The sequence below is a fragment of the Mesorhizobium sp. W067 genome, assembly GCF_054719525.1.
Window position 1 is genome coordinate 3,276,140 of record NZ_JBTTII010000001.1, and the last position, 450,576, is coordinate 3,726,715.

General features: G+C 62.5%; 424 protein-coding genes, 4 tRNA genes and 3 pseudogenes (2 of these 431 only partly in view). 225 read left to right on the forward strand and 206 right to left on the reverse strand.

All coding sequences use genetic code 11. The annotated features are described in order from the left end of the window. From ACYG97_RS15975 to ACYG97_RS15995, 5 genes are all read left to right on the forward strand, one after another. A protein-coding gene (locus ACYG97_RS15975) for an ROK family transcriptional regulator (protein WP_245260780.1) crosses the window boundary here: on the forward strand, nucleotides 1-799 show its 3' portion. Its footprint begins 434 nt before the window's first position; the window shows 799 of its 1,233 coding nt (coding positions 435-1,233); its start codon lies beyond the left edge, outside the window; the stop codon is at nucleotides 797-799. 263 nt (nucleotides 800-1,062) lie between these two features. Beyond that, complete coding sequence (locus tag ACYG97_RS15980; protein ID WP_023686131.1) at nucleotides 1,063-1,707, forward strand: 50S ribosomal protein L25/general stress protein Ctc; 645 nt, start codon at nucleotides 1,063-1,065, stop codon at nucleotides 1,705-1,707. A 21-nt stretch (nucleotides 1,708-1,728) separates the two neighbouring features. Continuing rightward, nucleotides 1,729-2,469, forward strand: coding sequence for an aminoacyl-tRNA hydrolase (gene pth / locus ACYG97_RS15985; protein ID WP_023724958.1), 741 nt, complete (start codon nucleotides 1,729-1,731; stop codon nucleotides 2,467-2,469). A 95-nt stretch (nucleotides 2,470-2,564) separates the two neighbouring features. Continuing rightward, nucleotides 2,565-3,668, forward strand: coding sequence for a redox-regulated ATPase YchF (ychF, locus tag ACYG97_RS15990; protein WP_023724959.1), 1,104 nt, complete (start codon nucleotides 2,565-2,567; stop codon nucleotides 3,666-3,668). A gap of 239 nt (nucleotides 3,669-3,907) precedes the next feature. Continuing rightward, nucleotides 3,908-4,771 (forward strand): three-Cys-motif partner protein TcmP, encoded by an 864-nt coding sequence (locus ACYG97_RS15995; protein WP_198029692.1) that lies wholly within the window; start codon nucleotides 3,908-3,910, stop codon nucleotides 4,769-4,771. Nucleotides 4,772-4,787: 16 nt separating this feature from the next. On the opposite strand, the gene ACYG97_RS16000 is transcribed toward ACYG97_RS15995, so the two are convergent. After that, nucleotides 4,788-5,540, reverse strand: coding sequence for a DUF5131 family protein (locus tag ACYG97_RS16000; protein ID WP_023683701.1), 753 nt, complete (start codon nucleotides 5,538-5,540; stop codon nucleotides 4,788-4,790). A gap of 340 nt (nucleotides 5,541-5,880) precedes the next feature. Between ACYG97_RS16000 and corA the strand changes: the two genes are divergently transcribed. The 3 genes from corA (at nucleotide 5,881) to ACYG97_RS16015 (ending at nucleotide 7,855) form a co-directional block, all read left to right on the forward strand. Continuing rightward, nucleotides 5,881-6,855 carry a magnesium/cobalt transporter CorA gene (gene corA, locus ACYG97_RS16005; protein ID WP_023733356.1) on the forward strand — a complete coding sequence of 325 codons (975 nt, stop codon included), beginning with the start codon at nucleotides 5,881-5,883 and terminating at the stop codon, nucleotides 6,853-6,855. Nucleotides 6,856-6,932: 77 nt separating this feature from the next. Beyond that, nucleotides 6,933-7,394 (forward strand): MaoC family dehydratase, encoded by a 462-nt coding sequence (locus ACYG97_RS16010; protein ID WP_023670033.1) that lies wholly within the window; start codon nucleotides 6,933-6,935, stop codon nucleotides 7,392-7,394. Then, nucleotides 7,391-7,855 (forward strand): MaoC family dehydratase, encoded by a 465-nt coding sequence (locus tag ACYG97_RS16015; protein WP_023733357.1) that lies wholly within the window; start codon nucleotides 7,391-7,393, stop codon nucleotides 7,853-7,855. The genes ACYG97_RS16010 and ACYG97_RS16015 overlap by 4 nt, the downstream gene beginning before the upstream one ends. 136 nt (nucleotides 7,856-7,991) lie before the next feature. Here ACYG97_RS16015 and ACYG97_RS16020 read toward each other — a convergent pair whose 3' ends face one another. The 5 genes from ACYG97_RS16020 to petA all read right to left on the reverse strand — a co-directional run bounded on the left by ACYG97_RS16020 (nucleotide 7,992) and on the right by petA (nucleotide 12,695). Next, a complete protein-coding gene (locus tag ACYG97_RS16020; RefSeq protein ID WP_013529989.1) occupies nucleotides 7,992-8,537 on the reverse strand; it encodes an adenine phosphoribosyltransferase in 546 nt (181 codons plus the stop codon). Between the two features lie 9 nt (nucleotides 8,538-8,546). Further along, nucleotides 8,547-9,692: an alpha-hydroxy acid oxidase gene (locus ACYG97_RS16025; RefSeq protein ID WP_023733358.1), complete on the reverse strand. Its 1,146-nt coding sequence runs from the start codon at nucleotides 9,690-9,692 to the stop codon at nucleotides 8,547-8,549. A 186-nt stretch (nucleotides 9,693-9,878) separates the two neighbouring features. Beyond that, nucleotides 9,879-10,751, reverse strand: a complete 873-nt coding sequence (locus ACYG97_RS16030; protein ID WP_023670029.1) for a cytochrome c1 — start codon at nucleotides 10,749-10,751, stop codon at nucleotides 9,879-9,881. Between the two features lie 23 nt (nucleotides 10,752-10,774). Then, nucleotides 10,775-12,118: a cytochrome b gene (locus ACYG97_RS16035; protein WP_023733359.1), complete on the reverse strand. Its 1,344-nt coding sequence runs from the start codon at nucleotides 12,116-12,118 to the stop codon at nucleotides 10,775-10,777. 16 nt (nucleotides 12,119-12,134) lie between these two features. After that, nucleotides 12,135-12,695, reverse strand: a complete 561-nt coding sequence (petA, locus tag ACYG97_RS16040; RefSeq protein ID WP_023733360.1) for a ubiquinol-cytochrome c reductase iron-sulfur subunit — start codon at nucleotides 12,693-12,695, stop codon at nucleotides 12,135-12,137. Nucleotides 12,696-12,954: 259 nt separating this feature from the next. Between petA and ACYG97_RS16045 the strand changes: the two genes are divergently transcribed. The 3 genes from ACYG97_RS16045 to ACYG97_RS16055 are packed head-to-tail and all read left to right on the forward strand — an operon-like array spanning nucleotide 12,955 to nucleotide 14,002. Beyond that, entirely contained in the window at nucleotides 12,955-13,230 is a 276-nt protein-coding gene (locus ACYG97_RS16045) for a type II toxin-antitoxin system Phd/YefM family antitoxin (RefSeq protein ID WP_031199226.1), read from the forward strand. Beyond that, on the forward strand, nucleotides 13,230-13,652 hold the full coding sequence (locus tag ACYG97_RS16050; protein ID WP_023670025.1) for a type II toxin-antitoxin system VapC family toxin: 423 nt from the start codon (nucleotides 13,230-13,232) through the stop codon (nucleotides 13,650-13,652). The genes ACYG97_RS16045 and ACYG97_RS16050 overlap by 1 nt, the downstream gene beginning before the upstream one ends. Before the next feature lie 5 nt (nucleotides 13,653-13,657). Next, on the forward strand, nucleotides 13,658-14,002 hold the full coding sequence (locus ACYG97_RS16055) for a cupin domain-containing protein (RefSeq protein WP_023683696.1): 345 nt from the start codon (nucleotides 13,658-13,660) through the stop codon (nucleotides 14,000-14,002). Nucleotides 14,003-14,022: 20 nt separating this feature from the next. Here the strand turns inward: ACYG97_RS16055 and ACYG97_RS16060 are convergent, their stop codons facing one another. The 5 genes from ACYG97_RS16060 to ACYG97_RS16080 are packed head-to-tail and all read right to left on the reverse strand — an operon-like array spanning nucleotide 14,023 to nucleotide 19,037. Then, entirely contained in the window at nucleotides 14,023-14,331 is a 309-nt protein-coding gene (locus ACYG97_RS16060) for a DUF6665 family protein (protein WP_023670023.1), read from the reverse strand. A gap of 1 nt (nucleotide 14,332) precedes the next feature. Beyond that, on the reverse strand, nucleotides 14,333-14,809 hold the full coding sequence (locus ACYG97_RS16065; RefSeq protein WP_023733361.1) for a GNAT family N-acetyltransferase: 477 nt from the start codon (nucleotides 14,807-14,809) through the stop codon (nucleotides 14,333-14,335). A gap of 3 nt (nucleotides 14,810-14,812) precedes the next feature. Next, the gene (locus tag ACYG97_RS16070; protein WP_023733362.1) at nucleotides 14,813-16,696 is read right to left on the reverse strand and encodes an ABC transporter ATP-binding protein; all 1,884 of its coding nucleotides are present in this window, start codon (nucleotides 16,694-16,696) and stop codon (nucleotides 14,813-14,815) included. 10 nt (nucleotides 16,697-16,706) lie between these two features. After that, a complete protein-coding gene (locus ACYG97_RS16075; RefSeq protein ID WP_023713950.1) occupies nucleotides 16,707-18,602 on the reverse strand; it encodes an ABC transporter ATP-binding protein in 1,896 nt (631 codons plus the stop codon). A 27-nt stretch (nucleotides 18,603-18,629) separates the two neighbouring features. Then, a complete protein-coding gene (locus tag ACYG97_RS16080; RefSeq protein WP_023683691.1) occupies nucleotides 18,630-19,037 on the reverse strand; it encodes a hypothetical protein in 408 nt (135 codons plus the stop codon). 445 nt (nucleotides 19,038-19,482) lie between these two features. Between ACYG97_RS16080 and ACYG97_RS16085 the strand changes: the two genes are divergently transcribed. Beyond that, on the forward strand, nucleotides 19,483-19,941 hold the full coding sequence (locus tag ACYG97_RS16085; RefSeq protein ID WP_023683690.1) for a tRNA (cytidine(34)-2'-O)-methyltransferase: 459 nt from the start codon (nucleotides 19,483-19,485) through the stop codon (nucleotides 19,939-19,941). A 146-nt stretch (nucleotides 19,942-20,087) separates the two neighbouring features. Then, nucleotides 20,088-20,534 (forward strand): redox-sensitive transcriptional activator SoxR, encoded by a 447-nt coding sequence (gene soxR / locus ACYG97_RS16090; protein ID WP_023683689.1) that lies wholly within the window; start codon nucleotides 20,088-20,090, stop codon nucleotides 20,532-20,534. On the opposite strand, the gene ACYG97_RS16095 is transcribed toward soxR, so the two are convergent. Next, nucleotides 20,531-20,788, reverse strand: coding sequence for a hypothetical protein (locus ACYG97_RS16095; protein WP_023683688.1), 258 nt, complete (start codon nucleotides 20,786-20,788; stop codon nucleotides 20,531-20,533). The genes soxR and ACYG97_RS16095 overlap by 4 nt on opposite strands. Before the next feature lie 275 nt (nucleotides 20,789-21,063). Here ACYG97_RS16095 and hemF point away from each other — a divergent pair, with 275 nt between their 5' ends. The 3 genes from hemF (at nucleotide 21,064) to ACYG97_RS16110 (ending at nucleotide 22,911) form a co-directional block, all read left to right on the forward strand. Next, nucleotides 21,064-21,978 (forward strand): oxygen-dependent coproporphyrinogen oxidase, encoded by a 915-nt coding sequence (gene hemF, locus ACYG97_RS16100; RefSeq protein ID WP_023683687.1) that lies wholly within the window; start codon nucleotides 21,064-21,066, stop codon nucleotides 21,976-21,978. 255 nt (nucleotides 21,979-22,233) lie between these two features. Next, a complete protein-coding gene (locus ACYG97_RS16105; protein ID WP_023683686.1) occupies nucleotides 22,234-22,494 on the forward strand; it encodes a DUF1344 domain-containing protein in 261 nt (86 codons plus the stop codon). A gap of 231 nt (nucleotides 22,495-22,725) precedes the next feature. After that, nucleotides 22,726-22,911 (forward strand): DUF1059 domain-containing protein, encoded by a 186-nt coding sequence (locus ACYG97_RS16110; RefSeq protein WP_023670013.1) that lies wholly within the window; start codon nucleotides 22,726-22,728, stop codon nucleotides 22,909-22,911. 6 nt (nucleotides 22,912-22,917) lie between these two features. Here the strand turns inward: ACYG97_RS16110 and ACYG97_RS16115 are convergent, their stop codons facing one another. From ACYG97_RS16115 to ACYG97_RS16125, 3 genes are read right to left on the reverse strand one after another with little or no spacing between them, the layout of a single operon-like run. Then, a complete protein-coding gene (locus tag ACYG97_RS16115; protein ID WP_031197570.1) occupies nucleotides 22,918-24,189 on the reverse strand; it encodes a CCA tRNA nucleotidyltransferase in 1,272 nt (423 codons plus the stop codon). Next, nucleotides 24,186-24,818: a CoA pyrophosphatase gene (locus ACYG97_RS16120; RefSeq protein ID WP_023683684.1), complete on the reverse strand. Its 633-nt coding sequence runs from the start codon at nucleotides 24,816-24,818 to the stop codon at nucleotides 24,186-24,188. The genes ACYG97_RS16115 and ACYG97_RS16120 overlap by 4 nt, the downstream gene beginning before the upstream one ends. Next, the gene (locus ACYG97_RS16125) at nucleotides 24,818-25,447 is read right to left on the reverse strand and encodes a DUF1285 domain-containing protein (protein WP_023670010.1); all 630 of its coding nucleotides are present in this window, start codon (nucleotides 25,445-25,447) and stop codon (nucleotides 24,818-24,820) included. The genes ACYG97_RS16120 and ACYG97_RS16125 overlap by 1 nt, the downstream gene beginning before the upstream one ends. 144 nt (nucleotides 25,448-25,591) lie before the next feature. On the opposite strand from ACYG97_RS16125, the gene ACYG97_RS16130 reads away from it, so the two are divergent. The 4 genes from ACYG97_RS16130 (at nucleotide 25,592) to ACYG97_RS16145 (ending at nucleotide 32,630) form a co-directional block, all read left to right on the forward strand. After that, nucleotides 25,592-26,596 (forward strand): AAA family ATPase, encoded by a 1,005-nt coding sequence (locus ACYG97_RS16130; RefSeq protein ID WP_023670009.1) that lies wholly within the window; start codon nucleotides 25,592-25,594, stop codon nucleotides 26,594-26,596. Further along, a complete protein-coding gene (locus tag ACYG97_RS16135; RefSeq protein ID WP_023683683.1) occupies nucleotides 26,596-27,510 on the forward strand; it encodes a DUF58 domain-containing protein in 915 nt (304 codons plus the stop codon). The genes ACYG97_RS16130 and ACYG97_RS16135 overlap by 1 nt, the downstream gene beginning before the upstream one ends. Beyond that, complete coding sequence (locus tag ACYG97_RS16140) at nucleotides 27,507-30,332, forward strand: DUF4159 domain-containing protein (protein ID WP_023733363.1); 2,826 nt, start codon at nucleotides 27,507-27,509, stop codon at nucleotides 30,330-30,332. Before ACYG97_RS16135 ends, ACYG97_RS16140 begins: the two co-directional genes overlap by 4 nt. A gap of 213 nt (nucleotides 30,333-30,545) precedes the next feature. Next, a complete protein-coding gene (locus ACYG97_RS16145) occupies nucleotides 30,546-32,630 on the forward strand; it encodes a membrane protein (protein ID WP_023733364.1) in 2,085 nt (694 codons plus the stop codon). Nucleotides 32,631-32,816: 186 nt separating this feature from the next. On the opposite strand, the gene clpS is transcribed toward ACYG97_RS16145, so the two are convergent. The 4 genes from clpS to ACYG97_RS16165 form a co-directional block, all read right to left on the reverse strand. Then, on the reverse strand, nucleotides 32,817-33,122 hold the full coding sequence (gene clpS / locus ACYG97_RS16150; RefSeq protein ID WP_023670006.1) for an ATP-dependent Clp protease adapter ClpS: 306 nt from the start codon (nucleotides 33,120-33,122) through the stop codon (nucleotides 32,817-32,819). A gap of 133 nt (nucleotides 33,123-33,255) precedes the next feature. Next, nucleotides 33,256-33,603 carry a hypothetical protein gene (locus tag ACYG97_RS16155; RefSeq protein WP_023713954.1) on the reverse strand — a complete coding sequence of 116 codons (348 nt, stop codon included), beginning with the start codon at nucleotides 33,601-33,603 and terminating at the stop codon, nucleotides 33,256-33,258. Nucleotides 33,604-33,756: 153 nt separating this feature from the next. After that, nucleotides 33,757-33,987, reverse strand: a complete 231-nt coding sequence (locus ACYG97_RS16160) for a hypothetical protein (protein ID WP_023670004.1) — start codon at nucleotides 33,985-33,987, stop codon at nucleotides 33,757-33,759. A 39-nt stretch (nucleotides 33,988-34,026) separates the two neighbouring features. Further along, nucleotides 34,027-34,329, reverse strand: coding sequence for a hypothetical protein (locus tag ACYG97_RS16165; RefSeq protein ID WP_023733365.1), 303 nt, complete (start codon nucleotides 34,327-34,329; stop codon nucleotides 34,027-34,029). 258 nt (nucleotides 34,330-34,587) lie between these two features. On the opposite strand from ACYG97_RS16165, the gene ACYG97_RS16170 reads away from it, so the two are divergent. From ACYG97_RS16170 to ACYG97_RS16180, 3 genes are all read left to right on the forward strand, one after another. Continuing rightward, nucleotides 34,588-35,304: a response regulator gene (locus tag ACYG97_RS16170; RefSeq protein ID WP_023670002.1), complete on the forward strand. Its 717-nt coding sequence runs from the start codon at nucleotides 34,588-34,590 to the stop codon at nucleotides 35,302-35,304. Continuing rightward, a complete protein-coding gene (locus tag ACYG97_RS16175; protein ID WP_023733366.1) occupies nucleotides 35,301-36,710 on the forward strand; it encodes an ATP-binding protein in 1,410 nt (469 codons plus the stop codon). Before ACYG97_RS16170 ends, ACYG97_RS16175 begins: the two co-directional genes overlap by 4 nt. 93 nt (nucleotides 36,711-36,803) lie before the next feature. Continuing rightward, nucleotides 36,804-37,208: a YciI family protein gene (locus ACYG97_RS16180; RefSeq protein WP_023733367.1), complete on the forward strand. Its 405-nt coding sequence runs from the start codon at nucleotides 36,804-36,806 to the stop codon at nucleotides 37,206-37,208. A 27-nt stretch (nucleotides 37,209-37,235) separates the two neighbouring features. On the opposite strand, the gene ACYG97_RS16185 is transcribed toward ACYG97_RS16180, so the two are convergent. Together ACYG97_RS16185 and ACYG97_RS16190 are read right to left on the reverse strand one after the other, a co-directional pair. Continuing rightward, nucleotides 37,236-38,705, reverse strand: coding sequence for a pyridoxal phosphate-dependent decarboxylase family protein (locus ACYG97_RS16185; protein ID WP_023733368.1), 1,470 nt, complete (start codon nucleotides 38,703-38,705; stop codon nucleotides 37,236-37,238). 19 nt (nucleotides 38,706-38,724) lie between these two features. Then, complete coding sequence (locus ACYG97_RS16190) at nucleotides 38,725-39,810, reverse strand: PLP-dependent cysteine synthase family protein (protein ID WP_023733369.1); 1,086 nt, start codon at nucleotides 39,808-39,810, stop codon at nucleotides 38,725-38,727. A 203-nt stretch (nucleotides 39,811-40,013) separates the two neighbouring features. Here ACYG97_RS16190 and ACYG97_RS16195 point away from each other — a divergent pair, with 203 nt between their 5' ends. Further along, nucleotides 40,014-42,041, forward strand: a complete 2,028-nt coding sequence (locus ACYG97_RS16195; protein ID WP_023733370.1) for a transcriptional regulator — start codon at nucleotides 40,014-40,016, stop codon at nucleotides 42,039-42,041. 25 nt (nucleotides 42,042-42,066) lie between these two features. On the opposite strand, the gene choV is transcribed toward ACYG97_RS16195, so the two are convergent. From choV to ACYG97_RS16210, 3 genes are all read right to left on the reverse strand, one after another. Then, nucleotides 42,067-43,248: a choline ABC transporter ATP-binding protein gene (gene choV, locus ACYG97_RS16200; RefSeq protein ID WP_023669996.1), complete on the reverse strand. Its 1,182-nt coding sequence runs from the start codon at nucleotides 43,246-43,248 to the stop codon at nucleotides 42,067-42,069. Then, nucleotides 43,245-44,099, reverse strand: coding sequence for a choline ABC transporter permease subunit (choW, locus tag ACYG97_RS16205; protein WP_023669995.1), 855 nt, complete (start codon nucleotides 44,097-44,099; stop codon nucleotides 43,245-43,247). The genes choV and choW overlap by 4 nt, the downstream gene beginning before the upstream one ends. A gap of 137 nt (nucleotides 44,100-44,236) precedes the next feature. Further along, entirely contained in the window at nucleotides 44,237-45,172 is a 936-nt protein-coding gene (locus ACYG97_RS16210) for a choline ABC transporter substrate-binding protein (RefSeq protein WP_023686157.1), read from the reverse strand. 237 nt (nucleotides 45,173-45,409) lie between these two features. Between ACYG97_RS16210 and ACYG97_RS16215 the strand changes: the two genes are divergently transcribed. From ACYG97_RS16215 to ACYG97_RS16240, 6 genes are all read left to right on the forward strand, one after another. Next, nucleotides 45,410-46,021, forward strand: a complete 612-nt coding sequence (locus ACYG97_RS16215; RefSeq protein WP_023669993.1) for a thymidine kinase — start codon at nucleotides 45,410-45,412, stop codon at nucleotides 46,019-46,021. Nucleotides 46,022-46,034: 13 nt separating this feature from the next. Then, nucleotides 46,035-47,213: a glycosyltransferase gene (locus ACYG97_RS16220; RefSeq protein WP_023733371.1), complete on the forward strand. Its 1,179-nt coding sequence runs from the start codon at nucleotides 46,035-46,037 to the stop codon at nucleotides 47,211-47,213. A gap of 84 nt (nucleotides 47,214-47,297) precedes the next feature. Continuing rightward, complete coding sequence (locus ACYG97_RS16225; RefSeq protein ID WP_023733372.1) at nucleotides 47,298-47,681, forward strand: c-type cytochrome; 384 nt, start codon at nucleotides 47,298-47,300, stop codon at nucleotides 47,679-47,681. A 321-nt stretch (nucleotides 47,682-48,002) separates the two neighbouring features. Further along, entirely contained in the window at nucleotides 48,003-49,091 is a 1,089-nt protein-coding gene (locus tag ACYG97_RS16230) for a hypothetical protein (protein WP_023733373.1), read from the forward strand. Nucleotides 49,092-49,118: 27 nt separating this feature from the next. Further along, nucleotides 49,119-50,264 (forward strand): hypothetical protein, encoded by a 1,146-nt coding sequence (locus ACYG97_RS16235; RefSeq protein WP_023686161.1) that lies wholly within the window; start codon nucleotides 49,119-49,121, stop codon nucleotides 50,262-50,264. A 24-nt stretch (nucleotides 50,265-50,288) separates the two neighbouring features. Then, nucleotides 50,289-52,199 (forward strand): AAA family ATPase, encoded by a 1,911-nt coding sequence (locus tag ACYG97_RS16240; protein WP_023733374.1) that lies wholly within the window; start codon nucleotides 50,289-50,291, stop codon nucleotides 52,197-52,199. A gap of 68 nt (nucleotides 52,200-52,267) precedes the next feature. On the opposite strand, the gene ACYG97_RS16245 is transcribed toward ACYG97_RS16240, so the two are convergent. Further along, complete coding sequence (locus tag ACYG97_RS16245; RefSeq protein ID WP_023749803.1) at nucleotides 52,268-52,405, reverse strand: hypothetical protein; 138 nt, start codon at nucleotides 52,403-52,405, stop codon at nucleotides 52,268-52,270. A gap of 127 nt (nucleotides 52,406-52,532) precedes the next feature. On the opposite strand from ACYG97_RS16245, the gene ACYG97_RS16250 reads away from it, so the two are divergent. After that, on the forward strand, nucleotides 52,533-53,837 hold the full coding sequence (locus tag ACYG97_RS16250; protein WP_023683664.1) for a DUF6638 family protein: 1,305 nt from the start codon (nucleotides 52,533-52,535) through the stop codon (nucleotides 53,835-53,837). A gap of 16 nt (nucleotides 53,838-53,853) precedes the next feature. Continuing rightward, entirely contained in the window at nucleotides 53,854-54,978 is a 1,125-nt protein-coding gene (locus ACYG97_RS16255) for a DUF2333 family protein (RefSeq protein WP_023686165.1), read from the forward strand. 5 nt (nucleotides 54,979-54,983) lie between these two features. On the opposite strand, the gene ACYG97_RS16260 is transcribed toward ACYG97_RS16255, so the two are convergent. Then, nucleotides 54,984-56,888: a lipase/acyltransferase domain-containing protein gene (locus ACYG97_RS16260; RefSeq protein WP_156937173.1), complete on the reverse strand. Its 1,905-nt coding sequence runs from the start codon at nucleotides 56,886-56,888 to the stop codon at nucleotides 54,984-54,986. A 330-nt stretch (nucleotides 56,889-57,218) separates the two neighbouring features. Between ACYG97_RS16260 and ACYG97_RS16265 the strand changes: the two genes are divergently transcribed. Beyond that, nucleotides 57,219-58,898 (forward strand): formate--tetrahydrofolate ligase, encoded by a 1,680-nt coding sequence (locus ACYG97_RS16265; protein WP_023669985.1) that lies wholly within the window; start codon nucleotides 57,219-57,221, stop codon nucleotides 58,896-58,898. 74 nt (nucleotides 58,899-58,972) lie between these two features. Here the strand turns inward: ACYG97_RS16265 and ACYG97_RS16270 are convergent, their stop codons facing one another. Then, complete coding sequence (locus ACYG97_RS16270; protein ID WP_023733376.1) at nucleotides 58,973-59,611, reverse strand: isochorismatase family protein; 639 nt, start codon at nucleotides 59,609-59,611, stop codon at nucleotides 58,973-58,975. 127 nt (nucleotides 59,612-59,738) lie between these two features. Here ACYG97_RS16270 and ACYG97_RS16275 point away from each other — a divergent pair, with 127 nt between their 5' ends. Continuing rightward, nucleotides 59,739-60,734, forward strand: a complete 996-nt coding sequence (locus ACYG97_RS16275) for a helix-turn-helix domain-containing protein (RefSeq protein ID WP_023733377.1) — start codon at nucleotides 59,739-59,741, stop codon at nucleotides 60,732-60,734. 15 nt (nucleotides 60,735-60,749) lie between these two features. Here ACYG97_RS16275 and ACYG97_RS16280 read toward each other — a convergent pair whose 3' ends face one another. Next, nucleotides 60,750-61,307, reverse strand: a complete 558-nt coding sequence (locus tag ACYG97_RS16280) for a sugar O-acetyltransferase (protein WP_023695826.1) — start codon at nucleotides 61,305-61,307, stop codon at nucleotides 60,750-60,752. Nucleotides 61,308-61,461: 154 nt separating this feature from the next. On the opposite strand from ACYG97_RS16280, the gene ACYG97_RS16285 reads away from it, so the two are divergent. The 4 genes from ACYG97_RS16285 (at nucleotide 61,462) to ACYG97_RS16300 (ending at nucleotide 65,752) form a co-directional block, all read left to right on the forward strand. Then, the gene (locus ACYG97_RS16285; protein ID WP_023695827.1) at nucleotides 61,462-61,923 is read left to right on the forward strand and encodes a membrane protein; all 462 of its coding nucleotides are present in this window, start codon (nucleotides 61,462-61,464) and stop codon (nucleotides 61,921-61,923) included. Continuing rightward, complete coding sequence (locus ACYG97_RS16290; RefSeq protein ID WP_023733378.1) at nucleotides 61,920-63,311, forward strand: FAD-containing oxidoreductase; 1,392 nt, start codon at nucleotides 61,920-61,922, stop codon at nucleotides 63,309-63,311. Before ACYG97_RS16285 ends, ACYG97_RS16290 begins: the two co-directional genes overlap by 4 nt. Before the next feature lie 115 nt (nucleotides 63,312-63,426). Beyond that, on the forward strand, nucleotides 63,427-64,605 hold the full coding sequence (locus tag ACYG97_RS16295) for an MFS transporter (protein WP_023733379.1): 1,179 nt from the start codon (nucleotides 63,427-63,429) through the stop codon (nucleotides 64,603-64,605). Nucleotides 64,606-64,696: 91 nt separating this feature from the next. Next, nucleotides 64,697-65,752: a succinylglutamate desuccinylase/aspartoacylase family protein gene (locus ACYG97_RS16300; protein WP_023705935.1), complete on the forward strand. Its 1,056-nt coding sequence runs from the start codon at nucleotides 64,697-64,699 to the stop codon at nucleotides 65,750-65,752. A gap of 1 nt (nucleotide 65,753) precedes the next feature. Here ACYG97_RS16300 and ACYG97_RS16305 read toward each other — a convergent pair whose 3' ends face one another. Next, nucleotides 65,754-66,524, reverse strand: coding sequence for an isocitrate lyase/PEP mutase family protein (locus ACYG97_RS16305; RefSeq protein WP_023705936.1), 771 nt, complete (start codon nucleotides 66,522-66,524; stop codon nucleotides 65,754-65,756). Nucleotides 66,525-66,845: 321 nt separating this feature from the next. Between ACYG97_RS16305 and ACYG97_RS16310 the strand changes: the two genes are divergently transcribed. Further along, nucleotides 66,846-69,035, forward strand: a complete 2,190-nt coding sequence (locus tag ACYG97_RS16310; RefSeq protein ID WP_023705937.1) for an anthranilate synthase — start codon at nucleotides 66,846-66,848, stop codon at nucleotides 69,033-69,035. A 24-nt stretch (nucleotides 69,036-69,059) separates the two neighbouring features. Then, nucleotides 69,060-69,989 carry a cation diffusion facilitator family transporter gene (locus ACYG97_RS16315; RefSeq protein WP_198029277.1) on the forward strand — a complete coding sequence of 310 codons (930 nt, stop codon included), beginning with the start codon at nucleotides 69,060-69,062 and terminating at the stop codon, nucleotides 69,987-69,989. Nucleotides 69,990-70,248: 259 nt separating this feature from the next. Here the strand turns inward: ACYG97_RS16315 and ACYG97_RS16320 are convergent, their stop codons facing one another. Then, nucleotides 70,249-70,953 carry a DUF4272 domain-containing protein gene (locus tag ACYG97_RS16320; protein ID WP_023733380.1) on the reverse strand — a complete coding sequence of 235 codons (705 nt, stop codon included), beginning with the start codon at nucleotides 70,951-70,953 and terminating at the stop codon, nucleotides 70,249-70,251. 28 nt (nucleotides 70,954-70,981) lie between these two features. Then, nucleotides 70,982-72,070: a hypothetical protein gene (locus tag ACYG97_RS16325; protein WP_023733381.1), complete on the reverse strand. Its 1,089-nt coding sequence runs from the start codon at nucleotides 72,068-72,070 to the stop codon at nucleotides 70,982-70,984. Between the two features lie 100 nt (nucleotides 72,071-72,170). Here ACYG97_RS16325 and ACYG97_RS16330 point away from each other — a divergent pair, with 100 nt between their 5' ends. The 5 genes from ACYG97_RS16330 to ACYG97_RS16350 all read left to right on the forward strand — a co-directional run bounded on the left by ACYG97_RS16330 (nucleotide 72,171) and on the right by ACYG97_RS16350 (nucleotide 75,807). Continuing rightward, nucleotides 72,171-72,599, forward strand: coding sequence for a DsrE family protein (locus ACYG97_RS16330; RefSeq protein ID WP_023686179.1), 429 nt, complete (start codon nucleotides 72,171-72,173; stop codon nucleotides 72,597-72,599). A gap of 73 nt (nucleotides 72,600-72,672) precedes the next feature. Then, nucleotides 72,673-73,452 carry an SDR family NAD(P)-dependent oxidoreductase gene (locus tag ACYG97_RS16335; RefSeq protein WP_023686180.1) on the forward strand — a complete coding sequence of 260 codons (780 nt, stop codon included), beginning with the start codon at nucleotides 72,673-72,675 and terminating at the stop codon, nucleotides 73,450-73,452. Between the two features lie 79 nt (nucleotides 73,453-73,531). Next, nucleotides 73,532-73,840, forward strand: a complete 309-nt coding sequence (locus tag ACYG97_RS16340) for a putative quinol monooxygenase (RefSeq protein ID WP_023686181.1) — start codon at nucleotides 73,532-73,534, stop codon at nucleotides 73,838-73,840. Between the two features lie 80 nt (nucleotides 73,841-73,920). Continuing rightward, nucleotides 73,921-75,009: an AbrB family transcriptional regulator gene (locus ACYG97_RS16345; protein ID WP_023733382.1), complete on the forward strand. Its 1,089-nt coding sequence runs from the start codon at nucleotides 73,921-73,923 to the stop codon at nucleotides 75,007-75,009. 45 nt (nucleotides 75,010-75,054) lie between these two features. Beyond that, nucleotides 75,055-75,807: an SDR family NAD(P)-dependent oxidoreductase gene (locus ACYG97_RS16350; protein ID WP_023733383.1), complete on the forward strand. Its 753-nt coding sequence runs from the start codon at nucleotides 75,055-75,057 to the stop codon at nucleotides 75,805-75,807. Nucleotides 75,808-75,863: 56 nt separating this feature from the next. On the opposite strand, the gene ACYG97_RS16355 is transcribed toward ACYG97_RS16350, so the two are convergent. Beyond that, a complete protein-coding gene (locus ACYG97_RS16355; RefSeq protein WP_023733384.1) occupies nucleotides 75,864-76,760 on the reverse strand; it encodes a LysR family transcriptional regulator in 897 nt (298 codons plus the stop codon). 146 nt (nucleotides 76,761-76,906) lie between these two features. Between ACYG97_RS16355 and ACYG97_RS16360 the strand changes: the two genes are divergently transcribed. Next, nucleotides 76,907-78,442 carry an MFS transporter gene (locus ACYG97_RS16360; protein ID WP_023691628.1) on the forward strand — a complete coding sequence of 512 codons (1,536 nt, stop codon included), beginning with the start codon at nucleotides 76,907-76,909 and terminating at the stop codon, nucleotides 78,440-78,442. Between the two features lie 10 nt (nucleotides 78,443-78,452). Here ACYG97_RS16360 and ACYG97_RS16365 read toward each other — a convergent pair whose 3' ends face one another. From ACYG97_RS16365 to ACYG97_RS16375, 3 genes are read right to left on the reverse strand one after another with little or no spacing between them, the layout of a single operon-like run. Next, nucleotides 78,453-78,767 carry a nuclear transport factor 2 family protein gene (locus tag ACYG97_RS16365; RefSeq protein WP_031262101.1) on the reverse strand — a complete coding sequence of 105 codons (315 nt, stop codon included), beginning with the start codon at nucleotides 78,765-78,767 and terminating at the stop codon, nucleotides 78,453-78,455. Continuing rightward, complete coding sequence (locus ACYG97_RS16370) at nucleotides 78,767-79,543, reverse strand: esterase family protein (RefSeq protein WP_023733386.1); 777 nt, start codon at nucleotides 79,541-79,543, stop codon at nucleotides 78,767-78,769. Before ACYG97_RS16370 ends, ACYG97_RS16365 begins: the two co-directional genes overlap by 1 nt. Before the next feature lie 5 nt (nucleotides 79,544-79,548). Further along, nucleotides 79,549-80,715 (reverse strand): ATP-grasp domain-containing protein, encoded by a 1,167-nt coding sequence (locus ACYG97_RS16375; protein WP_023686186.1) that lies wholly within the window; start codon nucleotides 80,713-80,715, stop codon nucleotides 79,549-79,551. A gap of 482 nt (nucleotides 80,716-81,197) precedes the next feature. Here ACYG97_RS16375 and leuA point away from each other — a divergent pair, with 482 nt between their 5' ends. The 4 genes from leuA (at nucleotide 81,198) to ACYG97_RS16395 (ending at nucleotide 86,446) form a co-directional block, all read left to right on the forward strand. Next, nucleotides 81,198-82,874 (forward strand): 2-isopropylmalate synthase, encoded by a 1,677-nt coding sequence (gene leuA / locus ACYG97_RS16380; protein WP_023733387.1) that lies wholly within the window; start codon nucleotides 81,198-81,200, stop codon nucleotides 82,872-82,874. A gap of 193 nt (nucleotides 82,875-83,067) precedes the next feature. Then, nucleotides 83,068-84,837, forward strand: a complete 1,770-nt coding sequence (locus ACYG97_RS16385; protein ID WP_023733388.1) for a tetratricopeptide repeat protein — start codon at nucleotides 83,068-83,070, stop codon at nucleotides 84,835-84,837. A gap of 103 nt (nucleotides 84,838-84,940) precedes the next feature. After that, a complete protein-coding gene (locus tag ACYG97_RS16390; protein ID WP_023711105.1) occupies nucleotides 84,941-85,744 on the forward strand; it encodes an alpha/beta fold hydrolase in 804 nt (267 codons plus the stop codon). A gap of 84 nt (nucleotides 85,745-85,828) precedes the next feature. Next, a complete protein-coding gene (locus ACYG97_RS16395) occupies nucleotides 85,829-86,446 on the forward strand; it encodes a hypothetical protein (protein WP_023733389.1) in 618 nt (205 codons plus the stop codon). Here the strand turns inward: ACYG97_RS16395 and ACYG97_RS16400 are convergent, their stop codons facing one another. Further along, complete coding sequence (locus ACYG97_RS16400) at nucleotides 86,447-87,373, reverse strand: metallophosphoesterase family protein (protein ID WP_023683636.1); 927 nt, start codon at nucleotides 87,371-87,373, stop codon at nucleotides 86,447-86,449. 70 nt (nucleotides 87,374-87,443) lie between these two features. On the opposite strand from ACYG97_RS16400, the gene ACYG97_RS16405 reads away from it, so the two are divergent. Continuing rightward, nucleotides 87,444-87,944 (forward strand): NUDIX domain-containing protein, encoded by a 501-nt coding sequence (locus ACYG97_RS16405; protein WP_031262104.1) that lies wholly within the window; start codon nucleotides 87,444-87,446, stop codon nucleotides 87,942-87,944. Between the two features lie 16 nt (nucleotides 87,945-87,960). Here ACYG97_RS16405 and ACYG97_RS16410 read toward each other — a convergent pair whose 3' ends face one another. After that, a complete protein-coding gene (locus ACYG97_RS16410; RefSeq protein WP_023733391.1) occupies nucleotides 87,961-88,947 on the reverse strand; it encodes a glutathione S-transferase family protein in 987 nt (328 codons plus the stop codon). A gap of 271 nt (nucleotides 88,948-89,218) precedes the next feature. Between ACYG97_RS16410 and ACYG97_RS16415 the strand changes: the two genes are divergently transcribed. The 6 genes from ACYG97_RS16415 (at nucleotide 89,219) to ACYG97_RS16440 (ending at nucleotide 93,957) form a co-directional block, all read left to right on the forward strand. After that, the gene (locus ACYG97_RS16415; RefSeq protein WP_023733392.1) at nucleotides 89,219-89,755 is read left to right on the forward strand and encodes a GNAT family N-acetyltransferase; all 537 of its coding nucleotides are present in this window, start codon (nucleotides 89,219-89,221) and stop codon (nucleotides 89,753-89,755) included. A gap of 106 nt (nucleotides 89,756-89,861) precedes the next feature. Further along, nucleotides 89,862-90,623: a 3-hydroxyacyl-CoA dehydrogenase gene (locus ACYG97_RS16420; RefSeq protein ID WP_023691639.1), complete on the forward strand. Its 762-nt coding sequence runs from the start codon at nucleotides 89,862-89,864 to the stop codon at nucleotides 90,621-90,623. Between the two features lie 6 nt (nucleotides 90,624-90,629). Further along, on the forward strand, nucleotides 90,630-91,796 hold the full coding sequence (locus ACYG97_RS16425) for a CaiB/BaiF CoA transferase family protein (protein WP_023733393.1): 1,167 nt from the start codon (nucleotides 90,630-90,632) through the stop codon (nucleotides 91,794-91,796). Between the two features lie 35 nt (nucleotides 91,797-91,831). Beyond that, entirely contained in the window at nucleotides 91,832-92,602 is a 771-nt protein-coding gene (locus ACYG97_RS16430) for a HugZ family pyridoxamine 5'-phosphate oxidase (protein ID WP_023733394.1), read from the forward strand. A gap of 153 nt (nucleotides 92,603-92,755) precedes the next feature. Then, the gene (locus ACYG97_RS16435) at nucleotides 92,756-93,091 is read left to right on the forward strand and encodes an ArsR/SmtB family transcription factor (RefSeq protein WP_023733395.1); all 336 of its coding nucleotides are present in this window, start codon (nucleotides 92,756-92,758) and stop codon (nucleotides 93,089-93,091) included. Between the two features lie 71 nt (nucleotides 93,092-93,162). After that, entirely contained in the window at nucleotides 93,163-93,957 is a 795-nt protein-coding gene (locus ACYG97_RS16440; RefSeq protein WP_023683629.1) for a TrmH family RNA methyltransferase, read from the forward strand. Between the two features lie 38 nt (nucleotides 93,958-93,995). Here the strand turns inward: ACYG97_RS16440 and ACYG97_RS16445 are convergent, their stop codons facing one another. After that, the gene (locus ACYG97_RS16445; RefSeq protein WP_023733396.1) at nucleotides 93,996-95,156 is read right to left on the reverse strand and encodes a coiled-coil domain-containing protein; all 1,161 of its coding nucleotides are present in this window, start codon (nucleotides 95,154-95,156) and stop codon (nucleotides 93,996-93,998) included. Nucleotides 95,157-95,311: 155 nt separating this feature from the next. Then, nucleotides 95,312-95,848, reverse strand: a complete 537-nt coding sequence (locus ACYG97_RS16450; protein ID WP_245259859.1) for a DUF1134 domain-containing protein — start codon at nucleotides 95,846-95,848, stop codon at nucleotides 95,312-95,314. Nucleotides 95,849-96,238: 390 nt separating this feature from the next. On the opposite strand from ACYG97_RS16450, the gene chpT reads away from it, so the two are divergent. Continuing rightward, nucleotides 96,239-96,868 carry a histidine phosphotransferase ChpT gene (gene chpT / locus ACYG97_RS16455; RefSeq protein WP_023669947.1) on the forward strand — a complete coding sequence of 210 codons (630 nt, stop codon included), beginning with the start codon at nucleotides 96,239-96,241 and terminating at the stop codon, nucleotides 96,866-96,868. Nucleotides 96,869-97,111: 243 nt separating this feature from the next. Beyond that, nucleotides 97,112-97,480, forward strand: coding sequence for a response regulator transcription factor (locus ACYG97_RS16460; protein ID WP_023669946.1), 369 nt, complete (start codon nucleotides 97,112-97,114; stop codon nucleotides 97,478-97,480). Nucleotides 97,481-97,566: 86 nt separating this feature from the next. Here the strand turns inward: ACYG97_RS16460 and ctrA are convergent, their stop codons facing one another. Continuing rightward, the gene (gene ctrA, locus ACYG97_RS16465; RefSeq protein WP_006203583.1) at nucleotides 97,567-98,262 is read right to left on the reverse strand and encodes a response regulator transcription factor CtrA; all 696 of its coding nucleotides are present in this window, start codon (nucleotides 98,260-98,262) and stop codon (nucleotides 97,567-97,569) included. A 449-nt stretch (nucleotides 98,263-98,711) separates the two neighbouring features. On the opposite strand from ctrA, the gene ACYG97_RS16470 reads away from it, so the two are divergent. Continuing rightward, nucleotides 98,712-99,089 (forward strand): flagellar export protein FliJ, encoded by a 378-nt coding sequence (locus tag ACYG97_RS16470; protein WP_023669945.1) that lies wholly within the window; start codon nucleotides 98,712-98,714, stop codon nucleotides 99,087-99,089. A 109-nt stretch (nucleotides 99,090-99,198) separates the two neighbouring features. Here the strand turns inward: ACYG97_RS16470 and ACYG97_RS16475 are convergent, their stop codons facing one another. Continuing rightward, a complete protein-coding gene (locus ACYG97_RS16475) occupies nucleotides 99,199-99,600 on the reverse strand; it encodes a winged helix-turn-helix transcriptional regulator (protein ID WP_023691645.1) in 402 nt (133 codons plus the stop codon). A gap of 92 nt (nucleotides 99,601-99,692) precedes the next feature. On the opposite strand from ACYG97_RS16475, the gene ACYG97_RS16480 reads away from it, so the two are divergent. After that, complete coding sequence (locus ACYG97_RS16480) at nucleotides 99,693-100,622, forward strand: NADP-dependent oxidoreductase (RefSeq protein WP_023733397.1); 930 nt, start codon at nucleotides 99,693-99,695, stop codon at nucleotides 100,620-100,622. 64 nt (nucleotides 100,623-100,686) lie between these two features. On the opposite strand, the gene sciP is transcribed toward ACYG97_RS16480, so the two are convergent. Beyond that, nucleotides 100,687-100,962 carry a CtrA inhibitor SciP gene (gene sciP, locus ACYG97_RS16485; protein WP_013529904.1) on the reverse strand — a complete coding sequence of 92 codons (276 nt, stop codon included), beginning with the start codon at nucleotides 100,960-100,962 and terminating at the stop codon, nucleotides 100,687-100,689. Nucleotides 100,963-101,219: 257 nt separating this feature from the next. Here sciP and mnmA point away from each other — a divergent pair, with 257 nt between their 5' ends. Beyond that, entirely contained in the window at nucleotides 101,220-102,410 is a 1,191-nt protein-coding gene (mnmA, locus tag ACYG97_RS16490) for a tRNA 2-thiouridine(34) synthase MnmA (RefSeq protein WP_023733398.1), read from the forward strand. Nucleotides 102,411-102,474: 64 nt separating this feature from the next. Here mnmA and ACYG97_RS16495 read toward each other — a convergent pair whose 3' ends face one another. Beyond that, complete coding sequence (locus ACYG97_RS16495) at nucleotides 102,475-103,434, reverse strand: Gfo/Idh/MocA family protein (RefSeq protein WP_023733399.1); 960 nt, start codon at nucleotides 103,432-103,434, stop codon at nucleotides 102,475-102,477. Between the two features lie 236 nt (nucleotides 103,435-103,670). Between ACYG97_RS16495 and ACYG97_RS16500 the strand changes: the two genes are divergently transcribed. Continuing rightward, nucleotides 103,671-103,747: transfer RNA gene (locus ACYG97_RS16500), tRNA-Met, on the forward strand. Here ACYG97_RS16500 and ACYG97_RS16505 read toward each other — a convergent pair. From ACYG97_RS16505 to ACYG97_RS16515, 3 genes are all read right to left on the reverse strand, one after another. Next, nucleotides 103,704-105,332, reverse strand: a complete 1,629-nt coding sequence (locus ACYG97_RS16505) for a recombinase family protein (protein ID WP_031201392.1) — start codon at nucleotides 105,330-105,332, stop codon at nucleotides 103,704-103,706. The genes ACYG97_RS16500 and ACYG97_RS16505 overlap by 44 nt on opposite strands. A 470-nt stretch (nucleotides 105,333-105,802) precedes the next feature. Beyond that, nucleotides 105,803-106,258, reverse strand: a complete 456-nt coding sequence (locus tag ACYG97_RS16510) for a helix-turn-helix domain-containing protein (RefSeq protein WP_023686247.1) — start codon at nucleotides 106,256-106,258, stop codon at nucleotides 105,803-105,805. A 7-nt stretch (nucleotides 106,259-106,265) separates the two neighbouring features. Beyond that, entirely contained in the window at nucleotides 106,266-106,946 is a 681-nt protein-coding gene (locus tag ACYG97_RS16515) for a hypothetical protein (RefSeq protein ID WP_023669908.1), read from the reverse strand. 137 nt (nucleotides 106,947-107,083) lie between these two features. Between ACYG97_RS16515 and ACYG97_RS16520 the strand changes: the two genes are divergently transcribed. Next, the gene (locus tag ACYG97_RS16520; RefSeq protein WP_023699715.1) at nucleotides 107,084-107,326 is read left to right on the forward strand and encodes a helix-turn-helix domain-containing protein; all 243 of its coding nucleotides are present in this window, start codon (nucleotides 107,084-107,086) and stop codon (nucleotides 107,324-107,326) included. Nucleotides 107,327-107,411: 85 nt separating this feature from the next. On the opposite strand, the gene ACYG97_RS16525 is transcribed toward ACYG97_RS16520, so the two are convergent. Both ACYG97_RS16525 and traA read right to left on the reverse strand, forming a co-directional pair. Continuing rightward, nucleotides 107,412-107,627, reverse strand: coding sequence for a helix-turn-helix transcriptional regulator (locus ACYG97_RS16525; protein WP_023669907.1), 216 nt, complete (start codon nucleotides 107,625-107,627; stop codon nucleotides 107,412-107,414). A 129-nt stretch (nucleotides 107,628-107,756) separates the two neighbouring features. Further along, nucleotides 107,757-110,804 carry a Ti-type conjugative transfer relaxase TraA gene (gene traA, locus ACYG97_RS16530; RefSeq protein ID WP_023669906.1) on the reverse strand — a complete coding sequence of 1,016 codons (3,048 nt, stop codon included), beginning with the start codon at nucleotides 110,802-110,804 and terminating at the stop codon, nucleotides 107,757-107,759. A 172-nt stretch (nucleotides 110,805-110,976) separates the two neighbouring features. On the opposite strand from traA, the gene ACYG97_RS16535 reads away from it, so the two are divergent. From ACYG97_RS16535 to ACYG97_RS16545, 3 genes are all read left to right on the forward strand, one after another. Continuing rightward, on the forward strand, nucleotides 110,977-111,303 hold the full coding sequence (locus ACYG97_RS16535) for a conjugal transfer protein TraD (protein ID WP_023669905.1): 327 nt from the start codon (nucleotides 110,977-110,979) through the stop codon (nucleotides 111,301-111,303). A gap of 1 nt (nucleotide 111,304) precedes the next feature. Continuing rightward, nucleotides 111,305-111,553 carry a conjugal transfer protein TraD gene (locus tag ACYG97_RS16540; protein WP_023669904.1) on the forward strand — a complete coding sequence of 83 codons (249 nt, stop codon included), beginning with the start codon at nucleotides 111,305-111,307 and terminating at the stop codon, nucleotides 111,551-111,553. A 538-nt stretch (nucleotides 111,554-112,091) separates the two neighbouring features. After that, the gene (locus ACYG97_RS16545; RefSeq protein ID WP_023669903.1) at nucleotides 112,092-112,622 is read left to right on the forward strand and encodes a Ros/MucR family transcriptional regulator; all 531 of its coding nucleotides are present in this window, start codon (nucleotides 112,092-112,094) and stop codon (nucleotides 112,620-112,622) included. A gap of 88 nt (nucleotides 112,623-112,710) precedes the next feature. On the opposite strand, the gene ACYG97_RS16550 is transcribed toward ACYG97_RS16545, so the two are convergent. Next, nucleotides 112,711-113,022 carry a DUF736 domain-containing protein gene (locus tag ACYG97_RS16550; RefSeq protein ID WP_023669902.1) on the reverse strand — a complete coding sequence of 104 codons (312 nt, stop codon included), beginning with the start codon at nucleotides 113,020-113,022 and terminating at the stop codon, nucleotides 112,711-112,713. 814 nt (nucleotides 113,023-113,836) lie between these two features. Here ACYG97_RS16550 and ACYG97_RS16555 point away from each other — a divergent pair. Continuing rightward, nucleotides 113,837-114,066: pseudogene (locus tag ACYG97_RS16555) on the forward strand (hypothetical protein). 282 nt (nucleotides 114,067-114,348) lie between these two features. On the opposite strand, the gene ACYG97_RS16560 reads toward ACYG97_RS16555, so the two are convergent. From ACYG97_RS16560 to ACYG97_RS16590, 7 genes are all read right to left on the reverse strand, one after another. Then, on the reverse strand, nucleotides 114,349-114,600 hold the full coding sequence (locus tag ACYG97_RS16560) for a hypothetical protein (protein ID WP_245263712.1): 252 nt from the start codon (nucleotides 114,598-114,600) through the stop codon (nucleotides 114,349-114,351). A gap of 115 nt (nucleotides 114,601-114,715) precedes the next feature. Next, the gene (locus ACYG97_RS16565) at nucleotides 114,716-114,853 is read right to left on the reverse strand and encodes a YHYH domain-containing protein (RefSeq protein WP_023669898.1); all 138 of its coding nucleotides are present in this window, start codon (nucleotides 114,851-114,853) and stop codon (nucleotides 114,716-114,718) included. A gap of 949 nt (nucleotides 114,854-115,802) precedes the next feature. Further along, entirely contained in the window at nucleotides 115,803-117,146 is a 1,344-nt protein-coding gene (locus ACYG97_RS16570) for a hemolysin family protein (RefSeq protein WP_023669895.1), read from the reverse strand. Between the two features lie 478 nt (nucleotides 117,147-117,624). Beyond that, nucleotides 117,625-118,341: a HoxN/HupN/NixA family nickel/cobalt transporter gene (locus tag ACYG97_RS16575; protein ID WP_023669894.1), complete on the reverse strand. Its 717-nt coding sequence runs from the start codon at nucleotides 118,339-118,341 to the stop codon at nucleotides 117,625-117,627. Nucleotides 118,342-118,361: 20 nt separating this feature from the next. Beyond that, nucleotides 118,362-119,006, reverse strand: a complete 645-nt coding sequence (locus tag ACYG97_RS16580) for a DUF1007 family protein (RefSeq protein ID WP_460221597.1) — start codon at nucleotides 119,004-119,006, stop codon at nucleotides 118,362-118,364. 87 nt (nucleotides 119,007-119,093) lie between these two features. Continuing rightward, nucleotides 119,094-119,768 carry a hypothetical protein gene (locus ACYG97_RS16585; protein WP_156940642.1) on the reverse strand — a complete coding sequence of 225 codons (675 nt, stop codon included), beginning with the start codon at nucleotides 119,766-119,768 and terminating at the stop codon, nucleotides 119,094-119,096. Nucleotides 119,769-119,775: 7 nt separating this feature from the next. Further along, entirely contained in the window at nucleotides 119,776-120,588 is an 813-nt protein-coding gene (locus ACYG97_RS16590) for a class I SAM-dependent methyltransferase (protein WP_050588535.1), read from the reverse strand. 153 nt (nucleotides 120,589-120,741) lie between these two features. Between ACYG97_RS16590 and ACYG97_RS16595 the strand changes: the two genes are divergently transcribed. Beyond that, the gene (locus tag ACYG97_RS16595; protein WP_023669890.1) at nucleotides 120,742-121,386 is read left to right on the forward strand and encodes a TetR/AcrR family transcriptional regulator; all 645 of its coding nucleotides are present in this window, start codon (nucleotides 120,742-120,744) and stop codon (nucleotides 121,384-121,386) included. A 229-nt stretch (nucleotides 121,387-121,615) separates the two neighbouring features. Here the strand turns inward: ACYG97_RS16595 and ACYG97_RS16600 are convergent, their stop codons facing one another. From ACYG97_RS16600 to ACYG97_RS16610, 3 genes are all read right to left on the reverse strand, one after another. After that, complete coding sequence (locus tag ACYG97_RS16600; RefSeq protein ID WP_031201381.1) at nucleotides 121,616-122,653, reverse strand: Cj0069 family protein; 1,038 nt, start codon at nucleotides 122,651-122,653, stop codon at nucleotides 121,616-121,618. Nucleotides 122,654-122,739: 86 nt separating this feature from the next. Further along, a complete protein-coding gene (gene chrA, locus ACYG97_RS16605; RefSeq protein ID WP_031197581.1) occupies nucleotides 122,740-124,155 on the reverse strand; it encodes a chromate efflux transporter in 1,416 nt (471 codons plus the stop codon). 17 nt (nucleotides 124,156-124,172) lie between these two features. Continuing rightward, complete coding sequence (locus ACYG97_RS16610) at nucleotides 124,173-125,150, reverse strand: chromate resistance protein ChrB domain-containing protein (protein WP_023669887.1); 978 nt, start codon at nucleotides 125,148-125,150, stop codon at nucleotides 124,173-124,175. Between the two features lie 569 nt (nucleotides 125,151-125,719). Here ACYG97_RS16610 and ACYG97_RS16615 point away from each other — a divergent pair. Continuing rightward, nucleotides 125,720-126,694, forward strand: coding sequence for a Fe-Mn family superoxide dismutase (locus tag ACYG97_RS16615; RefSeq protein WP_023804779.1), 975 nt, complete (start codon nucleotides 125,720-125,722; stop codon nucleotides 126,692-126,694). Beyond that, entirely contained in the window at nucleotides 126,691-127,161 is a 471-nt protein-coding gene (locus ACYG97_RS16620; RefSeq protein WP_023669885.1) for a chromate resistance protein ChrB domain-containing protein, read from the forward strand. The genes ACYG97_RS16615 and ACYG97_RS16620 overlap by 4 nt, the downstream gene beginning before the upstream one ends. Before the next feature lie 34 nt (nucleotides 127,162-127,195). Here the strand turns inward: ACYG97_RS16620 and ACYG97_RS16625 are convergent, their stop codons facing one another. The 9 genes from ACYG97_RS16625 to ACYG97_RS16665 form a co-directional block, all read right to left on the reverse strand. Continuing rightward, nucleotides 127,196-128,179, reverse strand: coding sequence for an oligopeptide/dipeptide ABC transporter ATP-binding protein (locus ACYG97_RS16625; protein WP_023804778.1), 984 nt, complete (start codon nucleotides 128,177-128,179; stop codon nucleotides 127,196-127,198). Then, on the reverse strand, nucleotides 128,172-129,182 hold the full coding sequence (locus ACYG97_RS16630) for an ABC transporter ATP-binding protein (RefSeq protein WP_023669883.1): 1,011 nt from the start codon (nucleotides 129,180-129,182) through the stop codon (nucleotides 128,172-128,174). The genes ACYG97_RS16625 and ACYG97_RS16630 overlap by 8 nt, the downstream gene beginning before the upstream one ends. After that, nucleotides 129,179-130,090 (reverse strand): ABC transporter permease, encoded by a 912-nt coding sequence (locus ACYG97_RS16635; protein ID WP_023669882.1) that lies wholly within the window; start codon nucleotides 130,088-130,090, stop codon nucleotides 129,179-129,181. The genes ACYG97_RS16630 and ACYG97_RS16635 overlap by 4 nt, the downstream gene beginning before the upstream one ends. A gap of 4 nt (nucleotides 130,091-130,094) precedes the next feature. After that, nucleotides 130,095-131,036, reverse strand: a complete 942-nt coding sequence (locus ACYG97_RS16640; protein ID WP_023669881.1) for an ABC transporter permease — start codon at nucleotides 131,034-131,036, stop codon at nucleotides 130,095-130,097. A 28-nt stretch (nucleotides 131,037-131,064) separates the two neighbouring features. Beyond that, a complete protein-coding gene (locus ACYG97_RS16645; protein WP_023804777.1) occupies nucleotides 131,065-132,627 on the reverse strand; it encodes an ABC transporter substrate-binding protein in 1,563 nt (520 codons plus the stop codon). A gap of 130 nt (nucleotides 132,628-132,757) precedes the next feature. Beyond that, nucleotides 132,758-133,198 carry a YqaA family protein gene (locus ACYG97_RS16650; protein ID WP_031197584.1) on the reverse strand — a complete coding sequence of 147 codons (441 nt, stop codon included), beginning with the start codon at nucleotides 133,196-133,198 and terminating at the stop codon, nucleotides 132,758-132,760. Nucleotides 133,199-133,207: 9 nt separating this feature from the next. After that, on the reverse strand, nucleotides 133,208-134,530 hold the full coding sequence (locus tag ACYG97_RS16655; protein WP_023804776.1) for an MFS transporter: 1,323 nt from the start codon (nucleotides 134,528-134,530) through the stop codon (nucleotides 133,208-133,210). A 64-nt stretch (nucleotides 134,531-134,594) separates the two neighbouring features. Beyond that, the gene (locus ACYG97_RS16660; RefSeq protein WP_023713973.1) at nucleotides 134,595-135,935 is read right to left on the reverse strand and encodes a cation diffusion facilitator family transporter; all 1,341 of its coding nucleotides are present in this window, start codon (nucleotides 135,933-135,935) and stop codon (nucleotides 134,595-134,597) included. Nucleotides 135,936-135,943: 8 nt separating this feature from the next. Further along, nucleotides 135,944-136,225, reverse strand: a complete 282-nt coding sequence (locus tag ACYG97_RS16665; protein WP_023669876.1) for a metal-sensing transcriptional repressor — start codon at nucleotides 136,223-136,225, stop codon at nucleotides 135,944-135,946. A 104-nt stretch (nucleotides 136,226-136,329) separates the two neighbouring features. Here ACYG97_RS16665 and ACYG97_RS16670 point away from each other — a divergent pair, with 104 nt between their 5' ends. From ACYG97_RS16670 to ACYG97_RS16680, 3 genes are read left to right on the forward strand one after another with little or no spacing between them, the layout of a single operon-like run. Next, nucleotides 136,330-136,719 (forward strand): hypothetical protein, encoded by a 390-nt coding sequence (locus ACYG97_RS16670; RefSeq protein ID WP_023696825.1) that lies wholly within the window; start codon nucleotides 136,330-136,332, stop codon nucleotides 136,717-136,719. A gap of 48 nt (nucleotides 136,720-136,767) precedes the next feature. Then, the gene (locus ACYG97_RS16675; RefSeq protein ID WP_023713974.1) at nucleotides 136,768-137,502 is read left to right on the forward strand and encodes a HupE/UreJ family protein; all 735 of its coding nucleotides are present in this window, start codon (nucleotides 136,768-136,770) and stop codon (nucleotides 137,500-137,502) included. A gap of 35 nt (nucleotides 137,503-137,537) precedes the next feature. Then, complete coding sequence (locus ACYG97_RS16680; RefSeq protein WP_023669873.1) at nucleotides 137,538-138,185, forward strand: hypothetical protein; 648 nt, start codon at nucleotides 137,538-137,540, stop codon at nucleotides 138,183-138,185. Nucleotides 138,186-138,395: 210 nt separating this feature from the next. On the opposite strand, the gene ACYG97_RS16685 is transcribed toward ACYG97_RS16680, so the two are convergent. The 5 genes from ACYG97_RS16685 to ACYG97_RS16705 all read right to left on the reverse strand — a co-directional run bounded on the left by ACYG97_RS16685 (nucleotide 138,396) and on the right by ACYG97_RS16705 (nucleotide 145,505). Beyond that, nucleotides 138,396-138,797, reverse strand: coding sequence for an NAD/NADP octopine/nopaline dehydrogenase family protein (locus ACYG97_RS16685; protein WP_460221628.1), 402 nt, complete (start codon nucleotides 138,795-138,797; stop codon nucleotides 138,396-138,398). A gap of 1,242 nt (nucleotides 138,798-140,039) precedes the next feature. Beyond that, nucleotides 140,040-140,834: an aminoglycoside O-phosphotransferase APH(3')-IIa gene (locus ACYG97_RS16690; protein WP_000572405.1), complete on the reverse strand. Its 795-nt coding sequence runs from the start codon at nucleotides 140,832-140,834 to the stop codon at nucleotides 140,040-140,042. Between the two features lie 178 nt (nucleotides 140,835-141,012). Next, nucleotides 141,013-142,434 (reverse strand): levansucrase, encoded by a 1,422-nt coding sequence (gene sacB, locus ACYG97_RS16695; RefSeq protein WP_001022105.1) that lies wholly within the window; start codon nucleotides 142,432-142,434, stop codon nucleotides 141,013-141,015. Between the two features lie 19 nt (nucleotides 142,435-142,453). Next, nucleotides 142,454-144,265, reverse strand: a complete 1,812-nt coding sequence (gene uidA / locus ACYG97_RS16700; RefSeq protein WP_257825605.1) for a beta-glucuronidase — start codon at nucleotides 144,263-144,265, stop codon at nucleotides 142,454-142,456. Between the two features lie 169 nt (nucleotides 144,266-144,434). Continuing rightward, nucleotides 144,435-145,505, reverse strand: a complete 1,071-nt coding sequence (locus tag ACYG97_RS16705) for an NAD/NADP octopine/nopaline dehydrogenase family protein (protein ID WP_031197587.1) — start codon at nucleotides 145,503-145,505, stop codon at nucleotides 144,435-144,437. 231 nt (nucleotides 145,506-145,736) lie between these two features. Here ACYG97_RS16705 and ACYG97_RS16710 point away from each other — a divergent pair, with 231 nt between their 5' ends. The 8 genes from ACYG97_RS16710 to ACYG97_RS16745 all read left to right on the forward strand — a co-directional run bounded on the left by ACYG97_RS16710 (nucleotide 145,737) and on the right by ACYG97_RS16745 (nucleotide 152,357). Next, the gene (locus tag ACYG97_RS16710; protein WP_023669872.1) at nucleotides 145,737-146,708 is read left to right on the forward strand and encodes a LysR family transcriptional regulator; all 972 of its coding nucleotides are present in this window, start codon (nucleotides 145,737-145,739) and stop codon (nucleotides 146,706-146,708) included. After that, nucleotides 146,705-148,174 carry an NAD(P)-binding domain-containing protein gene (locus ACYG97_RS16715; RefSeq protein ID WP_023804775.1) on the forward strand — a complete coding sequence of 490 codons (1,470 nt, stop codon included), beginning with the start codon at nucleotides 146,705-146,707 and terminating at the stop codon, nucleotides 148,172-148,174. The genes ACYG97_RS16710 and ACYG97_RS16715 overlap by 4 nt, the downstream gene beginning before the upstream one ends. Beyond that, nucleotides 148,171-148,653, forward strand: a complete 483-nt coding sequence (locus ACYG97_RS16720; RefSeq protein ID WP_023669870.1) for a CMD domain-containing protein — start codon at nucleotides 148,171-148,173, stop codon at nucleotides 148,651-148,653. The genes ACYG97_RS16715 and ACYG97_RS16720 overlap by 4 nt, the downstream gene beginning before the upstream one ends. Next, nucleotides 148,650-149,213 carry a peroxidase-related enzyme gene (locus ACYG97_RS16725; RefSeq protein ID WP_023669869.1) on the forward strand — a complete coding sequence of 188 codons (564 nt, stop codon included), beginning with the start codon at nucleotides 148,650-148,652 and terminating at the stop codon, nucleotides 149,211-149,213. The genes ACYG97_RS16720 and ACYG97_RS16725 overlap by 4 nt, the downstream gene beginning before the upstream one ends. A 57-nt stretch (nucleotides 149,214-149,270) precedes the next feature. Beyond that, a complete protein-coding gene (locus ACYG97_RS16730; RefSeq protein ID WP_023669868.1) occupies nucleotides 149,271-150,011 on the forward strand; it encodes an amino acid ABC transporter ATP-binding protein in 741 nt (246 codons plus the stop codon). 24 nt (nucleotides 150,012-150,035) lie between these two features. Further along, nucleotides 150,036-150,863 carry a transporter substrate-binding domain-containing protein gene (locus ACYG97_RS16735; protein ID WP_023669867.1) on the forward strand — a complete coding sequence of 276 codons (828 nt, stop codon included), beginning with the start codon at nucleotides 150,036-150,038 and terminating at the stop codon, nucleotides 150,861-150,863. Between the two features lie 67 nt (nucleotides 150,864-150,930). Further along, on the forward strand, nucleotides 150,931-151,647 hold the full coding sequence (locus ACYG97_RS16740) for an amino acid ABC transporter permease (RefSeq protein WP_023669866.1): 717 nt from the start codon (nucleotides 150,931-150,933) through the stop codon (nucleotides 151,645-151,647). 17 nt (nucleotides 151,648-151,664) lie between these two features. Further along, nucleotides 151,665-152,357: an amino acid ABC transporter permease gene (locus ACYG97_RS16745; protein ID WP_023669865.1), complete on the forward strand. Its 693-nt coding sequence runs from the start codon at nucleotides 151,665-151,667 to the stop codon at nucleotides 152,355-152,357. A gap of 277 nt (nucleotides 152,358-152,634) precedes the next feature. Here ACYG97_RS16745 and ACYG97_RS16750 read toward each other — a convergent pair whose 3' ends face one another. From ACYG97_RS16750 to ACYG97_RS16775, 6 genes are read right to left on the reverse strand one after another with little or no spacing between them, the layout of a single operon-like run. Next, on the reverse strand, nucleotides 152,635-153,072 hold the full coding sequence (locus ACYG97_RS16750) for an oligopeptide/dipeptide ABC transporter ATP-binding protein (RefSeq protein ID WP_050592897.1): 438 nt from the start codon (nucleotides 153,070-153,072) through the stop codon (nucleotides 152,635-152,637). After that, nucleotides 153,069-153,518 carry an acyl-CoA thioesterase gene (locus tag ACYG97_RS16755; protein WP_023669863.1) on the reverse strand — a complete coding sequence of 150 codons (450 nt, stop codon included), beginning with the start codon at nucleotides 153,516-153,518 and terminating at the stop codon, nucleotides 153,069-153,071. The genes ACYG97_RS16750 and ACYG97_RS16755 overlap by 4 nt, the downstream gene beginning before the upstream one ends. Then, nucleotides 153,515-154,450 (reverse strand): beta-keto acid cleavage family enzyme, encoded by a 936-nt coding sequence (locus ACYG97_RS16760; protein ID WP_023713977.1) that lies wholly within the window; start codon nucleotides 154,448-154,450, stop codon nucleotides 153,515-153,517. Before ACYG97_RS16760 ends, ACYG97_RS16755 begins: the two co-directional genes overlap by 4 nt. Before the next feature lie 31 nt (nucleotides 154,451-154,481). Then, a complete protein-coding gene (locus ACYG97_RS16765) occupies nucleotides 154,482-155,588 on the reverse strand; it encodes an ABC transporter ATP-binding protein (protein ID WP_031197590.1) in 1,107 nt (368 codons plus the stop codon). Continuing rightward, nucleotides 155,588-156,325, reverse strand: a complete 738-nt coding sequence (locus tag ACYG97_RS16770) for a GntR family transcriptional regulator (RefSeq protein ID WP_023713979.1) — start codon at nucleotides 156,323-156,325, stop codon at nucleotides 155,588-155,590. The genes ACYG97_RS16765 and ACYG97_RS16770 overlap by 1 nt, the downstream gene beginning before the upstream one ends. After that, entirely contained in the window at nucleotides 156,325-157,659 is a 1,335-nt protein-coding gene (locus ACYG97_RS16775; protein ID WP_023713980.1) for an aspartate aminotransferase family protein, read from the reverse strand. The genes ACYG97_RS16770 and ACYG97_RS16775 overlap by 1 nt, the downstream gene beginning before the upstream one ends. 121 nt (nucleotides 157,660-157,780) lie before the next feature. Here ACYG97_RS16775 and ACYG97_RS16780 point away from each other — a divergent pair, with 121 nt between their 5' ends. The 6 genes from ACYG97_RS16780 to ACYG97_RS16805 are packed head-to-tail and all read left to right on the forward strand — an operon-like array spanning nucleotide 157,781 to nucleotide 163,847. Next, a complete protein-coding gene (locus tag ACYG97_RS16780) occupies nucleotides 157,781-158,836 on the forward strand; it encodes an ABC transporter substrate-binding protein (RefSeq protein WP_023696855.1) in 1,056 nt (351 codons plus the stop codon). A 31-nt stretch (nucleotides 158,837-158,867) separates the two neighbouring features. Continuing rightward, nucleotides 158,868-160,067 carry an ABC transporter permease gene (locus tag ACYG97_RS16785; protein WP_023686279.1) on the forward strand — a complete coding sequence of 400 codons (1,200 nt, stop codon included), beginning with the start codon at nucleotides 158,868-158,870 and terminating at the stop codon, nucleotides 160,065-160,067. Continuing rightward, on the forward strand, nucleotides 160,064-160,873 hold the full coding sequence (locus tag ACYG97_RS16790) for an ABC transporter permease (protein WP_050588874.1): 810 nt from the start codon (nucleotides 160,064-160,066) through the stop codon (nucleotides 160,871-160,873). The genes ACYG97_RS16785 and ACYG97_RS16790 overlap by 4 nt, the downstream gene beginning before the upstream one ends. Next, a complete protein-coding gene (locus tag ACYG97_RS16795; RefSeq protein WP_023713984.1) occupies nucleotides 160,870-162,048 on the forward strand; it encodes a M20 aminoacylase family protein in 1,179 nt (392 codons plus the stop codon). Before ACYG97_RS16790 ends, ACYG97_RS16795 begins: the two co-directional genes overlap by 4 nt. Then, nucleotides 162,048-163,481 (forward strand): NAD(P)/FAD-dependent oxidoreductase, encoded by a 1,434-nt coding sequence (locus ACYG97_RS16800; RefSeq protein ID WP_023804774.1) that lies wholly within the window; start codon nucleotides 162,048-162,050, stop codon nucleotides 163,479-163,481. The genes ACYG97_RS16795 and ACYG97_RS16800 overlap by 1 nt, the downstream gene beginning before the upstream one ends. A 3-nt stretch (nucleotides 163,482-163,484) precedes the next feature. Next, entirely contained in the window at nucleotides 163,485-163,847 is a 363-nt protein-coding gene (locus tag ACYG97_RS16805; RefSeq protein ID WP_023671808.1) for an AraC family ligand binding domain-containing protein, read from the forward strand. A 536-nt stretch (nucleotides 163,848-164,383) separates the two neighbouring features. On the opposite strand, the gene ACYG97_RS16810 is transcribed toward ACYG97_RS16805, so the two are convergent. From ACYG97_RS16810 to ACYG97_RS16820, 3 genes are all read right to left on the reverse strand, one after another. Next, nucleotides 164,384-165,538 carry a GNAT family N-acetyltransferase gene (locus tag ACYG97_RS16810; protein WP_023696861.1) on the reverse strand — a complete coding sequence of 385 codons (1,155 nt, stop codon included), beginning with the start codon at nucleotides 165,536-165,538 and terminating at the stop codon, nucleotides 164,384-164,386. Then, entirely contained in the window at nucleotides 165,535-166,527 is a 993-nt protein-coding gene (locus tag ACYG97_RS16815) for a sterol desaturase family protein (RefSeq protein WP_023733400.1), read from the reverse strand. Before ACYG97_RS16815 ends, ACYG97_RS16810 begins: the two co-directional genes overlap by 4 nt. A gap of 203 nt (nucleotides 166,528-166,730) precedes the next feature. Then, nucleotides 166,731-168,638 carry a heparinase II/III family protein gene (locus ACYG97_RS16820; RefSeq protein WP_031262106.1) on the reverse strand — a complete coding sequence of 636 codons (1,908 nt, stop codon included), beginning with the start codon at nucleotides 168,636-168,638 and terminating at the stop codon, nucleotides 166,731-166,733. A 117-nt stretch (nucleotides 168,639-168,755) separates the two neighbouring features. On the opposite strand from ACYG97_RS16820, the gene ACYG97_RS16825 reads away from it, so the two are divergent. Both ACYG97_RS16825 and asnB (ACYG97_RS16830) read left to right on the forward strand, forming a co-directional pair. Next, nucleotides 168,756-169,997, forward strand: a complete 1,242-nt coding sequence (locus ACYG97_RS16825) for a glycoside hydrolase family 5 protein (protein ID WP_031262108.1) — start codon at nucleotides 168,756-168,758, stop codon at nucleotides 169,995-169,997. A gap of 222 nt (nucleotides 169,998-170,219) precedes the next feature. After that, entirely contained in the window at nucleotides 170,220-172,109 is a 1,890-nt protein-coding gene (asnB, locus tag ACYG97_RS16830; RefSeq protein ID WP_023733403.1) for an asparagine synthase (glutamine-hydrolyzing), read from the forward strand. 18 nt (nucleotides 172,110-172,127) lie between these two features. On the opposite strand, the gene ACYG97_RS16835 is transcribed toward asnB (ACYG97_RS16830), so the two are convergent. Continuing rightward, a complete protein-coding gene (locus ACYG97_RS16835) occupies nucleotides 172,128-173,246 on the reverse strand; it encodes a glycosyltransferase family 4 protein (RefSeq protein ID WP_031262109.1) in 1,119 nt (372 codons plus the stop codon). Nucleotides 173,247-173,413: 167 nt separating this feature from the next. Between ACYG97_RS16835 and ACYG97_RS16840 the strand changes: the two genes are divergently transcribed. Then, nucleotides 173,414-174,853, forward strand: coding sequence for a lipopolysaccharide biosynthesis protein (locus tag ACYG97_RS16840; RefSeq protein WP_023728345.1), 1,440 nt, complete (start codon nucleotides 173,414-173,416; stop codon nucleotides 174,851-174,853). Nucleotides 174,854-174,893: 40 nt separating this feature from the next. On the opposite strand, the gene ACYG97_RS16845 is transcribed toward ACYG97_RS16840, so the two are convergent. Genes ACYG97_RS16845 through wecB form a run of 3 tightly spaced genes read right to left on the reverse strand, consistent with a single transcriptional unit; the run spans nucleotide 174,894 to nucleotide 178,178 of the window. Continuing rightward, nucleotides 174,894-175,697 (reverse strand): WecB/TagA/CpsF family glycosyltransferase, encoded by an 804-nt coding sequence (locus tag ACYG97_RS16845; protein ID WP_031262110.1) that lies wholly within the window; start codon nucleotides 175,695-175,697, stop codon nucleotides 174,894-174,896. Then, nucleotides 175,694-177,031 carry a UDP-N-acetyl-D-mannosamine dehydrogenase gene (wecC, locus tag ACYG97_RS16850; RefSeq protein WP_023686301.1) on the reverse strand — a complete coding sequence of 446 codons (1,338 nt, stop codon included), beginning with the start codon at nucleotides 177,029-177,031 and terminating at the stop codon, nucleotides 175,694-175,696. Before wecC ends, ACYG97_RS16845 begins: the two co-directional genes overlap by 4 nt. Beyond that, a complete protein-coding gene (gene wecB, locus ACYG97_RS16855) occupies nucleotides 177,024-178,178 on the reverse strand; it encodes a non-hydrolyzing UDP-N-acetylglucosamine 2-epimerase (protein WP_023733406.1) in 1,155 nt (384 codons plus the stop codon). Before wecB ends, wecC begins: the two co-directional genes overlap by 8 nt. Nucleotides 178,179-178,531: 353 nt before the next feature. On the opposite strand from wecB, the gene ACYG97_RS16860 reads away from it, so the two are divergent. Beyond that, on the forward strand, nucleotides 178,532-179,827 hold the full coding sequence (locus ACYG97_RS16860) for a glucosamine inositolphosphorylceramide transferase family protein (RefSeq protein WP_460221598.1): 1,296 nt from the start codon (nucleotides 178,532-178,534) through the stop codon (nucleotides 179,825-179,827). Between the two features lie 42 nt (nucleotides 179,828-179,869). Here the strand turns inward: ACYG97_RS16860 and ACYG97_RS16865 are convergent, their stop codons facing one another. Continuing rightward, nucleotides 179,870-180,973 (reverse strand): acyltransferase family protein, encoded by a 1,104-nt coding sequence (locus ACYG97_RS16865; RefSeq protein WP_196814781.1) that lies wholly within the window; start codon nucleotides 180,971-180,973, stop codon nucleotides 179,870-179,872. 256 nt (nucleotides 180,974-181,229) lie between these two features. Between ACYG97_RS16865 and ACYG97_RS16870 the strand changes: the two genes are divergently transcribed. The 5 genes from ACYG97_RS16870 (at nucleotide 181,230) to ACYG97_RS16890 (ending at nucleotide 187,443) form a co-directional block, all read left to right on the forward strand. Continuing rightward, a complete protein-coding gene (locus ACYG97_RS16870) occupies nucleotides 181,230-182,492 on the forward strand; it encodes a VpsF family polysaccharide biosynthesis protein (RefSeq protein ID WP_023671794.1) in 1,263 nt (420 codons plus the stop codon). Nucleotides 182,493-182,945: 453 nt separating this feature from the next. Then, on the forward strand, nucleotides 182,946-184,325 hold the full coding sequence (locus tag ACYG97_RS16875) for a GumC family protein (protein ID WP_245260782.1): 1,380 nt from the start codon (nucleotides 182,946-182,948) through the stop codon (nucleotides 184,323-184,325). Between the two features lies 1 nt (nucleotide 184,326). After that, entirely contained in the window at nucleotides 184,327-185,433 is a 1,107-nt protein-coding gene (locus tag ACYG97_RS16880) for a glycosyltransferase (protein WP_023733409.1), read from the forward strand. A 169-nt stretch (nucleotides 185,434-185,602) separates the two neighbouring features. Next, on the forward strand, nucleotides 185,603-186,331 hold the full coding sequence (locus ACYG97_RS16885) for a N5-glutamine methyltransferase family protein (protein WP_023733410.1): 729 nt from the start codon (nucleotides 185,603-185,605) through the stop codon (nucleotides 186,329-186,331). Beyond that, nucleotides 186,328-187,443, forward strand: a complete 1,116-nt coding sequence (locus tag ACYG97_RS16890; RefSeq protein ID WP_023733411.1) for a hypothetical protein — start codon at nucleotides 186,328-186,330, stop codon at nucleotides 187,441-187,443. The genes ACYG97_RS16885 and ACYG97_RS16890 overlap by 4 nt, the downstream gene beginning before the upstream one ends. 175 nt (nucleotides 187,444-187,618) lie before the next feature. On the opposite strand, the gene nadE is transcribed toward ACYG97_RS16890, so the two are convergent. The 4 genes from nadE to asnB (ACYG97_RS16910) are packed head-to-tail and all read right to left on the reverse strand — an operon-like array spanning nucleotide 187,619 to nucleotide 192,414. Next, entirely contained in the window at nucleotides 187,619-188,623 is a 1,005-nt protein-coding gene (gene nadE, locus ACYG97_RS16895) for an NAD(+) synthase (RefSeq protein ID WP_023733412.1), read from the reverse strand. After that, the gene (locus tag ACYG97_RS16900) at nucleotides 188,620-190,167 is read right to left on the reverse strand and encodes a class I adenylate-forming enzyme family protein (RefSeq protein WP_023683447.1); all 1,548 of its coding nucleotides are present in this window, start codon (nucleotides 190,165-190,167) and stop codon (nucleotides 188,620-188,622) included. The genes nadE and ACYG97_RS16900 overlap by 4 nt, the downstream gene beginning before the upstream one ends. A gap of 23 nt (nucleotides 190,168-190,190) precedes the next feature. Further along, nucleotides 190,191-190,454, reverse strand: a complete 264-nt coding sequence (locus ACYG97_RS16905) for an acyl carrier protein (RefSeq protein WP_023671787.1) — start codon at nucleotides 190,452-190,454, stop codon at nucleotides 190,191-190,193. A gap of 22 nt (nucleotides 190,455-190,476) precedes the next feature. Beyond that, nucleotides 190,477-192,414: an asparagine synthase (glutamine-hydrolyzing) gene (gene asnB, locus ACYG97_RS16910; RefSeq protein ID WP_023733413.1), complete on the reverse strand. Its 1,938-nt coding sequence runs from the start codon at nucleotides 192,412-192,414 to the stop codon at nucleotides 190,477-190,479. 303 nt (nucleotides 192,415-192,717) lie between these two features. On the opposite strand from asnB (ACYG97_RS16910), the gene ACYG97_RS16915 reads away from it, so the two are divergent. Beyond that, complete coding sequence (locus ACYG97_RS16915) at nucleotides 192,718-193,587, forward strand: hypothetical protein (RefSeq protein ID WP_023733414.1); 870 nt, start codon at nucleotides 192,718-192,720, stop codon at nucleotides 193,585-193,587. A 207-nt stretch (nucleotides 193,588-193,794) separates the two neighbouring features. On the opposite strand, the gene amaB is transcribed toward ACYG97_RS16915, so the two are convergent. The 11 genes from amaB to ACYG97_RS16970 form a co-directional block, all read right to left on the reverse strand. Then, nucleotides 193,795-195,309: an L-piperidine-6-carboxylate dehydrogenase gene (gene amaB, locus ACYG97_RS16920; RefSeq protein WP_023733415.1), complete on the reverse strand. Its 1,515-nt coding sequence runs from the start codon at nucleotides 195,307-195,309 to the stop codon at nucleotides 193,795-193,797. 175 nt (nucleotides 195,310-195,484) lie between these two features. Further along, entirely contained in the window at nucleotides 195,485-196,759 is a 1,275-nt protein-coding gene (locus ACYG97_RS16925) for an RNA polymerase sigma factor (protein ID WP_023707663.1), read from the reverse strand. Next, a complete protein-coding gene (locus ACYG97_RS16930; protein WP_023671781.1) occupies nucleotides 196,756-197,130 on the reverse strand; it encodes a YciI family protein in 375 nt (124 codons plus the stop codon). The genes ACYG97_RS16925 and ACYG97_RS16930 overlap by 4 nt, the downstream gene beginning before the upstream one ends. An 82-nt stretch (nucleotides 197,131-197,212) precedes the next feature. Beyond that, nucleotides 197,213-198,313, reverse strand: coding sequence for a DNA topoisomerase IB (locus tag ACYG97_RS16935; RefSeq protein ID WP_023728356.1), 1,101 nt, complete (start codon nucleotides 198,311-198,313; stop codon nucleotides 197,213-197,215). Between the two features lie 63 nt (nucleotides 198,314-198,376). After that, nucleotides 198,377-199,138: a hypothetical protein gene (locus tag ACYG97_RS16940; RefSeq protein WP_023725133.1), complete on the reverse strand. Its 762-nt coding sequence runs from the start codon at nucleotides 199,136-199,138 to the stop codon at nucleotides 198,377-198,379. Next, nucleotides 199,135-200,013, reverse strand: a complete 879-nt coding sequence (locus ACYG97_RS16945) for a glycosyltransferase family 2 protein (protein WP_023725134.1) — start codon at nucleotides 200,011-200,013, stop codon at nucleotides 199,135-199,137. Before ACYG97_RS16945 ends, ACYG97_RS16940 begins: the two co-directional genes overlap by 4 nt. After that, a complete protein-coding gene (locus tag ACYG97_RS16950) occupies nucleotides 200,006-200,941 on the reverse strand; it encodes a glycosyltransferase family 2 protein (RefSeq protein ID WP_023686317.1) in 936 nt (311 codons plus the stop codon). Before ACYG97_RS16950 ends, ACYG97_RS16945 begins: the two co-directional genes overlap by 8 nt. 101 nt (nucleotides 200,942-201,042) lie before the next feature. After that, nucleotides 201,043-201,927 carry a transglutaminase family protein gene (locus ACYG97_RS16955; RefSeq protein WP_023683456.1) on the reverse strand — a complete coding sequence of 295 codons (885 nt, stop codon included), beginning with the start codon at nucleotides 201,925-201,927 and terminating at the stop codon, nucleotides 201,043-201,045. 1 nt (nucleotide 201,928) lies between these two features. Further along, the gene (locus ACYG97_RS16960; RefSeq protein WP_023733416.1) at nucleotides 201,929-204,340 is read right to left on the reverse strand and encodes a circularly permuted type 2 ATP-grasp protein; all 2,412 of its coding nucleotides are present in this window, start codon (nucleotides 204,338-204,340) and stop codon (nucleotides 201,929-201,931) included. Between the two features lie 6 nt (nucleotides 204,341-204,346). After that, on the reverse strand, nucleotides 204,347-207,706 hold the full coding sequence (locus tag ACYG97_RS16965) for a transglutaminase family protein (RefSeq protein ID WP_023733417.1): 3,360 nt from the start codon (nucleotides 207,704-207,706) through the stop codon (nucleotides 204,347-204,349). 248 nt (nucleotides 207,707-207,954) lie between these two features. Next, complete coding sequence (locus tag ACYG97_RS16970) at nucleotides 207,955-209,151, reverse strand: acyl-CoA dehydrogenase (protein ID WP_023699743.1); 1,197 nt, start codon at nucleotides 209,149-209,151, stop codon at nucleotides 207,955-207,957. A gap of 106 nt (nucleotides 209,152-209,257) precedes the next feature. Here ACYG97_RS16970 and ACYG97_RS16975 point away from each other — a divergent pair, with 106 nt between their 5' ends. Further along, a complete protein-coding gene (locus ACYG97_RS16975; protein ID WP_023733418.1) occupies nucleotides 209,258-210,169 on the forward strand; it encodes a LysR family transcriptional regulator in 912 nt (303 codons plus the stop codon). An 11-nt stretch (nucleotides 210,170-210,180) separates the two neighbouring features. Here the strand turns inward: ACYG97_RS16975 and ACYG97_RS16980 are convergent, their stop codons facing one another. From ACYG97_RS16980 to ACYG97_RS17020, 9 genes are all read right to left on the reverse strand, one after another. Beyond that, nucleotides 210,181-210,363 (reverse strand): hypothetical protein, encoded by a 183-nt coding sequence (locus ACYG97_RS16980; protein ID WP_023671771.1) that lies wholly within the window; start codon nucleotides 210,361-210,363, stop codon nucleotides 210,181-210,183. Between the two features lie 65 nt (nucleotides 210,364-210,428). Beyond that, nucleotides 210,429-212,750 carry a Tex family protein gene (locus ACYG97_RS16985; RefSeq protein WP_023733419.1) on the reverse strand — a complete coding sequence of 774 codons (2,322 nt, stop codon included), beginning with the start codon at nucleotides 212,748-212,750 and terminating at the stop codon, nucleotides 210,429-210,431. Nucleotides 212,751-212,864: 114 nt separating this feature from the next. After that, entirely contained in the window at nucleotides 212,865-214,046 is a 1,182-nt protein-coding gene (locus ACYG97_RS16990) for a serine hydrolase domain-containing protein (protein ID WP_023733420.1), read from the reverse strand. A gap of 33 nt (nucleotides 214,047-214,079) precedes the next feature. After that, nucleotides 214,080-215,276 (reverse strand): serine hydrolase domain-containing protein, encoded by a 1,197-nt coding sequence (locus ACYG97_RS16995; protein WP_023733421.1) that lies wholly within the window; start codon nucleotides 215,274-215,276, stop codon nucleotides 214,080-214,082. A gap of 62 nt (nucleotides 215,277-215,338) precedes the next feature. After that, on the reverse strand, nucleotides 215,339-216,373 hold the full coding sequence (locus ACYG97_RS17000) for an ABC transporter substrate-binding protein (RefSeq protein ID WP_023733422.1): 1,035 nt from the start codon (nucleotides 216,371-216,373) through the stop codon (nucleotides 215,339-215,341). A gap of 23 nt (nucleotides 216,374-216,396) precedes the next feature. Further along, nucleotides 216,397-217,197, reverse strand: a complete 801-nt coding sequence (locus ACYG97_RS17005; protein WP_023733423.1) for an ABC transporter permease — start codon at nucleotides 217,195-217,197, stop codon at nucleotides 216,397-216,399. After that, nucleotides 217,190-218,110 (reverse strand): ABC transporter permease, encoded by a 921-nt coding sequence (locus tag ACYG97_RS17010; RefSeq protein WP_023733424.1) that lies wholly within the window; start codon nucleotides 218,108-218,110, stop codon nucleotides 217,190-217,192. The genes ACYG97_RS17005 and ACYG97_RS17010 overlap by 8 nt, the downstream gene beginning before the upstream one ends. A 2-nt stretch (nucleotides 218,111-218,112) precedes the next feature. Beyond that, the gene (locus tag ACYG97_RS17015; protein WP_023691713.1) at nucleotides 218,113-219,213 is read right to left on the reverse strand and encodes an ABC transporter ATP-binding protein; all 1,101 of its coding nucleotides are present in this window, start codon (nucleotides 219,211-219,213) and stop codon (nucleotides 218,113-218,115) included. Between the two features lie 156 nt (nucleotides 219,214-219,369). Continuing rightward, on the reverse strand, nucleotides 219,370-221,049 hold the full coding sequence (locus ACYG97_RS17020) for an amidohydrolase (RefSeq protein WP_023733425.1): 1,680 nt from the start codon (nucleotides 221,047-221,049) through the stop codon (nucleotides 219,370-219,372). Nucleotides 221,050-221,325: 276 nt separating this feature from the next. Between ACYG97_RS17020 and ACYG97_RS17025 the strand changes: the two genes are divergently transcribed. Together ACYG97_RS17025 and ACYG97_RS17030 are read left to right on the forward strand one after the other, a co-directional pair. Next, nucleotides 221,326-221,979, forward strand: a complete 654-nt coding sequence (locus ACYG97_RS17025) for a TetR/AcrR family transcriptional regulator (RefSeq protein ID WP_023714009.1) — start codon at nucleotides 221,326-221,328, stop codon at nucleotides 221,977-221,979. Nucleotides 221,980-222,003: 24 nt separating this feature from the next. Beyond that, nucleotides 222,004-223,035 carry a histone deacetylase family protein gene (locus ACYG97_RS17030; RefSeq protein WP_023733426.1) on the forward strand — a complete coding sequence of 344 codons (1,032 nt, stop codon included), beginning with the start codon at nucleotides 222,004-222,006 and terminating at the stop codon, nucleotides 223,033-223,035. 86 nt (nucleotides 223,036-223,121) lie between these two features. Here ACYG97_RS17030 and ACYG97_RS17035 read toward each other — a convergent pair whose 3' ends face one another. Continuing rightward, a complete protein-coding gene (locus tag ACYG97_RS17035; protein WP_023733427.1) occupies nucleotides 223,122-224,315 on the reverse strand; it encodes a TMEM43 family protein in 1,194 nt (397 codons plus the stop codon). Between the two features lie 61 nt (nucleotides 224,316-224,376). Continuing rightward, entirely contained in the window at nucleotides 224,377-227,283 is a 2,907-nt protein-coding gene (locus ACYG97_RS17040) for a M16 family metallopeptidase (RefSeq protein WP_460221599.1), read from the reverse strand. A 507-nt stretch (nucleotides 227,284-227,790) separates the two neighbouring features. Here ACYG97_RS17040 and ACYG97_RS17045 point away from each other — a divergent pair. Beyond that, complete coding sequence (locus ACYG97_RS17045) at nucleotides 227,791-228,501, forward strand: helix-turn-helix transcriptional regulator (RefSeq protein ID WP_023814590.1); 711 nt, start codon at nucleotides 227,791-227,793, stop codon at nucleotides 228,499-228,501. Then, the gene (locus ACYG97_RS17050; RefSeq protein ID WP_023733429.1) at nucleotides 228,498-229,268 is read left to right on the forward strand and encodes a helix-turn-helix transcriptional regulator; all 771 of its coding nucleotides are present in this window, start codon (nucleotides 228,498-228,500) and stop codon (nucleotides 229,266-229,268) included. Before ACYG97_RS17045 ends, ACYG97_RS17050 begins: the two co-directional genes overlap by 4 nt. 37 nt (nucleotides 229,269-229,305) lie before the next feature. Here ACYG97_RS17050 and ACYG97_RS17055 read toward each other — a convergent pair whose 3' ends face one another. From ACYG97_RS17055 to motA, 6 genes are read right to left on the reverse strand one after another with little or no spacing between them, the layout of a single operon-like run. After that, nucleotides 229,306-229,743: a hypothetical protein gene (locus ACYG97_RS17055; RefSeq protein ID WP_023671756.1), complete on the reverse strand. Its 438-nt coding sequence runs from the start codon at nucleotides 229,741-229,743 to the stop codon at nucleotides 229,306-229,308. Continuing rightward, a complete protein-coding gene (flhB, locus tag ACYG97_RS17060; protein WP_023683475.1) occupies nucleotides 229,740-230,822 on the reverse strand; it encodes a flagellar biosynthesis protein FlhB in 1,083 nt (360 codons plus the stop codon). Before flhB ends, ACYG97_RS17055 begins: the two co-directional genes overlap by 4 nt. A gap of 13 nt (nucleotides 230,823-230,835) precedes the next feature. After that, nucleotides 230,836-231,852, reverse strand: a complete 1,017-nt coding sequence (locus ACYG97_RS17065; protein ID WP_023728370.1) for a flagellar motor switch protein FliG — start codon at nucleotides 231,850-231,852, stop codon at nucleotides 230,836-230,838. A gap of 44 nt (nucleotides 231,853-231,896) precedes the next feature. Then, nucleotides 231,897-232,286: a flagellar motor switch protein FliN gene (gene fliN / locus ACYG97_RS17070; protein ID WP_023671753.1), complete on the reverse strand. Its 390-nt coding sequence runs from the start codon at nucleotides 232,284-232,286 to the stop codon at nucleotides 231,897-231,899. Between the two features lie 33 nt (nucleotides 232,287-232,319). After that, a complete protein-coding gene (locus tag ACYG97_RS17075; protein ID WP_023683478.1) occupies nucleotides 232,320-233,252 on the reverse strand; it encodes a FliM/FliN family flagellar motor switch protein in 933 nt (310 codons plus the stop codon). Between the two features lie 35 nt (nucleotides 233,253-233,287). Beyond that, nucleotides 233,288-234,163 carry a flagellar motor stator protein MotA gene (motA, locus tag ACYG97_RS17080; RefSeq protein ID WP_023671751.1) on the reverse strand — a complete coding sequence of 292 codons (876 nt, stop codon included), beginning with the start codon at nucleotides 234,161-234,163 and terminating at the stop codon, nucleotides 233,288-233,290. A 144-nt stretch (nucleotides 234,164-234,307) separates the two neighbouring features. On the opposite strand from motA, the gene ACYG97_RS17085 reads away from it, so the two are divergent. The 32 genes and pseudogenes from ACYG97_RS17085 to ACYG97_RS17240 all read left to right on the forward strand — a co-directional run bounded on the left by ACYG97_RS17085 (nucleotide 234,308) and on the right by ACYG97_RS17240 (nucleotide 265,120). Next, nucleotides 234,308-236,119 (forward strand): DUF1217 domain-containing protein, encoded by a 1,812-nt coding sequence (locus ACYG97_RS17085; protein ID WP_023733430.1) that lies wholly within the window; start codon nucleotides 234,308-234,310, stop codon nucleotides 236,117-236,119. A 7-nt stretch (nucleotides 236,120-236,126) separates the two neighbouring features. Then, on the forward strand, nucleotides 236,127-236,852 hold the full coding sequence (gene flgF / locus ACYG97_RS17090) for a flagellar basal-body rod protein FlgF (protein ID WP_023671749.1): 726 nt from the start codon (nucleotides 236,127-236,129) through the stop codon (nucleotides 236,850-236,852). A 4-nt stretch (nucleotides 236,853-236,856) separates the two neighbouring features. Continuing rightward, entirely contained in the window at nucleotides 236,857-238,278 is a 1,422-nt protein-coding gene (gene fliI / locus ACYG97_RS17095) for a flagellar protein export ATPase FliI (RefSeq protein ID WP_023733431.1), read from the forward strand. Next, nucleotides 238,265-239,131 (forward strand): hypothetical protein, encoded by an 867-nt coding sequence (locus ACYG97_RS17100; RefSeq protein ID WP_031249020.1) that lies wholly within the window; start codon nucleotides 238,265-238,267, stop codon nucleotides 239,129-239,131. The genes fliI and ACYG97_RS17100 overlap by 14 nt, the downstream gene beginning before the upstream one ends. Before the next feature lie 84 nt (nucleotides 239,132-239,215). Further along, nucleotides 239,216-239,596, forward strand: a complete 381-nt coding sequence (flgB, locus tag ACYG97_RS17105) for a flagellar basal body rod protein FlgB (protein ID WP_023691724.1) — start codon at nucleotides 239,216-239,218, stop codon at nucleotides 239,594-239,596. Between the two features lie 2 nt (nucleotides 239,597-239,598). Then, the gene (flgC, locus tag ACYG97_RS17110) at nucleotides 239,599-240,015 is read left to right on the forward strand and encodes a flagellar basal body rod protein FlgC (RefSeq protein WP_023733433.1); all 417 of its coding nucleotides are present in this window, start codon (nucleotides 239,599-239,601) and stop codon (nucleotides 240,013-240,015) included. Continuing rightward, nucleotides 240,015-240,350, forward strand: coding sequence for a flagellar hook-basal body complex protein FliE (locus tag ACYG97_RS17115; protein WP_023733434.1), 336 nt, complete (start codon nucleotides 240,015-240,017; stop codon nucleotides 240,348-240,350). The genes flgC and ACYG97_RS17115 overlap by 1 nt, the downstream gene beginning before the upstream one ends. 12 nt (nucleotides 240,351-240,362) lie before the next feature. Then, entirely contained in the window at nucleotides 240,363-241,151 is a 789-nt protein-coding gene (flgG, locus tag ACYG97_RS17120) for a flagellar basal-body rod protein FlgG (RefSeq protein WP_023673650.1), read from the forward strand. 6 nt (nucleotides 241,152-241,157) lie between these two features. Beyond that, nucleotides 241,158-241,685, forward strand: a complete 528-nt coding sequence (gene flgA / locus ACYG97_RS17125; protein ID WP_023733435.1) for a flagellar basal body P-ring formation chaperone FlgA — start codon at nucleotides 241,158-241,160, stop codon at nucleotides 241,683-241,685. Then, nucleotides 241,682-242,923 carry a flagellar basal body P-ring protein FlgI gene (locus tag ACYG97_RS17130; RefSeq protein ID WP_023673652.1) on the forward strand — a complete coding sequence of 414 codons (1,242 nt, stop codon included), beginning with the start codon at nucleotides 241,682-241,684 and terminating at the stop codon, nucleotides 242,921-242,923. Before flgA ends, ACYG97_RS17130 begins: the two co-directional genes overlap by 4 nt. Before the next feature lie 3 nt (nucleotides 242,924-242,926). Beyond that, nucleotides 242,927-243,508 (forward strand): MotE family protein, encoded by a 582-nt coding sequence (locus tag ACYG97_RS17135; RefSeq protein WP_031192939.1) that lies wholly within the window; start codon nucleotides 242,927-242,929, stop codon nucleotides 243,506-243,508. Next, entirely contained in the window at nucleotides 243,505-244,209 is a 705-nt protein-coding gene (flgH, locus tag ACYG97_RS17140; RefSeq protein WP_023673654.1) for a flagellar basal body L-ring protein FlgH, read from the forward strand. Before ACYG97_RS17135 ends, flgH begins: the two co-directional genes overlap by 4 nt. 17 nt (nucleotides 244,210-244,226) lie before the next feature. Next, complete coding sequence (locus ACYG97_RS17145) at nucleotides 244,227-244,727, forward strand: flagellar basal body-associated FliL family protein (protein WP_023733437.1); 501 nt, start codon at nucleotides 244,227-244,229, stop codon at nucleotides 244,725-244,727. Beyond that, on the forward strand, nucleotides 244,724-245,455 hold the full coding sequence (fliP, locus tag ACYG97_RS17150; protein WP_023817295.1) for a flagellar type III secretion system pore protein FliP: 732 nt from the start codon (nucleotides 244,724-244,726) through the stop codon (nucleotides 245,453-245,455). Before ACYG97_RS17145 ends, fliP begins: the two co-directional genes overlap by 4 nt. A 210-nt stretch (nucleotides 245,456-245,665) precedes the next feature. Beyond that, on the forward strand, nucleotides 245,666-246,550 hold the full coding sequence (locus ACYG97_RS17155; RefSeq protein ID WP_023683303.1) for a flagellin N-terminal helical domain-containing protein: 885 nt from the start codon (nucleotides 245,666-245,668) through the stop codon (nucleotides 246,548-246,550). 282 nt (nucleotides 246,551-246,832) lie between these two features. Next, nucleotides 246,833-247,717, forward strand: a complete 885-nt coding sequence (locus ACYG97_RS17160; RefSeq protein ID WP_023683302.1) for a flagellin N-terminal helical domain-containing protein — start codon at nucleotides 246,833-246,835, stop codon at nucleotides 247,715-247,717. Between the two features lie 192 nt (nucleotides 247,718-247,909). Then, complete coding sequence (gene fliF / locus ACYG97_RS17165; RefSeq protein WP_023733438.1) at nucleotides 247,910-249,550, forward strand: flagellar basal-body MS-ring/collar protein FliF; 1,641 nt, start codon at nucleotides 247,910-247,912, stop codon at nucleotides 249,548-249,550. A 3-nt stretch (nucleotides 249,551-249,553) separates the two neighbouring features. Beyond that, nucleotides 249,554-250,180 (forward strand): hypothetical protein, encoded by a 627-nt coding sequence (locus tag ACYG97_RS17170; protein ID WP_023733439.1) that lies wholly within the window; start codon nucleotides 249,554-249,556, stop codon nucleotides 250,178-250,180. Between the two features lie 31 nt (nucleotides 250,181-250,211). Beyond that, complete coding sequence (locus tag ACYG97_RS17175; RefSeq protein WP_023733440.1) at nucleotides 250,212-251,558, forward strand: MotB family protein; 1,347 nt, start codon at nucleotides 250,212-250,214, stop codon at nucleotides 251,556-251,558. Continuing rightward, nucleotides 251,555-252,985 (forward strand): chemotaxis protein, encoded by a 1,431-nt coding sequence (locus tag ACYG97_RS17180; protein ID WP_023733441.1) that lies wholly within the window; start codon nucleotides 251,555-251,557, stop codon nucleotides 252,983-252,985. Before ACYG97_RS17175 ends, ACYG97_RS17180 begins: the two co-directional genes overlap by 4 nt. Nucleotides 252,986-253,080: 95 nt before the next feature. Beyond that, nucleotides 253,081-254,367 carry a flagellar hook-length control protein FliK gene (gene fliK, locus ACYG97_RS17185; RefSeq protein ID WP_460221600.1) on the forward strand — a complete coding sequence of 429 codons (1,287 nt, stop codon included), beginning with the start codon at nucleotides 253,081-253,083 and terminating at the stop codon, nucleotides 254,365-254,367. Next, a pseudogene (locus tag ACYG97_RS17190) lies at nucleotides 254,300-254,885 on the forward strand (transglycosylase SLT domain-containing protein). Before fliK ends, ACYG97_RS17190 begins: the two are co-directional and overlap by 68 nt. Before the next feature lie 220 nt (nucleotides 254,886-255,105). After that, the gene (locus tag ACYG97_RS17195; RefSeq protein ID WP_023683295.1) at nucleotides 255,106-255,774 is read left to right on the forward strand and encodes a response regulator transcription factor; all 669 of its coding nucleotides are present in this window, start codon (nucleotides 255,106-255,108) and stop codon (nucleotides 255,772-255,774) included. 91 nt (nucleotides 255,775-255,865) lie between these two features. Beyond that, complete coding sequence (locus ACYG97_RS17200) at nucleotides 255,866-257,119, forward strand: flagellar hook protein FlgE (protein WP_023671890.1); 1,254 nt, start codon at nucleotides 255,866-255,868, stop codon at nucleotides 257,117-257,119. A gap of 177 nt (nucleotides 257,120-257,296) precedes the next feature. Then, nucleotides 257,297-258,751, forward strand: a complete 1,455-nt coding sequence (gene flgK, locus ACYG97_RS17205) for a flagellar hook-associated protein FlgK (RefSeq protein ID WP_023733443.1) — start codon at nucleotides 257,297-257,299, stop codon at nucleotides 258,749-258,751. A 3-nt stretch (nucleotides 258,752-258,754) separates the two neighbouring features. After that, nucleotides 258,755-259,798, forward strand: coding sequence for a flagellar hook-associated family protein (locus ACYG97_RS17210; RefSeq protein ID WP_023733444.1), 1,044 nt, complete (start codon nucleotides 258,755-258,757; stop codon nucleotides 259,796-259,798). 30 nt (nucleotides 259,799-259,828) lie between these two features. Next, nucleotides 259,829-260,176 (forward strand): flagellar biosynthesis regulator FlaF, encoded by a 348-nt coding sequence (gene flaF / locus ACYG97_RS17215; RefSeq protein ID WP_023671893.1) that lies wholly within the window; start codon nucleotides 259,829-259,831, stop codon nucleotides 260,174-260,176. Next, nucleotides 260,173-260,616: a flagellar biosynthesis repressor FlbT gene (gene flbT / locus ACYG97_RS17220; protein WP_023683290.1), complete on the forward strand. Its 444-nt coding sequence runs from the start codon at nucleotides 260,173-260,175 to the stop codon at nucleotides 260,614-260,616. Before flaF ends, flbT begins: the two co-directional genes overlap by 4 nt. Beyond that, nucleotides 260,616-261,023 (forward strand): flagellar hook assembly protein FlgD, encoded by a 408-nt coding sequence (gene flgD / locus ACYG97_RS17225; RefSeq protein ID WP_023671895.1) that lies wholly within the window; start codon nucleotides 260,616-260,618, stop codon nucleotides 261,021-261,023. Before flbT ends, flgD begins: the two co-directional genes overlap by 1 nt. A gap of 24 nt (nucleotides 261,024-261,047) precedes the next feature. Continuing rightward, nucleotides 261,048-261,314, forward strand: coding sequence for a flagellar biosynthesis protein FliQ (gene fliQ, locus ACYG97_RS17230; RefSeq protein WP_023671896.1), 267 nt, complete (start codon nucleotides 261,048-261,050; stop codon nucleotides 261,312-261,314). A 71-nt stretch (nucleotides 261,315-261,385) separates the two neighbouring features. Next, nucleotides 261,386-263,254 (forward strand): asparagine synthase (glutamine-hydrolyzing), encoded by a 1,869-nt coding sequence (gene asnB / locus ACYG97_RS17235; protein ID WP_023733445.1) that lies wholly within the window; start codon nucleotides 261,386-261,388, stop codon nucleotides 263,252-263,254. Between the two features lie 222 nt (nucleotides 263,255-263,476). Continuing rightward, nucleotides 263,477-265,120: an MFS transporter gene (locus tag ACYG97_RS17240; protein WP_023733446.1), complete on the forward strand. Its 1,644-nt coding sequence runs from the start codon at nucleotides 263,477-263,479 to the stop codon at nucleotides 265,118-265,120. Between the two features lie 23 nt (nucleotides 265,121-265,143). Here ACYG97_RS17240 and ACYG97_RS17245 read toward each other — a convergent pair whose 3' ends face one another. The 9 genes from ACYG97_RS17245 to ACYG97_RS17285 all read right to left on the reverse strand — a co-directional run bounded on the left by ACYG97_RS17245 (nucleotide 265,144) and on the right by ACYG97_RS17285 (nucleotide 272,739). Next, nucleotides 265,144-265,512 carry a cupin domain-containing protein gene (locus tag ACYG97_RS17245; RefSeq protein ID WP_084023716.1) on the reverse strand — a complete coding sequence of 123 codons (369 nt, stop codon included), beginning with the start codon at nucleotides 265,510-265,512 and terminating at the stop codon, nucleotides 265,144-265,146. A gap of 58 nt (nucleotides 265,513-265,570) precedes the next feature. Next, nucleotides 265,571-266,956, reverse strand: coding sequence for an NAD(P)/FAD-dependent oxidoreductase (locus ACYG97_RS17250; protein ID WP_023733448.1), 1,386 nt, complete (start codon nucleotides 266,954-266,956; stop codon nucleotides 265,571-265,573). Between the two features lie 50 nt (nucleotides 266,957-267,006). Then, a complete protein-coding gene (locus ACYG97_RS17255; protein ID WP_023733449.1) occupies nucleotides 267,007-268,122 on the reverse strand; it encodes an ABC transporter ATP-binding protein in 1,116 nt (371 codons plus the stop codon). After that, nucleotides 268,119-268,916, reverse strand: coding sequence for an ABC transporter permease (locus tag ACYG97_RS17260; protein WP_023733450.1), 798 nt, complete (start codon nucleotides 268,914-268,916; stop codon nucleotides 268,119-268,121). The genes ACYG97_RS17255 and ACYG97_RS17260 overlap by 4 nt, the downstream gene beginning before the upstream one ends. Beyond that, nucleotides 268,916-269,788, reverse strand: a complete 873-nt coding sequence (locus ACYG97_RS17265) for an ABC transporter permease (RefSeq protein ID WP_023733451.1) — start codon at nucleotides 269,786-269,788, stop codon at nucleotides 268,916-268,918. The genes ACYG97_RS17260 and ACYG97_RS17265 overlap by 1 nt, the downstream gene beginning before the upstream one ends. Before the next feature lie 22 nt (nucleotides 269,789-269,810). Beyond that, nucleotides 269,811-270,887 carry an extracellular solute-binding protein gene (locus tag ACYG97_RS17270; RefSeq protein WP_023733452.1) on the reverse strand — a complete coding sequence of 359 codons (1,077 nt, stop codon included), beginning with the start codon at nucleotides 270,885-270,887 and terminating at the stop codon, nucleotides 269,811-269,813. A gap of 37 nt (nucleotides 270,888-270,924) precedes the next feature. Then, nucleotides 270,925-271,578 (reverse strand): helix-turn-helix domain-containing protein, encoded by a 654-nt coding sequence (locus ACYG97_RS17275; protein WP_027049833.1) that lies wholly within the window; start codon nucleotides 271,576-271,578, stop codon nucleotides 270,925-270,927. Next, nucleotides 271,575-271,931, reverse strand: coding sequence for a hypothetical protein (locus tag ACYG97_RS17280; protein ID WP_245260783.1), 357 nt, complete (start codon nucleotides 271,929-271,931; stop codon nucleotides 271,575-271,577). Before ACYG97_RS17280 ends, ACYG97_RS17275 begins: the two co-directional genes overlap by 4 nt. A gap of 508 nt (nucleotides 271,932-272,439) precedes the next feature. Beyond that, nucleotides 272,440-272,739 (reverse strand): putative quinol monooxygenase, encoded by a 300-nt coding sequence (locus ACYG97_RS17285; protein ID WP_023733453.1) that lies wholly within the window; start codon nucleotides 272,737-272,739, stop codon nucleotides 272,440-272,442. Between the two features lie 123 nt (nucleotides 272,740-272,862). Here ACYG97_RS17285 and flhA point away from each other — a divergent pair, with 123 nt between their 5' ends. From flhA to ACYG97_RS17300, 3 genes are read left to right on the forward strand one after another with little or no spacing between them, the layout of a single operon-like run. Beyond that, nucleotides 272,863-274,950 (forward strand): flagellar biosynthesis protein FlhA, encoded by a 2,088-nt coding sequence (flhA, locus tag ACYG97_RS17290; RefSeq protein ID WP_023733454.1) that lies wholly within the window; start codon nucleotides 272,863-272,865, stop codon nucleotides 274,948-274,950. Continuing rightward, a complete protein-coding gene (gene fliR / locus ACYG97_RS17295; RefSeq protein WP_023733455.1) occupies nucleotides 274,947-275,699 on the forward strand; it encodes a flagellar biosynthetic protein FliR in 753 nt (250 codons plus the stop codon). The genes flhA and fliR overlap by 4 nt, the downstream gene beginning before the upstream one ends. Nucleotide 275,700: 1 nt before the next feature. Next, nucleotides 275,701-276,084 (forward strand): hypothetical protein, encoded by a 384-nt coding sequence (locus tag ACYG97_RS17300; protein ID WP_023733456.1) that lies wholly within the window; start codon nucleotides 275,701-275,703, stop codon nucleotides 276,082-276,084. A 141-nt stretch (nucleotides 276,085-276,225) separates the two neighbouring features. On the opposite strand, the gene ACYG97_RS17305 is transcribed toward ACYG97_RS17300, so the two are convergent. Beyond that, complete coding sequence (locus ACYG97_RS17305) at nucleotides 276,226-276,990, reverse strand: Stf0 family sulfotransferase (RefSeq protein ID WP_023686376.1); 765 nt, start codon at nucleotides 276,988-276,990, stop codon at nucleotides 276,226-276,228. Nucleotides 276,991-277,221: 231 nt separating this feature from the next. Here ACYG97_RS17305 and ACYG97_RS17310 point away from each other — a divergent pair, with 231 nt between their 5' ends. Then, nucleotides 277,222-278,181, forward strand: a complete 960-nt coding sequence (locus ACYG97_RS17310) for a glycosyltransferase family 2 protein (RefSeq protein ID WP_023733457.1) — start codon at nucleotides 277,222-277,224, stop codon at nucleotides 278,179-278,181. Here the strand turns inward: ACYG97_RS17310 and ACYG97_RS17315 are convergent. The 3 genes from ACYG97_RS17315 to ACYG97_RS17325 all read right to left on the reverse strand — a co-directional run bounded on the left by ACYG97_RS17315 (nucleotide 278,111) and on the right by ACYG97_RS17325 (nucleotide 281,507). Further along, nucleotides 278,111-278,788: a polysaccharide deacetylase family protein gene (locus ACYG97_RS17315; protein WP_023804733.1), complete on the reverse strand. Its 678-nt coding sequence runs from the start codon at nucleotides 278,786-278,788 to the stop codon at nucleotides 278,111-278,113. The genes ACYG97_RS17310 and ACYG97_RS17315 overlap by 71 nt on opposite strands. An 82-nt stretch (nucleotides 278,789-278,870) precedes the next feature. Further along, nucleotides 278,871-279,974, reverse strand: coding sequence for a glycosyltransferase family 4 protein (locus tag ACYG97_RS17320; RefSeq protein WP_023733458.1), 1,104 nt, complete (start codon nucleotides 279,972-279,974; stop codon nucleotides 278,871-278,873). Nucleotides 279,975-280,175: 201 nt separating this feature from the next. Beyond that, nucleotides 280,176-281,507, reverse strand: a complete 1,332-nt coding sequence (locus ACYG97_RS17325; protein WP_156937175.1) for a glycosyltransferase — start codon at nucleotides 281,505-281,507, stop codon at nucleotides 280,176-280,178. 237 nt (nucleotides 281,508-281,744) lie between these two features. Here ACYG97_RS17325 and ACYG97_RS17330 point away from each other — a divergent pair, with 237 nt between their 5' ends. Further along, nucleotides 281,745-282,830 carry a glycosyltransferase gene (locus ACYG97_RS17330; protein ID WP_023733460.1) on the forward strand — a complete coding sequence of 362 codons (1,086 nt, stop codon included), beginning with the start codon at nucleotides 281,745-281,747 and terminating at the stop codon, nucleotides 282,828-282,830. Here ACYG97_RS17330 and ACYG97_RS17335 read toward each other — a convergent pair. Continuing rightward, on the reverse strand, nucleotides 282,772-284,022 hold the full coding sequence (locus ACYG97_RS17335; RefSeq protein WP_156937176.1) for a glycosyltransferase family 4 protein: 1,251 nt from the start codon (nucleotides 284,020-284,022) through the stop codon (nucleotides 282,772-282,774). The genes ACYG97_RS17330 and ACYG97_RS17335 overlap by 59 nt on opposite strands. A 282-nt stretch (nucleotides 284,023-284,304) precedes the next feature. Here ACYG97_RS17335 and ACYG97_RS17340 point away from each other — a divergent pair, with 282 nt between their 5' ends. The 4 genes from ACYG97_RS17340 (at nucleotide 284,305) to ACYG97_RS17355 (ending at nucleotide 286,364) form a co-directional block, all read left to right on the forward strand. Further along, nucleotides 284,305-284,877, forward strand: coding sequence for a rod-binding protein (locus ACYG97_RS17340; RefSeq protein WP_023671918.1), 573 nt, complete (start codon nucleotides 284,305-284,307; stop codon nucleotides 284,875-284,877). Between the two features lie 13 nt (nucleotides 284,878-284,890). Next, complete coding sequence (locus ACYG97_RS17345; protein WP_023671919.1) at nucleotides 284,891-285,307, forward strand: hypothetical protein; 417 nt, start codon at nucleotides 284,891-284,893, stop codon at nucleotides 285,305-285,307. Nucleotides 285,308-285,335: 28 nt separating this feature from the next. Then, on the forward strand, nucleotides 285,336-285,884 hold the full coding sequence (locus tag ACYG97_RS17350; protein WP_023733463.1) for a hypothetical protein: 549 nt from the start codon (nucleotides 285,336-285,338) through the stop codon (nucleotides 285,882-285,884). 195 nt (nucleotides 285,885-286,079) lie between these two features. Further along, nucleotides 286,080-286,364, forward strand: coding sequence for an SCP2 sterol-binding domain-containing protein (locus ACYG97_RS17355; protein ID WP_023695725.1), 285 nt, complete (start codon nucleotides 286,080-286,082; stop codon nucleotides 286,362-286,364). Nucleotides 286,365-286,433: 69 nt separating this feature from the next. On the opposite strand, the gene ACYG97_RS17360 is transcribed toward ACYG97_RS17355, so the two are convergent. Together ACYG97_RS17360 and odc2 are read right to left on the reverse strand one after the other, a co-directional pair. Further along, nucleotides 286,434-286,976 (reverse strand): GNAT family N-acetyltransferase, encoded by a 543-nt coding sequence (locus ACYG97_RS17360; protein WP_023733464.1) that lies wholly within the window; start codon nucleotides 286,974-286,976, stop codon nucleotides 286,434-286,436. 144 nt (nucleotides 286,977-287,120) lie between these two features. Further along, nucleotides 287,121-288,254 carry an ornithine/lysine decarboxylase gene (gene odc2 / locus ACYG97_RS17365; protein ID WP_023733465.1) on the reverse strand — a complete coding sequence of 378 codons (1,134 nt, stop codon included), beginning with the start codon at nucleotides 288,252-288,254 and terminating at the stop codon, nucleotides 287,121-287,123. Nucleotides 288,255-288,795: 541 nt separating this feature from the next. Between odc2 and ACYG97_RS17370 the strand changes: the two genes are divergently transcribed. From ACYG97_RS17370 to ACYG97_RS17385, 4 genes are all read left to right on the forward strand, one after another. Continuing rightward, nucleotides 288,796-289,995, forward strand: a complete 1,200-nt coding sequence (locus ACYG97_RS17370) for an amidase (RefSeq protein WP_023695723.1) — start codon at nucleotides 288,796-288,798, stop codon at nucleotides 289,993-289,995. Between the two features lie 2 nt (nucleotides 289,996-289,997). Beyond that, complete coding sequence (locus ACYG97_RS17375; protein WP_023671925.1) at nucleotides 289,998-290,897, forward strand: LysR family transcriptional regulator; 900 nt, start codon at nucleotides 289,998-290,000, stop codon at nucleotides 290,895-290,897. A gap of 89 nt (nucleotides 290,898-290,986) precedes the next feature. Next, the gene (locus ACYG97_RS17380; RefSeq protein ID WP_023695722.1) at nucleotides 290,987-291,655 is read left to right on the forward strand and encodes a DUF1007 family protein; all 669 of its coding nucleotides are present in this window, start codon (nucleotides 290,987-290,989) and stop codon (nucleotides 291,653-291,655) included. An 8-nt stretch (nucleotides 291,656-291,663) separates the two neighbouring features. Next, nucleotides 291,664-292,821, forward strand: coding sequence for a nickel/cobalt transporter (locus ACYG97_RS17385; protein WP_460221629.1), 1,158 nt, complete (start codon nucleotides 291,664-291,666; stop codon nucleotides 292,819-292,821). 10 nt (nucleotides 292,822-292,831) lie between these two features. On the opposite strand, the gene denD is transcribed toward ACYG97_RS17385, so the two are convergent. From denD to ACYG97_RS17405, 4 genes are read right to left on the reverse strand one after another with little or no spacing between them, the layout of a single operon-like run. Then, a complete protein-coding gene (gene denD, locus ACYG97_RS17390; RefSeq protein ID WP_023733467.1) occupies nucleotides 292,832-293,815 on the reverse strand; it encodes a D-erythronate dehydrogenase in 984 nt (327 codons plus the stop codon). A 12-nt stretch (nucleotides 293,816-293,827) separates the two neighbouring features. Continuing rightward, on the reverse strand, nucleotides 293,828-294,034 hold the full coding sequence (locus ACYG97_RS17395) for a hypothetical protein (protein ID WP_023683268.1): 207 nt from the start codon (nucleotides 294,032-294,034) through the stop codon (nucleotides 293,828-293,830). A gap of 58 nt (nucleotides 294,035-294,092) precedes the next feature. Beyond that, nucleotides 294,093-295,064 carry a cation diffusion facilitator family transporter gene (locus ACYG97_RS17400; protein ID WP_023733468.1) on the reverse strand — a complete coding sequence of 324 codons (972 nt, stop codon included), beginning with the start codon at nucleotides 295,062-295,064 and terminating at the stop codon, nucleotides 294,093-294,095. A 15-nt stretch (nucleotides 295,065-295,079) separates the two neighbouring features. Beyond that, nucleotides 295,080-295,766 carry a GNAT family N-acetyltransferase gene (locus ACYG97_RS17405; RefSeq protein WP_023733469.1) on the reverse strand — a complete coding sequence of 229 codons (687 nt, stop codon included), beginning with the start codon at nucleotides 295,764-295,766 and terminating at the stop codon, nucleotides 295,080-295,082. Nucleotides 295,767-295,849: 83 nt separating this feature from the next. Between ACYG97_RS17405 and ACYG97_RS17410 the strand changes: the two genes are divergently transcribed. Next, entirely contained in the window at nucleotides 295,850-297,034 is a 1,185-nt protein-coding gene (locus ACYG97_RS17410) for a pyridoxal phosphate-dependent aminotransferase (RefSeq protein WP_023710953.1), read from the forward strand. A gap of 12 nt (nucleotides 297,035-297,046) precedes the next feature. Here the strand turns inward: ACYG97_RS17410 and ACYG97_RS17415 are convergent, their stop codons facing one another. Together ACYG97_RS17415 and ACYG97_RS17420 are read right to left on the reverse strand one after the other, a co-directional pair. Further along, nucleotides 297,047-297,808, reverse strand: coding sequence for an SDR family oxidoreductase (locus ACYG97_RS17415; RefSeq protein WP_023733470.1), 762 nt, complete (start codon nucleotides 297,806-297,808; stop codon nucleotides 297,047-297,049). A gap of 333 nt (nucleotides 297,809-298,141) precedes the next feature. Further along, complete coding sequence (locus tag ACYG97_RS17420; RefSeq protein ID WP_023733471.1) at nucleotides 298,142-298,879, reverse strand: tellurite resistance TerB family protein; 738 nt, start codon at nucleotides 298,877-298,879, stop codon at nucleotides 298,142-298,144. 137 nt (nucleotides 298,880-299,016) lie between these two features. Here ACYG97_RS17420 and ACYG97_RS17425 point away from each other — a divergent pair, with 137 nt between their 5' ends. Then, the gene (locus ACYG97_RS17425) at nucleotides 299,017-299,445 is read left to right on the forward strand and encodes a YybH family protein (protein WP_280940046.1); all 429 of its coding nucleotides are present in this window, start codon (nucleotides 299,017-299,019) and stop codon (nucleotides 299,443-299,445) included. Between the two features lie 23 nt (nucleotides 299,446-299,468). On the opposite strand, the gene trhO is transcribed toward ACYG97_RS17425, so the two are convergent. Next, complete coding sequence (gene trhO / locus ACYG97_RS17430) at nucleotides 299,469-300,395, reverse strand: oxygen-dependent tRNA uridine(34) hydroxylase TrhO (protein WP_023733473.1); 927 nt, start codon at nucleotides 300,393-300,395, stop codon at nucleotides 299,469-299,471. 173 nt (nucleotides 300,396-300,568) lie between these two features. On the opposite strand from trhO, the gene ACYG97_RS17435 reads away from it, so the two are divergent. After that, on the forward strand, nucleotides 300,569-301,207 hold the full coding sequence (locus ACYG97_RS17435; RefSeq protein WP_023701045.1) for a 2-dehydro-3-deoxy-phosphogluconate aldolase: 639 nt from the start codon (nucleotides 300,569-300,571) through the stop codon (nucleotides 301,205-301,207). A gap of 144 nt (nucleotides 301,208-301,351) precedes the next feature. Here the strand turns inward: ACYG97_RS17435 and ACYG97_RS17440 are convergent. From ACYG97_RS17440 to ACYG97_RS17450, 3 genes are all read right to left on the reverse strand, one after another. Continuing rightward, nucleotides 301,352-301,425 (reverse strand) — tRNA-Gln (locus ACYG97_RS17440). Nucleotides 301,426-301,540: 115 nt separating this feature from the next. Beyond that, a complete protein-coding gene (locus ACYG97_RS17445; RefSeq protein WP_023733474.1) occupies nucleotides 301,541-303,367 on the reverse strand; it encodes a DUF882 domain-containing protein in 1,827 nt (608 codons plus the stop codon). 391 nt (nucleotides 303,368-303,758) lie between these two features. After that, nucleotides 303,759-305,297 (reverse strand): sigma-54-dependent transcriptional regulator, encoded by a 1,539-nt coding sequence (locus tag ACYG97_RS17450; RefSeq protein ID WP_023733475.1) that lies wholly within the window; start codon nucleotides 305,295-305,297, stop codon nucleotides 303,759-303,761. A 145-nt stretch (nucleotides 305,298-305,442) separates the two neighbouring features. On the opposite strand from ACYG97_RS17450, the gene ACYG97_RS17455 reads away from it, so the two are divergent. The 12 genes from ACYG97_RS17455 (at nucleotide 305,443) to ACYG97_RS17510 (ending at nucleotide 319,735) form a co-directional block, all read left to right on the forward strand. Further along, nucleotides 305,443-307,281 carry a M3 family oligoendopeptidase gene (locus tag ACYG97_RS17455; RefSeq protein WP_023733476.1) on the forward strand — a complete coding sequence of 613 codons (1,839 nt, stop codon included), beginning with the start codon at nucleotides 305,443-305,445 and terminating at the stop codon, nucleotides 307,279-307,281. 411 nt (nucleotides 307,282-307,692) lie between these two features. Continuing rightward, complete coding sequence (locus ACYG97_RS17460; RefSeq protein ID WP_023733477.1) at nucleotides 307,693-308,409, forward strand: protein in NADH-ubiquinone oxidoreductase complex; 717 nt, start codon at nucleotides 307,693-307,695, stop codon at nucleotides 308,407-308,409. A 156-nt stretch (nucleotides 308,410-308,565) separates the two neighbouring features. Beyond that, nucleotides 308,566-309,711 (forward strand): aminodeoxychorismate synthase component I, encoded by a 1,146-nt coding sequence (locus ACYG97_RS17465; protein WP_023733478.1) that lies wholly within the window; start codon nucleotides 308,566-308,568, stop codon nucleotides 309,709-309,711. Beyond that, nucleotides 309,660-310,322 (forward strand): aminotransferase class IV family protein, encoded by a 663-nt coding sequence (locus ACYG97_RS17470; RefSeq protein ID WP_031245950.1) that lies wholly within the window; start codon nucleotides 309,660-309,662, stop codon nucleotides 310,320-310,322. Before ACYG97_RS17465 ends, ACYG97_RS17470 begins: the two co-directional genes overlap by 52 nt. Nucleotides 310,323-310,374: 52 nt before the next feature. Then, complete coding sequence (locus ACYG97_RS17475) at nucleotides 310,375-311,298, forward strand: heme-dependent oxidative N-demethylase family protein (RefSeq protein ID WP_023733480.1); 924 nt, start codon at nucleotides 310,375-310,377, stop codon at nucleotides 311,296-311,298. A gap of 2 nt (nucleotides 311,299-311,300) precedes the next feature. Then, complete coding sequence (locus ACYG97_RS17480) at nucleotides 311,301-312,539, forward strand: hypothetical protein (protein ID WP_023733481.1); 1,239 nt, start codon at nucleotides 311,301-311,303, stop codon at nucleotides 312,537-312,539. Between the two features lie 127 nt (nucleotides 312,540-312,666). Next, nucleotides 312,667-314,112: a homospermidine synthase gene (locus ACYG97_RS17485; RefSeq protein ID WP_023691759.1), complete on the forward strand. Its 1,446-nt coding sequence runs from the start codon at nucleotides 312,667-312,669 to the stop codon at nucleotides 314,110-314,112. 188 nt (nucleotides 314,113-314,300) lie between these two features. Then, complete coding sequence (locus tag ACYG97_RS17490) at nucleotides 314,301-314,678, forward strand: hypothetical protein (RefSeq protein ID WP_023671949.1); 378 nt, start codon at nucleotides 314,301-314,303, stop codon at nucleotides 314,676-314,678. Between the two features lie 197 nt (nucleotides 314,679-314,875). Beyond that, nucleotides 314,876-316,903 (forward strand): bifunctional metallophosphatase/5'-nucleotidase, encoded by a 2,028-nt coding sequence (locus tag ACYG97_RS17495; protein ID WP_023733482.1) that lies wholly within the window; start codon nucleotides 314,876-314,878, stop codon nucleotides 316,901-316,903. Nucleotides 316,904-317,059: 156 nt separating this feature from the next. Further along, nucleotides 317,060-318,124: a ferrochelatase gene (gene hemH / locus ACYG97_RS17500; RefSeq protein ID WP_023683248.1), complete on the forward strand. Its 1,065-nt coding sequence runs from the start codon at nucleotides 317,060-317,062 to the stop codon at nucleotides 318,122-318,124. A 158-nt stretch (nucleotides 318,125-318,282) separates the two neighbouring features. Continuing rightward, entirely contained in the window at nucleotides 318,283-319,233 is a 951-nt protein-coding gene (locus ACYG97_RS17505; RefSeq protein WP_023695711.1) for an SPFH domain-containing protein, read from the forward strand. Between the two features lie 37 nt (nucleotides 319,234-319,270). Continuing rightward, nucleotides 319,271-319,735, forward strand: coding sequence for an NfeD family protein (locus tag ACYG97_RS17510; protein WP_023671953.1), 465 nt, complete (start codon nucleotides 319,271-319,273; stop codon nucleotides 319,733-319,735). Nucleotides 319,736-319,821: 86 nt separating this feature from the next. Here the strand turns inward: ACYG97_RS17510 and ACYG97_RS17515 are convergent, their stop codons facing one another. Continuing rightward, the gene (locus ACYG97_RS17515) at nucleotides 319,822-320,817 is read right to left on the reverse strand and encodes a KpsF/GutQ family sugar-phosphate isomerase (protein WP_023704013.1); all 996 of its coding nucleotides are present in this window, start codon (nucleotides 320,815-320,817) and stop codon (nucleotides 319,822-319,824) included. Nucleotides 320,818-320,967: 150 nt separating this feature from the next. On the opposite strand from ACYG97_RS17515, the gene ACYG97_RS17520 reads away from it, so the two are divergent. Then, nucleotides 320,968-322,752, forward strand: a complete 1,785-nt coding sequence (locus tag ACYG97_RS17520; protein ID WP_031262117.1) for an outer membrane beta-barrel protein — start codon at nucleotides 320,968-320,970, stop codon at nucleotides 322,750-322,752. Here ACYG97_RS17520 and galU read toward each other — a convergent pair whose 3' ends face one another. Further along, the gene (galU, locus tag ACYG97_RS17525) at nucleotides 322,753-323,658 is read right to left on the reverse strand and encodes a UTP--glucose-1-phosphate uridylyltransferase GalU (RefSeq protein WP_023671956.1); all 906 of its coding nucleotides are present in this window, start codon (nucleotides 323,656-323,658) and stop codon (nucleotides 322,753-322,755) included. It abuts the gene before it with no gap. Between the two features lie 207 nt (nucleotides 323,659-323,865). On the opposite strand from galU, the gene ACYG97_RS17530 reads away from it, so the two are divergent. Together ACYG97_RS17530 and ACYG97_RS17535 are read left to right on the forward strand one after the other, a co-directional pair. Then, the gene (locus ACYG97_RS17530) at nucleotides 323,866-325,089 is read left to right on the forward strand and encodes a lytic murein transglycosylase (RefSeq protein ID WP_023714036.1); all 1,224 of its coding nucleotides are present in this window, start codon (nucleotides 323,866-323,868) and stop codon (nucleotides 325,087-325,089) included. 103 nt (nucleotides 325,090-325,192) lie between these two features. Then, a complete protein-coding gene (locus ACYG97_RS17535) occupies nucleotides 325,193-326,398 on the forward strand; it encodes an SGNH/GDSL hydrolase family protein (protein WP_023710940.1) in 1,206 nt (401 codons plus the stop codon). Here ACYG97_RS17535 and ACYG97_RS17540 read toward each other — a convergent pair. Continuing rightward, nucleotides 326,395-327,849 carry a glutamate synthase subunit beta gene (locus tag ACYG97_RS17540; RefSeq protein WP_023671207.1) on the reverse strand — a complete coding sequence of 485 codons (1,455 nt, stop codon included), beginning with the start codon at nucleotides 327,847-327,849 and terminating at the stop codon, nucleotides 326,395-326,397. The two genes, ACYG97_RS17535 and ACYG97_RS17540, sit on opposite strands and share 4 nt — an antisense overlap. Before the next feature lie 140 nt (nucleotides 327,850-327,989). Next, a complete protein-coding gene (gene gltB / locus ACYG97_RS17545; RefSeq protein ID WP_023733484.1) occupies nucleotides 327,990-332,756 on the reverse strand; it encodes a glutamate synthase large subunit in 4,767 nt (1,588 codons plus the stop codon). 508 nt (nucleotides 332,757-333,264) lie between these two features. Here gltB and ACYG97_RS17550 point away from each other — a divergent pair. Together ACYG97_RS17550 and ACYG97_RS17555 are read left to right on the forward strand one after the other, a co-directional pair. Then, nucleotides 333,265-334,314 (forward strand): threonine aldolase family protein, encoded by a 1,050-nt coding sequence (locus ACYG97_RS17550; protein ID WP_023686416.1) that lies wholly within the window; start codon nucleotides 333,265-333,267, stop codon nucleotides 334,312-334,314. Between the two features lie 18 nt (nucleotides 334,315-334,332). Beyond that, a complete protein-coding gene (locus tag ACYG97_RS17555) occupies nucleotides 334,333-335,229 on the forward strand; it encodes an MBL fold metallo-hydrolase (protein WP_023733485.1) in 897 nt (298 codons plus the stop codon). On the opposite strand, the gene ACYG97_RS17560 is transcribed toward ACYG97_RS17555, so the two are convergent. Together ACYG97_RS17560 and ACYG97_RS17565 are read right to left on the reverse strand one after the other, a co-directional pair. Further along, nucleotides 335,226-335,990 carry a sulfite exporter TauE/SafE family protein gene (locus ACYG97_RS17560; protein WP_023733486.1) on the reverse strand — a complete coding sequence of 255 codons (765 nt, stop codon included), beginning with the start codon at nucleotides 335,988-335,990 and terminating at the stop codon, nucleotides 335,226-335,228. The two genes, ACYG97_RS17555 and ACYG97_RS17560, sit on opposite strands and share 4 nt — an antisense overlap. Nucleotides 335,991-336,147: 157 nt before the next feature. Further along, nucleotides 336,148-336,615 (reverse strand): Hsp20 family protein, encoded by a 468-nt coding sequence (locus ACYG97_RS17565; protein ID WP_023671202.1) that lies wholly within the window; start codon nucleotides 336,613-336,615, stop codon nucleotides 336,148-336,150. Nucleotides 336,616-337,073: 458 nt separating this feature from the next. On the opposite strand from ACYG97_RS17565, the gene ACYG97_RS17570 reads away from it, so the two are divergent. The 4 genes from ACYG97_RS17570 (at nucleotide 337,074) to ACYG97_RS17585 (ending at nucleotide 339,565) form a co-directional block, all read left to right on the forward strand. Continuing rightward, the gene (locus ACYG97_RS17570; protein ID WP_023691769.1) at nucleotides 337,074-338,033 is read left to right on the forward strand and encodes an alpha/beta fold hydrolase; all 960 of its coding nucleotides are present in this window, start codon (nucleotides 337,074-337,076) and stop codon (nucleotides 338,031-338,033) included. 161 nt (nucleotides 338,034-338,194) lie between these two features. After that, a complete protein-coding gene (locus ACYG97_RS17575) occupies nucleotides 338,195-338,365 on the forward strand; it encodes a hypothetical protein (RefSeq protein ID WP_023683236.1) in 171 nt (56 codons plus the stop codon). Nucleotides 338,366-338,368: 3 nt separating this feature from the next. Continuing rightward, nucleotides 338,369-338,608 (forward strand): DUF1127 domain-containing protein, encoded by a 240-nt coding sequence (locus ACYG97_RS17580; protein WP_023733487.1) that lies wholly within the window; start codon nucleotides 338,369-338,371, stop codon nucleotides 338,606-338,608. Between the two features lie 126 nt (nucleotides 338,609-338,734). Beyond that, nucleotides 338,735-339,565, forward strand: coding sequence for a helix-turn-helix domain-containing protein (locus tag ACYG97_RS17585; protein WP_023733488.1), 831 nt, complete (start codon nucleotides 338,735-338,737; stop codon nucleotides 339,563-339,565). 12 nt (nucleotides 339,566-339,577) lie between these two features. Here ACYG97_RS17585 and hisN read toward each other — a convergent pair whose 3' ends face one another. Together hisN and ACYG97_RS17595 are read right to left on the reverse strand one after the other, a co-directional pair. After that, entirely contained in the window at nucleotides 339,578-340,351 is a 774-nt protein-coding gene (hisN, locus tag ACYG97_RS17590) for a histidinol-phosphatase (protein ID WP_023733489.1), read from the reverse strand. A 335-nt stretch (nucleotides 340,352-340,686) separates the two neighbouring features. Next, the gene (locus ACYG97_RS17595; protein WP_023733490.1) at nucleotides 340,687-341,628 is read right to left on the reverse strand and encodes an N-formylglutamate amidohydrolase; all 942 of its coding nucleotides are present in this window, start codon (nucleotides 341,626-341,628) and stop codon (nucleotides 340,687-340,689) included. Between the two features lie 164 nt (nucleotides 341,629-341,792). On the opposite strand from ACYG97_RS17595, the gene cpdR reads away from it, so the two are divergent. Beyond that, nucleotides 341,793-342,155: a cell cycle two-component system response regulator CpdR gene (gene cpdR, locus ACYG97_RS17600; RefSeq protein ID WP_023671195.1), complete on the forward strand. Its 363-nt coding sequence runs from the start codon at nucleotides 341,793-341,795 to the stop codon at nucleotides 342,153-342,155. Nucleotides 342,156-342,269: 114 nt separating this feature from the next. Continuing rightward, a tRNA-Val gene (locus ACYG97_RS17605) sits at nucleotides 342,270-342,344 on the forward strand. Nucleotides 342,345-342,551: 207 nt separating this feature from the next. Here ACYG97_RS17605 and ACYG97_RS17610 read toward each other — a convergent pair. The 7 genes from ACYG97_RS17610 to ACYG97_RS17640 form a co-directional block, all read right to left on the reverse strand. Beyond that, nucleotides 342,552-342,839 carry a DUF982 domain-containing protein gene (locus ACYG97_RS17610; RefSeq protein WP_245260785.1) on the reverse strand — a complete coding sequence of 96 codons (288 nt, stop codon included), beginning with the start codon at nucleotides 342,837-342,839 and terminating at the stop codon, nucleotides 342,552-342,554. A gap of 115 nt (nucleotides 342,840-342,954) precedes the next feature. After that, entirely contained in the window at nucleotides 342,955-343,377 is a 423-nt protein-coding gene (locus ACYG97_RS17615; protein ID WP_348626130.1) for a DUF982 domain-containing protein, read from the reverse strand. Nucleotides 343,378-343,442: 65 nt separating this feature from the next. Beyond that, on the reverse strand, nucleotides 343,443-343,907 hold the full coding sequence (locus ACYG97_RS17620) for an Hsp20 family protein (RefSeq protein ID WP_023671192.1): 465 nt from the start codon (nucleotides 343,905-343,907) through the stop codon (nucleotides 343,443-343,445). Between the two features lie 406 nt (nucleotides 343,908-344,313). Beyond that, a complete protein-coding gene (locus ACYG97_RS17625) occupies nucleotides 344,314-344,520 on the reverse strand; it encodes a hypothetical protein (protein ID WP_023733493.1) in 207 nt (68 codons plus the stop codon). Between the two features lie 80 nt (nucleotides 344,521-344,600). Beyond that, complete coding sequence (fcl, locus tag ACYG97_RS17630) at nucleotides 344,601-345,569, reverse strand: GDP-L-fucose synthase (protein ID WP_023733494.1); 969 nt, start codon at nucleotides 345,567-345,569, stop codon at nucleotides 344,601-344,603. A 9-nt stretch (nucleotides 345,570-345,578) separates the two neighbouring features. Further along, nucleotides 345,579-346,649 (reverse strand): GDP-mannose 4,6-dehydratase, encoded by a 1,071-nt coding sequence (gene gmd, locus ACYG97_RS17635; RefSeq protein ID WP_023733495.1) that lies wholly within the window; start codon nucleotides 346,647-346,649, stop codon nucleotides 345,579-345,581. 104 nt (nucleotides 346,650-346,753) lie between these two features. Next, on the reverse strand, nucleotides 346,754-347,908 hold the full coding sequence (locus tag ACYG97_RS17640; protein ID WP_023733496.1) for a dihydrodipicolinate synthase family protein: 1,155 nt from the start codon (nucleotides 347,906-347,908) through the stop codon (nucleotides 346,754-346,756). Nucleotides 347,909-348,136: 228 nt separating this feature from the next. Here ACYG97_RS17640 and ACYG97_RS17645 point away from each other — a divergent pair, with 228 nt between their 5' ends. The 14 genes from ACYG97_RS17645 (at nucleotide 348,137) to ACYG97_RS17710 (ending at nucleotide 364,251) form a co-directional block, all read left to right on the forward strand. After that, the gene (locus ACYG97_RS17645; protein ID WP_023733497.1) at nucleotides 348,137-349,195 is read left to right on the forward strand and encodes a LacI family DNA-binding transcriptional regulator; all 1,059 of its coding nucleotides are present in this window, start codon (nucleotides 348,137-348,139) and stop codon (nucleotides 349,193-349,195) included. Then, the gene (locus tag ACYG97_RS17650) at nucleotides 349,192-350,202 is read left to right on the forward strand and encodes a Gfo/Idh/MocA family protein (RefSeq protein WP_023695642.1); all 1,011 of its coding nucleotides are present in this window, start codon (nucleotides 349,192-349,194) and stop codon (nucleotides 350,200-350,202) included. The genes ACYG97_RS17645 and ACYG97_RS17650 overlap by 4 nt, the downstream gene beginning before the upstream one ends. Beyond that, nucleotides 350,199-351,800, forward strand: coding sequence for an acyl CoA:acetate/3-ketoacid CoA transferase (locus ACYG97_RS17655; protein ID WP_023733498.1), 1,602 nt, complete (start codon nucleotides 350,199-350,201; stop codon nucleotides 351,798-351,800). Before ACYG97_RS17650 ends, ACYG97_RS17655 begins: the two co-directional genes overlap by 4 nt. Continuing rightward, nucleotides 351,793-352,569, forward strand: coding sequence for an enoyl-CoA hydratase/isomerase family protein (locus ACYG97_RS17660; RefSeq protein ID WP_023671185.1), 777 nt, complete (start codon nucleotides 351,793-351,795; stop codon nucleotides 352,567-352,569). Before ACYG97_RS17655 ends, ACYG97_RS17660 begins: the two co-directional genes overlap by 8 nt. A 10-nt stretch (nucleotides 352,570-352,579) precedes the next feature. Continuing rightward, nucleotides 352,580-354,091, forward strand: coding sequence for an aldehyde dehydrogenase family protein (locus tag ACYG97_RS17665; RefSeq protein ID WP_023733499.1), 1,512 nt, complete (start codon nucleotides 352,580-352,582; stop codon nucleotides 354,089-354,091). A gap of 58 nt (nucleotides 354,092-354,149) precedes the next feature. Then, nucleotides 354,150-355,403, forward strand: a complete 1,254-nt coding sequence (locus ACYG97_RS17670; protein WP_027049809.1) for an ABC transporter substrate-binding protein — start codon at nucleotides 354,150-354,152, stop codon at nucleotides 355,401-355,403. Nucleotides 355,404-355,657: 254 nt separating this feature from the next. Beyond that, nucleotides 355,658-356,608 carry a carbohydrate ABC transporter permease gene (locus tag ACYG97_RS17675; RefSeq protein ID WP_023671182.1) on the forward strand — a complete coding sequence of 317 codons (951 nt, stop codon included), beginning with the start codon at nucleotides 355,658-355,660 and terminating at the stop codon, nucleotides 356,606-356,608. Further along, nucleotides 356,605-357,564 carry a carbohydrate ABC transporter permease gene (locus ACYG97_RS17680; RefSeq protein ID WP_023671181.1) on the forward strand — a complete coding sequence of 320 codons (960 nt, stop codon included), beginning with the start codon at nucleotides 356,605-356,607 and terminating at the stop codon, nucleotides 357,562-357,564. The genes ACYG97_RS17675 and ACYG97_RS17680 overlap by 4 nt, the downstream gene beginning before the upstream one ends. Before the next feature lie 20 nt (nucleotides 357,565-357,584). After that, entirely contained in the window at nucleotides 357,585-358,700 is a 1,116-nt protein-coding gene (locus ACYG97_RS17685) for an ABC transporter ATP-binding protein (protein ID WP_023733500.1), read from the forward strand. Nucleotides 358,701-358,705: 5 nt separating this feature from the next. Beyond that, nucleotides 358,706-360,208, forward strand: coding sequence for a GMC oxidoreductase (locus ACYG97_RS17690; protein WP_023733501.1), 1,503 nt, complete (start codon nucleotides 358,706-358,708; stop codon nucleotides 360,206-360,208). After that, nucleotides 360,205-360,966, forward strand: coding sequence for a 3-ketoacyl-ACP reductase (locus ACYG97_RS17695; RefSeq protein WP_023733502.1), 762 nt, complete (start codon nucleotides 360,205-360,207; stop codon nucleotides 360,964-360,966). Before ACYG97_RS17690 ends, ACYG97_RS17695 begins: the two co-directional genes overlap by 4 nt. A 12-nt stretch (nucleotides 360,967-360,978) precedes the next feature. Continuing rightward, on the forward strand, nucleotides 360,979-362,607 hold the full coding sequence (locus ACYG97_RS17700) for a GMC family oxidoreductase (protein WP_023733503.1): 1,629 nt from the start codon (nucleotides 360,979-360,981) through the stop codon (nucleotides 362,605-362,607). A gap of 19 nt (nucleotides 362,608-362,626) precedes the next feature. Continuing rightward, the gene (locus tag ACYG97_RS17705) at nucleotides 362,627-362,944 is read left to right on the forward strand and encodes a Dabb family protein (protein ID WP_023725202.1); all 318 of its coding nucleotides are present in this window, start codon (nucleotides 362,627-362,629) and stop codon (nucleotides 362,942-362,944) included. A gap of 89 nt (nucleotides 362,945-363,033) precedes the next feature. After that, complete coding sequence (locus ACYG97_RS17710; RefSeq protein WP_023733504.1) at nucleotides 363,034-364,251, forward strand: MFS transporter; 1,218 nt, start codon at nucleotides 363,034-363,036, stop codon at nucleotides 364,249-364,251. A 12-nt stretch (nucleotides 364,252-364,263) separates the two neighbouring features. Here the strand turns inward: ACYG97_RS17710 and ACYG97_RS17715 are convergent, their stop codons facing one another. The 15 genes from ACYG97_RS17715 to ACYG97_RS17785 all read right to left on the reverse strand — a co-directional run bounded on the left by ACYG97_RS17715 (nucleotide 364,264) and on the right by ACYG97_RS17785 (nucleotide 381,028). Then, entirely contained in the window at nucleotides 364,264-365,109 is an 846-nt protein-coding gene (locus ACYG97_RS17715; RefSeq protein ID WP_023733505.1) for an EamA family transporter, read from the reverse strand. A gap of 7 nt (nucleotides 365,110-365,116) precedes the next feature. Next, nucleotides 365,117-366,025, reverse strand: a complete 909-nt coding sequence (locus tag ACYG97_RS17720; protein WP_023733506.1) for an endonuclease/exonuclease/phosphatase family protein — start codon at nucleotides 366,023-366,025, stop codon at nucleotides 365,117-365,119. A gap of 88 nt (nucleotides 366,026-366,113) precedes the next feature. After that, entirely contained in the window at nucleotides 366,114-367,667 is a 1,554-nt protein-coding gene (locus tag ACYG97_RS17725; protein WP_460221601.1) for a cation:proton antiporter, read from the reverse strand. Between the two features lie 148 nt (nucleotides 367,668-367,815). Beyond that, entirely contained in the window at nucleotides 367,816-368,880 is a 1,065-nt protein-coding gene (locus tag ACYG97_RS17730; RefSeq protein WP_023733508.1) for an ABC transporter ATP-binding protein, read from the reverse strand. A gap of 17 nt (nucleotides 368,881-368,897) precedes the next feature. Beyond that, entirely contained in the window at nucleotides 368,898-369,689 is a 792-nt protein-coding gene (locus tag ACYG97_RS17735) for an ABC transporter permease (RefSeq protein ID WP_023733509.1), read from the reverse strand. Further along, nucleotides 369,686-370,603 (reverse strand): ABC transporter permease, encoded by a 918-nt coding sequence (locus tag ACYG97_RS17740; RefSeq protein ID WP_023733510.1) that lies wholly within the window; start codon nucleotides 370,601-370,603, stop codon nucleotides 369,686-369,688. The genes ACYG97_RS17735 and ACYG97_RS17740 overlap by 4 nt, the downstream gene beginning before the upstream one ends. 64 nt (nucleotides 370,604-370,667) lie before the next feature. Then, nucleotides 370,668-371,774: an ABC transporter substrate-binding protein gene (locus tag ACYG97_RS17745; RefSeq protein WP_023733511.1), complete on the reverse strand. Its 1,107-nt coding sequence runs from the start codon at nucleotides 371,772-371,774 to the stop codon at nucleotides 370,668-370,670. Nucleotides 371,775-372,013: 239 nt separating this feature from the next. Next, the gene (locus tag ACYG97_RS17750; RefSeq protein ID WP_023733512.1) at nucleotides 372,014-373,186 is read right to left on the reverse strand and encodes an iron-containing alcohol dehydrogenase; all 1,173 of its coding nucleotides are present in this window, start codon (nucleotides 373,184-373,186) and stop codon (nucleotides 372,014-372,016) included. A gap of 18 nt (nucleotides 373,187-373,204) precedes the next feature. After that, nucleotides 373,205-374,590, reverse strand: a complete 1,386-nt coding sequence (locus ACYG97_RS17755; protein ID WP_023733513.1) for an aldehyde dehydrogenase family protein — start codon at nucleotides 374,588-374,590, stop codon at nucleotides 373,205-373,207. Between the two features lie 13 nt (nucleotides 374,591-374,603). Then, entirely contained in the window at nucleotides 374,604-375,023 is a 420-nt protein-coding gene (locus tag ACYG97_RS17760; RefSeq protein WP_027049802.1) for a type II toxin-antitoxin system VapC family toxin, read from the reverse strand. Next, the gene (locus ACYG97_RS17765) at nucleotides 375,020-375,475 is read right to left on the reverse strand and encodes a DUF7662 domain-containing protein (RefSeq protein ID WP_023695631.1); all 456 of its coding nucleotides are present in this window, start codon (nucleotides 375,473-375,475) and stop codon (nucleotides 375,020-375,022) included. The genes ACYG97_RS17760 and ACYG97_RS17765 overlap by 4 nt, the downstream gene beginning before the upstream one ends. An 89-nt stretch (nucleotides 375,476-375,564) precedes the next feature. Beyond that, nucleotides 375,565-376,935 (reverse strand): glutamine synthetase family protein, encoded by a 1,371-nt coding sequence (locus ACYG97_RS17770; RefSeq protein ID WP_023671164.1) that lies wholly within the window; start codon nucleotides 376,933-376,935, stop codon nucleotides 375,565-375,567. Nucleotides 376,936-377,014: 79 nt separating this feature from the next. Further along, complete coding sequence (locus ACYG97_RS17775; protein ID WP_023671163.1) at nucleotides 377,015-378,571, reverse strand: amino acid permease; 1,557 nt, start codon at nucleotides 378,569-378,571, stop codon at nucleotides 377,015-377,017. Between the two features lie 78 nt (nucleotides 378,572-378,649). Continuing rightward, nucleotides 378,650-380,194 carry an amino acid permease gene (locus ACYG97_RS17780; RefSeq protein WP_023691842.1) on the reverse strand — a complete coding sequence of 515 codons (1,545 nt, stop codon included), beginning with the start codon at nucleotides 380,192-380,194 and terminating at the stop codon, nucleotides 378,650-378,652. A 15-nt stretch (nucleotides 380,195-380,209) separates the two neighbouring features. Next, the gene (locus tag ACYG97_RS17785) at nucleotides 380,210-381,028 is read right to left on the reverse strand and encodes an N-formylglutamate amidohydrolase (RefSeq protein WP_023671161.1); all 819 of its coding nucleotides are present in this window, start codon (nucleotides 381,026-381,028) and stop codon (nucleotides 380,210-380,212) included. A gap of 147 nt (nucleotides 381,029-381,175) precedes the next feature. On the opposite strand from ACYG97_RS17785, the gene ACYG97_RS17790 reads away from it, so the two are divergent. The 3 genes from ACYG97_RS17790 to ACYG97_RS17800 all read left to right on the forward strand — a co-directional run bounded on the left by ACYG97_RS17790 (nucleotide 381,176) and on the right by ACYG97_RS17800 (nucleotide 386,463). Further along, nucleotides 381,176-382,000, forward strand: coding sequence for a MurR/RpiR family transcriptional regulator (locus tag ACYG97_RS17790; RefSeq protein WP_023671160.1), 825 nt, complete (start codon nucleotides 381,176-381,178; stop codon nucleotides 381,998-382,000). A gap of 171 nt (nucleotides 382,001-382,171) precedes the next feature. Continuing rightward, nucleotides 382,172-383,335 carry an efflux RND transporter periplasmic adaptor subunit gene (locus tag ACYG97_RS17795; RefSeq protein ID WP_023733514.1) on the forward strand — a complete coding sequence of 388 codons (1,164 nt, stop codon included), beginning with the start codon at nucleotides 382,172-382,174 and terminating at the stop codon, nucleotides 383,333-383,335. Then, entirely contained in the window at nucleotides 383,332-386,463 is a 3,132-nt protein-coding gene (locus ACYG97_RS17800; RefSeq protein ID WP_023733515.1) for an efflux RND transporter permease subunit, read from the forward strand. Before ACYG97_RS17795 ends, ACYG97_RS17800 begins: the two co-directional genes overlap by 4 nt. A gap of 69 nt (nucleotides 386,464-386,532) precedes the next feature. Here the strand turns inward: ACYG97_RS17800 and ACYG97_RS17805 are convergent, their stop codons facing one another. The 4 genes from ACYG97_RS17805 to ACYG97_RS17820 are packed head-to-tail and all read right to left on the reverse strand — an operon-like array spanning nucleotide 386,533 to nucleotide 389,550. Continuing rightward, complete coding sequence (locus ACYG97_RS17805) at nucleotides 386,533-387,030, reverse strand: hypothetical protein (protein WP_023671157.1); 498 nt, start codon at nucleotides 387,028-387,030, stop codon at nucleotides 386,533-386,535. Nucleotides 387,031-387,054: 24 nt separating this feature from the next. Next, nucleotides 387,055-388,092 (reverse strand): zinc-binding dehydrogenase, encoded by a 1,038-nt coding sequence (locus ACYG97_RS17810; RefSeq protein WP_023691846.1) that lies wholly within the window; start codon nucleotides 388,090-388,092, stop codon nucleotides 387,055-387,057. 11 nt (nucleotides 388,093-388,103) lie between these two features. Then, on the reverse strand, nucleotides 388,104-388,388 hold the full coding sequence (locus tag ACYG97_RS17815; RefSeq protein WP_196813644.1) for a zinc-binding dehydrogenase: 285 nt from the start codon (nucleotides 388,386-388,388) through the stop codon (nucleotides 388,104-388,106). Then, nucleotides 388,309-389,550, reverse strand: coding sequence for an acyl-CoA dehydrogenase family protein (locus ACYG97_RS17820; protein WP_023733516.1), 1,242 nt, complete (start codon nucleotides 389,548-389,550; stop codon nucleotides 388,309-388,311). Before ACYG97_RS17820 ends, ACYG97_RS17815 begins: the two co-directional genes overlap by 80 nt. Before the next feature lie 127 nt (nucleotides 389,551-389,677). Here ACYG97_RS17820 and ACYG97_RS17825 point away from each other — a divergent pair, with 127 nt between their 5' ends. From ACYG97_RS17825 to ACYG97_RS17835, 3 genes are read left to right on the forward strand one after another with little or no spacing between them, the layout of a single operon-like run. Next, on the forward strand, nucleotides 389,678-390,493 hold the full coding sequence (locus tag ACYG97_RS17825; RefSeq protein WP_023671153.1) for an SDR family oxidoreductase: 816 nt from the start codon (nucleotides 389,678-389,680) through the stop codon (nucleotides 390,491-390,493). After that, nucleotides 390,490-391,005 (forward strand): MaoC family dehydratase, encoded by a 516-nt coding sequence (locus tag ACYG97_RS17830; protein ID WP_280790513.1) that lies wholly within the window; start codon nucleotides 390,490-390,492, stop codon nucleotides 391,003-391,005. The genes ACYG97_RS17825 and ACYG97_RS17830 overlap by 4 nt, the downstream gene beginning before the upstream one ends. Further along, the gene (locus ACYG97_RS17835) at nucleotides 391,002-392,036 is read left to right on the forward strand and encodes a phosphotransferase (protein WP_023733517.1); all 1,035 of its coding nucleotides are present in this window, start codon (nucleotides 391,002-391,004) and stop codon (nucleotides 392,034-392,036) included. Before ACYG97_RS17830 ends, ACYG97_RS17835 begins: the two co-directional genes overlap by 4 nt. Before the next feature lie 250 nt (nucleotides 392,037-392,286). Here the strand turns inward: ACYG97_RS17835 and ACYG97_RS17840 are convergent, their stop codons facing one another. Next, nucleotides 392,287-393,210: a hypothetical protein gene (locus ACYG97_RS17840; RefSeq protein WP_156937178.1), complete on the reverse strand. Its 924-nt coding sequence runs from the start codon at nucleotides 393,208-393,210 to the stop codon at nucleotides 392,287-392,289. Between the two features lie 26 nt (nucleotides 393,211-393,236). Between ACYG97_RS17840 and ACYG97_RS17845 the strand changes: the two genes are divergently transcribed. Both ACYG97_RS17845 and ACYG97_RS17850 read left to right on the forward strand, forming a co-directional pair. Then, nucleotides 393,237-393,881 carry a TetR/AcrR family transcriptional regulator gene (locus tag ACYG97_RS17845; RefSeq protein ID WP_023671149.1) on the forward strand — a complete coding sequence of 215 codons (645 nt, stop codon included), beginning with the start codon at nucleotides 393,237-393,239 and terminating at the stop codon, nucleotides 393,879-393,881. 186 nt (nucleotides 393,882-394,067) lie between these two features. Next, nucleotides 394,068-394,301 (forward strand): DUF680 domain-containing protein, encoded by a 234-nt coding sequence (locus ACYG97_RS17850; protein ID WP_023671148.1) that lies wholly within the window; start codon nucleotides 394,068-394,070, stop codon nucleotides 394,299-394,301. Between the two features lie 139 nt (nucleotides 394,302-394,440). Here ACYG97_RS17850 and ACYG97_RS17855 read toward each other — a convergent pair whose 3' ends face one another. Genes ACYG97_RS17855 through ACYG97_RS17880 form a run of 6 tightly spaced genes read right to left on the reverse strand, consistent with a single transcriptional unit; the run spans nucleotide 394,441 to nucleotide 400,290 of the window. After that, a complete protein-coding gene (locus ACYG97_RS17855) occupies nucleotides 394,441-394,671 on the reverse strand; it encodes a hypothetical protein (RefSeq protein ID WP_023691851.1) in 231 nt (76 codons plus the stop codon). A 52-nt stretch (nucleotides 394,672-394,723) separates the two neighbouring features. Next, the gene (locus tag ACYG97_RS17860; protein WP_023691852.1) at nucleotides 394,724-395,308 is read right to left on the reverse strand and encodes a sarcosine oxidase subunit gamma; all 585 of its coding nucleotides are present in this window, start codon (nucleotides 395,306-395,308) and stop codon (nucleotides 394,724-394,726) included. Beyond that, a complete protein-coding gene (locus tag ACYG97_RS17865) occupies nucleotides 395,301-398,294 on the reverse strand; it encodes a sarcosine oxidase subunit alpha (protein WP_023733518.1) in 2,994 nt (997 codons plus the stop codon). Before ACYG97_RS17865 ends, ACYG97_RS17860 begins: the two co-directional genes overlap by 8 nt. Next, nucleotides 398,291-398,602: a sarcosine oxidase subunit delta gene (locus tag ACYG97_RS17870; RefSeq protein WP_023683197.1), complete on the reverse strand. Its 312-nt coding sequence runs from the start codon at nucleotides 398,600-398,602 to the stop codon at nucleotides 398,291-398,293. The genes ACYG97_RS17865 and ACYG97_RS17870 overlap by 4 nt, the downstream gene beginning before the upstream one ends. Before the next feature lie 12 nt (nucleotides 398,603-398,614). After that, complete coding sequence (locus ACYG97_RS17875) at nucleotides 398,615-399,037, reverse strand: hypothetical protein (RefSeq protein ID WP_023671143.1); 423 nt, start codon at nucleotides 399,035-399,037, stop codon at nucleotides 398,615-398,617. After that, the gene (locus tag ACYG97_RS17880; RefSeq protein WP_023686460.1) at nucleotides 399,037-400,290 is read right to left on the reverse strand and encodes a sarcosine oxidase subunit beta; all 1,254 of its coding nucleotides are present in this window, start codon (nucleotides 400,288-400,290) and stop codon (nucleotides 399,037-399,039) included. Before ACYG97_RS17880 ends, ACYG97_RS17875 begins: the two co-directional genes overlap by 1 nt. Between ACYG97_RS17880 and ACYG97_RS17885 the strand changes: the two genes are divergently transcribed. The 8 genes from ACYG97_RS17885 to ACYG97_RS17920 all read left to right on the forward strand — a co-directional run bounded on the left by ACYG97_RS17885 (nucleotide 400,265) and on the right by ACYG97_RS17920 (nucleotide 406,687). Next, nucleotides 400,265-400,861, forward strand: a complete 597-nt coding sequence (locus ACYG97_RS17885; protein WP_245260786.1) for a YrdB family protein — start codon at nucleotides 400,265-400,267, stop codon at nucleotides 400,859-400,861. The genes ACYG97_RS17880 and ACYG97_RS17885 overlap by 26 nt on opposite strands. A gap of 133 nt (nucleotides 400,862-400,994) precedes the next feature. Continuing rightward, complete coding sequence (locus ACYG97_RS17890; RefSeq protein WP_023671140.1) at nucleotides 400,995-401,753, forward strand: SDR family oxidoreductase; 759 nt, start codon at nucleotides 400,995-400,997, stop codon at nucleotides 401,751-401,753. A 105-nt stretch (nucleotides 401,754-401,858) separates the two neighbouring features. Further along, on the forward strand, nucleotides 401,859-402,245 hold the full coding sequence (locus tag ACYG97_RS17895) for an SET domain-containing protein (RefSeq protein WP_023671139.1): 387 nt from the start codon (nucleotides 401,859-401,861) through the stop codon (nucleotides 402,243-402,245). Nucleotides 402,246-402,421: 176 nt separating this feature from the next. After that, nucleotides 402,422-402,700 carry a 30S ribosomal protein S21 gene (gene rpsU / locus ACYG97_RS17900; RefSeq protein WP_023671138.1) on the forward strand — a complete coding sequence of 93 codons (279 nt, stop codon included), beginning with the start codon at nucleotides 402,422-402,424 and terminating at the stop codon, nucleotides 402,698-402,700. 203 nt (nucleotides 402,701-402,903) lie between these two features. Next, nucleotides 402,904-403,758, forward strand: coding sequence for a tetratricopeptide repeat protein (locus tag ACYG97_RS17905; protein WP_023671137.1), 855 nt, complete (start codon nucleotides 402,904-402,906; stop codon nucleotides 403,756-403,758). A gap of 257 nt (nucleotides 403,759-404,015) precedes the next feature. Next, nucleotides 404,016-404,489, forward strand: a complete 474-nt coding sequence (locus tag ACYG97_RS17910; RefSeq protein ID WP_023733519.1) for a DUF992 domain-containing protein — start codon at nucleotides 404,016-404,018, stop codon at nucleotides 404,487-404,489. Nucleotides 404,490-404,578: 89 nt separating this feature from the next. Continuing rightward, complete coding sequence (locus ACYG97_RS17915) at nucleotides 404,579-405,058, forward strand: DUF992 domain-containing protein (RefSeq protein WP_023671135.1); 480 nt, start codon at nucleotides 404,579-404,581, stop codon at nucleotides 405,056-405,058. Between the two features lie 192 nt (nucleotides 405,059-405,250). After that, a complete protein-coding gene (locus tag ACYG97_RS17920) occupies nucleotides 405,251-406,687 on the forward strand; it encodes an MFS transporter (RefSeq protein WP_023733520.1) in 1,437 nt (478 codons plus the stop codon). A 120-nt stretch (nucleotides 406,688-406,807) separates the two neighbouring features. Here the strand turns inward: ACYG97_RS17920 and coaBC are convergent, their stop codons facing one another. The 3 genes from coaBC to ubiE form a co-directional block, all read right to left on the reverse strand. Then, nucleotides 406,808-408,274 (reverse strand): bifunctional phosphopantothenoylcysteine decarboxylase/phosphopantothenate--cysteine ligase CoaBC, encoded by a 1,467-nt coding sequence (gene coaBC / locus ACYG97_RS17925; protein WP_023671133.1) that lies wholly within the window; start codon nucleotides 408,272-408,274, stop codon nucleotides 406,808-406,810. A gap of 67 nt (nucleotides 408,275-408,341) precedes the next feature. Next, complete coding sequence (gene ubiB / locus ACYG97_RS17930) at nucleotides 408,342-409,916, reverse strand: 2-polyprenylphenol 6-hydroxylase (RefSeq protein ID WP_023671132.1); 1,575 nt, start codon at nucleotides 409,914-409,916, stop codon at nucleotides 408,342-408,344. A 31-nt stretch (nucleotides 409,917-409,947) separates the two neighbouring features. Beyond that, complete coding sequence (gene ubiE / locus ACYG97_RS17935; protein WP_023671131.1) at nucleotides 409,948-410,724, reverse strand: bifunctional demethylmenaquinone methyltransferase/2-methoxy-6-polyprenyl-1,4-benzoquinol methylase UbiE; 777 nt, start codon at nucleotides 410,722-410,724, stop codon at nucleotides 409,948-409,950. A gap of 134 nt (nucleotides 410,725-410,858) precedes the next feature. Here ubiE and ACYG97_RS17940 point away from each other — a divergent pair, with 134 nt between their 5' ends. From ACYG97_RS17940 to ACYG97_RS17950, 3 genes are all read left to right on the forward strand, one after another. Beyond that, nucleotides 410,859-411,830: an adenosine deaminase gene (locus ACYG97_RS17940; protein WP_023671130.1), complete on the forward strand. Its 972-nt coding sequence runs from the start codon at nucleotides 410,859-410,861 to the stop codon at nucleotides 411,828-411,830. 142 nt (nucleotides 411,831-411,972) lie between these two features. Next, nucleotides 411,973-412,602, forward strand: a complete 630-nt coding sequence (gene upp / locus ACYG97_RS17945) for a uracil phosphoribosyltransferase (RefSeq protein WP_023671129.1) — start codon at nucleotides 411,973-411,975, stop codon at nucleotides 412,600-412,602. 129 nt (nucleotides 412,603-412,731) lie between these two features. Beyond that, a complete protein-coding gene (locus ACYG97_RS17950) occupies nucleotides 412,732-413,295 on the forward strand; it encodes a TIGR02281 family clan AA aspartic protease (protein WP_023733521.1) in 564 nt (187 codons plus the stop codon). 9 nt (nucleotides 413,296-413,304) lie between these two features. Here ACYG97_RS17950 and deoA read toward each other — a convergent pair whose 3' ends face one another. The 6 genes from deoA to ACYG97_RS17980 all read right to left on the reverse strand — a co-directional run bounded on the left by deoA (nucleotide 413,305) and on the right by ACYG97_RS17980 (nucleotide 419,595). Next, nucleotides 413,305-414,624, reverse strand: coding sequence for a thymidine phosphorylase (deoA, locus tag ACYG97_RS17955; protein WP_023733522.1), 1,320 nt, complete (start codon nucleotides 414,622-414,624; stop codon nucleotides 413,305-413,307). After that, on the reverse strand, nucleotides 414,624-415,442 hold the full coding sequence (locus ACYG97_RS17960; RefSeq protein WP_023733523.1) for a purine-nucleoside phosphorylase: 819 nt from the start codon (nucleotides 415,440-415,442) through the stop codon (nucleotides 414,624-414,626). Before ACYG97_RS17960 ends, deoA begins: the two co-directional genes overlap by 1 nt. Nucleotides 415,443-415,454: 12 nt before the next feature. Beyond that, nucleotides 415,455-415,847 carry a cytidine deaminase gene (gene cdd / locus ACYG97_RS17965; protein WP_023714063.1) on the reverse strand — a complete coding sequence of 131 codons (393 nt, stop codon included), beginning with the start codon at nucleotides 415,845-415,847 and terminating at the stop codon, nucleotides 415,455-415,457. 106 nt (nucleotides 415,848-415,953) lie between these two features. Next, on the reverse strand, nucleotides 415,954-416,925 hold the full coding sequence (locus ACYG97_RS17970) for an ABC transporter permease (RefSeq protein WP_023683182.1): 972 nt from the start codon (nucleotides 416,923-416,925) through the stop codon (nucleotides 415,954-415,956). Between the two features lies 1 nt (nucleotide 416,926). Beyond that, entirely contained in the window at nucleotides 416,927-418,066 is a 1,140-nt protein-coding gene (locus ACYG97_RS17975) for an ABC transporter permease (RefSeq protein WP_023686470.1), read from the reverse strand. Continuing rightward, on the reverse strand, nucleotides 418,063-419,595 hold the full coding sequence (locus ACYG97_RS17980) for an ABC transporter ATP-binding protein (protein ID WP_023714064.1): 1,533 nt from the start codon (nucleotides 419,593-419,595) through the stop codon (nucleotides 418,063-418,065). The genes ACYG97_RS17975 and ACYG97_RS17980 overlap by 4 nt, the downstream gene beginning before the upstream one ends. A gap of 218 nt (nucleotides 419,596-419,813) precedes the next feature. On the opposite strand from ACYG97_RS17980, the gene ACYG97_RS17985 reads away from it, so the two are divergent. Continuing rightward, on the forward strand, nucleotides 419,814-420,020 hold the full coding sequence (locus tag ACYG97_RS17985) for a SlyX family protein (RefSeq protein ID WP_196813821.1): 207 nt from the start codon (nucleotides 419,814-419,816) through the stop codon (nucleotides 420,018-420,020). Between the two features lie 13 nt (nucleotides 420,021-420,033). Then, complete coding sequence (locus ACYG97_RS17990) at nucleotides 420,034-420,423, forward strand: hypothetical protein (protein ID WP_023733524.1); 390 nt, start codon at nucleotides 420,034-420,036, stop codon at nucleotides 420,421-420,423. Here ACYG97_RS17990 and ACYG97_RS17995 read toward each other — a convergent pair. The 4 genes from ACYG97_RS17995 to ACYG97_RS18010 all read right to left on the reverse strand — a co-directional run bounded on the left by ACYG97_RS17995 (nucleotide 420,418) and on the right by ACYG97_RS18010 (nucleotide 423,419). Continuing rightward, nucleotides 420,418-420,873 carry a GNAT family N-acetyltransferase gene (locus tag ACYG97_RS17995; RefSeq protein WP_023733525.1) on the reverse strand — a complete coding sequence of 152 codons (456 nt, stop codon included), beginning with the start codon at nucleotides 420,871-420,873 and terminating at the stop codon, nucleotides 420,418-420,420. The genes ACYG97_RS17990 and ACYG97_RS17995 overlap by 6 nt on opposite strands. Before the next feature lie 117 nt (nucleotides 420,874-420,990). Continuing rightward, nucleotides 420,991-421,980: a BMP family lipoprotein gene (locus ACYG97_RS18000; protein ID WP_023683177.1), complete on the reverse strand. Its 990-nt coding sequence runs from the start codon at nucleotides 421,978-421,980 to the stop codon at nucleotides 420,991-420,993. Between the two features lie 252 nt (nucleotides 421,981-422,232). Further along, on the reverse strand, nucleotides 422,233-422,556 hold the full coding sequence (locus ACYG97_RS18005) for a hypothetical protein (protein ID WP_023733526.1): 324 nt from the start codon (nucleotides 422,554-422,556) through the stop codon (nucleotides 422,233-422,235). A gap of 116 nt (nucleotides 422,557-422,672) precedes the next feature. Further along, nucleotides 422,673-423,419, reverse strand: coding sequence for a hypothetical protein (locus ACYG97_RS18010; protein ID WP_023733527.1), 747 nt, complete (start codon nucleotides 423,417-423,419; stop codon nucleotides 422,673-422,675). A gap of 359 nt (nucleotides 423,420-423,778) precedes the next feature. Between ACYG97_RS18010 and ACYG97_RS18015 the strand changes: the two genes are divergently transcribed. The 6 genes and pseudogenes from ACYG97_RS18015 to ACYG97_RS18040 all read left to right on the forward strand — a co-directional run bounded on the left by ACYG97_RS18015 (nucleotide 423,779) and on the right by ACYG97_RS18040 (nucleotide 430,059). After that, a tRNA-Ser gene (locus tag ACYG97_RS18015) sits at nucleotides 423,779-423,868 on the forward strand. A gap of 281 nt (nucleotides 423,869-424,149) precedes the next feature. Further along, nucleotides 424,150-425,109 carry a LysR family transcriptional regulator gene (locus tag ACYG97_RS18020; RefSeq protein WP_023686474.1) on the forward strand — a complete coding sequence of 320 codons (960 nt, stop codon included), beginning with the start codon at nucleotides 424,150-424,152 and terminating at the stop codon, nucleotides 425,107-425,109. A 152-nt stretch (nucleotides 425,110-425,261) separates the two neighbouring features. Beyond that, complete coding sequence (locus ACYG97_RS18025; protein ID WP_023686475.1) at nucleotides 425,262-426,275, forward strand: amino acid ABC transporter substrate-binding protein; 1,014 nt, start codon at nucleotides 425,262-425,264, stop codon at nucleotides 426,273-426,275. A gap of 170 nt (nucleotides 426,276-426,445) precedes the next feature. After that, the gene (locus tag ACYG97_RS18030) at nucleotides 426,446-427,633 is read left to right on the forward strand and encodes an amino acid ABC transporter permease (RefSeq protein WP_023733528.1); all 1,188 of its coding nucleotides are present in this window, start codon (nucleotides 426,446-426,448) and stop codon (nucleotides 427,631-427,633) included. 18 nt (nucleotides 427,634-427,651) lie between these two features. Then, nucleotides 427,652-428,777 (forward strand): annotated as a pseudogene (locus ACYG97_RS18035) (amino acid ABC transporter permease). A 49-nt stretch (nucleotides 428,778-428,826) separates the two neighbouring features. Then, nucleotides 428,827-430,059 (forward strand): MalY/PatB family protein, encoded by a 1,233-nt coding sequence (locus tag ACYG97_RS18040; RefSeq protein ID WP_050586810.1) that lies wholly within the window; start codon nucleotides 428,827-428,829, stop codon nucleotides 430,057-430,059. A 169-nt stretch (nucleotides 430,060-430,228) separates the two neighbouring features. On the opposite strand, the gene ACYG97_RS18045 is transcribed toward ACYG97_RS18040, so the two are convergent. From ACYG97_RS18045 to ACYG97_RS18060, 4 genes are all read right to left on the reverse strand, one after another. Further along, a complete protein-coding gene (locus tag ACYG97_RS18045; protein ID WP_156937180.1) occupies nucleotides 430,229-434,755 on the reverse strand; it encodes an autotransporter outer membrane beta-barrel domain-containing protein in 4,527 nt (1,508 codons plus the stop codon). 215 nt (nucleotides 434,756-434,970) lie between these two features. Continuing rightward, nucleotides 434,971-435,126, reverse strand: coding sequence for a hypothetical protein (locus ACYG97_RS18050; protein ID WP_156033724.1), 156 nt, complete (start codon nucleotides 435,124-435,126; stop codon nucleotides 434,971-434,973). Nucleotides 435,127-435,595: 469 nt separating this feature from the next. Continuing rightward, nucleotides 435,596-435,889, reverse strand: coding sequence for a hypothetical protein (locus ACYG97_RS18055; protein ID WP_023704064.1), 294 nt, complete (start codon nucleotides 435,887-435,889; stop codon nucleotides 435,596-435,598). Nucleotides 435,890-436,081: 192 nt separating this feature from the next. Further along, nucleotides 436,082-437,875, reverse strand: coding sequence for a PAS domain S-box protein (locus ACYG97_RS18060; protein ID WP_023733531.1), 1,794 nt, complete (start codon nucleotides 437,873-437,875; stop codon nucleotides 436,082-436,084). Between the two features lie 155 nt (nucleotides 437,876-438,030). Between ACYG97_RS18060 and ACYG97_RS18065 the strand changes: the two genes are divergently transcribed. Then, nucleotides 438,031-438,399, forward strand: coding sequence for a response regulator (locus tag ACYG97_RS18065; protein WP_023671108.1), 369 nt, complete (start codon nucleotides 438,031-438,033; stop codon nucleotides 438,397-438,399). A gap of 431 nt (nucleotides 438,400-438,830) precedes the next feature. On the opposite strand, the gene ACYG97_RS18070 is transcribed toward ACYG97_RS18065, so the two are convergent. Continuing rightward, nucleotides 438,831-438,989 carry a hypothetical protein gene (locus tag ACYG97_RS18070; RefSeq protein WP_023807227.1) on the reverse strand — a complete coding sequence of 53 codons (159 nt, stop codon included), beginning with the start codon at nucleotides 438,987-438,989 and terminating at the stop codon, nucleotides 438,831-438,833. Between the two features lie 129 nt (nucleotides 438,990-439,118). Further along, the gene (locus ACYG97_RS18075; protein WP_023698764.1) at nucleotides 439,119-441,119 is read right to left on the reverse strand and encodes an AI-2E family transporter; all 2,001 of its coding nucleotides are present in this window, start codon (nucleotides 441,117-441,119) and stop codon (nucleotides 439,119-439,121) included. A gap of 184 nt (nucleotides 441,120-441,303) precedes the next feature. Here ACYG97_RS18075 and ACYG97_RS18080 point away from each other — a divergent pair, with 184 nt between their 5' ends. Together ACYG97_RS18080 and ACYG97_RS18085 are read left to right on the forward strand one after the other, a co-directional pair. Further along, nucleotides 441,304-441,537 carry a hypothetical protein gene (locus ACYG97_RS18080; protein WP_023671105.1) on the forward strand — a complete coding sequence of 78 codons (234 nt, stop codon included), beginning with the start codon at nucleotides 441,304-441,306 and terminating at the stop codon, nucleotides 441,535-441,537. A 238-nt stretch (nucleotides 441,538-441,775) separates the two neighbouring features. Further along, nucleotides 441,776-442,816 carry an aminopeptidase gene (locus ACYG97_RS18085; protein WP_031262125.1) on the forward strand — a complete coding sequence of 347 codons (1,041 nt, stop codon included), beginning with the start codon at nucleotides 441,776-441,778 and terminating at the stop codon, nucleotides 442,814-442,816. A 29-nt stretch (nucleotides 442,817-442,845) separates the two neighbouring features. On the opposite strand, the gene ACYG97_RS18090 is transcribed toward ACYG97_RS18085, so the two are convergent. Beyond that, nucleotides 442,846-444,051 (reverse strand): ROK family transcriptional regulator, encoded by a 1,206-nt coding sequence (locus ACYG97_RS18090; RefSeq protein ID WP_031262127.1) that lies wholly within the window; start codon nucleotides 444,049-444,051, stop codon nucleotides 442,846-442,848. Nucleotides 444,052-444,196: 145 nt separating this feature from the next. Between ACYG97_RS18090 and ACYG97_RS18095 the strand changes: the two genes are divergently transcribed. The 7 genes from ACYG97_RS18095 to ACYG97_RS18125 all read left to right on the forward strand — a co-directional run. After that, nucleotides 444,197-445,462, forward strand: coding sequence for an ABC transporter substrate-binding protein (locus ACYG97_RS18095; RefSeq protein ID WP_023733534.1), 1,266 nt, complete (start codon nucleotides 444,197-444,199; stop codon nucleotides 445,460-445,462). A gap of 93 nt (nucleotides 445,463-445,555) precedes the next feature. After that, nucleotides 445,556-446,491 (forward strand): carbohydrate ABC transporter permease, encoded by a 936-nt coding sequence (locus tag ACYG97_RS18100; protein ID WP_023700958.1) that lies wholly within the window; start codon nucleotides 445,556-445,558, stop codon nucleotides 446,489-446,491. Then, on the forward strand, nucleotides 446,484-447,389 hold the full coding sequence (locus ACYG97_RS18105; RefSeq protein ID WP_023733535.1) for a carbohydrate ABC transporter permease: 906 nt from the start codon (nucleotides 446,484-446,486) through the stop codon (nucleotides 447,387-447,389). Before ACYG97_RS18100 ends, ACYG97_RS18105 begins: the two co-directional genes overlap by 8 nt. An 82-nt stretch (nucleotides 447,390-447,471) precedes the next feature. Further along, nucleotides 447,472-448,578, forward strand: a complete 1,107-nt coding sequence (locus ACYG97_RS18110; RefSeq protein WP_023733536.1) for an ABC transporter ATP-binding protein — start codon at nucleotides 447,472-447,474, stop codon at nucleotides 448,576-448,578. A 40-nt stretch (nucleotides 448,579-448,618) separates the two neighbouring features. Beyond that, nucleotides 448,619-449,386, forward strand: coding sequence for an SDR family NAD(P)-dependent oxidoreductase (locus tag ACYG97_RS18115; protein ID WP_023733537.1), 768 nt, complete (start codon nucleotides 448,619-448,621; stop codon nucleotides 449,384-449,386). A 26-nt stretch (nucleotides 449,387-449,412) separates the two neighbouring features. Further along, entirely contained in the window at nucleotides 449,413-450,408 is a 996-nt protein-coding gene (locus ACYG97_RS18120) for a sugar phosphate isomerase/epimerase family protein (RefSeq protein ID WP_031262129.1), read from the forward strand. Then, on the forward strand, nucleotides 450,405-450,576 hold the beginning of the coding sequence (locus ACYG97_RS18125; protein WP_023733539.1) for an SDR family NAD(P)-dependent oxidoreductase. 641 nt of this gene lie beyond the right edge of the window; the window shows 172 of its 813 coding nt (coding positions 1-172); its start codon is at nucleotides 450,405-450,407; its stop codon lies off the right edge, out of view. Before ACYG97_RS18120 ends, ACYG97_RS18125 begins: the two co-directional genes overlap by 4 nt.

Here is a 450,576-nt window from a genome sequence, read left to right on the forward strand (position 1 = left end):
CTTTCCCGACGATCTCGGCAGCCGCTGGGAAGCGATCGACCTGACGACTTGCTTTGCCACGCCGGCGAAGACGCCGGTGTTCGTGGAAAACGACGCCACGTCGGCAGCGCTGGCCGAACTTGTCCAGGGCGCCGGCGCCCGCTTCCGCGATTTCATGCACATCTCGATCGACACTTTTGTCGGCGGCGGCCTGGTGCAAGGCGGCAGGGTCCACACCGGGCCGCATGGCAACAGCGCTGCCCTCGGACCCTTGCCGGTCTCGCCCTCAAGCCTCGATTCGGTGGCGGCGAAGCCTGCGCGCTACCAGAGCCTGCTGCATCGCGCCTCGATCTATGTGCTGGTCAATCACCTGAGGTCGCGCGGCGTGGTGATTAATCGTGTGCGGGAACTCGATCCGTTGCCAGCCGAAGCGCGCGTGCCGCTGTTCGAATGGATCGACGATTGTGCGAGCGCGCTGGTCGAGGCGATCATCGCCATCACCTCCATCATCGACATCGAGGCCATCGTTCTCGACTCGATCCTGCCCAGGCCGATCCATCTCGAACTGCTGGCAAGGGTGCAGGCGCAGTTCAACCAGGCCAGCGCAATCGGCATCGTCGCGCCGGAGATCGTGTCGGGGCAATTCGGCCCTGAGGCCTCCTCGATCGGCGCTGCCATGCTTCCGTTCTCGGCGCTGCTGGCGCCCGACAGCGGCGTGCTCATGATCGGCAAGGACCGGACGAAACTGCTGAGCGCGCTGTCCACGCTCGGTGGCGCCAAGGGAAACGGATCAAATCCGCCCACCGACCTGTCGGCCTGAGCGCAATGCGTCGCCCAACGCAGGCATCGGCCGCCCTTGCCCGCCATGGCTTGCACCCTTTCCCGCCTTCCGCTATAGAGCCGCCACCCGCGTAGACACCCTTGGAGGCAACGCGGCGGAAGGCTGCCTTCCCTTGTGATCCCGAACAAAGCTCCGCGTATGCGGTTTCTGGCATTCGGACATCCAGGCCTGGCGGCTTTCGACGTTTACGGTCCAGGCACACTGCCACCGCAAACGCTCCATAAAACGCGAAAGGAAATGCCATGAGCCACGATACATACGAGCTCAAGGCCGAAGCGCGCGAACAGGTCGGTAAGGGGTCCGCCCGTGCAGTTCGCCGCAACGGTAAAGTGCCTGCAGTTATCTACGGCGACAGACAGCCTCCCCTGGCGATTGCGCTGAACTACAAGGACGTCTTCTACAAAATCCATGGCGGCGGGTTTTTGACCACGATCGCCACGATCGATGTCGACGGCAAGAAAATCCAGGTTCTGCCCAAGGATTTCCAGCTCGACCCGGTCAAGGATTTCCCGGTCCATGTCGACTTCCTGCGCATCGGCAAGGACACCGAGGTCAACGTCGACGTGCCCGTCCACTTCATCAATGAAGACAAGTCGCCCGGCATCAAACGCGGCGGCGTGCTCAACATCGTGCGTCACGAAGTCGAGTTCCACTGCCCGGCCAATGCGATCCCGGAATTCATCACCGTCGATCTCACCGGCGCCGACATTGGCGATTCGATCCACATCTCGGCGGTTACCTTGCCGGCCGGGGTCAAGCCGGTGATCTCCGATCGCGATTTCACCATCGCGACCATTGCCGGCTCCTCGGCGATGAAGCCGGAGACGGAAGAGACGGCGGAAGCGGCAGCCCCCGAAGCGGCGGCTCCTGCTGCCGAAGAGAAGTAATTTTCGGGCCCGGAGTTCACGATGCTTGTCTTTGCAGGCCTCGGCAATCCGGGCGCGAAATACGCTGATAACCGGCACAATGTCGGCTTCATGGCGGCGGACGCAATTGCCCGCCGCCATTCGTTTTCGCCCTGGTCGAAGAAGTTCCAGGGCCTGATCGCCGAAGGCACGATTGCCGGCGAAAAGATTCTTCTGATCAAGCCGCAGACCTTCATGAACCTGTCGGGACAGCCGGTCGGCGAAGCCCTGCGCTTCTACAAGCTCGGCCCCGAGGCGCTGACCGTCTTTTACGACGAGATCGACCTGCCGGCCGGCAAATTGCGGGTCAAGGTCGGCGGTGGCGCCGGCGGACACAACGGCATCCGTTCGCTCGACCAGCATCTCGGCAAGAACTTTCGCCGCGTGCGCATCGGCGTCGGCCATCCCGGCGTCCGGGAAATGGTGCAGTCCCATGTGCTCGGCGATTTCGCCAAGGCCGACCGCGAATGGCTGGACGTGCTGCTCGACACCATCGCCGACGATGCCGGGCTGCTGGCCAAGGGCGACGACAGTTCTTTCATGAACCGGGTGACGCTGGCCTTGCGCGACAAACTAACGCCAACCGGCGACGACGACCGGCCGCCGCCAAAGGCGCCGAAGGCTGAGGGCCCGAAAGCTCAAAGCCACATCCGCCAGGCACGGCCACAGCAGGCGCCGGCCAAGCTGCCGGAAAGCGGCCCTATGGCCGCCATGCTGAAGAAACTGTTCGGCAAGAAGGACTGAGCGTCGATAGGATCGGGACCGCGGGGCTTGACGTTGCTCACTCCTATCGCCCATAGCCCTCATCAAATTTCTAGTTTCCCGATAGGACCGGACACATGGGTTTCAAATGCGGCATCGTTGGCTTGCCCAACGTCGGCAAGTCGACGCTTTTCAACGCGTTGACCAGGACGGCGGCGGCGCAGGCCGCCAACTATCCGTTCTGCACCATCGAACCGAACACCGGCGAGGTGGCGGTGCCTGATCCGCGGCTGCAGAAGATCGCCGCAATCGCCAAGTCTAAGGAGATCATCCCGACCCGCATCTCCTTCGTCGACATCGCCGGCCTGGTGCGCGGCGCCTCCAAGGGCGAAGGGCTGGGCAACCAGTTCCTCGCCAACATCCGTGAGGTCGACGCCATCGTGCATGTGCTGCGCTGCTTCGAGGATGACGACATCACCCATGTCGAGGGCAAGATCGACCCTGTCGCCGACGCCGATACAGTCGAGACCGAGCTGATGCTCGCCGACCTCGACAGCCTCGAGCGCCGCATCGTGCAGATCCGCAAGCGCGCCGGCAGCAAGGACAAGGAAGCAACCACCGTGCTGCCGATGATGGAGGCAGCACTCGAGCTGCTGCAAGCCGGCAAGCCGACCCGCATCCTGCTCAAGGGCATTTCAGCGGAAGACCTGCGCATCCTGCAGGGACTGAACCTCTTGACCTCACACCCCGTACTCTATGTCTGCAACGTCGCCGAAGCCGACGCCGCTACCGGCAATGAGCACACCAAGGCGGTGGAGAAGATGGCGACCGCGCAGGGCGCCGGCACCGTGGTGATCTCAGCCGCGATCGAGGCCGAAGTCGCCCAGCTCTCCGACGAGGAAGAGATGGAGTTCCTGTCCTCGCTCGGCCTCGACGAACCTGGCCTCAACAAGGTCATCCGCGCCGGCTATGATCTGTTGCACCTGATCACCTATTTCACCGCCGGGCCGAAAGAGACGCGCGCCTGGACCATCCACAAGGGCGACAAGGCCCCGCAGGCCGCCGGCGTCATCCACACCGACTTCGAGCGCGGCTTCATCCGCGCCCAGACCATCGCCTATAACGACTACGTCACGCTGGGCGGCGAAGTGGCGGCCAAGGAGGCCGGCAAGGCGCGCGACGAAGGCAAGGAATATGTCGTCCAGGACGGCGACGTGCTGCTGTTCAAGTTCAACACCTGATTTGATGGAAATCGCGTCACCCATGGGGCGCGGCCATGTAGGCGAAGGCAGGCGCCTACACCCGCAGTGGGCACGAGATTGCAGGATGGCATCCCCGATACTGTAAAGCGCACCGATACGGCGGTCGATATCTGGGTAGACGAAATAATTCAGCCTCTATGCGCAATAAATACACCCCTATGACATAGTTCCTCCTAGACACTCCACTCATTCTGCGTATCGATGTACGAGGGTGGAGGATGACGACGATGGTAACACACGTCTTTGGGGGGCCAGACACCCGTAAAAAGCTCCGTTGCTTACAGGAATATCTCCAAGCCTTCGCTATCGCTTTGCGCGATCAGGATTTCGCTTGCGTTTACATCGACGCTTTTGCCGGCTCGGGGACCCGTACAGAAGTCCGCCCCGGTCTTCCTCTCTTCGGTTCAGAAATGGCAGAACCAGAAGAAGTAACCACACGGGGATCAGCCAGGATGGCAATCGAGGTCGACCCGCCGATGCATTCTATCGTGCTGATCGAACAAGATAATTCCCGTTTTGCGCAGCTCGAGGAGCTGATCTCTGAGTATCCCGATCGCAAGATAATTGCTCGAAACGGGGATGCTAACGATCTTGTCCAGCGCCTTTGCAAGCGCACAAATTGGCGCGGACCGGAGACTGTCGGCCGTGGAATTCGTGGCGTTGTCTTTCTCGACCCCTACGGCATGGAGGTTTCCTGGAACACGGTAAAGGCCATCGCAGCAACAGAAGCCTTAGACTGTTGGTATTTCTTTCCGTTATCAGGTCTCTACCGAAATGCTCCCCATGACCCAGCAAAGCTCGATCCGAGCAAGCAGGCAAGCCTGGATCGCGTTCTAGGAGCAACCGATTGGCGGGAGCGTTGGTATGGTCACGAAGGTGCGCGCCAAGACCTATTCGAAACGAACGGGCAAGCAGTTCGACGAGCGGATGTGAACGCTATCGAATCCTACGTGAAGGAGCGCCTGCGCACAGTATTCAAAGGGGCTGTTTTGGACCCAGTTCGCCTTCATCACAAAGGCGGCGCGCCACTGGCTTCACTTTTTTCGCTGTGTCAAACACTAGTCCGGCCGCAGTCGCACTAGCGACAAAGATGGCCTCTCATATTCTCAAATCGGGAAGATCGTCCCAAAGCCGGTCACGATAGGTGCGGCCTGTCACCTTCTTGTTCTTGCCGCCCCACTGTTTGAAGAAGAACGCTGTGTCCGCATCGGTGCATTGGTCGAAAATCTCGTCCACCCATCGGGTGTCTAGCGGCCTAGCCTGCGGTCCGCTTTCGCCTCCGACGATTGCCCAGTGAATGCTTTTAAGATTGGCGCCGGCGACAGAGCCGATCAGGGGTTCGAATGAAACAAATCTCACGGCCGCAGGAACCGCCCGGAGTTCATCCAGCCTGTACAGCACACGACTATCTTCGACACTGGTGCCGAGCCAGACGTTCGGAAGCACATTAAACTCGGGGGAGGAAAGTACTTCCGACATCCTATCGGGCCGCTTTGTCAGAATTTGATAAGTGTGGCGAGGCGTAGCTGCCATGACCTGCCATATCTCAGCGATGAAGGCCGTTGGCACTTCCGCATGGAAGAGATCCGACATTGAGTTTACGAAGACACGCTTGGGTTTCTTCCATTCTTGCGGAACAGAAAGCGATGCGTGATCGAGCTTAATCTTGCCTGTCCATTTCGCTTTGCCGCCGGTTTTGCGTGTCACCCCCGCATACTTGTCGACTCCCATGGCCTCCAGCCGAGCAGCCATCCTCATCGCGTAGCAATTTGTACATCCGGCAGTGAGGATGGTGCAGCCGGCGACCGGGTTCCAGGTCGCATCTGTCCATTCGATTGATGTTTCGGCCATCAAATCACCTTCCGTGTTGATGGAAGAGTGGCATAGACATTGTAAACGTCACTCTAAGAAATACTCTAGGAATTTGTTCACAACGAGGCTTTTGGGTCGGCTGTACCACGACGAGCTTGGGGGAGATAGACCAGGTCCAACAGCGGCAACGGTATCAGCCCCTCGACAAGGGTTTTCAAGCGGCCGGAGCCCGTCCTGCCATTCGGTCGCCTGTCTTGATTTTGTCACCTCACAAGTCTAAGCGGCGGGCGCACGGTCGGCTCACGCGGCGAAGAGCCGTGCAATCTGACACGACGCGTCAATCTGAACGCACCCTTTAATCCGCCAAGGGAGACCGACGATGATCAAGGCCTTCGTCGTCGACAATGACCGCCTGCGCCCCGCCGACGATCTCGTGGCCAATGGCGATCACGTCGTCTGGGCCGACCTTCTCAACCCGACCAAGGAAGAAGAAACAGCGATCGAGACCTGGCTCGGCGTTGCCATCCCGACGCGCGAGGAGATGGAGGAGATCGAGATTTCGAGCCGCCTCTACATCGAGGACGGCGCCTATTTCATGACCGCCACCCTGCCGGCGCAGACCGAAATCGATGATCCCTTGATGTCGCCGGTTACCTTTGTGCTTGCCGGCCCGAGACTGGTCACCATCCGCTATCATGAGCCGAAGGCGTTCAAGACCTTTCCGCTGCGCGCCGAGAAGGTGGCGACCGGCTGCACCACCGGCAACACCATCCTGATCGGCCTGCTGGAGGCGATCGTCGACCGGCTGGCCGACATTCTCGAACGCGCCGGCCGCGACATCGAGACGATCTCGCGCGATATCTTCGAAGCGCGCTCGACCAAGGTGAACAAGCGCAACCGCGATTTCCAGGAACTGCTCAAGGCCATCGGCCGCAAGGAGGACATCGCCTCCTCGATCCGCGACAGCCTGATCTCGTTGCAGCGCCTCACTGGCTTCCTCGCCCATGTCGCGACCCAGATCAAGATGAGCAAGGACATCCGCGCCCGCATCAAGACCGTGTCGCGCGACGTGCTGTCGCTCGCCGACCACGCCACCTTCCTGTCGCAGAAGATCTCGTTCCTTCTCGACGCCACGCTGGGCATGATCTCGATCGAGCAGAACGCCATCATCAAGATCTTCTCGGTCGCCGCCGTCATCTTCCTGCCGCCGACGCTGGTGGCCTCGATCTACGGCATGAATTTCGACATCATCCCGGAGCTGAAATGGGAGCTCGGCTATCCCTTCGCCATCGGCCTGATGATCCTGTCGGCCATCCTGCCGTTCTGGTATTTCCGCCGCCGCGGCTGGTTGTAGGCCCAATAGAATTCGCTTGACCAAACGCCGCCCGGACGGCATCCGGATGCCCGGTGATCGACAACCGGATTGGGATCATGACCGCAAAAAGCTGGGCCTACGAGGATTTCACCGAGGGCGCATCGATCGACCTCGGCGCCAAGCAGGTGAGTGCGGCCGAAATCATCGAATTCGCCACCGAATTCGACCCGCAGCCGATGCATCTCGACGAAGCCGCCGGCAAGGCCAGCATCCTTGGCGGCTTGGCCGCCTCCGGCTGGCACACCTGCGCGATCTTCATGCGCATGCTGTGCGACGCCTTCCTGCTCGACTCGACCGCGCAAGGCGCGCCCGGCATCGACCAGGTCAAATGGAAGAAGCCGGTGCTGGCCGGCGACACGCTGGCCGGCAGCACCAGCGTGCTCGCCAGGCGCCTGTCGAAATCCAGGCCTCAGCTCGGCCTCGTCACCTTGCGCAGCGAACTGTTCAACCAGCGCGGTGAAAGCGTCTTCGAACTTGAGAACACTGTCATGTTCTTGACCCGCGAGGCCGGCGCATGAGCCTCGACGCGTTCTTCCGCATCGGCGATACCATCAACCTCGGTTCGCACACATTCGAAGCCGAGGCGATCAAGGCGTTCGCCTGCAAATACGATCCACAGGTCTTTCATGTCGACGAGGAGGCGGCGAAGAAAAGCGTGTTCGGCCGCCTCTGCGCCTCAGGCTGGCACACCGCGGCCACGTGGATGAAGCTCAATCTCAAAAATCCTATGGACGCTTCTCAATGGACCGGACCCGGCCCGGTACCAGAATTCGGCCCCTCCCCCGGCTTCAGGAACCTGAAATGGCCAAAGCCGGTCTATGCCGGAGAAACCGTCACCTTCATGCGCACGGCCCTGTCCCACCGCCCGCTTGCCACCCGCCCCGGCTGGCGCCTGCTGGCGCTGCGCTCGGAAGGTTCCGATTCGGCAGGCGACAAGGTGCTGGAGTTCGACAGCGCGGTGCTGGTGAAGGCTGGGTAGGGCTAGGGTTTAGGCAGTAGGGATTAGGCAGCAGTGGGTGCTGCGCCTTGCACGGAATGCGGAGCTTCCCTCCCTACTCCCTACTCCCTACTCCCTACTCCCTACTCCCTACTCCCTACTCCCTTCTCCCTACTCTCTAATGCCCCTCAAACCCGATCAACGTCCGCACCGGCACGCCCAGCGCTTCGAGCTTCGCCCGTCCGCCGAGATCCGGCAGGTCGATGACGAAGCACGCGGCAAGAATATCGGCGCCGATCTGCCTCAGCAGCTTGACCGCCGCCTCCGCCGTGCCGCCGGTCGCGATCAGGTCGTCAACCAGGATCACCTTCTCGCCCGGCGCAACGCCGTCCTTGTGCATCTCCATCTCGTCCAGCCCGTATTCCAGGCTGTAGGCGACGCGTACCGTCTCGTAAGGCAGCTTGCCCTTCTTGCGGATCGGCACGAAGCCGGCCGAAAGCTGGTGCGCGACCGCACCGCCGAGGATGAAGCCGCGTGCCTCGATGCCGGCGATCTTGTCGATCTTCTGCCCGGCATAGGGATGCACCAGCTCGTCGATGGCGCGGCGAAAGGCGCGCGCATTGCCGAGCAAAGTGGTGATGTCGCGAAACAGGATGCCGGGCTTGGGGTAGTCCGGAATGGTGCGGATCGCGGCGAGCAGCGTGTCTTCGAGCGAGGATTTCATGGGTCGAGATTACCTGAAACGGAGGTTGTTGCGCGACAATTGTTCGATCGAACTGCAGCCCATCAGCTTCATGCCGCGCTCGATCTCGATCCGCATCTGCTCCAGCGCCCGCTCGACGCCCGGCTGTCCGGCCGCCGCCAGGGGGAACAGATAATAGCGGCCGACGCCAACAGCCTTGGCGCCGAGCGACAGCGCCTTCAGCACATGGGTGCCGCGCTGCACGCCGCCATCCATGATGATGTCTATTCTGTCGCCGACGGCATCTACGATCTCGGCCAGCTGGTCGAACGCCGCCCGCGAGCCGTCCAGCTGCCGGCCGCCGTGGTTGGACAGCACAATGCCGCTGCAGCCGATCTCGACGGCGCGCTTGGCATCCTCCACCGACATGACGCCCTTGAGGCAGAACGGACCTCCCCACAGTCTGACCATCTCGGCAACATCGTCCCAGGTCATCGACGGATCGAGCATCTCGGTGAAGTAGCGGCTGATCGACATCGTGCCGCCGCCCATGTCGACATGCTCGTCGAGCTGCGGCAGCTTGAATCCCTCATGGGTGAAATAGTTGATCGCCCAGCCCGGCTTCAGCGCGAACTGCAGCATGCCGGCAAGGTTGAGCTTGAAGGGGATGGCAAAGCCGGTGCGCTTGTCGCGCTCGCGGTTGCCTCCGGTGATGCTGTCGACGGTCAGCATCATCACTTCGACTCCAACCGCTTTCGCCCGCTGCATCATCGCCCGGTTGAGGCCGCGATCCCGGTGGAAATAGAACTGGTAGACCTGCGGGCTGCTGCTGATCTTGCGCGCTTCCTCAAGACTGACGGTGCCGAGCGAGGACACGCCAAACATCGTGCCGAATTTGGCCGAAGCCTTGGCCACCGCGCGCTCGCCTTGATGATGGAACAGCCGCTGCAAGGCGGTCGGCGAGCAATAGACGGGCATGGCCAGCTTCTGGCCCATCACCGTCACCGACATGTCGATCTCGCTTACCCCGCGCAGCACGTTGGGAACGAGGTCGCAGCGCTCGAAGCTCTCGGTGTTGCGGCGGTAGGTGACCTCGTCGTCGGCCGCGCCATCGATGTAGTTGAAGATTGGCCCCGGCAACCGCTGCTGGGCCATGCACCGGAAATCGGAAAAGTTGTGACAGTCGCGTAGCCGCATCATCGATCCCAAATGCCCCTTTAGCCGGCGATCCGCCGGGCGCGCGTGCAATACCAATCGCATGGCGGCGTGCCAACGGACTTCTTACTGGACGGCTGCTGCGCCAAGATGCGAACCATGTCCGGTTTGGCAAGCAAAAAGGGCGTCCGAAGACGCCCTTTCCATTTCCGAGGAATAAGATGCGGCTTAGTGCGCCACGCCTTCCCACACCTTGCGCTTGGTCAGATACATCAGCGCCCCGAACAGAAGCAGAAACACCAGCACGCGGAAGCCGGTCTTCTTGCGGTCTTCCATATGCGGCTCGGCCGCCCACATCAGGAACGCCGAGACGTCGCGCGAATACTGGTCGATCGTCTGCGGCGAACCGTCATCGTAGGTCACCTGGCCGTCGGAGAGCGGCTTGGGCATCTTCAGCGACACGCCGGACATGAAGTATGGATTGTAGTGGGTGCCTTCGGGGATCACCATGCCGGCAGGTGGCGTCTCGTCGTAGCCTGTCAGCAGAGAATGGATGTAGTCCGGGCCGCCCTGCGCATATTGCGTGAAGATGTCGAAGACGAAGCGCGGGAAGCCGCGCTCGACGCCGCGCGCCTTGGCCAGCAGCGACATATCCGGTGGGGCAGCGCCGCCGTTGGAAGCGGCAGCCGCCTCCTCATTGGCGAACGGCGCCGGGAAATGGTCTGACGGCTTGCCCGGCCGGTCGAACATGTCGCCGGCATCGTTGGGTCCATCATGGATGGTGTACTCGGCCGACAGGGACTTGATCTGCGCTTCAGAATAGCCGAGGTCCTCCAGCGTGCGGAACGCCACCAGATTCATCGAGTGGCAGGCCGAGCAGACTTCCTTGTAGACCTTCAAGCCACGCTGCAGCTGCGCCTTGTCGTAGGTGCCGAACGGACCGGCAAAAGTCCAGTCCATCTCCTTCGGCTCGTGGATCGGGAAATGCGTCGGTGCCGCCGCGTTGTGCGCCTCTTCAGCGGCGATCGCCACACTGCCGACGGCTCCGATGCCAGCGGCAAACACGCCTAGCAGGGCGAGCGAGGTGAGAATCTTTTTCATGCCAAATCCCCTTAGATTCTCACTCAGCCTTTGGTTTCCGGCGCCGCGGTCGCACCGGCCGGATGTCCCCCTCCGGCACCCTTGTTCTTCTCCAGCACCGCCTCGGTGATCGAATTCGGCAGTCTGCGTGGCGTCTCGATCAGGCCAAGCACCGGCAGGATGACGAGGAAGAAGGCGAAGTAGAACAGTGTCGCCGCTTGAGCGTAGCCAACGTAGTTGCCCGAGACCTCACCTATCAGGAGGGTCAACAGACCGCCGCCTTCCGCCGGCTGCGAGCCAAGCCAGCCAAGCAGGACAGCGTCTGCGACGAACAGCCAGAAGAACAGCTTGTACCAGGGCCGGTAGACCGCCGAGCGCACCTTGGAGGTGTCGAGCCACGGCACCAGGAACAGCATGACGATGGCGCCGAACATGCACAGCACGCCACCGAGCTTGGAGTTGATCGGCCCGATGTTGAAGGTGATCGCGCGCAGGATCGCGTAGAACGGCAGGAAGTACCATTCCGGCACGATGTGGGCCGGCGTCTTCAGCGGGTTGGCGATCGTGTAATTGTCCGGATGGCCGAGAAAGTTCGGCAGGTAGAAGACGAAATAGGCGAAGAAGAACAGGAACACGATCATGCCGAATGCATCCTTGATGGTCGCATAGGGCGTAAAGGCAACGGTGTCGGTCTTCGATTTCACCTCGATGCCGGTCGGGTTCGACTGGCCGACCACGTGCAGCGCCCAGACGTGCAGCACGACGACGCCGGCAATCATGAACGGCAGCAAATAGTGCAGCGCAAAGAAGCGGTTGAGCGTCGGGTTGTCGACGGCGAAACCGCCGAGCAGCAGTTCCTGGATCCAGTTTCCGACCAGCGGAATGGCGCTGAAGAAGCCGGTGATGACGGTGGCGCCCCAGAAGCTCATCTGACCCCAGGGCAGCACATAGCCCATGAAGCCGGTCGCCATCATCAGCAGATAGATGATGCAGCCGAGGATCCACAGCAGCTCGCGCGGCGCCTTGTAGGAGCCGTAATAAAGCCCGCGGAAGATGTGGATGTAGACGGCGACGAAGAAGAACGAGGCGCCGTTGGAATGCATGTAGCGCAACAGCCAACCGGAATTGACGTCGCGCATGATCTTCTCGACCGAATTGAAGGCGAGATTGGTGTCGGCGGTATAGTGCATGGCGAGCACGATACCGGTCAGGATCTGCGCCACCAGCATGATCGTGAGGATGCCGCCGAAGGTCCACGCATAGTTGAGGTTGCGCGGCACCGGATAAGCGATGAAGCTGTCATAGAGCATGCGCGGCAGCGGCATGCGGGCGTCGAACCAGCGTTCGATACCGGTCTTGGGCGTATAGGTCGAGTGTCCCTCGCTCATCGAAATATCCCCTGCCTCAACCGATAAGGATTTTGGTATCGGAAATGAACTTGAATACCGGCACGGCCATGTTTTCCGGCGCCGGGCCTTTGCGGATGCGGCCGGCGGTATCGTACACCGAACCGTGGCACGGGCAGAACCAGCCGCCGAAATCGCCTTCCTGGCCAAGCGGAATGCAGCCCAGATGCGTGCAAACCTGCACCATCACCATCCAGGTTTCCTTGCCGGGCGTGGTGCGGTTGGCGTCGGTCGCCGGCGCATCGGCGGGCAGATTGGCGTTGCGGGCAATAGGATCCTTGAGGTCGGCAAGGTTCACGGCCTCGCCGTCCTTCATCTCCTGCTCGGTGCGGTTGCGCACCACGACCGGCTTGCCGCGCCATTTGACGATCAGCGACATGCCAGGCGTCAGCGAGGCGACGTCGACCTCGACCGAGGCCAGCGCCAGCGTCGAGGCATCGGGGCGCATCTGGTCGATGAAGGGCCAGGCAACGGCGCCTGCGCCAACCACTGCGGCCATGCCGGTGGCGACGTAGAGAAAATCACGACGGTTGGGATCCTGGGTGTCGGTTGCGCTCACGGGTGCCTGATCCTTTCGCCTCTTCCGAGCCGGCGGCCGAGCTTTGTCCCCGCTCCATCGCGCCGGCCCGACAGCGCATGGCGAACAAGCTAGCGAATTCCTCCGGCATTTGGATTTCGGTTTATGCGTGAAGCCCGTTTTTGTCCAGCGGGCTGAAGCCACAAGGGCAGATTGTCGCGGGCGTTCCGCACGAAGAGAAATTTGACGAGCTTGGCCGAATGTAGCAATATGTCTACATCTTCCGGATGGAGGTGTTGATATGAATATCTCGACGAAGACGATAACCATCATGTCGAGCCGTGAATTCAACCAGGACACGGCGCATGCCAAAAGGGCAGCCAAGAACGGGCCGGTCATCATTACCGACCGCGGCAAGCCCTCCCATGTGCTGATGTCGATGGAGGAATATGAGCGTTTAGGGAAGAAGCCGAGAAGCCTCGCGGACGCGATTGCCGATGATCGCCCCGAAGCAGATTTCGACTGGGAACCACCTCGCCTGGAAGGACCGTTTTTCAAGATTCCCGAACTCGACTGATGTTCATTCTTGACACCAATGTCGTTTCGAATCTGCGTCGTCGGGACAAGGCCGATCGCAACGTTTTGGCCTGGTCAGAGACCCACGACATCGCCAGCTTTTTCATGTCGGTCATTTCGATCCTGGAACTCGAAATCGGAACTTTGCTCTTGTCGAGGAAGGATACTCGCCAGGCCACCATGTACCGTGAGTGGTTGGATCAGACACTCATTCCACAGTTTGACGACCGGATATTGAGCATAGACACGGCTGTTGTCGTGCGTTGCGCAAACCTCCACGTTCCCGATCCAAAGCCGGAGCGCGACGCCCTCATAGCCGCTACCGCGCTCGTCAAAAACTTGACAGTCGTGACCCGCAACACCAAGGATTTTGAAGGCACCGGCGTGAAGCTTTTCAACCCCTGGATACCGACGAAGGGTTAGAGGCTATGGCACACATCATCGACCGCGAGACCTGGACCAGGACGCCCGGCCGCTGGCAGGGCGAACTGCAATGCGGCGCCTACGACTCCAACTCCTGCCTGATTTTCAACTATCAGGAAGAGATTGGCGGCGGCCCGCGCCTGCACACGCATCCCTATTGTGAAATCTTCATCATCCGGCAAGGCACCGGCCTGTTCACGATCGGCGACCAGCAGATAGAGGCCACGGCCGGCCAGATCCTGATCGTGCCGCCCGATACGCCGCACAAATTCACCAATCTTGGCCCAGGCCCGCTCGAAACGACCGACATCCACGAAAACGGCAGCTTCATCACCGAATGGCTGGAATGATTGTTGCCGGCTGGTGACCTCTAGCTTGCACCGAGCCTGACCAGCACGGCCCTTGGGATATCGTATTCGCGGATGGCCGACTCATGCCGGCGCAGGCCGCAGAGTTCACGCTGGATGAAATAGGCGTGCACCGCCGCGGCAGCCTCCTTGAGCAGCCGCGGTCGCTGCTCCTCGTCGCCGTTGTTCTGACGGAGCTTGGCCAGCGTTTCCTCGACCCGTTGGCCGGCACGGCCGAGCGCTGCGGCCTTTTCAGCCAGTATCTCATGGCCGAGGGCGTCGAACGCGGCTTCGGCAGCCGAGGCGCCTAGGGATGGCGGACGCAGTGACATCTCAGCCTCCTTTTATGTCTTGAGAGAGCATCATGCGGTGCGTGACGAATTCTTCGCTCACCACCGGCTGGAAACCAAGCCGTTCATAGAACCCAAAGGCTTCTTGTGGCGCGCGGGTGTTCAGCACGGCAAAATGCTGACGTGCCCTGTCAATGACGGTCTCGACCAGCATGCGGCCAATGCCGCTGCGGCGATGACGCGCGCTGACGAACAGGTGCCTGACCCGGCCGTGGTCCCTGCCTTCGAAATAAGGATCGATGTTCAACCCGCACACACCAGCGAGTTCTCGGCCATGCCATGCACCAAACAGCGCCTCGCCTCGTTTCAGGAACTTGTTGCGGCCGCCCGCCCAGCCATCCGCCAGCCGCACCAGCATCCAGTAGCCTTCCAGCCGGCTCTCCTCCTTCAGCGCATCGAAGGCCGGCGCGGTTGGCCGCAGCCGCTTGAGGACGTAGCCGATATCAGGCGACGCTGCCATGCCCTACTCCGCCGGCCGTGTCTCTTCCAGCACGCTTTCCTCGTGGTAGAGGAAGCCGCCGGACTGCCGCTTCCACAGCCGCGCATAGAGCCCGTCGAGCGCCACCAGCTCGTCATGCGTGCCCTGTTCGACGATGCAGCCTCCGTCCAGCACCACAAGACGGTCGAGCGCGGCGATGGTCGACAGCCGGTGCGCTACGGCGATGACCGTCTTGTTCTCCATCAGCCTGGCCAGATTCTCCTGGATCGCCGCCTCGATGTCGGAATCGAGCGCCGAGGTCGCCTCGTCGAGGATCAGGATCGGCGCATCCTTGAGGAAGACGCGGGCGATCGCGACGCGCTGGCGCTGGCCGCCCGACAGTTTCACGCCGCGCTCGCCGACAAAAGCCTCGTAGCCGGTACGGTCCCGGTTGTCGCGCAGGCCCAATATGAACTCGTGCGCCTCGGCCTTCTTCGCCGCCGCGATCACCTCGGCGTCAGTTGCATCCGGCATGCCGAGCTTGATGTTGTCGCGTAGCGAGCTGTGGAACAGCGCCGTGTCCTGGCTGACCACGCCGATATTGGCGCGCAGCGAGTTCTGCGTCACCTCGGCGACGTCTTGCCCGTCGATCAGGATTTTCCCGCTCTCGAGGTCGTAGAGGCGCAGGATGAGATTGGCTAAGGTCGTCTTGCCCGCACCGGACGGCCCGACCAGCCCGACCTTCTCGCCAGGCTTGACCACAAGGTCGATGCCATTCAGCACGCCAAAACCCTTGCCGTAGTGGAACTCGACATTCTTCACCTCGATGCGGCCGCCGGCGACGACAAGCTCTTTCGCATCCGGCGCATCGACAAGGCCAAGCGGCTGCGAGATCAGCGCCTTGGAGTTTTCCAGGACGCCGAGATTTCGCAATATGCCGTTGAGCTGCATCATCACGCGCCCGAGCAGCATGTTGAGCCGCAAGACCAGCGACAGCGTGAACGCGACGGCGCCGACGGTGATCGACCCTTCGACCCAGAGATAGACGGCAAAGCAGCCAATCGCGGTGATCATGATGCCCGACAGCGTCGTCAGCGCCATGCGCACGCCGGTCAGCCGGCGGGTGAAGGGCCGTAGTGCATCGAGATAGATGTCGAAGCCGTTCTTGATGTAGCGGTCGTCGCCGTCGGCCGAGAATAGCTTCAGCGTCTGCACGTTGGAATAGGAATCGATGATGCGCCCATTGATCATCGAGCCAGCTTCAGCCGTGGCCTCGGCATGCCTGCGGATCGAGGGCAGATAGAGCTTGGCCAGCCAGGCGAACGCGAGGATCCAGATCACCACCAGCACGGCCAGGCGCAGATCCAGCCCGGCGACCAGCGCCAAGGTCGTCACCGTATAGATGAGCATGAACCAGATGACCTCGATGAAGCTCTCCATCAGGTCGCCGGTCGCCTGCCCGGCCTGCCAGACTTTTGTCGCGATACGGCCGGCGAAATCGTTCTGGAAGAAGGTGTAGGACTGCCGCGACACATGCCGGTGCGCCTGCCAGCGCACCAGATTGTAGAAGCCCGGCGTGATCGTCTGTTCGTTGACCAGCGCCGACAGGCCGACGACGACTGTGCGGATGACCGCCACCACGACGATCATGAACACCAGTTCAGGACCGGCGGCGGTCCACAGCGCATTCCAGCTGCGCTCGCCAGGAAGCTGGTCGAGAATATCGACCAGCCGCCCGACGAAGTAGAACAGCCCGGCCTCGATCAGCGGCGCGATGCCGCCGATGACCAGCATGGCGAAGAAGGCGAACTTCGCCTGGCCGACATAGTGCCAGAGGAAGCCGCCGACGCTTGACGGTGGCCGAAGGTCCGCCGGCTCCCTGAACGGATAGACCCAGTCCTCGAACCAGCGATAGACGGCTGTCATCATGCTGACGTCATCACTCTGCGGCTTCACCCTTCACGCCGATGTCGTTGGCAACAGCGTCATTGGCGGCATCGACCGGACCGTCATCGAGCAGGAACCCGCCCGACTGGCGCTGCCAGAGCTGCGCGTAGAGCCCGCCGCTGGCGACGAGTTCCTCGTGCGACCCCTCCTCGATGACACGGCCCTTGTCGAGGACGACGAGCCTGTCCATCGCCGCGATGGTCGACAGCCGGTGCGCAATGGCGATGACGGTCTTGCCTTGCATGAGCTTGTAGAGATTCTCCTGGATGGCGGCCTCGGCTTCGGAATCCAGCGCCGACGTCGCTTCGTCAAGGATAAGTATCGGTGCGTCCTTCAACATAACGCGAGCAATGGCGATGCGTTGCCGCTGGCCGCCGGACAATTTGACGCCGCGGTCGCCGACATGAGCGTCGAGCCCTTTACGTCCGGTGTGATCCGAAAGCCTGCCGATAAACTCCAGCGCCTCGGCCCGCCCGGCTGCCTCGACAAGCATTTCCTCCGTCGCATCGGGCCGCCCGTAAAGAATGTTGTCGCGCACCGAACGATGCAGCAGCGAAGTGTCCTGCGTCACCATGCCGATCTGCGCGCGCAGCGAATCCTGCGTCACCGAAGCGATCTCCTGGCCGTCGATCAGGATCCGGCCGTTCTCGAGGTCGTAGAACCGCAACAGGAGATTGACCAGCGTCGACTTGCCCGCACCCGAGCGCCCGACAATGCCGACTTTCTCGCCGGGCTTCACCGTCAGCGACAGGTTCTCGATGACGCCCTTCTGCTTGCCATAGTGGAAACGAATGTCGTCGAAGCGGATCTCGCCCTTGGTGACGGCAATGTCCTTCGCCCCCGGCCGGTCTTCGACCAGGCGCGGCAGCGAGATCGAGGCGATGCCGTCTTGCACCGTGCCGATGTTCTCGAACAGGCTCGACATTTCCCACATGATCCACTGCGACATGCCCCACATACGGAGCACGAGGCCGATGACCACGGCGACGGCACCGATCGTCACCGCCTGGCCGAGCCACAGCCACAGCGCCAGCGCCGTCACCGAAAACAGGAGCAGCGCGTTGAGGATATAGAGCAGCCCGTAAAGCACCGTCACCAGCCGCATCGACCGGTAGACCGTGTCGAGGAAGCCTGCCATGCCTTCTCTCGCGAACGTTGCTTCGCGCCGTGCATGGGAAAACAACTTGACCGTCTGGATGTTGGTGTAGCTGTCGACGACGCGGCCGGTCATCGTCGAGCGCGCATTGGCCTGCGCCTCGCCGACCTTGCCCAGCTTCGGGATGATATAGCGCAACAACCCGATATAGCCGAGCAGCCAGACGCCGAGAGGTGCCGCCAGCCGCAAGTCGGCCGAGCCGACGATGAACAGCATGCCGAGGAAATAGACGATGACGTAATTGAGCACCTCGATCACCTTGATGACGCATTCGCGCACGGCGAGTGCCGTCTGCATCAGCTTGGTGGCGATGCGGCCGGCAAATTCGTCCTGGTAGAAGCTCATCGACTGCTTCAAGAGATAACGATGCACCTGCCATCGGATGCGCATGGGGTAGTTGCCCATCAGCGTCTGCTGGTTGAGCAAAGAATGCAGCCATACCGTACCCGGCAGCGCGAACAGCACGACGAAGGCCATGCCGGCGAGCTTCCAGCTCTCGGTCTGCAGGAAGGTTTCGCGGTTCTGCCCGGACAGCCAGTCGACGATGTGGCCCATGAAGCCGAACATCCACACTTCCGCGATGGCAATCGCCGTCACCAGCACCGCATCGACGATGATGTATGGCCAGGCGCCGCGCGTATAATGCACGCAGAAGGCAACCAGCGTCTTCGGCGGCTCGACCGGTTCCGCTGCGGGGAACGGATCGAGCCTTCTTTCAAACCAGCTAAACATAGGGATGCTCACAAAACTGTTGTCCGCTCATGCGGCGCGGGAAAAATCCCCGGGGCGCTCCGCGTCCCCAGACCGTACGTCGGCGGGGACTGACGGCCCGGAATCACCCGGGCCATCGGTCCTGCTTCGCGCAATATAGGGACTTGCGGGCTTTTCACCGACAGAAGCGTTCGACTGAACTGACGGCACGCCGCCGCCAGTCCGGTTTTTCGCGCCCGGCCGGATCAGCCGGATGATCCGGCGCACCAGCGACGGCCGGCTGTGGTCGGGAACCGCACGCGAGAAATCGACATCCGGCAACATGCCGCGATGCGGACGCCGGCGCGTCTGCGCGTGAACCGCCGACGAATAGGTCTCGCCGACCAGCAACGCCCAGGTCGCCGTCTTGCGTTCGTGCAGGCTTCTTGAACCAGGTATCTTATAGGGATCGAACATCGGTCCGTCCTCCGTGTGAAAATAGACATAAAAAGGCGAAGCAATGTCGTGCGCCGGCATTCGGCCGGAGGCACGGATTGCATCCGTCGGGACACGAGGATAGGCCTCGGTCGCGACATGCTCAGCTGGGGCGCTTGGCCCCTTTAACCGGTTGAAAAACATCGCAGGATTCCTTCGAGAGCCGAAAATTGGGTTCGGCGGGAATCGGTGCGATCAGATCTAAGAAATCAGGTAAATCGTCGTACCGAAACCGCCGGAAGGCAGGTAAGCCCACGGGAGGGGCGCTGGATGTGCATGGTCATCATGAAATACCCCTCCATCGGTTCGGGTTGACAATGCGTGCGGTATAATCGACTTCGCAGAAAATGGCCACCCGCAGGTCCAGCAATTTCCAAAACCAGCCACCCGCTGTGGCCGATCTGCCACTTATTAGAAAGACGCGGAAATGAACCACCGTCTCCGCATCGCCCTCTACCAGCCTGACATCGCCGGCAACACCGGAACTATCCTGCGCTTCGCCGCCTGCCTCGGCCTTGGCGTCGACATCATCGAACCAGCCGGGTTTCCGCTCTCCGACAAAGCGCTCAAGCGTGCCGGGATGGACTACCTCGAAACGGCTGCCCTGACCCGCCATGTCGACTGGAACGCCTTCGAGGATTGGCGCAAGGGCGAAGCCTGCCGGCTGGTGCTGCTCACCACCAAAGCCGCGACCCCCTATGGGGGCTTCAGCTTCGCCCAAGGCGACATCCTGCTGTTCGGCCGCGAATCCGCCGGCGTGCCGGATCCTGTCCATCAGGCGGCGGATGCGCGGCTGACGATCCCGATGCAGCCGGGCACGCGCAGCATCAACGTCGCGCTGTCGGTCGCCATGGTCGCCGGTGAAGCCATCCGGCAGCTCGGCTAGACCCTTCAGCGCGTTGTCGTCATCGCCAACGGCCGTTGCGTCTTGCATCATTCTCACCCAGGCGCACATCGCCTTCTCCTCAATTGCCCTATCGACGTTTCCTGGCTACAAGCTTAACTTAAGTTGAGGTCAAGCGGAAAATCGAGATGGCTCCGGTAAAGGAATTGACGGTCGGCCAGGTGGCGATGCGCAGCGGCGTGGCGGTGTCGGCGCTGCATTTCTACGAGGCGCGCGGGCTGATCCGCAGCCACCGCACCTCGGGCAACCAGCGGCGCTATGGCCGCGACGTGCTGCGGCGGGTGGCGATCATCCGGATCGCCCAGGAGGTCGGCATTTCGCTGGCCGAGATCGGCGCCGCACTTGAATCGCTCCCAGAAGGCCGTACCCCGACGCGCGAGGACTGGAACCTGTTGTCGACCGGCTGGCGCGACGACCTCGATCGCAAGATCACTCAGCTAAAGAAGCTGCGCGACGGCCTGACCGACTGCATCGGCTGCGGCTGCATGTCGATCGACAAATGCCCGCTGCGAAACAGGGAAGATCGCTTGAGTGCGCAAGGGCCGGGCGCAAGGCGACTGCTGGTGGGGTCCTAATCCGCCGCCGGCAGCCGCCGTATCGTGAATTCTATGACGTCGCCCGGCCGTTCGAACCAGCTTTCGATCTCGGTCCAGTAGGCCTGCTTGGGAAAGCGTTCGAACCATTCCTTGGCTTTGAGCCGCGCATCGGGGCGCGGCAAGACAAAGGTCTCCCGCAAAAACCCGTCACGCGGCATGCGCTCGCGCTCGGCGCGTGAACGATCGAGCCTTTTCTTCAGGCCATGCAGCGGCGGTCTTGCCGGCGTGCGCATGAAAGAACTCCTGGGCCGAACCAGATGACACTTGACCCTTGCCCCTAAGAGATTAGGGATCGCGCCCGGAAAAGGCTAGTGCTCCGATTCCAACATTCGCCTTCCTAATCCCCAGTCGCCGTTGCGAACGTTGGAATCACAAGGACCACTAGCAAGTTTATGTTTCTGGTGGAGTTCTCGAATTTGACATTTGCGCCGTGCCCTGCGCCACGCTGTGTGCAAATCTCAAATTCACTCCACTAGGTCCTTTGTCGGCTGCGACCGGAGACAGCATTTTGGAACGACCAGAAATACCGGCAGGCCTGCCAGCCGACATCGAACAGAAGAAAATGAAGGCCAGGCTCTGGTTCGAGACGCTGCGGGAGCGCATCTGCACCACCTTCGAGCAGATCGAGCAGGACTTGACCGGTCCGCTGGCCGAATGGTCGCCCGGCCGCTTCGAAAAGACGCCGTGGGAACGAGACCATGGCAAGGGCGGCGGCGGCGCCATGTCGATGATGCGCGGCCGCGTCTTCGAGAAGGTCGGCGTCCATACTTCGACCGTCTATGGCGAATTCTCGCCCGAATTCAGGAAGCAGATGCCCGGCGCCGAGGAAGACCCGAGCTTCTGGGCATCAGGCATTTCGTTGATCGCGCATCCCTGGAACCCCAACGTGCCGGCCGTGCACATGAACACCCGCATGGTCGTGACGTCGCGCCACTGGTTTGGCGGCGGCGCCGATCTGACGCCGGTGCTCGACCGCAACCGCACGGAAGATCACCCCGACACGGTCGCCTTCCATCGAGCCATGCAGTTCGCCTGCGAGAAGAACGCTGCGATCGCCGACCACCCCAAATTCAAGGCCTGGTGCGACGAGTATTTCTATCTGCCGCACCGCCACGAGCCGCGCGGCGTCGGCGGCATCTTTTTCGACTGGCTGCATTCGGGGGAGGAGAAAGGCGGCTGGAATGCCGATTTGAACTTCGTCCAGGATGTCGGGCGTTCTTTCCTTGTCGTCTACGGACACCTGGTTCGCGCCCATTTCAACGAGAACTGGACCGACGACGACCGCGACGAGCAGCTCATTCGCCGCGGCCGTTACGCAGAATTCAACTTGCTTCACGATCGCGGCACCATTTTCGGCCTGAAGACCGGGGGCAATGTCGCCTCGATCCTGTCCAGCCTGCCGCCGGAGGTCAGGTGGCCGTAAACTATCGGTGAGCGCAACGTGAGCCACAATGGCGTCCCATTCGCCGAATCTTGGGATGGAATGTGGCGCAGCGACTATCTTTTTCGTCTAATAGGCAGTTGGAATAAAACGACTATTTGTCGTTTCCGGGCCGGGAAGCGCCGGCGGTTCCCTTGAGAGCAATGAAGGGTGTCGCGACACGACGCTACCGGACGGCCCTGAACAAGGCGGAGCATTTTCCCAAACGAATGCCCGCATTTTCCAGGAGTACTTACCATGCGAAAGCTCATTGTATCGGCAACCGCCGCTGCACTTCTCGCTTCCGGCTCGATTGCCTTTGCCGCGGTCAAGCACACCACGGGCACGGTCAAGACCTATGATGGCACGGCCATGAGCCTTGTTCTGGACGATGGATCCACCTTCACGCTGCCCCAGACCTTCAAGGATCCAGGCTTGAAGGCCGGCGAAAAGGTCCGCGTTTCCTGGGACATGAGCGGCAAGAACAAGGTTGCCGAGTCCGTCAAGATCGTGAAGTGATGGGGACAAGACCGAACGGTCTTGCCTTGGCTTAGCCTGACAAGAGGGGGCGGAGCAGCGCTGCTCCGCCTTTTCGCACCCACGGCAACCAAAACCGTCGAACCGTGTTATGCTAGCTCCCCCGTGCGTGCCCCCGAAACCGACTGCTGTGACAGGGCGCGGAACAGAGATGGCGGAGCTTCGTGTGCCCATGAGAGGCACAGGCTCCAAGGAGGAAAAGGAGAAAACCCCATGAAGGAATTCCATTGCGGCTCGCTGGTTCCCGGCTGTGAGTGGCACACCCGTGCCGGTGAGGAAGCCGAGGTCATGCGCCGCGCCGTCGACCATATGCGCGAGACACATGGCGAAACGGTCATTCGCGAGACGATGATCGAGGCGATCCGCTCGCGCATCGAGAAAGTTCGCGACGCGGCCTGAGCAGTCCTATCTGGCCTTCAAGGCTTCCGCGGCGCGCTCCAGCAGCGCGTCGCGATCGAGCGCAAAGCCGGACCCGATCCATTCCTTTTCCAGGTTTTTCAGGATCGCACCGAGTATTGGCCCCGGCGACGCGCCAAGCGCCGTCAGATCGCCGCCCTTGACTGGGAACACCGGTTTTTCCCATTTCAGCGCAAAAGCGAGCAGGCGCGAAAACCCGCCGGCCTGAACCAGCGCGTCATTGTCCTCGAGAGCCCGCGCTCGCGCCGACGCCAGCGACAGCCGCAGGCGATCGAGAAAACCCTGGCGCTCGCCGGAATAGAGTTTCTTGGCCAGTTCCGCTTCGCTTGTCTTGGGCTCGACGGCAGCCGTCAGCGCCCAGTGGCGCAGGCGCTCCGCCTCAGTGGTCGAAAGTTTCAGCCGCTCGGCCAGTGTCTTCATCCGCGCCGCATCGGGCGGCACGATCGCCTCCAGCCTGAGCAGCGGCTCCGGCGCCCAGCCCAGATCCTTCTCTGTCTTGGTCAGCCCATGAATGGCATCGATGCCCCATTTCTCGCTTTCCGGCAGGGCGCTGGTGAGCACGCCGGCCTGGCGCATCCACAGCAAGGCGCGCGACGGATCTGGGGCCGATAACAACTTCTTCAGCTCGGACCAGATGCGTTCGGCCGAGAGATGGGCGAGACCGTCCTTGAGCCGGGCGCAGGCCTTCAATCCCTCGGCATCGGGCCGACCCTCGCCATACCAGGCGAAAAAGCGGAAGAAACGCAGGATGCGCAGATAGTCTTCGCGGATCCGCTGCTCGGCATCGCCAATGAAGCGCAGCCTTCGTGCCTCGATATCGCCGACGCCGCCGACCAGGTCCACGACCGTCCCGTCAGCCTCCGCATAGAGCGCGTTGATGGTGAAATCGCGCCGTTCGGCGTCGGCCTTCCAGTCGCGGCCGAACGACACTTTGGCGCGGCGGCCATCGGTCTCGATGTCGGCGCGCAGCGTGGTGACCTCATAGGGCGCGCCGCCGGCAATCACCGTGATCGTGCCGTGCTCGATGCCGGTCGGCACCGCCTTGAAGCCCGCCGCCTCGGCGCGGCGAACGGTTTCCTCGGGCAGGCAAGTGGTAGCAACGTCGATATCGGCGACCAGCTGCCCAATCAGCGCATTGCGCACCGCGCCGCCCGCGATGCGGGCTTCCTCGCCGCCCTGCGCCAGCACGGCAAGCAGCCGCTGCAGATGCTTTTCACCCAGCCAGTCGGCTCTGCCCGCCAGCGATATCGGATCACTCAAGCATAGAGCCTTTCATAGAGCGTGCGGATGATGCCGGCGGTGACGCCCCAGATGCGCTGGCCGCCATAGGGCATATCGTAGAAGAACCATTCCAGGTCGTTCCACATGCGGCTGTCCCTGGTGTGGTTGGCCGGATCCATCAGGAACGAAAGCGGCACTTCGAAGGCGGCGTCGACCTCGTCGGAATTGAGCGACAGCGTAAAACCGGGCTCGACGATCGCCAGCACCGGCGCGATGCGATAGCCGCTGCCGGCGACATAATCGGGCATGCGGCCGATGATCTCGATGCGGTCATGGCCGAGGCCGATCTCCTCGAAGGTCTCGCGCAAGGCCGCTGCTTCCGGGGTCGCATCGGTGGGATCAATGGTGCCGCCAGGAAAAGCCACCTGCCCGGAATGGCTGCGCAGTTTTTCCGCCCGCTTGGTCAAAAGCACGGTCGCATCGCGTCCATGATCGACGACCGGGATCAGCACCGCGGCGTCGCGCAGCGCTTTGAGCTGCGTCAACCGTGGATGGCCGGGGTTGAAGCGATGATCGCCATAATCGTCGCCGGCATGGGCTTCAGCTTGCGCGGCGACCCGCGCGCGAAAATCCGCTGTGGAAAACGGCGGCGGCCTCACCTGATCCATCATGCGCTCAGCCGCTTCAGTTTTTCCGCCGGCATGATCGGATAGATTTCGCCTTTCGAGCGCACGGCAAACATCGTCTTGCCGCCGATATCGATCTCCTCGCCATGCTCGACCAGTTCGTACATCACCGGCCGCGCCACCAGCGCTTCCAGCCTCCCGCGCACCAGCACATAGGGCTTCAGGCCGCCGGTCTCGTTCTCGTCGACGAAGCGCAGCGGATGGCCAGGTCCGGCCTCGACGACATCGCCGACATTGGTGCGGAAAGTGATGGTCTGCTCGGCGCCGGCGCCGGAAACATCCATTTCAACCGCGATGAAAGGCGCGTCCACGACGCGGATGCCGACCCGTTCGACCGGCGTCACCAGATAGGTCCTGCCATCCTCGTCCTTGCGCAGCACGCTGGAAAACAGCTGCACCAGCGGCATGCGGCCGATCGGCGTGCCGAGATAGAACCACGTTCCGTCTTGTTTGATCTCCATGTCGAGATCGCCGCAAAAGTCGGGATTCCAGCGCTCCACCGGCGCCGCGCCCTTGCCGGCGCGAGCCGCACGCGAGATCAACGCTTCGAGACCGCGCGCCTCGGTTGCGGCAGCAAGGCTGTGTTCGCGATGTTCGGAGCGTTCCGTCATGGTCACGAAATAGTCACTGTTGTTCCGCTTGTCAGCCTAAGTCTGTGATTTAAATTCATTCGTAGGCGCCAGGCGAAGCCGAATCGCGGCATTCTAAGGCTCTACAGTGCAAGCCGGTACTTCCAGCACAAGGATCGATGCGGCATGAGCGTAATGGTCAAGGAAAGCCCAATCAGCGAAAAGGACATGATCGCCCAGGCCGAGACGGCGCTGGCCGATATTTCCAGGGTGCGCGACGGCGTCGGCCGCGTCATTTTCGGCCAGGAAGTGGTGGTCGAGCGCACGCTGGTGGCGCTGCTTGCCGGCGGCCATGCACTGCTGGTCGGCGTGCCCGGCCTTGCCAAGACCAAGCTGGTCGAAACGCTCGGTGTCGTGCTCGGCCTCGATTCGCGCCGCATCCAGTTCACACCCGACCTGATGCCGTCGGACATTCTCGGCTCAGAGGTGATGGAACAGGACGAGGCCGGCAAGCGCTCCTTCCGCTTCATCTCCGGCCCGATCTTCGCGCAATTGCTGATGGCCGACGAGATCAACCGCGCCTCGCCGCGCACCCAGTCGGCGCTGCTGCAGGCGATGCAGGAATATCACGTCACCATCGCCGGCATTCGCCACGACCTGCCCGCGCCCTTCCATGTACTGGCGACGCAAAACCCGCTGGAGCAGGAAGGCACCTATCCCCTGCCCGAAGCGCAGCTCGACCGCTTCCTGATGCAGGTCGACATCCTTTATCCCGAAATCGAGGCCGAGCGGCGCATCCTGCTCGAAACCACCGGCATCGAGGACGCCAAGGCGCAAAACGTGCTGCAGCCGGCGCGGCTGAGGGAAATCCAGACGCTGATCCGCCGTATGCCGGTGCCCGAAAGCGTCGTCGACGCCATCCTCAAACTGGTGCGTTCGGCGCGTCCCGGCCAGGGCAATGCCGAGACCGACAAGCATGTCGCCTGGGGTCCCGGCCCGCGCGCCAGCCAGGCGCTGACGCTGTGCGCCCGTGCGCGCGCGCTTTATGACGGGCGGCTGGCGCCGTCGGTGGACGACATCCGCGCGCTGGCCGAACCGGTGCTGCAGCACCGCATGGCGCTGACCTTTGCCGCCCGCGCCGAGGGCACGACTGTGCGCGACGTGGTGGCGAAACTGGCCAAAGGAATCTGATGGCACGTATCGGCGAAGTCCAGGCACCGGCAGCGACGCGCGACGCGCTCGCCAGGGGCCGGTTGCGGGCTTCGCTGGTGCCGGACCTGCTGGTCGAGGCACGCCGTATCGTCAATACGGTAATTGCCGGCTGGCATGGCCGCCGCAAGCGCGGCATCGGCGAGAATTTCTGGCAGTTCCGCCCCTATGTCGAAGGCGATTCCTCGCGCATCGACTGGCGCCGTTCGGCCCGGGACGACCACACCTATGTGCGCGACCGCGAATGGGAAGCAGCCCACACGGTGTGGCTTTGGGCCGACCCATCGCCCTCCATGCTCTACAAATCGACTGGCGCCAGCGTTTCCAAGGAATCGCGCGCGCTGGTGCTGGCACTGGCCATGGCCGAATTGCTATCTCGCAGCGGCGAGCGCATCGCATGGCCCGGCCTGACAGATCCGTTCACCGCCCGCAACGGCGCCGAGCGCATCGCAGCGCAATTGATGCACGCCGCGGACCTGCCAGCAAAGCCTGACCTGTCCGCCATCCGCCGCTTCTGCGACATCGTCGTCGTGAGCGATTTCCTCGACCCGGTCGAGGAGACCATGGAATGGCTCGATGTGCTGGCGCGGCATGGCGTGCGTGCGCATCTGATCGAGGTTGCCGATCCGGCGGAGGAGACCTTTCCTTATGCCGGCCGCACCGAATTCACCGATCCCGAGACCGGCGACAAGTTGACCGCCGGCCGCGCCGAAATGCTCGGCGACGAATACCGCCTGCTCTACACCGCCCGCCGCCAGGAGATGGCCAGCTGGTGCAAGCGCCTCGGCTGGAGCTACACCGTCAACCACACCGATCGCCTCGCTTCCGAGGCGCTGGTGCGCATCCACATGGCGATGACCGCCGATGGCGCATTCGTGGGAAGGGCCGGCGCATGAGCTGGCTGCCGCTCTCCTTTGGCGCTCCCATGGTGTTGTGGGGCCTGCTCGCGCTGCCGGTGATCTGGTGGCTGCTCAGGCTCACACCGCCCAAGCCGCAGTCCGAAATGTTTCCGCCGCTGAAGATCCTCGCTCGCGTGCTGAAGCGCGAGGAAACGCCGCAGCAGAGCCCGTGGTGGCTGACGCTGCTGCGGCTGTTGATGGCAGCCCTTGTCGTCGCGGCATTAGCCGAACCCGTTTTCAATCCGCGCGAAAAATTGCCGGCCGAGGGCGCCGCCCTGGCGCTCGTCATCGACAATGACTGGGCGAGTGCCGCCGACTGGGGCAAGCGCGTCGCCACCGCCCAGAGGCTGATCGCCGATGCCGGTTCGAACGGCGTACCGGTCGTCATCGCCTTCACCGCCGAAAAGCCGAACGCCGAGATCGGCCCCTTCGATGCCGCGGCTGCCCTCGACCGGCTGCGCGCCGCCAAGCCGAGGCCGATCCCAACCGACCGACCCGCCGTCTATGCCCGCGTCGCCGGCGTGCTGGAAACCTTGCCCGGCGCCAGCGTTGCCGTTCTCGCCGACGGCCTTGCGGCAAAGGGCGACGAGGCCGCCTTCAACACACTGCTGTCGAAAAATGCCGCCCGTGTCGTCTGGGCCAATTCCGACCGGCTGGCGCTGACTGGGCTCACTGGCGCCGAAAATCAGGTCGACGGCTTCGCCCTGACCGCCATCCGCGCGCCCGGCGACCCGGCGCCGGCACAAGTCACCGCCGGCGCCTTCGACGACAAGGGCCGCCGCATCGCCGACGCGACGCTGACCTTCGCGCCGGGTGAGACTACCGCCAGCGGCACGATGGCGGTGCCGTTCGAACTGCGCAACGACTTCGCCTCGATCGCGCTCGACGGCGAACGCCAGGCAGGTGCGGTGCGCGTGCTCGACGAAAGCTCCAAGCGCCGCCGCGTCGGACTTTTATCGCAGGCCGAGGCCGACCAGGCGCAGCCGCTTCTGTCGCCGCTCTATTACATCAGGCGCGCGCTGCAGCCTTTCGCCGATCTGGTCGAACCGTCGAGCGTCGATCTCGCCGACGCCATCCCGCAGCTTCTCGACCAGAAGCCGGCGATGATCGTCATGGCCGATATCGGTACCATTCCGCCGCAGGTCCATCAGCGGCTGGTCGACTGGGTCGACAATGGCGGCACGCTGGTGCGCTTTGCCGGTTCGCGGCTGGCCGCCGCCGGCAATGACGATGATCTGTTGCCGGTCAGGCTGCGCACCGGCGAGCGCTCGCTTGGCGGCGCGCTGTCATGGACGACGCCGCAGGCGGTGACCGAATTCCCGAAGAACGGCCCGTTCGCCGACCTCGCACCGCCGGCCGAGGTCACGGTGAGCCGGCAGGTGTTGGCCGAACCGACGCCGGACATCGTCGAACGCACCTGGGCAACCCTTGCCGATGGCACCCCGCTGGTGACCGGGTTGAAGAAGGGCAAGGGCACGCTGGTTCTGTTCCACATCACCCCGGAAGCGACATGGTCGACGCTGCCGATCTCCGGCAGCTTCGTCGAGATGCTGCGGCGCATCGTGCAGCTGTCGCGCAACCAGGGTGCGGCGGTTGCCAACGCCGAAGCCGCTGCTACGTCGCTGGCGCCTTATCGCATGATAGCCGCCGACGGCACTTTGGTGCCGCCGACGCCGGACGCGCGACCGCTGGTCCCCGGCGCCGGCACGCTGCCGGTGACGTTCGAGAACCCGCCCGGCCTCTACGGCTCGGAAACCGGCGTTTTCGCCCACAATCTGCTCGAACCGGCCACCGCCTTCGCGCCGCTGGTGCGCCCGCAATTCACAGTGCCGGTGACCAATATCCAGTACGCTTTCGATGAATCGCGCGACCTCAAGGGATCGCTGGTCACAGCGGCACTTGTGCTTATGCTGCTCGACACGCTGGCGGTGTTCTGGATGGGCGGGCTGATGTCGCGCCGACCGCGCCGCGGCCGATCGGCCGCAGCAACGACGGCTGCGCTGCTGCTTGGCCTCGGCATGCTGTTTGGCCATGCCGACCTCGCCCACGCCGACGACGCCAAGCCCGGCGATGCCGCGGCAATCGAGGATATTGCCAAGACCCGCATCGCCTATGTGCTGACCGGTGTGCCCGGTGACGATTCGATCAGCCGCGCCGGGCTCGAAGGCCTGACCCGCTTCCTGATCGAGAAGACCGCGCTCGAGCCGGGCGCGCCGGCGGGCGTCGATATCTCGAAGGACGAGCTTTCCTTCTATCCGCTGATCTACTGGCCGATCGATCCTTCCGCGCCGATGCCGAGCCAAGCCGCGATCGCCCGCATCGACGCCTATATGCAGCAGGGCGGCACGGTGCTGTTCGACACGCGCGACCAGTTCGCCAACGGCATCGGTGCGGATTCGGCGAGCCCGGCGACGGAACGGTTGCGTGACATTCTCGGCAATCTCAATGTGCCGCCGCTGGAGCCGGTGCCCGCCGACCATGTGCTGACCAAATCCTTCTTCATCCTGCCCGAATTTCCCGGCCGCTTCTCCGGCAGCCCGCTCTGGGTGGAAGCCTCGCTCGAGGCCAGCAATGCCGAGAATCGGCCGGTACGCGTCGGCGACGGCGTCTCGCCGATCCTGATCACCGCCAATGATTTTGCCGGCGCCTGGGCCGTCGACGGGAATGGTGACCCGCTTTTGCCGACCGTGCCATCGGATCCGATGCAGCGCATCTATGCGCTGCGCGCCGGCGTCAACATCATGATGTACATGCTGACCGGCAACTACAAATCCGACCAGGTGCACGTGCCCATCCTGCTCGAACGGTTGGGGCAATAGGATCGCAGTATTGGCTAATTTCGTCTCGATCCTGTCTGGCGCCGGCGGCGCAGCCTCACCCTCACCCTCCCACTTTTGGGGAGGGTCGGCTCGCTGTCGCAGCGAAGCGAAGACAGTGAGCCGGGGTGGGGGTGCAGCGCCAGCGCTCTGTCGCCTACCCCCACCCCGCTCCGCTACGCGGATCGACCCTCCCCACAAGGGGGAGGGTAAACGATGAACTGGTCGATTTCCTTCGAACCGCTGCTGTCCTGGCCCTTGCTGGCTTTGGTGCTCGCACCGCTGCTGGTGCTGGCGGCTGTCGGCTTGTGGTTTCGCCAGCGCGGCGCGATCTTCCGCTTCGCGGCGCTGATTGCGCTGGGCGCAGCACTCCTCAATCCGGTCTTCCTCGATGAGGAGCGCGAGGCGCTGAAGAGCGTCGTTGCCGTCATCGTCGACCGCAGCCAGAGCCAGGATATCGGCGACCGGACCAAACAGACCGACGAAGCGCTTGCCGGTTTGCAGCAGCGCCTTGGCCGCTTCAAGCAGTTCGACGTCCGCGTCGTCGAGGCCGGCAAGTCGGAAGCCGCCGACGAGCGCACCGAGACCAAGCTTTTTGCAGCGCTTGAAGGCGCGTTCCGCGACGTGCCGCCCTCGCGCATCGGTGGCGCCATCATGATCACCGATGGCGAGGTGCATGACGCGCCGGCCGCCCCCGACTTCAATGCGCCGCTGCACGCGCTGATCACCGGCAACGAGCACGAGAAGGACCGCCGCATCCGCTTCGAGAACGCGCCGCGCTTCGGCCTCGTCGGCAAGCCGCTCGACATGACCTACCGCGTCATCGCCACCGACGGCGAAACCGGCCCGGTCGATGTCCGCGTCTCGGTCAATGGCGAGCAGGTCGCGGTCGAAGAGGCGACCATCGGCCAGGCGATGCCGCTGCAGGTGACCATCCCCGGCGCCGGCCGCAACATCGTCGAACTCTCCATTGACCGCGAGCCGGGCGAACTGACCGACGCCAACAACCGCGCCATCGCGCTGATCGACGGCATCCGCGAGAACTTGCGCGTGCTTTTGGTTTCCGGCGAACCGCATGCCGGCGAGCGCACCTGGCGCAATCTGCTGAAATCCGACGCCTCGGTCGATCTCGTCCATTTCACCATTCTGCGGCCGCCGGAAAAGCAGGACGGCACGCCGATCAACGAACTGTCGCTGATCGCCTTCCCGACCCGCGAGTTGTTCGTCGAGAAGATCAAGGATTTCGATCTCATCATATTCGACCGCTACCAGCACCGCGACGTGCTGCCGATCCTCTATTACGACTACATCTCCGAATACGTCGAAAAGGGCGGCGCGCTGCTGATCGCCGCCGGGCCAGAATATGCCGGCGACTCCTCGATTGCCCGCACCCCGCTAATGTCGTCGCTGCCGGCAATGCCGACCGGCGAAGTCATCGACAAGGCCTTCTATCCGCGCCTCACCGATCTCGGCCAGCGCCATCCGGTAACGCGCGGCCTCGACGGCTCGGCGACCGAGCCGCCGCGCTGGAGCCGCTGGTTCCGCACCATCGGCGTGCAGAACCCCGAAGGCGAAGTGGTGATGAAGGGCGCCGACAACCGCCCGCTGCTTCTGCTCGATCATAAGGGCGAAGGCCGCGTCGGCATGCTTCTGTCCGATCAGGGCTGGCTATGGGCGCGCGGCTTCGAGGGTGGCGGGCCGCATGTCCAGCTTTACCGCCGCATCGCCCACTGGCTGATGAAGGAACCTGAACTTGAGGAAGAGCGGCTGACCGCCGGCGGCCGCGGCATGATGCTGGAAATCCGCCGCCAGACGATGAGCGACGATCCCGGCCCGGCGCAGGTGATCACCCCTTCGGGCAAGGCGCTGATCGTCAAGCTGGAGAAGTCCGAACCCGGCGTTTTCCTGGGCAGCATCGAGACCAAGGAGATCGGCCTCTACCAGATCGGCAATGGTGACCTGACCGCACTCGCCCATGTCGGCCCGGTCAACGCGCCGGAATTCTCCGACGTCGTCTCTACCGAGGACCGCTTGAAGGCTCCGACTGAGGCCACCGGCGGCAGCGTGCGCCGGCTGGCGGCCTCCTCCACCCTTGGCCAGCTCACCGGCAGCGTCGCCCTGCCCTCCATCGTCCCGGTCCGCGCCTCCGGTGCGGCCTCGGGCGCAGACTGGATCGGCCTGCGCAGCAGCGACGACAGCGTGCTCAAAGCCGTCTCGCGCGTACCCCTGTTCGGCGGCTTCCTCGGCCTTTGCCTGCTGCTGCTGGCCATGGGCGCGATGTGGTACAGAGAGGGAAGGTAAGGATCCCTTCTCCCCGTCACTATACGGGGAGAAGGTGCCGGCAGGCGGATGAGGGGCAGCGCGAGCCTGAGATTGTTGGCAATCTCCTCGGCCCGCGCAAGCGAACTGTCATCGACCTCGGCGCTGCCCCTCATTGTCCTGCCGGACATTTCTCCCCGTATAATGACGGGGAGAAAGACGCTCAACCTACTCCTCCGGCTCCGTCGTAAACAGCAGCGGGTACCCCTTGGCCTTGGCCGCGTCGACGGCCCGTGTCGCCTTGGTCTCGGCGACATCCCTGGTGAAGACGGCAACGACGCAAACGCCGAGCCGGTGCGCGGTGATCATCACCCGGTTAGCCTGGTCTTCGCTGAGCTTGAACTCGCCCTTCAGCACCGTCACCACGAATTCGCGCGGCGTAAAATCGTCATTGATGAGGATGACCTTGTAGAGCTTCGGCCGCTCGGTCCGCGGCTTGGTCTTGGTGCGGGGTTTGGAACTGATTTCAGGCATCGGGAACCGGTATCGCGCGAGGGGTCGCTCTCACTTTGTCATGGGGGAAAGCCGTCGTCCATTTTGATCGGCGCGCCAAACCGGCTTCCCGGAAGTGCTGCCGTTCACAAATTTAGGAAGTGTATGCTGCGGTTCAACGGCCCTGGCGATTGGCGACGCGACGAGCCTGGAATTGCCGTGCGCTGGATGCCGCATCCGGCCTTGATCCGGCCGCCTTGTATTCGACCCAGGCGACCGCGAGCCAGCCGAAGAAGCAGGCCAGCGCCGCGCCGGTGATCACGGTAAGCAGCAGGCTTTGCCATGGTGTGATGTATTGCCAGCTGCTGGAGATTGCCGGTGCAAACAGCGACGGCTCTGTGCGCCCGCTCACCGGATCGGGCACCGGGCTGGCGGTGAACTGGATCAGCACCCTGACCATTGCCGAGGCCACAAGGCCGCCGATGGCCATCGAGCGCAGAATGGATGAAAGCCGCTTCTTCATGCGGGCTATCCTACCGGATCTGCATTGCAAACGGGTTAAAGTCCTGGGTGGCCGGCACCCATCAACGGGTAATCATGCTCACACGACAAGGCCGCTCCAGCCGGGGGGGTGCTGGAGCGGCCTTGTTACAGACAAGCCTGTTGGCTGTCTGGATCAGGCCTTCGGGGCGTCCGTCTTGACGACCTTCTTCGCCTTCTTGTGCTTCTTGACGGGCTTCTTGGCGACGACCTTCTTCACCGGGGGCTTGGCGGTCGTGGTCGCCGGAGCGGTGGTCGTGGAAGCAGCCGGAGCAGCGGTCGTGGTGGCAGCGGCATTGCCCAGAGCCGGCATTGCGAAAGCGAGAGCGACGGCGAGACCGGTGGCGGAGAGGATGGACTTTTTCATGGCTTCATTTCCTTCTTTGTGCGGGTCGTGTTTCGAGTGTCACTGAACCGGGTCGATCGGTGTCACTCCAAGCAGCTTCAAAGCGTTCGCGAGCATCCGGATACCCTGTGCCTGTTTCTTGTTGGCGCAGAACCGGTTTCCCTTTCTTTGCAGTGCTTTCGCCGCGGTGACCTGCGTTGCCGCGGCATGGGTTTCAAGGGCTTCGTCTACCTGGCGATTGAGATCGATGCAGCGCTCGCTCCTTGTGATCGGCGTCACCTTTACGGTTGTGGCTCCGACCGCGGCTGTGACGAGCGGAATGCTGAGCAGCGCACCCATCAAGCTGATCGTGAACCTGTGCATTGGTGATGTCCGTTACTCCGGAGACTTCGCGTCGCAGCCGATGTCCTGACCGCCACGGCACCCTTTATGCCCTTGATTTTTTTCGGGAGTTTTTCCGGACTATAGAATTTTGTTTCTGAATTGTTTCTGGCAAATCGGCTTTGCGGGCGATCATCGCCGCTGGCCAACATGTGGCCAGAATTCTATCGTGTGGGTGACGCCACAGAAGCAGACTCAGAAGGCAGCCGCCGACCGGCCGCCAGCAATGACAGGATCGCCGTGAAATCCGATGCGCACATACTGATCGTCGACGACGACAAGGGCATTCGCGACCTGCTTCAGGAATTCTTCCAGAAGCGCGGCCTGCGCACCACGGTTGCCGCCGACGGCGTCGAGATGGAAGACATACTGCGCCGCACGCAGGTAGACCTGATCGTGCTTGATGTGATGCTGCCAGGAAAGAGCGGGCTGGAGCTCTGCCGCGACCTGCGCGCCAGCTACTCGACGCCGATCATCATGCTGACGGCGGTCACCGAGACCACCGACCGCGTCGTCGGCCTGGAAATGGGCGCCGACGATTATGTGCCCAAACCCTTCGATCCGCGCGAGCTGCTGGCCCGCATCCGCGCCGTTTTGAGGCGCAATGGTGCTGCTGAGCCGAAGCGCGCCACCACCAAGCAGATCTATCATTTCGCCGGCTGGACGATGGACTGCTCGCGCCGCCGGCTGATGGCGCCGGGCGACGTCAGGGTCGAGCTGACGATGGCGGAGTTCAACCTGTTGCAGACCTTCGTCAAAAGCGCGCAGCGCGTGCTCACCCGCGACCAGCTCATCGAGCTTTCCGGCGGCGACAGCGACTATTCCTTCGATCGCAGTATCGACATCCTGGTCAGCCGTCTCAGGCGCAAGATGGAAGACGACCCCAAGACGCCGAAACTGATCCTGACCGTGCGCAGCGGCGGCTACCAGTTCCTGCCCGAGACCACCTCCGAATGAGACGGTTCCTGCCGCAAACCCTGCCGGTCTGGGTTTTGCTCATCGTCATTGCCGGCCTGCTGATCAGCCAGGTCGCTACGCTCTATATCGTCTCGCGCGATCGCGCCGTCGCCAATGACGAGGTCGATCTCTACCGGCTTAACGACCGCGCCTATTCGCTGGTGCAGCTGATGCATGACGACACGCCGGAGCAGCGCAAGCTGACGGCCTCCGGTCTGTTCAACGCCACCTATGCGCTCACCGTTTCGGACACGCCCGCGATCACCTCGTCGATCGCCGGCGACGACGAACTGGCCGAACTCGAGGACATCCTGGTCGGGCGGCTGTCGAAATTCGGCATCACCGACGCCCGCGTCCGGCGCGATCCGGCAACCCAGGCAGCCAACGCGCCTGGCGGTGTGGCCGTGACCAAGGATGTCGGCGCGGTGGAGCGCGACCTGTTATCGCTGGCGGCCAGCTTCGCCCAGAGCGACAAGCTGACGGCATCTGTCCGCTTCGCCGACGGCCAATGGCTGAATTTCACCGAACCCAACACGCCGGTCGGACCGATATTGAGCTTCGACAGCCTGCCGCTCTATTCGCTGATCGCGGCCCTGGTGGTGATCATGTCGATCTGGTCGCTACGCCGGCTGACGGCGCCCTATCGGATGATGGAAACGGCGGTCAACCGGATCGGCACGGACCTGAAGAGCCCGCCGATCGCCGAGACCGGCAGCCGCGAAATCCGCGCCGCGGCCAAAGCCGTCAACGCCATGCAGGTGAGGCTGCGCGACTATGTCGAGGACCGCGAACATCTGGCCGCCGCGCTCGCCCACGATCTGCGCACTCCGCTGACCCGCATGCGGCTGCGCCTCGAGCTGTTGCGCAGATCGACGGCGCGCGAGGCGCTCGCCCACGACCTCGCCGACATCGAGAGCATCGCCAGCTCCGTCATCGACTTCGCCACCTTCGAAGTCACCGAGGAGAAGAGCGAGCGGATCGATTTCTGGTCGCTGGTGGAATCGATCGCCGACAGTTTCGAGGACGTCACGTTCGACCATGACGGCGCCAGGCCGCGTGGCATGATCTGCATGGCGCGGCCGGTGGCGCTCAAGCGCTGCGTCAACAATCTGGTCCAGAATGCCGTGACCTACGGCAAGAAAGCCCATGTCAGCCTGCGGCAGTCGGACGGCACGGTCACGCTGGTTATCCGCGACGAGGGGCCGGGCATACCGCAGGCGCAGCTCGACCAGGTGTTCGGTTCCTTCGTGCGGCTGGAGCAATCGCGCAACCGCCAGACCGGCGGTCTCGGGCTAGGCCTGACCATTGCCCGCAACATTGCGCGTGCCGCCGGCGGCGATGTCAACCTGTCCAACCATCCTCGCGGCGGCCTGCTGACGGAGCTCAGCCTGCCGCTGGCGGCATAAGGCAGCAGACTAGCGTCTCGATGGGCACCGGGGGTGGATCAACCAACCCAACCTTGCAATAGTGCGGCCGCTCGAACAGGAGGAGATCGCCGCATGCTTTACGCCATCCTGGCCTATCACGTCGAACAGACCATCCAGTCCCTGACGCCGCAGCAGGACGCGGCGCTGATGCACGACCTGCTCGAGGTCAATGCCAGATTGACCCGCGAAGGCAAGCTCGGGCCGGCGGCAAGACTGGGCGCGACCGCCGACGCCGTCACGCTGCGTGGTCCGGGAGACGGCATCGTCATCGACGGGCCGTTTGCCGAGACCAAGGAACAATTGCTGGGTCTTTATGTCCTCGACTGCGCCACGCAGGAGGCGGCGATTGCGGCTGCGCGCGACTTGCGCCGCGTGAACCCCTCGGCGGTGTACGAGATCCGGCCGATCACATTTTACCTTCCCGGCCTGGCGTTCCCCGTGACGAAGGGCGATTTCCAGGAGGCCGCCAGCGGCTGAGAGCCGCTTGCCCTACCCCATGGCCGGTCAGGCAGAAGCGATCTCGTTGCCCAGGCGGACCGTTTCGGCGACGAGAAGGTCGAGATCCTCGCGCCGGGTCCGGTGGTTGTTGATCGCCACCCTCAGGCAATGCTGGCCTTGCACCGTGGTATCGGAAATGGCGGCGATGCCTTCTTCCTGCAGCCTCAGCATGATCTCGGTGTTGAGCGCCTTCGAGCGCTCGCCATCGAGCCCTTCCGCGCGATAGCGGAAGCAGACGATGTTGATGCTGGTCGGCGCTGTCAGTTCGAGCGCCGGTTGAGCCTCGATCAGGCCTGAGAGATACTGCCCCTGCGCAATGTTCTGGTCGATCAGACGGCCGAATTTTTCGACGCCGTGTTCCCGCAGCGCCATCCACACTTTCAGCGCCTTGAAGCCGCGTGTCGTCTGCAGACCGTAATCGTGCAGCCATTGGCCGGAGGCGAGGCCGCGCGGTGTCGATTCCAGATATTCCGGCGTCACCGCGAAGGTCTTGCGATGCGCCGAGGCATCCCTGACCAGCGCGCAGCCTGCCTCGAACGGAGCGTGCAGCCATTTGTGGGGGTCGAGCGCGATGGAATCGGCCCATTCGATGCCGGCGACACGACGCGCATTCTCGGGCGCGATCGCGATCAGCGCGCCGATGCAGCCGTCGACATGGAACCAGAGATCCTCCTCATGCGCCAGCTTGGCCAGCGCCTGCAGATCGTCGATGGCGCCGGTGTTGACAGTGCCGGCATTGCCGATGATGCAGGCCGGCTTGAACCCGGCCGCGCGATCTTCCGATATCGCCGCCCGCAAAGCTTCGATGTCGATGCGAAGTCCGGCGTCGCTGGCAATGCGCCGCAGCGCCTTGTTGCCGAGGCCGAGCGCTTCCATCCCCTTGCGGTGACAGGAATGGACCTGGTCCGAGCCATAGAAACGCAACGGCTTTTCGATTGCTCCAACGCCGTGCTCGCGCACGTCGATGCCGGCCTTGGTGTTGCGCGCCACGGTCAGCCCGATGATGTTGGCCATCGAACCGCCGCTGACCAGCGTGCCGCTGGCCGAAGCCGGCATGCCCATCATCTGCTTGCACCAGTCGACCACCTGGCCGTCCATCTCGGCGGCGGCATGGTTGCCGCCGCCGAGATTGGAGCCCTGGATTGCCGCCAGGAAATCGCCGATCGCGCCGGTAAAATTGCTCGACCCCATATACCAGGACCAGAAGCGCGGATGGATGTTGCCCATCGGATAGAGCATCACCTTGTCCACGACATCGCCATAGATGTCGGCAAGCGGGGTCGGCGATTGCGGCAGCGAGGCGGTGAAGAAATGCCTCACATCTCCAGGCATCTCCTGCCACACCGGCCGTTGCCTGACATCGCGCAGGTAAGCGACGGCATCGTCAACGATCCGATGCGACAGGCTTTGCACATCGGCCCAGTCCGAGGGGTCAAGCGTTTCCTCGGCAGCCGAGGTGACAGGCATCGCGTCCATGCAATTTGCTCCCGCGTCATCATGCCGGGAACTGGCAACCGGGCGTCGAGCGCGAGAGAGCAAGCTCTTCCGCATTCATCTCGGCCTCGATGCCGTCGAACAAAGGCGTGGTCATGTAGCGTTCACCGGTATCGGGAAGCATGCACAGGATCACCGATCCGGCCGGTGCCGTGCCGGCGATCTGGCGCGCCACGGCAAAAGCCGAACCGCCGGAAATGCCGGTGAAGATGCCTTCCTGCTGCGCCAGCGCCTTGGCCCATTTCATGCCCTCCGGCCCGGCGATCGGCATCACCTCGTCATAGAAGTTGCCATCGATGGCCTCCTGCAGGACGTGCGGGATGAAATCCGGCGTCCAGCCCTGGATCGGGTGCGGTTCGAAAGCCGGATGGCTGGCGGCCGGCGCTCCGCCGGCGCCACGCATCTGCGGCTTGCCGCTGCCGACAAGCTGCGCGTTGGCCGGTTCGGTGAGCACGATCCGGGTCTCAGGCCGCTCGCGGCGCAGCACCCGCGCCACGCCGGCGACGGTGCCGCCGGTGCCGTAGCCGGTGACGAAATAGTCGAGCCGCGAGCCGGCGAAATCGTTGACGATCTCGCGTCCCGTGGTTGCTTCATGGATGTCGGCGTTGGCCTTGGTCTCGAACTGGCGGGCCAGGAACCAGCCATTGGCTTCGGCCAGTTCCACCGCCTTCTTGTACATGCCGAAGCCTTTCTCGGCGCGCGGCGTCAGCACCACCTTGGCGCCCAGCATCCGCATCAGCTTGCGGCGCTCGACCGAGAAACTGTCGGCCATCGTCACCACCAGCTTGTAGCCCTTCTGCGCACAGACCATGGCAAGACCGATGCCCGTGTTGCCGCTGGTCGCCTCGACGATGGTCTGTCCCGGCTTGAGCGCGCCGGTGCGTTCACCTTCCTCGATGATGTTGAGCGCCAGCCGGTCCTTCACCGACGCAGCCGGATTGAAGAACTCGGCCTTGACGTAGATGGTCGCATGCGCCGGGCCGAGATTGTTGACGCGGATGACCGGCGTGTCGCCGACCGTATCGAGAATGCTGTCGAAAAGGCGGCCGCGGCCTGCCGTGGTTCTGATTTTCTGCTGATGCAACATGGGTAAACTCCTGGTTCTTGCTCACGGGCCGGTTACACACCGGCGGTTTGGGCGACGAGGTTTCGACACCTTGCCGCACTACAGGTCTTTGAAGTGCCACAATGTGGAAAGCACCACATTCGGCACACAATCTGCGAGCCGGGTGTGCACTTTGTCGCGTTCGGTGATAAAACAAGGTCCGGTGGGCAAGCGTGGGAAAAGGCGTGGAAACAGGCGTGGAATCGAGCCAGGCAAGCAGCCGGAAAGGCCTGTCTCTGCGGCTTTTCGGCCCGCTGGCGATTGTGCGCGACGCCGCTCCGGTGGCCTTGCCGGCATCGCGCAAGCTGCGCGCGCTGCTGGCCTATCTGGCGCTGGCGCCCCATCCGGTCGGACGTGGCAAGCTCTGCGAGTTGCTGTGGGACGTTCCAAATGATCCCAGGGGTGAGCTTCGCTGGTGCCTGAGCAAGCTGCGGGCCGCGCTCGACGAACCGGGCCGCGGCCGGATCGTAACCGTGCATGATACGATCGTGCTTGATCTCGACGGTATCTCGGTCGACGTGCTGGATGTTGGCGCGGCAACTGCCGCAGGCATCGAAACGCTCGAGCCGACGCGACTGCAGTTGCTCTCCGGCCTGTTCGTCGGCGACTTCCTCGAAGGGCTGGAGATCGACCGCAGCCCTCTCTTCAACAGCTGGCTGACCGCGCAGCGCCGCCGTTTCGGTTCCTGCCAAGCTGCTATACTGGAACATCTGGTCAAGACGCTGCCGGCCGATTCCGAAGACGTCTCCGCCCATCTCGAAAAATGGCTGGAATTGACCCCGTTCGACAGCAGCGCCCATGTCGCACTCCTGGTGAGGCTGGCGCGGCGCGGCCAGTTCGGCGCCTGCGAAGACCATCTTGCCGCTACGGCATCGCTCTTCCAATCGGAAGAGCTGGATTTCGGCCCTGTGCGCCAGGCGTGGCTTGCCATTCGCGCGGAACGTCACTGCGCGACTTTGCCGGCACAGCCTGCGGTGGCGCCGGTGGCGGGCCACAGCCCGATCGCGCGTGCCCCCACCGAAGCCGCGACACCGCACAAGGCTTCGCTTGCCGTCATGCCGTTCGCCGAAGATGCCGGCGGCGTTCGTGGTGGGCTGGCCGACGGCTTGACCCATGACATCATTACCCGCCTCGCCAAGCTCAGGGATTTTTTCGTCATTGCCCGCGGCTCGGTCTTTGCCCTGGCGGAAAAGAACATCGCGCCGGAGGATGCCGGCCGCCGGCTGAATGTCGACTATGTCGCCACCGGCTCGGTGCGCAGTCTGGCGGGCCGGCTGACCGTCACCGTCGAGCTTGTCGAGGTTCGCACGGCCAGGATCGTCTGGGCCGAGACCTTCGAGCGCAAGCCCGAGGACATCTTCATTGTCCTCGACGACATCGGCAACAGCATCGTGGCCTCTATCTCATCCGAGATAGAGATGGTCGAGCGCAACCGCGCCATGCTGAAGGCGCCCAATTCGCTCAACGCCTGGGAGGCTTACCATCGCGGCCTCTGGCACATGTATCGCTTCACCCGCAGCGAGAACTACCTCGCACGGCATTTCTTCGACATTGCTGTCAGGCAGGATCCGACCTTCACCCGCGCCTATGCCGGCCTGTCCTTCACCCATTGGCAAAGTGCTTTCCAGCGCTGGGGCGACCGCGACCAGGACAGCGCGCTCGCCTTTGAGGCGGCCGGCCAAAGCCTGCTGGTCGACGACCACAATCCGGCCGCGCACTGGGCGATGGGCCGGGCGCTGTGGCTGCGCGGCGAAGGCGACCAATCCCTGCTCGAACTGGAGAGAGCCGTCGACCTCAGCCCCAACTTCGCCCTCGGCCACTATGCGCTGTCTTTCGTGCAGTCGCAGTCGGGCGATCCGCAAGCGGCGATCGGATCGTCGGATCATTCGCGCCATTTGTCACCGTTCGATCCGATGCTGTTCGGCATGTTGGGCGCGCGCGCCATGGCCCATGTCCGCCTCGGCCAGTTCGACGAGGCAGCCGATTGGGCACTGAAGGCGGCCGCCCGCCCCAACGCCCATGTCATCATCTTGTCGATCGCCGCCCACTGCCTGGCGCTGGCCGGACGGCTTGACGAGGGGAAAAACTTCGCTGCAGCCATCCGCAAGACGCTTCCGGGCTACCGCACCGACGACTTCATCGACGCCTTCCGCTTCGATCCGGATGCCACAGCCCTGTTCAAGCTCGGCGCCAAGCGCATCGGGCTGAGCTAATTCAGCCCGATGCCTGGTAGGAACCCTAGCGCCGCAACACTGCGCTCAGCACATCGCGTATGCCGATGGCGCCGACAAAGCGGGACTGGTCGTCGAACAGCGCCACGGGTGCCGTCTGCGAGCGGTGCATGGCCAGCATCACCGTCTTCAGCGACGTGCCGGGGTTGGCCCAGAACACCTGCGCCGTCTCCTCCGGCTGCGCCTCGACATCGGCGCATGAAACCCATACCGCCGGTTTGCCGTCGCGTTCCGCCGCCGCCACCAGCCCGTGCTCGTCGATCTTAAAGCGCGTCGTCTTGCGCCGGTCGAGCCACACCCAGCCATTATCGCCGTGCTCGAGGTCGCGGCTGTCGCGCATGACGTTCCAGGCGGTCAGCACCGACAACGGATTCACATTGGCGATGAAGTCGCGGACATAGTCGTTGGCGGGCTTGAGCACGATGTCTTCCGGCGCCCCGGTCTGCACGATGCGACCGCCCTCCATGATGGTGATGTGGGTGCCGATCTTCAGCGCCTCTTCCAGATCATGGCTGACGAAGATGATGGTCTTCTTCAGCTCCGCCTGCAGCTGCAGCAATTCGTCCTGCAGCTTGGTGCGGATCAGCGGATCGAGCGCCGAGAACGGCTCGTCCATCAGCAGGATCGGCGCCTCGGTGGCGAAGGCACGGGCCAGGCCGACGCGCTGCTGCATGCCGCCGGACAGCTCATGCGCGTATTTCTTCGACCACTGGTCGAGATTGACCAGTTTCAGCTGGCGTTGCACGCGCTCCTTGCGCTCTTGCTCCGGCACGCCGGCGAGTTCGAGGCCGAGGCCGACATTCTCCTCCACCGTACGCCAGGGCAGCAGGCCGAACTGCTGGAACACCATCGCCACCTGCTTCTGGCGCAGCCGCCGCAGCGTCGCCTGATCGCAGGTCACGACATCGACGATATTGTCGCCGTCCTTGACCAGCACCTGGCCGCGCGACACCACGTTGAGCCGGTTGACCGCCCGCAGCAGCGTCGACTTGCCCGAGCCGGACAGGCCCATCAGCACCGAGATTTCGCCCTCATGCACGGTCAGGCTGGCGCCGGCGCAACCCAGCACATTGCCGGTCTTTTCAAGGATTTCGGCGCGCGTGGCGCCGCCATCGATCAGCGCTAGCGAACCGGCCTGGTCGGACCCGAAGACGATATCGACATTTTTGAAATCGACGGCGACGGTCATTTCTTGCCTCCAACGCCGATACGCGTCATCCGGTCGAGCACGATGGCGAGTACGACAATCGCCAGGCCCGCCTCGAGCCCGAGATCGATGCGGCGCGAGCCGAGCGCGCGGTTGATTTCAGTGCCGAGGCCGCCGGCGCCGATGAGTGCTGCAAACACCACCATCGACAGCGACAGCATGATCGATTGCGTCAGCCCGGCCATGATGGTCGGCAGCGCTGAGGGCAATTCGACCTTCCACAGCAGCTGCTGCTTGGTGGCGCCAAACGCCTCGCCGGCCTCGATGATCGACTTCGGCACCGAGACGACGCCGAGATGGGTGAGCCGGACCGCGGTCGGGATGACAAAGATGATGGTGACGATGAGGCCGGGCGCGTTGCCGAGACCGAACAGGGTCAGGACCGGGATCAGGTAGACGAAGGTCGGCAGCGTCTGCATCAGGTCGAGCACCGGCAGCATGATGCGGTAGACCTTCGGCTTGTGCGCGGCCCAGATGCCGAGCGGCACGCCGATGGCCATCGCCATGGCGGCGGCGGCCACGACCAGCACCAGCGTCTGCACCGTCTGCTTCCAGAGGTTCTGGTTGATGATGAAGATCAGGCCGAGAAAGACGCCTATGGCCAGCGGGCGCGAGCGCTGCAGCAGCCAGGCGATGATGGCGATGATCAGCGCCAGCAGCACCGGCGGCACCATCAAAAGGATGCCAACCAGCCCGTCGAGCAGGAAATTGAGGCCATTCGAGAAGGCTCTGAACACGGTGTCGAAATTGTCGGTGAGGAAACCGAAGAACGCCTTTCCCCAGGCGCCGATCGGTATCTTGTGATCAACCATGAATTTCGAAATCGGATCCATATCGCCCCTCTCATGCGAGAGACCGCCTGCTTCCGGCCTCCGCTGTCGTTAGGTCATCTTCTCACAGGATATGAAAAAGGGCAGCCTTTTCTAGATTGGCTGCCCTTCCTGGTTCGGCTTTGCCGAATTCAGTCGGCTCAGCTTCCGAGCGCGGTCTTGACCGCCGCTGCCGCATCACCGCCATCGAAGGTGGTGACGCCGGCAATCCACGGCGCAACCGCGTCAGGGTGCTTCTTCAGCCAGTCGGCTGCGACCGTGTTGGCGTCGCCGCCCTTCAGGATCGCGTCCATCATCTCGCCTTCCATGTCCAGGTTGAACTTCAGGTTGGCGATGAACTTGCCGGCATTCGGGCATTCGGTGGTGTAGCCCTTGCGCACATTGGTGTAGACGGTGGCGGCGCCGAAGCCGCTGTCGCCCATGCCGTCGAGATAGGTGAGCTTCATGGCGCCCATCACCGGATGCGGCGTCCAGCCGAGGAACGCGATCCACTCATTGTTCTTGATCGACTGCTCGGCCTGCGTCAGCATGCCGGCTTCCGAGGACTCGACCAGCTCGAAGCCTTCGAGATTGTCCTTCGGGTTCTTGATCATGTCGAGGATGATGCGGTTGCCGTCATTGCCCGCCTCGATGCCGTAAATCTTGCCGTTGAACTTGTCCTTGAACTTGCCGATGTCGGTCAGCGACTTGACGCCGGCCTCCGCGACATAGGTCGGTACGACGATGCCGTAGCCGGCGCCGGTCAGGTTGGTGCCGATCGTCTCGACCGAACCATCGGCGGTGTAGTCCTTGATGTCGTTGGTCATCGACGGCATCCAGTTGCCGAGGAAGACGTCGAGATCCTTGTTTTTCAGCGACGCCATGGTCACCGGTACCGATAGCTGGATCGTCTGCGGCTCGTAGCCGAGCGCGGTGAGCAGCACCGAAGCGACGCCGGTGGTTGCCTGGATGTCGGTCCAGCCGACATCGGAAAGGCGCACCGCCTTGCAGCTCTCCGGATCGCCGGCAAGTGCAGCGCTCGTGGACAGAAAAGTCGCCAGGCCGAGGCCGGCGACGAAGGTGTTCATACGCGACATTGGCAGTCTCCCATTGTGATTCTTTGGCGAAGCGTAGTTACGGTTTCTCTGCCCGCCTTGTTTCGTCAGCCAAACACCATTCTGGTGTGGTTTCAAGCGCTAAGACAATCACGATCAACGGCGCGGACTGGCCAAACAGCGACACGCCCGCCGCTTTTTCGATTGCAGACGGCTTTTCCCATGAAATGCAGCGGTGCCCTCTCCCCGCGCCGCGCCAACTCGGCTTAAAAGGACGGCATGGCCAAGCTCTACTTCCACTATGCGACGATGAATGCCGGCAAAACGACAATGCTGCTGCAGGCGTCCTACAATTATCGCGAACGCGGTATGACGACGATGCTGTTCGTCGCCGGCCACTACAGAAAGGGCGACACCGGGCTGATCTCGTCGCGCATCGGCCTGGAGACCGAGGCCGAGATGTTCCGCGACGGCGACGATCTCTACGCTCGCGTCGCCGAGCATCACGAACATACGACGGTGCATTGCATCTTTGTCGACGAGGCGCAATTTCTCGAGGAAGAGCAGGTCTGGCAGCTCGCCCGTATCGCCGACCGGCTGAACATCCCGGTGATGTGCTACGGCCTGCGCACCGATTTCCAGGGCAATCTGTTTTCCGGTTCGCGAGCGCTTCTGGCCATCGCAGACGATCTGCGCGAAGTGCGCACCATCTGCCGCTGCGGCCGCAAGGCGACGATGGTCGTGCGTCTCGGCGCTGACGGCAAGGTGGCCAGACAAGGCGAACAGGTGGCGATCGGCAAGGACGTCTATGTCTCGCTCTGCCGCCGCCACTGGGAAGAGGAAATGGGCCGCGCCGCGCCCGACGATTTCATTGGCTTCACCAGAGGCTGAACGCCGGGGCAACATGAAAATTCTGCAGTTCACAGTCGATTGCCCGTTTCCGCCGATCTCCGGCGGCGAGATCCGGAACGCCGTCAATGCACGCGCTTTGGCAACGATGGGCGAAGTCCTGACGGTAAGCCTGACTGGCGCCCCGGCACCCTCCACACCGCCGAACATCCGTCACCGGATCATCGAGGCAGCGCGCGGCAGGGCGCCTTGGGGCAGGCGCAGCCCGCACCCGACCGTGCATATGATGCCGGACGACGAGCTGGCCGAAGCCGACGCCATCTGGAGGGAATTCGCGCCCGATCTCGTGGTGATCGAGGAAATTGTGCTTTCGCAGCTGCTGACGCTGGCGCCGAAGCATCGCGCGCGCACCGTCCTTGACCAGCACAACATCGATTCCCGGACGGTGTCCGACCGGATCGCCGGCCTGACGCTGTGGCAGCAAATTCGAGACTGGCGCCAAAACAGGCGAAGGAAGGCAGAGGCGCGCGAAGCCGACAGGTGTGCGGCTGCCCTGGCCGACCAGGTCTGGGTTTGTTCGCGGGCCGACGAAGCGCTTCTGTCCGCTCTCGGCCCCGTCAACGACGTCAGGTTCGTCGCCAACCCCATTCCAGACGAGAGCGTGCTTTCCCTGCCGATTGCTGCCGAGCGCTTCAGTGAACTCAGCCTGTGTTTCATAGGCCATCTCGGCTATTTCCCCAACATCGACGCCGTCAAGCAGATCGGCCGCGCGATGGCGCCGCGCCTCGCCGCTTCCGGCCGGCCCTGGTCGATCACCGTCGCCGGCAGAAACCCGCGCGATGTCGTGCGCGGTCTATGCACCAGGCATGGTCTGCGGTTGATTGAGAACCCGCCGCATCTGCCGGAATTGCTTGGACGCGCCGGCTATGCGCCGATCCCGCTGCGCTTCGGCGGCGGAACCCGCATCAAGGTGCTGGAGGCGATGGCGGCGGGCCTTGTCGTCGCCGCCACCGAAAAGGCCGTCGAAGGGCTTGGCCTGCAGGCGGGCAGGCATTTCCTGTCCAGCGACGATGCCGGCAAGTTGGCATCGAAAATCATCGATCTCGCGACACGCCCGCAAGCGGCCGCCGAGATGGCGGAGATCGGCCGCGCTTTCGTGCGCGATAATCATTCGTCGGCGGCGATTGAAAAGCAGGTCAAGCAGGCGGTCGCGGCGATCCCGCGCACGGATTGAGCCCGGCTGCTATCCAGCGGCATACGGCGTTTGTTAAGGCCTGCAGCCTATTTTTCCCTCAGCCAGAGCCAGCCGGGAACCGCCATGCTTCGAGCCATTTCATCAGCCCTTGTCATTTACTTGGCCAGTATCCTCGCCGCGCAGGCCGACGGCGATGCAGCACTTGGCAAGAAAGTGTTCTACCGCTGCATGGCCTGTCACGAGGCGGCAAGCGACCGCGACAAGGTCGGCCCGCATCTCCTCGGTATCGTCGGCCGGACCGCCGGCACCGCCCAGAATTTCAACTATTCGCAGGCCATGAAGGACGCCGGCGCGGCCGGCCTCGTCTGGGACGAAGCCAACCTCAAAGCCTATCTTGGCGCTCCCAAGCTGAAAGTGCCGGGCAACAGGATGGCCTTCTCCGGCCTGAGCAGCGACGAGGACATCGCCAACGTCATCGCCTATCTGAAGGCCGATCCGAAGCCTTAAACGTCGCGATGGGTAGCCTGATGGCGACGGCTTCCGCCAGCTGTCTCGCGCTTGCAACTCGTTGAGTCCCCTGTCGAATTCAGGACACCCACACTGTCCGAAATCGACTTCTTCGCAGCCGTCAAAGTTCAATGACAGTTGAACAATACTTGGCCGGCTGGTTAATCACGCCATGACCCCGCCTTCATTGCCTTTCAAGACGACCAGGTATTTTTTTGTTTTCGGGGCGGGTCTTGTCTTGCGTCTTTCAATCCCCTGATACCCCACATATATTCGCCGCTGTTCGCAGCCAGCGACCGGAAGCCGAAGCGGGAGGCCCCTATGGCGACATTGCAGAATTTCGATGCCGAAATTGCCAAGACCAGGCAGGTCGTGCAGGACATGCGCTCCAAGATCGAGCAGTCCGGCACCGTGCTTGATACGCTGGCCACCGCCGACAAGAAGATCGGAGACGCCAATTTCGACATCGAGAATGCCCGCATCGAGGACGTGCTGAAGCAGCAGAAGGTGATGGAAGGCAACATCGCCGACCTGATCATCGGGCTGGAAGACGCCACCAACGTCTTCGGCACCGAATTCGAGAGCATGAAGAACTACACCGGCTGGGAAAGCTTCGTCGGTATCTTCTCGGCGCAACGCAAGCAGCGCATGCGCACCGACCGCGTCCGCAACATGTCGCTGGCCGGCAATCTGCAGGAGCTTCTGGTCAAGTCCGACACCATCGTCGGCATCCTGAAAGCGCAGAAAGAGGTCCTCGACCAGCGCTACAAGACCTCGGAAAACAGCCTGTCGCAGGTGATCGAGCGCCGCAAGGTCACCATGACCAACCTCGAGGCGGTGCAGAAGCGCATCGAGGAGGTCAATCCGCTGCTGCTCGACATCGAAAACAAGATCGCCGCTTCTACCAGTCAGAAGGAGCGCACGCAGCTTGAGGGCGAGCGCTCGAAACTGGCGACCGAATACAATGAAAAGCAAGCCAAGGAGCAGGAGCTTCTGGCCGAGAGCCAGACGCTGGAACGCTACACCTCGATGTTCCAGACCTTCGTCGATTCGCTCAACAATCAGATCGCAGCCCAGTCGACGCTTATCAACAAGCTGACCATCGATACGGAGCAGCGCATCGTGCTCTACAAGGCACTGGAAGATTCCTTGAAGACCGCCGCCCAGCAGGATGTCGCCCACAAGATCAACACGCTGGGCAGCCAGGTTGACAACACCGCCGAAGAGACCATGGCCGGCATTGGCGCCGCCTCGCAAAAGCACATCGGCGATCTTCTCGAAATGCACGAGAAGAACATGGTCGCCAGCTCCGACATCCAGCGCCGCAAGAAGCTCGCCGACGACGCCTTCGCCCGCCGTTTCGACGACGTGATGAAGAAGCACAATTCGGCCAACTACGTGCAGTCGTAAGGAGCGGCTGCACGCGGGCACACCGGCATGACTCCCGAAAACGAAGCGGCGGCGCGCTATTTTTCCGCCATCACGGCGGCACTCAGCGGCCTCGAAGTGTTCATGCGCGACGACCGCTCGCCGCTTTACCGGCACGGCATCGTCGCCAAGATTGTCGCCGAATACATTGCCCGGCTGGACAAATCGTTTTCCTGCTGGCGCAACCGGCTCGGCTTCATGGACACGTTCCGCATTTCGCGCGCCGACAGCGGCTATCCCGTCTTCCAGAACCTGCTCGAACTGGAAAACGACCGCCGCCAGGCCGAGGCGCGGCTGGCCAACATTCCGCTGGCCGGCGAATTGCGCGAGGAAATGGCCGACTTCATCCTGCGCCACAAGGAATTCCCCGAAGCGCTGCAGAAGTCGATGGCCGAGCGGCTCTATCTCGAGGACGTCAAGAGCGAACAGACTTTTGGCCCGTTCTCGCTGGCGCAGACGGCCAAGGTCTCGGTCAATCCAAAGACCGGGCGCCCCTATTACCTCGTGCACTGGGCGAGCTTCGACGGCAGCGCCAACCTGCCGCTGGTCTACATGGTGACGGTGGAGGATTCCTCCGAAAGCATGATCCGGCAGCTCGTTGACAGCAGCGGCAAGCTCAATGAACGGGTCGACATCCCGCTGCCGGTGGACGGCCTGCTCAACCCCGAACTCGCCCATCGCTTCGACGATTTCACCGAGAAGAATTCCGCCTACACGCTTTCGCCCGCAACGATTGCGGTCAATCTCGACAAGGATTTCGAGCCGCTGCACCCTAAGCAGCTGCGCCGCGTCGTGCTCGGCCCCTTTTATTCCGCAGGCATTACGGACAACAATTCGACCGTGACCGAGGTGCTGGCCAAGGTGCGCAAACCGGAAAATGCCTGGCTGCTCACCTGGACCATCCAGGAGGTCTACTCCAAGGGCGAGAAACCCGGCCGCAAGGGGCTGTTTTCGAGCGATAAGACGACGCAGGAATTCTTTATCAACACCGACGATCTCGAAGCCGCGCGCCAGGGTGTGTCGAGTTACGAGAACCACGCCCTGATCCCGCACGAAGCCTATCAAGCACTCTACGCCGCCGGCGAAGCTCAAAAGATCTTTTCCGGCTACAAGGTTCACATCCTGTCAAATGGGCAGGTGATTTCAGATGTCTGACCGTCACATCGCGGAGCATCCTTCATGGACACCGGCCTGACCACCATTCCGGAAGCGGCTATCGAAAAGCACCGCGCAACCGCGCAAAGCTTCATCACCCGCGTCGTCGTATTGGAAGACCCCTCGCGCGAATCCGGCACCGCGCTTGCCGGCACCAACCGCCGCTTCGTCTCGACCGTCTCGGTCGGCTCGGTGCGGCGCACACGAGAGGTCGAGCTGGTCAAGACCGTGGCAGCCGTCCATCCCGACGACCAACTGATGAGCATCCCGCAGCACACGCTGCTGTTCCGCGCCCGCCGCGGCCTGGCGATAGCGCTCGCCATCTCCGACGTCTTCGCCGAGGGCTCCGACCTCGAAGGCCTCCAGGCCAAGAACACCCGTGCGCCTCTTGAGGGCGATGAGGCGGCGACCTTCAAGAAGCTTCTGTCAGCCTCGGCTTACGTTTCAGCCTTCAGCCTCGCCTCTTACCTGTTCCAGCTGATCGACAGCGAGGGCGAGGCGCCCAACGATATCCCCGAACCGGACTTCCTGTTCGACACGCCGCAGGACGCGGTGAAGTCGATCGTCGCCGGTCTCGACAAGGCGATTGCGGGCTCCAAGGACGATGGCGACCTGACGACGCGCGCGCGAGCTTTTGCACGGGTCGCCATTGATGGGCTGCTGGCCCGCAAAGGCCGCTTCGACGGCATCGGTCCATTCGAGAACGCCCACATCCGCATCGACGCCGACGATTTCACCCTCGACGGCTTCGACGTCGCGCCCGGCAAGCGCTCGAAACCGCTGGTGATGACCTTCAAGAAGCCCGAAGAGGTCGTCGGCAATCACATCGCCAAATACCAGTCGGTCAAGCTCGCCAAGATGCTGATGGCCTATGATTTCGAGCGCGAGCTGAACCCGTTCGTCGAGCTCGGCGGCTTCCTCTTCACCTTCATCGGCGATGGCGCGCCGGGCACCGGCAAGACGACGCTGATCCAGATGATCGCCGGCCTCGTCAACAATTATTGCCAAGTTGCCGGCTATCCCTTCGCCTATGAGAATTTCGGCGTCGACCAGATCTCGTCCTACCAGGGCAAATCCGGCCAGAACTGCCGCCAGTTCATCAACAATGTCTTGAACCCACGCGTCATCGGTTTCGGCACCGTCGACGACATCGACCAGGTGGCGGCCCGCCGCTCCGACGACCGCGCCTCGGCCGGCCAACAGGAAATCACCGGCGTCTTGATGGACGCCTTTGCCGGCGCCGGCACGGTGGTGCGCGGCAATTGCTCGTTCGGCATGTTTTCCAACTATCCCGAAAATGTCGACGATGCGCTGCGCCAGCGCGCCGGCGCCCGCTGGCTGGTCGACGGCCCACAGAGCCGCGACGACTATATCGACATCTTCGTCCTGCTTGCCGGCAAGAACCATAAGATCCCACTCGGCGACCACAAGCTCTACGCCGCGCAGGAGATCCAGCGCGCGGTGACCGAAGCCTATGAGGAGCACGAGAATCCTCAGGAAGACGGGCTGATGAAGGTCTATGAGCGCTACATGAAGGAGAATGGCGCGCCGAAATCGATGGCCGACATCGGCACTTATCTGCACCTGATCAAGGATGCCGAGCCGCGCTTCACCGGCCGAGCCATCAAGAACGTCACCGACGCCATCAAGATGCGCGCCATGGACATCGAGCTGCCCGACGACTGGTTCGAGAAGCCGGAAGCCTTCATGCACAAGGGCTACGACGAAAAGAAAGCCATGATCGAGGAACTGCGGGGGCCGTTCTCGATGGACATGGTCATGCAGGAGATCAACCGCTACGCCGACTCAGAGTTCCGCTATTCCGACAAATCCGACGACGCCGCGGTGGAGAAGCTGCTGCGCGACGCACGCCTGCGCGAACGGGCGGGGCGCGAGATGGAGGAGATGAAGAAGAAGGGGCTCTGGAATGCGTGAGCTTCCTTCGCTGCCCGCGGGTGCTGAAAGGCTTGGCGCTAACGCTGACGCCCCCCTCTCCCCGTCCTTCACGGGGAGAGGGTAAGGGTGAGGGGCGGCGCATGCGTGGACCAGAGATCGCTACGACCATACTGGCAGCTATCGAACAGCGCCTCGATCGGCACATCCGGACCAATGATCTTCGATTTATTGACGCCAAAGGCCATGGGGAGACATGTCCTTGAATGCTAGCGCTGCCCCTCACCCTTACCCTCTCCCCCTGAAGAACGGGGAGAGGGAGGCGTCAGCGTTGGCGCTTCGCCACAACAGGCAACGCCACTCGGAACGTTCTGCATGAGCCACGCCAAAAAGCCCGACCTTCTCCGCGACAATGAGCTGATCTACGGTCGCTTGCTCACCGTCGACGAGTCGCACCTCATCCAGCGCTACAACAAGGCGCTTGTTGCCTTCGGCCTCAAGCCCACCAAGCTGAAGAGCTTCCAGATCGACCGCACCGGCTTCTCGCCCGAAGTGGCCGAGGAATGCGGCGATTACGATTATCTCGACCCCAATGAGGTCAACCGCCGCTTCATCATCCTGACGCCGTCGCAGATCGATCTGCCGGTGGTGCACACCGCCTTTTCCAACACCTCGCAGCTGATGTTCGAGTTCATGTCCAAGAACCAGCGCGCCATCGATGCGCTGACCATCAAGGATGTCATCTACGGCGAGATCGAGGATTCCGTTCCCCTGGTCAACGACATCGAGGATCTGCTGTCGATCAGCCAGGTCGAGTTCAGGGTGCTTTCGGCCGAGGACGTGCTGGGCAAGGCCGCCGAACTCGGCAAGCTGGTCGACCGGCTGAAGCAGGAGCCCGATGCCTGGCGCGACAACACCATGCTGAGCCGTATGGTGGAGCTGGCGAAGGTCTGCGGCGATATCCGTGAGAATGCGCTGGTGCCCGACCAGGTGATCTTCCGCCACAACGCCTACTGGACCAGCCATTTCGGCGGCGTCTACGTCTTCGTCGATCCTGATATGACTACCGTCATCGGCGACCCGGCCGCCCCCGGCTTTCGCCGTTCGCGGCCCTGGCAGGTCAGCTATCTCTCGATCAACGATGCCGACAAGGTGTTCAAGTTCCTGGCCAGCACCGGCCGCATCGAACTGCCCCGCGCGTCATGGGTCGAAAGCTCGGGCTATCTCGAGCATCGCGCCGAGATGGTGGTGCGCTCTCTCATCCGCGACACAGAGCCGAACCGCAATTTGACCGAGGTCGACAAGGTCTGGCTGCAGACCTGGATCCATGGCCATGCCGATCTGATCACCAAGGACGGCAATTTCCCCTTTCTCAACGCCGCCAAGCGTGAGATCGCCCAGCTCGGCCATCTCAAGATCGAGGATGTGTTTCCGCAACAGCGCTTCCTGGTCGTGCGTGGCAAGCCCGACCATCCCGACGCCTGGCTGACCAACCAGCTGATCTCGGATTTCGTGCCGCAGGACTTTGTCTCGCGTTACGTCTTCAACAAGCCGGGCTTCTACAAGGACTATGACGGCTACAGCGACGCCTGGCGGTCGCATGTTGTGGACGTTCTGAAAACCACATATTTGAAAGACAAAGTGGCGTTTCGCACGCGCCTTTACGGCCTGACTGACTGAGGGGTGAACGAGAGCCATGCTTGATCCGATCGTGAATTTCTTCACCCGCATCTTCCAATGGATAGGCCGCGGCATCGGCCTCGTCATCGGCGCGATCCTGTGGCCGTTCCTCTGGGCTGGGCGCTGGTATACGCAGCGCGGCTGGATCCTGAAGGCTGTGGTCGGCCTCGCGCTTCTGGTGTTGATCGGCCTCTACGCCAATTTCTTCTACGCCACCCAGTGGTGGAACAAGTTCGATCCCAACTACGTCGACAAATACACCTTCGAGAACCGCAACATTTCCGCCGGCGAACAGGTCGCCGCCGGCGCCGGCACCGACACCGCCAAGACCTGCGGCAATTCGGGCATCGCCCAGGTGGCGGCCGACCTGACGGACTTCAACGTCAACCAGAATGCCTGGATCTCGTCGATGATCCTCTACAAACTCGGCCTGTTCGGCATCGACTGGGACAACACGCCGTTCATGGACAACAAGGCCTCGTTCCAGCGCGGCATCAACCAGGCGGTGCGGCGCACCGCCACCGAGCTTGCCGACAATCTCGGCCGTGTTCGCACCACATCGCAGATCGACGGCGACCTGCAGGATGCGCGCGGCAATCTGCAGTTCGACGAGGAGACCTGGTATTTCGGCCTCAACCCGTTCGGCCCCAAGACGCCGACGCCGAGCTATTATCGCGATGCCGTCACCAAGCTGCGCTCCTTCAACGCCCGCCTCGGCAGCTGCCAGGCGACGTTCGATGCCCGCGCCGACAATCTGAAGCAGTATATCGACCGCATCTCCTCCGACATTGGTTCGACCTCGGCGATCCTCAAGGAGCGCGCCGAAAACCATAACAATGGCTGGTTCGACTTCCGCGCCGATGACCGCTTCTGGTTCGCCTATGGCCAGCTCTATGCCTATTACGGCCTGATGAAGGGCGCCCAGGCCGACTTCGAGGACGTCATCAAGGAAAAGCATCTCGGCAATCTGTGGGACACAATGGATGCGCAATTCGTCTCGGCGCTGCGCATCCAGCCCTTCATCATCGCCAATGGCCGTGAGGATGGCTGGATCATGCCGACGCACCTGACGACGATGGGTTTCTACGTGCTTCGCGTGCGCTCCAACATGGTCGAGATCAGCAACGTCCTGACTCAGTAGATCAGCTACGTACGCGGAGCCATAGTCCGCATGCTCCCTGCGTCGAGGTATAGATCGACACCCACGCGTTTGGCGATCGCCGCCCTGTGCTCGCCAGCCTTCGCCCAGCCGGCGTTGGCAGCGTTATCAAGATCGTCAAATCCGCCGTAGTCTCCCAGATAAAGACGCGATTTTCCTAAGATGGAATTGAGCCGAGCTTGCAGTTGGTCATCAGTGAGCGTCTGGGATGCCGGGTCGGAAAGACCCTTCTGTGACAGAAACCATGAACGACCTGGATTGTTCATCTTGAAGTTCAGTTCTGCACTGTTGATCCAGGAAAAAGCCTTCGACTTGTCATTGAGCCCTACCGAATATGCCGCAACAGAGAAGCCAAGCGCGCGTTGTGCATCAGACAAAGAATTCGCACGCGAGTAACGATAGATATCGGTCGCATCGATACCGGAACGCTGAGCAGCAGCGGATAGTGACTTTGCCAATTCATCATAGCTGTCGTTGTCGATAAATGCCGCGTACTTTGATGATTTATCTAGGTATTTATCAAATTTTACTTTATCCATTTGAGTACTACCAATCTCATGGATCAAACCAAGAACGTTTGCAGCAGAAGACACCGAATTCTGTAAGTAACTCATAATTGAGATATCGTCATAGATATGATCGTGCGTTTTTTCCGAGGGTTGGTTCATCTCCGATGTACCGATACCATTCATCGCTGACCATTCCGGGACTGTGCCGTCACCCTGGCCAAGGGTCGTTTCAAACTCGACTTTTGATTGATTCAGAGTGGCCGACCCGGAAACTGCCGTGGTGTTCTCGAATGCGTTGTCTTTGCGAAGCTTTCCAACGACATAGCGATACTTAGCCCGGATGGCCTCACCGACATCTTCTGAGAGGCGACCGCAAACGACGCTAGAAGCAGATTCTATTTTTTTTGCAATGTATTCATACTCGGTTGCTTTCAATTTCTCCGGAAATCGGCGCGGGATAGCCATCTCTTTCCAAGTGTTCACCAAACTCAAATTCATGATCGATCGATCACCGGTGACACTGACCTTCTCTATGATTTTGTCCGTCTGGTACGCCTTGCAGTCCGATTTCATAATATTGGTGAACGGTATCAACTCATAAACACTGTCGAATGTAATAGCATCCTCTATCAGAGCGTCGCCGAACAGCATGCGAAAATACCGGTCTCTGGTCATGCTATTGTCGCCAGAGAACATGGAGGTAACAACCTCTGGCGCACCCAGGAACGGTGTGCCACCGAAGATAAAATAGCTGACCTGATTGGCATCGATTGGCATTTTGCTGCCATCATTGCATAACTTGTTCTTCGAAAACGATGTTTTTATCCAGGTATCTAGAACTATGCCGCCCATGCTATGGGCAATAAAAATGTATTTGCTATATTTCTTCTTGGAAAATTCGCCGCAAATAAAGTTATCGAAATCATTCGCGCTAGATGCATTCGAGAGGCGCCAATCGTAAGGAAAAGAGAGAACTGCTGCGTCAGTTGAAAAGCTGAGATTTTCTTTGAAATCGGAATACACATTGAGATCCGAGATGCTGCCAGCGACCCGTCCGAAAAGCCTTTTCCAGACTCCGCTCATATCATTGATTTCGGCACGCTCGAGAAGTTCCGGCTTTGCAGTGGGGCAGTCTTCAATAGACAGGCCGTCTCCGCCATAGTGACCGTCACCCCAGATCACCGTATCTTTATATTCTCCGGCTGCGGTGCAGGTCAGTTTTGATCCGAAGATACCCGGCAGGAAAATGATTGCGATATTTTCTGAATAAGCTTGGTTGCGTTCCAATTTTTTCTTCTCAGTCGCCGCTAGCGAGACATCGGGCACGACGAGAAGGTAAACCAAGACAGCCGCAACAACAGTGAGAATTGTCCTAAAATACACGACGCCCTCCCCTCTAAATAGACCCTTATAAACACACTAGCACGCCAACGGCGTGCGGCGTAGCCTGTCGCATTCCGTGCATTGCGCGGCTGTTTTGAGACGGCGGAACGTCGCTTCCTCTGGCTTCTATACGGCGCGGCAACGGAGCCAGGAAGAACCGGCGGCAGGTCGGCCCGGCCGCGGAGACACTTTCTTCATAGGAAACATAGTTGCATGCAAGTTGACGCCGCGGGAGCGACAGGGTTAGAACATGCCCGCGCCCGGGTTCAACATGCCTGCGAGTGAGATCAAACCCGTCCCCTCCACCGTCCAATCCGAAGGAAAGCCGTCATGGCCGAAGTGAAGTCCGACATCGAGATCGCGCGCGGCGCCAAGAAAAAGCAGATCCAGGAGATCGGCGCCAAGATCGGCATCCCGACCGAGCACCTTTTGCCCTACGGCCACGACAAGGCGAAGATTTCGGCCGAATTCATCAAATCGGTGAAGGGCAACAAGGACGGCAAGCTGATCCTCGTCACCGCCATCAACCCGACGCCGGCCGGCGAAGGCAAGACGACCACCACCGTCGGCCTTGGTGACGGTCTGAACCGCATCGGCAAGAAGGCGATCGTCTGCATCCGCGAGGCTTCGCTCGGCCCGAATTTCGGCGTCAAGGGCGGTGCCGCCGGCGGCGGCTACGCGCAGGTCGTGCCGATGGAGGACATGAACCTCCACTTCACCGGCGACTTCCACGCCATCACCACGGCGCACAATCTTCTGTCGGCGCTGATCGACAACCACATCTACTGGGGCAATGAGCTCGGCATCGACACCCGCCGCGTCGCCTGGCGCCGCGTCATGGACATGAACGACCGGGCGCTGCGCGAAATCATCTGCTCGCTCGGCGGCGTCGCCAACGGTTATCCGCGCGAGGCAGGCTTCGACATCACCGTCGCCTCTGAAGTGATGGCGATCCTGTGCCTTTCCACCGACCTCAAGGATCTGGAAAAGCGCCTCGGCGACATCATCGTCGCCTACCGCCGCGACAAGAGCCCGGTCTATGCCCGCGACCTCAAGGCCGACGGCGCCATGGCGGTGCTGCTGAAGGACGCCATGCAGCCAAACCTGGTGCAGACGCTGGAGAACAACCCTGCCTTCGTGCATGGCGGCCCGTTCGCCAACATCGCGCATGGCTGCAACTCGGTGGTCGCCACCACCACGGCGCTGAAGCTCGCCGACTACGTCGTCACCGAAGCCGGCTTCGGCGCCGACCTCGGAGCCGAAAAATTCTTCGACATCAAGTGCCGCAAGGCGGGTTTGAAGCCGGCGGCTGCCGTCATCGTCGCCACCGTGCGCGCCATGAAGATGAATGGCGGCGTCAAGAAGGAAGACCTCGGCAAGGAAAACATCGAGGCAGTCAAGAAGGGCTGCCTCAATCTGGGCCGCCACATCGAGAATGTGAAACAGTTCGGCGTGCCTGCGATCGTGGCGATCAATCATTTCACCACCGATACCGAGGTGGAAATCCAGGCGATGAAGGATTTCGTCGCCTCGCTCGGCGCCGAGGCGATCCTGTGCAAGCATTGGGCCAATGGCTCTGCCGGCATCGAGGAGTTGGCGCGCAAGGTCGTCGAGATCGCCGAATCCGGCGCCTCGCAGTTCGCGCCGCTCTATCCCGACGCAATGCCGCTGTTCGAGAAGATCAACACCATCGTCCAGCGCATCTATCGCGGCGACGAGGCGATCGCCGACAAGTCGGTGCGCGACCAGCTGCATGCCTGGGAGCAGGCCGGCTACGGGCACCTGCCGGTCTGCATGGCCAAGACCCAATATTCCTTCTCGACCGACCCGAACCTGCGTGGCGCGCCGACCGGCCACACCGTGCCGGTGCGAGAGGTCAGGCTTTCGGCGGGCGCCGGCTTCGTCGTCGTCATCTGCGGTGAGGTCATGACCATGCCCGGCCTGCCCAAGGCGCCGTCCTCGGAAAAAATCTTCCTCAACGAGATCGGCCAGATCGAAGGCCTGTTTTGAAAATTTCGAGATCGTTGCGAGATCCAAGAAGGGCGGCCACTGGCCGTCCTTTTGCTTTTCGGGGACAGATTTGCCTATGCAGCGTTGCGCGCCAGCGCGCGCTGGTTGGACGCATAGGGCGTGTCGCGTTCGGGCAAAGCACCGGTCTTCAGGCAATCGATCCATTCGGCGGTCTTGAGCACGGCCGCAAAGCGCGACTGCAGGATGATGGACACCACGCGGTGGATCTCCTCGGCCGAGGCGTAGCCGGCGCCGTTGGCGTAAGGCAGCGAACCGGTGGCGTCGGACAGGAACTCGACCGCAAAGCCGACATGCGCGGCGTGGATGATGGTCGACAGGTCGCAATTATGCGTCATGTAGCCGATCACCGTTATCGTATCGATGGTATTGGCGCGCAGCCACGCCTCGAGGTCGGTGCCGGCAAAGGCGCTAGGCAGTGACTTCTCGACATAGTGGTCGCGGCTTCGCCGGGCGATCTCGGGATGCAGGTCGCCGCCATGGCTGCCCTTGGCGAAGACTGGCGAGGTCTCGGGCGCCATCTGCTTGACGACCACCACCTTCACGCCGGCCACAGCGGCGGCATCCATGGCGCGCGCGACATTGACGACGCTGTCGCGGAACGGCGGATACTGGATGGCGAGGTTGCCGCCATCATAATCGTTCTGGACATCGATGACGATGAGCGCGCGGCGCGGCGTGATATTGGCGGACATGGTGTTCTCCTTCGGGCTTGAATGGGATAGGTCGAAAATAGGCGGATCGCCCGACTGCCAAAAGTGGCCCGATTGACATCATTCGAAAGAATTAGGACAATTCGCTTTTCGCTTGCTGGAAACACGCATGGCCGACCCGATCATTGCCGTTCTCGCCTTTGACGGCATCAGCCCGTTCCACCTCTCCGTGCCGTGCGTGGTGTTCGGCACCGACCGCACCAAGCTTGGCTTGCCGCGTTTCGACTTTCGCGTCTGCGCGCTCGACGATGGAGCGATCCACACCGATGCCGGGCTGACCATCGCGGTGCCGTATGGCCTTTCCGCATTCGACGATGCCGACATCGTCATCATTCCGAGCTGGAAGGATCTCGAGGCCCCACTTCCGCCGCCGCTCCTGGCAGCGCTCACCCACGCGCACCGGCGCGGTGCGGTGATCGTCGGCCTCTGTCTCGGCACCTTCGCCATTGCCGCCGCCGGGCTGCTTGCGGGCCGGCGTGCGACGACACATTGGGCCTCCACCGACCGGCTGCAAACATTATACCCGGACATCGAAGTCGACGCCGACGTGCTCTATGTCGACGACGGCGACATCGTCACCTCGGCCGGCGTCGCCGCCGGGCTCGATTGCTGCCTGCACATTGTGCGCGCCCGCTATGGCGCAGAGGTAGCGCTGCGGCTGGCCAGGCACATCGTGCTGTCGCCGCACCGGCAGGGTGGGCAAGCGCAGTTCATCGAGCGCCCGCTGGCGAAAACCCCGGCCACCGACCGCTTCACCCTGGCGCTGGACACGGTGCGGGCAACGCTCGGACAAACGCACAACCTCGACCGCGTCGCGGAGGCCGCGGGCCTGACTCGGCGCACTTTCACCCGCCGTTTCCAGAAATCGATCGGCACCAGCTTTGGCGAATGGTTGGCCGGCCAACGCACCGAACTGGCGCAACGGCTGCTGGAGGCGACGGAAAAATCGATGGACATGGTGGCCTTCGAAGCCGGCTTCGGCAGCGCCACCTCGCTGCGCCAGCATTTCGCCGCACGGCTCAAGACGTCACCGGCCCAATACCGGCGTGAATTCTCGCGGCGAGCCGGTCCGGACGAGCGCATAGCACGTACGGCTTCATACTGACCGCCCACGACGAGTTCAGCCCCGCTTGACCGCCCGCGCCGGATTGCCGACCACTGTGGTGTTGTCAGGCACGTCGCGCGTCACCACCGCGCCGGCGCCGACTATGGCGCCATCGCCGATGCTGATGCCGCCGAGGATGATGGCGCTGCCGCCGATCCAGGCGTCATTGCCAATGGTGACCGGCCGGGCAATCTCCAGTCCCGCCTGACGGCCCGCGGCCTCCTTGTGGTGCTCAGCGCAGTAGATCTGCACATTGGGGCCGAGAAGCGTCCGCCTGCCGATACGCACCGGCGCGGTGTCGAGGATGGTGCAGCCGGCATTGAGGAAGGCGCCGTCGCCGAGATGGATGTTGAAACCGTAGGCGCAGTGGAACGGCGCCTCAATGCGGCCGCCCTCGCCCGTGCTGCCGAGCAGCACCGACAGCGCCGGACCGATATTGCCGCGTTGCTGGGGCGGTAGCGTATTATGCTCGAACACCGCATCGCGCGCGATCACCCGCAGCGCCTCTAGTTCGTCGTCGATGCAGGTGTACCATTCGCCTGCAATCATCCTTGTGCGTTCGCTATCGGCCATCACAGCGACTCCGTCCCTTCGTCGTGTTCGACTGTTTACCAAAGTACAATGCTCACTGATGGAAGAAGCACCAGTGCCGACTCTGGTCAAACGTAGGACCTATGCTAGCTTGCCCTCGTGGGCCAGTCCCGGGCCTGCTTTCGAGGGGATCGACATGCTCTATTTGCTTGCACTTCTGATCGGCGTCATTGCCGGTCTTCGCGCCATGACCGCGCCGGCCGCGATCGCCTGGGGCGCGTATCTCGGCTGGCTGCCGGTGGCCGGCACCTGGGCAAGTTTCATGGGCCATTGGGCCGCCGTCGGTATCTTCACCATCCTCGCCATCGTCGAACTGGTCACCGACCAGCTGCCCTCGACGCCGAGCCGCAAGGTGCCGCAGCAATTCGGCGCCCGCATCCTGCTTGGCGCCTTCAGCGGCGCGGTGATCGGCGCCACCGCCGGTTCCACCATTGGCGGCCTGATTGCCGGCGCCATCGGCGCCGTCATCGGCACCTATGGCGGCGCCGAAGCGCGCGGCCGGTTGGCCGCCGCCTTCGGCAAGGATTTGCCTGCCGCCCTCATCGAGGACGCGGTGGCGATCATCGGCGGCCTGCTGATCGTGGCGGCGGTGGTATGACTGCCCAAGCCTCAGACGCCAAGACATACGACGCCATCATCATCGGCGCCGGACAGGCCGGCCCTCCTCTCGCCGGCCGGCTGACGTCAGCCGGCATGAGCGTGGCGCTGATCGAGCGCAAGCTGGTCGGCGGCACCTGCGTCAACACCGGCTGCATGCCGACCAAGACCATGGTCGCCAGCGCCTATGCCGCGCATCTGGCGCGGCGTGCCGCGGACTACGGCGTGACGTTCTCAGGCCCTGTCGGCGTGAACTACAAGAGGATCAAGGCGCGCAAGGACAAGGTCACAAACGACTCCCGCAGCAATCTGGAGACGTGGATCGCCGGCATGAAGGGCTGCACGCTTTATCGCGGCCATGCCCGCTTCGAATCCGCCAACACCGTGCGTATCGGCGACGACCTTCTGACCGCCGAAAAGATCTTCCTCAACACGGGCGGCCGCGCCTCGGTGCCCGACCTGCCCGGCGTCAACGACGTCGACTACCTCACCAACTCCTCGATGATGGACCTCGACGTTTTGCCGCGCCATCTTATCGTCGTCGGCGGCAGCTACATCTCTCTTGAATTCGCGCAGATGTTTCGCCGCTTCGGCTCTGAAGTCACCGTCATCGAGAAGAGTTCGCGCCTGACCGGCCGCGAGGACGAGGACGTGTCGGCGGCCATCCTGTCGATCCTCGAAAACGAAGCCATAGAAGTCCATGTCGGCGCCGACGACATCCGCTTTGCCAGACAGGGCAAGGACATCGCCGTGACCTTCTCATCCGGCAAGCCGCCGGCGGTCGGCTCGCATGTGCTTCTGGCACTCGGCCGCACCCCCAACACCGACGATCTCGGCCTCGATAAGGCCGGCGTCGCGGTCGATCTGCGCGGCTTCGTCACCGTCGACGACCAGCTGCGCACCAGCGCGCCCGGCATCTGGGCAATGGGCGACTGCAACGGCAAGGGCGCCTTCACCCACACCTCCTACAACGATTATGAGATCGTCGCGGCCAATCTGCTCGACGACGATCCGCGCAAGGTCAGCGACCGCATCGAGGCCTATGCGCTCTACATCGATCCGCCGCTCGGCCGCTGCGGCATGACCGAGGCGGCGGTGAAGAAATCCGGGCGCAAGGCGCTGGTCGGCCAGCGGCCAATGACCCGCGTCGGCCGCGCCATCGAAAAGGGCGAGACGCAAGGTTTCATGAAAATCCTGGTCGATGCCGACACCAGGCAAATCCTCGGCTGCTCCGTGCTCGGCCCCGGCGGCGACGAGGCGGTGCACTGCGTGCTCGACCTGATGTACGCCAAGGCGCCGGTCGATACGCTGGCGCGCGCCGTGCATATCCACCCCAACGTCTCGGAGCTGTTGCCAACCATCGCCCAGGAGCTGAAGCCGCTCGCCTGACATAGCCCCGCGTCAAGCTCAGCGCTTTCTGCATTGGTGCGTTGCAGCAATGTGCATTGCGCGCGGCAAGGCTTCTCGTTCAGTCTGAATTGAACCGATTCAGTCTGGATTTTCCATGCCTTTGCCGATCCTTGCGCTTGCCATTGCGTCCTTCTGCATCGGCACCACCGAATTCGTCATCATGGGCCTGTTGCCGGAGGTTGCGGCCGATCTCGGCGTGTCGATCCCCTCGGCCGGCCTGCTGGTTACCGGCTATGCGCTGGGCGTCGTCTTCGGCGCACCCATCGTCGCCATGGCCACCGCGCATCTGCCGCGCAAGCCGGTGTTGGTCGCGCTGACGGCGATGTTCGTCGTCGGCAATCTGCTCTGCGCCATTGCGCCCAATTACTGGCTCCTGATGGCCGCGCGCGTCTTCACCGCGTTCGGTCATGGCGCCTTTTTCGGCATCGGTTCCGTCGTTGCCGCCAGCCTGGTGCCGCGCAACAAGCGCGCCAGCGCCATGGCGATGATGTTCGCGGGATTGACGCTCTCCAACATTCTCGGCGTTCCTGCCGGCACCGCGCTTGGCGAAGCCTTCGGCTGGCGCTCCACCTTCTTTGCCGTCGTCGGCATCGGCCTGATCTCTGTTGCCGCCATCGCCTGGCTGGTGCCATCCAATGTCGTCGAACCGAGCGGCGGCGGCCTGCGCAGCGAACTGCGCGTGCTGGGCAAGCTGCAGGTCTGGCTCGCCATGCTGATCGCCTCGCTGGCCTCGGCCAGCCTGTTTGCCGTCTTCACCTACATCAAGCCCTACCTTACCGATGTCTCCGGCCTGTCGACCTCCGCGGTCACCTGGGTCCTGCTGCTGTTCGGCGCCGGCATGACCATAGGCAACATCATCGGCGGCCGGCTGGCCGACTGGAAATTGATGCCGACGGTGATCGGCACGCTGCTTTTAATGGCGGTTCTGTTTGTCAGCTTCATGCAGTTCGGCGCTATCGCCAGCGTCGCCATCGGCGTCGTCTTCTTGTGGGGACTGCTGATCTTCGTCGTCGTGCCGCCGCTGCAGATCCGCGTCGTCGAAACGGCTTCGGAAGGGCCGAACCTCGCCGCCACGCTCAACCAGGGCGCATTCAATATCGGCAATGCCAGCGGCGCCTGGATCGGCGGCGTGGCTCTGTCGGCCGGCGTTTCCTATGCTCATTTGCCGCTGGTCGGCGCGGTGCTGGCCCTGCTGGCGGTCAGCGTAGCCGTTGTCTCGCAGGCGCTCGAAGGATCGGCGCCGATAACGACGGTTCCGGCCGCCGCCGAATAATTCCATTGCGCCCATGGCGGCGCGAACTGGACCAATCGACAGCCCTTCGGCAAAAGTGCATGTGTTCTGCCTCTTATCCTGGAGGCATCCCATGCAGAAATCGATCGAACGCATCGCCGGCGATACCGAAGGCGTTTCCTACGAATTCCCGGTGTTCCGCTTCGCCGGCGCCGACAAGGCAGCACCTTCGGCCTACCTGCAGGCAGCGCTCCACGCCGGTGAATTGCCTGGTGTCGTCGCCATCGACGCGCTGATGCCGGCGCTGAACAAGGCCGAAGCGGAAGGCCGCATCAAGGGCAGCATCACGGTCGTGCCCTGGGCCAATCCGATCGGCCGCGCGCAATATCATTTCGGCGAGCACCAGGGCCGCTTTCATCTCGGCACCCGCAACAATTTCAACCGCGGCTTTCCGTTGCTCGCAGCACCGGACGCCAAGCTTTTGCCCGACACCACGCTTGGCACCCCCGACCAGCGATTGAAGACCCGTCTGGTGCAGCTGTCGCTCGGCCACGACATCGTGCTCGACCTGCATTGCGACGACGAGGGCCTTGCCTATCTCTACGTCCACGCCAGCCTGTGGCCGGCGATGGCCGATTGCGCCGCCGCCATGGGTATCGACGCCGTGGTGTTGTGGAGCGAGGACGCCGACGGCACCTTCGAGGGCGCCACGATCATGCCCTACCAGAACGTCCCCGCCAACGTGGCGAAGCTCGACCGCCGCGTTGCCACTACGGTAGAATACCGTGGCATGCTGGATGTCGACGGCGCGCTGGCAAATTCCGATGCCGAAGGCCTCTACCGGCTGCTGGCGGCGCGCGGCGTGATCGCCGACGCCGCCCTTCCCGAACCCGGCCCGTTCAAGGGCCTCGTCGCGCCGCTCGAAAACATCGACATGATGCCGGCGCCCCGGGCCGGCGCCATCCTCTACGACGTCAAGCCCGGCGACCGCGTCGCCAAGGGCGCGCGCCTCGCCACCATCGTCCACACACCGGGCGAGGCCGGCGGCCGCACCGAAGTGCTGGCGCCGCAGGACGGCGTCATCCTGACCCGCCGCTCGCGCCGCATCATCCGCGCCGGCGAGGATCTCTTGAAGCTGGTCGGCGACAAGAAGAGCGCCGACGCGAGGTCAGGCACGCTGGAGGACTGAGCTAACCCGAAATCGCCAGCCGCGCCTTGGCCTCCAGCCATTCGGCCATTTGCCGGTACGGCACCGGGCCGTGGCTGACACGGGCAACACCAAGCTCGGCCAGGCGCTGGCGCGGCGGCACATGCGCCAGCGCGATGATGTTGACCGGCAATGCCGTCGCCTTGCACAGCGCCTCGATCAGACCCTCGTCGCCGAGTCCCGGCGCAAAGAAGCCGCTCGCTCCTGCCTTTTCATAAGCGTGCGCCCGCTCGATGGCCTGGTCGAGCAGCACGCTGTCATGCGCATCCGTCTTGGCCTTGAGGAAAATGTCGGTACGGGCGTTGATGTAGGCGGGAATGCCGGAAGCCTTCACCGCCGCCGCTGCCGCCTCGATCCGCTTCACCTGTACCGCGATGTCGTGCAGACCGGCGCCGCCGAAGATCTGGTCCTCGAAATTGAAACCGATGGCGCCGGCCTGCAGGGCACGTGTCACCGTCTGGGCGACAGTCTCCGGCTCGACGCCGTAGCCGCCTTCGAGGTCCATGGTCACGGGCAGGTCGACTGCCGCCACGATGCGCTTGATGTTGTCCAGCGCTAGCTCCAGCGGGATTTTCTCGCCATCGGCATAGCCGAAGGCGGCTGCCACCGGCCAGCTTCCGGTGGCGATCGCCTTGGCGCCCGCCCTCTCGACGATCTTGGCCGAGCCCGGATCCCAGGCATTGTAGAGAACGATCGGGTTGCCCTTGACATGAAGGGCATGGAACGTGCGTGCGCGCTCGATCTGCTCGGTCATTGCTGTCTTCCCGTCTTTCCGATGTTGGACGAACAGTCTAGGCAGGACCCCAAGCCTTGGCGATGTGCCATGGGCTGCAGAAGCGGCGGCCACAAACAGGCCTTTCAAACCTGTTGCGCATCCGGCTTTTCGCCGCTATGGATTTCGCCCATGAACATGCGCTCGATCAAGACCATTTGGTGGTGGGCTCGCTGACAGCGGCCTGTTCGAACGCGTGCGCGTGAAAATAGAGGGTGGCCGCAACGGAATGTCCGGGCGGCCATTTGTTTTTTCAAAGCCATTCCCGGGTCCGTTGCCCCAACAAGCCATATGGAGACGGCAATGACGATGAAGGCTCTGGAAAACGGCGCGGAAAGCTTCGTGACCGCAGGTGGTGTCACCATCACCCGCGAACGCCACGACAAGCCTTACGCCGGTGCGATCGATGCTTATGTCGACGGCTTGAACTCGCGCCGTGGTGCGGTGTTTTCCTCGAATTACGAATATCCGGGCCGCTACACACGCTGGGATACGGCCATCATCGATCCGCCGCTGGTGATTTCCGCGCGTGGCCGCGCCATGCGCATCGAGGCGCTGAACGGCCGTGGCGAAGTGCTGCTGCCGGTGATCGGCAAGACGCTGGCCGGCATTGCCGAGGTGACGATTGCTGAAACCTCGAAAAAGCTGATCCGCCTCGATGTCGCCAAGCCCGGCCGCGTCTTCACCGAGGAAGAGCGCAGCCGCGTCCCCTCTGTGTTTACTGTGCTGCGCGCCATCACCGCTTTGTTCAAGACCGATGAAGACGCCAATCTCGGCCTTTACGGCGCCTTCGGTTACGACCTCGCCTTCCAGTTCGATCCAGTCGACTACAAGCTCGAGCGCAAACAGAGCCAGCGCGATCTCGTGCTGTTCCTGCCTGACGAGATCCTGGTCGTCGACCATTATTCGACCAAGGCCTGGACCGACCGCTACGACTATTCCGGCGACGGTTTTTCAACCGAGGGGCTGCCGCGGGACGAAATCGCCGAACCGTTCAAGACCGCCGACCGCATCCCGCCGCGCGGCGACCATGAGCCGGGCGAATACGCCAATCTGGTGCGCAAGGCGATGGACAGTTTCAAGCGCGGCGACCTGTTCGAGGTCGTGCCCGGGCAGATGTTCTACGAACGCTGCGAGACGCAGCCTTCCGAAATCTCGCGCAAGCTGAAGTCGATCAACCCGTCGCCCTATTCCTTCTTCATCAATCTCGGCGAAAACGAGTATCTGATCGGCGCCTCGCCCGAAATGTTCGTGCGCGTCAATGGCCGCCGCGTCGAGACCTGCCCGATATCCGGCACCATCAAGCGCGGCGACGACGCCATTTCCGATAGCGAGCAGATCCTGAAGCTGCTCAACTCCAAGAAGGATGAATCCGAGCTGACAATGTGCTCGGACGTCGACCGCAACGACAAGTCCAGGGTCTGCGATCCGGGCTCGGTGCGCGTCATCGGCCGCCGCCAGATCGAAATGTATTCACGCCTGATCCACACCGTCGATCACATCGAAGGGCGCCTGCGCGAAGGCATGGATGCCTTCGACGCCTTCCTGTCGCATGCCTGGGCGGTCACCGTCACCGGTGCGCCGAAACTGTGGGCGATGCGCTTCATCGAGCAGAACGAAAAGAGCCCGCGTGCCTGGTATGGCGGCGCCATCGGCATGGTCAATTTCAACGGCGACATGAACACCGGCCTGACGCTCCGCACCATCCGCATCAAGGACGGCATTGCCGAGGTGCGAGCCGGCGCCACATTGCTCTTCGACAGCATCCCCGAGGAAGAAGAAGCCGAAACCGAACTGAAGGCATCCGCCATGCTCTCCGCCATTCGCGACGCCAAATTGGGCAATGCCGCAGGCGCCGAACGCACCACCGCGCGCGTCGGCGACGGCGTCAACATCCTGCTCGTCGACCACGAAGACTCCTTTGTCCACACACTGGCCAACTATTTCCGCCAGACCGGTGCCAATGTCTCGACCGTGCGTTCGCCGGTGCCGGAAGAAGTCTTCGAACGGCTGAAGCCCGATCTCGTCGTGCTGTCGCCCGGACCGGGCACGCCGAAGGATTTCGACTGCGCCGCGACCATCAAGAACGCCCGCGCCCGCGACCTGCCGATCTTCGGCGTCTGCCTTGGCCTGCAGGCGCTGGCCGAGGCCTATGGCGGCGAACTCAGGCAGTTGCACGTGCCGATGCACGGCAAGCCGTCGCGGATCCGCGTCTCCAAACCCGGAATCATCTTCTCCGGCCTTCCCAAGGAAGTGACCGTCGGCCGCTACCACTCGATCTTTGCCGATCCGGTGCGGCTGCCCGACGATTTCATCGTCACCGCCGAGACCGAGGACGGCGTCATCATGGCCTTCGAGCACCGCAAGGAGCCCATCGCCGCGGTGCAGTTTCATCCGGAATCGATCATGACGCTCGGCCACAATGCCGGCATGCGCATCATCGAGAACATCGTTGCGCATTTGCCGCGCAAGGCCAAGGAAAAGGCCGCTTAGAAAACGATGGCGGCAACCGACAACATGGCGGCGATAGCAGCGAAGGCAGCGGCCAGGCAGAGGGTCGCCAGCCTTGCCTTCTGGTCGATTGTCATCGCCTGCGTGGTGCTCGCGCTCAAGCTTGCCGCATGGTACGTCACCGGCTCCGTTGCGCTCTATTCGGATGCGCTGGAGTCGATCGTCAACGTCATAGCCTCGGCCGCCGCCTATTGGGCGGTCCTGGTCAGCTACAAGCCGGCCGACCAGGACCATCCGTTCGGCCACCACAAGGCCGAGTATTTTTCGGCGGTGCTGGAAGGCGTGCTGATCGTGCTCGCCGCGCTTTTGATCCTCAACGAGGTCTGGCGCTCCTGGCAGACGCCGACCCCGCTCGAACAACCCTGGGAGGGCCTGGCGATCAACGGCGTCGCCACCGTCATCAACGCCTTCTGGGCCTGGACGCTGATCCGCGCCGGGCGCAGCGCAAAATCACCGGCGCTGGTCGCCGACGGCCGGCACATCATGACCGACGTCGTGACCTCGGTCGGCGTCTTCGGCGGCCTCGTCGGCGCTATCCTGACCGGTTGGCAGATCCTTGATCCGGCGCTTGCCGTCATCGTCGCGCTCAACATCCTGTGGCAGGGCTGGCACGTCATCGGCTCGTCGATGAACGGGCTGATGGACCGCGCAGTGGACACGACCGAACACATGCACATTCGCGACATCATCTCGGCCAATTGCAAGGGCGCGCTGGAGGTTCATGACCTCAAGACCCGCATCGCCGGCCGCGCCACCTTCATCGAGTTCCACCTGGTCGTCGACGCCGACATGACGGTCGGCGCCAGCCACGTCATTTGCGACCGCATCGAGGACGCGCTGAAGGCCGAAATCCCCTCGGTGCGCGTCACCATCCATGTCGAGCCCGACGACGAGGCGAAGCTGCCGAAAGGCACCACTGCTGTGCCGTTTGCTTGAGGAAAAACTCAGGGCATCATCCTCGGGCGAGGATCTGCCGACCTCGCCGGATCGATTGCGCCATTACCGCCATGTGGGGTAGCCCGCCAATGGCTACATCCAGGCGTTGATTGCCTCCAAATCGGGCAGCGCCTGCTGCTCAAGCGCGCGCCAGCTCGGCCTCGGCAAAAGCGTAGTCAGGCGAACCGTCTAAGTTCGTCGAATCCAAACTCGGCAAGCGAAGTCCGATCCAAGGTAGCACCCGCTTGCGATCGGCTCATCATGTGTCGGTCGAGATGTCATCCCATTCCTGCCCCATATACCCAATCAGCCAATTGAGCGCGTAATGACGTTCGACAACCACGTCTCGTTCCAATCCTGCCGGCGCGGCTTTCCCATTCACCCGCGCATCCATCACAGCCCAATTGTACCGATAGATCAGATCGGCAGCATCGAGAAGCTCGCTTTGCGGGCGCAAATTGGCCCGCTTGAGCAGCCCTTCCGTGTCGAGGTCACGCAACACCGAAACCATACGCGACACATCGCAAGGCTTGTCTGGACGCCCAAGGTTTTTGAAGACTTGCAACGCCCACAACATTACGAAAGCCCCTTCATAGCGCCAGCTAAAATTTGCGCGATCTTGCTCGGTTGCAACGGGGTTACCGACAAACGCTTGCTCTTTGGGCGTAAAAAACCCTTCGGCTCCAAACTGGCTGATCAAGTTGCTTAAAAGATTTCGATCATTGGTCTCCGCTGTGACGGCCACGATCACCAGTGCGATGGCGCGTTTAACCACCTCGTCCTTCGTTCGTCGCCGACTTTCGGCTTCGGTTTCGATCGTCGGCAAATGGTCGATGAACGGCACGCCCTCCTTCTTCAACTGTGCTGTTGAGGCCGCCTTGCGAGCCTCAGCCTCGCCTTCAGCGTTGGCGGAACCGATGAAAGCCAAGGAAGTCAGAAAACCAAGAAAGCTGCGACGCATCATATTCATTTCCAAATGGCTGCTAAAGTGACTAAGGCGCACACGCCGACTGCGGCATAGCCTCCAAACGGTAGACCTTGTCATCGGACTTGGTCTTGCCATCCGCCGAGCACAGATCGACAATCGCCAGGCTGCTATTAGGGTTGGCCAGCATCAGGGTGCCGTTGGCGCCGCGCTTGAGGAAGATTTCCTTTTGCGCGATATCGCAGGAAAAGTTGCTCATCTTCGAACTGGCCGCGCAGCGCCATTGATCCGCTTCGCCCTGGCAGGAATAGGTCTGCCTGACCTTCGTCCCGTTCTTCCTGGTGGTCACCGAAACGGCGACATCGGAGCCGTCGGGCCAGTTGGCGACATCGCCTGAGGCAAAGGAGGCGAGTTCGACCGGCCCGCGGAAGACCCGGATCGACTGCGTCACCTGGTCGGGATGCGAGGAGAGATGCGCGGGATCGTAGTCTCGCCCGAAACAGAAAGGCTGGTCCGGCTTCAGTCGCTCGCGCAAGGGAGCCCCAAGCGCCGGAGCGATCGGGTCGATCTTGGCGAATTCAGCCTGGCAGGTTGCGGCCGGCATCGGGTCGAGGCGGAAATTGTTGTCCTCCGAGCCCAGAGCCTGCCGGTCATATTCGGCTTCGCCCAGTTCGTCTTCCGATCCGGCGTCGAGATAGAGATCGGACGAGACGTCGGTGAGGATCAGGCGGCCTTTGTCATCGAGCTTCAGCGACGCCATGGTGCGGTCGCAGTCCATGCCGCAGCGGATCGGACCTGACTTGCCGTCCTCGGACTCGTGATTGCACCAGCCGCCGGCCCATTGCGGCGCCTTGGCGCCGCGCACCATGGTGGTGAGAAAACCGTTGTAGGAGGTGTCGGCGTTTGCCATCGGCTCCTCGTTCGGATGGCTCACCGGATCATGGCCATAGAGGAAGAAGATCCGCGCCACCTTCTGCTTTGGATGCGCCTTGAGGTGCGCCGCATCATAGACGCGGCCGAAACAGGCATCGGCGCCATTCGGGCTGAGTTCGGGTAATTTAAGCACATCGTCGGCCGCGGCCGAACCCGCAAGCGCGCCGAGCAGCACGGCGCCAAATCCAGCGCTGGCAACAACCTTCCACTTCCTGAACGCCATGTGACCCCCTCCTCGCATCGACAGGACGTAACGTGAATCTATGCTAGTATCATGGCCGCAGCCACGCAATTTGCGGGGAGCGCCAAGCCGAGAGGATGCCATGCGTCGACGCGACATGTTCCGGGCCAGCCTTGCCGGTGCCGCCGGCCTGTTCGGGCTGAGCCGGGCCGCCGCCGCTGAAGACAGACCGAAGGTCGCCTATCACCTCAGCGACCTCGATAAGGTCAACTTCGTGCTCGGCAACATCAAGAACCACTATGAAGGCACCGGCGGCAATGTCGACATCGTGTTGGTCGTGCATGGTCCGGCCCTCGCCGGCTTCAAGTCGAAAGGCATATCGGCGGCGATCTCGGGACGCTTTGCCGGCCTTGTCCAGCAGGGCCTTGAGCCGCATGCCTGCGGCAACACCATGCAAGGCATGGAGATCACGCTTGCCGACCTGCTCGAGGGCTTCCACGCCGCCGACAAGGGCGGCGTGGTCAAGCTCGCCGAACTGCAGCGCCAGGGCTACGCCTATCTCCGGCCCTGAGCCGCCACGGGCTTGAACGTGAAGGCCATGAGAGCCTACGAAGGGTGGCCAAACAGCCCGAAGGAAAGTGCTCATGACCGCGACCACCCTCGTCATCCCCGATCTTGCCGGCAAGGCGGTGCTGGTCACCGGCGCTTCGACCGGCATCGGTGCCGCCCTTGCACTGGCCTACGCCGCCCAGAAATGCCGGGTCGCCCTGCACTACAATTCGAGCCGGGAGGCCGCAGAAACGCTGGCCAAAAACATCCGCGACAGCGGCGGTGAGGTGTTCCTGACACAGGGCGACTTCTCACAGGCAGCCGATGTCGAGCGGGTAGTCGAGGAGAGCGCCGAAACATTCGGGCGGCTCGACGGGCTGATCAACAATGCCGGCGGCATGCTCGGCCGCGTACCTTATGCGGAGCAGACCGAGGCGCACTACGACGCGGTGATGGACCTCAACGCCCGCTCGGTGCTGACGGCCTCGCGCAAGGCGATGCCATGGCTGAAGAAGCAGGGCGGCTTCATCGTCAACACCTCGTCGATCGCGGCGCGCAATGGCGCTGGCGGCGGCGCCGGGCTGTACGGTTCGGCCAAGGCCTTTGTCTCCAATGTGACGCGCGGCATGGCCAAGGAACTGATCGGCTTCGGCATCCGCGTCAACGCGGTGGCGCCGGGCACCATCGCGACACCCTTCCATGAGCGCTATTCCACCGACGAGCAGATGAAGGGCATGGTCGCCACCATTCCTCAAGGGCGTGCCGGCACGGCCGAAGACTGCGTCGGCGCCTATCTATTCCTGTCCTCCGATCTCCTGAGTGGTTACATCACCGGCCAGGTGATCGAGGTGAACGGTGGCCAGTTGATGCCGTGAGCCGGCAATTGCATACTGCGTCTCGCAACCATGCATGTCGTGCGCACGTTTGCTGAGGTTGGAAGAAAGGGGAGAGGCAATGTACGGATTGATCGGAAAGATGCGGGCGTCGCGCGGCCAGCGCGACGCGATCATGGATGTGCTGCTCGCCTCGACCGGCGCCATGCCGGGTTGCCTGAGTTATGTCATCGCCCGCGACCCGGCCGATGCCGACGCGATCTGGGTGACCGAAGTGTGGACCGACGCCGCAAGCCACAAGGCTTCGCTGCAGCTGCCGGAGGTCCAGGCAGCGATCGCCAAGGCCCGGCCGATCATCGCCGGCTTCGAATTCCAGGTCGAGACCCATCCGGCCGGCGGTTTCGGCCTGCCCGCCATCAAGAACGAGTGACATCCCAACGCGGGGTCGGGGTCGTGAATTTCGTCCGAGACAGCGTTCGCATTTTTCTCTTCCAGGTCTAAGACCCAAACATGGACTCTTCGCCAGACCAACCGGCCGTCGAACGCATGGCACGCATGCGTCCGGTTCGGCAGTGGCTGGTGCTGCTGATCGTCTCGCTGCTGTTCGCCGGCGCGCTGGAATACGCCGCACTGCCGGCGGCGCTGCTGATCGGCCCGATGTTGGCGGCGATCCTTGCCGGCACCAATGGCGCCACGGTGCGCGTGCCGCGGCCGCTGTTCGCCGCCGCCCAGGCCTTGGTCGGCTGTCTGGTCGCGGCGTCGATCTCCACCGACATTTTTGCGGTGTTCTACAAGGAATGGCCGCTGGTCCTTGTCGTGGTGCTGGCGACCCTTGCGGCGTCCAGCCTGCTTGGCTGGTTGATCAGCCGCTGGCGCATCCTGCCCGGCACCACCGCGGTCTGGGGCTCGTCGCCGGGTGCTGCCACTGCCATGGTGCTGATGGCCGGTGCCTTCGGCGCCGATCAGCGCCTCGTCGCCTTCATGCAGTATCTGCGCGTCATCTTCGTCTCGATGACGGCAGCACTCGTCGCCAAGATGTGGGTCGACACTTCGGGCATCGAGGTACCAGCCATCGTCTGGTTCCCGCCGATCGAACCGGCAGCCTTTGCCGCCACGCTCGGCGTGGCGCTGGTCGGCGGCCTGCTCGGCCGGTTGTGCCGGCTGCCGTCACCCTTCTTCCTCGGCACCTTCATCATCGGCACCATCGTCCATCTCGGCTTCGGCGCGGCGATGCAATTGCCGCCATGGCTGCTGGCGCTCTCCTATGCGATGGTCGGCTGGTCGATAGGGCTGAATTTTACCCGGGCGATCCTGCGTCATGCGACACGGGCGCTGCCGCAGATCGTCGGCTCTATCGTCGTGCTGATCGCCTTTTGCGGCGGGCTAGCCTGGCTGATCAGCCACGTCCTTGGTATCGATCCGCTGACCGCCTATCTCGCGACGAGCCCCGGCGGCATGGACAGCGTCGCCATCATTGCCGCCGCCGCCCAGAACGTCGACATATCCTTCGTCATGGCCTTGCAGTCGGCCCGCTTCCTGGTCGTGCTCATCGCCGGGCCGAGCATAGCGCGGCTGGTGGCGAGAGCCGTCAGGGACTGAGATTCAAATATGCAGGGAAGAGGAAAAGTGCCCATGAACCGTCGTGTGAATGCCGTCGATCTCTCAGGCCGGGTCGCCGTGGTGACCGGCGGCGCGCAAGGCATCGGCCTTGCCGTCGCCCGGCGACTGCTGTCATCGGGTGCCAGCGTCGCCATCTGGGATGTGGACGAGACCGCCATGGCGAAGGCCGTTTCCGAACTCGCCCCGCTCGGCCGGGTCGAGGGTTTGCTGTGCGATCAATCGCTGATCGAGGCCGTCGACAGCGCCGCGACGGAAACCGAGCGCTCGCTTGGTCCGGTCGATCTGCTGGTAAACAATGCCGGCATCGCCGGACCGGCAGCGACGGTGGCGGATTATGATCCTGCCGCCTGGCGCCAGATAATCGACATCGACCTCAACGGCGTCTTCTACTGCTGCAAGCGCCTGGTGCCCGGCATGATCGCGCGCAGCTACGGCCGCATCGTCAACATCGCCTCGGTCGCAGGCAAGGAAGGCAATCCGAATGCCGCCGCCTATTCCGCCGCCAAGGCCGGCGTGCTCGCGCTGACAAAATCGCTCGGTAAGGAACTGGCCGGCCACGACATCGCCGTCAACGCGCTGACCCCATCGCCCGCCCGCACCCGCATCCTCGAACAACTCACTGAGGCCCAGGTCGCCTACATGCTGGGCAAGGTGCCGCGAGGCCGGTTCGTCGAAGTCGAAGAGGCGGCTGCGATGATCGCCTTCATGCTATCGGACGAAAATTCCTTCACCACCGGCGCGACCTTCGACCTGTCCGGCGGCCGCGCCACCTACTGAGAAGCAGAGCTATTCCTCGCTGTCTTCGTTATCGCCGTCGGCCGCGAAGGACTAATTCAAGAGCCGCCCAGCGTCGCGGCAAGCCGGTCGGGAAGGAAATCGACGAAGGCGCGAACCTTCGGCGACAAATGACGATTGGACGGCCACAGCAACCGGAACTGGCCGCGGCCGTCGACATGGTCGTCCAGCACCGTGCGCAGCAGGCCGTCACGCAGCGCCTCGCGGACCAGGAAATCGGGCATCGAGCTGATGCCGAGCCCGGCCATCGTGGCGCCCTTCAGCGCCTCCGTGTTGTTGCAGGTCAGCATCGAGCGGACCTGCGGCTCGGCGCTGCCGCCGATGAACGGCCAGCCTTGCAGCTTGCCGCTGTTGGGAAAGCGGAAGCGGATGCCGTAATGGTTCACGAGATCGTCCGGACCGCTCGGGTTGCCGTGCTGCTCGATATAGGAGGGTGCCGCACACAACAGCAGCCGGAAGGGTGCAAGCGGCCGCGCCACCAGGCGCGAATCCGGCAGGTCGCCGCTCCGGATCGCGATGTCGACGCCTTCGTCGATGAGGTCGACGATGCGGTCATTGAAGTCAATGTCGAGTTCGATTTCGGGATAGCGCGCCATGAACTCCGACAGCACCGGGAACAGCAGGTGATAGGTCACGATCGGCGTCGAAACGCGCAGCCGCCCATGCGGCGTTTCGCGGCTCCGCGACAGCATCGCCTCGGCATCGTCGATGTCGTCGAGGATGCGCCGCACCCGCTCGTTGAACAGCTTGCCCTCTTCGGTCAGGCCGATGCGGCGCGTGCTGCGCTGAAGCAACCTTACGCCGAGATCCTGCTCGAGCCTGGCGACGCTCTTGCCGACGGCCGATGCCGAGATGCCGAGCGTGCGGCCCGCAGCGATGAAGCTGCCGAACTCAGCCGTGCGGGCAAAGGCCAGGAGCCCATTGAGGCGTTCCATCGGATCTCTCCATTCGAGCGTTTTGGTCCGATATATCTGGAGATTTAACACTATTTTTCTCGAAGTGTCGCGGGCCTATCTTCGCATTACGACCGGCGCAGCAAGTTTGCGGCAGGCCGGCGGATCCTGGTTCAGATAGGAAATCCATGACCTCGAAGACCACAAACGGCGCGGTCGCGCCATGGCTTGTCCTGTTGTCGGTATGCCTTGCCGCCATGACAATGCCCTTGACCTTCACCGGCCCGGCCGTCGCGCTTTCCCGCATTGCGGCCGACCTCGGCGGCAGCCCGATCGCGCTCAACTGGGTGACCAACGCCTTCATGCTGACCTTCGCCGCCACCTTGATGGCATCAGGCGCGCTGGCCGACAATCATGGCCGCAAGCGGCTCTTCCTTGTTGGCCTCGCCACCTATGTGCTGGCATCGCTGGGATCGATGTTTGCCCCTGATATCGTCTGGTTCGATGTGCTCAGGGCTGCGCAAGGGCTCGGCAGTGCCGCCGCCTTTGCCGGCGGCGCCTCCGCTCTTGCCCAGGAATTCGATGGGCCATTGCGGCTGCGCGCCTTCTCCTTCCTCGGCACCAGTTTCGGCATCGGCCTCGCTTTTGGGCCGATAGCGTCGGGCCTGCTCATAGATGCTTTCGGCTGGCGATCGATCTTCGTCTTGGTGGCAGTGCTCGCGATTGCAGCCGCTTTGCTCGGCCTGCGCACCATCAGGGAATCGCGCGATCCGGATGCGACCGGCCTCGACTGGGCGGGAGCCGGCACCTTTACGATCGCGCTGGCATCGCTGACCTACGGCATGCTGCAAGCGCCGCAGAGCGGCTGGACCGATCCCCTGGTGATCGCGCTTCTCGTGGCGGCCGCCCTTTGCTTTGCCGCTTTCGTCGTCGTCGAGCGGCGCGTGCGCCGGCCGATGCTCGATCTCTCGCTGTTCCGCTTTCCCCGCTTCGTCGGCGTCCAGTTCCTGGCGGCCGCTCCCGCCTATGGCTTCGTCGTCCTGCTGGTGCTGTTGCCTATCCGCTTCATCGGCATCGAGGGGATGAGCGAGATCAAGGCGGGGCAGTTGATGATCTGCCTGTCGGGACCGCTGTTGATCCTGCCACTGCTCGCCGGCCAGGTAGCGCGCTGGATCGCTCCGGCAACGATCTGCGGTGTCGGCCTGCTTGTGGCCGCCGGCGGCCTTGTCTGGCTGAGCCTGACACCGCCTGTCGTCGCAGCGCTGGTGGCGCCGCTGATCCTCATCGGCGTCGGCATCGCCTTGCCCTGGGGGCTGATGGACGGACTTGCCGTCGGCGTCGTGCCGAAAGAGCGTGCCGGCATGGCGGTCGGCATCTTCAACACCACCCGCGTCGCTTGCGAAGGCGTGGCGCTGGCGATCGTCATGGCAGTCCTGTCGGGTTTCACGGCAGCCCAACTGGCGGCTCAGGGAACGGCGTCTTCCCTGGATGCAACCGCCGCCGCGCAGCTGCTGGTGACCGGCAACATCGGCGAAGCGGCAGCCCGCTTGCCGGGTGCCGGAGCCACGGTCCTGGTCCAGGCCTATGAGATCGCGTTCGACAGGCTGCTGATCGTGCTGGCGGCAATCACCATCGTCACCGCCCTTGTCGTCTTTCTCGGCTTGCGCCGTGGATCGGCGGTGGAACACGAGACCATTGCTCTGCCGGTTTGCCAGGAAGGGTAGCTGAGCCGCGTCAGGAGATGACGAGGCTCGCTATGCGGTGGCCGTCGAGCACGAAGGTCATGTCACCCTCACCGTTGAAGCCAAAGCCTTTCACGGCAATGCGGACGCGGTAGCTGCCCTCGACCTCGGCGATGCGGACAATGCGAAGATTGGACTTCACGCCGATATTATCCGACTGGTTCCAGCGCTCGATCTGCTGGCGGCCTTGGAAGGACCGCCCCCAGTCGGTCAGGGACGCGTCGGCTGTGAACGTGTGGAGAACGGCTTCGCTATCACCCGCATTGGTGGCCTCGATAAAGCGGCGGATAGGTTCGGGTGTGGTCATCAATCGAGCCGGTGCATCAGATCATCATCCAGCCAGCGGCCGAAGAAATAGACCAGCTGTTTGTGCCACCATGGCCAGTCATGACTGACATCGCCGCCCCAAAAGTCGACCCAGGCGGGAATGGATTTGTCGCGCAGGATCTGTTCCAGCCTGCGGGTCTCGACCAGCATCCGCTCTTCCCAGGCGCCCTGCCCGCAGCAGAAGATCATCCTCAGCGCCTTCAGCCGGGCAAGCAGTTTTGGGTCTACGATGCCGGGCAGATAGTCGAGCGGCGAATTGTAGAAGATATCGCCTTCCAGCGCCTTGCCGAAGAAGTCGCCCGCCGAATAGACGCCCGACAGCGCGATGACGCCGCTGGCGAGTTCGGGAAAGCGAAAGACGAAATTCGTGGAATGATAACCGCCCATCGAACAGCCGGTGAACAGCGGCTTTAATTTGCGCCCGCCGTTGGCTTGCTCAGCGGTCGCCAGAAACTCCGGCAGCGCCTCCTCGCGCACATATCGGAAATAAGCCTCATGGCGACCGATGCGGTGCGCGGCGCCGGCATGCTTGTTGAAGAACGATTCCGAATCGATGCCGTCGACCGCGAACAGCTGGATGCGGCCGGTATCGATGAATTCGGCCAGCGCTCCAACCCCCCCGGAATCCTCGAACTGGTAGAACCGCCCCTGCGACGTCGGGAACACCACCACCGGCCGGCCGGCATGGCCGTAGCGCTTGTATTCCATGTCGCGGCCGAGATTGCCGGAGAAACCCTTGTGATAGGAGATGTCCATCGCGTTCAAGCCTTTTCCGCGTGGATGTAGGCGACGGCCGCGCGCAGTGCTGCTTCGTCTTTCGAGCGCATCTGGTAGGCATAATTTCCCATGGCGCGGCTGAAAACCTCTTCAATTGGCTGATGATGGACGATCTTGTCGCGATGCGCGGCTATCACGTCCTCATGGCTGTGCAAATAGTCGAGGCGCCGCTTGCGGCTGGCATAGGCGGTGAAATATTTGCCCTCGTAAGGCCCGCCGGCGGCATCCTTCACCACCATGTCCGCCCAGGCCGCGTAGACGTCGATGTCGAACGTGTAGTTGATCGCATCGGTCATCCAGGCGCCGGGCGGCCGCATGTTGACCTCAAGCGCGATGACGCGGTCGTCCTTGGTTTCGAACAGCTCGATGTGGAAGAAGCGCTCGCGCACGTCGAACGCTTTGAGGATCTTGCGGCCGGCTTCTTCGATCGCCGGTCGGACCTTGGGAAAGCAGGTGTAGCTCATGTGGCGGTCCTTGTTGACCACTTCCATGATGCTCTGGTCGTAGCGGTGGCTGGCCGCCAGCACCACCTCGCCGTCACGGTTGACCAGCCCATCGAAGGTCACCACCAGCCCCTCGATGAACTGCTCCATGACGAAGGTCACGTCCTCGGGCTTGTCTCTGAAGAACTGGTCAAGCTCCCTGGCGTTGGAAATCTTGAAGGTGTTCGAGGCGCCGGAACCGGAATCGGGCTTCACCACCACGGGATAGCCGACGCGGCGGATGAAGGTCATGGCACCGGCCCGGTCGGAGCATTTGCGCTGGGCGATGGTGTCGACGCCGCTCTTGCGAAAGAATGCACGCATGCGGCTCTTGCGCTTCAAATTCTTCACGAAATCGAGCTTGGTTCCGTAGATGTTGAAGTCGGTGCGGATGTTGGCCTCCAGCTCCAGCCAATGCTCGTTGAGTGACTCGAAGCGCTCGATCCGGCCCCATTTGTGGATGAAATGACCCATGGCCCGGAACACCGGATCGTAGTCCTCCATGTCGGCGATGCGGTAATATTCCGACAGGGCCACCTTCAGCTTGCCGTCCAGCGCCTCATAAGGCGCATCGCCAATGCCCAGCACCGTAGCGCCGGCCTTTTTCAGCCGGTCGCAGAAATCGGCGCCGTTGGCGGGAAAATGCGGCGAGAAGAAAACAAAATTCACGGATGATCCCTCCGACGGCGAAGCATTGCGGGCTCGGCTACACGCAAGTCTGGCGCATTTGCCGCGCATGGGGAAGAGTGCTCGCGAGTGGTGGAATGGCAGCCCACTTGCCTGTACATGGCGGCTCCTGTATGAAACCCGCCATGAACACGCGCGTCTCCTCCGTCGCTTCCCGTCCGACCGGCTTTGCCGGCGAGACCGTGCGCGCGCTGGCATCGACCCTGCTTCTTCTCGGCCTTATCGGCGATCGCCGGGTTCGCTGAAGGAGCGCCCGGCGGTCGAACCGCCGCTTACGCGCACGCTCCTTGGCCAGTTCAGAAATTGGCAATTCACATCAAGCGAACGAAAATCTGATAAGGCGCTGCTCGCCCTGGAATCCGTCCGAAGACCGATCCGCGAGCCGCCGGGAGAACAAGACGATGAACGCACGAGAAGACATCCGCGCCGGCGAAGCCGAAAGCGTAAAACGCGCGGCCGGCCACATGCCGGGCGCGGCCCGAAAATACCAGCCCTACCCGACGGTCGGTCTCACCGACCGCACCTGGCCCAACAAGGTCATCGACAAGGCACCGGTCTGGTGCTCGGTCGATTTGCGCGACGGCAACCAGGCGCTGATCGATCCGATGGGTCATGAGCGCAAGGCGCGCATGTTCGCCCTGCTGCTCGACATGGGTTTCAAGGAGATCGAGATCGGTTTCCCCTCGGCCTCGCAGACCGATTTCGATTTCGCCCGCTGGTGCATCGAGGAAGGCAATGTGCCGGCTGATGTTTCGCTACAGGTGCTGGTGCAGTGCCGTCCCGAACTCATCACCCGCACCTTCGAATCTCTGAAGGGCGCCACCAACCCGATCGTGCATTTCTACAATTCGACCAGCGAGTTGCAGCGTCGCGTCGTCTTCGAGAAGGATGTCGGCGGTATCAAGCGCATCGCCACCGACGCGGCCAAGATGATCACCGACATGGCGGCCAAGGCCGGCGGCGGTTATCGCTTCGAATATTCGCCCGAAAGCTTTACCGGCACCGAGCTCGAAGTCGCGCTGGAGATATGCAACGCCGTCACCGAGATCGTGAAGCCGACAGCCGACAACAGACTGATCATCAACCTGCCGTCGACGGTCGAGATGTCGACGCCCAACATCTATGCCGACCGGATCGAATGGATGTGCCGCAACCTGGACGACCGCGAGAACCTGCTGATCTCGCTGCACCCCCACAACGATCGCGGCACCGGCATCGCCACCACCGAGCTCGGCCTGATGGCGGGTGCGGACCGCGTCGAAGGCACGCTGTTCGGCAATGGCGAGCGCACCGGAAATGTCGACATCGTGACGCTGGCGCTCAACATGTACACGCAAGGCGTCGATCCCCATCTGGATTGCTGCGACATCAACCGGATGAAGGACGTCTACGAATATTCCAACCAGCTGAAGATCTCCGAGCGCCATCCCTATGTCGGCGAACTCGTCTACACCGCCTTTTCCGGCTCGCACCAGGACGCCATCAACAAGGGCATGAAGGCCTTGAAGAAGGCCAACACGCCGGTCTGGGAAGTGCCCTATCTGCCGATCGATCCGGCCGATGTCGGACGCAGCTACGAGGCGATCATCCGCATCAACTCGCAGTCGGGCAAAGGCGGCATCGCCTATGTACTGCAGGCCGATTACGGCCTCAATCTGCCGCGCAACCTGCAGATCGAGTTCAGCCAGGAGATCCAGGCGATCACCGACGCCGAAGGCAAGGAAGTGCCGGCAAAACGCATCCATGACCGCTTTATTGAAACCTATGTCGACCAGCCCGGCGCACGACTGAAGTTCCTCGACCATCACACCTATCCCGATACCGAGAAAAAGGGCCGGCGCGTGGTCGAGGCGGTGATCCTCGACAACGGCAAGGAGACGACAATCGCCGGCTCCGGCACCGGCCCGATCGACGGCTTCGTCGATGCGCTGTCGCGTCATGTTGGCGTCGACATGTCGGTGCTTGATTATTCCGAACATTCGCTCCAGCGCGGCTCGAACGCCTCGGCGATTTCCTATGTCGAGATGGAATATCCCGGCGGCAAGCTGTTCGGCGCCGGCATCAACACCAACATCGTCGCCGCCTCGCTGGAAGCCGTTGTTTCGGCCGCCAACCGGATAATCGGCCGCAAGGCCGGCTGATATTTTCCCGGGCGCCGAATGTCCGCGGCGCCCGGAAATCCCCCATTTGCCGAGGGAAATTCCGGTCTTTTGTGTCAACCACCGGCAACTATCCGGTGTGTTACGCGATCGCATAACATAAGCATGCTTGTATGGAAGTGCAGGCTCTATATGATTGCGCCTCAACCTGTGCCGACTTCGAGAGGATCGACACTTGCAGCATGCCACGCCTGCCGCCCCCGCAGTGCGCGAGACACTGGAGCGACTGCTCGCCAGCGAAACGTTCGGACGTTCCGAGCGCGCGCGCAAGTTGCTGCGCTATCTTGTTGAGCGCGAGCAGGCCGGCGAAGCCGACAGGCTCAAGGGTTTCTCCATCGCCATGGACGTCTTCGGCAAGGACGGCGATTTCGATTCGTCGACCGACGCCGTTGTCCGGGTGCAGGCAGGCCGGCTGCGCGAACTTCTCCAGCATTATTTCGCCAATGAAGGCATAGCCGAACCGGTTCGCATTGCCATTCCGCGCGGCGGCTACGTGCCGTCCTATGAGCTCAACGCCATACGCCTGCCGGTTGGGCAGGAGCCGCTTGCGGCGGCGGTAGCCGCCTTGCCCGGATCGCCCGACCAGGCGGCTCTTGACGCCGTTCCCGCTGCCGCGACAGCTTCGGGGGTTACAGAACCTGGGCCTTCGCTGGCGCGCCATCTCCAGTTCTTCTGGGTCGCCATGACGCTGGTCATTCTCATGCTGGGCGTGCTCATCCTGCGCCAGGGCAGCGGCGCATTGCTTGCCAGCAGCGATCCTACCGCGGTGGTCGAGACCGCGGGCGCAACGAGCAGCATCGCATCGCCGTCGATGGAGGCCCTGCCCCTCGTCTTCATCGCGGTGAAGGCCACCGGACCCGAGGCCGGCCGCGTCGCCGCTTCGCTGCGCGCCGGCCTTGCCGGTTTCGACACGATCGACTTCATCGGCCGCGACGCCGACAGCAAGCGCGATCCGAGCACCGACCCGACCAGCTTCGTTTTCGATGTCCTGCCGGGACCAATGGCAGGTGACGTGACGCTCGAACTGCAGAGCGTGGCGACCGGCCGCGTGCTTTTGTCCCGCAGTCTGACGGTCGCCGACAGCGCACCTGGCACCGTCGAGGATCGTATCGCCGCCATCCTCAGCTCGACCATTCCCGCCTCCGGCCCGCTCTACAGCTACATCGAACAGAACGGCATTCAGACCGGGCTGACGAGCTGCCTGATCCTCAACGACAGATACTATCTCGACCAGAGCACCAGGACGCACGAGGCTGCCTATCGCTGCCTGGACAACCTCGCCGGCCAGGGTGCGAAATCGTCCTTGGTCTATTCGGAACTGGCCTCCCTGACCCTTGAGGCCGCCACCGATCATTACGCCTATCCGCCTGGCGCGACGGTCGATCAGGCAATGTCTTTCGCCCATCGCGCCATCCAGATGGGACCGACCAGCCCTTATGCGCACCGCGCCTATGGCTACCTCAACTCGCGCCTCGGCAACACCGAGGAATCGATCCGCTGGATGCGCAAGGCCTATGAGCTCAACCCCTACGACCTCGGCATGGCTGCCGCTTACGGCTATGGCCTGATCTTTGCCGGCAAATATGCCGAGGGAACACCGATCCTGACCCATGCCGTCGAGACGTTCAGCGGCCATCCGACATGGTGGGATTTTGGGCTTTTCGCCGGACAGTTCATGCTGGGCGACATGAACAAGGCCGCGATAGCCAGCGAGTCGCTGCGCACGACGGCGATGAAATCGCATTATCTGGCGGCGCGGCTGATCGGCGCCAAGGCTGCCGGCCGCGAACAGCTGGCAGCCAAGCTTCTGGATGAGCTGACCACCAAATTCCCGAAATTCGCCGCCGATCCGCGCGCGGCCTTCGCCGAGCGCAAATATCCCGCCGATCTGACCGACCGGCTGGTTGAGGCGCTGCGCGCCGCGGGCCTAGGCAACGCCAGCTAGTCTTTCCGGATCGCGAAAACTTTACTGGCCATCGGTCTGGACTGGGAGCAATCCAGCCTCGATTCGAATTTCCTCTCCAGTCTTGCAATAATCGCACAATTTCATGGTCTCATCCCTCTATGTTGCCGAGCGGGGCGCCGGGCCGAAGACGGTCGTCCTGCTGCATGGCTTCGGTGGTTGCCATGATATCTGGCGCGAGGTGACCGCGTCGCTAGGGCCCGATATCAGGACTTTGGCCTACGATCTTCCGGGACACGGACTGTCTCTCGAATTCCCTGGCAGCGGCCCGGCCAAAACAGCGGCGCGAGCGGTTCTCGCGGATATCGCCGCACGCGGGATAGCAAGGGTGCATGTCGCCGGTCATTCGATGGGCGGTGCGGTCGCCTCCCTGATGGCGCTTGCCGAGCCTGACAGGATAGGCTCGCTGACGCTTCTGGCGCCGGGCGGTGCTGGGTCAGAGATCAACGGACCGCTGTTGCGCCGCTACGCCGCGGCCGCCGACAGACGGGAAATCCGCGCCTGCCTTGCCGCCATGTCGGGACCGCGAAGCCCGCCGCCCGAACGCATCGTTGGCGTCCTGGCGGACCTACGCCGTCGCCCCGGCCAGTTGCGCAAGCTGATTGAGATATCGGCCGTCATGACCAGGAACGAGCGGCAGGGGGTCATACCCCGCGAACAGCTGGACACCCTCGACATGCCGGTGATGGTGGTTTGGGGAACGGACGATCCGGTGCTGCCCTTTACCCAGGCTGATTGTCTGCCGGCGCATTTTCATATTCATCACGTGCTCGATGCCGGCCATATGCTGGTCGAGGAAGTGCCTGATGTGGTCGCCCAGGCCGTGCGCCGAAACATGGCACGCCGCGGCAGGCGCCTGCGCCCGACATTCGAGGCCGCGGCGAGCTAACTTACTTGCGCCCCGCATCTCGCCAGTGCATTTTGCCGCCGCCTGTGTTAACTCGCAATTAACCATATCAGCGAGGCGACGCCGATGAAGGACACTGGCGAAAACATCACCCCCATCGACACCTCCCGCAAACTGTCCGACGCCGTTCGCGATGTGAAAAATGCCTTCGCCGATCGCGACGATGTCGTGGTCGACATGCGCGAGGCGCACCGGATGCGGCTTGATCTGCTCGCCGCCGAGCTCGCCCCGGTCTTTGCCGACGTGCCCGCCGACATGGACAATTTCGACTTCGTCGTCTCCTCCGGCCTGCAGCCCCGCCTGTGGATCGACGCCGTCAGCCATGTCGCCATGGGGCGCGACCGCCGCACCTACCGCTTTCTCAGGGATACCCGCATCGGCCGCGTCGTGCTCGCCGAATCGACCGATATGAAACCGGTCGCCGATCAGGTCACGCGCTATGTGGCGGAGCGTATCGTCGAGCGTCAGCGCATGATGGAGGGCGGTGTCGAGCCGGCCGTCGCCGACCTGAAACGCGCCGCCGTGCCGGAAGCTGAGCCGCCCTTGCAAGCAGCCGTGCCCCGCAGGGGCTGGTCGACGTTCCTTTCCGGTCTCGGCTTGGTCGCCGCCGGCGCGCTTGTTGGCCTGGCGGTGGCGGCCGCGCTGTTTTGGGATCGCCTGATGGCGATGAAGATCAGCTTCTGATCAACGATCTGGAGGCCTCGGTGTCTGCGCGCCGAGTTCAATGACCTGCAGGTCCGATGGCGGCAAGGCCGGCCCGGTCAGGCCGCGCCGCGTCAGGCGAATCAGCCAATTGCCCTTCTCCCCGTCAATATCGAGCAGATTGTACTGTGCCGCCGGGTTCTTGCTGCCTGGCGACTGCCCGGCGGCGGCGACGCCGACGACCGGAATCCTGGCGCCGCGCCCGCCGATGAAGAACAGCGACGGCAGATGCGAATGGCCGTGCAGCACGAGTTCGGCGCCATGCCTATGAACGGTCTTGTGGAAGCGGGAGATGCCGAACAGGCGCTTTTGCTGGGCGACGGCGCCGCGCACCGGCGGATGATGGATCATGATCACCCGCAACAGGCCGCGTTTGTTCGTTGCGTCGAGCACTGTCGCCAGCCTTTGCGCCTGACCTTCGAGGAAGAAGCCGTTGGCCATGAACGGCGCCGTGGCGCGCGCCGTCGAAACGCCGATCAGCGCGACATTGCCGCGTACGCGCAGATAGGGAAAAGCGTTGCGGTCGATCGGCGCAGTCACGCCGTCGCCGCTCATCCACGCCGCCCAGGAGCGGCAGACCTTGTCGAAGGCGCCCGGCACATAGGCGTCGTGGTTGCCCGGCACCACCGAGACATCCTCCGGCGAACCCAGCGTCTCAAGCCAGTGCTTGGCCATCTCGATCTCGCCGTCGAGCGCCAGATTGACCAGATCGCCGGTAACGGTGAGGTGGTCGGGTGTGCTCGCCTTCATGTCGGCGACGATGGTGTCGATGACGGCATCGTGCATATGGCGGCGGCGGTTGCGCTGCCAGTTGACGTAGCCGACGACGCGCTTGGACGCGAGTTCGCGATAGGTTACACCGGGAAGCGGCCCCAGATGGACATCGGAAATATGCGCGAGCCTGAACATCCTTCCTTCATAGGCGACGCGCTCCCCGCTTTCCACTCACTGTTTCCTGCCCATCCACGGTTTCGCTAGCATGGCTATATCGGACCCGGAGCAGGCCTTCCGCCAGATCGGCTGGGCGGGCCTCAGGGCGAGGCTGTTCCATCTCTATTTCCTGCTGCGGCGGCCGATGACGCTGGGCGTGCGCGGCCTGATCCACGATCGCGCCTCGAACACTGTCTTCCTCATCCGCCACACCTACGTTCCCGGCTGGCAATTGCCGGGCGGGGGCGTCGAAGTCGGCGAGACGCTCGGTGAGGCGCTGGTGCGCGAACTGGCCGAGGAAGGCAACATCGCGCTGACAGCCCAGCCGGTGCTGAAATCGATGCATTTCAACCGCCGCTCCAGCCGCCGCGACCATGTCGGCCTCTATCTCATCGAAACCTTCAACCAGACCGCGCCGAAACTGCCGGACCACGAGATCGCCGAAGCAGGCTTCTTTCCGCTCGACCGCTTGCCGCATGGCACGACGCCGGCGACGCTGCGGCGGCTTGCCGAGGTTTTTGAAGGCGAGCCGGTATCGCCGTACTGGTAGGCTGTCAATCCGATGCTCACGCCGCCTGCCTGAACCGCGCCCGGTCGTGCGGCGCGCCATAGTCGAGCCCAGGCCCGACCGGCACGATGCGAGTCGGGTTGATGCTCTCGTGGCTGCCGTAATAGTGCATTTTGATGTGGTGCAGGTTCACCTTGCCGGCGATACCAGGCACCTGGTAGAGGTCGCGCAGATAGTTCGAAAGGTTCGGATAGTCGGCGATGCGGCGCAGATTGCATTTGAAATGGCCGACATAGACCGGGTCGAAACGCACCAGCGTGGTGAACAGCCGCCAATCGGCCTCGGTGACACGCTCGCCAGTGAGATAGCGCTGTTTTGACAGTCGGCCCTCCAGCGTGTCGAGCGCCGCGAACAGCTCGCCGAACGCCTCTTCATAGGCCGCTTGCGTGGTGGCAAAGCCGGCGCGGTAGACGCCGTTGTTGACGGCTGGAAAGACCAGCGCATTGACCTTGTCGATCTCGCCGCGCAGGCCTGGCGGATAGAAATCGAGAGCGGCATCGCCCCACTCGTCGAAGGCCGAATTGAGCATGCGGATGATTTCGGCGGATTCGTTGGAGACGATAGTCTCTTCCTTCTTGTCCCACAGCACCGGCACCGAAACCCGGCCCGAATAGGCTGGATCGGCCTTGGTGTAGATTTGGTGCAGGAAGTCGAGGCCGTAGAGCGTGTCGCCGGTGGCGCCATCCTCGGCCAAAAACGTCCAGCCCTCAGCACCGAGGAAATGATGCACGACTGAAACCGGGATGATATCTTCTAGCTTCTTCAGCGCGCGAAAGATCAGCGTGCGGTGCGCCCACGGACAGGCGAGCGAGACATAAAGATGGTAGCGTCCGGGCTCGGCCTTGAAGCCGCGCGTACGACCTTGCGCCGGCGCGCCGTCGCGCGTGATCCAGTCACGCCACTGCGTCTCGGCGCGGATGAACCTGCCGCTGCTATCGACATTGGCCGGACGGCCCTGCCATTTGCCTTCGACCAGCAATCCCATACGAAATCTCCTTGCGTGCCTTGGCCAATGTAGTCGCAAGGCGGCAATGTCGAAGCCGTCATCTGCTGAACAGAGCGTCACTCGTATGAAACGCCGGATGAAAACAGCCGATTGCAGCCGCCGGAAATTGATGCTAGCGGACACTCCGCATGTTCGATCTTGGCTTGATCCGGTTTGACCGACGACGAAAGGGCGCCCGCGCTTAGAAAGCGCTGACTGGCGAACGCTGCCGCTTGCAGCAACCTTTCCTCTTTATCGGACCGCGAAGACCATGAGCCTTGCCGACGTGAAATACCTGCCGGAAACTCCGGCGCATGATCCCGAAATCGAAGCCATCAACGACGAAGCCTTTGGCCCCGGCCGTTTCGTGCTGGCCGCCTACAAGATCCGCGAGACCGGCGGCCACGAGCGCTCGCTATCCTTTGTCGCCATGAATGGCGACATTGTCATTGCTTCGGTGCGCATGACCCGCATCGCCGCCGGCGCCGGCCGCGCGCTGATGCTCGGGCCGCTTGCCGTGCGGCCCGCCTTCAAAAATCTCGGCATCGGCCGCCGGCTCGTGGCGATCGCGCTGGAGGCGGCCGCCAAGGCCGGCGCGCCGGCGGTGATCCTTGTCGGCGACGAACCTTATTACGGCCCGCTCGGCTTCAGAAAGATCCCCCGCGGCCAGATCTCCATGCCGCGCCCGGTCGACCTCGACCGGCTGCTGTCGCACGAGATCGTGCCCGGTGCCGTGGCGCGGCTCTCCGGCGAGGTCGGCCATGCCAACCTGGCCAGGATCGCCGAGCAGGCACCAGTGATGGCCTGAGCTCCAGGATCGGTCGCGGCAGCGGCCGCGATGGATCCCCATTGGTCAGGTTGCACCATGGCGGCGACCTCCGTAGCATGACCCGGAGCAGCACGGAGCACGCAGCATGAACCCGAACGGCCAGATTGCGATCGTAACCGGCGGCGGCTCCGGCCTCGGCGAGGCAACCGCCCGCGCGCTGGCCGACAAGGGCGCGCGCGTCGCCATTTTCGATATCGGCATCGACCGGGCATCGAAGGTGGCGGGCGACATTGGCGGCGCCGCCATCCAGTGCGATGTGAGCAGCGCCGACAGCGGTGCGGCCGCGCTCGCCGAGGTGGAAAAGAGACTTGGGCCAGCGCGCATCCTGGTCAATTGCGCGGGCATTGCCATCGGCTTGAAGACCATCGGCAAGGATGGTCCACATCCGCTCGACCAGTACCGCAAGGTGATTGAGATCAATTTGATCGGCACCTTCAACATGATCCGCCTCGTTGCCGACCGTGCCGCCAAACTCGAACCGCTGCAGGGCGGCGAGCGCGGCGTCATCGTCAACACCGCGTCGGTGGCCGCTTATGATGGCCAGATCGGCCAGGCCGCCTATGCCGCATCCAAGGGCGGCGTCGTCGGCATGACGCTGCCGGTTGCCCGCGACCTGGCGCGCTCCGGCATTCGCGTCTGCACCATCGCGCCCGGCATCTTCAAGACGCCAATGATGGCCGGCATGCCGCAGGAGGTGCAGGATTCGCTCGGCGCGGCCGTGCCCTTCCCGTCCCGCCTCGGCGAGCCGTCCGAATATGCCGCGCTCGCCCTGCATATCGTCGAAAACCAGATGCTGAACGGCGAAACCATCCGCCTCGATGGGGCAATCCGCATGGCGCCGAAATAGACGGCCATGGCGGCCGGCGCAGTGAAGACCGGTCCGCTGGCCGGCCTGAAAGTCATCGAGATGGCTGGGCTCGGCCCGGTGCCTCTGGCCGGGCTGATGTTGTCGGAGATGGGCGCCGAGGTGCTGCGCATCGAGCGCACCGGTTCGGACCAACCCCTGCTGCCGCTCTCCGATGCGTACAATCTCGACCGTCACGGCCGCTCCATCCTGCACGTCGACCTCAAGCAGGCCAAAGGAACGGAACTGCTGCTGCGCGTTGCCGAAAAGGCCGATCTGTTTGTCGAAGGCTTTCGCCCCGGTGTGATGGAGAGGCTTGGTCTCGGCCCGGATGCTGCATTGGCGCGCAATCCGGCGCTGATTTACGGCCGCATGACCGGCTTCGGCCAGGACGGGCCGCTCGCAGGTCGCGCCGGCCACGACATCACCTACCTCGCCTATTCCGGTGTGTTGCATGCCATCGGTCGGGAGGAAGGCCGGCCGGTGCCGCCGCTGAATCTGATCGCCGACAATGGCGGCGGCGCCATGATGCTGATCGCCGGGGTGCTTGCAGCGCTGTTCGAGCGCTCGCGCTCCGGCAAAGGCCAGGTGATCGACGCGGCGATGGTCGAGGGCGCTTCGATGCTGGCGGCCCCCATACACGCCTTCATGTCGGCAGGTCTGTGGAGCGACCGGCGCGGCGCCAACCTGCTCGATTCCGGTGCGCCCTTCTACGACACCTATGAGACGGCGGACGCACGCCACGTTGCGGTCGGCTGCCTTGAGCCGCGCTTCTTCGCCGCATTCGCAAGGCTGCTGCCGCTCGGCGAGGATTTTGTCCGCGGCCAATACGACAAGGCGTTGTGGCCGGACATGCGCGCGGCCATTGCCGACCGGTTCCGGCAGAAGACACGCGACGACTGGGACGCGCTGTTTGCCGCAAGCGATGCCTGCGTGGCGCCGGTTCTGTCGCTGGCCGAAGCCAGGGATCATCCGCACAACCGGGCGCGTCACGCATTTGTGAAGGCCGGTGCGCTCGAGCGCCCCGCGCCCGCGCCACGCTTCTCGGCCTCGCAGCCGGCGCTTGCCGGCATGTCTGAAGATGACGATCAGCTGCCCCAGACTGTGCTGGCGCGCTTCGGCTTTTCGACAGCCGAGATCAAAGCGCTTGTCAAAGCCGGCATGATTGGCCAATAACTGGATTTAGAAAATCAACTTACCTGGTGAGCATTTTGGACCAGCCGAAGAAGGACGTCATTCGCGCGACGGACGCCGAGGCGATCAAGCTGGCCGCAACGCTGATCCGCAGCGCCCGTTTCGGCGCCCTCGCGGTGATCGAGCCGTCGACCGGCGCACCGCTGGCCTCCAGGGTCGGAGTCGCCACCGACATCGATGGCACGCCTCTGATCCTTGTCTCGGCGCTGTCAGCCCATACCGGCGCCATCCTTGCCGAGCCGCGCTGCTCGCTGCTTGTCGGCGAACCCGGCAAGGGCGATCCGCTGGCGCATCCCAGGATAACGCTGGTCTGCCGGGCGCAGCCGCTGGAACGCGGGTCGAGCGCGCATGCCCGCGCCGAGCGGCGCTATCTCAACCGCAATCCCAAGGCAAAGCTCTATGCCGGGCTCGGCGATTTCTCGATCTTTCGCCTCGAGCCGGAGCGCGCCAGCCTGAATGGCGGCTTCGGCAAGGCCTACCTGCTCAACCGTGCCGATCTCATCACCGAGGGGCCGATCGTCGACGAGCTGGCCGCCAGCGAACAGTCCGCTCTCGACCACATGAATGCCGACCATCTCGACGCCATCGCCGTCTATGCCCATCATTTCGCCAGGGTTGAAGGTGATGGTTGGACCATGACCGGCTTCGATGCCGATGGCATGGACCTGGCATCGGGCGACACCGTTTGCAGGGTCTATTTTCCGCAGCCATTGAAGACCGCGCGCGACCTGCGGCCGGTTCTGGTCGACATGGCCAAAGCCGGTCGTGCGCCAGCTACGCAAGGATAATCGTCATGAATCAAAAGCACGTCTTGAGATTTGGGCGAAATCATCTACGATTCAGGCGACGCTGAATCAGCAGCGTGATCCATAGCTGAATTATAGCAGCCAACGCTATTTGCCCCCATAGCGTTTGGATGAGCAGGAAAACATGGGGCATCGATGGTCTCGACCAAACTAATCGCCAATGCCGAATCGGCGGCGACATTTCTGACCCTTATGGGCAACGAAAAGCGGCTCTTGATCATGAGCTATCTGGCCGACGGTGAAATGTCGGTCGGTGCCATCGCCGAAAAGGTGATGCTCAGCCAGTCCGCTTTGTCGCAACATCTGGCCAAGCTCAGGGCGCTCGATCTTGTCGAGACCCGCCGCGACCGGCAGATGATCTACTATTCCTGCAAGTCCGAAGCGGTGCGCGAACTGTTGCGCATGCTGGACGGCATTTTCGGGGGCGACTTGTCCCAGATGGCAACGCGTCTGCGCCGCGCCGGGACTTGACCTGCAGGGCTTGACTGGCGGCTCCGATCGCTCCTTACCTCGCTGACGATTTTTCGCCGGCCGAGGTATTGATGGATCCGATCCAGATCGACGACGCGCGCGATCCGCGGGTCGCCGCCTATCTCGACATCCGCGAGCGCGATCTCACCGGCCGCCATGGCCGGTTCGTTGCCGAAGGCAAGGTGGTGCTGGACGTCCTGCTGTCAGCCGGACGCTTTGCTGCGGAGTCGGTCCTGGTCCTCGAAAACCGGCTGGCCGGGCTCGACGACATCCTGCGCAAGGCCCCTGCCGACCTGCCGGTCTACGTTGCGGCAAGCGCCGTCATGGACAGGATCGCCGGCTTCCACATGCATCGCGGTATATTGGCGATCGGCAGCAAGGGCACGCCACAGCCCGCCGAGGCCTTGCTCGACACCTTGCCTGCCGAAGCGTTGATCGTCGTTCTCATCGGCATCGCCAACCATGACAATATCGGATCGATCTTCCGCAATGCCGCCGCCTTCGGCGCCGATGCCGTCTTCGTCGACGCCACCTGTTGCGACCCACTGTATCGCAAGGCGATCCGCGTCTCCGTCGGCGCCGCGTTGAAGGTGCCCTTTGCGTCCTTCGGCGACACTGAAGCTTTCATCGCGAAGCTCGGCGAGTTGGGCTTCGGCCAGGTCGCTTTGTCGCCGCGTGGTGAGGCTGACATTCGTGATGCCGCGCGACCGAAACGACTGGCGCTCTATCTCGGCACCGAAGGCGAGGGCCTCCCGGAGAGCCTGCTTGCCCGCCTGCGGACGGTGCGGATCGCGATGTCGGAAGGGTTCGACAGCCTGAATGTTGCTGCCGCGTCAGCCATTGCGCTGCACCATTTTTCGCCCTGATAGGCGTAGTCAGGCAATTCCAAGCCGGGGCTTGAAACTCAGCTCGGCAAATCTGCCTTCTGCAACGCCCGCACGCGATCGGCCAGGCTGGTGGTTCCCGACCGCGTTTCCTGCGGCGCCGCCAGCGCCTTGGCGATCGGTGAATCGGGTCCTTCGAGCTTGGCCGTCAAATGGACGACCTCAGCCGCCAGATTGTTCATCTGTTCGCGCAAGGCAGAACCGGTATCATTGCCATTGCCGGGGCCATTCCCGGGCTTCGCGGATCCAGAACCGCCAAGCTCCGCCTTCATCCGCTTGTTTTCGCGGGCCAGCGTCGTCAGCCTGGCTTCGAGCCGCTCTCGGTCGCCTTCGAGCTTGGCGAGCGTCTTGTCGATGTCCTCGTTCCTGGCGCGGGCACTGTCTTGCGCACCAACCAGGCCAGCAGCCACGGCGCCTCCCGCAGCCTCGCCCTTCACCCGCTCGCGAAGCCGCGCCAGTTCCTTTTCGCGGCGATCGAGCTTGTCCTCGCGATCGGCAAGCGTGGCGAGCAGGCGCTCGAGCTTTCTGTCGAGGTCGGCGGTTCTTTTCTTTTCGGCCTTCAAGGCATCGCGCGTGGCCTTGCCTTCGGCGACGACTTCCTGATGGCGCCTGTCGGCCTCCTTCCGCTGGCCGCGCAGCACTGAAATGTCGTTGGCAAGTTTTTCCAGCTCGGATTCGCGAGCCACCAGTTCGATCTGACGATTGCTGGAGGAGAAGGACGCGTCGTCGTACATATGTTCGAGCTTTTCCAGCTCGAGCGCGCGCTTTTCCATCATGCGCTCTGTTTGTGCAAGCCTGTCCGACAGCTGTTGTATCTGCTGCTCGCGATGCAGCAGCAATTCGTTTTTTTCCCCGAGCTCCGAAAGCGCCTGCTTCTTGTCCTTGCGCTCGACCGCCAGGCCCTTCAGCGCCTCGCGGCCGTGATTGATTTCGACGAGTTGCTCATTCGCCTGCTCACGCAGCGTCTTGATGCTGATTTCGAGCCGGCGCGTCGTCATGGCGAACTCGGCCCGCAAGCTGTCCTTGTCGGCCTGGATCTCGGCCAGCGTTCGCGGCACCGACGCCTCGACACGCTTGCGTGTCAGCGCGACCGCCCGCCGCCAGATGGCCGGCGCGACCAGCAGTGCCAGAAAACCTGCACACAGAAAGCCGAGGGCGAAGAACAGGATCGACTGAACCAAGGTGACTACCCGTTACGGGCGGGCCGCTATCCGGCAACCGCCAAGTCTGGACTTTGCCATGTTCGCATGACGCAAATCCAGCGCTGCGGCAAGGGTTTGCCGCAGCTGCAGCGGGTCAGAATCTGTTGATCGGGTCGAAGTGTGGTCGGAATCGCTCAGAAGGGATTCCAGGTCGGCCTCTGCGTCAGCTTCAGATAGCCGAGATTGACGCCAAGCCGCGCGCCGACGCCGGTGCGGATCGGCACCAGCAGCACCCTGTTGTTCTGCAGCACGTTGAAGCCGACGCCGGCCACGACATAGGCCGAACCGGCAACGCCGCCGAACCGATTGTAGAGATTGCTGACGTCGTCGAGGTTATAGACGAGCATCATCACCCGCGATCCCTCGCCGCCGAAATCCCAGCCGAGCGAAGGCCCTTGCCAGAACACCTTATGGTCGCCGGCATTCTTGGTGTAGAGCGTGCCTTCGCCATAGGTCAGGCCGCCGATCAGCGCGCCGGAGCCCTCTTCGCCGAGCAGATAGCCATTGGGCAGGCCGTAGGAGGCAAAAATCTTCTCGACGACGGTTGCGAGACCGCCCGACGTCGCGCCGAAGAACTTGTGACCGGAATCGACGATCTCCTGAGCGGTGTATTCCTGTGCCCGCGACGCAGAGGTTGAGAAAGCGAGAGCGCCCATGAGGGCAATCGCCATGAAGAAGACGCGGACAAACGTCCGGTCGTAGAATCGGGAAACCATGCTTCCAATCTCCGTCAGGGAGCACTTTCGCCGACGCCTCGCACCCCGTCCGGCTCTTTAGGCGGCCGTTAAGGATGACTGTTACGGGCAAACTATGCCGTAATCCTTTTTCAACCATTAACCTCCCACATGAACATGGCGGTTCGAAGGCTGTTTCTGACTGTCTGCGCGGGCTCCCATCCTGTGCAAAGATGCCGTTTTTTCTCACGAGAATTGTGGATTGTTGCTGCACGCTCGGGCGCTGTGTATTCAGAATGCCTGGGGAGAGAGCGTGATTCGGGTGGTGAGCGTGGCAGTCGGTCGCGCGGCCACCAGGATGTGAATTTTAGCAGGGATTTTTCGCCGATGGCTGAGCTTTTCTCTCTCTCCGCACCCGATCTCGCAGCCTTGTTGTGCAGCCGAGTCTGCCACGACATCATTTCGCCGGTCGGCGCCATCAACAACGGCCTTGAACTCCTGGACGAGGGCGGCGCCGACGAAGACGCCATGAAACTGATCCGGCAGAGCGCCAGAAACGCTTCGGCCCGCCTGCAATTCGCTCGCATCGCCTTCGGCGCCGCCGGTTCGGCCGGCATGATGATCGACACCGGCGATGCCGAGTCCGTCGCCATCGCCTTCCTGAAGAACGAGAAGCCGGAATTGATCTGGAACGGGGTTCGCGCCCTGCTGCCCAAGAACAAGGTCAAGTTGCTGCTCAATTTGCTGCTCGTCGCCAATGCTGCCATCCCGCGCGGCGGCAGATTGGTGGTCACGCTGGAAAACCTCGACACCGAGCCTCGCTTTGCGCTTGCCGCAAGCGGCCCGATGCTGCGCGTGCCGCCGAAATTCCTCGAACTCCATTCCGGCAACAAGCCCGAGGAGCCTATCGACGCCCATACCGTCCAGCCCTACTACACGCTGCTGCTGGCGCGTGAGGCCAACATGACGATCTCGATTCACGCGACCGCCGAAGAGATCGTGCTGTCCGCGGCCTGAGCGAAGCCGTTCGGCAGGACGCCGAGCATCAAGAACAATCAAGTATCTTTTCCCGCTGATATTTGCGGCAATTCAGAACAGGCAAGTTTCATCGCCGGCAACGCCCCTGCAGAATGGGGCTGCAAACGACATGTTTGTAAAAACTTTACCTAACGGCTTTTCTGCTTCTTTACCAGATCGGCCTAGTGTGCATCCCGATACCCGGATGCCGCCGGTTCGCCCCATGGCAAAGAGGACCCGGAAATGAAGCGCTGCATGTTTGTCGACGATTCGAGCGTCATCAGAAAGGTTGCAAAACGGATTCTTGGCGGCTCCGACATGGTGGTGATCGAAGCAGCAACTGGACTTGATGCTGTCGAGATGTGCGCTGCCGAGATGCCTGATGTGATTGTCGTCGACGGCGCCCTGCCGGACATGCAAGCGGTCGACGTCATTCGCCAGGTTCGCGCCATGGAGAGCACGATCAAACCGCAGATTCTGATCTCGCTGGTCGAGGTCGATGTTGCCTCGATCATGAAGGCAAAGCGCGCCGGCGCCCAGGGTTATCTGTTGAAGCCGTTCAACCGGCCGCAACTGCTCGAACGTTTTCGTACCTTGAAGGTTGCCGCCTGATTCGGCTCGTTTTCGGCCAAAAAAGGACAGCAAAAAACCCGACCTGAGCCGGGTTTTTTGCATTGATTCAATTGGATGATGTTCGCTCAGGCGCTGACGCGGATGTCTTCCGGCTCGCGCAGCACATAGCCGCGACCCCAGACCGTCTCGATGTAGTTCTGGCCACCGGATGCTGCGTCGAGCTTCTTGCGCAGCTTGCAAATGAAGACGTCGATGATCTTCAGTTCCGGTTCGTCCATGCCGCCATAAAGGTGGTTGAGGAACATTTCCTTGGTCAGCGTGGTGCCCTTGCGTAGCGAGAGCAACTCCAGCATCTGGTATTCCTTGCCGGTCAGATGCACGCGTTGACCGCCGACTTCGACGGTCTTGGCATCGAGATTGACCACCAGGTCGCCGGTGGTGATGACCGACTGGGCATGGCCCTTGGAACGGCGCACGATGGCATGAATGCGGGCGACCAGCTCGTCCTTGTGGAACGGCTTGGTCATATAGTCGTCGGCGCCGAAGCCCAGGCCGCGCACCTTGTCCTCTATACCGGCCATGCCGGACAGGATCAGGATCGGCGTCTTCACCTTGGACAGGCGAAGTGTCCGCAAGACTTCGTAGCCGGACATATCGGGAAGGTTGAGGTCGAGAAGAATGATATCGTAATCATAAAGTTTACCGAGATCGACACCTTCTTCGCCGAGGTCGGTCGTGTAAACATTAAAACTTTCAGATTTGAGCATCAGCTCGATGCTCTGAGCGGTTGCACTGTCGTCTTCTATCAGCAGAACGCGCATTTCATTCCCCTTTTCTGCCGCCGGACCATGTCACGACCCATCCGGGACCGGAGCAGTGATTGCCTGAACAGAGGCTGCCATCGAATGGTTAACAAAACCTAATTCCGCACCAAGGACGGTACCAGATTTTTTAACCCCTTTCTACACCCTCTTGAATCTAATGATGAATCACAGAACCAAATCGCTAATGCAACACATTAATAAGTCGGACTAAGTGACTCAAGGGACTCGCTGGCCGGCTTCCGTATCGGGAGCCGGAATTTTTACCCGGCCTTAAGTCCTCGCCCTTATGATTAACAATGCGCGTAAACGAATGGTTACCGCCGGCAAAAAACTTTAGGGATTTGTTTCCCATAGTTCGGGGAATGCCGGTGGATACGGGCGGCGCCAGGCCCTGGCAGGCGGATTGGACGATATGTGCAGGTGTGCGTTTCCGGGAGTACCGAATCATGAAGTCACGTGAAAACCTCGTTCGGCTGAAGCAATTTCAGGTGAATGAGAAGCGGCGGCAGCTGCTGCAGCTCGACATGATGATCGCCGAGTTCGAGCGCATGGCCGTCGAACTGGAGCTTCAGATCACCGCCGAGGAGAAGAAGGCCGGCATCACCGACATCAATCATTTTGCCTATCCGACCTTCGCCAAGGCGGCGCGTCTGCGCCGTGATAACCTCAGAAACTCTCAAAGCGACCTCGCCCAGCAGCGAAGCGCTGCCGAATCATTACTCGGCGAAGCTGAAGCGGAGCTTTCCAAGGCCGAGATGCTGGAATCGCGCGACACCAAGATCCGCGACGCGGAACTCGGCGGTCGCAGCGCCATGATCGGCTGACGGCAGGGTTTTAACCCGACCGGCGCCGCCTGACGCCGCGCTTTGCTTTGCGTGTAGCGCGCCAGAAGGCTCCGGCGCTGCTGATCCGGCCCGTAAGGCGGCCGCAGCTTCAGGCCCGTGCCAAATCCCTGTCCAGGTTCGCCGCTGCCCTCGCCCGCGCTTGCTTGATGTCAGGCACATGCTCTTCCGACCAGGACCGTATCTGGGTGAGCAGCCCCGCCAGGTTCTGGCCAAGTTCGGTCAATTCATATTCGACCCGCGGCGGGATCACCGGAAAGATTTCGCGCCGCACCAGCCCGTCGCGCTCGAGGACGCGCAGGGTCTGCGTCAGCATTTTGGGTGTGATGCCTTCGAGCTTACGCGCCAGTTCCCCATTGCGCATCCGGCCACGGCGCAGCGCACAAACCGTCAGATAGACCCATTTGCTGGCCAGCATCTCGAGCACGGCGTGCGAAGGACACGTCCGCTGGAAGGCGTCATAGCCGGAGCCGCAATCATTATCACTATCCATGAGGTGCCTATATATGGAAAAGGTACATACTGGACAAGGGAATATTACTATCCAAATGATAGCGGCTCAGAAAACCCCAGCAGGAGCCTCCCATGCGTGCCGTTATCCAGAATTCCGTCGGCGGGCCCGACGTCCTCGTCATCGCCGATCGCCCCGCGCCCTCGCCCAAGTCAGGCGAAGTGCTCGTGCGCGTGCATGCCGCCGGCATCAATCCGGTCGATGGCTCGGTGCGCGCCGGTTACTATCCTTTGCTGGGCGAACCACCCTTCACTTTGGGCTGGGATATTTCAGGCACGGTCGAGGCGGTAGGCCCAGGCGTCGATGGCGGCCTCAAGGTCGGTGACGCCGTGTTCGGCATGCCGCATTTTCCCAAGCAGGCCGCGGCCTATGCGGAGCTCGCTGTCACCCTGGCCGATGAAATCGCACCGAAGCCGCAAGGCATTGACCACAATCATGCCGGCGCGCTGCCGCTGGCCGGTCTGACCGCCTGGCAAGGCCTTGTCCGCCATGGCGGCCTGAAGCGCGGCCAGCGCGTGTTGATCCATGCTGCGGCCGGCGGCGTCGGGCATCTGGCGGTGCAGATCGCCAAGGCGCACGGCGCTTATGTCATCGCCACCGCCAGCCCGAAGAAACTCGATTTCGTCCGCTCGCTCGGCGCCGATGAAGTGATCGACTACACCAAGGGAGATTTCGCCGCCGAGGTCAGCGACATCGACCTGGTGCTGGAGCCGATGGGCGGCGACCATGCCGACCAATCGCTGACAGTCCTGAAGGACGGTGGCGCCCTGGTGTCGCTGCTCAATGTCCACGACACCACCCGAGCCAAGGCTGCTGCGCGTGGGATCCGAGTCGAGCGCATGTCCGTCGTGCCCGACCGTGAAGGCCTCGTCGAACTTGGCAAACTGGTCGATGCGGGAAAGCTTGCGGTCCATGTGGCAAAGAGCTTTCCGCTCGAACAGGCGGGCGCCGCGCACGCTTTTCTCGCCACCAGGCCGATCGGCAAGGTGGTGCTGACGGTCTGAAGCAGGCATTACCGACAGGCAAAAGGGCGCGGTTACCGCGCCCTTTTCTGTTGTGGTCCTGGCTCTAGTGCCGGTATTGCTGGATGCGCGTCGTGCGCAGCCCGGCAAGGCCATATTCGTCGATCGACGCTTGCCAGGACAGGAATTCCTCGGTGGTCAGCTTGTAGCGCTGGCATGCCTCGTCGAGGCTCAAAAGCCCGCCGCGCACCGCAGCAACCACTTCCGCCTTGCGCCGGATAACCCAGCGACGTGTATTCGTCGGCGGAAGATCGGCAATCGTAAGAGGGCTGCCGTCAGGCCCAATAACATATTTGACTCGCGGTCTAACAAGATCGGTCATCGTACTCTCTACTAAAAACTCAAAGACCCAATCCCCACCACATTACCGCCACAGCTTTAAAAATTGCCTAAGCGAACCCTAATGAGTAGGTAAGGATCATGAACGCCGCGTTAGTCTTTTCGTCGGCATTTGAGGCAACGGCGGGCAGACGCGCAATTTTCCCGCAAAATCGGCACCGCCGCAAAGCTGGCGCCGCTGGTGTGGTTGACCTATATTCGCGCCACTGCCATTGAAGCGCCGCGCAGAACGAAAGAACCATGAACAGCCTCGACCTTCCCGCCAGCCCGCAAAACACCCGCATCGTCGTCGCCATGTCGGGCGGTGTGGATTCGTCTGTCGTTGCCGGCCTTTTGAAGCGCGAAGGCTATGATGTCGTCGGCGTCACGCTGCAGCTCTACGATCATGGCGCCGCAACGCACCGGGCCGGGTCGTGCTGCGCCGGCCAGGACATTGACGATGCCCGCCGCGTTTCCGAGACATTGGGCATTCCGCATTACGTGCTCGACTATGAGGAGCGCTTCCGTAAGGCGGTCATCGACCCGTTTGCCGAGAGCTACGTTGCCGGCGAAACGCCCATTCCGTGCGTCTCTTGCAATCAGACGGTGAAGTTCGCCGACCTTTTGGCCACCGCCAAGGACCTTGGCGCCGATGCGCTCGCCACCGGCCATTATATCCGCTCCGGAGCCAATGGCGCCCACCGCGCGCTATTCCGGCCCGTCGATGCCGACCGCGACCAGAGCTATTTCCTGTTTGCCACCACGCAGGCGCAGATCGACTATCTGCGCTTTCCGCTGGGTGGGCTGTCCAAGCCTGCGGTGCGGGCCATCGCCGAAGAAATGGGGCTGACCGTTGCCGCCAAGCAGGACAGTCAGGACATCTGCTTCGTGCCGCAGGGCAAATATTCCGACATCATCGCCAAGCTGAAGCCAGCTGCCGCCAACCCAGGCGACATCGTCCATATCAACGGCCGCGTGCTCGGTCGCCATGACGGCATCCTGCGCTATACGATCGGCCAGCGCCGCGGCATCGGCATCGCCTCGGGCGAGCCGCTTTACGTCGTCCATCTCGACGCCGACCGGGCCCGTGTCATCGTCGGCCCGCGCGAGGCGCTGGAGACCCACAAGATCTATCTGCGCAACATGAACTGGCTGGGCGATCGCGCGCTGTCCGACATTCCGGCCGCCGGCATGGAGCTGTTCGCCAAGGTCCGCTCGACGCGGCCGCCGCGCCCGGCCGTGCTGCATCACCGCGCCGGCAGCACCTTTGTCGAACTGGTCGACGGCGAGTCCGGCATCGCGCCGGGACAGGCCTGCGTGCTCTATTCCGACGACGGCAACGAAGCCCGCGTCTTCGGCGGCGGCTTCATCGAGCGCTCCGAGCGCGGCGCCGAGGCCGAAGCCATGCTCAGCCGGCTCGCAGCCAGGCCGGCGCAGATTCCCGCAGAGTAAACACTACCCTCTCGGAGACAGTTTTAGTTTCGATCTGCCTTAAAAGCAGAGTTTCGAAACGGTCTCAGGACTTTGTGTGCGTGACTGTACCCGCCGTCAGGATGCGCAGCACCCTGATGGCTTCCTCGCCGCTGGTGCGCGGCTCGGCCCGCGTCTCGATACACTGGATAAAGTGCTCGAGCTCGCGCGTCAGCGGCATCCCCTGGCCGACCGCGACATAGGACGGCTCGTTGGTGGTGAAGGCCCACTGGCCGCTGTCCTGCCACACCGCGTGGCGGTAGACGGCCAGCTTGCGCTCCCAGGGCTCGACATCGTCGAACACCGCCATTGCCTTGGTGCCGACCACGGTCAGCCGCCGCTCGCGATAGGGATTGAGCCGCGAGGTGAAGAGATGGCTGCGCAGCCCGTTGGGAAAACGCATGTGCAGATGCGCGAAATCGCTGAGATTGTCGAGGAGTGCCGCCCCCTCGCCCCTGACCTCGATCGGCTCGGTGCCGGTGATGGCCAGGATCATCGACAGATCGTGCGGCGCCAGATCCCACAGTGCGTCGTTCTCGGTGTGGAATTTGCCGAGGCCGAGCCGGTGCGAGTGGATGTAGCGGACCTCGCCGAGCTCGCCATTGTCGATCAGCGCCTTCAGCGTCTCGAAGGCGGGATGGAAGCGCAAGACATGGCCGACCATGAACACGCGGCCATTGTCCTTGGCCGCCTGCACGGCGCGCTCGGCGTCGGGCACGGTCAACGCAATCGGCTTTTCCACCAGCACGTCCTTGTCGGCCTCAGCGGCGCGCACGGCAAGATCGGCATGGAACTGCGGCGGCAGCGCCATGACGATGGCGTCGATATCATCACGCACGAACAGCTGGTCGGGCTCGATCGCCAGGCAGTCCTGCTCGCTGGCAAAGCCTTCGGCCCGCGCCCGATTGGCATCGGAAACCGCATGCAGCGCGCCGAGCGCCTTGAGGGTGCGGATGTGGTTGCTGCCCCAGTATCCGCAACCGAGGACTGCAATGCGCGGCTTCATCAGCTTCAAACTCTAATTTCTTGGCCGAGACATAGCGGCGTGCCCCGTCGAACTCAACCCCGGTGGCTTACCGGAGATGCCAGCCCGGCAAAGCTTTTACCGGCGACAATATGCCGGCGCCCCTCGCGCATCGATGCTTGACAGGCTCGCCCTCCCAACCTTATATCCGCGCGACCTTGGCGAACGCCTCGAAATGCCTTTCGATTTAAGGCGGATTTCGGGCCTTTCGCCGCCCTGGCGGGGTAGCTCAGTTGGTTAGAGCACGGGAATCATAATCCTGGGGTCGGGGGTTCAAGTCCCTCTCCCGCTACCACCATTCCCCCCGCTCGTTTGACGCCGTGGGGGAAGGCACCCTCGCCCAAGAGTGCCGTTAACCGCCCAGCGATTTCGACTTCGACGCCGCCGATCCTCGATGGATCTCGAAACACCGTGACGGTTTCGACCAAGTCGCGCATTGCCTCTGCACATTCGGAATCGCCAAAAGCAATGCCCTTAGCAAGCCCGGTCCGAAGTTGGTTTAGTTGTTCCTCGTAGCGAGCGAGCACCGCAGGGTGCAGCGCGATCACTCCCGTAGCGGCGGGCACCCGATCCAACTCGGCTAGAATGCCCTTACGCTCTTCATTCAGCGTTGTTGATTGCGGTCCCAGCACGGCTGGGTCGCCATAGCCCTTGGCAATGGCGTTGACCAGGCGCTCGATCTCCCGAGTTAGTTCTTCAAGCCGTCGCTCCAAACGGCTGCGCCTGGCATCGGTGTCGGCTGCCAAGCGCTTCCGTTCTTCGTGGTAGGTCTGGACGTACTGGGCAATCACTTCGGGATGGCGCAACTCGGCGGAAAGGCCGTTCAGAACTGCAGCTTCGACCGTATCCAAATAGAAGGTCTTGGGATCGGCGCATGTTCCGCTTTCAGTCGCGGCGGAACAGCGGATGCGAATGCGCTTGGACTTGTCCACGCCTTTCGACGACATTCCCGCACCACAGGCACCACACCTCAGGAGCCCCGTCAACATGTGCCGTGGTCGGCGCTGGTGGCTTGGATGAGTGGCTGCACGCGCCTTCTTGCGTGCTTGTGCTGCGTCGAACAGGTCGGACGGAACAATAGCGAGGTCGGGCACTGCGACTACTCGCCAGTCACCCTTGGGATTTGGGCGCGAGACACGTTTCCCCGTGTCAGGATCCTTGATCATTCTGACCCTGTTCCAGATCAGGCGGCCAGCATAAAGCTCATTGTGAAGCAGCCCCGTCCCTCTCTGCACATTTCCATTGATGGTGGAGGCATTCCAGGCACGACCGCGAGGCGGCGGTATGCGGTCTGTGTTTAGATCGTGAGCGATATCGCGCGGGGTTTGCCCTGCGACATACTCTCGAAAGACACGACGCACGATTTCCGCTTCATCCTCTGCGATCATCCGCTTCCCGGGATCGCCTAGCACGTACGAATAGCCATAGGTCAGACCGCCGGCGTGAAGCCCTTTGTTGACTCGGCCGGCTTGGCCCCTGCGGACTTTGTGAGCGATGTCCTCTCGGTATAGCTGGCCAACGAGACCGCGCAGGCCGACCAAGACCGTGTTCACCACGCCTTCGTGAACGGCACGAATTTCGATGCCGAGAAATGAAAGGCGTTTGTGAATGCCCGCAAGGTCTTCCATGTCGCGCGAAAGCCGATCAAGTGCCTCTACGACGAGCACGTCGAATTCGTGCTCACGCGCTTTGTCCATGAGCTGAAGTAATCCGTCACGGCCCAGGACGGAGCCACCGGAGCGTGCTCGGTCGTCAAACGTTGCGACAACGTTCAACCCCTCACGTTCTGCATATGCTCGGCACAAAGCGAGTTGATCGTCGATTGATCGCTCATTTTGGAGGTCGGTTGAGAAGCGTGCGTAGATCGCGGTTCGAGTCATGATAAGTTTTCTCGGCCTGTTCACGCTCGTGGTCTTCGCGAGCCGCTTGGCGCGCAAGTGCTTTTGCAAGGCGCAGAATCGCTCTATCAGGCGCTCGGAACAAGGCCCTTTTTTGGTGCCTCACAACCATTGCGAGTAGCGCTCGCTACGGATCGGCTGGGCTTCTGCTGAAAATAAGAATGCGCGGCTTGGTTCGATCCTGCCGAGATCATGATCTTGGTCCATGTCTCCCAGATGCGCGCATGCAGGAGATGAGAAAAGCCATCAAATTGATTAGTCGCAGAATTGGATAGCAAGGCGTGCTTTTCGGAAATCCGTAAGTCCCAACCTCAAGCCGCAAGCTATTCCGGGCGGCTCTGGAGAAGCTCTCAGGCATGTCTGGCGGGATCGCCTGACTACACCCACCGCCGTCTTTCCGAGGTTGTAGGCAACAAGTGGCGCGGGCCCTCACGACCTCCTCAACCTCGTTTCTAATACTCGTCTGGGCATTGCACAGGATCGATTTCCTTTCCCAATTCAAAGAGCAGAGACGACACGCGGTTGCGCACACGCGGGGGGAGTCGCATCAGCCTTTCGATCAAGCGTCTGCCTTCCGCGCTGGCGATGAATCCCAGGCGTTCGTCTACGGTCAGGAGCGGAGCGGTTGCCTCGCCATTGCCCGGCAGACCATCGAAGAAGCGGCTGACAGGAACATCCAGCGAGCGGGCGATTTCGTAGAGCGTGGAAGCGCTGACGCGGTTGCGCGCGCTTTCGTATTTCTGGAGCTGTTGAAAGCTGATGCGGATCGCACGGGCCAGTTGCGCCTGCGAGACGTCCGACTGGACTCGCAGAGTCGCGATCTGCCTGCCGACGTGACGGTCGGCCGGATGGGGACCGACCTCACCGTTAGGTGCCACACCGCTTTGAAAACGATCCAAGATTTTCATCAAGGCTTCACCTGCTCTGTGAGTTTTGCTGCTTTTCTGAGCTTGGGTTCGTCGCAACGTCTAAACGGTGAAGACGGACGAGGTCATTCAGTACCGATCGGATGTGCGGCCAGGGAAAATCGTCTGGATGTTCCCAGTGCTCACCGTCACGCAGGATGACCTTGAGCTTGGCCAAAATGCCTTCGATGGACGTGGCCGCTGTCTGCGGTAGATCATCCAGAAGTGCCCCTTCGACTGTTTCCGATTGCCGGATCAGTTCGTCTGTTCTCGAATAGCCGATCTCAGCATCAGCAGCGTCCCAGCGCGCCTGGTGTGCCACGAAATCCGCAAGCGCCCTGCCCCATTCGACTTCATTTTCAGGAGAGTGGGCATCGTTCAGGCTCTCGATGGAATGGAGCGTCACGTCCGTACCATCGGCAAGCCGCACCTTGGCGCAGGGAAAGCCAACTATCCTGGCGAGGTGTGTCTCCAACCGCTGCTGTTCGCGGCACAGCGCCAGTGTCTCATCATGGATTCTTTGCCAGCTCCCACACAGACGAAGAGCAGGATCAGCCGCGCTGCCGTCCGTCAGTTCGCCAGCCAGCGATTTTGCCTGGAAGGGCCATGCCGCCGCGCCCGTGGCCGTTCCCGTCAGCAAGCGCCGCCGGGTGATGAAAAACAAATTCATGCTATCGTCGGAATCATCCATGATCCGAGCTCCAAACAGCTTTGCATGGTTGGTGATACAGCCAAACGCTTTGGCGGCCTCAGCTAAATATCTGAATTTAAGATAACTGAAAATCAGATATAAAGGAAGCCCCCATCTGAGTTCAGATGAGGTGATAAGTGGTCGATACACTCGGTACGAATCGGCACAAAGCTTTGATCGCGCTGCTGATCAAAAACCGTGAAGCGGCAGGCCTTACGCAAGTTGAGTTGGCAACCAGGCTCGGCCAATACCAATCGTTCGTAGCTCGACTAGAAAGCGGACAGAGACGTGTTGATGTCGTGGAGTTTATAAACCTCGCCGAGATTCTCGGTTTTAGCGCTCCGTCAGCCATCAAGAAGCTATCGGAAGTAACAGGTTGAGCGATGGGAGCGTGTGACCGCGCTAGTGCAAATTGACAATTTGCAGAACCGGCAAGGAAGCCCCCAGGTTGTTGCACCTACCCGTTCAATCGGACCTCTTCACCTCAGCCTTCGACCCCCATCGAATGGGATCCTCAACCCAGCGGTTGATCTCGGATTCATGCCACCCGGCGCCATTGGTGCTGATCCTCAGTTGAGCCGGGAACGTGCCGTCGGCGATCTTGCGATAGATTGTCGAGCGGGACAGGCCGGTCCTGGCGAGGACTGTTTTGAGACGAACGATACGATCCGGCTCGGACATAGCTTGCGTCCACCTGAATGGTTGTTGCTGATTTCTGTTGGGACAGACAGGACGAACCCATGCCGGAGGCAATCCGATTTTTCGCTTCATCCGCCTGTAGCGTGAAAACGGTGGCAAATCGGAGGGGTGTCAGAGCCCAAGGCCCCGCCCCTTTCCGATGCCATGGCTGAATGCCAGTTCCACACCCAGACGCCGGCCGGATTCGACCTCGATGCCAAGCGCCTTCTTATGATTGGCAAGCATGGATTCAAGCTGCGGATCGCGTTCAAGGCTCTTGGCCATATCGGACATGGCCGAGCGCGTTGACTTGTAGCCGGACATGTCGCCGGCCTGATATTGCTCCCGTCCCGTCCGATCGAGCTTTTGCCAGCGTTCGACGAAACGGTCGGCGCGGCGGCCTGGATCGATGTCCATCCCGGTGCGGATTTCCGTCTCAAGCTGGAGAGCAAGCACGATGCGGCGGACGCGGCCAGCCCCCGCCTCGTGGACAAGTTCGGGATTTTTCACATAAGCCGCTTCGGCATCGCGCCAGCCAAAGGGCCGCACCTTCTCGAAGGCCCTACGGGCATCCCTCAACTCGCGCATCTGCTCGGGACTGCCCAGCCCATCCGCATCTCCGTTGTGCGATATCGCGTCGATAGCGCGCGCGTGACGAATAAGCGCCTGGGTGCGAGCGCTGCGCAACGCCGCTTCCGCGTCCACCGGCACAGACGTGTCGCGCTGCGCTCCTCTGGCGGAAGCTTCCCTTCCAGGCGCGGCGACGGCATCGTCGCCTCGCGCTCCACCGTCTTCCCTTCCCGGCCTGCGCCCAAGGTCTTGGTCAAGCCCGGCGTCGCCAGGCGAGCGCAACCCGTCCAGCAGCCCGCCGATCCTGTCGCGAAGCTTCTCCGGAACGATGCGGCGCACGATCTCTATCACGCGCTCGCGGAAGGTTATGCCGCGCCGCTCGGCATAGCTCTGCGCCGGGTCGACCTTCTCGTAATCCGACGCCATGTCCTTGGCGCGGTCGCGTGACAGCGTGCGGACCAGCCGTTCGGGGGTCGCGAAGTCATCGGCCCCATAATGCAGCTCCATCCTGTCTCGATGCCGCGACAGTGCGACGTAGCTGCCATGCGCATCCATGCCCGGCGTGGCGAGCACATGGGTCCGGTCGACGGTCATGCCCTGCGCCTTGTGAATGGTTGCGGCATTGCCGTGGTCGATGTGCGCGTAGTCTTTCAGGTCGAACCGCACCGACCTGCCATCATCGGTGCGCACGGTCATGCCTTGTTTGCTGACTTCTTCCACAATGCCGAGCGTGCCGTTCTTGACGCCAAGCCCGCGCTCGTTGCGCAAGAACATGACCCGGTCGCCGCTGGCGAAGTTTCTTGGGCCGCGTTCCACATCCACCTGAACCTCGTCGCCGAGATCGCCAGCAGCGCGCATGCGCTCGCGCGCTGCCTGGTTGAGCGCGCTCACCTCGTTGTTTGTGTGGGTGAGGATGATCCGGCTTGCCTCTGGATGCGCCTGCCTGTCGCGATCCCAGCGCTCGACGAGTTCAGCTCGCGCCTCGTCGCGCGTTGCAGCCTGATGCACCATGCCTTGCGCATCGTAGGTGCCGATCGCGGCGCCGATCCTGCCGGTTGCCAGATCGCGCGTGGCATCGCGCTGCCAGTCCTCACGCTGCCGGCGAACCTGACCGATTTCGACGCCGCCATGACGCTCGTGGATGGAACGGAATGCGGCGCCGGCCTCGATCGCCTGCAACTGCTGCGGATCGCCGACGAGTACGACTTTTGCGCCAACGTCGGCGGCATGGGAAAGCACGCGCTCCAACTGGCGCGTGCCGACCATGCCGGCCTCATCAATCACCAGGACATCGCGAGCTGTGAGCAGATCGCGGCCCTGTCCCCAGCTATGCTCCATACTGGCGATGGTGCGTGATGAGATGCCTGATCCGCCTTCCAGATTCTCGGCGGCAATGCCGGAGAGTGCGGCGCCTCGAACCTCGTAGCCCGCCGCTGCCCATGCCTGGCGCGCAACGCCCAGCATGGCGCTCTTGCCCGTTCCGGCAAAGCCGACGACGACACCAAGACCGTTTCTATCGGTGATATGCGCCAGCGCATCGGTCTGCTCGCTCGAAAGGACAAGCCCGCGTTGCGCTGCGCGCGCCAGTGCCGCCTCGCGATGTGCGTTACTCACCGCGTGTCTCTCGTCCAAATCGATACGCTCCGCAGCGCGGTGAAGGCGCTGTTCGGTGTCGATCATCTGCCGAGTGGTGAAGCGATCTTCGCCACGTCCGTCCTTGCCGAGTTCAATCAGATCGGGTGCGTTGCTGATGGCTGCCACGACCGCGTTGAACTGCTCCACTCCGTCGCTGTGCCGATGCGAGAACTTCGCAATGTCCTTTCGGGTGAAAGTCGATTGCTGGTGCGTGATGGCATCGAGCGCCACGGATGGATCGGCAATGATGCGCGCACCATTGTTGCGCGCGATGTCGCGATGCAGTTCGGCGCGATCTGCTTCAATGTCGCTAGCAGCAAGGCCACTGCCCTCAATGCGCTGTGCTGGCGCACCAATCTGGGTTTGCGGCTCCAGTGAAATGCCCTGCGCTTCCAGACTGCGATGATCGATGTGCGCGTCGATGTCGAGTTCGGCCAGGCGTTCATTGGCCAGCTCCGCCCATCGCTCGCGCCAGCGCTCAACCAGCTGGGTAGCATTCCAGTCTCGAACCTTGGCGCCAAAACCATTCTCGTCCACGGCCCGCATGGTCAGCATGACATGAGCATGCGGCTTGGGGCTTCCATCCTCTGCGCGGTCCCAGTGCACATTGAGATCGGCGACCATGCCCCGGCTTACGAACTCAGCCTGAACGAAGTCGCGCGCCAACTCGATGCCTTGCGCCTGGCTGAGTTCACGCGGGAGCGCAAACTCGACCTCGCGGGCAAGTTGCGCATCCTTCCTCACCTCGAACGCCTCGACATCGTTCCAAAGCCGTTCGCGGTCGCGCCAGGCCTCCGGTGCATCCTCCGGCAGCATCACCTCGGAATGAACGACACCGCGCTTGGCGGAGAAGTCGTGGCTGCGTTCTATCCGCTCGTCACGCAGCCGCGAGGCCGAGCGGTAGGCGGCGGACGCCACAGCGCTTGAGCCTGCCTTGCGGCCAATGACCTTGACGTGAAGATGATAGATCGCCATCGCGACCAGATCATTTGCACGTCAAAGCCCACGTCGGCACGACGTATAAGCGCGCCCTCCCTCGAAAAAATCTCGGGATGGACCAGCCCGTCCCGGGCTGTCTCGGCGACCCTGAAGCCTTCCGGCAGCCGCTCCCCTATCATCCTCCGACCGACAACCGATGGAGACAGCCATGCGCAAACCGCGGGACTTCGACGCAGAACTTCAAGCCCTGGAAGAAAAAGCGCGAGAGCTCAAAACCAGAAAGGTGCAGCAGCTTGGCGAGCTGGTGATCGCCACCGGCGCCGATCAGCTCAGCGCGGACGAACTGGCGGGCGCACTGGTCGCAATCACTGAGACGAAAGACACGGCAAAGCGTGAGGCATGGGCTAAGCGTGGGGTGATGTTTTTCGAGAGCAGGTCCCGGCGAACTGCTTCGGCATCTCAGCGCAACCCTCGCGGCGCTCCAGCGCAATCGGGCAGCGCGCAATCGCCGGCAGGCGGCACAGGCTCGCAATGACATGAGAACATGGCAGGTGGAGCGTCGCAAACGCACCCGACAGCTGATCGAGCTTGGCGGTCTCGTCCTCAAGGCAGGCATTGTCGAGCTCACCAATGACGATCGCGCAATCATCTACGGCGCGATGCTCTGGATCGCCGCGAAGCTGCAGGGCCATGACGGTAAGCATGCCCGGGAGCTTTTGGCCGCGAAGGGAAAGCAGGCATTCGATGGTGAACGGCGTGAAGAGCAGATGGACTGGCGAACATAGCCACAGTTGGCGAGCAGCGGCCAGTCCGAAGTCGGAACAGCAAACTTCCGCCGGTGTGCCAGCGCCGCAGTCAAGCGCTTGCGCAGGAAGCTTTCGCGATCTCCTCGCGACCGCCGACAATCTTCTCTCGCGAGCCTTGATCCTGATCATATAGAGCGCAAGGCTCGCGTTGGCGACGCTCGTCAAAGCGGGCGCTGCCCTATGAGCGAACTTCAAAATCCAGATCGTGCCCTCGAAACCTCCCACGCCCTCCAGATTCGATCATGCACACTGCGCATTGATACAAACTCTATAGCCAGGGTGAGAGCCAGCGGCATTGCTCTGCACAGCTGGAACGGGCGGAAAAGTGAAGGAAGCTCCTCGCTTTAGATGAGATAGGCAAAAGCATCCCAGCCGATGGGACAACAGAAGCGAAACTTACTCTTGTCATGTTGCGCAAAAGAGGTGGATTTTACGAAGAAACGTACTATTTGCGCCGTGGGCAGGCTAGAAAAATCAAACGTCGCTCAATTCATCCGATACAAAAAAGGGAAATCATATGACCACTGCTCTCGAGCAAGGCAACAAACTGGATACCGTGTCGATAACGGCTGACATTGTCGCCGCCTATGTATCGAACAATCCAGTACCGGTTGGCGAGTTGCCGAAACTCATCGGCGACATCCATGCCGCCCTGAATGGCATCGGCACGCCGGCGGTAGAACCTGTGGTAAAACAGGACCCGGCAGTTTCGATCAAGAAATCGGTGACACCTGACTTCATCATCTGTCTGGAAGACGGAAGGAAATTCAAATCGCTCAAGCGGCACCTTCAGCACTTCAACCTGACCCCCGACGAATACCGGCAGAAATGGAACCTGCCGTCCGACTATCCGATGGTGGCGCCGAACTACGCGGCTACCCGGTCGGCTCTGGCGAAATCAATAGGGCTCGGGCGCAAGGCGGCGACGCCCACGTCTGCCGCGGCGGAAAAACCAAAACGGGCTACTCGTGCGGCGGCAGCGGCGACGACTGCGGCGGCCATGAAGTCGCCGCTGAAGAAGGTCCGCAAGGCGCCGGCCAAAGCGTAACGCGCTGCACCTAGCGGACGTGCCAAGTTGTATAGGACCTGAACATGGCAAAGCCCCGCCTTGCGGCGGGGCTTCGTGTTTTGTCGGGTCACTCTGCGGCGCGGCGTGACCAGATGAGCGAGAACTCACCCTCGGTGTCGGTCTCGACCAGGCTCGCATAGATCGGAGCGGGGAAGCTGGGATCGTCGAGCTTGACCGAGTGGTAGTCGCGTCCCTCGCGCGAGGTCTTCTTCCATGCCGCCCCGAACTCGGTGGCGCCAGCGAAGATGCGGAAGTCGGGACCCTTTTCATTTTCGCCATCCGTCGGAGCGAACGTTACCGTCTTGACGTTGAGATTGAGGGTCTTGACCGAGCCGGAGAAGCCGTTCGCGGTGCGGGAGAAAGTGCCGATCGTAGCCATGGTGATGTTCCTTTGTGTTTTCTCGGGCCGCGCCCATCGCGGCCTCGATGGTGGACGTGAGACCGGAAACGATCGGTCTGCATCCCGAAGGGGCTGAAACGAAGTGGAAGACGGCGACGCGAGGCTTTCTTGGACCGTGAGGAATGGACGCGCAGCGGACAGGGGAAGAAAACGCAGCGCCGACGTTGCGAGAAGACGATCGAGACGGAGTGAAACGAAGACGGTCTTCGGTCAGACCCAATCCATTCGAGGACGCCTTGGGCGTGGCCTGGAAAGAATACCCGGAAGGAACGCCACATTGGCTAAGATCAGTCAGGGCCATTGTAGCTTGCGCCCTGCGCTTCTGAATTTCGGCCACAGACCTTCCTCACGCGCCAGGGCGGTGTTGGTCCTACTCCTAACCGGTGAAGAAGGGACGTCCGATTTCCCTAATCTTTGGGCTGAATCGTCATCGCGTTCAGGGCGGCTCCGAAGGCGACCAATTGATTGCTGAGGGCAGCACTTCTAAGCCGACAGATGCCGACGATTTCCTATAGATGCGCCACACCTGATCCTCCACCGCATGGCCGAATGTTCCCGCTGCGGTCACGCCGACGCGCGGTGAGGCATTGCTGGAAGGTCGGATTCACGCCGGGCGTCTGACGCCGAGGTGATGCGCTGCGTGACTTTCCCGATAAGAGTGGTGGAAATTCCCGGTTCGACCATTGGTTTGGAGGTGCATCCCGAGCATCTGCCGAAGCGCTTGATGATCCACAAGCCGATGAAGATCGACGGCAAGGTCGTCTGGCACACAGAGAGATTTCGAGGATAGGACATGGCCAGGTCGAAAGGTTCGCAGCAATTATCACAGGCTGAAATTGAGCGCTTTGCGACGGCAGCGGAGGCACTGCACTTAAGTATCATCAGCCGTTTATATCGCCCCATAGCGACGACTACCGGCAGACGCGCGTCCTGCATGAGGTGCTGTTGAAAGCCGTGCGGGAAGTCACCGGGAAGGAAGTGGCGTTCATCCAGTGGAACGGGACAGGGCCGTCCAAGCCGTAGCGTGGCTCTAGCCGTTTTCGCAGCCGATCCCATCGCCGTCGCGGTCCAGATCATAGATATCCCTGCCGACAACAGTGACCGGGCCGCGTACATAGGCGGACCATTGCCCTTTCCGGAGGAGCAATCGACGTCGCTGGCGATTGGAACGCAGGCTCCCGCGTAGTTTGGGTCGCACGCGTCTTCGGCATGAGCGCAGCCGATGAAAGATGCCACACCAAAAGCGACCGCGCCTACACGACGGGAAGCCGCCGGCTGGATCCTTATCCGAATCAGCGCTGTATCTCAGTCGTCTATCTCTTCGCCTTCATCGTCTTCGTCCGAACCGCGAGACGGGTCTTCGACGAAGGTTTGGCAACCCTCATTAAATGATTGGCTGTTTGAGCTGCAGTCGCTGTCGTTGGAAATCTGATTTTGCTCAGCCCAGTCGTAGCCAGCTTTATGCCCGGAACAATCTTCGGTGCAGTCATTTCCTCCGAAAGTCCCCTGCGCATGACATGGCGTGGCTGATGCCGCCGCAAGCATCAATGTGCCCAAGTGGAACAGCCTTCGAATTCTCATCTGCGCCCCCCCATGGTGAGCAACGCTGCTATCCAGGCGCCGCGAATATGCCTACTCGCACGAACCCAAATCACGCAATTTGGTCCTGATATCAGTGGCAGTGATACTCGCCAGTCTTGTGGTTGGTATGGCACCCATTGGCATCGGTGCCGCCGCCGTGTGCGAAGGTATCCACCGAAAATGCCAACATGGTCAAAGCCGCCATGGCGGCAAGAATTGTGGATTTCATATCGCCCTCCCAAGATAATTCGGACAGAAGAGCACTATCGTGGAGTTAGCACAACTGGCTGATTGCAAATTACCTACTGGTTAAGTGCCGATGTTCAATATCCAATATTGCTCCCGCGCATCAAGATCGGCCGATGAAATGGCGAGCGACGGACTTAGACGCCCAATTGCGCGGCCATCTTTTGCGTGGCCGCCGTTGTCCGGTCAATGCCGCTGGTGATCGACAGCAGATGTCGTTTCGTCGAAAGAAATTCGGAGTCGCTGCAATCGGCCACAGCGCGCTTGAACAGGGCTCGCATGGCGATGAGCGCGACCTCGCCGTTACCAGATCACAGACCAGCGAGGCATCTGTCGGCGCAAGTTGATTTGCGACGGCCTTTCGGATCGCAAAGCTTCGCGAACTCGGCTTTCTCAAAGCGGGTCAACGGCGCGGCGGCGGAAAATCAGGGGATTTGGGATTGGTCTTGGCCATGACTTCTGTACACGATTCAAAAATCATTCTTCGCCGCAAAAAATTGCCGCATGCCGCATCTGTGGTCGTTCGTCGACACGCAACCGACATGTCCCTCCGTCGCGCAGTCGCTGTGGTAATGGGGGTGCCACCGCCCCGGCGGTCACAACGGCCTGTGGCGAGTGTCGATCAGCCTGGCTGACTCATAGCAGCCCGAATGCCATTGCGGTGAGAAAGGCCACCACTAGCACCACCAGGACCCCAATAATCAGCCAGACGGCGCTCTTGGCGTCCATTTAGACCCTCAACTGTCGGTTCCATTGATCACATAGCGCGACGCGAAGACGCTCACCAGTCACTGTGACTCCAGCGGATACGCGTCCTGGGCGAACTGACGGGCGTTTGTGGATAGGGACTACTGTGGGAGCGTGGGTTCGAAAAGTGGGAATATTCGCGCGCAAAAGGCCGGCCGGCTTACCGGCCTGTCGCGCGGTCAGTCTCAACTGGTTGCCGGCTTGGATGTAGGCGGCTCACGGCGAGCGAGCAGCTTGTCGATCCGCCTTCCATCCATATCGAGGATCTCGAAGCGCCAGCCCTCGTAGTCAAAGTGCTCACCGGCTTCCGGCAAGTGCCCAAGGCTTGACAAGGCGAACCCAGCGATCGTGTGAAAATCCCCTTCGGCAGACCCCGATCGGAATCCTAGGCGAGCGAACGCATCGTGCGCCAGCATCATTCCGTCGATGAGCAAGGACCCGTCATCGCGCTCGATGACATCAGGGTCCTCATTGTCCAGGTCAGGAAGGTCGCCTGCGATGGCTTCGAGCAGATCGGTCTGGGTGACGATCCCCTCCAGAGCGCCATATTCGTCGATGACGATCGCCAGACGCACCGGCGTCCGCTTGAACTGATCGAGTACACGGAAAATCGGCGTTGCCTCGTGAACGATCAAAGGTTCTCGGATGACCGCCATCGGGTCAAGCGTTTTGCCGTCGAGCACCTGGTCGAGAAGGTCCTTCTTCAGAATCATGCCAAGCGGTTCGTCTATCCCCCCACGGCCGACCAGAAGCTGCTCATGGCGACATTGCCGGATGGTGCGCAGAATCTCGTCAGGGATGTCGTCGGTATCGATCCAGTCGATATCGCGTCGCGGTGTCATGATGTCGGCAATGCGCCGATCGCCGATGTTGAAGACACGCTCGACCAGTTCCTGTTGCGTCTGATGAAGGAGCCCTGCCTCCTGGCTTGCCGCCACGAGCAGCTTCAGCTCTTCGGGCGAATGCAAGGACTCCTCGCCTGTGCCCGGACGCAGACCGCACAGACGCAGCACCAGATTGCCGAGACCGTTGAGAACAAGAATCGCCGGCCTGAGCAGGAACAGGAACAGACCGAGAGGGCGGACGACCCGAAGTGCCGTGCTCTCGCTGCGCTGGAGCGCCAGACTTTTCGGCGCTAGTTCACCCAGGACAATGTGTAGCGCGGTTATGATGATGAAGGCGATTGCGACGGCAATGGTGTGCGAAGCTGCCGTGGCCAGCGACCCCATCACTCCCAAGAGGAGTGGCTCGATCAGATGAGCGAGTGCAGGCTCGCCGACCCAACCGAGCGCCAGCGATGAGATGGTGATGCCGAGCTGAGTTGCTGCAAGGTTCGCATCGAGATTCACCAAAGCCCGTTGAAGGAGGCTGGCGTTCGAGCGTCCAGCTGTAGCCAATTCGTCGACGCGGCTTCGTCTAACCGCGACCAGCGCAAATTCGGCGGCGACAAAGAAACCGTTGGCGCCTACGAGTAGGAGAACCAACAGAATTCCAAGAATGTCGCGTAGACTACCATCGTCCGCAGGCATGATATCCTCTTTATGAAACAGCCACTCTCATCTCTCAAGCGCGTATGCCGTCGTGAAACCGCCGTTGGCCATCATTGCGGAGCGATCACCGCAGCTCCGCCTCTGACAATCAGGGGCAAGATAGCCAAATCCGCGCTGAGTATCCTACCCCCGCAAAAAATCCGCCGGCGCGAACCGGCGGGCCAGAAATCGGATAGAAAAAGAACCGGTCATGCCGGCCGAACTAAATGTGGCGTCTGGGTAGTCGAAGTCAATGGACCCGCCGCGTAGAGATCGCCTTTGATCCAGTGATTTAGCAATATCACCGCGATGCCGGCGAGGATCGCCAGCGCTATCATCCAAATGATCTTCTGACGGTCGCTCAATGTTCTAAACCCAAACCCGAACCACGCGTGCCGGCACTTAATGGCACGACGTCGTTAATTGCAATGTGATCCCTATGAGAATCGCTGTGGCCTTGGCGGTCGGTCAAACTTTCTCATTTCGACGAGATTTGCCAGACAGCCACGCCAGTAAGAATAAGGCCGGCGGTACCTTCGATAGTTCGCGATATCACATCGAACAGGCGCGGCCGACGGTCGAAGAAATGCACCAGCCGTTCCCGAAACAGGATCGACAGAACTGCCACGCAAGACAACGTCAGTGCCACGCCGGCCATCATGGTGATTGCAAAGAGTATGCCCGCGACCGGAACACCTCTTGAGATCGCGAAGGTCATCGCGAAGAGCGTCAATGGACATGGGATCAGGCCGGCCATGACGCCCACAACCTCGCCTTCATGCTGATGGTGATGACCGTGGCTGAGCGCCCGCCAAAGCATCCACAGACCAATTAACCCGAGCAGGCCACGACTGACATCCTCCAAAAGCGGCGCCCGGCCGACGCTGCCCAGCGCAATCGAGACCAATGGCAACGAGAGGGCTGCAATCACAACGGCAATCGTGACATGGGTGAAGGAGAGTGTCAGCGACACCAGTAGGCCGCGACGGATGCTGGCATCCGATCCGGCCAAATAGGTAGCCAGCACGGCTTTGCTGTGTCCGGGTGTCAAAGCATGCGCAGCTCCGAACAGGACACCCATCGGCAGGAAGGCAGTGAACGCCAGCCAGTCGCCCCCGGCTGACAGCAATTTGATCTGTTCGGCGAGCGCCAAGTATATCGTGCGTTGAAACTCGACCAGGGTTTGGAAAAACACGTTCTATCCGTTCCGCCGCTTCAACCGCACGTCAATTCAAGGCGTGTCGCGAATATCTTGCCGAGATCGGTTCCGGTCGGATCGCTGAAGAAGGCATCCGTCAATTTCGTCTGATTCTGTGCGATTGCGGTATTCGGATCGGGGCGGACGACTGCCCTCGTGCAATCTTTCGGTAGGCCAGCCACGGCGATCTTATCGTCATCGGTGAAATCGATCGCGGTGTAGAAGGTCGGATCGTAGACGCCGATGCTCACCTTGCCGGCGAGCGCCAACGTGTCTTTCGGCTGCGTCTCGAATTGGATGACGAGTTGATTGTTCTCGTAGCTAGTGACCAGCCTCGCCGGCGGCGTCATCGCCACGTCCTTGCCTTCCACAGTGACCATTTGGAAATAATTGTATTCTTCCAGTGAGGCATGGATGGTGAGGGCGGCGGCGTCGAGTTCTTCGGCGTCCAGAGTAAGGTCGGAATTCTTGTCGAACTCCATCAGCACCGTCGAGGAGAAGAGCTCGTCGAACCGCCAGAGATGCTTGAGCGACTTGACCGACTTGTCAGCGCCAACCGTTAGGTCCAAACGGGCTTCCGCGAAGACATGAGGATGAGCGCCGACCGCGACGGTGGAGGCGAGCAGGAGCGCCATGCCAAAAATCGTGCTGGTCAGTCGCATTTGCGCTCGCTTTCTCGTCATTGCGCGCCAACCGAGTGATCTGGCAGCGCAAGCAGGCTAAATTGGGACGCGGCCCGCGAAGCCTTTTCAATCATCGACGATCGAACTTGCTATGATGGCGTTCGCTGTGCTCCGAACGGCTGGCGACGTCAAATGCACGAGCTGCTTGCGATTGCCCGCGATCAGTATGAACAGCCGGGAAACCTGCCTGCCCTTCCTCTCCTCGCCGATTTTTTCGGCGTCGGTGCGGTGGAAGAACCGTTTTTCAAACTCGGCGCGGTCGACATCGAAAAGCTTGAGCGAGCAGGTCTGGACGGACCTGCCGTCCATGGTAGCCCTGGTCACCGCGACCATCGTTCCGGCCGGAAGGTCGTCGCCGGTGACCTGCCATCCGCGGAACGCCTTCATGGCATCCACAGGAGCAAGTGCCGCGCCGTCGACGAGCGGCGTCCATCCGCGCGTCTTTGCCAATGTCGCGGTTCGCTCGAAGTCGGGGCCGTGCGCCAGGCATGTCGCGTGGAAGGCATCCAGCGCCCGGTCGACGCCATCGGCATGCGCAAGCGGTGATGCCAACCATGCGGCCGCAAGCGTCAAGGACAAGTAGGTCTTGGGCATTCGGTAGACTCGCGTATCGAAGCAGGCCGGGATAGCCAATCGGCAAGATAGCGCCGCGGCGGCTACGCACGCAATGCAGCGCGGCCCGCGACTACCGGCCCGCGCGTGTTCCTGGCGGCGGCGCGCCCGGTCCGGTCGCCGCGGCATGCCGCGCTCAGGCAGGCAGGATCTTGTCCGTGGTCGCGCGCACATAATCGAGGTTCATGGTCCCGACGGCGCCGGTATCGTCGACCCTGAAGCCTGTCTCGACCAGTAGAGTTCCGACCGCATTCATGTCGATATGCCCGTGCCGATGGAGCCTCGGCAATCTGGATTCGTGCAGCGGCCTTCCGAAGTCGATCAGCAGCAGTCGGCCTCCCGGCTTCAGAACCCGCTCCGCTTCACGGAAGAAGGTCGATCGGTCGGGTTTCGGCAGGTGATGCAGCATGAGCGTACCGATCACGATGTCGAATTGGCCATCCTCGAAGGGAAGTTCCTGGGCCGTCGCCTGGACGAAGGTAAGATCAACGCCGGCTCGCGTAGCCTTGACGCGCGCCCTCTCGACCATTTCGACCGATGCGTCGACGCCCGTGACGCGTCCGACCGCTCCGACCAACCGTCTCGCGGCTATGGCAAGCGTGCCCGTACCGCAGGCGACATCGAGCATCGCCTCGCCGGGCTGGAGCCTTGCCAGACGCAGCATGAATTCACGGAACCGGTCCTCGCGGCCCCAAGTCAGGACGCGCGCAAGCAGGTCATAGCCGACCGCCCTATGCAGGACGATGCCGATGCCCCTTTCGCCGGCGCCATGCGCGCCGGCAGTCCGCATGTGATGGAAGCCGCCCCAGAGTGCGAATGCCGCGACCGCAGCGAGGATGAGGCCGTGGACTGCAGCCGTCCAAGCACCGGCATTGAGATAGCCGTCCCCGAAATGAAGCATTAGTAGAAAACCGCTGACCAGCGACAGTTTGACGAGCACGGCAAGCATAATAACACCCTTTCGCGAATGCTGTCCGTTTCCAGCCCGATGACCAAATTGGTGCATTTCCTTTTGCCTCCTCGTCCGTTTCCGGAGTGCTCAAGGCATTCTTGAGCTTCTGGACTCGGCGTATCATACTGGACAGATTGTCCATTAGCGCTGTTGCTGGACAACGGACCGCTGAACGTTCCAAACCGCACGGTGGAAAGAGCAATGACCATTAAAATCGAGCGGCCCGACGACAGGGGTACGATCGACCGTCGTGTCGCGCGCACGCGCGCCATGCTGCAGGACGCGCTGATTGCTCTGATCCCAGAGTGCGGCTATGCGGCTCTCACCGTGGAAGACATCTGCCAGAAAGCTGATGTCGGCAGGTCGACCTTCTATACGCACTATGCCGGCAAGGACGAATTGCGCAGCGCGGCCCTTGAGGCGCATCTGCTGTCGCTGAGCAGGCGCGTGTCGGCAGACGAAAAGACAGGCAATCGCCTGTTCGAATTCAGCCTGCCGATGTTCGAGCACGCGCGGGCGTTCCGGTCGCTTCACAAAGCGCTACTTGCGAGCAGCGGCGACACGATCCACGATCAATTGCGTGAACGCATACGGCGCGCAGTGCGAACCGAACTGTCTGGCAAGCGGATCGGCGACGCGGGCGTGCCGCTGGAATTCGTCGTCCAGTTCATATCGGGAGCCTTTCTCTCGGTGCTTGCCTGGTGGATCGCCGAGGACTCCAGCCTATCGCCGGCCCAGGTCGACGACCTGTTCCAGCGGATGGCGGGTTCAGCTCTTCCGGGGCGGTCACCCTAGCAAGACCTTCCAAATCCAGATCTCGCGCCGGTTGAGGCTAACGTTCCTCGGGCGGCCGAATCTTGCGAAACGTCATGAGCAAAGGATTTCGTAGATGGTGTTCAAGCCACCGGCGACGAGAATTGGTCAGCCGAAACCGGAAACGGCAAGCAGGGGTCCGGCGACCATCGGACTGACCGCCGAACCGCGTTCGGCCAGAGCCTCACTCGGACCGCCAATCTTCGTCGATTCAAAATCGCATGGCAACGAGTCGAGCTATTTCGGCCGGCGCTTGATCGGGGATGGCAAAGACCGAGCTGACGTTGATCTCACAAAGCACATACGTGTCTTCACCTGACACAGTCCGTGGTCCGTAGAGAAAATCGGCATCCCAAATGATCGGCAGCGACCTGGCATCGACGCCTAGCACAGCCATCATTTGCGGCGTCCACCCGGTTTCCATATTGGTCCGCAGCGACTGAAACGGTTCGGCCGTGGCGGGATGCATTATCCGCGGCCCTGGTTGCGCAGCCTCGGAATCTGGCCCTTCAGGAGGTGGCGGGATTAGGGCCTTGATGAACTGGTGGCCAAAGCCGACCACCTTGTCGGCGCCCATGTAACAGCGGATCATCCCGTCGGGTAAACGCGGTTGGAATGGCTGATCCACGATGCAGCCATCGGGTGTCAAATACACCTCGCAGCGCGCCATGAAATCCGGCAGTGCGAGTTCTTCCGGCGTACTGCCGCGTCGCGCGTGCAGCACCCGAACCGCCGGCTCTCCGCCAGGAAGCGAACCGATCAGCTCGACCTTCCATACTCCCTGGCCGCCATTGCCGCGGTTCTGCTTCAGCACCCGTGGACCGGCCGTTCGAAGCCGCTCCGGAAACGCCTCGCGAAAAGCCTCGGCGGAGCCGTAGAGGTAAGTATCGGTTCCCCATCCGAGATGCTTCGTACGGTGCAGAACTTCCTTCACGCCCATTTTCAGGATCACGTCTGGATGTGCACTCACCCAGGGGCCGCGTGCCGCCACGTCGCGCAGCAGCGGGTCAAGCACCGCACGGGTTTTTCCCTCGTGCAAGGGATCGACCCAGACCAGCACGCCGTCCGTCGCCAGGAGCTGGGTCCGAACCTCCTCGGCAAACTCTTCGTCATAAACGGCCGGTTCGGCGTGAACACCGATCGCAGCGAGTTCCTCGAACACGCGATGAAACCGGTTGTTCTGCGGTGTCGCCGTGCGACGCGCCTCCCGGTCACCGCGCCAGACCAAAGCCACTCGCCTCGTGCCCATTATACCTCGCCTCCTACTTGCTCGCCCATCAGGCAGCCCCGATACGAAATAGACTGCGATGCTCGCATCCGAGCAGAAAGATCGCCCTAGACCGAGCCCGCCGCGACGCCGAAAAGCACGCCCAGGATCGAACATGCCGCTAGCATCGGGATCACGCCGACCTTGAAGCGGAATACCGCCAGCATCGCACCGAGGGTCAGTACGAGAGACGGAATGTTGAGGGAACCGAGGACTGGCACGTCGAGCCTCATGCCCAGCAAGCCGATCTCATGCAAATCGCGAAACAGGACATGAAGCGCGAACCACACCGCGAGGTTCAGGATCACTCCAACCACCGCTGCCGTGATGGTCGACAGTGCGGCTGACAGGGCCTTGTTGCTGCGCATCGTCTCTATGTACGGCGCGCCGAGAAATATCCACAGGAAGCACGGGACGAAGGTCACCCACGTCGTCAGAAGGCCGCCGAGCGTTCCAGCGACCAACGCGTTAAGAACCCCCGGCTCCCGGAATGCTCCCATGAAACCAACGAATTGAGTGACCATGATCAGCGGACCCGGCGTTGTTTCGGCCATGCCGAGGCCATCCAGCATTTCTCCAGGCTTCAGCCAGCCATAGTGCTCGACTCCTTGCTGGGCGACATAGGCAAGCACCGCATAGGCCCCGCCGAACGTCACCACCGCCATCTTGGAAAAGAAGATGGCGATGTCGGTGAAGACATTGCCTTGCCCAAGAAACAGCAACAAGAAAAGGACCGGAACGAACCATAGCAGCAGAAACACCGCCGCAATCTTCAGCGACCATTCGATGGATGGCCGGGCATGCGCCGGCATCCCTTCGCCAAGCGCCGAGTCGACATCATCGACCTGCTTGCCACCAAGCTTGCCATGTCCATTGCCTGGCTGGAATGCGGCCCAACCCATCTTGCCCCCGACGTAGCCGATCACGGCCGCAACCAGGATGACCAGCGGGAACGGTGCATGGAAGAAGAACAGGGCGATGAAGGCTGCCGCAGCGAGGCCGACCATCACATTGTTCCTGAGCGCCCTCCTGCCGATCCGCAGGACCGCTTCGAGCACGATGGCCAGAACCGCCGCCTTCAGGCCGAAGAAGAGCGCCTGGATAGCGCCAACGTTGCCGAAGATGGCGTAGATCCAGCTCAGGACCATGATGGCGACCGCGCCTGGCAGCACGAACAGGATTCCCGCGACGAGGCCGCCTTTGGTCTTGTGCATGAGCCAGCCAATATAGATGGCCAATTGCTGCGCCTCCGGACCGGGCAGCAGCGTGCAGTAGTTGAGCGCATGCAGGAATCTCGTCTCGCCGATCCAGCGCTTTTCCTCAACGACGATCCGATGCATCATGGCGATCTGGCCGGCCGGGCCGCCGAAGCTGAGCATTGCAACGCGGGCCCATACTCGCATGGCGTCCGCAAACGAAATGTCATGGTCGTGGGTTTCGGCCAGAGATGGCGGCGTCGTGACGGACTGCTCCAGATTGGCCATAGTTTGAGTCCCTGCGGTCATCCGCGTTTCTTGCGGAAATACTGATAGAGGTTGTCGAAGACAGGAGCGCCCTGCGCGATCCGCTGTTCGTCGCTCTCGTTCGCCATGGCGATGCCTGCAATCAGACTGGCAATCCCAGTCGCCTCCTCGCGACCGAACTTGTTGTCCTTGAGGTCGATGTCATGGACGATCTCGGCGATGGCCTGGAGTGCCGGATCATTGATGCCGGCGCGGGTAAGCAGAACTTCGAAGCTGCAGCGATCGCCCTCATGGGTGATTTCGCCTTCGAACATGTCGAAGCGCAATTCCCCCTCCTTTGGCACGTATCCCTTGCCCGCTACGAAGCGGATGATCGCGTCAGCATCGATGAACCGGCGGATCAGCCAACTGCAGGCGATGCGGTCGACATGCACGTCCCGGCGCGTGACCCAGATTCGGCCCTTGAGCTCGCTCGGCTCGGCGGCCTTCTTCGGTTCCTTGGTCATGGCCTTGTCCTCTGTAAGCTGTGTTTCAAGTTCGGCGATCAGTCCCTCGATCGTGAGGCGACCGCTGGCACCAAAAAAGTCGATCATCACCACTTCAGTGAGCCGCTTGCGCAAGCGACCAAGTTGCGGACGCGCTTCTGCGTGTTTTTCCGATGTCGCGTCGGCCCCAATCGCTGCAGCCAGCTCGCGCGCTTCCCCAGCGATCTCCGCATAGTCGGCATCACGGGCCGCGTCGAACATCGCCCGCACCTGCGCGTCCGACAGACCGTCGACAAGGCGCGCCTCGCAAATCATGGCCTCGCCGCCGCCGGCGACGATCTCCTTCAGAAGCCATTCGAAATCCTCCTGCATCTCGGCATTCGCCGGCAGGGCGTAAACGGTGCTTTTGACTGCGACCGCGCCGATGCCTTGCAACCGTCGCCAGATCTTCACCCGGAAATAGGCGGGCTTGCTTGGCAGCTGATAAATCAGGAGCAGCCAGCGCTGCTCCTGCGATTGCCCCTCACTCATAAGTGAACCGTATCATGGACTGAATTAGATGCAACACTTGTATCATGACTCATGCGCAAACCATACTAAATGGCCAAAATCCGCAGAGACACCATACTTCAATGCGGGCGAAGCTCATCGTCGGTTGTCGAAGCGCCCCAGCGCACTTCCGGGCGAAGAAAGAAAGCTCATCTGGCGCCCCTCGAACGTCGTCCGGCAGGAATGGAGGCCCCGGAAGTAGTGGCGACGGCACCTTCGTGTACACAGTTACGGACAATCGCATCACACGCCTCGCCATCAAGGCTGGTGTCACCGACAACGGTCGCGTCGAGGTGACCGCGGGCCTTTCGGAAGCGACATCGGTGGTGGCAACCACCCAAGGCGTGCCGCCCCTGAGGACTGCGGTTCAGCCGCAGATGGTTCGCTCCTCGTCCTTGGTGGAATACCCGGCGCAGCTGGGATCGATCCCCTCTCGCCCATAAGTGACCGGTATCAAACGTCTGAGCAAGATGCAACACTTGTATCATTTCTCGTTTGGGCATAACGTGCGCCTGCTCACGGATGGCCGTGCCGCCGAGCGAGGAAATCCAATGCCGCACCAGATCATGCCGCTGCCGTTCAAGCCGCCCAGGCTCGTCGGACTGTCCGAACGCCTGCTGGCCAGCCATTATGAAAACAATTACGGCGGTGCGGTTCGCCGCCTCAACGCTATCGAACAGCGGCTCGATGAACTCGACTGGGGCGCAGCACCCGTCTTCGACATCAACGGGTTGAAGCGCGAAGAGCTGGTCGCGGCAAATTCGGCGATCCTGCACGAGATCTATTTCGATGGGCTCGGTGGTTCCGGCGATGCCGGAGGCGATCTTGCCGCAGCACTGGAGCGCGACTTCGGCAGCGTGGCGGCATGGCGCGCCAAGTTCATGGCTTGTGCTAAGGCGCAGGCCGGAGGCTCGGGATGGACGCTGCTGACCTGGTCGGAGCGCCGCGATCGGCTGACGATTCAATGGGCGGCGGATCACACCAATTGTCTCGCCGGCGGCATGCCGATCCTCGCGCTCGACATGTACGATCATGCCTACCACCTCGATTTTGGCGCCAAGGCTGGCGCCTATGTCGACGCGTTCATGAAGAACATCCATTGGGAGCGGGTTGCCGCCCGCCACCGGCGGGCTGTCGCGCAGCGCGATCCTTCAACAGGACCTGCATCGGACAATAAGGTTCCAACTGTTGCGCCAGAGGAACTGCGGGCCCGACTCGACCAGGGCGAAGATCTGGTCGTGCTCGACGTCTGCCTGGCCGACGATCTGGCAAAACGCAGCGATATGCTGCCGGGCGCCAAGCTCCGCGCTCCCGAGACCATTGCCGATTGGGCCGATGAACTGCCGAGGGACAGGCCTGTCATCGTCTATTGCGTCTACGGCTTCCAGGTCAGCGGCGACGCAGTCGCCGAACTGCGTCGCCGCGGCGTCGATGCAACGGCGCTCTCAGGCGGCATCGCCGCCTGGCACGCCATCGGCGCGCCAACCGTCCCTCTGGTGATGAGCGAAGAAAGGATTGCGTCATGAAATGGGTTACCCGTGAACGCCCGGTCATCGACCGCATCGCCTGCCCCTGGCTGATTGCACGCTTCATCGACAAGGAACCTGATTTCCTGTTCGCGGCACCTGATCAGGTGATCCGTGTTGCCCAGGAAGCGGGCGCGACACCCTACGACGTGCCCGGCGTCGAATTCACCCATGTCGGCGACGGTTGCAGCTTCGACACCTTCGTCTCGAAATTCGGCCTCGATCGCGACCCGGCGATCGTGACCATTGCCGCGATCGTGCGCGGCGCCGACACGGATCGGCACGATCTCACGCCACAGTCTGCAGGACTGCTCGCGATCTCCATGGGGCTGCGGGACGTGACGCCCGACGACCACGAGATCCTGAAGCACGGCTTCGTCATTTACGATGCGCTTTATGCCTGGGCCTCACGACGCAAGGCGGAGACCCATAGCTGGCCACCCGTCACGAAGCCGGCGGCGGCCTGAAGTAGCGGGCAACGAGGGCAGATCAAGTCGGCACTCAAATCACCGGCCGCCGCTCGCCGTCGGCCAGGTGGCAGGCCGCGACCCCGCCATGCGGCACCGAGCGCAACATCGGCTCCTCGGTCCGGCAGACATCGATCGCCACAGGACAGCGGGTGTTGAAGCGGCATCCCGGTGGCGGCGCGCTGGGGCTTGGAGGGTCGCCCGCGAGGATGATTCGGCGACGGCCGGCCTCGATACGAGCATCCGGCGAAGGAACCGCCGAAAGCAGTGCCTGGCTGTAGGGATGGGCCGGCTCGCGAAACAGCGGCCGCGTCACGCCGGCTTCCGCGATGCGGCCAAGATACATCACCGTCACGTTTGAGCAGACCTCGCGCACGATCGCCAGGTCATGCGCAACGATGACGATGGTAAGGCCAAGCTGTTTCTGCAATGATGTGAACAGGTTGACGATCTGCGCCCGGATCGAAACGTCAAGCGCGCTGAGCGGTTCGTCGCAAACCAGGATCGATGGCTTCAGCGCAAGCGCGCGAGCGATCGAAACGCGCTGGCGCTGGCCGCCGGAAAGCGAACGCGGCAGGCGGTCGAGCACGGTCGCTGGCAGCGCCACCAGATCCAGCAGCTCGCCAATACGGCGCCGGCGCTCGGCCGGAGATCCGAGGCGATGGATCTGCAGCGGCTCTTCCAGCGTCTGGTAGACGGTCTGGCGACGGCTCATCGAGCCCAGCGGATCCTGGAAGACGAACTGGACCTCGCGGCTGAACGATTTGCGGTCCGACTTCAGCCACTGGGCGCGATCCCGCCCCGAGATCAGCACCGTACCCTCAGTCTCCTTCTGCAGGCCGACGACGCTGCGAGCCAGCGTGGTCTTGCCACAACCGGATTCGCCAACGATGCCATGGAAGGCACCACGCGGAATGGTCAGGTCGATGCCGTCGACCGCCCGCACGGCGCCTGTTCCGGAGCGGTTGGCGAAATGGACCTTCAGGCCCTTGACCTCAATCGCCGCAATGTCAGCCATGGATTGCTATCCCTTCCCGCCTCAGCACCACCGGGCATCCCACCTTGTGCGGCGTCCCGCCCGTCGAGATCGTCTGGAGCGGCGGCCGATGCACGCGGCATTCGGGCTCAACCAGTTCGCAGCGGGCAGCGAAACGGCAGCCCGGCTCCAGCCTGATCTGGTTCGGCGGCAAACCTGGTATTTCCTTGGTCGCGGCGCGTTCGTCGGCGCGGAAATCCGGTACAGAGGCAAGCAGCCCGCGTGTATAGGGATGCGTCGGCCGCGTCAGCACATCCATCGCGGTCCCCTCCTCCGCCACCTGCCCGGCATAGAGCACCATGACCCGGTCCGCGACCGAGGCGACGACGCCGATGTCGTGCGTGATCAGCACGACCGCGATGCCTTCCTCGCGCTGGATCTGGCGGATGAGCTCCAGGATCTGCGCCTGCACCGTGGCGTCCAGCGCAGTGGTCGGCTCGTCGGCGATCAGCACGCGCGGCCGGCTTGCCAGGGCCAGTGCGATCATGGCGCGCTGCAGCATGCCGCCAGACATTTCATGCGGATAGCGATCGTAGCGGTCTTCCGGGTCAGGGATGCCGGTGCGGGCGAGCAGCGAGACCGCTTCCTTGCGGGCATCCGCATGCGAGAGATTGGCAAAGCGGCGCGCCTGGCGCGCCAGTTGCGGTCCGATCTTCAGCATCGGGTTCAGCGCGCTCATCGGGTCCTGGAAAATGACGCCGAAATAGCGGCCGCGAAGGTCAGACAAGCGCCTGGACTCCATTCCGACCAGTTCGCTCGCTTCGGCTCGGGCCGATCCCTTGATGTCGACGGTGACGCCCTCGGGCAGCAGGCCGAGCGGCCCAAGCGTCATGACGGTCTTGCCCGAACCGCTCTCGCCGACGACGGCGACTGTCTCGCCGGGACGGACGTTGAACGACACCCCATCGACCGCGCGCACGGAAACGGTCGTGGCGTAGAGATCAATGACCATGTTTTCTATGGAGTAGATCGGCTCGTCGCTCATGGCGCGGCTGTTCCCGTTTCGACGGCGTTCCGCTCCGCTTCCTCAACGGCGCGCGCCTTGCGACGCTTGCGCAGCAAACCGCCGCGCACCGGCCTCGGCACCTTTTGCAACGCGAAGGTCTCGCCCAGCAGATTGAAGCTGACCACCACCAAAGTGAGCGCAAGGCCCGGAAGGACGACCAGCCTCGGGTATTCCTCAATGTAGCTCATGCCGTCGACCAGCATCTGGCCCCATTCCGGCGCCGGCGGCGCGACGCCCAGGCCGAGGAAGCTCAGCGTCGCGATGGCCAGGACAAGGGCGCCAGCATCGGCGCTGGCATAGACCACGACGAGGGCCAGGACATGCGGCAGGATATGGCGCACAAAGATCCACAGATGGCTGGCGCCCATCACCCTTGCCGCTTCGATATAGGGCTGTTGCAATTCGGCGGTGACCACGGCGCGGCTCATGCGGGCATAGTTCGCCCACCACGCCAGCGTCAGCGCCGTGATCATCGACCAGTAGCCGGTGCCGAGAATGCCGATCAGCGCCAGCGCGATCACCAAGCTTGGCAGCGCCAGCGCGATGTCGATGAGGCTGATCAACACCAGCTCGACGCGCCCGCCGACATAACCGGCGAACGAACCGATGCTGACGCCGATGGCAAGTGCGGCCACCAGCACGATCACCATCGCCACCAGCGATATGCGGGCGCCGCCGATGATGCGGCTCAGAATATCGCGGCCGAGATAGTCGGTGCCCAGCCAGTGAGCCCAGCTCGGTCCCGCAAGCGTGACGTCGTAGTCTTGCGCGCCGGGATCGTAAGGCATGATCGAGGGACCGAGCACACCGACCGCGACAAAGAAGACGACTGGCAGCAGCACCAGCCAGGGCCAGTCCTTCATGCTCCTGAACAAGGAAGTGTTCATCGGATCAAGCTCCTCTCGCCCTACGCATGCGCGGGTCGACAAACATGCAGATCACGTCAACCATCAGGTTGACGACAACGAAGAACACCACGAACAGCAACAGAACCGACTGCATGCCGACGAAGTCGCGGAAGCGGATTGCATCGATAAAGAAGGCGCCGACGCCGCGCAGCGCAAACACCGTTTCAACCACGATCGAACCGATGATCATCAGCGTGAACTGGGCGCCGAAGGTGGTCAGGAACGGGATGGCGATGTTGGGCAGAGCCTCGCGCATCAGCACCTGTGTCCTCGTGTAGCCCTTCGCGAAGCCCGTCGTGGCGAAGGGTCGCGACATGGCCTCCTGGAGGTTGACGCGGACGACGCGGCTCAGCACCGATGCCGGAAACAGGGCGATTGTCACCCACGGCAAGAGCCACGAGGTGAAGCCGCCGACGCCGAAGGTGGGCAGCCAGCCCAGCATCACCGAAAAGACGATGACCAGCAGCGCCGCCACGAAGAAGTTCGGCGTCGAGGCGCCGACCAGCGAGAAGGCGTGGAGGAACCGGTCCAACGCGCCACCATTGCTGACCGCACCGGCAACGCCGAGCGCCAGCGACAGGAAAAAGGCGAGAATGCCGCCGCCCGCAAGCAGCGCCGCCGTCATCGGGATTCTGGCGGCGAATTCCTGCGCGATCGGCTTGCCGGTGCGCAGCGAGACGCCGAGATCGCCGGTGATAGCGCTGAAAAGCCATCGGCCGTAGCGGACCGGCAGCGGATCATAGAGCCCGAGGTCCTCGCCGATCTTCTTGATCATTTCGGCATCCGCGCCCGGGCCTGCCGCACGCTCGGCCATGAGCGCGGCGACGTTGCCCGGCGCCGCGGCAACCAGGGTAAAGGTCAATGCCGATGCCGCCACGACAAGCAGACAGGCAAGCAACATCCTTCGCAGAATCGTGCGTCTCATCGGAACTCCCCCAGGAGATTCGAGGCGTTCAGGCCTTCAGCGTGATCGCCTTGAACGGCAGGTCGTAGTCCGTCGCGGGAAGCGCGAAGTTCTCGACGCGAGGATTGTGCGCCCACAGCCGCTGGCTGACAACGAGCGGGCAGATCGCCCGGTTGTCGTGCAGCCAGTCGTAGAGCGCCTGCATCTTGGCTTCGCGTTCGTCGCCGCTCGCTTCGAGCGCGGCCTTGACCACGCCATCAAGCTCCGGGGAAACATAGATCTTGCCGTCCGGCCCGCTGTCGGCGGTGGATACGAACGCGTTGCCGAGCGTGCCGTGCGGATCATAGGGCGCGCCATAGGTGGTGAAGAAGGCAAGATCATATTCGAACGCCGGGCGACGGTCGTGCATGGTGGCGTTGTCGACTGACGAGACCTGAACCTGGAAGCCGACCTCGGACAGCTGACCCTGGATCATCTCGGCGATGCGGCGCGAACCCGGCAGCGATTCCTCCGATACGAGGAAATCGATCGCCAGCGGCGCGCCCTCCTTGCTCCAGGCGCCTCCGCTTTCGCTCCAACCGCCATCGGCAAGGATTTTCCTGGCCGCGGCGACGTCGCGTACCGGCACGTTATGCCGCTTGCCCGAGGAAGGCACGTTGGTCGGAAAGAGATCCGCCGCCGGATCTGCGTAGCCTTCGAACAACACCTTGGCGATCGCGGCGCGGTCGACCGAGACATAGATGGCCTCGCGCACGGCCTTGTCGGCCATCATCTTGGCCTTCGGCGAATAACCGAGCAGCATGGTTGCGGTGCCGGCCTCGGCCACCACTTTCATGCCGTCCTTTTCAAGCGCGCGGGCGCGGCGCGGCGACAGCGTCGCCACCCAGTCGCCGCCGATCACGTCGAGGTCGCCGGAACGCAGCGCGTTGGCGCGGGCGAGTTCGTCGGGAACCACCTTCAGTTCCATGCGAGCAAACAGTGGCTTCTCGCCCCAGTATTTGTCGTTGCGCACCAGCACGGTGCCGGAGGAATCGTAGCTTTCGACGATCCACGGTCCGGTGCCGACCGGAGCGGTCTGCTTGCCGCCGGCGTCGACCGCCTTCGGCGACAGGAAGCGCACCGGACGCACTATGGTGAGCTCCAGCAAGGCGGCGGGCACCGGACGCTTTAGCTTGATCGTCAACTTGCTGGGTCCATCGGTGACGATGCTGTCGAATGCGTCGGACACACCGATCCATGAGAAATCCGCGACGCCCAGCCAGCGTTTGAGATTCCATTCCGCGGCGGTCGAATCGAAGGGCGTGCCGTCACTGAAGGCAACACCTTCGCGCAGGTCGAAGGCGATCGAAAGCTGGTCGCCGGCGACAGCCCACTTGGTGGCGAGCCCGGGCTCGAGCGCGCCGTCCTGGCCATAGTGTATGAGGGCGTCGAACACGACCGTGTAGGAACTCAGCGTGGAGACGTTTTGCAGCAGGTCGAGATCGCCGGTTTCGGCGGCAATGGCGACCTTCAACGTTTCATGCCCCTCCGAGTACGCGGCGCGTGGAAACGCGGCAATGAAGGCCAGGCCGGCTGTGGAGGCCAGGAAATTGCGGCGGTCGAGAGTCATCATGTTAGTTCCCCTTTTTGTTTGATTGGCAACGATCATGTGCACGCTTGCTAATTTGTATAGACATAAGACATAAAGTCGGAAAACCGTTTGAGAGTTTTACCCCAGCGACCCACTTGGTCGCGGTTGCGGCCTACAGCCAGTTCAGCGCCGCCGCCGAGAGCGCGAGATAGCGGCCGGCTTTCGCCATCGTGACGATCGCAACGAAGCTCCAGAGCGGCTCGCGCAGAACACCGGCCATCATCGTCAGCGGATCGCCGATGACGGGAACCCAGCTCAGCAACAGGCTCCATCGTCCGCAACGGCGGTAGCGCGCCGCGGCGCGATCGAGCGCAGTGGGCTTGACCGGAAACCATTTGCGGTCGCGAAAGCGGTCGATGCAGCGGCCGAGCAGCCAGTTGACAACCGAACCAAGCACGTTGCCGATCGTCGCGACCAGGATCAGCGCCGCCGGTGACTGGCTTCCGGTCAGCAGCAGGCCGGCCAGCACCGCCTCTGACTGCAGCGGCAGAATTGTCGCTGCGGCGAACGCGGTGAGGAACAGCGCGCCGAAGGCACCAACATCTCCCAGCATTGGGGCCGCTCAGCTCGCTTTCGGCCATTTTGGGTGCCTATCGTTAACGACATAACCATGCGCATGCTCGAAGCCTGCTTCGGTCCAGACGGCGTCCTCGAGGTGCGAATGCCCGTCAGACAGATCGTCATGGGCGTGGCTGAGAACGTCGGGATCGTGACGCGGCCACAACCACATCGCGGCAAAGAGTGCCGCGGCGCCAATGACGCCAAGCAGGATAAAGGTGAAGGGCAGGCCCATCGCCGCGCCGACGAGTCCGGCGATCGGATAGGTGATGAGCCAGCAGGCGTGCGAAAGCGCGAATTGCGCGGCAAACAATGCCGGCCGGTCGACGGGATCGGCCGAGCGCTTGATCAGCCGCCCAGACGGGGTCTGCGCCAGCGAATAGCCGAGCCCGAGCACGAACCAGAGCGGCAAGAGCAGCTGATAGCTGATGGCAAACGGCCCTGCGAACAAGCCGGCAACCAGCAGGCCGGCGCCTGACAACATCGCAACCCGATCCGGGATGCCGTCCAGCAGCCGCGGCAGGACCAGCGCCGCGATCATCGAGCCGCCCCCGAAGGCGGCAAGGGCAAATGCCGTGTCGCTCTGGGAGAGGTCGAATTTTGCCTGCACCAGGACCACCGTGTTGACGATCACCATGGCGCTGGCCGCCGCGACGGCAAGATTAAGGGCCAGCAAACCGCGCAAACGCGGCGTCGTCAGATAGATGCGGATCCCGCCCGTCGTGCGTTCATAGATGCCGCGCGGCTCGGAGGGCTGCGGGCTGGGCAGCACCACGGAGACGACCAGCGCCGCTGACGCCAGGAACCCGACAACCGTGCCGGCGAACAGGCTATGGAAGCTTATGACCGAAAGCAGCGCCGCCGCGAGGAGGGGGCTGACGACGCTTTCCAGGTCGTAGGCCAGTCGCGAGAGCGACAAGGCCCGTGTGTAGTCCTTCTCTTCGGGCAGCACGTCAGGGATCGAAGCCTGGAAGGTCGGGGTGAAGCCGGCTGACGCCGACTGCAGGATGAAGATGAGAAGATATATCTGCCAGACTTCGGTGACGAAGGGCAGGAATACGGCAACCCCTGCCCTGATGAGGTCGAGCGAAACCAGCATGGTACGGCGTGGTAGGCGCTCGGCGAACGCGGCGGCAACGGGCGCCACGCCGACATAGGCGATCATCTTGATGGCAAGCGCCGTGCCGAGCACCGCGCCGGCATCGGCGCCGGCAAGGTCATAGGCAAGCAGCCCGAGCGCCACGGTGGCAAGGCCAGTGCCAATCAGGGCGATGACCTGGGCCAGGAAAAGATGGCGATAAGTGCGATTGGCAAGGACTTGCAGCATATGTCTGTCTTCTTGGAGGAGCGATGGGTCGTTGATCCGTGGCGATTGAATGGCGGGCCTGATCTCAGTGATGGTGGCCTTCCGGCTCGACCATTTTGAACGGCAGCACCTGCTCGCGACCCTTCGCGGCCAAGACCAGCCTCGCCTGGAACTCATGCGGCTCAGCAGGAGCCACGGTGCTCTCAAGGCGATGATGGTTGTCGGCGATGGGTTCGAGGCGAAGCGTCTCCGGCCCGCCAGGCCTATCGATGATCACCGTTGCCATCAGATCGTCGGCATGCCGGTCGATGGTCAGCCGCATCCGCTCGCCAGCCGGCGTGTCGACGATTTCCAATGTCCCGGCAGCCAGATCGCAGTCGACCTTGAAGGGCTCCGGCGCATGATGACCATGTGAGTGAGAGGGTTCCGTGCCCGTCGCGGCAGACCCGGCCGAACTCTCCAGACGAACATTCGCTTCAGCCAACGCCGGCAAGTGGGCGAACAGTTCCTCCTTGAGGGCTTCGGTGACGCCCATCACGTCCTTGGCCGTCGCCGCGTCGGCGACACTGATGGCGACGTCGGCATGCAGGCGATGGCCGATCCAGCGCGCCTGCACGCTTTGGACACGTTCGATACCGGACACATGCTCGGCGGCATGATGGATTTCATCGACGATGCCGGGCTCGACACCGTCGAGCATGCGCGTGAGGACTGCCTTCGAAGACTGCCAGACGATCGCGAAGATGGCCACCGTGATCAAGAGCCCGATGATCGGATCGGCCAGCGGAAACCCCAGCCATACGCCGATAGCACCCAGCACAACCGCCAGACTGGTAAAGCCGTCGGTGCGCGCATGGTAGCCGTCGGCGATCAGCGCCGCGCTGTTGATCTCGCGGCCGACCCGGATACGGAACACTGCAACGGCCTCGTTGCCTAAGAAACCTATAATGCCGGCTATGGCGACCCAGCCAAGAAATGCGATCGGCTGCGGATTGATCAACCGGTCGATCGCCTCGTAGCCGGCAACGATGGCGCTGAACAAGATGATGAGGACAATCAGAATGCCGGCCAGATCTTCGACGCGACCCAGCCCGTAGGTGAACGTCTTGCTCGGTTTGCGACGGGCCAGCATGAAGGCGACCCACAATGGGATGGCGGTGACCGCGTCGCCGACATTGTGGATCGTGTCGGCCAGCAGCGCCACGCTGCCGGAGAGGAACACAACCACCAACTGCAGCGCCGCCGTGATGGCCAGAACGACGAATGACCATTTAATCGCCCAGATGCCGCGCGTCGTCGTGGCGATCGTCGGGTCGATGACGCCATGCGTGTGGCCATGGCCGCCCTCGCCGTGATCATGTCCGTGGCCGCCCATGCCTTGCGTCATCGGGCCGAACCCGAACCAATCGCGAACTTTGTCCATCATGGCGCTTCTCACAGGTACTTGGTGATATCCTTGAACTCGTCGATCGAGCGGCGCTGCTCGAGCGCCAGCGGTCCGACGACGTCTTCAAGGCAGTGGTTGAGGTGGTCCTGGATCAGCGTCTTCTTGGCCTGGGCGATGGCCTTCTCCACGGCATGAAGTTGCTGGGCGATGTCGAGGCACGGTCGCCCGGCCTCGATCATCTCGACGATCCCGCGCAGATGGCCGTCGGCGCGCTTCAGCCGCTTGATGATGGCAGGATGGGTTTCGTGGACGTGGGGACGCTCATTCATGCCCTTGATGCTATCCCCCCCGAGAGGATATTCCAAGCCTCAAAGTGGCCTCGATTCTGGTGCATGCCACCATTCGTTAGGATTTTAGAGAATAATCGTTAAGCATGCCGAATTGGATCCCTAGCACAGCCTTTCGTCTCATCGTCGCGTTCGCGATGACTCTCGGCGTGCTGCTCTCCCCAGTGGGTAGTTCGGCCTCGCATAGCCCGATTGCGCTCGCTGCCGCCGAGGCAGCGCGTCACGCAGAGCTGACAGCACAGATCGGAAAACACGGCCACAGCCATGACGATGGCGAAGCCGATGAGCAGAGCTTTGGTCATACCCACGGCCACAATCCGGCCGACCACACCCATGAAACGGCGAGCACGCTTCCGGGCTTCGCGCAGCCAGCACCGCCGATAGGCCGGAGCTGGCTGGTTTACCCGCCTTCGTTTGCCGACCTAGAAATCCGTTTCCGGCTTGAGCGCCCTCCCAGGCAGATCGTCATCGCATGATCGCGGCCGCACGCGCGGCCATCCTCAACGACGACGATTGGAATTCTCATGCAAGGATCCTTCTACAAGGGTCCGCCACGCACGCCTTGCGCGCGCTGGCGGTTTGCCCTTCCTGTGCTCATTGCTCTCCTGACCCTCCCATTGCTTGGGTGGACTGCCCTCGCCCATGCCGTTGCCGAAGGCGACAAGGGCTATATCCAGGAGATCACGGGCATCAATCTGCTGCCCTTCATCTATCTCGGCGCCAAGCACATGGTGACGGGATACGACCACGTCCTGTTCCTGTTCGGCGTGATCTTCTTCCTCTACCGGATGAAGCACATTGGCATCTATGTGAGCCTGTTCGCGCTCGGCCATTCCACGACCATGCTGCTTGGCGTCTATTTCAACGTTGGCATCAACAGCTACATCATCGACGCGATCATCGGCCTGTCGGTCGTCTACAAGGCGCTCGACAATATGGGTGCCTTCCAGAGGTGGCTCGGCTTCCAGCCGAACACCAAGATCGCGACGCTGATCTTCGGCTTTTTCCACGGCTTCGGCCTGTCGACGAAGATCATCGAATACAACATCTCGCCCGACGGGCTCGTGCCCAACCTACTTGCCTTCAACGTCGGCGTTGAGGTCGGTCAGCTTCTGGCGCTCGCTGCTATCCTTATCGTCATGGGCTACTGGCGCCGGACCGACAGTTTCTGGCGCCACGCATACACCGCCAACACCATCATGATGACCGCCGGGTTTGTGCTGATCGGCTATCAACTCACCGGCTGGGTCGTCTCCTGAACCTCCAAGTAAAGATCAAAAAAAGGAATTCTCCCATGTACAACACAGACATCCCGACCCGCGCTGAACTGCCGACATCCATGCAGCTCCTCCGATCTACCCTCATCGCCATTGTCGCGGCAGCGGCCATCCTTGTGACCATCGTGCTGCCGGCCGAATACGCCATCGATCCCACCGGCGTTGGGCGAGCGCTCGAGCTCACCGAGATGGGCGAGATCAAGACACAACTCGCCGAAGAGGCCGAGCAAGACCGCCTTCGCGAATTGCAAAACGGCACGCCGACCGCAGTGCCAGGCCAAGATCAGCAGTCGAGTCTTCTGGAGCGCGTCTTCGCTGAACTGGTGATTGGTTCCGCCTCTGCCCAGGAACTGCGGACGGACGAAATGTCGGTCACCCTCAAGCCCGGCGAAGGAGCTGAGATCAAGCTCGTCATGGCCAAGGGCGCAAAGGCAAACTACTCTTGGACAGCCAATGGCGCGGCGGTGAACTTCGACACCCATGGTGACGGCGGCGGCGAAAACATCTCATACGAGAAGGGACGCGGTGCTGCAGAGGACGAGGGCGTACTTGAGGCAGCCTTTGACGGCAATCACGGTTGGTTCTGGCGCAACCGCACCGGTGCCGACGTCACCGTGACGCTGAAGACGAATGGCGCGTACACCGACATCAAACGCATGATGTGATCGATACGGCACGTCTTATCCGGCGCCGTTTGGCGCCGGGGGAGATCAAGCAGGTGAAATAGCCAACTCGGACCAACACAGTTTGATAATATCCAACCTGTGTTGGTCCCCTTCGGATGTCGTTGGTTAGAATCAGCTCGCAATGATGTAACAGGAGCGTCGCGCTAGCTTCCTCAAAGCGTAATCACGCCGCATTGGCCGCGAGCGCGCTCAAAACCCCTTGCGGCAAAGGGCTTCAAGATCCGTCTTTGTCATGTTCTCGATGCCGAGCCCAGGAAGAATATCATTATCTCCCTTGAGATCCCGGCCATAAGCCGCCGACAATATGGAAATTCCGGATTCATGGAGAACCGCCGGATTTCCGCTGATCTTCCCCAGGACTGCGGTTGGTAACAGGCCGAACGGAACGTCCTCGAGAATATAGCGGCTCTCGATAGTCGTCGGGCCAAAGCCGCCACGACCTTGGCGATCCATCTCCAGGTTCATTTCCGAAACGGTGCTCATGGGGACGTGGAACGACAATGAAAAATGTTCCTGGACGGTACGAACCGCGATACCGAAATTGCCAGCTATGGCCAATCGTTCGGCATCCAGAGCCTCGATGAAGCGAATCTAGACAATTCGCACGATATACAGGATTTTGCCAAAGGGTTCGTGTAGACTTTCCTTGGTGTATCCAACGGCGTCAGCCGGGCAGGATAGGTGAAGTAGGCCCACCCGCGAGCGGGTGTTCCTTCTTCACTGTCCCTTATTCGCACCTGGCGGTGCTCAACGGGAATCCTGCTCTGCGAGGCTGGCCGGCTACCGCCGGCGTAACAGATGAGGGCAAGCGGATGGAAGCTCTAGTCTGATTAAGCATTGGTAACTGTCAGACCAAGTTTACTCATATATACTTTAGATTGATTTAAAACTTCATTTTTAATTTAAAAGGATCTAGGTGAAGATCCTTTTTGATAATCTCATGACCAAAATCCCTTAACGTGAGTTTTCGTTCCACTGAGCGTCAGACCCCTTAATAAGATGATCTTCTTGAGATCGTTTTGGTCTGCGCGTAATCTCTTGCTCTGAAAACGAAAAAACCGCCTTGCAGGGCGGTTTTTCGAAGGTTCTCTGAGCTACCAACTCTTTGAACCGAGGTAACTGGCTTGGAGGAGCGCAGTCACCAAAACTTGTCCTTTCAGTTTAGCCTTAACCGGCGCATGACTTCAAGACTAACTCCTCTAAATCAATTACCAGTGGCTGCTGCCAGTGGTGCTTTTGCATGTCTTTCCGGGTTGGACTCAAGACGATAGTTACCGGATAAGGCGCAGCGGTCGGACTGAACGGGGGGTTCGTGCATACAGTCCAGCTTGGAGCGAACTGCCTACCCGGAACTGAGTGTCAGGCGTGGAATGAGACAAACGCGGCCATAACAGCGGAATGACACCGGTAAACCGAAAGGCAGGAACAGGAGAGCGCACGAGGGAGCCGCCAGGGGGAAACGCCTGGTATCTTTATAGTCCTGTCGGGTTTCGCCACCACTGATTTGAGCGTCAGATTTCGTGATGCTTGTCAGGGGGGCGGAGCCTATGGAAAAACGGCTTTGCCGCGGCCCTCTCACTTCCCTGTTAAGTATCTTCCTGGCATCTTCCAGGAAATCTCCGCCCCGTTCGTAAGCCATTTCCGCTCGCCGCAGTCGAACGACCGAGCGTAGCGAGTCAGTGAGCGAGGAAGCGGAATATATCCTGTATCACATATTCTGCTGACGCACCGGTGCAGCCTTTTTTCTCCTGCCACATGAAGCACTTCACTGACACCCTCATCAGTGCCAACATAGTAAGCCAGTATACACTCCGCTAGCGCTGAGGTACCGGGTCAGAAGAACTCGTCAAGAAGGCGATAGAAGGCGATGCGCTGCGAATCGGGAGCGGCGATACCGTAAAGCACGAGGAAGCGGTCAGCCCATTCGCCGCCAAGCTCTTCAGCAATATCACGGGTAGCCAACGCTATGTCCTGATAGCGGTCCGCCACACCCAGCCGGCCACAGTCGATGAATCCAGAAAAGCGGCCATTTTCCACCATGATATTCGGCAAGCAGGCATCGCCATGGGTCACGACGAGATCCTCGCCGTCGGGCATGCGCGCCTTGAGCCTGGCGAACAGTTCGGCTGGCGCGAGCCCCTGATGCTCTTCGTCCAGATCATCCTGATCGACAAGACCGGCTTCCATCCGAGTACGTGCTCGCTCGATGCGATGTTTCGCTTGGTGGTCGAATGGGCAGGTAGCCGGATCAAGCGTATGCAGCCGCCGCATTGCATCAGCCATGATGGATACTTTCTCGGCAGGAGCAAGGTGAGATGACAGGAGATCCTGCCCCGGCACTTCGCCCAATAGCAGCCAGTCCCTTCCCGCTTCAGTGACAACGTCGAGCACAGCTGCGCAAGGAACGCCCGTCGTGGCCAGCCACGATAGCCGCGCTGCCTCGTCCTGCAGTTCATTCAGGGCACCGGACAGGTCGGTCTTGACAAAAAGAACCGGGCGCCCCTGCGCTGACAGCCGGAACACGGCGGCATCAGAGCAGCCGATTGTCTGTTGTGCCCAGTCATAGCCGAATAGCCTCTCCACCCAAGCGGCCGGAGAACCTGCGTGCAATCCATCTTGTTCAATCATGCGAAACGATCCTCATCCTGTCTCTTGATCAGATCTTGATCCCCTGCGCCATCAGATCCTTGGCGGCAAGAAAGCCATCCAGTTTACTTTGCAGGGCTTCCCAACCTTACCAGAGGGCGCCCCAGCTGGCAATTCCGGTTCGCTTGCTGTGGATCCATCGGCATTTTCTTTTGCGTTTTTATTTGTTAACTGTTAATTGTCCTTGTTCAAGGATGCTGTCTTTGACAACAGATGTTTTCTTGCCTTTGATGTTCAGCAGGAAGCTTGGCGCAAACGTTGATTGTTTGTCTGCGTAGAATCCTCTGTTTGTCATATAGCTTGTAATCACGACATTGTTTCCTTTCGCTTGAGGTACAGCGAAGTGTGAGTAAGTAAAGGTTACATCGTTAGGATCAAGATCCATTTTTAACACAAGGCCAGTTTTGTTCAGCGGCTTGTATGGGCCAGTTAAAGAATTAGAAACATAACCAAGCATGTAAATATCGTTAGACGTAATGCCGTCAATCGTCATTTTTGATCCGCGGGAGTCAGTGAACAGGTACCATTTGCCGTTCATTTTAAAGACGTTCGCGCGTTCAATTTCATCTGTTACTGTGTTAGATGCAATCAGCGGTTTCATCACTTTTTTCAGTGTGTAATCATCGTTTAGCTCAATCATACCGAGAGCGCCGTTTGCTAACTCAGCCGTGCGTTTTTTATCGCTTTGCAGAAGTTTTTGACTTTCTTGACGGAAGAATGATGTGCTTTTGCCATAGTATGCTTTGTTAAATAAAGATTCTTCGCCTTGGTAGCCATCTTCAGTTCCAGTGTTTGCTTCAAATACTAAGTATTTGTGGCCTTTATCTTCTACGTAGTGAGGATCTCTCAGCGTATGGTTGTCGCCTGAGCTGTAGTTGCCTTCATCGATGAACTGCTGTACATTTTGATACGTTTTTCCGTCACCGTCAAAGATTGATTTATAATCCTCTACACCGTTGATGTTCAAAGAGCTGTCTGATGCTGATACGTTAACTTGTGCAGTTGTCAGTGTTTGTTTGCCGTAATGTTTACCGGAGAAATCAGTGTAGAATAAACGGATTTTTCCGTCAGATGTAAATGTGGCTGAACCTGACCATTCTTGTGTTTGGTCTTTTAGGATAGAATCATTTGCATCGAATTTGTCGCTGTCTTTAAAGACGCGGCCAGCGTTTTTCCAGCTGTCAATAGAAGTTTCGCCGACTTTTTGATAGAACATGTAAATCGATGTGTCATCCGCATTTTTAGGATCTCCGGCTAATGCAAAGACGATGTGGTAGCCGTGATAGTTTGCGACAGTGCCGTCAGCGTTTTGTAATGGCCAGCTGTCCCAAACGTCCAGGCCTTTTGCAGAAGAGATATTTTTAATTGTGGACGAATCGAATTCAGGAACTTGATATTTTTCATTTTTTTGCTGTTCAGGGATTTGCAGCATATCATGGCGTGTAATATGGGAAATGCCGTATGTTTCCTTATATGGCTTTTGGTTCGTTTCTTTCGCAAACGCTTGAGTTGCGCCTCCTGCCAGCAGTGCGGTAGTAAAGGTTAATACTGTTGCTTGTTTTGCAAACTTTTTGATGTTCATCGTTCATGTCTCCTTGAGCTCATTGTTTGCCTCCCTGCTGCGGTTTTTCACCGAAGTTCATGCCAGTCCAGCGTTTTTGCAGCAGAAAAGCCGCCGACTTCGGTTTGCGGTCGCGAGTGAAGATCCCTTTCTTGTTACCGCCAACGCGCAATATGCCTTGCGAGGTCGCAAAATCGGCGAAATTCCATACCTGTTCACCGACGACGGCGCTGACGCGATCAAAGACGCGGTGATACATATCCAGCCATGCACACTGATACTCTTCACTCCACATGTCGGTGTACATTGAGTGCAGCCCGGCTAACGTATCCACGCCGTATTCGGTGATGATAATCGGCTGATGCAGTTTCTCCTGCCAGGCCAGAAGTTCTTTTTCCAGTACCTTCTCTGCCGTTTCCAAATCGCCGCTTTGGACATACCATCCGTAATAACGGTTCAGGCACAGCACATCAAAGAGATCGCTGATGGTATCGGTGTGAGCGTCGCAGAACATTACATTGACGCAGGTGATCGGACGCGTCGGGTCGAGTTTACGCGTTGCTTCCGCCAGTGGCGCGAAATATTCCCGTGCACCTTGCGGACGGGTATCCGGTTCGTTGGCAATACTCCACATCACCACGCTTGGGTGGTTTTTGTCACGCGCTATCAGCTCTTTAATCGCCTGTAAGTGCGCTTGCTGAGTTTCCCCGTTGACTGCCTCTTCGCTGTACAGTTCTTTCGGCTTGTTGCCCGCTTCGAAACCAATGCCTAAAGAGAGGTTAAAGCCGACAGCAGCAGTTTCATCAATCACCACGATGCCATGTTCATCTGCCCAGTCGAGCATCTCTTCAGCGTAAGGGTAATGCGAGGTACGGTAGGAGTTGGCCCCAATCCAGTCCATTAATGCGTGGTCGTGCACCATCAGCACGTTATCGAATCCTTTGCCACGCAAGTCCGCATCTTCATGACGACCAAAGCCAGTAAAGTAGAACGGTTTGTGGTTAATCAGGAACTGTTCGCCCTTCACTGCCACTGACCGGATGCCGACGCGAAGCGGGTAGATATCACACTCTGTCTGGCTTTTGGCTGTGACGCACAGTTCATAGAGATAACCTTCACCCGGTTGCCAGAGGTGCGGATTCACCACTTGCAAAGTCCCGCTAGTGCCTTGTCCAGTTGCAACCACCTGTTGATCCGCATCACGCAGTTCAACGCTGACATCACCATTGGCCACCACCTGCCAGTCAACAGACGCGTGGTTACAGTCTTGCGCGACATGCGTCACCACGGTGATATCGTCCACCCAGGTGTTCGGCGTGGTGTAGAGCATTACGCTGCGATGGATTCCGGCATAGTTAAAGAAATCATGGAAGTAAGACTGCTTTTTCTTGCCGTTTTCGTCGGTAATCACCATTCCCGGCGGGATAGTCTGCCAGTTCAGTTCGTTGTTCACACAAACGGTGATACGTACACTTTTCCCGGCAATAACATACGGCGTGACATCGGCTTCAAATGGCGTATAGCCGCCCTGATGCTCCATCACTTCCTGATTATTGACCCACACTTTGCCGTAATGAGTGACCGCATCGAAACGCAGCACGATACGCTGGCCTGCCCAACCTTTCGGTATAAAGACTTCGCGCTGATACCAGACGTTGCCCGCATAATTACGAATATCTGCATCGGCGAACTGATCGTTAAAACTGCCTGGCACAGCAATTGCCCGGCTTTCTTGTAACGCGCTTTCCCACCAACGCTGATCAATTCCACAGTTTTCGCGATCCAGACTGAATGCCCACAGGCCGTCGAGTTTTTTGATTTCACGGGTTGGGGTTTCTACAGGACGGACCATGGTTATACCTCCTTCTTAAAGTGTCCACATCATATAGAAGTTATCCGCTCACAAGTCAAGTAAGTCGACCTTCGGATGTCGTTGGTTAGAATCAGCTCGCAATGATGTAACAGGAGCGTCGCGCTAGCTTCCTCAAAGCGTAATCACGCCGCATTGGCCGCGAGCGCGCTCAAAACCCCTTGCGGCAAAGGGCTTCAAGATCCGTCTTTGTCATGTTCTCGATGCCGAGCCCAGGAAGAATATCATTATCTCCCTTGAGATCCCGGCCATAAGCCGCCGACAATATGGAAATTCCGGATTCATGGAGAACCGCCGGATTTCCGCTGATCTTCCCCAGGACTGCGGTTGGTAACAGGCCGAACGGAACGTCCTCGAGAATATAGCGGCTCTCGATAGTCGTCGGGCCAAAGCCGCCACGACCTTGGCGATCCATCTCCAGGTTCATTTCCGAAACGGTGCTCATGGGGACGTGGAACGACAATGAAAAATGTTCCTGGACGGTACGAACCGCGATACCGAAATTGCCAGCTATGGCCAATCGTTCGGCATCCAGAGCCTCGATGAAGCGACCAACGGCAGGAGTGACATTTCCCCCCTGGCTCCATCGCTCGGCCCTCTCCATTCGTGTGAGATTGAGAAGGGCAATTCCCAGATGGTTCTGCGGATTGAGGTTGCTGAGCGCAATTGCCAGCAGACCATCGCGCTTGACGAAACGATCGCCGAACAAGGCCGTGCAAAGCTTGTACCCTTGATCGAGCGCATCGAAAGGCAGCGTCGCAACATCAAGCTTCTGGCGAATGGAAGTGACCTGGACTTCTGTTGGTCCGAGCTGGCGGCCGGTCAAGAGCGTTGTGCCCCAAACGACGATCGGCAACCTGACCTTGCGCTCGGCTAACCGCTTGGAGAGATACAGCGCGCCGAACGAACTGTGCGAACTGACGATGACAGGAATACCATCTGCCAGGTGAGGGACCGCGGCATCCATCACCATCTTGTGGCCGTAAGCGGGAAGCGCGATCACCACCACATCCGCGTGATCGATGGCATCTTTACAATCATTGGCAATACGCACCGGCACCGTCGCCTCGATATCCCCCGTCGCCTTCAATAATTCGCCAGTCGCCAACGTTCTGGTGCGGTCTCCCGACGGTGACCAAAGTGTTGGCGTATGTCCCGATTGTGCCAAATAGGCCGCAAGGCCATAGGCAATTGCTCCAGCGCCCAGAATACTCACGCGCATAACATTCCTCCTGTCGCCGGCTTTATGGTTCGAGAATCCTTGCCGTCCCCGCCTACAAGTTTTTTCATCGGGAGGATCCGAATTGAAGTCACGTCGGTTGCCATCAGCCGTTTCGATCAGGACTCCGGCTCTGAGCCGGCAAACGCCGCAACGACTATTAGTTTCCGCTTGACATATATCAAAAATGAATGAGACGATGTCAATCATACGAATTACGCATGTAGGGAGAACATGGAAACCCGGGACCTTCAGACCTTCCTTGCGGTTGCTGCCAGCGGCAGCATCACCAAGGCGGCTGACATGCTCGGGCGTTCCCAACCTTCGGTGACACGCACCATTCAGGAGCTCGAGGCCGAACTTGGCTTCGAATTGCTGCATCGGATCGGTCGACGGGTGCAGCTGTCTGAAGAGGGTGTCGCATTCGAGGAGGAAGCGCGGCGATTGTTGATGTCTTTCACCGAACTTGCAGCGCGGGCCAAGATGATCGCCGCCGGCCGTGGGCGGATCCTGCAGATTGTCACAACCTCCGCGATCGGCACCGGCTTGATCCCGGCGGCCCTGGCCGAGCTCAAGGGTGTCGAGCTTCCGCACGAGACGCATCTCGGGCAGTTTCTTCCCTCGATCGTCGCCCAGGAAGTGCGCAGCGGACGTGCCGAGATCGGGTTTTCAAGCCTGCCGCTCGATACGCCCGGTCTGGATGTCCTACGGCTCTATTCGGCGCCTGATGTTGCTGCCGTGCGGGAGGACGATGCGCTGGCTGAACTTGATGTCATACCGCTTTCGGCTTTTGCGGGTCGTCGCGTGGCTACGTTGCTCAATCCGCTGCGGTTTCAGTTGCATGTCGCCAAGGCACTCGCTGCCCGGGGCATCGACACCGGCCCGGTGATCCGGACCAATACTGCCTACGGCGCGTTGCAGATCGTGCGCCATACTGGTGTCGCGGCCGTCATCGATCCCCTCACGGCCTATGGCGTCGCCCTGCCTGGGGTCGTCATTCGCCCGATCGATGTAACCGTTCTCTTTTATTGGGGCGTTGTGGCTGCCTCAAAACGTCCCCTTCGCCCAGTCGCGCAGGCGCTGATGGATGCGGTCGAAGCGGTGGCTGAACGGTCGATCGTCGGTTTCAAGAAGCTCGATCCAGCTTTGGCCAGCCAATTGGTGAACGATCCCGCGTCGGGCACAAATAACGGAACTGGAATATGAAGCATACTCCCACCCCGGCAGCATCGACGGGCCTTGCCGCGTTGGAAGCCCAGCTTGCGCAGGATCTCGACTTTGTCGAGCTGCCCGCCAAGCCCTGGGTCCCCACACGCATGCATGAGGGCGCCCCGGTCCGTGATGTCGTGGTCATTGGCGCTGGCATGTGCGGACTTGCTGCCACGGCAAAGCTGGTGCTGGCAGGGATCACCAATGTCGTCGCCTATGATGCGGCGCCGGCTGGGCTCGAAGGACCGTGGATAACGTTTGCCCGCATGCAAACACTCCGGTCGCCGAAGACCCTGCACGGTCCGTCGCTCGGCTTGCCGCAATTGACGTTCCGCGCCTGGTTCACGGCGCAATGGGGCGTCGACGCCTGGCGGTCGCTGGACAAAATCCCCAAGGGCCAGTGGATGGATTACCTGGTCTGGTACCGCAAGGTTCTTGCTCTGCCTGTGCGCAACGGCGTGCGCATGACCGGCGTCGCACCGGTTGGTGATCTGATTGCGATCGATATCGAAGGCGCGGAATCCGGCCGGGTTCTCACCCGTCATCTCGTTCTGGCCACCGGCCGCTCTGGTCTGGGCGGTTTTGCCGTGCCCGATTTCCTCAGGGGCATCGATCGCGCTTATTGGGCCCATTCTGCGGACGAGATCGATTTCGACGCGCTGCAAGGTAAGCGTGTGGCGGTCATCGGCGCCGGTGCCTCGTCCATGGACAATGCCGCAACCGCACTCGAGGCGGGCGCCGGATCTGTGGACATGTTGATCCGGCGCAAGGAAATGCCGCGCATCAACAAGCTGACCGGAATCGGCAGTCCGGGTATTGTACTCGGCATGCATCAATTGCCCGATGCCTGGAAGTGGAAGTTCTTCGACTACACCGCCTCAACCCAGACGCCGCCGCCGCGTTCATCGACGCTTCGCGTTTCTCGCCACCCCAATGCCCGGTTCTTTCTCGACTGCGGCATCGTCGCGGTCACGGAAGATGCGGGAGGCCTGCTTATCGAAACCACCCAGGGGCTGATGCGCTACGACTTCCTGATCGCGGCAACCGGCTTTTCAAACGACTTCAACGGCCGCCCGGAATTTGCAGCCATCGCGCCACATATCCGCACCTGGTCGGATGGCCGATATACACCGGACATGGGGCCGGCGCGTGCAGGCATGTCCGATGCACCGGACCTAGGTCCCGCCTTCGAGTTTCGTGAGCGCGTCCCCGGCTCCTGCCCGATGCTGTCGCATATCCACTGCTTCAACGACGCCGCCATGCTGACGCACGGCAAGGTCTCCGGTGATATCCCAGCCGTCAGCGCGGGTGCCGACCGTTTGGTCCGCGGCATTGCCGCATCGCTGTTTGCCGAAGATGTCGAAACCCACTTCGCCAACCTGATCGCTTACGACACGCCCGAACTTCTGGGCGACGAATGGGTCGATTCAACACCCTTGTTGGAGAAGGAGGCCGCGCTGTGATCGACGCAATGGACAAGGCCGCCGGTCTATCACCGCACGATGCGCTTTTCAGCGCGCGTCGGTTTCGGCCTGAATTCGTGCTGGGGGCCGAGGAATGTCGCCTCTCCGTCCTGCAGCCAGCAAACGACCAAGGGCTTGCGCCTAATTTGCGGGTTGCTCTGGCCCGTCGCATGGCCGCTCTGAATGCCGATCCGGTCCTGATGGCCGAATTTGATGTGCAGCTGGCTCAGCTCGATCCGACTGAGCAGCTTCTGGCCTTAGCCCAGGGGGAAACGGATTTGGAAGAGCCATTGGCGACCATCGCACGTCATGTGGACCTGATTACGCTGACACCGAAAAAGGCGGAAGCGGGCCACATCGCCCTGCTCGCCCAAGCTGGATTGAACAATCCTCAGATCGTCGCCCTTTCCGAGCTCATCGCCTTCGTCAATTTCCAGACGCGGGTGGCAACCGGCCTGCGATTGTTGAGGACGGCATGATTTCCGCGGTGCGCCTGAAGCCATTGAATTGGCATCCGTACATAGCGCCGGTCGAGCTATCCGAGGCCACGCCGGAACAGCTTGAAGCGATGAAGGTCACGCCATCAGCCAAGAAAGTTTCGGAATATGTGCGCACCCTTGCGCATGACCCTGAGAGCTACCTTGCCCGCACCATCTTGTTCAACGCCATCATGTATGTCGAAGGCGGGCTTGCCCGCCCTGACCGCGAGCTTGGTGCATTAGGTGCGTCCATCGTCAATGGCTGCAAATTCTGCGCCGTTGTTCACGCCCGCAGGCATGCAGAGCTGACCAAGAACGACGAAGTGGTCACCGCGCTCTATCTCGATAAACCTGAAGCGCTCGGCCCACGCGATGCGGCAATCTACAGTTTTGCCCGCCGCCTGTCGGCGGCCCCGTCGGAAGCGACGGCAGACGATATCGCCGCGCTTCGATCAGTCGGCATGGACGACCGCGAGATTATCGACCTGATCCACGCCATATCGATCTTCGGCTGGGCAAACCGGCTGATGCACGTTCTCGGCCATGCGGAGAGCGGGTGATGATGTCGCATGCGGTCGAAGCAGTCCGTCTCACACTTTCCGAAGGGACAACCAGCAATGCTTGAACTCAAAGATGTAAAGCTGTCTTACGGAAGCACGCAGGTTCTGAACGGCGTCAATCTCTCGGTAAAGCGGGGTGACGTGGTTTCGATCATCGGCCCCAGCGGCACCGGCAAGACCACGTTGCTGAAATGCATCAACTACCTGGCCAAGCCGTCGTCAGGAACCATCGCGTTCGATCAGATCCGGATGGATTACCAGCGTGCCGACAAGGTCGCTGTCCAGGCGATCCGGTTGCGAACGGCGATGGTCTTTCAACAATTCAACGTCTTCAAGAACATGACGGTCCTGCAGAACGTGATGGATCCACTGGTCGTCGTGCAGCGCAAGTCCGCGGACGAGGCGCGGGAGATCGCCTTGCGGGAGCTCGAGCGGGTCGGCCTCACCCCGAAGCGAGACAGCTATCCCTCCCAACTGTCGGGCGGCCAGCTCCAGCGCACCGGCATTGCGCGCGCCCTGGCAGTTCGTCCCGACGTGATACTCTTCGATGAGCCTACGTCATCGCTGGATCCAGAACTCGTCGGTGAAGTCCTGAAGGTGATCAAGGACGTCACCTCGTCAGGGATCACTTCGCTGCTTGTGACCCACGAGATGCAATTCGCAAGGAACATCTCCAACCGGATCGTCTTCATGGACCGTGGCGTGGTCGCCGCCGATGGCAGCCCGGCTGATATCTTCGACGCGCCTTCCAGCCCACGACTTGCTCAATTCCTGCAGTCAGAACTCGCTTTTCAATAATCCAACAACAAGGGAACCTAAGAAATGTCTGTAATCACATCCCGCTTTTCCCGTCGTCATGCCCTGGCTGTCGTCGGCGGCATCGCAATAGCCCTTGCAACCGCAGGAGTCAGTTATGGTCAGACCGTTCGGACAATCAAGATCGCGACGTCTGCCGAATCCAAGCCGCTGGCATGGGGCGCGATCGGCGTCGAGCCGCAAGGCTATGAGCCCGATCTCCTGAGGGCGATCAACGCAAAGCTGCCGCAATACAAGTTCGAGATGGAAGGTGTCTCTGACATCGCGCAGGAAACTGGCCTCGCCACGGGCAAGTACGACATCGCGGTGGGTGGCTACTACAAGTCGCCCGAGCGCTCCAAGCAGTTCTTCATTCCGGAAAATCCCATGGGCGCCAGCCTGATGAAGATCTACAGCAAGAAAGACAGCGGCATCAAGGAAATGAAAGACCTGGTCGGCAAGAGGATCGTTCCGACCACGGCCGGCGGTGGAACCTACAAGTTCATCATGAACTGGCAGAAAGAAAACCCGCAATACAAGCTCGATGTCACGGCATCGAGTGCAGGCATTCCCTACCCGAACCGGCTGGACGAAGTTCAGAACGGCAAGTTCGACGCTCTCGTCTTGCCGTCCAATCTCGGTGAGCAGACCGTCATCGAGCAAAAGAAACTCGATATCGTGGCGTCCGAACCAGTGTTCAGCAACAACACCTACATGCTGATCCACAGATCAGACGAGAACAAGGTTCTGGCTGACGATGTGAACAAGGTTCTCAAGGAATTGAAAGACGACGGCACGATCGAGAAGCTCTCGCAGAAGTGGTTCGGCGAGGGCATCGTCCAGTACATGAAATAGCACGGCCGTTGAGGGCCATATTCGCTAGTCAGCGGCAAGGCTGAATTGCAAGAAGGAGCGTTTCAAAGTGGATGTATCTGCTATGATTCCCGAGTTGCTAACGGCACTGCCGCTGACGCTCGCCATCACGTTTACGGCCCTCATTTCCGGGTTCTGTCTGGCTCTCATCGCGACAACACTCCGTGTTCGCAGGGTGCCACTGATCAGTCACCTGGTGGACCTCTACGTGTCCTATGCCCGGAGCGTTCCTGTCGTCCTGCAGCTGTTCGTCGCGTTTTATGGGCTTCCGCTGTTGGTGATCCTGTTCGGCGCCAAAGATTTTATTTCGCCGACGATGGCTGCCATGGTGGGGTTGAGCCTCTACCATGGAGGATATCTGTCGGAAGTCATGCGGCCTGCATATCTTGCCGTCGATCGCGGCCAGCACGATGCGGCCGATAGCCTTGGATATACGTTCCGGCAGAAAATTACTCGCGTCGTCGGCCCGCAAGGGGTGCACTTCGCACTACCGGGCTACGGGAACTCCGTCATCTACCTGATCCATAACGTTGCGCTGGTCATGTACATCGGCGCCGCCGACGTCATGGCGACTGCGCATTTGATCATGGAGCGCGACTACAACCAGTTCCAGTTCGAAACCTACCTCGTCCTGGCGGTCATCTATTCGCTGATGTGCCTGGTCGCATGGCTCATCGTGCGCTTCTTCGAGCTTCGATCACCGATGCAAGCGCCAGAGGCAACGACAACAACTCAGATCAAGAACGAGCTCCTCGCGAGCGTCTGACGTAAGGGTATTCAACCATGTTTGATACCGATATTTTGCTCCAGGACACGCAGGAAATTCTGAGTGCCGTACCCGTGACCGTTGGAATGGCACTCTTGATTTTCGTCCTGTCGACGATAGTCGGCAGCATATTCGCGCTGATCGAATACAGACGGGTGCCGGTTCTGCGAGAGCTCATCATGACTTACAAGATCGTCTTCAAGGGCGTTCCAATGGTCATCGTGATTTTCCTCGCCTATTTCGGTCTGCCGCCCGCATTCCAGTTCCTGTTCTCGTTGCTCGGGATCAACTTCAACGCTCACGAAACCCCCAATTGGGTCATTCTTGTCGTTGCGATTACCGGCTGTGTCGCCGCGTTCCAATCCGAGATTATCAAGGGAGCCCTGAATGCATTCGACACCGGTCAGTCGGACGCGGCCCATTCGCTCGGCTATACGGGCGGCCAACTGTTTCGACGTATCCTGTTTCCCCAGGTGGCCCTCACGGCAATTCCCGACCTGACGACTTCGATGATGGTCATCATGAAGGCGCTTTCTCTCGGATTCGCCATCGAGGTCGTCGATATCTTCGCCCAGTCCCAGCTGACCGCCGCCCTGAACTACTACTACCTCGAAGCCTTCGTGATTGCCGTCGTGATCTACATGGTGATTGCCTATATCGTCACACAGATTGCCGACAGGCTGGAGCAGGCGTTGAGGGTGCGGACGTGAGGCGAATGTGGGATAGAATCGTCAAGCTTCGGATATCGAGCCGCACCTGGGAGGCAATTCTTTCGGGGATGAAAAGCTTGAGGAGAAACCCAAGTAGCCGATGCATGTACCGCTGAATGCCGACTGAAGCACCGATCGCGCCGACGCAACGTTGCGACTGTGCCGACCAGAGGAATCCGGTCTCCGGCTACTGGCATGGAGATCCCCAAGCCGTATTCGGCGCCGCGAGTACGCATCAATATTGGAGAACCTGGGCCTCTCCGTCTCCCACGCCGGTTTATCCGACTTGTCTCACGTCGTATTCCTGCAGGATACCCGCTTTGATCCGACCAGCGAAATGACAACTTGCGAGATTCGATTCCGACAAGCTGTTGACCGGAGGCGATGTCTCACAAACACTTTGCACGGCAGGGCAGCGCGTACGAAAACGGCATCCGGTCGGCGGATTCACAGGGCTTGGCACATCTCCCTTTAGAATGATCCGCTGACGTTCGCGCTCCTCAACTGGATTTGTCGACGGGACCGCGCTGAGCAGCGCCTGTGTATACGGATGTGCGGGCTGGCTATAGAGCGCGCCGCTCTCACCTTCTTCCATGACGCGGCCGAGATACATCACGTAGACGCGCTGTGCGGCCTGGCGAACGATGGCCAGATCGTGCGCAATGAGAAGACATGACATTCCGAAATCATCGCGCAGCTTCAGAAACAGGTTCATGATCTGCGCTCTGACCACGCATGCGCATCGGCTTCACCCCTCGGGAGATTTGCGCTCGCTTGTCGGGCCTTGCCTTCGATCTCGATCTTGCTCCGCGCTTGAAGATCGAAGCGCACCGTTACGGTGCGCATGCGTGCATGCAGCACATCGTCCAGCGTGCCGCGCATTTCATGCAGATAGGTCAGAGACGACTTCCCAACCTTTTCGACAACCGAGCGAATGGTGACCAAGGTTCCAACCGCGGTTTCGTGCGCATAGTCGATCTCCATCCTGACGTCCGCCCAGCCGAGAGTCGGCGTTAGATTGGGAGCGGCAATCCTGCCCAGCAGTTGAAAGCTGGCATCATCGAACATGGCGACGTAGTGACGAACGTTGAGATGGCCCATCGCGTCGCACATCCAAGGGTGCACGACGCCGACATAGGTTTCAATGCCGGGCGCGGTCAAAACCCGACCTCGTTGCCACCCTTGAGATCCAGCAGCTGCCGCGCCTCTTCGGGCGTCGCTATTTCAAGCGAGAGTTCGCCAAGGATTCGCTTGATCTTGGCGACCTGCTCGGCATTGCTCTTGGCAAGCGCGCCCTTGCCGACATAGAGACTGTCTTCCAGCCCAACCCGCACATTGCCGCCCATGATCGCTCCCATCGTGCAAAGGTTCATCTGATGCTTGCCGGCTGCAAGGATCGACCAGAGATAGTCGTCTCCGAACAGTCGCTCCGCCGTCCTGCGCATATGCATCATGTCTTCGGGGTCAGAGCCGATTCCACCTAGAAGTCCGAAGATCGTCTGGACGAAAAGCGGTGGCTTCAGCAGCTTGCGGTCGAGAAAGTGCGCCAGCGTGTAGAGGTGACTGACATCATAGCACTCGAACTCGAACTTCGTCCCATAGGCCTGGCCGACCTCGACGATGATGCGCTCGATCTGCTGGAACGTGTTGGAGACGATGCCGTTCTTGGTGTCCTCGAGATAAGGCTTTTCCCAGTCGAACTTCCATTCGGTGTATTTTGGCGCGATGTGGTGCAAGGCAAAATTCATCGACCCCATGTTGAGCGAGCAGAGTTCGGGCTTGGCGGCATGAGCGGCTTCGAGACGTTCGTCGAGCGTCATCTTGAGGCCGCCGCCGGTAGAAATGTTCATCACCGCGTTGGTTTGCTGCTTGATGCGCGGCAGGAAGTCCATGAAGAGCTTGGGATCGGGGGTCGGTTTGCCCGTCTCGGGGTCGCGGGCATGCAGATGGATCACCGAGGCGCCAGCTTCGGCTGCGCCGACGGCGGCATCGACGATCTCTGACGGCGTTATGGGCAGATGCGGGCTCATCGTCGGCGTGTGGATCGAGCCGGTGACCGCACAGGTGATGACGACTTTCGGCGATTTCTTCATGGTTAGAGTCTCCCTTGTCTGCCTTTTGTTGTTATCTATCGAGCGCGAGGCAATCCTCACGACCACAGCCCAGCCGGATCGCCGTACCTGGATCGAGCTTCGGCTGAGACGATGAAGTGGCTAGCTTGACGATGAATTTCTGGCCGCTCGCGGTCGCGGCGACGAGCCGGACATGATCGCCGACGTAGATTGATTGAACGACCGTCGCCGGAATCTCGTTGAGCGCCGTGACGCCGTCCTGCAGAACGGACAGGCGCTCGGGCCTTATCGACAGCGTCACCCTGACACCCGCAGAAAGCGCAGCACCGCAGGACATGGCGTTCAACACAACGTCGCCGTCGTCGAGGCGGACGGATACGCCGCCATCCTCGCTCCCGGCCAGCACGGCACCCAACATGCGGTTGCTCTCGCCGATGAAACTTGCGACAAAGCTCGCCGCGGGACGCTCGTACAGTTCGCGCGGCGTCGACAGTTGCTCGATGCGGCCGGCGCTGAACACTGCGATCCGGTCCGACATGGTCAGCGCTTCAGTCTGGTCGTGCGTGACGTAGACGAAGGTCACGCCCAGCCGGGCGTGAATATCCTTGATCTCGAACTGCATCTGCTCGCGCAGCTGCTTGTCGAGGGCGCCAAGCGGTTCGTCCATCAAGACAAGATTTGGTTCGAAAATCAGGGCCCGGGCAACCGCCACGCGTTGTTGCTGCCCGCCCGAAAGCTGCGCTGGCCGCCGATTGCCGAATTCGGGCAACTGGACCATGTCGAGAACGTTCCCGACACGTCGCCTGACCTCCTCGCGGCCAAGTTTGCGGACCTCGAGCGGGAAAGCCAGATTTTCGGCGACCGTCATGTGCGGGAAAAGCGCGTAGTTCTGGAACACCATGCCGATGCCGCGACGATTGGCGGGAACGTTGTCGATGCGCTGACCGTCAATGAGAATTTCGCCCTCGGTCGTATCTTCGAATCCTGCCAGCATCATCAACGCCGTCGTCTTGCCGGACCCGGAAGGGCCTAGCAGCGTCAGGAATTCGCCGCGCATGATTTCCAGGTCGAGCTGGCGCACCGCTTGGACCGCATGCCCGTAGCGCTTGCTGACGCCGCGAAACTCGACGTGAACCGGCCCACGCGGAGATCCGCCCATCACCGAGCCTGCGCCTTCGGATCACGGCGCACCGAAGTCGAGCGCTTTCGAGCAGGCTGCGCCTCAGCCGCCGCCGCGGCGCGAAGAATGATGTCGGCGGCCTCGCGCAGATCGGCCACCAAGGCCTTGCGCGCAGCCGCGCCATCGGCGCGACGCAGCGCCGCGAGCATTTCGTCGTGATGGTCCAGGCCCAGGCCGTAGGTCACGTCCGAGCGGACGATGTTCAAAAACGGTCCTGCCTGCAGCCACAATTTCTCGATGATCTGCTGGATGAGAGGTGACCGCGCGGCATGGTACATCGTGAAATGGAACCGCCTGTTCAGGCCGAGATAGTTAGCCATGACGTTGCTCTCGACGCACTCGCGCATCAGGCTGTTCAGCTTCGCCAATTCATCGAGTTCTTCGGGCGTGATGGTCGTCGCAGCCCATTCGGCCGCGGTCCCTTCGACGCTGCAGCGCACACGCACGAGATCCGAAATACGCGCCACCGTGGCCTCGGGGACGATGACGCCCCGGTTTGGGTGGTCGAACATCGCCTCGTCGCTGACGAGTTGCCGCAAGGCCTCGCGCACCGGCATGGCGCTGGTCCGGTACTGTTCGGCAAGCTGTCGCACGACCAGTCTTTGGCCGGGCAGGAAGTCACCGTTCATCAGTGCTTCCTTCAAGCCCGTATGGACACGAACATGAGCTGTCTTTTGCGCGGCCGAGCCGGCGGTGGCATCCTTGCGATCGAGCATCAGTTTGTCCGGCGGGGCAGTATTTTGAGGTTGCTCGACAGGAAATCGTCGAATGCGGCGGCGAAGCCGTCGAGTTCGGCGTCGCCAAATGGCAGTGACAACGCCAGCATGCCGCGCGGCGTCACGTAGTACCCTCGCAACAGCATCTCGATATGCCACAGCGCAATCACCGATGGATCGGCATCGTCGAGCCGCGCCGGCTTGTCCACCGGCCCCCTGACGAAATGCAGGTTCATCAACGACCCGCGCCCTATGACGATGCCCTCGACGCCATGTCGTTCAAGGGAGACGTTCATCGCTTCACGCAAGCGATCGCCGCGCGCATTGATGGCGCGGCTCGCCTCTTGCGTCAGCACCTGCGTCAGACCGGTGAAACCAGCAGCCATGCTGAGAATATTGTTGTTGAACGTCCCGCCATGCGAGAACGCACCAGGCAAAGCCGGATCGAAGCGGTCGACGAGGTCGGCGCGTCCACCGAATGCGCCAAAACTCGCACCGCCGCCGATGTACTTTCCGAGCGTCACGAAATCGGGAAAAATTTCATGCGCACCATGGAGCGCTCGATAGTCGAGGCGCGAGGTCATGACCTCGTCGAAGATCAGCAGCGCGCCGGTCTCCTTCGTCGCTGTGCGCAGCGCCTGCAGGAACTCGCGTGTCGCCGGGATGCAGCCGCCGCCGCCCATCATCGGTTCGACGATGACGGCGGCAAGCTCGTCGCCCTGTTCCTTGATGAGCGCCACGGCGCCTGCACTATCGTTGTAGTCGGCGAAAACAAAGGGGAAAGGCAAATTGAGCGGTGAGCCGCCATGCGCAAAAGTCAGTACGCCGCCGTGATAGCCTTCCCGGAAGGCGAGTATCTTCGAACGCTTCGTGATGGCGCGAGCGGCGGAAATCGCCATGATGTTCGCCTCGGTGCCCGAGTTGCAGAAGCGCACGCGCTCGATGGCTGGAAAACGCTCGACCACCGCCGCTGCCAGGCGCGCCTCGTAGCGGTTGGGTGCACCCAGCATGATGCCGCCCTGTATGACGTCCACAAGGGCCGCCGAAATCGCCTTGTCGGAGTGGCCGTAGAAGCCGGCGCTGTATTCCGAGACCAGGTCGACATAGGTATGGCCGTCCAGATCGGTCACCCTGCAGCCCTCGCCGGAGACGAACGAAACAGGGAATGGCGGGTACCAAAGTACAGCCCTCGTATTGCCGCCCGGCAACGATGCCGCGGCCTCGTTCTGACGCGCCAGGCTGTTTGGGTTGGCGTCAGCGAAACACTGTCGCGCCTCGTCCAGAACAGCAGCGAGACTGACATTGGCGCGCACGTCTCTAGTGCCTTGCAGCATTCGATCAAATCCCCTTGTCTTTTTAACTTTTTTGCACCCTATCGCAAATTCCTGTTGCTAATCAATCCATTTTGCGTTTGAAATTTGATCAAATCCGCAACGATAAGAAAGGGGAACTGCGATGAGGACTTATCTGCAAGCCGTATCTGCCGCCGCTATCTGCCTCGCGACCTCGACTTTTGCCGCGTCCGCGGCCGATCCCGTCACGGTGGTCGGCTGGGGTGGTACATGGGACAAGGCCTACAAGGATGGAGTCTGGGACAAGTATACCGAAAAGACGGGCGTCCCGATCATCATGGAAGAGTGGGGCGGCGAGGTCGCCAAGGTGCGTGCCCAAGTGCAGGCGGGCAACATTACCTACGACGTCGTCTCGGTGGAAGCGCCCGCCATGGAGGTCGGCTGCGCCGAAGGCCTGTTCGTCCCGCTGACGCCCGAGATCACCGGCGACGCGGCGAATTATCTCCCAGGCACCCTGCATGAATGCGGTGTCGCGTCCGACACATGGGCAACGGTTCTTGCCTACAACACCGATGTCTATAAGGGCGACGCCGCGCCAAAGAGTTGGGCGGACTTCTGGAACGTCGAGAAATTTCCAGGAAAGCGCGGCCTCTACCAGCAAGCGCAGTTCACGCTGGAAAACGCGCTCATGGCCGACGGCGTGAAACGCGAGGACATGTACAAGGTGTTGGCCACGCCGGAAGGTGTCGACCGGGCTTTCGCCATGCTCGACAAGATCAAGCCGAACGTCGTCTGGTGGTCCACCACGACGCAGGGCATCCAGAACCTCGACAGCGGCGAAGTGACGCTCAGCGACGCGTTCAATGCACGCATCACCAACGAAGCCATCAACGAGAAGAAGCCCTACGCCATCGCGTGGGACGCCGGCTTCTTCTACGGCACCGACTACTGGGCCGTGGTGAAGGGCGCACCGCACCAGCAAGGCGGGCTGGATCTCCTCAAGTGGTTCTCCATCCCTGAAAACCAGGCCGGCTTCTCCAAGCTCTATGCCTATGGCACCGGCCGCAAGGAAGCCGCCGACCTCATTCCCGCGGACTGGAAGGCCAACCTGCCGACGTCGCCGGAGCACCTCCAGTACGGCGCCGCCTATGACAACGACTTCTGGACCGAGCACAAGGAAGCGTTGGAAGAACGCTTCAAGGCCTGGCTCGCGAAGTAACTTGGGCATGTTGGTCGGGACAAAACCGGCTATGAAGCGACGCCAACGGGGCGGCATGCTCGCCCTGTTGACGGCTCCGCTTATATTATTCGTCGTCATTCTGTTTCTGTGGCCGGTGGCGCGCTTCCTCGCTCTGGCCGTCGACAACTCGGATTTCTCGAACAACCTGCCGCGCACCATTGCCGCTCTTGCCGGCTGGAAAGCAGAGAGCGGCCTGCCTGGCGAACCCGTCTTTGCAGCACTCGTCGAGGACCTGGCCGACGCGCGGCGCGCCGGGAAGGAAGGCGTCCTGGCGCAACTCGTGAACCAGCGCGTTGTCGGTAGCCGTTTCCTCGTCATCAAGACGGCAAAGGATGCGGCCGACGGCAAGCTCGGCATGCGCCCCGTGCGCGACGAGGTGCTCGCCAAACAGGCCGGCTGGAAAAACATCGATCTCTGGCAGGTCATAGCGCGTCAGCAAAGCGCGCGAACGGACTATTATCTGCTTGCGAGCCTCGACCTGAAGCGCGGCGCGGACAATTCGATCGAAGCCGTTTCGGCCGACCGCGCCATCTTCGTCGACGCGCTGCTGCGTACGATCTGGATCAGCATCGTGGTGACGGTCATCTGCGCGGTGCTCGCCGTGCCGCTGGCGCAGGCGATCGTCAGCGCGCCGCCTGCCTGGTCGAAGCTGATGTTCGCGCTGATCCTGTTTCCGCTCTGGACATCGCTGCTGGTGCGCACCGTCATCTGGATCATCGTGCTGCAGAAGAACGGTCCCGTGAATTCCACACTGCTCGGATTGGGTATCGTCAGCGAACCCCTCGACCTCATCTACACCCGCTTTTCGCTGTATCTGGCGATGGTTCAGGTTCTGCTGCCCATGATGGTCCTCTCCGTCGTCGCCGTCATGCGGCGGGTTCCGACCACCTACATGCGCGCGGCGCTGTCGTTGGGGGCGCCGTGGCTCACGGCGTGGCGCCGCGTCCAGTTGCCGTTGATCCTGCCCGGGATCCTGTCCGGCGGGGCGATCGTTTTTGTCTTCGCGCTCGGCTATTACATCACCCCGACGCTTGTCGGCGGGCCGACAGACCAGATGATCTCCAGCTACATAGCCTTCTACACCAACAGCACGCTGAACTGGGGCATGGGCGCAGCGCTTTCCCTGCAACTGCTGATGATCCTCGTATTGTTTGCGTTCCTGTTCTGGACGGCATCCGTCCTCTTCCGCAGCAAGGCGCATGTCGCATGAGCGCCGACCGCTTCCGGAAAGGGCTGATGTATGCCTATGCGGCGACGTTGCTGGCTTTCATGATCCTGCCCCTGCTGATCGTGGTCCCCATGTCGCTGACCTCGAGCAATTCGCTGGCATTTCCGACGCCGGGCTGGTCGTTGCGCTGGTATGCCGAACTGTGGATCGACGAGCGCTGGCCGAACGCGCTGTGGAACTCGGTCGTCATCGGGCTATCCACCACGGTTCTGGCTTTGCTGCTCGGAATACCTGCGGCGATCGGGCTCGCCTGGGGTGATTTTGCCGGGAAACGGATCCTCTACGCGATCATCGCCGCGCCTTTGGTGACGCCGGTCGTCATCGTCGGCGTCGCGGCCTTTTCATTCTTCGCCACGCTGGGACTCGTTGGCAACAAGCTATCAATCATTCTGGTGCACACGGCGATGGCCGTGCCTGTGATGCTAACCACCGTCGTCGCCAGTCTTTCGACCTTCGACCGGACGTTGGTTCGTGCGGCGGCATCGCTGGGCGCCGGCGCCATGCGCACCTTCTTCAAGGTGGTGCTGCCGCTGATAGCGCCGGGCGTCGTTACAGGGGCCATCATCGCCTTCATCATTTCTTTCGACGAAGTCGTCGTCGCAAGCTTCCTCTCGACGGGCGCGGAGCGAACCTTGCCCCGCATGATATTCTCCGGGGTGCGCGAGTCCATCAGCCCTGCCATCGCGGCTGTCGCCGTGCTGCTGATGGCTTTCTCGGCGATCCTGCTTGGGCTCATCGCTATCCTGCAGAGCCGCTCGCAAGCTCTCCGCGCAAAGGCATCGGCATGAAACTGGTTCCGCCGGTGCAGCAACTCGAGACCGAGATGACGGCGTGGCGGCGGCATCTCCATGCCAATCCCGAGCTCGGTTTCGAAGAGTTCGAGACGGCCCGTTTCGTGGCGGACAAACTGCGCGCGTGGGGCATCGAGACGACCGAAGGCGTCGGACGCACAGGTGTCGTCGGCACGCTCAGGGGCAGGCTTGGCGCTGGTCGCAGCCTTGGCATCCGCGCCGACATGGATGCCCTGCCGATGACTGAGGCACGGCCGCTGGCGCATGCGTCCCGCACCCCCGGGCGGATGCATGGCTGCGGCCATGACGGCCATACCACTATGCTGCTCGGCGCAGCCTCGGCGCTTGTTCGCTCGCCCGACTTCGCCGGCACGGTGCATTTCATCTTCCAGCCGGCCGAGGAGGGTCGAGGTGGGGCGCTTGCCATGCTGAACGAGGGCCTTTTCGAGCGTTTCCCCTGCGATGAAGTCTACGCGCTGCACAATTGCGAACGGCCGCTCGGCGAGATCGCCGTCCACCGCGGAACGGTGGCCGCGGGGGCCGATCGCTTCGAGATCGTCGTCCACGGAAGGGGCGGCCATGCGGCGATGCCGCATCTGGCGATCAATCCACTCCCCATCGCCGCGCGCATCCTGCTGGCAATCGAAGCCCTGCCCGGCCGCGTCACCGATGTGCATTCTCCCGCAATCGTCACCGTTGGCAGCCTGCGCGCAGGCGAAGCCTTCAACACCATCCCCGATACGGCGTTTCTGACCGGCACCGTGCGCACCTTCGACCACCAGGTTCAAAAGGCGCTGGAGACGGCAATCCGCCGCATCGCGAAAAACGAAGCTGAAGCTTTTGGCGCCGGCGTCGACCTCCGCTACGAAACGCCCTTCGCACCGACGATAAACACTGCGGCGCAAGCCGACGCGATGATCGCGATTGTGAACGAGGTGATGGGACCGGCAAGTCTCGTCATCGATCCGCCTCCCGAGATGGGTTCTGAAGATTTCTGCTACATGCTGGAACAGCGGCCCGGCTGCTATTTCCTGCTCGGCCAGGCCGACGATGCGCACCAGGCCGCGGCTCACGACACCAACTACGATTTCAACGACGCAATCCTGCCGATTGGCGCGAGCCTTTGGGTCAGGCTCGTGGAGCGCCGCCTATCAGCCAGAGGCGCATCGTGATGCAACTGACGGAAAAGGACATCGTCTGGCGAAGCCATTGGCTGCGGCAGGCCCTGCCCGAGGACCCAGACCTTGCGCCTCCGCTCGAAGAGGCGACGCAGGCTGACATCTGCATCGTCGGCGGCGGCTATCTGGGCCTGTGGACCGCTATACGCCTCAAGGAGCACAATCCCGCCTTCGATGTTGTCATCGTCGAGCGCGACATTTGCGGCGGTGGCCCGAGCGGCCGCAACTCCGGCATGGTGCTCTCGGCATGGACGAAATACAGCGCGCTCGCCGCGCTGCGCGACGGAAACGATGCACTTTCGATCATCAAGGCATCCGAAGCCGCAATCCGCGGCATCGAGGCTTTCTGCAAGGCCGAGGGAATAGACAGCTGGTTTGATCGCATCGGCTGGATCTGGGGTGCGACGTGCGAAGCCCAGCTTGGCGCCTGGGACGACGCGTTGAACAAGCTGGCGGCGCATGGCTACGTGCCGGCGCGACGAGTTTCGCGCGACGAGATCGCAGCGATAGCCGGCACGACGAGCCACCTCGGCGGCGCGTTCGATGCGTCGTCGGCAACCGTGCATCCCGGTTTCCTCGTGCGCGGCCTGCGCCGGGCAGCACTAACACGCGGCGTGCGCATCTATGAAAAGTCGCCGATGACGCGGTTTTCGCGCGACGGCACGCTCAAGGTGGAGACGGGGAGAGGCACTGTGTCCTGCGGCAAGATTGTGCTTGCCATGAATGCATGGTCCGGCGCCATTCGAGAACTGGCGCCGGCAATCTTCAACATCTCCAGCGACGACGCCATGTCAAAACCCATTCCAGACCTTCTCGACAAGATCGGCTACCGCCGCGCGCCGCTGATGATCGATTCCCGCGTTTTCGTCGGCGGTTGGTCGCCGACGCGCGATGGTCGGCTGTCTGTCGGCGTCAGTGGCGGCGTCATCGGCCTCGGCGGCATCGTCGACAGGCGGTTTCATGGTCTATCGCCACGGGTCGCCGACATGCGCCGCGCGTTGCGGGATGGTCACCCGGCGCTCGCCGACTTTCCGCTCGATACATCATGGAACGGCCCGATCGATCGGACCGTCAGCGGCGTGCCACTGTTCGGCGCCCTGCCCGCCAACCGCGACATCGTCTACGGCTACGGCTTCTCCGGCAACGGCACGACGATGGCCTATCTCGGCGGCAAGATCCTGACCGGCCTGTTGACCGGCGGCGAATCCGAGCTCACCCATTCGGCGCTCGTGCGCCCAGTGACGCGAGGCTTCCCATCCGAACCATTCCGGTTCGTCGGCGCGCATTTCGTTCGTGGCGCGGTGCGGCGGCGCGACGATCTCGAACATGCCGGCCGAAAACCCGACCTCTTGACCAGATGGCTCGCGGGACTGGCCCCGTCCGGCGTCACCCCTTCGAAAGCCAACCTCCGCGCAAGGAAAGGATAAACGGTGTCCAAGGCCAAGATCTTCAAGCACAGCGAATTGACCCTGAAGCCGTCGGTCACACCGACTGGCACATCCTCGATTGCCCGCGTCATCAATGCCGATATAAGTCGGACCATGGGCGGCGGCATCGAGTATCTCGAGAACGCCTCGATCGACTGGACCGTGACCTACGACGAGGTGCTGTTCATCCACGAGGGCACCTTGACGATCGAACTGGACGACGGTCGCCATGAGTGCAATCCCGGCGATATCGTCTGGCTGCCAAACGCCACCCACCTGAAATACATCGCCACCGAGCGTACCGGCTATTTCTATTGCCTTTACCCGTTCGACTGGGCAGCGCGGCAGGGAACGGTAGAACCCTGAACTGACAGGCACTCCTTTTCCATGCGTTGGCCATCCGCAGCGCAGTTCCGAACCCGGGGCGTCCAGACATCGACTCCGGCTCACACTCCTTGGGTTGTCACGTTCATCATATGTCATGCTGGCGCGCATGTCTGGCGGGAGATTGCAGCGACACAGCTCAGCCGCAGCACCTAAGCAGGAACCGGTAGTTCGACGAGTGGGCGGAAAGGCGGTAGCGCTCTCCCGCTACCAGCCTACCTAAGCTACTGAAATCATAGTAAAAACGCCGACCTATGGTAGCGCCCTGTCCGAAAAAATCTTCAATGATTCTCAGGACCTAGCCTGCTACCGTTGTGACGCCAACGAACGTGTTGCAACGCTTCGCAGACGACAAACTGCGCCTCGAGAGACGTGATTTGCGGGAATTGAAGTCTGCACCTGCGGACCCATTCGGTCCCAATTCCGAGGCGCAATCGACGCGGATTTTCGAATGGCGCGCCCATGTCGCACGCCAGCCCTCAACGCTCGGCGGCTTATGCCCAAGTTATCCAGCTAAATTAAGCAGTCTCATCGGGCGGGCGCTCTGGATTCGCCGACGCCAATCCGCGTGAGCGTACGCGGATCGTCTGACAGATACGATCAGCGAGAGAAGCGAGCGCGCCCTGCACAGTGCGTGCCCCAAGAACGGATTGGAGGGTAACGGCCTGTGTTGCAAACCTATGTTTGAAGGCCTCTCCGCCACAGAGGAAATCGACCAATCCCAAGCCGTGATCAAACGACCACTGTATATACTCCGTAATCAGGACCGCACCCGGCGACGCTCGGCTAAAGTCAGGGTCGTAGGTGGTAACGAATGCCATCATGACGTTGTGCTGGACGATGTTGATGGAAACCGCGACCATCGCACCATTGCATTCAAGTACGAAAATGCGCAGCACACCGGCGCGTGACAGCGCGTCCACCAGGGCGGCAAGAACCGGCTCGCCCTCTTCGAAAAGGTCGGATTCACGCGTGTGCTTTTCCAGCCATCTGCGCTTCAGCGCCGACAGTCGCTCCAGCAATGGCTGCAGCGGCTCGTCGGCCGACAGGAGGCGGAATTTCACTTCGCCTGTTTCTTCCAGTATCTTGATGCCGCGCCGATAGTTCTGGCGCATCTTTTTCGGCTGGTCCGCCAGCCATGCTGCTCCGCTGGCCCACTGTCCAGCGACGCGATAACTGACTTCCTCCCGGTGATTGGCGCGAAGCTTGACGCCGCTGGAAGAGCCCGGTGTAAAAATCCTGCGGGCTGCCGCATCCGGCGACAGACGATTGATAAAAGCAAGATCGAAGCCACCCGCCGAACAGATCCGGTTCCAGAGGTTCTGGAGGGCCGATAGGGAGCATTCCGGCGCGACAAGAATATCACCATAGTCCGTATAGCTATTGGCGGCCCATTCGAGGAGCCGAAGTCCTTTTCGTCTGCCGATCGCCAGGGGAATGACAGCGACCAGCCTGTCATCGCTCCATACCAGGCCGATCCGCAGCGAGCGCCGGTCGCGGTCACGCACGGTGCTCCACCATGCCGAAACCCAGGCATGGCTCTGAAAGATCAGTGCATGGGTACGATGCCATAGGTCTACCCATTCGGCTTCGATGGCGGCCAGGCGATCCGTCGAACTGACGATTTCCAGTCGCTCCGCACCAACAGCGTCAATCGAAGCCATTTTGTTCATGGTTGGAGACGGTCCTGCGGCTGCGCGACATCGATGCGCTTTTGAAAAAGTCGCATGATATGGTTTGCCATTTTCTTGAGCGGCAGCACGTAAAGTCCGAAAAGCGACTGATAGTCGCGTACGTCGCGATCTATCAGTCCAAACTTGAGGTCTTCGTCCGGATCCGGGATGAACTGCGTTCCGAATATGCGATCCCAGAATGAAAAAAGCAGCCCGAAATTCTTGTCGTAGTGGCGAGGGTCGACGCTGTGATGCACCTGGTGCCAGTGCGGACACAAGATGACGCCGTTCAACCGGCCGAAGGAAATCTTCAGATGCGTGTGGCGAACAAAGTCCATCATGAGAATGTTGCGAATGACATAGACGTTGATGCCAAATATGGCGATCTCGGCCGGATTAAGCGCAATCAGGCTCCACAAGCCGAAACTGATCCCCGGTATGACGCCGTCCCAGATCCGGTTCATCAAATCGTCCAGGGGGTGAACCCGGTCCTTGGTGATCCCAACCATCACTTCGGCCGAATGATGCACCTTGTGCAATTCCCACAGGAACGGAAAACGGTGCTGGGCAACGTGATAGAGGTAGTAGGAGATATCGTAAGCAACGAGCATGGTTGCGGTGAAAAGGATGATCGTCACTGGACCGGCGGGGCCGGGTATCAGCGGTTGCGAGACGCTGAAGAGCCAGCCGACTGCCTGGTTTGTTGCATATCCCGTGGCGGCAACGAAGGTGACACCGGCGGGAATGAGCAGGAAGGGCATCACCAGCCTTTTCGTGATCCAGAACAATGCGTCCGCTCGCGCGGATGGGTGCATGATGACTTCCGCGGGAAAGGCGAAGTCGAAAAAGTCCCGGAAGGATTTCTGTTCGACCGTTCGCCAGTAGGCGACCACCGCGCTCCCCAGCGCCGTGAGCAACAGGAGACCGAGTGTCAGCAGATTGATGTGTGAGAGTTTTTCCACGATCACTCTGGCGAATTCCGAAAACATCGATGCAGTGGCTCCTAGGTGGTGAAATGGCGATCCGGCTCGTCGCGAAGCACATATTGCCAGGCCCAGCATATGCTGCCCGCAACTGTGTATCGGGATGCGACTGGCAAAACAATCATGGCCAAATTAGCAGATCAACGGTGTCAAAACCGCTAAATATCTGAACGTAATTAATGTCGAACGCTGCGCCTGCAACCTGCCCGTTATCGGGTCTGCGGCGGACTTGGCGCGAGCCGGATGACTACTCCCTTTTCGCCTACTTGGCCACGCCATGCGAGGCGTTCGGCTGGCTGCCTTGCACCAAAACGCGGCGAAACCCAGCCGCCCTGGCCCGGTGTGTCGCCGCCGGAACGGATGTGGATCGCTGCGTCTGGAAAGTGGATAGTCATCAAAGGTTCAGCGCCGCGCAATACCGTGACAATGTTTCCATCCCTGTTGGCGTGGAGGTCGGCGGCGAGTTGGAAGACGATCTCAGCGACGCGGCTGCCGCCGAGCAGTTGGTCGGTCACGAGGATGCCGTCGCCATCGCGTGTCACGGCGCGTTGATGCACAACGCCGAAGCGGCCTTTGTACCCGTCATGTCGGGCACACAGCCTCCAGTGCGGCCCCGGCTCGCTCTCCACCAATGTCGCAACCGCCTTGTGCGACCAGTTGAACGCCCCGGAGATGATGCTTTGGCTTTTACCCTCTAGGTTCAGCGTGTTGTGCGCCGGCGTCGAGCGGAACCAGTCGCGCCAGCCTCCCCCCGAACCATAGAGCCATGTGCCGGGGTCGACAAGCACCGGATCGCCGTCAATGCACAGGGTGAGCGACAGCGCGTCGGCATGACCGTGCGCCGCTATCGAAAGGTAGCCCAGCGGGCCGTGGTCGTATGTCAGATGGACGTTGCGACCATTCATCTCGCCGCGCCAGACGGAGAGCCCGCCTTGCGTGAATGTATGCAATCCATTCGGCACCGGCGCCGGCCGCGGTGGCGCGCCGAAGAAAAGCGCGCGAAAATCGCCAGGCTCCGGTGCGCTGCCCGGCATCCGTAGAAAACCATGGATGGCGGCCGCGACCGATCCGACATAATCGGTTTCGCCCCCCAGCGTGATCACGCGGCCTTCATCATTGTCGCCGAAGCCGCTGGTTTTCGGCGGGAGCCAGCCTGCGAAGTTGGCGAAAGCGGCCAAACGCGCTTCGACGGGCTGAGGAAAAGGCAGTCCCGCCTGGCGCGCCGCCGCAGCGCACAACAGGAAAAGCTCGGCACTGAAGGCGGCGTAGGTCGGGGTCTGCTCAGCCCCGGCGCCATCGGCCAGGATCTGTTTGAGCACCTCAGCCAGGAGCGACTCGCGAGCTACCTCGGCCCCGAAAGCCAGACCGATCAGATATTGGCCAGCCAGTTCCGCGACGAGATGGTTGTTGGCGGACGAAAAACGGGAGGGAAACCGCGGCAGCCAATAGGCGCTTGCCGCCAGTATTTCACCGACTTTTTCTCGCGTCGCCGCGCCAAGCCGGTCGCCGACGAGGTCGAGCGTGACAATCAGGCTGATGGCTCGTAGCGCGACCTCGATGCCCGAGGCCCAGCCAACGCCCCGAAATGGTGGGTTGGCGAAATGCCAGCTCTCGATCGCCGCCTCGATGGCCGCACGGGATTGATCATCGCCGGTGAGAAGCAGATGGGCAGCCAGTGGCGGCAGTTGCTGCAGCCGGTTGATTTCCCAGACATATTTTACATCGCCACGGCCGGTGGCATGGCGAAAATCGATATCGAAAGTATGGGTCTTGGGGCCTGGCCAAAGCCGGCCGGTCACCGGATCAAGGCGCCAGAGCTCGGGTGGAAAGAGAGTATAGGGGTCTCGCTGTGGCCAGGTCTGGCCAAGTGCTGAAAACTGGCCCCGAAGAGTGTTTTGCGCAGCCGCCTCGATGGCTTGCCGCTGGGCTGGTGTCGCAGCGGCCGGCACAGCATTCCGCAATCCGTGCAGCACCGGGTGCAACTGCGGCGACGCATAGCGCTGCCAGCCGTTGTCGCGGCGGCGCGAAACGGTCCTCCGGCGCTGCTCGTCCAACCGATGCAATATCTCGGCCAACTCCATGCTGCGCAATCGGTTGAAATACCACCCGACCCTCATCCGCGCTCCGCCAAGATTTTGATCCTCATACACCATCCCGTTTCGAAAAAGCGTGTGGCGGCATCCTCTTTTCCGTTCCCGCGGTTAATATCTTCGGCCATGACGCGGAGTTTTGCGATGAGAAAAGTTGTCTACGTCATAGCGTGCGCGCTTGGCATGGCTTTGTCAGCCCAGGCGGCGCCGATCCCGCTTGAGCGCGGCGTTGGCGTCCATGAATGGCTCAACTGGTCGCCGGTGGAGAAAGATGGTTCCTACAAATGGCCGCCCTATCGCAGCGAGAAGGAATGGCTTGCGGGCGGCAGGCCGCTCACCGATTGGCCGGACGGCGACCAGTTTGATCGCATTCGATCCATGGGCTTCGACTTTGTCCGGCTGAGTGTCGACCCTGGCCCTCTGCTTGCCAGCGAGGGCGCCAAACGACAACAGGCGCTGGACATGCTTGCCGCTGCGGTGCAGCGGGTCGTTTCAAGCGGGCTCAAGGTGGTTTTCGATCTGCATGGCGTCAGCCAGGTTCCGGCCTACAGCATGGAAATGATCTATGGCGGGGCCGACAGCGAGGGTGTTGCCCGCTATCGCAAAATGGTAGTGGCGGTGGCTGCCATGCTGATCAAAATTGGCGCCGACAAGGTCGCCCTCGAGCCCTATAACGAGCCCGCCTACTACCCTTGCGATTCAAGCGGCAGCGATGACTGGCAGCGGATCATGGCAGGCACGGTTCGCGATATTCGCGCCGTCAGCAGCGAACTCACCATCGTCGCGACCGGCGCCTGCGGCGGCAGCATCGCCGGACTGGTCAACCTGGACCCCAACTTCGACGACCCCAACGTCTATTACAGCTTCCACATGTATGATCCGCACAGCTTCACGCACCAGCGGGCCGATGACAAGAACGCTTTCTCCTCCGGCCTTCCCTGGCCTGCCGACGCCAGCACGCCCGAAGTGGTCGCCGAAACCCTCAAGGCGCAGATGGACGCCGCCGGCTTGAGCCAGATCGAAGAGGTGATGAACATGGCCTCGGCGCGTGAAACGATCGCCCGATACTTTGAGCAGAATTGGGGGCAGAGCCAGCTCGAAGCGGGTTTCCGTCAGGCGGTCGACTGGGCTGAAGCCCATGGCATAGCGAGCCGACGCCTGTTCGTGGGCGAATTCGGCGTTATCTTGATGTCTGCGGATGGCCGCATGGGAGCTTTCGATGCTGATCGCCTGCGCTATCTCATGGCAGTGCGCAGAGAGGCGGAACGCTTCGCGATGCCGTGGTCGGCCTGGGAATTCTCCAATCCTTACGGAATGAGTGTTATCCAACCCAAGGGGCCTGCGATCCCGGACCGGGATATGTTGCGGGCACTGGGCCTGCCATGACTCGTCATCGGGTCAGGATCGGTTGGAGCGGTCTGCCTGGTTGCTGGCGATCAATCGCGTGAAACCCAAGGACTGTCGCCTCCAGTTGCAGCCGAGAGGGCCTGATCGAACCAAATCAGGCTCAGTTTTAAAATCACTCCACCGAGCAGCTATTTAATATATTCGCTGTAGATTGGTGTCCTCAATCAGACGCAAACAAGGGAAAGAGGGCCAAGGGAAAGAATGTGCGGAATTGCCGGCTGGATTGGGCGCAGGGTCGAGAAGCCGCAAGATCGGGCCGTCGGGATGTCGAATGCCTTGCAGCATCGTGGTCCCGATGCCGAAGGCATCGAACTCCTGGACCTGAATACAGGCGAGGACCAGTTGGCATTGGTGCATCGCCGCCTGGCGATTATTGACTTAAACGCCGATTCAAATCAGCCGATGCAGACCGAGGACGGACGGCTCCGGATTATTTTCAACGGCGAAATATACAACTACATCGAGCTGCGTGAGGAGTTGATCGGTCTCGGTCACCGTTTTCGCACACGCTCCGACACGGAAGTGCTGCTCAGGGCTTATGACCAGTGGCGCCTAGCCATGTTCGACCGATTGAGCGGGATGTTCGCTTTTGCGCTGTGGGACGCTCAACGGCGCGAATTGATCCTCGCTCGCGACCCCTTTGGAAAAAAACCCCTTTACCTCATGCAAGGCAGAAATTTGCTGTCGTTTGCCTCGGAGATCAGCGCGTTGTTGTCTGCGCAGCCAGATGGCCAGCAGCTCGATCTGGATGGAGTGCGCGAGTATCTGACCTGGCGTTACGTGCCTGGACCGCGGACGCTTTTCAAACAGATCCGCAAGCTCAACCCGGGAAGCTACGCTGTGTGGTCGCAAGGGGAAGTAACGGAAACGCGCTATTATGCGCCCCCGGATCAGACCGATCTGACAGCGGATATCGATCCAGGAACCGCCAAGCGACGATTTCTGGAATTGCTCGACCGTTCTGTCGAGATCAGGATGCGCAGTGATGCGCCGTTTGGCGCCTTTCTGTCCGGGGGGCTCGACTCGTCGGCAATCGTTGCCCTGATGACCAGGCACAGCGACAACCCCATTCGTACGTTTTCGGTCGGTTTCAGCGAACAGGCTTACAGCGAGCTTCCATTCGCCCGGCGCGTCGCCGATCATTTCAAGACCGATCATTGCGAAATCGTCATCCAGGCGGATGACCTGATGAATCATCTGCCCAAGATGGTCCGCCATCGGGGGGCACCTGTTTCACAAAGTACGGACATTCCAATTTACCTGATGTCGGTTCGAGCCTCGCGGGACGTCAAGATGGTGCTTACGGGCGAAGGGGCGGACGAGATTCTCGGCGGCTACCCCAAACATCGCGCAGAGTCTCTGGCGGGTGTCTACCGGTCACTTGTTCCAGCGTCGCTTCACAACAATCTCCTCGCCCCTTTGATGCGCGCATTGCCCGGCGCATCGGCCAAGTTCGACATATTTGCCCGAAGCGCGGGTGAACGGGACTTTGCCACCCGGATGATCTCCTGGTTTGGAGCCATGACGGCGCGGGAACGCGATTCGCTCCTCGGTGGATTGGCCACTTGCGGCCATGACCGCAATGATTTCCCGTTCTCTTCGAGTGTGACGGAATCTCATCTGCGCCGTGTGTTGTTTTTTGATCAGACATCGTGGTTGCCCGACAACCTCTTGGAACGGGGCGACCGAGTGATGATGGCCGGTTCAATCGAGGGGCGAATGCCATTCCTTGATCGCGATCTGGTTTCCTTCGTCAGCCAACTGCCCGATCGTTACAGGCTGGGCCTCCTGCACAGCAAACAGATCCTGCGCGACTGCATGGCCGGCATGGTTCCCGACGAGGTCCTCAACCGCCCAAAGATCGGCTTCAAGGTGCCCGTCGCCGAATGGTTCCGCGGGCCGATGAGCGATTATGTACGGGACCATCTGTGTTCGTCCCATTCGGTCATCCGTAGCTATTTGAGCGCCAAGAAGCTGGACCAGATTGTCAGGGAGCACGCCGAGCGCGCCGCGGACCACGAAAAACTGATATGGGCGCTTTTGAACCTGGAGATATTCCACCGCGAATTCGCGCTTGGCCCGCCGCAGTGACGACACTGAAGGACAGCGTCAGCGCTTGACCGATCGCGCCTCGGACGCGACCGATCTCCAGACATCGCAGATCGCGTCGACAAACGGTGCAAGCTCAAGCCTTTCCCGGTGCACCGCCATGGCGGCGGCGCCAAGCCGCGCGCGCAGCGCCGTATCCTCGACCAGCCGAGTTAACGCCTCGGTCAACGCCGCCACATCGCCGGGCGGCACCAACAGACCGGATTGTTCGTGGGTGATGATGTCCTCGACCGCGCCAACCGGGGTGGCCACGACAGCCAGGCCGGCCGCCATGCCTTCGATCACCGACATTGGCAGATTTTCGGCGAACGAGGGGAGCACCAGAATATCGGCCGAAGCGATCAGTGATGCGACCTCGTCAGGTCCCACCCAGCCCGGAAAAGCAATACGGTCGGCAATCCCTAGAGCGACCGACCTCGCTCGTGCCGGCTCGACCTCACCATCGCCGGCGATCGTGGCACGCCAACCCCTGAGATGTTTCATCCGCTCCAGCGCCTCGCCCAACTGCGGCACGCCCTTTCGCTCGCCGATGCGGCCGAGGAACAGGATGTGCACGTGATCGCCGCCGCCGACATGCGCCAGGGAAGGAACTGCCGTGGCGTTGGGAACGATGACAATATTGCCGCCGCTCGCCGGTGCCCGGCTGGCGACGAAATCGCGCCAAAGCCCCCCCAGGACAATCACCCGGCCGGCATGCTCGAACAGAGCCCTGATACGGCGGCTCATGAAACTATGATCATCTTTCCAGAATGTCTGATACTGCGCCCCATGCAGATGAAGGACATACGGTATCGACAACAGCCTGGCGCAGGCGGCGATAATCATCTTGCGATAGGTGCTGCCGGAGACCGATATATTGATGTGAATGACGTCGGCGCGTCTGTCGAGGCGGGCCGCAACCATCCGCGCGCAATAACCAAGCATGTAGAAGATCGAAAGCCCGACATGTCCCGGGCCACGGCTGGAAAGAAAGCGCAGATCGATGTCGGCGATCTCTTGCCGTTCGAACTCCTGCTTCAGCGCCCCCATGATCCGGTCAATGCCGCCTTGTCCCGAAACGCCCGAGGGCGTTGCGACCAGGACATGTATTTTTCTATTGTGGGCGAGACGCTGCAACATGACACCATTTGGATTGCGGATGCCGGGTGACCGTAAAGCAAAGGTTCCAAAAAAGGTTTACGACAAATCTTTTGGTTCAAACTGTATCCGTTCACCCTTTGCCGTCATCATGCTGGAATACCCGTCGGTCAACGGTTAATCGACGGCAAATTTTCCGGGACAACCCTTTGCTGCTCCGTTCCACACTCATCTATGGCCCAGCTATTCTGCTGACGCGGGTTTCCGCTCTGCTCCTGCTGGTCGTCATGACGCGGTTGATCGACCAGACCGAGTATGGCCTGCTGACCCTGGTGGTCACCGTGGGCGAAATGACGGATGTTGCCGTTACCAACTGGCTGCGCATTGCCTTGCTGCGGCTTGGTGGAAAAGGCGACGTCAGCCGTGGCAGCCTGATGCTTGCCGGACAGGTATTGCTTGCCACCACGGTGCTGGCCCTGATCATATCCGTGATCGCCTCGGCGGTGATCGTGCCGGAGCGCTGGATCGAATTTGCAATCGCCGTCTGCAGCTATCTGATTGCCGGCTCCATCAGCCGGTTCGCGTTGACGGTGCTGCAAATGCAGCAGCGTCATTCCCTCTATTCGATGCTTGAATATCTGCGCGGCCTGCTGCAACTGGCCTTGCCGATCGCCGCCATCCTTATCTTCCAACGCTCGTTTCTGACGGTATCGCTCGGCTCGAGCCTCGCCGTGCTGATTGCCGGCATCGTGGCGTGCGTGGTGGCATCCGGGCGCGTTATTGGCGGCCCGCCGCGCTTCACCCACAAGGAGTTTTTTGCCCTCGGCGTGCCCCTCGTCATCATGGCGCTGGTCGGTTTCGGTCTCAACAGCGCTGAACGCGTCTTCCTCAAGCTCTACTACGATGCCGGCGCGGTGGCTGTCTTCGCAGCCGCCTACGCATTGGCTCGGCAGCCGATCGATATGGTCGCCAACGCAATCAACATGGGCGCATTTCCAGAAGTGGTCAGCCGCTTCGACGAAGAGGGATCCGAGGCGTCCGGGCGGTTGTTGTCGCAACTCATGGCCTTGATGATACGCCTTTGCCTGCCGGTCGCAGCAATGCTTATCGCGCTCAGCGGCGACATCACGCGACTCCTGCTGCCCGCGGAATACCATGGTCGCTTCGGTCTGCTGTTTCCGATCATCGCCTTCAGCGTTCTTTGTGCCAATCTCACAAGCTTCGTTTATGGCGTCGTGGTGCACGCACATAAGCGGCCGTGGTTGCTGATCATCGCCAATTCCTTCGGCTCGGTGGCAACGATTTCACTGTCTTTTCTGTTGATCCCCACCATGGCGGAGGTTGGCGCGGCGTTGGCGTTGGCGGGCGGATCGCTGGCAGGTCTTGCAGCCTGCATCGTCATCGCCGAGAGGCTCACGCCGGTGCCGGTTCCCTGGCGCGACATCGCTGTCTCGGCCATCATTTCTATCTGCACCGGACTGGCCGCCAGCCTTGCCAGCACTGCGCTGGGCAATATGCCGGCGATCTTTCCGCTCGCGGCGGGCGGTGTCGCCGGCGCTGCGGCTTTCCTGGGACTGACCTGGTTGTTTCACCCCGCGGCCGTGACGCAGTTCATCGGCAAGCTAAGGGCACGGCTCCGGATCGCATAAATCCCGCGCAATGAGGCATGCTTGTCTGAAAGTCGCGAGCCTACGGATTGACGTTTCGGCGTCCCCGGCGAGACCAGAACTCACGCCACAGCAGCAGTGCATAGGCGGTGTTGGTATCGTAGTAGCGGCGCCACAAGCGTCGCGGCTCCTGCGCCACGCGAAACAGCCACTCCAGGCCCGCCGCCTGAACCAGTTTCGGTGCCCGGGCGACCTTTCCACCATAGACGTCGAAGCTGCCGCCCACGCCCATGACGAAACTCGGAGCGAGTACGTCGCGATAGCGCTTGAGAAAGCGCTCCTTGCTCGGCGTGGGCATCGCCACAAACAGGCAGTCGGCACCTGAAGCGTTGATGGCCTCGACGATCGCGGCCTCTTCCTCCGCCTTGAAATACCCATTGCGCCGGCCGGCAATGGCCAGGCTCGGATGATCTCTGGCAAGTCGGCTTTCAACTGCGTCGAGAATGTGCTGTTCAGCGCCCAGCAGGTAGGGGCGATAGCCACACTTGGCGCACAGCGCAAGCAGGTTGATCATGACGTCGACGCCCGTCACACGCTCCGGCAACTCGACGCCGCAGAGCCGTGCGCCCCAAAGCACGCCTTTGCCGTCGACATTGACCATATCCGCCCCGACGACATCCTCGCGCAGTTCGGCATTCCTGCGCATGTTCACAAGCTTGGCGACGTTCACGACAACATGATGAAGCGGCCGCCGCGTCGCCATCGCCTCGTCTGCGATGGCCAGCGTCTCGGCCATGGTCAGCGCATGGATGGTCGCACCGAGAAACTCGCGGCGGCGTGATGCCAATAGGGAGTGTTGCGCCCATGCCGGGTCATGCGAGTTCATGCCGCTTCTCCGGTGCGAGCGAGAGACTGCGAGCGTTCCATTTCGGATTTCTTGCCTTCGATGCGGGCGTCGGGCTTGCGCGCCTTGCGCCAGGTCCACAGGCCCCGTGTGTCGACGAGCTTCTTGTCCTTGAGCGCTTCGGGATCGATCAGATTGAATTGTCGATGGTCGACCAGCAGGACGACGATATCGGATTGGTCAATAGCGGAAAGTGCATCGGTGAACATGACGCCGCTGCCCTCGAGCTCGTGTGGCAACTGACGCGCATTGGGCTCGGCAGCGACGATCTTGATATTGGGAATCTTGGACAGAAGCTTAACAACCTCGACAGCCGGGCTCTCGCGCATATCGTCGATATTGGGTTTGAAGCTGAGGCCAAGACAGGCGATCGTCTGCTTGCGGGTCGGGTCGAGCAATGCCTCGATGTCCCTGACCACCGACAAGGGTCGCTCGGAATTGATGCGCCGTGCCGAACTGATCAGCCGCGTATTGTTCGGTGCGGCGTCGATGATAAAATACGGATCGATCGCAATGCAGTGGCCGCCCACGCCCGGGCTCGGCTGCAGGATGTTCACGCGAGGATGCCGGTTGGCGAGATCGATTACCTCCCAGACGTTGAGCGACAGATCCTGGCACACCGCCGCAAGCTCATTGGCGAAGGCGATATTGACATCGCGGAACGCATTTTCGGTCAGCTTAACCAGTTCCGCGCTTTCGGCCTGGGTTATGAACAGGTCGCCGGCGACGAAGCTTGAATAGAGTGCCGCTGTCCGCTCCGAAGACTTTCGGGACAGCCCGCCGATCGAGCGATCATTGTTGATCAGTTCGGTCAGCACCTTTCCCGGCAGCACGCGCTCAGGAGAGTAGGCGACCAGGACGTCAGCTTCCTCGCCATGTGCGACGGGAAATTTGAGATCGGGTCGCAGTTCAGCGAGCAGCGCTGTCATGACACGCGTCGTACCGACCGGCGATGTTGATTCCAGCACCACCAGGTCGTCCCGTTTTAGCACCGGAGCGATGCTTCGCGCTGCCGCAAGCACGTAGCTGACATCCGGCTTGCGGTCCGGGGTGATCGGAGTTGGAACGGCGATAATATAGGCATCGGCCGGCTGAGGCGTACTGAATGCCTTGAGCTTGCCATTGGCGACGACTTTCTGGATCAAACCATCCAGGTCCGGTTCGATGATGTGGATTTCGCCGCGGTTGACCTTCGCGACCACCGCCTCGTTGATATCGACACCGATGACATCGAGTCCGCGGCTGGCAAAAATGGCACAGGTCGGCAGGCCGATATAGCCCATGCCGATAACGGAAACGGTTTTGATTTCAGCCATGATTCAGCAATTCCTCAACGATCCGGCTCGCAGCTTGGCCATTGCCGTATGGATTGTGCCTCTCCGCCATGCCGCGATAGACGCTCTCATCATCGAGCAGGCTATTGGCATTGGCCAGAATTTTTTCGATATCGGTGCCGACCAGCCGGGCAGTACCAGCGGCGATCCCTTCGGGTCGCTCCGTGTTTTCCCGCATCACCAGCACCGGCTTGCCGAGTGAAGGCGCCTCTTCCTGCACGCCGCCGCTGTCGGTCAACACCAGGTAGCTCTGTTTCTGCAGGTACAGGAACGGCAAATAGTCCTGCGGGTCGATCAGGTGGATGTTCGGCACCGTCCCGATTTCGGCCTCGACCACGGAGCGCACATTCGGGTTGGGATGGACCGGGTAGATGATCTGCACATCCCTGCGCGCCGACAATGCCTTCAGCGCGGTGCAGATTCTCTGGATGCCGCCATCGAAATTCTCACGGCGATGACCGGTGACGAGTATCATTTTCTTGGTCGGATCGATGAAGGGGAAACGAGCGGCGAGCTTGGCGTTCATCAGCTTGTCGGCATCGATCTCGCTGGAGAAATGCAGCAGCGTGTCGATCACGGTATTGCCGGTTACGAAGATGGTGTTCGCAGCCTTTCCTTCGGCGATGAGATTGTCGCGCGCCTCGGTGGTCGGCGCAAAATGCCAGGTGGCGATGTTGCCGGCAATCTTGCGGTTCAGTTCCTCCGGAAAGGGAGAGTTGATGTTGTGGCTGCGCAATCCCGCCTCGATATGGGCAACCGGAATCCGCTTGTAGAAGGCAGCTAGAGCCGCGGTCATCGCGGTGGTTGTGTCGCCCTGGACGATGACGATGTCCGGCTTCGCCTTCTCCAGCACCCCCGCCATTCCGAGGAGCACGCGCGAGGTCACGTCGAACAACGTCTGACCTGGCTGCATGATGTTGAGATCGTAGTGCACCGGTAGGCCCGTCAATTCAATGACCTGATCGACCATCTCGCGATGCTGGCCCGTCACACATATTTCCGTGGTAAAGCCTGGATGGGCGAGCGCGGCGCGCGCCACCGGAAAACATTTGAGCGCCTCCGGCCTCGTGCCGAACACGATCAGCAGTTTTCGCCTTGAGGGCAATCTCGGATGTGAAACGGCGTTCATGGTTGACCCTGGTCACCGAAAGCGTGGGCGCCCGGCTGACATGTGCTTTCAGCCTAACAATAGCGCCCTGAACCGCCTTCGTATTCAAAAAAATTAACGTATGATTAACGCTAGAGTCCGCAGCCCCCCTTGGGCAAGCCTTGCCAGGAACTGTGGGGAAAGATACCAGAGCAAGCCATTTTTTGCTTTAACGAGAATAACTTGGGTTGACTAATATTTTAATCATCGGCCACGCCGTCGGATCCCGGCGCTGGGAAAATGAGCTTTTTATGCGGTTGGATGCGGCAGGTTATGTGGTCTCGAGTTGCCACGCGCCGGCGGCGGCGCCAACCGCTCGGGGGCTGGACACTGTCTTGGCGATCGAGAGCCGGCGTTTCGGTCCCTCGCTGGCGGGCCGGTCCGAGCCGTTGCCGCCCATCGATCGCGGCCCTCCGGACCTCGTCATAGATCTCACTGCCAGCGCAACGGGGCAAGACGCGCCAGTCCTGAGGCTCGAATTTTGCGGTCGCAACAGCTTTCCAGCCGGCGTTGCCGCAATGTTGGCGAGCGGACAATTGCCTGAACTTGGCGCTCGCCTCGATGGCGTTGTCGTGGCCCAGGCTAGACCGATGCTGGCAGACAGGCTCTGGCTATCTCGAAGCTGCAACGACCTGCTCGCCGGCGCCATGTCGCTGATCATGCAAACCGTCGCCCGCTTCTTTGCGGGCAAGCTTGTGCCGGTAAGCGACAACCCGGTGCCGATCCTGAAGAACGACAGTTTTGTTCGACACTATGTGCCCTTTTTTGGCAGGGCTTTGATCGATCGCGCCGTGCAAAAAATCAGGCGGGGACGACGCCCCTTCTATTGGCAGGTTGCCTATCGGGTGATCGACGGACCAGGCATCGCCGAAACCGGGCAACTCGACGGCAAACCGTTCACAGTCCTGCCGGACGATGGCCAACGCTTCTATGCCGACCCGTTCGTCTTCGAGGCCGACCGCCGCCATCATCTGTTTGTCGAGGAATTCCCCTACGCGACGAGTCGCGGCGTGATTTCCGTCGCCGAGCTCGGTGACGATGGCACTTTCGGTGTTCCAAGGGTTGTATTGGAGGAAGCGCACCACCTGTCGTATCCGCAGGTGTTCGCACACGATGGCGAGATTTTCATGATCCCCGAAAGTGGTTCGGCTCGCGAACTTGTGCTCTATCGCGCCGCGCAGTTTCCCGACCGCTGGGTCCGCGACACGGTGCTGATGGCGGACAGGGATTTCAACGACGCGACGCTGCTCGAATCCGACGGTCGCTTCTGGCTGGTTGGAACGGAGCGGTTCGGCTACGGCAGCGCGTCGGACACGATGGCGGTCTATTGCGCACCCTCGCTGCGCGGGCCATGGGTCGCCCATCCGCTCAATCCCATTGCCGTCGATCATTCGGCCACCCGGCCGGGCGGCGCCTTTATCCGCCACGACGATGCCCTGGTGCTGCCGGTGCAGAACGGATCGAGGGCCTATGGCGGTGGTCTGGGGCTGATGCGGCTTGAGCGACTCGACGCGTCCGATGTCCGTTTTGCCTCGCCCCGGCCGATCGGCGCGGGTCCGGCATGGGCACGCACGGGCATTCATACGCTTAACCGCGCCGGCAATGTCGAGGTCGTGGACAGCGCGGGCTGACTGAAGCGCTGAAAGCCGTGAGCGTCCCGTTGCTTGGCCTGCTTATTTGTTCTCCGTGGCAATATGAGGAAGCGGTGTGTTTCTCGTCTTCCTTCTGCCGTTCAGGGTCTGAAGAATCGGCTTCTCGATCATCTCGTAAATCACCAGACTGACGAGGCAGGCTGCCACGATGCTGACCACCGACACCAACAATACCGTTGTCGGATGCTCGTATCCGACGGTGCGTCTGGCCAGGTACGCCACAGCGCCGATCACGAAGATATGCGACAGATAAAGCGCGTAGGAAGCGTCGCCCAACTGCTCGAGAAGGCTCCAGTGCTTGAGTTTCGGCTCCAGAATGAGGCTGAGATGAAGTAGGCCCGCCGCCCACATTGCTTGTCCCGCGAAGCTGATCTGACCCAAGAGCGGCGTACCGTCATCGACGAATGAAAGCACCACGCCTGCAGCGGTCATTACGCCGAATATCCAGGCATGGCGTATGTCGGAAGTGAAATCACCGTCCAAATAGCGCCGCCCTATCCACATGCCGATGACGAATGCCACCGGAGAAGGGTTGAGATAGAACTGGATAACAGGGTTGGTGGGAGCCAGCCACAGCCCGGCTATCCACATCGCAATGAAAAAGACCGTCAGCACAAATACGCGCGAGGTCACGGACAGGAATGCGAACACCGCAAAAGCGATATAGAAAAATACCTCGTAATTGAGCGTCCAGCCGAGTGAGAGGATTGGACTGGCGCTATCCCGTCCAGGCGCTTCGTGAACAATGAAGAGGAGCGACTGAAGATAGTGGGGCCATGTAAAGACGGTCTTCTGGAAGAGACTTGGCACGAGCGCCGCCAGAACCGCGGCGAGGCTGGTGAAAAGCCAGTAAAGGGGGATGATCCGGATTGCTCGGCGTTTCAGGAAGGTGGCAGCGGAAAACAGACCATCTCCCGTAATATGGACCATTATGAAACCGCTGATGACAAAGAACAGAACGACGCCCAGGCGGCCCGCCGTCACGATAATCAGATTGTCCACGCCAATCTGATAGGAAAAGGCGTGTGCGAACAGAACCAGCAAGGCGGCGCAGGCGCGAAGATACTGAATCGAATAGAATTTCTTCACCTTGATCTCCTGCGCTTTGCCGGCGCCTGATGCCATTGTGCCGTCCACAGGCAGCGCGTCGGACGCCGTGCAAAGCATCGCCATCAATACGACCGGCCAATTAAGTGTGGGTTACCGACTTCATGAAATAGCCCATGCCGGGCATCGCCACTGTTAAGATCGGGTTATCCATATTCCTTTACGTTCGTGCAGGAAAATGTACCCGGGGGCGCGTTCGTCCCCTGCCGTCTCAATCGCAAGCCGCAACGCTGGTCGGATAATCGTGAGTGTCACCCCCACAGAGCAACAGTTCGTGACCGCGCAGGCCAGCCGCCAAGACGCCCTCACACTCCTGTTCTTTCTCCTCGCGGCCTTCGCTTTCCTGCTCCGCTCGACCATCTCGCCGCAGTTGATGAATATGGTGATGTCCTATTCGACGGAGGGGGGGTCGTTTCCCGAAAAGCTGCATATCGGGACCTATGCGATCTTTCTGCTGCTTGTCGTCATCGCCACGACCCGGCCAATTCGGCTCGAAGGCGATGAAGTCAGGCTGTTCAAGGCGACATTGTTATATTCGCTGCTGCTGTTGTGGCTGGTGCCTTATCTCTTCGTGATAGGCCGTGCCGGCTCGGCCGGCTTCATAATCGATTCCTATCTGGTCTCTTGTGCCGCGGCGATGATCATGCTTGCCTTGGGTGACCATGTGCGCAGGGCGCTTGGCAATGTCATCGTCGGCATGATTGTCCTCAGCGCCATCATCGGAACGATCGAGGCCGTCACCCAGCATCGATTCCTGCCCTATCCCCTCGTTGAGCTGGACTTTCGGCCGATCGGACTGTCGGCCCATCCGCTGGCGCTGGGCGCGCTTTGCACCACCGCCATAGGTTTCGTTGCATTGACGCGGTGGCGTATCTGGGTGTGCGCGCTTTGCATCTTCATTCTCTTCATCGGCACGGCCGCTTCGGGCGCGCGCACCGCCCTGCTGCTCGCTTGCGGCGAGATCCTGTTCCTGCTCGTGTTCCTGCCTTGGCCGGACTTGTCACCCAGACATCAACGCCAGGCCAAACTCCTGGTGCTGATGCTGACGCTGGCCGGTGGCGCCATACTGATTGCGATACTCTTTTCGGCGGGGCTGCTGAACCGCTTCAGCAATACGCTCTTTGATCAAAATTACGACGCGCGCGTCAAGATCTACGATGTATTCAAGTTCGTTGAATGGAGGGACATCCTGCTTGGCATGAATCCCAACGAGTTGTTGAAGATCGTCAACGAAAAGCTCAACCTCCCCTTCATCGAAAGCACGCCGGTCGTTCTTACGCTTTTGTTTGGCCTGCCGATCGCCTTGCTCTTCGCGTTTGCTTTCTTCCGGTTCCTTTTCAAGCTCCTGCGCAATACGCCTCGGGCCGCCCATATCGCAGCGGCCGCGTCCATTCTCGCGGCATTGTCAAACAATGCCCTCTCTTCGAAGGCGCCGGATATCATGCTGCTCGTCATCTTGTTGCTCGCTTATCGAAAGCCGGATGGGCGCCAAACCGGCACGCCCCTTCAAGGCCAACCAGCATCAACAGCGACATGACGCCAAAGCCCGCTCCTTGTGGGTGCCCTCGCGACGACCTCTTGTATTTCCATTTGAAACGCCTGCACGCTTTGCCAGGCTACGACGGGCGTGGCAGAATACCGACCAAGGGTGGATAGATCGCTGTTCCGGAACGCGCCTGACACGCCTGGAAAATGAAATGTTAACGATGTTTCCGTAAAGCAGGCTGTGCGTATTGAATATTAAAGGGTTAGCATGATGTCCGCCGCTTCCGGTCCTCCTCCAACCGCGGCCGCCGCCGGCATTAGCCCCTATGAACGGATCGAAAATGCGCGGCGCGCCAGCAGGCCAAAGCCGCAACAAACCGCGCCGATCATGGCACATGCGGCGGCACCCGCTGTAACGTCGGCCCCTGTAACGTCGGCCCCTGTAACGTCGGCCCCTGTGTCGCCTGCACCCGTGGCGCCGCCTGTAGCCGAGCCCGTCACGACGGTGACGCTCAACAAGATCGGAACCCTTCTCGAACTCGATTTCGGGCGTCTGTTTGTCTGGCTGCGCGCCGGCCTCGCTCTGGTATGCCTGCTGGCAATAGCCGGCGGGATCATCGGCGGTGCCTACGCTCTGCTGAGCAAGCAGCGCTACACCGTGACCACGGACATCCTCATCAATCCCGCCAATCTTCAGGTTGTTCCGAATGATCTTTACCCGCAATCGGCCCAGGTCGATGGACAGCTGCTCAGCGCGCGCAGCAAAGAGCGCATCTTGACCTCGGGCAGCGTGCTTTCACGTGTTGTAGACGATCTTGACCTGGCCAGTGACCCGGAGTTCTTCGACGCGGACCGTAGCCGCACAGGGACGGACGGCGCCAAACCCGATCCAAAGCTTACCGCCCTGAAGAACCTGGCGGAACGGGTTAGCAGCATCGCGGATGAAAAGTCGTTTGTCACGACCTTGATGGTATCGGCGGAAACCCCCGCTAAGGCGATCCTGATTTCGCAGGATATCGTCAAGACTTTCCAGGAAGAGCTGGCCAGCGCCGAGGCTTCCGGCGCCAGCCGTGCCGCGGCCGCGCTGGACGGGCGGCTGGGCCAGCTCAAGAGCGATGTGCAGGCGGCCGAAGAGAAGGTCGAGGCCTATAGGCGCAGCCACAATCTGGCCACCAGCAATGGGCAGCTTGTTTCCTCGCAAACCATGACCCAGCTCAACGGCCAGATCGTGGAGACGCAATCGCGCGTCATCGCCGCGCAGGCAAGTTACGACGCCCTGCTTGCCGCCGGCGCAAACGGCACCAATTCCGGTCCCGCCACGTCGGAGGCGCTTGTGGCGCTGCGCGCAACGGCCAACGGCCTGCGCCAGCAGATCGATTCGCAGTCGATGACCTTTGGCCCCCGTCATCCGTCGATCGTCAGGCTGAAGACGGAGTACAACACGGTCAGCGCGCAACTCAGCGCCGAATACGCGCGCACCCTGCGCCTGGCGAAGGTCAATCTCGATGCCGCCAAAACCTCGTCGGCCTCCCTCAATGCCAAGATGAATGACTTGAAGGGCAACGTGTTCTCGGATAGCGATTCCGAGGTCGCCTTGCGTGAACTTGAACGTGACGCCGCGTCGAAGACGGCTATCTATGAGAGCTTCCTGTCGCGGGCACGCCAGATAACCGAGCGCGAACAGATCGACAGCACCAATGTGCAGGTGATTTCCACCGCAGTGCCGCCAAAGGGCCGTTCATGGCCCCCGCGCACGGTCGTGATGATCGGCCTGGGGGCCATTGGCGGCATGATCCTTGGCATGTTGCTCGCCATTACCCTGGGTATCGTGCGCGACATGCGTCTTCCGCCGAACCGCCCGGACGTCATTGCCAGCCGCGCCTGAAATGGCGAAGCGGATTGTCTTTCACATTGCCAGCCTCAGGGGCGGCGGCGCCGAGCGTGTATTCGTCCTGATGGCGAACGAACTGGCATCGCGCGGCCACAACGTCACGCTTTTTACCTGGAACGCGCAGGGGCCCAATGCCGCCCTGCTTTCGCCTGCCGTACATCTGGTCGATTTCGGCCTCCCCATTCGCGGCGAGGGTTATGGCAAGTGGGCGACATTGAAAGGCATCGTGCGAAGCGCGGGCCTGCTTGGCCGCGTTTCTCCCGACGCGATCTACAGCGCCCCGGAATTCGCCAATCTGGTCGTGGCGCTGGCGCTTTCCCTCGCGCGAAGCAGGGCGCGGTTCTTCCCGAGTTTCCACGCCGCCGCCTCATTGCCTTCCGGCAGCCTTGGCGCGAAAATGGCGGTCTGGCTTTCGGCCCTGGTTGCGGCCCGCGCCACCAGGGCCATCGCGGTTTCTGAAGGTGTCGGCGGCGATCTTGTGGCCCGAGGCTTCCCGAAATCCAAGGTCGTGGTGATCAACAACCCGCTGCCGCCGGCTGCGGCATCCCAGCAACGCTCCTACGCCTGGCAGGCAGAGCTCGCGGCGATGGGCGACGGCCCCGTCATCATCACCGCCGGACGCCTGGTGCCCGTTAAGGATCATTGGACGTTGCTGCGGGCCTTCGCTGTGCTGCGCGCCGGCCGCCGGGCCCGGCTTGTCATCTTCGGCGAGGGTCCGCTGGCCGACGAGCTGCGCGCCTATGCCGAAGAATCCGGTATCGGCGCAGACGTTCTGTTTGCGGGCTATGTCAATGATCCGGCGGCCTGCTACGCCGTAGCTGACTTGTTCGTCCTATCATCGACCAGCGAGGGCTTCGGCAATGTTCTGGTCGAGGCCATGGCAGCGGGGATTCCGGTGGTCTCCACGGACGCGCCGCACGGCCCGCGCGAAATACTTGATGACGGCCGCGTCGGCGCCCTGGTGCCGGTCGGCGATGCCGGGGCCCTGGCAGTGGCGATGGCCAGAATGCTCGACCAGCCGACAACCGCCGCGATCCTGAAAAGCAGGGCGGCGGATTTCGAAATTGAAAAGATCGGAGACCGGTACGAGGCGTTGCTCTGAATTAGCGCATGGATCGGCTTGCGGCGGCACAGGAATTCGCCATTGATGGGACAGGACGCCGCCAACATAGGCCGGTTACTCCCAATCCGATCATGATCTTTAACATCAATTTACCCGGAGTTGGTAACAACAGGGAACCCGCGTTTTATCCTCAGGATAGGGATTTTCCTTGCCGCAGCATCACAGCCTTCCTGCCGGCCGTGCAAACGATCGCAATTGGCTGCGATTGCACCGCTTCATGCGGGTTGAGCTGGAACTCGCGCCTGACGTCCTGGTGCCGCGAGCCGAAACGGAACTGCTTGGCCGGACGGCCGCGGCCATTCTTGGCCAACAGGCGCACGAAACGATCCTGATCGACATGTGCTGCGGCAGCGGCAATCTTGCCGTGGGCATCGTCAGCGAATGTCCTCGGGCTCGGGCATGGGCGGCGGACCTGACCGACAGCACGGTTTCGCTTGCCCGCCGCAATGTTGTGCGCCTCGCCCTGCAGGACAGGATCAAGGTCCGGCAAGGCGACCTATTTGCCGCGATCGAGGGTGACGGCCTCCACGGCGCTGCCGACATGGTTGTGTGCAACCCGCCCTATATTTCCTCATCCCGTCTCGATAGCGAAAGCGCGCATCTGTTGGAGAACGAACCTCGGGAAGCTTTCGACGGCGGCCCTTACGGTATTTCGATCCTCCAAAGGCTGGTCCGGGATGCCGCAGCTTTCCTCAAGCCAGGCGGATGGCTGCTGTTTGAGTTCGGCGAAGGTCAAGATCGGCAGATAGCAACCCTTTTATCGAGAACGAAATCCTACGAAACCCCAACCTTTGCCGTGACGGCCGACGGCCAGCCCCGTGTCGCCATGGCGCGCAAACATGGTGGCCGGGTTCCCGGAACCGGGAGCCCGGCGTGAGCGTCGTCCGCGCCCTCGATCAGGCCGACCTTGCGGCCGTCGCGGGCATGTTTCAACGCATGCTGCGCAAGAAGCGGGGGCCAGCGCCGGCCTCCCTCGTCGATTACATGAGGCGGTTTTATCTGGACGCACCCGACTGGGGCAGCGGGCTCCGTTCGCTTGTCCATGTCAATGACGCCGGCCAGGTTTCCGGCTTCGTCGGCGTTCATGCGCTGCCAATGAAATTCAACGGCCGGCAGCTCTACGCTGCCATCTGCAGCTCGCTGATGGTCGAGGATCACGAGACCGATCCGATGGCCGGTGCCCGCCTGTTGAAGGCCTTCCTCGATGGTCCGCAGGACATCTCCTTCAGCGAAACCGCCAATGATACGTCCGTGAAACTGTGGACGCGGCTTCGCGGCGTAGTGCTGCCGCAATACAGTCTTGACTGGGTTCGCGTGATGCGGCCGGCGACCTTCATGCTCAGCCTTTTTGCCAATCACATGAAGCTTGCCTGGATGTTCAACCCGCTCGCCCGGATGGTCGACCGGCTCTACCTTCGCAAAATGGAGGGCGGTCAACGACGCTGGACCGGCGTCGTCGCCAACGCATCGAGCCGGGGGGCATTTCGGACCTCCGAGATCGACAGCGGCAGCTTTGCGGGGCTGCTGGAGCCGCTTTGCGCCCAGTTTCCGCTACGTCCGCAGTGGGCGGAAGGTCAGCTCAACCATATTCTGGGCGATGCGGCGCAAAAGCCGGATTTCGGAGAGCTTGTCTGCGTGTCGGTGGCATCGCCGAACGGCGCCAATGTCGGCGCTTTCGCCTATTACGCGCGACCGGACGGGATCGGCCGCGTGCTGCAGGTCCTCGCTCTTCCCGGCCAGGCCGGGCCGGTGATCGATTGCCTGGTCGAGCATGCCGCCCGGCGCGGTGTCTCCGGCTTGCGCGGCCGCGTCCAGCCCGCGCTTCTGGAGGCCATGCTTGTAAGACGCATAGCCTTCATACCGGTCGCCTCGACCGTCGTGCATTCACGCGATCCCGAGCTTCTGGATGCCATGAAGAACGCGCAGGTCTTTCTGAACGGGCTTGCGGGCGAGCAGTGGAGCCAGTTGATCGGCGGCCGCTTCACCTGAAGCGTTCCGCCTAGAGCAATTCCAGGAAAGGGTGCGCGGTTTTCCGTCCGAATCGCGTAAAAACAAGAGCTTAGAGCGCCTCGCATGAAATCGGGTTCATGCGAGGCGCTCTAAGTTTTTCTTTGATGCATGTCGTATCGCAGAACCGGATCACTTTTGCTCGATATGCATCAGGTCAGGAGCCGACTTCGTCCACGCCGCCAACGAGCTGCGGGCGTAGGTGCAGATAGCGCGTTGCCTTTCGCTTGGCGGCGATGTCGGCCCAGACGCGTTCGATCTGTGAGGCGGTCAATCCCGCCGCTTGCCCTACCACCTCGGCGGACACGCCGTTGTTGAGGCCATAGAGACACAGATCCATCCGATCGTAAGGCAGGGAAAAGTAGAATTCTTCCTGCGTCTGCGCCAGCGAGTAGGTGTCGGTGGTCGGCGGCCGGTTGCGGACCTCTTCCGGAATGCCGAGATAGGCGGCTAGCGCATAGACCTGCGTCTTGTAGAGATGCGCGATCGGCTTGACGTCGGCGGCGCCGTCGCCGTTCTTGACGAAGAACCCCTGGTCGTATTCCAGCCGGTTCGGTGTGCCGAGCACGGCGAAGTTCAGCCGGTCGGCATGATAATATTCGAGCTGCTTGCGGGTGCGCTGCTTCATGTTGGTGGCGGCAACGATGCCGAGATAGACAGCCACCGGCATCCGCAATTTCGTCTGCTTGCCTTGCGGGTCCTGCACCACCAGCGACGAGATGTTGTAGCCCTCGCCTTCGAGCACGTTCGCGATCACGATCTTCGAGGCCCAGCCCTTGCCATAGTCCGGGACCAATTCGCGGATGAAGGCGTCGCGGCGTTCATAGCAGCCCATTGCCCGCAGGGTCGGCCCGATATCCTCCACAACGGCCTCGACGCCGAAAGTGTCGGCGACCAGATGGCCGAGCCGCAGGCTTTCGGGGTCGGAATCGCTTTCCGGCATGAGGACGCACAGCACATTCTGGTGGCCGACGGCCCGCGCGGCCAATGCAGCCGAAACGCTGGAATCTACACCGCCCGAAAGACCGAGCACGAGTCCGCGCTTGCGAATGCCGCGCAACTGCTCGCGCAGGGCCGCCACGATCCTGTCCGTTTCGGCGGCGGGATCGATGGCCAGGGCTTGCGTGAAGGCCGGCGCATCCTGGGTTGAGCCGATGTTCATTGCTCGGCCTCCATCATCTCAGCCGCGAGCCGGCGGCTGACCTTGCCCGACTCCGTCTTCGGTAATTCGCTCCGGAACTCTATGATTTTGGGGACCATGAAATCCTCCAGGTGGCGCGCGCAGTGACGAATGATGTCCTTTCCGCCAAGCGCCGGATCGGACCGCACGACGAGCGCGCCAATCGCATGCCCCAGCACCGGATCCGGCACGCCGACGACCACCGCTTCCGCGATACCTGGATGGGCGTGGAGCACGGCCTCCACTTCCTTGGGGGCGACCTTCTCGCCACGCGTCTTGATGATGTCGTCCTTACGCCCGACAAAATAGAGAAAGCCGTCCTCGTCGGTCTGGAACAGGTCGCCCGTATAGAGCACCTTTTCCCAAGGGTTAGGCCCCGGCCGGAGCGCTCGTTCCGTCGCGGCCTTGTTGCGCCAATAGCCCTGCATCACGTGCGGACCGCGGATGACTAGCTCACCTGCCACGCCCGCCGGCACGCGTTGTCCAAGGTCGTCGACGACAAAGGCTTCCGTGTTGGGGATGGCTATGCCGACCGACCCTGGCCGGCGGTCAAGTTCCTCGGGTGGCAAATAGGTGCAGCGCTTGCATTCGGTCAGCCCATACATCGAATAGATCCGGACGCCGGGCAGCAGCGAGCGCAGGCGTTCTATGTGGGCTGGCGGCAAGGCGGCCGCGGTGTTGGAAATATAGCGGAGGCTGGGCAGGAAACCCGGCGCCAGATCACGCATCTGCAGGATCATCGCCGCCATGGTAGGCACCAGCGGAAGGCCGGTGACGCCCTCTTTGCGGATGCGTTCGAAGATCTCGTGCGGGAAGGCGAAGGACTTCTCGAGCACCAGCGTGGCCCCGAGCCTGACTGCCATCAGCAACTGGTAGAGGCCATAGTCGAAGGCAAGCGGGAGGACGTTCAGGATGATGTCGTCCGGCGCGTTGCGCAGATAGGTGGCGATCGACCCCGCGGCGGCGTCGCAATTGCGATGCGTCATCATCACACCCTTGGGCCGGCCGGTCGAACCTGACGTGTAGATCAGCATCGCAAGGTCGACGTCGATGCCGCGATGGTTTACCTCCGCGCCATCGAACGTCAGGCAGTCAGTCAGGGACGCGGCCCCTGCCGGGCATTGCCCGTCGGCCCCAGGGGTGGAAGCCACGAAGATGCCGGGCTTGCCTTGCGATGCGCAGGCTTCGGTGACCACGGGCATCAGCTTCGCCTGCGTCAGGACCGCCCTGGCGTCGCAATCGGCGATGACGTAACCGAGCTTGTCGGCCTTTGTGGAGGGGTTGATCGGACTGAAGGTCGCACCTGCCTTGAGTGCGGCAAAGATCGATACGGCGGCCTCCCAGCAATTGTCCATGAAGATCAGAACGCGGTCGTCGCGCCTGATCCCATTCATGAAGAGAGCGGTGGCCAGCCGGCTCGAAAGGTCGTCGAGTTCTTCGTAGCTCAGCCTTTTGCCCTTGGTGACCAATGCCGTCTTGGCCGGGTGGGCAGCAGCCTTCGCCACCAGAAAATGCTCGATCCGCACGGGACGTTCCTCGCCGTTGGCGCTTACGCTGCCAGCGTTTGTGCTCTCGCCTCGATGAAGGACGAGATGCGGTCAAGCGAGTCCAGGTTGGCCGGAACGATGTCGGCATCCACCATCGCGATGCCGAAATTGTCCTCGATGAAGGCCACCAGCTCAAGTACCGCAGTCGAGTCGATAATGTCGTTCTCGATCAGCGAGGCTGAATCCGACAGTTTGTAGGAGGTGTCGCCGAACAGGAAGTTGTCGACGATAAAGCTTCTGACCCTGTCCTTGATTGCCGTCATCATGTCTTTCCTTTTCCTCGCCGTCTCAGGCCGCTCTTGCCGCGCCGGCCGCTTGGCCGGCGAAATTCTTCTGCCACAGCTGCGTCGACAGAATGCCGACGAAGGCGGCGTTGTCGCGAAATCCGGTCGCGGTCTCAATGCGGCATTTCTCGTGGAGCTTGGCCACCGCCTTGGCGTTGAACAGGCCGCCGGCGGTAATGCTCGCCTCGCCCAGGCAGTCACGAACATAGTCTAGTTCCTCCGCCCCGACGAAGGAGCGGGCCTCCGGGGCGCGGTAAGGTTGCTTGGTGCGTTTACCGATCGCCGCCGGAAGGTGGTGCCTGGCCACCTTGCGCAATATGTGCTTCTCCATCAGGCCTTTCAGTTTCATCTCCGGCGGAAGTCTTGCCGCGAACTCTACCACGCGATGATCCAGGAAAGGAAACCGCCCTTCGATGCCGTGCGCCATGGCCATCCGATCGCCTTGGCTGGAGAGGATGTAGCCGGGCAGGAGGAAGCGGGTTTCGAGATATTGCGCCTGATGCAGCGGATGCCATAGGGAAAACGCCTCGGGTAGGCGGCTGGTCAGCTCTTCAGCTGCGTCATAACCCTTCAACGTCGCGCGCAGGTCGCCGGAAAAGAAGATTTTCGCCGCCGCCGTGGTCTTGAAGCGTGGCCGATGCGAGAACAGCGGATCGTCGAGGGCAGCGTTGCTGGTGCCGAAGAAGGCAGCCAGATACTCCACCGATTGCTGTTGCAGGCCCGGCAGATACGGGTAAAGCCGGCGGAACAGCTGCGGCCTTATGCGCGATGTGGGCTGCCGCCCGCAGAACCGGCGGACACGCGCCTCCTTGAAGACGTCGTAACCGGCGAAGACCTCGTCGGCGCCTTCACCCGTCAGCACCACCTTCAGGCCGGCCTGGCGAACCAGGGCGGACAATTTGTAGAGTGGCGCTGGCGCCGTGCGGATGATCGGCCGCTCGGCAAAGCGGATGACCTCAGGAAAGACGCTGGCGATATCGCGGGCGCCGCATTCTATGGCGTGGTGGCGCGTGCCGAGCGCCGAGGCCATTTCGGTCTGAAAGGCGCTTTCGTCATGCTCGGCGCTGTCGAAGGTTACGGAAAATGTCTCCAGTCTCCGAGGAGTCATGCCGGCGGCAAGCGCCGAAACGAGCGACGAATCGAGCCCTCCGGAAAGATAGGAACCGACCGGCACGTCGGCCCGCATGCGAAGCCTCACCGCATCGGTCAGAAGGGCTTGCAACTCCTCTGCCGCGCGGTCCTCGTTCGTGATCTTCGACGGCTCATCACGATGCGGATAGTCCAGGTGCCAGTATCGTCTGACCGTGACCTGCCCCTGCGTCGCGATCATCACACTTGCCGGTTCCAACTCGTGGATATTGCGGAACGCCGTGCGCGGAGCGATCGGCGCCCACAGCGTAAAGATCTGATCCAGCGCAATCGGATCAATTTCAGCGGAGACGCCCGGGACCTTCAACAGGGCTTTGATCTCCGAGGCAAAGTAAAGCACCCCGTCATTACTTGTGTAGAAGAGCGGCCGGACACCCATCCGGTCTCGTGCAAGCACCATTCGTCGCTGCCGATTGTCCCATATCGCCAAGGCGAAATCACCGTTCAGGAGAGACAAGCAGTCTTCGCCCATCTCCTCATAGAGCTGAAGGATGACCTCTGTGTCGCTCGACGTCCGAAAGTGTCGGCCCTTGGCGATCAGCCCTTCGCGCAGTTCTATGTAGTTGAAAATCTCACCGTTGAACGCAATCGTCAAATTGCCGGCCTCGTCGGACATCGGTTGCTGGCCATCGCCGATGCCGATCACCGACAGCCGCGCATGCCCGAGCCCGGCATCGGGTGCTACGAATTTCCCTTGCTCATCCGGCCCACGATGGGCAATTGCGGCTACCATGTGCGTGAGCAAAGCTTCCGCATCCCGGATTGACCCGAAATAACCCCCGAATCCACACATCCCTTGAACTCATATTGAACGCTAAGGAACGGAACATAACCTCGATAGTGGCATCTGAGGTTAATCCGATATTTTCACCGAGCATGTGGTTAACAAGAAGTTTGCCACGATGTGGTCTTCGTGGCTAGGACGCGATGGCTCTCCTTCACCTCGCGGTTGCGGCCGTAATAGCCGGAACGATAGCCCAGGCTCGCTCTAGGCCTTTTTTCCGGGTTGGCATGGCTGGACACGGGCAGCTAAGGCTGGACTGGAAATGTGATTGCACGTCTTCGCTGCCGGGGGGCTGGCCGGAGGACGAGGAGGATGGCGCTGAATTTCGAATATATTGCCGGCCATCCGGCGCTGCACCGTCATGTCGAGGCGCAGTCGAAGGCGCTGCTGCATATCTATGAAACGAGCCCACGCCTGGCCGCCGTGTTCGCCACGCAACAGCGCTGGTTGCTGGCTCACACCGGCCTAGCCCTGCATTTCGCCCGCGACCCGCGCGATCCCCGCACGGAACTGACACTGGCCCGCTTCATCGATGCCGTGCTTCACTATTCCGTCGCCAGCCGCAACACGGCCGAAGCCTTCATCAAGGAGATGCTGTACTATCACATCATCGAATACCTGCCGCACACCGGTGATGGACGAGCCCATCCCTTTCAGGTGACGGCAGCGACGCTGAAGGAATTCGATGGCTGGGTGGTTGCGCATCTGCGCACGCTCGACGGTCTCGACGGCGGCGACCGCCTCGCCGCCTTTCTCGAGCAGCACGGCATGATTGCCAGGCTGCAGCCGCTGGTGGCGGAAGGCCTGCTCTCCTCCAACCCTGTGCGTGAGCCCAAGCAGACGTTTTCGCTGTTCATCTGGCTCAACAATGGCGGCATCGTCATGGATTGGCTGATGTCCGGCATCGATCCCGACAATGCCGCCCTCGACCGGATCCCGACCAGCGTGGTTTCGATCGGCGAATTCGCCAGTTGGCTAAAACTCTCGCGCACCCATCTTGCGCGCAAATTGCGCGACGCCGAAAAGCTCGGCAGCGTCGGCTGGATGGGCAAGCGCGGGCATTCGGTGATGTGGGTGTCGAACAGCTTCTACCAGGAATACATGACCGTCCAAGCCGCCAAACTTGCCGTCATCGATGCCGCGTTCGAAGCCTGCCGACCGGCGTCGCCGCACGCTGGCTGAACGTTCGGCGCAGACGCTGTTGCGCAGCCGATCGTGCCGACCGCGAGGACCCGTCCGGGCGCATGGCCGAGGTGGCCTTTCCGCCGTCGGGATACGGACATCTGGACAGCGGGGGCGAAGCCTGAAAGCGGAACGATCCGCGCGAGCGGCAGCGATCCGCCCGACGGGCTCGGGTGGATCAACTGGTCAAAAGCCGGGCGCAGCATCTCAATCGATGTCGAATGACACGCCCTGCGCCAGCGGCAGCGCCTTGGAATAGTTCACCGTGTTGGTGGCGCGGCGCATATAGGCCTTCCAGGCATCGGAGCCGCTCTCGCGCCCGCCGCCGGTTTCCTTCTCGCCGCCGAAGGCGCCGCCGATCTCGGCGCCCGACGTGCCGATGTTGACGTTGGCGATGCCGCAATCCGAACCATCGACGCCGAGGAAGCGCTCGGATTCCTGCAGGTCGCGGGTGAAGATCGACGACGACAGTCCGGCGCCGACCGCATTGTGCTCGTCGAGCACGGCATCGAAATCGGAGTACTTCATCACATAGAGGATCGGCGCGAAGGTTTCTTCGGTGACGGGAGCCACCTGCTTCGGCATTTCGACCAGCGCCGGATGCACGTAATAGGCATCGGGATGGCCATTCTCGACCCGCGAACCGCCGGTCAGCTTGCCGCCGTGAGCGGTGGCTTCCTTGAGCGCCTTCTGCATGGCGTCGAACGCCGCCTTGTCGATCAGCGGCCCGACGAGCGAAGACGTCTCCAGCGGGTTGCCGACCGAGACGCTCTCATAGGCCTTCTTCAGCCGCGGCAGCAGCGTGTCATAGACGCTGTCATGCACGAACAGGCGCCGCAGCGTCGTGCAGCGCTGGCCCGCGGTGCCCATGGCGCCAAAGGCGATGGCGCGCAGCGCCATGTCGAGATCGGCGGTCGGGCAGACGATGCCGGCATTGTTGCCGCCGAGCTCGAGCACGGCGCGGGCAAAGCGCTTGGCCAGCCGCGGGCCGACATCCCGGCCCATGCGGGTCGAGCCGGTGGCAGAAACCAGCGCCACCTTCGGGTGGTCGACCAGGATCTCGCCGACGGAGCGGTCGCCAATCAGCACCGGTGCCAGGCCCTGCGGCGCATCCGCGCCGAAGCGCTTGACCGCGCCGGCAAAAATCGCCTCGCAGGCGAGCGCCGTCAGCGGCGTCTTTTCCGAGGGCTTCCACACCACGGCGTCGCCGCAGACCAGCGCCAGCGCCGCGTTCCACGACCACACCGCGACCGGGAAGTTGAAGGCCGAAATGACGCCGACGACGCCGAGCGGATGCCAGGTCTCCATCATGCGATGTCCCGGACGCTCGGTGGCGATGGTCAGACCGTAGAGCTGGCGGGAAAGGCCGACGGCGAAATCGCAGATGTCGATCATTTCCTGGACTTCGCCGAGGCCTTCCGACGGGATCTTGCCGACCTCGATCGACACCAGCCGGCCAAGCTCGGTTTTGTGCGCGCGCAACTCCTCGCCGAGCAGCCGCACCAGTTCGCCGCGCCGGGGACCCGGCACCATCCGCCAAACCTGGAACGCCGTGTGCGCGGCATCGATGGTCTTGGCCGCATCGGCCGGCGAAATCGTCTTCAGCGCCGCGATCTGTACACCCGTCACCGGACTGCGCACGACGAGGTCGCCGCCGGTCAGCGCGTCCTTGGCCACACCCAGTTTCGCCAGAAGTTCTGCCGTTTCCTTCACTATCGTCATTTTTGTCCCTTTCAGATCCGCTCGCCATCATAGGGCGGCGGTCGAGCCTTGGCGCCATTGTCGCCCGCATACCGCGGGCGCTGTCATGGCGTGCCATTACTCGTTTCAGGGGAAAATCGCCACCCCGGCATGGTCCAAGCCGGGATTGCACGATTGAGCCACAGGAGGAACAGGCTTAGTGCGCTGTCTTCGCCGGCGCCTTCACGGCTCCGTCTCGCATCAGCCGGTCGATATGCATGCGGATATGGGCGGCTTCCGCTGCCGTGTTGGCCAACGCAATGGCGCGATCGAAGGCGACACGCGCCTCTTCGCCACGGCCGAGCTGCATCAACAGACCGCCCTTGAGGCCGAAGAAGTGGAAATAGCCGGACAGCCTCTCGCCAAGCGGCTCGATCATGGCAAGGGCAGCTTCCGGCCCGCGCACCTTGGCGACCGCAACGGCACGGTTCAGCGTCACCACCGGCGAAGGTTGCATCGCCTCCAGCAGGCTGTAGAGCAGGTCGATCTCTGTCCAGTCGGTCTCCTCGGGGGTTGCCGCCCGCGCATGAAGGGCGGCGATCGCCGCCTGCACCTGGTAGGGTCCGGGCTTCTGGTGGCGCAGGGCCTTGTCGACCAGCGCCAGGCCTTCGTCGATCATCTTGCGGCTCCACAGCGAGCGGTCCTGGTCGTCGAGCAGCACGATCTCGCCATTCTCGTCGAAGCGGGCCGGCGCGCGCGCATGCTGCAGCAAAAGCAATGCCGTCAGGCCCATGATCTCCGGCTCGGTCTGGAACAGCCGCAGCAACAGGCGCGCCAGCCGGATCGCCTCCTCGCAAAGCGGCGCACGCGCCGGCGCCTCGCCGCTGTTGGTGGAATAACCTTCGTTGAAGATCAGATAGACCATGGCGGCAACGGCGGCGAGCCGCTCCGAGCGCTCGACCGCGCCGGGCGTCTCGAACGGCACGCCGGCATCGGCAATGCGCGCCTTGGCGCGCGTGATGCGCTGTTCCATGGCGCTTTCGCCGACCAGGAACGCACGCGCGATCTGCTTGACGGTGAGACCGGAGACGATGCGCAGCGCCACCGCGATCTGCTGCGTAGGCGGCAGATCCGGATGGCAGCAGATGAACAAGAGCCGCAATATGTCATCGCGGTAGTGCGCGCCGTCCAGCCGTTCGGCGATATCGCTCTCGGCATCTTCCAGGTCCGAGATCTGGTCCTCTTCCGGCATCGGCGCCTGCTTGGCGCGCTTGCGCACCGCGTCGATGCCGGTGTTGCGGCCGACAAAGATCAGCCAGGCCGCAGGATCGCGCGGCGGCCCGTTCTGCGGCCAGTTCTTGAGTGCCCTCAGGCACGCGTCCTGGAAAGCTTCCTCCGCCGTATCGAGATTGCGGAAATAGCGCAGCAGCGCACCCATAGCCTGCGGGCGGGCAGCGCTGATCGCCGAGCTTATCCAGGCGAGGTCTGTCATGTGGCTACTCTGGTTGGGTTGAAGACGGAAACCGGTCGGATCTCATAGGATCCGCCGCTGGGATTGACCTCGGAAAGCTCGCGCGCGAAGTCGACGGCCTCGTCGAGATCGGCGCATTCCAGCGTGTAGAAGCCGAGGAACTGTTCCTTGGTCTCGGCAAACGGGCCGTCGATGACGACCGATTCGCCCTTGACCTTGCGCAGCGTCGTCGCGGCGGTGGTGGGCAAAAGCCGCGCCACCGGCCCAAGCCGGCCGGCTTGAGCGTATTTTTCCTGCACATGCATGAGCTTTGCCATGACCTCGTCATCCTGTGCCTTGCTCCAGGAGGAGACGACATCTTCGGAGGCATAGCAGAGGATAGCGTAGAGCATGGGACGTCCTTTTCTGTCTCAAAGGACGAAACAGTAGGGCCTGTGCCGACATGGCGTCGACAAAAAAGTTACGCCATTTTTGTCAGCCTTCGCTTGCCTTCAACCATCTCAGCACAAGAGCCTCTTCATCATCGAGACCGTCGATCGCTCGCTTGCGCTTGTTGGCCTCGGTCATTTCGCTAAGCAGCCGCCCTTCCACCCAGGCTTCGAAAACCTGTGGATGGATGTAGCATTTGCGGCAGACGGCGCGTGTGTTGCCGAGCCGCTCGGCCACCTTGTCGATGACCGCGTTCATCACACGCTTGGTCTGCGCCTGGCTTTCGGGAAGCTCCGTCCGCGCAAACAGCGACGCGGCATGGATGGTGCCGCCCCAGGTGCGGAAATGCTTGGAGCTGAAATTGGCGCCGATCGCGTCGCGGATATAGCGGTTGACATCGTCGGAGCGCACTCCATGCCGCTCGCCGTCCTCGTCGAGATATTGGAACAGTTGCTGCCCCGGAATATCCTGCGCGCCGCGCACGACCCGGGCGATGCGGCGGTCGACCAGCTTCAACTTCCATTCCTTGCCGGACTTGCCCTTGAAGGCAAAGCGCAGGCTGGATCCCTTGATGTCGACGTGGCGGTCGCGTAGCGTCGTCAGCCCAAAGCTCTTGTTGTCGCGGGCATAGGCGGCATTGCCGACCCGGATCATCGTGTTGTCGAGCAGCCAGACAATTGCCGCCACGACGCGCTCGGCCGGCAGGCCACGGCGGCGCAGATCGGCATCGATCCGGCGGCGCAGCTCCGGCAGGCTTTCGGCAAAGGCGACAAGGCTGGAGTATTTGGCGCCGTCGCGCTCGGCGGCCCACAGCGGATGGTAGCGGTACTGTTTGCGCCCGCGCTGGTCGCGGCCGGTCGCCTGGATGTGGCCGGCGGGATCGGGCGAGATCCACACATCCGTCCATGCCGGCGGAATGGCCAGCGCCTTGATGCGGGCAATGGCTGCCGCGCCGAGGGCCTGTCCTTTCGCGCCCTTGTAGGAAAAGCCTTCGCCCGCCTTCAGGCGCCGGATCCCCGGCTCGCTGTCGCTGATATAGGTGAGCGAGGCCTGTTCGGCAGCGGTCTGCGCGCCGTTCTTCGGCGCTCCATCGTCCCCCCGTCCGGCAGCCGACCGGCCGGATGGCGTCCCAGATTTGTCAAGCATGCCCGCTCCACGAAATTTTTCTCGTAGATAAGCGCCAAGCCGACTGCTGGTTCCACCCCGTTGCTATGGAATGTGGTCGGGTCCACCAATGGTGGCACCAGCCGGCACGGCCATCCAGAGGCCGCCATCGTCGACGTGAGGCGGATGGTAGTCGCGCCCGGGCGGAATCTGTTCGAACACGGCCCCTGCCTCATCGGCAAGGTAGTCATAGCCCACATCCTGCAGGAGCCCCTTTGGATCAAGGTGGTGGTAGAGATTGCGGCGGGCGATCCGCCGCTTCGGCTCCATCATCTTTAAATGATAGAGGTTGAGCCCGCTGTTGCGGGCCTTGAAACCAAGATCGGGAGGATACCAGAGCCCGTGCAGGTCCTCTGGTCGGTACTTCGCCGGATCGTAGGCTCTGAACAGACGATACTGGAACTTTTCGGCCCACAGCCCGTCGACCCGGTACTCGGTCGGCGAATACAATTCGCGGAGCCGGAACCCCCAGGCCATGCGCCTGTAATCCCCCGTCAGCTGTCCGATCAGCTCCGCGGTACCGCGTTCCAGCCGCTCATCGGGATCAATAGCCAGGATCCAGTCGGCGGCAGCTTCATGCGCTGCGTCGAGTAAGATCCGCCGCCGCTGCGGCTCGCTGCTGAACACGCCGGTCGCCCCGCGATCGTCATAGGCAATCCAGCCGTCAACGACCGGATCGATATTGGTGATCAGATCGGCAACCAGATGCGCGTCATAACGATAGCTGAAAACTGCGACCGTTCTCTGGCGCGTCCAGAACAGTCGGCTCCGCCGCCAGCGTCGAGGCTTGATTTGGCTCGTTATCATTTTCTTGTTGCCGCTTTCACGCGATTTCGCACGCCAATATAGACACCCACGGATTTGACCAGCAGGGCAAGCCAGACAATTGGCATCGACATCATCGCGAAAGTTCGATCCCGATCGGAAAGCCCGATCTTCGCCAGCTTGCGGGCATTCCGCCGATCGCGAAACGTGTCGCGAAAACACCGAAACGGAGTGTTCAGGGCAGACGCTGCGAGGTAATCGCCGCGGCGACAGCCGCGCCTGTACTGATCGGCAAGCAATCTGGACAGCCGGGTTTCGTTGCGATGAACGGTTTGCACCTTAGGCTCCCACACCGGCTGCAGTTCCTGCGGCAGCCGCCCCAGGAATTCGGTGTCTTCGGCAGCAGGCATGGTTTCATCGAACAAGCCAAATTCATCGAACAGCCGCCGATCGAACGACACGCCGTAACGCAGCGCACGATCCGACGGCAGACCGGGAAGCCGTCGCATGAACATGATCAGATGAGCCGCACAGGCGATCAGATTGCGCGGATGGCTATTCACCATCGCGCTCGCCACGGCGCGGTCGCCAGCCAGATGCCGCTGCATCCGTGCCTCGGCCCAGCCCGAACAGGCGAGGCAATCATCGGCAAGAAAGGCAACGAAAGGCGCTTTGGTGGCCGCAATGCCGAGATTGCGGGCTGCGCCTACAAACAGCCTTCGACCGACCTCGATCACTGGCACCTTGACCCCGGCGCCGGTCAGCAGCGCCATGACCTCGCCTCCGCCCGAGTTGACCACCATGATCTCGAGCGGCTCATCCTGATCCAGCAGGGATGTCACCGCCTCGACGATTTGAGCCGGCGCGCGATAGCCGATGACAATGACGGCAAGCTGCGGCGGGGCTGATTCAGGCACGTTGCAACTGGACGCGCGGAGAGGAAAACCAGCGCCGCAGCGCCAGCTTCAGCTGGTAGCGCCTGCAGCGCCAGGTGTTCGACCGCACCTTCGGCGCCGCCGCCGCGATCCTCAGGAACCGCGCCGCCGTCTCCAGATCACCGCGCGCATAGTGAACCCGGGCGATCTTGAGGGCGACCAGCCCCTCCCTGGTCTTTAGCGACGACAGTGGGATGCCACAGTCAGTCAGCTCGCGCAGCGCCAGCCGCCAGTCGAGAAAGCGGCGCACCGGCCTGGTGATGAAGCGATCATCAGAACGCACTGCCGAAACGTGGTAGATCATGACGGGATGCACGATCAGGGCAAGCGACGCCCTGCCCATCAGCCTGGACCAGAACAGCGTGTCCTCGTCATAGGCAAGCCCGGTCGGGAAGCGCGTGTCGCCGACGACCCGCCGGGAAACCAGCGCACTGCCCACGGCGATCGAGCGAATGTGACCTTCCAGATAGGCCGAGGCATTGGCTATACCGTCTTCTATGTAGCCGGCTGGAAGCTTGAGGTTCCGGTTCTCGCCATCGGTGCGCCGACGGTAGGCGCCGATCACCATGTCGGCGGCCGGTTGCTCCCCCGCCCGGACCAGCATCGACCGCAGCCCGCCCTCCAGATGCAAGTCGTCGGCGTCGATCAGGTAGATCCAGGAGCATTGCGCCTGCGCCAGCGCCACATTGCGGGAGCCGCCCGCGTCCCGGCAGCTGCTCTTGAGCACGCGCAACGGCAACGAGAATTGCGTGGCGGCATTCAGCGCGGCTTCTGCCGTCCCGTCCGAGGAGGAATCGTCGACCAGCAGCACCTCGCCGATAACCTCGGCTTCGGAACGAAGCGAGGCCAGCGTGGCCGCAATGGTTGCCGCCGCATTGTGCGCCGGGATGATGACACTGATTGCCGTCAATACCGAACTCCGCATCAGCATGCCTGCCGACCGATCCTCCCCGAAGTTTCGACCGAGCATAACGGGCATGGCCGTTGTTGAGAAGCTGTGCTTCGAGGCTGTCAGGCCTTCTCGAGCGCGACCGGGATGACGTCGACGGCCTGGTCGCCGACCTGGCCGCCGGTGGTTTTCAGCACGCCGACGATCGGAGCCACGTCGGAATAGTCGCGGCCATAGCCAACGGTGATGTGGTCGTTGCTGGCCCGCATGCCATTGGTCGGGTCGAATTCCTGCCAGCCGGCATCGCGCCCACACCACACCTTGACCCAGGCATGCATGGCATCGGCGCCTTCGAGCCGCGGCTTCCCTTTCGGTGGAATGGTGCGCAGGAAGCCGCTGACATAACCCGCAGGAATACCTAGACCGCGCAGGCCGGCGATCATGATGTGGGAGAAGTCCTGGCACACGCCCCGCTTCAAACGGAAGGCATCGCTGGCCCCGGTACGCACCGTGGTCGCTTCCCCGTCATAGGTGAAGTCGCGGTGGATGCGGTTGCACAGATCGATGGCCATGCCGACCGTCGAGCCGCCGGCGCTGTCGCGGGCATAGGCGGTGATCGCCGCATCGATGCCGGCATGATCGCTGGCGGCGAGAAAGTGATGCGGTGCATCCGGCGCCAGTGACCGTACGGCGCCGAGTTCTTCCCGCAGGCGCTGCAGATCGGGCGACACGTCGAGCCCAGGCTCCGGCCGTGACACCGACACGCGCGCGCTCATTCTGATGTCGAGCCCGTCATGGACGTCGCGAAAGGCGATCGCGGTGACATTGTTGCCGAAGAAATCGGCAAAATCCGTGCGCTCCGATGGGGTCGGCACAAACGAAAGCGAGGCCGCGATCACGCGCTGCACGCCGGCAATGGTCGGCGGCAATACACGCACCTGATGCCGGCTGCCGCCGGCCGCGGCGTCATAATCGTAGCTGAGATGAAGCCTGATATCGTACAGCATGTTAACCGAAATACGCTTTAGCCAGGCTGCTATAGAGGTTGCCGATCTCAGTTGCGAGATCGTCCAGCACCTCCGCCGACATCTCCGATGGCTCCATGACGGCAATTGCCGTGTTGAGCTGCAGGATTTCCTTGGCCGCGACCGACATATGCCCCTCCGGCCCAACCGATGGCAACAGGCCGATCTCCGCCTTCAGCCGTTCGAGCTGGAACAGGATCGAGCGCGGGTTGAGTGGGTCGAGCGCCAAGAGGTCGATCACCGTGCGCCGTCCGGCCCGCACCGGATATTGCCGGCGGTGGGTCATGACGCTGTCGCCGATCTCCAGCATCATGTCGAGCGAGCCGTCCGGCGCACCGGACCTTGTCAGTCGGGCTAGCGTACGGGCGATCTGGATGCCGCGCTCGATCCGCCGACCGATCTCGAGGAAACGCCAGCCGGTGAAACGGTACATATTCTCGTGCAACAGGCCGGAGAAACCGGCGAGCTTGCGCAGCATGACCGTCATGGCCCGTGTCGCGTCGTCACCCGGCGCCACCGTGGTGGCGAACTGATGAATGGTCTTCGACAGGTCCTTCAGCGCAAGCCAGCCATCGGGCGAAAAACGGTCGCGGATCTGTCCGGCGCTGTAGACGGCGCTGTCCAGCGTGCCGATCAATCCGGGCGGAATGGCCGCTTCGAGATCGACGCCGAACGGTTCGAGATAGTCCCTGATATCGGCGAGCAGCAGCATGTCAGGATCGGACGTCTCGGCCAGCCGCACATGATAGGCGCGCAGGATGCGAACCGTATCCTCCGAGCGCTCGATATAGCGGCCGAGCCAGGTCAGGTTTTCCGCCGCGCGGCTGGGCAGGCTCCCCGGCATGGTGCGGACGAAGCTGTCATGCTCCTGCGGCAGCAGCGTCTCGCGCTCGACCGACCGGTCGCTGACCACCCAGACGTCGGCCGCCTGGCCGCCGCGCTGCATGGCGATGGCCGTCGGGTCGAGCGAAAGGCCGACACGGGCGAAACCGCCCGGCATTACCGTCCAGCCATCGGGCGTGCGCGCGAGATAAACGCGCAGGCTTGCCGGCCGTGGCTCCAGCCAGCCTCCGACATAGACCGGCGTCGTCGACAGCGTCACCGCTTCCTGGCCGACGAAACCGCTGCCATCGCTCTCGATGCGCGCAATCAGCGCGATGCGTTCCTCCGGCGTCAGTGCCGAACCGAGCCTGGTCTGGCCGTCATCCTCGAAGGCCAGCCGCGTCGACAGCGCCGGACCGATCACCATGCGATCGATATTGGCAAGCACATGGGCCCGTTCGGTTGCTTGCCCGCACCACCAGGTGGCCACGCTTGGCAACAGAAGTTCTTCGCCGCGCAATGCGCGCGAAATCTTCGGCAGGAAGGCGAGCAGCGCCCGGGTTTCCATCAAGCCCGACCCCAGCGCATTGACCGTAGACACGGTGCCGCGGCGGATCGCCTCGACCAGCCCCGGCGTGCCGATATGCGAGTCCGACCTCAGTTCCAGCGGATCGGCAAAGGCGGCGTCGAGCCGCCGCCACAGCACGCTGATCGGCATCAGCCCGGAAACCGTGCGCACCATCAGCTTGCCGCCGGACACGGTCAGATCCTCGCCCTCGAGCAGCATGATGCCGAGATAGCGGGCGATATAGGCGTGCTCATAATAAGTCTCATTGAGCGGCCCCGGCGTCAGAATGGCGACGCGGCCGTCATTCTCCTTCGCCATGCCGATCAGCGCATCGCGAAAGCGGCGGAAGAAACCGGCCAGGCGATGCACATGCATCTCGCCATAGACGTCGGACAAAGCCCGCGTCGTGGCGACGCGGTTTTCCAGCGCAAAGCCGGCGCCCGACGGCGCCTGCGTGCGGTCGCCCAGCACCCACCAGCTTCCATCCGGCCCACGGCCGAGCTCGAAGGCGCAAAAATGCAGGAAATGACCGCTGGCCGGCATGGTGCCGACGACGGGGCGCAAAAATTCGGGGCTCGCCGCAATCAGGCCTGCCGGCAGGATTCCCTTCTCGATCAGCCGGTTCGGGCCATAGATATCAGCGACTATCTCCTCGAAAAGGTCGGCGCGCTGGACGAGACCGGCGCTGATCCCGGCCCATTCCTTGTCTTCGATCAGCAGCGGGATATGCGCCAGTGGCCATTCGCGCTCGTTGGCGCCGGCCTTGTCGTAGACGCGATAATAAACGCCGGCGTCGCGCAGATACTGGTCGGCGCGGGCAAAGCGCTGGCCCAGCTTTTCGGGACCCAGCTCCTCCAGCGCCTCGATGAAGGGCGCCCAGGCCGGACGCGGATGGCCCGAAGCATCGACCATCTCGTCGACGACGCCGTCAATCGGCTGGTAGTGCTCCAGCAGACTGTGCCTCAGCGGCTTGCCGCGGACCTTTTTCTGATTCCCCTTTGCCATTGCTGATCAGAGTCTTGCTGGCCGCCTGAGGTCAAGGGTCATGGGGAAGTCTTCAGAGGCTTCTTCATTGCGCAGCACATAGGCCGACGGCGTATGGCCGCGCGGCTCGAAGCGGGCGAGACGCCTCGCCTCGGCCTCATTGCCGTTGACCGGGAACGTGTCGTAGCTGCGCCCACCTGGATGCGCGACATGGTAGACGCAGCCGCCCACCGCCCGCCCCGACCAACGGTCGTAAATGTCGAAGACCAAAGGCGTGTTGACCGGCAGCGCCGGATGCAGGCCCGACGAAGGCTGCCAGGCCTTGAAGCGCACACCGGCCACCGAGACCTCGCGATTGTCGGTGACCTTCATCGGCACGATTCGGCCATTGCAGACAATGGCATGACGTTCCGGGTTGAGGCCTTCGGTCCTGACCTGCAGCCGTTCGACCGAGGAATCGACGAAGCGCACGGTGCCGCCGATGGCCCCTTGCTCACCCATCACATGCCACGGCTCCAGCGCCTGCCGCAGTTCCAGCTTGATGCCGGCATGCTGGACTTCGCCGCAGAACGGAAAGCGGAACTCCAGCTGGGCATCGAACCATTCCGGCCGGAATTCGAAACCGTTGAGCTTGAGGTCGTCGAGCACGTCGAGGAAATCCGCCCAGACATAATGCGGCAGCATGAAACGGTCATGGAGCGAGGTGCCCCAGCGCACGAAGCGGCCATCAAGCGGGTTCTTCCACGCACGGGCGATGATGGCGCGCACCAGCAATTGCTGCGCCAGCGACATGCGCGCATTGGGCGGCATCTCGAAACCGCGGAACTCGACAAGCCCAAGCCGGCCGGTCGGGCCATCGGGCGAAAACAGCTTGTCGATGCAGATTTCCGAGCGGTGCGTATTGCCGGTGACGTCAGTCAACAGATTTCGGAACAGTCGGTCCACCAGCCAAGGCAGCGGTGCGTTGCCCTGGTCGGGATGCGGCACCTGCGCCATCGCGATCTCGAGTTCGTAAAGCGAGTCATGCCGCGCCTCGTCGAAGCGCGGCGCCTGGCTGGTCGGGCCGATGAACAGGCCGGAGAATAGATAAGACAGCGACGGGCGCCGCTGCCATTGTAGCACCAGGCTCTTCAACAAATCGGGCCGGCGCAGGAACGGGCTGTCATTGGGCGTTGCGCCGCCGACCACAACATGGTTGCCGCCGCCGGTACCGGTGTGGCGGCCATCGATCATGAACTTGTCGGCGCCAAGCCGTGTCTGCCGTGCTTCCTCGTAAATCGCCGTCGTCGTCGCCACGCAGTCCTGCCAGTTGGCAGCCGGATGGATGTTGACCTCGATGACGCCGGGATCGGGTGCCACCCTGATGACGTTGAGGCGCGGATCGTGCGGCGGTCCATAGCCTTCGATATGCACGGGAAGGCGGATCGCCTTGGCCGCGTTTTCTGCGGCTGCGACCAGTTCGAGATAATCTTCCAGCGCCTCGACCGGCGGCATGAACACGCAAAGCCGCCCGTCGCGCGGCTCGACCGAAAGTGCTGTACGCACCGCGCCGCCGATCTCGGTGATCTCCTGCTCCACCCGGTCTTGCTGGCCGGTCGTCGCAGTGAACGATACCGCCTGCTGGCGCCGCGCCATCTCGTCGGCGCCTTCCAGTTCGGCCGGAGCCGGTTCTGGCAGTATGGCTTCCCGCGCCGGCAGCGGTCCACGCGGCAGCGACGGATCGACCGGCACGACATAGGGGAACTGTGCCGGCGGCACATAGGGCAGCGTGCCCAGCGGCAGGCGGTAGCCGACCGGGGAATCGCCCGGCACCAGGAACAGCCGCCCGCGCCGGGTCTTCCATTTTTCCGAGCGCCAGCGCGGGTCCGAAGCCTGGCTGTTCCAGCGCTGCACCGGCAGCACGTAGCCGGACGGCCTGGTCAGCCCGCGCTCGAACACTTTCGCCATGCGGCTGCGCTCTTCGGGGTCTTCCAGTTTGGAGTTGGACGGATCGACATTGTCGGGCAGCTTACCTTCCTTCAGCAGCCATTCGGCCGGGTCCTCATAGGCCTCGCTGACCATCGCCTTGTCGATGCCGAGTTCGCCGGCGATTGCCGTCAGCAGGCTTTTCGCCTGCTGCGGCCCGACCTTCGCATCGCTCTTTTCGCGTGCGATCAGCGACGGATCGCTCCACACCGGCTGGCCGTCGGTGCGCCAATACAGCGAGAAGGTCCAACGCGGCAGGCTCTCGCCCGGATACCATTTGCCCTGGCCGTAATGGAGGAAACCGCCCGGCGCGAAGCGCTCGCGCAGTTTCCGGATCAACGCATCGGCCTTTTCGCGCTTGGTCGGGCCGACGGCGGCGGTGTTCCACTCGGCGGACTCGAAATCGTCGATCGACACAAAGGTCGGCTCGCCGCCCATTGTCAGCCTGACATCACCCGCTTGAAGTGCGGCGTCGACCTTGTTGCCCAGCGCATCCAGCGCCTGCCAACTCTCATCCGAAAACGGCTTGGTGATGCGCGGATGTTCGGCAATGCGGTCGACACGCATGTCGAAGCCGAACTCGACATTGGCAAAGCTCGCCATGCCGGAAATGGGCGCGGCGTTGCGGAAATGCGGCGTGGCCGCCAGCGGCACATGGCTTTCGCCGGTGAGCAGGCCGGACGTCGGATCGAAGCCGATCCAGCCGGCGCCCGGCAGATAGACCTCGCACCAGGCGTGCAGGTCGGTGAAGTCGACGGCGGTTCCGGCTGGGCCATCGAGCGCGACCAGATCGGGCTTCAGCTGGATCAGATAGCCTGAGACGAAACGCGCGGCGAGGCCGAGATTCCTGAGAATTTGCACCAGCAGCCAGCTCGAATCCCGGCACGATCCCTTTTTCGCGGCCAGCGTTTCCTCCGGCGAGAACACGCCGGTTTCCATCCGCACGATATAGGCGATCTCCCGCTGCAGCCGCGCATTGAGGTCGACGACGAAATTGACGGTGTTGGTGGCGCTACGGTCGATGGTTGCGAGGAAAGCCGACAGCAGCGGCCCCGCCGGCTCCGGCGTGCGGTAGATGGCGAGATCGTCCCTGATGTCTTCGGGGTACTCGAACGGGAAGGTCTCGGCCGATGGCTCGACGAAGAAATCGAACGGATTGTAGACCGTCATGTCGGCGACGAGATCGACCTCGATCTTCAATTCCGTCACTGGTTCCGGGAAGACGAAGCGGGCCAGGAAATTGCCGTAGGGGTCCTGCTGAAGATTGACGAAGTGGTTCGCCGGCCCGACCTTCAGCGAATGGCTGAGCACCTTGGTGCGGGAATGCGGTGCCGGCTGCAGCCTGATGACCTGGGGCCCGAGAACCACCGGCCGGTCATATTTGTAATGGGTCAGGTGGTAGACGGCTGCCAGTATTGCCATGGGGCCCCGGAGATCGGCGTTTCTTCAGCCGAACCCTGACACATCTATTGGCCATTCTCCAAGCAGAGATGTTGCGCTGCACCTAAATTAAGCAGCCGAAGCCGGCTACGCTGTGTCGAGATTCAGGTCAGGCCGAGTCGAAAATGGCTGATACCGAGAACCGGAGCAGAGCGTACTTTTGGCACGCGAGCACCGGAAGCGCAGGTATCGGCCATTTGCAGGCCGGCCTCACTTGAATTCGGCACAGCTTAGAAAAACGCCTGTATCCCCGTCTGCGCCCGTCCCAAAATCAGCGCATGCACGTCATGCGTGCCTTCATAGGTGTTGACCGTCTCCAGGTTCTGCGCGTGGCGCATGACGTGGTAGCCGATCTGGATGCCGTTGCCGCCATGCATGTCGCGGGCCTGGCGGGCGATGTCGAGCGCCTTGCCGCAATTGTTGCGCTTGACGATCGAGATCATCTCCGGTGCCATCTTGCCTTCATCCATCAGCCGCCCGACGCGCAGCGAGCCCTGCAAGCCGAGCGCAATCTCGGTCTGCATGTCGGCGAGCTTTTTCTGGAACAGCTGCGTGCCGGCGAGCGGCTTGCCGAACTGCTTGCGGTCGAGTCCATACTGCCGGGCCCGGTGCCAGCAATCCTCGGCGGCGCCCATCGCGCCCCAGGAAATGCCGTAGCGGGCCCGGTTGAGGCAGCCGAATGGGCCGCCGAGGCCCCTGGCGTTGGGCAGCAGCGCGTCTTCGCCGACTTCGACGCCTTCCATCACCACCTCGCCGGTGATCGAGGCCCTAAGGCTGAGCTTGCCGCCGATCTTCGGCGCCGACAGCCCCTTCATGCCCTTCTCCAGTACGAAACCGCGGATTTCGTCCTTGCCGTTGTCGCCCTTCAGCTTCGCCCAGACCACGAACACGTCGGCGATCGGCGCGTTGGATATCCACATTTTCGAGCCGGAAATCTTGTAGCCGTTCGCCGTCTTCTCGGCCCGCGTCTTCATGCCGCCCGGATCGGAACCGGCATCCGGCTCGGTCAGGCCGAAACAGCCGATCCATTCGCCCGAAGCCAGCTTCGGCAGGTATCTCTTGCGCTGTTCTTCCGAGCCATAGGCATGGATGGGGTACATCACCAGCGACGATTGCACCGACATCATCGAGCGGTAGCCGGAATCGACCCGCTCGACCTCGCGCGCCACCAACCCGTAGGTGACGTAATTGGCGCCGAGACCGCCATATTCCTCAGGGATGGTGATGCCGAGCAGGCCGGCCTCGCCCATCTCACGAAAAATGCCGGCGTCGGTCTTTTCCTCGAGATAGGCCTCCTCGATGCGCGGCGCGAGCTTGTCGGCGGCAAAGGCGGCCGCGCCATCGCGCACCATGCGCTCATCCTCGGAAAGCTGGTTCTCGATCAGGAAGGGGTCTTCCCAGACGAACGCGTTCTTGTCGGCGGCCATGGCTTCGCTCTCTCCCAAAATCTTGAAGTGCTCGGGCTTATCCACCTCCGCTTCGGAAAAATCAAACAAAATTGCATCACAGATCAATGAGGTTTAGTAATGGATCATGAACGTCCAACGCCGGCTTTTACCCAGCACCAGCGCCCTTGCCGCCTTCGAGGCCGTGGCCCGCCTTGGCTCCTTCACCGCTGCCGCCCAGGAACTCGATTTGACCCAAGGGGCCGTCAGCCGCCAGATAGCACTTCTGGAGGAACAGTTCGGCCGCCGGCTGTTCGAGCGCGACAGCCGCAATGTTCGGCTGTCCACGGCGGGCGAAATCTATGCCGAAGCCGTGCGGGCGGCACTCGGGCAATTGCGCGACGCCGCGCTCGGATTGATGAGCAATCGGCATAGCGGCATGCTGAACCTCGCCATACTGCCGACCTTCGGCACGCGCTGGCTGATGCCGCTGATCCCGGATTTCGTCGCAGAAAACCCTGACATCACCATCAACTTCGTCACCCGCATCGGCCGCTTCGACTTCGCCCGCGAACGCCTCGACGCCGCTATCCATCATGGCCAGCCGGACTGGCCGGACGCCGATTCCACATTGTTGATGCGCGAAACCGTGATGCCGGTGGTTTCGCCCGACTTCCTTGCCAGCCGCGATATCACCACGGCGGCCGACATCAGCCGCCTGCCGCTGCTGCACATGGCGACGCGCCCTGGCGCCTGGGGCGAATGGTTCGAGGAACAGGGCTTGAGCGCACCGATCGGACCCGGCATGCAGTTCGAGCAATTCGGCACCGTTGCCCAAGCCTGCATGGCGGGGCTTGGCGTCGCGCTCCTGCCGCAAGTTCTTATCGCCGGCGAATTGCAGCGCGGTCAGCTCGTGCAGGCGCCGGGACAGCCGATGCAAAGCCGCAGCGCCTACTACCTCGTCGTCCCGAACGACAAGCGCGGCCACCCGCCGGTCGCCAGCTTTCGCGACTGGCTGCTGGGCCAGGTTGAGAAGGAACCGGCCGTTCTGGCCTGGTAGCTACTTCCGCTTCATCGGCTCGGTTTCCGGCTGGAAGCGCAGCGTTTTTGCGACTTGCGTTCGGCAACTTTCGCATCGAGCTTGCTTTTGATCCGGGCGAAAGCCTGGTCTCCATCGACCGAACTGCCACTCGCCATGCCCTCGTCCCAAAGACGCCCCAACTCTTGGACACTCACTTTCTCGAAACTTGCCATATCGCGCGTATCTCCACACAAGGATGGTAGATAACGCTCTAGCGATTGCAAGGAACCATTCGAGGCTACTTCCGCTTCAAGGCATCGGCCAGTGCTGCGCCAAACGCGCCTTGCTGTGCCGGTCGTTCCGGCTGACGCTGCGGCATCGGCGAAGGTTGCGCCGGCTTTCCGCCGCCATTGTCGCGCGGCCCCTTCGGCGTCCCGCCCTCGCCGCCGTCCTTGCGCATGGACAGCGCGATGCGCTTGCGCTTGATGTCGACATCGACGACCCGCACCTTCACCACGTCGCCGGCCTTCACCACCTCATGCGCGTCCTTGATGAAACGATCAGCCAGTTGCGAGACATGCACCAGCCCGTCCTGATGCACGCCTATATCGACGAAGGCGCCGAAGGCCGCGACATTGGTGACGGTGCCTTCGAGAAGCATGCCGGGCTTCAGATCCTTGATATCGTCGATGCCATCGGCAAAGGTTGCGGTCTTGAAGCCGGGGCGCGGATCGCGGCCGGGCTTTTCCAGCTCGGCAATGATGTCGCGCACCGTCGGCAGGCCGAACCGTTCGTCAACGAAGACGCGCGGATCGAGCGCCTTGAGCGCGGCACTGTCTCCCATCAGCGAGCGCACATCGCGGCCGCAGGCAGCGACGATCTTCTTGGCCACGCCATAGGCTTCCGGATGGACCGACGAGGCGTCGAGCGGCTCGCTGCCATTGGCAATGCGGAGGAAGCCTGCGGACTGTTCGAACGCGCGCGGTCCAAGCCGCGCCACCTTGAGCAGTTCCTTGCGGCTGGCGAACGGCCCGGTCGCATCGCGATGCGCGACAATGGCATCGGCAAGCGACGCGCCTAGGCCTGACACGCGGGCCAAAAGCGGCGCCGAGGCGGTGTTGAGATCGACGCCGACAGCATTCACCGCGTCCTCCACCACCGCCTCCAGCGAGCGGCCAAGCCGGTACTGGTCGACGTCATGCTGGTACTGGCCGACGCCTATGGATTTCGGCTCGATCTTGACCAGTTCGGCGAGCGGGTCCTGCAGGCGCCTGGCGATCGACACCGCACCGCGCAGCGACACGTCGAGCCCGGGAAACTCAGCCGCCGCTGTCGCCGAGGCCGAATAGACCGAGGCGCCGGCCTCGCTGACGATCACCTTGAGCGGCTTTGGCCTACCATCCGAAGGCATGTCGGACAGCATGTCGGCGACCAGCTTTTCAGTCTCGCGGCTGCCGGTGCCGTTGCCGATCGAGATCAGCTCGACCTTATGCTGGCGGATGAGTGCTGCGAGCTGGGCCTGTGTGCCGCGCACATCGTTCCGCGGCGGAAATGGATAGACGGTCGTCGTCGCCAGCACCTTGCCGGTGCCATCTACCACCGCGACCTTGACGCCGGTGCGGATGCCGGGATCGAGCCCCATGGTCGGCCGCGAGCCGGCGGGTGCCGCCAGAAGCAAATCCTTGAGGTTGCGTGCAAAGACATGGATCGCCTCTTCCTCCGCCCGCTCGCGCAGGTCGCGCATCAAATCGAGCGTCAGGTGCAGCGAAAGCTTGATCCGCCAGGTCCAGCCGGCGACTTCCATCAGCCAGCGGTCGCCCGGCAGGCTGCCGCCGATGGCGTAGGCATTGGCGATCATCCGCTCGACCGGCTTCACCGGCGAGGCATCGTCGGCATCGACCTCGATGTCGAGCGACAACACCTCTTCGTTGCGGCCGCGCAGCATGGCCAGCGCGCGGTGGCTCGGAACATTTGCCCAACGCTCGACATGCTCGAAATAGTCGGAGAATTTCGCCCCGGCCTCCTGCTTACCGTCGACGACACGGGCACGCATGAAAGCGCGCTCCTTCATGTAGGTGCGAAGCTTGCCGACCAGATCGGCTTTTTCCGCGAACTGTTCCGACAGGATGTCGCGTGCGCCTTCCAGTGCGGCCTTGGCGTCGGTCAAATCCTCGGTCACATAAGCCAGCGCCGCCTCGGCGGGCACCAACGACCGGTTGGCCAAAATAGCCTCCGCCAATGGCCCCAGCCCGCGCTCCCGGGCGATCTCGGCCTTGGTGCGGCGCTTGGGCTTGTAGGGCAGGTAGATGTCTTCCAGTTCAGCCTTGGTGGCGGCAGCCACAATTTTGGCCTCAAGTTCCTCGGTCAGCTTGCCCTGCTCGCGGATCGAACCGAGAATGGTATCGCGGCGCGCATCGAGTTCGCGCAGATAGGCCAATCGCTCGGCAAGGTCGCGCAATTGGGTGTCGTCGAGCCCGCCGGTGACCTCCTTGCGGTAGCGCGCCACAAACGGCACCGTCGCGCCCTCATCGAGCAACCCTATAGCTGCTGATGCTTGCTCCGGCCGCGCCCCGATCTCTGCCGCGATGATGGATGCGATGCGTTTGCTGTCTGCTGCCATGCTGGTCCCTGTCGCAAAGAGCGGCGACCATAGGCGCTGATGTCCGTCACGCCAACCGCAGTGTTCTCAAGCGTCAAAGAGGTCCACAGGAAAGCGCCTTGCCTTGGCTCGTCCTCAGACCATCCCGCTCAGCGCCTCGAAAAAGGCAACGATCTCGCGTTCGAGCGGATAATCTTCAGGCACCGGCTGCGACCCCATTTTTGCAATCACCACTTCCGTCTTCGGATCGACGTAGAGCCATTGGCCATGGATGCCGATGCCGCAGAAAGCACCGTTTGCCGCACCCGTTTGGTACCACTTGTTGCGATAGCGGCCCTTCGGGAACAGATGCACCATCGTGCCGCGCTGCCAGGCCTCCGCGCTGCCGCCGGCAACGGTCGTATCGCGCACCCAGCCTTCCGGCACGATGCGCCGGCCATTGGCCGTGCCGCCCTGCCGCATCATCTCGCCGATACGCGCCAGGTCGCGCGGCGTCACCGAAATGCCGCCGGCGGTGCGCGCCGTACCTTCCATGTCGACGCCGATCGAAGCCTCGCTGACAGCACCCAGCGGCAGCCACAGTTTCTCGCGCATCAGGTCGGGGAAGCGCTGGCCGGAAGCTCGTTCGAGCAGCAGGCCGAGCAGATCGGAATTGGGCGAACGGTAGCGGAAGGTTTTGCCATGCGGTTCTTCGAGCCGCTGCAAGGTCAGAATGAATTCGCGCAAGCTTTCAGTGCCGCCGCCCGGATTCCACAGCGTCGCGCGGCGGTAACGGGCAAAGGCGCTTTCGGGATCGAGATAGGCCTCCTCGAAATCGAGGCTGACGCTCATGTCGAGCACATGCCGGCAGCTTGCATCGGCATAGGCCGAGCCGGCGGCTTCCGGAATGTAGGCCGTCACTGGCGCTTCCGGGTCGAACACGCCCTCGCCTTCCAATATGCCGGCGATGATGGCGGTGACCGATTTGCTGATCGAAAAGACGATGTGACGGGCGCCGAAATCCATAATGGGCGCAAACCAGTCGCCGATGACCTTGCCAGCCTTCAGCACCGTCAGCGCGTCGCTGCTCGAACGTGTGAGGAATTCGGCCACCGTTTCCGGGGCGCTGGCGATCGAAACCTTTTCGCCGAGCAGGCCGCTCAGGTCCCGCACCGGCGCTTCGACGCTTCCCGGCGTCGCCGCCACGGGAGCGGTCGGCACCAGTTCGCCAAGGTTCTGGAATGACCAGCGGTTGAAGGGGTTTTCGCGCCAGTTGGAGAGCAGCACCTCATTACGGGCAAAGCCGTAGCGGATCTCGAACGCAGTCTTGCCAGTCATGAACGTTTCCTCGGAGGGATGATTTGTTGTGGGTCAACCAAGCTTCTTGGCGATGGCGTGCACCGCCTTCAGCGTTGCCACCGAATAGGCGACATTGCTGAAATCCGGATAGCTTGAAAGCTTGACCACGACCATGCCGGTGTCCCAGTCGATATGGATCATCTGCCCGAACACGCCCCGGCACATCAGTGCGCGTGAGCGCGGGTTTTCGATCCAGAACTGGTTGCGGTAGCTGCCCTCCGGCAGGCTCGGATTGAAATCCGGCGCATGCCTGCCGTTGCGCGTCGCCTCGATCCAGTCGGCCGGCACGATGCCGCGGCCATTGTCGAGGATCAACTGGCCGAAGCGGGCGTAGTCTCGCAGCGTCGCGTTGAAGCCGCCATCGGCCAGCGCATAGCCGGCGCTGTCAACCGTGAAGCAGGCGCTCTCGTCGGCGCCGAGCTTTTGCCACAGCTCCTCGGACACCAACTGCGCCAGCCGTTTACCGGTGACCCGCTCCATGATGAAGGCAAGCACGTCGGTCTCGATCGAGCGGTACTCGAACGCGGCGCCATGCGGCCGCACCTTGTCCTTCAGCTGCAGGATCAACTCGAACAGATGCGGCGGCCATTGGAAATCCGGATCGCTGTCCGGCGGCACCGGCTTCCAGCCGGTGGCGACATCGACCTGGCCGATATCGGAATAGCGATCGGTGTATTCCTCGGAAAAGCGAACACCCGTCGTCATGTCAAGCACATGCTGCACGCTGGCGCCGTCCCAGCCGGTCGCGCCGAGCTCCTGCAGATAGGCGGTCACCGGTTTGGCCGGGTCGATCAAGCCGCGCCCAACCAGAATACCGAACACGGTGCCTGTTACCGACTTCGCCATCGACTGCGACAGATGCAGCGTGCGCTCGGCCATGCCGTTGAAATAGCGCTCATAGGCGACCTTGCCGTCTTTGAGCACCAGGAAGCCGTCCGTGTAGGTCTCGTCGAGCAGGCCAACGAGCGTCGTCGGACGGCCCTTGCTGTCTTCCACCGGCAGCGCGTCGAGATCGGTCTCTGCGCGCTCAAGACGATGGCGATGGCCATTACCGCGCCAGACCTCGATGGTCGGCAGGAATTCGCGGATGTGTTGGAAGGCCCAGCGATTCCATGGCGGCCGATCCCAGTCGAGCTTCGGCAGCACCATTTGAGGCGGCGAGCCCTGCATGATCGACGGCCGCGGATCGCTGTTGCGATAGGAGTCCATGAAAGCCATTCCGGAAAAGAAAAGACCCGGCGGCGCATGCCGCCGGGTCTGTCAGACTGCGGTTATTTCTGCAGTTCGGTCCAGATCTTGGTGTAGATGTCCTGGATCTCAGGCGCGCACATCTTCTGGAATTCGCCTTGTGCCTTCGCAGCCTCCGGAATGACGACTTCCGGGGCATCCTTCATATCGGCCGGCATGTACTTGTCCGAGCCGGTAATGGCGTTTGCGTAGCGATGGAAGGCCGAGAGGCCGGCCGCGTTTTCCGGATCCATGATGAAGTTCTGGAACAGCTTGGCGTTCTCGACATTTTTGGCTTCCTTGAGAACGACGACGTTATCGCTCCACAGGCCGTAGCCTTCCTTCGGATAATTGTAGTGGATGGCCGGATTGGCCAACCGCTGGCGCAGCGCCGAGCCGTTCCAGTCGCTGGTCGCCTTGAAGTCGCCGGCGCCCATCTTTTCGATGGTGTTGTATTCCATGGCGATCCAGTTTGGCTTGGCCGCGACAAGCGTGTCGCGCACCTTCTTCAGCACCGTCTTGTCGTCGGTGCACTGCTGCCCGCCGACATATTTGATCGCCGCGAAGATAACGTCGCCCATCTCCGGGACGACGTTGACCTTCCCCTTCAACTCGTCGGGCGTGTTGAAGATGATGCCCCAACTGTCGGCTGGTCCCTTGTAGGCATCGGTGTTGACGACGACGCCGACGGTGCCCAGCGCCCACGGCACGGAATATTTGCGGCCGGGGTCGAAGTCTGGGTTGGCCCATTCCGGCGCCACGTTCTTGAAGTTCTCCATCTTGCCCGGATCGGTCTCCTGGACGAGACCCTCCTTGATCCAGATCGGCACGTAAGTTTGCGACGGAACGGCAATGTCGAAGCCGGTGCCGCCCTGGCGTACCTTGGCGAGCGCCGTATCGTTGGAATCGTAATCGGTGATGGTCACCTTGACGTTGTATTTGGCTTCGAATTTCTTGATCACGTCGGGGCTGGTATAGTTGCCCCAATTGTAGATGTTCAGCTCGCCATCGGCGCTGGCCAGGCTCGTCGTTGCGAGCAGCGCCAACCCGATGGCGGCTGTCGTTGTTTTCCAGTTCATGGTTTTAGCTCCCATTTGTCGGTTCAGTCTCTTTTCCTGCTGACGAAGAAAAACAACGTGACGATCGCGACCGAAAGCAGCAGGAAGGCGGTCGATATCGCGTTGATCTCAGGCGTGATGCCGCGGCGGATCTGGCCGAGCATGTAGGTGGGCAGCGTATCCTGGCCGCCCGATTTGACAAACTCGGTGATGACGACGTCATCGAGCGAGATGACGAAGGCCAGCATCAGTCCGGCCAGTATGCCGGGCCACAAAAGCGGCAGCGTGATGCGGCGGAAGGTCTTCCACGGCGTCGCATACAGATCGGCGGCCGCGCGCTCCAGCGTCAGGTCCATGTTTTCCAGCCGCGCCCGGATCGGCAGATAGGCGAACGGGATGCAGAACGCCGTGTGCGCGGCGATCAGATAGCCGATGCCGGAATAGCCGGTGAAGATCTTGATGCGCGAGAAGAAGATCAGCAGCGCCACGCCGGTGACGATCTCGGGCACCATCAGCGGCTGGTTGATCGCCGCATATTTGAAGGTGAGGCCCGGATAGGACGCGGTGCGCGTGGTGGCGAGCGCGGCCATGGTGGCAAAGATTGTCGACAGCACCGCAGCGACGGCGCCGATCTGGAACGAGCGTAGCGTCGCGTCGATAACTTGCACGTTCTGCCAAGCCGACTGGAACCAGCGCATCGAAAAGCCGCCCCATTCGGAGGTCGAGTTCGCCGCGTTGAAGGCATAGGCGACCAGCACGATGATCGGCAGATAGAGCACGATAAAACAGGTCGCAGCGACCACCGTGAAGCCGGTCTGGTGCTTGATGGAAAAGTTCTTAGCCATGCCGCACCCCCGACTTGCCGGCATTGCGCACATAGGCAAGCAGCGCCACCATGACGATGATCATCACCGTGATCGACAGCGCCGAGCCGAGCGGCCAGTTGCGGCCTTGGCCGAACTGCAATTCGATCAGGTTGGACAGCATCATATTCTTGCCGCCGCCAAGCACGCTCGGCGTCACATAGGCGCCAAGGGCTGGAATGAAGACCAGGATGGAGCCGGCAATGACGCCGGGTTTGACCAGCGGGAAAATGATCTTCCGCAATACCTTGAATCGGGTCGCGTAGAGGTCGTAGCCCGCCTCGACGAGGCGAAAATCAAGCTTCTCCATGCTGGCATAGATCGGCAGCACCATCAGCGGCAGATAGACATAGGCCATGCCGATCAGAATCGCCGTGTCGGTGAAGAGGATCTGCACCGGCGCTGAAACGATACCAAGCTTGATAAGGATGGTGTTGATGATGCCTTCGTTGCGGATGATCTGCAGCACGGCGAAGGTGCGGATCAGAAGGTTGGTCCAGAACGGAATGGTGATCAGGAACAGCCAGAGATCCCTGGTTTTCTCGCTGCGCGTCGCCATGAAATAGGCGGTTGGAAACCCCAATGCCAAAGTGGCGATCGTCGTTATCACCGCCAGCTTGATCGAGCGCCAGAAGATGGTGACATGCGCTGCCGCAAGCGAAAGCGTATCGTCGAAAATGTCGCGTTCCATGAACACCGACAGCCAGGCATCGGGCGAAAACTGCCACTTCACATCGCCATAGGGGCCAGGCGTCAGGAACGAGTAGATCAGCACGATCAGCAAGGGGCCGGTCGCGGCGAGGAAGATCACCAGCAAGGCTGGCGCTGACAGCAGCCACCGGTCGCGCACATCGCGTCGCTCCGCTGCCTTGGCGACTTGTTCCGCGGTCGCCATCATCAGTCCTTCAGCACTTGCGCGGCGTCGTTGCCGATCATGATGCCGATCTGGCCGCCCTGCACGAAGCCGTCACCGGCGCCGCGGCTGTTCTGACGCCGCACGATGAACGGCTCGCCACCGGCAAGGCGCAGATGGAAGTGCGTGTCGGTGCCGAGATAGACGATGTTTTCGACGGTACCGGACAGCGAAGCGCTCGGGCTGGCCGTGCCCAACTGCGCATGCTCTGGACGCACGACGATGGTGACCTTGCCGCTGGGGCTGAAGCCTTCCGGCAGCGAGGCTGGGATTTCCACACCAGACGGCAGCTTCACCGTCGCCCGGCCACCAGTCGCGCTAACCACATCCGCCTTGAGGAAGTTCGACTCGCCGATGAAGTCGGCGACGAAACGCTCGGCCGGCCGGTCGTAGATGTCGCGCGGCGAGCCGACCTGCAGGATCTTGCCCGACGACATCACCGCGATGCGGTCCGACATGGTCAGCGCTTCCTCCTGGTCGTGGGTGACGAAGATGAAGGTAATGCCGGTCTCGTGCTGCAGCCGCTTCAATTCGATCTGCATTTCCTTGCGCAGCTTGTAGTCGAGCGCCGAGAGCGGTTCGTCGAGCAGGAGCACCTTGGGCTGCGGCGCCAGCGCCCGGGCGAGCGCCACGCGCTGCTGCTGGCCGCCGGAGATCTGGCTGGTTCGGCGACCCGCCAGCGCCTCCATCTTCACCAGTTTCAGCATCTCGGCGACGCGCGCCTTGATCTCGGCCTTCGGCTTGCCCAGCATTTCCAGGCCAAAGCCGATATTGTCGGCGACCGTCATATGCGGGAACAGCGCGTAGGATTGGAAGACGGTGTTGACCGGCCGCTTGAAGGGCGGCAACGGCGCGATGTCCTGGCCGTAGAGGAGGATTTCGCCGGCGGTTGGAAAGTCGAAGCCGGCAATCAGCCGCAGCAACGTGGTCTTGCCGCAGCCGGATGGTCCCAGCAGGGTGAAGAACTCATTCTCGCGGATGGATACCGAGACCGTATCGAGGGCAGCAACCTGCCCCTCACCCGATCCGAAAATTTTACTGACGTTTACGACTTCAATTGCATTCCGATCCGGTTTTTCCGGCACGATACGCCTCACTGTTGACCCCGCTCTTGCTGGCGGAATTTTTCCCCTGTTCGATGTGACCACACGGCCGGTAGGTTGGCAAGTCCGGCATTGAATCACAGTTCAGTCGGTCATTTCGTCTTGCAAGCGGCAAGCTGTGCAAGCCGCATGCCATTGTCAGGCCTGGTAGATGACCTTGCCACCGCAGACCGTCGTCACCGGCCGCAGCTTGTGCAGATCGGCCGGCGCCGTCTTCTCGATATCGGCCGACAAAACCACCAGATCCGCCATATAGCCGGGTTTCAGAACGCCTTTGCGATGCTCGGCGAATTCGGCATAGGCGCCCTCGACCGTGTAGGCGGCCATCGCTTCCTGCAGCGAGAAACTCTGGTCAGGATCGCCTTCTGCCCATGGTTTGCGCTGCACTGCCGCCTGAATGCTCAGGATCGGGTCGATCGCCGCCACCGGCCAGTCCGAGGCGAACACGACATGGGCGCCGGCGCTTTTCAGGGTGCGCCAGGCATAGCTCAGCGGCCAGCGGGCCGGCCCGATGCGTGACACCGTCGGCTCCAGCGGAAAATCCATGGCGCCGGGCGGATGCGACGGCTGCATCGAGGCGATGACGCCGAGTTCGGCAAAACGCGGCACGTCGGCTGCTGTGGTGACCTCGATGTGCTCAACCCTGTGCCGGCTGTCGCGCTTGCCATTGACCTTCTGCGCCGCCTCGTAACCGTCGAGCACTGCGCGCACCGCGCCGTCACCGATCGAGTGCACGGCGATCTGCAGCCCGCGTTTGTCGATAGCCACGGCGAGATCGATAAATTGCTGCGGCGTGAACAGCGGCTCGCCGACCCAGTCGGGACGATCCGCATAGGGTTCGACCATAACAGCGGTCCAGGAATCGAGCACGCCGTCATAGAACACCTTGACCATGCCCGATGACAGCCACTCGCTGTCGTAGCGCTCGGCCATGACGGACGCCTTCTCGAGCATGTCGAGCGTCATGAAATTCTTGTAGTGGAACGGGATCTTGACGCGGCAGGGCAGGCCTTCCTCGGCCTCGATCTCGGAAAGCAATTCGAGCTGGTAGAGATTGCCGTCCATGTTCTGGATCGAGGTGATGCCGTGGCGCGCGCACCATGCAAGCCCGCGCCGCATGATGTCACGGTCAGCGGCCCGCTCGGCGGCCGACGGCATTGGGTCCGGCTCGCCGCCGGTCGACAGCCCCAACCGCACCCGGCTTTCGCCGGCAAGGTCGAGCACCGGACCGAAGGCCTCGCCCTCGCGCAATTCGCCCGCGGCCAGGCCGTCGTCACCCATCACGATCTCGTTGCCCGGACCGAGCGTGCGTCCCTTCAGGATGCCGGCCATCTCCAACGCCTTGGTGTTGGCCCACATCGTATGGTGGTCGGGCGCCGCCATGCAGAAGGGGCGGTCGGGCAGGATGGCGTCGAGATGATGGCGTGTCACCCGCTCGTCGCCGAGCACGGTGTAGTCGACGCCCTGGCCCACAAGCATTTTCGCCTCGGGCCGCGTCGTTGCGTAGTCGCGGATGGCGCTTTGAAGCGCCTCGAAGCCATGGATACCGCCGAGTTGAAGATGCGCGAGCTCGGCCCCTCCCGAGAACAGATGCATGTGGGCTTCGATGAAACCGGGCAGGACCGAACCGCCCTTGGCGTCGATCACCTCTGTGGTCGTTCCCTTGAGTTTTTCGATGGCGGCGTGGTTGCCTATGGCGATGATGGCGCCGTCCTTGACGGCAATCGCCTCGGCGGCGGGATTGTCATCGTCCATGGTCCGCACGCGACCATTGATGACGATCAGATCAGCATTTTGACCCGCACCCGTGACAGACATCGCGACTCCGCGCTTTTGACGACTGGCTGAGACCGACAACCCTCTAGTCCGACAAGCTGCCACTCCGCTGGAGCGGCGTTATCGGACGAAAACTGATGCCGGTGCGCTGTTTCGAAATTCCCCTTGTGATCTCTCAAAACAGCGTGGATAAAAGAATGCGACTAATTATTCGCGTTTGTCAACGTGCCGAATTTCGAATGTATTGTGGACAACACACCACGCCAATGTTGAGACCGGGACCTGTGTTGAACCGGCAGGGAACGAAGGCATCAATCCGTGAAGCGCAGTCTCAGCCGCGAAACCAGGATGGCGCTCGAACCGCGCAAGCAGCCGCGGCAGGAACGGTCGAGCAAGGTCGTCGACAGGATACTCGACGCTGCGCTGACCCTGACGCGGGAGCAAGGAACCAAGACGCCGACGACGCTCGCCATTGCCCGCCGCGCGGGCCTGTCGGTCGGTTCGGTCTACCAGTACTTTCCCAACAAGGAAGCCATTCTCCTCGACCTCGCCCGGCGCTGGCTGTCGTCGTTTCCCGAGGTGATCGCCAGGCGCATCGAGGTCACCCCACCCACCAACCGCGACGAGTTTCGGCAGGAGGTGCGCAAGCTCTTCATCGATACCTCCAGAATATATCTCGAAAACGCCACCCTGATGCCGGTGATCGAGGCGATATCCGGCAATGCCGACCTCAGGCCGATCCAGGACGAATATGACGAGCAGATCATCGCGCTTTACGCCGCGTGGCTGCAGCATGTGAACCCGGCCCTTGAGGACAAGATCGCCAGCCGGCTCGGCGTGCTGATGATGGATGTCGGGCACGCCTGCCGGCTTGTGGGGCTGAAAAGAGACCGAAAGACATACGACCTCATCGAGGACGATGTGGAAAGAATGTGGCTCGCTCTGGTCACCCCCTATCTCAACCTTGACTGATTTCGCTATTTCGAGAGGAATTTCATGAAGACTGTCTATTCGCCGCTTCATGCCGGCCATGCCGGCCAGATGGAACTGGTGACATCAGCCATCGTGCCGGGTTTCGAAAAGCCGTCGCGGGCCGAGTTCATCAGGGCGCGGGTCGAGAGCGAGAAGCTTGGGCCGATCCTCGGACCGGTCGAGCATGATCTCACCGCCGCCAAGCGCATCCACAAGGCCGACTATATCGACTTCCTGCCAACCGTCTGGCCGGCGTGGAAGGCCGCCGGCCTCGATGGCACGGCTATGCCGTTCACCTGGCCGACGCGCGGCCTGCGCGGCGACGTGCCACCCAAGCGCGTCGACGCCTTGCTCGGCTATTACTCCTTCGACGCCGGCGCCACCTTCGTCGAAGGCACATGGACCGCCATCAAATCGTCCTATGACGCGGCGCTGACGGCGGCGGCCTTGGTCAAGGGTGGCGAGCGGTCGGCCTTCGCGCTTTGCCGCCCGCCCGGCCATCACGCCGGTGCCGGGTTCATGGGCGGCTACTGCTACATCAACAATGCTGCGGTCGCCGCGCAGTGGTTCCTCGACCAGGGCGCCGAACGCGTCTCGATCCTCGACGTCGACTACCACCACGGCAATGGCACGCAGGAGATCTTCTATGAACGCGCCGACGTGCAGGTTCTCAACCTGCATGGCGATCCCATGGTCGAGTATCCGTTCTTCCTCGGCCATGCCGATGAACGCGGCGCCGGCGCCGGCGAAGGTTTCAACGTCAACTATCCCATGCCCTTCGGCACCAATTGGGACGCCTGGAACGCCTCGCTGGAGGATGCCTGCGTCAAGCTCGCCGCCTACGCCCCCGATATCGTCATCGTCTCCCTTGGCGTCGACACCTTCGAGAAGGACCCGATCAGCCAGTTCAAGCTGAAAAGCCCGGACTATCCGAAGATCGGCCGGCGCATGGCCAAGCTCGGCCTGCCGACGCTGTTCGTGATGGAAGGCGGCTACGCCGTCGAGGAGATCGGCATCAACGCCGTCGGCGTGCTCACCGGCTTCGAGGACAAATAGGAAAGCAATTCCAGGATAAGTGTGAGGCGGTTTTCCGGCCGGATTGCGCCAAAGAGATATGGGGCGGCTCCGGCCGCCCCGACCATCTAGGCGGCCGCAGCCGGGTTAGGTGCAACCACCGGAACGGCTGGCCTTCGCGACCGGCCGATGCGGTAGACAATCACCGCCGCAATCACGCCTGCCGCCAGGATGGCGAGCGCCAGCAACGGCCGGTACCAGAACCAGGCAATCGCGATCGTCACCGTGCCGACCAGGATCGCCAGAACGAAGGCGATGATGCCGGTGCCCATCCGCGCCATGCTGCCGAGGAAGGGTATGACGTCGAGGATCACCCCGATCGGGCTGAGGAACAGCGCAAAGCCTATGGTCAGCAACAGCAAGCCGGCGCCGCGCAGCAGCCAGGTGATCAGCGTGTTGGCGCTGACGGCGTCGGCGAACATCTTTTCGGCCGGGACGTTGCCGGTGTCGACCATCAGCAGCGCATCGCCGGCTTGCGTCTGGTAGGGCTCGAAGCGGCTGTCGGCCTGGCGCGCGATGATGCTGATCACGCCCAGCGGCGCCAGTTCGTAGCCGATTCGATAGTCACCCAAAGCGGGCGTCGTGTTGTCATTGCCGAGAAAAATCTTGCCATCGACGATGCTGAGCGGTTTCGTTCCGGTATAGGCAGCCTTTATCGCCGCCGACTGGTCGGCTGAGAGCGAATAGTCCTTGTCACCCTCGATACGGTCCAGCACTGGCGTATCGAGATCGAAGGCGACAAGCTTGCCCTCAGGAATCTGGAAGGTCCGGCCGTGGATTTCCATCGGCGGATTCTGGTGGCCGTCCGGCTTCTTGAAGTCCGACGAGTCGATCTGGCTGTCGTCCCACACCTTGGAATAGCTGTAGGTGGTCACCGTCTCTTCGCCACCGCCGAGCTTCTTCGTCGTCTCCGACTTGGACTCTTCCTTCCACTGATACATCTCGACGCTCCGCGACAGCCGCAGCCCTTGCGCCGCAATGCCGAAATCCGGATCCGCCAGGCCGCTGTCCGCCGTTACCGGTCCGCTGACATGAACCAGCTTGCCGTCATTGGCGGTATCGACGCTGTCGGCGCCGACCGAAACCACCGCTCCAGAACCTTCGGCCAGCGAGCGCGCCGTCTGCACGGCGCGGCCTTCGTTCCAGAACAGCCCGATCACCATCAGCACGATCAGCATAAGGCCGAAGATGACCCCGCCGACCGCACGCTTGATCCGCCCGAACCACGAGACGGATGTGACTTCCCGAAATGAATCGCTCATCGTTTCCCCCGAAACAAAGTTGCCCAAGATTTAAACGCGGCCGGCGGCCGCGTCGTATCGATCAGTCGGCGTGGATCTGCGCGCCGCAGTCCCTACCGCCTGTACAGGAATGCACCGCCCGTGTCGTGCCGCCATCGCCGACCCGCCATGGCGATGCGGAGAGCGGCGCCTGGCGATTGCCTCCGAGAAGATCGAGCGCCCGCATCGCCGTCTCTTCGCCGACCTCGTCACGCTTGACGATCTCGACGTCCTTGAGGCCGATCGCGGCAAGCTGCGGCATCACCACATCGGGGTCGCCCGCCACCACGATCAGCGACGGATCGAGCGACGCCAGGGCCAGCGCCTGTTTCTGAACCGCATCGAGCGTCAGCTTTGTGCGCGCCGCCATGCGGGTTTGCTGGTCCTCCAGCGTCGATCCGCTGCCGACCGCGCCAATCAGCGAGGAGAACAGACCAGCCGACGTCTCGGCCGATCCAGCCAGCGCCCGGCGATAGACGGTCACCGTGCGGTCGACCTCGTCCTGCGCTACCGGCAAGGTTGTCAGGCCGGCAAATCCTTTCAGGATTTCGGTAATCGCCGGCCCGGTGTTGGCGCGCTCGACGGTGGTTGCCACGACCAATCCCGAGCCGGCCTTCATCGGGCTCATCAGATAGCTCGACACGCCATAGGAGTAGCCCTTCTCCTCGCGGATCACCGAATTCAGCCGGCTGGAGAAATCGGCGCCAAGCAGGTTGGAGACCGCGGTCGATTCAGCGCGCTCGCTCTCGTCGGTGCCGGGCGCCGGCCGCGCCACGAACAGCGCCGACTGGCTGGCGCCGGGTTCGGGCACCAGCAGCACTTTCTGTCCCCCGTTGAAATGCGCCGCCGGCGACGGCTCGACGGCATAGCCGGCGGTGTCGCTTGTCCACGCGCCAAATGCTTTTTCAAGGCTGGCGGCGACGGTCGCGACCGGCATCGGGCCGACGCTGTAGAAGGTCACCGCCTTCGGCGTGAACTCCGCCTTGAATGCGTCCCTCGCCTCGTCGAGCGAGATCGAGGCCAGCGCCTTTGCCGACCAGTCCACCGCTGCCTTGCCCGGCACCTGCGGGATCAGCGTCGCCTTTGCCATGCGGCCGGCAACGTCGGGCAGATCCGCCTCGCGGCCGTTTAGCCAGTCGACTGTCTGCGCCATCAGCACCGTCCATTCGGTCTTGTCGAAACGAGGCTTCAGTACCGCGTCGGCGAGCAGGCCAATACCCTGGTCGAGCTTTTCCGGCGGCACGCCAAGCGTCATCATCGTGGTCAGCGTTCCGGCCTGGTGGCTGACGCCGGCGCCGATGTCGCTGGCCGCCTTGGCGAAATCAGCCGAGCCGCGATCGGCGGCCCCGCGTGTCGCCATGCTTGCTGCAAGCTCCAGCAATCCCTCCTTGCCTTCCGGCACGCTGTTCCAGCCGCCGGCGGCACTGGCCGCGACATAGACCATCGGCGCTTCCGGCATTGTGTAGTGGACGAGTTTGATGCCATTCGAGAGCGTCGCCGTTTCCATGGCGGGCAGTGTTGCCGAAGGCGCTTGCCCGGCCGCATGCTTCGGAATGTCGATCGCCGCTCGCTCCGGCGCGGTGAACGGCTGCGGTGTGCCGGACGAGCCGATCAGTGCATCGGGATAGCCGCCGCGCGGGCCGGGCTTCAGCACCAGCACGCTGGCGTCTTCCGGTTTCAACAGCCGCTTCATCGTGGCCTCGACATCCGCCACGCTGGCGTCCTTCACCCGCGGGTCGTCGACCAGCGCGCTCTGCGCACCGCCGAGCACGTCGGCATTGTAGGAGACGACGCCGGCGCGATCCTTCAGTGCTTCGCTGCCGAGCCGCGCTGCCTGCAAGATGCCGGTGCGCGCACGCTCGACATCGACCGGATCGAGCGGGGTCTTCAGGAAATCCGCAAACGCCGTTTTCATCGCGCTTTCCAGCGCTTCCGGCGCCACACCTTCGGCGGCACCCGCCTCGAAGGTAAAGCGGCCACCGAGCAGACCGCCGGTCCAGCTCGCGCTGGCATAGGTGGCAATGCCCAACTGCGAAACCAGCCGGTTGCGCAAAAACCCATATTCGCCGTTGCCGAGCAGTTCGGCGGCAATGCTGAGCGCACCATTGTCGGGCGACTGCGCCACCGGGCCACTGAAGCCGACCACGACGATGGGGCTTGGCACGCGATCCTCGAGCACCAGCTTGAGCCGGGCCTGCGTCGGTGCCGGCACGGCGGGCCGCGCCACATCGGCGCCGCGCGCCACGCGGCCGAACGTGTCGGCAATCAGCGCCTTGGTGTCGTCGATCTCCAAGTCGCCGACCAGCACCAACACCGCATTGTTGGGCAGATAGTAGCTGTTGAAGAAACCCCTGACATCGTCGAGCGTCGCCGCATCGAGATCGGCGACCGAGCCGATGACCATGCGGCTATAGGGATGCGGCTTCGGGAACAGCCCGGACCAGAAAGCTTCCCAGCCGGATGCGCCGGCCTTGTCGAGCACGTTCTGGCGCATCTCGTTCTTGACCACCGAGCGCTGCAGATCGAGCTTGGCCTGAGTCACCGAGCGGCCGAGATTGGCCATGCGGTCGGCCTCCAGCGACAAGATCATCGGCAGTGACGACGACAGCCCGTCGACGTAATAAACCGTGCCGTCTTCGGTGGTCCAGGCATTGATCTCGTTGCCGAGCGCGGCGTGCGCGCCGAACACGTTCGGCCAGGCCGGCGTGCCGGAAAACATCAGATGTTCGAACAGATGCGCAAAGCCCGAGCGTCCCGCGGGTTCATTCATCGACCCGACGCGGTAGCGCAGGTTCATCACCACCTTCGGCACGCGATGGTCGGGCACCAGCACCACCTGCAGCCCGTTGTCGAGCGCATAGGTAACGGTCGGCTCAGCCTTGGCGGGCGCTGCCATGCCGGCAAGAGCCGCAAGCACCACCGTGAACGCCAGGAAAACCTGCTTCATCATGACCCCCGATGCTGATGGCCGCGAGCAAGCGCCGCCAAATCCGCCGTATGACCGAAGGGATGCCCGCCCCTGCCGGCTGCCGAGACCCTATCGGAATCGATCGGCCCTCGATACGGCAGTATCGCAACACCCTCTGGCTTTTTCGTGTCGGCGTTTCAGGCCTTTTGCGGCGGAAAAGGCCGCGAAAGCCGCCCCTGAGTCGCTTGAGTCCAATAATATTGATTTTGTCAAATCGCGTTTGATGTCGGATTCATCTGCGGGTAGATTAGACCCGAATCAGCCGGTCCTTGGGGGGCGCGGCGACCACCCAAAGTCTCAAGTTCCGGCCAATGACCGGCACCAGACGCGGACGGCTTCGCGTTCCCTGAATGGATTCGGCGATCAGCGCGACCGCCGCGCCGTGTGAGTGCTTCGTAAACGTGATGCGTCTTCAAGTTCGGCCGCTGCTAACCCCAGCGTCCGGGCTCAAGAAAAGACTCCGGCCATGACATACAACCAAAGCATCCAATGAGCAGTTCCGCCGCGCTTCTCCAATCCGATACGTTAGGCTCGCGCCTTGAATCGCGCGGCGATCTCACCTCCTTTTTCATGCAGCTTGCCGCCGAGATCGGCGCCGACAGCTACATGCTCGTCGCCATCGTCCACGACCAGGATCGCAACGACGCCCGCATCGTCTCATCCAACTGGATCTTCGACGCCATCGAACTGATCGGCAAGCGGCTGATCGCCGGCCTTGCCCAGGGACCGCTGACCGTTGCACCTGGCATCCGCCCGAGGCCGCTGGTCGCCGCCGCGGCGCCCGACGCCGGCGGACTGCTCACCGGCGAAGAGGCGCGCCTGCTCGACGTGCTTGGCCATGCCGAAGTCTATTCGTTGCGGCTCAATGTCGGTCGCCAGCGGCTGTTTGCGCTTTTCTCGGCGGCCGAGGCCGGCAGAATCGACCAGCCGGCGCTGATGAAGGCTCAGTTGAAGTGCTGCTACGCGCTGTCCGCTATCCCGCAATTGATCGCCGCCGCCGCCATGCAGGACCCGCTGTCCGACCGTGAGCGCGAATGCCTGTTCTGGGTGTCTGAAGGCAAGACCACCGATGAGGTCGCGGTGATCCTCGGGGTCTCGTCCAACACCGTCAACAGCTACATCACCCACGCCATCCAGAAATTCGCGGCCTCGAACCGCGCGATGGCCATCGCCACGGCGATCAGGAGCGGCATCATTTGAAACACGCTGACATCAAGGCGGCGGCCGAAGCCCTTTTCAACGAGCAGCGCAATCCGTTCGGCGCCTTCTCCATCGGTTCCGAGACGCACCATGCCGTTACCATCCCGGACGCGGTGCGCCGCTGCCGCTGGATCGCCGTCGACATCAACGCGTCGGCGTTTGGCCTCTATTTCGTCAGCCCCTCGCCGGAACGGGCGCGCCTGGTGCCGAGCTTCGATTCCGACTATCCAGCCACTGCGGTGACAACCAAGTTCATCGCCGGCGCCAATGGCGAGGAGATGGTTCGCCACAGCGGCGCCTCGACAGCGCCGCGCTGGTGGGCGGACGACGGCATCGCCGGCTCGGACGCCGTCTTCAAGAACCTCGCCTGGGCGGAGCGGACGGCGCCGCTGGCGCCGGGCACCAACGGCATTGCCTTTCCCGTCCATGCCGATCGCGGCCATTGCGGGCTGGTGGTGTTCCTCGGCTCGACGATCGCTCTGCCGGAGGACACGCTCTACGAAATCCACGCCCGCTGTTTTTCGCTGTTCGCCGCCGTCGCCCGCATTCGTCCGAACGATGCCGGCCGGATGCGGTCGATCTCCAAGCGTGAACTGGAGTGCCTGAAGCTGACCGCCAACGGCAACACCAGCGAAGAGATCGCCAGGCTGCTGAAGCTGTCGGTCCACACCGCCAACCAGTATCTCACCCAGTCGACGCAGAAGCTCAACGCGGTCAACCGCAACCAGGCGGTGGCCAAGGCGCTGCGCCTGGGTCTGATCGAGTGATCAAAGCCGCGTCCGGCGATTGGGATAAGACAAAAGATCAGCGATAGGCGAGCGGCTCGGTCCGGCGAATGCGCGCCTCTTCGATGACCGTCTCCAGCAAGGCGGTGTTGTGCTCGGGGTCTTCGCCGGGCTTCTCGAACGAAACATAGTTGACCGCGACCGAAGACCTCTCCTCGCTCAGCGTCAGCTGGAAATAGACGGTGACGCCCGGCGGCCGAAGCTCGAGATCGAGCACGATGCGCGGGCTGCCGCTCCAGTCGACATGTGCCTCTCCGCCATGGCCGAGCCTGAGCGTGCCCGGCAGGAAGAACAGCTCCACCGCCGAATCCACCAGATCCGACAGGCAAGCGAAATGCTCGAGCCGGATGAAGGCGATGTAGTCGGCGACATCGATCAGCCGCAACTCGTCGACCACCTGCTCGATGGCCTTGGCGACGATGAGTTCGCGGGATTTTGCGTGCGGTTGGCGGTTCATGAAATTTGTCTCCGCTCAGCCTTTTTGGAGTAGACGATCCGCACCAGTTCGGCGACGGCCTGGTAGAATTGCGACGGGATCACGCTATCAACCGAAACTTGCTTGTACATGGAGCGGGCGAGCGCCACGTCCTCGAAGATCGGGATGTTGTGCTCCTTGGCAATCTCGCGAATCTTGAGCGCCACAAGGTCCTGGCCCTTGGCCAGCACCATGGGTGCTGAATCCTCGTCGCGGACATATCTGAGCGCGATGGAAAAGTGCGTCGGATTGGCGATGATCAGCGTCGCGCGCGGCACCGCCGTCATCATCCGCTTGCGCGCCCGGTCACGCGCCAGCGAGCGCAGCCGCGACTTGATGATCGGGTCGCCCTCGGACTGTTTGAACTCGTCCTTGACCTCCTGCTTGGTCATCCGCAGATCCTGCTTCCAATGGAAGCGCGACCAGACGACGTCGACCGCCGCGATCAGCCCCATGACGAAGACGATCGCCACCAATATGTCGACGGTGATGCTTTTGATGACGAGGCCGAAAGCGACGGGGTTGGTGATCATGCCGGCCAGGAGCTGGCGGTAGTCCTGCGACAGCGTGAAGTAGAGCACGATACTGGCGAAGCCGAGCTTGCCCAGCGATTTCAGGAATTCTACCCAGCCCTGAATACCGAACATCCTGGTCCAGCCCTTAGCTATCGAGATGCGCGACAGTTGCGGCCGGATCCGCTCGCCGACGACTTGCGGCATGTTCTGCAGCACCGAGGCGCCGATGCCGGCCACCACCAGCAGCACCAGCAGGCTGACGACGGCGTTGCCTATTTCCATCATCACGGTCTTGTAGAGCGCGATGACGTCGGTCTCGGTGTCCATCGGCCACGCCTCGGGCTTTTCCAGGAACATCGACAGGAACATGCCGAGATCAACGACCGCGTCCTTGGCGTAGAAGACGGTGAACACCAGTATGGCGATGAAGGACGCCAGAAGTGCGGCCTCTCGCGAATGGGGCAGCTTGCCCTGTTCGACGGTGTCGCGGATCTTCTTTTCGGTCGCGTCTTCGGTTTTGGAGTCTTTGTCCGCCGCTTCAGCCATTCAGCGCTCGGCGTTAAGCCGCTTCGCTCTGCTGCGATGAGGGCAGTTCGAAAGCCCCCTCGCGCGAAAGCCGGATTGTCGCCACCGCGATGTTCTTGCGCGCCGTCATGATGTCGGCAAGCTGAATGCCTTCCGAGCCCTGTCCGAGCTCGGACTCGATCATGCGCCGCGACCGTGCGCCGATCGCCGAGAGCGCCGATTCCGTCAATGCGGGTGGTGCACCGCGTAGCGCCAGCGTAATCAGTTCGGTCGACAGCCCGTCGAACAGAAGCACCCGCGCCTTCTGCGTCAAAAGCGGCAGATCGTCGAAGGCAAACAACCTGGAGCGGACACCGCCGAGGTCCGGCGTGCCGGCCTCTTCCAGATCCTGCATGACCTCTTCCAACTGAGGCTTGTCCATCTCGTTGAGCATACTGGCGACGCGCGCCTGTCCCGCCGAGATGTCCTTGGTCGCTGTCTGCGCCAGCACGCTTGCGCGCAGCTGGTTCTCGATGATCCTGGTGGCCGCGTCCGGAATGGTCGCCATCGTCACCATGCGCTTGATGATCTGGCTGCGCATCGGCTTTTCCATCGTCAGCAGAATGTTGGCGGCGGCCTGCGGCGCAAGCTTCGACAGCACCATGGCCGCGGTCTGGGGATGCTCGGCGGCAAGGAACGTGCCCAGACGCGTCGGCTCGAGCTTTTCCAGCTCCGGCCAGATCGGCGGTGGTCCTTCCGGCGCAACCTCGAAGCGCTTGTCGCCCATGATGGCGCTCATTTCTTCGGGCGACAGCGATTCATTGAGGATCGTGTCCATCCGGTCGGCGGAATCGAGCAGGCCCGCGCCTTCGGTGAACTCGGCCTCGAATTCGGCGACGATGCGTTCGAGGTCGCTTTGCGGAATGGTGCGCAGCAGCCGCGCCCCTTCGATCAGCGCCTTCAGTTCTTCCTGCTTGAAGAATTTCAGCAGCCGGCTGGCCGAAGGCTTGCCCATCGCCACCAGGATGGCGGCGGCTTTTTGCGGGCGCGTGAGCGTCACCGGCGTCGTCATGGCATAAGCTCCGATCGCTGCTGAGACCGCATGTCGTCTAATCCTCAGGCGCTCTTGGCGGCAGCGATAATTTCGGTCAGCCTGATGCCGAAGCGCGACGGATCGCTTTCCAGCACGGTGATCTCGCCGCGCGCGATCTTGCGGCCGTTGACCACGACATCGACCGGTTCGCCGATGCGCCGGTTGAGCGCCACCGTCGAGCCCTTCTGCAGCGCCATCAGGTCCGACACCGGCATTTCCGTACTGCCGAGGATGATCTGCACATCGACCGGGATGCTCATGATGATGTTCGAATTGGCGCCGGACGTGGCAGCCCGCAAGGCGGCGTCGGGGCGCTTTTCCTCCTCCTGGAGGACACCGCGCAATTCCTCGATGGCGCGGTCGAGTTGTTCGTCCGGCTGGTCGATATTGGCTTCCACCTTGGTCTTGGCCATCAGTCGTCTCCAAATGCTTGGGCTTGCCCGGCGTCAGCCCGGCATGAGCCCATCGATAAAATCCTGACCGGCATCGTAAGGATGCCTGATCCGGACGGTGTAGTTCTGCCCGAGTTTACCGAACTCGCAGACAAACAGCGTCTTGTCGCGCGCGCTCAGCTTGGCCTGCGACTGCGCGGTTTCCTCGAACTCGATGACCTGGCCTGGCTCGAAACCGGCGAGATCGCCGAGCGTCAGGCGGGCCAGCGGCATGGTCGCTTCGAGCGTCACCGTCGAGCGCATCACTTCTTCGGAAAAACGTGCCCGCCAGTCGGAGGTCGTGCCTTCGCTGTCGTGGACATCGGCGATACCGCGTGTGGCAAGCAGAATGCGCTGCGGGATCATCACCGTGACCGTTCCGCTGTCGGTCGGCGTCGAGATGCCGAAGACGATGCGCACCGCCGCGCCATCGCGCAGCACGCGACGCTTGGCTTCGCTGCCCGAAAGCGCCCGCGGCACCGGCAGCCGCAGCTCGAGCGAGCGCCGGCCCGATCCGTTCAACGCCTGCGCAACTTCCTGGAAGACCGTGGTCGCGACATCGGTCTCGATCTGCGACAGAGCGCGCTCGATCGGCGAAACCGGCTGATCCGGATCGCCGCCGAACAGCGCGCACACCATCACGGCGATGGCCGGCGCATCAGCCACCAGCGTCATCGCATCCGAAGACGTCGGCGATGCTATGATGGCCATGGCAAAGGCATCGCCGGCATTCGTGCGGGCATCGGGAACACGGCTGATCTCGACCGCGCGCAGGTCGACGGTGACCGGTGCGCCGAGTTCGCCGGCCAGGCTCTTCTGCAGCAGCGGCAGGGCGCGCTCGCCCATCGAGCGCCCGGTGCCGATGACATGAGCGGCCTCACCGCTGTCACCGACCAGACGCTCAATGATCAGCGAGCGGGCTTGCGAGGGGCTGCCAGGACTTGTCATGACGGCGTGCGGTCCTGTCTGTCGTCATGCATGGCTCAAGCCGCTTTCTTCTCGGCGGAAGCTGTGTTCATCGTGCTTTGCTCGACGGCATCGATCGTCGGCCGCTCATAGGACGAGATGGTCTTGCGACCGAACTCGATCGCCACCTGCGGCAGAGCGCCGTTCATGTAGGCAAGCAGCGTCTGCTTGACGATGATATAGAGGCGGTTCTTCTTCTCGCGCACCGTCTTGATCTTGGTGGCGACCGGCCCGACCACTGCATAGGACAGGAAGATGCCGAGGAAGGTTCCGACAAGGGCGGCGCCGATCAGGCCGCCGAGGATTTCGGGCGACTGGTCGAGCGCGCCCATCGCCTTGACCACGCCGAGCACGGCGGCGACGATGCCGAGCGCAGGCAGACCGTCGCCCACCGCCACCAGCGCATGGTAGGCCTTCATCTTGTCGGACTTGATGGTCTGGATTTCCTCGTCCATCAGCGCCTCGATCTCATGCGAGCGGGCATTGCCGATGATGATGATGCGGCAGTAGTCGCAGATGAAATTCGTCAGGTCGTGGTTCTTCAGCACGGTCGGGAACGCCTGGAAGATCGCCGACTCCTCCGGATTGTCGATGTGCGCCTCGACCTCGCTGCGCGACTTCGAGCGTAGTTCGCGCATCAGGCTGTGCAGCACGCCCAGCGTCTCCAGATAGTCGCGTTCTTTCGGTACCGCCTGCTTGAACGCTTCGAGGATACCCCTGCCGGTGTCCTTGACCGTCTTCATCGGGTTGGCGACGAGAAAGGTGCCAAGTGCGGCGCCACAGATGACCACCGCTTCCCAAGGCTGCATCAGCACATGCAGATGGCCGCCCATCGCCATGAAGCCGCCGAGAACACAGCCGAGCGTCACCACAAGTCCGATCAGAATGCCCACGCCAGATCCTTCCGCATCACGTCAGGCCTAACCGATAGCCCCCGTGCCTTGTGTGAGGCTTGAATCATGCAAGGTGAGGCGATTCAGCCTCGCGCAAGCAAGTCCGCATACTCTTGCTTTTGAAGCTGCGACCGGAGGCATGTCGTGTTGAGCACTTTTACCAGCTACCAGCTCATCGCCAGGGACATCCCCAAGGCGATCGACCGCATCGAGGCGGAGCCGATCACCAAGCGCGACACCGACTACTATCTCGCCAACATCGGCAGCGTGAAATCGATAGACGATTTCGTAAAGAACGACCGGCTGTTCAAATATGCCATGAAGGCCTTCGGTCTCGGCGACATGGCTTACGCCAAGGCCTTCATGGTCAAAGCCCTGAAGGAAGGGGTGTCGGATTCCGACAGCTTCGCCAACAAACTGAGCGACAAGCGTTATGCCGAGTTCGTGTCGGCCTTCAATTTCGCCGCCCTGGGCCCTAATGCCACGAGCTACAATTCGGCGCAGCAGGGCGTGACCAACAATTACGGCCTCCAGGTCTCGGTCGGCCCTTCGCAGAACGGCTTCACCTACTACAAGGGCGAAACCTCGTACTACCTGAGCAACATTTCCAACGTAAAATCGATCGACGACCTGATGGGCAACGATCGCCTGCTCACCTATGCGATGGCCGCGTTCGGCCTGGACGCCGACGCCGAGCCGGCTGTGACCGTGCGGGCCATGCTGGAAGGCGGCGTCACCGACCCGAACAGCCCCGCAAACACGTCGACAAACAAGGGCTATGCGGCTTTCGTCGCGGCTTTCGACTTTGCCCAATATGGCGACCAGGCTACGGCGGGCGACGCCGTCCAGCAGGCGGTCCCAAAAGCTGTGATCGGCGGAACCGGGCTGCTGCTCGTCAAGCCGACCGCGCAATACATCAAGGGCGAGGCCGACTACTACGCAGCCAACATCTCCAAGGTGAAGTCCATCGAAGACCTGCTGAAGGACAAGCGCCTGCTGACCTTCGCCATGGCTGCCTATGGGCTTGATGCATCGACCCAGACGACGAAGCAGATCCGCACCATGCTTACCGGCGGCGTTGCCGATCCGTTGAGCCCCGCCAATTTGTTGACCGACAAGAGCTACGCCAACTTCGTCAGCGCCTTTGATTTTGCCCAGTATGGCGATCAGACGACCACGCGCGACGCGGTGCTGAAGACCACGCCGAAGCTCTACACGACCGAGTCCAGTCTCGGCCTCATCAAGCCGAATGCGGACGCCGTCCAGGCCGAGACCAGCTACTACCTCGCCAACATCACCAAGGTGAAATCGGTCGACGACCTGATGGCCGACAGCCGCCTTTATAACTATGCTCTGTCCGCAAGCGGGCTCGATCCGGCGACCACCAACAAGGATCTCGTCCGTGATGTCCTTGAGGGCGGTGTCCGCGATCCCGCCAGTGTCGCCAACAAGCTCTCCAACAAGGCCTATGCCAGGCTCGCCACCTCGTTGAATTTCGAGGCCTACGGCGAAGCGGCAACGACCCGCAGCCCGTCGCAGCAGCCGGTGGTCGACAAATACATGCGCCAGACCCTGGAAGAAGACGCCGGCAAGACCAATGAGGGCGTGCGGTTGGCGCTCTATTTCGAGCGCAAGGCCTCGACCATCACCAACTGGTACGACGTGCTGGCCGACACGGCCCTGGCCAGCGTGGTACGCACCGCCATCGGCCTGCCCGATTCCTTCGCTGCCGCAGATATCGACAAGCAGGCGCAGGCCTTCGAGGCAAAGCTCGACCTCACGGATTTCACCGACCCGGCCAAGCTCGAGAAATTCCTCACCCGCTTCACCAGCCTTTGGGAAATCAATCATCCGACCTCGACCGCCCAGACATCGATCGGTGTGCTGTTTGCGCAGCCGACCACCGTCGGCATCTCGACCGATCTGATGATGGCCATGCAGAAACTGAGATTCTGAGAACACCATGCAGGACAGCCTTTACGTCGCCCTTTCCTCGCAGATCGCGCTTGAGCGCCGTCTCGACACCATCGCCGATAATGTCGCCAACGCCTCGACCATCGGCTTTCGCGCCACCGGCGTGAAGTTCGAGGATGTCGTTTCCGGCAGCGGCCCCAAATCGGTGTCCTTCGCCTCCTCCGGCAAGACCTATTTGTCCGGCGCGCATGGCGCGATGACGCAGACCGGCAACCCGTTCGACTTCGCCGTCCAGGGCGATGCCTGGTTCGGCATCGACACCCCGGCCGGCACCGTGATGACGCGCGACGGACGTTTTTCGATGAACGAGAACGGCGAGTTGATGTCGCTCGAAGGCCATCCGGTGCTCGACGCCGGCGGTGCGCCGATCCAGCTCGACCCGCGCGACGGCCCACCCAAGGCGGGCGCCGACGGCTCGCTGCGCCAGGGCGACAAGCTCGTCGGCGCCATCGGCCTGTTCAATTTCGATCCCGGCCCGAATTTCGTCCGCTACGGCAATTCTGGCATCGTGCCCGCGCGTGCGCCGGAGCCGGTCACCGACCGTTCCGATCTCGGCGTCGCGCAGGGCTATGTCGAGGAATCTAACGTCAATCCGGTGCTGGAGATGACGCGCCTGATCATGGTCCAGCGCGCCTTCGAGAACACGGCGGCGCTGATGCGCCAGACCGATGCCTCGACCGACGACGCCATCAAGACGCTCGGCTCCAAGTCGTAGCAGCATGTCGAGCAGCAAATCATCGATACGCGCGCTTGAACGGCAACCGGAGACAGCACCGGAAAACCGGCTGGCTGCGCTGGAGCGGATCTGGCGCCGCTTCGATGACACCGAGACGTTGCTGCGGCGCGGCGGCCGTGTTTCGGAGGTTTCGCCAACGCATTACAAGGTGCGCGGCCTGTCTGAAGTCGCCAGGCTTGGCGACCTCGTCGAACAGCGCGGCAATGCCGGCACGCGCCGCGGCGAGATCGTCAGGATCGGCCGCGACGAAGTCGTCATCGCCCCCTTCGAACGCAGCGCCGACGCCGGCATCGGCGACGCCGTGTTTCGCCGCGGCCCGCTGACGGTAACGCCGCATGCTTCGTGGCGCGGGCGCGCCATCGACGCGCTGACCCGCGTCATCGACGGCGGTCCGCCGCTGATCAGGATCGGCGAGGCTGCGAGCGGCGACGGCACAACGCCCGGCGCCATGGCGCGGCAGCGCGTCGGCACCGCCTTCACGACCGGGGTCAAGGTCGTCGACATCTTCACGCCGCTCTGCCTCGGCCAGCGCCTCGGCGTCTTTGCCGGTTCCGGCGTCGGCAAGTCGACGCTGCTCGCCATGCTGGCCGGCGCCGACGCCTTCGACACCGTGGTCGTGGCGCTGATCGGCGAGCGCGGCCGCGAGGTACGCGAATTCCTCGAAGACACGATCGGCGCAGAGAGCATGGCCAAGACGGTCGCCGTCGTCGCCACCAGTGACGAGAGCGCCATGATGCGCCGGCGCGCGCCGGATACCGCCATGCGCGTTGCCGAACATTTTCGCGACCAGGGCCATCGCGTGCTGCTGGTGCTGGATTCGATTACCCGCTTTGCCCATGCGCTGCGCGAGGTGGCGACCGGCACCGGCGAGCCGCCGGTCGCCCGGGGCTATCCCGCTTCGGTTTTCACCGACCTGCCGAAGCTGCTCGAACGCGCCGGACCTGGCGCTGAAGGCCCCGGTATCAAAGGACAGGGATCGATCACTGCCATCATCTCGGTGCTGGTCGACGGCGATGACCACAACGACCCGGTTGCCGATTCGGTACGCGGCATCCTCGACGGCCATGTCGTGCTCGACCGCGCCATTGCCGAACAGGGCCGCTACCCCCCGGTCAATCCGCTGTCGTCGATCTCGCGCCTCGCCGACAAGGCATGGAGCCCCGAGCAACGCATGCTGGTGACCAGGCTGAAATCGATGATCTCGCGCTTCGAGGACACCCGCGACATCCGCCTGCTCGGTGCCTATCAGGGCGGCGCCGACGCCGAGCTCGATATTGCCGTGCGCCAGGTGCCGCTGATCTACGAGGCGCTGACGCAGTCGCCCAGGGATCGCGCCTCGAGCGACGCATTCTCCGACCTCGCCCGTCATCTGAAAGGCAAGCAAAGTGTCGATGCAGGAGACTGAGCTTCAGTACACCGAGCGGCTTTTGCGCGAGATGATCGCAGAGGCCAGTGCCGCGGAAGAAGCCCGGGCCAACGAAGCGAGAGCTGTCAGGGCAAAGGCCGATCTCGACAAGGCCGCCAAGGCTGAGGCCATTCTGGCCAGGGCCGCCAGGCCATTCTTGCCCAGGGTAGCCAGCGTAGTCGAGTCCACTGTGCCTCGCTTGGCCGAGCCTGCCTTGCCCAGCGTCGTCAAGCCTGAATTGCCAAGGACCCCTCGCGCCGGCCCCAAAGAAGCTATCGAGACCAGTCGCGACTCGCTTCTCGACGGGCTGTTCCCGGTCACCGAATGGCCGCAGCCGCCAAGGCCGCAATATCCCAGGCTCGACAAGAAATCCGACCGCCGCAGCGATATCGTCTTTGCCGCGCTCGGCATCACGCTCGGCCTGATCTGCGCGCTGTTTCCCTGGTATATCTTCTTCAATCAGGACCAGTTCGGCGTGCAGGCGATCAAGTTCGGCGGCAGCGGCACCAATGCAGGGCGGGTCAGCGGCGGTTCGCAGATGGAAAACAGCGGTCAGCCGCTGACGGCAAACGATGTTCCCGATGTCGACCTGTTCGCCACCGGCACGCTGCAGGACCCCGAGGACAAGACCCAGCCTCCCGGCGTCGACGAGCAGCCCTTCCCGGCGGATCCCAAATTTCGCATGGTTCATGTCGCCAATGGCCGCGCCATGATCGAGGACGATGCCGGCCTGTGGATCGTCCAGCGCGGCTCGAAGCTGCCCGACTCCAGCGTCGTCTCGTCGATCGAGCAACGCGGCGGCAAGTGGGTCATGGTCACCAGCACCGACCAGGTGATCGAACTCTCCAAATAGCGGCACACCGGCTTACGCCTGGCCCGCGCAAGGTCCGCGCAAGACTGGCAGCCTAGTCTTGTACGTACCAGCCTGGAGATCCCCATGGAGCCCATCAACCTTTTCGATCTCGCCGCCAAGCAGTCGCAATGGCTGTCGGTGCGCCAGTCCGCAATTGCCGGCAACATCGCCAACGTCAACACGCCCGGCTACACCGCCGGCGATGTCGAGCCGTTCGAGAAGGTGCTCGACCGCACGGCAGTGTCGCTGACCGCCACCCAGGCAGGCCACCTCGGCACTGCCGCCACTAATGCCGGCTTCACGGTCAAGCCAGAAGAGACGACCGGCGCCATCATGCCCTCGAAGAACACGGTGGTGGTCGAGAACGAACTGATGAAGGCCGGCGAGGTCCGCCGCTCCTTCGAGCTCAACACCGCGATCGTCAAGGCCTTCCATTCGATGATGATGATGGCGGTAAAGAGCTGACAATGGACGCCTTGACCTCAGCCCTCAAGATCGCCGCGTCCGGCCTCAGCGCCCAGTCTGACCGTTTGCGCGTCGTTTCGGAAAATCTCGCCAACGCGCAGTCGACCGGCAACACCCCGGGCGCCGACCCCTATCGCCGCAAGACCATCAGTTTCGCCTCGGAACTCGACCGTGCCTCGGGTGGCACGACAGTTGAGGTCAACTCCATCGACCGCGACCCCAGCGACTTTCCCGTCGAATTCCAGCCCGGCAACGAGGCCGCCGACGACAAGGGCTACGTCAAGATGCCCAATGTAAACGTGCTGGTCGAGATGGCCGACATGAGCGAGGCCAACCGCTCCTACGAAGCCAACCTTCAGGTCATCAAGCAGGCGCGTGATCTGATCTCCATGACCATCGACCTGATGAGGAACCAGTAATGATCAGCGGCATTGGCGGTATCGGATCGCTTCCCCTCAAGCCGGAGATCGGTGGCGCCGATACCACGACCGACCTGTTCCAGGGCATCAGGGCGCCGATGGCCGGCAGCGAAATCGGCACCACCTTCGCCGAAGCGCTGAGCCAGGCTGCTTCAAAGACCGTCAACACCTTGCAGAATGCCGAGCAGGTGTCGATCCAGGCGCTGAGGGGCGACGCCGACACCCGCCAGGTCGTCGACGCCGTCATGAGCGCCCAGCAGGCCCTGCAGACCACGATCGCCATTCGCGACAAGGTCGTCTCCGCCTATCTCGAAATCAGCCGTATGGGCATCTGAGGAGAACTTGCCGTGAAAGCACTCGCCATCGCAGCGACCGGCATGAATGCCCAGCAGACAAATCTGGAAGTCATCGCCAACAACATCGCCAACATCAACACCACCGGCTACAAGCGCGCGCGCGCCGAATTCTCCGACCTGCTCTACCAGGTCGACCGCACGCAGGGCGTGCCCAACCGCTCCAATTCATCGCTTGTGCCGGAAGGCGTGTCGATCGGCCTCGGCGTCAAGACGACGGCGGTGCGCAACGTCCATACGCAGGGCGAACTGACCTCGACCGGCAACAGTTTCGACATGGCGCTGACGGGCCGCGGCTGGTTCCAGATCGAGGGCGGCGACGGCGGCACGCTCTACAGCCGCGCCGGCGCCTTCAACACCAACGCCACCGGCCAGCTGGTGACCGTCGACGGCGCCAATGTCATCCCGGCCATCACCGTGCCGACCGATGCCATCGAAGTTGTCGTCAACAAGACCGGCCAGGTCTTTGCCCGCATCGACGGCCAGACCGACCTCCAGCTGCTGGGCCAGCTGCAGCTCGCCAACTTCGCCAATGAAGCAGGCCTCGCGCCGCTCGGCGACAATCTGTTCCAGGAGACGCCGGCCTCCGGCCCGGCCAATGTCGGCGTGCCCGGCGATCCCGGCTTCGCCTCGGTCGAGCAGGGTTATCTCGAGGCCTCCAACGTCGATCCGGTCAAGGAAATCACCGAGCTGATCTCGGCGCAGCGCGCCTATGAGATGAACTCCAAGGTCATCCAGGCCGCCGACGACATGGCCTCCGTCGTGTCCAAGAACATCAGGTAAGATTTGATGGTCTCTCCGGCCTTCCGCTCCGCGCTTTGCCGCACCGCGCTGATCCTGGCGCTGGTGGCCGGCGGTGGGCCGGCGTTTGCCCAGGAGAGCGCAGACCAGCAGACCACCACTCAGGTCGCGAGCAGTCAGGCAACCGGCGAGATCGTTCTGATCCCCAACCGGGTCATTTATCCCGGCGAGATGATCGACACCGGCGTGCTGAAACCGGTGACGCTGCTCCCCGGCAAGCACAGGCCAGATGCGGTCGCCACGCGGGCCATGGAACTCCAGGGCAAGGTCGCCAAGCGCACGCTGCTGCCCGGCCGCTATATCCCGGTCGCCGCCATCCGCGACGCCTGGCTGGTCGAACAGGGTGCCGCCGTGCAGGTCTATTTCATCGCGGGCGACCTCACCATTTCGGCCACGGCGGTGTCGCTGCAGCCGGGTGCCGCCGGCGATTTGATAAAGGTCCGCAACACAGACAGCGGCAAGATCTTTTCCGGCACGGTGATGGCTGACGGCACCATCCGGGTCAGCGCGTCATGAGACGCGGAGCTGCCCTTCTGCTCGCGGCCGTTGTCGGCCTGCAGCCGGCGCTGGCCGACGGTCTTACGCCGAAGCAAAAGCGCGATCTTGCCGGCCAGAATGGCGGCGCCTTTGTCGATCCCGAATACGATCCGGCCACCACCAACCGCATGTTCAGGGTCTCCAACGGCCCAAGCTCTCTGCCACCCGGCCAGGTCGCATCGCGCATCAAGGACATTGCGCAGCTGCAGGCTTCGCGCGACAACCAGCTCGTCGGCTACGGCCTCGTCATCGGCCTCGCCGGATCGGGCGACAGCCTGCGCAATTCGCCCTTCACCGAACAGTCGATCCGCGCCATGCTCGAAAATCTCGGCATTGCCACCGAAGGTGGCAGCGCGCGGGCCAAGAACGTCGCCGCCGTCATCGTCACCGCCAACATGCCGCCTTACGTGCAGTCTGGGGCCCGCATCGACATCGACGTCTCCTCCATGGGCGACGCCACATCGCTTGCCGGCGGCACGCTGATAATGACGCCACTGAAGGCGGCCGATGGCGAGATCTATGCTGTCGGGCAAGGCTCGGTCATCGTTTCCGGCTTCACTGCCCAAGGCGATGCCGAAAAGCTGACGCAGGGCGTGCCGACGGCCGGCCGCGTGCCCAACGGCGCCATCGTCGAGCGCACTGTGCGCGCCGAATTCGAGGACCAGGCGCTGCTCACCTTGCAATTGCGCAACCCCGATTTCTCCACTGCCGTCCGCATCGCCGACGCCATCAACGGCTACACCTCGCAACGCTTCGGCATGCGCGTGGCGGCGGAGCGCGATGCACGTACCGTGCAGATCAGGCGGCCGAAGAATGTTTCGGCGGCGCGCTTCTACGCCGAGATCGAGAATTTGGTGGTCGAGACCGACACGCCGGCACGCGTCGTCATCGACGAACGCACCGGCACCATCGTCATCGGCAACGAGGTCAAGATCTCGCGGGTGGCGATCAGCCACGGCACGCTCACCGTGCGCATCACCGAACAGCCGAAGATCGTCCAGCCGGAACCGTTCTCCAAGGGCGTGACAGCGGAGGAACCCTTCACCACCATCGATGCCACGCGGCCTGACGCCCGCGTCAATGTGCTCGACGGACCGAACCTCGAAACGCTGGTGTCGGGCCTCAACCGTCTCGGCGTCAAGCCGGACGGCATCATTGCCATTTTGCAAGGCATCAAGTCGGCCGGCGCTTTGCAGGCCGATCTGGTTCTCCAATAGGCCATGCCGATGATCGATTTCTTTTCCCAAAAGCAGCACCGCCGAAGCGCAGCCTTGGCAGCTTGCGTCATCGCCGCCACCGTCCTTGCCGGCGGCACTGTTCGCGCGGAAGAAGCGGTGCGGCAGGTTCTTCCTGGCGGGCAACAGCCGGCGGCAGTGCAGCAGCTGGTCCGCGAGAAGGTGCCCGATGAAAGCGAGATCCAGCGCTTCTGCTCCAACATCGCCGACGCCGCCCGCGACCGCCGTTACGCGCTGCAGGCCGAAGAGTTGAAGCAGTTGCAGGCTGGCATCGACCAGCGCATGAAGGCGCTGGACGACAAGCGCGCCGAATACGAGCAATGGCTGAAGCGGCGTGAAGTTTTCCTGGCCCGCGCCGAGGATGGCGTCGTCAAGATCTATGCCGGCATGAAACCGGATGCCGCGGCCGAGCGCCTGGCCATGGTCAACACCGATCTCGCCGCCGCCATCCTGATGAAACTCGATTCGCGCAAGGCCGGCGTCATTCTCAACGAAATGGACCAGAAGGCGGCAGCCACGCTCACCGGCATTATGGCCAGCGCGGCGCGAAGGATAGACCCGTCATGAAGTCGCATATACTCGCCCTGGTCGCCACCGCTTCACTTGCCGGCTGCGCCTCCGACCCCAGGGAGATCGGCAGGGAGCCGGCGCTGTCGCCGGTTGGCACCGGCATTACCGGCAGCGTCAATGCGCCCTACTCCTATCCCGAAACGCCACCCGCGCCAGTGAAGAAATTCTCGCTGTGGGATGATCGCCAGAGCCGGTTGTTCACCGACCCACGCGCGCTGCGCGACGGCGACATCCTCACCGTCAGGATCAAGCTCAACGACAAGGCCAACTTCAAGAACCAGAACGACCGCAGCCGCACCGCCGGGCGCAAGCTCGGCTATGACGTCAACCTCGGATGGGAAGGTGCCACCACCAGCGGCAAGGGCGACGCGGGGCTGAGCTCCACCACCGAAACCAATGCGGACGGCGAAATCAAGCGCTCGGAGAACCTCGAGCTCAACGTCGCCGCCGTCGTCACCGAAGTCCTGCCCAACGGCAATCTGATGATCCGCGGCTCACAGGAGGTGCGCGTCAATTACGAGCTCAGGGTGCTGACCATCGCCGGCATGGTGCGTCCATCCGATATCGGCGCTGAAAACACCATCTCTTATGAACGCATCGCCGAGGCGCGCATCTCCTATGGCGGCCGCGGCCGCGTCAGCGAAATTCAGCAGCCCGCTTACGGTCAGCAGATCCTCGACCAAGTCCTCCCCTTTTAGGACTGGAGAACGGCGCCGTGGCAAATGTCGAACAGGTTCAGCAAAAAAAGGGCCCGTCGCTTGTCATCCAGCTTGCGATGCTGCTGGCGGTGACGGGCGCCGCGATCGGCATGGGCTGGATGTCCGGCGGCTATCTGAAGGGCGTCGGGGGACCGGTGCCTGTGCCCGCCGCACCGGAGAACCAGTCCAATGCCGAGCAACCGAGCAAGGCGGCCGAACATGCTCCCGGCACCGGGCCGACGCTTGTCCAGCTGGCGCCGATCACCACCAATCTGGCTTCGCCTGCCGACACCTGGATAAGGTTGGAAGCGTCAGTGATCTACGATGCGCCGCAGCCGCCCGAACTCACCGAAAGCATTCACCAGGACCTGCTGGCCATGGTCCGCACCCTGAAGATGCATCAGATCGAAGGTGCCAGCGGCTACCAGCATTTGAAAGCCGACCTCGAGGAGCGCGCCGCAATCCGCAGCGGTGGCCATGCCAAACAGGTTCTGATCAGGACATTGCTGCTCGAATGAGAAAACTCGTCCTCGCCGCCGCGATCGTCGTCGCCACCACCTCTGTCGCCGCCGCCCAGCAGCTCGATCTCGGCGGCATCGGCAAGGCCGACGGCGCCACCGTCGGCTATATCATCCAGATGTTCGGTCTGCTCACCGTGCTGTCGGTGGCGCCGGGCCTGTTGATCATGGTGACGAGCTTCACCCGCTTCGTCATCGCCTTCTCGATCCTGCGCGCCGGCATCGGCCTGCAGTCGACGCCGGCCAATCTGATCCTGATCTCGCTGTCGCTGTTCATGACCTTCTACGTCATGGCGCCGACCTTCGACCAGGCCTGGAACACCGGCGTCAAGCCGCTGATGGACAACCAGATCAGCCAGACCGAGGCGTTCGAAAAGATTTCGGACCCGTTCCGCACCTTCATGCTGCACAATGTCCGCGACAAGGACTTCGACCTGTTCGCCGATCTCGCCCGCGAACGCGGCCAGGTCGTTGCCAGGGACACCGTCGACCTGCGCATCCTGGTGCCGGCCTTCATGATCTCCGAAATCCGCCGCGGCTTCGAGATCGGCTTCCTGATCGTGCTGCCGTTCCTCGTCATCGACCTGATCGTCGCCACCATCACCATGGCCATGGGCATGATGATGCTGCCGCCGACCGTCGTTTCGCTGCCCTTCAAGATCCTGTTCTTCGTCCTCATCGACGGCTGGAACCTGCTTGTCGGCAGCCTGGTGCGCTCCTTCACCTGACCGTCCGCGCGCCCTTGGCGCCTTGCTAAAATTTTATGCAATATATTTCCGGTTAACCGTCCCGTTTAGCCCTTTGGTAGGGACTTGCCCGCATATTGCTCGCAGATGGCGGGTGATCGGGTCTCACGATCATTGGCATGATGCCGCTCCGTCATACCGGAAAAGCCGGTATGTCAAAAACACCCTGTAAAAATCAAGGTACGAGTAGCCATGTCCAGTATCATGACGAACGCCTCGGCGCTGACCGCGCTGCAGAGCCTGAACAACACCAACAAATCCCTCGAGCAGACGCAGGCCCGCATCTCGACCGGCTACCGCGTTGCCACCGCTTCCGACAACGCCGCTTACTGGTCGATCGCGACCTCGATGAAGTCCGACAACAAGGCCAACTCGGCCGTGCAGGACGCCCTCGGCCTCGGCGCCGGCAAGGTTGACACCGCCTACACCGCCATCAACGACGTCAAGGACCAGGTCGACCTGATCAAGACCAAGCTGGTCACTGCCCGCAGCGCCTCGAAGGAAGACCAGCAGAAGATCGCGACCGAAATCAACGCCATCCAGGCGCAGATCAAGTCCTCGGTCGCCAACGCCAACTTCGCCGGCTCGAACCTGCTGCAGAACGACGCTGCCGCTGCGTCCGACCTGAAGATCGTTGCGGCTTACAACCGTACCGGCGCGACCGTCACCATCGACACCATCGACGTCAAGGCTGCCGATACGCAGGTTCTCGATGTCGCCGGCACGGGCGGCATCGTCGGCGGCCTGCTCGCCGCTGCCTTCTTCGACCCGAGCACCACGGCGGTTACCCCCGCCGCCATCGACACCGCGCTCGGCACTGTTGAAACCGCGCTTGCCAAGCTGTCCACCGGCGCTGCCTCGCTCGGCGCCGCCAAGTCGCGCATTGACACCCAGAAGAGCTTCCTGTCGAACCTGTCGGACTCGATCGACAAGGGCGTCGGCGCTCTGGTCGACGCCGACATGAATAAGGAATCGACCCGTCTGCAGGCCCTCCAGGTCCAGCAGCAGCTCGGCATCCAGGCGCTGTCGATCGCCAACGGCAACTCGCAGTCGATCCTGTCGCTCTTCCGCGGCTGATCTCTCGACATTACGACTGACACCATCCGTCGGGCCGCGCCAACAGCGCGGCCCGATTTCTTTTTGCGGCTGTTGATTGTCTTGCTAAATGGCTGCCGATTTTTGCTCTTGGCCAGCGCCCTGAATGGCTTGGTTTAACAGGCCGTTAACCATATCCCGGTAGTCATGGTTAACCATTCCATGGCGGGCAGACCATACGGTCGATGGGCTTATGCCTACCCCCTTGATGAAGTTGATCCGGCGTGTTCGGGACACGCCAGTGTTTGAAAAGGGGTAAATATCTTGGCTAGCATCATGACGAACGCTTCGGCTCTGACCGCGCTGCAGAGCCTGAACAACACCAACAAGCAGCTTGAAACCACCCAGTCACGCATTTCGACCGGCTACCGCGTCGCCACCGCCAGCGACAACGCCGCCTACTGGTCGATCGCCACCACGATGAAGTCCGACAACAAGGCGCTTTCGGCCGTTCAGGACGCGCTTGGCCTCGGCGCCGGCAAGGTCGATACCGCCTACACCGCCATCACCGACATCAAGGACCAGGTCGACCTGATCAAGGCCAAGCTGGTCACTGCACGCAGCGCCAGCAAGGACGACCAGCAGAAGATCGCGACCGAAATCAAGGCCATCCAGGACCAGATCAAGTCGTCGGTTACCAACGCCTCCTATGCCGGCTCGAACCTGCTGCAGAACGACGCTGCTGCGACCTCCGACCTGAAGATCGTCGCGTCCTATAACCGCACCGGCACGACCGTCGCCATCGACACCATCGACGTCAAGGCGGCCGACACGCAGGTTCTCGATCTTCCTGGCACTGGCGGCATCGTCGGCGCTCTGCTGGCGACGACCTTCTTCGATCCCAGCACCACCCAGGTCCTCCCGGCGGCCATCGACACCGCACTCGGCGCCGTTGAAACGGCGCTTGCCAAGCTGTCCACGGGTGCCGCCTATCTCGGCGCCGCCAAGTCGCGCATCGACACCCAGAAGAGCTTCCTGTCGAACCTCTCGGACTCCATCGACAAGGGCGTCGGCGCGCTGGTCGACGCCGACATGAACAAGGAATCCACGCGGCTGCAGGCCCTCCAGGTCCAGCAGCAGCTCGGCATCCAGTCGCTGTCGATCGCCAACGGCAACTCGCAGTCGATCCTGGCGCTGTTCAAGCAGTAAGCCTGACCCGGCTTTCTCTTCCTTGAATAAGGGCCGCGCCAACAGCGCGGCCCTTTCGCTTTGTGGCTGTGTTTTGACGCATGTCGTTGACCCGGAACCGCTGCACACTTCCGGGCGACATGCTCTATCATCTTCGCACAAGCTTCGCGGTCTAGTGTTCCCACGGAATATCATGCTGGGAGCGCTTGAATCGTGCCGCAACAGATCCAGAGCATCATCTCGAATCTCAGGGCATTTGGCGTCAGGCGCCTTGCCATGCTGGCCGGTATTGCCGCATTGGTGATGGCCGTCATCGGCATCGGCTCGGTCTATCTCAACCGCCCGGCCTATGAGACGCTCTATGTCGGGCTCGATCGCTCCGACGTGAACCAGATCGGCCTGGTGCTCGGCGAAGCCGGCATCGGCTTCGACGTCGGCTCCGACGGCACCTCCGTGCTGGTGCCGGCCGGCACCACCGCGCAGGCGCGCATGCTGCTCGCCGAAAAGGGCCTGCCGACCAGCGCCAATGCCGGCTACGAACTGTTCGACAATGTCGGTTCTCTTGGCCTGACCTCCTTCATGCAGCAGATCACCCGCGTGCGCGCCCTGGAAGGCGAGATCGCCCGCACCATCCAGTCGATATCCGGCATCAAGGCCGCCCGCGTTCACATCGTCATGTCCGAGCGCGCCAATTTCCGCCGCGACGAACAGCAACCCTCCGCCTCGGTGGTCATCCGCTATTCCGGCATCGACGCCGAAAAGAGCGCCATGTCGATCCGCCATCTCGTCGCCGCCGCCGTGCCGGGCCTGTCGGCCGACAAGGTTACCGTGCTCGATTCCAACGGCAACCTTCTCGCCGCCGGCGACGATCCCTCCAACACAAGTGCTGCCCGCACGCTCGGCGTCGAGCAGACCGTCGAGGCGCAGATCGGCGACAACATCCGCCGCGCGCTGACGCCTTATCTCGGCCCCGACAATTTCCGCGCCAGCGTCAAAGCCGACGTCAATACCGACACCCGCCAGACCGAAGAGACAATCTTCGATCCGGAGTCGCGCGTGGAGCGTTCCGTGCAGTCCGTGCGCGCCAACGAAAACAGCAATCAGAGGCAGGCCTCGACCCCGGCCACCGTCGAGCAGAACCTGCCCGAGACCCAGGCGACCAGCACCGATGGTCCGCAGACGTCATCGGAGAATGATCGCAAGGAGGAGATCACCAATTACGAGATCAACTCCAAGAAGATCGCCACAGTCTCCAACGGCTATTCCGTCACCAAGATGTCGATCGCCGTCGTCGTCAACCAGCAGCGGCTGATGACCATCCTCGGCAAGGACGCCACACCCGAACAGATCGCCAAGCGCGTCGCCGACATCCAGAAAATGGTCGCCTCAGCCACCGGCTTCGACGACAAGCGCGGCGACATCATCGATGTCTCGGCGGTCGAGTTCATCGACGGGCTGGACGGCGAGCCGGTCGAACAGCCGGGCATAATGGCGTCGATCGGAACCCATGCCGGTACGATGATCAACGCCGGCGCGTTCATCGTCGTGGTGTTCCTGGTCGCCTTCTTCGGCCTGAGGCCAATGGCCGCCGCGCTGAGCGCGCGGCCGACGCCGGCACTTGCCGGTCCGAGCTTCGACGACGTCCAGCGTTCACTGCCGACACCCGAAGCCGCCAGCGCCGAACCGGCGCCGGCTGCCTTGCCCGGCAGCCGCCCCGGCCCGACTCCACTCGATGATCTTCGCCAGAAGATCAGGCCGGCGCCGCAGGAGCGGCTTGCCCGCATGGTCGACATCAATGAGGAGCGCACCGCGCAGATCCTGCGCAAATGGGCGGCCCAGGAAGCAGCGGTATAGACCATGGCCTCGGCAGCGCTTTTCGACCTTTTGCCGGATTTCGGCGCACGCAGCCAGCGTGCCGGCCAGCCCTCGCTCGCGGCCATGGCCGAGCCAAGGCCGGAGACGTCGGCGCCGCAGGCCGACATCGGCGCGCTGATCGCCGAAGCGGTCATCGATGCCGAAGCCGCCCTTGAAGCCCGCCTTGCCATCGCCCACCAGGCAGCGCTCGAGGCGCAGAGCCAAGCCAACGCCGATGAAGCAAAGGCCTTTCTGGAAAGTTTCGGCGGCGATCTCGGCGCGGTCGTCACTGCCCGTATCGAGATCATGGAGGCCAAGGTCAGCGACCTCGTCGGCGCCACCATTGCGCGCATCATTGGCGGCCTTGTCAGCGACGATCTGCAGAAGCGTTCGCTGGGAGCCCTTGCCGGCACGATCCGCGAAGCCGTCGGCGACAGCGAGGCGGTGCGCATCGCCGTGCGCGGACCGCTGTCATTGTTCGAGACGCTGAAGGCTTCGCTCGGCCCACGCGCGGCCAATCTCGATTTCATCGAGGCGCCCGGCTTCGACCTTACCGTCGCCATTGACGAGGCGGTGTTCGAAACCCGCATTGCCGAATGGTCGGCCGCCTTGTCGGAGGCCCTGTCATGAGCGGGGGCCCTATTATGAACGAGTGGACGTCATGAGCGTTGTCGAGGCCGCAGACGCCAGGCACGAGATCATCATCGTGCGGCGCAATCACGACGACCACGACGACGCCCACCATGGCGGCGTCTGGAAGATTGCCTTTGCCGATTTCATGACCGCCATGATGTGCTTCTTCCTCGTCATGTGGCTGATCAACGCCGCTAACGAGCAGACCAAGGCGGCCGTTGCCAGCTACTTCAATCCGGTCAAGCTGGTCGATCGCAACGCCAGCCGCAAGGGCCTCGAAGACCTCGGCGATGGCCCGAGCAAGGTCGGGCTGACGGCGGACGACCCGCGGGACAAGACCAGCAAGGCCGGACAGGACGGCATCGGCGGCGCCGGCACCTCGGACAAGAAGCAATCGAAGGAACCGGCGCCGAAGACCGATCTTTCCGACGAGCATCTGTTTGCCGATCCCTATGCGGTGCTGTCGGAAATCGCCACCGACACCGGCGTCATGCAAAATGTCAGCGAGAAGGGCGATGGCGGCGCGCAGGCGTCCGGCCCGGCTACCGGCGCATCCGGTGGCCAATCCTACCGCGACCCGTTCGCGCCGGATTTCTGGTCGCAGCAGGTGGCTGCACCAGGCGCCGAAGCCACCGCCGAACGCACCAAGATCGAAGGCGATCCGCTGAAGCCGGGTGACAAGGCGGCACAGACGCAAGTGGCGGAGGTGAAGGCCGTGCCGGCCGCGCCGCCAGTGGCCGCGGCGCCGCTCGAGCCGCTGGCGAAATCCGTTTCCGATAAGCCGCTGACCAAGGCTGAAGCCAAAGCAGAGGCCAAGGCTGAAGCAGCGAAGGCCGAAATTGCAAAGGCCGAAGCCGCCGAAGCACAACCCGCACCCAAACCCGAAGCCGCGGAAAAAGCGCCGACGGCCGCCACTGTTAGAGCCGCGGCGCAGGTCAAGCAGGAACTGGCCGAGGCCTTCAAGCCAGGCGACAAATTGCATAATGGCGTCTCCGTCGAAGCCACCGACAAGGGTGTCGTCATTTCGATCACGGACCAGTTCGATTTCGGCATGTTCGAGATCGGATCGGCGGTGCCTAGGCGTGAACTGGTGCTGGCGATGGAAAAGATCGGCCGCATCGTCAACGAGCAGAAAGGCACGATCAGCATCAACGGCCACACCGACGCGCGGCCGTTCCGCAGCGACACTTACGACAATTGGCGGCTGTCCACGGCGCGCGCCCATTCCGCCTATTACATGCTGGTGCGCGGCGGCGTCGACGAGCGCCGCATCACCGAGGTCGCCGGCTTCGCCGATCGCGAGCCGAAAATCGCAGCCGACCCGATGGCGGCCGCGAACCGCCGCATCGAAATCCTGATGGCGACCGACGGATGAGGCGCGCCGCCATCATCGGCCGCGCCGTCGGGCTGCTGCTGCTGAGCGCTGTCCATCCGCCATCGGCCTTCGCCGAGGACGGCTTGCAGCCCTATCAGCTGGTGCGCTCGCTGCAGCTTGTGCAGGACCGCATCGCCGCCGGCGATCACGCCGCGCTGCCGATGCAGGCCAAGCTGCTCGAAATGGCCGACACAAGGCTGCGCGCGGCGGACGCAGATGATTTCAGCGACCCGAAGAATTTTCGCGCCTTGCTGGTCTATGGCATGAGTGGCGGCAACCCCGTCACCGTCGAGGCGGCGGTGTCGCGCGCCAAGACCGACCCGCAAAGCCTGACCATCGCCAAGGGCATTGTCGATTATCTGAACGGCCGGCAGGCGGCTGCGATCGAGGCGCTGAAGCCGATCGATCCGATGACCCTGCCCGCCGATGTCGGTGCCTTTCTGGCGCTGGTCAAGGGCTCGCTTCTCGCCACCGAGCAACCGGTCAGCGCGCTTGCGCTGCTCGATGATGCTCGCCTGCTCAGCCCCGGCACGCTGGTCGAGGAAGCAGCGCTGCGCCGCTCGGTCGGCATCGCCGCCGCGCAAGGCGACGGTGCGCGTTTCGCGCTTGCCTCAACCCAATATGTCGAAGACTACCTCTATTCGCCCTATGCCAGCCAGTTCGCCGACGCCTTCGTCTCCGGCGTCATCACGCTGCACATGGCGATCAGCCAGGACAAGCTCGCCGACATCACCGCAATGATGGATCCAGAACGCGAGAAGGTGATCTATCTGCGCATCGCCCGCCGCGCCGCGATCGACGGCTTTGCCGATCTCTCCGCCTTTGCCTCGGCCAGGGCTGAACGGGGCCGCGACGGCATCCACAATCAGGACGATCCGCGCGCCCAGCTCTATTCCAGCCTGTCCACGGTAACGTCCGGCACCATCGGCGAGGTCCGCGCCAAGCTGGACAAGATCGATCGCAACCAGCTTTCGCAAAGCGACCGCGACCTGCTCGATGCCGCGCAGGCGGTGGCGGGTGAAGTCATCGCCCCGCCGGCGCCGCTGCCTGCCGAAAAGCCCGCACCTGCCGCGGCCAGGCAGGAGCCGGTCAAGACCGCTGCCGTGGAAAGACCCGACGAGCCAGAGCTGCCGCCGGTCGAAGGCGCGATGCCGGAACAGCCAGCCGCCACAACGTCGAGTGAACAGCCCGCAACCGACCAACCGAAGGCGGCAAGTGAGCCGGCCGCGCAGGCACCGAGCACGCCAGAGGCAAAGGCGGCGGAAACGCCTGCAGTCGCCTCGGCCAGCGATGCGGCTCCGGTCGTGCCGGCATCGGTGCCGGCCCCCGCCGCAGTAGAGCCTACCGATCCCACCGACGCCGCCATGGCGAGGACGCGTCACCAGCTCGATTTGATCGACCAGATGCTTGGAGCAGCCCCGAAATGACCACCAATGTTGGCCAGGCCCTGCCGGCTCCCGCGCACGCCGGATCGAAGCAGTCGGCCTCAAACGCCAAAGGTGGCGACAAAAGCTTCGGCGACATGGTGCGCGGCGACGACGATGCGCCGACACCGATAGGCCAGGGAGCAATTGAGGCCGCGTCGCACGAGCTGCATTGGGCCAAACGCAGCCCTGCCGGTCCCGGCAAAAGCGAAATCCCACACACCCAGTCTGGCAAAACGGGGACGAAATCCGCTGCCGGCAAGGCCGCAAAAGAACATGCCGATAGTGGCCCGGACAAACCATCCAACGACGCTGAAGTGGCCGGACGAGACGCGGATGCAGGACCGCTGCAGGATCATTTGCCATTGGTGCTGGCGCTGCACGATATCAGGCATTTCTCAACGGTCCGGACAAGCGGGAACGGCATCGCGACGAATGGACAGACTGGGCAACCGGCGCCCGCTGGCGAGGCCATTTCTGCACAGACGTCGCCTCTGAAGAGACACCGCGCAGCTTCCGGCATTGACGACAGACTCGACACGACGACGCGATCCGAACGGGCCAAGACCGGTACCAGCGTATCAGCACGGGATCAGAGGCAAAAGCTGCCCGCGATCGGGCTCCAGTCCGGCAAACTGCCGCATCAGGATGGTCCGACGCCTCCTCTATCGGCGGACCAGACGGCAAGCGACGTTTCGGCACCCGAGGCAAAACGGTCCGCGCCGTCGGCGAAGGCCGTCGATGGAGCCCATTCCGCGGCATCGTCCACACCGGGGAAACAGGCGCCATCCGCTGCGCGCGTCGACATTGTCGCCGAGCAGAGTTTCCCGGCCCCGGCGCAAAGTCCGATGAACCAGACGACTTCGGCGCTTATCGACGCGCTGGCTTCGGACAACGGCTTGCGGCAAGCGGTCTCGACGCCGTCGACGACCGCCCAGACGGCCGGTTCTGTTGCCGTTCCGACACATATATTGAAGATCGAGCTTCACCCGGCAGAGCTCGGCATGGTCACCGCCAGTCTGAGGCTTTCCGGAGAACAACTTTCGATAGAATTGAAGCCCGAAACCCATGAGGCTTACCGCCGTCTCGCCACCGATAGCGACGCCATCGTGAAGTCGTTGCGCGGGCTCGGCTTCGATGTCGACAAGGTCACCATCCTGCAACCTTCGATAGCAGTCCACGCAGGGGTTCGCAGCGATGCAGCGAACTCGCTGCCAATGCCGCAAGGCCGCGACCAGTCCGCTTTTCAGCCCGGAAACTCGAGCGGCAACAATACGGGTTCGGGCGGCCACCAGTCGGGAAGAAACCGCAATGACGATGCCCAGGAATTCGGCCCCGCTGGCGCGCCTGCTCGCGAGCGCGCTGGCGACGATATGTTTATCTAGCCTCGCCACCAAGCCGGCCACCGCCGCCACCAACCTTTGCGAGCCCGAGATTTTGCGTGCCGCCGACCGCTATGGCGTGCCCGCCGGCATCCTCTATGCGGTCGGGCTGACCGAGACCGGAAAGAAGGGTAGCTTGCAACCTAATGCGCTGAATATACAGGGGAAAGCGGTATTTCCAAGGAACCGCACTGAGGCCCTGGCCGCCTTCGAAGCAGCCCGGCGCGAGGGCAAGACACTCATCGATCTCGGCTGCATGCAGATCAACCATCACTATCACGCCGCGCATTTCCGCAGCGTCGACGACATGCTGGACCCGCGCCAGAATGTCGACTATGCCCCGCTTCCTGGCCAGCCTGCATGCGCGTCATGTCAGCTGGTCGATGGCCGTCGCCCGCTACCACGCCGGCCCCGACAATGACCCCGCGCAGAAATTCTACGTCTGCCGCGTCATCGCCAATATGGTCGCCACCGGCTTCGGCAAATGGACCCCGAACGCCCGCAACTTTTGCAACCATTAGGTGAACCATCTCTTGCGAACGGCTGCAAATCCACGCCCGGCGGGTGACGTGCCACGTCACCCGTTCGGCAACCAACGATACAACCTCCTGATTGCGGTTATTTCGAAACTCGAAATAACTCCCAAGAAAATAGCTACAAGAAATGATGGTTGTTCAGGATTCCCGGCACCGGTTACGGCTCTTCCCACGGGGCAGATGATCTGATTCGGAGGCGGGGCCGATGATTGTAATCGTTGACGAGCGTGAGCTCGTAACTGAAGGCTATAATTCACTTTTCGATCGTGAGGGCGTCGCCTGTGCAGGCTTCGCGTCCGGCGAATTCGGCGAGTGGGTGACATCGGCCGCCGACACGGATTTGCGATCGGTCCGAGCCTTCCTCATCGGCGACTGCCGCGAAGGCGCCATCTCGCCACGCCAGATCCGCGACCGCACCGGCGCTCCGGTCATTGCGCTGAGCGAACAGCACTCGCTCGAGAATACGCTGCGGCTGTTCGAGAGCGGTGTCGACGACGTCATCCGCAAGCCGGTCCATATCCGGGAGATCCTGGCCCGCATCACCGCCATCCGCCGCCGCGCCCATGAGGACGTCAGCTATACCGAGATCGGCGCCATGCGCATCTTCATGGACGGCCGCGATCCCGAGATCGATGGCCAGCCGTTGCCTCTGCCGCGTCGCGAGCGCCGCATCCTCGAATATCTGGCGAGCAACCGCGGACGCCGCGTCACCAAGACCCAGGTCTTCAACGCCATCTACGGCATCTTCGACGAAGAGGTCGAGGAGAACGTCGTCGAGAGCCACATCTCCAAATTGCGCAAGAAGCTGCGCGAAAAGCTCGGCCAGGACCCGATAGATTCCAAGCGCTTCCTTGGCTACCGGCTGGTGTTCTGATGGCGGTCTGCGCCAGCCTCGCGCAAGACAGAAATTATATCCTCGCGACCACAGATGGGCCCAACGATGTTGGGCATTGAGGAGACGTTCGATGAGCCTTTACGGAATGATGCGGACCGGCGTTTCCGGCATGAACGCGCAGGCCAACCGCCTTTCGGCGACAGCCGACAACATCGCCAATTCCGACACCACCGGCTACAAGCGATCCTCGGCCGAGTTTTCGACGCTGATCATGCCGCAGGTCGGCGGCGCCTATAATTCCGGCGGCGTCAACACCACCATCCGCTCGGCCATCAGCGCTCAGGGCGTGCTGCAGTACACGACCTCGGTTTCCGACCTTGCGGTCAACGGCAACGGTTTCTTCGTCGTCCAGGACCCCAGCGGAACGCCTTTCCTCACCCGCGCCGGCGCATTCGTTCCCGACGCTCAGGGCAGGCTGGTCAACGCCGCCGGCTACCAGCTGATGGCATACAGCTACGCCAACGGCACGCCGGCAGCCACCGCCAACGGCTTCGAAGGGCTGGTTCCGGTCCAGATCTCCGACCAGGAAATGACGGCGACGCCCAGCACCACAGGCAATTTCAACGCCAATCTGCCGGCTGGCGCCACGCCGCCCGCCGGTCCGCTGCCTTCCACCAACAGCCCGACCGCCGAATACACGTCGAAGTCCTCGATGGTCACCTACGACAATCTCGGCAACAAGAAGCTGCTCGACGTCTATTTCACCAACACCGGCACCGGCGCCTGGTCGGTCTCTGTGTTCGACCAGTCCCAGGCGACGCCGGGCACATCCTTCCCCTATACGGGCGGCGCGCTGGCCACGGCCAACCTGACCTTCGACACCACCACCGGCAAGCTAACCGGCGCGGTCGACAGCATAACGATCCCCGTACCGGGCGGTGCGTCGCTCGACCTCGATTTGTCCAAGCTGACTCAGCTCGGCACCGGCTTCACGGTCTCCGAAGCCAAGGTCAACGGCAACGCGCCCAGCACGATCGAAAAGATCCAGATCGGCGAGGACGGAGTCATTTACGCCCAGTATCAGGACGGCTCGACCAAGCCGCTGTTCAAGATCCCACTGGCCGACGTCCAGAGCGCCGACAACCTCACCGCACTGCCTGGCAATGTCTATGCGCAGTCCACCGACTCCGGCACCGTGCGCATCGGCTTCGCCAATGAAGGCAAGCTCGGCAGCATCATCTCCGGCGCGTTGGAAAATTCCAACGTCGATATCGCCGAGGAATTGACCAACATGATCGCGGCGCAGCGCAGCTACACCGCTAACTCGAAAGTGTTCCAGACCGGTTCCGACCTCATGGATGTCCTTGTCAACCTGAAGAGATAAACGACGGGCGCCAGGGGAATGAACCCAAACCAGGGCAGCGCGGTGCGCGGATTTCGAATTCAAGGCCACACCGGCAAACCGGCCGGGGTGGTCTGGAATTGCAGGTTTCCGAAACGCCGACGCCGCCGACAGGGCAGAGACGTCATCCCCTCCCCACTGGCCTCGTGAAAGACCCGCATGTCGCTGACTTCCGCATTGACCATAGCCCAACAGTCGCTTCAGATCACATCGAAGCAGACCAGCGTCCTTTCCCGCAATATTGCCGACGCCAGCAACCCCGACTATGCCCGCCGCACGGCGGTCGTCGTCAGCAGCGCGCCCGGCGCCCGCTCGGTCGAGATCCAGCGCGCCACCAACGCCCTGCTGTTTCGCCAGAACCTCAGCGCGCAATCGGCATGGAGCGGCCAGAGCACGCTTTACAGCGGAATTGACCGCCTCGCCGTTGCCGTCAACGGCGTCGACAACGCCTCCTCTGCCTCGACCGCGATCGGCAAGCTGCAGAACGCGCTGCAGCTTTACGCCGCTACGCCATCCAACCAGAACCTCGGCTCCAGCGTCATCGACGCGGCCCAGCAGGTGGTGCGCGCTCTGAACGACGGCACCAACGCGATCCAGGATTTCCGCACCCAGGCCGATGGCGAGATATCAACGGCGGTTAACGATCTCAACTCGCTGCTTAGTCAGTTCCAGGAGGCCAACAAGGCGGTCATCTCCGCAACCCGTTCGGGTACCGACGCATCCGACGCGCTCGACCAGCGCGACGCTTTGCTGAAGAAGATCGCGGACTATGTGCCGGTGTCGACCTTCACGCGTGGCGACAACGACATGGTCATCACCACCAAGGATGGCACGACACTGTTCGAGACCATTCCGCGCTCGGTAAGTTTCACCCCGTCGGCGGGCTACACGGCCGGCACACCAGGCAACACCATCTACATCGACAATGTGCCGGTCAGCGCCGGGGCTGGCGGCAACACCAGCGCCGACGGCAAGCTCGCCGGGCTCATCACCTTGCGCGACGGCGTCGCGGCGACGATGCAGAGCCAGCTCGACGAAGTGGCGCGCGGCCTCATCACCGCCTTTGCCGAAACAGCACCTTCGCAGCCCGACCGAACCGGCCTGTTCACCTGGTCGGGTGCGCCCGCCATTCCGGCCGCCGGCACGCTGATCGACGGGCTTGCCGGCTCGATCAAGGTCAACGCCGCAATGGACTCGAGCGTCGGCGGCAATCCGGTGCTGCTGCGCGACGGCGGCGCCAATGGTGCGGCCTATATCGCCAACACTGCCGGCAACGCCTCCTATTCGCAGCTCTTGATCGGCTATGGCGACAAGCTCGACAAGCCGATGCCTTTCGACGCTGCGGCCGGCATCACCGTCACGTCCAGCGTGTCCGACTACGCCGCCAATGCCATTGGCTGGTTCGAAGGCCAGCGCCAGCAGGCCTCGAGCAACGCCGACGCCAAGGAAGCGCTGGCATCGCGCACCGCCGAGGCGCTGTCCAACGACACCGGCGTCAATGTCGACCAGGAGATGTCGCTGCTGCTCGACCTCGAACACACCTATCAGGCCTCGGCGCGCATGATGAAAACCGTCGACGACATGCTGTCGGCCCTGCTCGATGCCGTGGGATAAGCCATGAAAGCCACATCCGTCTCCTCAGCCGCTCTCTCCAACGCCGCGCGCTATCAGCAGATGCGCATGCAGGGCGAACTGGTCAAAGCCACCAAGGAATCGACGACCGGCACCGTCGCCGATGTCGGTCTGGCGCTCGGCGCGCGCACCTCGCAGGCGGTCACCTTCTCGCGCGACCTCGACCGGTTGAACGTCATCATCGATTCCAATTCGCTGGTCACCGCGCGGCTGTCCTCGACGCAGGCTGCGCTTGGCCAGCTTTCCGACACTGCGCAGAATTTGCTGACCGCACTGACCGCCGCCGGCAATTCCTCGAGCACCATCACGCAGCAAGCCGGCAAGGCCGCCGTGCAGCAGATGACCTCTATCCTCAACGCCAGCGTCAACGGCGAATATCTGTTTGCCGGCACCAACACCGACGTCAAGCCGATCGATGACTTCACTGCCGCCGGCTCGCCGGCCAAGGCGGCGTTCGACGCTTCCTTCTCGTCGTATTTCGGCTTCACGCAGACCGATCCGCTCGCCGCCAACATCACCGCCGCCCAGATGGATAGCTTCATCACCAGCAATGTCGTGCCGCAGTTCATGGGCGCCGGCTGGCAGGCCAACTGGTCGAACGCCACCGACCAGCAGATCGTCAGCCGCATTTCGCTGGGCGAAACCACCCAGACCTCGGCCAGCGCCAATGAAGACAGCATCCGCAAGCTCGCCATGGCTTCCGCCCTGGTCACCGGCCTGCTCTCCGGCAACATCAGCCAGGCGGCGAAGACCACCGTCGTCGGTCGCGCCCAGGCGATGGTCGGCGAGGCGCTGGGCGGACTCGGCCAGTTGCAGGCCGAGACCGGCCTTGCCGAGAAGCGTGTTTCCGACGCGAGCGACCGCATGAAGACGCAGGTCGACCTGTTCGAGCGCCATATCCTCGATCTGGAGGGCGTCGATCCGGCCGAGGCCGCCACCCGCGTCGCGGATCTGACGCAGCATATCGAGACGTCCTTCGCGCTGACCGCGCGCCTGCAGCAGATGAGCCTGCTGAACTACCTGACCTGACAATCTCAACCGCAACGGTAGAGCCAAACGATGTATCAATTCTCCTACGCCGACATCCAGACAGACTCCGTTGCCGATGCGAAAGATCGCGAGCGGCAGCTTTTGACCCGCTCGATCGAAATGCTGGCGGCGGCGGCGGCGGTCGGCCACACCTCGATGGAGGCGGTCGAAGCGCTGCACTTCACCAACCGGGTCTGGACCACCTTCGTCGAGGATCTCGGTTCCAGCGACAATGTCCTGCCCAAGGAACTGCGCGCCAACCTCATCTCCATCGGCCTGTGGCTGCTGCGCGAGGCCGAGGACATCCGCCAGGGCCGCACCGACAATTTCGAAGGGCTGATCGAAGTGTCCCAGATCATCCGGGACGGCATTCAATGACCAACACGCTGAAGATATCGCTGAAGCCGAACGAGAAGATCTACATCAACGGCGCCGTCATCCGCGTCGACCGCAAGGTCACCGTCGAGCTGATGAACGACGTACAGTTCCTGCTCGAGAACCATGTCATCCAGGCCGACGATGCCTCGACGCCGCTCAAGCAGCTCTATTTCATCCTGCAGGTGATGCTGATGAACCCGGCCGGCGCCATCGAGGCGCGCGCCATGTTCCGCCGCTCGCTGCCCTTGCTTTTGGCAAGCTTCGAGGATGAGCAGATCAGTGGCGCGCTGAAGCAGATCGACCGCATGGTCGGCGAGGACCATATCTATGAAGCGCTGAAGGCTATCCGTGCGCTTTATCCGCTCGAACGCCGCGCACTTGGCGGCAACGACGATGTTCAGGGTGCGAAGCGCCCGCTGGCCGTGGGAGCACAATACTGATGAATGTGGACATGACGACGACGATCCCCACGGGTGCCAACCAGGGTACCCAGCAGACATCGAAGACAGCGGTCGACTACCAGTCGTTCCTGAAGCTGCTGATCGCCGAGATGAAGAACCAGGATCCGACGAAACCGATGGATTCGACGCAGTATGTCGCCCAGCTCGCCACCTTCTCGCAGGTAGAGCAATCGGTGCAGACCAACACCAAGCTCGACCAGATCATGCAGTCGTCGGCGCTATCGCAGGCCGATGCCCTGATCGGCCGTTCGATCACCTCGGCCGACGGCAAGACGACCGGCGTCGTGGCCTCGGTCAAGCTTGCAAGCAACGGCGTGATCGCCGTGCTGCAGAACGGCACCGAAGTGCCGGTCGGCGCGGGCGTTTCGATAAAGCCGGCCAGCTAGACAGTTCCATAGAGGCGCGCTCACATGAACGAGGCCGACGCCCTAGACATCGTCCAGTATGCGGTGTGGACGGTGCTCGTCGCGTCCGCGCCGGTGGTGCTGGTTGCCATGGTGGTCGGCATCGGCATCGCGCTGATCCAGGCCCTGACCCAGATCCAGGAAATCACCCTGACCTTCGTACCCAAGATCGTAGCCATCATGCTGGTCGTGGCGCTGACCGGTCCGTTCATCGGCAGCCAGATATCGGCCTTCACCAACGTCATCTTCGAGCGCATCGAAAACGGGTTCTAGGCAGCGCTTGCAGGCGGCTGTGTTCCGGCTAGATTGCAGGCCATGACTCAGGCAGAACTCACCGGCAGGCCATGTGCGGAATAGCCGGCGTTTGGCGCAAACGAAACCCGATCGACGCCAACGACCTGTCGGATGTCGCCAGCATGATGCAGGCGCTGGTACATCGCGGCCCCGACGATCATGACAGCTGGCACAACAATCGGCTGGCGCTCGGTCACCGCCGACTTACCATCATCGATCCCTCGCCCGCCGCCCGTGAGCCGATGCTGACTTCTTCCGGCGATGGCGCTCTCGTCTACAATGGCGAGGTCTACAATTACCGCTCGCTGCGCGAAACGCTGCAGGCGCAAGGCGTCGTCTTTCGAACCATCTGCGATGCCGAAGTGGTTCTCGAAGCCTTGCATCACTGGGGTCCCGAAAAAGCCGTGCCGCTGTTCGACGGGATGTTTTCCTTCGCCTATTTCGACGCTCGCAGCAGTGCGCTGTGGCTTGCGCGTGACCGTCTTGGAATCAAGCCGATGTCGGTGGCCGACACGCCGGAGCGAATCCTGTTCGCCTCGGAGGACAAGGCGATCCTCGCCTGCGACGGTTTTCCGCGCGACATCGACAGCCGCGAGATGACCTTGCGGTTGGCCTGGCAGAGCCGCGATTCCAGCTACAGCCTGTTCGACCGCATCGAGCGCCTGCCGCCCGCCGGCCTGTGGAAAATCACCGACCAGGGTATCGAGAAGCGCCGCTTCTGGCATGTGCTGGACGTGCTGGAGACCGCGCGCATTACCGGTGACGTATCCTCTGATGCTGAGCACATGGCGACGCTCGAGGCGTTGCTCAAGGACAGCGTCGGGCTTCACTGCATCGCCGATACCAGCGTTGCTACCGCCTGCAGCAGCGGTGTCGATTCCGGGCTGATAACGGCGCTGGCAAAGCGGTTCAGGCCGGAAGTCCACGGTTATGTCGTCGACCCGCAGCTCGGCAACAGCGAGGCCGAAGACGCCGAACGCACCGGCCGCCATGTCGGCGTGCCCTTGCGCCGGGTGCCGGTCGACAGGAACCGGTTTTTCGAACTTTGGCCAAGGGTAATCTGGCATCTTGAAAGCGATGGCTGGCACTCCAGCCATGTCGCACTGCTGGCGCTTGCCGAACGATGCCGGGCCGATGGCGTCAAGGTGCTGCTCACCGGCGAAGGCGCAGACGAATTGTTTGGCGGCTACCCCTTGCAGGCCTTGAGCATGAAGAAGTGGCGTTCCTGGTCGTGGCCCCGGCGCCTGGTGCACTCGAAGCGCTCGCTCGACCGGAGATTCGAACAGCAGCGTCATGCCCCCTACAAGGTCTCGGCTGGAAGCCACTCACAAATGGATCGCAGCATGGTCATGCGTGCTTTGTCGCCGGAGCTGAATTTCCTGCAAACCGAGATCTTCGACCGCCTGGAGCCGGTTATGCCGCCCGCGGATCGCGCCTTTCTCGGTAGTTGCCTCTACGACCTCTATTCGCATCTGCAGGACATACTGCACCGGCACGACCGGCTGAGCATGGCGGCGTCCGTGGAACTGCGGGTCCCGTTCCTGGAAAACCGCCTGATCGACTTCGCCATCCATTTGCCGAGGCGGCAGAAATACCGCGACAAAACAGGAAAATGGCTTTTGCGAAAGGTCGCTGAAAAGCATATTCCGCGCCAGAACGTCCAGGCGCGCAAGATCGGCTTCGAGATGTCGTCGCAATTTTCGGCCGGCACGGAGACTTTGCTACGCGGCGGTTTCCTGCGCGATGCCTTGAAATGGCCCGCCGCGAATTTAGAGGACATGGTCCAGTTGGCGCGGCGCGAGCAACCATCCAGGCTGCGGCTTGTCGGCATGGAGCTTTTCCTGCGCCTTCACGCCGGCGGCGAGACGCCTAGCACGCTGACCGAAGCCTTGCATGCCGCTGCCCGGGACAGAAGCTGAATTTGCGCACGGCCGACACCCCCGCGCAGTGGACCAATGAGAACATCGCTCTGGGAGCGGACCCTTCCCGGCTGACGTATTTTCGCCTTGCTATCCTGTTGTTGGACCATGATCTTTTTCGAAGACGCGTTCGCCCTTTTGGATGTCGTGCTCTATTTCAAACGGATGCCATGATTGTCGTCCCGGCGGACGAAACCAGCACGTGAAGGTGGGACAGGTCCAATGATCGATGACGGGTCGGACAGCGAACGCGTCTCGGCGCTGGCGCCGTTCCGGCACGGCATCTTCCGCGCCGTCTGGTCGGCCAGCCTGGTGTCGAATTTCGGTGGCCTGATCCAGGGCGTCGGCGCCGCCTGGATGATGACCACCATCGCCACGTCGCCCTATCAGGTGGCGCTGGTCCAGGCCTCGGCCACTCTGCCGATCATGCTGTTTGCACTCGTCGCCGGCGCCATCGCCGACAGCTTCAACCGGCGCAAGGTGATGCTGATCGCCCAAATCTTCATGCTGGTCGTCTCTGCACTTCTAACGCTGTTCACCTGGAACGGCTGGATGACGCCGTGGACGCTGCTTGCCTTCACCTTCCTGATCGACAGCGGCACGGCGCTCAACAACCCGTCCTGGCAGGCATCGGTCGGCGACATGGTGCCGCGCAACAAGCTGCCGGCCGCGGTTGCGCTGAATTCGCTGGGCTTCAACCTGACACGCAGCGTCGGCCCGGCGATCGGCGGCATCATCGTTGCCGCCGCTGGTGCGGCTGCTGCGTTCGCCGCCAATGCGCTGAGCTATATAGGTCTCATCATCGTGCTATTCCGCTGGAAGCCGGAGCTGCCGGTCTCGACGCTACCGCGCGAGACGCTGGGCGCCGCCATGGGCGCCGGCCTGCGCTATGTCGCCATGTCGCCCAACATCGGCAAGGTGCTGGTCAGGGGCTCCGCCTTCGGCTTCAGCGCCGGCGCGGTTTTGGCGCTGCTGCCGCTGGTGGCGCGCGACGTCGTCAAGGGCGATGCCTTGACCTACGGCATCATGCTCGGCGCCTTCGGCATCGGCGCCGTCGGCGGCGCGCTGATCAGCGTGCGTCTCAGACAATTGCTATCCAGCGAGACGATGGTGCGGATGGCCTTCGCCGGCTTTGCCGTCTGCTCCTTCAACGCCGCCATCAGCCTCAATGCCTGGCAGACTGCGGCGGGTTTGCTCATCGGCGGCGCCTGCTGGGTGATCGCGCTGTCGCATTTCAACGTCACGGTGCAGATGTCGACGCCGCGCTGGGTCGTCGGCCGGGTGCTGTCGGTCTACCAGACGGCGACCTTCGGCGGCATTGCGCTGGGCAGCTGGATCTGGGGCGTCGTTGCCGATGCGCATTGCGCCGAAGCCGCGCTGATTGCGGCGGCCATCGCGATGCTTGTTGGCGGCGCCATCGGCCTGTTCCTGCCGCTGCCGCAGCAGACGACTCTCAACCTCGACCCGCTCAACCGCTTCAAGGAGCCGCATCTCGGCCTCGACCTGAAGCCGCGCAGCGGCCCCATCGCCATCATGATAGAGTACATTATCCGCGACGAAGATGTGCCCGAATTCCTCGCCACCATGGCCGAGCGCGGGCGCATCCGCCGCCGCGACGGCGCCCGCAACTGGACGCTGGCTCGGGACCTAGAAAATCCCGCAGTCTGGATCGAACACTACCACACGCCGACCTGGCTGGAATACATCCGCCACAACCGGCGCGCCACCCATGCCGACGCCGTCGTCGGCGAGCGGGTGCGGGCGCTGCACAGCGGCGACGAACCGCCGCGCGTGCGCCGCCTGATCGAGCGCCCGACGACCGCCGGCACCGCGCTGGTCTCGCCGAAGGGGCCGATCGATCACTGAGCTCGCCATAGCCGTAGCGCCGGTCAGCCGGCGCTCTGGATCATGTAGAGCTTGCGCGTGGTCTCGCGTATCAGCCACTCGCCCTTCCAGCCCTGCGGCAGGACGAGGAGATCGCCCGGACCGAGTTCCCGCACCTCGCCACCGATGCGGCTCAGTTCCACGCGCCCCGAAATGATGTGGCAGATCTCCGACGAGTCCGAACGGTCGGCGGTGAAGCGGCCGGGCGTGCATTCCCAGATGCCGATGTCGACGGTCCCGTCCGGCGATTGAAAGAACGAGCGCACGGCCTCGACCTGATCCCCTTCAATCGAGGTTGGCTTAGGAGAGAACGCGCCGATCTCGGCCTTGGCGAGATCGTGGAAGGTCGAAAGATCGATCAAGTCTAGCTCCATGGATAAGAGCAATTCCAGGAAAGGTGTCTGCCCCGGAATTGCGTGAGAACAAATGGCTTTAGTGGCCGGTGATGCTGTCGGCCAACGCGGCCAGCTTCGAGGTGCGCGCAAGCCCTGCCGCCTCGCGGCCATCGGCAATGCGATAAAGCTGGTACATCGAATGCACGCCCAGCCAGCGGAAGGGCTCCGGTTCCCATGGCCTGACCTTGCGGTTGACCCAGGGCAGCTTCGTCAGCTCGGTGTTTGCCCCGAGAACAAGGTCAGCCAGCGTGCGCCCCGAAAGGTTGGAGCTGGACACGCCGAGGCCGACATAGCCGCCGGCCCAGCCGATGCGGGTCGCGGGGTCGAGGCCGACCGTGGTGCACCAGTCGCGCGGCACGCCGAGCACGCCGCACCAGGCGTGATCGATGCGGCATCCCTTGGTCTGCGGCAAGAGCGTCGTCAGGATCGTGTGCAGCTGGTCGATCGTGGCCTGCTGCGTCTGGCCGTTGACGTCGGTGCGCGAGCCGTAGCGATAAGGGACGCCGCGTCCGCCCATCGTGATGCGTCCCTCACGCGTGCGCTGGGCATAGCAATAGGCATGCGCCGCATTGCCGAGCAGTTCGTGCCCTTCCCAACCGATGTCGCGCCACAGGTCGGGCGGCAGCGGCTCGGTCACGATCTGCGCGCTGTTGAGCGCCAGCCAGGTCCGCTCCTCGCCGGGGATGCCTGATGTAAAACCCTCGGTCGCGCGGATGATCGTCTCCGCCTGCACCGTACCGCGGTCTGTCGTCACACTGCCCTTGGCGATGCTTGTCACCGTCGTCTTCTCATAGATCGGCACGCCCAGCCGCTCGACGGCATCGGCAAGCCCACGCACCAGCTTGGCCGGCTGCACCCGCGCCTGGCCATGCACGACGAAGCCGCCCATGACGTTACGGATGTTGATGCGCGTGCGCGTTGAGGCGGCGTCCAGCATCTCGGCGCGGTTCGGGTCGACATCCCAGGAACGGATCGTCTCGCATTCTTCGCGCACGCGCTCCAACTGCGCTGCGTTGGTGGCCACCGTCAGGTTGTCGACGCGGCGAATGTCGGCGTCGATGCCTTCCTCGGTCGCGACCCGGATCACTTCGTCGACGCAGCCTGCCATCGCAGCCTGCATCGCCATCACGCCTTGCCGGCTCGATGTCTTGAGATATTTTTCGCGCGACCAGCTGAAGCCGCCCGACAGCCAGCCGCCATTGCGCCCCGAAGCGCCGAAGCCGGCAAATTCGCGCTCGATCACCACGACGCGCAGCGACGGCTTCGCCTTTTTCAGATAGTAGGCGGTCCACAGGCCAGTATAGCCGGCGCCGACAATGGCGACATCGGCCTCGATATTTCCAGGCAAGGGCGGGCGCGGAGCGGGAACCGCCCCCAGATCCGCATACCAGAATGATATGTCGCCGTTGCGCTTGGCTTGCATGGAATGACTTTCAGATGAGATCAGGCCAGATGGGATCAGGCCAGATGGAATCAGGTGAGTGTGGTGTCGGCGCTTGCGTCGTCCGCCAGCAGCTTGGCGTCGCTGCCGTCGAAGCAGAGCTCGACCTTGTCGCCGAGGCCAAAACTCTCGCCGGTTAGCGGTGAGCGCACGATCGCGGCCGAGCCGTCGGCGAGCTTAACTTCGTATTTCGATTCCGAGCCGAGATAGATGGCTTCCGCGATCGTCCCCGACAGGCGGTTGGCGCCATTGGCAGCACTTTGGCCGGCTCTTCGGATCGCGAGCTTTTCGGGACGCAGCAGCATCACCGGACTGGCTTCTCCCGACAGCTTACGCGGTACCGTCACCGTCTCGCCGGCGATGCTCAGCGCGGTGCTGTTGCCATCGCTGCGCGCCTTGCCGCGCAGCACGGTGGAATCGCCGATGAAGCGGCCGACGAACAGCGTTGCCGGCTCGTCATAGAGCTGGCGGCCGGTGCCGACCTGCTCGATGCGCCCGCGGTTGAACACGGCGATGCGGTCCGACAGCACCAGCGCCTCTTCCTGGTCGTGCGTGACATAGACGAAGGTGGTGCCGAGTTCGCGATGGATGCGCTTGATCTCGAGCTGAAGCCATTCGCGCAGCTTCTTGTCGAGCGCGCCGAGCGGCTCGTCCATCAGGAGCAGCGGCGGGTCGAAGACGATGGCGCGTGCCAACGCCACGCGCTGCTGCTGGCCGCCCGACAATTCGCTGGGATAGCGATGCGCGAAATCGCCCATCTTGACCATGTCGAGCGCCCTTGCCACGCGTGTCTGCCGCGTCGCCTGGTCGACGCCGCGCAGCGTCAGCGGATAGGCGACGTTGCGGCCGACGCTCATATGCGGGAACAGCGCGTAATGCTGGAAGACGACGCCGATGTTGCGCTTGTGCGCCGGCACGCCGACGACGCTTTTTTCCCCGACCAGAAGCTTGCCGCTGGTGACATCGGTGAAACCGGCAATCACGTTGAGCGTCGTCGTCTTGCCCGAGCCGCTGGGGCCGAGCAGCGTCATGAACTCGCCGGGCTCGATGCGCAGCGACACGCCGTCCAGCGCCTTGAAGCCGCCATAGGCCTTGCTGATCGCTTCGAGATCGATCGAGGCGCCCTTGCTTGTCGGCTTCGGATTCATTGGCGTCCTTTCCGCTCGCGGCCAAGAAGGAGCATGCCGCCGCCGATCAGGATCGTGGTCGCGAAAAGCAGGATCGTGCCGACAGCCGCCACCGTCGGGTCGGCATCGCGCGTAATCGACGCGAAGATCTGCACCGGCAATGTCTTGAGATAGGGGTTCGTGATGAACAGCGACACGACAATCTCGTCGAACGAGGTGGCGAAGGCGAACAGCAGGCCCGAGAGCACGCCCGGCGCGACCAGCGGCAGCGTCACCGTGCGAAACGTGGTCAGTGCGCCGGCGCCCAGGCTGGCTGCGGCTGTCTCCAGCCGGCGGTCGAACACTTCGAGACTGGCCGAGACCGCGATCAGCACGAAGGGCAGCGCAAGGATGGTGTGGGCCAGCACGAAGCCGAGCAGCGTCCCGACGAGCTGCGTGTCGAGATAGACGGCATAGATGCCGATCGCCAGCACCACGCCCGGCACCACCATCGGCGTCAGCATCAGCATACGCAAAAGGTTCGCCGGCCGCGCCTTCATGCGGTCGAGGCCGAAGGCGGCAAGCGTGCCGAGCACCGTTGCCAGGACGGCAACGATGGAGGCGACTTTCAGCGAGTTCAGGAAGCTGTTCGACCAGTCCGGATTGGTGGCGAAATTCTGGTACCACTGCCAGGAAAAGCCTTGCGGCGGAAACGCCAGCGATTTGTTTTCGTTGAACGACATCGGCACCACGACCAGCGTCGGCGCCACCAGCCATATCGCCACCAGCAGGCAGACGAGCCCGAGAAGAACGCGGGTGAGCGGCTTCATCTCCATCAGCGCCGCCCCGCTTCCCGATGACTGGACCGCATCACAGGTGCTGCCAGCGCCAGCAGCACGAAGGTGGTGACCAGCAGAACGACGCCCATGGCGCCGCCCCTGCCCCATTGCAGCAGGCTGAGCACCTGCGTCTGCACCAGCGTCGACAGCATGGTCGAGCGCGGGCCGCCGAGCAAAGCAGGCGTGATGTAGAAGCCGAGCGACAGGATGAAGACGATGATCGCGCCGGCATAGACGCCGGGCAGCGACAGCGGCAGATAGACGGTGAAGAACGCGCGCGACGGCCGCGCACCGAGGCTTTGCGCCGCACGCATCAGCCTGAGGTCGATGCCTTGCATCACGGAATAGAGCGGCAGGATCATGAACGGCAACAGCACCTGCGCCATGCCGATGACCACGCCGGTCTGGGTGCGGATCAGCTTGACGCCGCCGAACCCGACCGAGCGCAGCAACGAATTGATGACGCCCGAATCCTGCAGCAGGATCACCCAGGACAGCGTTCGCACCACACCGCTCACCCAGAACGGGATCAGCACGCAAAGCACCAGCACCAGCCGGACGCGCGGCCCGACCGCGGTCATCAGATAGGCATAGGGATAGGCCGCGATGACGCACACCAGCGTCACCCAGGCCGAGATGACAAAGGTCCGCTGCAGCACTGTCAGGTTGACCGGCGCACCGAAGAACCAGGCATAGTTCCGCAGCCCCCACTCAGGTTCCGACAGGCTGCGCAGTACGATGGTGAGCAGCGGGTAGCCGATCACCGCGACAAGCAGGATGAGCGCCGGCGCCGTGAGCGCGAACGGCCGCCACGCCCGACCCGGCCGCGCATCGGCGGCGGGTTGGGCAACGGGGTCGGACGCGCTCACGGCCTGGCTCTCACTCGGCTGTTCAGTTGCCGGCCATCAGCGCCGACCACTTCTCCTGCGCCACCGGGAAGTTCTCGACCCAGAACTTGATGTTCTGCTTGTAACCCTGCTTCTGGCGCTCGGGCGTGTTGGTCAGGAAGGCGGCGACCGACGCATCGACCTTGGGCTGCGCGTCATTATTGATCGGCGTATAGGAGGTCTGCTGCGCCAGGATCTCCTGCGCCCTCTTGCCGAGATAGGCATTGAGCAGCGCATAAGCCGCATCCGTATCCTTGACGCCGACCGGAATGGTCATCTGGTCCATCACCACCAGCCAGTCCTGCCAGGCCGGCGCATATTTGGCGCCGTTCTTCACCGCCGTCATGGCACGTCCGGTCCACATCATCAGCATGTCGGCTTCGCCAGATTCGGCAAGCTGCTGCGATTCAGCGCCGGTCTTCCAATAGATCGTGTCGGGACCGAGCTTGCGGATGACATCGATGGCCTTGTCGATGTCGGCCACCGTCATCGCCTTCGGGTCGCCGCCAGACGCCTTCAACGCCTGCTCCAGCAGGCCGCCCGTCGGGTCGCCCGAACCGTCGAGCGCGCGCGTGCCGGGGAATTTTGCCGTGTCGAAGAAATCGGCCCAGTTCTTGGGCGGGTTATCCCCATACTTCTCCTTGTTGTACATCAGCACGACGCCGTAGTTCATGGCCGGCACCGAGCATTCGCCGACCTGGCCCTCGGGCACCTTGGAGACGTCGAGCTTGCTGAAATCAAGCTTCTGGAACAGCTTGCCGCAATAGACGTAAGGCGGCAGGTCGGCGGTGTCGACGACGTCCCAGGTGACGTTGCCGGATTCGACCTGCGCCTGCAGCTTGGCGATCTCTGTCGGCCCGTCATTGAGCAGCGTGGCGCCGGACTTTTCGACGAACTCCTTGAGCGCGGCGGCCTGGCCGTCCTGGTAGATGCCGCCATAGGAGACGAGCGTCATCGTCTTGCCCTTGAGCGAGCCTTCCTTGACCTCACCCGCGACAGGCTTTTCCTGCGCGAACGCTGCGGTTGCCAGAACGCCGAGCGCCAGCACGGCGCCAAGGCCAAGATGTCTTGTTTTCAGCATGATTATTGTTCTCCCATTTGACCCGCATGGATTGAACCTACCTGGCTGCGAGCGGTTTCCAGGCCCTGTATTGATCGAGTTCGGCGCGCACCGAAGTCGGTGGCGCAATGATCCACATCACCTCGGCTCGGCCACTGCCGATGTTCTCTGAGCGATGTGCTGTCGATGTCGCGTATTCGATGCTGTCGCCCTCTTCCAGCACATGCCTGACATCGCCGAGCGAAACCTCGACGATGCCGCGCAGCACGACGAGCATCTCGTGCGCGTCGCCATGGGTGTAGAGCGCTGGGCCGGTCGAGCCGCCGATTTCGAACTCGCCGACATAGACTTCCATGTCGCTTAAAGGGGGACGCGAGAGCAGCATCTTGCGGCAGCCGTCGCTGGGCGGCAGGCTCGGCCGCTCGCTGCGCAGCAAGACCCCGCGCTGCCCGGCGGCACTATCCTCGAACAGCATCGCCACGCTCACCCCAAGCGCCGAGGCCATCTGGTTGAGCGAGGCGGTGCTGGCCCCGGTCAGGCCGCGCTCGAGCTGGCTGATGAAGCTGGCGCTGGTCCCGGTCAGCTCGGCGAGCTCACGCAGCGAAAGCCGGCGGCCGAGACGCAGGCTCTTCAGCCGCTGGCCCAGCATCTGATGGGCATGCGTCGCTGTCGAGGCGACGCCGTTCTTGACCGGAGCCTGGTCGGTGCTCATCCCGTCTTTTTCTCCCACTGAACAACTTGTACAGTGACACTGTACACGTGGCAAGCGCCGGGACATTTTAAAATGCCGGCTGAGGCCTGTTCTTCGCCCGACAGGTCGCGCCGCGCCTTGTCGAGTCCTCGGCGTAGCGTCGCATCAGATGGCCCTCGGTCAAAAGCCGACAACGGCCCGGTTGTCGAAATTCTCGACCACCGCCAGTTCCTCGGCGACGGCGCGCTGGAGGTTCCGGCGGCGGACTGGACGTTCATGCTCGGCACCAGCACCGCATCCGTGAACTTGGCCAGCGCCAGCACCGGCGTGTCACCATCGGACGGATCGCTGTGCAGTTCGGCGACGATCAGCACGCCGACATAATGCCGGCTGCTTGCGGCGCCATTCTGGTGCTGAGGAGCAGTCAGGCTTGCCGCCCCGCTTCAATTCCCCGCGAGCGTGTCGAGGTATATGAGCGATCGCTTACGCAATCGACGCAGCTGTGTTATTTTTGGCCGTCTCTATTTCCCTCAAGGAGGAGAAGATGAGTGCGCGGGGATTTTTTCATTAGCTGTTGGCATGATTTTTTTGAGCTCGTCTGCGGTGAGCAATTCAAGCATGGATATGCCGGTTAGGTCTGTTGTGTCACACCCGATGTCTCTTTTTTTGGCGGGAGGCAATCCGGAAAGCCAAAGCCGGCCGGCAAAGGAATTTATCCAGACTGCACAACAAGATGTTTGCTGTCCTGGCGGCTACCCTTGGCATCGCAATTCGACGAACACCTGCTACGGCAGCTATGAAGACTGCCACGATACCGATGGCGGCGGATGGTCCTGCTGCTAGACTTTCTTGGGCCTACGCCTTCTTGACTGTGCCCGGTCCTCAGATCGGCTTCGGCTCGCCGGCCTCGTAGAGCATGAGGTTGCGCTCGCCTATGCCGAGCGATGCCCAGCTCGCCCGCCAATCGGCGATGTGAGGCGAGCGGAAATGCGCGTCGAGCGCGGCCCTGTCGCTCCACACCTCGATTACATGGATGAGCCCGGCGTCGAGCACGTCCTGCGCGTAGGAGTATTCGATGCAGCCGGGCTCCGCCCAGCTGCCCAGTATCATGCGCCGCATGGCCGGCCTTGCCTCGTCGAGCCGTTGCGCAGGCAGGCGAATGGTGCCGATGATCACCAGCATGATCTCTCTCCTCAAGGCCTCTGTCGTCCCGGCAAGTAACCAGTCCTCCCACCCTCGCGCAAGCTTGACCGGTTAGGCTCGAAGGGCTGTCGCGTGCTCGGCAGGCTTGTGATTGGGGACGACATGGCGGTCAGCGAAAGCTTAGCGATAGGAACAGTGGCCAAGAACGGCCGCGATGTCTTCTTCGCCATCGGCATCGTCATCATCCTGGCCGTGCTGTTCCTGCCGATCCCGGCCTTCCTCATCGACATCGGCCTCGCCTTCTCGATCGCACTGTCGGTGCTGATCCTGATGGTGGCGCTGTGGATCCAGCGGCCGCTCGATTTCTCGTCCTTCCCGACCGTGCTGCTGATCGCCACCATGCTACGGCTATCGCTCAACATCGCCACCACGCGCATGATCCTGTCGCACGGCAATGAGGGCACGCACGCCGCCGGCTATGTCATCGCCGGCTTCTCCAAACTTGTGATGGCCAGCGATTTCGTCATCGGCCTGATCGTCTTCATGATCCTGATTGTGGTCAACTTCATCGTCATCACCAAGGGCGCCACCCGTATTGCCGAAGTCGGCGCCCGCTTCACCCTCGACGCCATCCCCGGCAAGCAGATGTCGATCGACGCCGACCTGTCCGCCGGCATGATCGACGACAAGACAGCGCAACTGCGCCGCCGCGAGTTGGAAGAGGAATCCTCCTTCTTCGGCTCGATGGACGGTGCCTCGAAATTCGTGCGCGGCGATGCCATTGCCGGCCTCATCATCACCGCAATCAACATCGTCGGCGGCATCGCCATCGGCTACATCAGGCACGGCATGGGCATGGGCGAAGCCGCCGATGTCTTCATCAAACTGTCGGTCGGCGACGGCCTGGTCACCCAGATCCCGGCGCTGATCGTTTCGCTCGCCGCCGGCCTGCTTGTGTCCAAGGGCGGCACGCGCGGCTCGACCAACCAGGCGGTGTTCGGCCAGCTCGGCGCGCATCCGCGCGCGCTCTATGTCGCGGCCTCGCTGCTCGTCCTGCTCGGCCTGATGCCCGGCCTGCCGTTCTTCCCGTTCTTCACGCTAGCCGCCGGCATGGCCGGCCTTGGCTACGTCATCCCGATGCGCGCCAACCGAGAGGCTGCCGCCGCCGAAGCGATCAAGGATCTGGAGAAGGCGAACAAGGTCGAGGAAGAGAAGAACTCGGTCAAGGCTTCGCTGACCACCGCCGAGATCGAGCTTCTGATCGGCAAACAGCTGTCGACGCGGCTGCTGGTGTCGCATCAGGAACTGGTGTTCCGCATGGCCAAGATGCGCAAGAAATTTGCCACGCAATATGGCTTCGTCGTGCCGGAAGTGCGCGTCGCCGACGATTTCGGCATCCCGCCGAAAAGCTATCAGATCAAGGTCCACGGCACCGTCGTCGCCGAATACCAGATGCGCGTCGGCGAGATCATGGTGCTGCTCGGCAACCGGGATTTGCCCGACGTTCCCGGCGAGGAAATCCGCGAGCCGGCCTTCGGCATGCGCGCCTTCTCCGTGCTCGAAACCTTCGCCGAGGATCTGAAGCGCGAGAACTATACCTTTGCCGACAACATGTCGGTGCTGCTCACCCATTTGTCCGAGGTGATCCGCAACAACCTGCCGCAGCTTCTGTCCTACAAGGACATGAAGGCGCTGCTCGAGCGCCAGGATCCGGAATACCGCAAGCTCGCCGACGAGATCTGCACCTCGCACATCTCCTATCCCGGCCTGCAGGCGGTGCTGAAATTGCTGCTGGCCGAACGCGTATCGATCCGCAACCTGCATTTGATCATCGAGGCTATCGCCGAGATCGCGCCGCATGTGCGCCGCACCGAGCAGATCGTCGAGCATGTCCGCATCCGCATGGCCCAGCAGATCTGCGGCGATCTCTCCGAGGGCGGCATGCTCAAGGTGCTGCGCCTCGGCAACCGCTGGGACCTCGCCTTCCACCAGAGCCTCAAGCGCGACGCCAAGGGCGAGGTGCGCGAATTCGACATCGACCCGCGCCAGCTGGAGGAATTCGGCCAGGACGCGACCAAGGCGATCCGCAAGCATCTCGAGGCCGGCGAGCGTTTTGTCCTCGTCACCGCGCCCGATGCTCGCCCCTATGTGCGCATGATCATCGAGCGCCTGTTCACGACGCTTCCCGTTCTCTCCCATGTCGAAATCGCCAAGGGCGTCGAGATCAAGGTGCTCGGGACGATCTCGTGAACATACTGTCGCAAGGCGTCGTCATCGCCGCCTTCCTCGCCTTCTGTCGCATCGGCGCCTGCTTCATGCTGATGCCGGGCCTGTCCAGCGCCCGCGTGCCGGTCCAGGTCCGGCTGTTCGTGTCGATCGCCGCCACCGGTGGCCTGCTCGCCTTCCTGTGGGACAAGATCTTTCCCTTCGTCGATGCGCGTCCGCAGGTGCTGGCGCCGATGATCATCTCCGAACTTTTGGTCGGCGGGCTGATCGGCGCGATGACGAGGCTCTACATGGAGGCGCTGCGCTTCATGGGTTCGGCCATCGCCATGCTGATCGGCTATGGCGGCACCGGCGGCCCCGCCATCGAGGAGCCAGAGCCGCAGGCGGCCCTCGCCGCCATCATCTCGTTTTCAGCGTTGCTGCTGCTCTTCGTCTTCGATTTCGACCACGAGATCATCCGCGCTCTGGTCGCCTCCTACACGGTGGCGCCGGTCAACGTCTTCTTCAATCCGCAGGCCGCCCTGGTCGATCTCACCGACACGGTGTCGGACGCCTTCTTCCTGGTCATCCGGCTCGGCAGCCCGTTCATCGCCTATGCCATCCTGGTCAATTTGACGATCGGCTTCGTCAACAAGCTGACGCCGCAGATTCCGGTCTACTTCATCTCACTGCCTTTCGTCATCGCCGGCGGCATCATCATCTTCTACTTCGCCATCGGCACCATGCTGTCGCTGTTCGTCGACGGCTTTGTCGATCTGACGCTGGCGAGGTGAGATGAGCACGCGCAAGGAACGGCTGAAGAAACTGGTCAAGGTGCAGGAGCAGCTGAAGGCCCTGCACGAGACGCGCCATGCGGCCTTCCTGGCGGCAGCGGCAACCGCCGAAACCGAGGCCAGGGAACTTGTCCAGCATTTCGACGCCGACCAGTCGATGGCGGTGCTGTTCCCTGACCTCTACCATCGCCGCATCGCCAATGCGCTGGTCCGGCAGGAAGCGAGCCTGGAAAGCGCCAGGCAGGAGAGCACGCTCATCGCCACTGCGACGGCGCGCACCAACATGGTCGAACGTGCCTACAAGGACGTGCGAAGCCGCGACGAACGCGAACGCTCCGACCGCGACCGGCTCGATCTGATCGCGCAGAGGCGAGGCGGCGAGTAGCTGCGGTTCCAGTAAATGCAAGCATTTCCGGCGGCCTGTCGACAGGCTGGCTTGCGCGCATTGGACGTTCCGCGGTTTGCCGCGATCTTAAACGCGTCAGCTTCGAGCGAGATGACCTCTGCATCTGCGCAGCCCGATATCCTACGAATAGGCTTTGGTTAGTGGCCGCTTTTTGAAGAACCGCCGAAGATTGGACAACGTCCTTACAGCTGGTCTCTCCTCAAGCAGCAGATCAATAATCCCGTTGGCTGCGGCGTCCGATCGAAAACGCTCTGCCCATTCTTCTGTCAGGCCATCGCGCTGGATCTGAATCGAAGAAGCCGGTCTCTCGGCTGGAGCTCCAACACCCATATGCTCAGCGACCGCTTCCAAAAAAGGTGTCGGATCCTCAAACATCTCCTCATAGACGACATGCTTGTGGGGCAGCCCAAGCATGTCGAGATATTTCGACCAGAACGAGTACCCATCTTCAAGAGAAATGCAGGCTCGGGAGATCTCCGCGAAATCGTAGGCGGCTTTCGCTCCCGTTCCCCTTGCTCTGTTGGTCCATTGCCTGGAAACACTGGCGCGATAGTACGAAATGGCCTGCCGGAGCCGGTCTCGCCGTTCAAGAAAAATCAACCCGATTTCGTGCTTCTTCAGCGTTTCAAACAGAAAGTCTTTCTCAAACTTTTCTCGCGTTTCACGCAGATGGCCAGGGAACAGCTTGATGGCGAAACGCCCGTTTTCTGACAATCCGGCCTTGAGGACGGCGCTTTCCAGCTCGTCATAAGAGCGGGCCACGAATTTGAGATGGTCTGGATCCAGCCATTCCCCGAAACACCCCATGGAACCTGTGGCATTCGCCAGGCTTCCAAGCCATTCGGAGCCGCTTCTCGGTACGGTTAAAAGCGCAACGCCCTTCAAGAGTATCCCCTCCAACAGCAATGGGTTTATAACGGCGCTCCTCGCAGAACAAATCTCAATTTGCCGTTAGGCAAAGCCGAACGCCCGAAAAACAGTCGCCCGCCGGCGAGCAAAGCGAACCGGCGCGCTCCTGTTCACCGGAAAGTTGCCGCAAGAAGGCGCCCGCGCCAAACTGCGGCTTGACCCGAACCTGCAAATCGCAACTGCTGATGTCGGGTGGGGGGCATACGGATGAAAGACATTTCAGTGATCATCCCTGCACACAATGCAGGGCGTTCGATCGCTTCGACGATCCGGTCGCTGGCTTCGGAAGCCGACCTCATCGAGGAAATCCTGATCGTCGACGACGGATCGACGGACGGCACCGCTGAAATCGCCGAGCAGACCGGCCGGCAAAGCGGGCTTCCGGTGTTGGTCAAACGGGTGGCCCGATTTCAGGCGGGCGCCGCCCGCAATGTCGGCATAAAGATGGCCGTCTCGCCATGGCTCTACTTCATCGACGCCGACGACATCCATATGAAGGATGGGCTGCGCAACTTGCTGCGCAAGGGGACCGAGCATGGGAGCACCGGAATAGTGGTCGGCTCCTATATCAGGCGCACAGATGGCGTTGACCGGCTCATCGACGCGCCAGCCGGATATGGTCTATCAAAGCTCGAAAACGCAGGCAATTATCTCATCGACAAATGTGAGACGATCAATGTCGGCGCTGCCCTGATCAGAAGCCTGGCGATCGGCACAGTCCGCTTTCCCGAAGGCGTCGCCTACGAGGAGGACACACTGTTCTGGGCAAGGCTGTTGACCCAGGCCGGCGTCGACAAGATGCCCGACCCGGTGCTGACCTACCAGATATCGACAGAGCGGGCCGACAATCGGCTTTTGGTCAAGCCCGCTACGCAGTTTTTCATTTGGCGCAAGGCATTGCGCGAGCTTGGCACTGTTCGGATCGACGAGGATACATTGCGCAGGCGGGAAGCTCTTCTGGCCATCAAGATTGCCCGCGTCCATTACCTCCACGGCAGTTTCCGCACAGCCGAACGATTTCTCATGATCGCCAGGCCTTTGCCGAAGACCGCAAGGACGCAATGGCGGTTCTGGCGGTATCGGCTCAAGCTATGGCTCAATCGGTCGACGAGAACGCCTGAAGGGCCAGGTGGGTCGCACAAAGAGTCGCTGGATCTTCGAACGTAATCGGGCCGGCTTTCTTCAGGAGCGTGATGAACAGGTCGAAATTCTCGGCGGTTGTGGGCAGGCTATCGTGGGTGAGGATAACGCAATCCCGCTTCGCTCGAACTTCGCGAAGCGCGCTCCTGATCCACCCCTTCGGCTGGCGGTGAGGATCCCAATCGTTTGGATCCACATCCCACAGAAGGGTGCGATGCCCGAGTTCATCCGCAATCTCTGAAACGACCCGGCTCAAAGCCCCGAAAGGCGGACGAAAAATCTTCCCTCCCGGCGTGAATGCGGAAATCAGACTACCGGTGCTCTCGATCTCCTGGCGAACTTCCGCTGGTTTAAGCTCGGTCAGACGGCGATGCGAAAACGTATGGTTTCCGATCCGGTGTCCCGCATCGAAGACGCGCTGGACGATGGCCGGATGAGCGGCCACCTTTTCTCCAATCACGAAGAACGTAGCCTTGATCCGATGAAGGTCGAGCACCTTCAAAATCTGCTCGGTATGACCGGGCTCCGGACCATCGTCGAGCGTAAGCCAGACGCGCTTCGGCAATTTCCCGGCGTCACGCTTCCGGGCGTCAAACGGTGATGAGAAGCGTGGGATTTTCATCTTGCCGGCCATGCACCCCGAAATAGTCAGGCTTCTGTTCCAATGCCCAGCCCCCCTGAAAGCAACAGCCTCGGCTCGGCACATGTGGCCGTGTCTACCAAAGCTCTCCGACAAACAGGCGCGCCGCTTCCTCGTGCCCATGGGATAAGGAAGGATCGCCGCCGAAAGCTTTGGCATGTGACGACCATGCTGCTTGCTGGCCCGGTGCTCGTGCCATGGCGATGGCTTCGACGAGCGCCCGAAAAGAGTACGCGCCGGCGATGACGACGCCGGCATCGGCCTTTTCGACCAAGGGAGCAAACCCGCACGTATGGGTGGTGATCACCGGAAGTGCATTGGCAAGGGCTTCGACGATGACCGTTCCCGTGGTTTCGATTCGGGCAGGATGAATGAGAAGATCCGCCGCAGCCATAACAGCCGGTATGTCGTCTCGGATTCCAATGATCTTTGTTCGGCCCCGGGCGTGTATTGTCACCTTCTGGATCAGGCGGCTGCCCATGCCGCTGACAGGCACGACGCCCACCACCACCCAGACCGAGTCGGGAAATGCCTCCAGCGCGGCCGCCACCCTGTCGAAGCCCTTTACCCAAGCCGAGGAGCCGATCGACAGCCATACCTTGCTGTTTGGCGCAATGCCCAATTCAGCCCGGATGCGTTCGCGCGTTCCGTCGGTGCGTAGATGCGGCATGCGCCTCGCCGGATCGAGATTGGGCGAAATGCGTCGAAACCGACTCTCCGGCGTTTTCCAGACGCTCTGATACTCATTTTGCTGGCGCTCGGTCAGCATGATGAGGCTGGTGCGCGAACTTGGCGAAAAGCAAAGCTGCTCCAGCCGCATCTGGGTTCGGTGGCGTGGTGAAAAAGGGCGCCACGCGCCTGTCTTGATCTTCGCGTAAGAGCGATCGCCGGAATAATAGATGTCGAGCATCGGAAGCTTGTTGAAACCGATGATCCGGTCAAACCCCTGGCGATGCGCCTTCAGCGCGGCGCCAAGCGCGATATCCCTTCCGGTATTGGTGCGATTGTTGGCTTCTACAATCTGGATCGAACAGCCGGGGTCTGCGATCGACCCGCGTATTTCCGTGGTCAGGATCGTAACCTCATGCCCCGCCGCCACGATATTCCTGGCGATAGAGAGGCAATCCCTTTGCAGCCCGCCGAAAGTCGACAGGTTGCTGATCGCTATCCCGAAGCGCATTCACCAGCCCTCGGAACGGAAGTAATCCCGGCAAAACACTATATTTGGCCCCCACAGTCGAAACGCTTTGAAAACAAGGAATGCGACAAAAACAAGAATGTAGCGTTCACGCTTTGGTGAAAAAACCTCGGAGTTTCGAGGCTTGTGAGGGGCTCCGGTATGCAATGGTCGATCGCGACCAACTGCGGGAAACACGTTGGCTTATAGGTACGCTATCGGCGTGTTCACTGTTGCATCGACGTCCAGTTCGGATTTCGATGTCTGCGCAGTGTCCGGATCGACCATCGACCTTGCCAACGCTGCCAGATTGGATCGCACCTGTTCCGCGCCGTAAAGTTGGCGTGCCCGTTCCTCCGCTGCAGCGCCGATGCTGGCCGACCTTTCATCGCTGCTCATCAACTCGACCATCGCTTCGGCAAAGGCCCCTTCCTCATTGGCAAGGACCACTTCCTTGCCATCGATGAAACCGAGCCCTTCCGCTCCGATGGAAGTTGAAACGACCGGTCGGCCGTACAGCGCAGCCTCAATGATCTTGATCCGCGTGCCGCCGCCACGCTTGACCGGACAGACAACAACCCTTGCCCTCGCATAGGCAGATGAAAGATCCGTAACGAATCCTAGCGTCTCTACCCCTGCGCCGGCGTCAAGTTCGCGGCCGCCATCACCGGCGATGAGGAGCCGCGCTCGCGGCAGCCGTGCCCGGACCAGCGGAAAAATCTTTCCAACAAGCCAGAGGATAGCCTCGGCATTCGGTGGATACCGGGTGTAGCCGACAAAAAGAGCCGTTGGCTCGGAAGGCATCGGGGAACGGCCGGTCATCACGGCAGCATTGGGTGCGACTTCGAGGCGGGCGCCCGGCGAAAGCTCTTCGACGATTTTGCGATCATGCTCGGAACACACGAGGCCCACCGTCGCAAACCCCGCGACGAGTCTTTCTGTCCGGCGTGCGACCGCGGACACCAGGCTCAGTTTAAGGCGTTTCGCGGGAGAGCGCTCCATCTGGCGAGACCTGCCAAGGGCGACATGTTCGAGGTCATCGAAGTCGACCAGCACCGGAGGCAAATCCATCACCGTGCGGATCAGAGCCGCTGTCGACGCCAATCGATGCGCCAGGATGAGGTCAGGCTTCAACTCGCTGATCGCCTGCTCAAGCCGGGAAACTTCCGCCATACGGCTGGACCGCATCGTGACCCGGCCCTCCGTGAAACTGACTGCGCCGCGCGTCGCGGCGATCACGTCGCGGATGCCAAGATCGCGCGGCCAGCGCCGGAACCGAGACGGCAGAGCGGGCGGTGAAATCAGTATGATCCGCCCGGCAACAGACCATGACCGCCGAAAATCCTCGACGGATTGACGTTGCCGGTCTTCGTTTTCGGACCAGTGCAACGGCCACATGAAAACGAAATCGACGGAACCGATACTACCCAGCGCGTCGGCGTGACGCCGGAGCCTCTGGAAGACGCCATGGACCATCTGGTCAGGCAGGTGGGGAAAATACTCCGACACGATCAGGGTTTTAATTGATTGCGTCACTTCGAATTTGCCCGGTTGCGGAACTGAGGTTTACGGGCTCTTTGCCGAGTAAAGGCGACGCTTGTCCCTGCCGTCCAGCCACCCTGTGAAGCGCCACCATGAAAGGCGATTGTCTCGTAAAGATGGCGCTGGGAGCGGTCCCCCGTTTCCGCCGCCGTTGCAACGTGGTTTCGCAGCAAGGGGAAGAAGCTCTGCGGTCCGTAGGCAGGCGCTGCGGCTTGCAAAGCGGCGCGAGGAGTGACAAGCCTGCCGGTGAACCTGCTGTCCAGGGCCTGCAAGGCGCAACAGCTGCGCGTCGTGGCACCGGCTTTCAACGCAAGAGCCCTTATGTCAGAGCGAGCCTGCACGGTCATCATTCCAACCTACAATCGCCTGCCTTATCTGCTGAAGGCGGTCGCCTCGGTTACGGCTCAGACGTTCGGCGACTGGGAGTTGCTCATTGTCGACGACGGAAGCACGGACGACACCTTGGCCGCTATCACTGCGCTCTCTCTGGCCGAGCCACGTCTGCGCATTCTGCGAAACCCCGGCACGAGCGGACCGGCCGGCGCGCGCAACGCCGCGATTCGCGAGGCGCGCGGACGGTATATCGCGTTTCTGGACAGCGATGATCGGTGGGACGACGACAAGCTGGCGCAATTCATTGCGGCGGCCAACACCCGGCCCGACGCGATCCTGATTGGCAGCGACTATCGCATGGTCGACGAGCTTGCCGACACGTCCATGACCGCCTGCGACATGATCTTCGGTACCATGATGCCGTGGTGGGAAACCTATGATCGGACCGCATCTCTTCTGCCATGCCGGGAACTCAAGGCGGACCGTTCCCTGCTGGCCCGCTCTGATGTCGTGCTGACCACGACCATCGCCGGATACCTTTGGATTCACACCTCCTCGACGATGGTTCGGCGCGACGCGATACTGGCGGCGGGAGGGTTCGATGAAAGCCTCGCCCGCACCGAGGACATCGACCTTTGGCTGCGGCTCAACACGCGCGGACCCTTCGTCTATATCGACCGGCAATTGGCGACCTATGACGTCACTGGGCGCGATACGGCAGAAGGCGAACGCTACCAGACGCATTCAGAATCACGACATCACGACGAATACACGGAGTGGAAGCACCATCTCGCGCTCATGCTGCGCATTCGAAAACAATACCGGCTTTCTCCAGCGCTTAACGTTCTGATGGAAGACCGGCTCGACTATTTTGACAAAAATTGTGCCAGGGCCGCCTGGCGGACAGGCCGGAAAACCCTCTGGCTCAAGCACTGGATTTCGAGCCTGCGGCGGACGATCGGGCTTGTGCGTTCCGATAGGTGAGAACGCGCGGAAATGGCTGCGGCAGGCCTGAGCCATCGAGCGGGATGTCAAGTGCCCTAAGGACCGCCGGCAAGCGTGCGCTGCGTGAGAAGCTGGTCGCCACGGTCTGCGCGGCAGCCTGACCAAGACGGCTCACCGTCGCTGCTTCGGCGTCCAGAAATTCCTTCAGCTTTTCGCCCAACAAGCTCGCCGTCGATATGTCGGACACAAAGCCGTTACTGCCGTCCTTGATCAGCTCCAGCGCGCTCGCCATGGGATGGGCGACACAGGGTAGGCCTGTGGCCATCGCCTCCAGCAGGCTGAGGGAAAAACCCTCGACTGAGCTGGCCAGGACGAAGAGGTCAAGCGCATGGTAGATCGCACGCGGATCGTTTTGCCAGCCGAGCAATTTGATCCGGTCAGCAGCTCCGGACGAGCGCACTTTTTTTTCCACTTCGGAGCGAAACCAGCCATCCCCGGCGAGGATTAGAGCGACGTTGGCGGCGGGCCGACTCGCGCGAAGAGCCGAGAAAGCATCAATCAGCACGTCGATATTTTTTTCCGGCCCGAACCGGCCGACATAGCCGATCGTCCGCACATCGTTTGACAGTCCAAGCCGTTCGCGCGCTTGGCGCCTTTCATTGGCAGTCGGAGGTGCGAAGTTGGGGTCTACCCAATTGGCACAGACACGGACCTTATGGGGAGCCATGTCAAACTCTTTCGTCGCGATCTCTGACAATTCGCTCGACACGCCGATGGCGCGTTGGACGCAGGCGTTCATGACCGCGCCATATCTGCGCTTCGAAAACATGGATCGCCACGCGGCCTCGCGCGGCCTGTGTTCGATGGTGTAAATTCGCCGGCCCGCGGCCTTGGCCATGAGCAACTCGACGACAGGCGTTTCCGCGAAAGCACCACGGCAGAAAATGATATCGTGGCCGGGATGCCTGACCAGCACAGACCCCCAAAGCATGTATCTTGAGATGGGGAACCGTCTCGGTTTGACGATGAGCCTTTGATAAGAAAGGCCCTCGACAAGTTCTACATCGATTGTCTCAGGGGGAAGGAGCTCGGAAAAATAGTCGGTGTTGACGGAAATGATCTTGACGGGAAACCCAAGCGAAGCGGCGGTGTGGGCTACGTCGGCGGTATGGATATGAAGACCGCCAGGATCCCCGCTCCCCCCGACAAACAAGAGGCGTCTTCTTTTCACTTTGGGATCTCACTGAATCCGCCACTCTGGCGGTGATAAACCGCACAACGGGTGCGATAAAGGATTGGGCCGGGATTACAAGTGGGATAGCCGCCTCGTCGAACAGGCTTCGGTAAGCAGGCCTTCACCGTCCGGGGTCATTGAAGACCACCCGTGTGGACGGCCGCTATTGGCGCGTAGCAGACGAGCTGACAGCATTCCGCCTCCCCTCTCCCTCGCAAGCCTGCCACAAGCTTGTTGCGGCATGGTCGCTCAGGAAACCCGGCAAAGAGGCGGACTTTCTTGGCGATTTCTCCACCCAGCGACATCGTTCTCGATGTTGCCCGAGCCGTCGACCCGGCGGATATCGAGGCTGCCCGTGCCGCGCTGGCCAAGCGGGCCAACGGCGTTGGCGGTAATTTTTCTGTCGACATGGCTGCTTCGGTCGATGCCGGCTCGATCCTGTCGCGCGCCACCGCCGACAAGGCCGCCGCAAATGCCGATCCCGCCAGCAAGTTCAAGAAGTTCGAGGCGATGGTCTTGCAGACCTTCATCCAGAACATGCTGCCCAAGGACACAGAGGGCGTCTACGGCAAGGGGCTGGCCGGCGACATGTGGAAATCGCAGCTTGCCGAGCGTGTCGCCGACGTCATGGCCGAGCGCGGAGGGATCGGCATCGCCAAATCGCTGCTCGCCGACCACTACAAGGACGGCAAGCGCACCGTGCCGATCGGCCCGGTGTCAACCGGGCCGCACAAGACCGAGATCGACCAGCAGACCCGGCTGTCCACCTCGCTGGTCGAGGAATTGCAGCGCAAGGCCGCACGGTCGATGACCGGCGACGAGACGACCATCAAAACCGAAATCAAGATCTAGACCAGGATTTTCAATGGCCGATTTTTCAAAATACTCTTCCAACCTGCCGGCGCGTACGTCCGAAGCGCCGATCCCGTTTGCACGGCCGGGCAACCTTGCCGCCATCATCGGCCGCATCGAGGAAGCGGTCGAGGAAGAGACGGCCGGTTTGAAGAACGACACCAGCTATGACCTCAAGGCCTCCAACGCCCGCAAGAGCCGCTACCTCTATGAGCTGACCCGCGCCATGAAGGGCGCCAACGAGATCGAATTCCTGGAACAGCATCGCGACAGTCTGGCGCGGCTGCGCCAGAAGCTCGCGAAAAACGAGGCTGCAATCCTCGCCCACCTCAACGCGGTCAACGAAGTCGCCACGCTGTTGAAGAACGCCATTCAGCGCGCCGAAGCCGACGGCACATACTCGGCCGGCGAATTCGGTTGGGCGAGCTGATGATCTCGGCAACAGGCGGGAACAACCGGTGATCAAATTCATCGCCGCCGCGATCTGGATCTGCGCCGCCACGCTTGGCGCGGTGTTCTATTCGTTCCAGGCGGCCGGTGAGCGCGGCGTCGGCGAGACGCCGAAACCGATGCTGGGTGGCCTCGACTACGTCAAGACCGACATCATCTCGGTGCCGCTGATCCGCGATTCCAAGATCGACGGCTATTTCCTCACCAAGCTCGTCTACACGGTCGAGCCGGCCGAGATAAAGAAGATGTCGATCCCGGCCGAAGCGCTGATGACCGATCAGGTCTATTCCTATCTCTACTCCAATCCTCAGATCGACTTCACCAAGAAGGAAGCCATCGATCTCGATGCCTTCCGCAAGGCCATACGCGACACCGTCAACGCTCGCGTCGGCGCCGACCTGGTGCATGAAGTGCTGATCGACCAGGTCAACTTCCTGACCAAGGACGAAATCCGCGACAACGCCATGCGCCGCCGCAAGGATCCGGCCACGCCGACCGAACCGGCCCCGGCGGAATCGGCCCAGGCCGAGGCGGCGAAGCCCGCTGCTGAACACTAACCTTCGTCGCAGGGTGAATGTTCTCTGCCGCATTCCTTCCGACTGAAACGAGATGACGCATCGCGCGTTGACGTTTACGTCAACTCGAAGCTATATGCGCCAAGCGACCAGGATCGCGGTACGCGCGAGACAGCGACTTCGGCGGAGGCCGGTCACTGAAGCGCGGCAAAACGCAACGAGACCAGGAGAACAGTCATGAGCGTTCAGGACATTGCCGAGAAGATGAGGTCGCGCGTGGCGAGCGCCGGGTTCGAACATTCCGTGAAGTTCGATACCGGCAGCAACGGCGTCATCGTCATCGACGGCGCAACCGTCTCAAACACCGATGCGCCGACCGACTGCACCATCAAGCTGTCGCTCGACGATCTGGATTCGCTGATCGCCGGCGACCTCAATCCGACCATGGCGTTCATGTCCGGCAAGATAAAGGTCGAAGGCGATATGTCGGTCGCCATGGCGCTCAGCCAGCTGATCGGCTGAGCCCTTCGCAAAAACAAAACGCCGCCCTCGCTGAAATGCAAAGGACCGGCGGCGTTTGTTTTTGACCAATCAGGCGGCCAGCGAGAGCCTCTGTGTCTTGAGCTTGCGACCTGCAGCCTTCAGCGTGCCATGCGCGCCGTCGAGCGCACCATCGATCAGTTCCAGCGCGAGCAGGCGGTGCCGCTCGTACGGACCAGGCATGGCTAGCGCGCCGGTCTTCTCCGCCGAAAAGCCGAAGCGACCGTAATAAGGCGCATCGCCGACCAGCAGCACCGCGGCATGGCCGAGACGCGCGGCCTCGGCCAAAGCATGGCGCATCAGCGCCGAGCCGATGCCGGCGTTCTTCAGCGCCGGATCGACGGCGAGCGGTCCGAGCAGAAGTGCTCCCGGGCCGCCCTCGCCCAGACGTACGTCCCACAGCCGCACCGTGCCGGCAACCGCGCCGGCGGCATCCCGCACGACAAAAGCGAGACCTTCGGAAGGCCGGCGGCCACGCCGCAGCTTCTCCGACGATTTCTTGCGCCGCATCGGCCCCATGGCGCGATCGAGCAACGCTTCACGCGATGCAATGTCTGCCGCAGTTTCGGCGACGATGGGAATGGCGCCGGCCATCTCCCGCTCAAGGGGGGAGAATCCAATGCCGTCAATGTAATTTACAATGTCCATTTCCGCGATCCTTCACGAGCGGAGCTTGTTCCACAGGCGAACCCGGGCGGACGCAAACGTCCGCCTGGGGTGATCTGAAGGCCGAAGCCGTCAGATCACGTAGGATCGGAGAGGCTCGAAGCCGTTGAAGGCGACCGCCGAGTAGGTGGTCGTGTAGGCGCCGGTGCCTTCGATCAGCACATCGTCGCCGATGGTCAGCGACAGAGGCAGCGGATACGGCGTCTTCTCGTACATCACGTCGGCCGAATCGCAGGTCGGGCCGGCGAGCACGCAAGGTGCGGTCTCCGAACCGTCATGGCGGGTGACGATCGGATAGCGGATCGCCTCGTCCATCGTCTCGGCCAGACCGCCGAACTTGCCGATGTCGAGGAACACCCAGCGCACATTGTCGTTTTCGGCCTTCTTCGAGATCAGCACGACTTCCGACTTGATGACGCCGGCATTGCCGACCATGCCGCGGCCCGGCTCGATGATGGTCTCAGGGATCGCATTGCCGAAATGCTTGCGCAGCGCCGAGAAGATGGCCTGGCCATAGGCCTGGGCCGCCGGCACGTCACGCAGATAGCGCGTCGGGAAACCGCCGCCCATATTGACCATCTTGAGGACGATGCCTTCGTCGGCGAGCGTGGCGAACACCTTCTTGGCGTCGGCCAGCGCACGGTCCCACGCCGTCAGGTCGGTCTGCTGCGAGCCGACATGGAACGACACGCCATAGGCGTCGAGGCCGAGCGTCCTGGCATGGCGCAGCACGTCGACGGCCATCGCCGGCACGCAGCCGAACTTGCGCGACAGCGGCCACTCGGCGCCTTCGCCGTCGGTCAAAACGCGGCAGAACACGCGCGCGCCGGGAGCGACGCGGGCGATCTTGTCGACCTCCTCGACGCAGTCGACGGCAAACAGCCGAATGCCGAGCTGGTAGGCGCGTGCAATGTAACGCTCCTTCTTGATGGTGTTGCCGAAGGAGATGCGGTCCGCCGGCGCACCGGCGTCCATCGCCATCTCGACCTCGGCAACGGAAGCGGTGTCGAAGGACGAGCCCATCGCAGCAAGCAGGCGCAGGATCTCCGGCGCAGGGTTTGCTTTCACCGCATAGTAGATTCTGGAATCGGGCAGCGCCTTCTCGAAGGCACGGAAATTGTCGCGCACGACATCGAGGTCGACGACGAGGCAGGGGCCGGACGGACGTCGGGTGGCGAGGAAGTCGAGGATGCGCTGGGTGGCCATCGGGGTCTCTCCATTAACGCCTTGCGGCGCGCAATAAGGCTGCGGGACGCGGGCTTTCGGCCTCGCGAACACGCGGTCAAACAAAGGCGGGACGGAAATCCATGGAACCAGCCGGTGGAGACCCCGGAACCATGAAACGCCATCTCGCGGCGGTGAACCTTGGCCTTGCCCGGCCTCGGTTCGCTTTGTCTGCCTTGGCTTGGATGGGAGACCCGTCCGCACTGCCGGCAATGAAGGTGTGCCTCTTCAGTAACCCCGGTCTTTGGACGACCGGCAGAACACCAGAAAGGCCCGCACCGTCGTTGCTTCAAGGTGTCCTCGGGCTGGCGGTTGGCCGCTAGACCGACTGGAGGGGTTAGCTCCAGTTACCTTACCGATTTCCCTCACCATTCGAGGATCGGCGGACACCCACAGGCACGTGCGACTTTGGGCAAGCGCGATATAAGATCGAAAGATTTCACAATCAATAAAAATCGTATCCCAGGTTGTAAAATTTCCGGCATCGAACAATGCTGGGCCTACTGTATACGGATATCGAACGATGCCAGGCACGCACGGCCCGCTCAACGCCTTTCTTGACCTGCGCCGCATGCCGGTCGCCAATGCGGAACTGGGGCCGCTGGCCGGGCTCAGGCTGGCGGTAAAGGACATTTACGACGTCGCCGGCTACCGCACCGGTTGCGGCAATCTGGTGAAGTTCGACGAGGCGCATGCCGCGTCCAGCACGGCACCGGCCGTGCAGATGATTCTCGACGCCGGCGCGCGCTTCATCGGCAAGACGCAGACCGACGAGTTCGCTTTCTCGCTGATGGGCCAGAACGCGCATTTTCCGTTTCCGGTGAACCCGGCCGCTCCCGATCGCGTCACCGGCGGTTCCTCGTCAGGCTCGGCGGCGGCGGTGGCCGGCAAGCTTGCCGATATCGCTACCGGGTCGGACACCGGCGGCTCGATCCGCGCCCCGGCGAGCTTTTGCGGATTGATCGGGCTGCGCACCACGCATGGCCGCATTTCGCTCGAAGGCACGATGAAGCTGGCGCCGAGCTTCGACACATTCGGCTGGTTCGCCGACGACATCGAGACCTATGAGACGATCGGCAAATTGCTGCTCGGCCGCGACCCGCATCCATATCCGCTCACCCGGCCGCTTTCGATCCGCTGGCTGGACGCTTTCGTGGCCGGCCCCGCCGAGGCAGCCGAATATGCCAGGATGAGAGCGCTGGCCGCCAGTCTTATCGGTGAGCCGGCGCCGGAAGAGTACAGCTTCGCCTCCTTCCCCGACGAGCTCTACTGGTGCTTTCGCCGCCTCCAGGCCGCCGAGGCCTGGCAGCAGCATGGCGCCTGGATCATTTCTGGCGAGCGCGATCTCGGGCCGGGCGTCGAGGAGCGCTTTGGTTTTGGCCGCACGATCGACGAAAAGACCGCGCGGGCCGAGGCGGTGCGCCGCCTGACGTTCCGCTCCGAGCTAGCCGCGCTGCTCGGCCAGGACGGGTTTCTTGTCCTGCCCACCGTTCCAGGCCCCGCACCTCTGGTCAAAAGCGAGCCGCAGCAGCTCCAGGCCTACCGCGAAAGGGCCTTGCATCTTTTGTGCCTTTCGGGTCTGTCAGGCTTTCCGCAAATCACCCTGCCGCTGGGCTCGGTTGACGGTGCCCCTTTCGGCCTCTCGCTGCTCGGCCCTCCCGGCAGCGACATTGCCCTGATACGGCTCGGCCGGCGAATTCTCGATGCGGCACGAAAGGCCTGATGATGGATACACTGACCCGCATGCGCGCCTTCATCGACGTCGTCGAGGCCGAAGGCTTTTCGGCGGCCGCGCGCAAGATCGGTCGCTCCAAGGCGCTGCTGTCGAAATATGTGCGCGAACTCGAGGACGAACTCGGCGCGCTGCTGCTCAACCGCACCACGCGGCAGTTCTCGTTGACTGAGGCCGGCCATACCTATTACAGCCGCGCTTCGGAAATCGTGCGCGAGGTCGACAGCCTAGCCGACGCCGTGCGCGAATCCTCCGGTGACGTGCGCGGCAGGATCAAGCTGTCGGCGGCGCGCACCTTTGCCGATGCACCGATCGGCCAGTCGCTGATCGACTTCGCCAAGCAGCATCCCGACATCGTGCTCGACATCCATCTCGACGACCGTTTTGTCGATCTGGTCGAGGAAGGTTTCGATCTTGCCGTGCGCATCTCGCGCCTGGAGAACTCATCGCTGATCGCCCGCCGCCTGGGGCCGTTTTCGATCAAGCTTTGCGCCTCGCCGGAGCTGATCGCCAAGCACGGCAAGCCGACGCGCCCGCAGGATCTCGCCAACTTGCCCTGCATCGTCGACACCAATGGCCGCTCGCTCGCCAACTGGCGCTTCAGGGGCGATGGCGAGGAGTCTGTCAGTGTCAACGTATCGGGTCCGATCGAGGTCAACAGCCCGATGGCCGCGCGAGCCGCCGCCGTGTCCGGTCTGGGCTTCACCATCCTGCCGGATTTCATCGCCGCACCCGACCTCGCATCCGGGCTGCTGGTGTCCTTGCTTGACGACCGCATCCAGTCGGGCAGCGGCATTTTCGCCGTCTACCCGCACCGCCGCTATCTGCCGGCCAAGGTCCGTGTCTTCGTCGATTTTCTGGTGCAGTGGTTCAAGAACCGCGAGAGCGCCTGACCCGGTCTTGCCGTGCCGCGGTCCCAATTTCGCCCCGTTTCTGGTAACCTCTCGAAATCTCTCCGAGGCCGATGGAACAGCGACCGAGAATGCATCTGAAACGGCACGCAATCATGCTGGCTTCGGCCTTGGCGGCGCCTTTTGCCGCCGTCGGAGCGGCTGGCGCGCATCCTCATGTCTTCGCCGAGGCCCGCCTCGACGTGATCCTCTCTCCGGATCACCAAAGTGTGAAAGCGCTGCGTCACCTCTGGCGTTTCGATGATCTGTTTTCGAGTACGGTGATGATGGAGTTCGACAAGAACTCCGACCTGAAGCTTGACGACAAGGAGCTGAAGGATGTCGCCGACACAGTTCATGCCTCGCTGGCAGAATTCAACTATTTCCAGCTCGTCACCGTCGACGGCAAGGACGTGCCTATGACGCCGCCACCGCATCTGATGGCCAATTTTGACAACGACCAGTTGATCATCCTGTTCGAATCCGAACCCAAGGTGCCGATCAAGCTCGCCGGCAAGATCGATTTCGGCGTCTACGATCCAACCTTCTACACAGCGATCGACTTCACCGAGGATAGCAACATCACGGTGGAAGGCCTGCCCTCGAACTGCACCAAGAGCGTCATCCGGCCTGATCCAGACGAGGCGATCAAGGAAAACCAGAAGACCCTGACGGACGCGTTCTTCAACGACCCGACAGGCACCGACATGAGCAAGATCTTCGCCACCAAGCTCGAACTGAATTGCCCGCCAGAAGGATAGATCCGGTGATGAAACCGTCCCTGCGTTTGGCATTCGGCCTTGTGGCCGCTGCCCTGCTGATGACGCACTTTCTCGGGCAGGCCCATGCCCAGAGCTCACTCGGCATCGGTGTCAATGACGGCATGGCGCCCACCACCGGCCCGTTCGCCCACATCCTGATGTGGATCAATCTGCGCCAGCAGGAATTCTACCGCGCATTGGCCACGGCGATGAAAGCAATGCGCGAGGATGGCAGCAAGATGTGGCTGCTGATCGGCCTGTCCTTCGCCTACGGCATTTTCCACGCCGCCGGCCCCGGCCACGGCAAGGCGGTGATCTCGTCCTACATGGTGGCCAATGAAGTGGCGCTCAGGCGCGGTATCCTGCTGTCCTTCATCTCGGCGCTGCTGCAGGGCCTGACCGCGATCCTGGTGATGCTGCTTGCCTATTTCGTCCTGCGCGGCACCGCGATCTCGATGACCGACGCAGCCTGGTTCATGGAGATCATGAGCTATGTCTTCGTCACTTTGTTCGGCGCCTGGCTGCTGTGGCGCAAGCTTGGGCCCACGGTCCAGCGCTGGTTCGGCAGGGCGCCCGCCTACAGCCTGTCGGCAGCCCACGCCGGTCATTCCCATGGCGGCCATTCGCATGCCGCTCACAGCCACGCGGCGCATGCGCATTCGCATGCCTTGCATGTGCATCACGACCATTCGCATGATCATCACGATCACGCTGCGCACGACCACGACACGCACGATCATTCCCATCACGACCACGCTCATCACGATCACCCAGCCGGCGAGGTCTGCGACACATGCGGCCATTCGCATGCGCCCGATCCGGCGCTGCTGTCGGGCGATCGCTTCGACTGGCGCACGGCCTGGTCGGCAGTAGCCGCCGTCGGCATCCGCCCCTGCTCCGGCGCGCTGATTGTGCTGAGCTTCGCTTTGCTCAACGGCCTGTGGCTCGGCGGCCTGCTGTCGGTGCTGGCGATGTCGATTGGAACCGCCATCACAGTCTCGGCGCTGGCAACGATCGCAGTCACCGCCAAGAACTGGGCGGTCTATTTCGCCGGCGACGGCCGCATGGGCAACCGCATCCACACAGTCGTCGAAATCGGCGGCGCCGCCTTCGTCTTCCTGTTCGGGCTGTTGCTGTTGTCGGCGAGCCTGTCCGGAGCTGTGTGACCTCGGCGGGTCAGGCCTGACCCGCGATCATTCCGCCCAGCTCATCCTCGATATGAGCGCGGATGATTTCATCGAAACTGTTTTCGGCGCTGAAGCCGAGGTCCCTTGCACGGCGCGCCTCGAAGCGCGTCGGCCAACCCTTGACGATCGCCCAGATCGTTTCGTCGGGCTCCTCACGGATCAGGCTCGCCACCTCGGCGCCTGCAGTGCGCTCCACCGCCTCGATCTGCTCGCCGACGGTGACGGCAACGCCGGGCATTGTAAGGTTGCGGCGCGGCCCGACAGCGGCACCGTCGAGCCCGGCGGCATGGATCAGGAAACCGACCGCAGAGCGCGGGCTGGCATGGGTGTGCAGCACCGAGCGCGGCACCGGCAGGATCGCCTCGTGGCCGCTCAGCGGCTCGCGGATGATGCCGGAGAAGAAACCTGACGCCGCCTTGTTCGGCTTGCCGGGCCGCACGCAGATGGTCGGCAGCCTTATGCCGATGCCGTCGAAGAAGCCGCGCCTGGAATAGTCGGCCAGCAGCGCTTCGCTCATCTGCTTCTGCGTGCCGTAGGAGGTCAGCGGCGTCGGATGAAAGTCGTCCGGGATGACATCGGGGAACGGCGCGCCGAACACCGCGATCGACGAGGTGAAGACCAGACGCGGCGAAAAGCCCGCCAGCCGGACCGCATCGAACAGAGCCCGTGTGCCGTCGAGATTGACGCGGTAGCCGAGATCGAAATTCGCCTCCGCCTCGCCCGACACGATGCCGGCGAGATGGAACATGACGTCGGGGCGTGACGCCACCAGGCTCTCGGCAGCACCGGCGTCGGCAAGGTCGCCCGTATGCGTGGCGATGCTGACGCCATCCATCGCCGGCGCCTGCGGCGGCACGATGTCGTGCAGGTCGAGCCCGGTGATCTTGCGGCCGTTGAGCGTGCCGTCCTTGGCCAGCCGGTCGACAAGTTTGCGGCCGACCATGCCGGCCGCGCCAGTAATCAGGATGCGCATTTCGAAAGCCTCTTATTTGCCCTTGTTCTGGCTGCGGCCCCGCAACCAGAACACCAGAAAGAATGCCAGCACGAAGGCGATGCCGACGATGCCGGCAAGTACGGTCGAGATATTGCCGACAGCCAGCATCACCGTCGGCAGATAGAACGCCGCGATGCCGAACAGCAGCATGATCCAGGCTGCGGCAATCAGCGCGTTTCGCGTGTCGCGATCCATCATGCCGTCCCGCCACATTGGGAACTCGTCAACTCGGATGCCAATGCCATGAAATTCCCTGTCAGTGATAATGGCCGTGATGCGGTGGCGCACCATGGTCGTGGTCATGATCGTGCTCGTCATGGCTGTCGGCGCACTGGCCGAATTCCGGTTCGACCGTCGCGTGGCTGATGCCGTGTTCGGCGGCGAGCCGCTTCTTGATGGCGCTGACCGCCTGGTGCGGATCGACGCCATCGTTGAGGCAGGCATGCAGCGTCGCCATGTTGCTGGAGCCGTCCAGCGACCAGACATGCATATGGTGCACCTCGCGCACGCCCTTGACGGTGCCGGCAATGTCCTTGGCGATGATGTCGCGGTCGAGGCTTGCCGGTACGCCTTCGAGAAGGACGTGGGCGGCTTCGCGCATCAACGACCATGCGGTGGACAGGATCAGCACCGAGACCAGCACCGACAGAATCGGGTCGATCGGCGTCCAGCCGGTGGCCAGGATGACCAGCGCCGCCACGATCGCCGCCGCCGAACCGAGCAGGTCGCCCAGCACATGCAGGATGGCGCCGCGCATGTTGAGGCTGTCGTGGTCGCCGCCATGCAGCACGAAGAACGAGGCGAAGTTTACCAGAAGGCCGGCGATCGCCACCACCAGCATCGGCCCGCCCAGCACCGGCGCCGGCGTCATCAGCCGGCCCCAGGCTTCGTAGACGATCCACAAAGCAATGGCGAATATGGCGATGCCGTTGGTGTAGGCGACCAGCGTCTTGACCCGGCCGAAACCATAGGTGAGGCGCACCGTCGCCGGCCGTCCGCCAAGATGGAAGGCGTACCAGGCAAGGCCAAGCGCGATCGAGTCGGCGAGCATGTGGCCGGCGTCGGCCAGCAGCGCCAGTGATCCCGTCAAAAGGCCGCCAAGCACTTCGGCCACCATGAAGCCGGCGGTCAGGCAGGCTGCGATCAGCACACGCTTCTTGTCGGTCGAGCCATGCACGTGGCCGGCGCCATGCCCAGCATGCGAACCATGATAATGGCTGTGCGCCATCGGAAAAAACTCCTGTTACGCGCCAAACTCGGCGCGGAAATCCTCGAGCCGCCGCTTCTGCCGGCCTTCGCCGTCGAAATTGGCGGGATCGAGCCATGCCTCATAGGCTTTGCGCAGCGCCGGCCATTCCTTGTCGATGATCGAGTACCATGCGGTATCGCGGTTTTCACCCTTGACCACAAGATGCTGGCGGAAAATGCCCTCGAACTTGAAGCCGAACCGTTCCGCCGCGCGCTTTGACGGCTCGTTGCGGTTGTTGCATTTCCACTCGTAGCGGCGATAGCCGAGCCCGTCGAAAATATACTTCATGAACAGGAACTGCGCCTCGGTCGCTGCCGGCTTGCGCGAGATCAGTGGCCCCCAATAGATGTTGCCGATCTCGATGACGCCATAGGCGGGATCGATGCGCATCAGCGTCTGTCGCCCGGCGACCTTGCCGCTGGCCTTGTCGATGACGGTGAAGAACAGCGGATCCTCGCTCGCCTCGACCTTGTCCAGCCATGGCTGGAAATCGGCGCGGGTTTGCGGCGGGTAGTCGGGCAGCCAGGCAAAGCGTCCATCGATGTCGGGCACGGACGACGCCTCGTACAACCCATCGCCGTGCTTTTCGGCGCTCAGCGGTTCGAGCCGGACATAGCGGCCGTCAATGGGCTTGCGCTCGGGCCGCGGACGCGCTTGCCAATCTTTGAGATTTTCCGACACGCAAAACTCCAATCCGTTTGACTTTTGTGAGCAGACGCTCACAAAAACGCGACCTAACAGCAAGAACCACACGGACGGGAAAAATGCTCCACACGATTTCGGCCTTCGACCGTCTCGGCGAGGAAAACGCCTTTGCCGTGCTGGCGCGCGCGACTGCACTGGCTCAACAGGGCCGCGACATCGTCAATCTCGGCATCGGCCAGCCCGACTTCAAAACGCCGCAGCACATTGTCGAGGCCGCGATCAAGGCGCTGCGCGACGGCCACCATGGCTACACCCCCGCCAATGGCCTGCTGGCGACGCGCGAAGCGGTGGTGCGGCGCACGCTGACCACTACCGGCGTCGAAGTCTCGCCCGAGAATGTAATGATCCTGCCCGGCGGCAAGCCGACCATGTTCGCGGCCATCTTGATGTTCGGCGAACCCGGCGCCGAGATCCTCTATCCAGACCCAGGCTTTCCGATCTACCGCTCGATGATCGAGTTCACCGGCGCCGCGCCCATTCCGGTGCCGATCCGCGAGGAGAACGGCTTTGCCTTCTCGGCAGAAGAGACGCTGGCGCTGATCACGTCGAAGACCAGACTGCTAATCCTCAACTCACCGGCCAACCCGACCGGCGGCGTCACGCCGCGCGCCGAGATCGAGAAGCTGGTGAAGGGACTGCAAGCGCATCCGCAGGTCGCCATCCTCTCCGACGAAATCTACGACGTCATGACCTATGACGGCGAGACGCATTTTTCGCTGCTCAATTTTCCGGAAATTCGCGACCGGCTGATCGTGCTCAACGGCTGGTCGAAGACATGGGCGATGACCGGCTGGCGCATGGGCTGGTCGATCTGGCCGAATGGCGACAAGGGCGGGCATCTCTACGACAAGGTCCGCAAGCTGGCGGTCAATTGCTGGTCCTGCGTCAACGCGCCGAGCCAGTTCGCCGGCATCGCCGCGATCGACGGCCCGCAGGACGATGTCGACAAGATGATGCGCGCCTTCGACAACCGCAGGAAGATCGTGGTCGAGGGGCTGAACGCGCTGCCCGGCGTCTCCTGCATAACGCCGAAGGGCGCCTTCTATGCCTTTCCGAATGTCTCGAAGACCGGCTGGAAGGCCAAGAAGCTCGCCTCGGCACTGCTCGAGGAGGCCGGCGTGGCGCTGATCGGCGGTCCCGATTTCGGCATTCTCGGCGAAGGCTACATCAGGCTTTCCTACGCCAATTCCGAAGAGAACATCTTGCGAGCGCTGGAGCGGATCGAGGCGTTTTTGAAGAAGTAGGCCTTCGGCTGCTCACCCACGCCCCACGAACGGCATCTTGGTCGCCATCACGGTCATGAACAGCACGTTGGCGTCGAGCGGCAGGCTGGCCATGTGGACGACGGCGTCGGCGACGCGTTGGACGTCCATCACCGCCTCGGCGGCGATGGTGCCATTGGCCTGCGGCACGCCGACCGTCATTGCGTGCGCCATATCGGTCAGCGCGTTGCCTATGTCGATCTGGCCGCAGGCGATGTCATAGGGCCGGCCGTCGAGCGCCAGCGTCTTGGTCAGCCCCGATATGGCGTGCTTGGTCGCGGTGTAGGGCACCGAGCCCGGCCGTGGCGCATAGGCCGACACAGAGCCATTGTTGATGATGCGGCCGCCCATTGGCTTTTGCTTGCGCATGACGCTGAAGGCGGCGCGAGCGCATAGGAACGATCCGGTGAGATTGACGCCGACAATATCGTTCCAGACCTCGACCGGGATCTCGTCGATGGGCGTCGACTTGTAGCTCATGCCGGCATTGTTGAAGAGCAGATCGACACGGCCGAAGGCTGCGGCCACCGTCTCGAACAGGTCATCGACTTCGCCGGCCTTGCTGATGTCGCAGGCAACTGCCAGCGCCTTGGCGTCCGCTTTCCCGGCTTCGGTAATGGCGGCGTCGAGCACCGCTTTGCGGCGGCCGCAAAACACCGTGTTCCAGCCCGCCTTGAGCAGCGCCGTGGCGACGCTCTTGCCGATGCCGGTGCCGGCGCCGGTGACGATGGCGGTTTTCTCTGTGAGGGCTGTCATGGATTTTGCTCCTGCGCGCCGCGCATCCCCGGCACAGATCGGGGTGCATCCGAATGCACCGACCCATCGCAAATGAGGGCGATCATGGCAAGCCGGACACTAATGCATGTCGCTCAAAAGTGGCCCCGGTTCTGAGAGAACGACATGCACCAGGACAAAAACATGAAGCGCCACGCGCTTTATGTGATCGGTCCGACAAAAAGGGCGGTCATTGGCGACCGCCCCCTGATCTGAACCGGGCTTGGGAGGAGGAAAAGCCGATCCGACTAACTAAAATCATGCGCTTCCTCGGTAAACGAGAAGTTAACGCTTTTCCCGCCGCGGCTGCGTTGTCTACCAGCGCGGGTTCGGCGCCGTGCCTGACGGAACCGGCACCTTGACCGCCGACACCGTCGCCTCGACATGATCGACGAGCGCATCCGGCAGGCCGAGCCGGCCGGCGAGCAGGTCGAGATAGCCGCGTTCGGCGCGCGTATCGGGGTCGATCGTCAGTCGGGACGCCGTGTAGAGCTCGAGCCTCTGCTCATCGGTCTTGGCGCCTGCGACCAGCGTATCGAGGTCGAGCGGGCTGTCCAGCTCGGCCATCAGAAACTTTTCCGCTTCCGTGCCGATGCCGGCCAGACTGAGCTTGCCGGCGATCTTTTGGCGTTCCGCGTCATCGACATGGCCATCGGCCTTGGCCGCCGAGATCATCGCCCGCACCAGGGTCAGCGTGAACTCGTCCTCCCCCTGTGGCGCCTGTGAAGGATGAAAGCCGGTGTCGGCGGGCGGCGGCAGCAATTCCGGCTGGCCGGCCGCCGGCGCCTGCTCGGGTGCATTGCCGGCCTTGTAATTCTGGTAGGCCTTGTAGGCGAGACCGCCGATCGCAGCCAGTCCGCCGAGCTTCACGGCCGTGCCGGTGACCTGCCGTCCCGTGCCGGTTCCAAGCAGCACCGCGGCCAGCGCACCGGCGGCCAGCGGATTGTCCTTGGCCATCTGCACAGCCTGCCCGGCCTTGTCGCGAACGGTGCCGGTTGTGCCGGGAACTTGCGAGCCGAGCAGATCGTCGAGAAGCTTCTTGGGGTCGAACATGGTGCCTCCAGAAAAGGGCCCGCGCCAACGTGGACGGGCAGGTTTTGGACGTTGCAGACGTAGGTCCCGATTGTTGACATTACAATGACGGACCGGCGCTTTGCTATCGGCGCCGGCAATGCCGCAAATCAAATTCGATGTGTCGAAACCCGCCTCGGCTTCGGTTAGTGTCGCCGCAACGTCGGCGAGGGAGGAGTTTTGCCGTGACCGATCAGCCAGACCGCGACCAAGCACGAGATCCCCAGGATCTGGAGCGCCTGCTAATTGATCGGCAATGGGCGGGAGACATTGAGGGCATGGTAGCGCTGTTCGAACCCGATGCCGTCATCGACACCGGAGCAGCCGAATTGACCCGTGGCCATGAGGCGATCCGCGCTTTGTTCGAAGCCTTTGCCGCGAGCTGGCGAAAATTCCAGCGCGGCGAGCAGCGCCCGGCGGCCATTAACGGCGAACTCGCGTTGACGTCGACCAGGCTTGCCGACGGCTCGATAACCTCAGAGGTCGCGCGCCGGCAGGCCGACGGCACATGGCTGTGGGTGATCGACCGCTATTCTGTCGTGTGGTGATCCAGTCAGGGCGTCGGCGGCACTTAACTGCCGATATGTCCCCTGCCCTGCGCCTGCGCAAGTTCGACCTGGCGCTGGCGCTCGGCATAGCGGGTGCGATCCTCATCCGAGCGTGCCTCGTAGCAATGCGGGCATGACACGCCGGTGGAAAAATGCGGCGACAGCCGGTTCTCCGGCGTCAGCGGATGCCGGCAGGCGCGGCAGAGTTCGGCCTCGCCTTCGGTCAACCCATGCGACACCGAGACCCGCTCGTCGAAGACGAAACACTCGCCCTGCCACAGGCTGTCTTCGTCCGGCACCTCTTCGAGATATCTGAGGATGCCGCCCTTGAGATGGAACACATCCTCGAAGCCGAGCGACTTCACATAGGCCGTCGCCTTTTCGCAGCGGATGCCGCCGGTGCAGAACATCGCAACCTTGCGGCCGTCGAGTTGGTCGCGGTGTTTTTCCACCCAGGCCGGGAATTCGCGAAAGCTCGACGTGCGCGGGTCCACCGCGCCCTCGAACGTGCCGATCGACACTTCGTACGCGTTGCGTGTGTCGATGACGATGGTGCCGGGGTCCGAGATCAGCGCGTTCCAGTCGGCCGGCGCGACATAGGTCCCCGCACCCGTCGCCGGGTCGAGGTCTTCGACGCCCATGGTGACGATCTCGCGCTTCAGCCGCACTTTCATGCGATGGAACGGCATTTCGGCGGCAGTGCTGTATTTGACCTCGAGATCGGCAAGACCCTCGATGGCCTCGAGATAAGCGATCAGGTCGGCTATGTCGGTTTCGCTGCCGGCGACCGTGCCGTTAATGCCCTCCTGCGCCAGAAGCAGCGTGCCCTTGATGCCGCGCCCGCAGCAGAAGGCGGCAAGCGGCGTGCGCAAGACCCGCAGCGCGTCGAAGTCGCCCAGCCTCGCAAATTTGTAGAGCGCGGCGACGCGCACGGGTTCATGGTTGGTCATCGCCAAGCCACTAGACTGTGGTCAAAGCGGATTCAAGGCAGAGCTAAAGCACTTCCTCGGTATTCGCCCGCAGGCTCGTTGGCCGACATGTGACATCGCGGCAGGCCGGGTTTCGTGGACTCGGAATCGGCCTTCTGCTAATCGGTTGAAATCACCTAGGGAGAGACAAGCCAATGCTCAGCAAGACCGAAACGCTCCTGTCGCTGCTCAATGGCCAGCCGGTCATTCCGGTGCTGAAGATCGCCAATGTCGCGGACGCCGTCCCGCTCGCCCGGGCGCTGGCCGCCGGCGGCCTGCCGGCAATCGAGATCACGTTGAGAACCGCCGATGCGCTGGAAGCGATCCGCCGCGTCGCCGGTGAGGTCGAGGGCGCCATTGTCGGCGCCGGCACAATTCTGGATGCCAAGCAGTTCGACGAGGCAGCGGCCGCTGGCTCGAAATTCATCGTCAGCCCCGGCATCACGCGAGAGTTGCTGGCGGCGGCCAAGGACAGCGACGTTCCCTTGCTGCCCGGCGCCATCACGCCCGGCGAGATCATGGCTGCCCGCGAGGCCGGCCTGCGGTTCCTGAAATTCTTCCCGGCCGAACAATCCGGCGGCATCGCCTCGCTGAAGGCCTTTGCCTCGCCGCTGGCCGACGTGAAATTCTGCCCGACCGGCGGCATCTCGGCCAAGAACGCGGCCGACTATCTCAGCCTGTCCAACGTTATCTGCGTCGGCGGCTCGTGGGTGGCGCCGGACGAGTTGGTCAAGGCCGGCAAGTGGGATGAGATCGAGGCGCTCGCACAGACCGCGAGCAAGCTCGGAAAATAACCTCGCTACTTTATCTTTGCGCAATTCCCAAGGGAAACGCTCCGCGCTTTTCCCGGCAAATCGTTTCACACTGTTCCTGGATTGCTCTCGGCACAAGAAACCCGGCCAGCTTGCGCCGACGGGGGTTGCTACGCATTGAGATTTTGGTTCCCGCTCAAGGGCTCGAACCTCGATTCACGCCTTCAAAGGGCGCTGTCCTACCATTAGACGAAGCGGGAATGCAGGCTGGTGGTTAGCATTCCGGGACGCTAGAAGCCAGTGCTGGAGATTCGCCAACAGCAAAAAGCCGCGCGGGTTGCCCAGCGCGGCTTCGATGTTTACCCCGTCGAGCTCTTACTTCGTCTGGAAGCGGGCGACCGAAAGGAATTTCACGGCATTGCCGGTGAAGCGGTTGGCATCGGCCATCTGGTTGTCCGCCTGGAAGCCTGCGGTGTAGACCTCGCTCGGCGGCGTATGCACGATGTTGTATGCATAGCGCGGCGCTGTCGTCGGGCTGGAAACGGTGGCGATGTTGTCGCCGCTGCTCAGCGCCCAGCGGGCCGCCTGCGGTTCGGCCGCCACCACCACTGCCTTCGGTCCTGGCTTCAGGTCGCGGGCCGAAGCCCTGGCTTCCTTGCGTGTCGTCTTGACGCCGGCGCCGATCACTGAGGCCGGATCGGTACCGGCGGGACGGGCAGCAATAGCACCGCGCGGCGATGCGGCATCGACACCTGACGGATCGTTGAACGCCGAGCGCGGCTCGAGCGAGGCGACCTGATAGTCGTCGGTAGCACCGGCTGTATCGGCGGCGCTGGCCTGTTCGAGAACCGCCTTGACCTCGTCCGGACGCTGCGACGGCAGCACCGAGAACGCGTCGGTTGCGCTCTGCTTGTGGGCAGCCGTATCGGCCAGCGCCAGCAGAACGCCCTCGTCCTGCGGCGCAAGCTCAGCCGGCGGCGAAGAGCGGTCGGGACGCCAGGTCGGCAACGGGACGTTCACCGCGACCTGCGCCGGAGCGGCAGCTTGATCGGCCCCCTGGTCGGCATTGCTCGCATCGGCCGTGCCGAACGGCACATTGGCCGGCGCCTGCGCCGTCGCCACCGTCTGTTCGGTGGTGGCATCGGCCACGCCGAACGGCACGGTCTCAGGCTGTTGCGCGCCGACATCGGCCTTCGGCCGCGGTGCGAAAGCGGGCAGCGGCACTTCCTTGGCGGGCAGCGCGGCGATGATCGTCTCCGGCGTGTCCTGCGGCTCCGAATCGTCAGCGCTGTCGTCGGCAAGCTGCGGAATGTTGGCGCGCTTGGCGTTCTGCGGCGACACGATCGCGATGCCAGGCAGATTGCTGTTGTTGTTGCTCGTGGCAGCCAGCACCGGCTTCACGCTTCTCGGCGGCGGCGCGGCGGTAGCGACATCGGCGCTGTCGTCGGCTTCGTCTTCGCCGCCACCGCCAAAGAAAGCGGACAGGAAGCCACCGGATTTCTTGGTGCTGCCGCCTGCGCTGGCCATCATGATGGCAGGAGAACCGGCGCCCTTGCGCGCCTTGTAGGAGGCGAGCGCCTGGTCATAACCCGGCAACGGCCTGCCGTCGCTCGGCACATGCAGCGTCTTGCCATTGGGGAACAGGCTGACCAGTTCCTGGCGGCTGATGCCTGGCCAATGTCGCACATTGCCGACGTCCATGTGGACGAAGGGCGAACCCGACGACGGATAGTAGCCGACGCCGCCGCCCTGCATCTTGAGGCCGATGTTGCGCAGCTTTTTCAGCGGCACACCCGGAATGTAGAAGTCCATCGCCTTGCCCAGCATATGCTGGCTTTCCTTGGCGACACCGCGGCTGCGGCTGCGCAGCATCGAATTGGTCGACGGCGAGCGATAGCCGCAGACGACCTGGATATAGTCGGTGGCGCCGGCCTGCCGGTAAGCTTCCCACACCAGATCGAGCAGGCGCGGATCCATCTTGGTCGGTTCGTTGCGACGCCAGTCGCGCAGGATGATGTTGATCTTCCTGAGGCCTGCCGGATCGTAGCGGCCATTGCGCTTGTAGACGATCTCGGCCTTTTCGTGCGTGTGGAGGTGATAGAGCTTGAGCGAGCGCGTTTCAGCGCTGGCGCCGGCAGCAGTTGCGGCGAGGAAAGCGAACGCAACGATCAACGCTGCCAGCCATCTCGGCCAGACGCCCATGTGATCGCGCCGCCCGTTTCTGTGTCGTTCGACTTTGTTCAAATCAAAAGGCCTTGCAGGCTGCCGTTTGTCCCCGGATTTGTCCAAACGGATGCGTGGTTCTCACATCCGAATATCGATCCTAATGGTTAATCATCGCTTATTGAAGCCGAAATGCGGTAACACCGTGGCGATATCCCGTCAAAAATAATACACAGGATTTCTTGGTAAACTGCTGGTTTAGATCAAGATTCAGCCTTTTCGCGCTACACGATCTGTTACCGCTGGCCTTAATGCGTGAACAACGCTGTCCGCATCAGCCATATTCCCGCCCCGACCCCCTTATGCAGCGCCGGATATGGCACGGCAAGCTGGTCCCGGCCTTGCGTTGGCAAGCTGTGGAATTCGGCGTTCAGGAGGCAAGGCGGTCGAGGCGACCGGTTTCCGGGTCGATGCCGTATTCCTTGAGCTTGCGGTAGAGCGTCGAGCGGCCGATGCCGAGACGCCGTGCGACCTCGCTCATCTGGCCGTTATAATGGTCGATGGCGAGCTTGATCATTTCGAGTTCGACATCGGCCAGCGCACGCACATTGCCACGCTCGTCCAGCGCCCGCAGCGTGCCGAAACGCTGAAGCAGCCTCGCCGGAGGGGCGGGCTCGGCAGCTGCAGTACCGGCGTCGTCAGTCTGCGCGCCATCGCCTTGCGATCCGGTGCTCAAGGCCATGCCGGGGTCCGACAAGGACGCATGGGCGTCGAGATTGACGGTGCCGTCGACCTGCGCCCGGATCTGCGGAAATTCGTCAGTCGTGAGCACATCGCCTTCGGCAAGCACCGAGGCCCTGAACACGGCGTTTTCCAGCTGCCTGATGTTTCCCGGCCAATCATAGGCCTGCAGCATGGCCACTGCGGCATCCGAGATGCCGTGCAGGCGATTGCCCGCCGGCGCCACCTTGTCCATGAAATGCTTGACCAGATAGGGGATGTCGTCGCGGCGGTCGCGCAGCGGCGGCACGACGATCGGGTAAACGTTGAGCCGGTAGAACAGGTCCTCGCGAAACTTGCCGTCCTTGACCTGCTGCAGAAGGTTGCGGTGCGTGGCCGAGATCAGCCTGATGTCGACCCTGACGGTGGAACGGCCGCCGACCGGATCGACCTCGCCATCCTGCACGGCGCGCAACAGCTTGACCTGCACGTCGAGCGGCAGGTCGCCGATCTCATCCAGGAACAGGGTGCCCGAATGCGCCTCGACGAACTTGCCGGTGTGCTTTTCGGTGGCGCCGGTGAACGAACCTTTTTCGTGACCGAACAGGATCGATTCGACCAGATTGTCGGGGATGGCGCCGCAATTGACGGTGACGAACGGCTTTGTGCGGCGTTCGCCGCTGCCCTGGATGGCGCGCGCCACCAATTCCTTGCCGACGCCCGATTCGCCCTCGATCAGGATCGGGATGTTGGAGGCCGCAGCCTTCTGGCCGAGGCGGATCACCCGGTCCATCGCCGGGCTATGCGTGATCATGTCCTTGAATGTCAGGTGGCCGCCCCGACGCCGCGACGTGCGCTTGACCTCGTCCTCGACCGCCTCGACCTTGAGCGCGTTGCCGATCGCGGTCTGCAGCCGGTCGGGAGACGCCGGCTTGACGACAAAATCGAAGGCGCCGTGGCGCATCGCCGAGACCACCGTTTCGATGCCGCCCTGCGCAGTCTGCACAATGACGGGAACAGTGATGCCGCGCTCGCGCATCGCCTTCAGCACGCCGATGCCGTCGAGGCCCGGCATGACAAGGTCGAGGATGACTGCCGAAATATCCCTCGCATTGGGTCCGTCAAGCGCGCTCAGACCGGCCTCGCCGCCATCGGCAACGATGGCGCTGTGGCCAAATTTCGTCACCGCCGCCTCGAGCAGCCGGCGCTGCACGGGATCGTCATCGACTATAAGAATGGAACCTGTCATGACTGATTTGAGTTGCCCGCCTGGGAAATTCCCATGGATCATCTTGGCACAGGGTTCTAAACAAGGTTTCAAAAAACCCGGTGAACGAATTCCTTAGGATTTGACCGGCTTGTCCTTTCCCCTTGATTCCAGAAGGTAATTGTTGATGAGCAGGATTCTCGGTCGGCAGCTTGCGGCGGTAGCGTCCGGTCAGGGCGCGGCGGAACTCGGCGACCTGCCGGAATGGAATCTCGCCGATCTTTATTCCGGCATGGAGGCGCCCGAACTGAAGCGCGACCTTGCCAAGGCGGCGGCCGATGCCGTCGCCTTCGAGAACCGCTGGAAGGGCACACTGGCTGCGGAGGCCGGGCGCGGCAGCGCCGGCAGGCTTGGCGAGGCGCTGACAGCCTATGAGGCGCTGGAGGAACTGATCGGCCGCATCGTCTCCTATGCCGGCTTGATCTATGCCGGCAACACCGCCGATCCGCAACGCGCAAAGCTCTATGGCGACATCCAGGAGAAGATGACCGACGCCAGCGCGCATCTTTTGTTCTTCGCGCTGGAGCTGAACCTGATCGACGACAAGGCGCTCGAAGCAGCCCTCGCCGCCGACGCCGGCTTTGCCCATTACCGCCCCTGGGTGCTCGACCTCAGAATGGACAAACCCTACCAGCTCGAGGACCGGGTCGAGCAGCTGTTCCATGAGAAGTCGATCACCGGACGCGGTGCCTGGAACCGGCTGTTCGACGAGACGATGACCGATCTGCGCTTCGACATAGACGGCGAGGAACTGACGCTGGAGCCGGCGCTGAACCGCCTCCAGGACGCCGATGGGGAGGTCCGCCGCCGCGCCTCCGAAGCGCTGGCCGCAACCTTCCGCAAGCGCCTGCGCACCTTCACGCTGATCACCAACACGCTGGCCAAGGACAAGGAGATTTCCGACCGCTGGCGCGGCTTTGAGGACATCGCCGATTCACGCCATCTCGCCAACCGTGTCGAGCGCAGCGTGGTCGATGCGCTGGCGTCGGCCGTGCGCGAAGCCTATCCGCGCCTGTCGCATCGCTACTACAAGATGAAGGCGCGCTGGCTCGGCATGGAGGTGATGAACCACTGGGACCGCAACGCCCCCTTGCCCGAGACGCCGCAGGCCGTGATCCCTTGGGACGACGCCAGGAACACCGTGCTGTCGGCCTATCAGCGCTTTTCCCCCGATATGGCGGAGATCGCCCGCGTCTTCTTCGACCGCAACTGGATCGACGCGCCGGTCAGGCCCGGCAAGTCGCCCGGCGCCTTCGCCCATCCGACCGTGCCTTCGGCGCACCCTTACGTGCTGCTAAACTACATGGGCAAGCCGCGCGATGTGATGACGCTGGCGCATGAACTCGGCCACGGCGTGCATCAGGTGCTGGCCGGCGGCCAGGGCGCCCTGATGGCTTCGACGCCGCTGACTTTGGCCGAGACGGCCTCGGTTTTCGGCGAGATGCTGACCTTCCGTTCGCTGCTCGACCAGACCACCGACAAGCGCGAGCGCAAGGCGATGCTCGCCCAGAAGGTCGAGGACATGATCAACACGGTCGTGCGCCAGATCGCCTTCTACGAGTTCGAACGCAAGGTGCATGCAGAGCGCAAGAACGGCGAACTGACCTCCGACAAGCTCGGCCAGTTCTGGCTCGAGGTGCAGGCCGAAAGCCTGGGGCCGGCGATCAAGCTGCGCGAGGGCTATGAGGTCTTCTGGACCTACATCCCGCACTTCGTCCACTCCCCCTTCTACGTCTACGCCTATGCCTTTGGCGACTGCCTGGTGAACTCGCTCTACGCGGTCTACCAGAACGCCGAGCATGGCTTCCAGGACAAGTATTTCGAGATGCTGCGCGCTGGTGGCACCAAGCATCACTCCGAACTTCTCGCCCCCTTCGGCCTCGACGCCACCGACCCCGCCTTCTGGCAGATCGGGCTTGGCGTGATCGGCGGCCTGATCGACGAGTTGGAAGCGCTCGACAGTTAATGCGCGCACCCATTGGACCGATGGCGCAGAGTGGCAGGTTCAGCAGCGGCCTCGACTTTGCAGGATCGCAGAACAGTTTAGCCGGAATGCATGTGACGGCAGCTCTGTTCTTGTTCTAAATATCTGTTCTTGAATAACTCTCCGGCGAAAATTCCGTTAGCTTTCCCGAAGCCGTATGATAGCTTTCCGACTGAAGCTCAGCCGGGCGCGCGGCTTAAGGCCGGACAGCATCCCGGCCCATGGCAGCGGTCTGACGAATGCGACAGCGACGGTTGGCAATGGCGGAAAGCCGAACGCCGACACTCGACGACAGACCGGCTGTTCCCTGAGCCGCCGAACCACATTGGATGATCCGATCTGCCAAGGTCATGACTTGGGACGGCGGCGGACGGATCCGACTGGAGAGAGACGATGACCTTCTTTTACATTGTCCTGGCGTTCCTTGTAGGTGTGTTGGTTGGCTGGTTTATCTGGGGCCGGCTGCGCGGCGAACTCGACAGCCTGCGCGGCGATCTCGACCGCACCCGCAGCGAGCGTGACAGACTGCGCGCCGACGCCGATCGCCTGACTGGCGAACTCGACGCCTGCGGCAAGACCCGCGCCGATCTCGAACGCCGGCTGCGTGAAACATCAGCTCCATCCGCCAAGCCTTCAAGTTCGGCGCCGGCCGCGCTGGTATCGACAGCGGCAACGGCCAAGTCCGCCCCGGCCGCGAAACCGACCCCCGCCAAACCCGCCGCGGCCAAACCAGCTGCGGCCAAATCCGCGGCCGCAAAACCAGCGGCCAGCAAACCTGCCGCCGCCAAGGCCGCTCCCAACGCCGCGGCTTCAAAGCCCGCCGCCGTCCCGAAGAAGGCCGCCCCGGCAGCTGGAAAGGCCGACAATCTGCGCCGCCTGATCGGTATCGGCCCGGTCAACGACAAACTGCTCAAGGGCCTTGGCGTCACGACCTACGCGCAGATCGCCGGCTGGACCGCGGCCGACGTCAAGCGCATCGAGGACACGCTGAATTTCGACGGCCGCATCGCTCGCGAAAAGTGGGTCGAGCAGGCCAAGCTGCTTGCCGCCGGCGACGAAAAGGAGTTCGCACGCCAATTCCCGAGCGCCGGGACCGCCAACAACAGCTGATCTGTCATCGGCAACATAACCAGAAGGCGGCGCTCTCGGGCGCCGTCTTGCATTCGCCACTGTCTTTGCGCCCTGCGACGCCGCTCCCTCGATTGCACGCCGCCCGGCCCCCATATAGAGCGGTTCTGGCGTCATCGACCGCAGTACCCGAGCCCCATGCCCCTGCCCTCTGCCATTTTCCGCAACGATGAAAGCGGCCGTCAGTTGGTCTTCGACCACCCGGCCCACATCATCATTGCCTATGATGCCAAGGATTTTCTGCCGGCGCTGGCGGCTGCGCAGGCGGCGAGCGATGCCGGCAAATGGCTGGCCGGCTATTTCTCCTACGAAGCGGGCTATCTGCTCGAACCGAAACTCGTGCCGCTGCTGCCTGAAGGCCGGCGCGCGCCATTGGTTTGTCTGGGTGTCTTCGATGCCCCGGCCGAAGAGGCCGTGCCGCGCAACGATGCGCCGGCCACCAATGGCCCCATCTTCGACGCCAGGGCCAGTTGGTCCGCTCAGGACTACGCCCAACGCTTCGCGCGCCTTCACGACCACATCCGCAAGGGCGATTGCTACCAAGGCAACCTGACCTTTCCGGTCCGTGCCCAATGGTCGGGCGATCCGCTTGCTGCCTTCGACGCACTGACAGGACGCCAGCCGGTCAAGTATGGCGCGCTGATTTCGCTCGGCGATCCCATCGTCTTGTCGCGTTCGCCCGAGCTGTTCTTCGCGATCGATGCCGAAGGCATGATCGAAACCCATCCGATGAAGGGTACCGCACCGCGCGGCGCGACCAAGGCCGAGGACGCGCGGTTGAAGTCCTTCTTGCGCAACGACGAAAAGAACCAGGCCGAGAACCGGATGATCGTCGATCTCCTGCGCAACGACATCTCCCTGATCAGCGAGATCGGCACGCTGGAAGTGCCGGAACTGTTCCGCATCGAGAGCTACCCGACCGTCCATCAGATGGTGAGCCGTGTGCGGGCGAAGCTTCTGCCTTGTCTCGGCATCCGCCAAATCTTTGGCGCGCTGTTTCCCTGTGGCTCGATTACCGGCGCACCGAAAATCCGCGCCATGGAAATCCTGCACGAGCTGGAAGAGACACCGCGCGACGTCTATTGCGGCGCCATCGGCTGGATCGCGCCTGGCGGCATGATGCGCTTTTCGGTGGCGATCCGCACTATATCGCTCTTTTCCAGTGGCGAGGCCGTTTACAATGTCGGCGGCGGCGTCGTCTTCGATTCGACGGCGCAAGAGGAGTATCAGGAGTGTCTGCTGAAGGCGCGCTTCGCGACGGGGACACCGCCGATTTCGAGCTGATCGAGACGATGCGCTGGGAGCCCGGCCAGGGCTTTCTGCGCTTCGAACGCCATCTCGCGCGCCTTTACGGCTCGGCGGAAGAACTCGGCTTTGCCTGCGATCCGCAGCGGATCGGCGAGGTGCTGGCGAATACTATCGGGGCGCAGCAGACGGCGCTGCGCACCCGGCTCGTCCTGCAGCGCAATGGCGAAGTGACCGCCTCGGTCCAGGCCTATGAGCCGTTCGCCGCCGACAAGGTCTGGCGGCTGCAGCTGGCACGGGTGCGGCTCTCCTCGGCCGACACGCTGCTGCGCCACAAGACCGGCCGGCGGCAAGTCTACACTCACGCCCGCTCCGAATATCTGATCACCCAGGCCGACGAAGTGTTGCTCGCAAATGAGCGCAGTGAAATCTGCGAAGGCACCATCACCAACGTCTTCGCCGATTTCGGTGATGGCATGCTGATGACACCCAGGCTCGACTGCGGCCTGCTGCCTGGCGTATTGCGCGCCGAGCTGCTGGACGAAGGCCGCGCCCAGGAGGCGATCTACAGCTATGACGAGTTGAAATCCGCCAAAACACTGTTCGTCGGCAATTCTCTGCGCGGCTTGATCCCGGCAACATTGGCCTGATACGAAGCGGCTGCGAGAATAACAGCGGGCATTGGACACTTTCTAGCGAAGCATGAATTCTCCTCAGCCCACGCACACGCCCTATGATGGCTCCTCAAAGCTCTTCACCATCGGGCTGAAGCCGCTCGAGCTCGACAAATGGATCGAGGTCGACCGGTATCTCTTCGACCATCTCGCCGAAAAGCGCCGGCTGTATGCCGAAATTCCCGACAAGGTGTTTGTCGAGGAAGACGGCACGCGCGACGCCCAGCGCGAAGTGCGCGGCCTCATCGAAGCACATCTGCTGTCGACATTTCCCGGGATGTACCGGCGCACCAATGCCGGGGTTGAGGTCATTGGCGCCAAAGCCGACTCTGACGCCACCATCCCCGATGCCCCGCTGGTCGCAGCGTCGCTGCTCGTCCAGGAAGACCTGATCCTGATGCGCCGTGACGACACCGGCTGGCGGCTCGCCGCCGGCTCGCTGTGTTTCCCGTCATCCTGGTCGCTGGTCGAGAAATTCGGCCGGCCGCTGCAGCAGATCCACGCACCGGTGCCCGGCTTCGGTCCGGGCACCAGGCCGGCCGAGCTCATCAACCGCATGTTCGACGGCCTGCAGGGTCAGGCTGTCGAACGCTTCAACTGGTCGATCCAGGCCGGCGACGCGCTCTATCATCCGCTCTCCAATGTCGAGCGCATCGACCGTGCCACCAACCGCCCCTCGCGATTTCCCGACGGCGACGTAAACGCCCACGCCTTCATCCGCGTCGAGCGCCAGACGCTGCGCAAACTGTCCGTCTCGCGCGACATCCTGTTCACCATCCGCATCCATCTCGACCCGTTGAAAGTGCTGGCGCGGCATCCCGACCGGGCATCGCTTGCCGCATCTTTCGCGGCGCAATTGCAGGCGCTGGATGAGGCTCAACTCGACTATAAGGGGATGACGTCAGACCGTGACAGGCTGGTGCAACGCCTGCAAGCCATGACGCTGGAGTGACGATGATCCGAAAAATCCTGGAGCAAGCCGTATTGCTCGGTGCATTGCTGGCGTTGCCGGCAACGGCGCTCGCCGACCCCGTCACCTATGCCGGCAAGCTCGGCAACATCGACATCGTCGTCGAGTTTACAGGCGATCCGGCGACGGCTGGAGAGGCACTGGCGGCGCGCTATTTCTACCGCTCCAAGGGCGTCGATATTCCTCTGCAGGCGAAGTCGAGCAAGGGCGCCACCTTTCAATTGGCCGAGGAAGAAGCCTGCGACGCCAAGAAGTGCGGCGACGGCCAGGCTCCACCCATCGGCGCCATCTGGCGGTTGAGTTCCGCCGACAAGGGCAAGACGCTGGAAGGCACCTGGACGGCCAAAAAGACCCTGCCGCTGAAGCTGACAAGGATCGCCAGCCGTGCCCAGACGGAGACGCCGGCGACGACGCCACGCGATCTCTATGATTTCACCGACATCACATTCTCGGGCGACGATGCGCCGATCACCATGGCGGCATCGCCCTACGACTATCTCAAGCTGGATTTCGCGCCCAAGGCAGACGCCAAGGAAGGTTGGCCGGATGCAGCCTACAACTATGTCACCGATCCGCGCACCAAATTCGCCAGGCCGCGCATCGTCGATCTCGCCGGCAGTGCGCCGATCGAAGCCGCCAATGCCTTGCTGCAGAACCGCCATTGGCATGACAGCCTCAGCGCCTTGACGTGCGCGGCGCTGCAATATGCCGGTTTCCACGACGGGCCGCCGATGGAGGGCATGGATGACGATTCGCTTGGCGGCTATGAAGACACGACGTCCAAAGTGACGTCATTGACGCCGAAGCTGATGAGCTGGTCGGAATCCGGCAGCCTCTATTGCGGCGGTGCGCATCCGAACAACTATTCCGACGCCTATGTCATGGACGTACGCCGTGGCGCCTTGCTTACCCTTCACGACATGTTTTCCGATACGGTCGAGGGCAAGCCAGGCCCCTCGCTGGCCACCTTCGTCAAGGAGAAGCGCAAGAAGCCAAGCGACCAGACCGAGGTGGATTACGAGGCCGAATGCGGCATCGACGATTTGATCAGCGACTATCTCGGCGCCAGCCTGAAACGCGATGGCGACAGGCAGGTTCTGGTCTTCGGGCTGCAAGGTTTGCCCAACGTCATCCAGGCTTGCGGCGACGATCTCGTTGAAATCCCGGTCTCCGAAGCACAAGCGCTGTTCACACCGGAATTCGCGAAACTGCTCGAACCGTAGGCGCATCTGCGCCGTCGGGAACTAACCTTATCCCTGCTTTTCGCTTTATTGTGACAATGATCTATGGTTTGTCGCGCGGCGGTCGAACGGCCGTTTTGGCGCGTTGCTTTAAGGAGTGCTCGATAAAATGGCGAATGAAAACTGGCCCGTTTACGGTGAAATCACCGGCCCTGTCGTGATGATCGGCTTTGGTTCGATCGGACGGGGAACGCTGCCTCTGATCGAGCGCCATTTCAAATTCGACAAGTCGCGCATGACGGTCATTGACCCGCTCGACACCGACCGCAAGCTGCTCGACGAGCGCGGCATCGCCTTCGTGCAGGAGCACGTGACCGAGAAAAACTACAAGAAACTGCTGACGCCGCTTTTGACCAATGGTGGCGGCCAGGGCTTTTGCATCAATCTGTCGGTCGATACCGGCTCGGTCGACCTGATGCGGCTCTGCCGCAAGCTCGGCGTGCTCTACATCGACACCGTCGTCGAGCCGTGGCTCGGCTTCTATTTCGACGCCAAGGCCGACAATGCCAGCCGCACCAACTACGCGCTGCGCGAAGCCTTGATCAAGGAGAAGCACGACAAGCCCGGCGGCGCTACCGCGGTTTCGACCTGTGGCGCCAATCCGGGCATGGTCTCGTGGTTCGTCAAGCAGGCGCTGCTGAACCTTGCCGGCGACCTCGGCCTCGAGTTTTCCGAACCCGCGCAGGACGACCGTGACGGCTGGGCGAAGCTGATGAAGAAGGCCGGCGTCAAGGGCATCCACATCGCCGAGCGCGACACCCAGCGCACCAAGAAGCCGAAGCCGATGAACGTGTTCTGGAACACCTGGTCGGTCGAAGGTTTCATCTCGGAAGGGCTGCAGCCGGCCGAGCTCGGCTGGGGCACGCATGAGAGATGGATGCCGAAGAACGGCAAGGAGCACAAGCATGGCTCCAAGGCCGCGATCTATCTCGAACAGCCCGGCGCCAACACCCGCGTGCGCTCCTGGTGCCCGACGCCGGGCGCGCAATACGGTTTCCTGGTGACGCATAATGAGGCGATCTCGATCGCCGACTTCTTCACCGTGCGCGGTAAGAAGGGCAAGGTCCAATACCGCCCGACCTGCCACTATGCCTATCACCCCTGCAACGACGCCGTGTTGTCACTCCACGAAATGTTCGGCGCTGCCGGCAAGCCGCAGCCGGTCCACCATGTGCTCGACGAAAACGAGCTGGTCGACGGCGTCGACGAGCTTGGCGTGCTGCTCTACGGCCATGCCAAGAACGCCTACTGGTACGGTTCGCAGCTGTCGCTGGCCGAAGCCCGCAAGCTGGCGCCCTACCAGAACGCTACCGGCATGCAGGTCACCTCGGCCGTGCTCGCCGGCATGGTCTGGGCGCTGGAAAACCCGGAAGCCGGCATCGTCGAGGCCGACGAGATGGACTACAAGCGCTGCCTGGAAGTGCAGTCCCAGTATCTCGGACCGGTCAAGGGCTACTACACCGACTGGACGCCGCTCGATAACCGTCCGGGCCTGTTTCCCGAAGACCTCGACAAAAGCGACCCGTGGCAATTCCGCAACATCCTCGTTCGATAGCGGTTCCATACCCCTGCCTCACTGCCTTGCAATCGCCCGGAAATCGGGCGATTGAAGGGATGCGGACGAGAGCAGTGTGCATCCATTTGGACGCACGAGGGACGGCTCTGGAAACTTGAGGCCACGCACATCGTGTTCCCCAAAACGTCGTTTGACGATTGGGCCGATGCGTCAGGAGAGGATTTGATATGACGATTGCGCGCAAAATTCTTTCTGCGGGAGCGGCGGGCGTTCTTGCGACGATGCTTGCCGCCTGCACCACCGGCGGCTCCGACGGGCCACCGATCTCATCGCAGGCGCGAGGCGTCGAAGGCTCATGGCTGAACGCCGAAGGCAAGGCGGTCTCGACATTGAACGGCGGCGTCTTCACCACCGTTTCGGCGGAGACCGGTGAGAAATTCGCTGACGGCAGCTACACCAAGACCGGCGCCACCTCGGTCGAGATCAACGGAACCTCGCTGATCCGGCAGCAGCCAATCGCTTTCAACTGCCTGCTGGTGTCCATAAACCAGCTGAATTGCACCAGCTCCGCCGGGCAGAACTTCGTGCTGACCAGGCGCGGCTGAACCTTTCCCATGCGGCTTTGCGGATGGCGGCGCCGCGATGCCGCCGCCTCTTTTATGCCGGCAAACCGATGCCGGTTATCCGCCCTGATTCTTCTTGCATCGCCACAACCGCGATGTGAACATACCCGAAATGCTGGCTGTTATCCTGCAGTCGGGCAAGAGCGTTAAACGCCTTTGATCATATCCGGGAGACGAAGATGAAGAAGCTCGCCGCCATTGCCGCCCTCTCTGCCTCGACACTCGGCCTGTCGGCCGCACCATCCTTTGCCGACTACACGTTGAACATCCTGCATTTCAACGATTGGCACAGCCGCATCGAAGGCAACAACAAATACGAGTCGACCTGCTCGGCCGAGGAAGAGACCAAGGGTGAGTGCATCGGCGGCGCCGGCCGGCTGGTCACCGCGATCGCACAGGAGCGCAAGAAGCTCGAAGGCCAGAACGTGCTGCTGCTCAATGCCGGCGACAGCTTTCAGGGATCGCTGTTCTACATCACCTACAAGGGCACGGCGGAGGAGGAATTCCTCAATCAGATCAAGCCCGACGCGGTGACGCTCGGCAACCACGAATTCGACGATGGCGAGAGCGCGCTGGTGCCTTATCTCGACAAGGCGAAGTTCCCGATCGTCAGCGCCAATGTCGTGCCCAACGACAAGTCCGGCGCCGCAGGCAAGATCAAGCCGTCGATTGTGCTTGAGGTCGGCGGCCAGAAGATCGGCATTGTCGGCGCCGTGACCAACGACACGCCGGAACTCGCCTCTCCCGGCCCCAACATTACCATCGAGGACGACGTCAAGTCGATCACCGCCGAGGTCGAGAAGCTGAAGGCGCAAGGCGTCAACAAGATCATTGCCGTCACCCATATCGGCTACAGGCGCGAGCGCGATGTCATCGCCAAGATCCCGGGCATCGATGTGGTGGTCGGCGGCCACAGCCATTCGCTTCTGTCCAACACCGACCCGAAGGCTGAAGGCCCCTACCCGACGATGGTCGACAACCCCGACGGCTCCAAGGTGCCTGTGGTGCAGGCCGCGTCCTATTCGAAATATCTCGGCGAATTCAAGGTCGTGTTCGACGACAATGGCAACGTCAAGGAAGCCAGCGGCGACCCGATCTTCCTCGACAAGTCGATCACTCCCGATCCGGCCGTTCTTGCCCGCATCAAGGAGCTTGGCGCGCCGATCGAGGCGCTGAAGAACAAGGAAGTGGCCGAGACCACCGAGGCCATCGACGGCAGCCGCGAAAGCTGCCGCACCAAGGAATGCGCGATGGGCAACCTCGTCTCCGACGCCATCCTCGACCGCGTCAAGGGACAGGGCGTCGAGATCGTCGTCTCGAATGGCGGCGGCCTGCGTGCTTCGATCGACAAGGGCACCGTCACCATGGGCGAGGTGCTGACGGTGCTGCCGTTCCAGAACACGCTGGCGACCTTCCAGATTTCAGGCAAGGATCTGGTTGCCGGGCTGGAAAACGGCGTCAGCCAGGTCGAGGACGGCGGCGGCCGCTTCCCGCAGGTGGCAGGTCTCAAATACTCCTTCGACAAGTCGGTCGCGCCCAATGCCGGCCGAGTCAAGTCGGTCGAGGTGATGCAGAACGGTGCCTGGGCGCCGATCAATCCGGACAAGGACTATCTGGTCGCCACCAACAATTACGTCCGCCAGGGCGGCGACGGCTACAAGGTCTTCGCCGAGAAGGCCAAGAACGCCTATGATTACGGCCCGGGCCTCGAACAGGTGGTCGCCGACTATCTCGCCGCGCACCGGCCCTATCCGCCCAAGCTCGACGGCCGCATCACCGAGGTTGCCGCAACCGTAGCGGCTGCCCCGGCCGCCGAGCCGGCAAAACCAGCCGAACCGGCACCTGCTCCAGCGGAACCGGCAAAACCGGCCGAGGCTGCACCGGCGGAGCCGGCGATGCCCGCATTGCCGGCAGGCTCCGGCGACATCACCACCACGCCGCCGACTGTCCCGGCGGAAACCGCCCCGGCAACGCCGGCTCCGGCCGAACCGGCAAAACCGGCCGAAGCCGCACCTGCTCCGGCAAAGCCGGCTGACGCCGCCCCGGCCGAAGCCAGCCATGTCATCGTCGCCGGCGATACCTATTGGGATCTCGCCAAAAAGGCCTACGGCGACGGCGCCAAGTGGAAGGTGATCTCCGAGGCCAACAAAGGCTACGAACCACGCCGGCTTCCTGTCGGCGCGACCTTGACCATTCCGGCGAAGTAACCTCGCTTCGCACTTGCGACCAGCAAAACGCGTCCGGGTAACCGGACGGGTTTTTGGCTTTCAAGGTAAGGTGCGGCCAGACGCAGCATTGAAAACTCGCGCCGCATCGCTAGTTTCGCCCGACATCGTCGGTTTTCGCGGTGTCGGGAGACCTTCATGACGCTTTCCACGCCTGTCGACCCCAAAGCCGCGAAAGCGCTCGACCCGCTACCGGCCGGACATCCGCCGGTAAAGGCAGGCAAGATCGGCGTCATGTTGGTCAATCTCGGCACGCCGGACGGCACCGATTTCAAGCCGATGTGGCGCTATCTCCGCGAATTCCTGTCCGATCCGCGGGTCATCGAGCTCAACAAGGCGATCTGGTATCCGATCCTCTACGGCTTGGTGCTGACCACGAGACCGAACAAGTCCGGCGCCAATTACGCCAGGATATGGAACCGCGAGAGGAACGAGTCGCCGCTGCGCACCTACACCCGGGCGCAGGGCGAAAAGCTGGCCGCAGCGCTCATCGACCTACCCGATGTCGTGGTCGACTGGGCGATGCGCTACGGCAACCCCTCGACCGCGAGCGTCGCGCAAAGGCTGGTCGAGCAAGGCTGCGACCGCATCCTGTCGTTCCCACTCTACCCGCAATACTCCGCGACCACCACCGCGACCGCCAACGACCAGCTGTTTCGCGCCTTGATGAAGATGCGCCGCGCGCCTGCCGTGCGCAGTGTTCCGCCCTACTATGACGAGCCGGTCTACATCGAGGCGCTCGCCCATTCGATCGAACGGCATCTGGCAACGCTAGACTTCGAGCCCGAGGTGGTCATCACCTCCTATCACGGCATCCCGAAGCCCTATTTCGAGAAGGGCGATCCCTATCACTGCCACTGCCAGAAGACGACACGGCTGTTGCGTGAACGACTGGGGTGGGATGAAAAGAAGCTGATCATCACCTTCCAGTCGCGCTTCGGCGCCCAGGAATGGCTGCAGCCCTACACCGACAAGACGGTCGAGAAACTGGCGAAGGACGGCGTGAAATCGATCGCCATCGTCAACCCAGGCTTTTCCGTCGACTGCATCGAGACGCTGGACGAAATCGGCCGCGAGGCGGCCGAGACCTTCCATCACGCCGGCGGCGAGAAATTCGCCCACATCCCGTGCCTCAACGACAGTGCAGAAGGCATGGCGGTGATCGAGGCGATGGTGCGGCGCGAGCTGTCGGGCTGGGTCTGAGGCCGCCACGTTGCGGCGATCGATCGCCGCAGTTGCGCTATTCCATGCACTAATAATCAACGATCACCTGATTGTAACATTATTGAAACACACCTAAGTGTTTGGTGAAGTCGGTTGCATGGAATCAACGCCATGGCCGGCATCTGAGGGAGATTCAAATGGACTTCAGTGGTTTCGGTATTGCGATTGGTGCGCTTGCCTTTCTGGTATTGGTGCTTCTTATCAAAGGCATCCGGACAATCCCGCAAGGCTATAATTATACGGTGGAGCGCTTTGGTCGTTACACCAAAACACTAAGCCCCGGCCTCAACCTCATCGTGCCGTTCGTCGACCGAATCGGCGCCAAGATGAACATGATGGAGCAGGTGCTCGACGTTCCGAGCCAGGAAATCATCACGCGCGACAACGCCATTGTCGGCGTCGACGGCATCGCCTTCTACCAGATCCTCAATGCGGCGCAGGCCGCCTACCAGGTCGCCGGCCTGGAGAACGCCATTCTCAATTTGACGATGACCAACATCCGTACCGTCATGGGCTCGATGGACCTCGACGAATTGCTGTCGAACCGCGACGCCATCAACGAGCGCCTGCTGCGCGTCGTCGACGAAGCGGCGCATCCGTGGGGCATCAAGATCACCCGCGTCGAGATCAAGGATATCAATCCGCCGGCCAACCTCATCGAATCGATGGGTCGTCAGATGACGGCTGAACGTAACAAGCGTGCGCAGATCCTCGCCGCCGAAGGCCTCAAGCAGTCGCAGATCCTCGAGGCCGAAGGCCGCAAGGAAGCCGCCTTCCGCGACGCCGAGGCACGCGAACGCTCGGCCGAGGCCGAAGCGCGAGCCACCCAGGTTGTATCGGAAGCCATCTCCAAGGGCGACGTGCAGGCACTCAACTACTTCGTGGCGCTCAAATACACCGAAGCGATGGGCAAGATCGGTACCGCCAACAACAGCAAGGTCGTGCTGATGCCGATGGAAGCCTCGGCGCTGATCGGCACGCTCGGCGGCATAAGCGAGATCGCCAGGGAGGTGTTCCGCAGCGAAGGCACCGCCGGCGCCGCCAGGCAGGCCGCCCGCCCTCCGGTGGTTCGCCCAGGCGAGAATTGAGGCTAGCTGAGAACTGAGATCATAGGAGCGCACTCCCATGTTCGACCGCATCATTTCCGAACTTGGTCCGTGGAACTGGATGGTTCTGGGCTTCGTCCTCCTGGTGATGGAGGTCATCGCGCCAGGAATATTCATGCTGTGGATCGGCATCGCCGCATTGGTGATCGGTGTGATTTCCCTGCTCGTCTGGGACGCAAGCTTCTGGGCCTGGGAAGTCCAGGTCCTCGCCTTCCTGGCCCTGTCGCTGGTCTCGGCCTTTGCCGGAAAGAAGCTGGTTGGTGGGCGTAATACTCCTAGCGACCAGCCGCTGCTCAACCGGCGCGGCGCGCAGTTGGTCGGCAGGATGGCAACGCTGGCCGAGCCGATCAAGGACGGTCGCGGCCGCATCAAACTCGGCGACACACTGTGGCGCGTCTCCGGTCCCGACCTGCCGGCCGGCACGCAGGTGCGCGTCGTCAGTTCGGCCGACACCGATCTGGAACTGACCGTCGAGGCAGTATGACATTTCGAAAGCGCATGGCGCTTTCGATCCGGAAAATCAGGCCGCGTCGCCTGGGCTTCCCGAACGCGACGCGTCCTTTGATTTTTTCAGGCGGCGCCGATGCGCAGCAGGTCGTGCAGATGAACCAGTCCCACGAGCCGCCTGCCTTCGACCACCATCAGGCTCGTAATGGCCGAATTGTTGATAATCTGCAGCGCCGTCGCCACCAGCGTGTCCGGTGTGGCCGTCTTCGGCTTTTTCGTCATCACCTGATCGACGCTCATTTCCATGAGATTGCTGCCGATGTGACGCCTGATGTCGCCATCGGTGATGATGCCCACCAACGCGCCATCCGCCGTCGCGATCGCCACGCAGCCGAAGCCCTTGTTCGACAATTCGAGGATCGCCTCGCGCATGCCCGTGCCGGAAGCCACCAGCGGCAGCCTTTCGCCGACATGCATGATCTCGTGGATCTGCGTGAGGTTGGCGCCGAGCTGGCCGCCGGGGTGGAACGTGCGGAAATGGTCGGGCGTGAAGCCGCGCGCTTCGAGCAGCGCTATGGCCAGCGCATCGCCGACCACCAGTTGCAGCAGGGTCGACGTCGTCGGCGCCAGACCGTGCGGGCAGGCTTCCGGCGCGGACGGCAGGAGCACCACCACGTCGGCCGCGCGCGCCAGCGCCGAGGCCGCGCCCGCAGTAATCGCAATCAGCGGGATCGAGAAGCGCCTGGAATAGGCGACGATGCCCATCAATTCTTTGCTCTCGCCGGACCATGACATGGCGATGATGGCATCGTCTCTGGCGATCATGCCAAGGTCGCCATGATTGGCCTCCGCCGGATGGACGAAGAAGGCTGGCGTGCCGGTCGAAGCCAGACTAGCCGCGATCTTAGTGCCGATATGGCCGCTTTTGCCGACGCCGGTGACTATGACGCGGCCATTGATGCGCGACACCATGTCGACGGCGCGGGCGAAAGGTTCGGCCAGTTCGTTCTCCAGCGCGGCGGCCAATGCCGCCACGCCGGCCTGTTCCGTGGCTACCGTTCTCAGCGCCGAGGCGACCGAAGCCTCCAAAGGCTTCTTTTCTGGGGATCCCGCATGCATGGCTGATGCGATTAGCGCTTTGCCGTTCGCCTGTCCAACAGAATTGCCGTCCAGCCATGTCGTACAGGCACACCTTCAACCCTCCGTTAACCATCCCCGTTTACGGTTCGGTAAGTATGGCGCGCTTGCGCCGCGCAAGCAGTGGTGACGATGTCGCGGGCCCAGCCTCAAGAGAAAAAAGGTCGAACGGGCAGAGCCTTTTGCGCTCTGCTTCTGGCGACGAGCGTGCTCGCTTTGCTGCGGCCAACTGCGCTTCATGCCCAGGAGACCGAGCTGCGCGGCGAAGTTTCGGAATCGGCGATCCTGTCCGACCAGCAGCGCCGGGCCAGGCAATTGACCAAGGCCAACACGCAGGTCAAGCCCGCCCCTGCCGACACCGCCCCCACGGGAAACACGCCAACCGCTTATGTGCCGGCCAGCGATGGCGCCTTGCCTGACGACACCGACCCGTCACAGGCCGGCGCAAACAGCATTTTCGACCCGCCGGCGACCATCGACGATTCGTTCACCGACAAGCCGCCAACCGTCCAGCCACGCCGTCCGTCGACGGCAAAGCAACGCGCCGCCGCGGATGCAGACAAGGCCAAGGACAAAACCAAGGCTGCCGACAAGAAGAAGCCTGGCAAAGCCACGGACCAGACCACCACCGGAACGACCCCGGACGGCACTGCGGCAGGCGACGCCGATCAGGACACAGCTAACCGCCGTGTCCTCACCGTCGACGGCGTCGACCGACGAAAGCTCGACCCCGGCGCCGAGCGCACCGACGCCATCGAGGGCCAGAAGAAGAAGCTCGAGGACGACCCGTACGCGGCAACCGGCATCAAGGTCGGCTCGTTCCTGCTGCGGCCGACGCTCGAGCAGGGCGTTGCCGTCACGTCGAACGCCGATTCCAGCGCTGGCGGCAAGTCGGCGGTGCTGTCCGAAACGGCGCTGCGTTTCTCCGCCGCCTCCGATTGGCGCGAGAATTCGGCGGTCATCGACGGCTACGGCAATTTCCGCAACACCATTTCGGGCCAGAAGATCAATGAGGCACGCGGCCGTATCCAAGGCACGTACAATGTCGACCTCGACAATGAACTGCGCGCCATCGCCAAGCTCGGCTACGAGATTGCGCCGGAATCGGCCTCCGCGCCCGACGCCATTGCCGGCGTCAAATCGCAGCCGATCCGCCAGACGGTCGACGGCAGCCTCGGCGTCGAGAAGGACGTTGGCAAGATGCGCTTTGCGCTGACCGGCGCAGTCTCCCGCGACATCTATGGCGATGCCGAACTTACCGATGGCACCTCGCTGTCGCAGAAGGACCAGGACAACACGCTCTATACCGCAACGTTGCGGACCGGCTATGAAATTTCCCCGGCTCTGACGCCCTTTGCCGAGATTGAGCTCGGCCGCCGGGTATATGACCAACGGGTCGACAACAAGGGCTTCGAGCGCTCTTCGACCCGGCTTGGCGCACGCGCCGGTATCGAAGTCGACATGGGCGAGAAGCTCAAAGGTGAGTTCTCGGCCGGCTGGCTGCGGGAAGCGATCGACGACAAGAACCTGGAGGCGATTTCGGGAGCCACCATCAATGCCGACCTCAAATGGTCGCCCGAGCGCGGCACCATCATCGGCCTCACCGGGCGAACCACGGTCGAAGGCACAACGAATGCCGGTGAGAGCGGCGACATCCTCTATTCCGGCCGCCTCACCGGCGAGCGGCAGATCCGCGCCGACCTGACCGGCAACGCAGCCCTTGGGCTCGACTGGCGCAATTACACCGGCTCCGACGGCCATGACATGACGCTGAGTGCAGAGGCCGGGCTGACCTGGTGGCTGAACCGCTATGTCGGCCTCACCAGCCGCGCCCGCACCGAAAAGCTGACCAGCAATCTGCCCGGGCGCAACTACACCGCCAACAGCATCTATTTGGGGCTGAAGCTGCAGCGGTAGCTAAAAAGCAGCGCCGCGACGCTCGGACGGCTTCATCTCATCGAGCAGCGTGCGGATGACGCCGGCCATGTTCTCGTTCATGTCGCTGCGCCACAGCGCGAAGGCGACATTGGCCTCGACGAAGCCTTCCGGCGAGCCGCAATCGAAGGTGCGGCCCTGAAAGTGGTAGCCAAAGAAGGGCTGCTGCTTTTCCAGCTTCAGCATCGCGTCGGTGAGCTGGATCTCGTTGCCGGCGCCCTTTTCCTGGCTTTCGAGGATCTTGAAAATCTCGGGCTGCAGGATGTAGCGGCCGTTGATGTAGAGATTGGACGGCGCGGTGCCGGTCTTCGGCTTTTCGACCATCTCGGTGATGCGGAAGCCGTGATGCGTGTCCTCGCCGCGGCCGACAATGCCATATTTGTGGGTCTCGGCCGGATCGCATTCCTGCACGGCGATGATGTTGTTGCCCGTCTCCTCGTAGAGCTCGACCATGGCCTTCGTGCAGCTCTTCTCCGACTGCATGATCATGTCGGGCAGCAACAGCGCGAAGGGTTCGTCGCCGACCAGTTCGCGGGCGCACCAGACGGCGTGGCCGAGCCCCATCGGCACCTGCTGGCGGGTGAACGAGGTCTGCCCCGGCGCCGGCTGCAGCCGCTGCAAGCGGGCCAGCTGATCGTCCTTGCCGCGCTGTGCCAGCGTATCATAGAGCTCGAACTGGATATCGAAATGGTCTTCTATGACCGCCTTGTTGCGGCCGGTGACGAAGATGAAATGTTCGATGCCGGCCTCGCGCGCCTCATCGACGACATACTGGATGACCGGCCGGTCGACGACGGTCAGCATCTCCTTGGGAATGGCCTTGGTGGCCGGGAGAAACCGTGTGCCGAGACCGGCGACCGGGAAAACTGCCTTGCGAACTCGCTTCATGCGTCAATTATCCGTTTGAGGGCGTGCCCGGCAATCCCGCCTCGCGACATTTTCGCGCCGGAATTGTGGATTATCGGGCCATTGAGGGAAACATCAACCGGTAAAGCATCCAGGTGTCTTTTCGTTCCAGGCGCCGCCTATGGTAAACCAATTGCTAACCCGGTTCGGCGATGAATGGTCTTTCCTGAGATAGAGAAAGGGGAAAATATGTCCGTTCGCAGTGCCGCAAAACTCTTTACCAGCGTGCTGACGGCGGCCAGCCTCTCGCTCGCCTTGCTGATGCCGGCCGGACCGGCCTTCGCCGATGCCGGGTTTCGGCAATGGGTCGCCGGCTTCCGCGCCACCGCCGTGGCGGGCGGCGTTTCCGGCGCGGTCTACGACCGGGCGTTCCGGGGCATCAATGAACCCGACCCGGTGGTGCTGGAAAAGGCACGCACCCAGCCCGAATTCACCGCACCTGCCTGGGACTATTTCGACAACCGCGTCCACGACCAGTCCGTTGCCGTCGGCCAGCAGATGGCCAGGAAATGGAAGCCGTGGCTGGAACGGATCGAGGCGAGGTTCGGCGTCGACCGCTACATCCTGCTCGCCATCTGGTCGATGGAATCGAATTATGGCGAGATCCTCAAGCGCGACGACATCATGCGCAATGTCATCCGCTCGCTGGCAACCCTCGCCTATGGCGACCCGAAGCGTTCGAAATTCGCCCGCACCCAATTGGTCGCCGCGCTGAAAATCCTGCAGACCGGCGACATCGACGAAAGCCACCTGATGGGCTCCTGGGCCGGCGCCATGGGCCAGACCCAGTTCATCCCGACCAGCTACCAGCATTATGCCGTCGACATGGACGGCAACGGCAAGCGCGACATCTGGAATTCGATCCCCGATGCGTTGGCGACATCAGCCAATCTGCTGAAGAAGAATGGCTGGCAGGGCGGCAAGACCTGGGGCTACGAGGTCACCATTCCGGCGGGCAAACTGCCGGCCGGCTCGAAGACATTGGCGCAGTGGCAGGCGCTCGGCGTCGCCAGGGCCAATGGCAAGCCGTTCAAGAACGCAACCGACAAGGCGACGCTGAAAGTGCCGGACGGCCGCGGCGGACCGGCCTTCCTGATGATCAAGAACTTCTCCGTCATCAAGGCCTACAACAACGCCGACAAATATGCCCTGGCCGTCGGCCTTCTTGCCGACGAAATCGCCGGTTCTAATGGTCTGGTGCAGGACTGGAAGCGGCCTTTCACCAAACTGTCCTTCGAGGAAAGGCAGGAGTTGCAGAAGCGGCTTTCGCAGCACGGACTTTACGACGGCAAGTTCGACGGCAAGATCGGTGACGGCACGAAAACCGCCATCATGACCTATCAGGCAACGGTCGGCTTGACCCAGGACGGGTATCCGAGCATGGAAGTGCTCAAATGGCTCAGAAAGAAATAGAGCCATCGGCAGCGCCGCGCATTGCGGCGCTCAAGGGATGCCGTAGCATTGATGTGTGCATGATCCGCTGCGAGGGCCATGCACCAAGGGATGGAGAGGGTGCTTGGTTTCGGCAGCGCGTATCCGTGTGATCGTTTTCCGCTTGCCGATCCTCGTTCTGGCCATCGTTGTCCTGGCGACGGGACTCGCCGGCAGTTTCCACACACCGGCTTTGGCGCAGGAACAACCGCAGAACCGCGGCTGGTCGCTGCGCGACCTTCTGTTCCCGCGCCGCAGCGAACGCATCGAGCCGCCGCTCGACGTCCGCAAGGCAAAGCCGAAGGTCAAGAAGAAGCCCCGTGCACCCGTTGAACCTTCCGCTCCGATTGTCGAGAAGACACCGGATGCCCGCGTCGTTCTGGTGATCGGCGATTTCATGGCCAACGGCCTGGCCGAAGGCCTCGAAACAGCCTTTGCCGACAATGCCAACGTCAGGATCGTCGAGCGCGCCAACGGTTCTTCGGGTTTCGTGCGCGATGATGTCTACAATTGGCCCGAACAGGTCAAATCGCTGGTCGAGACCGAAAAACCCTCCGTGGTCGTCGTCATGCTCGGCTCCAACGACCGCCAGCAGATGCGCGTCAACGATGTGCGCGAGCAGCCGCGCTCCGAGAACTGGACCAAGGAATACGAACGCCGGACCGAAGCCTTGGGAAAGGCACTGGCGGCGACCAAGGTGCCTTATCTGTGGGTCGGCATGCCAGCCTTCAAGACGCCGAAGATGACCTCCGACATGCTCGCATTCAACGACATCTACCACTCGGCTGCCGAGAAGAACGGCGGCGAATTCGTCGATGTCTGGGATGGGTTCGTCGACGAGAACGGCGCCTTTGTCTCGACCGGCCCCGACATTAACGGCCAGGCCGTGCGGCTGCGCTCCGACGACGGCATCAACGTCTCGAAAGCCGGCAAGCGAAAGCTCGCCTTCTACACCGAAAAGCCGCTGGCCAAGATCCTCGGCCTGGCAGCGCCGGGAAGCGTGGTGACGGCTGCCGCACCGGCCGGCGCCCCGGTCGAGGCGCCGTCGCTGCCCGCCGCCCCGATCGTGGTCGACCGCACCGTTCCAATGCTGCTCAACGATCCGGCGCTCGACGGCGGTACCGAACTTCTCGGTGCGGCGGCGGCGCCGAAAGCCAATCCGGATCTGCCCGGCGAAAAACTAATCCTCGAAGGCAAGGCGCCCGAGGCCTCGCCCGGCCGCGCCGACGACTTCTCGTGGCCGCCCAAGGCCGCTGCCGCGACGGATACGACGACGGCGATCAACCGTTAACGGGGGAGTACCGTCGACCCCATCAGCGCTTCATCGATCGAGCGCGCGGCCTGGCGGCCTTCGCGGATCGCCCACACAACCAGCGACTGGCCGCGGCGCACATCACCTGCGGCGTAGAGCTTGTCGACGCTGGTCTTGTAGTCGCGATCGTTGGCTTCGACATTGCGGGAACGGCGGCTGTCGGTGGTGATTTTCATCTCACCGTCCAGCTCTTTCGCGACGCCGGCGGCAGCCGGTCCGGCAAAGCCGATGGCGATGAAGGCGAGGTCTGCACGGATGACGAATTCGGTGCCGGCGATCGGCTTGCGCTTCTCGTCGACTTCGCAGCATTTGACGCCGGTCAGTTGGCCGTCCTCGCCGATGAATTCGAGCGTCGCCACCTGGAATTCGCGCTCCGCACCTTCGGCCTGTGAGGACGAGGTGCGCATCTTGGTCGCCCAGTAAGGCCAGACCGAAAGCTTGTCTTCCTTCTCCGGCGGCTGCGGGCGGATGTCGAGCTGGGTGACGCGCACCGCGCCCTGGCGGAAGGCGGTGCCGACGCAGTCGGACGCGGTATCGCCGCCGCCGACGACGACGACATGCTGGCCGCCGGCGATGATCGGATGCGACGGCCAGGCCACCGACTGGATCGGCTCGCCGCCGACGCGACGGTTCTGCTGCACCAGATAGGGCATGGCGTCATAGACGCCGCCGAGATCGTCGCCCGGAATGTTGGCCGGACGCGGCGATTCCGAACCGCCGCAATAGAGCACCGCATCGTATCCGGCGAGCAACTCTGCCACCGGCTTGTCGACGCCGACATTGACGCCGCAATGGAAGGTCACGCCCTCGCCCTGCATCTGCTCGATGCGGCGGTCGATATAGTGCTTCTCGATCTTGAAGTCGGGAATGCCGTAGCGCATCAGCCCGCCGGGACGGCTCTCACGCTCATAAACGCTGACCTCGTGGCCGGCGCGGCCAAGCTGCTGCGCCGCCGCCATCCCTGCCGGGCCGGAGCCGATGACAGCGACCCGCTTGCCCGTCTTCTTCTCTGGCGGATAAGGCCGGATATGGCCGGTTTCATAAGCCTTGTCGGCGATTGCCTGTTCGACAGTCTTGATGGCAACCGGAATGTCCTCGAGGTTCAGCGTGCAGGCTTCCTCGCAGGGCGCGGGGCAGATGCGGCCGGTGAACTCGGGGAAATTGTTGGTCGAATGCAGGTTGCGGATCGCATTGTCCCAGTCGCCATTGTAGACGAGGTCGTTCCAGTCCGGGATCTGGTTGTGGATCGGGCAACCGGTCGGCCCGTGGCAGAACGGGATGCCGCAATCCATGCAGCGCGCCGCCTGTTTCTCGACCTCCTTGTCCGACATCGGCAGCGTGAATTCCCGGAAATGCCGGATGCGGTCGGAGGCCGGCTGGTACTTGTGCACCTGCCGGTCGATTTCGAGAAAGCCTGTTACCTTGCCCATAGTCCAGTTCCTGCTGTCCAGATGGTGCGGTTTTCGCACCCGTTAACCCCTTGAGGCAGCCGTGGCAACCTTGCATCCGAGGTCAAACTGTCGCTGAAAGTTCCGCCGGGAAGCCTGCGCCTCCCGGCAAGTCGAAAAACCTATTCCGCCGCCACGCCCATGCGCATGCGTTCCATCTCGATCAGCGCGCGGCGGTATTCGACCGGCATGATCTTGCGGAATTTCGGCCGGAAGGTCGTCCAGTCGTCGAGTATCTCGCGGCCGCGTACCGAACCGGTGAAATGGACGTGGTTCGAGATAAGCTGGTAAAGCCGTTCCTCGTCATGGGTGGTCATGTCACCCGAGACGTCGACGCGACCCTTGTGGTCGAGGTCACCGCCATGATGCAGCAGCCTTTCCATCAGATCGTCTTCTTCCGGAACCGGCTCCAGCTCGACCATCGCCATGTTGCAGCGCGCGGCGAAATCGCCGGCCTCATCCAGAACATAGGCCACGCCGCCCGACATGCCGGCAGCGAAGTTGCGACCGGTCTGGCCGATGACGACGACGATGCCGCCGGTCATGTATTCGCAGCCATGATCGCCGACGCCTTCAACGACGGCGGCGACGCCCGAATTGCGCACCGCGAAGCGCTCGCCGGCGACACCTGCGAAATAGGCCTCGCCCTCGGTCGCGCCATAGAGGACGGTGTTGCCGACGATGATCGATTCCGCCGCGACGATCGTGGACTCCTCCGGCGGCCGGATGACGATGCGTCCGCCCGACAGGCCCTTGCCGACATAGTCGTTGGCCGCACCGACGAGATCGAACGAGATGCCGCGCGCCAGGAAGGCGCCGAACGACTGGCCGGCGGTGCCGGTCAGCTTCACCTGGATCGTGTCCTCGCGCAGGCCCTTGTGCCTGAAGCGCTTGGCGACTTCGCCCGACAGCATGGCGCCCGTGGAGCGATCGACATTGCGGATGTCGACCTCGATCTTGACCGGCTGCTTGCTTTCGAGCGCGGGCTTCGCCAGTTCGATCAGCTTGCGATCGAGTACATCGTCGATCGGGTGTTTCTGCCGTTCGGTCCAGTGCACCGCCTCATGCGGCGCGCCCGGCTTGAAGAACATCTTGCCGAAATCGAGCCCACGCGCCTTCCAATGCTGGATCATCTCGCGCTTTTCCAGCAGGTCGCTGTCGCCGATGATCTGGTCGATATGGGTGTAGCCCATCTCGGCCAGCAGCCCCCTCACCTCTTCCGCAACATAGAAGAAGAAGTTGATGACATGCTCGGGCGTGCCCTTGAAACGCTTGCGCAGAACCGGGTCCTGCGTCGCGACGCCGACCGGGCAGGTGTTCAAGTGGCACTTGCGCATCATGATGCAGCCGGCCGCGATCAGCGGCGCGGTCGAGAAGCCGAACTCGTCGGCACCGAGCAGCGCACCGATGATGACGTCGCGCCCCGTGCGCAAGCCACCATCGACCTGCAGCGCAACGCGCGAGCGCAGCCCGTTCAGCACCAGCGTCTGGTGCGTCTCGGCTAGGCCCATTTCCCACGGGCTGCCGGCATGCTTGAGCGAGGTCAGCGGCGACGCGCCGGTGCCGCCATCATAGCCGGAGATGGTGATGTGGTCGGCGCGCGCCTTGGCGACGCCCGCCGCGACCGTGCCGACACCGACTTCCGACACCAGCTTTACCGAGACATCGGCCGCCGGGTTGACGTTCTTCAGATCGTAGATCAGCTGCGCCAGATCCTCGATCGAATAGATGTCGTGATGCGGCGGCGGCGAGATCAGGCCGACGCCAGGCGTCGAGTGCCGGACCTTGGCGATGGTGGCGTCGACCTTGTGGCCGGGCAGCTGGCCGCCCTCACCGGGCTTGGCGCCCTGCGCGACCTTGATCTGCATGACATCGGAATTGACGAGATACTCGGCGGTGACGCCAAACCGCCCCGAGGCGACCTGCTTGATCGCCGAACGTTCGGGGTTCTTGCTGCCGCCGGGCAGCGGCAGATAGCGGTCGGCCTCTTCGCCGCCCTCGCCGGTGTTCGACTTGCCGCCGATCTGGTTCATGGCGCGCGCCAGCGTCGTGTGTGCCTCGCGCGAGATCGAGCCGAACGACATCGCCCCGGTCGAGAAGCGCTTGACGATATCGGCCGCCGACATCACGTTCTCTATCGCCACCTTCTTGCGGCCGGTCTCTTCCGCAAGCTTGATCCTGAACAGGCCGCGTATGGTCTGGGCACGGGCCGTCTCGCTGTTGATCTGCGCGGAATACTCCTTGAACGTCTCCCACGAGCCCTGACGCACGGCGTGCTGCAAGGTGGCGACGGCGTCGGGCGACCACATATGGGCTTCGCCGCGCATGCGGTACATGTATTCGCCGCCGACCTCGAGGCTGTTGCGCAGCACCGGATCGTTGCCGAAACCGTCGGTGTGGCGGCTGAGCGTCTCGGCCGCGACCTCGTCCAGGCCGACACCTTCGATCAGCGTCGCTGTGCCGGTGAAGTACTTCTCGACGAAATCCGACTTCAGCCCGATGGCGTCGAATATCTGCGCGCCGCAATAGGACTGATAGGTGGAGATGCCCATCTTCGACATCACCTTGAGGATGCCCTTGCCGATCGACTTGATGTAGCGCGAGACCACCTCGTAGGCGTCAACCTCAGCCGGCAGTTCGCCACGCTTGTGCATGTCGAGCAGCGTATCGAAGGCAAGGTAGGGGTTGATCGCCTCGGCGCCGTAGCCGGCGAGACAGCAGAAATGATGCACTTCGCGTGGCTCGCCGGATTCCACGACCAGGCCGACCGCGGTGCGCAGACCCTTGCGGATCAGATGGTGGTGCACGGCAGCCGTCGCCAGCAGTGCCGGAATGGCGATACGGTCGGGACCGACCTGGCGGTCGGACAGGATGATGATGTTATAGCCGCCGGCGACAGCGGCTTCCGCCCGCTCGCACAGACGTTCGACCGCGCCCTGCATGCCGGCAGCGCCCTCGCTCGACCCGTAGGTGACGTCGATGGTCTTGGTGTCGAAACGGTCCTCGGTGTGGCCGATCGAGCGGATCTTTTCCAGATCGCCATTGGTCAGGATCGGCTGGCGCACTTCGAGCCGCTTGCGGCGCGAATTGCCGACCAGGTCGAAGATGTTCGGCCGCGGCCCGATGAACGACACCAGGCTCATCACCAGCTCCTCGCGGATCGGGTCGATCGGCGGGTTGGTGACCTGGGCGAAATTCTGTTTGAAATAGGTGTAGAGCAGCTTCGACTTGTCCGACATCGCCGAGATCGGCGTGTCGGTGCCCATCGAACCCACGGCTTCCTGGCCGGTGGTCGCCATCGGCGACATCAACAGCTTGGTGTCTTCCTGCGTGTAGCCGAAAGCCTGCTGGCGATCGAGCAGGGTGACATCCTTGCGCAGCGCGCGCGGCTCGACCGGCTTCAGATCCTCGAGGATCAGCTGCGTGTTGTTGAGCCAAGTCTTGTAGGGATGCCTGGTGGCGATCTCCGACTTGATCTCCTCGTCGGAAATGATGCGGCCCTTGGCGAGGTCGATCAAAAGCATGCGGCCGGGCTGCAGCCGCCACTTCTTGACGATCCTCTCCTCCGGCACCGGCAGCACGCCGGCCTCTGACGCCATGATGACGCGGTCGTCGTCGGTGACGATGTAGCGCGCCGGCCGCAGCCCGTTGCGGTCGAGCGTGGCGCCGATCTGGCGGCCGTCGGTGAAGGCGACCGCGGCCGGCCCGTCCCACGGCTCCATAAGCGCTGCATGGTATTCGTAGAAAGCCTTGCGATCGGCATCCATCAGCTTGTTGCCGGCCCAGGCTTCCGGGATCAGCATCATCATGGCGTGGCTGAGGCTGTAGCCGCCCTGGAACAGGAATTCGAGCGCATTGTCGAAGCACGCCGTGTCGGACTGGCCGTCATAGGAGATCGGCCACAGCTTGGAGATGTTGTTGCCGAACAGTTCGGAATCGACCGAGGCCTGGCGCGCCGCCATCCAGTTGTTGTTGCCGCGCACCGTGTTGATCTCGCCATTATGCGCGACCATGCGGTAGGGGTGCGCGAGCTTCCATGACGGGAAGGTGTTGGTCGAGAAGCGCTGGTGGACGAGGATCAGCGCGGTCTCGAAACGCGGATCCGACAAATCCTTGTAATAGGCGCCGACCTGGTAGGCCAGGAACATGCCCTTGTAGACGATGGTACGCGCCGATAGCGACACACAGTAGGCGCCAATATCCTTGTTGTTGTTCTCGGCGTAGATGCGGCCGGAAATCACCTTGCGCAGCAGGTACAGCCTGGCCTCGTATTCCTCGTCATCTGGAATGTCCGATGTGCGGCCGATGAAGACCTGGCGATGGAACGGTTCGGAGGCCGCAATATCGGGCGCCTTCGACAGCGATGAATTGTCGACCGGCACGTCGCGAAAGCCGAGCAGCGGCAGCCCTTCTGACTGCGCCGATTCGGCGATGATCTCTTCGATATGGGCGCGCAGTGCCGCATCCTGCGGCATGAACCAGTGGCCGACGCCGTATTGGCCTGCCGCCGGCAGTTCGACGCCCTGGGCCGCCATCTCTTCGCGGAAGAAATGATCGGGAATCTGCACCAGCACGCCGGCGCCGTCGCCCATCAGCGGATCGGCGCCGACAGCGCCGCGATGCGTCAGGTTTTCGAGCACGAAGAGCCCGTCCTTGACGATCTGGTGCGACTTCACGTTCTTCATGTTGACGATGAAGCCGACGCCGCACGCGTCATGCTCGTTGCGCGGATCGTAGAGACCCTGCGCGGCCATGCCATTGGTGGTCAGGCCATTGGTGGTCAGGCCGTTGGTGGTCTGGCCTTCTTTGGTCAGAACGGTATTTTTAACGGCTGCCGCTTTCGTCTCCGCGGCCTGGCCGATAATCGCAGATGGCGTCAGTTCCGTCATCGTCCTGTCCTCCGTTCCGGCCCCTTGCACGTCTAGCATTTGGGGCGCTGGTCTACCTTGGGAAGCGACTGGCTTCCGCTCTCATCTTGCGGCACGTCTTTTCGAAATCCTTGGCGGACCGTGCGGTGCACCGCCGGTTCGTATCCGGTATCGTACAGGCCACAGCCGAGCCGTCTACCCGTCGCTCGCGGCAACGGCCGGAGTGGCCCAAATGATACGCCAATCCAGCCTGACTTGTGCGACAAAATAAGACAGCACTACTGTCCTAAATTTTTATGTCAGAAATCCTGGGCGTACACAAGACCGATTCACCAAATTCTTGGACGTTTGGCGACAGAAAATTACGTCGGGCGCTGTCGAAACGAAATTTCGGTCCCGGCACTCCTTCGTGATCGCCTTTGGCTTTACCGCTTTTTCAGCCCTTGGCCCTTGCGCGTCAAACCCCGAAACGGCCATGGTCGCGCTCTTGTCGCAACCAGACTTTCTCAACCAGACAGGGACTTTCCTGATGTTCTTTGCATCCGACAACTGGGCGGGCGTCCATTCCAACATTGCCGCCGGGCTGTCAGCCAACGCCGGCGGCTTTTCGACCGCCTATGGCGATGGCGATCTCGACCGCGCCGTCTACCAGCGTTTCAGCGAGATCTTCGAACGCGAGGTCGCGGTGTTCTTCGTCGCTACCGGCACGGCGGCCAACTCGCTGTCCCTGGCCGCTTACAACAAGCCCGGCGGCATTTCCTTTGCGCACCGCGAATCGCACATCATCGAGGACGAATGCGGCGCGCCGGAATATTTCAGCGGCGGCTCGCGTCTCCATGCTGTCGACGGCGCCCTGGGCAAGATCGACCCGCACAATCTTGAACGGGCCGTCGCCCGTTTCGCACCCGAAATCGTCCATTGGGGACGCCCGACGGCCGTCTCGATCACCCAATCGACCGAAGTCGGCACAGTGTACGGGCTCGACGACATTTCCACCATTTCGGAGATCGCCAAACGCTTTTCCCTGCCGCTGCATATGGACGGCGCCCGTTTTGCCAACGCATTGGTCGCGCTTGAGACGACGCCGGCCGAAATGACCTGGAAGCGCGGCGTCGATATCGTCTCGTTCGGCGGCACCAAGAACGGCTGCTGGTGCGCCGAAGCGGTGGTGCTGTTCGATCTAGACCGCGCCAAGGAGCTGTCCTTCCTGCGCAAGCGCGCCGCACAGCTGTTCTCCAAGTCGCGCTTCATCGCAGCGCAGTTCGACGCCTACTTCACGGACGGCCTGTGGCTGGACACGGCCCGTCATGCCAATGCCATGGCCGCGCGCCTGGCGGCTGCGATCGAGGATTCGGCAACGGCTAAGCTCGCTTGGTTGCCGCAGGCCAACGAGGTGTTCGCGGTGATGAAAAAGGCGGAAGCCGAAAGGCTGCAATCCGTCGGCGCCGCCTTTTACGACTGGCACCGGCCGCACGGCTTCGACGGCCATGTCGGCGAGGACGAGTTGCTCTATCGCTTCGTCACCAGCTTTGCCACGACTTCAGATGAGGTCGATCGCTTCGGCCAGATGATCGCCTGAACCCGCGAGACCGCGCCAATGACAAAGCCACCTCTCGGCTCAACCATGCGGCTGGTTCGCCCGGCGCCAAACGTGCTCGGCTTCTACGATGGCCGCGTTGACGGCGTTCGCGCCTGGTCGGACGAGCCGAACTGGCTGGACGACGGCGCCTATGCCCTCGGCATCTGCACCTATGCGATCGTCGACGGCTCGCAGGCGCTTGTCTACGACACGCATATTTCGCTGCCTCACGCGCGCTTCATCAGGCAGACGCTCGAAGACATGGGCGCAACATCGATCCGGGTCGTGCTCAGCCACTGGCATGACGATCATATTGCCGGCAATGAGGTGTTTCAGGATTGCGAGATTATCGCCAACACGCTCACCGCCTCGGCGCTCGCGAACAACCGGGCTGAGATCGAAAGCGGTGTTCCACCGATCAAGCCTCTCGTGCTGCCGAACAGGACCTTCGAAGGCAGTCTTGACCTCGCCGTTGGATCAATCGCCGTCGAACTGCGTCAGGTCGAAATCCACAGCCATGACGGCACGGTGCTGTTCATGGCTGGGATCGGCCTGCTGCTGGCAGGCGACACGCTGGAGGATCCGATCACCTTTGTCAGCGAGGCGGATCGGCTGGCGCAACATCTGGTCGATCTCGAACGCATGAGCGGGTGGCCGATAGACCGCATCTTGCCCAATCACGGCTCGCTCGAAGCGATTGAGCGAGGCGGCTACGACAAAGGCCTCATCGCCGCCACGCAAGCCTACGTTCAAAAACTGCTTCGCTGCCGGCATGAGCCTGATCTTGCGAAGCAGGATCTGAAAACCTTCGGCGCCGACATGTTCGCCACGGGCGCGGTCGAGTACTTCGCGCTGTACGAGCCCGTCCACCGGCAAAACGTCGAGGCCGTTCTCGCAACCGGCACCGGTCGCTAAGCAAGGAAAGGCCGCGCCAAAAGCTCGAGGCCAAGCAAGATCAGGAAAATAAGAAACCAGCGCCGGAAGGTCGCCGGGCTGATCCGCTGCCGGAGCAACTGTCCGAGCCACATGCCGAGCAAGGCCGGCGCAACCGCCAGCGACGACATGGCGACATGCCCGACCTGGAACGCGCCGTGCGAGGCAAGGCCGGCAGCGAGCGCGATCGTCGACACGGTGAAGGACAGGCCGAGCGCCTGGATCAGATCGTCACGGCTCAAGCCCAGCGCCTGAATGTAAGGTACAGCGGGCACGACGAACACGACGGTGCCGCCGGTGACGAGGCCGGTAAGGAAACCGACGATGGGCGACGACCATCGCTCGGCTGACGCGGGAACCGTCAACTGCCGCGCCAGCAGCGTATAGACGGCATAGACGATCAGCGCCGCCCCGAGGCCGGCCGTCGTCCATTTGACATTGTCGCTGGCCAGCAGCCATGAGCCGGCCAGCGTGCCGGCGACGATGCCGACCATCATCAGCCACAGCCGCCTGAGGATCCAGCCGAAGCTCGGGCCGGCAAACAGCTGCCAGATATTGGTGACGAAGGACGGCACGATCAGCAGCGAAGCCGCGGCGACCGGCGGCATGATTGTGCCCAGCAGCCCCATCGCCAACGTCGGCAGTCCCATACCGGTAACGCCCTTGACGATGCCGGCCAGCAGGAAGGTCACCGCAATGGTTGCCGTTAGGGCCAGGGAAAAATCAGCCGAGAGATCAGACATCGCCCTTCATGGGAAGACGGCGCCCGCCGCAAAAGAGCCAGAACTCTTCGGTTGGGGTGACAGAGGCTGCGGCGAAAAAAAGCGGCGCCTCGCGGCGCCGCTTTCGTCTCGGGAGGAGACGCTTTCAACCTTGGGCGTTGTGACGCCGCCGTCTTGATCACGCGGCGTTCTTGGCCTCGATCTGCTTGGCGTTGGCCGAAGAGGCGGTAATCGCGATCTTGCGCGGCTTCAGCTCCTCGGGGATGTTGCGCTTAAGGTCGACGAAAAGCAGGCCGTTCTTCAGGGTGGCGCCGACGACCTCGACATGGTCGGCAAGCTGGAAGCGGCGCTCGAACGAACGCGAGGCAATGCCGCGGTAGAGCAGCTCGGAGCCTTCGCCATTGCCCTCTTCCTTGCGCTCACCCTTGACGGTCAGCACGTTGCGGTGGGCTTCGATCGAAATCTCTTCGTCCGAGAAGCCGGCAACCGCCATCGAGATGCGATAGGCGTCCTCGCCGGTGCGCTCGATGTTGTAGGGCGGATAGGTCTGCGCGCCATCGGGCTGGGCCAGCGAGTCGAGCATGGTGAACAGGCGGTCGAAGCCGACGGTCGAGCGATAGAGCGGGGAAAAATCAACGTGACGCATGAGGTGTTCTCCTGTTGAGCAACATGTTTGCGTGTGGCCGGTGCGAAACCCTGGAAAGGCGTTTCGGGTGGACCAGCAGCCCCGACATCGGCGGCTGCATCCGACATTTGGGGAGCGCAAAAGCGCATTTCAAGGATTTTTGAAGAGCGCCAATCGAGGCGTCGATGAACGGCAGATGAACCGCTGCTTCGGCGCCCGTTCAGCCGGCCGGCGCTAGAGTGCCCCCAGGATAAAGAACCAGGCGGCGCCGGATGAAAGCGCCGCGACGAGGCCGACCGGGTGTAACGTCCCTTCCTCCCGGATCGACAGAGGCCGGAAGCACGCCGCCGCAGGCTGCTTCCGGCCTTGCTTGTCGTTCGTCCGCCCCCTTGGCGTCCTCCCTTTGCTTTTCATCCATTGGCGTCTATCACCATGCCGACGCCCTGCCGGGTGAGACACCACGAAGACGCAAGCGCCTAATGACGGATCTCTTCCATCCCACGCCAGGCAATCCGCCGCCGCAAAATGTCGCCGGCGGCTTTTTCACCACGCGCGACGGCAAGAAGATCCGCTACGGCCTGTTTGCCGCGGTCACCCGGCCGCTGAAAGGCACCGTCGTGCTGCTGCCCGGCCGCAACGAGTGCATCGAGAAGTATTTCGAAACCATCCGCAACCTGACCGACCGCGGCCTCGGCGTCGCCACGCTCGACTGGCGCGGCCAGGGCGATTCCGACCGGCTGATCGCCGATCCGCAACGCGGCTATGTCCGCTCTTTCTACGATTACACCGGCGACCTCGAACAGTTCTTCGAGGATATCGTGCTGCCCGACTGCCGCGGCCCGTATTACATCCTCGCCCATTCGATGGGCGCCGTGATCGCGCTGCTCGCGGCGCCGTCGATGGTCAACCGGGTGCGTCGCATGGTGCTGATTGCGCCTTTCCTGACGGTGCCCGACTCGCCCGTGTCGGCAAAAACCGCGCGCCGCGTCTGCTCGATATTGTGCTTTCTCGGCCTCGGCCGGCTCTACGCCGCCTGGGGTCCGCGTCCCAGGGAAACCCTGCCCTTCGCCCTCAACAAGGTGACATCGGACCCCGGGCGCTATCAGCGCAACACGAAAATCTACGAGCACTATCCGCAACTGGCGCTCGGCGGGCCGACGATCCGCTGGCTGCAGGCGGCAATCAAGGCAGGCGAAGCCATCAGCGAGCCCGACTTCATGGCCAGGATCCAGGTGCCGCTGCTGATGATCGCCGCCGGCGCCGATCAGGTCGTCTCGACCAAGGCCGTGGAAGCCTATGCCAGGCGTCTGCGCCTCGGCTCGCTGCTGATGATCGATGGCTCGAAACACGAGATCCTGCAGGAGGCCGATGTCTATCGCGAGCAGTTGCTCGCCGCCTTCGACGCCTTCATACCCGGCAACGACGACCCCACAGCCTGATGCCGCCGGCGCTGCATGTTGCGGCGCCTTGAGCTTGTGCCTGCTGACAGCCTTCTGTCAGGAGCAGCGCCGGCAGCACCCAAAGAGCTAAAGATTCTGACAGCCGGTGCCGCCCCGGAATGCTCATCTCTCCGCGTACTGAACGCCAAGGAGATGACGTCATGACCGAGAAAACCTGCGCTGCCTGCGATTGCCAGCTGGACGCCAACCCGATCCGCGTCAAGGTCGGCGGCAAGACCGTCGAGGTCTGCTGCGAGGAATGCGCGATTGCGCTGAACGAAGCCGGCGCCTCGGTGGCCGGCGCATCAGTGGCCGGCAACGGGGAAGCCTGAGCGATGCGCCCCGATCATGCAGCGGCGGCGCAATGCCTCGCACATCAGCCGACAACTCAAACCGCGACCTTCTGGCGGTCCTTGCGGACACAAGGCATCGCGGCGGCCAACTGGATCGGCCGTCAACTGGAAAGGCGCCGAAGCCGCCTTGCCTTGCTCGAAATGACCGACGAACAGCTCAAGGACATCGGCCTGTCGCGCAGCGACGCTCACTGCGAATACATGCGCCGTTTGTGGGACTGAGCCATGGCCGTTACGAAGGGCCCGCCAGGTGAAGTCTCCTGACAGGTTTGGACGGGCCAATCGCCTAATGTGCCGGAGCAGCTTTCGGTGCAAGGGTAGAATGCCACGGCCATGTCTCAGCTCACCATGTCGCAGTTCACGGTACAGACGCTTCTGGACACCGGCACCGTCAGGGTGAGGGATGTCGTCTGCGGCGGCGAATGCCGGCACAAGAGCGAAGAAGAGTGCACCGCTGCCACGCATCTTGTGTTTCCCTATCGCGGCGTCTTCGTGCGCCATGTCGGCCGCAACGATGCGGTCGCCGAAGCCAACCAGTTGTTGTTCTTCAACAACGCCGAAGGCTACCGGATCAGCCATCCCGTCGAGGGTGGCGATTCCTGCCTCGATCTCGTTGTCGAGGAGGCGCAACTGCAGGAGTTGACGCCGAAGGAGCAGTTGCGCTCGGGCAGCGCCGTGGCGTTTCGTCGTCAGCGCCGCCGCATCGACCCGCGGGCTCAGGCGCTGGTGGCGGTGCTGCGCCACAGCCTGAGCCGCAACATTGCCGAAACGCTGGAGGCCGAAACCCTTGCGCTGACGCTGGTGCGGCGCTCCCTCGGCGAGCGCACCTCGCATGCCGCCGGCGCCAGCGCTGGCCGGCAGAAGCTGGTCGATCGCGCCAAGCTCGTCCTGTCCTCGGATCTTTCGCGGCGCTGGACGCTGGCCGAGATCGCCGCTGAAGTCGGGGTATCACCGGTTTATCTCACGCAAGTTTTCCAGCAGGTCGAGGCGATGCCGCTCTATCGCTACCATCTGCGCCTGCGGCTGGCGCGCGCGCTCGACCTGCTTGGCCGCTACGACAATCTGACCACGCTCGGCCTGGACCTCGGCTTCTCCAGCCACAGCCATTTCAGCTCAGCGTTCAGGCAGGTCTACGGGCGAACGCCGGCGGAATTCCAGCGCTCGATCAAGCCGCGCTGATCGGGTCGACTATCAGCCGCGCAGGGCTGCCATTGCAGCCGCGTGAAGCTCCGGCGTTGCGGCGGCCAGGATGTCGCCGCCCTTTTCCGCCGGACCGCCCTCGAATGTGGTGATGACGCCGCCGGCCTTTTCGATGATCGGGATCAGCGCCACGATGTCGTAGGGTTTCAATCCGGGATCGGCGACGATGTCGACGCTGCCGGACGCGATCATGGCAAAGGCGTAGCAATCGGCTCCGTAGCGGGCGAGCTGGATCTGTTTCTCGAACGCGTCGTAGCGGGTGCGCGCCTCGCCCTTGAAAAGCGCCGGCGTGGTGGTGAACAAGGTCGCCTCGTCAAGCTTCGTCCTCTTGCGGGTCGACAGCTTCCGCGGCCCACCGGGGCCTTCGTAGTGGGAGCCGGAAGCGTTGGCGTAGAACAGCTCGCCGGTGAACGGCTGCGCCATCATACCGGCGACGGCGTCACCGTCGACCGTCAATCCGACCAGCGTTCCCCACACCGGCAGGCCTGAGATGAAGGCGCGGGTACCATCGATCGGATCGATCACCCAGACATGCCTTGAGGAGATGTTTTCGCTGCCATGTTCTTCGCCAAGGATACCGTGATCGGGATACTCAGCCGAGATCAGCGCCCGGATGGCGCGCTCGGCCTCGCGGTCGGCCTCGGTGACCGGGTCGAAACTGCCTTTTTCCTTGTTGGCCACCGCGCCCTGTGCGCGGAAACGCGGCAAGGTTTCAGCCGCCGCCGCTTGCGCGATCCGGCGCATGAAATCGATGCTGATGTCCACGTGATTCTCCCGCATTGCAGAGTGCCAACCCGGTCTGCAGGCACTTTCCCGCCAAAACAAGCCGGTTTATCGATTATTAGAGACATCAGCGTTGCCGAAATGTCACACATCGGCGCCACCGAAACGCATTTTCACATCAGAGTGAATTAAAAAAGCGTGGGATCGATTGACATTTGTGCATCGCACAATAAATTTGTTCTCGGACAGGTTTTCCTGTCCATGCCCTCCTTGGGCGTTTCCTCCCTAGACTTCGACCGTGTCGTGCAAACGATGCGGTCTTTTTTTACGCTGCGGGATGGCCAGCGCGGGATCTCATGAACAGCCGCCGCTCGGTGTTATTCGGCGGCCAGCGGCAGGTCTATGAAGTGGTGGTCGGGCATCGCCATCAGGTCGGCCGAAAAGCGCGCCATATCGTCGGCCAGCGCATCGAAGCCGGCCGATTTCTGGAACGTCCGCTCATTCATGTAGAGGCCGCGATTGACCTCGATCTGCAGCGCATGCAGATGGCGCGCCGGCCGGCCGTAATGCTCGGTGATGAAGCCGCCTGCATAGGGTTTGTTGTGGGCGACGGTGTAGCCCATGCCGATGAGCAGGCCGATCGCCGTCTCGGTCAGGGCTGCCGTGGCCGAGATGCCGAAACGGTCGCCGACGATGAAATCCGGCCGCAGGCCGCTGTCGCCCACCCTGATGCTCGCCGGCATCGAATGGCAGTCGATCAGCACGGCATAGCCGAACCTGGCATGGGTTCTGGTCAATAGCCGCTTCAGCGTCTCGTGATAGGGTTTGTAGACCGCCTCTATGCGCTGGACGGCCTCCGCCAGCGGCAGACGGCCGGAATAGATGTCGAGCCCCTCACCCACCAGCTTGGGCACGGTGCCGAGCCCGCCGGCAACGCGCGCCGAGCGGATGTTGCAGAAGGACGGCACCGGCTCGGCGAACATGCGCGGGTCGAGTTCCCAGGGTTCGCGATTGACGTCGAGATAGGCGCGCGGAAAATTCGCCGCCAGCATCGGCGCGCCCAGCGCCACCGCGCCGCCGAACAGTTCGTCGACATAGCAATCCTCGGAGCGGCGGATGGCGCTCCGGTCGAGCCGCGCCATGGCCAGGAAGCGGTCTGGATAATAGCGGCCGCTATGCGGTGAGTTGAAGACGAAGGGAACGCGCTGCTCGGCGCCCGATCGGATTTCGAAGGGTGGAACGACCGAAAAATCTTCGGCTGCCGTCGTCAATTTGAACGAACCCGGAAACAGCAATGCATCATGATGGGAAACTGCCACCTCATCGGCCGCATGTCCAGCATTTCGGCATGTCAGGAACCCCGTCAAATCAGGATTAATGCCGCCAACGTTCACTTGATGTTTACCGTCAGCTCCTCATATACAGGATGGTTAACGGGCTTGCCGGACGGCAGGCTTGGCTGGGGTGATTCGGACGGGACAAGATGGCACGCATTCTGCTGGCGGAAGACGACGACGACATGCGCCGGTTCCTGGTCAAGGCACTGGAGCGGGCCGGCTACCACGTCAGCGATTTCGACAATGGCGCCAGCGCCTACGAGCGGCTGCGCGAAGAACCTTTCTCCCTGCTGCTGACCGATATCGTCATGCCGGAGATGGACGGCATCGAACTCGCCCGCCGCGCCACCGAGATCGATCCCGACCTCAAGGTGATGTTCATCACCGGTTTCGCGGCCGTCGCGCTCAACCCCGATTCCAAGGCGCCGAAAGACGCCAAGGTGCTGTCCAAGCCCTTCCACCTGCGCGATCTCGTCAACGAGGTCGAAAAAATGCTGCAGGCCGCCTGAAGCGCGGACGGTGTGATCTCGCCGCTTCGTCGGCGGCGCGACAAACGAGCCCTTCTTTCCCTTTTCCGGCTATTGACGCGCTGGACCAAAAATGGTGTATGCGCGGCTTCGGATGGGCGTGTAGCTCAGCGGGAGAGCACTGCATTGACATTGCAGGGGTCACAGGTTCAATCCCTGTCACGCCCACCATCCTTTCGATAACTTAGCCAAGCCCGTTTTTGGCGCACCCCTTCGACGACTTAGCCGGTAAGGCGGCCACCGCTTATGGCAGCCGCCTCGTGTTTGTGGACATTCTAATGCATGGCGCTCAAAAGTGGCCCCGGTTTTGAGACTACGACATGCATAAAAACAAAGACCTAAAGCGCGTCGTCTGAGTCCGTTCAAACGCGACGCGCTTTAGACGTGGTGCGGGCTTAGCGTCCTTGAAGGCGCAGGCTCGATGCCGTCCTCCACAAGAATATCCTTCTTGCGAGCGAACGCGACGAAGACGCCTCGTGCTGTCTCGGGTTCCACATCACCAATCAGAGCGGCTTTGCAAGCGCGAATAGCAGCTCTCTGCTCCGGGCTGTTGCCACACCATTCGGCTGCGAATTGATAGGCATCCGCGACCGTGTTGAGTTGGCGGGGAAAGCCCAAGCCCACCCACACCCGGACCGGCTTTTCAAAAGGTTTCGATAGCATCATGACCTCCTTTCCTAATGCATGTCACCCAGAAGTGTGCCGCGGGTCTGGGACAACGACATGCATCAAAACAAAGACTTAAAGCGTGTCGCATGAATCGGTTTCAGCGCGACGCGCTTTAGGCAGTCACTCCTCCGCCTTCGCCACCTCTGCCCATCATCCACGGCATTGTCGTGGATGCTTCTTCAAGGATTCTGGCTGCTTTCGCAAAACCGCTGAACGCGTCTCTGGCTGCGGAAAGCGGATAATCGCTATCGAAAGCTCGCTGGCAGGCCCGCAATGCGGTTTGGTGAATGGGGCCGCGCCTGTCCTTTGGCCATTCATAGAGGAACTCCAGAGCATCCTCGAGACACGTGATTTCCTGAACAAGGTTGTCGCCGCTTTTCACGAAAACGGCGCTGTCGAACATCCGATCGTTCATATGATCCTCCAAATCGAACGAACCATTGAGTTTCATGGTTTGCGCGGTCCAGGCCAACTGCGGGCGCGCGACAGAGGCGCGCCAGTACGTCCTGCAGTGATCATCTTCGTTTCTCCGCAATCACAGCCTCCCGGCCGAAAACCGGGAGGCGGACCCGCAGTTCAAAGTGTGACAGATCGACAGGATTACGCGGCTTTACGCGCGCGGTCCGTGTCTTGCGTGATCTGAGTGGCGGCCGTCGGCGTGTCGCCCACGCCGATGCTGATGCGGCGCGGCTTCAGCTCTTCGGGAATCTCGCGGACAATGTCGATCGAGAGGAGGCCATTCTCCAGTTTGGCTGCCTTGATCTTCATGTGGTCGGCAAGCTTGAACGTCTGCCTGAAACTGCGGTAGGCGATGCCCTGGTGCAGCAGCTGGCGTCCGCTCTGATCATCAGCTTTCTGGCCTACCACGACCAGTTCGGGTCCATGCTGGGTAAGCTCGACCTCATCCTGGCTGAAGCCTGCGATGGCCATCGAGATACGGTAATCGTTCTCGTCGACCTTCTCGATGTTATAGGGCGGCCAGTCTGGACGCGTGCCGCTGTCGAGCATGTCGAAAAGCCGGTCGAAACCGACGGTGGTCCGATAGAGGGTATCAAAGGTTCTCATAGCCACATCCTCCTTGAAGCAACATGGGTACAAGGGCGCCGCCCCAGCGGCGCCGCCATTTTGCCGAGCCTTATGGCCTTGGCGGAAATCGAATTAGGAGGCGCCCCAAATGAGTTCAAGAGCATCTCGAAATTTTTTTGTGGCCATCCTTGGCATCGTCGGAAAGCAGAAATCTGAGTTTCTCCGGGACCTTCTCTTCGAACATTCGAACAGCCCGTTGAAGTACAGATCCGGCGGGAAGTTTTCGCGCGATCTGCGCGACCGCATCGTCTACTGCCCCGCCGTCCCGTTTCGTATTCAAATGCCGGCCAGCAAGGAACCGGGTAGCGGCCTTCCGATCCGTAAATCCACCCTGTCGGAGGGCGAAAGCGTCCCGGCACGTGACGGGACGTTTCAGGCTCGCGGATCACTGCGGCCGCGGATCGGGCCTGTCGGGCTTGTCATGAGGGGTGTTGTTGCCTTCACGGCACGGTGTGCCGATGCCGCAGCATTGGCCGTTGTAGGTGACACCGGGCTTGGTCTTCTCGCATTCCCTCGGCGGTGCCGTCTGACACCCTGCCAGCACCGAAACCGCGATGGCGGCGAGAAAGACGTTTCTTGAAGTGATAAACATTGACGTTCTCCTTGATGGACCGTGTTTGCTACACACCGCTTGGTCGCGGGCGGCAGCGAAATGGTTCAAGGAAAATTGAATCAGGCCGCGCCGAGGCGGACATCACCCTTCTCAACATGGTTGAGAAACCACGCATATGTCTGTTCCAATCCACCGCGAAGTGCGTAGCGCGGGCGCCATCCCGTTGCAAACAGCCGCGAAACATCCATCAACTTGCGCAGCGTGCCGTCTGGCTTGGTCGTATCGAAGGCGATATTAGCCTCGACGCCGGCGACCGATGCGACGGTCTGGGCAAGCTCGGCAATGGTGACATCCTCGCCCGAACCGACATTGACGTGGCCGTCGCCGGCATAATTCTTCAACAGCCAGACCAAGGCATCGGCGGCGTCGTCGACATGCAGGAATTCACGCCGTGGCGTGCCCGAGCCCCAGACATTGAGGCTGTTGCCGCCGCTCAGCGCCAGCGCATGCGCCTTTCGCATCAGGGCCGGCACGACATGGCTGCTCTGCAGGTCGAAATTGTCACCCGGTCCGTAGAGGCTGGCCGGCATCGCCGAGATATAGTCGACCCCATGCTGGCGCCGATAGGCCTGGCACAGTTTCAGCCCGGCGATCTTCGCGATCGCGTACCATTCGTTGGTCGGCTCGAGCGGCCCGGTCAGCAGGGCGTCTTCCCTGATCGGCTGCGGCGCGAGCTTTGGATAGATGCAGGACGAGCCGAGAAACAAAAGCTTGCCGACCTCGCTGCGAAAGGCGCCGTCGATGACATTGCCCTGCATGACCAAATTGTCCTGCAGGAAATCGACCGGGAACCGGTCATTGGCCAGGATACCGCCGACCTTGGCGGCCGCCATCACCACCGCATCCGGCCTGTGCTCGGCCATCCAGCGCTGCACCCCTGCCTGGTCGAGCAGGTCGAGCCTGTCGCGCGATACGGTGAGTATCTCGCAGTCCTCGCTCGCCAGCCGGCGCACGACGGCCGAACCGACCATGCCGCGATGCCCGGCGACGAAGACACGCTTGCCTTTCAGATCAAATGTCGCGTCCATGAACCTGCCTCACGCAGAACGGCTGTTCTGCCGCGTGCCGCCGGCGGTGCGCGCCAGATCGGCCTGCACCATTTCCGCCACCAGATCCCTGAAGAAGGTCGTGTGCGACCACCCCAGCCTGGCTTTGGCCTTGGCGGGGTCGCCGAGCAGCAGGTCGACCTCGGTCGGCCGGAAATAGCGCGGATCGATGCGCACCAGGACAGTGCCCGAACCGGCATCGACACCGACTTCATCGACACCCTCGCCTTGCCAGCGGATGGTGCGTCCGGTCTCGGCAAAAGCCAGTTCGACGAATTCGCGCACCGAATGCGCCTCACCGGTCGCCAGCACGAAATCGTCGGCTTCACTGTGCTGCAGAATGCGCCACATGCCCTCCACATAGTCGCGCGCATGGCCCCAGTCACGCTTGGCGTCGAGATTGCCGAGATAGAGCGTGGCCTGAAGGCCGTGATGGATCGAGGCGACGGCCCGCGTGATCTTGCGGGTGACGAAGGTTTCGCCGCGTGTCGGGCTTTCGTGGTTGAACAGGATTCCGTTGGCGGCGAACATGCCGTAAGCCTCGCGGTAGTTGACCGTGATCCAGTAGGCGTAAAGCTTGGCCGCGGCATAGGGCGAGCGCGGATGGAAGGGCGTCGCCTCGCTTTGCGGGACCTCGCGCGCCTTGCCGTAAAGCTCCGACGTCGATGCCTGATAGAAGCGCACCGACTTCTCCAGGCGCAGGATGCGGATCGCCTCGAGCAGCCTGAGTGTTCCCAGCGCATCGGCATTGCCGGTGTATTCCGGCGTCTCGAAACTCACCTGGACATGACTCTGGGCGCCGAGATTGTAGATCTCGCCGGGCTGTGTCTCCTGCACCAGGCGAATAAGGTTGGTCGCGTCGGTCAGGTCGCCATAATGCAGGAAGAAACGCGCACCGCGCTCGTGCGGATCGACATAGATGTCGTCAACGCGCTCGGTGTTGAACGAGGACGAGCGGCGTTTGACGCCATGGACAATATAGCCCTTCTGCAGAAGCAATTCTGCGAGATAGGCCCCGTCCTGCCCGGTAACCCCGGTGATGAGCGCCACTTTTTCCGTCATTGCCGCTCCGTCCGCATCCAATCCCGGCAACCGAATACAGATTTGGCGCGAGAACGCAAATCCCCCATACGGGGGACAGGTTTCAGCCAGCGATTGTGTCGTTCTCAGGCACCTGCAACCGCGCAGAAATGCTTCATCCTGGCCAGCGCAAGCTCGGGATCGGCGAGCAACCCTGCCTGGTCGGCAAGGCGGAAGATGTCGGCATAGTGCAGGATGCCGCGCGCCGACTGCATGCCGCCGACCATGGCGAAATGGTCCTGATGGCCGTTGAGCCAGGCCATGAAGACGATGCCGGCCTTGTAATACTCCGTCGGCGCCTCGAAGATCTTGCGCGACAACGGCACTGTCGGCGCCATCAGCGCGTCATAGCCGGCGCGGTCGCCCTCAACCAGTTTCGCCAGCGCCGCACTGGCGACCGGCGCGATGGCATCGAATATGCCGAGCAAAGCGTGCGAGTGCCGCTTCCCGTCGCCGGCAATCAGTTCGGGATAGTTGAAATCGTCGCCAGTGAACATGACGACGCCTTCCGGCAGCCGGTTGCGCAAGGCAACTTCCTTGCCGGCATCGAGCAGCGATATCTTTATCCCCTCGACCTTATTAGCATGGCGCTCGATGATGGCGACGACGGTGTCGAGCGCAGCCTCGAAATTCCCACTGCCCCAATATCCCTGCAACGCCGGATCGAACATGTCGCCCAGCCAGTGCAGGATGACCTTGCCGGATGCCTGGCTGAGGATGCGATCGTAGACCCTGATATAGTCGTCCGGATCTTTTGCGACCGTCGCCAGCGACCGGCTGGCCATCATGATCGCCTTGCCGCCCTCGCCTTCGATGAAGGTGAACTGCTCCTCATAGGCGGCGATCACATCGTCGAGCGTTCTGGCAGCGGCCGGCGCCAGATGATCGGTGCCGGCGCCCGAGGCGAGGTCTGCGCCTTCGACGCTGCGCGCCTCGGCGATCGAGCGGCGGATCAATTCCTGCGCATTCGCCCAGTGGAAACCCATGCCGCGCTGGGAGGTGTCCATCGCCTCGGCGATGCGGAAGCCAAGCCGCCACAAATGATGCCGAAACGCCATCGTCTTGTCCCAATCGACCGCAGGCTTCGACCAGGGGTCGATCATCGCGAAAGGGTCGGCGACGACATGGGCAGCGGCATAGGCGATGCGCGGGAAAACCGCACCGATTACGGGCTCGACCGGACTGCCCGCGAGCTTGTAGCTGACGCGGCCGCCATTCTGCGTAGGCAGGGTGATATCCATGGCAACCTCCGTTTTCGGCATCCTATAAATGGAACGTTCCAATAAATCAAGGAACTTTATGATTCCGGCGATTGAACCGGCCCAAACGTTGAAGAAGGCTAAGAGTCTTGCTAGGAACCACATTCATCACCTTTTCGATCTCCGCAAGAATCCCGATTGACTCTCGTTTGGCAGAGTGATTAGAACGTTCCAATAGATTTTCTCATTCAGGCGGAGGAAACCACCGACATGGCCAGCCGGGCCAAGGCAACGATCCTGGACATCGCCCGCGAGGCTGGTGTGTCCAAATCGACGGTGTCGCTTGTGCTGCAAGGCTCAGGGCTGATCCGGCCTGAAACCGCGGTCAAGGTTCGCAAGGCGATCGAGGATGTCGGCTATGTCTACAACCGCGGCGCCGCCAATCTGCGCAAAGCCCATTCCAACGTCATCGGCATGGTCATCAACGATCTCACCAACCCCTTTTTCGCCGAGCTGGCGGTCGGCATGGAGCGCGTCTTCCAGTCAGCCGGCATCGTGCCCTTCATCGCCAACACCGCGGAGAACCCGGTGCGCCAGGAAGAAGTGCTGAAGTCGCTGATGGAACAGGGCGTCGCAGGCCTGATCGTGTCACCGGCGCGCGGCACCACGCCGGGCGCCTTCCGTCGCCTCGAGATGGCGGGCGTGCCGGTCGTCTTCGCCATGCGCCGCCTGCCGGACAGCCGCATCCCGGTGATCGCTCCTGACAACCACCGCGGCGCGTATCTCGCCGCCGCCCATCTGATCGGCAAGGGCCATCGCCGGCTGGCCTTCTTTGGCGGCACCTCCGACCTGGTCGTCTATCAGGAGCGCCTGGGCGGTTTTCGTGAAGCTTGCGAGACATTGGGCATGGCCAGGCGCGAGGTGCTTGTCGTCGAAGGCGAGACCAGCCGCAGGGGCGGCATCGCCTGCCTGGAAACCGCCCTTGCCATGGCCGAGCCGCCGACGGCGGCGCTGTGCTTCAACGACGCCGTCGCCTTCGGCGTCATGCTGGCGCTGCGCAAGCGCGGGCTGGAGCCCGGCGCGGATTTCGCCGTCGTCGGCTTCGACGACGTGGTCGAGGCCGAGCATTATATGCCGGCGCTGACCAGCGTCTCGGTGGACACACCCGGCCTCGGCGAACGCGCCGCCCACGTCATGCTGAAGATGATCCAGTCGCGCATCACGCATGCCGAGGACCATATCGGCGCCGTCAATCTGGTCGTCAGGGACAGCTGCGGTCCCGATCGCGGCGCCCAGGACACATCAGCAGGAATGGGAGACGCGGCATGAGCGTCAAATGGGGACTGATCGGCGCCAGCACGATCGCCAAACAGTTCATGATCAACGCCATCCGCGCGCAAGAGGGTGGCGAGATCGCGGCGGTGATGAGCTCCAGTCCGCAGCGCGCCAAGACTTATGCCGCGGAACAGAATATTCCGCTTGCCGTCTCGACGCTGGACGATTTGCTCGGCGCCGAAATCGACGCCGTCTACATCTCGACCACCAATGAACTGCATCTCGAACAGGCATTGGCTGCGATCAAGGCGGGAAAGCATGTTCTGTGCGAAAAGCCGCTGGCGCTGAACAGCGCCGACGCGCGCACAATGGTCGCCGCCGCCAAGGAAGCCGGTGTCGTGCTTGGCACCAATCATCATCTGCGCAATGCCGGCGCCCACCGCGCCATGCGCGACGCCATATCAGCCGGCCATATCGGCAAGCCGATTGCCGCGCGCGTCTTCCATTCCGTCTATTTGCCGGAAAACCTGCAGGGCTGGCGCATTACCAAGCCTGAGGCCGGCGGCGGCGTGGTGCTCGACATCACCGTGCATGATGCCGACACGCTGCGCTTCGTGCTCGGCGACGACCCGGTCGAGATTTCGGCCTTCACCCAGTTGGCCGGCATGGCCAGCAGCGGGCTGGAAGACGGCGCCATGTGCATCTGGCGCTTCGGGTCGGGCATCATCGCCCAGTCGCATGAAGGCTTCACAACCAAGTTCGCCGATACCGGCTTTGAGGTGCATGGTTCCGAAGGTTCGCTGATCGCAAAAAATGTGATGACGCAGAAGCCAGTCGGCTCGGTGCTGCTACGCACCGCCAAAGGCGAGGAGGAACTGAGCTTCGACCGCGAAGACCTCTACGCCAGGTCGCTGCGCCAGTTCCATGCGGCCATGCGTGGAGAAGGCCAGCCCTCCGCCACCGGCGAGGACGGCGTCTGGTCCCTGGCGTCGGCCGAAGCAGCGTTGCAGTCGGCAAAATCCGGCAAGGCCGTCACTATCGATCCGAAAGGTGTCGCGTGAGCAAGCTCGTCTCCGCCGCTGAAGCAGCAAGCCTGATCAAGGACGGCATGACCGTCTCCGTCTCGTCGTCGAGCGGCCTCGGCTGCCCGGATGCCGTGCTGGCCGCCATCGGCGAGCGCTTCGACGCCGAAGGCCATCCCAAAGACATCACCACGCTGCACCCCATCGCCGCCGGCGACATGTATGGCATCAAGGGCATCGACCATCTGGCCAAGCCCGGCTTGTTGAAGCGCACGCTCTGCGGCTCCTATCCCTCAGGCCCCTCCTCGTCCGAGCCGCCGCAGATATGGAAGATGATCGGCGACAATTCGGTCGCCGCCTACAACGTGCCCTCCGGCATCCTGTTCGACATGCACCGCGAGGCCGCCGCCAAGCGGCCGGGCGTGCTGACCAAGGTCGGCCTCGACACTTTTGCCGACCCGCGCCACCAGGGCTGCGCCATGAACGCGGCGGCAAGCGAGCCGATCGTCTCGGTGCAGCAGTTCGACGGCGAGGAATGGCTCTATTTCCGCTCGATCGTGCCTGACATTTCGATCATCCGCGCCACCACCGCCGACGAGCGCGGCAACCTGACCTATGAACATGAAGGCGCCTATCTCGGCGGCCTCGAACAGGCGCTCGCCGCGCGCAACAATGGCGGCATCGTCATTGCGCAGGTCAAGCGCGTCGTCGAGAACGGCACGCTGAGGCCGCATGACGTGCGCGTGCCCGGCGTGCTGGTAGACCACATCGTGGTGGCGCCGGACCAGTTGCAGACGACGCTGACGCCTTACGACCCGGCGATTTCGGGCGAGATCTTCCGCCCGCTGTCAAGCTTTCGCGACGCCGAGATGAACGTCCAGAAAGTAATCGCGCGCCGCGTCGCCATGGAGTTGCGCGATGGCATGGCCGTCAATATCGGCTTCGGCATCTCGGCCAATGTGCCGCGTATCCTTCTCGAGGAAGGCCAGCACGGCAAGGTCACCTGGGTGATCGAGCAGGGCGCGGTCGGCGGCGTGCCGCTGCTCGATTTCAAGTTCGGCTGCGCTTCCAACGCCGAGGCGATCATGCCCTCGCCGCACCAGTTCATCTATTTCCAGGCCGGCGGCTTCGATGCCTCGCTGCTCTCCTTCTTGCAGATCGACCGCCATGGCTCCGTCAACGTGTCGAAACTCTCGGCCCGGCCACATGTCACCGCCGGGGCCGGCGGCTTTGTCGACATCACGGCACGGGCGAAAAAGATCGTCTTCTCCGGCTTCTTCAATGCCGGCGCCAAGCTTTCGCTCGCCGATGGCGGCATCCGCATCGACGCGGAAGGCAAGGTCAAGAAGGTCGTCAACGAGGTCGAACACATCTCCTTCTCCGGCAAGCGCGCCGTCGCTCAAGGCCAGGACATCACCTACGTCACCGAGCGTTGCGTGATGAAGCTGACGCCGGACTGTCTGATGGTGACGGAACTTGCGCCGGGCGTCGACCTCGAGCGCGATGTGTTGGCGCAGTCAGAGATTCCGCTCGGCATCGCCAACGATCTCAAGGTCACGCCGGCGGCTCTCTATCAGGACCGGCCGATCGGCCTGTCGCTGAATGGTGGCGCTTCGCTCGGAGGCGCGCATGGCTGAGCGCCTCGTCACCTTCGAGCAGGACGGCGCCATCGGCATCGTCACGCTGCGCCGGCCGGAGAAGTTCAACGCGCTGGACATTCCGATGCTGCGCGCGCTCGAGACAGCGCTCGACGAAGCCGAAATGGCTGAAGGCGTGCGCGTCGTGCTGATCCGCGGCGAAGGCAAAGGCTTTTGCGCCGGCGGCGACGTCGAGGCCTGGGCACAAATGAGCGCTGCCGACTTTCAGGTGCAATGGGTGCGCTACGGCCACCGTGTCTTCGACCGACTGGCGCGGCTGCGGCAGCCGACCATCGCGGTGCTTTCCGGCCATGCGTTGGGTGGCGGGCTGGAGCTGGCAGTCGCCTGCGACTTCCGTGTCGCCGAAACGCAGGTGAAGCTCGGCTTTCCCGAGACATCGATCGGCGTCGTCCCCGGTTGGTCCGGCACGCAGCGCGCCGTGCGCCGCTTTGGGGCCCAGATCGTGCGCCGCATGGCGCTCGGCGGCGAGCTCTTTGCCGCCTCCGACGCGCTTGCACTCGGCGTCGTTGACCGCGTGGTCGAGACCGGCCAGGCGCTGGCAGAGGCCAGGACTTGGGCCGAAAAAATCGCCGGGCGCGGGCCGCTCGCAACCGAAGCCGCCAAGCTGATGATCGCAGTCGCCGAAGGCGAGGAAAGTGCGGCCGCCACCGAGGCGCTCGCCAGCGGCTTCGTTGCGCTGACCGGCGACCTCAAAGCCGGCGTGAGCGCCTTCAAGGCCAAGCAGAAGCCGGCCTTTTCAAGATCCTAGAGAAAGCATGATGAACGCACCGCTCAACATTTCCATGCCGGCCGAGGCGTCCAAGGCGCCGAAGGCTTACAAGCTCCTGATCGACGGCAAGCATGTCGATGCCCGTGACGGCCGCACGATTGCGCGCAACAGCCCCGGCCATGGCTTCACCGTTTCGCGCTATGCGCAGGCCGGCGAGGCCGAGGTGGAGGCGGCCATGCAGGCCGCGCACAAGGCATTCGAGACCGGCCCGTGGCCGCGCACGAAGGCGGCCGAGCGCGCAGCCTTCCTGCTCAAGACGGCCGACCTGATCGAGGCCCAGCTCGAAGACATCGCCCGCCTCGATGCGCTGGAGTCCGGCAAGCCGATCGCCCAGGCGCGTGGCGAGATCGGCGGCTCCGTCGACATCTGGCGTTATGCCGCCTCGCTCGCCCGCACGCTGCACGGCGAGAGCTACGCCAATCTCGGCGACGCCATGCTGGGCGTCGTCCTGCGCGAGCCGATCGGCGTCGTCTCGATCATCACCCCGTGGAACTTCCCGTTCCTGATCGTCAGCCAGAAACTGCCCTTCGCGCTCGCCGCCGGCTGCACCGCGGTGGTCAAGCCGAGCGAAATGACCTCGGCCTCGACCTTCGTGCTCGGCGACATCCTGATGCAGGCCGGCCTGCCCGCGGGCGTCGTCAACATCCTGGCCGGCCTCGGCGCCGATGTCGGGGGGCCGATGGTCAGCCATCCGCTGGTCGAGATGGTGTCGTTCACCGGCTCTACCCGCGTCGGCAAGATGACCATGGCTTCCGCCGCGCAGTCGCTGAAGAAAGTCTCGATGGAGCTCGGCGGCAAGAACGGCCAGATCGTCTTCCCCGATGCCGATCTCGAGGCGGCCGCTGACGCAGCAGTGTTCGGCGGCTTCTTCAACGCCGGCGAATGCTGCAATGCCGGCAGCCGGCTGATCGTGCATGAAGCCATCGCCGACGATTTCCTCGCCACCGTCAAGGCGCTCACCGCCATGGTAACGGTCGGCGACCCACTCGACGACCGAACCAAGGTTGGCGCGATGATATCAGCCGACCATCTGACCAAGGTCGCGGGTTACGTCGCGGTGGCAGCAAAAGACGGCAGCAATGTCTATTGCGGTGGCGGCCAGCTGGCGTCCAATGCCGGCCAGTATCTCGATCCGACCATCATCCGCGGCGTTACCGAAGACATGGCTATTGCGCGCGAGGAAGTGTTCGGCCCGGTGCTCTCCGTGCTGACTTTTGGATCGATTGAAAAGGCGTTGCACATCGCCAACAACACGCCCTATGGTCTGTCTGCAGGGGTGTGGAGCGCCAGCATCGACACTTGTATGTCGGTGGCGCGTGGTGTGCGTTCGGGGACCGTTTGGGTGAACACATTCATGGAAGGCTTTCCCGAGTTGCCATTCGGGGGCTACAAGCAGTCCGGCATCGGACGCGAACTCGGCAAACGCGCTGTCGAGGATTATACCGAGGAAAAGACAATCCAGTTTCATCGCGGCCAGCGCACCGGTTGGTGGGTCGGCTGAGTTTGGAAGAACCCGGTGGGCTTCCACCGGTCGTGTAATGCAACAAGGGAGGTAGTACATGTTGCGCAAACTGCTTATCGGAACGGCTCTTGCGACGGCCTTTGCTTTCTCGGCCCATGCCGAGGACGTCAAGGAAGTGCAGATGCTGCATTGGTGGACGTCGGGCGGCGAAGCGGCTGCTCTCAACGTCCTCAAGGGCGACCTTGCCAAGGAAGGCTATGCCTGGAAGGACGTGCCGGTGGCCGGTGGTGGCGGCGACGCCGCCATGACTGCGCTGAAGGCGATGGTCGCGGCCGGAAATTACCCGACCGCGTCGCAGATGCTCGGCTACACCGTGCTCGATTATGCGGCGGCCGGCGTCATGGGCGACCTGACCGAGACGGCGAAGAAGGAAGGCTGGGACAAGTCGGTTCCGGCAGCCCTGCAGAAGTTCTCCGTCTACGACGGCAAGTGGGTCGCTGCTCCAGTCAACGTCCACTCCGTCAACTGGCTGTGGATCAACAAGGCGGTGATGGACAAGATCGGCGGCACCGAGCCAAAGACCTTCGACGACTTCGTCGCCCTGCTCGACAAAGCCAAGGCGGCTGGCGTCATTCCGCTCGCCCTTGGCGGCCAGAACTGGCAGGAAGCCACCATGTTCGACTCGGTTGTGCTGTCGACCGGCGGACCTGAGTTCTACAAGAAGGCCTTCAACGACCTCGACGACGAGTCCCTCAAGTCGGACACGATGAAGAAGTCGTTCGACAACCTCGCCAAGCTCGTCACCTATGTCGACCCGAACTTCTCGGGCCGCGACTGGAACCTTGCCACCGCCATGGTCATCAAGGGCGATGCCCTGGTGCAGGTGATGGGTGACTGGGCCAAGGGCGAGTTCAACGCCGCCAAGAAAACGCCGGGCACCGACTTCCTGTGCTATCGCTTCCCGGGCACGGAAGGCTCGGTGGTCTACAACTCCGACATGTTCGGCATGTTCAACGTTCCGGACGACCGCAAGGCCGCCCAGGTCGCGTTGGCCACCGCCACCCTGTCGAAGAGCTTCCAGTCGGCCTTCAACGTCGTCAAGGGTTCGGTTCCCGCCCGTACCGACGTTCCCGACACCGACTTCGACGCGTGCGGCAAGAAGGGCATCGCCGACCTGAAGGCTGCCAACGAAGGCGGCACACTGTTCGGCTCGCTTGCCCAGGGCTATGGCGCGCCTCCGGCGGTCGCCAATGCCTACAAGGACGTCGTTTCGAAGTTCGTTCACGGTCAGATCAAGACCTCGGACGAAGCCGTGACCGAACTGGTCAAGGCAATCGACGACGCCAAGTAAGCGCTGGCCAGAAACACACCTTCCCCGCTTCGGCGGGGAAGGTGTCACCTAAGGATTGGCCAGCTGGCGCAATTCCAGGAAAGTGTGAGCGGTTTTCCGGCCGGAATTGCGTAAAAGAAAGAGTTAGAGAGGTTCGCCGTTTCCGTGAAACGGTGAAAACGCTCTTGAACACCATGCCGACCAGAGACCCGTATGCACGGGGCCGCCTTGCCTCCTGACGGCAGAGCACGGACGACCCGAACGGGAGGAGCCTCATGAGCAGTGTAGCGACGACCCAGATCAAGCTGACACCCGAGCGGTCTCGCCCCTCCGTGCGCGCGCGACTGCAGGACGCGCTGCCGAAGATCGTGCTGGCGCCGAGCTTCGCCATCACCATCGTCTTCGTCTATGGCTTCATCCTGTGGACAGTCTATCTGTCCTTCACCAATTCCAAGACCTTCCCGTCCTATGTCATTACCGGACCACGCGCGTATCTACGGCTGTGGGGCTGGACGTTCGACTCCGACCCGCCATCGAGCTGGTACACGTCGATCGTCAATATGGGCATTTTTGGCTTTCTCTACATCGCCATCTGCCTGGCGCTCGGCCTGTTCCTGGCCATCCTGCTCGACCAGAAGATTCGCGGCGAAGGCGTGTTGCGGCCGATCTATCTCTACCCGATGGCGCTGTCCTTCATCGTCACCGGCGTCGCCTGGAAATGGTTCCTCGACCCCGGCCTCGGTCTTGAGCAGACCCTGCATCAGTGGGGCTGGACGAGCTTCCATTTCGACTGGATCAAGAACAAGGATTTCGTCATCTACACGGTGGTCATTGCCGGCGTCTGGCAGGCCTCCGGCTTCATCATGGCGATGTTCCTGGCCGGCCTGCGCGGCATTGACGGCGAGATCATGAAGGCGGCGCAGATCGACGGTGCCACCACCTTCCAGCTCTATCGCCGCATCGTCATTCCGCTGCTGCGGCCAATCTTCCTGTCGGCCTTCATCGTGCTCGCCCACCTCGCCATCAAGTCGTACGATCTGGTGGTGGCGCTGACCAGCGGCGGCCCCGGTGGCTCGGCCTGGCTGCCGTCCAACTTCATGTATGAGTACACGTTCAAGCGCAACGAAATGGCTGTCGGCTCGGCCAGTGCCGTGATCATGCTGATGACCATCGTTGCCATCATCGTGCCTTATCTCTATTCGGAACTCAGGGAGAAGCCGCGATGAGCGCTGTCGCCACCCCTGCCCGCCCCGCTGCTTCCCAAAAGGCCTCCGGCGGCATGAGCACCAAGACCCTCAACCGCATCGTCATCTACGGGCTTCTGGCGCTGTTTGCGCTGTTTTATCTGATGCCGCTGTTCGTCATGCTGGTGACCTCGTTCAAGACCATGGACGAGATCCAGAACGGCAACATGCTGGCGTTGCCCACGGCGCCGACCTTCGACCCGTGGCTGAAGGCCTGGGGCGAGACCTGCGTCGGCCTCACCTGCGCCGGCATCAAGGGCTATTTCTGGAACTCGATCAAGATGGTGGTTCCAGCCGTACTGATCTCGACCATGCTCGGCGCGCTCAACGGCTACGTCTTGACCAAATGGCGTTTTCGCGGCGCCACGCTGGTGTTCGGGCTGATGCTGTTTGCCTGCTTCATTCCGTTCCAGTCGGTGCTGCTGCCGATGGCGACCATCCTCGGCAGCCTGGGACGTTTCGGCGTGAAGCTGCAGAATGCGACGGGTACGAGTTTCGGTCTCGGCAATCCGACGGTCAACCTGGTCTTCGTCCATGTCGTCTACGGCATCGGCTTCACCACACTGTTTTTCCGCAACTATTACGAGGCATTCCCGAACGAGCTGATCAAGGCCGCACAGGTCGACGGCGCCTCCTTCTTCCAGATCTTCCGCCGCATCATGCTGCCGAACTCGATGCCGATCTTCGTCGTCACCGTCATCTACCAGTTCACCAACATCTGGAACGACTTCCTGTTCGCTTCGGCTTACGCCGGCACAGGCGACTCCATGCCGATGACGGTGGCGCTCAACAACGTCGTCAACACCTCGACCGGCGTCGTCGAATACAACGTCAACATGGCGGCCGCGATGATCGCGGCTCTGCCCACCCTGATCGTCTATGTCGTCGCCGGCCGCTATTTCGTGCGCGGGCTGATGGCTGGCGCGGTCAAGGGCTGATCAATTCGGAAGGAACGACCATGGCTTTTCTGGAAATTGATGGGCTGAAGAAGCGCTTCGGGAATGTCGAGATCCTGAAGGGCATCGGTGTCGAGCTCGAAAAGGGCGGCTTCCTGGTGCTGGTCGGCCCGTCCGGCTGCGGCAAGTCCACCTTGCTCAACACGATTGCCGGCCTGGAGCAGATCACCGAGGGCGAAATCCGCGTCGACGGCCGCGCCATCAACGATCTGCACCCATCCAAGCGCGACATCGCCATGGTGTTCCAGAGCTATGCGCTCTATCCGAACATGACGGTGGCCGGAAACATCTCCTTCGGCATGGAGATGCGCGGCGTGCCGGCCGACGAACGCCAAAAGGCGATCGACAAGGTGGCCAAGGTCCTGCAGATCGGCCACCTCCTGCAGCGCAAGCCGAGCCAGCTTTCCGGCGGCCAGCGCCAGCGCGTCGCCATGGGCCGGGCGCTGGTGCGCGACCCCAAGCTGTTCCTGTTCGACGAGCCTTTGTCCAACCTCGACGCCAAATTGCGCGTTGACATGCGCATCGAGATCAAGCGCCTGCATGCCACCACCGGCACAACCATCGTCTACGTCACCCACGACCAGATCGAGGCGATGACGCTGGCTACCAAGATCGCCGTCATGCGCGACGGCGAGGTGCAGCAGTTCGGCACCCCGGCCGAGATCTACAACAACCCGACCAATTTGTTCGTCGCCGACTTCATGGGTTCGCCAGCGATGAACCTGATCCCGGCGACCATTGCCACGTCGGGCAATGCGCTGTCCGTTGTGTTGGAGCGCGAGGCGCGCGAGCCGATCACGCTGCCGATGGCCAACGCGCCGGCGGGTCTTTCGGCATTCCAGGGCAAGCCGATCATCTTCGGCGTGCGCCCGGAAGCGCTGACCGATCCGGAAGGTGCGGAACGCAACGCCTCCAACATTGCCACTGCCGACCTGCACATCGAAGTGGTCGAGCCGGCAGGGTCCGACACGTTCGCGGTGACCAACCTCGGCGGCAAGGGCGTGGTGGCGCGGTTGCGGGCCGACGCCAACATCCAGCCGGGCACCAGCACGCCGCTCGCCTTCAACCTGACCAAGGCCGTGTTCTTCGATCCGGCGACCGAACACCGCATCCGCTGATCGAGATGGTCAGCCCCGATATCGTCATCATCGGCTCCGGCATCGGCGGCGCTACGATCGCTTCCGGCCTGGCCGGCAGCGGCGCCTCGGTCCTGATGCTGGAGCGCGGCGAGCCCTTGCCGGCAACGCCGCATGCCCGCGACACGCGCTCCATCTTCGTCGATGGCCACTACCGTCCGAAGGAGATGTGGCGCGAGCCCGGCGGCGGCGCCTTCAACCCCGGCAATTACTACTATGTGGGCGGCAATTCGAAATTCTACGGCGCGGTGCTGATCCGCTACCGCAAAGAGGATTTCGCCGCCATGGAGCACTTCGGTGGCGTCTCGCCGGCATGGCCGTTTTCCTACGATGAATTCGAGCCTTGGTATTCGAAAGCCGAGCAGCTGTTTCGCGTCCGCGGTTCACTCGGCGAGGATCCGACCGAACCGTTCCACTCGGTCCCCTATGCCTTCAAGCCGGTGCCCGACGAGGCGCCGATTGCGCGCGCCCGCGCCGAGTTGAAAGGCCTCGGCCTGCATCCGGCCTCGCTGCCGCTAGGCGTCGACATCGACACCTGGCTGAAAGAGGGCAAGACCGGCTGGGACGCATTCCCCAACACCGCCCAGGGCAAGGTCGATGCGCAGACCGGACCGCTGACGGCTGCACTTAAGGACAGCAATATCCGGCTCGAAACCGGCTGCCATGTCGAATATCTCGAAGCGTCGTCCGACGGCAAAAGCATCGCTGCCGTTCACTACCGTCAGAATGGCGAGCTGAAGAAAGTCGCGCCGAAGCTGGTCATCCTGTCCGCCGGCGCGGTCAATTCCGCCGTCATCCTGCTGCGCTCGCCTTCACCAGATGGCAAAGGCCTCGCCAACAGCTCCGACCAGGTCGGCCGCAATTTCATGAACCATAATTCGAGCGCCATGCTGGCGATCGATCCGCGCCGCAGGAACGACAGCGTCTACCAGAAGACGCTTATGCTGAATGACTACTATCTCTCCGACGGCAAAGGCGGCAAGCCGCTCGGCAACGTCCAGCTGCTCGGCAAGATCGACGGCAACATGTTGAAGGCCAACGTCAAACGCGTGCCGAAATTCGCGCTCGATTACATGGCCGGTCACGCCGTCGACTGGTATCTGATGTGCGAGGATCTACCCGATCCGGAAAGCCGCATCATGGTCGACGGCAAGGACATCGTCATGCAATGGCGGCGCTCCAACATGCAGTCGCTGGACGGGCTGACCAGGGTGATGCGTGAGAACTTCCGCGCCTGCGGTTATCCCATCGTGCTGTCGCGTCCCTTCGACAAGCGCACGCCCTCGCACCAGTGCGGCACGGTGAAAATGGGCGATGACCCGGCGACGTCGCCGCTCGACCCCTTCTGCCGCGCCTTCGACCACCCGAACCTGTTCGTCGTCGACGCCAGTTTTCTGCCGAACTCCGCAGCCGTGAATCCGGCGCTGTCGATTGCCGCCCAGGCGTTGCGCGTGGCCGAGCATATTCGCCGAACGGACCTCGCGGCATGACCCGCCCCGCAGCCATCGTCACCGGCGGCGCGCGCGGCATTGGACTGGCCTGCGCCGAGGCGCTGGCCGATGCAGGCTTCGACATTCTCGTCGCTGACCTGGCCAACGACCCCGCCAAACGGCTTGTTGAAAACATCATCGCGCGCCGCGCAAAGTTCGCTTACCACCGATGCGACATTGCCAGCCTTCCCGATCACGCATCGCTTATCGACGCCGCCACGCATGAGTTCGGCCGAATCGACTGCCTTGTCAACAATGCCGGCGTCGGCGCCATGGTGCGCGGCGACCTGCTGGAACTGACGCCCGAAAACTTCGACCGTGCGCTCGGCATCAATCTGCGCGGCACCGTATTCCTTAGCCAGGCCGTCGCCAAGGCGATGCTGGCGGCTCCCAGCAATCATCCGCGCTCGATCATCACCATCACCTCGGTCAGCGCCGATATGGCCTCGCCGGAACGCGCCGACTACTGCATCTCGAAAGCCGGCCTTTCGATGTGGGTGAAGAACCTGGCGCTACGGCTTGCGCCGGAAAACATCGGCGTGTTCGAACTGCGGCCGGGCATCATTCGCACCGACATGACCGCGAGCGTATCAGCCAAATACGACGCGCTTATCGACAGCGGCCTGGTGCCGGCAAAACGCTGGGGCGAAGCATCGGACATCGGCGCCGCGGTGGCGACGCTTGCCGCCGGCAAGCTCGGCTTTTCCACAGGCTCGATTATCAATGTCGACGGCGCGCTCTCCGTGCCTCGACTGTAGGTGGGTAGAGTTATGACCGACTACATCATCGTAGGTGCCGGCCCGGCCGGCTGCGTTCTGGCCAACCGGCTGAGCGAGGATCCAGCGAATTCCGTGCTGCTGCTCGAGGCCGGCGGCAAGGACTGGCACCCCTACATCCACATGCCGGCGGGCTTTGCCAAAATGACCAAGGGCATCGCTTCCTGGGGCTGGTCGACCGTGCCGCAGAGGCACATGCAGGACCGCGTCTTCTGGTATACGCAGGCGAAGGTGGTCGGCGGCGGCTCGTCCATCAATGCCCAGATATACACGCGCGGCAACGCTCGCGACTACGACGCATGGGAGAAGGAAGAGGGCCTCGCGGGCTGGGGCTATCGCGACGTGCTGCCCTATTTCAAGCGCGCCGAGAACAACCAGCGCTTCGCCAACGATTTTCACGGCGACCAGGGGCCGCTCGGCGTGTCGAACCCGATTTCGCCGCTGCCGATTTGCGAGGCCTATTTCCGTGCCGGCCAAGAGATGGGCATCCCCTTCAACCCGGATTTCAACGGCGCTAGCCAGGAAGGCGTCGGCTACTACCAGCTGACCCAGAAGGACGCCCGGCGCTCATCCGCTTCGGTCGCCTATTTGAAGCCCATCCGCGCCCGCAAGAACCTGACCGTCCGAACCGATGTGCTGGTCACCCGCATCGTCGTCGAGAAAGGCCGCGCCATCGGCGTCGAGACCGTCGACAAACCCGGCGGCGAGAAGACCATCATGCGCGCCGAGCGCGAAGTGATCGTCTCGTCGGGCGCCATCGGTTCGCCGAAGCTGTTGATGCAGTCGGGCATCGGCCCGGCTGATCACCTGAAATCGGTCGGCGTGACGCCGGTGCATGATCTGCCCGGTGTCGGCTCCAACATGCAGGACCATCTCGATTTGTTCGTCATCGCCGAATGCACCGGCGACCACACCTATGACAACTACGCCAAGCTGCACCGCACCGCGTGGGCCGGCTTGCAGTATCTGCTGCTGAAGAAAGGGCCGGTCGCCTCCAGCCTGTTCGAGACCGGCGGCTTCTGGTACGCCGATCCGACCGCCGCCTCGCCCGACATCCAGTTCCATCTGGGACTCGGCTCCGGCATCGAGGCCGGCGTCGAGAGGTTGAAGAACCCCGGCGTGACCTTGAACTCGGCCTTCCTGCGCCCGCGCTCGCGCGGCACGGTGCGGCTGAGCAGCGCCGACCCGGCCGACCACCCGCTGATCGATCCCAACTATTGGTCGGACCCTTATGACCGCGCCATGTCGATCAAGGGCCTCAGGCTTGCGCGCGAGATCATGCGGCAGAAGGCGCTTGCACCTTACGTGTTGCGCGAGGTGCTGCCCGGACCATCGCTCGCCAGCGACGACGAGCTGATCGACTATGCCTGCCGCACCGCCAAGACCGACCATCACCCCGTGGGCACCTGCCGCATGGGCCATGACGATATGGCGGTGGTCACACCGGACCTGCGCCTGCGCGGCATCGAGGGCCTGCGCGTCTGCGATGCCTCGGTGATGCCGCGCGTGCCTTCCTCCAACACCAATGCGCCGACCATCATGGTCGGCGAAAAAGGCGCCGACATCATCCTCGGCCGCGAGCCGCTGCCGCCGGCGGTGTTCTCCGGCAATCGGGCCGCATAGCCACTTAGGAGAACCACCAATGATCAGACACTGCGTCTTCGTACGCTTCCGCGGCGATGTGCCCGCCACCGAGCGCACGGCAATCCACGCCGATCTCGAAGCACTGCGCTCCGTTGTCGACGGCATGGACACGGTCCATTTCAGCGTCAATGTCAGCCCGGAGCCGTTCGCGCGCGGCTTCAGCCATGCCTTCACCATCGACTTCCGCGATGCCGCCGACCGCGACGCCTATCTCGTGCATGAAGCGCATCAGCGCGCCGGCGCCCGATTGGTCGCAGCGCTCGAAGGCGGCACCGACGGGCTGATGGTGTTCGATCTCGACATTACGAAAAAGTGACCGCGCTTCTTTCGAAAGCCGGCTGACGCCTGTTCTCTTTTGCGCCCCAAGGAACATATCGTTCTCCGGGGGCGCTTAGGAGGAACGTCGTGGCTCTCACCGCGCAGCAGAAGAAAACCGTCCTTGCCTCCTTCCTCGGCTGGACGCTCGACGCTTTTGATTTCTTCCTTCTGACGTTCCTGCTCACCGATATCGCAACCGAATTCAACACTGACGTCCCGGCAGTCTCCAAAGCGTTGTTCCTGACGCTGGCGACACGCTTCATCGGCGCCTTCTTCTTCGGCAGGCTGGCCGACAAATATGGCCGCAAGCCCATTCTGATGCTCAACATCGTCAGCTATTCGGTGATCGGCGCGCTGGCTGCCTTCTCGCCCAATCTCGGCGTTTTCCTGGCGCTGCGCGCTCTGTTCGGCATCGCCATGGGCGGCGAATGGGGGCTGGGCAGTTCGCTCGCCATGGAGTCCATTCCGCCCAGTGCCCGCGGCATGGTCTCGGGCATCCTGCAATGCGGCTATCCCACCGGCTACCTTCTGGCGGCCGTGGTGTACGGCGTGCTCTACCAGCAGACGATCGGCGGTTACACGATCGGCTGGCGCGCCATGTTCCTGCTCTCCTTCCTGCCGGCGCTGATCGTGCTCTTCATCCGCTCGCATGTGCCGGAATCGCCGGCCTTCGTCGAGGCGCTGAAATCCGTCAGACCTGGCCTTCTTGAAACGCTGCAGCAGCACTGGGGCGTCGCCGTCTATGCGGTCGTGCTGATGATGTTCTTCAATTTCTTCAGCCACGGCACGCAGGACCTCTACCCGACCTTCCTCAAGAAGCAGCATGGCTTCGACCCGCACACGGTGAGCTGGATCACCATCGTCGCCAATATCGGCGCCATCGTCGGCGGGTTGGCGTTCGGCGCACTGTCGGAGAAGATCGGCCGCGTCAACGCGATAACGCTCGCCTGCCTGATTGCCTTGCCCTCGATTCCGCTCTGGGCCTTCAGCTCGACACCGTTCATGCTGGCCATCGGCGCCTTCGTCATGCAGGTCGCGGTGCAGGGCGCCTGGGGCGTCATCCCGGTGCATCTTAACGAGCTGTCGCCCGGCGCCGTGCGGGCAACCTTGCCCGGCTTCATCTACCAGGCCGGCAATCTCGCGGCGTCCTATGGCGGTCCCTACCAGGCCGGCATCGCCGAGGCGTCTGGAGGCAGCTATGGCTACGCGCTGGCGCTGTTTGCCGGCGTGGTCGCCGTCTGCATCATCCTCGTCATCCGCTTCAGTCCGGAACGGCGCGGACAGGTGATGACGGTGCTCGGCTGAAGTATCAGGCTCTCAGCCCAGTCTGAGGGCCACGACACCGGCGACGATGCTGAGCGCGGCGGCGCCGCGCCAGCCTGTCATCTTCTCGCCGAGCGCGAAAACCGAGATCATCATGGCAAACAGGATCGACGTCTCGCGCAACGACGCCACCGAGGCGATCGGCGCCTTGGTCATCGCCCACATGACGATCCAGTAGGCCGCGCCGCTGAGCACGCCGGTGAACAGGCCTGCCTTCCAGTCGCGCGCCAGCACGGGCAGCGCCTTGGGCCCGCGAAAGATGAGGCACAGCACCAGCGCCCACGTGGCATCGCAGATGAACAGCCATGCGGCATAGCTCGTTGCCGTTGCGGCCAGCCGCGCGCCGCTGCCGTCGGAGAGCGTGTAGCTGGATATGAAGATCGAAGTGCCGAGCGCAAAGCCGACCGCCCGCACATTGATCCGCTCCAGATGCGCGCCGCCGCGAAACGACATCACCAGCGTGCCGGCCGACAGCAGCAGGATGCCGAGGATGGCGAAAGGCGCCGGCATCTCCTGCACCACGATAACGCCGCCGAGGGCGGTCAAAAGCGGCGCCGTGCCGCGCGCCAGCGGATAGGTCTGGGCGAAATCGCCGGCCTTGTAGGCGCCGATAAGGAAAGTCCGGTAGCCCATGTGAAAGAGCACCGAGGCGATGATGAGAGGCCACACTTCGGCCTTCGGAAACTCGACGAAGGGCAGCACGAAAAGCGCGGCAAACCCCATGCCCAGTGTCATCAGCGTGATCGACAGGAAGCGATCGAGATGGACCTTGACCAGCGCGTTCCAGATCGCGTGCATGGCGGCGGCGGCAAGCACCGCGAAGAAGACGAAAAGCGTCATCGAGGGCTCACCGATCTCCCGAGCTCAAAGGCGTTTCGAGATCGATATCGATCCGGACCGGAAAATGGTCTGAAGCGATCTCGCCTATATCGGCACTGACCGAGCGCACACGGTCCACGAACATACCGCCGACGAAGCAATGGTCGAGCCGGCGTTTTGCCACTTTCCCGTCGATCGTTTTCACATGGGTGTGGTAATCGGCAGCCGGCTCGCTAGCGACGGCAGCGGCATCAACAAAGCCGTCGAGATAGGCCGCCCCGCGATGATAGGGCGTGCTGCCGACGATGCGGCTGTATTCGGCGCTGCCAGGCTCCATGTTGAAATCGCCCATCCAGATCGCCGCCGTCGGGTTCTCCGGCTCGGCCTCGCCACTGGTCCAGTTGCGCGAAGGCTCATCGTCCGCGCCGCTCCACGGGCCTCCCTCGAACGGCGCGCGGCGATGCTCGGCCAAGAGATAGTCGATCTGCTCCAGCCGCTCCTCCGCCGCGATATGGGCGAGGTGCAGCGACAGGACCCTTACCGGTCCGGCGGGTGTGCGGATCATGCATTCGAGCGCGGCGTTGCGCGTGTTGAGCGGCCGCAGCGTGCGGCGCATGGGCAGCGCGTGCAGCCGCGACCAGGCGATCGGCAGCTTCGACAGCAGCATGGTGCCGAACTGGCGGCGGCGGTTGACGACCCGGCCGTCGCGCTGCTCACTGGCGTCCATGTCGAAGGCCGGGCCATAGACCCAGTAATAGCTAGGCAGCAGCTTGGACAGGACCTCCGGCTGGTCGTCCTCATTGGTGCGCTGCCAATGCCGCTCGACCTCCTGCAGCGCGATGATATCGGCGCCGTCGACCAGCTTGGTGCAGCGCGAAAGATCGTAACGGCCATCGCCGCCGAACCCGTACTGGATGTTGTAGCTGACCAGCTTCATTGCTTATCCGGCTCAATTTCGCTTTGGCAGTAGCGGTTCGGCAGATTGGTTGCAATGGACCGGCACGACGGCGGAACTGGGCCAGCGTCTATGATGTGGTCAGCGGCTGGAACCGACCCGCCGGCGATGCCGCCAGTTCGGCCCAGTCGATCTCTTCCTCCAGCCGGTGGTAGGCTTCGTCGCCGATCGTGCCGTTGCTGCGCAACTCCTCGAGCGTGTCGCGCTGGCGGTTGATGGCATAGAGGCGCAGCCGGTCGTATTCGGTCGCGGCCTGAGCGTCATCAGGGTTTTCCGCAATCAGGCGCTGCGCCTCATACTGCTCGCGCACGACAGCCGCCGCCGCAGATGTCTTGCGGCTCAGCACGTCCAGTGCTGCCTGCATGATGGCGACGCGCGCCTGCGCCACCTCATTGTCGACGGTTCTATCGGGGTCGAAGTTGATCCAGCGCAGCAGCGGCTTCAGCGTCATGCCTTGCAGCACCAGCGTGCCCAGCACCACCGCGAAGGCGGCAAGCACGATCGGGTCGCGGCCGGGAAAATCGGCCGGCAGCGCAATGGCCACCACCAGCGTCACCAACCCACGCATGCCGCACCAGCCGACAATGACGGCGCCGCCGAATGTCGGCAATTCCCGCCTTGCCTCTTGGCTGCCGCAGCGGGCAAGCCACCGGATGATCGCGACGTAACTCGCCACCCAGACAAGGCGCGCGACGACAACGACGACCAGCACCGTTGCGGCGAAAAGGAATGCTTCGCCTTGCCCGTCGCCGGCCAGCCTGCCAACGATCGTGCGTGCCTGCAGGCCCATCAGCACGAAAGCCAGCACGTTGAGCACGAACACGGCCGACTCCCAGACCGAATAGGTGCTGACGCGGCGTCTCGCCGACGACTGGCGCGGCGCCCTGCGCGCAATGGTCATGGCATAGACGACGATGGTGATGATGGCGGAAAGGCCCAGCCTGTCGGCGATGATCCACACGGCGAAGGTTCCGGCAAACTGCACCACCGTGCTGCTCGCCGCATCCTCGATGCGGCCGAGCGCCAGCAGCGAGACGCGGCCAAACAGATAGCCCGCGATCACACTGCCGATCGTTGCCAGCAGGATCACCGGAACGGCGTTGCTGAGCATGATCGTGCCAAGCGCCGCCGAAACCGCCAGCCGGTAGATCAGCAGCGCCGTGGCATCGTTGAGCAGGCTCTCGCCCTGCAGGATGGCGGTGATGCGGTGCGGTACCTTGAACTGGCTGAGCACGGCGGATGCGGCCACCGCATCCGGCGGCGCGACGATGGCGCCAAGCGCGATTGCCGCCGCGATCGGCAGGCCGGCCATCTTCCAGCCGACGAAGGCAACCACCACGGTGGTGAAGACGACGGCGCCTAGCGCCAGCAGCGCGAGCGACAGCCGGTAGCGCTTGAGGTCGCGCAGCGACGTGTCATAGGCGGCGTCGAGAAGCACTGGCGCGATGAACAGGGCAAGCGCCAGTTCCGGATCGATCTCGATTGTCGGCGCACCGGGTACGAAGGCGATCGCGACCCCGGCCAGAGCCAGCAGGGACGGATAGGGAATTTCCAGCCGCCGCGACAGCGCCGTCAGCGCGACGGCAGCCAGAAGCAGGATGAGGGTAAGTTCGAATAGCGCCATGGCCTATCGTAGCGGCGAAGCGGCATCATGGGCAGTGGCTGGATGGCAAGATGCTGTTGATTATCCAGCACTCGGGGTCCGGCAATGATACGGCCGTTCATCGCGCCAGCTCGAATCGACCGCCTCGGTCGCGCCAAAATGCTGCTTGCTAGTGCAGCACCAGCATATCGCTTGATGAGAACGATATGTCGGCCTTCTCGCCGACCGCGGGCGGTGGCGTTGCCGGGCTGTTGAAGGTGTCGAGCGACACCGTGTTGCCGCCGATGCCGACGCGAACGCGAATGACTGAGCCGAGGAAGTGCACTTCCGAGATTTCGCCCGACAGGCTTGAATCGCGCCCGGGTTGGCGTCCGAGCGAAATCGCCTCGGGACGCAGCGCCAGCGACAGGGTGTCACCGGACTTCGAGCCGTTGAGCTTGCCCATTAGCGAGACTTCCTGCGTGTTGACTTGCACCGTGCCGGCCGCGGCGTCGGTGACAGTGCCTTCGAGCACGTTCAGCGTGCCGACGAAATTGGCGACGAACTTGGTCGCCGGCCGGTTGTAGATCTCGAACGGCGTGCCGACCTGCTCGGCCTTGCCGCCATACATCACCGCGATGCGGTCGGAGATCGACAGCGCCTCTTCCTGGTCATGGGTGACGAAGATGGTGGTGATGCCGAGCTTCTTCTGGATCGAGCGGATTTCCTCGCGCAACGACACACGTACTTTGGCATCGAGCGCCGACAGCGGCTCGTCGAGCAGAAGCAGCTTCGGCTTCGGCGCAATGGCACGCGCCAGCGCGATACGCTGCTGCTGGCCGCCCGAGAGCTGATAGGGATAGCGGTCGGCCATCTGCGGCAGCTTGATGATGTCGAGCATCTCCGCGACCCGGGCATCGATCTCTGCCCTTGCCATCCCGGCGACCTTCAGGCCGAAGCCGATATTCTGCGCCACGGTCAGGTTCGGGAACAGCGCATAAGCCTGGAACACCATACCGACATTGCGCTGGTTGGGCTTCAGCCGCGTAATGTCCTTGCCGCCAACCACGATCTTGCCGGCGCTTGGCTCTTCGAAACCGGCGACCATGCGAAGCACGGTGGTTTTGCCACAACCGGACGGGCCGAGGAACGAGACGAATTCACCGCGCTCGACGTCGAGATTGAAGTCCTCCACGACCGTGGTGGCGCCGAAGGATTTTCGAACGTGCTGGATGGAGAGGAATGAGTCGGCCATTGGCGTGGTTCTCTCGATCAATTTGGGCGGTTCGCCGATTTCGGCGCGAAGCGAGACAGGATCTGGATCAGCGACATGCAACCCCAGGTGATTGCGAATGCTATCACCGCAAGGGCGGCCGGTTCATAGGCGCGGTTGGCGCCGATGTTCTGCAGATACGGGCCGAAAGCCGGACGGCTGAGCAGACTGGCCATTGTAAACTCGCCGATGACGATTGCGAAGGTCAGGAATGCGCCGGACAGCACCGCGATCAGCACATTGGGCAGGATCACGCGGGTGATGATCGTGCCCCAGCCGGCGCCGAGGATTTGAGCGGCTTCGGTCAGCGTGCGCACATCGATGGTGCGCAGCCCAGTATCGACGGCGCGATACATGTAAGGCAAAGACAGCGTCGTATAGCCAATGACAAGCAACGCGTTCGCACCCCAACTGCTTGCCAGGAACGGCAATGGCGAGTTCGAGCCGTACATCCTGATATACCCGAAGACGATGACGATTGCCGGAATGACCAGCGGCAAAAGGGTGATGAATTCGACGATTGGCCTGAGCTGCGGCAGACGCAGCCGGATCCAGTACGCCGCCGGCACCACGATCAGCACTCCCAGAACAATGGTGCAGACCGCCGCGATGACTGAAAACAGGAAGGTTGACTGGAAGCGCGCGTCGCCCAGTACGACCTGATAGGCGTCGAAGGAGTGGACGCCGCGCCGCATGCGCAGCGAGAACTCGACCGTCGCCATCAGCGGAATGAAGAAATAGGCGGCCCCGATAACAAAGACGACCCAGGCCCAGAACTTACCCGATTTCATTTGAGCCACCTTTCGGAGCGAGTCCGAAACCAGATGTAGAAGACATTCGCCAGCCCGGTGATGACGATCATGCCGAAGGCGATGGCATAAGCAAGCTGCGGGTTGTGCAACACGTCGCCATTCATCTGCGAATAGAGCTTGATCGGGACGATGTTGAGCGTCGGGCCGGCAAACGCATAGGCCGTAGCGATGGCGCCGAAGGCGTTGGCGAACAAAAGAATGACGGTGCCGAGGAAGCTCGGCCATATCACGGGAATGACCACCATGCGCCAGTACTGGGCCTGCGTGGCACCAAGCGTGGCCGCGGCCTCGCCCCACTCCTTCTTCAAGCCGTCGATGGCCGGCACGATGATGACCACCATCAGCGGTATCTGGAAGAACAGATAGACCGCGATCAGGCCCGTCGTGGTGAGAAAATTGAAGCCCATCGCGTAAATGTTGATGTTGAGCACGTCACGCAGAAGCGTCGTGACGATACCGACACGGCCGAGCGTAGCCAGGAAGGCGAAGGCGAGCGGCAAGCCGGCGAAATTCGAGGCGACGCCCGAAAAGGTCAGGGTGGCGGAGCGCGTCCAGCTTGGAAGTCCGCCGCGCACGATCGCGATCGCTATTGCGAGCCCAGCAAACGCCCCGATGATGGCCGACCAGAAACTGATCTTGATCGAAGACCAGTAGGAATTGCTGATCGACGGATCGGTGACCAACTGCAGGATATTGTCGAGCGTGAACCCGCCTTCACCGTTCCGGAAGGCGCCCAACACGAGATAGAGCGTGGGCAGGATCAAGAACATCAGGGCAAAGATAAAGAAAGGCGCCACGCCGATCCATTGCGTCGGCAAGCGGAAGGCGGTCGCCTCCTTCGGTGACACCGGCTTGGTGGCAAATGCCTGATTGGAAAGCGAGAGATCGGTCATGCGCCGGCTACCGTCTTCTGGAGAGGGCCGGGCGGCCTCGCGGCCGCCCGGTTGGCTTCAAGTCTTACTTGACGTTGGCGCCGACAGTGGCGTCCCAGTTCTTGCTGACGACTTCCTTGGCTTTGCCCTGCTCGTCGAGCGTCGGGAACACTGCCGAGGCATAGGATTCCGCCGGCGGCAACTTGGCCATCACGTCCGCCGGGAGCTTGCCGTTCTTGGCAAGATCGTTGAAGCGGATCGGATGGCAATAGCCCTTGAGCCAGCCGATCTGGCCTTCGTCGGAGTAGAGATACTCCAGCCAGAGCTTGGCAGCGTTCGGATGCGGTGCGAAAGCACTGATCGCCTGCACATAGACGCCGGCAACGACGCCGGTCTTCGGCACGATGACGTCGACGGGCGGGTTGCCCTTCAGCGTGTCGCGGCCTGCGAGCGCGTTGTAGTCCCAGGTGATCAGGATCGGGGTCTGGCCCTGAGCAAGTGTCGCGGCTTTGCCGACGACGGGAACGAAATTGCCAGCGGCGTTGAGCTTCTTGAAGAAGTCGAGGCCAGCGGTGCCAGCGGCTTCACCAGCGGCGGCGCCCGTCGACAGGCCAGCGGCATAGACGCCCTGGATTGCCTGGTTCGACGTGCGCGGATCGCCGGCAAGGGCTACCGAGTTGGCAAATTCCGGCTTCAGCAGGTCGGCCCAATCGGCCGGTGCTTCCTTGACCAAGTCCTTGTTCACTTCGAAAGCGAGCACGCCGTAATAGTCGCCGGTCCAGAAACCGTCGGCATCCTTGGCGCTGTCAGGAATCGAGTCCCAGGTCGACACCTTGTAAGCCTGGATCAGGCCATCTTTCTTGGCGGTCGGGCCGAAGGACAGGCCAACGTCGATGACGTCGGGCGCCTGCGGGCCCTTGTTGTCCTTGTTGGCCTTGATCGCCTCGACCTCGTCGCCGGAGCCGGCATCGGGGTTGAGTTCGTTGATGGTGATCTCAGGATACTTTGCCTTGAAGCCGTCGATGACGGCGCCGTAGCCGCACCAGTCATGCGGCAGCGCGATGGTCGTGAGCTGGCCTTCCTTCTTCGCAGCGGCAACCAGTTCATCCATGGACTGGGCCGACGAGATAGCAGAGGTCGCCATGAGGGCGACGGCCGAAAGGGAAAGCACTTTCCCTGTGAACTTGAACATGTGTTCTCTCCGTTGAACTGGCGTCCTGGACGCCTGCGATGCGGTATCGGTTTCATATGACAGCCAGATGAAAGCTTTTTGAAACTGGCCCCCGGCGGTACGAAAAGTTAACTCTTTTTAACCGGCTGTAGCAATTAGCCTCGACTTAATTTCCCGGCTAATGGTTTATTGCCTTGCTTTTTGCCCCCTTGCCCTTCCTTTCCCTTCGTTTTTAGATCACGTCCGGCGCAGAAACCGCCTCAGACAGTGCCGGCGATAGTGTTCTCGAGCAGCGTCAGCGCTGCTTTCTTGGTCAGCCTGACCGGGTTGCCGCCGGCTGTCGGATCGACCACCGCCATGTCGGCGATCAGCCCCTTGCGCTTCTTGTCCATGTCGAGCCCCTTGATCAGATCGGGCAGCGCATGCGGCACCTTCAATTCCTTGCGCAGCTTGATGATCGCTTTGGCAAAGCCGTCGAAGCCACCCTTGATGCCGCAATAGACAGCGAGCCGGGCAATCCGCTCCTCGATGGAGTCGCGATTGAAGTCCAAGACATAGGGCATGAACACCGCATTCGTCATGCCGTGATGGGTGTCGTAGAGCGCGCCGATCGGATGCGACAGCGAGTGGATGGCGCCAAGACCCTTCTGGAAGGCGGCAGCACCCATGGCGGCCGCACTCATCATGTGGGCGCGCGCGACAAGGTCCTTGCCGTTGGCGTAGGCCTTGGGCAGGTTCTCGAACACCAGGCGCACACCTTCCACCGCAATGCCGTCGGCCATCGGGTGATAGCCCGGCGCGCAATAGGCTTCGAGGCAGTGCGCCAGCGCATCCATGCCGGTGCCGGCGGTGATGAAGCCGGGCATGCCGACCGACAGTTCCGGATCGGCAATGACGATTGCCGGCAAAAGCTTCGGATGGAAGATCACCTTCTTGGTGTGCGTCGCCTCATTGGTGATGACGCCGGCACGCCCGACTTCCGAGCCTGTGCCGGCAGTGGTCGGCACGGCTATGATCGGCGCGATGGCATCCGAATTGGCGCGCGTCCACCAGTCGCCGACATCCTCAAAGTCCCAGATCGGCCGCGTCTGGCCAGCCTGGAACGCGATCAGCTTGCCGAGATCGAGCGCTGAACCGCCGCCGAAGGCGATGACGCCGTCATGCTTGCCCTTCTTGAACACGGCGATCCCGGCGGTGAGGTTGGAATCGACCGGGTTCGGCTTCACCTCGGAGAACACGCCATAGGATACCTTGGCGTCGTCGAGGATTTTCAGCGTCGAAGCGACGACCGGCAGTTTCGCCAACCCCGGATCGGTGACGAAAAGCGGCCGCTTAATGCCGGTGGCCGCGAGCACCTCAGGCAGTTCCTTGATGCGCCCGGCACCGAAGCGGACGGTGGTCGGGTAGTTCCATTTGGAGATCAGCTTGGACATGTCTTGTCTTTCAAAAAATCAGATGGCTTCGCGCAGATGGAAGGATTTCGGCCGGGTCAGATTGTCGTAGCCGAGCGCCGAAAGGGCGACGCCTTTGCCGGTGTCCTTGACGCCGGTCCAGACCAGCGCCGGATCGAGGTAGTCGCAGCGGTTCATGAACACGGTGCCGGTCTCGACGCGGTCGCCGATCGCCACCGCATGCTCGATATCGCCGGTCCAGATCGAAGCGGTCAGCCCGTAGGGGCTGTCGTTCATCAGCGCGATCGCCTCCTCGTCGTTACGCACCTTCATGATGCCGACGATCGGGCCAAAACTTTCCTCGCGCATGACGCTCATCTGGTGGTCGACGCCGGTCAGCACTTCCGGCGCCAGATAGGGCGAGCCGGCCTTGTCGTTAGCCACCTTCATATTGATGTGTGCGATTGCACCCTTGCGCAGCGCCTCGGCCTTCTGCTCGCGGATCAGGTCGGCAAAGCGCGCCTGCGCCATCGGCCCCATTGTCGTCTCCTGTTCCAGCGGATTGCCGACGACATAATTCTTCGTCTCGGCGATGAAACCTTCGACGAACTGGTCGTAGACCTTCTCATGCACATAGACGCGCTCGATGCCGCAGCAGCACTGGCCGGAATTGTAGAAGGCGCCGTCGACCAGATTGGCCACCGCATGGTCGAGCTTGGCGTCGGGCAGCACATAGGCCGGATCCTTGCCGCCGAGTTCGAGCCCGAGCGTCATGAAGGTGCCGGCCGCCGCCTTCTCGATGGCGCGGCCGCCGCCGACCGAACCGGTGAAATTGACATGGTCGATCTTGCCCGAGCCGAGCAGCTTCTCGGTCTGGGCATGGTTCAGCACGACATTCTGGAACACGCCCTTGGGCAGCCCAACCTTGTCGAACGCCTGCTGGAACCGTTCGCCGACCAGCAGCGTCTGCGCCGCATGTTTGAGGATAACGGTATTGCCGGCCATCAGTGCCGGCACGATGGTGTTGACGGCGGTCAGATAGGGATAGTTCCACGGCGCGATCACCATGACGACGCCGAGCGGATCCTTCTTCACATAGCGTCGGAAGCCGTCCTTCGGGTTGGATGCCGGCACGGATTTCAGCGCGGCTTCAGCGATCTCGACCATGTAATTGGTGCGTTCCCTGACGCCGCCGAACTCGCCGCCATAGCGCACCGGTCGCCCCATCTGCCAGGCGATCTCCGGCACGATCTCGCCGGTCATCGCGACCAGCGCTTCGAGCATCGCCAGCATAAATTTGCCGCGCTCGACGATCGGTGTCAGCGCCCACTTCTCCTGCGCCGCCTTGGCGCGCTCGACCGCGGCATTGATCGCCTGGTCGGTCGCGATCGGCCGCTCGGCGTAAATCGAACCATCGATGGGCGATTTGAGTTTTACGGTTTCCAAAGGATACTCCAAGTTAGCAGGCTAGGGTGCGCAGATGGCCATTGCGGCCATAGCGAAGGATGGGCTCGTCACGCGTCACCAGAACCATGTCCAACGCTCTCGCACTTGCCATCAGTATCCGATCGATGGGATCACCATGAGGCGGACCGGGCAGGTTGGATGACGCAATCAGAATGGCTGGTGAGATAGCGCTGAGCTTTGCCGACATTCGCTCGATGAATCGCTCCACGAAGTCGAGTGGTGCCAATGGCAGATTGAGCCGACCCTTGGCTACGCCGATTCCGATCTCCCATGCCGACATCGGTGAAAGATACAGACGGCCGTCATAGGCCGCTTCCGAAATCTCCCGGCTTGCGTGCGGATCGATCAGACTATCGTTGGCGACAAAGATCACCGCACATGTATCCAGAAGCAGGTTTGGCCCTTCGCTCATTTACGCACCGCAAGTTTGCCGTCACGCGCGTCAGCCTCACCGCCCAGATAGCCCCGGTCCCATGGCTCGTCATCGAAAGGTTTGGTGATATCAAATCCGGCTTCGATCGTTATTAGGCCCTTCATGAAACCAAAACCGGGGTGGCGATCCGCGCGCGCCTCCTTTGGCGCGGCAGGCACGCTACCACTGGGCGGCGCCGAAATGGGTACTTTGCGAACGCGGCGAAATACCAGTTTCCCACTCCCTATATTGACGGATTCGGTCTCGAACCCAGCCTCAAGCCACTCCCTTGTCATGGGATTGTTGCTCGGATTGTTGCTCCACCATGCAGGGTATTGCTTCGATGCGGGCAGCGGCAGATTGAGCACTCTCTCGATTTCGGCGAATGACATCGGAACGCGATCGACATTTTGGGCAATGAGAAAGTCCTTGAGCGGCGCATATTTGGACATTGCAAACTCCTCAATGTAGCGCACTGCAGTTTACAGGTACCATATGGTACTAACTTCACTACAGTGTCAACATTAAAGCTGTATAAAGTTTAATACCGCTCGAACCCTCTGTGCAGTTCCCAATCCGTAATGCGGCGGTCGTATTCGAATTGCTCCCACTTTGCGGTGTGGACATAATGTTCGAGCACATCGTCGCCGAGCGCCTGCTTCAGCATCTTCGACTTGGCCAGCGTCTCGGTGGCGTCGCGCAGCGTCTTCGGGATCTCCGGCAGGCGCGAGGCCTGGTAGGCATCGCCGACGAACGGCTTCTGCAGTTCGAGCTTCTCGTCGATGCCGGCAAGGCCGGCGGCGATCAGCGCCGCGAAAGCGAGATAGGGGTTCAGGTCGGCGCCGCCGATGCGGCATTCCATGCGGATGCCCTTGGTGCCCTCACCGCACAGGCGGAAGCCGGCGGTGCGGTTGTCCTCGCTCCACATGATCTTGGTCGGTGCGAAGGTGCCGGCCTGGAAGCGCTTGTAGGAGTTGATGTAGGGCGCCAGGAACCAGGTAAACTCCCTGGCATATTTCAGTTGCCCAGCCGCCCATTGCTGGCCAAGCGTGGACAAAGTCCAGTCCGCCTTCTTGTCGAAGAACAATGGCGTCTTGCCATCGGCGCTCCACAGCGAATTGTGGATGTGGCTGGAATTACCGGCGAGCCCGTAATTGTATTTCGACATGAAGGAAATCGACTTGCCTTCGGACTCGGCAATCTCCTTGGCGCCGTTCTTCAGGATGACGTGGCGGTCCGCCATGTCGAGCGCCTCGGCATAGCGGACATTGATCTCTTCCTGGCCCGGGCCCCATTCGCCCTTGGAGTTTTCGATCGGAATGCCCGCCGCTTCCATCTCGTTGCGAAGCCGGCGCATGACGCCTTCTTCCTTGGTGGTGATGCCGATCTGGTAGTCGCCGATATAGGGCGACGCGGTGTCGAGCCCCTGCCAGTGCTTCTTGCGGGCGGAATCGTAGGTCTCGTTGAACAGGTAGAATTCGAGCTCGGAGGCGAAGTAGCCGATATAGCCGCGTTCGGTGAGCCGCTTGACCTGCTTTTTCAGCATCGCGCGCGGCGAATGCGGAAGGTCGTCATGGGTGTGGTGGTCGAGCACGTCGCAGATCACCAGCGCGGTCTTTTCCAGCCACGGAATCCGCCGCAGCGTGGCAAGGTCCGGCTTCATGACGAAGTCGCCATAGCCCTTCGACCAGCTTGCCGCCTTGTAGCCCGGCACCGGCTCCATATCGATGTCGGCGGCGAGCAGATAGTTGCAGCCATGCGTCTCGTCATGAGCAGAATCCACAAAGTACTGCGCCAGGAAACGCTTTCCCGCGAGCCGCCCCTGCATGTCGACGATGCAGGCCAGCACCGTGTCGATCTCGCCATTGGAGACCGCTTTCTTCAACTGATCGAACGAGAAATTTCCGGCCATTCCTTTGGCACTCCAGTGCTTGGTCGTTGAGGACGAAACCATAGCCGGCTGCACGCCGGCCATGGCCATGATGGTGACGTCAGTGGCCGGTTTCGCCGACAGCCTGTTCGGCAGCCTTGATCGCTGCCTGACGCGCCGCGATGATGTCGCCCAGCGGCGGGCCCTGGAAGCGATTGCGCTCGAAGGCGAACCAGACAATCGCCGTCAGGATGAAGAAGCCGACGGTGATGTACAGCGCCCAGTCGTTCGGCGGCTGGATGCCGATGATGAAGATCAGGATCATCGACACTATGGAAAGGACCCCGAACAGCATGAAGATGCCACGGCCCAGGTTCCACGGTCCCATCTTGTCCCACTTCGGCGTGCCCCAGGCCAGCATGCCGAGCACGATCGGCACGGTGAAGGACAGGAACAGGAAGATGACGGTGCAGGACACGACGATGGTGTAGGCCGAAGTACCGGCGACCGAAACCAGCGTCGAACCCCAGACGAACAGCACCGACAGGACCGACGCCGTCCAGATCGCCGCCACCGGCGTGCGATAGGTCGGGCTGACCTTGGCCAGTGCCGACGAGCCCGGCAGGCCGCCGTCACGCGAGAAGGCAAAGATCATGCGCGAAGCCGAGGTGACGGTTGCGAGGCCGCACAACAGCTGGGCGATGAACACGACGAGGTAGACGAACTCCTTGAGGCCGGGACTGACGCGCTGGTCGAAGGCCCAGAAGAACACGTTCCAACCCTGCTTGGCGGCGTCGTCCATGTTGGGGATCATCAGCACGAAGGCGGCCAGGAACAAATAGCCGAAGACCGCCGACCAGATAACCGACATCACCATCGCACGCGGCACCGATGAGGCCGCCTTGATGGTTTCCTCGGAAGTGTGTGCCGAAGCATCGTAGCCGGTGATGGTGTAGATCGGCAGCAGAAGGCCGAGAGCGAACACCCAGGCGTTCGAGACGGACGGCCAGACGCTGGCGCCGGCCTCACCCGAGTAGTTGTGGAAGGTGAAGAGCCGGCTGAAATCCCAGGTCTCGGCGGAGAACAGGCAGACGACAGCAATCAGGATCGAGCCGAAGAAGATCAGGTAGCCCGAAAAGTCGGTCAACTTCGCAGTCAGCTTGATGCCGAGATGGTTGATCAGCGCCTGGGCGCCAGTGATGATGACCAGGAAGATCATCTGATTGGTCAGCGTACCCTCGATGCCGAGCGTCGGCCCGAAGGCGCCGATGAAGAACGTCCAGGTGCCGACATTGATGGCGCCGAGCACGGTGATCAGGCCGAGCAGGTTGAGCCAGGCCGTCACCCAGCCGGTGCCGCGATTGCCGAGGATCGAACCCCAGTGATAGAGGCCGCCGGCCGTCGGATAGGCCGAGCTGATCTGCGACATGGCGACCGCGAAGGTGAGCGAAACGAAGCAGCCGACCAGCCAGCCGATGCCGATACCGATACCGCCGGCGCCCGACGTTGCCTGCGCCAGCGAATTGATGCCGCCCGACAGGATGCAGATGATGGAGAAGGAAACGGCGAAGTTGGAGAAGCGGCTTAGCCGCCGCTCAAGTTCCTGGGCGTAGCCCATGGAATGGAGGTGCTTTACGTCTTCCGCCTTGTCTGTGTCTGAATAACCCGGTGCTGCCATTGTAGTCCCCTTTGCATTCTTAGCTGGCCGGCCCTGCTCCGGTCGGCTTGCGCCGGCCGGAGCATCTAGTCTTTGCTGTTAGCCTGCCGTCTGGCCGACGGCTGCTTCCGCGGCCGCGATCTCCGAAGCGCGGCGAGCAATGTCGGCGCCGATCGGCGGGCCCTTGAAGCGGCGCGATTCGATGCCGAACCACAGCACCACGAGCAGAACGATCAGGCCGATGGCATAGTTGATCAGGATGTCGAAGGGCGGCTGGATGCCGGCATACATCAGCACCAGAACGCCAAGCACCGTGATGACGGCGAACGGCTTGGACCAGATGCCGAGGCGGAACGGGCCGAATTCGGTCCAGCTCTTGCCCTCGGCAAGCAGGCCGGCGGCCACGGGCATGGCGTAGGACACGTAGAGGAACAATGCACAGCCGGCCGCCAGTGCGGCAAAAGCCGGCGAGTACAATGTCGCTGCGACCGCGAGCACCGCTCCGAGCCAGATTGCCGCCACCGGCGTGCGCCATGTCGGGCTGACGGTTTTCCACACCGACGAACCGGGCAGGCCGCCGTCACGCGCGAAGGCAAAGATCATGCGCGAGGTCGACGTCAGTCCGGCGAGAGCGCAGATGAAGTTCGCCAGCACGATTGCGATGGCAATGATGCTCTTCAGCAGGAATGGTGCCGGCAGGTTGTTGAAGAGATTGAACCAGGCATTGGCGCCATCCTTGGCCGTCGCTGCCAGATCGGGGCTGGCCAGTACGAACGAAACGGCCATGACGAAGCCGAACACCAGCGACCACAGGACCGAATGGATCATGCCGCGCGGCACCGCCACGCGGGCATTGTGGGTCTCTTCGGACGTGTGGGCCGAAGCGTCGAAGCCGGTGATGGTGTAGAGTGGGTAGAGCAGGCCGATCAGGAAGGCGACGAGTGCCGTCCGTGCGGTCGGAACGTAGCCTGCGCCTGGATCACCGGTGTTGTTGACGAAGGTGGTGAGCCGCGAGAAATCCCAGCTTGCGCCCCAGATCAGGAACATCGCGGTCAACACGACGGCGACGACCAGAATGAGGTAGCCCGAGAAATCCGTCAGCATGGTGGTGAGCCTGATACCGAAATGGTTGATCAGCGCCTGTGCGACCGTGATGATCACAACGCCGATCACCTGCTCCTGATAGCCCCACGCGGAGACGTCGTTGCCGAACACGCCGGACCAGACAAGGTCCTTGAACAGCGCGTAGACGCCGACATTGACCGAGGCGACGACGAAGACCAGGCCGAGCAAGTTGATCCAGGCCGTGGCCCAGCCCCAGCCGCGCCCGCCGAGAATTGACGACCAGTGGTAGAGACCGCCGGCCGTTGGGTAGGCCGAGCCGATCTGGCCAAGGGACGCGGCAACGACAAGTGCAAAGACGCCGCCGATGACCCAGCCGACAGTCGCCTCGAAGCCGCTGCCGGTCGCCATGGCCAGCGGGAAGGACGTGATGCCGCCCGCCAGAATACAAATGATCGAAAAGGAAATTGCGAAATTCGAGAAGCCGCTCATGCGGCGAGCCAACTCCTGGGCATAGCCCATGCTATGGAGGGTTTTTACATCCTCCGATCTTTCAGCGTCTGATTTGTCCGGTCCTGCCATTTTCGTCCCCTGTTTCTAGCTGGCCGATTGAACTGACTTTCCCATTGCGTGTCGCCGGGAACCCTTGGCCTCCTCGGGTTCCAGGTCAGAAAAAATGCCCGTGAGCAGATCCGCCCATTTCCGCTGCCCGGTCTCGCCGGAGATCTCGTCGTTGCGGATTTCGATCATTGCGCAGGCAAGGCCGCGCGAGCGTGCATGGCGCTCCAAAGTGAAATAGACGCGGTCGGCCGGCGAATAGGGCTCGTTGATGCCGACAGTGACGCCGGAGAGCCGCTGCAGCGCCGCTATCAGCGGCGACGCCAGCCGGCGGTCGTCATCATGGATGATGCCGATATGCCAAGGCCGGTTCTTGCCCTTGTAGACCGGCGTGAAGGAATGCACCGACACCAGCCGGGTGTCCTGCCCACGCGCCTGCCGGTCGTCGATGATCGATGCGATCGTGTCGTGGAACGGCCGCCACGACAAAGCGATGCGCTCGGCGCGCTCACTGTCCGACAGGCCGGCATTGCCCGGAATGGCCGTCGTCTCGCTGACCGGCGGCACCAGGTCCGGTGCGTCGAGCGGACGGTTGCAGTCGATTATCAGGCGCGAGATGCGGGTTTCGATGAGCGTCGCATCGAGGGCGGTCGCGATGCGGCGCGCCACCGGCAGCGCGCCGGGGTCCCAGGCGATGTGGCGGGAGAGGTCCTCGGCCGGCAGGCCAAGCGTGCCGAATTCGGACGGCAGGAAGTTGGAAGCGTGGTCGCAGGTCAGCACGAAAGGGCTGGACCCGCCGGGGTTCGTCACCCCTACGGTATCAGACGATGCAAGGCTGGCGGGCCGTGCTCTCTCCATAGTCTGCCGTCCCCTGGGGAGCGCTGTATCTTATGTTACGTATTTTGCCTCATTGCGTCCCTGTGGATGATTTCATACAGTTTGTCCGGCTTTGTCAAATGCGATTTCGGGGAAGCGGTCTGGACGGGCTCAGGGGTGGGGAAAACGATGATTTCCAGCATTGCCGAACTGATTTCGGACCGCATCGGCACGATGCCGGCCGGCGAGCGCCGCGCCGCGCAGACACTGATTGCGAACTATCCGCTGATCGGGCTGAAGACGGTCGCCGAGTTCTCGACCGCCGCCGGCGTATCGTCGCCGACCATCCTGCGCTTTGTCTCCAGGCTGGGGTTCCAGAACTATCCCGAATTCCAGTCGGCGCTGCAGGACGAACTGGCGGCGCAATTGCAGTCGCCGGCATCGCGCACGCTCAACCCGGCCTCCCCAAGCGGTGCAGTATCGCCAATGCTGGAGGCGACGCTGGACAATATGCGCGAGACCTTCAGGCATCTCTCCGACAGACAGCTTGCCGACATCGCCGCAAGGCTTGCCGACCGGCGCGGCAAGACATTCCTGATCGGCGGCCGCTTCACCGATCCGTTGGCACGCTACATGGCCGCCCATCTCGCCATCATCCAGCCCGATGTCTATCACCTTGCCGGCCAGGAGAGCATCTGGCGCGACCGGCTGATCGACATGGGCAAGCGCGACGTGCTGGTGATCTTCGACATCAGGCGCTACCAGGACAGTCTGGTACGCTTTGCCCAGACCGCGCATCAGCGCGGCGTGCAGATCGTGCTGTTCACCGACCAGTGGCTATCGCCGATCGCCCGCTTCGCCCGCCATGTCATTGCCGGACGCACCGCCGTGCCTTCGGCGTGGGACTCTTCGGCCGCTCTGTTCGTTGTCGCCGAGACGCTGATCGGCGCCGTCACCAGGCAGCTCGAGGCCGACAGCGCCAGGCGCATCCGCGACCTCGAAAGCCTGCGCTGACACGCTCAATCCCCGCCGCAAGTGCGCAAAATTACGCAGATTTAATGTGCATGGAAGCGGCAGAATTGCCATAAAGCCATGATATTGTGGCGGCTTCGCACATACTGGGTGCGTCGCTGCGCGTTTTTTTGCTTGGCGAAACCGGTAGACGTTTTGCCAACCGGAGTGTCGATGGTCGCCTGGAAACAGATCGTTTTTGCGCTTGTGATCCTGGTCGCGGCTGTCCTCGCCTGGGCGCGATTCTTCCCGGGCGCGCCGGAGGTTCTGGCACGCTGGGGCATCGACTGGACCTATGCTTCGGCGCCCGCCACAACCGGTGCGGTCGACACGACAAAACAGGCAGGCGGCCGCAACGCTGCCGGCCGCCCGGCAAATGTCGTCGCCTTGCCGGCGACCACCGCCACCATCAACGATCGCCTGCAGGCGATCGGCACCGGCCGCGCCAACGCCTCGGTGACGGTCAACCCATACAGCTCTGGGCGCCTCGTTGAATTTCTCGTCCAATCCGGCACCCGCGTCGACAAGGGGCAGATCATCGCTGTTCTCGATTCCGAGACCGAGGTGATCTCGCAAGATCGTGCCAAGCTTGCCTTGCAGGATGCCCAGGACAAGCTCGAGCGGGTGAAATCATTGAGGGCCTCCAACGCCGCGACCCCGGTCGCCGTCGCCGATGCCCAAGTGGTGCTGGCCGGCGCCAAACTGGCGCTGCAGGATGCCGAACTCGCCTTGCAGCGTCGTTCGATCGTCGCCCCTATCGCCGGCACGGTCGGCATCCTGCCGATATCGGCCGGCAATTACGTCACCAGCCAGTCGGCGATCGCCACGCTTGACGACCGCTCCTCCATCCTGGTCGATTTCCTGGTGCCCGAGCGCTTCGCCGCCGCCGTCAAGGTCGGCGCGCAACTGTCGGCGACGCCGATCGCCAATCCGAGCAAGGCCTATACCGGCACTGTGTCGGCCATCGACAACCACATCGACGAAAAGAGCCGCACCCTGCTGGTCAAGGCTGCAATCGCCAATCCGGCGGATTCGCTGCGCGCCGGCATGTCGTTCGGCATCACCATGCGCTTCCCCGGCGACACCTATCCGGCCGTCAGCCCGCTGGCAATCCTGTGGGGTTCCGACGGCGCCTATGTCTGGCAGATCGAGGACGGCAAGGCTAGGCGCGTTCCCGTGCGCATCATCCAGCGCAACACCGAGACGGTGCTGATCGACGCCGAGATCGAGGATGGCGACATGGTTGTGACCGAGGGCACCCAGAGCGTCAGCGAAGGCGGCGCGGTCCGCATCGCCGGCCAGGATCAGCGGGCCGCGGACGCGGCCGAAGGCTCATGACCGCGCCTGTCAGCACCGCCAACGAAACCGGCTTTACCGCTCTCTTCATCCGCAGGCCGGTCATGGCCTTCGTGCTGAACACGCTGATCGCAGTGGCCGGCCTTGCCGCTTTCTACGGCGTCGAAATCCGCGAACTCCCCGATGTCGACCGCGCCGTGGTCACCGTGTCGACGGCTTTCGAGGGTGCCGCCGCCGAAACCGTCGACCGTGAACTGACCGACACCATCGAGGGTGCGGTCGCGCGCGTATCCGGCGTCAAGTCGATCTCGTCGACCTCGTCCTTCGGCCAGAGCCGCGTCACCATCGAGTTCAACGACGGCGTCGATTTGAACGTCGCCGCTTCCGACGTGCGCGACGCGGTCGGCCGTGTCGCCAACATGATACCGGACACCGCCGATCCGCCGCGCATCGTCAAGGCCGATGCCAATTCCGATGCCGTGATGCGACTGGCCGTCACCTCCGACACCATGTCGGTGCAGGACATGACGGTGATTGTCCAGGACCAGATCGAGGACGAACTGGCTGCCGTGCCCGGCGTCGCCGACGTTCAGGTCTATGGCGACCGCGACAAGATCTTCCGCATCGATGTCGACCAGAACAAGCTCGCCAGCCTCGGCTTCACTGTCGCCGATCTGAGGGCAGCGCTTGCCTCGGTCGCTTTCGATTCACCAGCCGGTTCGATCACCACCACCAACCAGGATCTCATCGTCCGCACCACGGCCGATGTGACGACGCCGGAAGAATTCGAAAACATCATCATCGGCGGCACGACGCGCATCCGCGACGTCGCCACCGTCACGCTCGGTCCCGACATCGGCCAGACCTCGTTGCGCTCCGACGGCAAGACCGGCATTGGCCTTGGCATCATCCGCCAGGCGGAATCGAACACGCTGGATATTTCCACCGGAGTGAAGGCAGCCGTCGCCAAGCTGCAGGAAAACCTGCCCAAGGGCATGTCGATCAAGATCACCAGCGACGACGCAGTCTTCGTCAACGGCGCCGTGCACGAGGTCGAGATCGCGCTCGGCCTGTCGATCTCCATGGTGCTGATCGTCATCTACATCTTCCTGCTCGACTGGCGCGCGACGCTGATCCCTGGTCTGTCAATGCCGGTCGCCATGATTGGCACCATCGCCGCCATCTATCTCGCCGGCTTCTCCATCAACATCCTGACGCTTCTGGCGCTGGTGCTGGCAACCGGCCTTGTCGTCGACGACGCCATCGTCGTTCTGGAAAACATCGTGCGACGGCGCAACGAAGGCATGGGGCCTCGTGCCGCCGCCGTGCTCGGCGCCCAAGAAGTGTTCTTCGCAGTCATCGCCACGACGCTGACGCTCGTTGCCGTTTTCGTGCCGATCTCCTTCCTGCCGGGACAGACCGGCGGCCTGTTTCGCGAATTCGGCTTCGTCCTCGCCATGTCGGTGCTGCTCTCCTGCGTGGTGGCGCTGACGCTGTGCCCGATGCTGGCCTCGCGCATGTTGACCGGCGCATCGCTCCACCATGAAGGCGGTCACGGCATTGGCGCGCGCGTCGGTGGCGCGCTGAACGCGGCCTACAAGCGCGCCCTGCATGCCTGCCTCGGCGCGCCGTGGATCGTGCTGCTGGTTGCGGTGCTGTTTGCGGGCGTCGCCTTCAACCTGTTCGGCACCATCCGCCAGGAACTGACGCCGAGCGAGGACCGCGCCGTCGTGCTGTTGCGCATCAACGCGCCGCAAGGCGTCAGCCTCGATTACACCACGCAGCAGATGCAGAAGATCGAGAGGCTGATCCAGCCGCTGCGCGATTCCGGCGAGATCGTCTCGACCTTCGAAAACGCCGGCCAGAACGGCGCCTACAATTCCGGCTTCATGGTGATGACGCTGGCGCCGTGGGACGAGCGCACGCGCAGCCAGCAGGAGATCATGGCGCAGATAAGCCAGCTGACCCGGCAGGTGCCATCCGTGCGCATCTTCCCGGTGCAGGCCAATAGCCTCGGCATTCGCGGCGCCGGCAACGGCCTGCAATTCGCGCTGGTCGGCAACGACCGCAAGGCGCTCGGCGACGCGGCGGTCAAGATCATCGCCCGGATGCAGGCCGATCCGCGCTTCCAGACGCCGCGGCTTTCCATCGACCCGACGCAGCCGCAGCTGGCTGTCGCCATAGACCGCGAGCGCGCCTCCGATCTCGGCATCGACATATCAGGGCTCGCCAACACCTTGCAGGCGATGCTCGACGGCAACGATGTCGTCGATGTCTACATCGCCGACCGCAGCTATGGCGTGAAGCTGGTCTCGACCACCAACCCGATCAATGATCCGACCGATCTGGAAAACATCTTCCTGAAGACCGCCGACGGCCGCTTCGTGCCGATGTCGACCATCGCCACGCTGACCGAGCGCGCCGTGCCGCCGTCGCTGACCCGCGAACAGCAGCAGCCTTCTGTGGCGATCACCTCGAACCTGAACGGCAATTTCGCACTGGGTGACGCGCTCGGCGTTGCCGAGCAGATCGCCGCCCCGCTGCTGCCGCCGGGCAGCCGCGTCCTGCCGCTGGCCGAAGCCGCGACGCTCGGCGAGACCAACAGCGCCATGATCACCATTTTCGGCTTCGCGCTGGTCATCATCCTCCTGGTGCTCGCCGCCCAGTTCGAAAGCTTCGTCAGCGCCGTCATCATCATGGCGACGGTCCCCCTCGGCCTTGCCTGCGCAATCTTTGCGCTGCTTTTGTCAGGCACCAGCCTCAATGCCTACAGCCAGATTGGCCTCGTGCTTCTGGTCGGCGTCATGGCCAAGAACGGCATCCTCATCGTCGAATTCGCCAACCAGCTGCGCGACCGCGGCCTCGGCGTGCGCGAGGCGATCGAGCAGGCCTCGATCATCCGCCTGCGGCCGGTGATGATGACGATGATCTGCACCATCCTCGGCGGGGTCCCGCTGGTGCTGGCCGCCGGCGCCGGTGCCGAAGCGCGCATCGCGCTCGGCTGGGTCATCGTCGGCGGGCTGGGTCTCGCCACCGTCTCGACGCTGTTCCTGACCCCGGTCGCCTACCTCCTGCTCGGCCGCTTCGTCACGCCGAAGGCGCATGAGGAAGCGAGGCTGAAGCGGGAGCTTGAGGAAGCGGCGTACGCCAATGTCGAGCCGGCGGAGTAGCTGGCTCCAGTGGCTGTAGATATAGGGAGGGGGCGGTCGTCAGCACTGAAAACCGTTCGTGCGCCTCCACTATTTGCCAGTGAATTCTGGCAGTTGGATGTACGGGTTGGCCGGGTCGTACCGGTACCTCGGCTCACCTTTCCCCGGTGATATCGCACCCGCGATCAGTGCTCCTTTCGGCCCGAATTGATAGTCTATCCCGGCACAGAGGTGAGCGAGATCTTGGTAGTCAAAGCCGCGCAGCGCAACGCGGGTTTCAAACGCCGCTGCCTTGAGGGCGTCAGGCGAAAGCGCGCCGAGCGTGCTGTCGCGATATGCTTTGAGCTTGGCTTTATTGACCTTGGACGACTGACACTCCGAGCCGACTTCTCGCGCCAGCACGATGTTTCTGACTGCGGTCGCAGCAGGATTGTCCAGGGCGGCCGAATACTTCTTGAGGAAGAAGTTTGTGCTGGGGTCATTGGTCATCGACTTGCGCCAGGAAGGCGGGAACTTGTCAGCAGCCTCGGCAGAAATCGAGCCTGCCATCCCCGTGAGGACGACTGCAACGAACCACAGTTGCTTCATGGGAGAACCTCGAACTCTTCTGATCTACGGCCTAATAAACACCTTCCCGTTCGGCTTGGCCAGCTCCGCCGGGGCCTTCGCCATCGCCTCATCCAGCGGTAGCACCGCCGTCACGTCGGTTGACCAGCGCCCATCCGAAAAGCGCTTCTGTGCTTCCATGATCGCCGGGCCGCGCTTGTCGCGGAACTGGCGCATCCATTCGACCAGCCAGAAGCCTTCAATGTGCTTGTGTTGGAAGATCATCTGGCCGGGCTCACGGATGACAGTGGTGTCCGGATCGAGCCGTCCATAGATGATCCAGCGCGAGCGCTTCGGCATGGCGTCGAAGATCGCCGAGGCCAGCGGCCCGGTCACGGCATCGAGGAAGATGCGCGGCTGCTCGGCCTTGACCACATCGCGTAGTGCTGCCTTGAAATCCGGCGCCTTCTCGTTGAGCACATGGGCAGCCCCGATCTCCTTCAACAGCGGAATCTGCTCGTCGCGGCGTACGGTGACGATCGGCCGGAACCCAGCCTCCTTGGCGAGACCCGCGATCAGCTTGCAAAGCTGGCTGGCGCCGGCGGTCATGATGAAGGCTTTTTCGCCCGTCTCCTTGACGATGTCGAACATGGCGAGCGCCGTGAGCGGGTTGACGATCATCGCCGCGCCATCCTCGTCGCGGACCGTGTCGAGCAGCGGAATGCAGCCGGCAGCTTCGGCAACTGCATAGTCCGCCCACGCGCCCCAATTGGTGACGCCGGTGGTGAAGGCGATGCGCTTGCCGATCAGGCTTTTCGCATAGGGCTCGTCGCCGCTGGCAACGACCGTGCCGACACCCTCGAAGCCGGCCGGCTGGCCCTTGGCGCGCGGCTGACCGTACTGGCCCTTGATGAACATGACGTCGGACGGGTTGATCGAGGCGAGGCTGACCTTGATTAGAACCTGGCTCGGTCCGGGCGTCGGCACGCCGATGCTGCCAAGCTTGAGATACGGCTCCATCGCCTCCAGCGCACTGCCGGAGGGCGTCCTGGTGTAGCCGTCGCCGGTCAGCAGCAGTGCTTTCATGTCTGAGGGGATCGCCATGGCGGGGCTCCTTACAGTTTGAGGATGAGCTTGCCGGATGCGCCACGGCCAAGCACGCGCGTCACCACGGCGGCGGCATCGGCCAGCGGATAAGTGCCTTCGATGGCCGGCCGAACCTTGCCGGCGAGATGCCAGCCGACCAGCGCCTTCAGATTGTCGGCATGGACGAGCTGGTCGAGCGGCGCGAAATCGCGGGCGATAATGGCCTTCATCCGCTCAGACCTTTTCCTGCGTGTATTTCCTGAGTTCCGTACGCGCCACCTGCCGGCGGTGCACCGCGTCCGGCCCGTCGGCAAGGCGCAGGGTTCGCAGATGCGTCCATGAGCGTGCCAGCGGCGTGTCCTGGCTGATGCCTTGCGCCCCGAACATCTGCACGGCCTCGTCGGTGACCTTGAGCGCGACGCGCGGTGCGATGACCTTGATCTGGCTGATCCAGGGCGCGGCTGCGCGCGCATCGCCCTGGTCGATCATCCACGCCGCCTTGAGGCAGAGCAGCCGCGCCATCTCGATCTCCATGCGGCACTCGGCGATGATATCGAAATTGGCGCCGAGCTTGGCCAATGGCTGGCCGAAGGCCTCGCGGCGCACCGAGCGCTGGCACAGCAGCTCCAGCGCCATTTCGGCTTGGCCGATGGCGCGCATGCAATGGTGAATGCGGCCGGGGCCGAGCCGCCCCTGCGCGATCTCGAACCCCCTGCCCTCGCCGAGGATCAGGTTTCCGGCCGATACCCTGACATTGTCGAAGCGGAGGTGCATGTGGCCGTGCGGCGCGTCGTCATCGCCATAGACCTGCATCGGTCGAAGCTTGATCACGCCCTTGGTGTCGGACGGCACCAGGATCATCGAATGGCGGCGGTGCTGCGGCTCGGCTTCGCCGCCGGTGCGGACCATGACAATGTAGATGGCGCAGCGCGGGTCCCCGGCCCCCGACGCCCACCATTTCTCACCGTTGAGTGCATAGTCGTCGCCTCGCCGTTCGCAGCGCATGGCGATGTTGGTGGCGTCGGAGGAAGCGACGTCCGGCTCGGTCATCAGATAGGCCGAGCGGATCTTGCCCTCGAGCAGCGGCTCAAGCCATGCCTGCTTGTGGTCGTCCGAGCCGTAGCGCTCCAGCACCTCCATATTGCCGGTGTCGGGCGCCGAGCAGTTGAAGGTCTCGGCGCCGAGATGCGCCTTGCCCATCTCCTCGGCGAGGTAGGCGTATTCGACCGTCGAGAGACCATAGCCGCGCTCGGACCCGGTCAGCCAGAAATTCCACAGGCCGCGCTCCTTGGCCGTCTTCTTCAATCCCTCGAGGATCTCGGTCTGCCGCGCGGTGTAGACCCAGCGGTCGCCGCCCTTGCCGACCTCACTCAAAAAATCATGATCGAGCGGCATGATCTCATCGCGCACCATGGCGGCGACACGGGCGTGGATCGGCTTCAGCCGCTCGGTCATGCCGAGATTCATGTCCGCCATCGGTCTCCAACCCTTTCACGCATCTGGGCACTTTACCCGTGGCAAGGATGACCGTACTTCGGGTAGCCTTGTCAACGCGAGCCCCTTTCGCCCCGGACCGTGAGCAGAAAAGCGCGGAGGAATTCCGATGAGCTATCTGGAAGAACTGTTCTCAGTCGCCGGCAAGACAGCGCTGGTGACGGGAGCCGCGACCGGCATCGGCCGCATGGTGGCGACCGCTTTGGTCCAAGCCGGCGCCACCGTGATGATCGCTTCACGCAAGGGCGAGGATTGCATCAAGGTCGCCGCTGAGTTGAACGGGCTCGGCGGCTCCGGCAGTGCCGAAGGCTTTGCCGGTGACGTCTCGAGCGAAGCAGGCATTGCCGCGCTGGTCGGCGAGGTCAAGGCGCGCACCGAGAAGCTGCATATTCTGGTCAACAATGCCGGCATATCCTGGGGTGCCTCCCTGGAGGATTTTCCCTATAGCGGCTGGGCCAAGGTGTTCGCCGTCAACGTCACCGCCGTCTTCCATCTGACGCGCGAATTGCTGCCGCTGCTGGAAGCCGCCGCGAGCGATGCCGATCCGGCCCGCGTCATCAACCTGGGCTCGGTGATGGGCACGCAGCCGCTGGCCGACGACGCCTATTCCTACACCGCGTCCAAGGGCGCCGTTCACCACCTGACGCGCACGCTGGCGATCGAACTCGCGGCGCGGCGCATCACCGTCAACGCCTTCGCCCCCGGCCCCTTCCAGAGCCGGATGACCGCCTTTGCCACCGGCACCGAAGAAAAGGCCAGACATGTCGGCAGCCATGTCCCCATCGGCCGTATCGGCGTGGCGGATGACATCGGCGGCGCAACGCTCTATTTGTGCAGCCGTGCCGGTTCCTATGTCACCGGCGCCATCCTGCCGATCGACGGCGGGCAGTCGGTGCAGCATGGGCTGACATTGTTCAAGGAATGAGCCGCGGTCGGCGGCAAGGGGAGGACACCGCAGTGGAACCGATCAGTCTCGATGTGCTTCTGGCCAGCGTCGGCAAGGAAGTCGGCGTCTCGCCATGGCGCGAGGTCACACAGACCATGATCGACCAGTTCGCCGACGCCACCGACGACCACCAGTTCATCCATTGCGACCCCGAGCGGGCCAAAAACGAGACGCCGTTCGGCGGCACCATCGCGCATGGCTTCCTGTCGTTGTCGCTGCTCTCGGCGATGACCTTCGAGACCATGCCGCCGCTGGAAAAGGGCAAGATGGGCGTCAACCACGGTTTCGATTCGCTGCGCTTCCTGGCGCCGGTGAAGACCGGCGCGCGCATCCGCACCCGCTTCGTGCTGGCCGACGTCAAGGTCAGGCCGTCGGGCTGGGTGCAGACGGCGCATGACGTGACCATCGAGATCGAAGGCTCGAAGAAGCCGGCGCTGACGGCGCGCTGGCTGACGCTGACGCTGATCGAGCGTGAGCCGGAGACCGCATGAGCGGCGACGCCAACGCGCTGGACCGGACGGCACTAGCGCCCTATCTCGAGGCGCACATCCCGGGTTTTGCCAGGCTTCATTCCATCGAAAAATTCAAATCCGGCCAGTCGAACCCGACCTATCTGCTGACCGCGGCCAGCGGCCGCTATGTCCTGCGCGCCAAGCCGCCGGGCCAGTTGCTGAAATCGGCGCATCAGGTCGACCGCGAATTCACGGTCATGAAGGCGCTGGCCGGCACCGCCGTGCCGGTGCCGGCGATGCTGCATCTGTCGGCGGAGGCGACGCCGATCGGCCGCATGTTCTACGTCATGGATTTTCTCGACGGCCGCATCTTCTGGGATCCGGCAGTGCCGGAGGCCACTGGCAACGATGAGCGCGCCGCCCTCTACGATGCTATGAACGCCACGCTGGCGGCCCTGCACGATGTCGATGTCGAGGCGGTCGGGCTCGGCGATTTCGGCAAACCCGGCAATTACTTCGAACGCCAGCTGGCACGCTGGACCAGCCAGTACCGCGCCTCGGAGACCGGCACGGTCGCCGACATGGACCGGCTGATCGCCTGGCTGGAGACGCATACGCCGGCCGATGACGGCCGGATATCCCTCGTGCATGGCGACTACCGGCTGGACAACATGATCTTCGCAGCCAGTGAGCCGAAAGTGCTGGCGGTGCTCGACTGGGAACTGTCGACACTCGGCGATCCCTTCGCCGACATCGCCTATCAATGCATGCAATGGCGCCTGCCGCACGCCTCGGGCTTTCGCGGTCTTGGCGGCGTCGACCGCGCAGCCCTCGGCCTTCCTTCCGAGGACGCGTACGTCGCCGCCTATTGCCGGCGGCGCGGGCTGGGCGGCATCGACAATTGGAGCTTCTTCCTCGCCTTCTCCTTCTTCCGTTTGGCGGCCATCTGCCAGGGTGTCTACAAGCGGGCGCTCGACGGCAACGCCTCCAACCCCGAAAAGGCCAAGACCTATGGTCAAGCGGTGAAGCTGCTGTCGCACCTTGCCGCCAAGCTGATCGACCGAACCTGACTCGACAATGAGATATTGTGGTCGGCGCGATTTAATGACAGATCGGATCAGTTCCGTCCCCGACCGGGGAGCAAGCCCATACGGAGGTGGTGGCAACCGGCCTGGAAACAGGACGCAAACCGATCACCGTCTGTAGACAGAGCATGATGCCGAAAAGTGTGAAGCGGTTTTCGGACGACATCATGCTCTATCTGTTTGATTTAGAGCCGGATTCAGATTTCAGGTCAATTCGACCTGAAATCATCCGGCTCTAGCGCGCATCGCTGGAAATGAACTTCATGTGCCGGCTGACTTGCAGGGCGATGTAGACGACCAGCGAGCATCCGATCGGAAACACGATCTCAATGAGGCCGGTGGCGACAGCCTGCGGCAATGCCAGCGCAATGTCCTTGGCTGCGGCGGTCTCGATCGTCAGCGCCGTGATCCCGCCGCCGAACACCGCGCCGGCCAAGGCACCCGCCAGCATGAAATGCAGCGAGCGAGGTTCCTCCTTGGATGCCAGCGAAGCCAGCATCCAGCCCAGCAAGCCATACTCGATCGCCCGCAACATACCGAGCGTGGTGAGCGACAGGATCACGGGCTTTGCCGATACATCAAGCGCGCTCACCATCACCTTTTGCGTACCTTTGGCGATGCCCATGGCCAGCGGCCCCGAGATCATGGCGATAAGGCCGCCAAGCGAGGCTCGCACCTTGGTGATCGCCGTGCCGAGGCTGACGCCGGCGCAGACGAAGAATGACCAGGTCACGCCTTGCGCCAAGTCTATCAGAACCTGGGTTGGCGCCGGGTGCGAACCTGCCGCAAATCCGGCAGTCAAGATAAGCGCTTCCATGGCGAAGCCGATTGCGATCGCCAGCCATGCGACTATCACGACCCGCCTGAGCGCTAGCCTTGCGCCATGAGAAAGTGGATGTGCGCCCGGCAGCCCGGACGAAAGCTCTATCGCAGCCATAGAGGCCCCCCAAAACCGAAATTTCTTGCAGAGCCGCCAAATAGGCTTTGTTTGTAACAGTCCGATGTTGCCTGCGTGCGCCCAGGTTACACATGCTGTGACATAGATGCTGGCGACATGGACCAGAACGGGCACAACTATTCGAGAGAAAGCTTGAGGTCGCTTTTTGATGTCCCTGACAGCGCCCTTGCCCGTTTCCGTACAGCGTATATATTTAGTCATGCACAACCAACCAAAGGCACCGGATCTTGCCACTGAGCGTCCAGAAACGCCGCGAGAAACAAAAGGCCGAACTGCGTTCCGAACTGCTCGACGCAGCCCACAAGCTCGTCAAGGAAGAGGGCTATGAAGGCCTGACCATTCGCAAGTTGGCCAAGCGGGTCGGCTATGCTCCGATGTCGGTCTATTCCTACTTCGCCGACAAGCAAGACATCCTGTTTGCGCTGGCCGAGGATGCCTTCGAAACACTTGCCCGCCGCATCGAGGAGCATCCTTCCGACGATCCGATCGAGGCCTTGCGTGCGGTGATGACCGAATATGCTGCCTTCGGGCTCGGCAATCCCAACGAATACCGCACCGTGTTCATGACCGAAAAGACCAAGCTGCCGGAAGGCAGAAGCTATGAGGACATGGAAGAGGCCAACCCGGCGATGAAAGCGCTGATATCCAGGGTCGAGGCCTGCGTTGCTGCAGGCAAGCTGCAGGGCGATCCGCGCGCCATCGCCACCATGCTTTGGGCAGTCGGCCACGGCACCATCTCGCTTTTGATCACGTTCCCGTTCTACCCCTTCGGCGATCCGCAGGCTTTCGTGACGCGGATGTGCGATTTCACACTCGCCACGCTCAGCACTCAGAATGTGCCGCCGCTGACCGAGACCCCGGTCGACTGCTGAGCATCCCCGCCCCTCCAATTCAACGTCCGGCCTGACAGCTTCGGCTGTGTCAGTGCGCCGCAATTTTCGGCGTTCCAAAAGATTTTTCGTACGCGTACGTTTTCCGACTTGAAAACCCATCTCGGTGGGCGTATGTGTACGTTGTATCGTACATGTACGAAAAGAATTTAACCGATGGAGACAGACATGAACAAGACCCTTCTCGCTCTCGCCACCGTGCTGGCTCTCTCCGGCTCGGCTTTCGCCGCCAACAACACACACTCGACCAAGCAGGCCCCCGCCGCCACCTGCGTCGACACCACGACCAATGCCAAGCTCGATTGCGCCGTGACCGGCTCGGTCGAAAAGTCCGACGTCAAGGCCAAGAGCCCGCGTCTCGGCATCGAGATCAACCCATGGATCGTGCCGAGCACGTTCTAAGTTGATCGGGCTCGACCACAGCACAACGATTAATTTAAGGGCGGCAGGATAATCCCGGCCGCCCGTTTTTCCTCAGCGCCCCCATTTCCTCAGCGCAAGCCGGCTTTTCCTGAGTTCAAACCTGGCGTAGCCGAACGGGTTATTTCTTGCGCGGTTTGCGACCCGGCACCGTCTTGGCCTTGCCGGGTCTTGCCGGCGCGCCTGGGATGGCGGTCGAGGTGATCGACACCGGATCGCTGGCCGGAAACGTGTCCTCGAGGCCTTCCTCGAGTTCCTCTTCTTCGGCAGTCACCTCGTGATGCTGCTCATGTTCGAGTGAGCGCACGGCGGACGTCTTGCCAGCTGACTTCGGCGGCGCTTTCGACGGCATCGTATGTTCTCCCTGATGGGGGAAGCAGAACGGCTTGACCCGTCAAACGTTCCTACGCCGCCGCGTCGCTGGCTGCTTCCGACAGGAAAGTAAAGACATAGTCCGAGAAGGAACGCCAGCACTCGACCCGGAAAGCGTCGGCTGCCGTGCGCAACAGCAGGATTTCGCACTTGCCGAGAATGGTGCGCGACGCCGCGCCCACCGGAAAAGCCTCGAGCGACAAATCCTGCGGGCAGCCTGCATTGATCGCGGCGGCAGCCGCCGGGCCGGTGACGGCGAAGGCGACGTTGCGGTGCGAGATGCCGACCGCCGAATGCAATGCGGCAACCCCAGCACGATCGGCCAGCGGATCCTTGCCAGCCTCATCGATAACCAGCCACTCGTCAGGGCCAAGCCACAGCGCCGTGCGCCCTGTCTTCGACGCCGAAGTTTTCGGCTGCTTCGGCAAGGTCAGGCCGAGCGCCTTCGACAGCGCCGCGACGGAAGCCTCCGGCGCGCGCAGCGACATGCGCTCCGCCGGCGGCAGCACCTCGACCTTGACATCCGTTGCGGAAACGACGCGTTCAGCCAGGGCCGGGCGGCGCTCGACCGACGGCGCTGCAGCTGGGGCCGTCTTCTTTGCAGCAGCCTTAGCCATTGAGGCGCCCTCCCGTCTCGTCGAAGAACACCATGCCGGTAACCTCCACTTCGATCATCCCGTTCGGCATCGGCACATAGAGCGTGTCGCCCATCCGGTCGCGCCCGCCGGCAACCAGCGCCAGCGCGATCGAGCGACCGCAATTTTCCGACCAGTAGCTGGATGTGACGTGACCGATCATCTTCATCGGGATCGCCTGCTTCGGGTCGGCGACGATCTGCGCGCCTTCCTCAAGCACCACTTTCGGGTCCTTGGTCTTCAAGCCGACCAGCTGCTTGCGGCCCTTGGCGACCAGATCGGGCCGCGTCAGGCCGCGAATGCCGACGAAATCGGTCTTCTTCTTGCCGACCGCCCAGTCGAGCCCGGCATCGTTCGGCGTCACCGTGCCGTCCGTGTCCTGGCCGACGATGATGTAGCCCTTTTCGGCGCGCAGCACGTGCATCGCCTCGGTGCCGTAAGCGGCGGCGCCATGCTTTTGGCCTTCGGCCCACAGCGCTTCCCAGACCGCCTGGCCGTGATCAGCCGGCACGTTGACTTCAAAACCGCGCTCGCCGGTGAACGACATGCGAAACAGCCTGGTCGGCACGCCGCAGATCTTGCCTTCGCGCACCGACATATGCGGCAGCGCCTCGTCCGACATGTCGATGCCTTCGACCAGCGGTGCAATGATGTCTCGCGACTTCGGCCCCTGCACGGCGATGACCGCCCATTGCTCGGTGATTGACGTCAGCCAGACATTCAGATGCGGGAACTCGGTCTGGAGATAGTCCTCCATATGGTTCATGACGCGCGGCGCGCCGCCGGTTGTCGTCGTCACATGAAAACGGTCCGGCGCCAGCCTGCCGACGACGCCGTCATCATAGATGAAGCCGTCCTCGCGCAGCATGATGCCATAGCGGCAGCGGCCGGGCTCAAGCTTCTCCCATGGATTGGTATAGAGCAGTTCCATGAACCTGGCCGCATCCGGCCCGACCACTTCGATCTTGCCCAGCGTCGAGGCGTCGAACAGACCGGCATTGCTGCGGACCGCGACGCATTCGCGGTCGACTGCCTTGTGCATGTCTTCGCCCGCCTGGGGGAAATACCAGGCGCGCTTCCACTGGCCGACATCTTCGAACACGGCGCCTTGCGCTTCCGCCCAGGGATGGATCGCGGTCTTGCGTGTCGGGTCGAACAGCGGACCGCGCGAATGGCTGACGATCGCGCCGAAAGTAACAGGCGTATAGGGTGCGCGGAAAGTGGTCAGCCCGACCTCGGGGATCGGCTTGCCAAGCGTCTCGGCGGCAATCGCCAGGCCGTGCATGTTGGAGGTCTTGCCCTGGTCGGTCGCCATGCCGTTGGTGGTGAAGCGCTTGACGTGCTCGATCGAGCGCATGCCTTCATGCACCGCCTGGCGGATGTCCTTGGCGGTGACGTCATTCTGGAAATCGACGAAGGCCTTGACCGTCTTGTCCGGCCCGGCGCCGGGCGCCGCGCCCAGCATGCCGCGCGACCAGCTTTCCGACGCGTCGACCTTCGGCTTTACGCCCTTGGCCACTTTGCCGCCCGCATCCTTCGCCGCCTTTGCGCCGGCCGCATAGGCCTCATCGATCGACGCCGAGAGCCCATCCGTACCGTTGCAGGCGCCGACCGAAACGCAGTCCTGCGCATAGATGCCCGGCACGAAGCGCTTGGTCTCGTCATTGAAGGCGACCTTGCCGCGCGACTGCGAGAACAGATGCACCGATGGCGTCCAGCCGGCCGACATCAGGATGGCATCGACCGGAATGGTGCGCTCGCCGCCCCCATTCTTCGGCTGAACCGTCATCGAGGTCACGCGCAACTTGCCGCCGGCGCGGATCACCGCGCGGCCGAAATTGACCTCGATGCCGAGCGCTCTCGCCTCGTCGATCACAGGTCCGGTCGGATGGTCGCGCAGGTCAACGATCGCCGCCACGTTGACGCCGGCCTTCTTCAGGTCGATCGCGGCGGAGTAGGCCGAGTCATTGGCGGTGTAGACGCCGACATTTTTGCCGACCGCGACACCGTACTGGTTGAGATAAGTCCGCGCCGCCGAGGCCAGCATGATGCCGGGCCGGTCATTGTCGGCAAACACGATATGGCGTTCGATGGCGCCGGTCGCCAGCACCACGCGCTTGGCGCGTACCTGCCATAGGCGCTCGCGCGGCAAATCGCGGCCGGGGTTTTGCAGATGGTCGCTGACCCGCTCGACCAGGCCGACGAAGTTCTGCGCGTAGTAGCCGAACGCCGTCGTGCGCGACAAAACGCGGACATTGTCCAGGGCGGTGAGCTTGGCCACCGCGCCTTGCGCCCAGGCATAACCGTCCTGGCCATCGATCTTCGCCCCGCTCTCAAAGCGCAGGCTGCCGCCGAAGCTGGCCTGTTCATCGGCGAGGATGACACGCGCGCCGGTTTCGGCAGCGGCGAGCGCTGCCGCAATGCCGGCCGCACCGCCGCCTAGCACCAGTACGTCGCAATGCGCATAGCGCGACGAATAATGGTCGGGATCTGGCTTGTCAGGCGAAACGCCGAGGCCGGCCGCGGCGCGGATCTTCGGCTCGTAGAGGCTCTTCCAGGCTGCCTTCGGCCACATGAAGGTCTTGTAGTAGAAGCCGGCCGAAAACAGCGGCGATGCCAGATCGCTGACCGCGCCGACATCGAAGGCGAGCGAGGGCCAGCGGTTCTGAGATTGGGCGACAAGCCCGTCATAAAGTTCCTGCACGGTGGCGCGGATGTTCGGCGCCTTGCGCGCGGCGTCGCGCTTGACCTCGACCAGCGCGTTTGGCTCTTCCGCTCCGGCCGACAGGAAGCCGCGCGGACGGTGATACTTGAATGAACGTCCCACCAGATGCACGCCATTGGCAAGCAGCGCCGAGGCCAGCGTGTCGCCTTCGATGCCGGTGTAAGACTGGCCGTCGAAAGAGAACCGCGCGGTCTTGGCCTGGCTGAGACGGCCGGCGCTCGGAATGCGGAACGCGCCGCTCATTTGGAAGCCATTTCGTTGGAGTTTTTGGGCAGCTTGGACGGTTTCGGCTCGCCGGCTTTGTAAGTCATGACGAACTTGTCGGTGACGGTGTCGCGCACCGCATTGAAGAAACGCGCGCAGCCATGGATGTGGCGCCAGCGCTCATAGATGATGCCCTTGGGGTTCGAGCGGATGAAGAAGAACTTTTCGAAGTCGTCGTCGCTCTCGCCCGCCATGTTGGCCGAACGCGCAATATGCGCCTCGCCGGCGTTACGGAACTCGAGCTCCGGGCGCTCTTCCTCGCAATAGGGGCAGCGGATGAGAAGCATTATCGTTCGTTCCTACAATTCGCCGTGGCCGACATGCGCGCCGGCCGGTTGGTTGCAAAGCCTCTGGCCCATCGCAGCAAAAGGCGCGACGAGCCGAATGCGCTCCTCTACACTTGCGGCGGGGCGAAACAGCTCGCGATACGCCATGTTGCCGATCGTGAGCTGAAACGGATCGGTCGTCACGATGACGCTGCGCGGCTCGAATGTGTCGTCCTCGCCGAGATCGGAGGGCCTGTTCTCCATGAAGATGACCACCTTCTGGCCACCACTCCACACGCATCCCAGAATGCCGGCGTCGATCGAAAACGGCCAATTGGCTTCGTTGCCGGCGCGGCTGATCGGCTGCGTGCGCACTTCGTCCGGTGACGGAAAGTGGAACAGGTCCTGCTCCCCCGCCAGCACCAGCGGCACCGCTACAGCCAACTCCACCATCATCAGTGCGCCACCGCCGCCGCCGCTGCCTCGTCGATGAGGCGGCCGGTACGGAAGCGCTCGATGGTGAAGGGCGCGTTGATAGGATGCGGATCGTCCTTGGCAATCGTGTGGGCAAAGACATGGCCTGAGCCGGGCGTTGCCTTGAAGCCGCCCGTGCCCCAGCCGCAATTGACGTAGAGGCCTGATACCGGCGTCTTGGCCAGGATCGGCGAACGGTCGGGCGTCACGTCGACGATGCCGCCCCACGAGCGCAGCATCTTCATGCGGGTGAAGATCGGGAACATCTCGCAGATGGCGTCCAGCGTATGCTGCAAAATGTGCAGGCCGCCGGTCTGCGAATAGGAGACATACTGGTCGGTGCCGGCGCCGATCACCAGCTCGCCCTTGTCGGACTGCGAGATGTAGGCGTGCACCGTGTTCGACATCACCACGCAAGGCACCACCGGCTTGACCGGCTCCGACACCAGCGCCTGCAGCGGATAGCTTTCCAGCGGCATGCGCACGCCCGCCATGTTCATGATCACCGAGGAGTGGCCTGCAGCCACCACGCCGACCTTCTTGGCGCCGATGAAGCCGCGCGTCGTGTCGACGCCCATGACCGCGCCATTGGCCGCCCGCTTGACGCCGGTGACCTCGCAATTCTGGATGATGTGCACGCCGCGCGCCGAAGCGCCGCGCGCATAGCCCCAGGCCACCGCATCGTGACGCGCCGTGCCGCCTCGCCGCTGCAAGGCGGCGCCGACGACGGGATAGCGCGCCTGCCTGGAAATGTTGAGCGGCGGGCAGAATTCCTTCGCCTGCTCAGGCGTCAGCCATTCATTGTCGATGCCATTGAGACGGTTGGCATGGACATGGCGCTTCAGCACCTGGATGTCGTGCACATTGTGCGCCAGCATCATGACGCCGCGCGCCGAATACATGACGTTGTAGTTGAGTTCCTGGGAGAGCCCATCCCACAGCTTCAGCGCATGGTCGTAAATGCCGGCGCTCTCGTCGTAAAGGTAGTTGGAGCGGATGATGGTGGTGTTGCGCCCGGTGTTGCCGCCGCCTAGCCAGCCCTTTTCCAGCACCGCGACATTGGTGATGCCGTGCACGGTGGCGAGATAGTAGGCGGTGGCCAGGCCATGACCGCCGGCGCCGACGATGATGACGTCATATTCCTTCTTCGGCTCCGGCGAGGACCATTGTTCCTCCCAGCCCTTGTGGCCGCGCATGGCCTCGCGGGCGATGGCGAATACCGAATATTTTTTCAACGTTCCAGCCTCGCAAATGGCGATGGGGTATTTTACGCAGCCCCGGCGCGCGAGGTGTATCACTAGCGAAACGGCGCTTCCACCCTTGCGCTGTTTGCGACGGCGCTTGCCGTTTTGCGCCGCGGTGGAAAAGACCTGCCCGGGCTGGCAGGCATGGCTGCGTTCGGACACACTGGCGATCGCGAGACTCTGGAGGACGAATATGGGCAACGCCTGGTGGAATCTAACCTTGCGTTTCCTGCTGGAACTTGCCGCCTTGCTTGGCCTCGGCTTTGCCGGCTGGAGCCTCTCCGGCGGATGGTGGCGCTGGCTCTTCGCCTTGGCCTTGCCGTTCATTGCAGCTGCGCTGTGGGGAACCTTCGCGGTGCGCGGCGATCCGAGCCGGTCCGGACGCGCGCCGGTTCCTGTACCAGGCGCAGTCAGGCTGGTGCTTGAACTGGCCATCCTGTTTGGCGGTGCAGCCGGATTCTATGCCGCCGGTCACACGACTACGGGCGTTGTCATCACGCTGCTCATCGCCATCAGCTACGCATTTTCGCTCGATCGCCTCGGCTGGCTGCTGAAGCAATAGTCCGGCGCGCGGCGCTTGTGCCGCTGCGAAGCCATTCAGCAAGTCGAGCACGTATCGGGTGGCTAGCACCGTCCCGAACTGCGATCAACATCCCGGGTGCCGGCACAGCCGGCGCGATGAAAGGATGCAAAAAATGTTCGCACTCACCAATAAAATAGCGATCGTCACCGGCGCCAGTTCCGGCATCGGCCGCGCCACCGCAAAACTCTTCGCCGAAGAAGGCGCCAGGGTCGTCATCGCCGCCCGCCGCCAGGCCGAACTCGATGCGCTGGTCGTCGAAATCGAGGACGCCGACGGCACGGCAGTCGCGCTTGCCGGCGATGTCCGCGACGAAGCCTATGCAAAAGCCCTCGTCGATCTCGCCGTCGAAAAATTCGGCGGGCTCGATATCGCCTTCAACAATGTCGGCTCCGTCGGAACGATGGGTCCGATTTCGGAACTGTCGCTGGACGGATGGCGCGAGACGCTCGACGCCAATCTGACCAGCGCCTTTCTCGGCGCGAAATACCAGGTGCCGGCGATGGTCGAACGCGGCGGCGGATCGCTGATCTTCACCTCGACCTTCGTCGGTCACACAGTCGGCATGCCGGGCATGACCAGCTATGCCGCGAGCAAGGCCGGACTGATCGGCCTGACGCAGGTGCTGGCCGCCGAATACGGCCCCAGGGGCGTGCGGGTCAACGCGCTGATGCCGGGTGGCACCGACACGCCGTCGGCAACATTCAAGACGCCGGAATCACGCGCTTTCGTGGAAAACCTGCATGCCTTGAAACGTGTGGCTGTGCCTGAAGAGATCGCCCGCGCTGCGCTCTTCCTGGCATCGGATGCGTCGAGCTTCACCACAGGATCGGCGCTGTTTGCCGATGGCGGCGTCTCGATCACCCGGACGTGAAGCATTTCGCGGGTCATCGCCCGCGCCGATCAGCCATAGAACCCGAAACCGGACTTGCTTTTTCCTCGCGATTTGGCGATTCGGTTTCGGGTGAGGAGGACGGACATGCTGCTGATCAGGACCTATGTCGCCCAGAGCGCAATCGAAGGCGTCGGCGTGTTCGCCGCCGAGCCGATCAGGAAGGGCGCCTCGATCTGGCGGCTCGATCCGGATTTCGACCGGCTGATCCCGATGGACAAATACGAGGCGGCGCCGCCGCACCTCAAGGAATTGCTCGACCGCTATGCCTATCCGAGCCCCGACCGTCCCGGCTTCATGGTCTATGAAGTCGATAATGGCCGCTTCATGAACCACGCCGAGCGGCCGAACACGGATTTTTCGCAATATGGCGGCGCCACCGCCACTCGAGATATATCAGCCGGCGAGGAAATTACCTGCGATTACGGCGAATTCTTCGAGGATTTCGCACGGCTCCATCTGGCCAGCGCCTAGTTGGCGCCCTATCTCGGGGCTGCCGTGGCAAATTGGCGGTTGTCCTTCATTTCCAGTGTGGACAGCGCGGCCTGATTCTGCTATCAGCCGCCACAATTCGTGGTGTAAAGCGCCGCGGAGGCATGTGGCTATGGTCACTTGCCTGTTGATATCAAACCCGAAAGACAGGATTGCCCGTGCAGGTACTCGTCCGCGACAATAACGTTGATCAGGCGCTTCGCGCTCTCAAGAAGAAGATGCAGCGCGAAGGCATTTTCCGCGAAATGAAGATGCGCGGCCATTACGAGAAGCCTTCCGAGAAGCGCGCCCGTGAAAAGGCCGAAGCCGTTCGCCGCGCCCGCAAGCTGGCCCGCAAGCGCGCCCAGCGCGAAGGCCTGCTGCCGATGACGCCGCGCCCGGTTGCTGCCGGCGCCGCCGGTGGTCCTGGTGGTGCTCCGCGTCCGCCGCGGTTCTGACGCCAATTTTTCGTCCTTTTCGAAGGATACTCTGAGGTGGCGCGATGCGGAATCGCCGCCACCTTTTTGTTTGGAGCGCCGCCATTCTGTTGGAGGCCGTTCCCTTGAACGCGCAAACGGCGTTCTAGATTTTGTTACGACAATCTGTGACCCGGCCCGGAGGGGGACCTGGACGGCGCGGCTGAAGTGAGGACAGGGCAGACATGAACGCAATCGGCGTAGAGCGCAAAACCACAATGCGCGGTTTGGCCCTGGCGGCAGCCCTGATGTCCGGCCTGGTGCTTGCCAGTTGCCAGAGCGTTCCGACCGGCGAATTCAACAACATCGACAAGGCGCAAGGCTCGAGCGAGAACATCTCCTCGCTGTCGGCGGTGATCCAGCGCAATCCGCAGGATCCGGAAGGCTACAATGTGCGCGGCTCGGCCTATGGCCGTGGCGGCCAGTACCAGGCGGCGCTGAAGGATTTCGACACCGCCATCCAGCTCAACCCGAATTTCTACCAGGCCTATTCGAACCGGGCACTGATCCAGCGCTTCCTCGGCAACCAGGCGGCCGCCCTTGCCGACTACAACCGCTCGATCCAGATCAATGCAAATTATGACGCCGCCTATATCGGCCGCGGCAACCTCTATCGCAAGGCCGGCCAGACCCAGCAGGCCTTCAACGATTTCCAGAAGGCGATCCAGCTCGACACCACGGATGCCCGCGCCTATCACAATCGCGGCCTGATCTATCAAAGCCAGGGCCAGCACAAGTTTGCCATCGAGGATTTCTCGACCGCCATCTCCCTGGCGCCGGACGCGGCCGAACCCTATAACGGCCGCGGCCTCTCCTATCTCGCCATGAATGACGAGGACAACGCCTTCTCCGACTTCAACATGGCCATCAAGCTCGACGGCAAGAACGCCGAAGCCTGGTCCAACCAGGCGCTGATCTACGAGCGCCGCGGCGACAAGGTCAAGGCCTCGAAGGCCTACCGCGAAGCCGTCCATCTCGACCCGACCTACCAGCCGGCCAAGGACGGCCTGTCGCGCACATCGGGCGCCACCGCCGGCTGAGATGCGGCCGGCGCGCCGCCATCGGCGGCTTTTTATAACAACGTTCCATTCCTGATGCAGTGCGCCGCGTGAGCGGTTTCTCCCCGGGAAAGCGCAGAGCGCTTCCGCTAGGATGCCTATCCAGAAAACCCCACTATCACCCAACCTTAACCACCGGGGGCAAAGCGTTAACCCCTGCCTTGATCGCGCCAAGTTTTCAGCGGAACGCTCCGGGCCATTCAACCGTTGTTGAAGGCATTTTTCGAAAGGACTGACCCATGATCAAGAAAATCATCTGTGCCGCGGCACTTGCCACGACGCTGCTTGCCGTTCCCGCCAGCGCCGGCAAGCTTCAGCTCGGCACGCTCGATTGCACCATCGACGGCGGCGTCGGTTACGTCATCACGTCGAACAAGGGCGTCGACTGCACGTTCCGCCCTTATCACCATGGGTCGTCCGAGAAATACACGGGGATGATCTCCAAGCTCGGCGTCGATCTCGGCCAGACGCATCAGGGCCAGCTGGTGTGGGCGGTTCTGGCCGCCACCCGCGGCCATGACGAGGGCGACCTTGCCGGCCATTATTACGGCGTCAACGCCGAGGCGAGCGTAGTGACCGGCGGCGGCGCCAATCTGCTGGTCGGCGGGCTCGACGGCGCCTTTGTGCTGGAGCCGCTCAGCGTCCAGGCGCAGACCGGCGTCAATGTAGCGGTCGCCGTGACCTCCCTGGAGCTGATCCACTCGTTCAAATAAGCATCGGCAAATAAGGATCGACTGATCCCTCTACGCGCGGCGCGGAACAGGTTACTGTTTCGCGCCGCATGCTTTTTGGGGGATCCGCCGTGCTGAAACCAGCCATCGCCGCCGCTATCACCATCATCTGTACCGCCCAGGCCCAAGCGCAAGGCCAGGGTATCGAACTCGGCGTGCTCGATTGCGCCATCGGCGGCGGCACCGGCTTCATCTTCGGCTCCAGCAAGGATCTGAGCTGCACCTTCACGCCGGCCGACAAGAGCTTTTCGCCGGAAGCCTATTTCGGCGCCGTCAACAAATACGGGCTCGACATCGGCACCACCAAGCAGACCGTCATGCAATGGCTGGTGCTGACGCCGCTGAGGAACATCTATGCGCCCGGCGCGCTGGCCGGCGACTATATCGGCGCCAGCGCCGAAGTGACCGCCGCGGTCGGCGCCGGCGCCAATCTCCTGGTCGGCGGCTCCTCGCAGGCCTTCACCCTGCAGCCGCTCAGCCTGCAGACGCAGACCGGTATCAACATTGCCATCGGCGTCAGCCAGTTTCAGCTGCGCAGCATTGAGAACTGACCGGCGCATCAAACGGAGAGGCTTCCGGCCAATCTCGACCGTTTGCACTTCGATAAAAAGCCACTTGAGCTCAACTGCGCTTGAGGTTTTACAACTCGCCTGGCTGAAACAGCGCGCATGGCCCCGCCGGAAAGCCCGACTGGCTTCTGGCGCCATGCGCCGGCATCGAGATATGCAAAGGCGGGTAAAAGAATGACTGAAATCACCAGCAACAAGGTCGACTGGCGGGCATTGTGGGCAAGCGGCGACCTCGCGCGCTTCTGCTTCATCAGCCTCGGCATCCTGCTGCACGCCACCAACGAGACGATGGTGGCGACGGTCATGCCGGCCATGGTCGGGGACCTCGCCGGTGTGCAGTTCGTTGGCTGGTCGCTGGCCGTCTACGAGCTCGGCGCCATTGTCGCCGGCGCAGCGGCCGGGCGGCTGGTCAGCTATGTCGCTCTACGCTCCAACGTTACGGTCGCCGCCCTGCTCTATGCCGTGGGCGCCCTGATCTGCGCCACCGCGCCGTCCATGCCGGTGTTTCTTGGCGGCCGTCTGGTCGAGGGTCTCGGCGGCGGTGCGCTGGTGTCGCTGGCCTTCGTCTCGGTCGAGCGGCTGTTTAACCGCAACATCTGGCCACAGCTGTTCGGCATAATGTCGGCGATCTGGGGCGTCGCCGCGTTCAGCGGCCCGATGCTCGGCGCGATCATGGTCGAGCTCCTGTCCTGGCGCTGGGCCTTCGGCGTCTTCGTGCTGGGTGGCATTGCCATGGCATCGGCAAGCTTCATCGTCCTGAACACGCCGGAAGCGACGAAGCCGCAAGCCGCCGCCGGCACCTCGCCGCCCTTCCCCTATGCAGCACTTGGCTGCCTCGCCATCGCCGTCGTGCTGATCGCCACCGCAGGCGTCGACGTCGCCTTGCTGCGCTCGTCGCTGCTGCTGATCATCGGCCTCGCCGGCCTGGCGCTGTTCGTTTTCGTCGACGCCATTAAGCCGCAATCGCGACTGTTCCCGTCGGGCCTGTTCTCATGGCGCTCGCCGGTCGGCAGCGGCATGACCATGGTTGCCGCCTTCTCGGTGGCGACAGTCTCTTTTTCCATCTACGGGCCGCTTCTGCTTACCACGCTGCACGGCATCCCGATCCTGACCACAGGCTACATCATCGCCGCCGAATCGATCGCCTGGTCAATCCTGTCGATCGCCGTCGCCAATGCGCCGCTGCAGCGCGAACGGCAGATCCTCGTCATCGGCGCGCTGATGATTGCAGCCGGCCTCGCCGGTTTCGCCTATGCCATCCCCGCCGGCTCGATCCCGCTGATCCTGCTCTGCGCTTTGTTGCAAGGCGGTGGCTTCGGCGTGTCATGGCCCTTCCTGACCCGCATCATCGTCGCCTCGGCCCGCGACAGCGAGCAGACGATCGCCTCGGCCGCCGTGCCGACCATGCAGCGCATCGGCTACGCCGTGGGCGCCGCCATGGCCGGCATCATCGCCAATGCCAGCGGCTTTTCGGACGGGCTGAACCGCGAGGCAGCAGCGCACGTCGCCGGCTGGCTGTACCTGGCCTTCGTGCCACTTGGCATTGTCGGTTGCCTGGCGGCGTTGAAGATGGCTTTGGAGGCACGCCGGCCGCAACTGGCGCCAGGCTGAGGGCACGGCCGATCGAGAATTTGGCGACAGCATTCCGCCGGCGCTGTCGACGTCAAATGCCCTCGGCCACAAGGCTGCTTGCAAGACCATGGCCTGCCCGATTGCGGAACCGGCGGCCGCTCAGGCTTGCAAACGCTCGGCGATGAGCGCGGCGAGCCGCGCCGCCACCTCGCCCTTGCCCATCTCAGGCCATTCCTCGACACCGTCCTTCGAGACGATGCGCACCTTGTTGCGGTCGCCGCCCATGACGCCGGTGGGGCCGACGCCGCTTTCATGCGAGACATCGTTGGCGACAATGAAATCGGCGCCCTTCTTCTTCAGCTTGGCCTCGGCATTCGCAATCAGGTCCTGCGTCTCGGCGGCGAAGCCGACAACCAGCCCCGGCCGTTGCCCGTGATGACCAACACTGGCGAGAATGTCGGGGTTTTCGACCATTTGCAGCGCCGGTGGGCCCTGGCCCGCCACCTTCTTGATCTTCTCGCCGGCCGTGCCAGCGGTGCGCCAGTCGGCGACGGCAGCTACGAAGACCGCGGCGTCCGCCGGCAACAACTGTTCGACGGCCGCCTTCATCTCGGCCGCGGTCTCGACATGTGTCGTCACAACGCCGGCCGGATCGGCAATGCTGACCGGACCGGAGATCAGGCGTACATCCGCGCCCAGTCTTGCCAGCGCTGCCGCAATCGCATGGCCCTGCTTGCCCGAAGAGCGGTTGGCGATGTAGCGCACCGGGTCGATCGGCTCATGCGTCGGCCCCGAGGTGACGATGATCCTGCGGCCGGCCAGCGGCTTCGGCCTGCTGTCGAGCAGTGCCTCGATCACTGCCACGATGTCCAGCGGCTCGGCCATGCGGCCTTCGCCCACCTCATTGCTCTCGGCCATCTCGCCCCTGGCCGGGCCGACAAAGGCGATGCCGTCCTTGGCGAGCGTCGCCCGGTTGCGGCGCGTCGCGGCATGCGACCACATTTTCGGGTTCATCGCCGGCGCCATCAGCACCTTCTTGTCGGTGGCGAGCAGCACCGTCGAGGCCAGATCGTTGGCATGGCCGTTGGCGAGCTTGGCCATCAGGTCGGCGGTGGCCGGCGCCACCACCAAGAGGTCGGCCTCGCGCGACAGGCGGATATGGCCAACATCGTGCTCGTCACTGCGGTCGAAGAGTTCGGTGAAGACATGGTCGGCCGAAAGCGCGCCGACCGAAAGCGTGGTGACGAACTCCTGCGCCGCCGATGTCATCACGACGCGCACCGCCGCACCGCGCTCGCGCAGCCGGCGGATCAGGTCCAGCGCCTTGTAGGCGGCGATGCCGCCGCCGATGATCAGCAGGATGCGCTTGCCGTCGAGGGTGTTGTGCGTTTTTGTGGATTGACCTCGCTGGGACAGATCGTTGTCAAAACCTCCATGAGGCTCAACCAGGCGGCGGATTGTTGCATAGAGGGTTTCGCTCTCGGGCATGCCGGCTTCCGCCGACAGCACGCTTTTGGCAAGCGCATCACGCGCCTCTTCCTCCATCGACACCCCGCGCGCCGCAGCGCGCTCACGCAATTTCTGCTTCACGTCGTCAGCTAGATTGCGGACAGTAATGGTGCCCATGACTTGCTCCGCGACATCAATAGCGCGACTGCAACGCTAGCACCACAGTTGCTAGCGATGCAAGCGATCAGAGCAGCTTCCACGCGATATACACCAGCGTCAGCGCGATCACCCATAGCGCCAGCCGGCCCGAGCGGGTGTAGCGCGCTTCGGCCTTACCGATGGCGCGCGATGTCGCTTCGTCGAAGCGGAGGCCGTGCTCCGCCATAAAATCGATCTCGCGTGACAGCCGCTCGGTGCGGGCGGCAAGATCGGGCGCCTGGCGGGCCAGCGCCAGCAGCGCCTTGGCGCCGTCGCGCGCGTCCATCAGCAGGCCGCTCGGCCCGAGATTGCCGGCGATCCACTGGCCGACCACCGGCTCGGCCGTCTTCCACATGTTGAAGGCCGGGTCGAGCGTGCGTGCGACGCCTTCGACCACCACCATGGTCTTCTGCAACAGGATCAGTTCCGACCGCGTGGCCATATCGAACAGTTCGGTGACCTCGAACAGCAGCGTGAGAAGCTTCGCCATCGAGATGGTTTCAGCCGGCTGGCCATGGATCGGCTCGCCGATGGCGCGAATGGCCTGCGCGAAAGCCGCGACATTGTGCTGGCGCGGCACGTAGCCGGCCTCGAAATGCACCTCGGCGACGCGCAGATAGTCGCGCGTGATGAAGCCGTAGAGGATTTCGGCGAGGAACCGGCGCTCCTTCTTGCCGAGCCGTCCGGCAATGCCGAGATCGACGGCGACGATATTGCCATTGGCCTCGACGAACAGATTGCCTGGATGCATGTCGGCATGGAAGAAGCCGTCCCGCAGCGTGTGACGCAGGAACGACTGGATCAGGTTGGTGGCGATCGCCTTCAGATCGTGCCCCGCCGCAGCGAGCCCGGCGATGTCGTTCATCTTGACGCCGTCGACCCATTCCATGGTCAGCACATCGCGCCCGGTGCGCTCCCAGTCGACCGACGGCACGCGGAAGCCCGGATCGTCCTTGGTGTTTTCGCCCAGTTCCGAAAGTGCGGCCGCCTCGAGGCGAAGATCCATCTCGATCTTGGTGGTCTGCGCCAGCGTCTCGGTCACCTCGACCGGCCGCAGCCGGCGCGACGACGGGATGTATTTCTCCTGCAGCCGGGCGGCGAGGAAATAGCTTTCGAGATCCTGGAAGAAGCGGCGGCGCACGCCAGGCCGGATCACCTTCACCGCCACCTTGGTATCGACACCGTCATGCATGGCCTGCGCGGGATGGACCTGGGCGATGGAGGCCGCCGCGACCGGCCCGCCGAACTGCGTATAGAGTTCGCCGATCTTGCGCCCGAGCGAGCCCTCGATCGCCGCCACCGCTTCCGCCTGCGAAAAAGTGTGCATCTTGTCCTGCAGCATGGCGAGGTCGAGCGCCATGTCGTTGCCGACGACATCAGGCCGCGTCGCCAGGAACTGGCCGAGCTTGACGTAGGAGGGTCCGAGCCGGACCACCGCCTTGGCCAGCCGGTCGCTGCGCTCATAAGCGAGTGCGCGGCGGCGGGTGAAGAGCCGGGCCATGCGCCAGCCGAATTTCGGCAGGCCGCCGAGTTCGTCGCCCGGCAGTGCTGCGATCACGCCCTCGCGGACCAGCACCCAGCCGGCCCGCGCGAGCCGAAAGGCGGCGCCGACGCTGCTCATCGCCTACCCTGCTGCTGCAAACTGTGGTGCCTCAAAGCTTCCAGCCCGAATGCAGGGCGGCAATGCCGCCGGAATAGTTGCGGAACGACACGCGCTCGAAGCCCGCGCGGGTGATCATGGCAGCAAAGTTCTGCTGATTGGGAAATTTGCGGATCGATTCGACCAGGTAGGAATAGGGTTCGCCCTCGCCCGTCACCATCTTGCCGATCTGCGGAATGGCGTTGAACGACCAGGCTTCGTAGACCTTGTCCAGCAGCGGCATCTCGACCTCGGAAAACTCCAGGCACAGGAACCGTCCGCCGGGCTTCAGCACGCGAAAGGCTTCCGTCAGCGCGACATCGATGCGCGGCACGTTGCGGATGCCGAATGCGATGGTGTAGGCGTCAAAGGTGCTATCGGTGAAAGGCAGTTCCTCGGCATTGGCCTCGACGAAATCGGTGTTGCCGGACAGGCCCTTTTTCTCCGCGCGGTCACGGCCGACACTGAGCATCGAGCCGTTGATGTCGAGCACCGTGGCATGCGCGTTGCCTTGGCTGGCGTCTACAATGCGCAAGGCGATGTCGCCGGTGCCGCCCGCCACGTCAAGCACTTTCCAGCCCGGACGTTTCGGCGGATTGAGCCATGTCACCATGGCATCCTTCCACAGCCGGTGCAGCCCGGCCGACATCAGGTCATTCATCAGGTCGTAGCGGTTCGCCACCTTGTGGAAAACATCGTTGACCAGAGGCTGCTTGTCGCCTGGCCCTACCTTCTTGAAACCATAGGAGGTTTCCATGCCGCCCGCGGCCGTGGTTCTCTCAACTGACATTATTTTGATCCGTCATAAAACCGGCGGGACCATAGCCGATCGATGGTGCGGGCGCTATTGTTTAAGGCGCGGTGTTCGGCCGCGCTTCCAGGTGGTGGGCTTTACGGCCTGGACTGATGAGACGGGATAACTGCATGCCTTTGAAAGCAGAACTGCACTGCCACATCGAGGGGGCAGCGGCGCCCGAACTCGTCATCCGTCAGGCGCAGAAATACGGCAAGGACACCTCGCCCTATATCCAGAACGGCTCCTTCGTCTGGCATGATTTCACCTCGTTCCTGGCGGCTTATGATTTTTCCGCCGACCTGTTCCGCACCGAGGAGGATTATGCCCGCCTCGCCGACCATTATCTGACCAGCCTTGCCCGCGACGGCGCCATCTATTCCGAGGTCTTCACCTCGCCCGACCATGCCGTCAGGGCCGGCCTGTCGCCCAAGGCCTATACCGATGCGCTCGGCGAAGGCATGCTGCGCGCCAAAGCCAAGACCGGCATAGAGGGCCGCATGATCGTCACCGGCGTACGCCATGTCGGCGTCGAGTCGATCGAGCAGGCGGCGCGCTTTGCGGCGCGCTGCGGAAATCCGCTGGTCACCGGCTTCGGCGTCGCCGGCGACGAGCGCATGGGCGAGATGGAGGATTATGTAAGGGCCTTCGAGATCGCCCGCGAAGCCGGCCTTGGCATCACCATCCATGCCGGCGAGTTGACCGGGTGGGAGACGGTGCAGGCCGCACTCGACCACATCCGCCCCTCGCGCATCGGCCATGGCGTGCGCGCCATCGAAAATCCCGACCTGGTGCGCCGCATCGCCGATGAGGGCATCGTGCTCGAATGCTGCCCCGGCTCCAACATCGCGCTCAAAGTCTACGACAGTTTCGCCGATCACCCTTTGCCTGCCCTGCAGGCGGCCGGCTGCAAGGTGACGCTGAACTCCGACGACCCACCCTATTTCTGGACCTCGCTGAAGCGCGAATACGACATCGCCGCCGAGCATTTCTCCATGAATGAAAAAGCTTTGACCGCCGTCACCAGGACGGCGATCGAAGCGGCTTTCGTCGACAGGAAGACGAAAAGCGCGCTGCTTGCCCGGCTCGATGCGAAGAGGTGACTGGTGATTGGTGATTGGTGATTGGTGATTGGTTTGCCGGCGGTTCGGCCTGTCAACGGCAATGATCGATCCATCGGGACTCGCAAACCTGCTCACTATTCACTATTCACTATTCACCATTCACCATTCACTGGAGCAACCCATGCAGGGCGTCACCGTCGTCGACCACCCGCTTGTCCAGCACAAGCTGACCATCATGCGCAAGAAGGAGACGTCGACCGCCGGCTTCCGGCGACTGCTCCGCGAGATCTCGCTCCTGCTCGGCTACGAGGTCACCCGCAACCTCGAACTGACGACGACGACCATCGAAACGCCGATGGAAACCATGGAAGCGCCGACGCTGGAGGGCAAGAAGCTGGTCTTCGCCTCGGTGCTGCGCGCCGGCAATGGCCTGCTCGAAGGCCTGCTCGACCTGGTCCCGGCGGCCCGCGTCGCGCATGTCGGCCTCTACCGCGATCACGAAACGCTGGAGGCGGTGGAATATTTCTTCAAGGCGCCGAGCGATCTCGCCGACCGGCTGGTGATCGTCGTCGATCCGATGCTGGCGACCGCGAACTCGGCCATCGCGGCCATCGACAAGCTGAAGGAGCGCGGAGCCACCAACATCCGTTTCCTTTGCCTGCTGGCGGCGCCAGAAGGCATCGAGCGCTTCACCAAGGCGCATCCGGATGTCCCGGTCTTTACCGCTTCCATCGACCGCCAGCTCAACGAGAAGGGCTACATCATGCCCGGCCTCGGCGATGCCGGCGACCGCATGTACGGAACCAAATGACGGCGGCTGGCAAGGCCAGCTGACATCCAGTCGTTTACCGCCCGTTTACGCAAAGCCGCGGTTTCGGGTTGGCGTTAAAGCGGCACACACCATACGTGGGCAAGAATGGGCCTTCACGAAGGTCCATTCATGCTGCGCAAGCTTGTCATTCTGGGCGTGTTCGCCGGAACGTCGGCATCGATCCCGATCGTCTATCAGTCGAATCCGCAGATTCTCGACAACCTGTTGAAGTCGACCGTCGCCGGCAAGCCGTCCGCGCAGCCTCAGCCCGAACTGAACATGGCCTCGGTTCCCGGCAAGCCGGCCGCACCGCTGCCCACTGGGCGCAAAGTATTGGTGGCGGCTGACGAGCGCGGCCATTTCACCTCCGCCTTCAAGCTCAACGGCCGCCAGGTCGACGGCATGATCGACACCGGCGCCACTTTGGTCGCCATCAACACCTCGACGGCGCGCCGCATCGGCATCTCGCTCAACCCGTCGGACTTCAACCAGCAGGTCAACACCGCCAATGGCGCGATCAGGGCCGCCGTGGTCAACATCGATCGCCTGCAGATCGGCAAGATCAGCGTCGACAACGTCCAGGCGGTAGTGCTCGACGACAAGGCTCTGCGCACCAACCTCATTGGCATGAGCTTTTTGCAGCGGCTGGCAAAATACCAGGTCGAAAACGGTGCACTGTTGCTGGTGCAGTAGCGCGTTCCGCTACCCGCGCGGCAGCACGCGCCGGATGACAGTCTTGTCGGCGGCTGGTTTCGACGCCCCGATCGTATAGGCCGAAAGCACGGCGGCTGCGGCCGCTTCGGCCTCCACTTGCGTGCGGGCGTGGACCAGCGCCAGCGGCTCGCCGGCCCGCACCTCGGCGCCGAGCGGCAGCAGCCTGGTGATGCCGACCGCATGGTCGATCCTGTCGTCCGGCCGCGTGCGCCCGCCACCGAGCCCGACCACAGCAAGGCCGATATCGCGGGTGGCAATAGCGGTGGCAAAACCGTTGCCTGTCGCCTTGACCGCAAACTCCACCGCCGCTTTCGGCAGGTATTTTTCCGGCTTCTCGACGAAATCGGCGGGACCGCCAAGGGCTGCGACCATACGCGCGAAGGCGGCTGCCGCGCGGCCGCCGGCCAGCGTCTCGGCCGCGCGCCTGAGACCGTCCTGATTGGACGACGCCAGCCCTGCCGATTGCAGCATCTCGGCGGCCAGCGCCAGCGTCACATCCTCCAGTCGCTTGTCGCGGAACCTTCCGGTGAGGAAATCGACGGCGTTGCGCACCTCGACCGCGTTGCCGGCCGCCGACGCCAGCGGCTCGTTCATACCGGTGACCAGCGCCGAGGCCTTCAGGCCGGCGCCGTTGGCGATCTCGACTAGGCTGTTGGCCAGTGCTGTCGCGTCGCGCGACTTCTCCATGAAGGCGCCATTGCCGACCTTGACGTCGAGCACCAGCGACCGCAGGCCGGCCGCGAGTTTCTTCGACAGGATAGAGGCAGTGATCAGCGGCACCGATTCCACCGTTCCGGTCACATCGCGGATCGCATAGAGGCGACGGTCGGCGGGCGCGAGATCGGCGGTCTGGCCGATGATGGCACAGCCGGTCTCGAGCACCGTCTTGCGGAAGCGCGCGATATCCGGCTGGCTGATATAGCCTGGGATGGCATCCATCTTGTCCAGCGTGCCGCCGGTATGGCCAAGGCCCCTGCCGGAGATCATCGGCACATAGGCGCCGCAAGCGGCGACGATCGGCGCCAGCATCAGCGAGACATTGTCGCCGACGCCGCCGGTCGAATGTTTGTCGGTGACCGGACCCGGCAGGTCCGACCAGTCGAGCACATCGCCGGAATCGCGCATGGCGAGCGTCAGCGCCACCGCCTCGTCGCGGTTCATGCCGTTGAAGAACACCGCCATGGCAAAGGCGCCGACCTGACCGTCCGAGACGCTGCCCGAAGTTACGCCGGCGACAAAGGCCGAAATCTCCTGCGCCGACAGTTTCTGGCCGTCGCGCTTGCGGCGGATGATTTCCTGGGGAAGCATCAGGCGTCGCCCTTCAGCTCCGGCAACCCATCCTGGAACACATGCGCAAGGATCGTCGCCAACCGTGCGCCGCCGATCGGCGCTATGTCCTTGGTCTCCTGGTGCGACAGTTCCGCCCCGGTCATCCCGGCGGCGAGATTGGTGATCACCGAACAGGCGGCTACGCGAAGCCCAAGGAAGCGGGCGAGAATGACCTCCGGCACGGTCGACATCCCTACCGCATTGGCGCCCATGACGCGCGCCATGCGGATTTCAGCAGGGGTTTCGAAGCACGGACCGGAAAACCACATATAGACGCCCTTGTGCAGCGCCGTCCCTGTCGCCTTCGCCGCCCGTTCGATCGCCGCGCGCAGGCCGGCATCATAGGCTTCGGTCAGGCCGACGAAACGGCGGTCGCTCGGCTCGCCGATCAGCGGGTTGGAGCCGGAGAAATTGATGTGGTCGGTGATCAGCATCACCGATCCTGGCAGCATGTCGGGATCGACCGAGCCGGCGGCATTGGTAAGGATCAGCTTGGTGATGCCGATGCCGGCAAGCACCTCCAGCGCCGGCCGCATTGCCGCAGCAACGCCGTGCTCGTAATAATGGGCGCGGCCGGACAGCATCAGCACCGGCGTGCCGGCGAAAAGCCCCGCGACCACCTCGCCGGCATGGCCAGTCACCCCGCTGCGGGGGAAACCCGGCAGGTCGGCATAAGAGATGCGCACGGCATTTTCGACCTGGTCGACAAGCCCGCCAAGGCCCGACCCCAGCACCATCGCCGTTGTCGGCGCCAACCCGTCCAGCCTTTCAACGAGGTGGTCCAGAGCTTCCTTCATATCAGCCAACTCTCACTTCAAAATGTCGCCACGAAACCCGTAGGGCAGCATGTCGCCCATGGTCACGGTCTCGACCACGCCGGTGTTGTCGCAAAGATAGAGCTTTGTGTCCGGCCGGCAGAATTCCGCCAGCCTTTGCCGGCAGCCGCCACAGGGCGAGCATTTGGCCATGCGCGAGGCAATGACGGCGACCTCGACGATCTTGCCGCCGCCGCCCATGATGTAATGGCCGAGCGCCGTGGTCTCGGCGCACCAGCCTTCCGGATAGGACGCGACCTCGATGTTGGCGCCGGTGAAGACACGGCCGTCTTCGGTGCGCAACGCCGCACCCACCGGAAACTTCGAATAGGGCGCGTAGGCCTTGGCCATGGCCTCCTGCGCGGCTTCGAACAGATCATGCGACATCTAGACGTTCTCTCCGACGATCGTGGTCAAAACCCGGCGCTTTGCGTTTTCCTGGCGCCTTCGAGCACCAGCCGCATGTTCGACACAGTGCTCCTGGGCGCCCGGATCACCGTTCCTTGACATAAGGCACGCCGCCGGCGCGCGGCGGGATCGCCTTGCCGATGAAGCCGGCAAGCAGGATCACGGTCAGCACATAGGGCAGCGCCTGCATGAACTGCACCGGCACCTTGCCGATCAACGGCAGCGGCGAACCCTGCAGGCGGATCGCCGCCGCGTCGAGGAAGCCGAACAGAAGACAGGCGAACATGGCGTTCACCGGTCGCCATTTGGCAAAGATCAGCGCCGCCAGTGCGATGTAGCCCTTGCCCGCGGTCATGTCCTTCACGAAGCCGCCATTCTGCACCATCGAGAGGTAGGCGCCGGCAATGCCGGTCAGCACACCGGTGCAGATCAGGGCCCGGTAGCGCAGCCAGGCGACCGAGATGCCGGCGGTGTCGACGGCGGCCGGGTTCTCGCCGACGGCGCGTAGGCGCAGGCCGAAGCGGGTGCGAAACAACACCCACCAGGTGAACGGCACCATGGCGAAAGCGAGATAGACCAGGATCGAATGGCCAGAGAGCAGCTCGGAATAGATCGGCCCTATGATCGGCACGTCGTGGATCGCGGCAGCACCAGGCAGAGTGATGGCCTCGAAACGCTCGCCCGGCTGCAGCGCCGGCGTTCGCCCGCCCTGCTGGAACCAGGCTTGGCCCAGAATGATGGTCGAGCCGGCGGCGACGAAGTTGATGGCCACACCGGAGACGATCTGGTTGCCGCGATGGGTGATCGAGGCGAAGCCGTGCACCAGGGCAAACGCGACCGACATCACGATCGCCATGCCGAGACCGAGGAAGGCCGAATGGAAGACCGAAGCGGCGGCCGCACCTGCAAAGGCGCCGACCAGCATCTTGCCTTCCAGCCCGATGTCGAAAACGCCTGCGCGTTCCGAATAGAGGCCGGCGAGGCAAGCGAGTAGCAGCGGCACCGACAGGCGTATGGTCGAGTCCAGGATCTGCACGATGGCGATGAAGACGTCCATCTCAGGCGCCCTTCCCTTTGACCGCTTCGATGCCGACCGACCTTGGACTGAACGAGGCGAACAGCGCCTGGACGTAGGGCCGGAACATGTGCTCCAGCGCACCGGCAAACAGGATGACCAGGCCCTGGATGATGACGATCATGTCGCGGGAAATCGCCGGCATTTCGAAGGCAAGTTCGGCGCCGCCCTGGTAGAGCATGCCGAACAGGATCGCCGCCAGCACGATGCCGACCGGATGCAGTCGGCCCATCAGCGCCACGGCGATGCCGACGAAGCCGGCGCCGGAGACGAAATCGATCGCCACATTGTGCTGGTCGCCCATCACCGGGTTCAGCGTCATCATGCCGGCCAGCGCGCCCGAAATCATCATCGCGATGATGATGATGCGGGTCTCCGAAATGCCGGCATAGCGCGCCGCTTTCGGGCTGTGGCCATAGGTGCGCATCTCGTAGCCGAGCTTGGTGCGCCAGATCAGCAGCCAGACCAGGAATGCCATGAGCAGCGCCAGCAGGAAGCAGATGTTGAACGGCGCCGAGCGGATCTTGGCGCCGAACAGTTCGATGATCCAGTTGAGTTTGGGCAGTTCGGCGCCGGCGAGGAAGTTGCGCGTCTGCGGCGCCTGCGACGCCGCCGGCTTCAACGGCCCAACCAGGAGGTAGACCATGATCGAGGCCGCGATGAAGTTGAACATGATGGTGGTGATGACGATGTGCGACCCGCGCTTGGCCTGCAGATAGGCCGGGATCAGCGCCCACAGCGCACCGACGGCGGCTCCGGCGACGATCGCCAGCGGAAAGGTCAGCCACCACGGCAGCACAGTGTCGAAGGCGAGGCAGACCACGCCCACGCCAAGGCCGGCAATATAGGCCTGGCCCTCGGTCCCGATGTTGAACAGGCCGCAATGCGCGGCCACCGCCACCGACAGGCCGGTGAAGATGAAGGTGGTGGCATAGAACAGCGTGAAGGCAATGCCGGTTCCCTTGCCGAAAGCGCCCTCGACCAGGATGACGGCGGCACGAAACGGGTTTTCGCCGACCAGCATGACGACGAAACCGGCAACGATGAAAGCCACCGACAGATTGATCAACGGGATCAGCCCATAATCGGCCCAGGCCGGCAGTTTGGCGTAAGGCGTGCTCACTCTGCCGCCTCCTGGCGATCGATGCCTGCCATCAGCAGGCCAAGCTCGCCCTCGGTCGCCTCGGGGCCACGTTCGCCGACGATGCGCCCGGCAAACATCACCAGGATGCGGTCGGACAGCGAACGGATCTCGTCGAGCTCGACCGACACCACCAGCACCGCCTTGCCCTGGTCGCGCATGGCAATCAGCCGCTTGTGGATGAATTCTATGGCGCCGACATCGACGCCGCGCGTCGGCTGGCCGACGATCAGAACACCGGGATCCTGCTCCATTTCTCGCGCCAGCACGATCTTCTGCTGGTTGCCGCCGGAGAAATTCGCCGTCTTCAGACGCGGATTGCCGGGACGGATGTCGTATTTCTCGATCTTGTCCTTGGCATCGGTCATGATGGCGTCGATGTTGAGGAACGGCCCTTTGAGGTAGCGCGGGTCGTCATGGTAGCCGAGGATCGAATTCTCGTTCTCCTCGAAGGCCAGCACCAGGCCGACATGATGGCGGTCCTCCGGCACATGGGCGAGCCCACGGTCGCGCAACTCGCCGGGATCGGCGGCCCCGGTCAGGTCGATCGGCTTGCCATCGAGCATCACCGAGCCGGAAACCGCGCGCCTGATGCCGGAAATCGCCTCGAGCAGTTCGGACTGGCCGTTGCCGGCGACACCGGCAATGCCGACGATCTCGCCGGCGCGGATATCGAAGGAGATGTCGTCGACCATGGTGACGCCGCGCTGGTCTTTCACCGTCAGGTTCTTGACGGCGAGCTTGACCGCGCCGGCCTCCGTCTCGCCCTTTTCGACCCGCAGCAGCACGCGCCGCCCGACCATCAGTTCGGCCAGTTCGCCGACTGTCGTCTTGCTGGTCTCGCGCGTCGCCACCATCGTGCCCTGGCGCATGACCGAGACATTGTCGGTGATGGCCATGATCTCGCGCAGCTTGTGGGTGATCAGCACCACCGTTTTGCCCTGGTCCTTCAATTGCCTGAGGATGCGAAACAGATGGTCGGCCTCGGCCGGCGTCAACACGCCCGTCGGCTCGTCGAGAATCAGGATCTCGGCGCCGCGATAAAGCGCCTTCAGGATTTCGACACGCTGCTGCAGGCCGACCGGCAATTCCTCGATGATGGCGTCGGGATCGACTTCCAGCCCGTATTCGCGCTCGAGCCGCTCCAGTTCGGAGCGCGCCTTGGCGATGCTCTTTTTCAACAGCGCATCGCTTTCGGCGCCGAGGATGATGTTTTCCAGCACGGTGAAATTGTCGACCAGCATGAAGTGCTGGTGCACCATGCCAATGCCGAGCGCGATGGCGTCGTTGGAAGTCTTGATAGACGCCGGCTTGCCGCCGACGCGGATCTCGCCGCTGTCGGCCTGGTAGAAGCCGTAGAGGATCGACATCAGCGTCGACTTGCCGGCGCCGTTCTCGCCGACGATGCCGTGGATGGTGCCGCGTGCGATCTCCAGATTGATGTCGCGATTGGCGCGAACGGCGCCAAAACTCTTGTTGATGCCGATCAGTTCGATTGCGGCTTGCGCCATGCAGCCTGTCCCACTCTTATTTTTTTATCGCTTGGTCAAAACGCCTAGCATGATGCCCCACCCGTGCCAATTGGCGGCGCAGTGGCCACTCTCGACAAATCCCGGTGCGCTTGTCAATTTCGAACGTGGCCGCAGATCTTCACATTCACTAATATGCAAGGCTCAACAGTCGCATCATGCTGCAACCGCGTGCACCAGGACCTGAGGAGTTTTGAATGATCATGCCTGTCGACCGGCTGACGACGCTGGAAATCCGCGCCGCCGAGCAGGAAAAGACCATCGAGGAACTGTCGGGCCAGATCGCCGAGCAGTGGACGGCGATCGAACGCATGCAGCGCAAGCTCGATGCCCTGACCGGGCGCTTCATGGCGCTGGAGGAACAATCGGCACCCGACGTGCCGATAACCAAACCGCCGCACTGGTAGCAAGGAGAAGCCTATGGCCAGTGAAAGCGATCGCGTTGCGCGGGCGGGCGATTATGTGCTTGGCCTGATGAACGATCGCGACCGCGAACGTGCCGAGCGCGACCTGGAGATCGATCCGGCCTTCCGCGACACGGTGATGCGGCTGGCCGAGCGCATGCATGTCTTCGACCGCACGGGGCGGCCCTCGGGCGACGGCGATCGCTGGCGGCTGATCTCGCAACGCATCGCCGAACTGCCGCAGATGCGTGTGGTCGGCCACGACGAAGCGAAGCCGGTGATCGGCAGACTGGAGCGGAAGCCCTATGGCGTCGGCGTGCATTCGCTCGGTGGCCGACGCGGCTTCGCTATCGCCATTACGCTGATGATGGTGTTTGCGCTGGGTTATCTCTTGGGCACTTTATAGCGCGCGCGACATCAGAGCCATCGGTCCGCCGTCCTGCGCGAAGGTCTGCACCTCCACCCAACCGAGCGCTTCATAGAAGCGGCGCGCTTGCCAGGTGTAGAGATAGAGCTTGCCTACGCCTGCTGATGCGGCATGGGCTTCGACCGCTCTGACCAGCGCCGTGCCGATACCGCGCCCTCGATGGTCTTGGTCGACGATCAGCCCAGCAAGCCATGGCGTCAAATCGTGCGCTGGATCGATCTCGTCGCGGACCAGCAGGCAACTGCCGATCGGCAGACCCTGGTCTCGCGCAACGAACGCCGCCTCCATCCCATCGCCGACGAACAGTTCGCGAAGACCGGCCGCGTCCTCTGGCAATGTTCGTCCGGTGCCAGCGAAGAATGCGGCGAGCCGCAGCCTTGCGATCGCCTCCACATCGCGCTCCGCCATGGCTTCGATTGTCGTCGACATCGCGGCATACCTCAAAACAAAACCGCCGGGCTTTCACCCGGCGGTTCGAAACCTAGGAAAAGTGTGAAAGCGCTTTTCCGTCCGAAATTGCGGCAAAACAAAGAGATAGCTTGCCAATCAATACGGGCAGGCGTTGTCGGCGGTGTAGTCGTGCACCTGGATCGTGCCGGCGATGATGTCGGCCTTGGCCTTTTCGACGGCAGCCTTCATCTCGTCGGTGACCAGCGCCTTGTTGTTGTCGTCCATGGCGTAGTCGACACCGCCTTCCTTGAGGCCGAGATTTTGCAGGCCGCCTTTGAAGGTGCCGTTCTTGCCGTCCATGAAGGCGGTGTAGACGGCCACGTCGACGCGCTTCAGCATCGAGGTCAGCACCTTGCCGGGCTGCAGGCCGTTCTGGTTGGAATCGACGCCGATGCCGAGCTTGCCGGCATCCGCCGCCGCCTGCAGCACGCCGACGCCGGTGCCGCCGGCCGCGGCATAGACCACATCGGAGCCCTGGTCGATCTGCGTCTTGGCGATCTCGCCGCCCTTGGCCGGATCGTTCCACGCCGCGGGCGTGTCACCGGTCATGTTCTGGATGACATCGGTCGCACCGGCCGCCTTGGCGCCGCCGACATAGCCGCATTCGAACTTGCGGATCAGCGGAATGTCCATGCCGCCGATGAAGGAGACCTTCTTGGACTTCGAGGCCATCGCCGCCAGGATGCCGACGAGATAGGAGCCTTCGTTTTCCTTGAACACAAGCGAACGGACATTGGGCATATCGACGGCATCGTCGATGATGGCGAAGTTGAGATCGGGATATTCCTTCGCGACCACCTTCAGCGCATCTTCCCAGGCAAAGCCGGCCATGACGATCGGGTTGCGGCCGTCTTCGGCGAAGCGGCGCAGCGCCTGCTCGCGTTGCGAGGCGTTCGACACTTCGAACTCGACATAGGCGGTGCCGGTCTCGGTCTTGAACTTTTCGGCGCCGTGATAGGCAGCCTCGTTGAAGGATTTGTCGAACTTGCCGCCGAGATCGTAGAGGATGGCCGGCTGGACATCCGCGGCGAAAGCCGGAAGAACCATTGCGGTTGCGGCCAGGAGGCCGAGAACGATACGTTTCATGTGATCCACACCCTGTCGGTTATTTTTTTCCGTTACGCGCCGCCCGCCTGCCCGGTTCTCCGGCAGGCATGCGGCATCAGCCAGGAGTGTACTCCCCTCCCGCTCAAGGCAATCTGGCACGGCCCGAAACAAAATTCACGCGGAATTTTGACCTTTTGGAAAAGCATGCCCCCCGTTGGAAAAACATGCCCAATGCGGTGACAGCTGTGGACGATTGCCGCGTTGTCGTCGCAAGTCCGCTGGGACAACCCATCAGCCCGGCGCGAATTCTCCGCCGCGCCGCCGGCGCCGGTAGCCGACCGCATAGAGGATGAAGGCAAGCACCGCGAACACGGCAAACCCCGGCTGGGCAAGCACCCAGGCGATGCCGCCATCCCATATCATCGGATTGACCTTGGCGCGCACGAAGGTCTCGAAGGCCGCGCGGGTGTCGGGCGAAACCGCCAGCCAGCTCGAATTCAGCGGCGTCATGACCAATGTGGAAGCCGCCACCGAGCGCGTCGCGTCGAGCACGGCCATGATGACGGCGACCGAGAGTGCGATCATGGCCGCGAGGCGAAACAAAAAACGCAACATCGAAATCTTCCCCGATCCTCAAGTTCCTCCCGAGGACCTTCCGGTCAAAGGCGAGGAATAGAATGCGCACGCCCGGCGTGCAATCGCCATACGCGAATTTGAAGCCTATCGCCCGCCTATATGGCCACCTTTCGGCTCCGCCGATGGACGAGCCAGACGCCGAGGACGCCGCCGCCAATGGCCCCGACCACCAGCCCGGCAAGGCCGATGAACACCGCGAAGTAGCCGCAGCCGCCTTCGAAACAGCTGATGTCGGTGGCTTCGGCGATCCCCGCGCCGAGCGCGAAGCCGGCGACGGCGCCGACGACGGCGCCGAGGGTGATGCCGGCCAGCGCGGCGACGATCGAACTAAAGGCTGACGGTGCCTGCGCTTCCGGCCTTGCATAAAAGGCCTTGGCCTCGTCGCGGCGGCGCAGCAGGTAAATGCAAAACAGGCCGATGACGATTTCCGTGGCGGCGATCGCAAGCTCCCTGGCGGAGACGGTGAAATCGGGCACGGTCAGCGCATAGACCTGCTCGGCCAGCCGCCAGGCGATGGTGGTGATCTGCCAGATGGTGAAATGACGCGGAAAGCGCGCGGAACGGCTGAAGGCGAGGCCGAGCAGATAAAGCCCCCACACGATGGTGACGATGTCGAAGGCCAGTCCGCCAAGCACGAAATAGAAGACCCTGTCCGGCAGGCCGGAACTCTCGAACAGCCACCGCGCCGAGACCAGCCAGTAGACCGACCATGCCATGACGAAGAGGAGCCAGACCACGGGCACGAAGGACAGCCCGCTGTCCGGACGCCCTGCGGGCGTCAGCCCGCCTGGCATGCCTCCGGCCGGCGTTCCGCTGGCCGGCTGTTCATTGCTCGATGTCATGTCTGGACGTTGCCCCCGCAAAGCCTCCGCCGCACTCGACAGGTGGCGAGGGGCGAAGTCAAGCACGGCCGGCCCTGCCGCCTTGCCCGTGCACACCATTCAGAACCGAAGCGCCTTAGAAGCGGAGGCGTTCAACGCCCCGCGAAACGATGCGTGGCCGGCAAAGCGAATAGACTGCCGTTATGGCTTGGCATTCGGCGCCGGATCGACTAGATGAGCCCCGCGCCTGTTTGATTGACGGGCGCCGGGAAGGGCATCCGCTGGTTGGCGGTGTCCATCAAGCGGGTCTTCCCGCAAATCCCAAAGGGATGCATCTCCCCAACCCGCGTGGCAAAACCGGCCGGCGCGAATGCAAGGACGGAGAGGTGGCCGAGTGGTTGAAGGCGCACGCCTGGAAAGTGTGTTTACGGGAGACCGTAACGCGGGTTCGAATCCCGCTCTCTCCGCCATTATCAAGCCAATGAAACCGCCTGCGATTTCCCACCCAGCGGGTGCGGCTGACTTTATTTCACATGCTCGCCCTGGGTTCATGGCGGATTGCGGCTTGCTCGCGAAGCCAGGCGCAGAAATGCCGCGGAGCCATGCGGCGGTCGTCGTCACCTGGTCCGCCAGAGTTTCAAAGGCGTAGCGCCGAACCTCTGTCTTCACTCTTCGTGCCCCATCTGTCACCGTCGCAACCAACGCGGTAGTGCCGCCTGGTGCGATCTCAGGTCGCAGATGAGGTAATTCCATGAATTATAACGATATCGACCTCAATCTATTGCGGGTCTTTGACGTGATGATGCGGGAAAGGAGCGTCACGCGGGCGGCTACCGAATTAGGCAGAACACAATCCGCTGTAAGCCACTCCCTGTCGAAGCTTCGGTATCTATTGCAGGATGAATTGTTCACCAGAGATGGCGGCGAGATGCGGCCGACTCCCCGGGCAGTTGAGCTGCTGTCGAATATTTCCGCCGCACTCGCAACGATCCGCGCATCGATCGACCGGCATCAGATCTTCAATCCAGCAACGACGCGGCGCAACTTTCGCGTTGGACTTACAGATTATCATGCCATGGTTTTCATCCCGGGCCTCATTCGAGAATTTTCCAGGCAAGCTCCTGGCGCGACGCTGAACGTCATTCCCGCAAACGGACCCGAAATCGGTTCATCGGTCTATCTGAGACAAGTTGACTGCGCGCTGACGGGAGCAGCGATACGCGACGACCCAGGTCTCTTGAAGGTGGAGCTTGGCCAGGACCGATTGTTTTGCGCAGTGTGGAGCGGAAGCAAGATCGCCAGAAGCGCAATGACGCTGGAAACCTATCTGGCCAGTTCCCACCTCCAGATTTCCGCAGATGGCCTGGCGGAAGGCCTCGCGGATGCCGCCCTCAAACAGATGGGTCTTCGCCGCAATGTCGTTGCGACCATCTCGAACTATCCGGTGCTGCCCTGGGCGCTTCGCGGCACTGAACTGATTACCCATTGCGGTGATGCCATCCTGCAAATGCTGGATGAGAGGAGTGAGGTGACGTTGGTCCCGCCACCCCTTCCGATAGCGAATGTGAATGCCTGGCTTATTGTTCACCGCCAGATGGCGAATGACCCGGGAACCAGGTGGCTCCGGGAAATCATCGTGGGAATCTACAACGAATCGCGGAGCAAGAGACACCAAGGCACCGTCGGAGCACCGGGGTCGGCCGTAAAATAGGTCGCGCGCGCTGCTTCACCACTCAACCGCTTTTCAGCTGGGAGTGCTTCGCAACTATGAGCAGCGCTCATTTTCACCATGAGAACAATCGATTTGACGAATACTTGGGCTGGAGAGCACATTCCCTTCAACAATAACAGGGGAATGCCGAAATGAGATCAACGTTCAAGGGCCTACTTGCCCTCGCCATCGCGTGCACCGCCTCCTCGGCGTGGTCCGCAACCCTCGATAATGTCAAGAAAAATGGCGTGCTGACCTGTGGCACGAATTCGGCCACGGCTGGCTTCAGCCTTCCCGACAATGAAGGCAAATGGACCGGATTTGTCGTCGATTATTGTCGCGCCGTGGCCGCTGCCGTGCTCGGGGACGCGCAAAAGGTCAAGTTCATCCCATTGACGCCAAAGGATCGCTTCACCGCCTTGCAGTCGGGAGAGATCGACATTCTCGCCCACAACGCAACCTGGACATCGTCCCGCGATACGTCGCTAGGCATACTGTTTGCCGGCACGTATTTCTATGACGGCCAGGGGTTCATGGTGCGCAAGGCGGACAATATCACGTCAGCCAAGGGACTTGACGGCGCATCGATATGCGTCACCCAGGGCACCACGACCGAGTTGAACCTTGCCGACTATTTTCGCTCGCAGTCGATCAAGTACACGACGGTTGGTTTCGCAGACGAGGAAGCTGTAGTGAAGGCTTATGAGGAGGGACGTTGCGACGTCTTGTCCGCAGACACCTCCACCTTGAACGCGTCGCGGCTTCGCATGGCCAAGCCGGACGACAGCATTGTTCTTCCCGAGCTGATCTCCAAGGAGCCGCTTGGCCCGGCCGTGCGGCAGGGTGACGACCAGTGGCTCAATGTGGCGAAGTGGACGCTCTACGTCATGGTGGCCGCGGAGGAATACGGGGTCACCTCCAAGAACGTCGATGCCATGAAATCGTCGGACAACCCCAGCATCCGCCGCTTGCTTGGCGTGGACGGCAGCATAGGCAAGGACATCGGGCTCGGCGATAACTGGCCGGTCGAGGTGATCAAGCAGGTCGGCAATTACGGCGAAGTGTTTGATCGCAATGTCGGCAAGGATTCGCCGCTGAAAATGGAGCGCGGCATGAACGCGCTCTGGAACCAAGGCGGCGTTCAATACGCTCCGCCGATCCGCTAACGCATGTCGCTCAAAAATGGCCCCGGTTTTGAGACACGACATGCATAACGAAGACCCTAAAGCGCGTCGCCTGAGTCCGTTCAATGGCGACGCGCTTTAGGCAAAGGCATGGTTGCAAGGCGCTGGCGTGTTACCGTCAGCGCCTTGCACGGACCCGATAGGAACAGCCCATGTCCCATTTGTCGCTTCCCGCGCCGTCGCGCAGGAGGTTGTCGCTGCACGATACGAAGGTGCGGGGCATCTTCTACCAGCTCTTGCTCGCCGGCTGCCTGCTGGCCTTGGCCCTGGGCATCGGCATGCAGACTGCATCGAATATGCGGGTCCGGGGGATTCCGCTCTCATTCGACTTTTGGAATGAGTCTGCCGGCTTCGACATCAATCAAACCCTGATACCGTACGATGCATTGTCCAGCTACGGTCAGGCGTTCTGGGTGGGAGTGGCCAACACCCTCTACGTCAGTCTCCTCGCAATCCTGTTTGCGACCTTGCTTGGCTTCGTCATCGGCGTTGCCCGCCTGTCGCCGAACTGGATCGTTTCGAAGGTGGCGACCGCCTATGTCGAGCTTGTGCGCAATGTTCCGTTATTGCTGCAGCTGCTGTTCTGGTACAACGCCGTCCTCAAGCCGTTGCCCTCGCCGAAGGCGTCCATCGCCATTCCCGGCGGCATCTACCTCAACAATCGCGGCCTCATCGTTCCGGAGATTCATCTGCATCCGGGAGCGGGGCTGGTGGGCTTGGCATTCGTTGCGGCCATTTCCTGCTGCGTTGCATTCTGGTTTCGCGCCAGGAGCGTCCAGAGACGGACGGGCAGGCAGCTGCCGGTGCTTCTGGTCAGTCTGGCGACCTTGATAGGATTTCCGTTGGTCCTTTTCCTGGCGGCTGGCGAGCCGGTCTCGTTCGTCGCCCCGCAGCTACGGGGTTTCAATTTTCAAGGCGGGCATCAGCTCTATCCGGAGTTTGCCGCTCTCCTGATCGGTCTGTCGGTCTACACCGGTTCATACATCGCCGAGATCGTGCGAGGTGGAATCCAGGCAGTGCCAAAGGGCCAGACCGAGGCTGCGCATGCGCTGGGGCTGGCGCCGGGCAAGACGCTTCGTCTGGTCGTCGTTCCCCAGGCGCTGCGCATCATCATTCCCCCTTTGACAAGCCAGTATCTCAATCTCATCAAGAACTCGTCGCTTGCCGTGTTCATCGGCTATCCCGACCTCGTTCAGATCTTTGCAGGCACGGTGCTCAACCAGACCGGAGCCGCCGTCCAGGTCATGGCGATTACCCTGTCGGTCTATCTCGTTATCTCCCTTGCCACGTCATTGGCCATGAACGCGTGTAACCGACATTTTGCAATCGTTGAAAGGTGACGGATGAGCGATCAGTCCATGCGTTCGCCAGTTGACGTCAGCGCGCTCATACCAGCCATGGCGCCTCCCGCGGACGTTCGACCGGGTCCAGTGAGCTGGATGAAAAAGAACCTGTTTTCGACGCCGTCTTCAGGCGCGCTGACAATATGCTTTGTCCTCCTAGCCGCGTGGCTGCTGCATCACTTCCTGAGCTTTGCGATCTTCAACGCGGTCTGGAGCGGCGGCCATGAAGCTTGCCGTGCGAACAGCCAGGGGGCTTGCTGGCCTTTCATCGCCGAGAAGTTCGACTACCTGCGATACGGCGCGTATCCGGTTTCCGAGCGGTGGCGCGTGGACCTTGCGCAGGCGATCGGCGCCATCCTCATCGTTTGGCTCCTGTGGACGAAGGCTCCGCGGCGCAAAGTGGCGGCGTTGCTGTTCTTCCTCGTCTACCCCGTGGCCGCGTTCGTTCTCGTGCGCGGCGTTGCCTGGCTTCATTTGCCTGTCATCGATACGACGCTCTGGGGCGGTCTCTTGATCACGTTGCTGATGTCGATCGTGGGTATCGTCTTCTCGCTACCGATCGGGGTTATCCTGGCGCTTGGGCGCAGGTCGGAACTCCCTTTCGTCAAGACGGTTTGCGTCACGTTCATCGAAGTCGTCCGCGGCGTGCCGTTTATCACAGTGTTGTTCATGGCGAACTTCATGATGCCGCTCTTCGTCCCGGATTATCTGACACCTGATCGTCTGTTGCGCCCGCTCATCGCGATAGCGTTGTTCTCGTCCGCCTATATGGCCGAGGTCGTGAGAGCCGGCCTTCAGGCGATCCCGAAGGGCCAACACGAAGCGGCCAAGGCGCTCGGGATCGGCTACTTCGACATGATGCGCCTGATCGTCCTCCCTCAGGCGTTGACGATCGTCATACCGAGTATCGTCTCGACCTTCATCGGTCTGTTCAAAGACACGACTCTGGTCGCCGTCGTCGGCATCGCGGATTTTCTGAAGGCCCGTCGAAACGGCGCGCGTCGATCCGAACTGGGCAGGCCCGACGATCTCATCAACCGGCTACCTCTTTGCGGGGCTGGTCTACTGGAGCTTTTGCTTCGGCATGTCGCGTTACTCGCAATCTATGGAGCGCCAATTGGCGCGTGGCCACAAATCCTAGGAGGCGCTGATGATGCCGCAAGCAATGCCCGCGGCAAGGTGACTATCAAATGGCTTGTGCAGACACGCCCGCATCGGCGCTTGGGCAACGACATATCGCGGGAATAGATTTCGACCAGATCCACGACCGTCAGCAGTTCGGATCCGTCAAATGGGCCAACCAGTGGGACGAGTTCTCTCCCCAGGTCGAGGGCCAGGACCTGCTGTCGCTGTGGACGGCGGATATGGACTTCCGCGCTCCGGAAACCGTCATCGCGCGACTGCGCGAGGCCGCGGAGCATGGCATTTACGGCTACACACGCCGCGATCCGCGCCACTATGAGATCGTGCAATCGTGGTTCGCGCACCGGCACAACTGGTCGCCGAAACTGGAGAACTTGCTTCCCGCGCCGGCGATCATGCCGTCCGTGGCTGCGATACTGCGAACCTTCACCAAGCCCGGTGACTGCGTCATTGTGCAGTCGCCCGTGTACTCGCCCTATTTCGAAGTGGTTCAGGGAAACGGCCGCGTTCTCCTTACGAACCGGCTGAGGCTGCAGAACAACAGATATGAGCTCGATCTCGAGGATTTCGAGAAACTGGCGGCCGGCGGCGCCAAGGCATTCCTGCTGTGCAATCCTCACAACCCTGCCGGAATGGCCTGGACACGCGAAGAATTGGCGGCGCTCAACGACATCTGCGAGCGTCATGGAATCCTGGTGATATCCGACGACATTCACTGCGACATAAGGTTGTCGGATCGTCCTCACATCGTCTTCTCCTCCATCTCGGAAGATGCTGCGGAGAAATCGTTCATCTGCACCGCTCCAACGAAGACTTTCAATCTTGCCGGGGTTCCTTCGGCAACGATTTCGGTAGCCAGCAAAAAGCGCCGCGAGGCGCTTCTTGCCGCAATGCAGGCGTCATTCATGGTGAATGCGAACTTTTTCGGCCGCCTGGCCCTGGAGGTTGCTTACAGCAGCGGCGCGCCATGGCTCGACCAACTCACGCGCTACATCGCCGGCAACATCGATCTGGTTTGCGAGTTCGCCGGTGAACACCTTCCAGGCATCACGCCCATGCGGCCCGACGCATCGTTTCTGGTGTGGTTGGATGCGTGCGCGCTCGATCGCCGAGTGGGTGGAATTCAGAAATTCTTTGTCGATCGGGCCGGGGTTAATCTCTATGACGGCCGCGTCTATGGGCCTGGCGGCGAAGGCTTCATTCGCCTGAATGTCGGCTGCCCGCGTCCTCTGTTGCGCCAAGGACTGGAGCGCATGTCCAGCGCGCTGGCATCCCTGTGATCGACCGCCAGGGTGCTTCGGATGCGAGCCTGGTACTTGATGCCGGCAGCCGGTAAGGAAACGTCCAGGGCCGACGAGCCGGATGACCGCAAGTCCGGATTCCATAGACCTCGGCAGCCTTGCCGGCCCGACCCTCAGGCCAAGGTCGACATGTCCATCTCGATCGCCGCTACCATTTCACAGCGAACCCGAGTTTGGCGCCCAGGGCATGGCTGTCGCCAAAATCCTTGAGGCTTGTCCGCGCTGTCCCTTCTCCGAAGACGGCGTAGCGACCGTCCGCCCAGCTCAGCGAGCCACCAAGGCCGACACCGCCCCACAGCGCCTGATTTTCGCTGACCAGTTTCGTGCCAGACACATCGACATCATTTCCGTCGAGGAAGTCGTAGTAAAGGTTGCCGAGCCCGTAAATGTGCGTGCGGCTGACTTGCCCCGCATCGTCCACCCACTGGTCTTCATAGTCCGCGGAGAGGCCGAGGCGGCCGACGAGACTGTTGCTGCTGCCGGGCGACACGACGGCGCCAAACGGGTCGGTGAACGCGTCGAAGTCGACCGAGGAATAGGCAAGCTGGGCCTGCGGCGTCAGCGACCAGTTGCCGTTGAGGGCGATCTTCTGTCCGGCCTCCACGCTCAGCCCGTAGCCGAAACCGTTGTTGCCGTCCGCAAGCGTGGTGCTTAGCGTGGCCGACCGGATGTCACTGTCATACCATGTCGCCTCAGCCTGCGCGTCGACGTAGAAGCCACCGCTGCCGAACCAGGTGAGCGTGCTGCCGACGCCGTAGCCGGTGGCAGCGATCGACCCTGCCCCGAAGATCGAGGAGACGTCCGACGACGCGGTTCCGTAGTGGGCCGTAATCCCTCCGATCAGGGTACCGGCGTCGCTTTCGTGCAGCAGGCCATCGACGCCGGCCTGCAGCTTCCAGGTGGTCACGTCATAGTTCGTGCCGGAGGTCGACGTCTCCGGCTTGATCTCGGCATGGGCAGCTTCGATGCGCGCCCATATCGCCTTGCCGTCGACCGAGCCCTGGCCTGGCAGGTCCGCACCTTGCGGCGTAGCACCCTCGCCCCACGACCGATTGCCAATGCGTTGCTGCATGGTGCCCAGTTCATTGAAGGCCTGCAGCACCCCTTCATAGGCCTCGTACAGAGGCACGCCGGGCGAATAGAGCGGCTGCGGATCGGGATCGCCGTTGACCAGGGCCGAGCGCAGATACCAATCGCCATCGGCCGGTGTGCTGACGCCGTTCTTGTAGAGCCTGTATGCGTAGGCGCCCGCGACGACCGCTGCATCGTCTTCGAAGGTATAATTGCCGTCGAGCGAGAAGCTGCCGTTTGAGACGCCGCCGACGTCGACGATCTTGATGCCTCCGACCGTTTGGGCGCCCGACCCGCCGAAATTGACGACCTGAAGGGTACCCGTCCCTGACGTGTTGCCGGCGATCACCAGCATGTCTGTCGGCGAACCGTCACCACCGAGCGCAGCGTTGAGAACGACGGCGCCGCTATTGCCGACATAGTCGCCGCTTACGGTAAGTGTGTCGCCTGGGACGCCACCCGCGATGCGCACCGTTCCGGCGTTGCTCAGCCCCGCAATCGTCTGGGACGTGCCGGCAAGATCGAGCGTGGCGCCCGAGGCGACGGAAAACTGCGAGGAGGAACTGAACGCGTTCGCAGCGCCCGCGGCAAGCGTGCCGCCGCTGACCGTAGTGGCGCCGGTAAAGCCTGAGTTGTCCAACGCAAGCAGCAGCGTGCCTTGGCCGTCCTTGATGAACGTACCGGCGCCCGAGAGCACGCCGGCATAGCTGGCGGAGGCGACTTGGTCGAATGTGAAGGAGGCGCCGGCGCCGATCGCGACATCGCCACCGAAGCGCTCGGCTGCCGAGACGAGGCCGCCTTGATTGACGGTCCAGTCCAGCAGCGACGTGCCTGACAGCGTCAGCACGCCGGCGCCATCCTTCATCATTGCGCCGGTGCCGGAGATATCGCCGGCGAAGCTGGCGTCCGCCGCCTGGTCGAACACGACAGTGCCGGAATTGCCGATGTCGCCACGAATCGAGGTTGCATCGCCGACCAGCGTGCCAGCGCTGACCAACGTGTTGCCGCCATAGCTGTTCGTTCCCGTAAGCGTCAGCGTGCCGGCGCCGGTCTTGGCAAGGCTGCCAGCGCCAGAGATCGCACCGGACAAGGTCAGGTCGGCCACAGTGTCGAAGGTGCCGCCGGCCGACGAAAGCGTGACGTCGCGCGCCGAGCTGAACGCCGCTGTGTTGCGCAGCGTCCCGCCGGAGAGCGTCAGGCCGCCAGCGGCAACGCCGAGATTGTTGTCGGCTGAAACAGATAGCACGCCGCCCAGGACGGTGGTGCCGCCCGTGTAGGTGTTGGCGCCGGACAGCACCAGCGTGCCCGCATCGGTCTTGGTCAGGCTGCTGGTCCCGGTTAGCACGGAGGCGATGGTGGCGGTGTAACCTGCTCCGGCCACCGTGCCGTCGCCGACCCGAATGATGCTCTCGCCGCCAGCGCCATCAAGCGTGATGGCGTCGCCTTCGATGCGGTAGCCATCGGCGGCGAATTGCATGCCCGTAATCGCAAGCGCGCCGGCGCTGCCGTCGGCGATGACGGTGCCGCCGAGCGTCTGGAAGATGGCGAAGCCGGGCTGCGGCTTCATCGCGCCAGTTACCAGGCCGGTGCTCGTCGTCCAGTTCAGGCTTGTCGCCGTCCACGTGCCGTTGCCGCCGTCGACCAGATCATTGTTGGCATTGCCGGCCGCGTCACCATCCCAGAAGAGCAAGTCGGTGCCGACGCTGCTGACGAGATTGACCTGGTTGGCGACGGAGGTCTGCACCGTCAGGTCGGCGGCCGTGACACCGGCCGGCAGATTGCCGAGCTCGAGACCATTGTCGGTGAGTGCGCCGCCATAATTGATTAGCCGGTAGACGCCAGGCCCGAAGCCGCCGACATCGGTGATGTTGAGGCTGCCGTCCAGCGTCAGCGCGCCGGTCACCTCGATCAGGTCGTTGACACCGCCGCCGACAATGCCCGCCTGGCCGAGCTCGTAGTCGAGCATAGAACCGGAGCTCAGGCTGAGGGATCCGACCGTAAGCGTGCCAGGGCTGGACCCCGGCGCCAGCACGCCGCCATCGGCGACGATCACCGCGCCGCCTATCGAGCCGGAGCCGCCCAGCGTGCCGCCGCTGTTGACCGTCGTTTCGGTATTCCCAAGCGAACCTTCGACGACGAGCTTGCCCCCGTCGACCGTGGTGCGGCCGGAATAGGTGCTGTCGCCGTTGAGCACCAGGGTGCCGGCGCCCTCCTTGTAGACGCCGCCCACGCCGCTCAGCTCGCCATTCGCGGTCAGCGTCGTACCCGCCGCCGCGCGGAAGTAGCCATAGGCGGAAGTGAGCTTGACATCGCGGCTCATGGCGAAGCTTGCTGTCGTGCCGAGTTCGCCGCCGTCGAGTGTCAGCAGGCCCGTAGCGGCACCCAGATTCTGGTCCGACGCGACCGAGATGCTTTTGCCGGTCCCGACCTTGGTGCCGCCGCTGTGGGTGTTGGCACCGGTCAGCGTCAGCGTGCCGAAGCCTTCGATGTCGACGCTGCCCGAGCCGGAGATATTTCCGCCGAAGGTGTGGGGGCCGAGGTCGAGAAACGAGACAGCGCCGTTGTCCAGGATGTCGCCACGGATCGCCACGGTGTTGCCGGCAAGCGTTCCTGCATTGACGATGTTGCCACCCGTATAGCTGTTGGACAAATTGCTGACGTTGAGCGTGCCGGCGCCGCTCTTGACCAGTGTGCCGGTGCCGGTCACCTGGCCTGACACGTCCAACTGCGTGCCTGCCACCGTGTCGAACCCGCCGGTCGAATTGATCAGGACATTGCGATTGGTGGCGAAGCTGGTGGTCGTGCGCAACGTGCCGCCGTCGAAGGTCAAGCCGCCCGAGAGGGCGCCCAGATTGTTGTCACTCGAAATTTGCAGGGTCCCGCCGGACAAGGTCCAAGGCGTGACGGCAGTTGTCGTCCCCGTTAGGGTCCAGGTGCTGTTTCCGGTTTTCTCGTAGAACCCAAACCCGTCATATTTGGCGCCAGCGCCGATCTGCGACACACCGAAACTGGCGCTGATATCGCCACCCAGCTTGAATGTATCCGCGGCGCTGAAAGCGACCACATTGCCTATGATGGTGGAGCCGGCCTGAATCTCCAGCGAATTGACGCCGCCGGTGAACTGGATGGCTTTGCCGGCTGCCGGCGTTCCGCCACCGGTGCCGACGGCACCGCCGCTGATCGTACCCGCATTGATGACCGCGATGTTGGCGCCCTTGATCCCTGCGGCGCCATCGCCGCCTGCCAAGGAGCCCTGACCGCCACTGCCGCCAACGATCGTCGCACCTAGCTTGTTGATGACGGTTCCACCTGAAAGCAGCAGAACAGCGGCGCCACCGTCCCCACCGCCGCCGAGAACTGTTCTTCCACCGGCACCCCCGAGCAGATTCCCGCTGTTCTGGATTGTCCCGCCGCCCATCAGGACGATGGCAGCTGCGCCGCCGCCACCACCTGCTTGGACCCCAATTGTGGAAAGACTCGTGCCGCCGGTAACGCTGCCGCCCGCCTCTACAAACACGTTTGCGGACGAGAATATGCCGACGCCGCCACCACCGCTGCCGCTGTTGCCATTGGTCCCACCTCGGCCGCCAGTGCCACCACTCACCGATCCTGTGCCAGTAACTGTAACGTCGGCCGTGGCACTGACGCCCACACCGCCACCGCCACCGCCGCCGCTCCTGACGACGCCATTCGTGCCAGGGGAGCCCAAAGCGCCGGCCCCGCCGCTGATGCTGGTTGCAATGGTCCCGTCTGTCGAGATGACCAGACCCGTAGCACCAGTGGCACCGGCAACGCCATTTGGGTTGTTGGCTGTCCCACTTACCGCTCCCGATCCTCCTGGCGCCCCGTCACCCGTCGTGAGGTCAATGCCGCCACCACCGCCACCAGCGGTCGCGCCATTGGCGGCATTCTGACCCGTGGCACTCGCGAGCGCGCCGTCAACGCCACCTTGTCCAGCGCCTGCGCTGCTACCATTGCCGCCATCGGCCCGAGCCGGCGCGGCGCTCAGCGCAAGGGCAACAGTTAGGATCGTCAAGGCGGAAGTGCCGGAGCGAAGCGACACGACTTGCGGCAAGCGCGCGAGATGCAAAACCCAAAACCCATCACGCGCAATCCGCTCCGCCATGCCTAAGCTCCCTGATTCCTGAGTGCGCGAAGGCAGCATGAAAGCTATTCGCCCGCAAGAAGTTTATAGTCGTGAGAGCTACCAAGAAGCTAACGGTGATCAGTAAAATGAAGTCTGCGACTTTTGAGCGACAGAAAATAGTCAATATTAGATATAGCTTATTAAACAGAGACCTTACGGAATCGCGAGAACAATCTCGCTGCATGAATTTATGCGGAAACGTTCGGACCTCCTGGGCCCAGCCGATCCCATCGGGCGGAGGTGAGTTTCGCCTCTACGGGGCGATGAGGCGCTAGGCTGCCCCTTGGGCGACCCTCACTATCCTGCAAGAAGTGATTCTGTAATCGACTCCCACTCTGCGTCTAGCTTGCCAGTTGCCACAGGCTGCCCGGCGCGGCGGTACCAGTAGGCTGCATTAGAAAGGTCGCCTTCTTTGCGGTGCAGATAGGCATGAACCCATACAGAGGCCGGATCAGATTCGTTGGCCTGCACACACTCATGCGCCCGCTCCCAATCGCCCTGTCTATCCCACCATAGAGCGTGGAGCGCCATCCCAAGATTCGCCGGGGGCTCTACACCCTGAAGGGTCGCACGGAACTCGTCGATGTCCATAGTTACCTCGCCTCTGGCTACGCCGGTCCTGTCCCGTTCCGTGCAACGAAATGCGCCCTCTGCCGGTGATTTGCTCTGCCGACTTTAGCAATGGCTCTGGCGATCTTTAGCGGAAACGGGGTTTTCGCTCGGCAAAGGCCGCATCAAGGGCTTCCAATTGACGAATGCTCGTTGCAGGGCTGCTTCCTGCTTCTAAGCTTCATGGTCGGCAGAAGCTGCCACGGAAACCAAAGGCGCTTCCAGGCTCCATGTTATGCCATGCGGACCGTGTTCGAGGATTCCCTTCCCACTAACCGCTGCGGGCGCGACCCGCTTCAGCACCACGGTTCCAAAGCCACCTTGTCCGACAGTCTGAACCTGCGGCCCATCGGTTTCGACCCAGGTGAGGTGAAAGAGCCTCGAAGCACCGGAACCGGTGATGCCCCATGCGACCGAAATCCGGCCCTTGTCCCCTGAGAGCACGCCGTACTTGGCCGAGTTGGTCGCCAATTCGTGGAAGGCAATCCCGAGATACTGAACAGCGTTGGGACTGAGCACCAATGATGGGCCCGACATTTCGATCACATCCCCCCGCGGGAAAGGCTCGACCTGGGCCGCCAAGAGGTCGCTGATCGTGGCACCCTTCCAATCCGCCGATACAAGCAGGTCGTGAGATCGTGACAACGCCATGATGCGCTCGCGCACCTGGGTTTCAAATTGTTTTGGCGTCTCCGATCGCTTGTTGGTCTCCCGGATCATCGACAGGATGACCGAATACTGGTTTTTCACCCGGTGGTTGACCTCGCGCATCAGCATGCGGATGCGGTATTCATTCTCCTTCGCCGACGTGATGTCTCGCGCTATCTTCGATGCGCCGGTGATCTGCCCAGTTGCGTTACGCACGGGCGATATCGTCAGCGAAACCGGAACCAGGCTGCCATCCTTGCGCAGGCGGGTCGTTTCGAATGGTTCGACGCGCTCGCCGCGGCGAATGCGTTGGAGGATGCGGGGTTCCTCGTCCTGATGGTCTTCGGGGATCAGCATGGTCACCGACCGGCCAATCGCTTCGTCGGCGGTATAGCCGAAAAGCCGTTCGGCGCCGTGGTTCCAGCTTTTTATGATGGTGTTGAGATCCTTGCTGACGATAGCGTCAAATGAGGATTCCACGATCGCTGACAGGTGCTGCCTGGTTTCTTCGGCACGCTGGCGGTCCGTCAGGTCCAGCAGCATGTTGACGGCGCCAATCAGAGCGCCGTGCTCGTCCCGCAGCGGTGTCGGGTAGGGCAGGAACGGAAAAAACGATCCATCGGGACGCTGCGCAACAGCTTGCTGATTGCGGACCGGCCTGTTCTCCTTGAGCGCGATGGCCATCGGGCATTCATCGTGCGGCAATTCCTTGCCGTCGGCAGTGAACAGCTTGAACGTCACACACCATTTATCCTTGCCGATTTCAGGCTCCCTGCCTGCCAGATCGGCCGCGGCGCGGTTGTAGTAGGTGATCGTCCCATCCTGATCGGTCGTGTAGATGGCGACGGGTAGGCCGTCGAGTATCTGGTGATAGGTACTGTCATGCTGCCTGAGCTCCGAGCGGGTGTGTACCAAGTCGGTTACATCGACCGTGAAGCACCGGGTGTTGATCAGCTTGCCGTCCCGGAAATGTCCGCTTGACGTGACTTCGACGTGCTTGATCGATCCATCGCTGGCCCTCAATCGCGCCGGATATCTTACGATCTTCTCGCCATTGGCAAGGCGAACCAAAATGTCCTCTATGACGTCCCGGTCGGGATAGAACTCGGCGATGTGGCAACCGAGGTAGTCCTCCGCAGGATAGCCGAGAAGGTCGAGCTCAGCCTGATTGGCATGCACGATCAAGCCGTCTGCGTTCACCAGATGCAGGGCAACGGCGCCGTTTTCGAAGAAATCCTTGTAATCGAAATCCAGACCGTCATTGCTGGACACTCCCGGGTTTTCGAAGGCGAGAACAGTCGCCTGTGTTGCTTCATGCATCCCAAACACCTTGTCCAGTCCAACCAAATATAATGCGGCTTGGATCAGTTGGTTCCCATTGCTCGCGATCTCGACCCGCTGCGTACGGGAACTCGATCCTAAAAGGGGCGTAGCCTCGACTCGTCTTCCATCTACAAACGTGCGATGATCCGCGCATGGGCAAACCCTTGGTCCTTGTCGTTGACGACGAAGCCTTGATAGCACTGGATATGGAGTCCACTCTTTCGGAGGCGGGCTTTGCCGTGGCATTGGCGGCGACATGTTCCCAGGCGAAACGTTTTCTTGCGGACCATACCCCCGCCGCAGCGATCCTGGACGTCAGGCTGTCGGACGGCGAGGCTGTTGACGCGGCAAAAACCTTGGCAGGGCGGGCGGTTCCTTTCATCGTCTATTCCGGCCTGGGGCTCGAGGAAACCCCCGAAGCGTTCTCGTCTGGCGTAAGAGTGATGAAACCCGCCGGACCTGCAGAGGTGGTCCGGGCTCTCAAAGCGATGACCGCCGGGCAGCAGAAGGCGACGGGATAGCCGTGCTCTGAGCACCTTCGGTCTAAATAAGCCAGGCGCTGCCGGAGCAGCTGCCGCGCCTCACGGAGCAGCGAGTTGCGGCCGGTGCCGATCAGGCGAACAAGTTCGCGCCCGTGATCCTCGGTGATGCCGGTCTCCCTGGCAATTGACAGCACCAGTGCTTCTTCCCTTCCACTTTCTTAGGGTCGTGCGTTGCCCGTGCTGATCATGCCTTCTCCATCGGCTCAACGCCAAGATCTGAGAGAGACTCATTCCTCGACGCACGGTCAACCTCGTTGTGCCGCGTTTGAACGGCAGAGATAGCGGCTCAATTATTGCGTTGCCAGGATCGATCCTGGCACAGCCAAGTGGCCGATCCATTCGCACGATAATGCGCCCCGCGCAGGGACGGCGCCAGCACGGGCCAGATCGACCGGACAGATTGAGCAGTCCTATGCCTCTCCGAACTCGGCTTCGTTTCTCGACTTCGGGTGCCGCTCATAGTCAACGGGCGGCGGCAGGAGCATGATTTCGGTCTCCTTGCGGCCGAACTCTCGGCCGATCTGGAACGCCGCGTAGATCGCGCCGAGGCGGATAAGGAATCTGAGCATGGGGTTCTCCTTCGGTGTTAGGAACCGCAAGGCCGCGAGATTGTTCCATGGCTTGCGAGTGGGGGACGATCTTGCCGTCTCACCAGGCATTCCAGCGCCGGCGCGGCAATCTGAGACATGGCGGTGCGGCTAGGCTGTTGCGGCCGTTGCCTGGGCCGGGATCCGTTTTCGAGGGGCCGGACGCCGTCGATCGCGGCGTTTCGAAACGACTTTGAGGGGAACGGCCGGCGCTGGAGAAAGTGCGCCAAGCACAGCGTTGACCATGCCGTGGGCTACGAAATCGGCGCTGATGTCGGCGGCCAAAGCTTGCCTTTCTTGCCCGACATCGCCCTGCTCCGCGTCTGACCAGAACACAATCCCAATTCTCAAACCTGCCTTGGCGCGCTTCAGTCTGCGGACCAGAAAGCGGGCATGCTTGAGCGAATCCCGGTTCAGGAAACCGACCACGACGGTGTCGATCGCCTCTAGTTCGAGACGACGAATACCTGCCGGCTCCATATCGACAAAACTGGCCTTCGCCACCGTAGCACCTTGCACCTCCAGCACCTGAGCGAGCATGGCGGCAGCGGCATCGTCGAGTTCGCCGCGACCGCCGGCACAAAGCACCGACATGTCCTTGCCGTCGGGCAGCTCGATCTCTTCCTCTTCGACGCCATCTGTTTCCCTGCTCGCGCTCCCTTCCGCGGTGGTTGCCGGCGCATCTTCCTCGCTTGCCTCTTCCTGTGCATCGTCGGCAAGATTTGCCACAAGAATTTGGGCGCTCGCCGCCACCTGCCTTCGCTGTTGATCGCCCATCACGCCTCGCATGCGGTCCTGCTCGCCCAACAGGAGAGCAGGAATGGCGACCGTGTCGTAGAAATCGATCAGGTACTTCTCCTCGAGGATCTCCTCGGCATGGTCAGTTGCCTCGTCGGGATCGCCGGCCAGGAGCCGTTGATAGAGCCGGGCGTGAGGTTCAAGGACGGGCTCGTTGCCAAACAGGACGTCGAGAAATTCGAACTGCGGAACATGTCGCCCGAGGACGACGAGGCAAACTGTCAGCGGCGTCGAAAGGACCAGGCCGAGTGGCCCCCACAACCATGTCCAGAAAATTGCCGCAACGATGATTGCCAAAGGAGAAAGTCCCGTGCGCGAGCCATAGAGCCACGGTTCGATGACGTTGCCGGTTACCAATTCCATCACGACAAACAGTGCGGCGGTCCACAGCACCAGCGACCAGCCGGGCGCAACCGCCAAGGCCAGAAACAAGGGCAGCAGCATGCCGATAACAGGGCCGATATAGGGAACGAAGCGCAGCGCCAGTGCCAGCAACCCCCACAGCAGCGCGTTGGGAATGCCGAGCACCCAAAGGCCAATCGCGATTGGTATCGCGTAGACGATGTTCACCACCAATTGCATGATCAGATAACGGCCAACCCGTTTGCCGGCATCCTGCAATGCCTGCGTTGTGCGATGGAGGTCGCCATAGCCGACGAGGCGGATAAACCGGTCGCGCAGATCCTCGCGCTCAAGCAACATGAAGATGACGACGATGATGATCAGGCCAGCTGATGCCAGCGGGCTGATCAACGGTCCGATGATGTTCTGCAATACCTCCAGAGGTCTCTCGCGGGCGACGATCTCGACGGGAACAGGCTCGCGCCGGGGCTTGTCGGCCGCAGGCGGCGCCACATCCTGCTTGTCGATCTCCTGACCGACGCGCTCGATCACCCCGCTCAGCCTGGCAATTATGCCGCCACCAACGCCCGTCTCCTTGAGGGAACGCACCTTGGTCAAAATGTTTGTCTGGTAGACGGAAATGTTCTGAGCAAGCTCGCTTACCTGGGTCGCAACAATGAAGCTGAACAGGCCCAGGGCCGCGAATGCGCCAATCACGCTCAGAAGCACTGCAGGCAGCCGAGGCAAGCCGACACGCTTCAGTGCGGAGACCATCGGCACCAGCGCAAAGGTCAAAAGCAGCGCGATGGCAATGGGAAGGAACACCTCACGACCGAAATACAGCGCAGCTACTGTCGTGACGATGGTTGCCACGGTAGGCAGAGCTGTGCGCGGATGGGCATTGCCTGCCGCAAGAATCCGTCCTAGCCCCCGCTCGGACGATGAGATGTCGTTTCGACGATTGGCAGCCACGTGATTCCCCCCGTTTCCTACCGATAGTTAGACCCATTCGCCTGCCGGGCAATGTTTAGCAGGGCCGAATACATACGTTTTGCGGTTTTGCGCCCTGGGCGCTGTGCTCCGACGGTTCAGTCGATATCGTCGGAGCCGCAAATCTGTGGTAAAGCCGCCGCCCAACCAACCAAAGGACGACACTGTGAGCGAACCGACTGTGGCCGAAGCGACCGAAAGTATCTATGCCTCGCTGCGGGCGGACAATGCCGACATCGACGCCCATATCGCGACGCTCAAGGCAGCGCTGACACGAGAGGGCGCAAAACAGGCGGTGTTCGATCCGGCAAAATTGGCGCAGAACAACCGCTCGGGCCGTAAGTTGATGCAGGCTTATTTTCGCCAGCGCGGCGTGAGCGTGAGGTTTTCGGACCAGTAGCGCGCGGCAGCTTGGGGGAACCGCGTCTCGACGGACGGTCCGTATCTCGCCCGCTCCGCCCTGCGGTGGACTTTCGTCAATCCTAGGCGAATGCCCGCATTGCCCCTGCCCAGGTCGGTGTCACCCCCTGCCCCTGCAGCTCTTGACGGAAACCGGTGCCTCCTGTTTGAGGGGGGACCAGGACGTTGCTGCATGGGGAGATGGGCAAGGTGGGCAAACAGTGAAGCGCGTTCTTCAGATGCTTGCCGCGGCGATCATCGCGTCCGGGGCGACCGGCTGCACGAGCATTTCCTACTACGCGCAGTCGTTGCAGGGTCACGCGCAGATCATGGCCGCCCGCAAAAATATTGGAAAACTCATCCGTGATCCTTCGACGCCTGAGGCATTGCGCGCCAAATTGACGTCGGCCAGCGCCATAAGACGGTTTGCGACAGATGAGCTGGCACTGCCCGAGAACAGCAGCTACCGCAGCTATGTCGACATCCATCGCGACGCCGTGACCTGGGCCGTTTTTGCCGCGCCGCAATTCTTGCTGGCGCCACGAACATGGTGCTTTCCGGTTTTCGGCTGCGTTCCATACCGGGGTTATTTCTCCCGGAAATCCGCGGCTGAAAGCGCTGTCGAGCTTCAAAGACAAGGCCTCGACGTCTATGTCTCGGGCGTCACCGCCTATTCCACGCTTGGCTGGTCGAGTGACCCGCTGCTGAGCACCATGCTGCGTCAGGACGACACCTATCTCGCAAGCCTTGTTTTTCATGAGCTGGCGCATCAGCGCCTCTATGTGGATGGCGATTCCGCATTCAATGAGGCGTTCGCCGTAGCCGTCGAAACCAGCGGCGTCAGGAAATGGCTCCGCGCCGCCGGCGATCGGGCCGGATTGCGCCGCTACGAAGCCGATCGCAAGCGCAGCGCCGATTTTCTCGGGCTGGTGGCGAGGACGCGCGACGAGCTAAGGCAGGTCTATGGTAGTCCCCGCACCCCGGAAAAGATGGCGGCCGCCAAGGCAGCAACCATCGACCGGTTGCGGGCGCGCTACCGGCAGATGCGCGACAGGCACTGGGCGGGATACCGTGGATACGACGCCTGGTTCGATGCCCCGATCAACAACGCAAAGCTCGCCGCAACTTCTGTCTACGGTGAACAGGTTCCGGCCTTTCTTCGCTTGTTCGACCTGTGTTCGGGCGACTATCCAAGGTTTTACGCTTCTGTCCGGCGGATCGCGGATTTGCCCAAATCGTCACGCGCCGAAGCGCTCAAGGCTGCGGACACGTGCAATTGACTTGAACAAGCACAGGCTGGTCCTGACGATCACCCCAGCGACAGTTCCTTCGTCTGGTGTCTCAAAACGAGGCCGACCGCGCCCAGCAAGGCATCGTTCTCGGTGTGCCTGCCAACGATGATGCGCGTGCGCAGCGCGGGAGCGACATCCCGGGACTTGATCAGCGTGTGGCGTTCATAGGACGCGATCAGCGGCGTCAACAGAATGTCCCCTGCCAAAGCCATGTGGCCGCCGATGATGATAAGCGGCGGATTGAGCACCGAGCCGATCAGGCCGAGACCCCGGCCGGCGATCTCGGCGGTATCCTCGATCATCCGCAACGCCCTGACGTCGCCCTGCTCGGCCATGGCGATGACATCGTCCATGGTGACTTGCCGCCCAACGACACGCGAAATCTGTTCCAGCGGCCGGGTAAAACTCGCGTAGAGCTCCAGGCATCCGCGATTGCCGCAGCGGCAAAGGTCGCCGCCGGGATCGATGCTGATGTGCCCGAATTCGCCGGCGCCGCCGGCGACGCCCGTCACCAGCCGGCCATGCTGGACAATGGCGCCGCCGACACCCAGATCGATCTTGAACAGCACGAAATCGTCCTGGCCGACGGCCGCACCCCACATCAGCTCGGCAATGGCCGCGCAGTTGCTCTCATTGTCGGCGAAGATCGGCTGTTCCAGAACGGGTCCAAACACATCTCGTATGTTGACGCCGGCCCATGTTGGAACCATGCTGGCGCGCAGCACCACTCCATCGCGGCTGACAGGGCCGGAGACGGAGACACCAACCCCCAGGAGCCCCGCCATCGGCAGACCATTTTCCCTGTAGGATTGGGCAATCGCCGATTTGACCGCCCGGGCCGCCTGTTGCGGCTGGTAGTCCAGCGCCATTGGAATATTTTGTTCGGCAATGACGGAATGCGAGACATCGGCGACGATGAGCCGTATCTGCTGAAGAGCCAGGTGAATGCCGACGCAGGTGCCCGCTGTCGGATTGAGCGTCACCGCCGCGGCTGGCCTGCCGATGCCTCTGATGCCGTCGCGGCTGGTCGGGGCTTCGATCACCATTCCAGACCTTTTCAAGCCGTTAAGCGCGGTTGACACCGTCGAGCGCGCCAGACCGGTGGCGCGTGCGATCTGCAACGCGGAGAGTGCGCCGCGCTCGCTCAGGCAGCGCACGATCATGCTCTCCGGCGACGCGGAGGGTCTGTCGATCAGCCAGGTTCTAAGCGAAGGTTTTGTCATGGCTCAACATAAACATCGTTGACTGATAGATCCAATATGTCATCTTGGAAAGAACTCGAGATTGACGCATCTCGCCGGCGGCGGCTTCAAACCGCGGCCATAAGCGGTCGAGACGAACCGTGCAACACGATATGGGAGTGAAACGATGAAGTCCGTCATGACCGCGCTTGCGGCCGCTGCTGCGTGCACATTTTTCGCCGGGGCAGCCTTCGCCGAACCCAAGACGAACCTTTTGCACCAGTGGGCGACCGGATCGGACGCCCAGGCGATCGCCAAGCTCGGCGAGATGTTCACCGCCAAGGGCGGCAAATGGGAACAGACCTCGATCGCCGGCCACACCGCCAATACGCTGGCCAAGCTGCGCGCCGACGTGATCGCCGGCAATGCCCCGCCTGCCGTGCAGCTCAAGGGCCCGGAAATCGCCGAGTGGAACGAGACCGGCATGACCGCCGATCTCGACGAGTTGGCGGCCTCGGAAGGGTGGGAGAAAGTGGTGGCGCCGGAATTGCTTCCGGTGATGAAGCCGACCGGCAAATGGGTCGCCGCGCCCATGAACATTCACCGCATCAACTGGCTCTGGGCCTCGCCCAAGGTCATGCAGGCGGCCGGCGTGGCGGAAATGCCGAAGACCTGGGCCGAATTCAACGCCGCCTGCGACAAGATCATCGCCACAGGCAAGATCTGCATCTCGCATTCGACCGCCGACTGGACGGATTCGACGGTGTTCGAGGTCGTCCTCTACGGCCAGGACATCGATCTTTACCGCAAGGCCTTTGTCGAAGGCGATGTCGAGTCCATGCGCAGCCCGGGAATGGTCAAGGCCTTCACGCAGATGCGCCTGATGACGAGCAAATACATGGATCCGGGCATGGTCGGCCGCGACTGGGATTCGATGTCGGCGCTGGTCGGCAAGGGCGACGCGGCGTTCCACATCATGGGCGACTGGACGATCGGCCTTTTGACCGCCGCCGGCTTCAAGGAAGGCACCGACTATGTCTGCGCCCAGGCGCCGACCGATTGGGGCAAACCCGGCTTCATCCTCAACTCGGACTCGGTCGTGTTCTTCAAGCAGAAGGACCAGGATTACATCGACGGCCAGAAGCTGCTGGCCAGCCTGATCCTGTCGCCCGACTTCCAGACGGTCTTCAACCAGGCCAAGGGCTCGATCCCCGCACGCCTGGATATCGATCTGTCGAAGGGCTTCAATCCGTGCCAGCAGCTCTCGCAGAAGGATCTGCAGGCTTCGATCAAGGAGGGCACGCTGGTCCGCTCGATGGCGCACAACATGACCATCCCGCAGAAGATGCGCGGCGCGATCATGGACTCCATTACCGAGTTCGTGGCGACGCCGGACATGTCGCCCGAGGATGGCGCCAATGCGATGGCCGACGCGGCGGAAGCACAGAAATAGACGGGAATGGCCGGGCGCCATCCGCACCCGGCCGTCCGCCATCCCGGTCCCGCGCTCCGCCAGTCCTGTGCTCTGCCAATCTCCGTGCTCTGAATGTCAAATCACGACCTGATCCTGTCGGTACCGGCGCCCGCCCGCCCCTGGCGCGAGCGGCTGGGCTCCGCGATGCCCTTGCTGGTGCTCGGCCCCTCTCTCGTGGCGAGCTTCGTCTACGTCTTCGTGTTCACCGGCTGGACGCTCTATATCTCGCTGTCCAACTCCTCGCTGCTGCCGACCTACGGCTTCGTCGGCCTGGACAACTACGCGTCGCTGTGGGCGAACCGGCGCTGGAACATCGCCTACAACAACCTGTTTTTCTTCAGCGCTTTCTACATCGTCGGCTCGATGGCGGTGGGACTGCTGCTGGCGATCCTGATCGACCAGCGCGTGCGCGGCGAAGCGGCCTGGCGCACGATCTTCCTCTATCCGCTGGCCGTCTCCTTCATCGTCACCGGCACGGTCTGGAGCTGGCTCTACAATCCGACCGACGGCATCCAGGCCATGGTGCGCGGTTTCGGCTGGGCGAGCTTCAGTTTCGCACTCGCCAGCGACCGGCACTATGCGATCTACGCGGTGATCATCACCGGTGTCTGGCAGGCCTCGGGCTTTGCCATGGCGCTGTTCCTGGCCGGCCTGCGCTCGGTGGATCAGGACCTCGTCAAGGCCGCGCAGATCGACGGCGCATCGACGTTCCGCATCTATCGCAAGGTGCTTCTGCCAACCATTGCGCCGATCTTCCTGGCGGTCGCCGTCATCCAGATCCAGTTCGCCATCAAGACCTTCGACCTCGTGGCGGCCCTGACCAAAGGCGGCCCGGGGATCTCGACCACCTTCCCCGCCATCTACGTCTATGACCTGATGTTCCAACGCGGCCAGATCGGCGAAGGTGCGGCCGCCGCCATCATGATGCTTGCCGCTGTTGCCGTGGTGCTGGTGCCCTATTCATTCTGGGTGGTCTGGCGCCGGCGCAAGGAAGCCGGCCATGGCTGACGTCTCCCTGGACCAGTCGCTCGACCGTCGCGCTGCCGCAGTCGCGTCGCGCCGGCATTTTCTCACCCGCTTCGCCATCTATGGGCTGCTGGTCGTCTTCGCGGCGATCTACCTGGTCCCGTTGCTGGTGGTGGTGCTGAATTCATTCCGCGACCAGCAGGAGATCGCGCGCAACGGGTTGATCTCGCTGCCGCGCAGCTTCCGCCTCGATGCCTGGGGCCAGGCCTGGAGCACCTATTGCATCGGCGGCACCTGCGAGGGCATGCAGCGCAACTTCTACAACTCCCTGAAGATGACGATCCCGGCCACGATCATCTCGACGGCGGTCGGCGCGATGAACGGTTACATCCTGTCGAAATGGCGCTTCAGGGGTTCGGAAGCTTTGTTCACCTGCATGCTGCTCGGCGTCTTCGTTCCGGGCCAGATTTCGTTGATGCCGTGGGCGTTCATCCTCGGCAATCTCGGCCTCAGCAATTCGGTCTACGGGCTCGTCCTCATCCACGTCATCCAGGGCATTTCGTTCACCACTTTGTTTTGCCGCAACTACTACGTCAGCATCCCCGACGACCTGATCAAGGCGGCGCGCATCGACGGCGCCGGCTTCTGGCGCATCTTCCGCAAGATCATTCTGCCGCTCTCCTCGCCGATCCTGATCGTCACGGTGATCTGGCAGTTCACCGGCATCTGGAACGAATATCTGTTCGGCGTCGTCTTCACCTCCGGGCAGCAACAGCCGATCACGGCAGCGCTCGTCGCGCTGACGGCAAGCGGCACCAATGTGCGCGCCTACGATGTCATGAGCGCCGCCGTGCTGATCGGCGCGCTGCCGCCGCTGCTGATCTATCTCTTCGGCGGCAAGTATTTCGTTCGTGGCCTGACCCAAGGGGCGATCAAGTGAGGCGCCGTCAAGTGAGGCGCGATCCAGTGAGCGGAGCCTGTCTCCTGTCGCCGATCGTCCCGTCCGCCAAGAGGGGCATCGCATGTCGACATTGATCATCCGATCGCTGCGCAAGAACTTCGGCGCGGTCGAGGTGCTGAAGGGCATCGATCTCGAAGCGCGGAACGGCGAGTTCATCGCGCTGGTCGGACCGTCCGGCTGCGGCAAGTCCACTCTGCTGGCGATGATCGCCGGGCTCGAATCTGTTACCTCCGGCGAGATCCGCATCGACGGAAGGCTGGTCAATTCGGTGCCGCCGAAGGACCGCGACATCGCCATGGTGTTCCAGTCCTACGCGCTTTACCCGACGATGACGGTGCGCGAGAACATCACCTTCGGCATGGAAAGCCGCCGCGTGCCGAAGCCGCAGCAGGACGAGGCTGTAAAACGGGTTGCCGCTTTCCTTCAGATCGAACCGCTGCTTGGACGCAAGCCCGGACAGCTCTCGGGCGGCCAGCGCCAGCGCGTCGCCATGGGCCGGGCGCTCGTGCGTGATCCCAAACTGTTCCTGTTCGACGAGCCGCTTTCCAATCTCGATGCCAAGCTGCGCGTCGACATGCGTACCGAAATCAAGAAGCTGCATCACCGCGTCGGCAAGACCACGGTTTACGTCACCCACGACCAGGTCGAGGCGATGACGCTGGCATCGCGCATCGCCGTGATGCACCAGGGCGAGGTCCAGCAATTCGACGATCCCGCCACGATCTACAACCGTCCGGCCAACATGTTCGTCGCCGGCTTCATGGGGTCGCCGGCGATGAATTTTTTGGCCGCCGAACTGAGCCAGGAAGGCGGTCGCGCCACTGTTGTGTTGCAGACCGCCGACGGCAAGACGGCCAGCCTGCCCATCGTCCAGGCGCTCCCATCCGACACGCCGCGACAGCTCGTGCTCGGCATCCGTCCCGAGCATATCTACCGCTTCGATCCGGATCTTGCGCGCCGCAAGCCGGGCATCGCGCAGATCGATGCAGTGGTCGAACTGGTCGAGCCGACAGGCGCGGAGACCATGGCCGTCCTGCGCCTGGGCGGCAAGGAGATCACCGGCCGTTTCGACCCCGACGGCACGCCGCTTATGGGCGAGACGGTGACGCTCGGCATCGACATGGCGCGGGCGTGCCTGTTCGACCCGACGACCCGACGCCTGATCTGACCCGATCTGACCCGAAGCTTGATCTGAAAAGAGTTCCGCCTTGTCCTTCGCCACCTATCCGAGCCTGTCCGAGCGTGTCGTGCTGATCACCGGCGGCGCGTCGGGCATCGGCGCCGACACGGTCCGCGCCTTCTGCGCCAATGGCGCACGAGTGGCGTTTCTTGATCTGCAGCAGGAGGCCGGCGAGGCGCTCGCGCGGGAACTCGCCGCCGCGGCAGCGCACGCGCCCCTGTTCCTGCGCTGCGATGTGACCGATATCCCCGCCCTCCAGGCCGCGATCGGCACGGTGCGCGACCGCCTGGGGCCTGTCTCGGTGCTGGTCAACAACGCCGCCGATGACAATCGCCTCTCGGTCGCCGACGTGACGCAGGAATACTGGGACCACGCCCAGGATGTGAACCTCAGGCACCACTTCTTTGCCGCCCAGGCTGTGCATCCGCACATGCAGGAATTGGGCTTTGGTTCGATCGTCAATTTTTCTTCGATCGCCTGGCGTTTCGGCGCATCAGAGATGGCCCCCTATGCGGCGGCCAAGGCTGCGGTGGTCGGGCTGACCTTCGCGCTGGCGCGGGCGTTTGGCCCCGACAACATCCGCGTCAACGCCATCGAGCCGGGCGCCGTCATCACCGACCGGCAGCGGGAGCTTTGGTACAAGACCCAAGGTTCGGTCGATCAGGTCGTGCAGCGCCAGGTGATCCGCCAGGTTCTGCTCGGCGAGGAGATCGCGCGCACGGTGCTGTTCCTCGCCGCCGACGACAGCCGCATGATCACCAAGCAGTCGATCACCGTGGATGCCGGCCTGCGATGACCACACCTGACTCAAAGGATCGCTTCATGCTCGAGGTCGGCCTGAACCCCTACGGCCTGACCTATCATCTCGGCCTCCAGGGCCGCGGCACGCAACGCGCCAATCCTAGACCTGCGGGGCTCGAAGGTTTCATCGCGCTCGCGACCGATCTCGGCGCGCGCGTGCTGGAGATCTGGGTGCCATGGCTGACCGAGCTTTCCGACGACGCGGTGATCGCGCTGCGCGAACGGCTCGCCGGCCTTCGCATCGCGCCGGTCGTCAGCGGCGGCCTGCTGGTGGGCGAACCGCTCGACGATGCGTTTCGGGCCGCGCGCCTGCTCAAGGCCAAAATCATCCGGACGGCGCTGACGCCGGTTCTCTGCGGCGACCGCAACGCCGCCGGCGAAAAATGGAGCGAGTACGCCGGCATCATTCGAGAGCGATTGGTGGAGTGGGGTCCCCGCGCGAATGCCGAAGGGTATGTCCTTGCGATCGAAAACCACCAGGACTTCACCAGCAGGGAACTCGTCGATTTCTGCGCCCTCGGTGGTGACAGTGTGGGCGTCACCTTCGACACCGGCAACACGTTCCCGGTCGGCGAAGCGCCGCTCGATTTTACGAAGGTGATCGCCCCCTATGTCCACCATGTTCACCTCAAGGATTACCGCGTGCAGTTCACGACCGAAGGCTATCGGCTGATCCGTTGTGCCATCGGCGACGGTGCGGTGCCGTTTGCCGAGCTGTTCGCCATTCTTGGCCAACACCACGATCGCATGACCGCCGTTCTCGAACCGGGCGCATTGGAGGCGCGGCATGTCCGCTATCTCAGCGACGACTGGTGGCGCGGCTACCCCGAGAAGACGGCGCGCGACTTTGCCGCCTGCCTGGCGGCAGCCCAGCGCAACCGGCTGCCCGACGATGCCGACTACCGCACGCCTTGGGAGCGCGAAGACGACGTCTCACTGGTTTCCTATGAGCTCGACATGATCCGGCGCAGCGCCGCCAACATGCGCAAATTTGGTTTGATGGAGAAAATCCGATGACAGCACGTGAACTAGATGGATTGACCGCCTTCGTAACCGGCTCCGGCCGCGGCCTCGGCCGCGTGATGGCCGAGCGCCTGGCCGAACTCGGCGCCAATGTCGCAATCCACGACATGAACGAGGAAGCGCCGGCCAAATATGGCGAGTTCGCCAATCTCGGCGAAGTGG

What these genes read in the sequence shown, in the direction of transcription:
- ACYG97_RS16780 (WP_023696855.1), top strand. Translation starts at nt 157,781, where the DNA reads ATGAGGACTTATCTGCAAGCCGTATCTGCCGCCGCTATCTGCCTCGCG.
- ACYG97_RS16935 (WP_023728356.1), bottom strand. Translation starts at nt 198,313, where the DNA reads ATGCTTGACAAATCTGGGACGCCATCCGGCCGGTCGGCTGCCGGACGG.
- deoA (WP_023733522.1), bottom strand. Translation starts at nt 414,624, where the DNA reads ATGCTTCCCCAGGAAATCATCCGCCGCAAGCGCGACGGCCAGAAACTG.
- ctrA (WP_006203583.1), bottom strand. Translation starts at nt 98,262, where the DNA reads ATGCGCGTTCTGCTGATAGAAGACGACAGTGCAACCGCTCAGAGCATC.
- ACYG97_RS17970 (WP_023683182.1), bottom strand. Translation starts at nt 416,925, where the DNA reads ATGGACGTCTTCATCGCCATCGTGCAGATCCTGGACTCGACCATACGC.
- wecC (WP_023686301.1), bottom strand. Translation starts at nt 177,031, where the DNA reads ATGGCTGAAATCAAAACCGTTTCCGTTATCGGCATGGGCTATATCGGC.
- ACYG97_RS16140 (WP_023733363.1), top strand. Translation starts at nt 27,507, where the DNA reads ATGAGCTGGCTGCCGCTCTCCTTTGGCGCTCCCATGGTGTTGTGGGGC.
- ACYG97_RS17420 (WP_023733471.1), bottom strand. Translation starts at nt 298,879, where the DNA reads ATGTTCGACCCCAAGAAGCTTCTCGACGATCTGCTCGGCTCGCAAGTT.
- ACYG97_RS17555 (WP_023733485.1), top strand. Translation starts at nt 334,333, where the DNA reads ATGACAAAGCCACCTCTCGGCTCAACCATGCGGCTGGTTCGCCCGGCG.
- ACYG97_RS17415 (WP_023733470.1), bottom strand. Translation starts at nt 297,808, where the DNA reads ATGACAGCCCTCACAGAGAAAACCGCCATCGTCACCGGCGCCGGCACC.
- ACYG97_RS15995 (WP_198029692.1), top strand. Translation starts at nt 3,908, where the DNA reads ATGACGACGATGGTAACACACGTCTTTGGGGGGCCAGACACCCGTAAA.
- ACYG97_RS16505 (WP_031201392.1), bottom strand. Translation starts at nt 105,332, where the DNA reads ATGACTCGAACCGCGATCTACGCACGCTTCTCAACCGACCTCCAAAAT.
- denD (WP_023733467.1), bottom strand. Translation starts at nt 293,815, where the DNA reads ATGCGCATCCTGATTACTGGCGCGGCCGGCATGGTCGGCCGCAAACTT.
- ACYG97_RS17825 (WP_023671153.1), top strand. Translation starts at nt 389,678, where the DNA reads ATGAGCTATCTGGAAGAACTGTTCTCAGTCGCCGGCAAGACAGCGCTG.
- ACYG97_RS17670 (WP_027049809.1), top strand. Translation starts at nt 354,150, where the DNA reads ATGTTGCGCAAACTGCTTATCGGAACGGCTCTTGCGACGGCCTTTGCT.
- ACYG97_RS16975 (WP_023733418.1), top strand. Translation starts at nt 209,258, where the DNA reads ATGAACGTCCAACGCCGGCTTTTACCCAGCACCAGCGCCCTTGCCGCC.
- amaB (WP_023733415.1), bottom strand. Translation starts at nt 195,309, where the DNA reads ATGACGATAGTGAAGGAAACGGCAGAACTTCTGGCGAAACTGGGTGTG.
- corA (WP_023733356.1), top strand. Translation starts at nt 5,881, where the DNA reads ATGATCAAGGCCTTCGTCGTCGACAATGACCGCCTGCGCCCCGCCGAC.
- ACYG97_RS16080 (WP_023683691.1), bottom strand. Translation starts at nt 19,037, where the DNA reads ATGTTCGATCCCTATAAGATACCTGGTTCAAGAAGCCTGCACGAACGC.
- ACYG97_RS16230 (WP_023733373.1), top strand. Translation starts at nt 48,003, where the DNA reads ATGGCGACATTGCAGAATTTCGATGCCGAAATTGCCAAGACCAGGCAG.
- ACYG97_RS16290 (WP_023733378.1), top strand. Translation starts at nt 61,920, where the DNA reads ATGACTGCCCAAGCCTCAGACGCCAAGACATACGACGCCATCATCATC.
- ACYG97_RS17575 (WP_023683236.1), top strand. Translation starts at nt 338,195, where the DNA reads ATGACCGAGAAAACCTGCGCTGCCTGCGATTGCCAGCTGGACGCCAAC.
- ACYG97_RS16730 (WP_023669868.1), top strand. Translation starts at nt 149,271, where the DNA reads ATGCTTGAACTCAAAGATGTAAAGCTGTCTTACGGAAGCACGCAGGTT.
- ACYG97_RS16280 (WP_023695826.1), bottom strand. Translation starts at nt 61,307, where the DNA reads ATGGCCGATAGCGAACGCACAAGGATGATTGCAGGCGAATGGTACACC.
- ACYG97_RS17400 (WP_023733468.1), bottom strand. Translation starts at nt 295,064, where the DNA reads ATGGCGCACAGCCATTATCATGGTTCGCATGCTGGGCATGGCGCCGGC.
- ACYG97_RS17065 (WP_023728370.1), bottom strand. Translation starts at nt 231,852, where the DNA reads ATGACGACGCCGGTGACGCTCACGCGCCCGCAAAAAGCCGCCGCCATC.
- ACYG97_RS16365 (WP_031262101.1), bottom strand. Translation starts at nt 78,767, where the DNA reads ATGACCACACCCGAACCTATCCGCCGCTTTATCGAGGCCACCAATGCG.
- ACYG97_RS18120 (WP_031262129.1), top strand. Translation starts at nt 449,413, where the DNA reads ATGCTCGAGGTCGGCCTGAACCCCTACGGCCTGACCTATCATCTCGGC.
- ACYG97_RS17830 (WP_280790513.1), top strand. Translation starts at nt 390,490, where the DNA reads ATGAGCCGCGGTCGGCGGCAAGGGGAGGACACCGCAGTGGAACCGATC.
- ACYG97_RS16525 (WP_023669907.1), bottom strand. Translation starts at nt 107,627, where the DNA reads ATGTCCGAGCCGGATCGTATCGTTCGTCTCAAAACAGTCCTCGCCAGG.
- ACYG97_RS17695 (WP_023733502.1), top strand. Translation starts at nt 360,205, where the DNA reads ATGACCCGCCCCGCAGCCATCGTCACCGGCGGCGCGCGCGGCATTGGA.
- ACYG97_RS17210 (WP_023733444.1), top strand. Translation starts at nt 258,755, where the DNA reads ATGAAAGCCACATCCGTCTCCTCAGCCGCTCTCTCCAACGCCGCGCGC.
- ACYG97_RS17255 (WP_023733449.1), bottom strand. Translation starts at nt 268,122, where the DNA reads ATGAATCCGAAGCCGACAAGCAAGGGCGCCTCGATCGATCTCGAAGCG.
- ACYG97_RS16930 (WP_023671781.1), bottom strand. Translation starts at nt 197,130, where the DNA reads ATGCTCTACGCTATCCTCTGCTATGCCTCCGAAGATGTCGTCTCCTCC.
- ACYG97_RS17450 (WP_023733475.1), bottom strand. Translation starts at nt 305,297, where the DNA reads ATGACAGGTTCCATTCTTATAGTCGATGACGATCCCGTGCAGCGCCGG.
- ACYG97_RS16370 (WP_023733386.1), bottom strand. Translation starts at nt 79,543, where the DNA reads ATGGACATCTCCTATCACAAGGGTTTCTCCGGCAATCTCGGCCGCGAC.
- ACYG97_RS17865 (WP_023733518.1), bottom strand. Translation starts at nt 398,294, where the DNA reads ATGAGCGGCGCGTTCCGCATTCCGAGCGCCGGCCGTCTCAGCCAGGCC.
- ACYG97_RS16905 (WP_023671787.1), bottom strand. Translation starts at nt 190,454, where the DNA reads ATGATGACGGCAATCAAGGACAGGGTCAGAAGCTTTATCGTCGACAAC.
- ACYG97_RS17560 (WP_023733486.1), bottom strand. Translation starts at nt 335,990, where the DNA reads ATGTCTGATCTCTCGGCTGATTTTTCCCTGGCCCTAACGGCAACCATT.
- ACYG97_RS16460 (WP_023669946.1), top strand. Translation starts at nt 97,112, where the DNA reads ATGAAGCGCTGCATGTTTGTCGACGATTCGAGCGTCATCAGAAAGGTT.
- ACYG97_RS16810 (WP_023696861.1), bottom strand. Translation starts at nt 165,538, where the DNA reads ATGAACAAAATGGCTTCGATTGACGCTGTTGGTGCGGAGCGACTGGAA.
- ACYG97_RS17515 (WP_023704013.1), bottom strand. Translation starts at nt 320,817, where the DNA reads ATGCATGCGGGATCCCCAGAAAAGAAGCCTTTGGAGGCTTCGGTCGCC.
- ACYG97_RS17505 (WP_023695711.1), top strand. Translation starts at nt 318,283, where the DNA reads ATGGACTTCAGTGGTTTCGGTATTGCGATTGGTGCGCTTGCCTTTCTG.
- ACYG97_RS16075 (WP_023713950.1), bottom strand. Translation starts at nt 18,602, where the DNA reads ATGTTTAGCTGGTTTGAAAGAAGGCTCGATCCGTTCCCCGCAGCGGAA.
- ACYG97_RS16000 (WP_023683701.1), bottom strand. Translation starts at nt 5,540, where the DNA reads ATGGCCGAAACATCAATCGAATGGACAGATGCGACCTGGAACCCGGTC.
- sacB (WP_001022105.1), bottom strand. Translation starts at nt 142,434, where the DNA reads ATGAACATCAAAAAGTTTGCAAAACAAGCAACAGTATTAACCTTTACT.
- asnB (WP_023733445.1), top strand. Translation starts at nt 261,386, where the DNA reads ATGTGCGGAATAGCCGGCGTTTGGCGCAAACGAAACCCGATCGACGCC.
- ACYG97_RS16340 (WP_023686181.1), top strand. Translation starts at nt 73,532, where the DNA reads ATGTACGGATTGATCGGAAAGATGCGGGCGTCGCGCGGCCAGCGCGAC.
- ACYG97_RS16955 (WP_023683456.1), bottom strand. Translation starts at nt 201,927, where the DNA reads ATGCTGTACGATATCAGGCTTCATCTCAGCTACGATTATGACGCCGCG.
- ACYG97_RS16315 (WP_198029277.1), top strand. Translation starts at nt 69,060, where the DNA reads ATGGCGGCGATAGCAGCGAAGGCAGCGGCCAGGCAGAGGGTCGCCAGC.
- ychF (WP_023724959.1), top strand. Translation starts at nt 2,565, where the DNA reads ATGGGTTTCAAATGCGGCATCGTTGGCTTGCCCAACGTCGGCAAGTCG.
- ACYG97_RS16180 (WP_023733367.1), top strand. Translation starts at nt 36,804, where the DNA reads ATGCTTTACGCCATCCTGGCCTATCACGTCGAACAGACCATCCAGTCC.
- ACYG97_RS17940 (WP_023671130.1), top strand. Translation starts at nt 410,859, where the DNA reads ATGCCTTTGAAAGCAGAACTGCACTGCCACATCGAGGGGGCAGCGGCG.
- ACYG97_RS17995 (WP_023733525.1), bottom strand. Translation starts at nt 420,873, where the DNA reads ATGTCGACGACAATCGAAGCCATGGCGGAGCGCGATGTGGAGGCGATC.
- ACYG97_RS16130 (WP_023670009.1), top strand. Translation starts at nt 25,592, where the DNA reads ATGAGCGTAATGGTCAAGGAAAGCCCAATCAGCGAAAAGGACATGATC.
- ACYG97_RS16925 (WP_023707663.1), bottom strand. Translation starts at nt 196,759, where the DNA reads ATGACAGACCTCGCCTGGATAAGCTCGGCGATCAGCGCTGCCCGCCCG.
- ubiE (WP_023671131.1), bottom strand. Translation starts at nt 410,724, where the DNA reads ATGTCAGTTGAGAGAACCACGGCCGCGGGCGGCATGGAAACCTCCTAT.
- ACYG97_RS17610 (WP_245260785.1), bottom strand. Translation starts at nt 342,839, where the DNA reads ATGATGCTATCGAAACCTTTTGAAAAGCCGGTCCGGGTGTGGGTGGGC.
- ACYG97_RS17195 (WP_023683295.1), top strand. Translation starts at nt 255,106, where the DNA reads ATGATTGTAATCGTTGACGAGCGTGAGCTCGTAACTGAAGGCTATAAT.
- ACYG97_RS16540 (WP_023669904.1), top strand. Translation starts at nt 111,305, where the DNA reads ATGAGAACATGGCAGGTGGAGCGTCGCAAACGCACCCGACAGCTGATC.
- ACYG97_RS17285 (WP_023733453.1), bottom strand. Translation starts at nt 272,739, where the DNA reads ATGCTGGTGATCATCGGCACCATTCGCCTGCCTGCGCAACGGCTCGAC.
- fliP (WP_023817295.1), top strand. Translation starts at nt 244,724, where the DNA reads ATGAGAAAACTCGTCCTCGCCGCCGCGATCGTCGTCGCCACCACCTCT.
- ACYG97_RS16660 (WP_023713973.1), bottom strand. Translation starts at nt 135,935, where the DNA reads ATGATGGACAAAGTTCGCGATTGGTTCGGGTTCGGCCCGATGACGCAA.
- ACYG97_RS17435 (WP_023701045.1), top strand. Translation starts at nt 300,569, where the DNA reads ATGCTCAGCAAGACCGAAACGCTCCTGTCGCTGCTCAATGGCCAGCCG.
- ACYG97_RS17795 (WP_023733514.1), top strand. Translation starts at nt 382,172, where the DNA reads ATGGTCGCCTGGAAACAGATCGTTTTTGCGCTTGTGATCCTGGTCGCG.
- ACYG97_RS16325 (WP_023733381.1), bottom strand. Translation starts at nt 72,070, where the DNA reads ATGGCGTTCAGGAAGTGGAAGGTTGTTGCCAGCGCTGGATTTGGCGCC.
- ACYG97_RS16035 (WP_023733359.1), bottom strand. Translation starts at nt 12,118, where the DNA reads ATGAGCGAGGGACACTCGACCTATACGCCCAAGACCGGTATCGAACGC.
- ACYG97_RS17135 (WP_031192939.1), top strand. Translation starts at nt 242,927, where the DNA reads ATGCCGATGATCGATTTCTTTTCCCAAAAGCAGCACCGCCGAAGCGCA.
- ACYG97_RS17495 (WP_023733482.1), top strand. Translation starts at nt 314,876, where the DNA reads ATGAAGAAGCTCGCCGCCATTGCCGCCCTCTCTGCCTCGACACTCGGC.
- ACYG97_RS17200 (WP_023671890.1), top strand. Translation starts at nt 255,866, where the DNA reads ATGAGCCTTTACGGAATGATGCGGACCGGCGTTTCCGGCATGAACGCG.
- ACYG97_RS16285 (WP_023695827.1), top strand. Translation starts at nt 61,462, where the DNA reads ATGCTCTATTTGCTTGCACTTCTGATCGGCGTCATTGCCGGTCTTCGC.
- ACYG97_RS16420 (WP_023691639.1), top strand. Translation starts at nt 89,862, where the DNA reads ATGAACCCGAACGGCCAGATTGCGATCGTAACCGGCGGCGGCTCCGGC.
- ACYG97_RS17770 (WP_023671164.1), bottom strand. Translation starts at nt 376,935, where the DNA reads ATGGCCGGAAATTTCTCGTTCGATCAGTTGAAGAAAGCGGTCTCCAAT.
- ACYG97_RS17480 (WP_023733481.1), top strand. Translation starts at nt 311,301, where the DNA reads ATGATCCGAAAAATCCTGGAGCAAGCCGTATTGCTCGGTGCATTGCTG.
- ACYG97_RS16355 (WP_023733384.1), bottom strand. Translation starts at nt 76,760, where the DNA reads ATGGAACGCCTCAATGGGCTCCTGGCCTTTGCCCGCACGGCTGAGTTC.
- flgH (WP_023673654.1), top strand. Translation starts at nt 243,505, where the DNA reads ATGAAGTCGCATATACTCGCCCTGGTCGCCACCGCTTCACTTGCCGGC.
- ACYG97_RS17850 (WP_023671148.1), top strand. Translation starts at nt 394,068, where the DNA reads ATGAACAAGACCCTTCTCGCTCTCGCCACCGTGCTGGCTCTCTCCGGC.
- ACYG97_RS17690 (WP_023733501.1), top strand. Translation starts at nt 358,706, where the DNA reads ATGGTCAGCCCCGATATCGTCATCATCGGCTCCGGCATCGGCGGCGCT.
- ACYG97_RS16995 (WP_023733421.1), bottom strand. Translation starts at nt 215,276, where the DNA reads ATGGACTCCTATCGCAACAGCGATCCGCGGCCGTCGATCATGCAGGGC.
- ACYG97_RS16760 (WP_023713977.1), bottom strand. Translation starts at nt 154,450, where the DNA reads ATGAAGAAATCGCCGAAAGTCGTCATCACCTGTGCGGTCACCGGCTCG.
- ACYG97_RS17775 (WP_023671163.1), bottom strand. Translation starts at nt 378,571, where the DNA reads ATGGCAGCACCGGGTTATTCAGACACAGACAAGGCGGAAGACGTAAAG.
- ACYG97_RS16675 (WP_023713974.1), top strand. Translation starts at nt 136,768, where the DNA reads ATGCAAGGATCCTTCTACAAGGGTCCGCCACGCACGCCTTGCGCGCGC.
- ACYG97_RS16570 (WP_023669895.1), bottom strand. Translation starts at nt 117,146, where the DNA reads ATGCCTGCGGACGATGGTAGTCTACGCGACATTCTTGGAATTCTGTTG.
- ACYG97_RS16185 (WP_023733368.1), bottom strand. Translation starts at nt 38,705, where the DNA reads ATGGACGCGATGCCTGTCACCTCGGCTGCCGAGGAAACGCTTGACCCC.
- ACYG97_RS16210 (WP_023686157.1), bottom strand. Translation starts at nt 45,172, where the DNA reads ATGTCGCGTATGAACACCTTCGTCGCCGGCCTCGGCCTGGCGACTTTT.
- ACYG97_RS17960 (WP_023733523.1), bottom strand. Translation starts at nt 415,442, where the DNA reads ATGAAGGAAGCTCTGGACCACCTCGTTGAAAGGCTGGACGGGTTGGCG.
- ACYG97_RS16585 (WP_156940642.1), bottom strand. Translation starts at nt 119,768, where the DNA reads ATGCCGCGGCGACCGGACCGGGCGCGCCGCCGCCAGGAACACGCGCGG.
- ACYG97_RS16450 (WP_245259859.1), bottom strand. Translation starts at nt 95,848, where the DNA reads ATGGCGATTGCCCTCATGGGCGCTCTCGCTTTCTCAACCTCTGCGTCG.
- ACYG97_RS17490 (WP_023671949.1), top strand. Translation starts at nt 314,301, where the DNA reads ATGACGATTGCGCGCAAAATTCTTTCTGCGGGAGCGGCGGGCGTTCTT.
- ACYG97_RS16515 (WP_023669908.1), bottom strand. Translation starts at nt 106,946, where the DNA reads ATGGATGATTCCGACGATAGCATGAATTTGTTTTTCATCACCCGGCGG.
- ACYG97_RS17780 (WP_023691842.1), bottom strand. Translation starts at nt 380,194, where the DNA reads ATGGCAGGACCGGACAAATCAGACGCTGAAAGATCGGAGGATGTAAAA.
- ACYG97_RS16390 (WP_023711105.1), top strand. Translation starts at nt 84,941, where the DNA reads ATGGTCTCATCCCTCTATGTTGCCGAGCGGGGCGCCGGGCCGAAGACG.
- ACYG97_RS17475 (WP_023733480.1), top strand. Translation starts at nt 310,375, where the DNA reads ATGAATTCTCCTCAGCCCACGCACACGCCCTATGATGGCTCCTCAAAG.
- ACYG97_RS16025 (WP_023733358.1), bottom strand. Translation starts at nt 9,692, where the DNA reads ATGCGGCTACGCGACTGTCACAACTTTTCCGATTTCCGGTGCATGGCC.
- choW (WP_023669995.1), bottom strand. Translation starts at nt 44,099, where the DNA reads ATGGATCCGATTTCGAAATTCATGGTTGATCACAAGATACCGATCGGC.
- ACYG97_RS17115 (WP_023733434.1), top strand. Translation starts at nt 240,015, where the DNA reads ATGATCAGCGGCATTGGCGGTATCGGATCGCTTCCCCTCAAGCCGGAG.
- upp (WP_023671129.1), top strand. Translation starts at nt 411,973, where the DNA reads ATGCAGGGCGTCACCGTCGTCGACCACCCGCTTGTCCAGCACAAGCTG.
- ACYG97_RS16425 (WP_023733393.1), top strand. Translation starts at nt 90,630, where the DNA reads ATGGCGGCCGGCGCAGTGAAGACCGGTCCGCTGGCCGGCCTGAAAGTC.
- ACYG97_RS17540 (WP_023671207.1), bottom strand. Translation starts at nt 327,849, where the DNA reads ATGGGCAAGGTAACAGGCTTTCTCGAAATCGACCGGCAGGTGCACAAG.
- ACYG97_RS17045 (WP_023814590.1), top strand. Translation starts at nt 227,791, where the DNA reads ATGAGCAGTTCCGCCGCGCTTCTCCAATCCGATACGTTAGGCTCGCGC.
- ACYG97_RS16665 (WP_023669876.1), bottom strand. Translation starts at nt 136,225, where the DNA reads ATGAATGAGCGTCCCCACGTCCACGAAACCCATCCTGCCATCATCAAG.
- ACYG97_RS16055 (WP_023683696.1), top strand. Translation starts at nt 13,658, where the DNA reads ATGGCACACATCATCGACCGCGAGACCTGGACCAGGACGCCCGGCCGC.
- ACYG97_RS16275 (WP_023733377.1), top strand. Translation starts at nt 59,739, where the DNA reads ATGGCCGACCCGATCATTGCCGTTCTCGCCTTTGACGGCATCAGCCCG.
- ACYG97_RS16400 (WP_023683636.1), bottom strand. Translation starts at nt 87,373, where the DNA reads ATGTTCAGGCTCGCGCATATTTCCGATGTCCATCTGGGGCCGCTTCCC.
- ACYG97_RS16820 (WP_031262106.1), bottom strand. Translation starts at nt 168,638, where the DNA reads ATGAGGGTCGGGTGGTATTTCAACCGATTGCGCAGCATGGAGTTGGCC.
- ACYG97_RS16030 (WP_023670029.1), bottom strand. Translation starts at nt 10,751, where the DNA reads ATGAAAAAGATTCTCACCTCGCTCGCCCTGCTAGGCGTGTTTGCCGCT.
- ACYG97_RS17240 (WP_023733446.1), top strand. Translation starts at nt 263,477, where the DNA reads ATGATCGATGACGGGTCGGACAGCGAACGCGTCTCGGCGCTGGCGCCG.
- ACYG97_RS16745 (WP_023669865.1), top strand. Translation starts at nt 151,665, where the DNA reads ATGTTTGATACCGATATTTTGCTCCAGGACACGCAGGAAATTCTGAGT.
- ACYG97_RS18110 (WP_023733536.1), top strand. Translation starts at nt 447,472, where the DNA reads ATGTCGACATTGATCATCCGATCGCTGCGCAAGAACTTCGGCGCGGTC.
- ACYG97_RS16980 (WP_023671771.1), bottom strand. Translation starts at nt 210,363, where the DNA reads ATGGCAAGTTTCGAGAAAGTGAGTGTCCAAGAGTTGGGGCGTCTTTGG.
- ACYG97_RS17100 (WP_031249020.1), top strand. Translation starts at nt 238,265, where the DNA reads ATGCAGGAGACTGAGCTTCAGTACACCGAGCGGCTTTTGCGCGAGATG.
- ACYG97_RS16305 (WP_023705936.1), bottom strand. Translation starts at nt 66,524, where the DNA reads ATGACCGAGCAGATCGAGCGCGCACGCACGTTCCATGCCCTTCATGTC.
- choV (WP_023669996.1), bottom strand. Translation starts at nt 43,248, where the DNA reads ATGACCGTCGCCGTCGATTTCAAAAATGTCGATATCGTCTTCGGGTCC.
- ACYG97_RS16635 (WP_023669882.1), bottom strand. Translation starts at nt 130,090, where the DNA reads ATGAACACTTCCTTGTTCAGGAGCATGAAGGACTGGCCCTGGCTGGTG.
- ACYG97_RS16610 (WP_023669887.1), bottom strand. Translation starts at nt 125,150, where the DNA reads ATGAGTGAGGGGCAATCGCAGGAGCAGCGCTGGCTGCTCCTGATTTAT.
- flgF (WP_023671749.1), top strand. Translation starts at nt 236,127, where the DNA reads ATGCAGGACAGCCTTTACGTCGCCCTTTCCTCGCAGATCGCGCTTGAG.
- ACYG97_RS16495 (WP_023733399.1), bottom strand. Translation starts at nt 103,434, where the DNA reads ATGAAGCCGCGCATTGCAGTCCTCGGTTGCGGATACTGGGGCAGCAAC.
- leuA (WP_023733387.1), top strand. Translation starts at nt 81,198, where the DNA reads ATGCCGGGCGCGGCCCGAAAATACCAGCCCTACCCGACGGTCGGTCTC.
- ACYG97_RS16690 (WP_000572405.1), bottom strand. Translation starts at nt 140,834, where the DNA reads ATGATTGAACAAGATGGATTGCACGCAGGTTCTCCGGCCGCTTGGGTG.
- wecB (WP_023733406.1), bottom strand. Translation starts at nt 178,178, where the DNA reads ATGAACGCCGTTTCACATCCGAGATTGCCCTCAAGGCGAAAACTGCTG.
- ACYG97_RS17035 (WP_023733427.1), bottom strand. Translation starts at nt 224,315, where the DNA reads ATGAGCGATTCATTTCGGGAAGTCACATCCGTCTCGTGGTTCGGGCGG.
- ACYG97_RS16715 (WP_023804775.1), top strand. Translation starts at nt 146,705, where the DNA reads ATGAAGCATACTCCCACCCCGGCAGCATCGACGGGCCTTGCCGCGTTG.
- ACYG97_RS16965 (WP_023733417.1), bottom strand. Translation starts at nt 207,706, where the DNA reads ATGGCAATACTGGCAGCCGTCTACCACCTGACCCATTACAAATATGAC.
- ACYG97_RS16960 (WP_023733416.1), bottom strand. Translation starts at nt 204,340, where the DNA reads ATGGCAAAGGGGAATCAGAAAAAGGTCCGCGGCAAGCCGCTGAGGCAC.
- nadE (WP_023733412.1), bottom strand. Translation starts at nt 188,623, where the DNA reads ATGAACATCGGCTCAACCCAGGATGCGCCGGCCTTCACGCAAGCCCTG.
- ACYG97_RS17855 (WP_023691851.1), bottom strand. Translation starts at nt 394,671, where the DNA reads ATGCCGTCGAAAGCGCCGCCGAAGTCAGCTGGCAAGACGTCCGCCGTG.
- ACYG97_RS16310 (WP_023705937.1), top strand. Translation starts at nt 66,846, where the DNA reads ATGACGATGAAGGCTCTGGAAAACGGCGCGGAAAGCTTCGTGACCGCA.
- ACYG97_RS17810 (WP_023691846.1), bottom strand. Translation starts at nt 388,092, where the DNA reads ATGGCGATCCCCTCAGACATGAAAGCACTGCTGCTGACCGGCGACGGC.
- ACYG97_RS17645 (WP_023733497.1), top strand. Translation starts at nt 348,137, where the DNA reads ATGGCCAGCCGGGCCAAGGCAACGATCCTGGACATCGCCCGCGAGGCT.
- fliQ (WP_023671896.1), top strand. Translation starts at nt 261,048, where the DNA reads ATGAACGAGGCCGACGCCCTAGACATCGTCCAGTATGCGGTGTGGACG.
- ACYG97_RS16020 (WP_013529989.1), bottom strand. Translation starts at nt 8,537, where the DNA reads ATGAAATCCTCGCTCGAAGACACGCTGCTCGCCGCGATCCGCACCATT.
- flhB (WP_023683475.1), bottom strand. Translation starts at nt 230,822, where the DNA reads ATGGCTGAAGCGGCGGACAAAGACTCCAAAACCGAAGACGCGACCGAA.
- ACYG97_RS16915 (WP_023733414.1), top strand. Translation starts at nt 192,718, where the DNA reads ATGGCGCTGAATTTCGAATATATTGCCGGCCATCCGGCGCTGCACCGT.
- ACYG97_RS17700 (WP_023733503.1), top strand. Translation starts at nt 360,979, where the DNA reads ATGACCGACTACATCATCGTAGGTGCCGGCCCGGCCGGCTGCGTTCTG.
- ACYG97_RS17885 (WP_245260786.1), top strand. Translation starts at nt 400,265, where the DNA reads ATGGCGAATACCGAATATTTTTTCAACGTTCCAGCCTCGCAAATGGCG.
- ACYG97_RS16145 (WP_023733364.1), top strand. Translation starts at nt 30,546, where the DNA reads ATGAACTGGTCGATTTCCTTCGAACCGCTGCTGTCCTGGCCCTTGCTG.
- ACYG97_RS18010 (WP_023733527.1), bottom strand. Translation starts at nt 423,419, where the DNA reads ATGACATCGAGCAATGAACAGCCGGCCAGCGGAACGCCGGCCGGAGGC.
- ACYG97_RS16105 (WP_023683686.1), top strand. Translation starts at nt 22,234, where the DNA reads ATGCGAAAGCTCATTGTATCGGCAACCGCCGCTGCACTTCTCGCTTCC.
- ACYG97_RS17800 (WP_023733515.1), top strand. Translation starts at nt 383,332, where the DNA reads ATGACCGCGCCTGTCAGCACCGCCAACGAAACCGGCTTTACCGCTCTC.
- flgK (WP_023733443.1), top strand. Translation starts at nt 257,297, where the DNA reads ATGTCGCTGACTTCCGCATTGACCATAGCCCAACAGTCGCTTCAGATC.
- ACYG97_RS16775 (WP_023713980.1), bottom strand. Translation starts at nt 157,659, where the DNA reads ATGCTGCAAGGCACTAGAGACGTGCGCGCCAATGTCAGTCTCGCTGCT.
- uidA (WP_257825605.1), bottom strand. Translation starts at nt 144,265, where the DNA reads ATGGTCCGTCCTGTAGAAACCCCAACCCGTGAAATCAAAAAACTCGAC.
- ACYG97_RS17760 (WP_027049802.1), bottom strand. Translation starts at nt 375,023, where the DNA reads ATGAGCGAAGGGCCAAACCTGCTTCTGGATACATGTGCGGTGATCTTT.
- ubiB (WP_023671132.1), bottom strand. Translation starts at nt 409,916, where the DNA reads ATGAGCAGCGTCGGCGCCGCCTTTCGGCTCGCGCGGGCCGGCTGGGTG.
- ACYG97_RS16835 (WP_031262109.1), bottom strand. Translation starts at nt 173,246, where the DNA reads ATGTTGCAGCGTCTCGCCCACAATAGAAAAATACATGTCCTGGTCGCA.
- ACYG97_RS17785 (WP_023671161.1), bottom strand. Translation starts at nt 381,028, where the DNA reads ATGGAGAGAGCACGGCCCGCCAGCCTTGCATCGTCTGATACCGTAGGG.
- ACYG97_RS16225 (WP_023733372.1), top strand. Translation starts at nt 47,298, where the DNA reads ATGCTTCGAGCCATTTCATCAGCCCTTGTCATTTACTTGGCCAGTATC.
- ACYG97_RS17890 (WP_023671140.1), top strand. Translation starts at nt 400,995, where the DNA reads ATGTTCGCACTCACCAATAAAATAGCGATCGTCACCGGCGCCAGTTCC.
- ACYG97_RS16120 (WP_023683684.1), bottom strand. Translation starts at nt 24,818, where the DNA reads ATGGATCAGGTGAGGCCGCCGCCGTTTTCCACAGCGGATTTTCGCGCG.
- ACYG97_RS16165 (WP_023733365.1), bottom strand. Translation starts at nt 34,329, where the DNA reads ATGCACAGGTTCACGATCAGCTTGATGGGTGCGCTGCTCAGCATTCCG.
- ACYG97_RS18100 (WP_023700958.1), top strand. Translation starts at nt 445,556, where the DNA reads ATGTCAAATCACGACCTGATCCTGTCGGTACCGGCGCCCGCCCGCCCC.
- ACYG97_RS16045 (WP_031199226.1), top strand. Translation starts at nt 12,955, where the DNA reads ATGAATATCTCGACGAAGACGATAACCATCATGTCGAGCCGTGAATTC.
- ACYG97_RS17750 (WP_023733512.1), bottom strand. Translation starts at nt 373,186, where the DNA reads ATGTCCAAGCTGATCTCCAAATGGAACTACCCGACCACCGTCCGCTTC.
- ACYG97_RS16735 (WP_023669867.1), top strand. Translation starts at nt 150,036, where the DNA reads ATGTCTGTAATCACATCCCGCTTTTCCCGTCGTCATGCCCTGGCTGTC.
- ACYG97_RS18020 (WP_023686474.1), top strand. Translation starts at nt 424,150, where the DNA reads ATGAATTATAACGATATCGACCTCAATCTATTGCGGGTCTTTGACGTG.
- ACYG97_RS17040 (WP_460221599.1), bottom strand. Translation starts at nt 227,283, where the DNA reads ATGATGAAGCAGGTTTTCCTGGCGTTCACGGTGGTGCTTGCGGCTCTT.
- flgA (WP_023733435.1), top strand. Translation starts at nt 241,158, where the DNA reads ATGGTCTCTCCGGCCTTCCGCTCCGCGCTTTGCCGCACCGCGCTGATC.
- ACYG97_RS16545 (WP_023669903.1), top strand. Translation starts at nt 112,092, where the DNA reads ATGACCACTGCTCTCGAGCAAGGCAACAAACTGGATACCGTGTCGATA.
- ACYG97_RS17075 (WP_023683478.1), bottom strand. Translation starts at nt 233,252, where the DNA reads ATGACAAGTCCTGGCAGCCCCTCGCAAGCCCGCTCGCTGATCATTGAG.
- ACYG97_RS17675 (WP_023671182.1), top strand. Translation starts at nt 355,658, where the DNA reads ATGAGCAGTGTAGCGACGACCCAGATCAAGCTGACACCCGAGCGGTCT.
- ACYG97_RS16825 (WP_031262108.1), top strand. Translation starts at nt 168,756, where the DNA reads ATGAGAAAAGTTGTCTACGTCATAGCGTGCGCGCTTGGCATGGCTTTG.
- ACYG97_RS17570 (WP_023691769.1), top strand. Translation starts at nt 337,074, where the DNA reads ATGACGGATCTCTTCCATCCCACGCCAGGCAATCCGCCGCCGCAAAAT.
- ACYG97_RS16470 (WP_023669945.1), top strand. Translation starts at nt 98,712, where the DNA reads ATGAAGTCACGTGAAAACCTCGTTCGGCTGAAGCAATTTCAGGTGAAT.
- ACYG97_RS17650 (WP_023695642.1), top strand. Translation starts at nt 349,192, where the DNA reads ATGAGCGTCAAATGGGGACTGATCGGCGCCAGCACGATCGCCAAACAG.
- mnmA (WP_023733398.1), top strand. Translation starts at nt 101,220, where the DNA reads ATGAACAGCCTCGACCTTCCCGCCAGCCCGCAAAACACCCGCATCGTC.
- coaBC (WP_023671133.1), bottom strand. Translation starts at nt 408,274, where the DNA reads ATGGGCACCATTACTGTCCGCAATCTAGCTGACGACGTGAAGCAGAAA.
- ACYG97_RS16475 (WP_023691645.1), bottom strand. Translation starts at nt 99,600, where the DNA reads ATGGATAGTGATAATGATTGCGGCTCCGGCTATGACGCCTTCCAGCGG.
- ACYG97_RS15980 (WP_023686131.1), top strand. Translation starts at nt 1,063, where the DNA reads ATGAGCCACGATACATACGAGCTCAAGGCCGAAGCGCGCGAACAGGTC.
- ACYG97_RS16480 (WP_023733397.1), top strand. Translation starts at nt 99,693, where the DNA reads ATGCGTGCCGTTATCCAGAATTCCGTCGGCGGGCCCGACGTCCTCGTC.
- ACYG97_RS17585 (WP_023733488.1), top strand. Translation starts at nt 338,735, where the DNA reads ATGTCGCAGTTCACGGTACAGACGCTTCTGGACACCGGCACCGTCAGG.
- ACYG97_RS16650 (WP_031197584.1), bottom strand. Translation starts at nt 133,198, where the DNA reads ATGCTGGGAGATGTTGGTGCCTTCGGCGCGCTGTTCCTCACCGCGTTC.
- ACYG97_RS16405 (WP_031262104.1), top strand. Translation starts at nt 87,444, where the DNA reads ATGGCTATATCGGACCCGGAGCAGGCCTTCCGCCAGATCGGCTGGGCG.
- ACYG97_RS17245 (WP_084023716.1), bottom strand. Translation starts at nt 265,512, where the DNA reads ATGGAGCTAGACTTGATCGATCTTTCGACCTTCCACGATCTCGCCAAG.
- ACYG97_RS16865 (WP_196814781.1), bottom strand. Translation starts at nt 180,973, where the DNA reads ATGGCATCAGGCGCCGGCAAAGCGCAGGAGATCAAGGTGAAGAAATTC.
- ACYG97_RS17395 (WP_023683268.1), bottom strand. Translation starts at nt 294,034, where the DNA reads ATGATGGATCGCGACACGCGAAACGCGCTGATTGCCGCAGCCTGGATC.
- ACYG97_RS16125 (WP_023670010.1), bottom strand. Translation starts at nt 25,447, where the DNA reads ATGACGGAACGCTCCGAACATCGCGAACACAGCCTTGCTGCCGCAACC.
- ACYG97_RS17005 (WP_023733423.1), bottom strand. Translation starts at nt 217,197, where the DNA reads ATGGCTAAGAACTTTTCCATCAAGCACCAGACCGGCTTCACGGTGGTC.
- ACYG97_RS16265 (WP_023669985.1), top strand. Translation starts at nt 57,219, where the DNA reads ATGGCCGAAGTGAAGTCCGACATCGAGATCGCGCGCGGCGCCAAGAAA.
- ACYG97_RS16510 (WP_023686247.1), bottom strand. Translation starts at nt 106,258, where the DNA reads ATGAAAATCTTGGATCGTTTTCAAAGCGGTGTGGCACCTAACGGTGAG.
- ACYG97_RS17180 (WP_023733441.1), top strand. Translation starts at nt 251,555, where the DNA reads ATGAGGCGCGCCGCCATCATCGGCCGCGCCGTCGGGCTGCTGCTGCTG.
- ACYG97_RS17375 (WP_023671925.1), top strand. Translation starts at nt 289,998, where the DNA reads ATGGATACACTGACCCGCATGCGCGCCTTCATCGACGTCGTCGAGGCC.
- ACYG97_RS16070 (WP_023733362.1), bottom strand. Translation starts at nt 16,696, where the DNA reads ATGATGACAGCCGTCTATCGCTGGTTCGAGGACTGGGTCTATCCGTTC.
- ACYG97_RS16670 (WP_023696825.1), top strand. Translation starts at nt 136,330, where the DNA reads ATGCCGAATTGGATCCCTAGCACAGCCTTTCGTCTCATCGTCGCGTTC.
- ACYG97_RS17250 (WP_023733448.1), bottom strand. Translation starts at nt 266,956, where the DNA reads ATGCAAGCCAAGCGCAACGGCGACATATCATTCTGGTATGCGGATCTG.
- flgB (WP_023691724.1), top strand. Translation starts at nt 239,216, where the DNA reads ATGGAGCCCATCAACCTTTTCGATCTCGCCGCCAAGCAGTCGCAATGG.
- ACYG97_RS17010 (WP_023733424.1), bottom strand. Translation starts at nt 218,110, where the DNA reads ATGGCGACCGCGGAACAAGTCGCCAAGGCAGCGGAGCGACGCGATGTG.
- ACYG97_RS18085 (WP_031262125.1), top strand. Translation starts at nt 441,776, where the DNA reads ATGCTTGCCGCGGCGATCATCGCGTCCGGGGCGACCGGCTGCACGAGC.
- ACYG97_RS16245 (WP_023749803.1), bottom strand. Translation starts at nt 52,405, where the DNA reads ATGGCCTTTGGCGTCAATAAATCGAAGATCATTGGTCCGGATGTGCCG.
- ACYG97_RS16725 (WP_023669869.1), top strand. Translation starts at nt 148,650, where the DNA reads ATGATTTCCGCGGTGCGCCTGAAGCCATTGAATTGGCATCCGTACATA.
- ACYG97_RS17625 (WP_023733493.1), bottom strand. Translation starts at nt 344,520, where the DNA reads ATGTTTATCACTTCAAGAAACGTCTTTCTCGCCGCCATCGCGGTTTCG.
- ACYG97_RS18055 (WP_023704064.1), bottom strand. Translation starts at nt 435,889, where the DNA reads ATGGACATCGACGAGTTCCGTGCGACCCTTCAGGGTGTAGAGCCCCCG.
- flgC (WP_023733433.1), top strand. Translation starts at nt 239,599, where the DNA reads ATGGACGCCTTGACCTCAGCCCTCAAGATCGCCGCGTCCGGCCTCAGC.
- ACYG97_RS18105 (WP_023733535.1), top strand. Translation starts at nt 446,484, where the DNA reads ATGGCTGACGTCTCCCTGGACCAGTCGCTCGACCGTCGCGCTGCCGCA.
- ACYG97_RS17510 (WP_023671953.1), top strand. Translation starts at nt 319,271, where the DNA reads ATGTTCGACCGCATCATTTCCGAACTTGGTCCGTGGAACTGGATGGTT.
- ACYG97_RS17705 (WP_023725202.1), top strand. Translation starts at nt 362,627, where the DNA reads ATGATCAGACACTGCGTCTTCGTACGCTTCCGCGGCGATGTGCCCGCC.
- ACYG97_RS17840 (WP_156937178.1), bottom strand. Translation starts at nt 393,210, where the DNA reads ATGACTAAATATATACGCTGTACGGAAACGGGCAAGGGCGCTGTCAGG.
- ACYG97_RS17355 (WP_023695725.1), top strand. Translation starts at nt 286,080, where the DNA reads ATGAGCGTTCAGGACATTGCCGAGAAGATGAGGTCGCGCGTGGCGAGC.
- ACYG97_RS17920 (WP_023733520.1), top strand. Translation starts at nt 405,251, where the DNA reads ATGACTGAAATCACCAGCAACAAGGTCGACTGGCGGGCATTGTGGGCA.
- ACYG97_RS16065 (WP_023733361.1), bottom strand. Translation starts at nt 14,809, where the DNA reads ATGGCAGCGTCGCCTGATATCGGCTACGTCCTCAAGCGGCTGCGGCCA.
- ACYG97_RS16535 (WP_023669905.1), top strand. Translation starts at nt 110,977, where the DNA reads ATGCGCAAACCGCGGGACTTCGACGCAGAACTTCAAGCCCTGGAAGAA.
- cdd (WP_023714063.1), bottom strand. Translation starts at nt 415,847, where the DNA reads ATGTCGCATGATCTGTTCGAAGCCGCGCAGGAGGCCATGGCCAAGGCC.
- ACYG97_RS17745 (WP_023733511.1), bottom strand. Translation starts at nt 371,774, where the DNA reads ATGTTCAAGTTCACAGGGAAAGTGCTTTCCCTTTCGGCCGTCGCCCTC.
- ACYG97_RS17875 (WP_023671143.1), bottom strand. Translation starts at nt 399,037, where the DNA reads ATGATGGTGGAGTTGGCTGTAGCGGTGCCGCTGGTGCTGGCGGGGGAG.
- ACYG97_RS16250 (WP_023683664.1), top strand. Translation starts at nt 52,533, where the DNA reads ATGAGCCACGCCAAAAAGCCCGACCTTCTCCGCGACAATGAGCTGATC.
- ACYG97_RS16320 (WP_023733380.1), bottom strand. Translation starts at nt 70,953, where the DNA reads ATGATGCGTCGCAGCTTTCTTGGTTTTCTGACTTCCTTGGCTTTCATC.
- ACYG97_RS17835 (WP_023733517.1), top strand. Translation starts at nt 391,002, where the DNA reads ATGAGCGGCGACGCCAACGCGCTGGACCGGACGGCACTAGCGCCCTAT.
- ACYG97_RS18030 (WP_023733528.1), top strand. Translation starts at nt 426,446, where the DNA reads ATGTCCCATTTGTCGCTTCCCGCGCCGTCGCGCAGGAGGTTGTCGCTG.
- ACYG97_RS16410 (WP_023733391.1), bottom strand. Translation starts at nt 88,947, where the DNA reads ATGGGATTGCTGGTCGAAGGCAAATGGCAGGGCCGTCCGGCCAATGTC.
- ACYG97_RS18070 (WP_023807227.1), bottom strand. Translation starts at nt 438,989, where the DNA reads ATGCTCAGATTCCTTATCCGCCTCGGCGCGATCTACGCGGCGTTCCAG.
- flhA (WP_023733454.1), top strand. Translation starts at nt 272,863, where the DNA reads ATGGCGGTCAGCGAAAGCTTAGCGATAGGAACAGTGGCCAAGAACGGC.
- sciP (WP_013529904.1), bottom strand. Translation starts at nt 100,962, where the DNA reads ATGACCGATCTTGTTAGACCGCGAGTCAAATATGTTATTGGGCCTGAC.
- ACYG97_RS17730 (WP_023733508.1), bottom strand. Translation starts at nt 368,880, where the DNA reads ATGGCCGACTCATTCCTCTCCATCCAGCACGTTCGAAAATCCTTCGGC.
- ACYG97_RS18005 (WP_023733526.1), bottom strand. Translation starts at nt 422,556, where the DNA reads ATGTTGCGTTTTTTGTTTCGCCTCGCGGCCATGATCGCACTCTCGGTC.
- ACYG97_RS17155 (WP_023683303.1), top strand. Translation starts at nt 245,666, where the DNA reads ATGTCCAGTATCATGACGAACGCCTCGGCGCTGACCGCGCTGCAGAGC.
- ACYG97_RS16815 (WP_023733400.1), bottom strand. Translation starts at nt 166,527, where the DNA reads ATGTTTTCGGAATTCGCCAGAGTGATCGTGGAAAAACTCTCACACATC.
- ACYG97_RS16990 (WP_023733420.1), bottom strand. Translation starts at nt 214,046, where the DNA reads ATGACTGGCAAGACTGCGTTCGAGATCCGCTACGGCTTTGCCCGTAAT.
- ACYG97_RS17370 (WP_023695723.1), top strand. Translation starts at nt 288,796, where the DNA reads ATGCCAGGCACGCACGGCCCGCTCAACGCCTTTCTTGACCTGCGCCGC.
- ACYG97_RS16300 (WP_023705935.1), top strand. Translation starts at nt 64,697, where the DNA reads ATGCAGAAATCGATCGAACGCATCGCCGGCGATACCGAAGGCGTTTCC.
- ACYG97_RS17320 (WP_023733458.1), bottom strand. Translation starts at nt 279,974, where the DNA reads ATGCGCTTCGGGATAGCGATCAGCAACCTGTCGACTTTCGGCGGGCTG.
- ACYG97_RS18000 (WP_023683177.1), bottom strand. Translation starts at nt 421,980, where the DNA reads ATGAAACGTATCGTTCTCGGCCTCCTGGCCGCAACCGCAATGGTTCTT.
- ACYG97_RS17360 (WP_023733464.1), bottom strand. Translation starts at nt 286,976, where the DNA reads ATGGCCGGCGCCATTCCCATCGTCGCCGAAACTGCGGCAGACATTGCA.
- ACYG97_RS17790 (WP_023671160.1), top strand. Translation starts at nt 381,176, where the DNA reads ATGATTTCCAGCATTGCCGAACTGATTTCGGACCGCATCGGCACGATG.
- ACYG97_RS16640 (WP_023669881.1), bottom strand. Translation starts at nt 131,036, where the DNA reads ATGAGACGCACGATTCTGCGAAGGATGTTGCTTGCCTGTCTGCTTGTC.
- pth (WP_023724958.1), top strand. Translation starts at nt 1,729, where the DNA reads ATGCTTGTCTTTGCAGGCCTCGGCAATCCGGGCGCGAAATACGCTGAT.
- ACYG97_RS17260 (WP_023733450.1), bottom strand. Translation starts at nt 268,916, where the DNA reads ATGGAGATGAAGCCGCTCACCCGCGTTCTTCTCGGGCTCGTCTGCCTG.
- ACYG97_RS17275 (WP_027049833.1), bottom strand. Translation starts at nt 271,578, where the DNA reads ATGAGCACCGACCAGGCTCCGGTCAAGAACGGCGTCGCCTCGACAGCG.
- odc2 (WP_023733465.1), bottom strand. Translation starts at nt 288,254, where the DNA reads ATGGCCACCCAGCGCATCCTCGACTTCCTCGCCACCCGACGTCCGTCC.
- ACYG97_RS16270 (WP_023733376.1), bottom strand. Translation starts at nt 59,611, where the DNA reads ATGTCCGCCAATATCACGCCGCGCCGCGCGCTCATCGTCATCGATGTC.
- ACYG97_RS17950 (WP_023733521.1), top strand. Translation starts at nt 412,732, where the DNA reads ATGCTGCGCAAGCTTGTCATTCTGGGCGTGTTCGCCGGAACGTCGGCA.
- fcl (WP_023733494.1), bottom strand. Translation starts at nt 345,569, where the DNA reads ATGGACGCGACATTTGATCTGAAAGGCAAGCGTGTCTTCGTCGCCGGG.
- ACYG97_RS16330 (WP_023686179.1), top strand. Translation starts at nt 72,171, where the DNA reads ATGCGTCGACGCGACATGTTCCGGGCCAGCCTTGCCGGTGCCGCCGGC.
- ACYG97_RS16580 (WP_460221597.1), bottom strand. Translation starts at nt 119,006, where the DNA reads ATGCGACTGACCAGCACGATTTTTGGCATGGCGCTCCTGCTCGCCTCC.
- ACYG97_RS16985 (WP_023733419.1), bottom strand. Translation starts at nt 212,750, where the DNA reads ATGGCAGCAGACAGCAAACGCATCGCATCCATCATCGCGGCAGAGATC.
- ACYG97_RS16435 (WP_023733395.1), top strand. Translation starts at nt 92,756, where the DNA reads ATGGTCTCGACCAAACTAATCGCCAATGCCGAATCGGCGGCGACATTT.
- ACYG97_RS16800 (WP_023804774.1), top strand. Translation starts at nt 162,048, where the DNA reads ATGCAACTGACGGAAAAGGACATCGTCTGGCGAAGCCATTGGCTGCGG.
- ACYG97_RS17175 (WP_023733440.1), top strand. Translation starts at nt 250,212, where the DNA reads ATGAGCGTTGTCGAGGCCGCAGACGCCAGGCACGAGATCATCATCGTG.
- ACYG97_RS17565 (WP_023671202.1), bottom strand. Translation starts at nt 336,615, where the DNA reads ATGCGTCACGTTGATTTTTCCCCGCTCTATCGCTCGACCGTCGGCTTC.
- ACYG97_RS16645 (WP_023804777.1), bottom strand. Translation starts at nt 132,627, where the DNA reads ATGATGACTCTCGACCGCCGCAATTTCCTGGCCTCCACAGCCGGCCTG.
- ACYG97_RS17725 (WP_460221601.1), bottom strand. Translation starts at nt 367,667, where the DNA reads ATGGCGCTATTCGAACTTACCCTCATCCTGCTTCTGGCTGCCGTCGCG.
- ACYG97_RS17680 (WP_023671181.1), top strand. Translation starts at nt 356,605, where the DNA reads ATGAGCGCTGTCGCCACCCCTGCCCGCCCCGCTGCTTCCCAAAAGGCC.
- ACYG97_RS18050 (WP_156033724.1), bottom strand. Translation starts at nt 435,126, where the DNA reads ATGGTAGCAGCGCAGGCGCTGGACAAGGTGGCGTTGACGGCGCGCTCG.
- ACYG97_RS16880 (WP_023733409.1), top strand. Translation starts at nt 184,327, where the DNA reads ATGGCGAAGCGGATTGTCTTTCACATTGCCAGCCTCAGGGGCGGCGGC.
- ACYG97_RS16295 (WP_023733379.1), top strand. Translation starts at nt 63,427, where the DNA reads ATGCCTTTGCCGATCCTTGCGCTTGCCATTGCGTCCTTCTGCATCGGC.
- ACYG97_RS16190 (WP_023733369.1), bottom strand. Translation starts at nt 39,810, where the DNA reads ATGTTGCATCAGCAGAAAATCAGAACCACGGCAGGCCGCGGCCGCCTT.
- galU (WP_023671956.1), bottom strand. Translation starts at nt 323,658, where the DNA reads ATGAAGCGAGTTCGCAAGGCAGTTTTCCCGGTCGCCGGTCTCGGCACA.
- ACYG97_RS17170 (WP_023733439.1), top strand. Translation starts at nt 249,554, where the DNA reads ATGGCCTCGGCAGCGCTTTTCGACCTTTTGCCGGATTTCGGCGCACGC.
- ACYG97_RS17380 (WP_023695722.1), top strand. Translation starts at nt 290,987, where the DNA reads ATGCATCTGAAACGGCACGCAATCATGCTGGCTTCGGCCTTGGCGGCG.
- ACYG97_RS16550 (WP_023669902.1), bottom strand. Translation starts at nt 113,022, where the DNA reads ATGGCTACGATCGGCACTTTCTCCCGCACCGCGAACGGCTTCTCCGGC.
- ACYG97_RS17905 (WP_023671137.1), top strand. Translation starts at nt 402,904, where the DNA reads ATGAACGCAATCGGCGTAGAGCGCAAAACCACAATGCGCGGTTTGGCC.
- flgD (WP_023671895.1), top strand. Translation starts at nt 260,616, where the DNA reads ATGAATGTGGACATGACGACGACGATCCCCACGGGTGCCAACCAGGGT.
- ACYG97_RS17665 (WP_023733499.1), top strand. Translation starts at nt 352,580, where the DNA reads ATGAACGCACCGCTCAACATTTCCATGCCGGCCGAGGCGTCCAAGGCG.
- ACYG97_RS16625 (WP_023804778.1), bottom strand. Translation starts at nt 128,179, where the DNA reads ATGGCTGACATTGCGGCGATTGAGGTCAAGGGCCTGAAGGTCCATTTC.
- ACYG97_RS17765 (WP_023695631.1), bottom strand. Translation starts at nt 375,475, where the DNA reads ATGTCCAAATATGCGCCGCTCAAGGACTTTCTCATTGCCCAAAATGTC.
- trhO (WP_023733473.1), bottom strand. Translation starts at nt 300,395, where the DNA reads ATGACCAACCATGAACCCGTGCGCGTCGCCGCGCTCTACAAATTTGCG.
- ACYG97_RS17530 (WP_023714036.1), top strand. Translation starts at nt 323,866, where the DNA reads ATGTCCGTTCGCAGTGCCGCAAAACTCTTTACCAGCGTGCTGACGGCG.
- ACYG97_RS18065 (WP_023671108.1), top strand. Translation starts at nt 438,031, where the DNA reads ATGGGCAAACCCTTGGTCCTTGTCGTTGACGACGAAGCCTTGATAGCA.
- flaF (WP_023671893.1), top strand. Translation starts at nt 259,829, where the DNA reads ATGTATCAATTCTCCTACGCCGACATCCAGACAGACTCCGTTGCCGAT.
- asnB (WP_023733403.1), top strand. Translation starts at nt 170,220, where the DNA reads ATGTGCGGAATTGCCGGCTGGATTGGGCGCAGGGTCGAGAAGCCGCAA.
- ACYG97_RS17055 (WP_023671756.1), bottom strand. Translation starts at nt 229,743, where the DNA reads ATGAACCGCCAACCGCACGCAAAATCCCGCGAACTCATCGTCGCCAAG.
- ACYG97_RS17445 (WP_023733474.1), bottom strand. Translation starts at nt 303,367, where the DNA reads ATGGGCGTCTGGCCGAGATGGCTGGCAGCGTTGATCGTTGCGTTCGCT.
- ACYG97_RS17520 (WP_031262117.1), top strand. Translation starts at nt 320,968, where the DNA reads ATGTCGCGGGCCCAGCCTCAAGAGAAAAAAGGTCGAACGGGCAGAGCC.
- ACYG97_RS16135 (WP_023683683.1), top strand. Translation starts at nt 26,596, where the DNA reads ATGGCACGTATCGGCGAAGTCCAGGCACCGGCAGCGACGCGCGACGCG.
- flbT (WP_023683290.1), top strand. Translation starts at nt 260,173, where the DNA reads ATGACCAACACGCTGAAGATATCGCTGAAGCCGAACGAGAAGATCTAC.
- chrA (WP_031197581.1), bottom strand. Translation starts at nt 124,155, where the DNA reads ATGGCCAATCTGGAGCAGTCCGTCACGACGCCGCCATCTCTGGCCGAA.
- ACYG97_RS17720 (WP_023733506.1), bottom strand. Translation starts at nt 366,025, where the DNA reads ATGAAGCTGGTCAGCTACAACATCCAGTACGGGTTCGGCGGCGATGGC.
- ACYG97_RS16220 (WP_023733371.1), top strand. Translation starts at nt 46,035, where the DNA reads ATGAAAATTCTGCAGTTCACAGTCGATTGCCCGTTTCCGCCGATCTCC.
- ACYG97_RS17425 (WP_280940046.1), top strand. Translation starts at nt 299,017, where the DNA reads ATGTGTCGAAACCCGCCTCGGCTTCGGTTAGTGTCGCCGCAACGTCGG.
- gmd (WP_023733495.1), bottom strand. Translation starts at nt 346,649, where the DNA reads ATGACGGAAAAAGTGGCGCTCATCACCGGGGTTACCGGGCAGGACGGG.
- ACYG97_RS18095 (WP_023733534.1), top strand. Translation starts at nt 444,197, where the DNA reads ATGAAGTCCGTCATGACCGCGCTTGCGGCCGCTGCTGCGTGCACATTT.
- ACYG97_RS16845 (WP_031262110.1), bottom strand. Translation starts at nt 175,697, where the DNA reads ATGAACTCGCATGACCCGGCATGGGCGCAACACTCCCTATTGGCATCA.
- traA (WP_023669906.1), bottom strand. Translation starts at nt 110,804, where the DNA reads ATGGCGATCTATCATCTTCACGTCAAGGTCATTGGCCGCAAGGCAGGC.
- chpT (WP_023669947.1), top strand. Translation starts at nt 96,239, where the DNA reads ATGGCTGAGCTTTTCTCTCTCTCCGCACCCGATCTCGCAGCCTTGTTG.
- ACYG97_RS16790 (WP_050588874.1), top strand. Translation starts at nt 160,064, where the DNA reads ATGAGCGCCGACCGCTTCCGGAAAGGGCTGATGTATGCCTATGCGGCG.
- ACYG97_RS16615 (WP_023804779.1), top strand. Translation starts at nt 125,720, where the DNA reads ATGCCGCACCAGATCATGCCGCTGCCGTTCAAGCCGCCCAGGCTCGTC.
- ACYG97_RS16590 (WP_050588535.1), bottom strand. Translation starts at nt 120,588, where the DNA reads ATGCTTGCCGTGCTCGTCAAACTGTCGCTGGTCAGCGGTTTTCTACTA.
- cpdR (WP_023671195.1), top strand. Translation starts at nt 341,793, where the DNA reads ATGGCACGCATTCTGCTGGCGGAAGACGACGACGACATGCGCCGGTTC.
- ACYG97_RS16015 (WP_023733357.1), top strand. Translation starts at nt 7,391, where the DNA reads ATGAGCCTCGACGCGTTCTTCCGCATCGGCGATACCATCAACCTCGGT.
- ACYG97_RS16680 (WP_023669873.1), top strand. Translation starts at nt 137,538, where the DNA reads ATGTACAACACAGACATCCCGACCCGCGCTGAACTGCCGACATCCATG.
- fliK (WP_460221600.1), top strand. Translation starts at nt 253,081, where the DNA reads ATGGTGCGCGGCGACGACGATGCGCCGACACCGATAGGCCAGGGAGCA.
- ACYG97_RS17310 (WP_023733457.1), top strand. Translation starts at nt 277,222, where the DNA reads ATGAAAGACATTTCAGTGATCATCCCTGCACACAATGCAGGGCGTTCG.
- ACYG97_RS17640 (WP_023733496.1), bottom strand. Translation starts at nt 347,908, where the DNA reads ATGGATATCACCCTGCCTACGCAGAATGGCGGCCGCGTCAGCTACAAG.
- ACYG97_RS17580 (WP_023733487.1), top strand. Translation starts at nt 338,369, where the DNA reads ATGCGCCCCGATCATGCAGCGGCGGCGCAATGCCTCGCACATCAGCCG.
- ACYG97_RS17870 (WP_023683197.1), bottom strand. Translation starts at nt 398,602, where the DNA reads ATGCTTCTCATCCGCTGCCCCTATTGCGAGGAAGAGCGCCCGGAGCTC.
- hemH (WP_023683248.1), top strand. Translation starts at nt 317,060, where the DNA reads ATGACGCTTTCCACGCCTGTCGACCCCAAAGCCGCGAAAGCGCTCGAC.
- ACYG97_RS17130 (WP_023673652.1), top strand. Translation starts at nt 241,682, where the DNA reads ATGAGACGCGGAGCTGCCCTTCTGCTCGCGGCCGTTGTCGGCCTGCAG.
- ACYG97_RS17660 (WP_023671185.1), top strand. Translation starts at nt 351,793, where the DNA reads ATGGCTGAGCGCCTCGTCACCTTCGAGCAGGACGGCGCCATCGGCATC.
- ACYG97_RS17685 (WP_023733500.1), top strand. Translation starts at nt 357,585, where the DNA reads ATGGCTTTTCTGGAAATTGATGGGCTGAAGAAGCGCTTCGGGAATGTC.
- ACYG97_RS16155 (WP_023713954.1), bottom strand. Translation starts at nt 33,603, where the DNA reads ATGAAGAAGCGGCTTTCATCCATTCTGCGCTCGATGGCCATCGGCGGC.
- gltB (WP_023733484.1), bottom strand. Translation starts at nt 332,756, where the DNA reads ATGACGGAACTGACGCCATCTGCGATTATCGGCCAGGCCGCGGAGACG.
- ACYG97_RS18025 (WP_023686475.1), top strand. Translation starts at nt 425,262, where the DNA reads ATGAGATCAACGTTCAAGGGCCTACTTGCCCTCGCCATCGCGTGCACC.
- ACYG97_RS17020 (WP_023733425.1), bottom strand. Translation starts at nt 221,049, where the DNA reads ATGTCTGTCACGGGTGCGGGTCAAAATGCTGATCTGATCGTCATCAAT.
- ACYG97_RS16160 (WP_023670004.1), bottom strand. Translation starts at nt 33,987, where the DNA reads ATGAAAAAGTCCATCCTCTCCGCCACCGGTCTCGCCGTCGCTCTCGCT.
- ACYG97_RS16710 (WP_023669872.1), top strand. Translation starts at nt 145,737, where the DNA reads ATGGAAACCCGGGACCTTCAGACCTTCCTTGCGGTTGCTGCCAGCGGC.
- ACYG97_RS16360 (WP_023691628.1), top strand. Translation starts at nt 76,907, where the DNA reads ATGACCTCGAAGACCACAAACGGCGCGGTCGCGCCATGGCTTGTCCTG.
- ACYG97_RS16110 (WP_023670013.1), top strand. Translation starts at nt 22,726, where the DNA reads ATGAAGGAATTCCATTGCGGCTCGCTGGTTCCCGGCTGTGAGTGGCAC.
- soxR (WP_023683689.1), top strand. Translation starts at nt 20,088, where the DNA reads ATGGCTCCGGTAAAGGAATTGACGGTCGGCCAGGTGGCGATGCGCAGC.
- ACYG97_RS17385 (WP_460221629.1), top strand. Translation starts at nt 291,664, where the DNA reads ATGAAACCGTCCCTGCGTTTGGCATTCGGCCTTGTGGCCGCTGCCCTG.
- ACYG97_RS16235 (WP_023686161.1), top strand. Translation starts at nt 49,119, where the DNA reads ATGACTCCCGAAAACGAAGCGGCGGCGCGCTATTTTTCCGCCATCACG.
- ACYG97_RS16565 (WP_023669898.1), bottom strand. Translation starts at nt 114,853, where the DNA reads ATGAAATCCACAATTCTTGCCGCCATGGCGGCTTTGACCATGTTGGCA.
- asnB (WP_023733413.1), bottom strand. Translation starts at nt 192,414, where the DNA reads ATGTGTGGATTCGGGGGTTATTTCGGGTCAATCCGGGATGCGGAAGCT.
- ACYG97_RS16060 (WP_023670023.1), bottom strand. Translation starts at nt 14,331, where the DNA reads ATGTCACTGCGTCCGCCATCCCTAGGCGCCTCGGCTGCCGAAGCCGCG.
- ACYG97_RS16085 (WP_023683690.1), top strand. Translation starts at nt 19,483, where the DNA reads ATGAACCACCGTCTCCGCATCGCCCTCTACCAGCCTGACATCGCCGGC.
- ACYG97_RS17460 (WP_023733477.1), top strand. Translation starts at nt 307,693, where the DNA reads ATGACCTTCTTTTACATTGTCCTGGCGTTCCTTGTAGGTGTGTTGGTT.
- ACYG97_RS17910 (WP_023733519.1), top strand. Translation starts at nt 404,016, where the DNA reads ATGATCAAGAAAATCATCTGTGCCGCGGCACTTGCCACGACGCTGCTT.
- ACYG97_RS17860 (WP_023691852.1), bottom strand. Translation starts at nt 395,308, where the DNA reads ATGGCTAAGGCTGCTGCAAAGAAGACGGCCCCAGCTGCAGCGCCGTCG.
- ACYG97_RS16750 (WP_050592897.1), bottom strand. Translation starts at nt 153,072, where the DNA reads ATGAACCTGTTTCTGAAGCTGCGCGATGATTTCGGAATGTCATGTCTT.
- ACYG97_RS16255 (WP_023686165.1), top strand. Translation starts at nt 53,854, where the DNA reads ATGCTTGATCCGATCGTGAATTTCTTCACCCGCATCTTCCAATGGATA.
- ACYG97_RS17485 (WP_023691759.1), top strand. Translation starts at nt 312,667, where the DNA reads ATGGCGAATGAAAACTGGCCCGTTTACGGTGAAATCACCGGCCCTGTC.
- ACYG97_RS17300 (WP_023733456.1), top strand. Translation starts at nt 275,701, where the DNA reads ATGAGCACGCGCAAGGAACGGCTGAAGAAACTGGTCAAGGTGCAGGAG.
- ACYG97_RS16240 (WP_023733374.1), top strand. Translation starts at nt 50,289, where the DNA reads ATGGACACCGGCCTGACCACCATTCCGGAAGCGGCTATCGAAAAGCAC.
- ACYG97_RS16785 (WP_023686279.1), top strand. Translation starts at nt 158,868, where the DNA reads ATGAAGCGACGCCAACGGGGCGGCATGCTCGCCCTGTTGACGGCTCCG.
- ACYG97_RS17805 (WP_023671157.1), bottom strand. Translation starts at nt 387,030, where the DNA reads ATGAAGCAACTGTGGTTCGTTGCAGTCGTCCTCACGGGGATGGCAGGC.
- ACYG97_RS16940 (WP_023725133.1), bottom strand. Translation starts at nt 199,138, where the DNA reads ATGATAACGAGCCAAATCAAGCCTCGACGCTGGCGGCGGAGCCGACTG.
- ACYG97_RS16415 (WP_023733392.1), top strand. Translation starts at nt 89,219, where the DNA reads ATGAGCCTTGCCGACGTGAAATACCTGCCGGAAACTCCGGCGCATGAT.
- ACYG97_RS17000 (WP_023733422.1), bottom strand. Translation starts at nt 216,373, where the DNA reads ATGAACTGGAAAACAACGACAGCCGCCATCGGGTTGGCGCTGCTCGCA.
- ACYG97_RS17345 (WP_023671919.1), top strand. Translation starts at nt 284,891, where the DNA reads ATGGCCGATTTTTCAAAATACTCTTCCAACCTGCCGGCGCGTACGTCC.
- ACYG97_RS17465 (WP_023733478.1), top strand. Translation starts at nt 308,566, where the DNA reads ATGCCCCTGCCCTCTGCCATTTTCCGCAACGATGAAAGCGGCCGTCAG.
- ACYG97_RS16770 (WP_023713979.1), bottom strand. Translation starts at nt 156,325, where the DNA reads ATGCTCGATCGCAAGGATGCCACCGCCGGCTCGGCCGCGCAAAAGACA.
- fliI (WP_023733431.1), top strand. Translation starts at nt 236,857, where the DNA reads ATGTCGAGCAGCAAATCATCGATACGCGCGCTTGAACGGCAACCGGAG.
- ACYG97_RS17620 (WP_023671192.1), bottom strand. Translation starts at nt 343,907, where the DNA reads ATGAGAACCTTTGATACCCTCTATCGGACCACCGTCGGTTTCGACCGG.
- ACYG97_RS17820 (WP_023733516.1), bottom strand. Translation starts at nt 389,550, where the DNA reads ATGGCGGACATGAATCTCGGCATGACCGAGCGGCTGAAGCCGATCCAC.
- ACYG97_RS16175 (WP_023733366.1), top strand. Translation starts at nt 35,301, where the DNA reads ATGAGACGGTTCCTGCCGCAAACCCTGCCGGTCTGGGTTTTGCTCATC.
- ACYG97_RS16395 (WP_023733389.1), top strand. Translation starts at nt 85,829, where the DNA reads ATGAAGGACACTGGCGAAAACATCACCCCCATCGACACCTCCCGCAAA.
- ACYG97_RS17410 (WP_023710953.1), top strand. Translation starts at nt 295,850, where the DNA reads ATGCTCCACACGATTTCGGCCTTCGACCGTCTCGGCGAGGAAAACGCC.
- ACYG97_RS16600 (WP_031201381.1), bottom strand. Translation starts at nt 122,653, where the DNA reads ATGGGCACGAGGCGAGTGGCTTTGGTCTGGCGCGGTGACCGGGAGGCG.
- ACYG97_RS18090 (WP_031262127.1), bottom strand. Translation starts at nt 444,051, where the DNA reads ATGACAAAACCTTCGCTTAGAACCTGGCTGATCGACAGACCCTCCGCG.
- ACYG97_RS16440 (WP_023683629.1), top strand. Translation starts at nt 93,163, where the DNA reads ATGGATCCGATCCAGATCGACGACGCGCGCGATCCGCGGGTCGCCGCC.
- ACYG97_RS16765 (WP_031197590.1), bottom strand. Translation starts at nt 155,588, where the DNA reads ATGGGCGGATCTCCGCGTGGGCCGGTTCACGTCGAGTTTCGCGGCGTC.
- clpS (WP_023670006.1), bottom strand. Translation starts at nt 33,122, where the DNA reads ATGCCTGAAATCAGTTCCAAACCCCGCACCAAGACCAAGCCGCGGACC.
- ACYG97_RS16705 (WP_031197587.1), bottom strand. Translation starts at nt 145,505, where the DNA reads ATGCGCGTGAGTATTCTGGGCGCTGGAGCAATTGCCTATGGCCTTGCG.
- ACYG97_RS18060 (WP_023733531.1), bottom strand. Translation starts at nt 437,875, where the DNA reads ATGCATGAAGCAACACAGGCGACTGTTCTCGCCTTCGAAAACCCGGGA.
- ACYG97_RS16795 (WP_023713984.1), top strand. Translation starts at nt 160,870, where the DNA reads ATGAAACTGGTTCCGCCGGTGCAGCAACTCGAGACCGAGATGACGGCG.
- ACYG97_RS17550 (WP_023686416.1), top strand. Translation starts at nt 333,265, where the DNA reads ATGTTCTTTGCATCCGACAACTGGGCGGGCGTCCATTCCAACATTGCC.
- ACYG97_RS16620 (WP_023669885.1), top strand. Translation starts at nt 126,691, where the DNA reads ATGAAATGGGTTACCCGTGAACGCCCGGTCATCGACCGCATCGCCTGC.
- ACYG97_RS17455 (WP_023733476.1), top strand. Translation starts at nt 305,443, where the DNA reads ATGAGCAGGATTCTCGGTCGGCAGCTTGCGGCGGTAGCGTCCGGTCAG.
- fliN (WP_023671753.1), bottom strand. Translation starts at nt 232,286, where the DNA reads ATGGCCAAGACCAAGGTGGAAGCCAATATCGACCAGCCGGACGAACAA.
- ACYG97_RS16335 (WP_023686180.1), top strand. Translation starts at nt 72,673, where the DNA reads ATGACCGCGACCACCCTCGTCATCCCCGATCTTGCCGGCAAGGCGGTG.
- ACYG97_RS17315 (WP_023804733.1), bottom strand. Translation starts at nt 278,788, where the DNA reads ATGGCCGGCAAGATGAAAATCCCACGCTTCTCATCACCGTTTGACGCC.
- ACYG97_RS16215 (WP_023669993.1), top strand. Translation starts at nt 45,410, where the DNA reads ATGGCCAAGCTCTACTTCCACTATGCGACGATGAATGCCGGCAAAACG.
- ACYG97_RS16630 (WP_023669883.1), bottom strand. Translation starts at nt 129,182, where the DNA reads ATGAGCGACGAGCCGATCTACTCCATAGAAAACATGGTCATTGATCTC.
- ACYG97_RS17270 (WP_023733452.1), bottom strand. Translation starts at nt 270,887, where the DNA reads ATGCTGAAAACAAGACATCTTGGCCTTGGCGCCGTGCTGGCGCTCGGC.
- ACYG97_RS17030 (WP_023733426.1), top strand. Translation starts at nt 222,004, where the DNA reads ATGAAGACTGTCTATTCGCCGCTTCATGCCGGCCATGCCGGCCAGATG.
- ACYG97_RS18040 (WP_050586810.1), top strand. Translation starts at nt 428,827, where the DNA reads ATGGCTTGTGCAGACACGCCCGCATCGGCGCTTGGGCAACGACATATC.
- ACYG97_RS17735 (WP_023733509.1), bottom strand. Translation starts at nt 369,689, where the DNA reads ATGAAATCGGGTAAGTTCTGGGCCTGGGTCGTCTTTGTTATCGGGGCC.
- ACYG97_RS16970 (WP_023699743.1), bottom strand. Translation starts at nt 209,151, where the DNA reads ATGGCCGCCGACAAGAACGCGTTCGTCTGGGAAGACCCCTTCCTGATC.
- ACYG97_RS16095 (WP_023683688.1), bottom strand. Translation starts at nt 20,788, where the DNA reads ATGCGCACGCCGGCAAGACCGCCGCTGCATGGCCTGAAGAAAAGGCTC.
- ACYG97_RS17980 (WP_023714064.1), bottom strand. Translation starts at nt 419,595, where the DNA reads ATGGCGCAAGCCGCAATCGAACTGATCGGCATCAACAAGAGTTTTGGC.
- ACYG97_RS17715 (WP_023733505.1), bottom strand. Translation starts at nt 365,109, where the DNA reads ATGACGCTTTTCGTCTTCTTCGCGGTGCTTGCCGCCGCCGCCATGCAC.
- ACYG97_RS16010 (WP_023670033.1), top strand. Translation starts at nt 6,933, where the DNA reads ATGACCGCAAAAAGCTGGGCCTACGAGGATTTCACCGAGGGCGCATCG.
- ACYG97_RS17895 (WP_023671139.1), top strand. Translation starts at nt 401,859, where the DNA reads ATGCTGCTGATCAGGACCTATGTCGCCCAGAGCGCAATCGAAGGCGTC.
- ACYG97_RS17740 (WP_023733510.1), bottom strand. Translation starts at nt 370,603, where the DNA reads ATGACCGATCTCTCGCTTTCCAATCAGGCATTTGCCACCAAGCCGGTG.
- ACYG97_RS16345 (WP_023733382.1), top strand. Translation starts at nt 73,921, where the DNA reads ATGGACTCTTCGCCAGACCAACCGGCCGTCGAACGCATGGCACGCATG.
- ACYG97_RS17990 (WP_023733524.1), top strand. Translation starts at nt 420,034, where the DNA reads ATGGCCAGTGAAAGCGATCGCGTTGCGCGGGCGGGCGATTATGTGCTT.
- ACYG97_RS16050 (WP_023670025.1), top strand. Translation starts at nt 13,230, where the DNA reads ATGTTCATTCTTGACACCAATGTCGTTTCGAATCTGCGTCGTCGGGAC.
- ACYG97_RS16655 (WP_023804776.1), bottom strand. Translation starts at nt 134,530, where the DNA reads ATGCTGCAAGTCCTTGCCAATCGCACTTATCGCCATCTTTTCCTGGCC.